General features: G+C 59.9%; 416 protein-coding genes, 4 tRNA genes, 8 pseudogenes and 2 riboswitches (2 of these 430 only partly in view). Of the genes and pseudogenes, 214 read left to right on the top strand and 214 right to left on the bottom strand.

Going from position 1 to position 461,373, the window contains the following annotated elements:
* A protein-coding gene (locus tag D3878_RS04050; protein ID WP_119784312.1) for a [protein-PII] uridylyltransferase crosses the window boundary here: on the bottom strand, positions 1 to 433 show its 5' portion. Its footprint begins 2,120 nt before the window's first position; only the first 433 of its 2,553 coding nucleotides appear in the window; the start codon lies at positions 431 to 433; its stop codon lies beyond the left edge, outside the window.
* Between the two features lie 2 nt (positions 434 to 435).
* Positions 436 to 1,263: a type I methionyl aminopeptidase gene (gene map / locus D3878_RS04055; RefSeq protein ID WP_119784313.1), complete on the bottom strand. Its 828-nt coding sequence runs from the start codon at positions 1,261 to 1,263 to the stop codon at positions 436 to 438.
* A 260-nt stretch (positions 1,264 to 1,523) separates the two neighbouring features.
* Between map (D3878_RS04055) and rpsB the strand changes: the two genes are divergently transcribed.
* The 16 genes from rpsB (at position 1,524) to D3878_RS04135 (ending at position 17,116) form a co-directional block, all read left to right on the top strand.
* The gene (gene rpsB, locus D3878_RS04060) at positions 1,524 to 2,273 is read left to right on the top strand and encodes a 30S ribosomal protein S2 (protein WP_119784314.1); all 750 of its coding nucleotides are present in this window, start codon (positions 1,524 to 1,526) and stop codon (positions 2,271 to 2,273) included.
* 281 nt (positions 2,274 to 2,554) lie between these two features.
* Positions 2,555 to 3,466: a translation elongation factor Ts gene (gene tsf / locus D3878_RS04065; protein WP_119784315.1), complete on the top strand. Its 912-nt coding sequence runs from the start codon at positions 2,555 to 2,557 to the stop codon at positions 3,464 to 3,466.
* A 152-nt stretch (positions 3,467 to 3,618) separates the two neighbouring features.
* Complete coding sequence (gene pyrH, locus D3878_RS04070; RefSeq protein WP_119784316.1) at positions 3,619 to 4,335, top strand: UMP kinase; 717 nt, start codon at positions 3,619 to 3,621, stop codon at positions 4,333 to 4,335.
* 28 nt (positions 4,336 to 4,363) lie between these two features.
* Positions 4,364 to 4,924, top strand: a complete 561-nt coding sequence (frr, locus tag D3878_RS04075; protein ID WP_119784317.1) for a ribosome recycling factor — start codon at positions 4,364 to 4,366, stop codon at positions 4,922 to 4,924.
* Between the two features lie 47 nt (positions 4,925 to 4,971).
* Entirely contained in the window at positions 4,972 to 5,730 is a 759-nt protein-coding gene (gene uppS, locus D3878_RS04080) for a polyprenyl diphosphate synthase (protein ID WP_119787690.1), read from the top strand.
* Positions 5,730 to 6,548 carry a phosphatidate cytidylyltransferase gene (locus D3878_RS04085; RefSeq protein ID WP_119784318.1) on the top strand — a complete coding sequence of 273 codons (819 nt, stop codon included), beginning with the start codon at positions 5,730 to 5,732 and terminating at the stop codon, positions 6,546 to 6,548. The genes uppS and D3878_RS04085 overlap by 1 nt, the downstream gene beginning before the upstream one ends.
* A gap of 12 nt (positions 6,549 to 6,560) precedes the next feature.
* On the top strand, positions 6,561 to 7,733 hold the full coding sequence (gene ispC, locus D3878_RS04090) for a 1-deoxy-D-xylulose-5-phosphate reductoisomerase (protein ID WP_119784319.1): 1,173 nt from the start codon (positions 6,561 to 6,563) through the stop codon (positions 7,731 to 7,733).
* Between the two features lies 1 nt (position 7,734).
* A complete protein-coding gene (rseP, locus tag D3878_RS04095) occupies positions 7,735 to 9,102 on the top strand; it encodes an RIP metalloprotease RseP (protein ID WP_119784320.1) in 1,368 nt (455 codons plus the stop codon).
* A 64-nt stretch (positions 9,103 to 9,166) separates the two neighbouring features.
* Complete coding sequence (gene bamA, locus D3878_RS04100) at positions 9,167 to 11,566, top strand: outer membrane protein assembly factor BamA (protein ID WP_119784321.1); 2,400 nt, start codon at positions 9,167 to 9,169, stop codon at positions 11,564 to 11,566.
* A gap of 58 nt (positions 11,567 to 11,624) precedes the next feature.
* Entirely contained in the window at positions 11,625 to 12,140 is a 516-nt protein-coding gene (locus tag D3878_RS04105; RefSeq protein WP_119784322.1) for an OmpH/Skp family outer membrane protein, read from the top strand.
* Between the two features lie 68 nt (positions 12,141 to 12,208).
* Positions 12,209 to 13,261, top strand: a complete 1,053-nt coding sequence (gene lpxD, locus D3878_RS04110; protein WP_119784323.1) for a UDP-3-O-(3-hydroxymyristoyl)glucosamine N-acyltransferase — start codon at positions 12,209 to 12,211, stop codon at positions 13,259 to 13,261.
* Complete coding sequence (gene fabZ / locus D3878_RS04115; protein ID WP_119784324.1) at positions 13,258 to 13,743, top strand: 3-hydroxyacyl-ACP dehydratase FabZ; 486 nt, start codon at positions 13,258 to 13,260, stop codon at positions 13,741 to 13,743. Before lpxD ends, fabZ begins: the two co-directional genes overlap by 4 nt.
* A 2-nt stretch (positions 13,744 to 13,745) precedes the next feature.
* The gene (gene lpxA, locus D3878_RS04120; RefSeq protein WP_119784325.1) at positions 13,746 to 14,534 is read left to right on the top strand and encodes an acyl-ACP--UDP-N-acetylglucosamine O-acyltransferase; all 789 of its coding nucleotides are present in this window, start codon (positions 13,746 to 13,748) and stop codon (positions 14,532 to 14,534) included.
* Positions 14,535 to 14,547: 13 nt separating this feature from the next.
* A complete protein-coding gene (lpxB, locus tag D3878_RS04125; RefSeq protein WP_119784326.1) occupies positions 14,548 to 15,690 on the top strand; it encodes a lipid-A-disaccharide synthase in 1,143 nt (380 codons plus the stop codon).
* Positions 15,691 to 15,698: 8 nt separating this feature from the next.
* On the top strand, positions 15,699 to 16,331 hold the full coding sequence (gene rnhB / locus D3878_RS04130) for a ribonuclease HII (protein WP_119787691.1): 633 nt from the start codon (positions 15,699 to 15,701) through the stop codon (positions 16,329 to 16,331).
* Positions 16,328 to 17,116 (top strand): TrmH family RNA methyltransferase, encoded by a 789-nt coding sequence (locus tag D3878_RS04135; RefSeq protein ID WP_119784327.1) that lies wholly within the window; start codon positions 16,328 to 16,330, stop codon positions 17,114 to 17,116. The genes rnhB and D3878_RS04135 overlap by 4 nt, the downstream gene beginning before the upstream one ends.
* Before the next feature lie 40 nt (positions 17,117 to 17,156).
* Here the strand turns inward: D3878_RS04135 and ppsR are convergent, their stop codons facing one another.
* Complete coding sequence (gene ppsR, locus D3878_RS04140) at positions 17,157 to 18,005, bottom strand: posphoenolpyruvate synthetase regulatory kinase/phosphorylase PpsR (RefSeq protein WP_119784328.1); 849 nt, start codon at positions 18,003 to 18,005, stop codon at positions 17,157 to 17,159.
* Between the two features lie 291 nt (positions 18,006 to 18,296).
* Between ppsR and ppsA the strand changes: the two genes are divergently transcribed.
* The 3 genes from ppsA (at position 18,297) to D3878_RS04155 (ending at position 22,307) form a co-directional block, all read left to right on the top strand.
* Positions 18,297 to 20,654: a phosphoenolpyruvate synthase gene (gene ppsA / locus D3878_RS04145; RefSeq protein ID WP_233556451.1), complete on the top strand. Its 2,358-nt coding sequence runs from the start codon at positions 18,297 to 18,299 to the stop codon at positions 20,652 to 20,654.
* Positions 20,655 to 20,900: 246 nt separating this feature from the next.
* Positions 20,901 to 21,374, top strand: a complete 474-nt coding sequence (locus D3878_RS04150; protein ID WP_119784330.1) for an NfeD family protein — start codon at positions 20,901 to 20,903, stop codon at positions 21,372 to 21,374.
* Positions 21,375 to 21,383: 9 nt separating this feature from the next.
* Positions 21,384 to 22,307 carry an SPFH domain-containing protein gene (locus tag D3878_RS04155; protein ID WP_119784331.1) on the top strand — a complete coding sequence of 308 codons (924 nt, stop codon included), beginning with the start codon at positions 21,384 to 21,386 and terminating at the stop codon, positions 22,305 to 22,307.
* 57 nt (positions 22,308 to 22,364) lie between these two features.
* Here D3878_RS04155 and smpB read toward each other — a convergent pair whose 3' ends face one another.
* Positions 22,365 to 22,814, bottom strand: coding sequence for an SsrA-binding protein SmpB (smpB, locus tag D3878_RS04160; RefSeq protein WP_119784332.1), 450 nt, complete (start codon positions 22,812 to 22,814; stop codon positions 22,365 to 22,367).
* A 68-nt stretch (positions 22,815 to 22,882) separates the two neighbouring features.
* Here smpB and D3878_RS04165 point away from each other — a divergent pair, with 68 nt between their 5' ends.
* The gene (locus D3878_RS04165) at positions 22,883 to 23,314 is read left to right on the top strand and encodes a type II toxin-antitoxin system RatA family toxin (RefSeq protein WP_119784333.1); all 432 of its coding nucleotides are present in this window, start codon (positions 22,883 to 22,885) and stop codon (positions 23,312 to 23,314) included.
* Complete coding sequence (locus D3878_RS04170) at positions 23,307 to 23,609, top strand: RnfH family protein (protein WP_119784334.1); 303 nt, start codon at positions 23,307 to 23,309, stop codon at positions 23,607 to 23,609. Before D3878_RS04165 ends, D3878_RS04170 begins: the two co-directional genes overlap by 8 nt.
* A gap of 31 nt (positions 23,610 to 23,640) precedes the next feature.
* Here the strand turns inward: D3878_RS04170 and D3878_RS04175 are convergent, their stop codons facing one another.
* Positions 23,641 to 24,153 carry a DUF4124 domain-containing protein gene (locus D3878_RS04175; protein WP_119784335.1) on the bottom strand — a complete coding sequence of 171 codons (513 nt, stop codon included), beginning with the start codon at positions 24,151 to 24,153 and terminating at the stop codon, positions 23,641 to 23,643.
* Positions 24,154 to 24,306: 153 nt separating this feature from the next.
* On the opposite strand from D3878_RS04175, the gene guaB reads away from it, so the two are divergent.
* From guaB to D3878_RS04215, 8 genes and pseudogenes are all read left to right on the top strand, one after another.
* Positions 24,307 to 25,767 carry an IMP dehydrogenase gene (gene guaB / locus D3878_RS04180; RefSeq protein WP_119784336.1) on the top strand — a complete coding sequence of 487 codons (1,461 nt, stop codon included), beginning with the start codon at positions 24,307 to 24,309 and terminating at the stop codon, positions 25,765 to 25,767.
* A gap of 38 nt (positions 25,768 to 25,805) precedes the next feature.
* Entirely contained in the window at positions 25,806 to 26,843 is a 1,038-nt protein-coding gene (locus D3878_RS04185) for a sensor domain-containing diguanylate cyclase (RefSeq protein WP_119784337.1), read from the top strand.
* A 42-nt stretch (positions 26,844 to 26,885) separates the two neighbouring features.
* Positions 26,886 to 28,463 (top strand): glutamine-hydrolyzing GMP synthase, encoded by a 1,578-nt coding sequence (gene guaA / locus D3878_RS04190; RefSeq protein WP_119784338.1) that lies wholly within the window; start codon positions 26,886 to 26,888, stop codon positions 28,461 to 28,463.
* A gap of 123 nt (positions 28,464 to 28,586) precedes the next feature.
* Positions 28,587 to 28,721: pseudogene (locus D3878_RS04195) on the top strand (EamA/RhaT family transporter); the annotation flags it as partial.
* Between the two features lie 84 nt (positions 28,722 to 28,805).
* Positions 28,806 to 29,714: a helix-turn-helix domain-containing protein gene (locus tag D3878_RS04200; protein ID WP_119784339.1), complete on the top strand. Its 909-nt coding sequence runs from the start codon at positions 28,806 to 28,808 to the stop codon at positions 29,712 to 29,714.
* Positions 29,715 to 29,958: 244 nt separating this feature from the next.
* Positions 29,959 to 30,888 carry an alcohol dehydrogenase catalytic domain-containing protein gene (locus D3878_RS04205; protein ID WP_233556224.1) on the top strand — a complete coding sequence of 310 codons (930 nt, stop codon included), beginning with the start codon at positions 29,959 to 29,961 and terminating at the stop codon, positions 30,886 to 30,888.
* A 225-nt stretch (positions 30,889 to 31,113) separates the two neighbouring features.
* Positions 31,114 to 31,359, top strand: a complete 246-nt coding sequence (locus D3878_RS04210; RefSeq protein ID WP_119784341.1) for a type II toxin-antitoxin system HicA family toxin — start codon at positions 31,114 to 31,116, stop codon at positions 31,357 to 31,359.
* Positions 31,356 to 31,769, top strand: coding sequence for a type II toxin-antitoxin system HicB family antitoxin (locus D3878_RS04215; RefSeq protein ID WP_119784342.1), 414 nt, complete (start codon positions 31,356 to 31,358; stop codon positions 31,767 to 31,769). Before D3878_RS04210 ends, D3878_RS04215 begins: the two co-directional genes overlap by 4 nt.
* A gap of 77 nt (positions 31,770 to 31,846) precedes the next feature.
* On the opposite strand, the gene D3878_RS04220 is transcribed toward D3878_RS04215, so the two are convergent.
* Positions 31,847 to 32,416 carry a hypothetical protein gene (locus tag D3878_RS04220; protein ID WP_147383878.1) on the bottom strand — a complete coding sequence of 190 codons (570 nt, stop codon included), beginning with the start codon at positions 32,414 to 32,416 and terminating at the stop codon, positions 31,847 to 31,849.
* A gap of 307 nt (positions 32,417 to 32,723) precedes the next feature.
* On the opposite strand from D3878_RS04220, the gene queE reads away from it, so the two are divergent.
* From queE to nadC, 7 genes are all read left to right on the top strand, one after another.
* The gene (queE, locus tag D3878_RS04225) at positions 32,724 to 33,359 is read left to right on the top strand and encodes a 7-carboxy-7-deazaguanine synthase (RefSeq protein ID WP_119787692.1); all 636 of its coding nucleotides are present in this window, start codon (positions 32,724 to 32,726) and stop codon (positions 33,357 to 33,359) included.
* 17 nt (positions 33,360 to 33,376) lie between these two features.
* Positions 33,377 to 33,820, top strand: a complete 444-nt coding sequence (gene queD, locus D3878_RS04230) for a 6-carboxytetrahydropterin synthase QueD (protein WP_119784344.1) — start codon at positions 33,377 to 33,379, stop codon at positions 33,818 to 33,820.
* A 3-nt stretch (positions 33,821 to 33,823) separates the two neighbouring features.
* The gene (gene tadA / locus D3878_RS04235) at positions 33,824 to 34,312 is read left to right on the top strand and encodes a tRNA adenosine(34) deaminase TadA (protein ID WP_119784345.1); all 489 of its coding nucleotides are present in this window, start codon (positions 33,824 to 33,826) and stop codon (positions 34,310 to 34,312) included.
* On the top strand, positions 34,313 to 35,251 hold the full coding sequence (ldcA, locus tag D3878_RS04240; RefSeq protein WP_233556225.1) for a muramoyltetrapeptide carboxypeptidase: 939 nt from the start codon (positions 34,313 to 34,315) through the stop codon (positions 35,249 to 35,251).
* A 141-nt stretch (positions 35,252 to 35,392) separates the two neighbouring features.
* On the top strand, positions 35,393 to 36,994 hold the full coding sequence (locus tag D3878_RS04245; RefSeq protein ID WP_119784347.1) for an ABC-F family ATPase: 1,602 nt from the start codon (positions 35,393 to 35,395) through the stop codon (positions 36,992 to 36,994).
* Positions 36,995 to 37,190: 196 nt separating this feature from the next.
* Positions 37,191 to 38,327 carry a quinolinate synthase NadA gene (nadA, locus tag D3878_RS04250; protein ID WP_119784348.1) on the top strand — a complete coding sequence of 379 codons (1,137 nt, stop codon included), beginning with the start codon at positions 37,191 to 37,193 and terminating at the stop codon, positions 38,325 to 38,327.
* Positions 38,324 to 39,190 carry a carboxylating nicotinate-nucleotide diphosphorylase gene (gene nadC / locus D3878_RS04255; protein ID WP_119784349.1) on the top strand — a complete coding sequence of 289 codons (867 nt, stop codon included), beginning with the start codon at positions 38,324 to 38,326 and terminating at the stop codon, positions 39,188 to 39,190. The genes nadA and nadC overlap by 4 nt, the downstream gene beginning before the upstream one ends.
* Positions 39,191 to 39,218: 28 nt before the next feature.
* Here the strand turns inward: nadC and nadB are convergent, their stop codons facing one another.
* Complete coding sequence (nadB, locus tag D3878_RS04260; protein ID WP_119784350.1) at positions 39,219 to 40,832, bottom strand: L-aspartate oxidase; 1,614 nt, start codon at positions 40,830 to 40,832, stop codon at positions 39,219 to 39,221.
* 135 nt (positions 40,833 to 40,967) lie between these two features.
* Here nadB and D3878_RS04265 point away from each other — a divergent pair, with 135 nt between their 5' ends.
* The 3 genes from D3878_RS04265 (at position 40,968) to D3878_RS04275 (ending at position 46,076) form a co-directional block, all read left to right on the top strand.
* Complete coding sequence (locus D3878_RS04265; protein WP_119784351.1) at positions 40,968 to 43,412, top strand: penicillin acylase family protein; 2,445 nt, start codon at positions 40,968 to 40,970, stop codon at positions 43,410 to 43,412.
* Between the two features lie 264 nt (positions 43,413 to 43,676).
* A complete protein-coding gene (locus D3878_RS04270; RefSeq protein WP_158592169.1) occupies positions 43,677 to 44,951 on the top strand; it encodes an MFS transporter in 1,275 nt (424 codons plus the stop codon).
* A 27-nt stretch (positions 44,952 to 44,978) separates the two neighbouring features.
* A complete protein-coding gene (locus D3878_RS04275) occupies positions 44,979 to 46,076 on the top strand; it encodes a hypothetical protein (RefSeq protein ID WP_147383879.1) in 1,098 nt (365 codons plus the stop codon).
* A 46-nt stretch (positions 46,077 to 46,122) separates the two neighbouring features.
* On the opposite strand, the gene D3878_RS04280 is transcribed toward D3878_RS04275, so the two are convergent.
* Both D3878_RS04280 and purT read right to left on the bottom strand, forming a co-directional pair.
* A complete protein-coding gene (locus D3878_RS04280) occupies positions 46,123 to 48,345 on the bottom strand; it encodes a putative bifunctional diguanylate cyclase/phosphodiesterase (protein ID WP_119784354.1) in 2,223 nt (740 codons plus the stop codon).
* Positions 48,346 to 48,347: 2 nt separating this feature from the next.
* Positions 48,348 to 49,556, bottom strand: a complete 1,209-nt coding sequence (gene purT, locus D3878_RS04285; RefSeq protein ID WP_119784355.1) for a formate-dependent phosphoribosylglycinamide formyltransferase — start codon at positions 49,554 to 49,556, stop codon at positions 48,348 to 48,350.
* Between the two features lie 464 nt (positions 49,557 to 50,020).
* On the opposite strand from purT, the gene D3878_RS04290 reads away from it, so the two are divergent.
* The 3 genes from D3878_RS04290 to D3878_RS04300 are packed head-to-tail and all read left to right on the top strand — an operon-like array spanning position 50,021 to position 51,823.
* Positions 50,021 to 50,455, top strand: a complete 435-nt coding sequence (locus tag D3878_RS04290) for a PaaI family thioesterase (protein WP_233556226.1) — start codon at positions 50,021 to 50,023, stop codon at positions 50,453 to 50,455.
* 14 nt (positions 50,456 to 50,469) lie between these two features.
* On the top strand, positions 50,470 to 51,372 hold the full coding sequence (locus tag D3878_RS04295) for an SDR family oxidoreductase (protein WP_119784357.1): 903 nt from the start codon (positions 50,470 to 50,472) through the stop codon (positions 51,370 to 51,372).
* Positions 51,373 to 51,397: 25 nt separating this feature from the next.
* Positions 51,398 to 51,823 (top strand): GNAT family N-acetyltransferase, encoded by a 426-nt coding sequence (locus tag D3878_RS04300; protein WP_119787693.1) that lies wholly within the window; start codon positions 51,398 to 51,400, stop codon positions 51,821 to 51,823.
* Positions 51,824 to 51,856: 33 nt separating this feature from the next.
* Here the strand turns inward: D3878_RS04300 and D3878_RS04305 are convergent, their stop codons facing one another.
* The 3 genes from D3878_RS04305 to ygfZ are packed head-to-tail and all read right to left on the bottom strand — an operon-like array spanning position 51,857 to position 53,970.
* A complete protein-coding gene (locus D3878_RS04305) occupies positions 51,857 to 52,582 on the bottom strand; it encodes an NRDE family protein (protein WP_119784358.1) in 726 nt (241 codons plus the stop codon).
* The gene (locus D3878_RS04310) at positions 52,573 to 52,875 is read right to left on the bottom strand and encodes a DUF4936 family protein (protein ID WP_233556227.1); all 303 of its coding nucleotides are present in this window, start codon (positions 52,873 to 52,875) and stop codon (positions 52,573 to 52,575) included. Before D3878_RS04310 ends, D3878_RS04305 begins: the two co-directional genes overlap by 10 nt.
* 33 nt (positions 52,876 to 52,908) lie before the next feature.
* The gene (gene ygfZ / locus D3878_RS04315; protein ID WP_199688078.1) at positions 52,909 to 53,970 is read right to left on the bottom strand and encodes a CAF17-like 4Fe-4S cluster assembly/insertion protein YgfZ; all 1,062 of its coding nucleotides are present in this window, start codon (positions 53,968 to 53,970) and stop codon (positions 52,909 to 52,911) included.
* Positions 53,971 to 54,195: 225 nt separating this feature from the next.
* Here ygfZ and mltG point away from each other — a divergent pair, with 225 nt between their 5' ends.
* The 6 genes from mltG to D3878_RS04345 all read left to right on the top strand — a co-directional run bounded on the left by mltG (position 54,196) and on the right by D3878_RS04345 (position 58,843).
* Positions 54,196 to 55,185 (top strand): endolytic transglycosylase MltG, encoded by a 990-nt coding sequence (mltG, locus tag D3878_RS04320; RefSeq protein WP_119784360.1) that lies wholly within the window; start codon positions 54,196 to 54,198, stop codon positions 55,183 to 55,185.
* A gap of 15 nt (positions 55,186 to 55,200) precedes the next feature.
* On the top strand, positions 55,201 to 55,809 hold the full coding sequence (gene tmk / locus D3878_RS04325; protein WP_119787695.1) for a dTMP kinase: 609 nt from the start codon (positions 55,201 to 55,203) through the stop codon (positions 55,807 to 55,809).
* A 72-nt stretch (positions 55,810 to 55,881) separates the two neighbouring features.
* On the top strand, positions 55,882 to 56,928 hold the full coding sequence (locus D3878_RS04330; protein WP_119784361.1) for a DNA polymerase III subunit delta': 1,047 nt from the start codon (positions 55,882 to 55,884) through the stop codon (positions 56,926 to 56,928).
* Between the two features lie 13 nt (positions 56,929 to 56,941).
* Positions 56,942 to 57,319 (top strand): PilZ domain-containing protein, encoded by a 378-nt coding sequence (locus tag D3878_RS04335; RefSeq protein ID WP_119784362.1) that lies wholly within the window; start codon positions 56,942 to 56,944, stop codon positions 57,317 to 57,319.
* Positions 57,320 to 57,355: 36 nt separating this feature from the next.
* Positions 57,356 to 58,135, top strand: coding sequence for a TatD family hydrolase (locus D3878_RS04340; protein ID WP_119784363.1), 780 nt, complete (start codon positions 57,356 to 57,358; stop codon positions 58,133 to 58,135).
* A 36-nt stretch (positions 58,136 to 58,171) separates the two neighbouring features.
* A complete protein-coding gene (locus D3878_RS04345) occupies positions 58,172 to 58,843 on the top strand; it encodes an ankyrin repeat domain-containing protein (RefSeq protein WP_119784364.1) in 672 nt (223 codons plus the stop codon).
* Between the two features lie 33 nt (positions 58,844 to 58,876).
* Here the strand turns inward: D3878_RS04345 and D3878_RS04350 are convergent, their stop codons facing one another.
* The 5 genes from D3878_RS04350 to D3878_RS04370 all read right to left on the bottom strand — a co-directional run bounded on the left by D3878_RS04350 (position 58,877) and on the right by D3878_RS04370 (position 63,105).
* Positions 58,877 to 59,287 carry a hypothetical protein gene (locus D3878_RS04350; RefSeq protein ID WP_119784365.1) on the bottom strand — a complete coding sequence of 137 codons (411 nt, stop codon included), beginning with the start codon at positions 59,285 to 59,287 and terminating at the stop codon, positions 58,877 to 58,879.
* Positions 59,288 to 59,524: 237 nt separating this feature from the next.
* A complete protein-coding gene (tnpC, locus tag D3878_RS04355) occupies positions 59,525 to 61,093 on the bottom strand; it encodes an IS66 family transposase (protein ID WP_119784366.1) in 1,569 nt (522 codons plus the stop codon).
* A gap of 30 nt (positions 61,094 to 61,123) precedes the next feature.
* Positions 61,124 to 61,471, bottom strand: a complete 348-nt coding sequence (gene tnpB / locus D3878_RS04360; protein WP_119784367.1) for an IS66 family insertion sequence element accessory protein TnpB — start codon at positions 61,469 to 61,471, stop codon at positions 61,124 to 61,126.
* Positions 61,468 to 61,887 carry an IS66-like element accessory protein TnpA gene (gene tnpA, locus D3878_RS04365; protein WP_199688079.1) on the bottom strand — a complete coding sequence of 140 codons (420 nt, stop codon included), beginning with the start codon at positions 61,885 to 61,887 and terminating at the stop codon, positions 61,468 to 61,470. The genes tnpB and tnpA overlap by 4 nt, the downstream gene beginning before the upstream one ends.
* Positions 61,888 to 62,265: 378 nt before the next feature.
* Complete coding sequence (locus D3878_RS04370) at positions 62,266 to 63,105, bottom strand: DUF4435 domain-containing protein (RefSeq protein WP_119784369.1); 840 nt, start codon at positions 63,103 to 63,105, stop codon at positions 62,266 to 62,268.
* Positions 63,106 to 63,195: 90 nt separating this feature from the next.
* Here D3878_RS04370 and D3878_RS04375 point away from each other — a divergent pair, with 90 nt between their 5' ends.
* Positions 63,196 to 63,729, top strand: a complete 534-nt coding sequence (locus D3878_RS04375) for a helix-turn-helix domain-containing protein (protein WP_158592133.1) — start codon at positions 63,196 to 63,198, stop codon at positions 63,727 to 63,729.
* Positions 63,701 to 64,255 (top strand): transposase, encoded by a 555-nt coding sequence (locus D3878_RS04380; RefSeq protein WP_119783627.1) that lies wholly within the window; start codon positions 63,701 to 63,703, stop codon positions 64,253 to 64,255. Before D3878_RS04375 ends, D3878_RS04380 begins: the two co-directional genes overlap by 29 nt.
* Here the strand turns inward: D3878_RS04380 and D3878_RS04385 are convergent.
* Positions 64,241 to 65,515, bottom strand: coding sequence for an AAA family ATPase (locus D3878_RS04385; RefSeq protein ID WP_119784371.1), 1,275 nt, complete (start codon positions 65,513 to 65,515; stop codon positions 64,241 to 64,243). The genes D3878_RS04380 and D3878_RS04385 overlap by 15 nt on opposite strands.
* 522 nt (positions 65,516 to 66,037) lie before the next feature.
* Complete coding sequence (locus D3878_RS04390) at positions 66,038 to 67,666, bottom strand: NAD(P)/FAD-dependent oxidoreductase (RefSeq protein ID WP_119784372.1); 1,629 nt, start codon at positions 67,664 to 67,666, stop codon at positions 66,038 to 66,040.
* A gap of 351 nt (positions 67,667 to 68,017) precedes the next feature.
* On the opposite strand from D3878_RS04390, the gene D3878_RS04395 reads away from it, so the two are divergent.
* From D3878_RS04395 to D3878_RS04405, 3 genes are all read left to right on the top strand, one after another.
* A complete protein-coding gene (locus tag D3878_RS04395; RefSeq protein WP_158592170.1) occupies positions 68,018 to 68,467 on the top strand; it encodes a CBS domain-containing protein in 450 nt (149 codons plus the stop codon).
* 184 nt (positions 68,468 to 68,651) lie between these two features.
* Positions 68,652 to 69,101 (top strand): Hsp20/alpha crystallin family protein, encoded by a 450-nt coding sequence (locus D3878_RS04400; RefSeq protein WP_119784374.1) that lies wholly within the window; start codon positions 68,652 to 68,654, stop codon positions 69,099 to 69,101.
* 257 nt (positions 69,102 to 69,358) lie between these two features.
* Positions 69,359 to 71,752 (top strand): DUF1631 family protein, encoded by a 2,394-nt coding sequence (locus D3878_RS04405; protein WP_119784375.1) that lies wholly within the window; start codon positions 69,359 to 69,361, stop codon positions 71,750 to 71,752.
* Positions 71,753 to 71,780: 28 nt separating this feature from the next.
* On the opposite strand, the gene D3878_RS04410 is transcribed toward D3878_RS04405, so the two are convergent.
* Together D3878_RS04410 and D3878_RS04415 are read right to left on the bottom strand one after the other, a co-directional pair.
* The gene (locus D3878_RS04410; RefSeq protein ID WP_119787696.1) at positions 71,781 to 72,662 is read right to left on the bottom strand and encodes a pirin family protein; all 882 of its coding nucleotides are present in this window, start codon (positions 72,660 to 72,662) and stop codon (positions 71,781 to 71,783) included.
* A gap of 78 nt (positions 72,663 to 72,740) precedes the next feature.
* A complete protein-coding gene (locus D3878_RS04415) occupies positions 72,741 to 73,343 on the bottom strand; it encodes an FMN-dependent NADH-azoreductase (protein WP_119784376.1) in 603 nt (200 codons plus the stop codon).
* 112 nt (positions 73,344 to 73,455) lie between these two features.
* Here D3878_RS04415 and D3878_RS04420 point away from each other — a divergent pair, with 112 nt between their 5' ends.
* From D3878_RS04420 to D3878_RS04445, 6 genes are all read left to right on the top strand, one after another.
* Entirely contained in the window at positions 73,456 to 74,397 is a 942-nt protein-coding gene (locus D3878_RS04420; protein ID WP_119784377.1) for a LysR family transcriptional regulator, read from the top strand.
* A gap of 256 nt (positions 74,398 to 74,653) precedes the next feature.
* Entirely contained in the window at positions 74,654 to 75,616 is a 963-nt protein-coding gene (locus D3878_RS04425) for an alpha/beta hydrolase (protein ID WP_119784378.1), read from the top strand.
* Positions 75,617 to 75,677: 61 nt separating this feature from the next.
* Positions 75,678 to 77,564 (top strand): potassium transporter Kup, encoded by a 1,887-nt coding sequence (locus D3878_RS04430; protein ID WP_119784379.1) that lies wholly within the window; start codon positions 75,678 to 75,680, stop codon positions 77,562 to 77,564.
* Between the two features lie 155 nt (positions 77,565 to 77,719).
* Positions 77,720 to 78,556, top strand: a complete 837-nt coding sequence (locus D3878_RS04435; protein WP_119784380.1) for an HDOD domain-containing protein — start codon at positions 77,720 to 77,722, stop codon at positions 78,554 to 78,556.
* Positions 78,557 to 78,686: 130 nt separating this feature from the next.
* Complete coding sequence (locus tag D3878_RS04440) at positions 78,687 to 80,000, top strand: hemolysin family protein (RefSeq protein ID WP_119784381.1); 1,314 nt, start codon at positions 78,687 to 78,689, stop codon at positions 79,998 to 80,000.
* A gap of 157 nt (positions 80,001 to 80,157) precedes the next feature.
* Entirely contained in the window at positions 80,158 to 82,182 is a 2,025-nt protein-coding gene (locus D3878_RS04445; protein ID WP_158592171.1) for an outer membrane protein assembly factor BamB family protein, read from the top strand.
* 72 nt (positions 82,183 to 82,254) lie between these two features.
* Here D3878_RS04445 and D3878_RS04450 read toward each other — a convergent pair whose 3' ends face one another.
* Both D3878_RS04450 and D3878_RS04455 read right to left on the bottom strand, forming a co-directional pair.
* Entirely contained in the window at positions 82,255 to 83,022 is a 768-nt protein-coding gene (locus D3878_RS04450; protein ID WP_158592172.1) for a 4'-phosphopantetheinyl transferase family protein, read from the bottom strand.
* 7 nt (positions 83,023 to 83,029) lie between these two features.
* Entirely contained in the window at positions 83,030 to 83,797 is a 768-nt protein-coding gene (locus D3878_RS04455; RefSeq protein ID WP_119784384.1) for a thioesterase II family protein, read from the bottom strand.
* A 345-nt stretch (positions 83,798 to 84,142) separates the two neighbouring features.
* On the opposite strand from D3878_RS04455, the pseudogene D3878_RS24560 reads away from it, so the two are divergent.
* The 5 genes and pseudogenes from D3878_RS24560 to ccrA form a co-directional block, all read left to right on the top strand.
* A pseudogene (locus D3878_RS24560) lies at positions 84,143 to 89,794 on the top strand (amino acid adenylation domain-containing protein); the annotation flags it as partial.
* 55 nt (positions 89,795 to 89,849) lie between these two features.
* Positions 89,850 to 95,240, top strand: a complete 5,391-nt coding sequence (locus tag D3878_RS24565; protein WP_119784386.1) for an SDR family NAD(P)-dependent oxidoreductase — start codon at positions 89,850 to 89,852, stop codon at positions 95,238 to 95,240.
* Between the two features lie 33 nt (positions 95,241 to 95,273).
* Complete coding sequence (locus D3878_RS04470) at positions 95,274 to 102,560, top strand: type I polyketide synthase (protein WP_158592173.1); 7,287 nt, start codon at positions 95,274 to 95,276, stop codon at positions 102,558 to 102,560.
* A gap of 21 nt (positions 102,561 to 102,581) precedes the next feature.
* Entirely contained in the window at positions 102,582 to 102,737 is a 156-nt protein-coding gene (locus tag D3878_RS23680; RefSeq protein ID WP_158592174.1) for a hypothetical protein, read from the top strand.
* 3 nt (positions 102,738 to 102,740) lie between these two features.
* Entirely contained in the window at positions 102,741 to 104,054 is a 1,314-nt protein-coding gene (gene ccrA / locus D3878_RS04475; protein ID WP_119784388.1) for a crotonyl-CoA carboxylase/reductase, read from the top strand.
* A gap of 183 nt (positions 104,055 to 104,237) precedes the next feature.
* Here ccrA and D3878_RS24225 read toward each other — a convergent pair whose 3' ends face one another.
* Both D3878_RS24225 and D3878_RS24230 read right to left on the bottom strand, forming a co-directional pair.
* Positions 104,238 to 105,143 carry an alpha/beta hydrolase family protein gene (locus tag D3878_RS24225; RefSeq protein ID WP_119784389.1) on the bottom strand — a complete coding sequence of 302 codons (906 nt, stop codon included), beginning with the start codon at positions 105,141 to 105,143 and terminating at the stop codon, positions 104,238 to 104,240.
* Positions 105,144 to 105,157: 14 nt separating this feature from the next.
* Positions 105,158 to 105,556: an alpha/beta hydrolase family protein gene (locus tag D3878_RS24230; RefSeq protein ID WP_147383880.1), complete on the bottom strand. Its 399-nt coding sequence runs from the start codon at positions 105,554 to 105,556 to the stop codon at positions 105,158 to 105,160.
* A gap of 353 nt (positions 105,557 to 105,909) precedes the next feature.
* Between D3878_RS24230 and D3878_RS04490 the strand changes: the two genes are divergently transcribed.
* Positions 105,910 to 107,115 carry a glycosyltransferase gene (locus D3878_RS04490; protein WP_199688080.1) on the top strand — a complete coding sequence of 402 codons (1,206 nt, stop codon included), beginning with the start codon at positions 105,910 to 105,912 and terminating at the stop codon, positions 107,113 to 107,115.
* An 84-nt stretch (positions 107,116 to 107,199) separates the two neighbouring features.
* On the opposite strand, the gene D3878_RS04495 is transcribed toward D3878_RS04490, so the two are convergent.
* Positions 107,200 to 108,213 (bottom strand): sterol desaturase family protein, encoded by a 1,014-nt coding sequence (locus tag D3878_RS04495; protein WP_158592175.1) that lies wholly within the window; start codon positions 108,211 to 108,213, stop codon positions 107,200 to 107,202.
* 212 nt (positions 108,214 to 108,425) lie between these two features.
* Complete coding sequence (ftsH, locus tag D3878_RS04500) at positions 108,426 to 110,432, bottom strand: ATP-dependent zinc metalloprotease FtsH (RefSeq protein WP_119787698.1); 2,007 nt, start codon at positions 110,430 to 110,432, stop codon at positions 108,426 to 108,428.
* Between the two features lie 233 nt (positions 110,433 to 110,665).
* Between ftsH and D3878_RS04505 the strand changes: the two genes are divergently transcribed.
* Both D3878_RS04505 and D3878_RS04510 read left to right on the top strand, forming a co-directional pair.
* On the top strand, positions 110,666 to 111,802 hold the full coding sequence (locus D3878_RS04505) for a glycosyltransferase (protein WP_233556228.1): 1,137 nt from the start codon (positions 110,666 to 110,668) through the stop codon (positions 111,800 to 111,802).
* The gene (locus tag D3878_RS04510; RefSeq protein WP_119784392.1) at positions 111,789 to 112,583 is read left to right on the top strand and encodes a DUF2334 domain-containing protein; all 795 of its coding nucleotides are present in this window, start codon (positions 111,789 to 111,791) and stop codon (positions 112,581 to 112,583) included. The genes D3878_RS04505 and D3878_RS04510 overlap by 14 nt, the downstream gene beginning before the upstream one ends.
* Here D3878_RS04510 and D3878_RS04515 read toward each other — a convergent pair whose 3' ends face one another.
* Positions 112,584 to 113,933, bottom strand: a complete 1,350-nt coding sequence (locus tag D3878_RS04515) for an MFS transporter (RefSeq protein WP_199688081.1) — start codon at positions 113,931 to 113,933, stop codon at positions 112,584 to 112,586. It lies immediately after the preceding gene.
* Between the two features lie 151 nt (positions 113,934 to 114,084).
* Here D3878_RS04515 and cyoA point away from each other — a divergent pair, with 151 nt between their 5' ends.
* The 8 genes from cyoA (at position 114,085) to D3878_RS04555 (ending at position 121,706) form a co-directional block, all read left to right on the top strand.
* Positions 114,085 to 115,089, top strand: coding sequence for a ubiquinol oxidase subunit II (gene cyoA / locus D3878_RS04520; protein WP_119784394.1), 1,005 nt, complete (start codon positions 114,085 to 114,087; stop codon positions 115,087 to 115,089).
* Positions 115,090 to 115,091: 2 nt separating this feature from the next.
* Complete coding sequence (gene cyoB, locus D3878_RS04525) at positions 115,092 to 117,098, top strand: cytochrome o ubiquinol oxidase subunit I (protein WP_119784395.1); 2,007 nt, start codon at positions 115,092 to 115,094, stop codon at positions 117,096 to 117,098.
* The gene (gene cyoC, locus D3878_RS04530) at positions 117,091 to 117,726 is read left to right on the top strand and encodes a cytochrome o ubiquinol oxidase subunit III (protein WP_119784396.1); all 636 of its coding nucleotides are present in this window, start codon (positions 117,091 to 117,093) and stop codon (positions 117,724 to 117,726) included. Before cyoB ends, cyoC begins: the two co-directional genes overlap by 8 nt.
* Positions 117,723 to 118,142 (top strand): cytochrome o ubiquinol oxidase subunit IV, encoded by a 420-nt coding sequence (cyoD, locus tag D3878_RS04535; RefSeq protein WP_119784397.1) that lies wholly within the window; start codon positions 117,723 to 117,725, stop codon positions 118,140 to 118,142. Before cyoC ends, cyoD begins: the two co-directional genes overlap by 4 nt.
* Entirely contained in the window at positions 118,139 to 119,035 is an 897-nt protein-coding gene (locus D3878_RS04540) for an SURF1 family protein (protein WP_119784398.1), read from the top strand. The genes cyoD and D3878_RS04540 overlap by 4 nt, the downstream gene beginning before the upstream one ends.
* Positions 119,019 to 120,368 (top strand): ATP-binding protein, encoded by a 1,350-nt coding sequence (locus D3878_RS04545; RefSeq protein WP_119784399.1) that lies wholly within the window; start codon positions 119,019 to 119,021, stop codon positions 120,366 to 120,368. Before D3878_RS04540 ends, D3878_RS04545 begins: the two co-directional genes overlap by 17 nt.
* Positions 120,358 to 120,894 (top strand): response regulator transcription factor, encoded by a 537-nt coding sequence (locus tag D3878_RS04550; protein WP_119784400.1) that lies wholly within the window; start codon positions 120,358 to 120,360, stop codon positions 120,892 to 120,894. Before D3878_RS04545 ends, D3878_RS04550 begins: the two co-directional genes overlap by 11 nt.
* Before the next feature lie 65 nt (positions 120,895 to 120,959).
* The gene (locus tag D3878_RS04555) at positions 120,960 to 121,706 is read left to right on the top strand and encodes an intradiol ring-cleavage dioxygenase (RefSeq protein ID WP_158592176.1); all 747 of its coding nucleotides are present in this window, start codon (positions 120,960 to 120,962) and stop codon (positions 121,704 to 121,706) included.
* Between the two features lie 104 nt (positions 121,707 to 121,810).
* On the opposite strand, the gene D3878_RS04560 is transcribed toward D3878_RS04555, so the two are convergent.
* Entirely contained in the window at positions 121,811 to 122,722 is a 912-nt protein-coding gene (locus tag D3878_RS04560) for a LysR family transcriptional regulator (RefSeq protein ID WP_119784402.1), read from the bottom strand.
* A gap of 103 nt (positions 122,723 to 122,825) precedes the next feature.
* Between D3878_RS04560 and metE the strand changes: the two genes are divergently transcribed.
* Positions 122,826 to 125,117 (top strand): 5-methyltetrahydropteroyltriglutamate--homocysteine S-methyltransferase, encoded by a 2,292-nt coding sequence (gene metE, locus D3878_RS04565; protein ID WP_119784403.1) that lies wholly within the window; start codon positions 122,826 to 122,828, stop codon positions 125,115 to 125,117.
* Between the two features lie 71 nt (positions 125,118 to 125,188).
* Here the strand turns inward: metE and D3878_RS04570 are convergent, their stop codons facing one another.
* From D3878_RS04570 to D3878_RS23690, 4 genes are read right to left on the bottom strand one after another with little or no spacing between them, the layout of a single operon-like run.
* On the bottom strand, positions 125,189 to 126,319 hold the full coding sequence (locus D3878_RS04570) for an enoyl-CoA hydratase/isomerase family protein (RefSeq protein WP_119787700.1): 1,131 nt from the start codon (positions 126,317 to 126,319) through the stop codon (positions 125,189 to 125,191).
* Positions 126,316 to 127,098 (bottom strand): enoyl-CoA hydratase, encoded by a 783-nt coding sequence (locus D3878_RS04575; RefSeq protein WP_119784404.1) that lies wholly within the window; start codon positions 127,096 to 127,098, stop codon positions 126,316 to 126,318. The genes D3878_RS04570 and D3878_RS04575 overlap by 4 nt, the downstream gene beginning before the upstream one ends.
* Complete coding sequence (locus D3878_RS04580; protein ID WP_119784405.1) at positions 127,095 to 128,255, bottom strand: acyl-CoA dehydrogenase family protein; 1,161 nt, start codon at positions 128,253 to 128,255, stop codon at positions 127,095 to 127,097. The genes D3878_RS04575 and D3878_RS04580 overlap by 4 nt, the downstream gene beginning before the upstream one ends.
* A 13-nt stretch (positions 128,256 to 128,268) precedes the next feature.
* Positions 128,269 to 128,409 (bottom strand): hypothetical protein, encoded by a 141-nt coding sequence (locus tag D3878_RS23690; RefSeq protein WP_158592177.1) that lies wholly within the window; start codon positions 128,407 to 128,409, stop codon positions 128,269 to 128,271.
* Positions 128,410 to 128,669: 260 nt separating this feature from the next.
* Positions 128,670 to 128,882: riboswitch (cobalamin riboswitch) on the bottom strand.
* 21 nt (positions 128,883 to 128,903) lie between these two features.
* On the opposite strand from D3878_RS23690, the gene D3878_RS24570 reads away from it, so the two are divergent.
* The 4 genes from D3878_RS24570 (at position 128,904) to D3878_RS04600 (ending at position 133,799) form a co-directional block, all read left to right on the top strand.
* Complete coding sequence (locus D3878_RS24570; protein WP_274381936.1) at positions 128,904 to 129,161, top strand: transposase; 258 nt, start codon at positions 128,904 to 128,906, stop codon at positions 129,159 to 129,161.
* 182 nt (positions 129,162 to 129,343) lie between these two features.
* Positions 129,344 to 130,996 (top strand): acyl-CoA synthetase, encoded by a 1,653-nt coding sequence (locus D3878_RS04590; protein ID WP_199688245.1) that lies wholly within the window; start codon positions 129,344 to 129,346, stop codon positions 130,994 to 130,996.
* A gap of 65 nt (positions 130,997 to 131,061) precedes the next feature.
* The gene (locus D3878_RS04595) at positions 131,062 to 132,270 is read left to right on the top strand and encodes an ABC transporter substrate-binding protein (protein WP_233556455.1); all 1,209 of its coding nucleotides are present in this window, start codon (positions 131,062 to 131,064) and stop codon (positions 132,268 to 132,270) included.
* Between the two features lie 143 nt (positions 132,271 to 132,413).
* Positions 132,414 to 133,799 (top strand): aminotransferase-like domain-containing protein, encoded by a 1,386-nt coding sequence (locus D3878_RS04600; RefSeq protein ID WP_119787701.1) that lies wholly within the window; start codon positions 132,414 to 132,416, stop codon positions 133,797 to 133,799.
* Positions 133,800 to 133,815: 16 nt separating this feature from the next.
* Here the strand turns inward: D3878_RS04600 and D3878_RS04605 are convergent, their stop codons facing one another.
* Positions 133,816 to 134,220: a DUF3693 domain-containing protein gene (locus D3878_RS04605; RefSeq protein ID WP_119784408.1), complete on the bottom strand. Its 405-nt coding sequence runs from the start codon at positions 134,218 to 134,220 to the stop codon at positions 133,816 to 133,818.
* Positions 134,221 to 134,344: 124 nt separating this feature from the next.
* Between D3878_RS04605 and D3878_RS04610 the strand changes: the two genes are divergently transcribed.
* The 10 genes from D3878_RS04610 (at position 134,345) to D3878_RS04645 (ending at position 139,679) form a co-directional block, all read left to right on the top strand.
* Complete coding sequence (locus D3878_RS04610; protein WP_119784409.1) at positions 134,345 to 134,638, top strand: hypothetical protein; 294 nt, start codon at positions 134,345 to 134,347, stop codon at positions 134,636 to 134,638.
* 103 nt (positions 134,639 to 134,741) lie between these two features.
* Positions 134,742 to 135,596 carry a rolling circle replication-associated protein gene (locus tag D3878_RS04615; RefSeq protein WP_119784410.1) on the top strand — a complete coding sequence of 285 codons (855 nt, stop codon included), beginning with the start codon at positions 134,742 to 134,744 and terminating at the stop codon, positions 135,594 to 135,596.
* A 7-nt stretch (positions 135,597 to 135,603) separates the two neighbouring features.
* Entirely contained in the window at positions 135,604 to 135,807 is a 204-nt protein-coding gene (locus D3878_RS04620; protein WP_119784411.1) for a hypothetical protein, read from the top strand.
* A complete protein-coding gene (locus D3878_RS23695; RefSeq protein ID WP_158592178.1) occupies positions 135,804 to 135,947 on the top strand; it encodes a hypothetical protein in 144 nt (47 codons plus the stop codon). The genes D3878_RS04620 and D3878_RS23695 overlap by 4 nt, the downstream gene beginning before the upstream one ends.
* A 65-nt stretch (positions 135,948 to 136,012) precedes the next feature.
* Positions 136,013 to 136,147: a hypothetical protein gene (locus tag D3878_RS24575; RefSeq protein ID WP_274381898.1), complete on the top strand. Its 135-nt coding sequence runs from the start codon at positions 136,013 to 136,015 to the stop codon at positions 136,145 to 136,147.
* Between the two features lie 71 nt (positions 136,148 to 136,218).
* The gene (locus D3878_RS04625; protein ID WP_119784412.1) at positions 136,219 to 136,440 is read left to right on the top strand and encodes a phage coat protein; all 222 of its coding nucleotides are present in this window, start codon (positions 136,219 to 136,221) and stop codon (positions 136,438 to 136,440) included.
* Positions 136,441 to 136,540: 100 nt separating this feature from the next.
* Positions 136,541 to 137,953 (top strand): hypothetical protein, encoded by a 1,413-nt coding sequence (locus tag D3878_RS23390; RefSeq protein WP_147383881.1) that lies wholly within the window; start codon positions 136,541 to 136,543, stop codon positions 137,951 to 137,953.
* A 10-nt stretch (positions 137,954 to 137,963) separates the two neighbouring features.
* Complete coding sequence (locus tag D3878_RS04640) at positions 137,964 to 138,308, top strand: DUF2523 family protein (RefSeq protein WP_119784415.1); 345 nt, start codon at positions 137,964 to 137,966, stop codon at positions 138,306 to 138,308.
* Positions 138,309 to 138,324: 16 nt separating this feature from the next.
* Positions 138,325 to 138,471 carry a hypothetical protein gene (locus tag D3878_RS23700; protein ID WP_158592179.1) on the top strand — a complete coding sequence of 49 codons (147 nt, stop codon included), beginning with the start codon at positions 138,325 to 138,327 and terminating at the stop codon, positions 138,469 to 138,471.
* The gene (locus D3878_RS04645; protein WP_119784416.1) at positions 138,468 to 139,679 is read left to right on the top strand and encodes a zonular occludens toxin domain-containing protein; all 1,212 of its coding nucleotides are present in this window, start codon (positions 138,468 to 138,470) and stop codon (positions 139,677 to 139,679) included. The genes D3878_RS23700 and D3878_RS04645 overlap by 4 nt, the downstream gene beginning before the upstream one ends.
* Here D3878_RS04645 and D3878_RS04650 read toward each other — a convergent pair.
* Complete coding sequence (locus D3878_RS04650) at positions 139,672 to 139,935, bottom strand: hypothetical protein (protein ID WP_119784417.1); 264 nt, start codon at positions 139,933 to 139,935, stop codon at positions 139,672 to 139,674. The two genes, D3878_RS04645 and D3878_RS04650, sit on opposite strands and share 8 nt — an antisense overlap.
* Positions 139,936 to 140,412: 477 nt before the next feature.
* Here D3878_RS04650 and D3878_RS04655 point away from each other — a divergent pair, with 477 nt between their 5' ends.
* Complete coding sequence (locus D3878_RS04655; protein WP_119784418.1) at positions 140,413 to 140,697, top strand: hypothetical protein; 285 nt, start codon at positions 140,413 to 140,415, stop codon at positions 140,695 to 140,697.
* Here the strand turns inward: D3878_RS04655 and D3878_RS04660 are convergent.
* From D3878_RS04660 to D3878_RS04705, 10 genes are all read right to left on the bottom strand, one after another.
* Entirely contained in the window at positions 140,690 to 141,004 is a 315-nt protein-coding gene (locus D3878_RS04660; protein ID WP_119784419.1) for a hypothetical protein, read from the bottom strand. The genes D3878_RS04655 and D3878_RS04660 overlap by 8 nt on opposite strands.
* Positions 141,005 to 141,370: 366 nt before the next feature.
* Positions 141,371 to 142,666 carry a hypothetical protein gene (locus D3878_RS23395; protein WP_147383841.1) on the bottom strand — a complete coding sequence of 432 codons (1,296 nt, stop codon included), beginning with the start codon at positions 142,664 to 142,666 and terminating at the stop codon, positions 141,371 to 141,373.
* Positions 142,629 to 144,083, bottom strand: coding sequence for a hypothetical protein (locus tag D3878_RS23400; RefSeq protein ID WP_147383840.1), 1,455 nt, complete (start codon positions 144,081 to 144,083; stop codon positions 142,629 to 142,631). The genes D3878_RS23395 and D3878_RS23400 overlap by 38 nt, the downstream gene beginning before the upstream one ends.
* Complete coding sequence (locus tag D3878_RS04675; RefSeq protein WP_158592132.1) at positions 144,064 to 145,128, bottom strand: ATP-binding protein; 1,065 nt, start codon at positions 145,126 to 145,128, stop codon at positions 144,064 to 144,066. The genes D3878_RS23400 and D3878_RS04675 overlap by 20 nt, the downstream gene beginning before the upstream one ends.
* A 46-nt stretch (positions 145,129 to 145,174) precedes the next feature.
* Complete coding sequence (locus D3878_RS04680) at positions 145,175 to 147,145, bottom strand: hypothetical protein (RefSeq protein ID WP_147383882.1); 1,971 nt, start codon at positions 147,143 to 147,145, stop codon at positions 145,175 to 145,177.
* Entirely contained in the window at positions 147,142 to 147,852 is a 711-nt protein-coding gene (locus D3878_RS04685; RefSeq protein ID WP_119784421.1) for a hypothetical protein, read from the bottom strand. Before D3878_RS04685 ends, D3878_RS04680 begins: the two co-directional genes overlap by 4 nt.
* Positions 147,853 to 148,121: 269 nt before the next feature.
* Positions 148,122 to 148,778, bottom strand: a complete 657-nt coding sequence (locus D3878_RS04690; protein WP_119784422.1) for a hypothetical protein — start codon at positions 148,776 to 148,778, stop codon at positions 148,122 to 148,124.
* 210 nt (positions 148,779 to 148,988) lie between these two features.
* The gene (locus D3878_RS24235) at positions 148,989 to 149,333 is read right to left on the bottom strand and encodes a ubiquitination-like system serine protease family protein (protein ID WP_119784423.1); all 345 of its coding nucleotides are present in this window, start codon (positions 149,331 to 149,333) and stop codon (positions 148,989 to 148,991) included.
* Between the two features lie 10 nt (positions 149,334 to 149,343).
* Positions 149,344 to 150,744: a ThiF family adenylyltransferase gene (locus D3878_RS04700; protein ID WP_119784424.1), complete on the bottom strand. Its 1,401-nt coding sequence runs from the start codon at positions 150,742 to 150,744 to the stop codon at positions 149,344 to 149,346.
* On the bottom strand, positions 150,741 to 151,844 hold the full coding sequence (locus tag D3878_RS04705) for a multiubiquitin domain-containing protein (protein ID WP_119784425.1): 1,104 nt from the start codon (positions 151,842 to 151,844) through the stop codon (positions 150,741 to 150,743). The genes D3878_RS04700 and D3878_RS04705 overlap by 4 nt, the downstream gene beginning before the upstream one ends.
* Positions 151,845 to 152,069: 225 nt before the next feature.
* Here D3878_RS04705 and D3878_RS04710 point away from each other — a divergent pair, with 225 nt between their 5' ends.
* From D3878_RS04710 to D3878_RS04720, 3 genes are read left to right on the top strand one after another with little or no spacing between them, the layout of a single operon-like run.
* Positions 152,070 to 152,675: a hypothetical protein gene (locus D3878_RS04710; protein ID WP_147383883.1), complete on the top strand. Its 606-nt coding sequence runs from the start codon at positions 152,070 to 152,072 to the stop codon at positions 152,673 to 152,675.
* The gene (locus tag D3878_RS04715; RefSeq protein WP_119784427.1) at positions 152,675 to 153,130 is read left to right on the top strand and encodes a hypothetical protein; all 456 of its coding nucleotides are present in this window, start codon (positions 152,675 to 152,677) and stop codon (positions 153,128 to 153,130) included. The genes D3878_RS04710 and D3878_RS04715 overlap by 1 nt, the downstream gene beginning before the upstream one ends.
* The gene (locus D3878_RS04720; RefSeq protein WP_119784428.1) at positions 153,114 to 153,884 is read left to right on the top strand and encodes an ImmA/IrrE family metallo-endopeptidase; all 771 of its coding nucleotides are present in this window, start codon (positions 153,114 to 153,116) and stop codon (positions 153,882 to 153,884) included. The genes D3878_RS04715 and D3878_RS04720 overlap by 17 nt, the downstream gene beginning before the upstream one ends.
* A 44-nt stretch (positions 153,885 to 153,928) precedes the next feature.
* Here D3878_RS04720 and D3878_RS04725 read toward each other — a convergent pair whose 3' ends face one another.
* The 5 genes and pseudogenes from D3878_RS04725 to D3878_RS04745 all read right to left on the bottom strand — a co-directional run bounded on the left by D3878_RS04725 (position 153,929) and on the right by D3878_RS04745 (position 159,020).
* Positions 153,929 to 156,145 carry a S8 family peptidase gene (locus D3878_RS04725; protein WP_119784429.1) on the bottom strand — a complete coding sequence of 739 codons (2,217 nt, stop codon included), beginning with the start codon at positions 156,143 to 156,145 and terminating at the stop codon, positions 153,929 to 153,931.
* Positions 156,146 to 156,149: 4 nt separating this feature from the next.
* Positions 156,150 to 157,235: an AAA family ATPase gene (locus tag D3878_RS04730; RefSeq protein ID WP_147383884.1), complete on the bottom strand. Its 1,086-nt coding sequence runs from the start codon at positions 157,233 to 157,235 to the stop codon at positions 156,150 to 156,152.
* 118 nt (positions 157,236 to 157,353) lie between these two features.
* Complete coding sequence (locus tag D3878_RS04735; protein WP_119784431.1) at positions 157,354 to 157,584, bottom strand: hypothetical protein; 231 nt, start codon at positions 157,582 to 157,584, stop codon at positions 157,354 to 157,356.
* Between the two features lie 576 nt (positions 157,585 to 158,160).
* Positions 158,161 to 158,289 (bottom strand): annotated as a pseudogene (locus D3878_RS24780) (VOC family protein); the annotation flags it as partial.
* A 44-nt stretch (positions 158,290 to 158,333) separates the two neighbouring features.
* The gene (locus D3878_RS04745; protein WP_119784432.1) at positions 158,334 to 159,020 is read right to left on the bottom strand and encodes a DUF899 family protein; all 687 of its coding nucleotides are present in this window, start codon (positions 159,018 to 159,020) and stop codon (positions 158,334 to 158,336) included.
* A gap of 218 nt (positions 159,021 to 159,238) precedes the next feature.
* On the opposite strand from D3878_RS04745, the gene D3878_RS04750 reads away from it, so the two are divergent.
* Positions 159,239 to 159,514 carry a hypothetical protein gene (locus D3878_RS04750; protein WP_119784433.1) on the top strand — a complete coding sequence of 92 codons (276 nt, stop codon included), beginning with the start codon at positions 159,239 to 159,241 and terminating at the stop codon, positions 159,512 to 159,514.
* 21 nt (positions 159,515 to 159,535) lie between these two features.
* Here D3878_RS04750 and D3878_RS23705 read toward each other — a convergent pair whose 3' ends face one another.
* On the bottom strand, positions 159,536 to 159,685 hold the full coding sequence (locus D3878_RS23705) for a hypothetical protein (protein WP_158592180.1): 150 nt from the start codon (positions 159,683 to 159,685) through the stop codon (positions 159,536 to 159,538).
* 190 nt (positions 159,686 to 159,875) lie between these two features.
* Here D3878_RS23705 and D3878_RS04755 point away from each other — a divergent pair, with 190 nt between their 5' ends.
* Positions 159,876 to 160,394: a glycine zipper family protein gene (locus D3878_RS04755; protein WP_119784434.1), complete on the top strand. Its 519-nt coding sequence runs from the start codon at positions 159,876 to 159,878 to the stop codon at positions 160,392 to 160,394.
* 10 nt (positions 160,395 to 160,404) lie between these two features.
* Here D3878_RS04755 and D3878_RS04760 read toward each other — a convergent pair whose 3' ends face one another.
* The gene (locus D3878_RS04760) at positions 160,405 to 162,129 is read right to left on the bottom strand and encodes a cation:proton antiporter domain-containing protein (protein ID WP_119784435.1); all 1,725 of its coding nucleotides are present in this window, start codon (positions 162,127 to 162,129) and stop codon (positions 160,405 to 160,407) included.
* A 214-nt stretch (positions 162,130 to 162,343) separates the two neighbouring features.
* Here D3878_RS04760 and D3878_RS24700 point away from each other — a divergent pair.
* Positions 162,344 to 162,535, top strand: a pseudogene (locus D3878_RS24700) (hypothetical protein); the annotation flags it as partial.
* A gap of 121 nt (positions 162,536 to 162,656) precedes the next feature.
* Here the strand turns inward: D3878_RS24700 and D3878_RS24240 are convergent.
* Both D3878_RS24240 and D3878_RS04775 read right to left on the bottom strand, forming a co-directional pair.
* Complete coding sequence (locus tag D3878_RS24240) at positions 162,657 to 163,145, bottom strand: glycine zipper 2TM domain-containing protein (protein WP_233556229.1); 489 nt, start codon at positions 163,143 to 163,145, stop codon at positions 162,657 to 162,659.
* A gap of 333 nt (positions 163,146 to 163,478) precedes the next feature.
* Positions 163,479 to 164,435: a DUF5996 family protein gene (locus D3878_RS04775; RefSeq protein WP_119784437.1), complete on the bottom strand. Its 957-nt coding sequence runs from the start codon at positions 164,433 to 164,435 to the stop codon at positions 163,479 to 163,481.
* A gap of 66 nt (positions 164,436 to 164,501) precedes the next feature.
* Between D3878_RS04775 and D3878_RS04780 the strand changes: the two genes are divergently transcribed.
* Positions 164,502 to 164,954 (top strand): hypothetical protein, encoded by a 453-nt coding sequence (locus D3878_RS04780; RefSeq protein WP_119784438.1) that lies wholly within the window; start codon positions 164,502 to 164,504, stop codon positions 164,952 to 164,954.
* Between the two features lie 305 nt (positions 164,955 to 165,259).
* Here the strand turns inward: D3878_RS04780 and D3878_RS24245 are convergent.
* The 5 genes and pseudogenes from D3878_RS24245 to D3878_RS23710 form a co-directional block, all read right to left on the bottom strand.
* Positions 165,260 to 165,463 (bottom strand): annotated as a pseudogene (locus tag D3878_RS24245) (arsenical resistance protein ArsH); the annotation flags it as partial.
* Complete coding sequence (gene arsC / locus D3878_RS04790) at positions 165,429 to 165,860, bottom strand: arsenate reductase (glutaredoxin) (protein WP_119784439.1); 432 nt, start codon at positions 165,858 to 165,860, stop codon at positions 165,429 to 165,431. The pseudogene D3878_RS24245 and the gene arsC, both read right to left, overlap by 35 nt.
* Before the next feature lie 17 nt (positions 165,861 to 165,877).
* A complete protein-coding gene (locus D3878_RS04795; RefSeq protein ID WP_119784440.1) occupies positions 165,878 to 166,594 on the bottom strand; it encodes an aquaporin in 717 nt (238 codons plus the stop codon).
* Between the two features lie 19 nt (positions 166,595 to 166,613).
* Positions 166,614 to 166,955 carry an ArsR/SmtB family transcription factor gene (locus tag D3878_RS04800; RefSeq protein WP_119784441.1) on the bottom strand — a complete coding sequence of 114 codons (342 nt, stop codon included), beginning with the start codon at positions 166,953 to 166,955 and terminating at the stop codon, positions 166,614 to 166,616.
* Positions 166,956 to 167,313: 358 nt separating this feature from the next.
* A complete protein-coding gene (locus D3878_RS23710; protein WP_158592181.1) occupies positions 167,314 to 167,469 on the bottom strand; it encodes a hypothetical protein in 156 nt (51 codons plus the stop codon).
* Positions 167,470 to 167,605: 136 nt separating this feature from the next.
* On the opposite strand from D3878_RS23710, the gene D3878_RS04810 reads away from it, so the two are divergent.
* The 6 genes from D3878_RS04810 to D3878_RS04830 all read left to right on the top strand — a co-directional run bounded on the left by D3878_RS04810 (position 167,606) and on the right by D3878_RS04830 (position 172,020).
* Positions 167,606 to 168,688 (top strand): OmpA family protein, encoded by a 1,083-nt coding sequence (locus D3878_RS04810; protein ID WP_158592182.1) that lies wholly within the window; start codon positions 167,606 to 167,608, stop codon positions 168,686 to 168,688.
* Positions 168,689 to 168,731: 43 nt separating this feature from the next.
* Positions 168,732 to 169,112, top strand: a complete 381-nt coding sequence (locus D3878_RS24580; protein WP_199688083.1) for an LLM class flavin-dependent oxidoreductase — start codon at positions 168,732 to 168,734, stop codon at positions 169,110 to 169,112.
* Positions 169,048 to 169,968 carry an NtaA/DmoA family FMN-dependent monooxygenase gene (locus tag D3878_RS04815; RefSeq protein ID WP_199688084.1) on the top strand — a complete coding sequence of 307 codons (921 nt, stop codon included), beginning with the start codon at positions 169,048 to 169,050 and terminating at the stop codon, positions 169,966 to 169,968. The genes D3878_RS24580 and D3878_RS04815 overlap by 65 nt, the downstream gene beginning before the upstream one ends.
* A 33-nt stretch (positions 169,969 to 170,001) precedes the next feature.
* Positions 170,002 to 170,412, top strand: a complete 411-nt coding sequence (locus D3878_RS04820) for an OsmC family protein (RefSeq protein WP_119784444.1) — start codon at positions 170,002 to 170,004, stop codon at positions 170,410 to 170,412.
* A 111-nt stretch (positions 170,413 to 170,523) separates the two neighbouring features.
* Positions 170,524 to 171,381: an oxidoreductase gene (locus D3878_RS04825; RefSeq protein WP_147383885.1), complete on the top strand. Its 858-nt coding sequence runs from the start codon at positions 170,524 to 170,526 to the stop codon at positions 171,379 to 171,381.
* A gap of 54 nt (positions 171,382 to 171,435) precedes the next feature.
* Entirely contained in the window at positions 171,436 to 172,020 is a 585-nt protein-coding gene (locus D3878_RS04830) for an HPF/RaiA family ribosome-associated protein (RefSeq protein ID WP_199688085.1), read from the top strand.
* Between the two features lie 27 nt (positions 172,021 to 172,047).
* Here the strand turns inward: D3878_RS04830 and D3878_RS04835 are convergent, their stop codons facing one another.
* Together D3878_RS04835 and D3878_RS04840 are read right to left on the bottom strand one after the other, a co-directional pair.
* A complete protein-coding gene (locus D3878_RS04835; protein ID WP_119784446.1) occupies positions 172,048 to 172,680 on the bottom strand; it encodes a malonic semialdehyde reductase in 633 nt (210 codons plus the stop codon).
* A 238-nt stretch (positions 172,681 to 172,918) separates the two neighbouring features.
* A complete protein-coding gene (locus tag D3878_RS04840; protein WP_147383886.1) occupies positions 172,919 to 173,110 on the bottom strand; it encodes a hypothetical protein in 192 nt (63 codons plus the stop codon).
* Between the two features lie 99 nt (positions 173,111 to 173,209).
* Between D3878_RS04840 and D3878_RS04845 the strand changes: the two genes are divergently transcribed.
* Together D3878_RS04845 and D3878_RS04850 are read left to right on the top strand one after the other, a co-directional pair.
* Positions 173,210 to 173,737, top strand: a complete 528-nt coding sequence (locus tag D3878_RS04845) for a hypothetical protein (RefSeq protein WP_420799490.1) — start codon at positions 173,210 to 173,212, stop codon at positions 173,735 to 173,737.
* A gap of 153 nt (positions 173,738 to 173,890) precedes the next feature.
* The gene (locus D3878_RS04850) at positions 173,891 to 175,012 is read left to right on the top strand and encodes an acyltransferase family protein (protein ID WP_119784448.1); all 1,122 of its coding nucleotides are present in this window, start codon (positions 173,891 to 173,893) and stop codon (positions 175,010 to 175,012) included.
* Here D3878_RS04850 and D3878_RS04855 read toward each other — a convergent pair.
* From D3878_RS04855 to D3878_RS04865, 3 genes are all read right to left on the bottom strand, one after another.
* On the bottom strand, positions 174,977 to 175,390 hold the full coding sequence (locus D3878_RS04855) for a hypothetical protein (RefSeq protein ID WP_119784449.1): 414 nt from the start codon (positions 175,388 to 175,390) through the stop codon (positions 174,977 to 174,979). The genes D3878_RS04850 and D3878_RS04855 overlap by 36 nt on opposite strands.
* Positions 175,391 to 175,395: 5 nt before the next feature.
* On the bottom strand, positions 175,396 to 175,767 hold the full coding sequence (locus D3878_RS04860; protein WP_233556230.1) for a hypothetical protein: 372 nt from the start codon (positions 175,765 to 175,767) through the stop codon (positions 175,396 to 175,398).
* 368 nt (positions 175,768 to 176,135) lie between these two features.
* Positions 176,136 to 177,236 (bottom strand): DNA-binding protein, encoded by a 1,101-nt coding sequence (locus tag D3878_RS04865; protein WP_119784450.1) that lies wholly within the window; start codon positions 177,234 to 177,236, stop codon positions 176,136 to 176,138.
* A gap of 202 nt (positions 177,237 to 177,438) precedes the next feature.
* On the opposite strand from D3878_RS04865, the gene D3878_RS04870 reads away from it, so the two are divergent.
* Positions 177,439 to 178,401 (top strand): site-specific integrase, encoded by a 963-nt coding sequence (locus D3878_RS04870; protein ID WP_119784451.1) that lies wholly within the window; start codon positions 177,439 to 177,441, stop codon positions 178,399 to 178,401.
* A 104-nt stretch (positions 178,402 to 178,505) separates the two neighbouring features.
* The gene (locus tag D3878_RS04875; RefSeq protein WP_147383887.1) at positions 178,506 to 179,177 is read left to right on the top strand and encodes a lipase family protein; all 672 of its coding nucleotides are present in this window, start codon (positions 178,506 to 178,508) and stop codon (positions 179,175 to 179,177) included.
* 207 nt (positions 179,178 to 179,384) lie between these two features.
* On the opposite strand, the gene D3878_RS04880 is transcribed toward D3878_RS04875, so the two are convergent.
* The 4 genes from D3878_RS04880 to D3878_RS04895 form a co-directional block, all read right to left on the bottom strand.
* Positions 179,385 to 180,575: a patatin-like phospholipase family protein gene (locus D3878_RS04880; RefSeq protein WP_119784453.1), complete on the bottom strand. Its 1,191-nt coding sequence runs from the start codon at positions 180,573 to 180,575 to the stop codon at positions 179,385 to 179,387.
* Positions 180,576 to 180,763: 188 nt separating this feature from the next.
* A complete protein-coding gene (locus D3878_RS04885; protein WP_158592183.1) occupies positions 180,764 to 181,621 on the bottom strand; it encodes a universal stress protein in 858 nt (285 codons plus the stop codon).
* The gene (locus D3878_RS04890; RefSeq protein ID WP_119784455.1) at positions 181,618 to 184,461 is read right to left on the bottom strand and encodes an HAD-IA family hydrolase; all 2,844 of its coding nucleotides are present in this window, start codon (positions 184,459 to 184,461) and stop codon (positions 181,618 to 181,620) included. The genes D3878_RS04885 and D3878_RS04890 overlap by 4 nt, the downstream gene beginning before the upstream one ends.
* 3 nt (positions 184,462 to 184,464) lie before the next feature.
* Positions 184,465 to 185,214: an MBL fold metallo-hydrolase gene (locus D3878_RS04895; RefSeq protein WP_119784456.1), complete on the bottom strand. Its 750-nt coding sequence runs from the start codon at positions 185,212 to 185,214 to the stop codon at positions 184,465 to 184,467.
* A 290-nt stretch (positions 185,215 to 185,504) separates the two neighbouring features.
* Between D3878_RS04895 and D3878_RS04900 the strand changes: the two genes are divergently transcribed.
* The 3 genes from D3878_RS04900 (at position 185,505) to D3878_RS04910 (ending at position 187,020) form a co-directional block, all read left to right on the top strand.
* On the top strand, positions 185,505 to 185,849 hold the full coding sequence (locus tag D3878_RS04900; protein ID WP_119784457.1) for a zinc ribbon domain-containing protein YjdM: 345 nt from the start codon (positions 185,505 to 185,507) through the stop codon (positions 185,847 to 185,849).
* Positions 185,850 to 185,862: 13 nt separating this feature from the next.
* Complete coding sequence (locus D3878_RS04905; RefSeq protein WP_119784458.1) at positions 185,863 to 186,276, top strand: hypothetical protein; 414 nt, start codon at positions 185,863 to 185,865, stop codon at positions 186,274 to 186,276.
* Between the two features lie 81 nt (positions 186,277 to 186,357).
* On the top strand, positions 186,358 to 187,020 hold the full coding sequence (locus D3878_RS04910) for a cupin domain-containing protein (protein ID WP_119784459.1): 663 nt from the start codon (positions 186,358 to 186,360) through the stop codon (positions 187,018 to 187,020).
* Between the two features lie 7 nt (positions 187,021 to 187,027).
* Here the strand turns inward: D3878_RS04910 and D3878_RS04915 are convergent, their stop codons facing one another.
* Entirely contained in the window at positions 187,028 to 187,495 is a 468-nt protein-coding gene (locus D3878_RS04915; RefSeq protein WP_119784460.1) for an Lrp/AsnC family transcriptional regulator, read from the bottom strand.
* A 242-nt stretch (positions 187,496 to 187,737) separates the two neighbouring features.
* Between D3878_RS04915 and D3878_RS04920 the strand changes: the two genes are divergently transcribed.
* Positions 187,738 to 188,673 (top strand): DMT family transporter, encoded by a 936-nt coding sequence (locus tag D3878_RS04920; RefSeq protein ID WP_233556231.1) that lies wholly within the window; start codon positions 187,738 to 187,740, stop codon positions 188,671 to 188,673.
* Between the two features lie 230 nt (positions 188,674 to 188,903).
* Complete coding sequence (locus D3878_RS04925; RefSeq protein ID WP_233556232.1) at positions 188,904 to 189,740, top strand: cobalamin-binding protein; 837 nt, start codon at positions 188,904 to 188,906, stop codon at positions 189,738 to 189,740.
* Between the two features lie 130 nt (positions 189,741 to 189,870).
* Here the strand turns inward: D3878_RS04925 and D3878_RS04930 are convergent, their stop codons facing one another.
* A complete protein-coding gene (locus D3878_RS04930) occupies positions 189,871 to 190,416 on the bottom strand; it encodes an MFS transporter (RefSeq protein ID WP_147383888.1) in 546 nt (181 codons plus the stop codon).
* Positions 190,417 to 190,707: 291 nt separating this feature from the next.
* Between D3878_RS04930 and D3878_RS04935 the strand changes: the two genes are divergently transcribed.
* Complete coding sequence (locus D3878_RS04935) at positions 190,708 to 191,217, top strand: DUF1993 domain-containing protein (RefSeq protein ID WP_119784462.1); 510 nt, start codon at positions 190,708 to 190,710, stop codon at positions 191,215 to 191,217.
* A gap of 2 nt (positions 191,218 to 191,219) precedes the next feature.
* Positions 191,220 to 191,663 (top strand): PaaI family thioesterase, encoded by a 444-nt coding sequence (locus tag D3878_RS04940; RefSeq protein ID WP_119784463.1) that lies wholly within the window; start codon positions 191,220 to 191,222, stop codon positions 191,661 to 191,663.
* A gap of 190 nt (positions 191,664 to 191,853) precedes the next feature.
* On the opposite strand, the gene D3878_RS04945 is transcribed toward D3878_RS04940, so the two are convergent.
* Both D3878_RS04945 and D3878_RS04950 read right to left on the bottom strand, forming a co-directional pair.
* Entirely contained in the window at positions 191,854 to 194,058 is a 2,205-nt protein-coding gene (locus D3878_RS04945; RefSeq protein ID WP_119784464.1) for an OsmC domain/YcaO domain-containing protein, read from the bottom strand.
* A 137-nt stretch (positions 194,059 to 194,195) separates the two neighbouring features.
* Positions 194,196 to 194,492 (bottom strand): GIY-YIG nuclease family protein, encoded by a 297-nt coding sequence (locus D3878_RS04950; protein ID WP_119784465.1) that lies wholly within the window; start codon positions 194,490 to 194,492, stop codon positions 194,196 to 194,198.
* Positions 194,493 to 195,244: 752 nt separating this feature from the next.
* On the opposite strand from D3878_RS04950, the gene D3878_RS04955 reads away from it, so the two are divergent.
* Together D3878_RS04955 and D3878_RS04960 are read left to right on the top strand one after the other, a co-directional pair.
* Positions 195,245 to 196,630 (top strand): FAD-binding oxidoreductase, encoded by a 1,386-nt coding sequence (locus D3878_RS04955; protein WP_119784466.1) that lies wholly within the window; start codon positions 195,245 to 195,247, stop codon positions 196,628 to 196,630.
* A gap of 104 nt (positions 196,631 to 196,734) precedes the next feature.
* Complete coding sequence (locus tag D3878_RS04960; protein WP_119784467.1) at positions 196,735 to 197,139, top strand: VOC family protein; 405 nt, start codon at positions 196,735 to 196,737, stop codon at positions 197,137 to 197,139.
* Positions 197,140 to 197,448: 309 nt separating this feature from the next.
* On the opposite strand, the gene D3878_RS04970 is transcribed toward D3878_RS04960, so the two are convergent.
* Positions 197,449 to 198,345 carry a LysR family transcriptional regulator gene (locus D3878_RS04970; RefSeq protein ID WP_119784469.1) on the bottom strand — a complete coding sequence of 299 codons (897 nt, stop codon included), beginning with the start codon at positions 198,343 to 198,345 and terminating at the stop codon, positions 197,449 to 197,451.
* Positions 198,346 to 198,519: 174 nt separating this feature from the next.
* On the opposite strand from D3878_RS04970, the gene D3878_RS04975 reads away from it, so the two are divergent.
* Genes D3878_RS04975 through D3878_RS05000 form a run of 6 tightly spaced genes read left to right on the top strand, consistent with a single transcriptional unit; the run spans position 198,520 to position 203,439 of the window.
* On the top strand, positions 198,520 to 199,497 hold the full coding sequence (locus tag D3878_RS04975; protein WP_119784470.1) for an aldo/keto reductase: 978 nt from the start codon (positions 198,520 to 198,522) through the stop codon (positions 199,495 to 199,497).
* Positions 199,498 to 199,516: 19 nt separating this feature from the next.
* Complete coding sequence (locus tag D3878_RS04980; RefSeq protein ID WP_199688086.1) at positions 199,517 to 200,125, top strand: flavodoxin; 609 nt, start codon at positions 199,517 to 199,519, stop codon at positions 200,123 to 200,125.
* Positions 200,126 to 200,139: 14 nt separating this feature from the next.
* Positions 200,140 to 201,297 carry an aldo/keto reductase gene (locus tag D3878_RS04985; RefSeq protein WP_119787707.1) on the top strand — a complete coding sequence of 386 codons (1,158 nt, stop codon included), beginning with the start codon at positions 200,140 to 200,142 and terminating at the stop codon, positions 201,295 to 201,297.
* 22 nt (positions 201,298 to 201,319) lie between these two features.
* Positions 201,320 to 201,511, top strand: coding sequence for a hypothetical protein (locus D3878_RS04990; protein WP_119784472.1), 192 nt, complete (start codon positions 201,320 to 201,322; stop codon positions 201,509 to 201,511).
* 11 nt (positions 201,512 to 201,522) lie between these two features.
* The gene (locus tag D3878_RS04995) at positions 201,523 to 202,341 is read left to right on the top strand and encodes a (R)-mandelonitrile lyase (protein WP_119787708.1); all 819 of its coding nucleotides are present in this window, start codon (positions 201,523 to 201,525) and stop codon (positions 202,339 to 202,341) included.
* Positions 202,342 to 202,386: 45 nt separating this feature from the next.
* On the top strand, positions 202,387 to 203,439 hold the full coding sequence (locus D3878_RS05000; protein WP_119784473.1) for an alpha/beta hydrolase: 1,053 nt from the start codon (positions 202,387 to 202,389) through the stop codon (positions 203,437 to 203,439).
* On the opposite strand, the gene D3878_RS05005 is transcribed toward D3878_RS05000, so the two are convergent.
* Together D3878_RS05005 and D3878_RS05010 are read right to left on the bottom strand one after the other, a co-directional pair.
* The gene (locus D3878_RS05005; RefSeq protein WP_119784474.1) at positions 203,436 to 204,629 is read right to left on the bottom strand and encodes a YbfB/YjiJ family MFS transporter; all 1,194 of its coding nucleotides are present in this window, start codon (positions 204,627 to 204,629) and stop codon (positions 203,436 to 203,438) included. The genes D3878_RS05000 and D3878_RS05005 overlap by 4 nt on opposite strands.
* A 35-nt stretch (positions 204,630 to 204,664) precedes the next feature.
* Positions 204,665 to 205,561 (bottom strand): LysR family transcriptional regulator, encoded by an 897-nt coding sequence (locus tag D3878_RS05010; RefSeq protein WP_119784475.1) that lies wholly within the window; start codon positions 205,559 to 205,561, stop codon positions 204,665 to 204,667.
* A gap of 140 nt (positions 205,562 to 205,701) precedes the next feature.
* On the opposite strand from D3878_RS05010, the gene D3878_RS05015 reads away from it, so the two are divergent.
* Positions 205,702 to 207,132, top strand: a complete 1,431-nt coding sequence (locus D3878_RS05015) for an MFS transporter (RefSeq protein ID WP_119784476.1) — start codon at positions 205,702 to 205,704, stop codon at positions 207,130 to 207,132.
* Between the two features lie 4 nt (positions 207,133 to 207,136).
* Here the strand turns inward: D3878_RS05015 and D3878_RS05020 are convergent, their stop codons facing one another.
* From D3878_RS05020 to D3878_RS05060, 8 genes and pseudogenes are all read right to left on the bottom strand, one after another.
* Positions 207,137 to 207,898, bottom strand: a complete 762-nt coding sequence (locus tag D3878_RS05020; protein WP_119784477.1) for a DUF2894 domain-containing protein — start codon at positions 207,896 to 207,898, stop codon at positions 207,137 to 207,139.
* 11 nt (positions 207,899 to 207,909) lie between these two features.
* Positions 207,910 to 208,548: an OmpA family protein gene (locus tag D3878_RS05025; RefSeq protein ID WP_119787709.1), complete on the bottom strand. Its 639-nt coding sequence runs from the start codon at positions 208,546 to 208,548 to the stop codon at positions 207,910 to 207,912.
* An 11-nt stretch (positions 208,549 to 208,559) separates the two neighbouring features.
* Positions 208,560 to 210,782, bottom strand: coding sequence for a DUF802 domain-containing protein (locus tag D3878_RS05030; protein ID WP_233556233.1), 2,223 nt, complete (start codon positions 210,780 to 210,782; stop codon positions 208,560 to 208,562).
* Positions 210,779 to 211,543 (bottom strand): DUF3348 domain-containing protein, encoded by a 765-nt coding sequence (locus D3878_RS05035; protein WP_119784479.1) that lies wholly within the window; start codon positions 211,541 to 211,543, stop codon positions 210,779 to 210,781. Before D3878_RS05035 ends, D3878_RS05030 begins: the two co-directional genes overlap by 4 nt.
* A gap of 535 nt (positions 211,544 to 212,078) precedes the next feature.
* Positions 212,079 to 212,465: a nuclear transport factor 2 family protein gene (locus tag D3878_RS05045; RefSeq protein ID WP_119784480.1), complete on the bottom strand. Its 387-nt coding sequence runs from the start codon at positions 212,463 to 212,465 to the stop codon at positions 212,079 to 212,081.
* Positions 212,466 to 212,645: 180 nt separating this feature from the next.
* On the bottom strand, positions 212,646 to 213,113 hold the full coding sequence (locus tag D3878_RS05050; protein ID WP_233556234.1) for a MarR family winged helix-turn-helix transcriptional regulator: 468 nt from the start codon (positions 213,111 to 213,113) through the stop codon (positions 212,646 to 212,648).
* 82 nt (positions 213,114 to 213,195) lie between these two features.
* Complete coding sequence (locus D3878_RS05055) at positions 213,196 to 214,170, bottom strand: GSU2403 family nucleotidyltransferase fold protein (protein WP_199688088.1); 975 nt, start codon at positions 214,168 to 214,170, stop codon at positions 213,196 to 213,198.
* A gap of 228 nt (positions 214,171 to 214,398) precedes the next feature.
* A pseudogene (locus D3878_RS05060) lies at positions 214,399 to 215,199 on the bottom strand (alpha-hydroxy acid oxidase); the annotation flags it as partial.
* 230 nt (positions 215,200 to 215,429) lie between these two features.
* On the opposite strand from D3878_RS05060, the gene fdxA reads away from it, so the two are divergent.
* Together fdxA and map (D3878_RS05070) are read left to right on the top strand one after the other, a co-directional pair.
* Positions 215,430 to 215,765, top strand: a complete 336-nt coding sequence (gene fdxA, locus D3878_RS05065; RefSeq protein ID WP_119787712.1) for a ferredoxin FdxA — start codon at positions 215,430 to 215,432, stop codon at positions 215,763 to 215,765.
* 74 nt (positions 215,766 to 215,839) lie between these two features.
* A complete protein-coding gene (gene map / locus D3878_RS05070) occupies positions 215,840 to 216,634 on the top strand; it encodes a type I methionyl aminopeptidase (protein WP_119784481.1) in 795 nt (264 codons plus the stop codon).
* 92 nt (positions 216,635 to 216,726) lie between these two features.
* Here map (D3878_RS05070) and D3878_RS05075 read toward each other — a convergent pair whose 3' ends face one another.
* The 6 genes from D3878_RS05075 to mhpA all read right to left on the bottom strand — a co-directional run bounded on the left by D3878_RS05075 (position 216,727) and on the right by mhpA (position 223,065).
* Entirely contained in the window at positions 216,727 to 217,986 is a 1,260-nt protein-coding gene (locus D3878_RS05075; protein WP_119787713.1) for an MFS transporter, read from the bottom strand.
* Between the two features lie 215 nt (positions 217,987 to 218,201).
* A complete protein-coding gene (locus D3878_RS05080; protein ID WP_119784482.1) occupies positions 218,202 to 219,113 on the bottom strand; it encodes a SphA family protein in 912 nt (303 codons plus the stop codon).
* Positions 219,114 to 219,184: 71 nt separating this feature from the next.
* Positions 219,185 to 219,490 carry a YciI family protein gene (locus D3878_RS05085; protein ID WP_119784483.1) on the bottom strand — a complete coding sequence of 102 codons (306 nt, stop codon included), beginning with the start codon at positions 219,488 to 219,490 and terminating at the stop codon, positions 219,185 to 219,187.
* A gap of 11 nt (positions 219,491 to 219,501) precedes the next feature.
* Positions 219,502 to 220,359: an intradiol ring-cleavage dioxygenase gene (locus D3878_RS05090; protein ID WP_119784484.1), complete on the bottom strand. Its 858-nt coding sequence runs from the start codon at positions 220,357 to 220,359 to the stop codon at positions 219,502 to 219,504.
* 34 nt (positions 220,360 to 220,393) lie between these two features.
* Positions 220,394 to 221,452: a maleylacetate reductase gene (locus tag D3878_RS05095; protein WP_119784485.1), complete on the bottom strand. Its 1,059-nt coding sequence runs from the start codon at positions 221,450 to 221,452 to the stop codon at positions 220,394 to 220,396.
* Between the two features lie 14 nt (positions 221,453 to 221,466).
* Entirely contained in the window at positions 221,467 to 223,065 is a 1,599-nt protein-coding gene (mhpA, locus tag D3878_RS05100) for a bifunctional 3-(3-hydroxy-phenyl)propionate/3-hydroxycinnamic acid hydroxylase MhpA (protein ID WP_119784486.1), read from the bottom strand.
* A 280-nt stretch (positions 223,066 to 223,345) separates the two neighbouring features.
* Between mhpA and D3878_RS05105 the strand changes: the two genes are divergently transcribed.
* From D3878_RS05105 to D3878_RS05115, 3 genes are all read left to right on the top strand, one after another.
* Positions 223,346 to 223,999: a TetR/AcrR family transcriptional regulator gene (locus D3878_RS05105; protein WP_199688090.1), complete on the top strand. Its 654-nt coding sequence runs from the start codon at positions 223,346 to 223,348 to the stop codon at positions 223,997 to 223,999.
* A 71-nt stretch (positions 224,000 to 224,070) separates the two neighbouring features.
* Entirely contained in the window at positions 224,071 to 224,955 is an 885-nt protein-coding gene (locus tag D3878_RS05110; protein WP_119784488.1) for a LysR family transcriptional regulator, read from the top strand.
* Between the two features lie 323 nt (positions 224,956 to 225,278).
* On the top strand, positions 225,279 to 225,470 hold the full coding sequence (locus D3878_RS05115; protein ID WP_119784489.1) for a 2-hydroxymuconate tautomerase: 192 nt from the start codon (positions 225,279 to 225,281) through the stop codon (positions 225,468 to 225,470).
* 78 nt (positions 225,471 to 225,548) lie between these two features.
* Here D3878_RS05115 and D3878_RS05120 read toward each other — a convergent pair whose 3' ends face one another.
* From D3878_RS05120 to D3878_RS05165, 10 genes are all read right to left on the bottom strand, one after another.
* On the bottom strand, positions 225,549 to 226,523 hold the full coding sequence (locus D3878_RS05120) for a CapA family protein (RefSeq protein WP_119784490.1): 975 nt from the start codon (positions 226,521 to 226,523) through the stop codon (positions 225,549 to 225,551).
* Between the two features lie 3 nt (positions 226,524 to 226,526).
* Positions 226,527 to 227,015, bottom strand: a complete 489-nt coding sequence (locus D3878_RS05125) for a universal stress protein (RefSeq protein WP_119784491.1) — start codon at positions 227,013 to 227,015, stop codon at positions 226,527 to 226,529.
* A 3-nt stretch (positions 227,016 to 227,018) separates the two neighbouring features.
* Positions 227,019 to 228,449, bottom strand: coding sequence for an RtcB family protein (locus D3878_RS05130; protein ID WP_119784492.1), 1,431 nt, complete (start codon positions 228,447 to 228,449; stop codon positions 227,019 to 227,021).
* A gap of 18 nt (positions 228,450 to 228,467) precedes the next feature.
* The gene (locus tag D3878_RS05135) at positions 228,468 to 228,914 is read right to left on the bottom strand and encodes an archease (RefSeq protein WP_119784493.1); all 447 of its coding nucleotides are present in this window, start codon (positions 228,912 to 228,914) and stop codon (positions 228,468 to 228,470) included.
* A gap of 395 nt (positions 228,915 to 229,309) precedes the next feature.
* Positions 229,310 to 229,858, bottom strand: a complete 549-nt coding sequence (locus D3878_RS05140) for a response regulator (RefSeq protein WP_119784494.1) — start codon at positions 229,856 to 229,858, stop codon at positions 229,310 to 229,312.
* Positions 229,833 to 231,218, bottom strand: a complete 1,386-nt coding sequence (nosR, locus tag D3878_RS05145) for a response regulator c-di-GMP phosphodiesterase, NosR family (protein WP_119784495.1) — start codon at positions 231,216 to 231,218, stop codon at positions 229,833 to 229,835. Before nosR ends, D3878_RS05140 begins: the two co-directional genes overlap by 26 nt.
* A gap of 1 nt (position 231,219) precedes the next feature.
* A complete protein-coding gene (locus tag D3878_RS05150) occupies positions 231,220 to 232,296 on the bottom strand; it encodes an ATP-binding protein (RefSeq protein WP_119784496.1) in 1,077 nt (358 codons plus the stop codon).
* Between the two features lie 38 nt (positions 232,297 to 232,334).
* Positions 232,335 to 233,177, bottom strand: a complete 843-nt coding sequence (locus D3878_RS05155; RefSeq protein ID WP_119784497.1) for an HDOD domain-containing protein — start codon at positions 233,175 to 233,177, stop codon at positions 232,335 to 232,337.
* On the bottom strand, positions 233,174 to 233,491 hold the full coding sequence (locus D3878_RS05160) for a hypothetical protein (protein WP_119784498.1): 318 nt from the start codon (positions 233,489 to 233,491) through the stop codon (positions 233,174 to 233,176). The genes D3878_RS05155 and D3878_RS05160 overlap by 4 nt, the downstream gene beginning before the upstream one ends.
* A gap of 77 nt (positions 233,492 to 233,568) precedes the next feature.
* Entirely contained in the window at positions 233,569 to 237,147 is a 3,579-nt protein-coding gene (locus D3878_RS05165; protein ID WP_158592185.1) for an EAL domain-containing protein, read from the bottom strand.
* 200 nt (positions 237,148 to 237,347) lie between these two features.
* A riboswitch (cyclic di-GMP riboswitch) is annotated at positions 237,348 to 237,434 on the bottom strand.
* 111 nt (positions 237,435 to 237,545) lie between these two features.
* On the opposite strand from D3878_RS05165, the pseudogene D3878_RS05170 reads away from it, so the two are divergent.
* Positions 237,546 to 237,803 (top strand): annotated as a pseudogene (locus tag D3878_RS05170) (bile acid:sodium symporter family protein); the annotation flags it as partial.
* A 111-nt stretch (positions 237,804 to 237,914) separates the two neighbouring features.
* A complete protein-coding gene (locus tag D3878_RS05175; RefSeq protein WP_119784500.1) occupies positions 237,915 to 238,337 on the top strand; it encodes a DUF2784 domain-containing protein in 423 nt (140 codons plus the stop codon).
* A 17-nt stretch (positions 238,338 to 238,354) separates the two neighbouring features.
* Here D3878_RS05175 and D3878_RS05180 read toward each other — a convergent pair whose 3' ends face one another.
* From D3878_RS05180 to D3878_RS23405, 4 genes are all read right to left on the bottom strand, one after another.
* Complete coding sequence (locus tag D3878_RS05180; protein ID WP_119784501.1) at positions 238,355 to 239,548, bottom strand: amino acid aminotransferase; 1,194 nt, start codon at positions 239,546 to 239,548, stop codon at positions 238,355 to 238,357.
* A gap of 146 nt (positions 239,549 to 239,694) precedes the next feature.
* Entirely contained in the window at positions 239,695 to 240,990 is a 1,296-nt protein-coding gene (locus tag D3878_RS05185; RefSeq protein WP_119784502.1) for a cytochrome c, read from the bottom strand.
* Complete coding sequence (locus D3878_RS05190) at positions 240,987 to 241,742, bottom strand: c-type cytochrome (protein WP_119784503.1); 756 nt, start codon at positions 241,740 to 241,742, stop codon at positions 240,987 to 240,989. Before D3878_RS05190 ends, D3878_RS05185 begins: the two co-directional genes overlap by 4 nt.
* A 9-nt stretch (positions 241,743 to 241,751) precedes the next feature.
* Positions 241,752 to 242,003: a hypothetical protein gene (locus D3878_RS23405; protein ID WP_147383889.1), complete on the bottom strand. Its 252-nt coding sequence runs from the start codon at positions 242,001 to 242,003 to the stop codon at positions 241,752 to 241,754.
* Between the two features lie 198 nt (positions 242,004 to 242,201).
* Here D3878_RS23405 and D3878_RS05195 point away from each other — a divergent pair, with 198 nt between their 5' ends.
* The 6 genes from D3878_RS05195 to D3878_RS05220 all read left to right on the top strand — a co-directional run bounded on the left by D3878_RS05195 (position 242,202) and on the right by D3878_RS05220 (position 247,888).
* Positions 242,202 to 243,839, top strand: coding sequence for a cbb3-type cytochrome c oxidase subunit I (locus tag D3878_RS05195; protein WP_119784504.1), 1,638 nt, complete (start codon positions 242,202 to 242,204; stop codon positions 243,837 to 243,839).
* Positions 243,840 to 243,855: 16 nt separating this feature from the next.
* A complete protein-coding gene (locus tag D3878_RS05200; RefSeq protein WP_119784505.1) occupies positions 243,856 to 244,557 on the top strand; it encodes a cbb3-type cytochrome c oxidase subunit II in 702 nt (233 codons plus the stop codon).
* Positions 244,535 to 245,143, top strand: coding sequence for a c-type cytochrome (locus tag D3878_RS05205; protein WP_119787714.1), 609 nt, complete (start codon positions 244,535 to 244,537; stop codon positions 245,141 to 245,143). Before D3878_RS05200 ends, D3878_RS05205 begins: the two co-directional genes overlap by 23 nt.
* Positions 245,140 to 245,772 carry an SCO family protein gene (locus D3878_RS05210; protein ID WP_199688310.1) on the top strand — a complete coding sequence of 211 codons (633 nt, stop codon included), beginning with the start codon at positions 245,140 to 245,142 and terminating at the stop codon, positions 245,770 to 245,772. Before D3878_RS05205 ends, D3878_RS05210 begins: the two co-directional genes overlap by 4 nt.
* Positions 245,773 to 246,354, top strand: a complete 582-nt coding sequence (locus D3878_RS05215; RefSeq protein WP_119784507.1) for a hypothetical protein — start codon at positions 245,773 to 245,775, stop codon at positions 246,352 to 246,354. It begins immediately after the preceding gene.
* A 67-nt stretch (positions 246,355 to 246,421) separates the two neighbouring features.
* A complete protein-coding gene (locus D3878_RS05220; protein WP_119784508.1) occupies positions 246,422 to 247,888 on the top strand; it encodes an aminotransferase-like domain-containing protein in 1,467 nt (488 codons plus the stop codon).
* Here D3878_RS05220 and D3878_RS05225 read toward each other — a convergent pair.
* Positions 247,864 to 248,766 (bottom strand): phosphate/phosphite/phosphonate ABC transporter substrate-binding protein, encoded by a 903-nt coding sequence (locus D3878_RS05225; protein WP_119784509.1) that lies wholly within the window; start codon positions 248,764 to 248,766, stop codon positions 247,864 to 247,866. The genes D3878_RS05220 and D3878_RS05225 overlap by 25 nt on opposite strands.
* Positions 248,763 to 251,117 carry a putative bifunctional diguanylate cyclase/phosphodiesterase gene (locus tag D3878_RS05230; protein WP_233556235.1) on the bottom strand — a complete coding sequence of 785 codons (2,355 nt, stop codon included), beginning with the start codon at positions 251,115 to 251,117 and terminating at the stop codon, positions 248,763 to 248,765. Before D3878_RS05230 ends, D3878_RS05225 begins: the two co-directional genes overlap by 4 nt.
* Before the next feature lie 288 nt (positions 251,118 to 251,405).
* Between D3878_RS05230 and D3878_RS05235 the strand changes: the two genes are divergently transcribed.
* The 5 genes from D3878_RS05235 to D3878_RS05255 all read left to right on the top strand — a co-directional run bounded on the left by D3878_RS05235 (position 251,406) and on the right by D3878_RS05255 (position 259,261).
* A complete protein-coding gene (locus tag D3878_RS05235) occupies positions 251,406 to 252,626 on the top strand; it encodes an efflux RND transporter periplasmic adaptor subunit (protein ID WP_119784510.1) in 1,221 nt (406 codons plus the stop codon).
* Between the two features lie 12 nt (positions 252,627 to 252,638).
* On the top strand, positions 252,639 to 255,791 hold the full coding sequence (locus D3878_RS05240) for an efflux RND transporter permease subunit (RefSeq protein WP_119784511.1): 3,153 nt from the start codon (positions 252,639 to 252,641) through the stop codon (positions 255,789 to 255,791).
* Complete coding sequence (locus tag D3878_RS05245; RefSeq protein ID WP_119784512.1) at positions 255,784 to 257,220, top strand: efflux transporter outer membrane subunit; 1,437 nt, start codon at positions 255,784 to 255,786, stop codon at positions 257,218 to 257,220. Before D3878_RS05240 ends, D3878_RS05245 begins: the two co-directional genes overlap by 8 nt.
* Positions 257,217 to 257,831, top strand: coding sequence for a TetR/AcrR family transcriptional regulator (locus tag D3878_RS05250; RefSeq protein ID WP_119784513.1), 615 nt, complete (start codon positions 257,217 to 257,219; stop codon positions 257,829 to 257,831). The genes D3878_RS05245 and D3878_RS05250 overlap by 4 nt, the downstream gene beginning before the upstream one ends.
* Before the next feature lie 131 nt (positions 257,832 to 257,962).
* Positions 257,963 to 259,261: an NAD(P)/FAD-dependent oxidoreductase gene (locus D3878_RS05255; protein ID WP_119784514.1), complete on the top strand. Its 1,299-nt coding sequence runs from the start codon at positions 257,963 to 257,965 to the stop codon at positions 259,259 to 259,261.
* Positions 259,262 to 259,284: 23 nt separating this feature from the next.
* On the opposite strand, the gene D3878_RS05260 is transcribed toward D3878_RS05255, so the two are convergent.
* Complete coding sequence (locus tag D3878_RS05260) at positions 259,285 to 259,740, bottom strand: acyl-CoA thioesterase (protein ID WP_119787716.1); 456 nt, start codon at positions 259,738 to 259,740, stop codon at positions 259,285 to 259,287.
* Between the two features lie 52 nt (positions 259,741 to 259,792).
* Between D3878_RS05260 and D3878_RS05265 the strand changes: the two genes are divergently transcribed.
* Entirely contained in the window at positions 259,793 to 262,453 is a 2,661-nt protein-coding gene (locus D3878_RS05265) for a bifunctional acetate--CoA ligase family protein/GNAT family N-acetyltransferase (protein WP_119784515.1), read from the top strand.
* Between the two features lie 16 nt (positions 262,454 to 262,469).
* Here the strand turns inward: D3878_RS05265 and D3878_RS05270 are convergent, their stop codons facing one another.
* The gene (locus tag D3878_RS05270) at positions 262,470 to 263,357 is read right to left on the bottom strand and encodes a LysR family transcriptional regulator (protein ID WP_158592186.1); all 888 of its coding nucleotides are present in this window, start codon (positions 263,355 to 263,357) and stop codon (positions 262,470 to 262,472) included.
* Between the two features lie 100 nt (positions 263,358 to 263,457).
* On the opposite strand from D3878_RS05270, the gene D3878_RS05275 reads away from it, so the two are divergent.
* Positions 263,458 to 264,663: an MFS transporter gene (locus tag D3878_RS05275; protein ID WP_119784517.1), complete on the top strand. Its 1,206-nt coding sequence runs from the start codon at positions 263,458 to 263,460 to the stop codon at positions 264,661 to 264,663.
* Positions 264,664 to 264,707: 44 nt separating this feature from the next.
* On the opposite strand, the gene D3878_RS05280 is transcribed toward D3878_RS05275, so the two are convergent.
* Entirely contained in the window at positions 264,708 to 266,735 is a 2,028-nt protein-coding gene (locus D3878_RS05280) for an RICIN domain-containing protein (protein WP_158592187.1), read from the bottom strand.
* Positions 266,736 to 267,223: 488 nt separating this feature from the next.
* Here D3878_RS05280 and D3878_RS05285 point away from each other — a divergent pair, with 488 nt between their 5' ends.
* The 4 genes from D3878_RS05285 (at position 267,224) to D3878_RS05300 (ending at position 271,030) form a co-directional block, all read left to right on the top strand.
* On the top strand, positions 267,224 to 268,852 hold the full coding sequence (locus tag D3878_RS05285; RefSeq protein WP_158592188.1) for a galactose oxidase early set domain-containing protein: 1,629 nt from the start codon (positions 267,224 to 267,226) through the stop codon (positions 268,850 to 268,852).
* A 318-nt stretch (positions 268,853 to 269,170) separates the two neighbouring features.
* On the top strand, positions 269,171 to 269,842 hold the full coding sequence (locus tag D3878_RS05290; protein ID WP_119784520.1) for an RICIN domain-containing protein: 672 nt from the start codon (positions 269,171 to 269,173) through the stop codon (positions 269,840 to 269,842).
* Positions 269,843 to 269,952: 110 nt separating this feature from the next.
* Positions 269,953 to 270,435 (top strand): hypothetical protein, encoded by a 483-nt coding sequence (locus D3878_RS24025; protein ID WP_199688091.1) that lies wholly within the window; start codon positions 269,953 to 269,955, stop codon positions 270,433 to 270,435.
* Positions 270,422 to 271,030 (top strand): SCO family protein, encoded by a 609-nt coding sequence (locus D3878_RS05300; protein ID WP_119784521.1) that lies wholly within the window; start codon positions 270,422 to 270,424, stop codon positions 271,028 to 271,030. The genes D3878_RS24025 and D3878_RS05300 overlap by 14 nt, the downstream gene beginning before the upstream one ends.
* A 65-nt stretch (positions 271,031 to 271,095) precedes the next feature.
* On the opposite strand, the gene D3878_RS05305 is transcribed toward D3878_RS05300, so the two are convergent.
* Entirely contained in the window at positions 271,096 to 272,076 is a 981-nt protein-coding gene (locus D3878_RS05305) for a hypothetical protein (protein ID WP_147383890.1), read from the bottom strand.
* 454 nt (positions 272,077 to 272,530) lie between these two features.
* Here D3878_RS05305 and D3878_RS05315 point away from each other — a divergent pair.
* The 4 genes and pseudogenes from D3878_RS05315 to D3878_RS05330 form a co-directional block, all read left to right on the top strand.
* Positions 272,531 to 272,695: pseudogene (locus D3878_RS05315) on the top strand (sugar phosphate nucleotidyltransferase); the annotation flags it as partial.
* A 48-nt stretch (positions 272,696 to 272,743) separates the two neighbouring features.
* Entirely contained in the window at positions 272,744 to 273,970 is a 1,227-nt protein-coding gene (locus tag D3878_RS05320; RefSeq protein ID WP_199688092.1) for a glycosyltransferase family 4 protein, read from the top strand.
* Positions 273,967 to 275,139 (top strand): glycosyltransferase family 4 protein, encoded by a 1,173-nt coding sequence (locus D3878_RS05325; protein WP_119784525.1) that lies wholly within the window; start codon positions 273,967 to 273,969, stop codon positions 275,137 to 275,139. Before D3878_RS05320 ends, D3878_RS05325 begins: the two co-directional genes overlap by 4 nt.
* A gap of 56 nt (positions 275,140 to 275,195) precedes the next feature.
* On the top strand, positions 275,196 to 276,203 hold the full coding sequence (locus D3878_RS05330) for a class I SAM-dependent methyltransferase (RefSeq protein WP_158592189.1): 1,008 nt from the start codon (positions 275,196 to 275,198) through the stop codon (positions 276,201 to 276,203).
* A gap of 32 nt (positions 276,204 to 276,235) precedes the next feature.
* On the opposite strand, the gene D3878_RS05335 is transcribed toward D3878_RS05330, so the two are convergent.
* From D3878_RS05335 to D3878_RS05380, 10 genes are all read right to left on the bottom strand, one after another.
* Entirely contained in the window at positions 276,236 to 278,536 is a 2,301-nt protein-coding gene (locus tag D3878_RS05335; RefSeq protein ID WP_119784527.1) for a glycoside hydrolase, read from the bottom strand.
* The gene (locus tag D3878_RS05340) at positions 278,509 to 279,774 is read right to left on the bottom strand and encodes a glycosyltransferase (RefSeq protein ID WP_199688093.1); all 1,266 of its coding nucleotides are present in this window, start codon (positions 279,772 to 279,774) and stop codon (positions 278,509 to 278,511) included. Before D3878_RS05340 ends, D3878_RS05335 begins: the two co-directional genes overlap by 28 nt.
* Complete coding sequence (locus D3878_RS05345) at positions 279,771 to 281,324, bottom strand: hypothetical protein (RefSeq protein ID WP_119784528.1); 1,554 nt, start codon at positions 281,322 to 281,324, stop codon at positions 279,771 to 279,773. The genes D3878_RS05340 and D3878_RS05345 overlap by 4 nt, the downstream gene beginning before the upstream one ends.
* Entirely contained in the window at positions 281,321 to 282,478 is a 1,158-nt protein-coding gene (locus D3878_RS05350; protein ID WP_119784529.1) for a glycosyltransferase family 4 protein, read from the bottom strand. The genes D3878_RS05345 and D3878_RS05350 overlap by 4 nt, the downstream gene beginning before the upstream one ends.
* A complete protein-coding gene (locus D3878_RS05355; RefSeq protein ID WP_119784530.1) occupies positions 282,475 to 283,692 on the bottom strand; it encodes a glycosyltransferase in 1,218 nt (405 codons plus the stop codon). Before D3878_RS05355 ends, D3878_RS05350 begins: the two co-directional genes overlap by 4 nt.
* Complete coding sequence (locus tag D3878_RS05360; protein WP_119784531.1) at positions 283,689 to 285,317, bottom strand: lipopolysaccharide biosynthesis protein; 1,629 nt, start codon at positions 285,315 to 285,317, stop codon at positions 283,689 to 283,691. Before D3878_RS05360 ends, D3878_RS05355 begins: the two co-directional genes overlap by 4 nt.
* Positions 285,318 to 285,392: 75 nt before the next feature.
* Complete coding sequence (gene epsG, locus D3878_RS05365) at positions 285,393 to 286,268, bottom strand: chain length determinant protein tyrosine kinase EpsG (RefSeq protein ID WP_119784532.1); 876 nt, start codon at positions 286,266 to 286,268, stop codon at positions 285,393 to 285,395.
* A 14-nt stretch (positions 286,269 to 286,282) separates the two neighbouring features.
* Positions 286,283 to 287,689, bottom strand: a complete 1,407-nt coding sequence (gene epsF / locus D3878_RS05370) for a chain length determinant protein EpsF (protein ID WP_119784533.1) — start codon at positions 287,687 to 287,689, stop codon at positions 286,283 to 286,285.
* Between the two features lie 61 nt (positions 287,690 to 287,750).
* Complete coding sequence (gene epsE / locus D3878_RS05375; protein ID WP_119787718.1) at positions 287,751 to 288,539, bottom strand: polysaccharide export protein EpsE; 789 nt, start codon at positions 288,537 to 288,539, stop codon at positions 287,751 to 287,753.
* 62 nt (positions 288,540 to 288,601) lie between these two features.
* Positions 288,602 to 289,468 carry an EpsD family peptidyl-prolyl cis-trans isomerase gene (locus D3878_RS05380; RefSeq protein ID WP_233556457.1) on the bottom strand — a complete coding sequence of 289 codons (867 nt, stop codon included), beginning with the start codon at positions 289,466 to 289,468 and terminating at the stop codon, positions 288,602 to 288,604.
* Between D3878_RS05380 and D3878_RS24030 the strand changes: the two genes are divergently transcribed.
* Positions 289,392 to 289,619: a hypothetical protein gene (locus tag D3878_RS24030; RefSeq protein ID WP_199688312.1), complete on the top strand. Its 228-nt coding sequence runs from the start codon at positions 289,392 to 289,394 to the stop codon at positions 289,617 to 289,619. The genes D3878_RS05380 and D3878_RS24030 overlap by 77 nt on opposite strands.
* 278 nt (positions 289,620 to 289,897) lie before the next feature.
* On the opposite strand, the gene epsL is transcribed toward D3878_RS24030, so the two are convergent.
* Entirely contained in the window at positions 289,898 to 291,124 is a 1,227-nt protein-coding gene (epsL, locus tag D3878_RS05385) for an XrtB/PEP-CTERM-associated polysaccharide biosynthesis outer membrane protein EpsL (protein ID WP_158592191.1), read from the bottom strand.
* 402 nt (positions 291,125 to 291,526) lie between these two features.
* Here epsL and D3878_RS05390 point away from each other — a divergent pair, with 402 nt between their 5' ends.
* The 3 genes from D3878_RS05390 to D3878_RS24035 all read left to right on the top strand — a co-directional run bounded on the left by D3878_RS05390 (position 291,527) and on the right by D3878_RS24035 (position 296,048).
* A complete protein-coding gene (locus tag D3878_RS05390; RefSeq protein ID WP_119784536.1) occupies positions 291,527 to 292,933 on the top strand; it encodes an undecaprenyl-phosphate glucose phosphotransferase in 1,407 nt (468 codons plus the stop codon).
* Positions 292,934 to 293,041: 108 nt separating this feature from the next.
* Positions 293,042 to 294,709: a sensor domain-containing diguanylate cyclase gene (locus tag D3878_RS05395; RefSeq protein WP_119784537.1), complete on the top strand. Its 1,668-nt coding sequence runs from the start codon at positions 293,042 to 293,044 to the stop codon at positions 294,707 to 294,709.
* Between the two features lie 235 nt (positions 294,710 to 294,944).
* Positions 294,945 to 296,048 (top strand): hypothetical protein, encoded by a 1,104-nt coding sequence (locus D3878_RS24035; protein ID WP_199688094.1) that lies wholly within the window; start codon positions 294,945 to 294,947, stop codon positions 296,046 to 296,048.
* Between the two features lie 198 nt (positions 296,049 to 296,246).
* Here D3878_RS24035 and D3878_RS24250 read toward each other — a convergent pair whose 3' ends face one another.
* Positions 296,247 to 296,573 carry a YjfB family protein gene (locus D3878_RS24250; RefSeq protein WP_233556236.1) on the bottom strand — a complete coding sequence of 109 codons (327 nt, stop codon included), beginning with the start codon at positions 296,571 to 296,573 and terminating at the stop codon, positions 296,247 to 296,249.
* Between the two features lie 120 nt (positions 296,574 to 296,693).
* On the opposite strand from D3878_RS24250, the gene D3878_RS05415 reads away from it, so the two are divergent.
* The 4 genes from D3878_RS05415 (at position 296,694) to D3878_RS05430 (ending at position 302,249) form a co-directional block, all read left to right on the top strand.
* On the top strand, positions 296,694 to 298,640 hold the full coding sequence (locus D3878_RS05415; protein WP_119784541.1) for a serine protein kinase: 1,947 nt from the start codon (positions 296,694 to 296,696) through the stop codon (positions 298,638 to 298,640).
* 86 nt (positions 298,641 to 298,726) lie between these two features.
* On the top strand, positions 298,727 to 299,968 hold the full coding sequence (locus D3878_RS05420) for a DUF444 family protein (protein ID WP_119784542.1): 1,242 nt from the start codon (positions 298,727 to 298,729) through the stop codon (positions 299,966 to 299,968).
* On the top strand, positions 299,965 to 301,389 hold the full coding sequence (locus D3878_RS05425; protein ID WP_119784543.1) for a SpoVR family protein: 1,425 nt from the start codon (positions 299,965 to 299,967) through the stop codon (positions 301,387 to 301,389). The genes D3878_RS05420 and D3878_RS05425 overlap by 4 nt, the downstream gene beginning before the upstream one ends.
* Positions 301,390 to 301,439: 50 nt before the next feature.
* A complete protein-coding gene (locus tag D3878_RS05430; RefSeq protein WP_119784544.1) occupies positions 301,440 to 302,249 on the top strand; it encodes a ferredoxin--NADP reductase in 810 nt (269 codons plus the stop codon).
* Between the two features lie 36 nt (positions 302,250 to 302,285).
* Here D3878_RS05430 and D3878_RS05435 read toward each other — a convergent pair whose 3' ends face one another.
* The 5 genes from D3878_RS05435 to D3878_RS05455 all read right to left on the bottom strand — a co-directional run bounded on the left by D3878_RS05435 (position 302,286) and on the right by D3878_RS05455 (position 307,371).
* Positions 302,286 to 303,017 (bottom strand): ABC transporter ATP-binding protein, encoded by a 732-nt coding sequence (locus tag D3878_RS05435; RefSeq protein ID WP_119784545.1) that lies wholly within the window; start codon positions 303,015 to 303,017, stop codon positions 302,286 to 302,288.
* Positions 303,014 to 303,778 carry an ABC transporter ATP-binding protein gene (locus tag D3878_RS05440; protein ID WP_119784546.1) on the bottom strand — a complete coding sequence of 255 codons (765 nt, stop codon included), beginning with the start codon at positions 303,776 to 303,778 and terminating at the stop codon, positions 303,014 to 303,016. The genes D3878_RS05435 and D3878_RS05440 overlap by 4 nt, the downstream gene beginning before the upstream one ends.
* Complete coding sequence (locus D3878_RS05445; RefSeq protein WP_233556458.1) at positions 303,775 to 305,058, bottom strand: branched-chain amino acid ABC transporter permease; 1,284 nt, start codon at positions 305,056 to 305,058, stop codon at positions 303,775 to 303,777. Before D3878_RS05445 ends, D3878_RS05440 begins: the two co-directional genes overlap by 4 nt.
* A 61-nt stretch (positions 305,059 to 305,119) precedes the next feature.
* Entirely contained in the window at positions 305,120 to 306,067 is a 948-nt protein-coding gene (locus D3878_RS05450) for a branched-chain amino acid ABC transporter permease (RefSeq protein ID WP_119784547.1), read from the bottom strand.
* Between the two features lie 65 nt (positions 306,068 to 306,132).
* Positions 306,133 to 307,371, bottom strand: a complete 1,239-nt coding sequence (locus D3878_RS05455) for a branched-chain amino acid ABC transporter substrate-binding protein (protein WP_119784548.1) — start codon at positions 307,369 to 307,371, stop codon at positions 306,133 to 306,135.
* A gap of 304 nt (positions 307,372 to 307,675) precedes the next feature.
* Here D3878_RS05455 and D3878_RS05460 point away from each other — a divergent pair, with 304 nt between their 5' ends.
* From D3878_RS05460 to D3878_RS05480, 5 genes are read left to right on the top strand one after another with little or no spacing between them, the layout of a single operon-like run.
* Positions 307,676 to 309,175, top strand: a complete 1,500-nt coding sequence (locus D3878_RS05460) for a protein adenylyltransferase SelO (protein WP_119784549.1) — start codon at positions 307,676 to 307,678, stop codon at positions 309,173 to 309,175.
* The gene (gene msrB, locus D3878_RS05465; protein WP_119787720.1) at positions 309,172 to 309,597 is read left to right on the top strand and encodes a peptide-methionine (R)-S-oxide reductase MsrB; all 426 of its coding nucleotides are present in this window, start codon (positions 309,172 to 309,174) and stop codon (positions 309,595 to 309,597) included. Before D3878_RS05460 ends, msrB begins: the two co-directional genes overlap by 4 nt.
* 2 nt (positions 309,598 to 309,599) lie before the next feature.
* Complete coding sequence (locus tag D3878_RS05470) at positions 309,600 to 310,229, top strand: septation protein A (protein WP_119784550.1); 630 nt, start codon at positions 309,600 to 309,602, stop codon at positions 310,227 to 310,229.
* A complete protein-coding gene (locus D3878_RS05475; protein WP_119784551.1) occupies positions 310,226 to 310,516 on the top strand; it encodes a BolA family protein in 291 nt (96 codons plus the stop codon). The genes D3878_RS05470 and D3878_RS05475 overlap by 4 nt, the downstream gene beginning before the upstream one ends.
* A 39-nt stretch (positions 310,517 to 310,555) precedes the next feature.
* Positions 310,556 to 311,332: a peptidylprolyl isomerase gene (locus tag D3878_RS05480; RefSeq protein ID WP_119784552.1), complete on the top strand. Its 777-nt coding sequence runs from the start codon at positions 310,556 to 310,558 to the stop codon at positions 311,330 to 311,332.
* 90 nt (positions 311,333 to 311,422) lie between these two features.
* On the opposite strand, the gene purL is transcribed toward D3878_RS05480, so the two are convergent.
* Positions 311,423 to 315,433: a phosphoribosylformylglycinamidine synthase gene (purL, locus tag D3878_RS05485; protein WP_119784553.1), complete on the bottom strand. Its 4,011-nt coding sequence runs from the start codon at positions 315,431 to 315,433 to the stop codon at positions 311,423 to 311,425.
* 286 nt (positions 315,434 to 315,719) lie between these two features.
* On the opposite strand from purL, the gene D3878_RS05490 reads away from it, so the two are divergent.
* Positions 315,720 to 317,000, top strand: coding sequence for a D-amino acid dehydrogenase (locus D3878_RS05490; protein ID WP_274381937.1), 1,281 nt, complete (start codon positions 315,720 to 315,722; stop codon positions 316,998 to 317,000).
* A 37-nt stretch (positions 317,001 to 317,037) separates the two neighbouring features.
* Complete coding sequence (locus tag D3878_RS05495; protein ID WP_119784555.1) at positions 317,038 to 318,624, top strand: NAD(P)H-hydrate dehydratase; 1,587 nt, start codon at positions 317,038 to 317,040, stop codon at positions 318,622 to 318,624.
* Between the two features lie 41 nt (positions 318,625 to 318,665).
* Here D3878_RS05495 and D3878_RS05500 read toward each other — a convergent pair whose 3' ends face one another.
* Positions 318,666 to 319,349: an ABC transporter ATP-binding protein gene (locus D3878_RS05500; protein ID WP_233556237.1), complete on the bottom strand. Its 684-nt coding sequence runs from the start codon at positions 319,347 to 319,349 to the stop codon at positions 318,666 to 318,668.
* Between D3878_RS05500 and D3878_RS05505 the strand changes: the two genes are divergently transcribed.
* Together D3878_RS05505 and mnmH are read left to right on the top strand one after the other, a co-directional pair.
* Positions 319,348 to 320,004, top strand: coding sequence for an arylesterase (locus D3878_RS05505; protein ID WP_233556238.1), 657 nt, complete (start codon positions 319,348 to 319,350; stop codon positions 320,002 to 320,004). The genes D3878_RS05500 and D3878_RS05505 overlap by 2 nt on opposite strands.
* Positions 320,005 to 320,008: 4 nt before the next feature.
* Positions 320,009 to 321,070 (top strand): tRNA 2-selenouridine(34) synthase MnmH, encoded by a 1,062-nt coding sequence (gene mnmH / locus D3878_RS05510; protein ID WP_119784556.1) that lies wholly within the window; start codon positions 320,009 to 320,011, stop codon positions 321,068 to 321,070.
* A gap of 80 nt (positions 321,071 to 321,150) precedes the next feature.
* Here mnmH and D3878_RS05515 read toward each other — a convergent pair whose 3' ends face one another.
* The 11 genes from D3878_RS05515 to D3878_RS05565 all read right to left on the bottom strand — a co-directional run bounded on the left by D3878_RS05515 (position 321,151) and on the right by D3878_RS05565 (position 334,766).
* Positions 321,151 to 323,076 (bottom strand): SurA N-terminal domain-containing protein, encoded by a 1,926-nt coding sequence (locus D3878_RS05515; RefSeq protein ID WP_119784557.1) that lies wholly within the window; start codon positions 323,074 to 323,076, stop codon positions 321,151 to 321,153.
* An 81-nt stretch (positions 323,077 to 323,157) separates the two neighbouring features.
* A tRNA-Asp gene (locus D3878_RS05520) sits at positions 323,158 to 323,234 on the bottom strand.
* Positions 323,235 to 323,263: 29 nt separating this feature from the next.
* Positions 323,264 to 323,339 (bottom strand) — tRNA-Val (locus tag D3878_RS05525).
* 133 nt (positions 323,340 to 323,472) lie between these two features.
* Complete coding sequence (locus D3878_RS05530; RefSeq protein WP_119784558.1) at positions 323,473 to 323,745, bottom strand: HU family DNA-binding protein; 273 nt, start codon at positions 323,743 to 323,745, stop codon at positions 323,473 to 323,475.
* A 265-nt stretch (positions 323,746 to 324,010) separates the two neighbouring features.
* The gene (gene lon, locus D3878_RS05535; protein WP_119784559.1) at positions 324,011 to 326,419 is read right to left on the bottom strand and encodes an endopeptidase La; all 2,409 of its coding nucleotides are present in this window, start codon (positions 326,417 to 326,419) and stop codon (positions 324,011 to 324,013) included.
* 243 nt (positions 326,420 to 326,662) lie between these two features.
* Positions 326,663 to 327,928, bottom strand: a complete 1,266-nt coding sequence (gene clpX, locus D3878_RS05540; protein WP_119784560.1) for an ATP-dependent Clp protease ATP-binding subunit ClpX — start codon at positions 327,926 to 327,928, stop codon at positions 326,663 to 326,665.
* A gap of 166 nt (positions 327,929 to 328,094) precedes the next feature.
* On the bottom strand, positions 328,095 to 328,721 hold the full coding sequence (gene clpP / locus D3878_RS05545) for an ATP-dependent Clp endopeptidase proteolytic subunit ClpP (protein WP_119784561.1): 627 nt from the start codon (positions 328,719 to 328,721) through the stop codon (positions 328,095 to 328,097).
* A gap of 35 nt (positions 328,722 to 328,756) precedes the next feature.
* Entirely contained in the window at positions 328,757 to 330,106 is a 1,350-nt protein-coding gene (gene tig, locus D3878_RS05550) for a trigger factor (RefSeq protein ID WP_119784562.1), read from the bottom strand.
* Between the two features lie 30 nt (positions 330,107 to 330,136).
* Positions 330,137 to 330,223 (bottom strand) — tRNA-Leu (locus tag D3878_RS05555).
* 290 nt (positions 330,224 to 330,513) lie between these two features.
* Positions 330,514 to 333,594, bottom strand: coding sequence for an efflux RND transporter permease subunit (locus D3878_RS05560; RefSeq protein ID WP_119784563.1), 3,081 nt, complete (start codon positions 333,592 to 333,594; stop codon positions 330,514 to 330,516).
* Positions 333,591 to 334,766, bottom strand: a complete 1,176-nt coding sequence (locus D3878_RS05565; protein WP_233556239.1) for an efflux RND transporter periplasmic adaptor subunit — start codon at positions 334,764 to 334,766, stop codon at positions 333,591 to 333,593. The genes D3878_RS05560 and D3878_RS05565 overlap by 4 nt, the downstream gene beginning before the upstream one ends.
* Before the next feature lie 209 nt (positions 334,767 to 334,975).
* Here D3878_RS05565 and hpnC point away from each other — a divergent pair, with 209 nt between their 5' ends.
* The 3 genes from hpnC (at position 334,976) to hpnE (ending at position 338,092) form a co-directional block, all read left to right on the top strand.
* On the top strand, positions 334,976 to 335,794 hold the full coding sequence (gene hpnC / locus D3878_RS05570; protein WP_119784564.1) for a squalene synthase HpnC: 819 nt from the start codon (positions 334,976 to 334,978) through the stop codon (positions 335,792 to 335,794).
* 121 nt (positions 335,795 to 335,915) lie between these two features.
* Entirely contained in the window at positions 335,916 to 336,749 is an 834-nt protein-coding gene (hpnD, locus tag D3878_RS05575) for a presqualene diphosphate synthase HpnD (protein WP_119784565.1), read from the top strand.
* Positions 336,750 to 336,763: 14 nt separating this feature from the next.
* Positions 336,764 to 338,092 (top strand): hydroxysqualene dehydroxylase HpnE, encoded by a 1,329-nt coding sequence (hpnE, locus tag D3878_RS05580; RefSeq protein ID WP_119784566.1) that lies wholly within the window; start codon positions 336,764 to 336,766, stop codon positions 338,090 to 338,092.
* Positions 338,093 to 338,198: 106 nt separating this feature from the next.
* On the opposite strand, the gene D3878_RS05585 is transcribed toward hpnE, so the two are convergent.
* The 3 genes from D3878_RS05585 to D3878_RS05595 all read right to left on the bottom strand — a co-directional run bounded on the left by D3878_RS05585 (position 338,199) and on the right by D3878_RS05595 (position 341,198).
* On the bottom strand, positions 338,199 to 339,137 hold the full coding sequence (locus tag D3878_RS05585; protein ID WP_119784567.1) for an alpha/beta fold hydrolase: 939 nt from the start codon (positions 339,135 to 339,137) through the stop codon (positions 338,199 to 338,201).
* Positions 339,138 to 339,288: 151 nt separating this feature from the next.
* Complete coding sequence (locus D3878_RS05590; RefSeq protein WP_119784568.1) at positions 339,289 to 340,116, bottom strand: pirin family protein; 828 nt, start codon at positions 340,114 to 340,116, stop codon at positions 339,289 to 339,291.
* A gap of 11 nt (positions 340,117 to 340,127) precedes the next feature.
* Positions 340,128 to 341,198, bottom strand: a complete 1,071-nt coding sequence (locus tag D3878_RS05595; protein ID WP_119784569.1) for an alkene reductase — start codon at positions 341,196 to 341,198, stop codon at positions 340,128 to 340,130.
* Between the two features lie 104 nt (positions 341,199 to 341,302).
* On the opposite strand from D3878_RS05595, the gene D3878_RS05600 reads away from it, so the two are divergent.
* Together D3878_RS05600 and D3878_RS05605 are read left to right on the top strand one after the other, a co-directional pair.
* The gene (locus D3878_RS05600; RefSeq protein ID WP_119784570.1) at positions 341,303 to 342,193 is read left to right on the top strand and encodes a LysR family transcriptional regulator; all 891 of its coding nucleotides are present in this window, start codon (positions 341,303 to 341,305) and stop codon (positions 342,191 to 342,193) included.
* 268 nt (positions 342,194 to 342,461) lie between these two features.
* A complete protein-coding gene (locus D3878_RS05605) occupies positions 342,462 to 343,634 on the top strand; it encodes an MFS transporter (RefSeq protein ID WP_119784571.1) in 1,173 nt (390 codons plus the stop codon).
* Between the two features lie 22 nt (positions 343,635 to 343,656).
* Here the strand turns inward: D3878_RS05605 and radA are convergent, their stop codons facing one another.
* Both radA and alr read right to left on the bottom strand, forming a co-directional pair.
* Positions 343,657 to 345,033, bottom strand: a complete 1,377-nt coding sequence (gene radA, locus D3878_RS05610; RefSeq protein WP_119784572.1) for a DNA repair protein RadA — start codon at positions 345,031 to 345,033, stop codon at positions 343,657 to 343,659.
* 10 nt (positions 345,034 to 345,043) lie between these two features.
* Positions 345,044 to 346,126: an alanine racemase gene (alr, locus tag D3878_RS05615; protein ID WP_119784573.1), complete on the bottom strand. Its 1,083-nt coding sequence runs from the start codon at positions 346,124 to 346,126 to the stop codon at positions 345,044 to 345,046.
* Positions 346,127 to 346,267: 141 nt separating this feature from the next.
* On the opposite strand from alr, the gene lplT reads away from it, so the two are divergent.
* Positions 346,268 to 347,530 carry a lysophospholipid transporter LplT gene (lplT, locus tag D3878_RS05620; protein ID WP_119784574.1) on the top strand — a complete coding sequence of 421 codons (1,263 nt, stop codon included), beginning with the start codon at positions 346,268 to 346,270 and terminating at the stop codon, positions 347,528 to 347,530.
* On the opposite strand, the gene D3878_RS05625 is transcribed toward lplT, so the two are convergent.
* From D3878_RS05625 to tsaB, 4 genes are read right to left on the bottom strand one after another with little or no spacing between them, the layout of a single operon-like run.
* Positions 347,527 to 348,513, bottom strand: a complete 987-nt coding sequence (locus D3878_RS05625; protein ID WP_119784575.1) for a DUF1853 family protein — start codon at positions 348,511 to 348,513, stop codon at positions 347,527 to 347,529. The genes lplT and D3878_RS05625 overlap by 4 nt on opposite strands.
* Positions 348,488 to 349,438: a uracil-DNA glycosylase gene (locus D3878_RS05630; protein WP_420799493.1), complete on the bottom strand. Its 951-nt coding sequence runs from the start codon at positions 349,436 to 349,438 to the stop codon at positions 348,488 to 348,490. The genes D3878_RS05625 and D3878_RS05630 overlap by 26 nt, the downstream gene beginning before the upstream one ends.
* A gap of 5 nt (positions 349,439 to 349,443) precedes the next feature.
* On the bottom strand, positions 349,444 to 349,911 hold the full coding sequence (gene rimI, locus D3878_RS05635; RefSeq protein ID WP_233556460.1) for a ribosomal protein S18-alanine N-acetyltransferase: 468 nt from the start codon (positions 349,909 to 349,911) through the stop codon (positions 349,444 to 349,446).
* Between the two features lie 20 nt (positions 349,912 to 349,931).
* On the bottom strand, positions 349,932 to 350,648 hold the full coding sequence (gene tsaB, locus D3878_RS05640) for a tRNA (adenosine(37)-N6)-threonylcarbamoyltransferase complex dimerization subunit type 1 TsaB (protein ID WP_119784577.1): 717 nt from the start codon (positions 350,646 to 350,648) through the stop codon (positions 349,932 to 349,934).
* Between the two features lie 207 nt (positions 350,649 to 350,855).
* Between tsaB and D3878_RS05645 the strand changes: the two genes are divergently transcribed.
* The 4 genes from D3878_RS05645 (at position 350,856) to D3878_RS05660 (ending at position 354,338) form a co-directional block, all read left to right on the top strand.
* On the top strand, positions 350,856 to 351,545 hold the full coding sequence (locus D3878_RS05645; RefSeq protein ID WP_119784578.1) for a sensor histidine kinase: 690 nt from the start codon (positions 350,856 to 350,858) through the stop codon (positions 351,543 to 351,545).
* A 28-nt stretch (positions 351,546 to 351,573) separates the two neighbouring features.
* Positions 351,574 to 352,896 carry a response regulator gene (locus D3878_RS05650; protein ID WP_119784579.1) on the top strand — a complete coding sequence of 441 codons (1,323 nt, stop codon included), beginning with the start codon at positions 351,574 to 351,576 and terminating at the stop codon, positions 352,894 to 352,896.
* 22 nt (positions 352,897 to 352,918) lie between these two features.
* Complete coding sequence (locus D3878_RS05655) at positions 352,919 to 353,341, top strand: thioredoxin family protein (RefSeq protein ID WP_119787725.1); 423 nt, start codon at positions 352,919 to 352,921, stop codon at positions 353,339 to 353,341.
* Positions 353,342 to 353,483: 142 nt separating this feature from the next.
* Positions 353,484 to 354,338 carry a DUF4123 domain-containing protein gene (locus D3878_RS05660; RefSeq protein WP_158592192.1) on the top strand — a complete coding sequence of 285 codons (855 nt, stop codon included), beginning with the start codon at positions 353,484 to 353,486 and terminating at the stop codon, positions 354,336 to 354,338.
* 3 nt (positions 354,339 to 354,341) lie between these two features.
* Here D3878_RS05660 and pbpC read toward each other — a convergent pair whose 3' ends face one another.
* The 6 genes from pbpC to D3878_RS05690 all read right to left on the bottom strand — a co-directional run bounded on the left by pbpC (position 354,342) and on the right by D3878_RS05690 (position 366,141).
* Positions 354,342 to 356,687, bottom strand: a complete 2,346-nt coding sequence (gene pbpC / locus D3878_RS05665; protein WP_233556241.1) for a penicillin-binding protein 1C — start codon at positions 356,685 to 356,687, stop codon at positions 354,342 to 354,344.
* A gap of 12 nt (positions 356,688 to 356,699) precedes the next feature.
* Complete coding sequence (locus D3878_RS05670; RefSeq protein ID WP_119784581.1) at positions 356,700 to 362,810, bottom strand: alpha-2-macroglobulin; 6,111 nt, start codon at positions 362,808 to 362,810, stop codon at positions 356,700 to 356,702.
* 115 nt (positions 362,811 to 362,925) lie between these two features.
* Positions 362,926 to 363,363, bottom strand: coding sequence for a Fic family protein (locus D3878_RS05675; RefSeq protein ID WP_119784582.1), 438 nt, complete (start codon positions 363,361 to 363,363; stop codon positions 362,926 to 362,928).
* Complete coding sequence (locus D3878_RS05680) at positions 363,360 to 363,611, bottom strand: AbrB/MazE/SpoVT family DNA-binding domain-containing protein (protein ID WP_119784583.1); 252 nt, start codon at positions 363,609 to 363,611, stop codon at positions 363,360 to 363,362. The genes D3878_RS05675 and D3878_RS05680 overlap by 4 nt, the downstream gene beginning before the upstream one ends.
* Positions 363,612 to 363,746: 135 nt before the next feature.
* The gene (gene aceB, locus D3878_RS05685; RefSeq protein ID WP_119784584.1) at positions 363,747 to 365,345 is read right to left on the bottom strand and encodes a malate synthase A; all 1,599 of its coding nucleotides are present in this window, start codon (positions 365,343 to 365,345) and stop codon (positions 363,747 to 363,749) included.
* 37 nt (positions 365,346 to 365,382) lie between these two features.
* A complete protein-coding gene (locus D3878_RS05690) occupies positions 365,383 to 366,141 on the bottom strand; it encodes a sulfite exporter TauE/SafE family protein (protein WP_119784585.1) in 759 nt (252 codons plus the stop codon).
* Between the two features lie 126 nt (positions 366,142 to 366,267).
* On the opposite strand from D3878_RS05690, the gene D3878_RS05695 reads away from it, so the two are divergent.
* A complete protein-coding gene (locus D3878_RS05695) occupies positions 366,268 to 367,173 on the top strand; it encodes a LysR family transcriptional regulator (protein WP_119784586.1) in 906 nt (301 codons plus the stop codon).
* A 71-nt stretch (positions 367,174 to 367,244) separates the two neighbouring features.
* Here the strand turns inward: D3878_RS05695 and D3878_RS05700 are convergent, their stop codons facing one another.
* Positions 367,245 to 367,448, bottom strand: a complete 204-nt coding sequence (locus D3878_RS05700) for a cold-shock protein (RefSeq protein ID WP_119784587.1) — start codon at positions 367,446 to 367,448, stop codon at positions 367,245 to 367,247.
* Between the two features lie 120 nt (positions 367,449 to 367,568).
* The gene (locus D3878_RS05705; RefSeq protein ID WP_158592193.1) at positions 367,569 to 368,915 is read right to left on the bottom strand and encodes a GGDEF domain-containing protein; all 1,347 of its coding nucleotides are present in this window, start codon (positions 368,913 to 368,915) and stop codon (positions 367,569 to 367,571) included.
* 414 nt (positions 368,916 to 369,329) lie between these two features.
* Between D3878_RS05705 and D3878_RS05710 the strand changes: the two genes are divergently transcribed.
* Complete coding sequence (locus D3878_RS05710; protein ID WP_119784589.1) at positions 369,330 to 370,343, top strand: AI-2E family transporter; 1,014 nt, start codon at positions 369,330 to 369,332, stop codon at positions 370,341 to 370,343.
* Between the two features lie 86 nt (positions 370,344 to 370,429).
* On the opposite strand, the gene D3878_RS05715 is transcribed toward D3878_RS05710, so the two are convergent.
* A complete protein-coding gene (locus tag D3878_RS05715; RefSeq protein ID WP_119784590.1) occupies positions 370,430 to 370,954 on the bottom strand; it encodes an ImmA/IrrE family metallo-endopeptidase in 525 nt (174 codons plus the stop codon).
* A 362-nt stretch (positions 370,955 to 371,316) separates the two neighbouring features.
* Here D3878_RS05715 and D3878_RS05720 point away from each other — a divergent pair, with 362 nt between their 5' ends.
* Positions 371,317 to 371,985 (top strand): YiaD family glycine zipper/OmpA-like lipoprotein, encoded by a 669-nt coding sequence (locus D3878_RS05720; RefSeq protein WP_119784591.1) that lies wholly within the window; start codon positions 371,317 to 371,319, stop codon positions 371,983 to 371,985.
* Between the two features lie 84 nt (positions 371,986 to 372,069).
* Here D3878_RS05720 and D3878_RS05725 read toward each other — a convergent pair whose 3' ends face one another.
* The 4 genes from D3878_RS05725 to D3878_RS05740 are packed head-to-tail and all read right to left on the bottom strand — an operon-like array spanning position 372,070 to position 377,940.
* The gene (locus D3878_RS05725) at positions 372,070 to 373,053 is read right to left on the bottom strand and encodes an ROK family protein (protein ID WP_233556242.1); all 984 of its coding nucleotides are present in this window, start codon (positions 373,051 to 373,053) and stop codon (positions 372,070 to 372,072) included.
* Between the two features lie 4 nt (positions 373,054 to 373,057).
* Positions 373,058 to 374,845, bottom strand: a complete 1,788-nt coding sequence (locus tag D3878_RS05730; protein ID WP_119784593.1) for a glycoside hydrolase family 15 protein — start codon at positions 374,843 to 374,845, stop codon at positions 373,058 to 373,060.
* A 15-nt stretch (positions 374,846 to 374,860) separates the two neighbouring features.
* A complete protein-coding gene (gene otsB / locus D3878_RS05735; protein WP_119784594.1) occupies positions 374,861 to 375,676 on the bottom strand; it encodes a trehalose-phosphatase in 816 nt (271 codons plus the stop codon).
* 2 nt (positions 375,677 to 375,678) lie between these two features.
* On the bottom strand, positions 375,679 to 377,940 hold the full coding sequence (locus tag D3878_RS05740) for an alpha,alpha-trehalose-phosphate synthase (UDP-forming) (RefSeq protein WP_119784595.1): 2,262 nt from the start codon (positions 377,938 to 377,940) through the stop codon (positions 375,679 to 375,681).
* A 243-nt stretch (positions 377,941 to 378,183) separates the two neighbouring features.
* Here D3878_RS05740 and D3878_RS05745 point away from each other — a divergent pair.
* The 5 genes from D3878_RS05745 (at position 378,184) to D3878_RS05765 (ending at position 382,624) form a co-directional block, all read left to right on the top strand.
* Positions 378,184 to 378,260, top strand: a tRNA-Arg gene (locus D3878_RS05745).
* Positions 378,261 to 378,529: 269 nt separating this feature from the next.
* The gene (locus tag D3878_RS05750) at positions 378,530 to 379,021 is read left to right on the top strand and encodes a YbgC/FadM family acyl-CoA thioesterase (RefSeq protein WP_119784596.1); all 492 of its coding nucleotides are present in this window, start codon (positions 378,530 to 378,532) and stop codon (positions 379,019 to 379,021) included.
* 25 nt (positions 379,022 to 379,046) lie between these two features.
* A complete protein-coding gene (locus tag D3878_RS05755; protein ID WP_119784597.1) occupies positions 379,047 to 380,156 on the top strand; it encodes a sensor histidine kinase in 1,110 nt (369 codons plus the stop codon).
* A gap of 8 nt (positions 380,157 to 380,164) precedes the next feature.
* Complete coding sequence (locus D3878_RS05760; RefSeq protein WP_119784598.1) at positions 380,165 to 380,815, top strand: response regulator; 651 nt, start codon at positions 380,165 to 380,167, stop codon at positions 380,813 to 380,815.
* 174 nt (positions 380,816 to 380,989) lie between these two features.
* Positions 380,990 to 382,624, top strand: a complete 1,635-nt coding sequence (locus D3878_RS05765; protein ID WP_233556243.1) for a GGDEF domain-containing protein — start codon at positions 380,990 to 380,992, stop codon at positions 382,622 to 382,624.
* Positions 382,625 to 382,722: 98 nt separating this feature from the next.
* Here the strand turns inward: D3878_RS05765 and D3878_RS05770 are convergent, their stop codons facing one another.
* A complete protein-coding gene (locus D3878_RS05770; protein ID WP_147383894.1) occupies positions 382,723 to 382,974 on the bottom strand; it encodes a hypothetical protein in 252 nt (83 codons plus the stop codon).
* A 48-nt stretch (positions 382,975 to 383,022) separates the two neighbouring features.
* Between D3878_RS05770 and D3878_RS05775 the strand changes: the two genes are divergently transcribed.
* The 8 genes from D3878_RS05775 (at position 383,023) to D3878_RS05810 (ending at position 390,152) form a co-directional block, all read left to right on the top strand.
* On the top strand, positions 383,023 to 384,516 hold the full coding sequence (locus tag D3878_RS05775; RefSeq protein WP_119784601.1) for a flagellin N-terminal helical domain-containing protein: 1,494 nt from the start codon (positions 383,023 to 383,025) through the stop codon (positions 384,514 to 384,516).
* Between the two features lie 69 nt (positions 384,517 to 384,585).
* The gene (locus tag D3878_RS05780) at positions 384,586 to 384,957 is read left to right on the top strand and encodes a flagellar protein FlaG (protein ID WP_119784602.1); all 372 of its coding nucleotides are present in this window, start codon (positions 384,586 to 384,588) and stop codon (positions 384,955 to 384,957) included.
* Between the two features lie 99 nt (positions 384,958 to 385,056).
* Positions 385,057 to 387,078 (top strand): flagellar filament capping protein FliD, encoded by a 2,022-nt coding sequence (gene fliD / locus D3878_RS05785; protein ID WP_119784603.1) that lies wholly within the window; start codon positions 385,057 to 385,059, stop codon positions 387,076 to 387,078.
* A gap of 12 nt (positions 387,079 to 387,090) precedes the next feature.
* A complete protein-coding gene (gene fliS / locus D3878_RS05790) occupies positions 387,091 to 387,570 on the top strand; it encodes a flagellar export chaperone FliS (RefSeq protein WP_119784604.1) in 480 nt (159 codons plus the stop codon).
* Between the two features lie 6 nt (positions 387,571 to 387,576).
* Complete coding sequence (locus tag D3878_RS05795; RefSeq protein WP_119784605.1) at positions 387,577 to 387,912, top strand: flagellar protein FliT; 336 nt, start codon at positions 387,577 to 387,579, stop codon at positions 387,910 to 387,912.
* Between the two features lie 3 nt (positions 387,913 to 387,915).
* The gene (fliK, locus tag D3878_RS05800; protein WP_119784606.1) at positions 387,916 to 389,046 is read left to right on the top strand and encodes a flagellar hook-length control protein FliK; all 1,131 of its coding nucleotides are present in this window, start codon (positions 387,916 to 387,918) and stop codon (positions 389,044 to 389,046) included.
* On the top strand, positions 389,033 to 389,320 hold the full coding sequence (locus tag D3878_RS05805) for an EscU/YscU/HrcU family type III secretion system export apparatus switch protein (protein WP_119787727.1): 288 nt from the start codon (positions 389,033 to 389,035) through the stop codon (positions 389,318 to 389,320). The genes fliK and D3878_RS05805 overlap by 14 nt, the downstream gene beginning before the upstream one ends.
* 61 nt (positions 389,321 to 389,381) lie before the next feature.
* Entirely contained in the window at positions 389,382 to 390,152 is a 771-nt protein-coding gene (locus D3878_RS05810; protein WP_119784607.1) for a flagellar brake protein, read from the top strand.
* Here the strand turns inward: D3878_RS05810 and fliE are convergent, their stop codons facing one another.
* Positions 390,153 to 390,512 carry a flagellar hook-basal body complex protein FliE gene (fliE, locus tag D3878_RS05815; RefSeq protein ID WP_119784608.1) on the bottom strand — a complete coding sequence of 120 codons (360 nt, stop codon included), beginning with the start codon at positions 390,510 to 390,512 and terminating at the stop codon, positions 390,153 to 390,155.
* A gap of 220 nt (positions 390,513 to 390,732) precedes the next feature.
* Here fliE and fliF point away from each other — a divergent pair, with 220 nt between their 5' ends.
* The 13 genes from fliF (at position 390,733) to fliR (ending at position 401,642) form a co-directional block, all read left to right on the top strand.
* On the top strand, positions 390,733 to 392,382 hold the full coding sequence (gene fliF / locus D3878_RS05820) for a flagellar basal-body MS-ring/collar protein FliF (protein WP_119784609.1): 1,650 nt from the start codon (positions 390,733 to 390,735) through the stop codon (positions 392,380 to 392,382).
* On the top strand, positions 392,375 to 393,370 hold the full coding sequence (gene fliG, locus D3878_RS05825; RefSeq protein ID WP_119784610.1) for a flagellar motor switch protein FliG: 996 nt from the start codon (positions 392,375 to 392,377) through the stop codon (positions 393,368 to 393,370). The genes fliF and fliG overlap by 8 nt, the downstream gene beginning before the upstream one ends.
* Entirely contained in the window at positions 393,363 to 394,028 is a 666-nt protein-coding gene (locus D3878_RS05830) for a FliH/SctL family protein (protein WP_119784611.1), read from the top strand. The genes fliG and D3878_RS05830 overlap by 8 nt, the downstream gene beginning before the upstream one ends.
* A complete protein-coding gene (gene fliI / locus D3878_RS05835) occupies positions 394,028 to 395,431 on the top strand; it encodes a flagellar protein export ATPase FliI (protein WP_119784612.1) in 1,404 nt (467 codons plus the stop codon). The genes D3878_RS05830 and fliI overlap by 1 nt, the downstream gene beginning before the upstream one ends.
* A 33-nt stretch (positions 395,432 to 395,464) precedes the next feature.
* Positions 395,465 to 395,905 carry a flagellar export protein FliJ gene (gene fliJ, locus D3878_RS05840; RefSeq protein WP_119784613.1) on the top strand — a complete coding sequence of 147 codons (441 nt, stop codon included), beginning with the start codon at positions 395,465 to 395,467 and terminating at the stop codon, positions 395,903 to 395,905.
* 50 nt (positions 395,906 to 395,955) lie between these two features.
* A complete protein-coding gene (locus D3878_RS05845) occupies positions 395,956 to 397,146 on the top strand; it encodes a flagellar hook-length control protein FliK (RefSeq protein WP_119784614.1) in 1,191 nt (396 codons plus the stop codon).
* Positions 397,147 to 397,361: 215 nt separating this feature from the next.
* Positions 397,362 to 397,898, top strand: coding sequence for a flagellar basal body-associated protein FliL (gene fliL, locus D3878_RS05850; RefSeq protein WP_119784615.1), 537 nt, complete (start codon positions 397,362 to 397,364; stop codon positions 397,896 to 397,898).
* Positions 397,899 to 397,905: 7 nt separating this feature from the next.
* Positions 397,906 to 398,904, top strand: a complete 999-nt coding sequence (gene fliM, locus D3878_RS05855; protein WP_119784616.1) for a flagellar motor switch protein FliM — start codon at positions 397,906 to 397,908, stop codon at positions 398,902 to 398,904.
* Positions 398,897 to 399,310, top strand: a complete 414-nt coding sequence (gene fliN / locus D3878_RS05860) for a flagellar motor switch protein FliN (protein WP_119784617.1) — start codon at positions 398,897 to 398,899, stop codon at positions 399,308 to 399,310. Before fliM ends, fliN begins: the two co-directional genes overlap by 8 nt.
* Positions 399,307 to 399,813: a flagellar biosynthetic protein FliO gene (gene fliO, locus D3878_RS05865; RefSeq protein ID WP_119784618.1), complete on the top strand. Its 507-nt coding sequence runs from the start codon at positions 399,307 to 399,309 to the stop codon at positions 399,811 to 399,813. Before fliN ends, fliO begins: the two co-directional genes overlap by 4 nt.
* Positions 399,803 to 400,573: a flagellar type III secretion system pore protein FliP gene (gene fliP, locus D3878_RS05870; RefSeq protein WP_119784619.1), complete on the top strand. Its 771-nt coding sequence runs from the start codon at positions 399,803 to 399,805 to the stop codon at positions 400,571 to 400,573. Before fliO ends, fliP begins: the two co-directional genes overlap by 11 nt.
* 10 nt (positions 400,574 to 400,583) lie before the next feature.
* Positions 400,584 to 400,853, top strand: coding sequence for a flagellar biosynthesis protein FliQ (gene fliQ / locus D3878_RS05875; protein WP_119784620.1), 270 nt, complete (start codon positions 400,584 to 400,586; stop codon positions 400,851 to 400,853).
* A 12-nt stretch (positions 400,854 to 400,865) separates the two neighbouring features.
* Positions 400,866 to 401,642 carry a flagellar biosynthetic protein FliR gene (gene fliR, locus D3878_RS05880; protein WP_119784621.1) on the top strand — a complete coding sequence of 259 codons (777 nt, stop codon included), beginning with the start codon at positions 400,866 to 400,868 and terminating at the stop codon, positions 401,640 to 401,642.
* Here the strand turns inward: fliR and D3878_RS05885 are convergent.
* The 12 genes from D3878_RS05885 to flgB form a co-directional block, all read right to left on the bottom strand.
* Positions 401,639 to 402,937, bottom strand: coding sequence for an HD-GYP domain-containing protein (locus D3878_RS05885; protein WP_119784622.1), 1,299 nt, complete (start codon positions 402,935 to 402,937; stop codon positions 401,639 to 401,641). The genes fliR and D3878_RS05885 overlap by 4 nt on opposite strands.
* Before the next feature lie 169 nt (positions 402,938 to 403,106).
* Positions 403,107 to 404,315, bottom strand: a complete 1,209-nt coding sequence (gene flgL / locus D3878_RS05890; protein WP_119784623.1) for a flagellar hook-associated protein FlgL — start codon at positions 404,313 to 404,315, stop codon at positions 403,107 to 403,109.
* Between the two features lie 11 nt (positions 404,316 to 404,326).
* On the bottom strand, positions 404,327 to 406,264 hold the full coding sequence (flgK, locus tag D3878_RS05895) for a flagellar hook-associated protein FlgK (protein ID WP_199688095.1): 1,938 nt from the start codon (positions 406,262 to 406,264) through the stop codon (positions 404,327 to 404,329).
* 124 nt (positions 406,265 to 406,388) lie between these two features.
* Entirely contained in the window at positions 406,389 to 407,486 is a 1,098-nt protein-coding gene (gene flgJ / locus D3878_RS05900) for a flagellar assembly peptidoglycan hydrolase FlgJ (RefSeq protein WP_420799495.1), read from the bottom strand.
* Positions 407,487 to 407,496: 10 nt separating this feature from the next.
* Positions 407,497 to 408,630, bottom strand: coding sequence for a flagellar basal body P-ring protein FlgI (locus D3878_RS05905; RefSeq protein WP_119787728.1), 1,134 nt, complete (start codon positions 408,628 to 408,630; stop codon positions 407,497 to 407,499).
* Positions 408,631 to 408,653: 23 nt separating this feature from the next.
* Positions 408,654 to 409,328 (bottom strand): flagellar basal body L-ring protein FlgH, encoded by a 675-nt coding sequence (locus tag D3878_RS05910; protein WP_119784626.1) that lies wholly within the window; start codon positions 409,326 to 409,328, stop codon positions 408,654 to 408,656.
* Positions 409,329 to 409,350: 22 nt separating this feature from the next.
* Positions 409,351 to 410,133 carry a flagellar basal-body rod protein FlgG gene (gene flgG / locus D3878_RS05915; protein ID WP_119784627.1) on the bottom strand — a complete coding sequence of 261 codons (783 nt, stop codon included), beginning with the start codon at positions 410,131 to 410,133 and terminating at the stop codon, positions 409,351 to 409,353.
* Positions 410,134 to 410,215: 82 nt separating this feature from the next.
* Positions 410,216 to 410,956 (bottom strand): flagellar basal-body rod protein FlgF, encoded by a 741-nt coding sequence (gene flgF, locus D3878_RS05920; protein WP_119784628.1) that lies wholly within the window; start codon positions 410,954 to 410,956, stop codon positions 410,216 to 410,218.
* Positions 410,957 to 410,997: 41 nt separating this feature from the next.
* Positions 410,998 to 412,278, bottom strand: coding sequence for a flagellar hook protein FlgE (gene flgE, locus D3878_RS05925; protein ID WP_119784629.1), 1,281 nt, complete (start codon positions 412,276 to 412,278; stop codon positions 410,998 to 411,000).
* A 34-nt stretch (positions 412,279 to 412,312) separates the two neighbouring features.
* On the bottom strand, positions 412,313 to 412,990 hold the full coding sequence (locus tag D3878_RS05930; RefSeq protein ID WP_119784630.1) for a flagellar hook assembly protein FlgD: 678 nt from the start codon (positions 412,988 to 412,990) through the stop codon (positions 412,313 to 412,315).
* 14 nt (positions 412,991 to 413,004) lie between these two features.
* Complete coding sequence (flgC, locus tag D3878_RS05935) at positions 413,005 to 413,409, bottom strand: flagellar basal body rod protein FlgC (protein WP_119787729.1); 405 nt, start codon at positions 413,407 to 413,409, stop codon at positions 413,005 to 413,007.
* 2 nt (positions 413,410 to 413,411) lie between these two features.
* A complete protein-coding gene (gene flgB / locus D3878_RS05940) occupies positions 413,412 to 413,831 on the bottom strand; it encodes a flagellar basal body rod protein FlgB (protein ID WP_119784631.1) in 420 nt (139 codons plus the stop codon).
* 168 nt (positions 413,832 to 413,999) lie between these two features.
* Here flgB and flgA point away from each other — a divergent pair, with 168 nt between their 5' ends.
* From flgA to D3878_RS05955, 3 genes are all read left to right on the top strand, one after another.
* Entirely contained in the window at positions 414,000 to 414,755 is a 756-nt protein-coding gene (gene flgA, locus D3878_RS05945) for a flagellar basal body P-ring formation chaperone FlgA (protein ID WP_233556244.1), read from the top strand.
* 127 nt (positions 414,756 to 414,882) lie between these two features.
* Positions 414,883 to 415,191, top strand: coding sequence for a flagellar biosynthesis anti-sigma factor FlgM (gene flgM / locus D3878_RS05950; protein WP_119784633.1), 309 nt, complete (start codon positions 414,883 to 414,885; stop codon positions 415,189 to 415,191).
* A gap of 2 nt (positions 415,192 to 415,193) precedes the next feature.
* Complete coding sequence (locus tag D3878_RS05955; protein WP_119784634.1) at positions 415,194 to 415,667, top strand: flagella synthesis protein FlgN; 474 nt, start codon at positions 415,194 to 415,196, stop codon at positions 415,665 to 415,667.
* A 70-nt stretch (positions 415,668 to 415,737) separates the two neighbouring features.
* On the opposite strand, the gene D3878_RS05960 is transcribed toward D3878_RS05955, so the two are convergent.
* The 19 genes from D3878_RS05960 to D3878_RS06050 form a co-directional block, all read right to left on the bottom strand.
* Positions 415,738 to 416,535 carry a TOBE domain-containing protein gene (locus tag D3878_RS05960; RefSeq protein ID WP_119787730.1) on the bottom strand — a complete coding sequence of 266 codons (798 nt, stop codon included), beginning with the start codon at positions 416,533 to 416,535 and terminating at the stop codon, positions 415,738 to 415,740.
* 82 nt (positions 416,536 to 416,617) lie between these two features.
* The gene (locus D3878_RS05965) at positions 416,618 to 417,322 is read right to left on the bottom strand and encodes an ABC transporter ATP-binding protein (RefSeq protein WP_119787731.1); all 705 of its coding nucleotides are present in this window, start codon (positions 417,320 to 417,322) and stop codon (positions 416,618 to 416,620) included.
* 8 nt (positions 417,323 to 417,330) lie between these two features.
* Complete coding sequence (gene modB / locus D3878_RS05970) at positions 417,331 to 418,005, bottom strand: molybdate ABC transporter permease subunit (protein WP_119787732.1); 675 nt, start codon at positions 418,003 to 418,005, stop codon at positions 417,331 to 417,333.
* Positions 418,006 to 418,041: 36 nt separating this feature from the next.
* Positions 418,042 to 418,797, bottom strand: a complete 756-nt coding sequence (gene modA / locus D3878_RS05975; RefSeq protein WP_119784635.1) for a molybdate ABC transporter substrate-binding protein — start codon at positions 418,795 to 418,797, stop codon at positions 418,042 to 418,044.
* Between the two features lie 145 nt (positions 418,798 to 418,942).
* Positions 418,943 to 419,725 (bottom strand): flagellar motor protein MotD, encoded by a 783-nt coding sequence (gene motD, locus D3878_RS05980; RefSeq protein WP_119784636.1) that lies wholly within the window; start codon positions 419,723 to 419,725, stop codon positions 418,943 to 418,945.
* Between the two features lie 41 nt (positions 419,726 to 419,766).
* Complete coding sequence (locus tag D3878_RS05985; RefSeq protein ID WP_119784637.1) at positions 419,767 to 420,507, bottom strand: flagellar motor protein; 741 nt, start codon at positions 420,505 to 420,507, stop codon at positions 419,767 to 419,769.
* Positions 420,489 to 421,220 carry an RNA polymerase sigma factor FliA gene (locus D3878_RS05990; RefSeq protein WP_119784638.1) on the bottom strand — a complete coding sequence of 244 codons (732 nt, stop codon included), beginning with the start codon at positions 421,218 to 421,220 and terminating at the stop codon, positions 420,489 to 420,491. The genes D3878_RS05985 and D3878_RS05990 overlap by 19 nt, the downstream gene beginning before the upstream one ends.
* Before the next feature lie 21 nt (positions 421,221 to 421,241).
* Positions 421,242 to 422,096 (bottom strand): MinD/ParA family ATP-binding protein, encoded by an 855-nt coding sequence (locus D3878_RS05995; RefSeq protein WP_119784639.1) that lies wholly within the window; start codon positions 422,094 to 422,096, stop codon positions 421,242 to 421,244.
* Positions 422,089 to 423,408, bottom strand: a complete 1,320-nt coding sequence (gene flhF, locus D3878_RS06000) for a flagellar biosynthesis GTPase FlhF (protein WP_119784640.1) — start codon at positions 423,406 to 423,408, stop codon at positions 422,089 to 422,091. The genes D3878_RS05995 and flhF overlap by 8 nt, the downstream gene beginning before the upstream one ends.
* Positions 423,409 to 423,645: 237 nt before the next feature.
* Positions 423,646 to 425,751: a flagellar biosynthesis protein FlhA gene (gene flhA / locus D3878_RS06005; protein WP_119784641.1), complete on the bottom strand. Its 2,106-nt coding sequence runs from the start codon at positions 425,749 to 425,751 to the stop codon at positions 423,646 to 423,648.
* Positions 425,748 to 426,926, bottom strand: coding sequence for a flagellar biosynthesis protein FlhB (flhB, locus tag D3878_RS06010; RefSeq protein ID WP_119784642.1), 1,179 nt, complete (start codon positions 426,924 to 426,926; stop codon positions 425,748 to 425,750). Before flhB ends, flhA begins: the two co-directional genes overlap by 4 nt.
* 201 nt (positions 426,927 to 427,127) lie before the next feature.
* The gene (locus tag D3878_RS06015) at positions 427,128 to 428,213 is read right to left on the bottom strand and encodes a protein-glutamate methylesterase/protein-glutamine glutaminase (protein WP_119784643.1); all 1,086 of its coding nucleotides are present in this window, start codon (positions 428,211 to 428,213) and stop codon (positions 427,128 to 427,130) included.
* A gap of 50 nt (positions 428,214 to 428,263) precedes the next feature.
* Positions 428,264 to 429,070, bottom strand: a complete 807-nt coding sequence (locus D3878_RS06020) for a CheR family methyltransferase (RefSeq protein WP_119784644.1) — start codon at positions 429,068 to 429,070, stop codon at positions 428,264 to 428,266.
* Between the two features lie 24 nt (positions 429,071 to 429,094).
* The gene (locus D3878_RS06025) at positions 429,095 to 429,667 is read right to left on the bottom strand and encodes a chemotaxis protein CheW (protein ID WP_199688251.1); all 573 of its coding nucleotides are present in this window, start codon (positions 429,665 to 429,667) and stop codon (positions 429,095 to 429,097) included.
* Between the two features lie 12 nt (positions 429,668 to 429,679).
* The gene (locus D3878_RS06030; RefSeq protein ID WP_119784646.1) at positions 429,680 to 431,335 is read right to left on the bottom strand and encodes a methyl-accepting chemotaxis protein; all 1,656 of its coding nucleotides are present in this window, start codon (positions 431,333 to 431,335) and stop codon (positions 429,680 to 429,682) included.
* A 63-nt stretch (positions 431,336 to 431,398) separates the two neighbouring features.
* The gene (locus tag D3878_RS06035) at positions 431,399 to 433,573 is read right to left on the bottom strand and encodes a chemotaxis protein CheA (RefSeq protein ID WP_119784647.1); all 2,175 of its coding nucleotides are present in this window, start codon (positions 433,571 to 433,573) and stop codon (positions 431,399 to 431,401) included.
* Positions 433,563 to 433,940, bottom strand: coding sequence for an STAS domain-containing protein (locus D3878_RS06040; protein ID WP_119784648.1), 378 nt, complete (start codon positions 433,938 to 433,940; stop codon positions 433,563 to 433,565). Before D3878_RS06040 ends, D3878_RS06035 begins: the two co-directional genes overlap by 11 nt.
* A complete protein-coding gene (locus D3878_RS06045; RefSeq protein ID WP_119784649.1) occupies positions 433,937 to 434,305 on the bottom strand; it encodes a response regulator in 369 nt (122 codons plus the stop codon). Before D3878_RS06045 ends, D3878_RS06040 begins: the two co-directional genes overlap by 4 nt.
* An 8-nt stretch (positions 434,306 to 434,313) precedes the next feature.
* Positions 434,314 to 435,441, bottom strand: coding sequence for a methyl-accepting chemotaxis protein (locus tag D3878_RS06050; protein WP_199688096.1), 1,128 nt, complete (start codon positions 435,439 to 435,441; stop codon positions 434,314 to 434,316).
* A 399-nt stretch (positions 435,442 to 435,840) separates the two neighbouring features.
* Between D3878_RS06050 and D3878_RS06055 the strand changes: the two genes are divergently transcribed.
* On the top strand, positions 435,841 to 436,191 hold the full coding sequence (locus tag D3878_RS06055; protein ID WP_119784651.1) for a helix-turn-helix domain-containing protein: 351 nt from the start codon (positions 435,841 to 435,843) through the stop codon (positions 436,189 to 436,191).
* An 85-nt stretch (positions 436,192 to 436,276) separates the two neighbouring features.
* Here D3878_RS06055 and D3878_RS06060 read toward each other — a convergent pair whose 3' ends face one another.
* A complete protein-coding gene (locus D3878_RS06060) occupies positions 436,277 to 437,485 on the bottom strand; it encodes an EAL and HDOD domain-containing protein (RefSeq protein ID WP_119784652.1) in 1,209 nt (402 codons plus the stop codon).
* Entirely contained in the window at positions 437,482 to 437,880 is a 399-nt protein-coding gene (gene cheY / locus D3878_RS06065) for a chemotaxis response regulator CheY (protein WP_119784653.1), read from the bottom strand. The genes D3878_RS06060 and cheY overlap by 4 nt, the downstream gene beginning before the upstream one ends.
* Between cheY and D3878_RS23415 the strand changes: the two genes are divergently transcribed.
* Positions 437,879 to 438,079: a hypothetical protein gene (locus D3878_RS23415; RefSeq protein ID WP_147383895.1), complete on the top strand. Its 201-nt coding sequence runs from the start codon at positions 437,879 to 437,881 to the stop codon at positions 438,077 to 438,079. The two genes, cheY and D3878_RS23415, sit on opposite strands and share 2 nt — an antisense overlap.
* On the opposite strand, the gene D3878_RS06070 is transcribed toward D3878_RS23415, so the two are convergent.
* From D3878_RS06070 to D3878_RS06145, 16 genes are all read right to left on the bottom strand, one after another.
* Positions 438,040 to 439,116 carry a protein-glutamate methylesterase/protein-glutamine glutaminase gene (locus D3878_RS06070; protein ID WP_119784654.1) on the bottom strand — a complete coding sequence of 359 codons (1,077 nt, stop codon included), beginning with the start codon at positions 439,114 to 439,116 and terminating at the stop codon, positions 438,040 to 438,042. The genes D3878_RS23415 and D3878_RS06070 overlap by 40 nt on opposite strands.
* Positions 439,117 to 439,156: 40 nt before the next feature.
* A complete protein-coding gene (gene cheD / locus D3878_RS06075; protein ID WP_119784655.1) occupies positions 439,157 to 439,765 on the bottom strand; it encodes a chemoreceptor glutamine deamidase CheD in 609 nt (202 codons plus the stop codon).
* Complete coding sequence (locus D3878_RS06080; RefSeq protein ID WP_119787733.1) at positions 439,762 to 440,640, bottom strand: CheR family methyltransferase; 879 nt, start codon at positions 440,638 to 440,640, stop codon at positions 439,762 to 439,764. The genes cheD and D3878_RS06080 overlap by 4 nt, the downstream gene beginning before the upstream one ends.
* 34 nt (positions 440,641 to 440,674) lie before the next feature.
* On the bottom strand, positions 440,675 to 442,411 hold the full coding sequence (locus D3878_RS24585) for a methyl-accepting chemotaxis protein (protein WP_119784656.1): 1,737 nt from the start codon (positions 442,409 to 442,411) through the stop codon (positions 440,675 to 440,677).
* A 76-nt stretch (positions 442,412 to 442,487) separates the two neighbouring features.
* A complete protein-coding gene (locus tag D3878_RS06090) occupies positions 442,488 to 443,000 on the bottom strand; it encodes a chemotaxis protein CheW (protein WP_233556245.1) in 513 nt (170 codons plus the stop codon).
* Between the two features lie 10 nt (positions 443,001 to 443,010).
* Positions 443,011 to 445,275, bottom strand: a complete 2,265-nt coding sequence (gene cheA / locus D3878_RS06095) for a chemotaxis protein CheA (protein ID WP_119784657.1) — start codon at positions 445,273 to 445,275, stop codon at positions 443,011 to 443,013.
* A gap of 65 nt (positions 445,276 to 445,340) precedes the next feature.
* Positions 445,341 to 445,706 carry a response regulator gene (locus D3878_RS06100; RefSeq protein WP_119784658.1) on the bottom strand — a complete coding sequence of 122 codons (366 nt, stop codon included), beginning with the start codon at positions 445,704 to 445,706 and terminating at the stop codon, positions 445,341 to 445,343.
* 63 nt (positions 445,707 to 445,769) lie between these two features.
* Positions 445,770 to 446,318 (bottom strand): chemotaxis protein, encoded by a 549-nt coding sequence (locus D3878_RS06105; protein ID WP_119784659.1) that lies wholly within the window; start codon positions 446,316 to 446,318, stop codon positions 445,770 to 445,772.
* 63 nt (positions 446,319 to 446,381) lie between these two features.
* Positions 446,382 to 447,320 carry a flagellar motor protein MotB gene (gene motB / locus D3878_RS06110; protein ID WP_119784660.1) on the bottom strand — a complete coding sequence of 313 codons (939 nt, stop codon included), beginning with the start codon at positions 447,318 to 447,320 and terminating at the stop codon, positions 446,382 to 446,384.
* Between the two features lie 30 nt (positions 447,321 to 447,350).
* Positions 447,351 to 448,211: a flagellar motor stator protein MotA gene (gene motA / locus D3878_RS06115; RefSeq protein WP_119784661.1), complete on the bottom strand. Its 861-nt coding sequence runs from the start codon at positions 448,209 to 448,211 to the stop codon at positions 447,351 to 447,353.
* 214 nt (positions 448,212 to 448,425) lie between these two features.
* On the bottom strand, positions 448,426 to 449,256 hold the full coding sequence (locus tag D3878_RS06120; RefSeq protein ID WP_119784662.1) for a class I SAM-dependent methyltransferase: 831 nt from the start codon (positions 449,254 to 449,256) through the stop codon (positions 448,426 to 448,428).
* A gap of 55 nt (positions 449,257 to 449,311) precedes the next feature.
* Complete coding sequence (gene flhC / locus D3878_RS06125) at positions 449,312 to 449,866, bottom strand: flagellar transcriptional regulator FlhC (RefSeq protein ID WP_119784663.1); 555 nt, start codon at positions 449,864 to 449,866, stop codon at positions 449,312 to 449,314.
* 55 nt (positions 449,867 to 449,921) lie between these two features.
* Complete coding sequence (gene flhD / locus D3878_RS06130) at positions 449,922 to 450,239, bottom strand: flagellar transcriptional regulator FlhD (RefSeq protein ID WP_119784664.1); 318 nt, start codon at positions 450,237 to 450,239, stop codon at positions 449,922 to 449,924.
* Between the two features lie 571 nt (positions 450,240 to 450,810).
* The gene (locus tag D3878_RS06135; protein ID WP_119784665.1) at positions 450,811 to 453,075 is read right to left on the bottom strand and encodes a CHASE2 domain-containing protein; all 2,265 of its coding nucleotides are present in this window, start codon (positions 453,073 to 453,075) and stop codon (positions 450,811 to 450,813) included.
* 32 nt (positions 453,076 to 453,107) lie between these two features.
* Positions 453,108 to 454,751 (bottom strand): GAF and HD-GYP domain-containing protein, encoded by a 1,644-nt coding sequence (locus D3878_RS06140; protein WP_119784666.1) that lies wholly within the window; start codon positions 454,749 to 454,751, stop codon positions 453,108 to 453,110.
* Between the two features lie 48 nt (positions 454,752 to 454,799).
* The gene (locus tag D3878_RS06145) at positions 454,800 to 455,564 is read right to left on the bottom strand and encodes a 3',5'-cyclic-nucleotide phosphodiesterase (protein WP_119784667.1); all 765 of its coding nucleotides are present in this window, start codon (positions 455,562 to 455,564) and stop codon (positions 454,800 to 454,802) included.
* 288 nt (positions 455,565 to 455,852) lie between these two features.
* Here D3878_RS06145 and D3878_RS06150 point away from each other — a divergent pair, with 288 nt between their 5' ends.
* Entirely contained in the window at positions 455,853 to 458,225 is a 2,373-nt protein-coding gene (locus D3878_RS06150; protein WP_119784668.1) for a GspE/PulE family protein, read from the top strand.
* A gap of 6 nt (positions 458,226 to 458,231) precedes the next feature.
* On the opposite strand, the gene D3878_RS06155 is transcribed toward D3878_RS06150, so the two are convergent.
* Positions 458,232 to 458,960, bottom strand: coding sequence for a FecR family protein (locus D3878_RS06155; RefSeq protein ID WP_119784669.1), 729 nt, complete (start codon positions 458,958 to 458,960; stop codon positions 458,232 to 458,234).
* Positions 458,929 to 461,373, bottom strand: partial view of a two-partner secretion domain-containing protein gene (locus D3878_RS06160; RefSeq protein ID WP_119784670.1) — the 3' portion only. 1,128 nt of this gene lie beyond the right edge of the window; the window shows 2,445 of its 3,573 coding nt (coding positions 1,129–3,573); its start codon lies off the right edge, out of view; its stop codon occupies positions 458,929 to 458,931. The genes D3878_RS06155 and D3878_RS06160 overlap by 32 nt, the downstream gene beginning before the upstream one ends.

Consider the following 461,373-nt stretch of genomic DNA (forward strand, 5'->3'; position numbering starts at 1 on the left):
ACAGCTTGCGATTGCCGGTGACGAAACGCGCTTCCAGCATGCTGGTTTGCACGGTGATATCGGCCGCTGCTTCGGTCAGGCATTCATCGAGCGTGCGGATGCTGTGGCCGATTTCCAGGCCGATATCCCAGAACAGCTGCACCAGTTCCTCGAGCTTGGCCTGCAGCGCGGCATCGGGCGTCGATCCCAGCAGCACCAGCACATCCACATCCGAATGCGGGAACAGTTCGCCGCGGCCGTAGCCGCCGACCGCCACGAGTGCGGTATCGGCCGGGAAACCGAAGGTATTCCAGGCGTCGCTCAGCACCCCGTCAACACTGCGGCGCAGGCTGGTCAGCAGCCGGTCCGGCTGGTGGTCGGCCTCGAAAACGGTAACGATGGCCTGGCGTTCCGCCTTGAGCCTGTCCTTGAGCGTGGGTGCCAGCGCAACCATCGTTATGCGCTGACCGGGGAGGCCGTGACCGGCTGGGTGATGAAGGCAGGCGGCGCCGGCATGCCGGGCGAAACGGTCAGGATCTCGAAACCGCTTGCCGTCACCAGCACGGTGTGTTCCCACTGCGCCGACAGGCTGCGGTCCTTGGTCTTGATGGTCCAGCCGTCGCCCATCTCGCGCACTTCGCGGCGGCCGGCATTGAGCATGGGCTCGACCGTGAAAATCATGCCGGCTTCCAGCTTTTCCAGGGTGCCGGGACGGCCGTAATGCAGCACCTGCGGATCTTCATGGAAGACCTTGCCGATGCCATGGCCGCAGAATTCGCGCACGATGCTGTAGCCCGCTTTTTCCGCATGTTGTTGAATGACATGGCCGATGTCGCCCAGGTGGGCGCCCGGCTTGATCTGGGCGATACCCAGCCACATGCATTCATAGGTGGTTTCAGTCAGGCGCCGCGCCAGGATCGATGGCTCGCCGATATAGAACATGCGACTGGTGTCGCCATGGTAGCCATCCTTGATGACGGTGATGTCGAGGTTGACGACATCGCCGTTCTTGAGCACCTTGTCACCGGGGATGCCGTGGCAGACCACGTCGTTGACCGAGGTGCAGATCGCTTTGGGATAGGGCGTGTAGCCGGGTGGGCAGTAATTCAGCGGCGCCGGGATCGTGCCTTGCACGCTGACCATGTACTCATGGCACAGGCGGTCGATCTCGCCGGTGGTGACGCCAGCCTTGACGTAAGGGGTGATGTAATCCAGGACTTCGGCGCCCAGCTTGCCGGCCACGCGCATGCCCTGGATGTCTTCGGGAGTTTTGATAGAGATCATATTGGTCCGGCAAGATGCGCAATCGCGCACAAATGTAATCAGTCAATAGGCGATTATAGACGACTCGGCGCGTTGCTGCCTGTACGGAACCGGCGGGCTTGAAGCGAAGCGGGGATTTAAGGTAGAATCTCGGGTTAGCTTGGAAGTGAGTCCAAGTTATTCTTTTTGTAAATCGCGAATCCGCCCGACAAGGGTGCCCGTTCCGCAGGCTCTGCGGCCGGGTGACTGGGCGGATTCCAGTCCTAACCCTGGAGAAAAACATGGCAGTTACAATGCGTGAAATGCTGGAAGCCGGCATCCATTTCGGTCACCAAACCCGCTTCTGGAACCCCAAGATGGCGCCGTTCATCTTCGGCCATCGCAACAAGATTCACATCATCAACCTGGAAAAAACCCTGGCCAAGTACCAGGAAGCGATGAAGTACATCAGCCAGTTGTCGGCCAACCGCGGCACCATCCTGATGGTCGGCACCAAGCGCCAGGCGCGCGACATCATCGCCGCCGAAGCGCAGCGCGCCGGCGTGCCTTTCGTTGACCAGCGCTGGCTGGGCGGCATGCTGACCAACTTCAAGACCATCAAGACCTCGATCAAGCGCCTCAAGGACATGGAAGCTGCCCTGGCTGACGGTTCGACCGAAAAGATGAGCAAGAAGGAAGCGCTGATGTTCCAGCGCGAGATGATCAAGCTGCAAAAATCCATCGGCGGCATCAAGGACATGGGCGGCATCCCGGACGCGATTTTCGTGATCGACGTCGGCTACCACAACGGCACCATCACCGAAGCTGCCAAGCTGGGCATTCCGGTCATCGGCGTGGTCGATACCAACCACTCGCCTGAAGGCGTGGCGTACGTCATCCCGGGCAACGACGACTCTTCCAAGGCGATCCAGTTGTATGCGCGCGGCGTGGCCGACGCCATCCTGGAAGGCCGTGCCAACGCCGTCAACGACGTTGTTGAAGCGATCAAGGGCGGCGCCGACGAATTCGTCGAAGTCAACGAGCAGGCGTAAGCCGGGCTCGGGTCATCAGGCTTTAACCAGGGGGCAACCGCGGTTCGCCCCTTTATTTTGTTCATGAATTGCGGCAGGGTGCCGGGATTGCGGGGCAGAGTACTTTCTGTTGCTGGGCAGAGTTAAGCGAAGCGCGACTCTGTCCTCAACTGATGAACGTGAAAACGGCACTCTGCCCCCAACTAATTGTAAGAATTGGGGAAAGAGTTAAGCGAAGCGGTACTCTGTCCCCAACTGATTGGATAGCACTCTGTCCTCAACTGATTAGCTAGGAGAATGATATGGCGGCAATTACTGCAGCGATGGTGGGTGAACTGCGCGCGAAGACCGACGCGCCGATGATGGAATGCAAAAAGGCCTTGACTGAAGCCGAAGGCGACATGGCCCGGGCGGAAGAGATCCTGCGCGTTAAATTGGGCAGCAAGGCTTCCAAGGCGTCTTCCCGCGTGACCGCCGAAGGCGTGGTGTCTGCCTACATCAGCGGTGGTGTTGGCGCCCTGGTTGAGGTCAACTGCGAAACCGACTTCGTGACCAAGAACGATGACTTCATCGCCTTGGCCAATACCGTGGCCAAGCTGGTCGCCGAGAACAATCCGGCCGACGTGGCCGCGCTGTCGGCGCTGCCGCTGGACGGCAAGACCGTCGACGAAGTGCGCGCTGCACTGATCGGCAAGATCGGTGAAAACATGTCGATCCGCCGCTTCAAGCGTTTCGAAACGGCTGCCAAACTGACTTCGTATCTGCATGGCACCCGTATCGGCGTGATGGTCGAATTCGACGGCGCCGACGAGCAAGTCGGCAAGGACGTGGCGATGCACATCGCCGCCATGAAGCCGGTTTCCCTGTCGTCGGACCAGGTGCCGGCTGACCTGATCGAAAAAGAACGCAATGTCGCCGCCCTGAAGGCCGCCGAAGATGCGGAAAAGGCCAAGGCTGAAGGCAAGACGCCGCAGTCGGCCGAGATCGTCGCCAAGCGGGTGGATGGTTCGGTGCAGAAGTTCCTGAAGGAAGTTTCGCTGTTCAACCAGGCTTTTGTTAAAAACGACAAGCAAACCGTCGAGCAAATGCTGAAAGCAACCAATTCCAGCGTGAAGTCTTTTACGATGTTCGTGGTCGGCGAAGGCATTGAAAAGAAGCAGGACGATTTCGCTGCCGAGGTCGCGGCCCAGGTTGCCGCAGCCAAACAGGCTTAAGCGCTATCAAGCGGGCCGCAAGGCCCGTTTTTTTAAGCTCGCGGCAATGCCTGTATGACAATGCAGGCATGCCGCGTATGCGATAAAGTAGCGCACTATCAGTAAAGCATTATTGCATTATTCAATCCGGAATTCCCCAAGGAGCCCAGCCCATGACACAACCTGCCTACAAGCGCGTCCTTCTCAAGCTTTCCGGTGAGGCCCTGATGGGCGACGACGCCTACGGCATCAATCGCGCCACCATCGAAAGCATGGTCGCGGATGTGGCGGAAGTGGCAAAGCTCGGGGTGGAACTGGCGATCGTCATCGGCGGCGGTAACATCTTCCGCGGCGTTGCGCCCGGCGCCCAGGGCATGGACCGCGCCACGGCCGATTACATGGGCATGCTGGCGACCGTCATGAATTCGCTGGCGCTGGCCGATGCCATGCGTCAGGGCGGCATCACCGCCCGCGTCATGTCGGCCATCGCCATCGAGCAGGTAGTGGAGCCTTATGTCCGCCCGAAGGCCTTGCAGTATCTGGAAGAGGGCAAGGTGGTCGTGTTCGCCGCCGGCACCGGCAATCCCTTCTTCACGACCGATACCGCTGCCGCCTTGCGCGGCGCCGAGATCGGCGCCGAAATCGTGTTGAAGGCGACCAAGGTCGACGGCGTCTATAGCGCCGACCCGAAAAAGGATGCGGGCGCGATCCGCTATGCCACCATCACTTTCGATGAGGCAATTTCCAAACACTTGCAAGTGATGGACGCCACCGCGTTCGCCTTGTGCCGTGACCAAAAATTGCCGATCAAGGTTTTTTCCATTGTCAAGCCGGGGGCGCTCAAACGCGTCATCATGGGCGAGGACGAAGGAACTCTGGTTCATTTGTAATCAATTCGTTGCAAGCAAGGAGAGCAGCATGAGCACTGCCGACGTCAAGAAAAACGCCGATCAGAAAATGCAGAAGTCGATCGAGACGCTGAGGGCCAACCTGGCCAAGGTGCGTACCGGTCGCGCCCATACCGGCATTCTCGACCATATCATGGTGGATTATTACGGTAGCCCGACGCAGATCACCCAGGTGGCCAATGTCACCCTGGTCGATGCCCGCACCATCGGTGTGCAACCATGGGAAAAGAAAATGGTGGGCGTGATTGAAAAGGCCATTCGCGAGTCCGACCTGGGCTTCAACCCGTCCACCCAGGGCGACCTGATCCGCGTGCCGACCCCGGCCCTGACCGAGGAACGCCGCAAGGAGATCGTCAAGATGGTCAAGGGCGAGGCCGAAGATGCGAAGATCGCCATCCGCAATATCCGCCGCGATGCCAATGAAAGCTTGAAAAAGCTGGTCAAGGACAAGATCTGCTCGGAAGATGACGAGCGCCGCACGCAGGAAGAAGTGCAGAAACTGACCGATAAGTTTGTTATTGAGGTTGATAAACTGATCAGTGACAAAGAAAAAGAAATCATGACCGTGTAAATACGGGGTATAGTTATTTCTTCCAATATATTTTTAGCATGGTTTTCATGACGCATTCGAGTTCCACACAAGGGATTCCCCACGCTGCTGCGGTTCCGCGCCATATTGCCATGATCATGGATGGCAATGGCCGCTGGGCGAACAAGCGTTTCCTGCCCCGCGTCGCCGGCCATGTCAAAGGGGTCGAGACGGTACGCGACGTCGTCGAGGCATGCGCCGCGCGCGGCGTCGAGTATCTGACCCTGTTCGCGTTCAGTTCGGAAAACTGGCGTCGTCCGGCCGATGAAGTGTCGTTCCTGATGAAACTCTTCGTCAGCGCGCTGGAGCGCGAAGTGGCGAAGATGCACGTCAATGGCATCCGCCTGAAGATAGTCGGTGACATGTCGCGCTTCGACGCCAAGCTGCAAAAGATGATCGCTGCCGCCGAGCGCAAGACCGAGGGCAATTCCCGCCTGACCCTGACCATTTGCGCCAACTACGGCGGGCGCTGGGATGTCCTGCAGGCGACCGGCAAGATGATTGCGGCCAATCCCGGGGTTACCGAATTCACCGAAGAAATGCTGGCGCCGCACCTGTCCATGGCGTATGCCCCTGAGCCGGACCTGTTCATCCGCACCGGCGGCGAGCAGCGCGCTTCCAACTTCCTGCTCTGGCAAATGGCGTATTCCGAACTTTACTTTTCCGATACCTTCTGGCCGGATTTCGACGCGGCCGCACTGGATCTGGCGATTGCTTCTTACCAGCAGCGCGAGCGTCGCTTCGGGCGTACCAGCGCCCAGGTGGTGGAGCGCAAGAAAGCCTCCTGATGCTGAAAACGCGCGTCATCACGGCGCTGGCCTTGCTTGCGCTGCTTTTGCTTGTCGTCTATTCGGGATCTTTCCTGGCGTTTGTCGTTGTCGCTGCGCTGTTCCTCGGTGCAGCCATGTGGGAGGCCTTGCGCCTGTTCGGCAACCGCCAGCCGCTGGCAGGCGCGGCGATCTGGACGCTGGCATTCTGCCTGGTCGTCTACTATCAAAAGCAGTTTGCGGCGCCGCTGCTGTTCGCCGTCTGCGCGGCAATCTGGCTCTTGCGCCTGGTGCCCGCGCTGAAGTTCGGACTGCCGCCGCTGGACGGCGTGCGCAACCGCCTGCTGGCCGGTGTCTACTGCATCGCCATTTTGGGCTGCTTCGTGGCGATCCTGCAGCTCTACCAGTATTCGCCGCTTTACCTGCTGTCGGTCATGGCGATCGTCTGGGTGGCCGATATCGGCGCCTACTTCTCCGGCCGGGCATTCGGCAAGCGCAAGCTGGCGCCTTCGATTTCACCGGGCAAATCCTGGGAAGGGGCGTTCGGCGGTTGGCTGGCGGTGCTGCTGCTTGGTGCTGCCAGTGCGCTGAGCCCGGCGCTGCAAGGGACATTCCCCGCCCGCTTGCAGGCCAGTTGGGGCTGGGGCGGCTGGCTGGCGGTCATGAGCCTGCTGGTGGCAGCCAGCGTCGTCGGCGATCTGTGCGAGTCGCAATTGAAGCGCCGCGCCGGCATGAAAGACAGCAGTAATCTGTTGCCGGGGCACGGCGGCGTACTTGACCGCATCGATGCCCTGATTCCGGTGTTGCCGCTGGCGATGCTGTTCCATTCGCGGTTTTAAGTTTCATACAGCATGCAAACCATCACCATACTCGGATCGACCGGTTCCATCGGCGTATCCACCCTGGACGTCATCGCACGTCATCCCGAGCGTTACCGTGTCTTCGCGCTCACCGCCCATGCGCGGGTGGAAGAACTGGCGCAACAGTGCAAGCAATTCCGTCCACAGGTGGCGGTGGTCGGCAGTGCCGGCGCGGCGCAGGCCTTGTCGCGCCTGTTGCGCGAGCAGGGCGTCGCGACCGCGGTCGAATACGGCCCGCAAGCACTGTGTGCGGTGGCCAGCGCCGCCGCTTGCGATACCGTGATGGCGGCGATCGTGGGCGCCGCAGGCCTGGAGCCGAGCCTGGCGGCAGCGCGCGCCGGCAAGAAGCTGCTTTTGGCCAACAAGGAAGCGCTGGTGATGTCCGGCCAGCTGTTCATGGATGCCGTAGCCGAGAACCATGCCACCTTGCTGCCGATCGACAGCGAGCACAATGCGATTTTCCAGTGCCTGCCGCAGTCCTTCGCGCGCGCGCCCGAGCAGCATGGCGTGGCGAAGATCGTGCTGACGGCGTCCGGCGGACCTTTCCTGCGGCGCGAGGTCGCCACGCTGGAGTCGGTGACGCCGGAAGAGGCGGTGGCGCATCCGAACTGGGTCATGGGTCGCAAGATCTCGGTCGATTCGGCCACCATGATGAACAAGGGCCTGGAAGTGATCGAGGCGCACTGGCTGTTTGGCGCTGCCGCCGACAGGATCGAGGTGCTGATTCATCCGCAAAGCGTGATCCATTCGATGGTGTCCTATGTGGATGGCTCGCTGCTGGCGCAACTGGGCAACCCCGATATGCGCACGCCCATCGCGCATGCGCTGGCCTATCCGGAACGGATCGCTTCCGGCGTGGGGCCGCTGGACCTGGCGAAAATCGGCCAGCTGGATTTCCTGGCGCCCGATTTTCAACGCTTCCCTTGCCTGAAGCTGGCGTATGATGCGCTGGAGGAGGGCGGTTCGGCGGCGGCGATATTGAACGCCGCCAATGAAGTTGCAGTCCAGGCTTTCCTGGACCGCGCAATCGGCTTCCGGATGATCGACCAACTCATACATAGGGTGATGGACAGGCTGCCAGCGCGCGCCGTTTCCGGCCTGGATGATTTGCTGGAACAGGACCGCGAAGCGCGCCAGCTGGCAAATACCTGCATTACATCGTGACATGACACTGCTGCATACCATTCTCGCTTTCATCGTTGTGCTGGGCACCCTGGTCGTGGTGCACGAGCTGGGGCATTACTGGGTGGCGCGCTGGTGCGGCGTCAAGGTCCTGCGCTTTTCGGTGGGCATGGGCAAGGTGCTGTGGTCGCGCCGCATTGGCCCGGATCGCACCGAATGGGCGCTGTCGGCGCTGCCGTTCGGCGGCTATGTGAAGATGCTCGACGCCCGCGAAGCGGATGTCTCGGACTTGCCGCCGGAGGACCTGGCGCGCGAATTCACGCGGCAAAGCGTGTGGAAGCGGATCGCCATCGTGGCGGCCGGACCGCTGGCGAATTTTCTGCTGGCCATTGCGATCTTTACCGGTCTGTACAGCTATGGCATTCCCGAACCGGCACCGCTGCTGCGCGCCGTGCCGGCCAACTCGCCGGCTTATGCGGCCGGCTTGCGTGGCGGCGAACTGGTCACCGCAGTCAATGGCGAACCGGTGCAGATCTGGTCGGATATGCGCTGGCAACTGATTCAATCGGTGGTCGAAAAGCAGGCCGCCGTGCTGGAAGTCAGCCGACGCGCGGCAGGCGATGCCGCTCATACCGCGGCTTATAAGGTATCGCTGCCGCTCGACAGTATCACCGCGCAGGATCTGGAAGGCGATTTCCTTGGCAAACTCGGTCTGGACCTGGCGCGGCCGCGGGCAGTCTTCGGCAAGCTGGGTGCCGACGGACCTGCGATGCAGGCAGGTTTTCGCGGAGGCGATCAGATCCTTGCGGTGGACGGCATGCCGGTCAGCGACGGCGTGGCCTTGATCGAACTGGTGCGCGCTTCGCCCGGCAAGGCCCTGCGCATGCGCGTGCTGCGCGGCAGCCAGGAGCTGGAGCTGACGGTGACGCCGCTGGCGCGCGAGCAGAACGGCAAGACCTTTGGCCAGATCATGGTGGAAATCCCGGTGGCGCCGGAAATGGTCACGGCCAGCTCGTCGCCATTGGCGGCGCTGGGCAAGGCGACGCAGCGTACCTGGGATTCCAGCGTGTTAACGCTGAAAATGCTTGGTAAAATGCTGATCGGCGAGCTGTCCTGGAAAAACATCTCGGGGCCGCTGACCATCGCGGACTATGCCGGGCAGACCGCGCGCATCGGCATCATCAGCTATCTGAGCTTCATCGCGCTCATCAGCATCAGCCTGGGTGTCATGAATTTGCTGCCCATTCCAGTGCTGGATGGCGGTCATTTATTGTATTATTCGCTGGAAGTTTTGACCGGCCGCCCCTTGTCCGAACGGGTGGGAGAAATTGCGCAACGCGCAGGCATGGGGCTGCTGATGGCATTGATGGTGATGGCGGTGTTCAACGACATCGTTCGCCTGATGTCCTGAGCCGAGCCTGTCCTGCCGGCCTTGCGCATGGCTACACAAGAAAATTGAAAACGAACGATTGCTAATGAAATTACATCCTGCGCGTATTGCCCTGCCGTTTTTTTCCCGCCGTCTGATCGCTGTCGCCGCCTTCGCCCTGTGCACCGGGCAGGCGCTGGCGGCCGAGCCGTTTGTCGTCAAGGACATCCGCGTCGAAGGCATCCAGCGTACCGAGGCGGGTACGGTGTTCAGCTACCTGCCGGTGCGGGTCGGCGAAACCTTTACCGATGAAAAAGGCGCGGCCGCCATCAAGGCGCTGTATGCGACCGGGTTTTTCAAGGATGTCCGCATCGAAGCCGAGGGCAATGTCCTGGTAGTGATGGTGGAAGAGCGCCCGGCCATCGCCGGCGTCGATTTTTCCGGCATCAAGGAATTCGACAAGGACCAGCTGACCAAGGCACTGAAAGAAATCGGCCTGGCCGAGTCGCGCATCTTCGACAAGGCCATGGTCGACCGCGCCGAGCAGGAACTCAAGCGCCAGTATTTGTCGCGCGGCCTGTACGGCGCAAAAGTGACCACCACCGTCACGCCGATCGAGCGCAACCGCGTCAACATCAACTTCGCCGTGGATGAGGGCGATGCCGCCCGCATCAAGCAAATCACCTTCGTCGGCAACAAGGTCTACAGCGACAAGGAATTGCGCGAACTGGTGAACCTGACCACGCCGGGCTGGTTCACCTGGTACACCAAGTCGGACCAGTACACCAAGCAGAAGCTGACCGGCGATATCGAAAGCATCAAGTCGCATTATCTCAACAGCGGCTATCTCGAGATGCAGGTCGAATCGACCCAGGTGTCGATTACGCCGGACAAGAAGAATATCTACATCACCATCAACATCAACGAAGGCGAGAAATTCAAGGTCGCCGACGTCAAGCTCGAAGGTGAATTGCTCGGCCGCGAGGCGGAGCTGAAATCGCTGCTGGAGTTGAAAAAGGGCGATGTCTATTCCGGCGAGAGGCTGGCCGAGAGCGTCAAGAAAATTTCCGAACGCATGGGCACCTTCGGCTATGCCTTCGCCAATGTGAATGCCAACCCCGACATCGACCGGGAAAAGCGCGAAGTGGCGTTTACTGTCTTTATCGACCCGGGCAAGCGCGTGTACGTGCGTCGCGTCAACGTGGCGGGCAATACCATCACGCGCGATGAAGTGGTGCGGCGTGAATTCCGCCAGTTCGAAAGCTCCTGGTACGACGGCGACAAGATCAAGAACTCGCGTAACCGCGTCGACCGCCTCGGCTATTTCAATGAAGTGAATATCGAGACTCCGGAGGTGCCGGGCACCACCGACCAGGTGGACGTCAACGTCGCGGTGGTGGAGAAGCCGACCGGCACGCTGTCGCTGGGCGCCGGTTTTTCGAGCAGCGAACGGATGACGCTGTCGGCCTCGATCCACCAGGCCAATGCCTTCGGCAGCGGCAAAACGATCGGCCTGGACGTCAATACCAGTAAATACAACCGCACCATTGCCGTGTCACATGTCGATCCCTATGTGACCGACGATGGCATCAGCCGCAGTATCGAAGTGTTTTACCGCACCAGCCGTCCGCCGCTGCTCAATACCGGCGAATACAAGATCGTCACCGCCGGCGGCAGCGTCCATCACGGCGTGCCGTTCAGCGACCTGGATACCGTGTTCTTCGGCGTGGGTGTCGAAAATACCAAGGTCACGACTTATCGGGGTTTCGGCGCAGCCGATGGTGGAAATGGAAGTTTCATTGACAGCCCATTGGTGTATCAGAATTATGTGCGGGATTTTGGCGGCCGTCAGAGCGGCTGCACCATCAACTGTATCGAAACTGCCGCGACCACCAGCTTCCCGCTATCCGTTGCCTGGCAAAGGGATAGCCGCGACAGCGTGCTGACCCCCACCGTTGGCCAGTATCAGCGCGCCAATCTGGAAGTGGCCGCCTTTGGCGACCAGCGCTATTACCGCGGCGTTTATCAATACCAGCATTTTCAGCCGCTTTTCAAGACCATGACGCTGGCTTTCAATGGTGAAGTCGACTATGGCGCCGGTATCGGCTCCAAACCCTATCCGGTCTTCAAGAATTTCTATGCCGGTGGCATTGGCTCGGTGCGCGGTTTCGAAGGCTCGTCACTGGGCGAACGCTCCAGCCCGACCCCAAGCAATGCGCAAGGCGATGCCCTGGGCGGTTCCAAGCGCCTCATCGCCAATGTGGAATTCCAGGTGCCGTTCTCGGGCCGGGACCGCAGCCTGCGCTGGTTCACCTTTGTGGATGCCGGCAATGTTTTTTCGGAACACCAGAAAATCAAGGCCGGTGATTTGCGCTATTCCGCCGGTCTCGGCCTCAGCTGGATTTCGCCGATCGGCCCATTGAAAATCAGCTATGGCAAGCCGCTGAATGCCAAGCAGGGCGACCTGACGCAGAACTTCCAGTTCCAGCTGGGTACCGGTTTCTAAAGGTGTAGTGGCATAATAAGCGTTTTCAGTCGTAATTCGGATTCGGAGAAACACCTTGATGTCGATAGCTCATTCAACCCGCTGGATCAAATGCGCAGCCCTGATGGCAGCGTGCCTGCTGCCGCTGGCAGGCGCGCAGGCGCAGGATGCAAAAATCGGATTTGTCAGCACCGAGCGGATTTTCCGCGAAGCAGTGCCCGCGAAGGCGGCGCAGACCAAGATCGAGCAGGAATTTTCCAAGCGCGACCGTGAATTGCAGGATCTGGCGGCGCGCCTGAAATCGACATCGGAACGACTCGACAAGGACGCCGCGGTCCTCTCCGAGTCGGACCGCATGCGTCGCCAGCGCGAACTGACCGAGCTGGACAAGGATTTTCAGCGCAAGCAGCGCGAATTCCGCGAAGACCTGAACCAGCGCCGCAACGAGGAACTGGCGGTCGTGCTGGAGCGCACCAACAAGGTGATCAAGCAGATTGCCGAAGCTGAAAAATACGATATCGTTTTCCAGGAAGCAGTGTATGCCAGCCCGCGCATTGACATCACCGACAAGGTGTTGAAGGCGCTGAACAAGTAAGCATGCATTCCGATAAGGGAAAGAACGGTTTTGCGCCGTTCTTTCCCATCTTTTTTTGAGGGCCCACGATGAGCACCCGGCTAAAAAACCTGGTCGAACGCCTGGGCGGCCAGCTGATCGGCGACGAGACGATCGAAGTCATCGGCATTGCGCCGCTCCACGATGCGACGGCATCGCAGCTTACTTTCCTTGCCAATTCTAAATTGCGTGCACAGGCCGCCAGGACCCGGGCGGCGGCGCTGACCCTCTCGCCGGCGGAGCACGAGGCGCTTGGTGCCGAGTACCATGGGGCGCGCATCGTCACTGACAATCCCTACGCCTGGTTCGCCCGGGCGGCGCAGTATTTCGCCAGCCTTGTGGCGATCCCGGCGAATCCGGGCGTGCATCCCAGCGCCGTAGTCGACCCGGCGGCGCAGCTGGCAGCCGATGCCAGCATTGGCCCGCTGGTAGTGATCGAGGCCGGCGCGAAAATCGCCGCCGGAGCGGTGATCGGGGCCGGTTGCTTCATCGGTCGCGACGTGAAAATTGGCGCGGGCACCCATCTTCATTCCCGCGTGAGCTTTTACGCCGGCTGCGAAATCGGCGCGCGCGGCATCGTGCACGCCGGCGCGGTGATCGGCGCCGACGGTTTCGGCTTTGCCGGTGACAAAGGCACCTGGGTCAAGATCCCGCAGACCGGTCGGGTAGTCATCGGCGACGATGTCGAAATCGGCGCCAATACCACGATCGACCGCGGCGCCATGACGGATACCATCATCGAGGACGGCGTCAAGCTCGATAACCAGATCCAGATCGGCCATAACTGCCATATCGGCGCGCATACCCTGATGTCGGGTTGCACGGGCGTCGCCGGCAGCGCGAAAATCGGCAAACATTGCACCTTTGGCGGTGCTGCCATGATCCTCGGCCACCTTACCATCGCCGATCATGTCACCATTTCATCGGGCAGCCTGGTGCCGCGGTCCATTACGGAACCCGGCTTTTACACCGGGATCTACCCGCTGGCAAAAAACGCCGAATGGGAAAAATCAGCCGCCATCGTGCGCAATTTGCCAGCAATGCGTGAGAAAATCCGGGAACTTGAGAAAATCATCAAATCCTTATCAAAAGAGTCAGAATGAACGCCCCTGAAACGAAAACCCTCGACATTGTCCAGATCAAGCAATATCTGCCGCATCGCTATCCCTTGCTGCTGGTGGACCGCGTGCTCGACTGGGAAGCGGGCAAGTCGATTACGGCCATCAAGAACGTCACGGTCAATGAAGAGTTTTTCAATGGCCATTTTCCCAACAAGCCGGTGATGCCGGGCGTGCTGATGATCGAGGCGATGGCGCAGACCGCCGCCTTGCTGTCCTTCCTGACCATGGGCCTGAAGCCGGATGAAAACAGCGTGGTGTATTTTCTCGGCATTGACGGCGCCCGCTTCAAGCGCCCGGTCGGCCCTGGCGACCAGCTGAAGATGCACGTGGAAATCCTGCGCAATGCGCGCGGCATCTGGAAGTACAAGGCGGTCGCCTCGGTCGATGGCCAGGTCGCGGTGGAAGCGGAATTGATGTGCACGATGCGCAGCGCGACCGACGCGAGCCAGCCGGCGGGACAGTAAACATGAGCAAGATCCATTCGACTGCGCTTGTCGATCCGCAGGCGCAACTGGACGCTTCGGTCGAGGTTGGCGCTTATACGGTGATCGGCCCGCATGTGAAGATCGGCGCCGGCACCACTGTCGGCCCGCACGTGGTGATCGAAGGGCACACGACGATCGGCTGCGATAACCGGATTTTCCAGTTTTCTTCGCTCGGCGCGGCGCCGCAGGACAAGAAATATGCCGGCGAACCGACCCGATTGGAGATCGGCGACCGCAACACCATCCGTGAATTCTGCACCTTCAATCTCGGCACGGTACAGGATGCCGGCGCCACCCGTATCGGCGACGACAACTGGATCATGGCCTATGTGCATATCGCCCATGACTGCCAGCTCGCCAGCAATATCATTCTTGCCAACAATGCCACGCTGGCCGGCCATGTGCACCTGGGCGACTGGGTGTTCCTCGGCGGTTTCACCAGCGTGCACCAGTTCTGCCATATCGGCGCGCATGCCATGACCGCTTTTACCGCCGCGGTCAGCCAGGACGTGCCGCCCTTCGTCACCGCCGCAGGCAACCGCGCAGTGCCCGCCGGGATCAATTCCGAAGGCCTGAAACGACGCGGCTTCACGCCCGAACAGATTGCCGCCATCAAGCGCGCCTATAAGCTGGTATACCGCGCCGGCCTGTCGCTGGACGAGGCGAAATCCGCGCTGGCGCAGGAAGAGGGCAAGTCGCCCGAAGCGGCGCCGCATATCCGCCTGTTGCGCGAATTTCTGGAATCCAGTGCCCGTGGCATCATCCGCTAAACTGGCGCTGGCCATGGTCGCCGGCGAGACGTCCGGCGACCTGCTGGCCGGCAGGCTGCTGTCCGGACTGCGGCCGGCGCTGCCGGATGCCTACATTCACGGCATCGGCGGCAAGCACATGGCGCAGCATGGCTTCGTTTCCGACTGGCCCATGGAAAAGCTGGCGGTGCGCGGCCTGTTCGAGGTGCTGGCGCATTACCGCGAAATCAAGGGTATCCAGAATGCCCTGCGCGACCGCCTGCTGGCCGAGCGGCCGGCGGTCTTCATCGGCGTCGATGCGCCCGATTTCAACCTCGGGCTGGAAGCGCAACTCAAAGATGCCGGTATTCCGACCGTGCATTTCATCGGCCCGTCGATCTGGGCCTGGCGCGGCGCTCGCATCAAGAAGATCGCCCGCGCGGTGTCGCATATGCTGGTGGTGTTCCCGTTCGAGGAAGAAATCTATCGCCAGGCCGGCATTCCAGCGACCTATGTCGGCCATCCGATGGCTGAAGTGATCCCGCTGGTGCCGGATGTGGCGGCGGCGCGCGCTAGCCTTGGTCTGGACGGCAGTGCGCCGGTGGTGGCGATCCTGCCGGGCAGCCGCATGTCCGAGCTCAAATACAATAGTGCCGCCTTCATCAGCGCGGCCAGGTTGCTGCTGCAGCGCGAGCCTGGCTTGCGCATCGTGGTGCCGATGGCGGGTGAAAAGCAGCGCGAGTATTTCCGCCAGTTGCTGCTTGACGCCGGCTTGCAGGATGTGCCTCTGATAATCACGGAAGGGCAATCGCAAGTGGCCATCGCCGCCGCCGATGCGGTACTGGTCGCCTCCGGCACCGCTACCCTGGAAGTGGCTCTGTTCAAGAAGCCGATGGTGATCGCTTACAAGATGATGCGCGCATCCTGGCATGTCATGCGCCACATGGGTTACCAGCCGTGGATCGGTTTGCCGAATATCCTGGCGCGGGAATTTCTGGTGCCGGAGTTGTTGCAGGATGCGGCAACGCCGCAGGCACTGGCCGAGGCCTTGTGGACCCAGCTGGACGATGCCGGCCACCGCGCCGTCCTGCAGCAGCGTTTCACCGATATGCACCATAGCTTGCTGCGCAATACTGCCAGGGAAAGTGCACAGGCTGTGCTGGATCTGATCGCCCGCTCGGCGAGGGGGCCGGCATGAAGGGCGCCATGAAGGACGCAAATAAGCAGGCGGAGAGTGCCAGCCTGTTCCTGTTCGACCATGCCGGCGAGCTGGTGTGCGGTGTCGATGAGGCGGGTCGCGGGCCGCTGGCCGGGCCGGTATTTGCGGCAGCGGTGATCCTCGACCCGCTGCGGCCGATCGCGGGATTGCGCGATTCCAAAAAATTGAGCGAGGCGAAGCGCGACGCGCTGGCAATCGAGATCAAGGCGTGCGCCTTGGCCTGGGCGATTGCCGAATGTTCGGAAGCGGAAATCGATGCGCTGAATATCCTCCAGGCCACCATGCTGGCCATGCGGCGCGCGGTGGAAGGTTTGTCGCAGCAGCCGACCCTGGCGCTGATCGACGGTAACCGTTGCCCGGTCATGCCGGTGCGTTCCGAGGCGATCATCAAGGGCGACGACAAGGTGTCGGCGATTTCAGCTGCATCGATTCTGGCCAAGACCGCGCGCGACGCCGCGCTGGCGCAACTGCATCAGATCTATCCGCAATATGCCTTCGATCAGCACAAGGGCTATCCGACCGCGCTGCACCTCGAACGCCTGCGCCTGCATGGGGTGTCGCCGGTGCACCGCAAATCCTATGCGCCGGTGCGGGCCTTGCTGGGCCGGGAGGGGCGATGAAAGAGATCAGCTCGCGCGAGAATCCCCTGTACAAGGAATTGAAGCAGCTCGCCACCAGCTCGCAGGCGCGCCGCAAGGCGCAGCGCACGCTGCTCGATGGCGTGCATTTGTGCGAGGCGTATCTGCAGCTGGCCGGCGACCCGCTCATGTGCGTGGCCAGCGCTTCGGCATGCAGCCAGGCCGAGGCCGCAGCGATCCTGGCGCAGTGCGAGGGGCGCCGGGTATCCTGCATCCTGCTGCCGGACGCTTTGTACCATGCCCTGAGCCAGGTCGAACAGGGTGTCGGCATCCTGTTCGTGATCGCCACGCCGCAAGCCGCAATGCCGGCGCAACTGACCCGATCGGCGGTATTGCTGGACCGGCTCCAGGATCCGGGTAACCTCGGTTCCATCCTGCGCAGCGCGGCGGCGGCCGGCATCAAACAAGTGTTTTGTAGTCCCGGCACGGTGTTCGCGTGGTCGCCAAAGGTCTTGCGGGCAGGCATGGGCGCGCATTTTTTGCTGGAGATTGTTGAAAATGCCGATCTGGCATCGGTGATGCGGGGGGCGGCGCTGCCGGTGCTGGCCACCAGTTCGCATGCGGCGCAAACGGTGTATGACATCGACCTGTCACAGCCGGTCGCGTGGCTGTTCGGCCACGAAGGGCAGGGTGTGGCGCAGGACTTGCTGGCGCAGGCCACGCAGCAGGTAGGGATTCCCCATCTGGGTGCGGTCGAATCGCTGAACGTGGCGGCCAGCGCCGCTGTGTGTTTCTTTGAACAGGTGCGGCAGACGCTGCGGGCCTAGCGCGGCCCGGCTGCAATACGCCTGCCTCAATACACCCGCCTCAATACGCCTGTTTGTCCGGCCTGATTTCCTGCAGGATCATGGTGGCGATCTCTTCAATGGACTTGGCGGTGGAGGACATCCAGCGGATGCCTTCCTTGTGCATCATTTTCTCCGCTTCATTCACTTCATAGCGGCAATTTTCCAGTGCGGCGTACTTGCTGCCGGGGCGGCGTTCATTGCGCACTTCCGACAGACGGTCGGGGGCGATCGACAGGCCAAAGATTTTCACCTTGTGCGGCAATAATTCGGGCGGCAACTTGCCGCGTTCGAAATCGTCGGGTATCAGCGGGTAATTGGCGGCCTTGACGCCATATTGCATCGCCAGGTACAGGCTGGTCGGCGTCTTGCCGGAACGGGAAACTCCAACCAGGATGATATCGGCGGCTTCGAGGTTCAGATTGGATTGGCCGTCGTCGTGCGCCAGCGAGAAATTAATGGCATCGATGCGGCGATTGTATTCGACCGAATCGGCGATGTTGTGGCTGCGACCGATGGTATGGCTGGCCGTCACCCCGAGTTCCTGTTCGAGCGGCGCCACGAAAGTCTGGATCAGATCCATCTGCATGCCCTGCGCCTGCCGCACAACGGCCGCCAGTTCCGGCTTGACCAGGGTGGAAAATACGATCGGGCGCTTGCCATCGGTGGCATAGGCATGGTTGATCTTCTGTACTGCTTCATGCGCCTTGTCGATGGAATCGACAAAAGGCAGGCGAATTTGCCGAAAGCGCAGGTTGAACTGGGTCAGCACCGAGTGGCCGAAGGCTTCCGCCGTAATGCCGGTGCCATCGGAAATATAAAATGCCGTGCGATCGGCGTGCGGAACAGGGACCAGGGAAGAGTCAGGCATGGGCGCTCGAAATGAGGATGAGAAATAAGGGCAAGAGCCGGGCTTAAAATGCCCGGAAAAAACCTCATTGTATAAAGCAGAATCAGTTTGCGCACTGTAAAATGTACTTAATTGTGTTTATCGGCTTTCTGCATCTCTTCGAAGAATAACAAAAACAGCCAGCGTGAGATTGCCCCGTGAAGATTTCTTATCATCAAACTAGAGGTTGTCATGTCCAATGTAGCAACTACCGGGGCTGTACACGCTCCGGCCCAGGGAGGGGCGTACGTCGCTGCCTTTGAGCACCTGCGCATGACCGATGTCGAATCGGTCGGCGGTAAAAATGCCTCCTTGGGCGAAATGATCAGCCAGCTCGCTGGCGCTGGCGTCCGCGTGCCGGGTGGCTTTGCCACCACCGCACTGGCGTTCCGCGATTTCCTGAACCATGCCCCCAATGGTGGCCAGACGCTGGGCGAACGCATCGCTGCGCGCCTGGAATCGCTGGATGTGGATGATGTGCGCTCGCTGGTCCAGGCTGGCGCGGAAATCCGCCAATGGATTATCGAAACGCCATTTCAGCCGCGCCTGCAGCAAGAAATTACCGAGTATTATCATAAGCTTGTCGACGATTCTTCAAGTGAAATGTCGTTTGCGGTGCGTTCCTCCGCGACGGCCGAAGATTTGCCGGATGCTTCTTTTGCCGGGCAACAGGAAACCTTCCTGAACGTGGTCGGCATCGACAACGTGCTCGAGGCGATGAAGCACGTATTTGCCTCGCTGTACAACGACCGCGCGATTTCCTATCGGGTGCACAAGGGTTTCACGCATGCCGAAGTGGCCTTGTCGGCCGGCGTGCAGCGCATGGTGCGTTCCGACGTCGGCGCCGCTGGCGTGATGTTTACCATCGATACCGAATCCGGTTTCGAGGACGTGGTGTTCATCACCGCCAGCTATGGCCTCGGCGAAACGGTGGTGCAGGGTGCGGTCAACCCGGATGAATTCTATGTGCACAAGCCGATGCTGGCCGAAGGCAAGCTGCCCATCATCCGCCGCAACATCGGTTCCAAGCTGATCAAGATGGAGTTCACCGGCGAAGCCAAGGCCGGACGTTCCGTCAGGACCGTCGATGTGCCGATCGAGTTGCGCAATCGCTATGCACTGAATGACGCCGAAATCGTCGAGCTGGCGAAATACGCGATGATCATCGAAAAGCATTATGGCCGGCCGATGGATATCGAGTGGGGCAAGGATGGCCGGGATGGCAAGCTGTACATCCTGCAGGCGCGTCCGGAAACCGTCAAGTCGCAAATCAAGGCGACCGACGTGCAGCAGCGCTTCAAACTGAAGGGCAGCGGCACCGTGCTGGCTTCCGGCCGCGCCATTGGTCAGAAAATCGGTGCCGGTCCGGTGCGCGTGATCCGCGATCCTTCCGAAATGGAACGGGTGCAGCCGGGTGACGTGCTGGTGGCTGACATGACCGACCCGAACTGGGAGCCGGTGATGAAGCGCGCCTCGGCGATCGTCACCAACCGCGGCGGCCGCACCTGTCATGCCGCGATCATCGCGCGTGAGCTGGGCGTGCCGGCGGTGGTCGGCTGCGGTCATGCCACCGAGACGCTCAAGGACGGCACCCTGGTGACGGTTTCCTGCGCCGAAGGCGACGAAGGCAAGATCTACGATGGCTTGCTGGAAACCGAGATCAGCGAAGTGTCGCGCGGCGCATTGCCGGAAGTGCCGGTCAAAATCATGATGAACGTCGGTAATCCGCAGCTGGCGTTCGATTTCCAGTCGATCCCGAACGGCGGCGTCGGGCTGGCGCGCCTGGAATTCATCATCAATAACAATATCGGCGTGCATCCGAAGGCGATCCTGGAATACCCGAATATCGCGCCGGACCTGAAAAAGGCGGTGGAATCGGTGGCGCGCGGCCATGCCTCGCCCAAGGCTTTTTATGTCGACAAGCTGGCCGAAGGGATTGCCACGATTGCCGCGGCTTTCTGGCCGAAGCCGGTGATCGTGCGGCTGTCCGACTTCAAGTCGAACGAGTACAAGAAGCTGATCGGCGGCTCGCGCTACGAGCCAGACGAGGAAAACCCGATGCTCGGCTTCCGCGGCGCGGCACGCTATCTGGCAGCTGATTTCGATGAATCCTTCGAAATGGAATGCCTGGCGATGAAGCGCGTGCGCAACGATATGGGCCTGACCAATGTCGAGATCATGGTGCCGTTCGTGCGGACCCTGGGCCAGGCGGAAAAAGTCGTCGCGCTACTGGGCAAGAACGGCCTGAAGCGCGGCGAGAATGGTTTGCGCCTGATCATGATGTGCGAAGTGCCATCCAATGCCATCCTGGCCGAGCAATTCCTCGAGCATTTCGATGGCTTCTCGATCGGCTCCAACGACCTGACCCAACTGACCCTGGGCCTGGATCGTGATTCCGGCATGGAATTGCTGGCGGCGGATTTCGACGAGCGCGATCCGGCCGTGCTGTCGCTGGTGTCGCGGGCGATCGCGGCTTGCCGTGCGCAAGGCAAGTACATCGGCATTTGCGGACAAGGGCCTTCGGACCACCCGGATTTTGCCGAATGGCTGATGAAGGAGGGGATTTCCTCGATTTCCCTGAATCCCGATTCGGTGATCGATACCTGGCAAAATCTGGCCAAGACCAAGTAATTCCTCTGGAGTCAGTCATCTGATGCAAACGCGTACCTGAAAGGGTGCGCGTTTTTTGTTGCGTCAAAGGAACAGATCGGCGCGAAAGGCTTTGAGCGATTCTGAATTTCCTTTAGACTTGGTTCAGTGCTTACATAGCATAAAAAGTTTAAACAAGTCGTACTGCTGTTGTTCAGCCCCCGTTGCCTTTTGGCCCGGGGGTTTTGTTTTTGATGCATACTGACAACATCATCATAAGGAGGCGCAATGGCGGACTGGGTATTGTGGCTGATCGGGGCTGGCGGGCTGGTGGTTTTTGAGCTATTCGCCGGCACTTTCTATTTGCTGATGGTGGCCTTGGGGCTGGTTGCCGGTGCCCTGGTCGCGTTGACAGGGGCGGCCCTGTGGCTGCAATTGCTGGCGGCGGCTGCGGTAGGAGTGCTGGCCACGCTGGTACTGCGACGCAGCAAGTCCGGCAAGGCCGGTAAGGTCGATGCGGCCAACGACCCGAATGTGAATCTCGATATCGGTCAGAAAATATCCGTGGCTGAATGGAACTTGCGTGCCGGTAGTCAGCCCAGCGCTCGCGTCATGTATCGCGGCGCCATGTGGGATGTGGCGCTGGCGCCAGGCAGTGCGGCGCAGCCCGGCGTTTTCACCATTCTGGAAATTCGCGGCAGCCGCTTGATCGTCGGCGCCGACGCAGGCACCGTAAGCAACGCTTCATCCGACAACAACTAGGGAGGTAAGATGGAATTCAGTTTTGGCAGTGTTTCGCTGGTCATTTTCATTCTGGCGATCGTATTCGTATTCAAGACGATCCAGGTGGTACCGCAGCAACATGCCTGGGTGGTCGAACGCCTGGGCAAGTACCATGCGACGCTCGGGCCAGGCCTGAATATCGTGGTGCCCTTCATTGACCGCGTCGGTTACAAGCATATCCTGAAGGAAATCCCGCTGGACGTGCCGCCGCAAGTCTGCATCACCAAGGACAATACGCAACTGCAGGTGGATGGCATCCTGTATTTCCAGGTGACCGATCCCAAGCTGGCGTCCTATGGTTCATCCAATTACGTTGCCGCCATCACCCAGCTGGCGCAAACCACCCTGCGTTCGGTGATCGGCCGCATGGAGCTGGACAAGACCTTCGAGGAACGCGACCACATCAACACGGCAGTCGTGTCCGCCATCGACGATTCCGCCGCCAACTGGGGTGTCAAGGTGCTGCGTTACGAAATCAAGGATTTGACCCCGCCCAAGGAAATCCTGCATGCCATGCAGGCGCAGATTACCGCCGAGCGTGAAAAGCGCGCCCTGATCGCTGCTTCCGAAGGGCGCAAGCAGGAGCAGATCAATATCGCTACCGGTGAGCGGGAAGCGGCGATCGCCAGGTCGGAAGGTGAAAAGCAGGCCTCGATCAACCGTGCACAGGGCCAGGCGGCGGCCATTCTGGAAATTGCCGAGGCCAGCGCCGAAGCGATCCGCAAGACCGCTGCGGCAATCCAGGCACCGGGCGGCGCCGATGCCGTCAACCTGAAGGTGGCGGAACAGTATGTGGGCGCCTTTGGCCAGCTGGCGCGTACCAACAATACCCTGATCGTGCCGGCCAACCTGGGTGACATGAGCAGCCTGATCGCAACCGCGATGCAGGTGGTGAAGACGCAGCCGAAGTAGGGCGCGGAAGTGGCGGCGGGGGCGCGGGGAACGCAGGTCTTGCCCTTCCAGGCGAAACTACCGGCGGTGTTGCTTCATGGCTGCCTGTATTTCGCGCTGCGAATCGCGCTGCTTCTCGGTTTCACGCTTGTCGTGCTGTTTCTTGCCCTTGGCCAGGCCGATTTCGCATTTGACGCGGCCTTTCAGGTAATGCAGGTTGAGCGGCACCATGGTGTAGCCGGAGCGTTCGACCTTGCCGATCAGCTTGTCGATTTCCTTGGCGTGCAGGAGCAGTTTGCGGGTGCGTACCGCCTCTGGCGAGACGTGGGTGGAGGCGGCGGCAAGTGCGCTGATATGGGCGCCAAACAGGAAAACTTCGCCGTTGCGCACAATCACATAGGCTTCCTTCAATTGCACGCGGCCGGCGCGGATTGCCTTGACTTCCCAACCTTGTAATACAATGCCCGCCTCGAAGCGCTCCTCGATGAAGAAATCGAAAAAGGCTTTTTTATTGTCAACAATGGTCATGTGTATGGCAAGCGGGCGCTAGTGTAGAAGAATATAAGATGACGATTTTATCAAACGGTGCATAGTCAATGGCAGTAGTGCATAAATCCGTCCTGTTGCCATTCAGTGCCGAGCAAATGTTCGTACTGGTGAATGGCATCGAAGAATATCCGAAATTCCTCCCGTGGTGTGGCGGCACCGAGATTTTGCGGCGGGAGGAAAACAAGGTGGTGGCGAGTATTGCCATCAATTACCACGGCGTGAAGCATTCCTTCACCACCGAGAATGTCAACCTGCCGTCGTCCACGATCAGGATGACGCTGGTGGAAGGGCCGTTTCGTCATCTCGATGGTACCTGGACTTTCAAGCCCTTGCGCGCCGATGCCTGCAAGGTGGAACTGGATCTGCATTATGAGTTTGCCAGCAAGTTGCTGGACAAGATGATCGGCCCGGTATTCCATATGATCGCCAACAACATGGTCGAGGCTTTTTGCCAGCGCGCCGAGGCCGTCTATGTCTGATACCGTCGAAATGCTGCAGGTGCAGGTCTGCTATGCCAGGCCGGATGCGATTTTCCTGGAAGAGCTGACCTTCACTGCGGGTACGACGCTGGAACAGGCAATCCGCGCCAGCGGGATACTGGCGCGCGCACCGGAAATCGACCTCGCGGTTTGCAAGCTTGGCATTTTTGGCAAGCTCAAGCCGCTGGAGACGATCTTGCGCGACCGCGACCGCATTGAAATTTATCGTCCCCTGCAGGCGGACCCAAAAGAGGCGCGGCGCCGGCGTGTCGTCAAAAAGGAAAAAACCCGCTGAACGCGGGTTTTTTGGCGGGTTTCCCCGGATGTTATTTGCAGTCGGCCAGGATGCGGTTGGTTTCGCGCATTTCGCGGCTGCGCTGTTCATCTTCCAGAAATACCCTTTCGCCATTGCTGTCCGTACTGGCCATGCGTTGGCCGGATGCCAGTGCACTTTGATATTTCCGGGCTTTATCGCAATTTTGCGCCTTGTCGCGGGCAGCCTGGGCCTCGCTGGCAGCTTTCTTGTCCTTTTCGGCCTGTTCGGTGCGGCGTTTCATGAAATCGGCGTTTTTCTCCGCTGTGCTGAGCGGGGTCTTCGGCGCAGCGTCGTCTGCATTGGCTGGCGCCGCTGAGGCACTCGCTGTGGCCGTGACGGGGGCGGCGAATGCACCGCCCGGTTGCTTCAGGATCCTGTTTTTCGGCACCGATGCCGGCGGCGGCATGTCGGAAAACTGTTTGGCACCTTTCTCGTCGGTCCAGACATATTGCGCCCAAGCGACGGAGGCAAATGCGCACAGGACCAGGCTTGCGGCAAGCTGCTTAACCGGGATGAATTGCATGTGGGATTCCTTGAGTAATCAGTTTCCCGATTTCGCCATGCTTTATCCGGCATGTCAATCTGCAGGGTCGGCTTTTCATGGCGGCCTGTGCGATAAAACGACGTATTTGATATGTTTTCTGTATAATGCGACTTTGCGCCTATAGGAAATGCTATGCGTCTACTTCAAAAAGCACTCACCTTCGATGATGTGCTGCTCGTCCCGGCTTATTCGGACATTCTGCCGAAAGATACTTCCCTCACTACCCGCCTGACCCGCAACATCACGCTGAACATCCCGTTGCTGTCGGCGGCGATGGATACCGTGACTGAAGCGCGCCTGGCCATCGCGATGGCGCAGGAAGGTGGCATCGGCATCATCCACAAGAATATGCCCGCCCGTGAGCAGGCCCGCGAAGTCCTGAAGGTGAAGCGTTTCGAGTCGGGCGTGGTACGCGATCCGATCACGATTCCCCCCCACATGAAAATCCGCGACGTGATGGCGCTGTCCGAACAACACGGCATCAGTGGCTTTCCGGTGGTGGAGGGCAAGACCGTCGTCGGCATCATTACCAACCGCGATTTGCGCTTTGAGGAAGAGCTGGATGCCGAAGCGCATGCGAAGATGACGCCGCGCGAAAAGCTGGTGTACGTCAAGGAAGGCGAAGACCTCGCCGAAGCCAAGCGCCTGATGAACAAGCATCGCCTGGAGCGCGTGCTGGTCATTGATGACGCCTACGAATTGCGCGGCCTGATCACGGTCAAGGATATCCAGAAGGCCACCGAGCATCCCTTTGCCGCCAAGGACGAGCACGGCAAACTGCGGGTTGGCGCGGCCGTCAGCGTCGGCGTTGACAATGAGGAGCGCATCGACCTGCTGGTCAAGGCTGGCGTGGATGTGCTGATCGTCGATACCGCGCACGGCCATTCCAAGGGCGTGCTGGACCGCGTCAAGTGGATCAAGACCCATTATCCGCAAGTCGATGTGATCGGCGGCAACATCGCCACTGCCGAAGCGGCGCGTGCATTGCTCGAACATGGCGCCGACGGCGTCAAGGTCGGCATCGGCCCCGGCTCGATCTGTACCACGCGTATCGTCGCCGGCGTCGGCGTTCCGCAGATTTCGGCGATCTCGAATGTGGCCGGCGCCTTGCGTGGTACCGGCGTCCCCTGCATTGCCGACGGCGGTATCCGCTATTCCGGCGACATTGCCAAGGCATTGGCAGCGGGCGCATCCACGGTGATGATGGGCAGCATGTTTGCCGGCACCGAGGAAGCGCCGGGCGAAGTCATCCTGTTCCAGGGCCGCAGCTACAAATCCTATCGCGGCATGGGCAGCCTCGGCGCGATGTCGGAGGGTTCGGCGGACCGCTACTTCCAGGATTCGTCAAAGAATACTGACAAGTATGTGCCTGAAGGTATCGAAGGCCGCGTTCCCTACAAGGGCAGCGTTCTGGCAATCCTGTACCAGCTGGTCGGCGGCGTGCGTTCCTCCATGGGTTATTGCGGTTGCGCCACCATCGATGAATTGCGCGAGAAGGCTGAATTCGTCGAAATCAGCTCGGCGGGCATGCGCGAATCGCACGTGCACGATGTGCAGATCACCAAGGAAGCGCCAAACTACCGGGCTGACTGAACGTCTTGCGCGTTCAGCCCGGAGCAGGCCAGCCCGCCATGATCATCGCCCCTGAGCGCCGATCCGAGCCGACCTCGACAGATAAGCTGCCGGGTGAGGAAGGCTGCGCTTCGCGCGAGCAGCTGGAACAGCAGATGGCGCGCATCGGCCGCATCGGCCGGCAACTGTTTGAGGTGGCCGATTGCGTGGTGCAGTTCAAGGATGGCTGCTGCGAATTTCCGGCGGCGACAGCGACGCAAAGCAAGGCCGAGGCTTTCTGCGCCAGTCTGCCGGTGCCGGAAGGTGCTGTTGTGGTGCCGGACGCGCGGCGCGATGCGCACCTGGCGGCGCATCCCGCAGTGGCGGGGGCGCCGGGTATCCGTTTTTACGCCACCCAGCCTTTGCGCGGCCAGGGGCAGGAAGTGATTGGCAGCGTCAGCCTGGTCGATTCTGCGCCGCGCGCGTTCGGCCAGGATGCCCGGCGCCTGCTGCTCGACTTGGCGGCGCTGGTCGAGCGTGAACTGCAGCTGCAGTCGATGAGCGTATTGCAGATTGCCCTGCAAAAAAAGAACAAGAGCCTGCGTCGCCGCTCGCTGGTGGATCCCTTGCTGAAGATCTGGAACCGCGCCGCCATCATGCGCATTCTCGGCATCGAAGCGGATCGTTGCGACAAGCAGGGCATGCCGCTGGCGCTGGTGGTGATCGACCTGGATTTTTTCAAGAAGATCAACGATAGTCACGGTCATCCGGCCGGTGACGCCGTGCTGGTGAGTGTCGCCAGCCGCCTGCGTTCCTGCATCGGGCCGCAGGAAGCGCTGGGCCGTTACGGTGGCGAGGAGTTCCTTGTGGTATTGCCGGGGGCCTGCCATGAGACCGCGCTGGCCGTGGCCGAACGCATGCGGCAGGCGGTCGCGGCACAGCCCGAATTCATTGGCGCGACGATGCTCAAGCTGAGCATCAGTGCCGGTATCGCTTCCACCGTGCAGTTTCCGTCGGCCAGTACGGAAGAACTGATTAGCCGCGCCGATGTCGCTCTGTATGCGGCTAAGGATGCGGGTCGCAATTGCGTGCTTCAGGCCATGCCTAGACGCGCCTGAATCCCTTTTTCATTTTTTGACTTCCCGGAAGACGTGCTTTCTATGCATTCGAAAATCCTTATCCTTGATTTCGGTTCCCAGGTGACTCAGCTGATCGCCCGTCGCGTGCGCGATGCCGGCGTGTTTTCCGAGGTTTATCCCTATGATATCGGCGACGATTTCATTCGTAACTATGGCGCAGCCGGCATCATTCTCTCGGGCGGTCCGAATTCCGTCATCGAAGGCGATACGCCGCGCGTGCACCAGGCTGTGTTCGAGGCCGGCGTGCCGGTGTTGGGCATCTGCTACGGTATGCAGGCCATGGCGGCACAGCTGGGCGGCAAGGTGGAAAACGGCAAGGTGCGCGAATTCGGCTATGCCGAGGTGCGCGCGCGCGGCCATACGGCACTGCTGAACGGCATCAATGACTTCGTCACCGAAGAAGGCCACGGCATGCTGAAAGTATGGATGAGCCACGGCGACAAGGTGATCGACCTGCCGCCCGGCTTCAAGCTGATGGCGTCCACCGACAATTGCCCGATTGCCGGCATGGCCGACGAAGAACGCAAGTTCTACGCCGTACAGTTTCACCCGGAAGTCACGCATACCTTGCAGGGCGAGGCCATGCTGGGCCGCTTCGTGCACGAAATCTGCGGCTGCAAGGCAGACTGGAACATGCCCGACTACATTTCCGAGGCGGTGGCGGCGATCCGCGCACAGGTCGGCAGCGATGAAGTCATTCTTGGCCTTTCCGGCGGTGTCGACAGCAGCGTGGCGGCGGCATTGATCCACCGCGCCATTGGCGACCAGTTGACTTGCGTGTTCGTCGACCATGGCCTGCTGCGTCTCGACGAAGGCAAGATGGTGATGGACATGTTCGGCAAGAACCTGGGCGTCAAAGTGCTGCACATCGACGCCACCGAGCAGTTCATGGGGCACCTGGCCGGCGTGACCGACCCGGAAGCCAAGCGCAAGATCATCGGCCGCGAATTCGTCGAAGTGTTCCAGGTCGAGGCCGGCAAGCTGAAGAATGCCAAGTGGCTGGCGCAGGGCACCATCTACCCGGACGTGATCGAGTCCGCCGGCAAGGGCAAGAAGGGCCACACCATCAAGAGCCACCACAATGTCGGCGGCTTGCCCGAGACCTTGAACCTGAAGTTGCTGGAACCCTTGCGCGAACTGTTCAAGGACGAGGTGCGCAAGCTGGGCGTGGCGCTCGGTCTGCCGCATGAGATGGTGTACCGCCATCCGTTCCCGGGCCCGGGCCTGGGCGTGCGCATCCTCGGCGAAGTGAAGAAGGAATACGCCGACCTGCTGCGGCGCGCCGACGCGATCTTCATCGAGGAATTGCGCAAGACCGTCGATGAGGACGGCAAGTCCTGGTACGACAAGACCAGCCAGGCTTTTGCAGTGTTCCTGCCGGTGAAGTCGGTCGGCGTGATGGGCGATGGCCGCACCTATGAATACGTGGTGGCGCTGCGCGCGGTGCAGACCCAGGATTTCATGACCGCGCACTGGGCGCACCTGCCACACGACTTGCTGGGGCGGGTGTCGAACCGCATCATCAATGAAGTGCGGGGTTTGAACCGGGTGGTGTATGACATTTCGGGCAAGCCGCCCGCGACCATCGAGTGGGAATGAAATCAGGTCCTTCGGGGACTATCGTTGGCTATCGAGAATCCATCGTAACGCGTTGATTTTAAAAGTAATGCGTTGCGACAGCTATCGATGGCTATCGCCGAGCAGCGAAGCGGATCGGCGGTAGTCCAGTTGTGCCAACCCTTCATGGGGCTTGGCCTTGCAGCACTGCTTCTTCACGAAAAGGTGAGCTGGACCATGCTGGTTGTGACGTTAGGTGCGGTGATCTGCGTCGCAGGGGCGAAGAAATACGCAAAGTGATGCCATGCGCGACGCTGAGTAGCATGGGCTTGATATTATAGGGAGACTTGATTTCTTAGGCCCGAGTCCGGCCGGCCAAATATCGTGAAAAAAATAATAACTTCTCTATGTTCAGCAATCGAGGAGCTAAACCGGCCAGAGGGCGAGTCCAACAGCGGGATCGCTTACGGAACTCTTCATTGCTATCGGGATGACACGGTTATCGCGTCATCCACGCAGGATACCTTTGCTTATTTGATTATCAACGGCGCGGTGCGTATTACACAGCAGTCCGGCGTGGTCGAATATTCATCTGGCCAATACTTTCTATCTTCTTCCATAAAAGGCGTTGCTGCACACGCGATTGCGATTGCAACACCTTCACCCCATCTGGCACTGCGATTCGACTTTACCGTGGAAGATGTCGTTGCTGTACTGCTTGATATGGAGGTTAATTTCACTAGTTCTGTACTGGAGAAATCCGCCTCTCTAGAAGTTGGCAGCCAAGACCAATTAAGCTTTCTTGAGCTTGCACTGCGGATCGTCAATCTTGCTAAAAGCGGGGGTGTCAATGCGTTCCTGGAAAAACACCTAAAGCGTGAGATGGTCTATAACATCGTCACTGGTCCTTATGGCAGTTCGTTTGTTCAAGATATTCTTCGAATTCGGAATGCAAGGGATATTTATTCCACAAATGACTGGATAAGAAGTAACTATAAATCTGTTTTCGCTGTGGATGAGCTGGCGGAGCAGTTGAATATGAGCGTCACCAGCTTCCATAGGAAGTTCAAAGCCGCCATCGGCATGGGGCCACTGCAGTGTCAGAAACAATTGAGACTCGTGGAAGCAAGGCGTTTGATGTTGGACGAAGATTTCAATGTTACTGACGTTGCTCTGGAGGTTGGCTATGAAAGCCTTTCCCAGTTCAGTCGCGAATACAGAAAAATGTTTGGGCTTCCCCCGCAGAAGGATATACGAAGTATCCGTAGCAAAGGCACTGACAACAAGAGCTAACTTGGCTATGTGATGCTAGTGGAGCGCCAGCACCATTGCGTCGTGTTGAGGGCGGCTGGGCCCGCAGGATTGTGCAAACCAGTGGAAGGAACGGGCAAGCGCGCAATCCCTTGATTCGAGACAATTGAAAGATCCAACAGCGAAGTAATGGTGGACAGATTTCGATTAGTCAAGCTTTACGAATCAAGAGGAAATTAACATGACAATGATGAGGGCAATACAAGTGCCTGCGCCTGGAAAGCCTATGGAGCTCGTCCAGGTCCCTATTCCAGATCCAAAGGTGGATCAGATCTTGATCCGTGTGCAAGCGTGTGGTGTTTGCCATGGTGAGGCGAAGATCATCGAGGGGTGGGCTAACTCATATCCACGGATCCCCGGGCATGAGGTTGTCGGCGTTGTGGAAAAGCTGGGTGACGGCGCCACGAAATGGAAAGTAGGTCAGCGGGTCGGTATCGGCTGGGATGGCGGCCACACCTGCGGCCATCACCAAACGACGGCACTTACCATGGACGGTGGCTATGCCGAGTACATGGTGGCCAATGAAGATGCCCTGATTCTGATCCCTGAAGAGCTTTCTTCTGAAGAGGCTGCCCCGATCTTGTGCGCCGGTGAAACTGTGTTCAGTGCACTTCGCAACAGTGTGGCACGTGCGGGTGATGTCGTAGCGATTTCAGGGATCGGCGGCCTGGGGCATCTGGCAATTCAGTACGCGAAGAAAATTGGCCTGTACGTTGTCGCTATCTCGGGCAACAAGGATAAAGAAGAACTGGCGCGCAATCTGGGAGCACACCAATTTATTGACTCGTCCACTGAGAACGTGGCCGAAAAGCTCCGTGAACTTGGTGGGGCGAAGGTCATCGTGGCGACGGCGCCGCATGGCAAGACCATCTCCAGCCTTATCGATGGGCTCGGGAAAGATAGCGAATTGATCATTGCCGCAGTTGCTGACGACGATCTCGGGCTGACTGCAATGGATTTCCTCAAAGGACCGAACACCATTCGCGGGACCTTCACTGGAAAGACAAAGGAGTTGGAGTCGGCGCTTCGTTTCAGTGTATTGGCTGACGTACGGCCGATGATCGAGGTGTTTCCTTTGGAAAAAGCCGCCGAAGCTTACGAAAAGATGATGGCTGCCAAAACCAAATTCCGCGCTGTCATTGGCGTTGGCTACTGACCTGATCCGCCTGGTAAATCAGACGGGGGCTCAAAGCATTTTTTGAGATGGGCCATTTGGAAATGGGCGAGGCCGGTGTCAATTATTTATTCGGCACCGGCTTCCTTTATCGCCCCACAGAGCGCAAGTCTGAGCATCGGTGCGGACCAATAGCCAACGCCATAGCGAACGCGAGGGTTTGAACCTTGCTGGCTATTTAGTATCAAATGAGATACTATACATGCCATGAACAAGCGAACTAAGCTGCTCGAAGCCATGCGGAACAATCCGCGAGACTGGCGGATTGACGATCTGCTTTCCGTAGCCGCACAGTTCGGAATCGAGTGCCGTAATCACGGTGGCAGTCATCACGTATTTGGCTATCCCGGCGTGGACAGTGATGTGTCCGTGCCGGCGCACCGGCCCATCAAGCCTGTCTATATCCGACAGTTTTTGACTTTAGTTAATAGCGTCAAGGAGTTGCAATCATGAGTGAAACCGCGATCAAGCGCATCGCCCAGGCAGTTCCGCCGTATCCGTTCGAGGCCTACGCCCACATCGTCAGCCCCTTGTCGTCGGATGATGGTGGCGGCTATCTGATCACCTTCCCGGATTTGCCCGGCTGCATGTCTGATGGCGAAACCGAGATGCAAGCTGTGGCCAATGGTCGCGATGCATTTGCATCCTGGGTGTCGGCCAGAATGGATGCCGGCAAGGCGATTCCCGAGCCGGCGTACCGCCCCGAGCCTGTGCCAATGGCGTCAGGACGATTCATTACGCGTTTGCCGAAAACGATCCATGCCAAGCTGGCCCAGCGGGCCAAGGCGGAAGGCGTGAGTCTGAATACGCTGGTGCTGGCCTTTATTGCCGAAGGATTGGGACGCAAGGATACACATGCCTGAGCTGATGAGTCGATGAATTCGCGGATGCGCGATCGGGCATTTTTCATTGTGCCAGCGTCTTCTCGGGCGCATTGGTGCTATTCGATCCGAGAAGGCAGGGAAAGCGCCGGCTCCTCGTCGAAGTCGAAACTCAGTTGCCGCGGTGTTTTCCATATCCTGAATTTTCGCCAGGCTTTGGGAAAAAAATCATCCTGACAGTCAGGGAGGCTGAGCGGTATCGGCCGCTGTTTTTCGGCGAACATCCTGGCCCTGGCGCAGCATCGGTAACTGTAAGACAGTGAAATCAGGAGATGGTCGGCGACCATTTTCATTCTGTTGTCGAAAGATTCCAGGAGGTGGACGTAGGCGCCGGCCAGCGAATCATGGCGGCCGGGATTGATGTCGCGCCATGACGTGTCGCCCCGCGCCGCCAGGATGCTCAGAGGGTTGGCCCCGTCATCCGCGACGAACTTCCTTAGCAGGGGATGGCCGTCATCCCCTGATTCGTCAGAATAGGCGGAGCGATCGAGCCTGATTGCATAGCGGACGGTTTTTTCAGCGTATCTGACCAGTTCCTGGTATAGATGGCTGATTAACAGGTTCTGATCTTTCTCAGCCAGGAAATCGATTTCAATTTCCTTGGTTCTCTCGATTTCGCCGGCCAACATCCAGGCTTCTGCTTCGACGGCGGAACTGTCATAGTCGCCACGGGTATGACGCGCGATCCGTTCCAGGTCTTTGCTTCTTTGTTTGCAGAATTTCTGAAAAGCGGCAGTGCGACGATCCATATTGGCTTGCCAAAAAATGATCGCTGCTGAATTACGCGATCCCTATTTTCGGACGGGAATGATACATGAACAATTTGCAATTGTCCGACTCGACTGCTTGATTTCCAGGGATGCGTGGCGAGAATCAGGGCGTTGATGCCGGGTATAATCCAAGCTTGCCCTTGTATTGAACGGATATGGTTTTTACGTGACTTATAGTGTCAAAGAGATTTTTTACACCCTGCAGGGTGAAGGCACGCATGCCGGCAGGCCGGCGGTGTTTTGCCGTTTTTCCGGCTGCAATCTGTGGTCCGGACGCGAGAGCGACCGCGCCAGCGCCGTCTGCAAGTTTTGCGATACCGATTTCGTTGGCACCGATGGCGAACGAGGTGGCAAGTATCCCGGTGCGCAGCAACTCGCGGACGCCATCGACAGCCTCTGGCCCGACACACATGCCGCCAGCAAGTACGTGGTATTTACCGGCGGCGAACCACTTTTGCAACTGGATACGCCGCTGATCGATGCCGTGCATGCAGCCGGATTCGAGATCGCCATCGAGACCAACGGCACCCTGCCAGTGCCTCCCGGGGTGGACTGGATATGCGTCAGTCCCAAGATCGGCTCCGAGCTGGTGCAGAGGAGCGGCAATGAATTGAAGGTGGTGATTCCGCAGGTCGGCCAGTCCCTGCAGGATTATGAAACGCTGGATTTCCAGCATTTTTACGTGCAGCCCATGGACGGCCCGCAGCAGGAAGCCAATACGCGCCTGGCCATCGACACCTGCAAGCGCAATCCGCACTGGAAATTGAGCTTGCAAACCCATAAACTGCTGCAAATACCCTGAATAAAGATTTAACTGGCATGTTGACCATAACCCGCAAGCTGGAATTCGATGCCGGACACCGGATTCCCGACCACAAGAGCCAGTGCCGCAACCTGCACGGCCACCGCTATACCCTGGAAATCACCCTGATGGGTGAAATAATCCGGGAAGAGGGCAGCTCCGACCAAGGCATGATCATGGATTTTTCGGACGTAAAAGCCCTGGCCAAGCAGCATCTGGTCGATGTCTGGGACCATGCATTCCTGGTATATGCCAAGGATGAAAAGGTGCGCGAATTCCTGCAATCGCTGCCGGGCCACAAGACGGTCGTCATCGACAGCATTCCGACCGTGGAAAACCTGGCGCAAACGGCGTTTGACATCCTCAAGGCCGCTTACCAGGACCATTATGGCACCGGCCTGCGCCTGCACAAGCTGGTCTTGCATGAAACGCCCAACTGCTGGGCCGAAATTACCGAATAAGCCATGCGCGACCTGATCTACATGCGCCAGGCGCTCGACCAGGCGCACAATGCCTGGGCCCTGGGCGAGGTGCCGGTCGGCGCGGTGGTGGTACATGAAGACCGCGTGATTGCCACCGGCTTCAACCAGCCGATCGGCACCCATGACCCGACCGCGCATGCGGAAATCATGGCGCTGCGGGCAGCCGCCGCCATCCTCGGCAATTACCGCCTGCCGGGTTGCGAGCTGTTCGTGACCCTGGAACCGTGCGCCATGTGCGCCGGCGCCATGATGCATGCGCGCCTGGCGCGCGTGGTGTTCGGCGCGACCGACCCCAAGACAGGCACCTGCGGTTCCATCGTCAATCTGTTCGAGCAGGAAAAGCTGAATCACCAAACCGAACTGACCGGCGGCGTATTGGCGACCGAATGCGGGCAATTGCTGAAGGAGTTCTTTGCCGAGCGGCGTGCAATCCAGCAGCAGCAAAAGGCGGCGCAACTGGATGGAGCTTGAATGAGTCTATCGATGTTCGCCATTCCGGACGGGCTCGGCATCGCCATCGTGGCGCCGGGCGGTTATCCTCCCGACGAGGCGGCGCTGGCGCGCGGCATCGCGCTGCTGGAGCGGCAGGGCTGCCTGGTGCACAACTACTACGATCCCGCGGAAAAATTCCAGCGTTTCGGCGCTACCGATAATGGCCGCGCGGCGCAGTTGCATGCCGCCGCCGACGATCCTGATATACAGATCGTGATGGCCTTGCGCGGCGGCTATGGCATGTCGCGCATCCTGCCCATGCTGGATTTATCCATCCTGGCCAACAGCGGCAAGCTGTTCGTTGGTCATAGCGATTTCACCGCCTTGCACATGGCGCTTTTGGCGCATAGCGGCGCAGTCAGTTTCGCCGGGCCGATGGTCTGTGGCGATTTTGGCAGCGCTGCCCCGAGCGACTTTACACTTTCGCATTTCTGGCAATGTCTGGGCCAGTCGCGTCATGCGGTCACGGTGGCGACGCCGAATAATCCGGCGATCGAGGCCGAAGGGCGCCTGTGGGGCGGCAACCTGGCGATGCTGACGCATCTGCTCGGCACGCCATATTTCCCGGACATCGAGGATGGCATCCTGTTCGTAGAGGATGTCAACGAGCATCCCTACCGGGTCGAACGCATGCTCTTGCAATTGCTGCATGCGGGTGTGCTGGCGCGGCAGCAGGCGATTCTGCTGGGCGATTTTTCCAGTTACCGCCTGAGCGATTACGACAATGGCTATGATTTCAATGCCATGCTGCAGTATGTGCGCTCGCGCGTGGCCACACCGATCCTGACCGGCTTGCCCTTCGGCCATATCGCCGATAAATTGACCCTGCCGGTCGGTTGCCAGGCGCAAATTGTTTCACAAAAAAATGAACTGCAGCTCGCGATAACCGGCTATCCGGCGTTGCGGTCCTGCGGCTGATCCTGATCATTCTTGCCACATTTCCCGCGTTTTCCGTCGCAATGCAGGTCGCCATGATCTTTGCTGGCTACGGCCTGCTGTATGCAGCATCGCGCAATGGTAAAATGTCGGGTTAATTTACTTGTTTTTAAAGGCTTTTCCGTGCTTTCCACCGCAAACATCACGATGCAGTTCGGCCCCAAGCCACTGTTTGAAAATATTTCCGTCAAATTTGGGGATGGCAATCGTTATGGCTTGATCGGCGCCAACGGTTGCGGCAAATCCACTTTCATGAAAATCCTCGGTGGCGACCTTGAACCGTCCGCTGGCACTGTCATGCTCGATTCCAATGAGCGCCTGGGCAAGTTGCGCCAGGATCAGTTCGCTTTTGAAGAGATGCGCGTGCTGGATGTGGTCATGATGGGCCACACCGAAATGTGGGCGGCGATGAGCGAGCGCGATGCGATCTACGTCAATCCGGACGCCACCGACGATGATTACATGCAGGCGGCTGACCTCGAAGCGAAATTTGCCGAGTACGATGGCTATACCGCGGAAGCGCGTGCCGGTGAACTGCTGCTGGGCGTGGGCGTGCCCACCGAACAGCACCAGGGGCCGATGAGCAATGTCGCCCCAGGCTGGAAGCTGCGCGTGCTGCTGGCGCAGGCGCTGTTTTCCAATCCGGATATCCTGCTGCTAGACGAGCCGACCAATAACCTCGATATCGACACGATTCGCTGGCTCGAAGATGTGCTGAACCAGCGCAATTCGACCATGATCATCATTTCCCATGATCGCCACTTCCTGAACCAGGTCTGCACCCACATGGCCGACATGGATTACGGCACGTTGAAGGTGTATCCGGGCAATTACGACGATTACATGCTGGCATCGTCGCAGGCACGGGCGCAGCAACTGTCAAATAACGCCAAGGCCAAGGACAAGGTCGCCGAATTGCAGGATTTCGTGCGGCGTTTCTCGGCCAACAAATCCAAGGCACGCCAGGCGACTTCCCGCGCCAAGCAGATCGAGAAGATCAAGGTGGAAGATGTCAAACCTTCCAGCCGGGCCAATCCCTTCGTTCGCTTCGAGGGCGAGAAGAAGCTGCATCGACTGGCAGTCGAAACCCAGGGGATGTCGAAGGCCTATGACCACCAGATTTTCAAGAACATCAGCATCATGGTCGAGGCGGGCGAAAAAATTGCCATCATCGGCCCCAATGGTGCCGGTAAAACAACCTTGTTGCGTTGCGTTGGCGGCGATGAAATCTGCGGCCTGCATGCCGATAGCGGGACAGTGAAATGGGCAGAAAATGCCAACGTCGGTTACATGCCGCAGGATCCGACCGAGGAATTTGCCGTCGACAAGAATCTCGCCGACTGGATGGGGCAGTGGACCCAGGAAGGCGATGATGACCAGGCGGTGCGCTCGATCCTGGGGCGCCTGCTGTTTGGCGGCGACGATGTGAAGAAATCGGTTCAGGTGCTGTCCGGTGGCGAAAAAGGGCGCATGATTTATGGCAAGCTGATGCTGGGTCGTCACAATGTCATGTTGCTGGATGAACCGACCAACCACATGGACATGGAATCGATCGAGTCGCTTAATATCGCGCTGGAAAAATATGCCGGCACCCTGATTTTCGTGTCGCATGACCGTGAATTCGTTTCTTCGCTGGCCACGCGCATCCTGGAAATCAAGGATGGCAAGATCACCGATTTCCAGGGCGGCTACGAAGCATTCCTGGAAAGCCAGGGTATCGAATAAGCCGGCCCCGCTTATTGGTCCCTTATTGGTCCCTTATTGGTCCCTTATTGGTCGGCTTATTGCCGCTGATTGCACAAAACGCAGCCTTTGCCGGCTGCGTTTTTTATTGTGATTTGCCATCCTTATTTGACGGCATGAGTCCATCGGCATCTGGCTTTATAATCTTGTTTTGGTACCACCGTTTTTCAGGGTCAGCATGCAAACTCAGATCAAAACCATTGAATTCGAACGCCCGCAAATGGATGTCGGCACCAGTTGCGTTGCCAATGCCTGGGCCAAAGTGCCCGATGTCCCGACGCCGGCAGAAAAAGTCGCCTTGAAAGAACGCATCCGCAAGCTGCTGAAGGAAAAGCAGGCGGTGCTGGTGGCGCATTACTATGTCGATGCTGATTTGCAAGACCTGGCCGAGGAAACCGGCGGTTGCGTGTCGGATTCGCTGGAAATGGCGCGCTTCGGCCGCGACCATCCGGCCAAGACCCTGGTAGTGGCCGGCGTGAAGTTCATGGGCGAGACCGCCAAGATCCTCAGCCCAGATAAAACCATCCTGATGCCGGACCTGGACGCGACCTGTTCGCTCGACCTCGGTTGTCCGGCCGATGAATTTGCGGCGTTTTGCGATGCCCACCCGGACCGGACCGTGGTGGTTTACGCCAATACCAGTGCGGCAGTGAAGGCGCGCGCCGACTGGATGGTGACGTCCTCGATCGGCCTGGATATCGTTGCCCACCTGCATGCGCAGGGCAAGAAAATATTGTGGGCGCCGGACAAGCACCTGGGCAGCTATATCCAGAAAAAAACCGGCGCCGACATGCTGCTGTGGCAGGGCTCCTGCCTGGTGCACGACGAGTTCAAGGGCGTCGAACTGGAGTTGCTGAAAAAGGAGCATCCGAATGCCAAGATCCTGGTGCACCCGGAGTCGCCGGAGGCGGTGGTGGCGCTGGCCGACGTGGTCGGCTCGACCTCGCAGCTGATCGCCGCAGCCAGGTCGCTGGATGCAAAGGAATTCATCGTCGCAACAGACAATGGCATCCTGCACAAGATGAAAATGGCCGCGCCCGGCAAGACTTTCATCGATGCCCCAACCGCCGGCAACAGCGCCACCTGCAAGAGCTGCGCGCATTGCCCGTGGATGGCGATGAACGGCTTGCGCAATCTGGCTGAAGTGCTGGAAACCGGCCGCAATGAAATCCTTGTCGATCCGGAAATCGGCCGCAAGGCCTATGTCTGCATCGACCGCATGCTGGATTTCGCTGCCAGGCAAAAAGCCAATGTGCGCCCCTCCGGCGACCTGGCGAAAGAACAACAACTATTTTCTGGAATCGGACCCGCATGAGCACGCTGAACAATCCTTTCGCTCCCTTCGACCCGCTGCTGGCGGCGGCTTTCGAAGCCAACATCACCACCGCCATCACCGAGGATGTCGGTACTGGCGACGTTACCGGCAGGCTGGTGCCCGAGCAGGAAACGGTCAAGGCAGAGGTGATCGTTCGCGAAGCGGCGGTGCTGTGCGGCGCCCCCTGGTTCGAAGGCGTGATGAAAGAGCTCGATGCGCACATTGCGATCGACTGGCAATACGCCGAAGGCGCGTTGATGGCGGCCGACAGCGTGGTGTGCACCATCAAGGCGCCGGCGCGGGCCTTGCTGACCGCCGAGCGGCCGGCGCTGAATTTCCTGCAGCTCCTGTCTGGCGTGGCCAGCGCCACGCGGCGTTATGTGGATGTGATTGCCGGCACCCGTGCGGCGATCCTGGATACCCGCAAGACCTTGCCGGGGCTGCGCCTGGCGCAAAAATATGCGGTGCGCGTGGGCGGCGGCAAGAACCAGCGCCTGGCCCTGTATGACGGCATCCTGATCAAGGAAAACCATATCGCCGCGGCCGGCGGTGTGACTGCGGCCATGCATGCGGCGCTAGCCCTGAAGGCCGGCGTGTCGATCCAGATTGAAGTGGAAAACCTCGCCGAGCTGGAGCAGGCGCTGGCGGCAGGCGCGACGTCGGTCCTGCTGGATAACTTCACCCTGGAGACCATGCGTGCCGCGGTGGCACTGAATGCCGGGCGCGCCATCCTGGAAGCCTCCGGCGGGGTCAACATGGACAGCGTACGGGCGATCGCCGAGACTGGCGTCGACCGCATTTCGATCGGCAGCCTGACCAAGGATGTGAAAGCAAGCGACTATTCCTTGCGGATCATCAGTTGAGTTACCAGCCTTTTTTAATCAGCCTTTTTTAATCAGCCATTTTGCGCGGCGGTGTCAGCACCGTCGGCAAGGCTTTTGGCAAGGTTTCCGGGTAATCGCGCGAGGAATGCAGGCCGCGGCTTTCGCGGCGTGACAGCGCGCTCTCGATGATCAGCGAAGCCACCGTCGCCAGGTTGCGCAATTCCAGCAGATCAGGCGTAATGCGGAAATTCGCGTAATACTCGTCGATTTCTTCCTTCAGCATGCGGATGCGGTGCTGCGCGCGTTCCAGACGCTTGTTGGTGCGCACGATGCCGACGTAATTCCACATGAAGCGGCGTAGTTCTTCCCAGTTCTGGGTGATGACGACTTCCTCGTCGGCATCCGTGACCCGGCTCTCATCCCATGCCGGCAAGGGGAACGACGCCGGCTTGGCTTGCTCCTCGATGTGCTGGGCGGTGGCACGGCCAATCACCAGGCATTCCAGCAGCGAATTGCTGGCCAGGCGGTTGGCGCCGTGCAAGCCCGTGTACGCGGTTTCGCCGACGGCATACAGGCCATGCAGGTCGGTGCGTCCGGTCATGTCGGTGACCACGCCGCCGCAGGTGAAATGCACGGCGGGCACCACTGGAATCGGCTGGGTGGTGATGTCGATGCCGAGTTCCAGGCAGCGCGCGTAAATATTGGGGAAGTGTTCCTTGAGGAATTCGGGGCTCTGGTGGGTGATGTCGAGATCGACGTGATCCAGGCCACGTTTTTTCATCTCGAAGTCGATCGCGCGCGCCACGATGTCGCGCGGCGCCAGCTCGACGCGTTCATCGTGCGCCGGCATGAAGCGGGTGCCGGCCTTGGCGCCGGCTTCCTGCGGCAGTTTCAGCAGGCCGCCTTCGCCGCGCACCGCTTCGGAAATCAGGAAGGATTTGGCGTAAGGGTGGTACAGGCAGGTCGGGTGGAACTGGATGAACTCCATGTTGGCGATGCGACAGCCGGCGCGCCAGGCCATGGCAATGCCATCGCCGGTGGCGGTGTCCGGATTGGTGGTGTACAGGTAGACCTTGCCGGCGCCGCCGGTGGCCAGCACGGTCTGGTCCGCCGCCAGCGTGATCACCTTGCCGGTCTTCCTGTCCTGGACATACAGGCCGAGGCAGGTGGAGGTGCCGCCTTCAGTCAGGCCGAGTTTGCCGGACGTGATCAGATCGATGGCGAAATGGTCTTCCAGCAGGGTAATGTTGGGGTGATTGCGCACCTTTTGTTCCAGCGTCACCTGCACAGCATGACCGGTGGCGTCGGCGGCGTGGATGATGCGGCGCTGGCTGTGGCCGCCTTCGCGCGTCAGGTGGAAGCCCAGTTCAGCCTCCGCGTCGCGGGTGAAGGGCACGCCTTGCTCGATCAGCCATTCGATCCCGGCGCGTGCATGCTCGACAATGAAGCGGGTGGCGGCTTCGTCGCACAGGCCGGCGCCGGCCACCAGGGTGTCGGCGATATGCTCTTCGTGGCTGTCGCCGGAATCGAGCACGGCGGCGATGCCGCCTTGTGCCCAGTTGCTGGCGCCGTCCAGCAGCGAGCGTTTGGAGATGACTACGACCTTGCGGGATTTTGCGAGGTGCAGGGCGACCGACAGGCCGGCCAGGCCGCTGCCGACAATGGCGACATCGAATTTCATGGGATTTCTTTGGCGGAATGCGTTGCCATGACTATAGACCATTTGCGGCAAGAATGCAGGCACAGGCGCATTCCGGCATGCCTGTGATAATCTGCCGCATCGTCGAAGTAACAAAAACATCGGCATGGAGGCCGCATGAGGAAGTTCGTGAAATGGCTCGCTCTGAGTCTGCTGGCGGCGCTGCTGCTGCTGGCTTGCGCCTTGTTCTGGTACCGCAGCGCCAGCCAGCCGCAAATCGACGGCATCCTGCAGGCGCCCGGTTTGTCGGCGGCGGTGGATATCGTGCGCGACGCCGCCGGCGTGCCGCATATCTACGCACAATCGGCCGGCGACGCCTATTTTGCGCTGGGATTCGTGCATGCCCAGGACCGTCTGTGGCAGCTGGAAATGAACCGTCGCATTCCGGCCGGCCGCATGGCCGAGATCCTCGGGCCGAATGCGCTGCCGAACGACCGCTTCCTGCGTACCCTCGGCGTGCGCCGCAATGCCGAACAGATCCTCGCACGCCTGGCGCCGGAGACGCGCACGGTGCTGCAATCCTATGCCGACGGCATCAATGCCTATCTGGTCCGGCGCAGCGGCCCCTTGCCGCCGGAATTCGTCCTCACCGGCACGGCCGCGCCACAGCCATGGGAGCCGGTGGACTCGGTCGGCTGGCAAACCATGATGGCCTGGGACCTGGGCGCCAACTGGACGCAGGAATTGCTGCGCATGCGGCTGGCGCAGCGCCTCTCGCTGGTGCAAATCAATGAATTCCTGGCACCCTATCCAGGCGATGCGCCGCTGCCGACACGGGATTACACTGACTTCTATCGGAAGCTGTCAGGCACCAGCCAGCAGCTGGCGGCGCTGGCGCAAATCGCGCCGCCGTCGTACGTCGAGGGCATGGGATCCAACAACTGGGTGTTGGCGGGTAGCCGCACCGGCAGCGGCAAGCCCTTGCTGGCCAATGACCCGCATCTTGGCCTGGCGGCGCCATCGCTCTGGTATCTGGCGCATCTATCGGCACCCGGCCTGAATGTCATCGGCGCCACCTTGCCGGGGATCCCGGCGGTGGTCCTGGGACGCAACGATCATATCGCCTGGGGTTTCACCAATACCGCGCCGGACGTGCAGGATCTGTATATCGAACGCCTGCGTCCCGGCAATCCGCGGCAATACCAGACGCCCGACGGCTGGGCCGATTTCGCGACGCGCACGGAAACCATCAAGGTCAAGGGGCAAGCGGACGTGCGCCTGGAAGTGCGTCAATCCCGGCATGGCCCGGTCATCAGCGGCGCCTTGAAAGTGCTGGAAAAAGCGCCCATCGATGCCAGCCAGCACGTGGTGGCATTCGCATGGACCGCACTGCGTCCCGATGACATGACCCTGCAAGCCGGATTGCGCTTCAACCGGGCGCGCAACTGGCCCGAGTTCCTCGCGGCAGCCAGGGAATTCGGCGCGCCGCAGCAAAGCATGGTCTACGCCGATATCGACGGCAATATCGGCATGGTGGCGCCGGGGCGTATCCCGTTGCGCAAGCCGGAAAATGACTTGAAAGGCCTGGCGCCGGCGCCAGGCTGGGACAGCCGCTACGACTGGAACGGCTTTATCCCTTTCGATGCCTTGCCGCGCCAGTACAATCCGCCCGCAGGCCATATTCTCACCGCCAACCAGAAAATCGTCGGCAACGATTATCCTTATTTCATCACCAGCGAATGGACCTTGCCGTATCGCGCCCAGCGCATCGACGAACTGCTGGCGGCGACCCCGCGGCATAGCCTGGACAGTTTCGCGGCGATGCAGAAAGACGATGTCTCGCCGGCGATGCGCGAACTTTTGCCCGAACTTTTTCCGTTGATGCGGCAGGCCAGTGCGTCCAGCCAGCGCGCTCGCCTGGCACTGGACATGCTGGCGCGCTGGGATGGCGCCATGGCGGCTGGCCGGCCCGAGCCCCTGATTGCCACGGCCTGGTTGCGCGAACTGTCGCGACAGATATTCGCCGATGAACTGGGCGAGGAACTCTTCAGGGAATATTGGGAATACCGCAATTTTCACCAGGCCATGCTCAATGTCCTGCGCGACAAGGACGGGCAGGGCCGCTGGTGCGCCGGTGCATCGCGGCAGGCGCCGGCGCAGGGTGGCGCCTGCGCCGCGCTGCTGCCGCTGGCATTGGAGGCGGCGCTGGACGACCTTGAACGGCGCTATGGCAAGGATGCGCGCCAGTGGCGCTGGGGCGAGGCCCATGCCGCGCGCTCGGAACACCGGCCGTTCGGCAAGGTGGCGCCGCTGAGTGACGTGTTCAATGTCGAGGTGCCCAGTCCGGGCGATACTTTCAGCATCAATGTCGGTCGCAACAATCCGCGCGACGAAGCGGCGCCCTTCGTCAACCGCCATGCCGCCGGCCTGCGAGCCTTGTACGACCTCGGCGATCCGGAAAAATCACGCTTCATGCTTTCCACCGGCCAGTCCGGCAATGTGTTTTCGCCCCTGTATCGCAATCTGGCGCCCCGCTGGGCCGGGGTCGAATACCTGCCGATGCAAACCGTCCGCGCGGCGGTGGAAAAAAACCGGCTTGGCACGCTGACGCTGGCGCCCTAGTGCAGTAAACACGCCGCGACGCAAGCGTTCAGTGGCGCTGCTCGCATGCTTGTCTGCGTCAGTGCAATCTCTCTTCAGGCATCCTCGCCAGTCCTGCTTGCGCAAAAATAGGTCCTTTAATTCATAAGATTGATCATTGGCAAATCCCTTGGATGCCTCGGTGCTATTTTTCTCCTAGCTTGCAAGCGCGGCTGTCCTGAACACGGCAATCAATTTGGTTCGATGGCGCATGTGCATTCGCCCGGCAAATTCACCGACACTTCCATGTACCAAACTGAAAGCGGCCTCAATCCGGCGCTGCACAGCCCGGCCCTCGGCGCAGCCAGCCGCAGCCGAATCGGTGCAGGCGTTTATTTTCTCGGCATGACCAGCCTGTTGACGGATATTTCGGCGGAAATGGTCGCCAGCATCCTGCCGCTCTACCTGTTTTCTGTCCTGCGGCTGTCTCCCTTTGAATTCGGCTTGATCGACGGTCTCTACAATGGCAGCGCCGCCATCGCACGGCTGGCATCGGCCTACTGGGCCGACCGGCGCGGCAGGCACAAGGCGCTTGCCTTCACCGGCTACCTGCTGTCGGCGCTGGCCAAATTTGCGCTGCTGTTCGCCGGTATCGCCGGCTGGCTGTCGGTCGCGGCCGTGTTGCTTGTGGACCGCGTCGGCAAGGGCATCCGCACTTCCCCCCGCGACGCGCTGATCGCCAGCCATGCGAGCGCAGCCAGCGTCGGCGCGGCGTTCGGCGTGCACCGCGCCATGGATGCCGTCGGCGCGATCATCGGTCCCTTGCTGGCTACCGCACTCTTGTTGTGGCTGCCGCGACGCTTCGATATCGTATTCCTGGGCAGCCTGTGTTTTGCCGTACTCGGCTTGCTGGTGTTCGGCTTGTGCGTCCAGGCCGGCAGGGAAGGCAGCGCCACCGCGCCGGATCAACGCCAGTCGCTCAGCCTGGCGGCGATGCTGCGCACCATGCGTTCGCCGCGCTTCATGCTGCTGGTGGCGGCTGCCAGCCTGCTGTCGCTGTTTACCCTGAGCGACAACATGATCTATCTTGGCTTGCAGCGGCAACTCGATTTCGATGCCAGCTACCTGCCGCTGCTGTTCGTCGCCACCGCCTGCGTCTTCATGTGCCTGGCGATCCCGCTGGGTCGGCTGGCCGACCGCTTCGGCCATGTGCGGGTTTTCCTGGCTGGTTACCTCATGCTGGGGCTGGTGTATTGCCTGTATGTGGCGCTGCCGGCATCCGGCAATATCAAGCTGGTCGTGTGCATTGTGCTGCTGGGGGCTTACTATGCCGCCACCGATGGCATCCTGGCGGCGCTGGCGGTGAAGCAGTTGCCCGTCGAAATGCACGCCACCGGCATCGCCTGCATCGGCACCCTGACCAGCCTGGGCCGCATGGGCTCGTCGATCCTGTTCGGCTGGGGCTGGGAAAGCCTGGGGCAGGAGCAGGCGGTCGGCTGGTTCGGGATTGCCATGCTGGCGATGCTTTTCCTGACGGTGCTGCTTGCCCGCAAGCTGGGGCAGGGCGCAAGGTCCGCCTGAAGCCACGCCGCAAAGGATATGCATTCCATGACCCGACACCAAGACATGCTGCCTCGGCAAAGGCGCAAACCAAAGAAATCCCGCGGCCTTGCTGTTGTGGTCCTGCGGCAGCTGCTGGGCGCAGCTTTTGTCAGTGCCACCTCCTTTGCCGCCGTTGTGTCCGGCATGGGGCATCTCAGCATGGCATATGCGGCGACGCCGGCAGCCGCTAGCGTGAGCGACTTGCGTCCTTATGCCGCTGGCCCCGGCTTTGCGCTGGTGCGCAACGCCGGCAAGGATGCCCCGGTGCGTATCGACATGGTGCGCTTCGATCCACTCAGCAAGAAAATTCTCGAACGGCGTCCCACCACGCTCGCGTGCGAACGCGTGCACATGGCGCGCCAGAGCATTTTTTGCCTCGGCACGTCACAGCAAGGCAGCACTGGCACCGGTCTTAGCTACGCCGTGACCGACTTCAAGCTGGAGACTGTGTTTTTCGGCAAGATGCCGATGGGTATGGCCGTTAGCAGGGCCCGCGTTTCGCCCGACGCCACGCATGCCGGCAGTACTGTGTTTATTGCCGGTCACGCTTATGGCACGGCCAGTTTCGCGACCCAGGCGCTGGTCATCGATCTGCGGCAACGTAAGCTCAGCATGCCGCCGCTGGAAAACTGGAATATTTTCCACAATAATGTGCAGATCAGTTCCAAAGACATGAATCTCTGGGGCGTGAGTTTCGATCCGCGCAATCCGGACATTTTTTACGTCACGGCGGCGATCAAAGAGCGGCCTTATCTCGCCCGGGGGAGCATCAGCGCGCGTCGCATCGACTTGCTGCGGCCAGGCATCGAATGTCCTTCGGTATCGCCCGATGGCAGCAAGCTGGCGTTCAAGAAGCGGCGAGGCCGCACAGGCTGGGCCCCTGCGGTACTGGATCTGGCCAGCGACAGGGAAACGGTTTTTCAGGAAAGTCGCAGCATCGACGACCAGATCGAATGGCTGGACAATCATACCCTGGTGTATGAATTGAATACGCCGCGCATGATGGGTGTCAAAACCGACTTGAGGCAAATCGATATAAGGCAGCCGCAAAACCCCGCGAGGCTATGGCTGGAAAATGCCGCTTCTCCGGCGATACTGCGTTGAGTGATTTACCCGCTTCAGCGACTGTATATTTGCACAGCAGGCTGTACTAGGATGCCAGGACGGTCGACGACGCCAGGTGCAGCAGTTGTTCGGCTTCGCGGGCAGTGACCGAGCGCGAGAAGGTGTATCCCTGGCCGAGATGGCAACCCATGTGCTTGAGCAGCATGACCTGTTCGGCCGTCTCGACGCCTTCGGCAACGGTGTCGAGTTTCAGGGTGTGCGCCAATGCCAGGATCAGCCGGATGATTTCGGCATCGCTGCTGTTGGTGCCCAAGCCGTGGATGAAGGCCTTGTCAATTTTCAATACATCCAGCGGCAGTTTTTGCAGGTAAGCCAGCGATGAATAACCGGTGCCGAAATCGTCCAGCGCCAGGCGGAAACCCATTTTCTTCAGGATCGACAAGGTTTCGATGGTTTGCAGCGGGTTTGCCATGGCCGAGGATTCCGTCAGTTCCAGCTCGATTGCAGCGGGCGAGACACCGGTGCGATCGAGAATGGCGGCGACTTCCGGCAGGAAGGACGATTGCAGCAACTGGCGCATCGAGACATTGACGGCGATCGTCACGTCGGCGGTCGCACGATGCCTGCCCCAGGAACGCAACTGCAGGCAGGCCTGCTCCAGCGCCCACAGGCCGATTGGCACGATCAGCCCGGATTCTTCGGCGATCGGGATGAATTCCTGCGGCGCTATTTCGCCGTGCTGCGGGTTGTTCCAGCGCAGCAGCAGTTCAAAACCGCGGATCGTGCCATCGTCGAGCGCGACCTTGGGCTGGTAGTTCAGCGACAGCTCGTCGCGTTCCAGCGCAAAGCGCAGGGCGGCGTCCAGCTGCGCGCGGCGAGTGCGCAGGTCTTGCAGCGCGGCGTCGAAGATTTCGGCGCGGTTGCGGCCGCTTTCCTTGGCCTGGTACATTGCGGCATCGGCATCGCGCAGCAGCTCGGCGGGGTTCTTGTGACCGGCGTGCAGGAAGGCGATGCCGACGCTGGCCTGCAGCTTGACGATGACATTCTCGACCACCAGTTGCCGCGATACCGCCGCCAGCAGCGCCTCGGACTTGCTTTTCGCTTCGGCCGGGCCGCCGTCGGCCAGCACCACGAATTCGTTGCCGCCGAAGCGGGCCACAAAATCCCCCGGCGCCAGCTCGGCCGAGATGCGGCGTGTCAGCTCCAGCAGGCATTTGTCGCCGAAGTCGTGGCCGTGCATGTCGTTGAGGCTCTTGAAGAAATCGAGGTTGCATACCAGTACCGCCAGGCGGGTCTGATTTTCGCGGAATGCCTCGATGGCGCCGGTCAGCCTTTTGAGGACATGGCGGCGGTTCGGCAAGCCCGTCAGCGGGTCATGCAAGGCCTGGTGCTCCAGGCGCAGTTCGTATTCCTTGCGCTCGCTGATATCCTCGATGCTGAACACCAGCCCCTTGATGGCGGGGTCATGCAGCAGGTTGTAGCCGCGGACCTCGACCCACACCCAGTGACCATCTTTGTGGAGGGTTCGGTGGCGCGAAAAGATGCTACTGGAGGGCATGTTGCGCAGGTAGCGCAGCTTCTTCTTGCTTTCGATCTCGTCATCCGGATGGTTGACGTCCCTGAAAGACATGTGACGGGTTTCTTCCTCGGCGTAGCCGGTGACTTCCTGGAAGGCCGGGTTGACGTACGTGATCCTGAATTTGTCGTCGACGATCATGAGCGCGTGGCGGGTGGCGCGGGCGATTGCATCAAAGCGGCGCTGGTCGAGCTTGGCCTGGTCCAGGGCCAGGGCATTCTGTTTCAGGGCGCGCCCCAGCAAACGTGCCAGCAGGCCGGCGAACAGCAGGGCATACATGTTCGGCAGCCAGTCACTCAAGCGCATGTCGAGTTCGCTGCGCAGGATGAGGCCGAGGACGAGGATGCCGAAGGTCGCGGCGACGGCAGCGCCGGTTTCCAGCGGCAGCAGGAATACGCCGGCCACGGCAATCAGGCTGGACAGGTCAACCGAGGGCAGGGTGCGTTGCAGCGCCAGTATCGAGATGGCCAGCATGACGATGCCCATCTCGAACAGCAGGCGCCCCTGGTCATACGCGACGACGCGCGGCCAGAAGAATCGGCCGAGCGAGACCAGGAACAGCAGCGTGACCAGGCTCAGCGCCAGCACGCTGGCGTCGGAAACAACCAGACGCTGGGTGGCTGCCGCCATGGCGGCATGCACCAGCAGGATGAGGTACAAAAACAGCGAGGCGACCCGAAAGACTTCGTTGCTGGTAAGCGCGCTGTCGAGGCGCAACAGCGGCAATTTCATGGTCAGGCCGGCACCGGCTTGACGGCCTGCGCGGCCTGGCGGGCAATGGCGCGGGCGCGGTCGATGTCTGCTGCTGTAGCGAGGGCCACGCCCATGCGGCGCCGGGCGAACGATTGCGGCTTGCCGAACAGGCGGATGTCCACCCCGGGCAGGGCAAGCGCGGCAGCGACGCCTTCGAAGGCGATCGCATCCTGTTCGAGCTGGCCGTAGATGACGGTCGAGGCGGCTGGAGAAGCCAGGCTGGTGTCGACCGGCAAGCCGAGGATCGCCTTGGCATGCAATTCGAACTCGCTCTGGCGCTGGCTGGCCATGGTCACCATGCCGGTATCGTGCGGCCGCGGACTGACTTCCGAGAACCACACCATGTCGCCCTTGACGAACAGTTCGACGCCAAACACGCCCAGCCCGCCCAGGTTGTCGGTGACGGTGCGGGCGATCTCGCGGGCGCGTTGCAGCGCCAGCGGCGGCATCGGATGGGGCTGCCAGGATTCCACATAGTCGCCGTGGACCTGCAGGTGGCCGATCGGTTCGCAGAAATGGGTGACGGGCGCGCCATTGCCGTCCAGGGCGCGCACGGTCAGTTGGGTGATTTCATAATCAAAGTCGATGAAGCCTTCGACGATGACGCGGCCGGCATCGACGCGGCCGCCGGCGGCGGCGTAATCCCACGCGGCCGTAATTTCGTCGGCGCCATTGATCTTCGACTGCCCCTTGCCGGATGAGGACATGACGGGTTTGATCACGCACGGAAAACCGATCTCGGCGCAGGCACCCCTGAGTTCGTCCAGGCTGGCAGCGAAGCGGTAGGGCGACGTCGGCAGGCCGAGTTCTTCGGCTGCCAGCCGGCGGATGCCCTCGCGGTTCATGGTCAGCCAGGCCGCGCGTGCCGTGGGGATCACGGTGGCCTTGCCGGCCTTTTCGAGTGCCAGCAGGGCAGGTGTTGCGATTGCCTCGATTTCCGGCACGACCAGATGCGGCTGCTCCCGTTCGATGAGCGCCGTGAGCGCGGCGCCGTCGGTCATGTCGATGACATGGGCGCGATGCGCCACCTGGTGTCCTGGTGCATTGGCATAGCGGTCGACGGCGATGACTTCGACGCCGAGACGCTGCAGGGAGATGATGACTTCCTTGCCAAGTTCGCCGGCGCCGAGCAGCATGACCTTGAGAGCGGAGGGAGAGAGCGGGGTGCCGAGGCGGCGGGGTTGGTTCATGGCTTGCCGAGTATGCTGTTGATGTTGCAATAATGGTAGCGAAACATTAACAAATTCGCGCCGGTTTGGACAGCCAAACTTGCAAAAAATTACTGCATTGGCGGGCTTGTGTCGACTCTGGACGACGTTGAACCCGAAAGATACTGAAAATTGTAACTATAAGTGAAGTATTGCCACAAATATCAGTGCGCCGTGCTGATTTGGCGAACCGAATCAAACCGCCGTGTGGAACAGAGAAAAAGGGGCAATCTGGTTACAATTGGCATCCGGGCGTTGCCGTCAGCAGCATTCGCAGCGCTGACGGGCGAAATGCAGGACAATGTTTGGCGTAGGCAGCGCAGCCCGCCGACAGGGGGCGCGCTTGGCGGCACACGCCAGTGAAAAGTATGGAAAGGTAAATGCATGCAGCAAGCAAGGATTTTGATGAAGGCCTGTACCCGCGAAGCTGAACCATGGGGGTCGCAATGACTGCTATGACAGCACAACCGTTTCCAGTAGAAATTCCGTTTCTGGACGACTTGGGGGTGGAATTCCTCGGCATGGGCAATGGCGAGGCGCAGATCGCCCTGACTCTGCAGCCGCGCCACATGAACAGCTGGCAGGTCGCCCATGGCGGGCTGACGATGACGCTGCTGGATGTGGCGATGGCCATGGCCGGCCGCTCGGACAATCCCGATATCCAGGCCAGCATCACGGTGGAAATGAAAACCAGCTTCATGCAGGCAGGCGGCACACCCGGCCACCGAATTGTCGCCAAGGGCAAGACCCTGCATCGATCCACCACCATGTGCTTTTGCGAAGGCGAGGTCTGGAACGGCGACAAGCTGGTGGCAAAGGCGATGGGGACCTTCAAGTATCTGAAGCGCATCGAGGCTGCCAAAAAAATGCACCGGGGCTGAAAGGGAACTGGCGCATGAAACAGTTTGCCGGCAGGGTTGCCGTCATCACCGGCGCTGCGGGAGGTTTCGGCCGCGAATTCGCCCGCTCGGCTGCGCGCCTGCGCATGAAGCTGGTGCTCGCCGATATCGAAGCCGCAGCGCTGGCCGCGTTGCAGGAAGAACTGCACGCACAGGGGGCCGACGTGCTGGCGCTGGCGTGCGATGTGCGCCATGCCGGCGATGTCCAGGCGCTGGCGGATGCGGCCATGGGGCGCCATGGCGCAGTGCATTTGCTGTTCAATAATTCCGGCGTTGGCTGCGGCGGCCTGGTGTGGGAACACAGCGAGGCAGACTGGGAATGGCTGCTGGGGGTGAACCTGTGGGGCGTCATCCATGGCGTGCGCATTTTTACGCCACTGATGTTGTCCAGTGCTGCCGCCGATCCGGATTATGAAGGGCATATCGTCAACACCGCCTCGGTCGCCGGCTTGCTGAACGCGCCGAACATGGGCGCGTACAACGTCACCAAGCACGCCGTGGTCTCGCTGTCGGAGACGCTTTACCACGATTTGCAACTGGTCGGAGCGCCCGTCGGCGCATCGGTACTGTGTCCCCACTATGTCCCGACAGGCATCCACAAGTCCGAACGCAACCGGCCGCAGGACTTGCGCAACCAGGGCGCGCCGACGGCCAGCCAGGCCGCTTCGCGTCTCATGACGGACAAGGCGGTCCGGTCCGGCAAGCTGAGCGCAGCGCAGGTGGCGCAGGCGACTTTCGATGCGGTGCGCGCAGGTCGTTTCTATATCCACACGCATCCGGAAATGCTGGATGCGGTGCAAGCTCGCATGAGCGATGTCCTGCAGCAGCGCAATCCGCGCGACCCGCTTGCTGCGGAGCCCCGGCTGAAGGCCTTGCTGCAGGCGCGCCTGAAGGCATAGGCGCATGGGCAAGGAGCAAACGGGCATGAGTTTTCATATCGAACTTGGCACCTGGCGCACGCTGGGCGCGGCGGCGCGGGCTGTGCGCAGCGAGGTCTTCATCGTCGAGCAAAATGTGCCGGTCGAGCTCGAATGGGACGAGATGGACGAGGTATCGCTGCATGCGATTGCGCGGGATGCCAGCGGCGCGGCGTGCGGCACTGGACGGCTGCTGCCGGACGGCCACATCGGCCGTATGGCGGTGCGCCGCGAGACACGCGGACAGGGCGTTGGGGCGGCGATCCTGGCCGCGCTGATGCAGGCGGCCAGGCAACGCGGTCAGAGCCAGGTCATGCTGAACGCGCAAATCCAGGCGCAAGGCTTTTACGCGCGTTTCGGTTTCGCAGGGGAGGGTGAGGAGTTTGAGGATGCCGGCATTGCGCATATTCATATGCGCTGCCGGCTGCGCTGAGCCTGCGGCCGGGTTGCAAAACCGGGCGCCGGGTTACTTGAGCATGCGCTCGCAGAGCAGCGGCTCGTCGTTGGCGGCCAGCTTGATCACGGTCGACGCGCGCGTGCCGTAATCGGCGGACTCGATGAACACCGCCGACAGCATGCGCTCCAGTTCCATGCTGACGCCGGTCTTGGGCAGGCGGCAGTCCGAGGCGCGGGTAGTATCGGACAGCATCTCGAAAAAGGCTTCTTCCGGCGCGCATTGGCACAACAGGCTGGCGAATTGCGCCTTGGTCCGCACCACCTTGGGCCAGCAGGCATCCAGACCGGCGTTTGACAAGCCATACACCCCCGGGGCCAGCGGCTTGCCGTTGCGTTCATCATCGCCGGCGCGGTTGGAATACCAGATCAGTTGTTCGCGGTCGCCCACCAGCAGGTTGAAGCCGTTGTATTGCGCGGCGTCCGGGGCGATCTGGCTGAGGTATTGCGCCGGCCTGGCATTGCCGGCGAGGTAATCGGCGACCAGCCGGCCGCGCGTGGGTGCATCGGCCCTGGTTTCGGATGGTGCGCGGATATTCGTGATGGCGGCAAAACGGCCATCGCGGCTGACGCCGATCCAGGTGCCGCCACCCTTGAGGTCGCGCCCGGCGTAGACGTCCGGGTGGTCTTGCCACCAGTCGGCGGGCAGGGCCGGACGGTCATAGAATTCGTCGCGATTGCCGGCCGCGATCAGCGGCGTAGCGGGAATGACTTGCCAGGCGAATACGATCAAGCACATGATGTGACATCCATAAAATATTCCCTATGGCGCTCGCCGTCGATCAGCGAGGCCAGTTCGGCCTGCGATACCGCTTGCGCCAGTATCGCATCGAAATCTTCAGGAATGTGGTGATAGGTTTCCATCCAGGTAAGGTGTCCGTCCTTTGCCTCGGGACGGCGCTTGAGTGTTGTCGCCACGCCGCAGCGCTGCGACAGCGCTGACTGCATTGCCGTCACGCGCTCGCGCAATGCCTGCGCATGGGCGCAATCGACGCGGTAGTAGATGTACAGGTCCATGCGGCGTCTAGTCATTGGCAGAGCGGATAGGTGTGGTTCGCGCGTGGTTCAGGCGGCATCCGGCATGGCATAAGGCAGGGGCTGCAGACGCAGCGCCGGCCCAGGCGCCGATCCCAGGTGGATGCTGCCGTCATCCAGCGCGGCGGTTTTCAGTTCGACCAGCAGGGCGAATTCGCGCGGCCCGCTTGGCTCGGCATTGACGACCATGCCGCAGGGTTGTTCGGCGTCGGCGGCGGAAAACACTTCCATGCCGGCCGCGATGGCGGCGCCATCGCTATCGACGGTGAGCGTCGCCAGCGCCATGCGCCGCTTCAGTTTGCCGAGGTACTGGCTGCGGGCGACGATTTCCTGCCCGGGATAGCATCCCTTTTTAAAATTGACGCCGCCGATGACTTCGAAATTGACCATCTGCGGAACGAAGCGCTCCTGGGTGGCAGGCACGATCTGCGGCACGCCGGCCAGGATGTCGCCCAGCCGCCACAGGGCCGCGCCGGCCGGCCGCAGCGTTTGCGCCAGCTGCGGCCAGGCCTGGCGGGCCTGCTCGGGCGTGACGATCCACTGGTAGCGCGGCGCGCCAAACGCATCGGCGACGCGGATCAGGGTGCCGGCTTCGGCATCGGCCTTGGCATAGGGGGCTGCGGGCAGCGTTGCGAACCAGGGCGCCAGCGCCGCGCCGGCTTGCGCACCGCCGATTCCCAGCACGACATGGTTGTCGCTGGCGTCGGCAGCCTTGACTTTGGCGCGCAGGATGAACATTTGCAGGCGTTTTTGCACCGCTGGCTGTATTTCGCGCGGCAATTCCAGCAATACGCTATTGCCCCGGCGCCACACCAGCAGGCTTGCCAGCATGCGTCCCTTGGCCGAACAGTAGGCGGCCAGGCGGGCTTCCTGCTCGCCCAGGTGTTCGATATCGTTGGTCAGCTGGTTATGCAGGAAGTGCGCTGCTTCCTCGCCGGAAAAATCCATCAAGCCAAGGTCCGTGAGGGGGGCAACGAAGCCGCCGGCGGCCGCCTCGGTCGTCAGCATCGGCTCGGGGCCAATGGCATCGAATGCGCGGGTTTGCTCGAAACGGAAACCTTGTTCTGCCAGGAATTGCTGCCAGGGTTGCATGGATGTTGTGATCTCGTTCAGAAAATTTCGCCGCTGCGCCTTGCTTGCAGGCGCGCCATTGCGATTATCATTAGGACCTTTTCGCGATCGATTGGCGACCAGGCGAAAAAGCAGCTGTTTTTTTATTATAGATGCGTCGCGGAATTCTCGTTGAAGCCGGCAAAACGGCACAAGGGACGCAGGGACAAGGGGGCGCAGGTGGCACGCAGGAAGCAGGTGAAAAGTATGAGTTTATTCAAAAAAATGATGATGTTGGGCGTCATTCTGGCTTTGCTCGCCGGTGCTGCAGCGGCTTACTGGGCTACCGCGCCGATCCTCGATGCCGGCGCGCCCGCGCGCGAATTCGACATTGAGCCGGGCAGCAGTGTCAGCAGTGCGGCCGGCCAGATCGCCGATGCCGGCGTGCCCCTGCATCCGACCTTGTTCCTGCTGCTGGTGCGCCTGTCGGGCAAGAGCGCCAAAATCAAGGCCGGCCATTACGAGCTCAAGCCCGGCACCTCTCCGCTGAAACTGCTGGACCAGCTGGTGCGCGGCCAATTCGCCCAGGAAGCGCTGGCCATCATCGAAGGCTGGACCTTCCGGCAAATGCGCCAGGCGATCGCCGACCATCCGGCGCTCAAGCACGATACCGTGGCATTGTCCGAGCGGGAATTGCTGGAGAAGATCGCACCTGGCTACAAGGCCGCGGAGGGCTTGTTTTTTCCCGATACCTACCTGTTCGCCAAGGGTGCCAGTGAATTGCAGATCTACCGGCAGGCGCATGCCCAGCTGATCAAACGCCTGAATCAGGCCTGGGAACAGCGCGACCTCTCCCTGCCTTACAAGTCGCCCTATGAGGCGCTGGTGATGGCCTCGATCGTCGAAAAGGAAACCGGGACGGAAGCCGATCGCAGCAAGATCGCCGCCGTGTTCGTCAACCGCTTGAAGCGCGGCATGCTGCTGCAGACCGACCCGACTGTCATCTACGGCATGGGCGACCAATACAAGGGCAATATCCGCAAGCGCGATCTCGAAACCGATACGCCGTACAATACCTATACTCGCGCCGGCCTGCCGCCGACACCGATCGCCTTGCCGGGCGCGGCAGCGCTGGCGGCGGCTTTCAAGCCGGCGCAAACGGATGCGCTGTTCTTCGTCTCGCGCGGCGATGGCAGCAGCGAATTTTCCAGCAATCTGTCCGACCATAACCGGGCGGTCAACAAATATCAGCGATGAATGAAAGCGCACTGCATGAACAAGGGTAAATTCATCACCTTCGAAGGGATCGACGGCGCCGGCAAATCGACCCACATCGCCTATGTTGCCGGCCTGTTGCGCGCGCGCGGCATGGATGTCGTGGTGACGCGCGAACCTGGCGGCACCGCACTGGGGGAGAAATTGCGGGACTTGCTGCTGCACGAACCCATGCACCTGGAAACCGAGGCCTTGCTGATGTTCGCGGCACGGCGCGAACACCTGGCGCAAGTGATCGAGCCGGCGCTGGCGTGCGGGCGGTGGGTGATTTCCGATCGTTTCACCGATGCCTCTTTCGCCTACCAGGGCGGCGGCCGCAAGCTGTCGCTGGAAAAACTGGCGGTGCTGGAAAACTGGGTGCATCCGCATCTGCAACCGGACCTGACCCTGTTGTTCGACGTCCCGCTGGAAGTCGCGCGCGCGCGTCTGGATGCGGCGCGCGCACCGGACAAGTTCGAGCAGGAAAAGGCAGATTTTTTCGCTGCAACCCGTGAAGTCTACCTGGCGCGGGCGAAGCAATTCCCGCAGCGGTTCAGGCTGGTCGATTCGACGCAAAGCATCGAAAAAATCCAGAAAGAACTTGAAGAATTGCTTTCAAGTATTTGAATTCAAACGAAAATCATTTGGATGGCGTATTTAATGTCCTTTCCATGATTACGTTGCAAGACTCTGATTTTAATGAATATTGATCTATTTCCCTGGCAAGAATCTTCCTGGCGGCAATTGCAGTCGCTGCGTGCGCGCCTGCCGCACGCAATTCTGTTCCATGGCCCTGCCGGGATCGGCAAGACCCTGTTTGCCGAGCGTTTTGCCCAGTCGCTGCTGTGCCAGGCACCGGATGCCGCCGGGCAAGCCTGTGGACAATGCGCCTCCTGCGGCTGGTTTTCCCAGTACAACCATCCGGACTACCGCCGGGTGCGACCGGAAGTGCTGGAGGAAGCCGAGGGGGCTGCGGGCGAGGATGAGGAAGAGGGCGGGGACGCCAAGAAGGGCGGCAAATCGGCCAAGGCGCCCTCGAAGGATATCCGTATCGACCAGATCCGTGCGCTGGCCGATTTCATGAACATCTCCACCCACCGGCAGGGCAAGCGGGTGGTGCTGCTGTATCCGGCGGAAGCCTTGAACAGCGCCGCCGCGAACGCCTTGCTGAAAACTTTGGAAGAACCGCCGCCGGAAACGGTATTCCTGCTCATTTCCAACAGCCTCGACCGTCTGTTGCCAACCATCCTGTCGCGCTGCCGCAAGTTCGCCCTGACGCTGCCGCCGTTCGACCAGGCGCTGGCCTGGCTCAAGGCGCAAGGCGTGGATGACGCCGACAGCTGGCTGGCCGAGCAGGGCGGCGCGCCACTGGCGGCGCAGGAGCTGGGGCAGAGTGGCAATCGCGAGGCAATGGAGGAATTTCTTGCTTACCTGGCGCGGCCCGGGGTGGACGCCGCCCTGAAAACCGCCGAGCGGCTGCAGAAAACGCCACCGGCGCAACAGGTGGAATGGTTGCAACGCTGGCTTTACGACTTGTTTTCTGTAAAGCTTTCCGGAAAAATCCGGTATTATCCCCGTTACAAGAAGGAGCTTGCCGCCCTGGGCGCGCAGGTGGGAGTGCCGGCATTGTTGCAGGCACTGAAAGCGGCGGGCGAACGCCGGGCGATTGCCGAGCACCCCTTGTCGCCCAAACTGTTCATTGAAGACATGCTGCTGGATTATTCAAGACTGTATTCCTCCTACTAAGAAAAGGATCGCCATGGCTGAGACTCCCGCCGCCAGCCCTGCTGCACCAGTCGCCAGGCCATCTGTATTGTCGCTGGCGATCAAGGAAAAATCGGCGCTGTACGCCGCCTACATGCCTTTCCTGATCAATGGCGGGATATTCGTGCCAACCAGCAAAGGCTACAAGCTGGGCGACGATATCTACCTGATCCTTACCCTGATGGACGACCCCAACAAATACCCGGTTGCCGGCAAGGTTGCCTGGGTCACGCCGGCCGGCGCCAACAACAACCGTGCGCAGGGCATCGGCGTGCATTTTCCCACCGACGACAGCGGCGTACGGATACGCCAGCGCATCGAAGAACTACTCGGTGCCGCCCTCGGTTCCTCGCGCGCCACCCATACCCTGTAATCACGTGGCTGGGCCCATGGGCGTACAATGACGCCCATGTATATCGATTCCCACTGTCACATCAATTTCCCCGAGTTGGCCGAGCGTCTGCCGGAAGTTTTCGCCACCATGGCGGACAACCAGGTCAGCCATGCACTATGCGTGTGCGTCGACATGCCGGATTTCCCGCAGGTACTGACGCTGGCCGAACAATATCCAAACGTGTATGCCTCGGTCGGCGTGCACCCCGACTACGCCGACACCCCTGAACCGAGCATGGAAGCACTGGTGTGCCTGGCTGACCACCCGAAAGTTGTTGCCATCGGCGAAACCGGGCTGGATTACTACCGGCTGCAGGGCGATCTTGAATGGCAGCGCGAGCGCTTTCGCACCCATATCCGCGCCTCGCGCGCTGCCGGCAAGCCCCTGATCATCCATACGCGCGCCGCCGCCGAAGACACCATCCGCATCATGCGCGAAGAAGGCGCCGGCACCGATGCCGGTGGCGCCGGCGGCGTGATGCACTGCTTTACGGAATCGCTGGCGGTGGCGGAAGCGGCGATGGCCATGGGTTTTTATATTTCCTTTTCCGGCATCGTCACCTTCAAGAGCGCAAAAGAGCTGCAAGCGGTGGCGCAAGCCGTGCCGCTGGAAAAAATGCTGATCGAAACCGATTCGCCCTACCTGGCGCCAGTGCCGCACCGCGGCAGGATGAACCAGCCCGGATGGGTCAAGCATGTGGCAGAATTCCTGGCGCCATTGAAAGGCGTGCGGCTGGAACAGCTGGCGCAGCAGACCACCGACAATTTCTTCAATTTGTTCAAGATCGCCCGCTGACAGGGCATCGCAAGATAACGAGGGCTTCGCGTTACCATGCAAAAATCCAAGCATTTCCTCCTGCAGCACTTGTGCCTGCTGGTACTGCTGGCGGCCTGTTTGCCGATGGTGGCCATCGGTGGCGCCTTCGACGATTTTTTCAGCGCCGCCAGGAGCGACAACGCCGACCAGATCAGCGCCTTGCTTGGGCGTGGCCTGGACCCCAATCTCATCGAAGAAGAGCGGGGTGACACCGGCTTGATCATTGCCGTGCGCGAAGGTTCGATGCGGGTTTTTAATGTGCTGGTCAATGCACGCAACATCGACCTCGACGCCAAGGCCAGGAATGGCGACAACGCCCTCATGATTGCCGCCATCAAAGGCAACCGCGCAGCAGCTGAAATCTTGCTGGCCAAGGGTGCGCAAGTCAATCGCCCGGACTGGACCGCGCTGCATTACGCCGCCACCAGCGGCAGCAACGAGATCGCCCAGATGTTAATCAACAAGGGTGCCGGCCTCAATGCGACTTCCCCCAACAAGACCACCCCGCTCATGATGGCCGCCGGTGAAGGCCACATCATGACTGTCAAGCTGCTGCTCGACAGGGGCGCAGACCTGACGCGCAAGAACGAGTTGGGCATGAGCGCGCTCGATTTCGCCGCGAGGAACGGCCACAAGGATATCGTCGAAGGATTGACCTGGCGCCTGAAACGGGCAGGCAAGCTGTAACAGCGAATCAATGCTGGCGCTGGCGAACTGCGCTCAGCCGATGCGATCGCCCCAGACCGAGTAGTGCTGGACCAGCACATGGGTCGTGAAATAGGCCTGCAGCGCCGCCAGTTCCAGCGCCACGTCGGCCGGAAAACCCTGACGGTCGCCCCGGTCATCGATCATCAATGCATTGAAGTATTTTTCGCAGGCGATCGGGTGCTTCCATAATTCCGCCAGCTTGTTGGCGATCCGTGCGTATTGAATCACCAGTTGCCGCGGACGCACTTCTGGTGGCAATTGCTGCACCCATGGCATCAATTGCTTGATATCCGGCTTATCCTGGCTCAGCGGGAAACGATGGGCTCCCCAGTTTTTGTCCAACACTTTGGGCGGCGGAAGTTCTTGCCAGGTGCTGTTATGCGCTTCTTCCACTGAAATTTTTTCGAAGGGGATGTCTGTCATTGGCGCTCCGCAACTGCTGCAAATTGGCAACATTTATATCATATCGCAACCGGGTTGGCGTACTACGAATTGATTGAGAATGTCTCGAAACGCCCCGAAAAAGTCGGTCGCTGAAATCTTCCAATGTTTGCTTAGAGAATCCTTGGCAAAAGCTTGGGAAGCGCATGTTCTACGACTGAATCGTAAGCACCTCATCAGCACCGTCATTGACTTTCGGTGCTGATGGTGATGCGGGACTCAGGCTGATTTTTTCAGGCGCTCTGCGACGTTCCATGGCAGGAGATCTGCCACGCGATTGATCGGATAGTCTGCGATGTGGGTAAACACATGGCGCAGGTACGCTTCCGGATCGATGCCGTTGAGGCGGGCTGAGCCGATGAGCGAGTACATGGCGGCAGCACGCTCGCCACCGCTGTCAGCCCCCAGGAACAGGAAATTCTTCCTGCCAAGACAGACGCCGCGCAAGGCATTCTCCGCGATATTATTGTCGATCTCTGCCATGCCATCGTCGCAATAATAGACCAGCGCCTGCCACTGGTTGAGCGCGTAGTTGATGGCCTTGGTCGTGTCCGATTGGGTCGATAGTGTCAACAGCCGCTGTCGCAGCCAGATTTCAAGATCGTCCAGCAGGGGCCTGGCCTGCTGTTGCCGAATCCGTTGCCGCTCGTCCGGTGGTTGCCCACGGATTTGCGCTTCGATGGCATACAGCTCGCCAATCCGTCGCAGCGCTTCGGTAGAGGTGGGCGTAGCCTTACGCACGTGCAGGTCATGGAGCTTGCGACGGGCATGTGCCCAGCATGCCGCTTCCTTTACCTGGCCATCCGCATAGATCGCGTTGAAGCCTGGAAATGCGTCAGCCTGAACCACGCTGGCAAATCCGGCCAGGTGCGACTGCGGATGCTGGCCCTGGCGGTTCGGCGAATAGGCAAACCACACGGCCGCTGGAGCGGACGAGCCGGCATTGCGATCATCCCTGACGTACACCCAGAGTCGGCCCGTCTTCGTCTGACCATTGCCGGGAGACAGTACCGGCATCGGCGTCTCGTCCGCATGAATCTTGCCCGGGGCCAGTACATGGCGGCGCAGTGCCTCCACCAGAGGGGTAATCAGCACACCGCATGCGCCCATCCAGCGCCCTGTGGTGGCGGGATCCAGATCCACCCCTTTCCTGGCGTGGATGACCGATTGGCGATACAGCGGTTGATGATCGGCGAATTTCCCCACGGCGATGTTGGCCAGCAGACCGGGGCCGGCGAAACTGCGCTGGATCGGCCGACTCGGTGCGGCCGCCTGGACGATCACGTCGCAGCAGCCACAGGCTTTTTTACGGCGTACGTGACGAATCACCTTGAAGGCGGCGTCGATGATTTCCAGCTGTTCGGAAACGTCTTCGCCGAGCGACTTGAGGTCGCCGCCACATGCCGGGCAGGCTTGGACCTCTGGCGCGATGATGTGGTCTTCGCGCGGCAGGTGGTCAGGCAATGGCTGGCGTGCCGACTTCTGCCGGGGCGTTACTGTTTCCGGCTGCTTCTGTTCGGCAGCGCCTTCCTCGGCAAGCAGATCTTCCAGACGCGTTTCCAGCTGCTCGAGTTTCTTGTCGATCTTCTCGGACTTGCGGCCGAACTGCATGCGCTTGAGTTTGGCGATCTGCAGTTGCAGCTGCTCGATTTCGAGCGTGCGCACGGAAAGTGCCAGCTCCAGCGTCGACACGGTATGGCGCAATTGCTGGAGCTCGTCGTCGCGGCGCAATAGCAATGTCTTTAGGGCATCGATGTCGTCCGGCAGTGAGGCGGGGGTGACAGGCATGCGCGGCAGTTTACGCGCTTGCGGGGATGTTTACAACAGCGAAAGCGGTGGCCCGGTGCGTTCCGGCTGCTTCCAGTTGATCCCCTCCAGCAGCATGGACAGCTGCGCCGGGGTCAGGTGGATCTTGCCGCTGTCGGCCTGCGGCCAGACGAACCGGCCATGCTCAAGCCGCTTGATGAGCAGACATAGTCCATCGCCGGTGGCCCACAACACCTTGATGACATTGCCACGCCGGCCACGGAAGACGAACACATGGCCGGAGAGGGGTTCCTCGGCCAGGGTCATTTGCACCTTGGCCGCCAGGCCATTCATGCCGGCCCGCATGTCGGTGATGCCTGCGGCAATCCAGATGCGCGTTCCCGCCGGCAGGCCCATCATGCGCGCAACATCCGCAGGACTGCATGCAGCATGGCCAGATCGGCGTGGCCATCAAACCGGAGCGTCACATCGGCGATGGCAATTTCCATAATGCCCTGTCGCGCAACGCGCGTGTCCGTTGTGCTTGCCGTCTCTGTCGTCGCCAGAAGTCGAGGCGTTGATGCGGGCGCGACCGCTGCCGCTGTCTCGACAATCGTGACTGGCAACATGGCCTGAGGCGCCGGCGCAGCATCGAACAGGCCAGCCACCAAATGTCGCCGCCATTTGAACAGCATGTTGACGTTGATGCCGTGCTGCTGCGCCAGATGTGAAACGGAAGCGCCGGGCTCGCTGGCCTGCTGCGCGAGCTGCTTCTTGAACGCGACCGGAAAGTTCGGGCGCCGTTTGCGACGCCCCTCTAAAATCAATGAATCCACGATAGTTCCCACTAAAAAATAGCGGGAACTATCGTGGATTATTTGGATAAAATCGTCCAGACGGTACAGATGAGGCGCTTACACTGAATCACACCCGCGACAAGAATAAATTACGCGGGGTTAACAAGGTTCGCCAAATGCATGGCCATTTAATGGGTTGAGAAATGGCGCGATTGCGCGTTTTTTATATGGCGCCCATCAAGCTACAAGCTTACTAATTCCTATAATCGCTGCGTCGCCGGTTCCAGTCCAAACTGGTTCCCCAATAAGGGCAAAACCAGTAACTGGATCTTTGACTTCCGAATTATCTAACTGGAATTCCAACATTCTTAGATTCGGCGTTTGGGACTATAGCTAAAACGGTCTTATCTTTTGACATTAGAGCGCAGTTATAGCGTTGATTGAAGATGTGGCATAGTGATTGTAATGGGGGTGAGTTGGCACAAACGTATTGCCAAAATTTGCCAATGCTGCTGCGTATAAGGAATCAGCAGAAATTGTTACTTTTTTACCGTATGAGTTGGCTTTATTAACAAGGAACTTTATTACTGCGGACTGTAAGAAATGTCCTCTAATGAATGAAATAATTCTGTTTGCATCAACTCCAAGTGCGGAACTTGCCTCTGCAATGAATTTTTCATCTAGTTGAATTTTCGTTGCTTCAACATGCCGTGTGATTTTTGCAGGGCAAGGCGTTGCGGATGATTGGCTGGTCATAAATTTTGTGCAATTGTCGCCTATAGTATTGACGCCAGCATCACCGAGTGCGTTGGCGATATCCAAATGCACCAGCGGCATAAATTTATTTGAAAACTCATTTAGCCAAGTTTGGCATTCATCATTGGTTACTTTAGGTGACTTACACCATGATTTCGCGAGTGGGTAAATTGTTTCTACCGTATAAAGCGTATTCTCAATCGAGTAGCCAAAAGTGTAGAGTATTTGGGGGCTGGAACTTGGCTTACTAATAAAGGGAAGCAAGTCGGAATCTCTAGCAACTAGGGCTCGTAGCTCACCAGACTCGATTTGATCGATATGTTTATCGATTTCACTAGATCCTCCAACGCACTCAATTTCAAACTGTATATCTGTTGTGCGTGATAATACAGTTTCCCAAAATAGAACATCATCATCTCCCTCCACGTAAACCATAGTTTCTGCTCGATAAAACGCGCTCTTGACGTTCAGAGCGTCAATCGAATATTCGAGGCTAGACATGAAGAATGTCCTCCATATCTAAGCACCTTGCCAAAAGTTTTTTGACATAGACTGAGTTCATGGGCTCGGATGAGATGCGGGGAAGCTGCCATGAACGAGATGAAGCTGGCCGCTGGCAAGCGGCGGCGGTTGCGCAATCAACTCCGACACACAAGCGACGCACGCCAGTTTCGGCGACTGCTTGCGGTGCTGGAATATGATCGTGGCGAGCCGGTAAGCAGTATTGCAGAATTGCTTGGCGTAAGTCGGCAGAGTGTCTACAACTGGATTGAGCGAGCATGCCGGCATGGCGATCCTGGCGATTTGCTTGATGCGCCGCGCACCGGTCGACCGGCAAAGGCAGGAGAAGCGTTCGACACCGTCTTGCGCGTGTTGTTGATCTTGCCGCCTCAGCGGTTCGGCTACCATGCCCATTGCTGGACCGTTCCGTTATTGCGGGACCAGTTGAAGCGGAATTTTGGCGAGGAATATTCCGCCTCCACGGTGCGCCGCGGCCTGCAACGGTTGGATTACGTTTGGAAGAGACCACGCTACGTGTTGGTTCCGGATCCGGAGCGAGAGAAAAAAACGCGAAATTCTGCACGCTCTGAGAAGAATGCCAAAGCGTGGCGTCTTGCTGGTTGAGGATGAGACGGATTTGCAGCTGTTTCCGCCGTTGCGGGCAATGTGGTGGCAAAAAGGCGAGCCGGCCAGAGTGCTGCTCTCCGGACGCAATGAGCGCCGCGTGGTATTTGGCTGCATGAATCCAGTGAGCGGCCATCGACTGTTTTTGGCGCGAACCCGCCAGCGAGCGGAAGACTTCCAGGCATTTTTGCGGGAAGTGCATGGGCATTATCGCGGCCGGGATGTGACAATGTTGGTGGATGGCGACACCAGTCATACCGCCAAAAGTTCGCAAGATTTGGCGCGCCGACTGGGCATTCGGTTGCTTTGGCTGCCCAAGCGGTCGCCGGAGCTCAACCCGATGGAGTCGCTGTGGGGGCAAGCCAAGGACGCCATTTGCGTCAACTGGCAATACGCCACGATGACTGAACAAGTCAAAGCATTTGTCGCGCAATTGAGTGGCCTGTCGAATCGGGAAGCATTGCAAACATCGGGCGTCTTGTCGGAGAATTTTTGGTTGAAACCAGTTTTGTCAAAAAACTTTTGATAACGTGCTTAGAATACATTCACGAAATTTCCCTGCAATTTCCGGAGAGTGTGTCGCGACAATTATTTGAGCGTTTGGATTCAGTGATCGTATGGCGCTAACAATATGGCGCTGCCAAGAAATATGTAGTGAAAGTTCCGGCTCATCTGCTAAAAATATATATGGTTGTTTTCGTTGAAGAAGTGCTTCAATGAATAAAATTAAAAGCTGCTTTTCGCCAGAAGATAGTTTTTCTAAAGGTATCGATCCTTCATTGGCTACAGTTAATTCGCCAGCTGAAAACGTAAACGTTTTGTCTTCCACAAAAGTTTTTAGTGTCTGAAGGAACAGGTCAACTTGGCTAAAAATTGCTTTTGTTTTTTGTTCCGCGGCTAGAGACTTTGTGATTACGGTTTGAGTAAGCTTAAAGGCTTCAAGTGCAGAGAGATCTACGAGCCCAACTGTTTTCGTTTCTGCCTCTTTTCCCACTTTCTGTGACAAAGATTTTAAGTTTTTCACTGTTGTCGTCACTGTTGCAATGTGATCCTGGATTTTCTTTGACACCTCTGTTCCACTTACACCCAATTGCTTGTATGCGGAGACAAGATTTTGACGCTCAATGCGTTCATCAAATTCGATTGTGTAGCCGGGATTTTTCGCTTTTTCTTCAGAATATAGTAGCGAAATAAGTACATCTCTTTGTAAGCCTGCAGAAATTTCCCTGGCTTGATTGGAAAGTTCTAATTGATATTGCGTTAGTCTTTGCATAAGACTGGCCAGTCGCATATCAACTGTGGAGGCGTATCTCTTTGGAGAGCGTTCTCTGAATTCAAGGTCTGGATCGCCGCCTATCCGATAAACGGAAAGTGAAGCGACAGCCGCGAGTTCTGCCAATTCTTGTTTAATTCGAGAAGATTCTTCAATGAATCGGCGCCGCATGGATAATGGCAGGTTCTTACCGTCCTCCGGACTAATGAGTGATACTACGTATCGCCGATTTGATATGCGATATTCAATGCGTGGAAATGGATCAGCTTCAATTTTATTTGCAAAAATTTTTTTTGTTTTTTTGCCATCTGTTAAATTAATTGTTACTGAGTGAAAAGCGTTTCCATAAAGCGCGTCCAGATCCACCGTGAGGACTGCTCGCAGGATGTTCATGAATGTTGTCTTACCAGTACCGTTTTTTCCGATGATGATGTTCACATCATCTCTGAATGAAGAATCCACTTCTTTAGATTGCCAAAAGCCCGTTATGGATATTGATTTGACTTTGAACATATATCGTTTGGTTAAGTCTTAATATGATTTAAATATTGCTGGTTGGCTATTTGTGGACTTGGGGATCCCGTTCATGTAATACGGGGGGCTACCAATGCATAAAATTAATAAAAAGCAATTTTCTTATTTTACTTGTAATCAAGTAACCAAGTCATTTGGTTTTCATATTATTGTGGGGGAGGGTGGGTCGACTGACTGATGCGCTGGAAATCCAGGTATTGCGTCACTTGAAGTCCTGTGGATTCAAGGCGATCGAGAAGTCATTCTGTTCGATATCAATATAAATGGGGGAATAAGGAGGGCTGCTGAGTGGGGCGATGCAAGAATGGAAAGAAAATGGGAACCACGAGTGTTCCCATTTTCTTTATTACTTGGCTCCCCAATCTGGACTCGAACCGGCGACGCAGCGACTATAGGAATTAGTAAACCTGTACCTTGATGGGCGCCATATAAAAAACGCGCAATCGCGCCATTTATTGGATTGACTTCGCCAATGTACCGCAGTGACTGGGATACTGACAATCAACCTGCCTTGGCCTGTCCGCTCCCGCCAGTCATGCTCAGTGCCACCGCTTCCGCAACCCGGATGCCATCGATGGCGGCCGACATGATGCCGCCCGCATAGCCGGCGCCTTCGCCGGCCGGGTACAGACCGACCGTATTGATGCTCTGCAGGTCATCATCCTTGCGCTTGATGCGTACCGGCGAGGACGTTCGCGTTTCGACCCCGGTCAGCACGGCGTCGCGCATGGAAAACCCCTTGATCTGTTTCTCGAAGGCAGGCAGGGCTTCGCGGATCGCGGTGATAGCATAGTCCGGCAAGGCGGTGTCCAGATTGCACAGGTGTACCCCGGGCTTGTAGGACGGTTGCACCTCGCCTAATTCGGTCGAAGGGCGGTTGGCCAGGAAGTCGCCCACCAGCTGGCCCGGCGCATCGTAAGTTCCGCCGCCCAGTTCAAACGCGCGCGATTCCCATTGGCGCTGGAATTCGACGCCGGCCAGCGGGTGATTGCCGGGAAAGTCCGCCGGCGTGATGCCGACCACGATGCCGCTGTTGGCGTTGCGCTCGTTGCGCGAATACTGGCTCATGCCGTTGGTAACAACGCGGTTCGGTTCCGATGTGGCGGCGACCACGGTGCCGCCCGGGCACATGCAAAAGCTGTAGACCGCCCGACCGTTGGTGCAGTGATGCACCAGCTTGTAGTCTGCCGCTCCCAGCAAGGTGTTGCCGGCGTTGGGGCCGAAGCGGGCGCGGTCGATCAGCGATTGCGGATGCTCGATGCGGAAACCGATGGAAAACGGCTTTGCTTCCATGTAGACGCCGCTGTCGTAGAGCATCTGGAACGTGTCGCGGGCGCTGTGGCCGATCGCCAGCACCACGTGGTCGCTGGCGAGGTGTTCGCCATTGGCCAGGGTGACGCCGCACACCTTGCCATCTTCCAGATCGAGCTGCTCGACCTTGCTTTCAAAGCGGAATTCGCCACCCAGTTCCTCGATGGTGGCGCGCATCAACTCGACCATCTTTACCAGCCGGAATGTGCCGATATGCGGCTTGTTGATATAGAGGATTTCCGGCGGCGCATCGGCCTTGACGAATTCGTGCAAGACCTTGCGGCTGTAATGCCTGGGGTCCTTGACCTGGCTGTAGAGCTTGCCGTCGGAAAAAGTGCCGGCGCCGCCTTCGCCGAATTGCACATTCGATTCCGGCTGCAGTTCGCGCTTGCGCCACAAGCCCCAGGTATCCTTGGTACGTTCGCGCACCACCTTGCCACGTTCGAGGACGATGGGGCGAAAACCCATTTGCGCCAGAATCAGCGCGGCAAAAATGCCGCAGGGTCCGAAACCGATGACGACCGGCCGTGAGGCGAGACGGGCGGGCGCTTGCGTGACGAAATGGTAGGACGTGTCGGGCGTGGGCGCGACGTGACGGTCGTTCTTGAAGCGCTGCATGACTTCGGCTTCATTGCCGAGTTCGAGATCCAGCGTGTAAATGAAGCTGATCGCGGATTTTTTGCGTGCATCGCTGCTGCGCTTGAAAATGGTGTAGCGGATCAATTCCTTTTCTGAAATACCCAGCCGGTGCAAGATGGCGGCTTGAATGGCGGCATCGGGATGATCGAGAGGAAGTTGCAGGTCTGTAAGTCGCAGCATGGAAACTTGTTTTGAAAATTCGGTGCGTCAATTGCCCGCATGGATTTCCTGGATAAGCAAAAGGGAAAGAGGCGCTATTTTACTTGATCGGATTTTCGAGATGGTCTGCAGAAGGAAAGCCTGTAAATAATTCTGTGGATTTGTAGTTTCTGCCACATTTTCCGGGCAATCTGCTTGAGCAGTCTTGTCAGCAGCAGCCAGGCTTGTTTTTAGATGGCAGGCACAGGCTTTGCGTTGTTCACGGTATGAGTGCAAAACGTATTCGGATCTTGGTCACAATTTATCCATGGTGAATTTTTCGTGATCTGACGGAAGCCGTTCATGTTGTTCATCTTGCAGAGGAGTGGCCGAATGCCTATCAACGAGTGTTGCAACATTGGCGTGGTTTGCTGTGAATCCTCTGCTTCGATTCCGCAGATTGCGCATTTGATGCGCAAGCATCATGTCGGCGATGTGGTGGTGGTGCGCCATGAGGGGAGTTCACGCATGCCGATCGGCATTATTACCGACCGCGACATCGTCATCGAAACGATTGCGGAACAGGTCGATATGGATTTGCTCACCGCCGGCGACATCATGAGCACGCCGCTGATTACGGTGCATGAAAATGAAAGCTTTGCGGAGTCGCTGCGCATGATGCGCCATCACAAGATACGTCGCTTGCCGATCGTCGACGAGAAAGGCGTGCTGTATGGCATAGTCTCGGCCGATGACATCATCCATTTGCTGACACTGGAAATGTCAATGCTGACAACCACCATGACCGAGCAGCCGGTGGCGGAAGGGCAGATACGACGCTAGCGGATCGTCGCGCCACATTTGAGCTCGCTCATACTTTTTGGCTCATTGTGCCATATCATGAAATTATATTTTGTATGTGCGGCCGCGATTTGTCCGGCATTGTTATGACAGTTCCAGGTATCTGCGCATGCAAGGTCGCTTGCATATTGTTGTTGATTCTATATTCTCCCAGATGGAGGCTAGCATGGCTGGAAATCTTTCCCGTTTTGACCCGTTCAAGGCAATAGCCCGTTTCGATCCCATGCAGGAAATGGAAGACTTTTTCAAGGAAGGCCGTTGGTCGCCGAGCACGCGCCGGTTTGGCAGCGAACCCATGTTAAAGATGGATGTCAGCGAAACCGAACAGGCCTATACTGTCAAGGCAGAAATACCGGGCGTGTCGAAGGAAGACATCAAGGTGGCAATCGAAGGCAACAATGTCTCGATCACCGCTGAAATCAAGAAAGTGCACGAAGAGAAGGAAGGCGAGAACCTGATTTGCAGCGAACGCTATTATGGCCAGCAGTCGCGCCACTTCTCGCTGGCGCAGGATGTCGACGAATCCAAGGCGGAAGCGAAGTACCACGACGGCGTGCTGGAACTGGTTTTGCCGAAAAAGGCGAATACAGGTCGCAAGCAAATTTCAATTCAATAAGACCTTGCCGCCAACGGCGGCGCGCATTGCATGTCAGGCGCGGCCCGGGATAAATGCCCGGGCCGTTTTTATTTTCCATGTTCGCGTAGGGTCTACCGGGCATGAGTTGCTTGCATAAAAGATAATACTCATCCGATTTTCGTCTCATTCCTGTCATTCCCTGGCAGGTATGCACGCGGAAAAGAGAATGCTGTTCCCCTTGTATTGCCTGTGCGCTATCATTTCGTCATTCAGTCGTCATTCACATCTTTCTCTCGATGCAGCTTATTAAACGCGTAATTCAGCTGGCAAAAGACCGCGCGCTGATCAAATTCTCGGCGCTGGCCAGTACCATGGTCGTGGATGCAGAGGCAGCCATGCTGGAGGAAATGAGCAATGTTTCCGCTGGCGGGGACCAGCGCGGCGTGCGTGCGGCATTACAGATATTGCGGCTGGAGCAGACTGGACTTGTGGCGAGTACCGACGCGCGCTTTCGCGAGAGCGTCGAGCGTGGCATGCGCACCATGTACACCGACTTGCGTCAGGGGCTGGGCCAGCTTTCCGCCAATGCCTTGTCGCTGATTGACGATGAAACCGTCAACCGGCAGCTGGAAGTCGGCCACCTGGTACAAAGGCTGCGCGATGCCTGCGATGAAAACCTGGGGCGCCTGAATATCATGATCGCGCAGTTGCATGGCGACGCCGACGTGCATGAACGGGAAAATCCCTTCCGCCCCTATCTGATCGCCCGGGCACTGTACGAATCCCTGAAGGAAAGGGTGCAGGATGAAGAGATTTGCAAGCTCCTGTTTGCGCGCTTGTCCGATTCCCTGGCAGCGCATCTATCCGACTATTACGCCGCGATTTGCGCGGTGTTCGATGCGAACGGCATCCAGGCACGCCTGCTGGCGCGCCCCACCAAGCTCAAACGGCATCAGCGTGACCAACTGGCGCAGCAGCTTGCCGCGATGAACTCGCCTTCTGGCATGGGTAATACGTTTGCCGGCGCGGCAACGCTGCCGGTCGCGGACTTCAATCCACGCGTGCTGCCAGCCTTGCAGCGCATGTTTGAATCAATGGGCGGCGGGGAGCGGGGCATCAATCAGACGGATGCTGGCGCCATGACTTCGCAACAGGCGCAACTGGCCCAAAGCGAAGAGTTCCAGAAGTTTGTATGGGGATTGTTCAACCAGGCGTCCGCAGAAATGGCACCTGATGTGGCTGCTGATGTGACTGGACACGCGGCTGGACAGCCTTGGCGGGCACCCGTGTCGACGGAGGTCCTTGAGACGATCGAACGCTATCAGCGGCAAGCCGCGGATGCCGAAATCGGTACTGAGTCTGCGGCTGGAGAGCGCAACCAGCTGTTTTCTCTTGGTGAGAAGCTGACGCTGCCGCAACAGGCGCAGGGCCAGCAAATGGCCATCAACGTGGTGGCGGTGTTATTCGAATTCATTCTCGATGATGAGCAAATCCCCGCTGTCGTACGGGCGCGCATCGCGCGCCTGCAGATTCCTTTCCTGAAGGCGGCGATGTTGGAGCCGCAACTGCTGCAGCAGGCGGATCATCCGGCGCGGCAGTTGCTGAACCGGATCGCCTCTGCGGCAGTCGGACTGGCGCCGGAATCCGCGATGGCGCAGCGCCTGGATAGCAAAATTGCGCACCTGGTGAAACGCATATTGCAGGATTTTGCCGACAATACGGCGATTTTCAGTGAATGCCTGGAAGAACTTGAACAATTCCTCGCCGATCAGCTGGCCAATGCCGATGCCGATTCGGTGCGCAGCATCCAGGCGGCCGAGGATGCGGAAAAATTCAGCGCGGTCCTGCGCAACACTGCCGCTTCGCTGCGCGACATCGTGGCGCCGATGGAAGTCGACCAGCGACTCAAGGATTTCATTGAACAGATCTGGGCACGGGTGCTGGTGCGGGCGGCGGCGCAGGATGCCGGCGGCGGATCCGCCGCGATCGGCCAGCAATATCGCGAGGTGTTGCCGGAATTGGTCTGGAGCGCGCAGGAGAAGACCACGCCGGAAGACCGCAATGCCTTGATGCGCCTGTTGCCGGGACTGGTCAAGCGGCTCCGCATTGGCATGCTGATGGTCCACATGCCGGAAGCGGAATGCAATGCGGCACTGGATCGGCTGGTGCCGGTGCATACCCAGGTTTTGCGCCAAGGCCTTGCCGATGACAGTCCCAGGAAGTGGCCGAGCCTGGATGACTTGCGCAAGGAATTCACCCGCCTGGTGACCAGCGATGACAGCGCGACATGGATCTTGACCGAGCCGCTGCAAGTCGAGCAGGACGTGCTGGAAAGCGCACTGGCCGATCGCGGCGTTGCCGCCGATGTGGAGTTGTCGCGCCCATCGATTTATGCCGCCAAGCCGTCGGCCGAACTGCTGTCGCAATTGCGGGTCGGGTGCTGTGTCGAATGCCAGGCTGGCGATACTTCGGTGCCGGCGCGGCTGATCTGGGTGAGCAGGCACCACGCGCTGTTCATCTTCAAGCTGGAGCAGCAGTCCAAGCCGCTGGTCTACTCCGCCGCATCGCTGCTGCAAGCCCTGCAGAGTGGCAGAATCGGCCTGGTGGAATACGCACCGGCCTTTGACCGCGCGGTAGATGCGTTGATGCAGGGCGCCGAAGCGCTGCAGGCGCGCCCGGCCGGCGGCTAGCCTGCCGGCGCTTTAGAAACGCCCGGCGTTAAAAGCGCCCGGCGCGGAAATCTTCCACTGCCTGGAAAATTTCTTCATTGGTGTTCATCACGAAGGGACCGTACTGCGCGATCGGCTCGCCCAGCGGCCGGCCCGCAATCAGCAAGGCGCGTGCCGGGCCATCCGCTTGCAGCACCACGCCATCGGCGTCGGCGTGGTTGCGCAGGATTGCCATGCGCTGCGCCGGCACGTCTGTTTCGTCAATCTTCAGGCTGCCGCGATAGACGTAGACGAAGGCATTGTGATCCGCCGGCAGCGCCTGCGCGAAGCTGGCTGGGCCGCTGAAATGCAGGTCGAGATACAGCGGCTGCGTGATAGCGCGCGCCATCGCGCCGGTGATGCCGTGGCTGGCGCCGGCGATCACGCGGGCGGTCACGCCGTCGGCTGTGGTGAATTCGGGAATGTCGCTGCTCTGCAAATCACGGTACCAGGGCGCGTTCATCTTGTCGCGCGCCGGCAAGTTAAGCCAGAGCTGGAAACCTTCCATGACGCCGTCTTCCTGCTCCGGCAATTCGGAATGGATCACGCCGCGCCCGGCCGTCATCCATTGCACGCCGCCATTGGAAAGCAAACCTTCGTGACCGGCGCTATCGCGGTGGCGCATGCGTCCGGCGATCATGTAGGTGATGGTCTCGAAGCCGCGGTGCGGGTGGTCGGGGAAACCGCCGATATAATCTTCCGGCCGGTCGGTGCCAAAGGCATCCAGCATCAGGTAAGGATCCAGCCTGCGCTGCAGGTCTTGCGTCAGGACGCGGGTGAGCTTGACGCCGGCGCCATCGGAAGTGGCCGTGCCGGCGATCACGCGCTCGACGGCGCGCGGATGCAAGACCGCTTCATTTTGCAGTGTCTGCAGTGTCGGTGAAGTCACCATTGTCATCACTCTCTCCTTGATAATATCGGCGGATGCGCATACCGACCGGCCATCGGGCGCGGTCGGTGTGCGCATGAATCAGGCTGCCAGCGCTTGTTCGATTTCGCTGCGAGCCGAGGCCAGGGCTTTCTGTTCGGCTTCCGGACCCATCGCCAGACCTTCGGCGTACACGAACTGGATGTCGGTCATGCCGAGGAAGCCCAGCACGGTTTTCAGGTAAGGCACTTGCGAATCGGTCGGTGTATTGCGGTACTGGCCGCCACGGGTCAGGACGATATACACCTTCTTGCCCTTCAACAGGCCTTCGGGGCCATTTTCAGTGTAATGGAAAGTCACGCGGGCGCGGGCGATGGCATCGATCCAGTTTTTCAATTGGGCGGTGACACCGAAGTTGTACATCGGTACGCCCAGTACGACCGCATCGGCAGCCTGGATTTCGGCGATCAGGGCGTCGTCCAATGCCACGCGTGCCGCCTGTTCCGGCGTGCGCTGCTCGGACGCGGTGAACAGTGCCTGCAGCGCGCCTTCGTCCAGGGCCGGATGCGGGTTGCTTCCCAGGTCGCGTACGGTCAGCGCGGCGTTCGGATTGATGGCTTGCAGACGTGCAACGACTTCAGCGGCCAGACGGGTGGAATGGGAGTTTTCAGCGCGGGCGCTGGAATTAATTTGCAGAATGTTCATTGGGTGACTCCATGTTGGGTTAGTTGATGAATGCATTCTAGATGTTCCATAATCTATGCAGAAGCCCATAAATTGGATAACATTGTTCCATTAATGGAATAATAGGATTGTCATGCATCTGGAACCCAACGACCTCTTGCTGTTTGCCAAGGTAGTGGAGGAGGGCAGTTTCAGCCGCGCCGCTGACCGCCTCGGGCTACCAAAATCGACGCTGTCGCGGCGCATTACCGCGCTGGAGACCGAACTGGGCGAACGTTTGCTGCTGCGTACCACGCGCAAGCTCAGCCTGACCGATTTCGGCCATGGCGTACTCGAGCATGCCCAGCAAATGACGGCGGAGGTGGAGGCCGCAGCGGCGTTGGCGCAGCAGCGCCAGGTTGAGCCCAGCGGCCGTTTGCGGATGTCGATGCCGAACGATTTCGCCAATATCGTGCTGGAATCGATGCTGGCGCGATTCGTGGAAAAATACCCGGCAATTTCGCTGGAGATCGACCTGTCACCGCGGCGGGTCGACCTGGTCGGCGAGAATTTCGACCTGGCGATCCGCATGGGGGAATTACCTGACGATGCTTCGTTGGCGGCGCGGCGCCTGGCGGTGTTTTCTGGCGGCCTGTATGCCTCGCCGGGCTATCTGAGGCGCAAGGGCGGGCTGCCCGAACCCGAAGCGCTGATGGAACACGATGTCCTGCGCTTGCTGCTGCGCAGTGGCGATCCCATGTCCTGGCTGCTCAGTCGTGGCGAGGAGCGCTGGGAAGGCACGCCGCCGGGACGGGCCACGGCGAATTCGCCGGACTTGCTGATCCGTCTGGCCTGTGCCGGCGCCGGCATCGCGGTCGTGCCCGACCACTATGCGCAAGCCTATGTGGAGCGCGGCGAGCTGGTGCGTGTGCTGGCCGACTGGTGCTCGCCCAGCACCAGCGCCTGGGCGGTGTTTCCTGGCCGGCGCCTGATGCCGGCGCGCACTCGGGTGTTCCTGGACATGCTGGTGGCGGAATTTGACGATCCGGCATGCCAGGAAAAGTCGGCCCTGGCTGAGCGCCAGCGCCGTCCCTGATGCATTCAGCCCATGATGTGATAGCGCACGCTGCTTGCCAGCGCCGACTTCACAAAGCCCTTTTTCCTGCGAGAGAGGTCATATCGTTCCTCCTGCCTGCTCGTAAACAGACATTATGGCAATTGTTTAGCCGCTATATAATACCGGCCATGCCATACTGCCCAAGCGTTTTTATCGATCTCGCGCATTACAGGCTGCTTGGCGCCAGGGCATGCCATTCTGAATACAAATCGAATCAACCCTCTGGAATGCAAACATGCTGGATGCCGATGCGCGGAAATTGATTGACCTGATCGCAAGCAAAAACTTGCCGTCCTATGAGTCGCTGCCAATCGTGGTTGCGCGCGCCTATTTCAAGGCAGGCGGCTTGTCATCGCAGCCGGCGCCGCCCCAGCTCGGCCAGGTCGAGGATATCGTCGCGCCCGGCCCTGCCGGAGCCATCCCCATCCGCTGCTATCGGCCGGCGGGGGAGGCAGTCCGCCTGGCGTTGCCGGCGCTGGTTTTTTTTCATGGCGGCGGATTTACCCTGGGCGACCTGGATACACATGACACCTTGTGCCGCCAATTGTGCGAGCAGGCCGGGATCGTCGTGCTGTCAGTCGACTATCGCCTGGGACCGGAGCACAAATTCCCCGCGGCGCACCTCGACTGCTATGCCGCGCTGGAATGGATCGCCGGCCAGGCAGGCATGCTCGACATCGATCCGGAACGAATCGCCGTTGGCGGCGACAGCGCCGGCGGCAACCTGGCTGCGGCCTGCGCAATCATCGCGCGCGACACGGGCGGTCCGCGCCTGGTCTACCAGTTGCTGATTTATCCGGCAACGGACTTTCGCTGCATTGCGCCGTCCCATCGGCGCAATGGCGAAGGCTACCTGCTGACCAGCCGGCTGATCGATTTTTTCTGTTCCTGTCTGCTGGCCGGCGAGGCCGACCGCCTCGACTGGCGGCTGTCGCCGGCGCTTGCGGACAGCCACGCCGGCTTGCCGCCAGCGCTGGTATTAACCGCCGGTTATGACCCGCTGGTTGATGAGGGCAGGGAATATGCGGATAAAATGCGTGCCGCCGGCGGCCATGTCGAATACGTTTGTTTCGAGGGCCAGTTTCACGGCTTCATCACCATGGGCAGGCTGGTCGCCGAGGCCAACGATGCGGTCGCCTTGTGCGCCAGTCGCCTGTGCGCGTTACGGGAATCCGGCAGCAGCCGGCTAGAAGCCTGACGTGCACGATGGTCATGTCGCCGCGCGCAGGATTCAAGAATAATTTCAAAGGTGCCAAATAATGTCGGACCAATCCAAATCCCGTTTAAGTGCCCTGACGATTGCCGCCATCGGCATCGTCTATGGCGATATCGGCACCAGCCCCTTGTACACGATGAAGGAGGTGTTTTCCCGCGAACACGGCATTCCGCTGACGCAGGAAAATCTGTTCGGTGTCGTTTCCCTGATCGTCTGGGGCCTGGTGATCATTGTCTCGCTAAAATACGTCACGCTGGTATTGCGCGCCAATAACCGCGGCGAAGGCGGCATCATGGCCTTGCTGGCACTGGCCCTGTCGTCGGTGAAGCAACACTCGCGCTGGTACTTTCCCATCACGCTGGTCGGCCTGGTTGGCGCCTCGCTGTTTTATGGCGACAGTGTGATCACGCCGGCGATCTCGGTGTTGTCGGCGATCGAGGGCCTGGAAGTGGCGACCCCGGCATTCCGGCCCTATGTGGTGCCGATCACGGTCGCGATCCTGGTAGCGCTATATATGTTGCAAAGCAAGGGGACCGCGGGCATCGGCAAGTGGTTCGGGCCGATCGTGCTGGTCTGGTTTTTTGCGCTGGGCGGCATGGGCATCGTCAATATTCTGGAGACGCCGGCTATCCTGGCCGCCCTCAATCCACTACATGCGGTGAGTTTTTTGCTAAGCAAGGGCTGGATAGCATTCGTCGCTCTGGGGGCGATCGTGCTGGCATTTACCGGCGCAGAAGCGCTGTACGCCGATATGGGCCACTTTGGCAAAAAGCCGGTGCGGCTAGCATGGTTCGCGGTGGTGTTCCCCGGCCTGGCGCTGAATTATCTTGGGCAGGGCGCGCTGCTGCTGGCCAATCCAGAGGCGGTGAGCAACCCGTTTTATCAGCAGCTTGGCCCGTGGAGCATCTATCCGCTGGTGATCCTTTCGACCATGGCCACCGTCATCGCCTCGCAGGCCACCATTTCCGGCACGTTTTCCATGACCCAGCAGGCGATCGCGCTCGGTTTCCTGCCGCGCATGCGGGTCATGTATACATCCGAGCGTGAAATGGGGCAGATTTACATCCCGCTGGCGAACTGGCTGCAACTTGTTGTGGTCGTGCTGGCGGTGGTCGGCTTCGGCTCCTCGTCGAAGCTGGCAGCGGCCTACGGCATCGCCGTTACCGGCACCATGCTGATGACGACCATCCTGACCTTTTTCGTGGTCCGCCACAAATGGCATTACAACCTGCTGCTGTGCTGGGCAGCGACCGGTTTCTTTTTTGTCATCGATATCACGCTGCTGGCGGCGAACGTGCTGAAGATCGTGCATGGCGGCTGGTTCCCGATCCTGCTCGGCGTGGTCATGGTGACGATCATGCTGACCTGGAAGGATGGCCGCGCCATCGTGTATGACAATCTGAAAAAGCATCTGATTCCGCTGCAAGACTTCCTGCAGTCGCTGTTCATCAGCCCGCCGGTGCGGGTGGAGGGTACTGCGGTATTCTTCCGCGCCGAAGGCGATGGCGTGCCGCATGCGATGCTGCACAACCTGTTGCACAACAAGGTGCTGCATGAACGGACCATTTTCCTGACGGTGCTGAATGCGGATATACCGTATATCCCGGAATCGGAGCGGGTGAAAGTCCAGCCGCTCGGCCACGAGTGCTACCAGGTCGACGTCAATTACGGTTTCAAGGACGACCGCGACATTCCGCGGGCACTGCAACTGTGCGCCGGCCAGGGGCTGGATATCGAAATGATGGGCACGTCCTTCTTCATCGCGCGGCAGAATGTGATTCCGCGCGTGGGCAGTGCGATCGGCCGCAACATGGCGAACTGGCGCGAAGCCTTGTACGCCACCATGTCGCGCAATGCCCGCGACGCCGCAGACTATTACGGGGTGCCCAGCAACCGCGTGATCGAACTGGGCACGCAGGTCGAGATCTGAGGGCGAATACGCCGGCCAGGCAAGGAAACTTGCCTGAAAAGCCATTTTGCCGACGCCGCCGACATGTTGTTTTTCCTTTCATCCGCGTGCAAATTTGCCTTTTTAGATAATGCCTGACTAGCATCGCCACAAAAGCTGAGAGTATAATTTTCCACATGGACAGACTTGAAGCTTTCAGAAGCATTGCCGAGCAGGCGAGCCGCGGGGACATGGTCTTCCCGACCAATGTCAACGCTTCGCTCAAAATCCAGCAAGCCTTGAACGACCCTGACTGCCATATGGAACTGGCAGCCAAGCTGGTCATGGCCGAGCCGCTGCTGGCAGCGCGCACCGTGGCGATTGCCAATTCGGTCGCCTATAACCGTTCAGGCAGCGAGATCACCAATGTGCGCACCGCCGTCATGCGCCTTGGTTTCCGCACCCTGCAATCGCTGGTGGCGGCGGTCGTGGTGCGACAGATCAGCAGCAAGATCGCCGATCCCGCGCTGCGCGCCAAGGCCGCACAACTCTGGGAACATACCGCGCATGTGGCCGCACTGGCCCATGTGATCGCCCGCAAGGTGACCCGTCTCGACCCGGACACGGCGATGTTCGCCGGCATCGTCCACGAAGTCGGCGGTTTCTACCTGCTCTCGCGCGCCGAAGATTTCCCCGGTCTGCTGGATGGCGATCCCGAGTCCTGGGCGGAATACGGCGAAAAGATCATCGGCCGCGGCGTCTTGAAAAAACTGGCGGTGCCGGAACCGGTGGCGCAGGCGGTCGAGTCGCTCTGGTACGGCTATCGCGCCATGCCGCCCGAGACCCTGGGCGATACCCTGATGCTGGCCAATGACCTGGCGTCGGCGTCTTCGCCGCTGCATGTGGCGGCAGGCGCCACCACCGAAACTTCGGCGTCGACCATCGATTTCGTGGTCGGTGAAGGCACGCTGTCGAGCATCCTTGAAGAATCCGACGAGGAAGTCAAGGCGCTCACCGCGGCGCTGTTGTTCTAGCTTCTACCCTCAAAACTTCCTTCCGTCCCGACTTGCCGCGGTGGCGCACGATCCGTTTGCGCTCTGAACGCTTGCAGGTTGTACAATGCTGCCATGACCAATACCCGAGCACGCCTGGGTGCTCACAGCAATGGAAATAGCCTTACTTTTTGGATTGATCATCCTGAACGGCATTTTTGCCATGTCGGAGATTGCTCTGATGACCGCCCGCAAGATACGTCTGCAAAAGCTGGCCGATGCCGGCGACGGCGCGGCCCTCGCGGCCCTGCAACTGGGTGAGGATCCAAACAAGTTTCTCTCGACGGTACAGATCGGCATTACCTCGATCAGCGTACTCAACGGTATCGTCGGCGAGGCAACCCTGGCCAAACCCTTCAGCCACTGGCTGGAAACACTGGGCGTGCCGGTAACTGCCTCGCAATATTCCGCCACCGCCCTGGTGGTGGTGACCATCACATATTTTTCCATCGTGCTGGGCGAACTGGTGCCCAAGCGGCTCGGGCAAATCGCCCCGGAAACGATTGCGCGCCTGGTGGCGCGGCCGATGATATTGCTCGCCGCTATAGCCAAGCCCTTCGTCAAGCTGTTGTCCGGTTCGACACAGCTGATGTTGCGCACCTTCGGCATCAAGGATTCCGGCCGCCAGGCGATGACGGAGGAAGAGTTGCACCTGATGCTGGAAGAAGGTTCGGATGCCGGCATCATCGAGCAGCACGAACACCAGATGGTGCGCAACGTGTTCCGCCTGGACGACCGCCAGATCGCATCCTTGATGGTGCCGCGCAGCGAGGTGGTGTATTTCGATGCCGACCACAGCCTGGAAGAGAATCTGCTGCGCTTCGAGAACTCCCAGCATTCGCGCTTTCCGGTGGTGCGCGGCGGCTGGAACAATATCCTCGGCGTCGCCAACGCGCGCCAGATGCTGGCGGCGACCCTGCGCGGCGAAAAGCCCAACCTGGTGGATAATCTGAAACCGGCCGTGTTCGTGCCGGAATCCCTGACCGGCATGGGCTTGCTGGAAGAGTTCAGGAATTCCGCCGTCCAGCTCGCCTTCATTGTCGATGAATATGGCGAAGTGCAGGGGATCGTCACCCTGCAGGACGTGATGGAAGCGATTACCGGCGAATTCAAGACCCATCACGCGGAAGATGCCTGGGCAGTACAGCGCGAGGATGGTTCGCTGCTGCTGGACGGCTTGATCCCGATACCGGAATTGAAGGACCGCCTGGAACTGTCGGCCGTACCGGAAGAGGACCGCGGGCGTTACAACACCCTGAGCGGCATGCTCACGCTCTTGCTGGGGAAATTGCCGCAAACCGCCGACCGCTGCGAGTGGGAAAACTGGACTTTCGAAATCGTCGATATCGACGGCATGCGCATCGACAAGGTGCTGGCGACCAAACATCCGATCGCAGAGGACGAAGCCTCGCCCGAGGGGAAATGATCAGCGGCGGGCGATGCCCGCCTTTCCGGGGAGAATGCGGTTGACGCTGATTTGAATCAATAGACCGCACGGCTACCTCCTTATCATGAGGGCGCATGCCGATTGTCCGGCCTGCGCGGCTCCCATGGCCGCTGATTTAACCTCAAGCCGCGCCGACATGCCCATCCCCGCCGTTTTTGTTTCGTTTCCGCGCCATCGGCGCATGCCGCGTCATCCGCTTGCCCTCTTGCGCGCATTGCTGCTTGCCTTGCCACTGGCGTGGCCTGTACCGGCGCCGGCGAACACCGGGATTGCCGGGGATGGCAGGGCGCAAGAGGCCGGCTGGGCCATGTACAACAAGAACTACGAAGGCCAGCGCTATTCCGCTTTAAAGGAAATCAACGCCGGCAATGTCCACGGCTTGCGGGAAATCTGCCGCATCAAGATTGCCCAGGGCGGCTCCTTCCAGACCGGGCCGCTGGTCATCGACGGCGTCATCTACGTCACTACCGCCCGTTCCACCATCGCCCTCGACGCGCGCACCTGCGCCGTGCGCTGGCGCTCACTGTACCAGCCGCAACAGGATGAGGTCTGGGCCGCCAACCGCGGCGTCGCCCATCTCGATGGCAGGCTGTATCGCGGCACGGCCGACGGCCGCATCCTCGCGCTGGATGCGAAGGACGGACGGCAGCTCTGGAAGACCGCCGCCGGCGACCCTGCTAAAGGAGAGTTCGTTTCCTCCGCGCCGATCGCCTGGGGCAAGCTGCTCTTTGTCGGCATTGCCGGTGGCGACTGGGGCATACGCGGACGCATGATGGCGTTCGACCTCGCCAGCGGCCGCGAAGTCTGGCGCTTCAATACGGTGCCCTTGCCGCACGAGCCGGGGGCGGATACCTGGGAGGTTCCCGCTACGGCGGAGACCGGCGGCGGCGGCACCTGGGGTTCGTATGCACTGGATGTCGCGCGGGGTGAAGTATTCGTTCCGGTGGCCAATCCGGCGCCGGATTTCGCGCCGCAGGTGCGCCCCGGCGCCAATCTGTACACCAATTCGGTGGTAGTGCTCGACGCCGCCAGCGGCAAGCTCAAATGGTGGTACCAGCTGGCTCCCAACGATGGCCATGACTACGGCATCGGCGCTGGTCCGATGCTGTTTGAGCGCCGCGACAGGACGGCGGCGGTGGCGCTGGCCGCCAAGGATGGCTTCGTGTATGTGGTCGATCGCGCCACGCACCGCCTGCTGTTCAAGACGCCCTCGACCACCATCGAGAATGCCGGCTTGCCGCCGACCCCGGAAGGGCGGCGGTTCTGTCCGGGCGTGTACGGCGGCAGCGAATGGAACGGGCCGGCATTCGATCAGGCACGCAATGCGATTTTCGTCGGTGCGGTGGATTGGTGTTCCGTCATCAAGTCGGGCACGCCGCAATACCAGGCTGGTCGCCTGTTCATGGGCGGCAGCTACACGCAGGTGACGGAACCGCGCGGCTGGGTCAGTTCGATCGATGCCGACAGCGGCAAGCTGAACTGGCGCTACCAGGCGCAGGCGCCGGTGGTGGCCGGGGTGACGCCGACCGCCGGCGGCGTGGTGCTCACCGGCGACCTGGCCGGCAACTTGCTCGCACTGGATAGCCACAGCGGCAAACTCTTGTACAAATTCGATACCGGTGGCGCGATCGCCGGCGGGGTGGTGACCTACGAAATCGCCGGCAAGCAGTATGTCGCCACCACTTCCGGCAATGTGTCGCGCCTGACCTTTGGCGGCCTGGGTTCACCCAGCATCGTGATCATGGGCTTGCAAGGTGAAAAGGCGCCGCCACCTGTGCGCCTCGATATCAGTCGCGATGAGCCGGAAGTCCGGCTGAAGATCGACAGCAAGGGCAGTGCGGAGGGCGGCTTGCGCGCGCGCCTGGCGGTCTGGAAGGATGCGGTGGTAGCGCGGGTGATGCAGTGGCGCGGCAGTGCAGCGACGCAGACGGCCGGCCTTGAGCACGGCAAGCAATTGTTCGCGCAAAATTGCGCCGGTTGCCATGGCGCCCAGGGTGGCGGGTTGGGCGGGCCCAGCCTGTTGAACTGGGATGCCAGAATGACGCCAGAGAAGACCATGGCGCTGATCAAGAATCCGAAAGCGCCCATGCCGCGCCTGTATCCATCGATCCTTTCCGAGCGCGATGTGGCCGATATCGCCACTTATCTGCATACCCTGTAGGTGAGCTGCTGCGGCATCCTGCCGCAAGCTGAATCATCCGGTCGCACCCGGCCCCGGCCGTTGTTTGCGGCTTTACGTCTGCAGGCTGCCGATTTCCTTGCGCCGCAAGATCTGCAGGCTGGCAGTCGCCAGGTCCATTTCATGACAGATGATCGAGCGCAGCATATCGGCGCCGTCGCAGGCAAGTGCCAGAGCATGGCCTGGCCCGGCTTGCCAGCTGTCGAACAGCCAGTCGCCGGCGTCCTGTTCCGGACGGCTGTCGTCCCGCACACGCAGGGTCCGGGCGTCAACGGCGATTTGTCGCAGCGGCGCCGACATGCCCAGCCCGGTGGCCTTGATGTAGGCCTCCTTCAAGGTCCATTGCGTGAAGAAGGCCAGCGGCCGCGTCGCCGCATCGTGGCTGTCGAGGTAGTCGATTTCACTCGATGAAAAAACCGTTTGCGCGATGCCATTTATGTCCGGCATAGTCCGGATGCCTTCGACGTCGATGCCGCATGCGCCCGCCCGCGTCACCGCGCAAGCGACCATGCCGCGCGTATGGCTGAGGTTGAAGCGCAACGACGGCTGTGCCGAATCCAGTGCGATTTCAGGTTTGCCGTTCAGCCCCGGGGCCAGCGATACCTGTTGCGGGGTACAGTCCAGGTGGCGTGCCAGGCACAGGCGCAGCATCGCGTGCGCGGCCAGGTAATGCTTGCGGTCGCGCTCGAAATGAAAGCGCAGGCAACGTTGCCGTTCTTCCTTGCTCAGCAGGGCCAGGTAGCTCCGCTCGAGTTGTGCCAACGGCCAGGGTTCGGGCCGCGCCAGCCAGACATGGACCTCTTGCCGCAGCCGCGCCGTCATGCGCGCCTCAAACGCTTTCCAGCGCGCGAACGACGATATTGAGCATGGCGGGGTAATGCTGCTGCAGGAAGAAATGATCGCCCGGGAACATGTGGCGCTTGAAGCGCGCCGTGGTGCAGTCGGCCCAGGCATCGAGATTCTCCAGCGGCACGGCGGCGTCAGCGATGCCGCCAAATACCGACAGCGGAATAGTATGGGGCGCAGTGGGCTCGTATTGCCATGTTTCCAGCACCTCGAAATCCGCCCGTATGATCGGCACCAGCATTTCCATCAGCTCACGATGCGCGAGGATTTCCGCCGGGGTGCCGTTGAGCCCGCGCATGGCGGCAATGAATTCGGCATGCGGCAAGGCGTGGATGGGCGCCTTGCGTGGCGCCAGCTGCGGCGCGCTGCGGCCGGACAGGAACAGATGCTTCGGCAGAGGGCGGTTTGCCGCCAGCAGGCGCCGTGTGAGTTCATGCGCAACCGTGGCGCCCATGCTGTGGCCGAAGAAGGCGTACGGGCGGTCCAGCTGCGGCAGGATGCCGGCTTCGATATCGTCCAGCAGCGCCTGCAGCCGGGTGCAGGGCGCTTCGCGCATGCGCGTGGCGCGTCCGGGGTATTGCACTGCCACCAGTTCGATATCCGCCGGCAGCGCCGACGGCCACTGGTGGTATAGCGTGGCTGAGCCGCCAGCATAAGGAAAACAGAACAGGCGCAGGCGTGGCGCGGCTACCGGCCGGGGACGCAGGAAACTTTGGGCGGCGCGCTCACCCGGGAAGAAAGGTTGGCTCATGGACTTTGCGGATGTCCCGGCCGTGACTGGTGCAGCGGGCCAAATACCATGCAGGAAAAATTATTCATTTCTGGCATTTTACTGTACGAATTCCGGCGGTTTCTGCTTAAAAATATTGTGGCAAACAAACAACGTCCCCTATGGCAAAGCACGTCCACTCATATTACCTTTTGGAAACATGGTAGTTTTACTTGGTTTCATTGTCATTTGGTAATTTTCTGTCAATACTTGCTAAAATCTTATTATTAATTGTGCGCTGCCGCAATTGCAATTCTGGCTAGATGTGTTACTGCGCAGCGCAGTAAAAAGACATGGCATCCGTTGGCTGAAAACGAGAGGAAAAATATGCGCCAGGTAGCACCTGAAGGGATCAAGACTTTTGTCGATCTGCTGTCCTACCGGGCAAATATTCATGGCGATGCCCTGGCGTTCCGTTTCCTGTCGTATCCGGTCTCCGGGGTCGAGGCGAAAACCATCACCTATGCGCAGTTTGATGCCCGCGCCCGCCAGATCGCCATGCGTCTTTTGGCCAGATGCAAGCCCGGCGACCGGGCCCTGATGCTGTATCCGTCCGGGATTGAATTCATCGAAGCCTACTTTGGCTGCCTGTATGCCGGTGTGATCGCCGTGCCTGGCTATCCCCCCAAACGCAACCAGAAGCTCGGCCGTCTGAAATCGCTGGTGCATGACTGCCAGGCCAGGGTGGTGCTGACCGATGCGCAGACACGCTCGATTGCCGAACCGCAGTTTGCCGAAGTGGCTGAACTGGGCGCACTCGCCTGGCTGATCACAGATGGCGCCGACGACACGACTCACGTCGCCGCAGGCGGTGACCAGCCAGACCTTCCTGCAGTCAGTGCTGACGACATCGCGTTCTTGCAGTACACCTCGGGCTCGACCGGCGACCCGAAAGGCGTGATGGTCAGCCATGGCAACCTGATGGCCAACTCCCGCAGCATCTATATGGCGATGGGTAACGGACCCGACACCGTGGCCGTCAGCTGGCTGCCGCTGTTCCACGACATGGGCCTGATCGGTAACGTAATGCAGCCGGTGTATGCGGGGATTCCCGCCACCCTGATGGCGCCAGCGTCGTTCCTGCAGCGGCCGTTGCGCTGGCTGGAAGCCATTTCGACGTATCGCGCGACGACCAGCGGCGGACCGAACTTTGCCTACGACCTGTGCGTTTCCAGCGTCAAGGAAGCGGACCTGGCGCAGCTGGATTTGCGCTGCTGGCGCCTGGCGTTTACTGGCGCGGAACCGGTCCGGCCGGAATCCCAGCGTGCGTTCAGCCAGCGCTTTGCCGCCTGCGGCTTCGATTCCGCCGCCCATTACGCCTGCTACGGCATGGCCGAGACCACGCTGCTGGTGAGCGGCGGCGAGCCAGGCAAGGGTGCTGCCACCCGCCATTTCGACGAGGCAGCATTGCAGCAGAATCGCGCCGTGCCGATTGACGCCGGCGTGGACGGCAGCCACGAACTGGTCAGTTGCGGCCATGCGCGCTGCGAGCAGGGCGTCCTGATCGTCAACCCGGACACCCTGAAGCGCTGCAGCGACGGCGAGGTCGGCGAAATCTGGGCCTATGGCGACAGCAACGCCAAGGGCTACTGGCAAAAGCCGGAAGCGACCGCGGCCACTTTCGCCGCGCATCTTGCCGATACCGGCGCAGGACCTTACCTGCGCACCGGCGACCTCGGCTTCGTGCACGGCGGCGCGCTGTACATTGCCGGACGCCTGAAGGATGTGGTGATCATCCGCGGCCTGAACCATTATCCGCAGGATATCGAGCTGACCGCCATCGAGTCGCACGAGGCTTTCATGCCGAATGGCGCAGCGGTGTTCACCATCGAGGAAAACGGCGAGGAGCAGCTGGTCGTGGTGCTGGAGGTCCGTCGCACGCACTTGCGCAGCATGGACCCGGACGCACTGGCACGCGCCCTCCAGCAGACCGTCGTGATGCAGCACGAATTGCAGGTGCGCAGCATCGTCTTCATCAAGCCGGGCCAGTTGCCGAAAACTTCCAGCGGCAAGGTGCAGCGCCAGGCGAGCAAAAAACAGTTCATCGCCGGCGAAATCGATGCACTCGCCCGCATCGACAGGGTCGACAAGGTCGACGCTATGCGCGGCGACAAGCTGCCGCATTTCGATCGCGCCGACTGGCAGGCACTGCCAGCACAGGGCAGGCCGGCGATGGTGGAAAACTATCTGGCTGCGCTGTTCGAAGCGTATGCCGGACTGCCGGCCGCAACGTTGCGGCGCGATGTGCCGGTGATCGGTTACGGTTTCGATTCGCTGGCGCTGACGCGCATCGCCGCCCGTGTCGCCGACGACACCGATGTCGCGCTGCAGGTGCAGCACCTGTTCGAGCATGAAACGGTGTCGGCGCTGGCGGGCTTTCTGCAGGCAGCCCTGAGCGATCCCGCCAGCCAGCGCCAGCGCATCGTACCGCAGGCGGCGGGCCAGCCGTTGTCCCAAGGGCAGCCGCTGTCCTATGCGCAGCGGCGCATGTGGTTCCTGATGCAATACGAGGCCAGTTCGCTGTACAACATCGCCGGCGTGCTGGGCATACGCGGTGCGCTGGACATCGCCGCGCTCGACCGCGCTTTCCAGGAAATTTTCCGCCGCCATGACGCCTTGCGTACCCGCTTTGTCATGCGCGATGACGAAGCCCTGCAACTGGTCGGCGATGCTGCCGACTGGAAGCTTTCGATGGTGGACCTGAGCGACCGCAGCCAGGCCGAACTGGATGAGGCGATCAGCCGCGAACTGGATTATATATTCGACCTGTCGCAGGACATCCTGTTCCGCGCCACCGTCTACCGCCAGGCGGACGGCACCCATGCGCTGGCGGTGTGCATGCACCATATCGTTTCCGACGGCTGGTCGGTGGCGGTGCTGATGCGCGAACTGTCGGCATTGTACGAGGCCTTCGTCCAGGGCAAGGCTTCGCCGCTGGCGCCCTTGCCGGTGCAATATGCCGATTACGCCGCCTGGCAGCGCGGCTATCTGAGCGGCGCGGTGCTGGCGCGCCAGCAAGACTATTGGCTGCAGCAGTTGCAAGGAGTGGCGTCGCTGGGCCTGCCGACTGACCGCGTGCGGCCGGCACGACCGGGCCATGCCGGCAATGCGATCGCCCTGCAGCTCGACGGCGAACTGACGGCGCAACTGAAGTCGCTGGCCAGGGAGCAGGGCGCCACCCTGTACATGACCCTGCTGGCGGCCTTTGGGGTTTTGCTGCACAAATACAGCGGCCAGGACGACATCTGCATCGGCAGCCCGATCGCCAACCGCCGCTTGCCGGAAACGCGCGAGCTGATCGGCTTTTTCGTCAATACCCTGGCGCTGCGCGCCAACTATGGCGGTAATCCGGGCTTCGATGCGCTGTTGCAGAAAATTCGCAAGACGACCGTCGAGGCTTATACGCATCAGGACCTGCCCTTCGAAAAAGTGGTCGACCTGGTCCAGCCGGGCCGCGACCTTGCCACTTCGCCGCTGTTCCAGGTCATGTTCGTGCTGCAGGACGAGGGCCAGGGCCGGATGAGCCTGCCGGGACTGGCGGTGGCGAAGCTTGCCGTGCCGGCGAACACGGCTAAATTCGACCTGACGCTGGAATTGCAGGAAGGCCCGGACGGCCTCGCTGGCCACATCGAATACAAGACCGCGCTGTTCGACGCCGCCACCATGCTGCGCCTGGCGGCGCATTTCCGCCGCCTGCTGGGGGAGATCGTCAAGACGCCGGCGGCGGCGCTGAGCCAGTTGTCCTTGCTGGATGCCGACGAGCGCCACAACCTTCTTGATCTGTGGAATGACACGGAAAAGACCTTCCGCCAGCCGGAGCGCCTGCACCACCTGTTCGCGCGCCAGCTTGAGAAAACGCCGGATGCGCCGGCGGTCATCGCCGGCACGCAGCGGCTCAGCTACGCCGAACTGGATGCGCGCGCCAACCGGCTGGCCCATTGCCTGGCGGCGCAAGGCGTCGGCGCCAATACCCTGGTCGGCCTGTGCGTGGAACGCTCGCTGGAGATGGTGGTCGGCATGCTGGCCATCCTCAAGGCGGGTAGCGCCTATGTGCCGCTCGATCCTGGCTATCCGCGCGAGCGCCTGACCTACATGCTGCAACAGTCGCAGGCGGCGGTGCTGGTGACACGCCCGCAACTGGCCGGCATCTTCGCCGGCCAGGATGTGGCGACGGTCCTGCTGGACCCGGCGCAGCCGCAGGCGCTGGATGCCTGGCCGGCGACGGATCCGCAGGCGGAAGTCGATTTCGACGACCTCGCCTATGTGATCTACACCTCCGGCTCCACCGGTCGGCCGAAGGGCGTGCCGATCAGCCATGCCGCCATCTGCAACCAGATGGGCTGGGTATTGAACCAGTTCCCGCTGCAGGCGGACGATCGCATGCTGCAAAAGACGCCGTTCAGCTTCGACGCTTCAGTATGGGAAATCTGGGCGCCGCTGATCAGCGGCGCGCAACTGGTACTGGCCGCGCCCGACGGCCACCAGGACGTGGACTACCTGGTCGAGACCATCGTCGCGGAACGCATCACCCAACTGCAACTGGTGCCGGCGCTGCTGCGCGCCATGCTGGCCGCGCCCGCCATCAGCAAGGTATCGACGCTGCGGCGGATTTTCCTCGGTGGCGAGGCGCTGCCGGTGGAACTGGCGCGCCAGGCCCTGCACCTGGCTGGCAAGGTGGTCAACCTTTACGGCCCGACTGAATGCAGCATCAACGCCAGCTGGTTCGACATGGCCAACCTGGCGCCGCAGGCGCAAGGCTATGTACCGATCGGCAGGCCGGTCAGCAACCTGCAGTGCTATGTACTGGACGCCCATCTACAGCCAGTGCCGGTCGGCGTGGCGGGCGAGCTGCACATCGCCGGCGCCGGCCTCAGCCCGGGTTACCTGCACCAGCCGCAGCTGACTGCGGAACGCTTCATCGACAATCCCTTCAATACCTACGACAGCCCGAAGCTTTACAAGACCGGCGACCTGGTGCGCTACCTGCCGGGCGGGCAGCTGGAATTCCTTGCCCGTATCGATGAACAGATCAAGGTCCGCGGTTTCCGCATCGAGCTGGGCGAAGTCGAGGAAGTGCTGGCGCAGCAGCCCGGCGTGCTGGAAGCGGTGGTGACCAGCCGCGACGACCAGCAGGGCGGCGCGCGCCTGGTCTGTTTCTATACCCGCAGCGGCGAATCTGCCGAAGTGGACGCGGCTGCCTTGCGCAAGAGCGTGGGCGACCGCCTGCCGAACTACATGGTGCCGTCGCTGTTCGTGCGGCTGGAGGCGATGCCCCTGACGCCGAACCGCAAGATCGACCGCCTGGCCTTGCTGACGACTGCAGTGGACGAAGGCAGCGACGAACGCATTGTGGCGCCGCGCAACGGCGTCGAGTGGAAACTGGCGGCGCTGTGGGCCGAGATCCTCGGCTTGCGAGAAATCGGCGTGCGCCATAATTTCTTCGAACTGGGCGGCCATTCACTGCTGGCAACCAAGGTGGTTTCGCGCATCCGCGGGGAATTCGGGGTCGAACTGTCGTTGCAACAATTCTTCGAGAATGCCACGATTGAAAGCCTGGCCGGGGTGATCGGCGCGGCCAACGCCGCCTGTATCGACGAGCCGATCCGCATCCTCGAACGGCGCCCGACGGAAGCGCTGCTGGTGCCGCTGTCATATGCCCAGCAACGCCTGTGGTTCCTCGACCGTTATGAGGAAAACAGCAACTTCTACCACATGCCCAGCGTGCTGAAGATTGTCGGCAAGCTGGATGCGGCGGCGCTGGAGCGGGCCTTCCTGACCCTGATCGGTCGCCATGAAGTGTTGCGCACCAGTTTCATCGCGCAGGATGGCCGCGGCCTGCAGAAAATCCATCCGTCGCTCGACTGGTCGATGGATGTGGTGCAGTTGCATGGCGTGAATGCCGACGAGAAGGAAGCCGACCTCGCCGCACATGTCGGGCAACAGCTCAACACCAGCTTCAAACTGGAATCGGACGCCTTGCTGCGCGCCGTGCTGTACTGCATGGGGGGGGGACGAGTACCGCCTGTTCATCAACATGCACCACATCATTTCCGATGGCTGGTCGATCACGGTGCTGATCCGCGAAGTCAGCGCCCTGTACGCGGCTTTCGTGCGCGCGGAAGCGCCGCAGCTGGCAGCCTTGCCGGTGCAGTACGCCGATTTCTCGGTGTGGCAGATCGAACACCTGCAGGGTGCGCTGCTGGCACAGCAGGGCGGCTACTGGACGGAAAAACTCCGTGACCAGGCCAGCATCTCGCTGCCGCTCGATTTCGAGCGGCCGAAAAACCAGAGCTACCATGGCGACCGGCTGGCTTTTGCCATTGAGGCCGAGCTGCTGGCGGCGCTGGAGGAGATGAGCAGCCGCCAGGGCGCGACCCTGTTCATGACCTTGCTGGCGGCCTTCAATGTCATGTTGTCGCGCTATTCCGGCGACACCGATATCAGCATCGGCACGCCGATCGCCAACCGCGTGCGTGCTGAAATCGAGCCGCTGATCGGCTTCTTTGCCAATACCCTGGTGCTGCGCACCGACCTCGATGGCGATCCGGCGTTCGCCGCCTTGCTGCAGCAGGTCAGGCAAACCACGCTGGAAGCCTATTCGCACCAGGACATCCCCTTCGAGAAAGTGGTCGACCTGGTGCTGCCGGAACGCGATCCATCGCGCTCGCCGCTGTTCCAGGTGTCCTTCGCCCTGCAGAATATGCCCGAAGGGCAATTTACCCTGCCGGACGTGGAGATCAGCAACCTGGCGCTGGAAAACAAGACCGCCAAGTTCGACCTGCTGCTGGAACTGCTGAATACCGAAACCGGCATGAGCGGCAGTTTCGAATTCAATACCGACCTGTTCCTGCCGGCCACAGTCCGAAGATATATCGACAGCTACCTCAACCTGCTGCGCACCATCGTCGCCGATCCGCAGTGCCGGCTGTCCGCATTGCCGCTGGCAGTGACGGCGCCGGCGCCGGCGCTGCTGGCCTGGGATGACTATCCCTTGCTGCAGGCGCTGTATGCGGGACAGGGCGAAACGTTCGCCTATATCCTGGCGGATGCCGCTGGCCGCGCAGTGCCGGACGGCGCCATCGGCGCGCTGGCATTGCGCCTGCAGCCAGACGCTCCGGCGCTGGCTACCGGCTTCAGCGCCCGCGTCGCGGCACAGGGCCTGGCGCTGCTGACATCCCCGGACGATGTTGCGCTGATCGACGCTCAACTGGTCTATCCGCGCGCCATCGAGCAAAGGCTGCTGCAAATGCCAGGCATCCACGATTGCCATGTCGCGGTGCGTCAGCATCCGAGCCTGGGTAAGCAGCTGGTCGCCTATCTGGTCTGCGACCAGCAAGAAATCGAGGCCGACGCCTGCACCGCCTACCTGGCTGAGAATGGCCTGTACGGCATCGGCCTGCTGGCTTGTGTCAAGGTCGGCGGCATTCCACTGAGCAGCCATGGCGCGGTCGATGCACGGCAGTTGCGCAAGCTTGCCGTGCACAACCGCGATACGCGCGAAGCCTGGGCCCGGCAAGTCACCGACAATATCAAGGTGCGCCAGGCAATCCTGCTGGAGCAGGCTGCCGAGGAAGCACAAGGCGTCTCGCACCTGCACGATCTGTTGCCGCAGGAGGCGCGCACCACGGCGAGCGCAGGCGCACAGCAGGTCAGCAAGGCAAAACGCAGCGATAACCGTCCGGTGTCGCAGGTGCCGGCGCTCATCGTCAGCGACGCGATCGTCGAGACGGCGCACCGTCCCGGCGTGCTGGCGGACATGCTGATCCATAGCGCGATGGCGCATCCGGATCACGGCATTAGCTTCTATTACGCCGATAACAGCACGGCGGAGCTGTCATATCCGGAACTGCTGCACCGGTCGCAATGCGTGCTGAGCGGATTGCGCCAGACCGGCATCGCACCTGGCGACAAGGTGATCTTCCAGTTCGACCGCAACGCCGATTTCATCGTGGCGTTCTGGGCCTGCGCGCTGGGCGGTTTCATCCCGGTGCCGATCGCCATCGCCAAGAACTACCGCAGCAGCAATGCGCAAACCATCAAGATCGGACATGCCTGGAAGATGATGGACAGGGCCATCGTGCTGGCCGGCGCTGCCATCATCGAAGGCGTACGTAATATCGGCGCCCTGGAAGGGCTAGCCGATTTCGCGGTGCACGGCATCGACGCCATGGTTGAGGCCGAACCGGCGCGTGAATTCCATCGCGGCGCCAGCGACGATATCGCCCTGATCATGCTGACTTCGGGCAGCACCGGCTTGCCCAAGGGCGTGCAGCTGTCGCACGCCAACCTGATCGGCCGCAGCATGGGATCGGTGCAGATGAACGGCTTCCATGCCGGCATGCCATCGATGAACTGGATGGCCCTCGACCACGTCGGCGGCATCATCTACTTCCACATCCGCGACATCCATACCGGCGCAGCCCAGGTCCAGGCCGATACCGACTATATCCTGGCCGATCCGCTGCGCTGGCTGCAACTGGTGGACCGGCACCGCATCAACATCACCTGGGCGCCGAACTTCGCCTTCTCGCTGATCGTCGACCGGCAGGAACAGCTGAAGCAGCTCTCGCTGGACCTCAGCTGCCTGCGATTCATGCTGAACGGCGCCGAAGCGGTGGTGCCCAAGACCACGCAAGCCTTCATCGAACTGCTGCAGGGCTTCGGCCTGGGCGAGGATTGCGTCAAGCCGGTGTATGGCATGTCGGAGATCTCTTCCGGCGTGACGTATTCGACGCGCCTGAAGCTGACCTACGGCAGCGACGATACCGTCTTCGTTTCGGTCGGCCGTCCCGTGCCCGGCGTCCACATGCGTATCGTCGACGGCGCCGACGCGCCGATGATGGAAGGGCAATCGGGCCGCCTGCAGGTGTCGGGCGTGACGGTGATGCGCGGCTACCTGGGCGGTGCCGAGATCAATCGCGACGCCTTTACCGCCGATGGCTGGTTCAAGACCGGCGACCTGGCGTTCATCGAGGATGGCGAGCTGACCATCACCGGCCGCGAAAAAGACATCATCATCATCAATGGCGTCAACTTCTACAGCCACGAGATCGCCGAAGTGGTGGAAGCCGTGCCTGGCGTGGCGGTGTCCTATACCGGCGCCTGCGCGGTGCGCCGCGACGGTGTCAACAGCGACCAGCTGGCGATCTTCTTCAATAGCGGCCGCAGGGGCGCAGAGCTGTCCGAACTGATCCGCCAGATCCGCCAGGCGGTGATGGAAAAGAACGGCGTCAACCCATCCTACATCGTGCCGCTGGAAAAAGACCAGGTGCCGAAGACGGAAATCGGCAAGATCCAGCTGTCGCGGCTGGCGCAAGCCTTCAGCCGCGGCGAATACGACCAGGCCCTGCGCGCACTGGATATCGCCGAGCGCAATGAGAACACGCTGCCGGACTGGTTCTTCGGCAAGGCCTGGGTACCCAAACAGCTCGGCAATGCCGCCGCGCTGCCAGGTGGCGGCGCCACGCTGGTATTTGCCGACCAGCGCGGCTGCGCCGGGCGTCTTGGCCTGGCGGGGCAGGTAATCATGGTCGCACGCGGCCAGGCGTTCCAGGAAAATGGCGACAGCTTCCGCATCAATCCCTGCTTGCAGGAGCATTACGCGCAACTGCTGGCGGCGCTGGCGCGCTGCTCGATCGCCGTCGAGCGGGTCATCAACCTGTGGGATTACGACTACGCAGGCGGTGGCGTCGAAACCTTGTTGAGCCGGGCGCCGCTGGCCGATGCCAGCGGAATGTATTCAGCCTGGTACCTGGCGCAGGCTTTTGCCGCCCAGGGCACGCCGGCGCCGATGCGCTGGCTGTGGGCCGCCAGAGGCGCGCAACGGCTTGCGCCGGACGATGGGCTGAACCCGGACAAGGCGGCGGTGCTGGCCTTGCTGAAGACCCTCGGCAAGGAATTTTCATGGCTGCAATGCCGCCACATCGATCTTGCCGCTGCTGATGCTACTGATGGCGATGCCGGCATGGCATTGCACGCAGTGCAGCTGGCGCGGGAGGCGTCTTCCATCCATGCAGACGAGGAAGTCGCCTACCGCGGCGAAAGGCGGCACGTGCTGCGCCTGCGCAGGGAGGCGCTTGCGAAGGATGGCAACGGACGCAAGGACCGCATGGCGGTGGCGGCCGGCGGCGCCTATCTGATCTCGGGCGGTCTCGGCGGGATCGGCTTCGCGCTGGCGCGCATGCTGCTCAAGCAGTTCGGTGCGCGTGTGCTGCTGGTGGGACGCACGCCGCTGGCCGCGCTGCCGGCGGAGAAACAGGACATGCTGGAAGAACTCAGCCAGCTCGGCAGCGTCATTTATACCGGCGCCGACATCTGCGACTTCCCCGCGATCGAAAAGGCAGTGGACCGGGCAGAAGGGCAGTGGCAGCAGAAACTGGCCGGGGTCTTCCACCTGGCCGGACTGGCGCACGAAGAAGCGATGGCCGGCCAGACCATCCACAGCCTGCATGACGCCTTGCGCGCCAAGACGCTGGGGACGCGCGCGCTGTACCGCATCTGCGGGCAGCGCAGCGATGCCCTGTTTGTCAATTTCTCCTCCGTCAATGGGCAGTTCGGCGGCAGCGGCATGGCGGCCTACAGCATCGCCAACCGCTACCAGGAAGCCTTCGTCGAGGCGGTGGCCGGCAATGCCGCCGTCAGGAGCGTGTGCATCGCCTGGAGCCTGTGGCACGACACCGGCATGGGCAGCCAGTACAAGCAGGCCGAAAGCCTGTCGCGGGCGCTGGGATTCACGCCGATCCCGCTCGCCAAGGGGCTCAACTCGCTGCTGGCGGCGCTCTGGCATGGTTGCCGCAATGTGCTGATCGGGCTGGACGACAGCAGGCCGAACATCCGTCGCGTGGTGGATGGCCTGCGCCTGCGCCAGCGGCCGTTGCTGTGCTACTTCAGCAGCGGCGAGCCGGGCCTTGCAAGGGAAATTGCCGCCGGCTGTGTGCTGGCCGACGAATTCGGTAGAACGGTCGAGACCAGCTACGTCCAGCTCGAGGCCTTGCCGCTGCTCGCCGATGGCACGGTCGACACGGCGGCGCTGCGGCGCAGCATGGCGGCAGCGGCACCGGCACGGGCCGAGAAGGTGGCGCCGCGCGACGAGCTGGAGCATACCCTGACGCGTATCGCCAGCGAAGTATTCGGCGCGCCCGAGCCGATCGGCATCAAGGACAATTTCTTCGATGTCGGCGCCAACTCGCTGCTGATCGTCAAACTGCACCACGAGATCCAGCTCCAGCTGGACGTCCAGTTCCCGATGGTGGAACTGTTCAATTCGACCACCGTGGAAAAGCTGGCAGCTTTCCTCGGCCAGCAGGACGGCCAGGGTGGCAGCGGACCGGGCGGCGGCGCGGATGCCGCGCGCAACGCCGGGCAAGAAAGGCGCGCTGCAATGCAGCGACGAAACCGTTCGCGCGATCGCAAGGTAGCGCGCTAATATCCGATAGATCCGATGACCGATTCGACAATAATGAACAATAACGACGCCTACGACGAAGACAACGCGAATGACGGATATGACGATGTCAACAACGACATCGCCATCATCGGCATGGCCGGACGCTTTCCCCAGGCCGACAATATCGACCAGTTCTGGACCAACCTGGTCAGCTCGACCGATTGCATTACCCGCTTTTCGCGGGAAGAGCTGGAGCGCATGGGCGTGTCGCAGGCGGCGCTGGACGATCCCAACTTCGTCCCGGCGGCCGGCTATATCCCCGACCAGGACAAGTTCGACGCCCATTTTTTCGAGATGAATCCGCGCGAAGCGGCCAACCTCGACCCGCAGCACCGCTTCGCGCTGGAAGTGGCGTGGCAGACGCTGGAGCACGCCGGTTATACGCCGGAATCGGTGAATGGCAGCGTCGGTGTGTTCGCCGGCGTCAACATGAGTACCTATTTCATCTTCAACCTGCTCAAAGGCGACGAGTCGACCTCGGCCGGCGACGCCCTGGATACCCAGATCAGCGTCGACAAGGACATGTTCGCCTCGCGCATTTCCTACAAGCTGAACCTCAACGGCCCCAGCATTGCACTGGGCACGGCCTGCTCGACTTCGCTGGTGTGCATCCACCTGGCGTGCCAGAGCCTGCTGAACGGCGAATCGAAGATGGCGCTGGCGGGCGGCTCGCACCTGGCTACTCCCAACTGTACCGGCCACATTTATCACCAGGGTGGCTACAGCTCGCCCGACGGCTACTGCCGCGCCTTCGACGCCAGGGGCAAGGGCACCGTCGGCGGCGCCGGCACCTGCTTCGTACTGCTCAAGCGCCTGGACGATGCGCTGGCCGACAATGACACCATCTATGCCGTGATCAAGGGCTCGGCGGTCAACAACGACGGCTCCGAAAAGATCGGCTACACCGCTCCCAGCATCGTCGGCCAGACCAATATCATCGCCGAAGCGCAGGCGGTCGCCGGGGTGGAGCCGGACAGCATCCGATTCATCGAGGCGCACGGCACCGCCACCGAACTGGGCGACCCGATCGAATTCACCGCGCTCACGCGCGCGTTCCGGCTGCAGACCGAGCGCAAGAATTTCTGCGGCATCGGCTCGGTCAAGAGCAATATCGGCCACCTCGGCGTGGCCGCAGGCGCCGCCAGCGTGGTCAAGGCTGCGCTGGCGCTCAAATACAAGGTGATCCCGGAAAGCCTGAATTTTGAAACGCCCAATCCAAAACTGGATATCGGCAACAGTCCCTTCTATGTGATCGACAAGCTCGAACGCATCGAGGCTGGCGAGTATCCCGCCAGGGCAGGGGTCAGCTCGCTCGGTATCGGCGGCACCAATGCCCATATCGTGCTGGAGGAACCGCCCGCAACGGCATCCTCGGACAGCCGCAACTGGCAACTGCTGGTGCTGTCGGCCAAGACACCATCGGCGCTCGACAGCATGACGGAAAACCTCGCCGGGTGGATGCAGAACGCCGCTGGAGAAAAACTGGCCGATGCCGCCTATACGCTGCAGGTGGGCCGCAAAGCCTTTGCTTTCCGCCGCGCCTTCGTGCTGCAGGATGACAAGCAGCCGCGGTCTCTCAAGCATTTGGCTGCCAGCATCGCGCCGGCCAAAGGATTGACCGGCCGCGCCACGGAAAAGACGAAGAAGGTGGTGTTCATGTTCCCCGGCGGCGGCACCCAGCACGTCGACATGGCGCGCGGCCTGTACGGGCAGGAGCCGGCATTTCGCGCCAGCCTGGACGAATGCGCCGCGCTGTTCCGCCGCAAGATGGGGCTGGACCTGGCCGGCCTGATCTACCCGGATGCCGCCCGCGCCGAGGAAAACGCCGTCATCCTGCAAAAGCCGAAGAATTTCTTTGCGGCGCTGTTCGCCGTTGAATACAGCCTGGCGAAGCTATGGATGTCGTGGGGCGTGCAGCCGGCTGCCCTGATCGGCCACAGCCTGGGCGAATATACCGCGGCCTGCATCGCCGGCGTGTTCAGCCTGGAAGACGCGGTGAGCCTGATCTGCTGCCGCGGCGCACTGTTCGAGAAGATTGAAAAGGGCGGCATGCTGAGCGTCACGCTGCCCGCCGAAGAAGTGCAACAACTGCTGATCGAGGGCGTCTCGATCGCCACCATCAACGACCCCGGCCGCTGCACGGTGGCCGGCCGCAATGAACCGATCCAGGCATTCGAGCGGATACTGGAAGCGCGCCAGATCGAATACAGGAAGCTGCTGATCGACACCGCCGGCCATTCGCCGATGGTCGATCCGATCCTGCAGGAATTCGGCCAGTTCCTCGCCACCATCAAGTTCGGCAGGCCGGTCATCCCCTTCATTTCCAACATGTCCGGCGACTGGGCCGATCCGGCCGAAATCGCCACTGCGACCTACTGGAAAAACCATCTGCGCCAGACCGTGCGCTTTTCGGACGGCGTCGCCACGCTGCTGAAGGACGACAGCACCGTGTTCCTTGAAGTCGGCCCCGGCAACGCCCTGTGCAGCTTCGTGCGCAGCCAGTTGCCGCCGGATGCGCAAAACGTCCTGCTCAACAGCCTGCGCCACGTGAAGGAAGAGAATGACGACCAGTGCCACTTGCTGGAAACCATGGGCAAGCTGTGGCTGGCGGGCGTCACGCCCGACTGGAAAGCGTTCCAGGCGGCAGAGCAAAGGAAGCGCATCGCCTTGCCGGGCTATGCCTTCGAGCGCAAGCGCTACTGGGTGGAAAATCGCAAGAACACGGCGCAGGCCGGCGCCAAACTTCCGGTGGCCGACTGGTTCTGGCAACCGGCCTGGCGCCTGCAGGAGCTCCCGGCGGATTCATTTGAGCGCAGCGAGCACAGCGCCGCGCAGACGGTGCTGGCCTTCATCGACGAACTCGGCGTGGGCGCGGCGGTGGTGGAGCGCTTGCGCCAGCAAGGCGTGCGTGTGCTGACGGTGGCGCAAGGTGCGGACTTTGCGCAAGCCGGTGAAGATGTCTATCGCATCGGCCCGGCCAATGGCAACGACTACCGCAGCCTGCTGCAGCACCTGCAAAGCCGCCAACTCATACCGGATGCCGTGCTGCATTGCTGGAGCCTGGGGAAGGTGCCGAATCTGGAGGAGGTGGCGGATGCCGGCCGCCAGACCGTCGATGCGCAACTGAGTTTCATTTTCCTGGCGCAGGCGCTCGAATCCTGCCAAATGACCGATGCGCTGGGCATTCTCGCCGTCACAGGCAATCGCGAAGCAGTGCTTGCCGGCGACCAGGTCGATTGCATGCAGGCGCTGGTGACCGGGCCTGCCCGGGTCATCCCCTACGAATTCCCGCAGATTTGCTTCGCCACGCTGGATATCCACGCGAGCGGCGCTGCCACGGTAACTGTGGATCTTGCGGACGCCATCGCTGCCGAATTGCAGCGCGTTGCGGAACCGGCGCAGCCGGCGCAACAACAGGCGCAACGGCAGGGCAGTGACGCGATCGCCTTGCGTAACGGCTTGCGTTTCGTCCGCGATTTCGTGCCGCTGGCAACCAGCAAGCCGGAGGTGGCAGATTTGCCGATCCGCCAGGATGGCGTCTATGTCGTCACCGGCGGACTGGGCGGTGTCGGCATGGCGCATGCGCAGGCGCTGGCGCTGGCAGTACCCCAGGCGCGCCTGGCACTGCTGCAGCGCACCTCTTTTCCGGCCGAGCAGGAGTGGGGCACCATCCTCGCAGATGCGGGGCGCGATGCGGCGCTGAAGGAACAGATCAGGGGCATCCAGGCGCTGCAAGCCGCCGGTGCGCAAGTGCTGCTGCTGCAGGCGGATGTCACCGACGCTGCACAGGTCGCTGCCGTCCTGGCCCAGGTGCGGGCAACATATGGCGCGATCCACGGCCTGGTGCATTGCGCCGGCTACGGCGAATTCGTGCCGGTGCGGGAAACTTCCCGCGAAGTCATCGATGCCGTGCTGGCGCCTAAAGTGCGCGGCACCATGAATCTGCTGGCGGCGCTGGACGGCGACGATCTGGAACTGGTGTTGCTGTGCTCGTCGATGTCGGTCGCCACCACCGGCTACGGCCTGGCCGGCTATGTCAGCGCCTGTGCCTACCTGGATGCACTGGCGCAGTCGCACCGGTCGCAACGACGCACTGGTATGGGCAGCCGTCCAGCCACGCGCTTCCTGTCGATCAATTGGGATGTATGGAGCACGCCGCTGCAGACGGCGCGCGCGCAAAGCGATGCCGCCCTGCTGCAGCGCCTGCAGGATAACAAGACCGCGATCCTGCCGCGCGAAGGGGTGGAAGTCATTCATCGCGCGCTGGCTTGCGTCCAGCCGCAAGCGATCATCTCGACGGTCGATTTCCTGCAATTGCAGCGCAAGAATCGCCAGCTGGCCGAAGCGGCACCGCTGGACGACGCCACCGGTGCCGCACAGGAAGGCGCGGCGGCGGACAGCATGGCCCTGTACGAACGTCCCAGCCTGTCGACCGAATACGTCGCGCCATCGAGCGTCGAGGAAAAATTGCTGGCATCGATCTGGCAGGAGACACTTGGCATCGGCAAGATCGGCGTCAATGACAATTTCTTCGAGCTCGGTGGCGAATCGCTGCTGGGCGTGAAGATCGTCGTCAAGGCCAAGAAAATGGGCTTGCTGATCGATCCCAAGCAGATGTTCGCCACACCCACCATCGCCCAGATTGCGCAATCGCTGAACAAGTCGTCCGCAGTCGTGGTCGAGCAGGCGCAAGTCAAAGGCGATGCGCGCTGCACCCCGGTGCAGCGGCAATTCCTGGAATCCACCTGGGCCGATGCCAATCACTGGAATGTCGGTCTGCTGCTCGATGCCGGTCGTCCGCTCGAACCGGCGCAATGGCAGGCGATCGCCGCCGTGCTGATCGGCCATCACGATGTCCTGCGTTCGCACTTCGCGCGCAGCGATGCTGGCGGCACTGACACCCCGGACGGGCAGGGCGCCTGGCGGCAGGTTTACGCGCCGCTGCAGATCGAGCGGCACGCTGACTATGTCGATCTTTCATCCGGCGCGCCCGATGCGCTGGATGCCGCCATCCAGGACCATTGCGCGCAGTTGCAGTCACAATTGCGCGTTGACGGCGGCCCGGTCTGCAAACTGGCCTGCTTCAAGACCCTGCAAGGCGGCGCCAGGCTGGCGATCATTGCCCATCATCTGGTGATGGATGCGCTGTCGCTGGCAGTCGTCATCGAAGACTTGACCAGCCTGGTCGCGGCCGACGTTGCCAGTGCCGACATGGCAAGTCTCCTGCCTCCCAGGACTTCCTCCTACAAGGCGTTCGCCGAAACGCTGGGCGCGCTGGTCAACTCGGATGCATTGGCCGACGATATCGCCTACTGGCGCCAGGCCGCCGGCCTTGCCGATGCCGTGCCGACGCAGTTGACGGCGCAGTTGCCGGCACAGCTGCCAGCCGACATGCCGCAGGGCGCCAACCTGGAGCGCGATGCACAAACCCTGCTTGCCAGCCTCAGCCCCGAGCTGACGCAGGCACTGCAGGATGCCGCGCGCAGCAGCGGCGTCAGGTTCAATGAACTGCTGGTCGCCGCGCTGGGCAAGACGCTGGCCGACTGGCAGGGTGGCAACCAGGTCTTCATGGACGTGGTCGGTCATGGCCGTCCCGATATCGAAGACCTCGACCTGAGCCGCACGGTCGGCTGGTTCGGCAGCGGCGCCCCCTTGCCATTGCGCCTGGGCGCGGAGGCATTGCCGTCGCAACTGCTGGCGATCAAGGCGCAAATCGATGCCGTGCCGCGCCAGGGCCTCAGCCTGGGCTGGCTGGCGCATCTGCATGCCAGCGATGAGCTGCGCGCGGCGCTGGCGCGCCTGCCGGCGGCTGCAGTATCGCTGAATTATCTCGGCCAGATCGCGCATCTCGGTGCCGGTGTGAGCGGCGCACGACAGGGCACACAGCAGGGCGCAATCGATGGCCTGCGCGGCCCGGACAATCAGCGCAGCTACCAGCATGAGATCACCGCGTTCATCCAGGATGGCCGCCTCGCGCTGCACTGGACCTATAGCGGCCAGCGCCACCTGCAGGCCGGCATCCAGCGCCTGCTCGATGGCATGCGCGAACACCTGCAACAACTGGCGCATGCCGACTGGGACAAGCTGCGCGCCACGCATCAGCGCCGCGGCCTGTCCGAGGCCGTGCTGGCCAGGCATGGCATCGACCCCGCGGAGGTGGCGGACTGTTACAGCCTGACGGCGTTGCAGTCCGAAATCTACCAGCGCTATCGTACCGGCAACCGCAGCAATGTCACCCAGGCCCTGTCGGTGATGGAAGGGCCGCTCGACCGCCAATTGTTGCAGACGGTCTGGCAGGCGCTGGTGGCGCGCCACACGGTCTTGCGCACCCGCTTCATTGAAGATGAAGGCGGGGTTCCGGTGCAACTGGTTTGCCGCCAGGCCGATTTCGCCGTGACCGCGCTGGACTATTCGCAACTTGACCAGGCATCGCAACAGCATGCGCTGCAGGCGCTGATGGTGGTGGATCGGCAGCGGCCCTACGACCTGGCCCAGGCGCCGGCATTGCGCCTGTACCACGTCACCCTGGCACCGCAGGCGGGGCGCTTCGCGATCCTGCTGTCGAACCACCAGATCATCCTCGACGGCTGGACTTCCAGCCTGCTGAGCAAGGATTTGCTGGCGTGTCTGCTCGCCCTGGCTACCGGCGCAGAAATGCCGGCGCTGCCGGAGCACAGCGATTTTAGCCGCTATGTCGGCTGGCTTGCTTGCCGGCCGGTCGCATCGGATGAGGCGCACTGGCGCAGCGTCTTCAAAGGCTACCGGCATGCCGACCCGCTGCAAGGGCTGATGGCGCCGACGCCGCTGATTGCTGCCGGCGAGGATGCCTATGGCGCGCAGCAGCTGACGATCGATGCCGCCTTGCTGGAACGCATACAGGACGCCGCACGCGCCAGCAAAACCACCGGCAATGCGGTTTTCCAGGCGGCCTGGGCCTTGTCGCTGGCGCAATTGAGCCAAGGCCGCGACATCGTTTATGGCGTCACCGTATCCGGACGCAGCGCCGACTATGAAGGCATTGCGGAGGTCGTCGGTCAGTGCACCAATTCACTGCCGGTGCGCATTCCGCTGGCGGCCGCAGCCAATGTCACGCAGCTGCTGCAAGCCGTGCATGAAGCCAATGCCAATGCGCAGGCGCATCCGGGTCTGCCGCTGGCCCGCATCACCGCACTGCTGGACGAAGACAGGCCGCCATGTCTGTACTCAAGTAACTTCATCTTCGAGAACATCCCGCGCGCGGCGTCGGGCGAAGCGGCCATGCCGATCCGCGCGATTGCTGCCGACTGGGTCGACGGCTAGCATTTCCCGCTACGCGTATTCGTGGTGCCGGAAGAACAGACCTGGGTGCGTTTCGCCTTTGACCGCCGGCAGTTCGCCAGCGAGGATATTGCCATGCTGGCCAACCGTTACCAGCGCAACCTGGCGAGCCTGGTCGAGCGTCTGGATCAGCCACTTGCAGCATTACTGGGGGAATAGACTATGTCAGCCATACTCAAGAATATCAACGGCCCGGCAGGTCGCCCGGATATCTACGGCTTGCAGGAATATGGTGCCCCAGGCATCGTGCCGTACAGGATGCATGCCTGGGTGATCGAAAAAGACCGTTTTGGTGAACCTTTGCAGGCGCTGGTAGAACGCCAGGTGCCGGTGCCCGAAGTGGGCGACAATGAGGTGCTGGTGCGGGTAATGGCGGTGGGCGTCAATTACAACACCGTCTGGGCCGGCCTTGGACAGCCGATCAGCGTCTTCAATCTGCATGACAAGGATTACCACGTGCCGGGCTCGGACGCCTCCGGCATCGTCTGGCAGGTCGGCAAGAACGTCAAGAACTGCGCGGTAGGCGACGAAGTCATCGTCACCTGCTTCAAGCAATGCCTGGAGCATGGCAACGGCAGCCTGAACAATCCGAACTTCAGCTCGTTCGACCCGATGAGCAGCCAGAACCACGCCATCATGGGGTATGAAACGCCGGACGGCAGCTATGCCCAGTTCGTTTCGGCGCAGGCGCAGCAAATCCTGCCCAAGCCAAAACATCTGACCTGGGAAGATGCCGCGTCCTACATTCTCACCTATTTCACTGCCTACCGCATGCTGATCACCCAGGCTGAAATCAAGCCGGGCGAACTGGTGCTGGTGTGGGGCGGGGCAGGGGGGCTCGGCACCTATGCAATCCAGTTGTGCCGTGAAATCGGCGCCGAGCCGATTGCGGTCGTGTCCAGCGATGAAAAGGGCAAGTTCTGCATGAAGCTGGGGGCGATCGGCTATATCAACCGCACCGAATTCGCGGGCTATGAAGTTACCGACACCGAATTCAACCATTACGAAACCGCCGCCAATAACGCTCGCCGCAACCAGATGATGAAGGCCATGGGCAAGCGCATCTGGGAGATTTGCGGCCAGAAGCGCTCGCCCGACGTGGTTTTCGAACATGCCGGCCGCGAGACTTTCGCCACTTCCGTGTTCCTGGCGGCGCGCTTCGGCCGTATCGTCATCTGCGGCGCCACCACCGGCTACGAGCTGAGCTTCGATGTGCGCCACCTGTGGATGCATCAGAAACGCATCCTCGGCTCGCATTACGCCAATTTCCTCGACTGCCGGCAGGCCAATACCTTGATCACCAAACGCAAGGTGGACGTGATCAACAGCCGCACCTATGCCTACCACGAGTTGCCGCAGGCGCACCACGACCTGTACAACAACAAGATCATCGGCAATGCCAGCGTGCTGATCATGCCGGGCGACGTCGCCGGGATGAAGACGCGGGAGGAAATCGCGGCACGGTTTTCCGGCTGAACGCAAGCGTGTATCGGGGTGGAAAGAAAGTAAAGGGGAAAAAGAAATCCGCCAGCCGGCGGTTTTTTTATGCACTGAATATTTATGCCCGGAGCATTCACAGTCCGGCGACTGGTGGAAATAAAAAACCCCCGATTGCGGACAACCGGGGGCGATTTCCAGCTTGCAACATTGCTTCAGCGCTTAGTTGCAGGTGCCGATCGCGTAGGAGTAGGTGCCGGTTTTCTTCAGCGTGGTGCTGGTGAACGTGTTCACGAAGCCCATGTACTCGTTCGAACCAACCACTCGTGCAACACCCCAGAAGCTGTAGGCGCGGCCAGCCAGCACGTGTGCGTAGTTGCTCGCCGTGTAGCAGATTGCGGTCGGTGTTGGTGTCGGTGTTGGTGTCGGTGTTGGTGTTGGTGTCGGTGTCGGTGTTGGCGTTGGCGTTGGCGTCGGTGCAGGAGCCGGCGCCTCGGTCGTGGTTGTGGTGGTCGTCGTGGTTGTGGTGGTCGTCGTCGTCGTTGCGTTCGGATCGCGCTCTACACGCAGGTTGTTCTCAAAGAAGAACTTGGTCACGTAGGCCGGGTAATTGACGTGCGTGTAATCCACCCAGTAACCGCCGCCGCTGCCGCCCGCACCTGCTGGCCATGCGTGCGCCATGTCGGTTGCTTCAATATAAGACACACGAGGCCGATCCTGGTTATCTTTCCAGATCTTGCCAACGCTCTTGACTTCCGTAAAGCTGTCGCCGCCGAAGGTGGCGCCGTAAGCGATCTTCATGCCGTCACGATTGGCCCAGGAATGGGTGGGGTCGACTGTCGTGTCCTTGGAGCCGTTGACGACCGAAGTCAGTTGCGACAGCAGCGCTGTGCTGTTGGGGCCGGCGTAGGCCTTGCAGTCATTAGCGATTTGCTGCGGCGTGCGGGCTGCCTTGGAGCCGACGCCGGCGTTGGCAGCGGTGTTCAGCGCGGGACCGGTGTTGATGCCCATGCCGGAGAAAACGTCGGGGGCAACGCAACCCAGCGTGACGACAACGCCACCGCCAGAGGACAAACCAGTCACATAGATCTGTTTCGGATCGATATCCAGGCCAGGGCGTGTCTTCACCGCATCGATCAGTTTCAGGAGAATGGCTTCATCGCGGGTCGTGCGGCTGGGTTGGCGCCGAACCAGTCCCAGCAGCCGGAATAGGAACGCGTGGAAGTCGTGCCGGACGGAACAGTCGGGGCAATCACGACCATACCGTATTTTTCAGCGGTATCTTCCCAGTTGTATTTTTTGTTGATGACATTGCCCGATGCGGTCATGGCGCAGCCATGCAAGGTCAGCATCAGTGCGCGGCCCTGGCCGATCGTGGCTGGCGCGGCATTTTTCGGTACGTACGTGTATGCGTCCTGCAAGCCAAACAGCGTGGTCTCCTTGACCCATGTGCCGCTACCTGGGGTCAGCGCAAATGCGGAAGCCGATACACCGGCCAACAGCAGCGCTGCCAGGGTTTTTAATGTCATATTAGAACGCATTGGTCGTTTCCTTGTTTATTTAAGGGAAGTGAAATTTAATGTTATTTAAATAATAAATATCAGATATGCATGACGGAGTGATAATAAAACATGTTTGAATTATATTTTTACCAACATGGTAGTTTTACCGTATCGGTTTGACTGGCAATTCGGCCAGTTGGGGGAACCAATTGTTGGGAGCCATTGCGGTGGTACTGTTTGTGGATTGTCATCGCTATAGAAGCGCCCATGCCTACAATGAGTCGAACTTCAAGCACAAGGCCCATTCAAAGCTGGATATCCTCCCGCTCCCGGAGCAGCACCGGGCGATTCATGGCATTTGTTGTCAAGTAAGTTTGTCTGAAATGGACGGCATGAGAGACGATTGCATTGTTCTCACGAGATTTGCGCGGGATCAGCCAGGCTTCCTGGATTTTTCCTATCGAATCAAGGCCTTGGCGAAGGCTTACCGCGTCACGGTCGTCAGTTCGGAACCGCTCACTGAGCCGGAGTTGCTGGCTGATGGTGTCGAATACCTGGTCTTGCCACATGATTCGGGGCGAAAGGGTTGGTTCAAGTACATGCTGGCCTGCGCTCGCCTGGTACGTATGCGCCGGCCAGCCTGTGTCGTGTTGCTGCATTCGCTCCTTGCCCCTGTTGTCTGGCTGACCGGGCGCATCCCGACTGCGCTTTATTGGAACGAGCACCCGAGCCGTTTCACCGCCGCGCCGCCGTCGCATCCTCTATTCAAGCGCATGGCACGCAAGCTGGCTTTGCGCTGGCTATTCTTCGAAGCAGCACGCCGGGCCTCGCTGGTGATGCCGATCGGCGAGGCGCATCAGCAGGATTTGCTGGCCAAGGGCTGCGATCCGCAGCGGGTCAAGCTTATTTATATGGGTGTCGACAAGACTTTCATGAAAAGTGGCCCGCATCAGTCAGCCCAGCCACAGTTGCCGCTGCGCCTGATTTATGTTGGTACTGTCAGCAAGGCACGCGGGCGCGACCTGATGCTGGAAGCGATCAAGCTGGCCAATCGTGAACAGCCGATTGCCCATTTGACCCTGGTCGGCGCCGACGAGGAGGAGATCGGACATTGCCGGCGTTATGCTGGCCGACTCGGCATTTCAAATGCAGTAGAGGTTTGCGGCCGCGTTGCCGGGGCCGAAATTCCAGTGATACTGAAGGGCGCGGATGCGGGTTTGTGCCTGTGGGAAGACCAGCCCTGGTGGCGCTTCAATCCGCCGACCAAGCTGTTTGAATACCTGGTGGCAGGATTGCCCGTGCTTGCCAGTGACATACGGACCCACACCCAATACGTATCCCACGGCAATAACGGTCTGATTTTCAAATACGACAGCTTCAGCTTGGGCAAAGCCATTCATCAACTGGCGAAACGGCGCCATGAATTGCCTGGATTGAAAAGCCGGGCCCGTGAAAGCGGCAGGCAATATCTGTGGGACAGAATCGAGCCGGTGTTTCTGCAGGCGATCAAGTCTTTGCATGTCGCCCGCCAGGGCGGTCATTCCTCCTTTGAAGATCCCATGCATTTGCACGACCAGACGTCGAGCGAAATTCGATAGCACTTAAAATCTCCCGCGGATATATCCGTTTGGAAAATTCCACCCGAAATTCCCGCTGCCAAATCCCACCGCCAAATCCGATTGTCAGTTTCCCCCCCGGCCGATGGAACCGCGGCGACCCAGCTTATCCTTCAATGCCGTACCCAGGTTGATCAACAAGTCGGAAAAGTCCCGCAGATGGATTTTCCAGTAGGGCAGGGTGTCATAGTGCGGTGCGCCGCTGACGCCCACCGCCAGCTCGCCATGGGCTGGCGCATAAGTGCCAAACAGCCTGTCCCACAGCGGCAGGGTGCCGGAAAAATTCATGTTCATGTGCTCGGCTGCGCTGGAATGATGCAGCTTGTGGTAAAGCGGATCGATCCAGAGATGGCGGCCGATCCAGCCATAGCTGATGCCCTGGTCGGTGTGGTTCATGAAACCCTGGAACAGGATCAGGGCCAGATAGGTCGCCACGAATTCAAGCGGAGCGCCGAGCAAGCTCAGCGGCAGGGTGAAAAACAGCGGTGTCAGCAAGGTTTCGGTGAAATGCTTGCGCGTTTCAGTCAAGGCGTTGTAGTCGGTGGCGGAATGATGGAAGCGATGAATCGGCCACAGGATGCGGCTATGCCAGAGGCGATGTTCCCAATAGTTGAAGAAAGTGGCGACGAACACAAATGCCAGCACCGCCAGCGCGTAGCCGGCATGACGTTCAAGCAGTGCAAACAAGCTGAAATTGCGCGGCATGCTGTTCTTGATGAGGCGGTCAAGCAGGATCGGGATGCCGAACGTAAATGCCATGTTCAGAATGGCATGCACTCTGTGCATGTGGCTCAGGATGAAACTGTAGAGGTCGATGCGTCGCGATTTTTGCCACTTGAATAACCTGGCGCAGAACAGGCGTTTTTCAGGTGCAAGGCTGAGTTCGACCAGCAGCGCCAGCATCAGCGGCAGGAACTTGAGGAAGGCTTTTGCCATGACGAGCAATAAGCCGGCCATGCTGATATCGACAGCGGTATCCTGGACATGTGATTTCAGGGACGGAAGGCCAAGCAACAGCAGCATGGCGCTGCCGGCAAAAACCGCAAAATTGCGACAATGTGTGGCGGTGGTGGCGTGCATGCGGTTCCATGTCAGTACGGAAGCGGGAAGGTTCCCGTGGCAATGACAAGATTGCATCATGACGCAGCACTGCATGATGATCAGACGCAAGCTGAAGTTGGCAGCAAATGCTCATGATCGTGATGCGGAACATGGCTGTGTTGTATGGACGCCACCGACGCACTGTTTTATCAGCACGAGTTCGCTGATCCGCATCCGCGTCAGGCGCGCGGCTAAGCGGGCGGCGCGCGCAAGGGCAGCGGGCGCGATTCCAAAGGCGGTGCCGGCGGCAAGCCGGTGGCCGCGAGAATTTCCTGCTCATCCAGTGTTTCCCGCGCCAGCAGGGCCGCGACCAGGCTGTCGAGTTGCGCGCGATGCTGTTCAAGCAGCCGCCGTGCCTGCGCATGGCATTCGCCGATAATCCGTTGTACTTCGTCATCGATGCGGCGCGCGGTTTCTTCGCTGAAGCCGCGCGCGCCGCCGAATTCGGTGCCCAGATAAAGGTTCTGTTGCGGCGCCAGTTGCACCATGCCGAGCGCATCGCTCATACCCCAGCGCGTCACCATGTTGCGCGCCAGGTGCGTGGCCTGCTCGATATCGCTTTCGGCGCCGGTGGTCTTGCTGCCATAGACGATTTCCTCGGCGGCGCGACCGCCCAGCATACCGATGATCCTGGCGCGCAGGTAGGCCTCGGGATAATTGTAGCGGTCGGTTTGCGGGCGCTGGTACGTCACGCCGAGGGACTGCCCGCGCGGCACGATGGTGACGCGGTTGACTGGATCGGCGCCTGGCACCAGCAGGCCGAGGATGGCGTGCCCGCTTTCATGGTAGGCGATGCGTTCACGGTCGGCGTCGCTGAGCAGCAGCGGGCGTTCGGGGCCGAGCACGATCTTTTCCAGGGCATCCATGAAATCCTTCAGCCGCACTTCATTCTGTTCGCGCCGCGCCGCCAGCAGCGCGGCTTCGTTCACCAGGTTCTTCAGGTCGGCGCCGGACAGCCCCGGCGTGCTGGCGGCCAACTCGGCCAGGCTGGCGTCTGCGGCCAGCGGCACCTTGCGCGTATGGACCTTGAGGATCGCTTCGCGGCCGGTCTTGTCGGGCAGGTTCAGCACCACGCGCCGGTCGAAGCGCCCGGGCCGCAGCAGCGCCTTGTCGAGCACATCGGGCTGGTTGGTCGCCGCCAGGACGATGATGCCTTCGCGGCTGGAAAAGCCGTCCATCTCGGTCAGGATCTGGTTCAGGGTCTGCTCCTGTTCGCTGGAACCGCCCAGCACTACCTGGCCGCGGGCGCGGCCGATGGTGTCGATTTCGTCGATGAAGATGATCGCCGGGGCGTTTTCGCGCGCCTGCTTGAACAGATCGCGCACGCGGGCGGCGCCGACGCCGACGATCATCTCGACGAATTCGGCGGCGCTCATCGAAAAGAACGGCACCCCGGCTTCGCCGGCGACCGCCTTGGCCAGCAGCGTCTTGCCGGTGCCTGGCGCGCCGACCAGCAGTACACCTTTGGGCGCGGTGCCGCCCAGGCGAGTGTATTTGGCGGGATTGCGCAGGAAGTCGACGATTTCGATCAACTCGTCCTCGGCTTCGTCGATGCCGGCGACATCATCGAAAGTCACGCGGGCATTGCTTTCCTGGTCATAGCGGCGCGCCTTGCTCTTGCCGATGCCGAACATGCCGCCGCCGATGCCGCCGCCTTGTTGCGTCGCGCGCCGGTACAGCCAGACATAGAAAGCAATCAGCAAGATGGCCGGGCCAAAACCGAACAGCAGGGTGGCCCAGGCGCTGCCCGCCTGGATCGGTACCGCGCTGATCTCGACTTTGTTATCGATCAAAAACGCTTCCAGTTCGGGCCCGACAAATTGCGGCAGCGTGGTGGTGAAGGTCTGTGCGCTGCGCGGCTTTGGCAGCGCGTGCTCACGCGTCGCGGCTTGCTGGTCTTGCGGCGTCGGCCAGGTGACCGGCGCCGTGAAGCGGCCCTCGATGCCGGCGCCCTGGCTGAAAATCGCGGTGACATTGCCCTTTGCCACTTCCGCCTTGAACACGGTATAGGGAATGGTCAGCGGCTCATCTTGCACCGGGAACAGGAAACGCATCAGCAGGTAATTGGCCAGCAGCACGCCAAGGAAGACCAGCCAGGTCTTGCGCGGCAAGACGTCTTGCCAGTTGTCGCCACCCGACGGCGGTCGGCTTCCCGGTGGGGAACCCGGTTTGCTGCTGTTCTGCTTCTGCCAGTCCATGCTGTCTCCCGATCCGGATGCTTGCGCGATGCGCTGCGCGGTCGATAGTGGAAACAATAGTCTACTGCCAATTTCTCCATGTCAGGATGAGCGCAAAAATATTCCCATCAGCCATGGCATTGCGTATCTGCAAATAGGGGCGAGGCAAATCGTCAATATTGTCAATTTGATGAAGCTCAAGCCATTTTTTCAGGTCATACGCTAGTGTGGGACAAGCAAACCTTACTCTGCCAATGCATATCGTCGATATCACGATGTTCTACGCCGCCGAAGGCGGGGGCGTCAGTTCCTATCTGAATGCGAAAGCGCGTTGGCTCGCCCGTCGCAGCCGTATTCGGCACACCATTGTCAGCCCGAGCATTCGTGGCGACGGCGGCAATCCGGATGTCGTGCAAATTCCCGGAATCACGTTTCCCGGCATTGACGGTTACCGGATGCCGCGATCGATTGGCGCGACATGCCGCATCCTGCAAGACCTGCAACCGGATCTGATCGAGGTAGGCGATGCCGGTCCATGCGCCTGGGCCGCGTTGCGGATGAAGCGCCGGCAGCAGATTCCGGTGGTGGCTTTCTACCATTCCGACTTGCCCGCCTTGATTGGACGCCAGTTCGGCAAGCTGGGGCAGCAGGGCGCCATAAAATATCTGCAATATATCTATCGGCAATGCGACCTGGTACTGGCGCCAAGCCACATGATGGTGCAGCAGCTTGCAGCCATGGGGCTGCCGGCAGCGGTGCACCAGCCGCTGGGGGTCGATACCTGGATGTTTTGTCCGCAGCGGCGCGATGCCACCCTGCGTGCGCAATTGCGCTTGCCGGCGAATACACGCCTGCTGGTCTATGCCGGACGATTCACACCCGAGAAAAAGTTGCATTTCCTGATTGAAGCTGTTCGCAAACTGGGGAAAGCCTATCATCTGGTGCTGATTGGCAGCGGTGAAGAGCTGCCGCGCTGCCGCCAGACCACCTTCATTCCCTTCGTGCGCGATACGCGCCTGCTTGCCGAGTTGCTTGCCAGTTGTGACGTCCTGGTGCACCCGGGCGATTGCGAAACCTTCGGGCTCATCATCCTGGAAGCCATGGCCTGTGGCTTGCCGGTGGTCGGCACCACCGGCGGCGGCGTCGGTGAACTGGTTGATGAGCAAACCGGCGTGCTGGTGGCCCCCAACAGCGCTGCCAGCCTGTGCGAAGGCATCGAAGCGATTTTTCAGCGGGATCTGGCACGGCTGGGGGCGAATGCGCGCCGCAAGGCCACCAGCGAGTATGACTGGGACCGGATCATGCCGCAGCTGTTGCACCGCTACGCAGGCTTGCTTGCCACGCATCAGAGGGCAGAACTGGAAGCCGGGATTGCGTATGTCGCCAAATAGCGGGAAATCGCTGTGCGTCTCCATCCATGATGTCGCGCCCCAAACCTGGCCGGATTGCCTGCGTTTGCTGCAGGCGCTGCGGGCGGTCGCGGACATTCCGCTGACGTTCCTGGTCGTTCCGCAGTATCACGGATGCCAGGTACGTTCAGACATTTACGAGAACATGCTGGGCGAACTTCTGGCGCAGGGGCACGAGCTGGCCTTGCACGGCTACACGCATCTCGATACCGGTCCTGCTCCAACATGCACGGGCCTGGTCAAGCGCTTCATGCGGACGGTCTATACGCAGCACGAAGGCGAGTTTGCCGCCATCGATGCCGCCGAGGCAGGGCGCCGAATCGAACTTGGCCTGGCCTGGTTCCGGCAGCGCAACTGGCCAGTCAAGGGCTTTGTCGCGCCGGCATGGCTGCTGGGTGAGGGCGCCTGGGCGGCGCTGCAGGATTTTCCGTTTGAGTACACCACCACCATGGGCCGTTTTTATCTTTTGCCGCAACGGCAATCCTTGCTGTCGCCCAGCCTGCTCTACACGGCGCGCAATGCCGCCGGCAGGCTGGTGTCGCCGCACTGGGCCGATCTGCAGGCGCATTGTCTGCAAATGTCACCGCTGGCGCGGCTGAGCCTGCATCCGCGCGATGCAGCTTACCCGGCACTGGTGCGCCATTTCCAGCATTTGGTCGAAAAACTGCTGGCAACGCGCGAGCCGCTCACCAAGGCGTCGTTTGCACAGCGGTGGCGGACGCGACAGGAAAATGCCTTGCCAGGCTATAGCTGCCTTCGTTAATTAATCTCGGATCTCCAGGGCGCGATTCAGGCTCAGGGCGAGCAGCGACCCGGCGGCGCCCGAGAGCAGGTAGAGGCTGACAGAAGCCAGGCCGAAATGCGCGGACAGGCCAAGCGCCACCAGGGGGGCGAAGCCGGCGCCGACCAACCAGGCCAGGTCGGAGGTCAGGGCCGCTCCGGTATAGCGGTACTTCGCCGCGAAGTTGGAGGAGACGGCCCCGGATGCCTGACCATAGGACAATCCGAGCAAGGCAAACCCGAGCAGGATGAAAATGTCCTGGCCGATATCGCCGCCGTCCATCAGCATCGGCACAAGTGCGCTGAAGAGGGCAATCAGGCAGGCAAGGATCCCCAGCGTGGTGCGGCGGCCGAAACGATCGGCAATCAGGCCGGAGGCGACGATGCCGACTGCCGCCAGCACCGCGCCGGCCATCTGGAGCAGCAGGAAACCGCTGACCGAACGGCTCGAATACAAGGCGATCCACGATAGCGGGAACACCGTCACCAGGTGGAACAGCGCATAGCTCGCCAGCGCCGCCAGCGCGCCGATGAGCAGGTTGCGCCCCTGCGAGCGGGTCATTTCGATGACATCGGTCGGCTGCAGCTCGCGCTCTTCGAGCAGGCGGGCGTATTCATTGGTGGAGATCAGGCGCAAGCGTGCAAACAGCGCCACCACATTGATGGCAAACGCCGCGTAGAAAGGATAGCGCCAGCCCCAGGCCAGAAAATCCGCATCGGAAAGATTGGCCAGCAGGTAAGCGAACAGCCCGCCGGCGACGATGAAACCCACCGGCGCGCCCAACTGGCCAAGCATCGCGTACCAGCCGCGCCGGTGTTGCGGAGCGTTGAGCATCAGCAGCGAGGGCAGGCCGTCCCACGAACCACCGAGCGCCACGCCCTGGCCGATGCGCAACAGCGACAGCATGACGATCGCGGCGAAACCCAGCTCCGCATAACTCGGCAGGAATGCGATGCCCGCCGTGGAAGCGCCGAGCAGGAGGAGGGCCCCCGTCAGTTTGGCCTCGCGGCCGAAGCGGCGCTGGATGGCCATGAAGGCCACCGTGCCGAAGGGCCTTGCGATAAAGGCAAAGGCGAACACCAGGAAGGCATACAGCGTGCCTTCGAGTCGTTGTTCGAACGGAAAGAAAACCGATGGGAACACCAGCACCGAAGCGATGGCATACACAAAAAAATCAAAGTATTCGGAAGCGCGGCCAATAATGACGCCGACGGCGATATCGCCGGGTGCGACCCCGGCGGGATCATCTGACCTGCTGTGCAGTTCGTCCAGGGTAGAACGCTGCAAAAGATTGGCGGCCATCCCACCGCCATGTGTAGTTGTGCCGGACATGGTCCTGTCTCCTAATTTGCTGTGTTTATTTTATGAATACGCCAAGCCCATTATGAATGGATTGCAAGGGTGGGACAAAATGTCCAATCGCAAGTGCGTATTGCAAACAGTAAAGTAGCAAGATTCTTGATTTATATCATTCTTTTTTTGCATGCTACCGTCAAATTCCCGTCGCGGACTCTTACTCCTTCCCCTTGCGTTGCTGGCTGGCTGCGATACGGTTCTTCTGAATCCCGCCGGCGATGTCGCCAACCAGCAAGGCCAACTCATCCTGATTGCGACCGGGCTGATGTTGCTGATTGTCGTGCCGGTGATCTTTTTTACCCTGCTGTTCGCCTGGCGGTACCGTAAAGGCAGTGCCAGGGCCGAAGCCGATTACGATCCTGACTGGGACCATTCGACCAAGCTGGAACTGCTCATCTGGGGCGTGCCGCTGCTGCTGATCATTATCCTCGGCATGATCACCTGGATCAGCACCCACAAGCTGGACCCGTACCGTCCGCTGGATCGCCTCGACGCCAACCGGCCGATTCCGGCCGACGTCAAGCCGCTGGAAGTCCAGGTGGTGTCGCTGGACTGGAAGTGGCTGTTCATCTATCCGGAGCTGGGCGTGGCGACCGTCAATGAACTGGTCACGCCGGTGGACGTGCCGATTCGCTTCAAGCTGACCTCGTCGACCGTGATGAACACCTTCTATGTGCCCGACCTGGCAGGCATGATCTACACCATGGCGGGCATGGAAACCCAGCTTAACGCGGTCATCAACAAGGTCGGCGCTTACGACGGCTTTTCCGCCCACTACAGCGGCGCCGGCTTCTCGCAGATGCGCTTCAAGTACCACGGCGTGAGCCAGGGCGATTTCGACGCCTGGGTCGCGAAAACCAAGGCGACCGGCGGCACGCTGGACCGCAGCGCTTACCTGGCACTGGAGCCACCCTCCAGCGCCGAGCCGGTGCGCCGCTTCGGCGACGTTGCGCCGGGCCTGTTCCATACGATCGTCAACCGTTGCGTGGCGCCTGACACCGTCTGCCTCGACAAGATGATGGCCGACGACGCCATGCGCATCCGCACTGCGCTGCAACAGAAGGCGCAGCAGCCAGGCGCGCCAGCCCCGCAACAAGAGAACGTCTCGTCCTCCCATTCCCATCACGAGTAACCATGCAAGCTCATACTGAAATGACGACGTCGCCCATTTTCGGGCGCCTGAGCTGGGATTCAGTTCCCTTTCACGACCCGATCATCCTGGCCACCTTTGCCATGGTCGCCCTGGGCGGCCTGGCTGTCCTTGCCGCGTTGACGAAATTCCGCCTGTGGGGCCCCTTGTGGCGCGACTGGATCACCAGCATCGACCACAAGAAGATCGGCATCATGTACATCATCCTCGGTATCGTGATGCTGCTGCGCGGCTTTGCCGACGGCATCATGATGCGCGCCCAGCAGATGCTTGCCGTGGGCGAGTCGGCCGGCTACCTGCCGCCGCACCACTATGACCAGATCTTCACCGCGCACGGCGTGATCATGATCTTCTTCGTCGCCATGCCGCTGGTCACCGGCCTGATGAACTACATCATCCCGCTGCAGATCGGCGCGCGCGACGTCGCGTTCCCGTTCCTTAACAACTTCAGCTTCTGGATGACTGCCATGGGCGCGGCACTGGTGATGCTGTCGCTGTTCGTCGGTGAATTCGCCACCACCGGCTGGCTGGCCTTTCCGCCGCTGTCGGGCATCCTGGCAAGCCCGGGCGTGGGGGTGGATTACTACATCTGGGCATTGCAGGTCGCCGGTGTAGGGACGACGCTATCGGGCATCAACCTGATCGCCACCATCGTCAAGATGCGCGCGCCGGGCATGACCTGGATGCGCATGCCGGTGTTTACCTGGACGTCGCTGTGCACCAACGTGCTGATCGTCGCTTCTTTCCCGGTGCTGACCGCCGTGCTCGGCCTGCTGTCGCTCGACCGCATCTTCGACACCAACTTCTTCACCAATGATCTGGGCGGCAACGCCATGATGTACGTGAACCTGATCTGGATCTGGGGCCACCCCGAAGTGTATATCCTGATCCTGCCGGCGTTCGGCGTCTTCTCGGAAATCGTCGCCACCTTCTGCGGCAAGCGCCTGTTCGGCTACGCCTCGATGGTGTACGCGACCGCGGCCATCATGATCCTGTCCTACCTGGTCTGGCTGCACCACTTCTTCACCATGGGCTCCGGCGCCAGCGTGAATTCCTTCTTCGGCATCACCACGATGATCATCTCGATCCCGACGGGCGCCAAGATCTTCAACTGGCTGTTTACCATGTACAAGGGCCGCATCCGCTTCGAATTGCCGATGTTGTGGACCATCGCCTTCATGGTCACCTTCACGGTCGGCGGCATGACGGGCGTGCTGCTGGCGGTGCCGGCGGCCGACTTCGTGCTGCACAACAGCCTGTTCCTGATCGCCCACTTTCACAACGTGATCATCGGCGGCGTGGTGTTTGGCATGTTTGCCGGCATCAACTACTGGTTCCCCAAAGCCTTCGGCTACAAGCTCGATGAATTCTGGGGCAAGTGCTCGTTCTGGTGCTGGGTGATCGGCTTCTACCTCGCCTTCATGCCGCTGTACGTGCTCGGCCTGATGGGCGCGACCCGCCGCCTGAACCAGATCGAGGATCCGGCCATGCAGATCTGGCTCAATATCGCCTTCTTCGGCGCCGTCCTGATCGCCCTGGGCATCGCCGCCATGCTGATGCAGTTCTATGTCAGCTTCCGGAACCGCCATGCCCTGCGCGACGTTAGCGGCGATCCGTGGAACGGCCGTACCCTGGAATGGGCGACCTCGTCGCCGCCGCCGGACTACAACTTCGCCTTCACGCCGGTGGTGCATGACCGCGATGCCTTTACCGACATGAAGCGCAACGGCTACCGCCGTCCGCTGGCCGACTTCCTGCCGATCCACATGCCGAAGAACACCTCGGCCGGCTTCATCATCGCAGCGCTTTCCGCGGTGTTCGGCTTCGCCATGATCTGGCACATCTGGTGGCTGGCCGCTGCAAGCTTTGCCGTAATGGTGGTTGGCATCATCCTCCATACCTTCAATTACAAACGCGACTTTTACATTCCGGCCGAGGAAGTGACTTCGACCGAAAACGCCCGCACCCGTCTGTTGGAAAGCCATGTCTGAAATCACTGCAACTAATGCCGGCGCCGTGAGCGCTGATACAAGCGCGCGCTACCACGTGCGCGAACACCACCCGGAAAACGGCACGAACCTGGGGTTCTGGATGTACCTGATGAGCGACTGCCTCATCTTCGCCTGCCTGTTCGCGACCTATGCCGTGCTGGGCCGCAGCTACGCCGGCGGGCCGTCGGGCGCCGAACTGTTCGATCTGAAGCTGATTGCGATCAACACGTCGTTCCTGCTGCTGTCGTCGATCACCTATGGCTTTGCCATGCTGGAATCGCAGCGCAAGCGCGTCGGCAGCACACTGCTGTGGCTGGGCATTACCGGCGTATTCGGCCTGGCCTTCCTGGGACTGGAACTGTATGAGTTCTCGCACCTGATCCACCAGGGCGCCGGACCGCAGCGCAGCGCCTTCCTCAGCGCGTTCTTCGCGCTGGTCGGCACCCACGGCCTGCACGTGTTCTTCGGCATCATCTGGCTGGTGACCCTGATGTTCCAGATCAAGAAGCACGGCCTGATCCCGGAAAACCGCCGCCGCATGGCTTGCCTGTCCATGTTCTGGCACTTCCTGGACGTGATCTGGATCGGTGTCTTTACCTTCGTCTACCTGATGGGAGTCCTGCCATGAGCGACCTTCACCACAAGCATTCCCACACCGACGGTCACGGCCACCATGACCACCATGGCCATGACGATCATGCCGCGCACGGCAGCCTGAAAGAGTATGTGATAGGCTTTGTGCTGTCGGTGATTCTGACGGCAATTCCGTTCTGGCTAGTCATGGGCAACGTGTTCGAGAACACGGCTACGACAGGCTATGTCGTCATGGGCTTTGCCGCCGTACAAGTTCTGGTTCACATGGTCTATTTCCTGCACATGAACTTCCGTTCCGAGGGCGGCTGGTCGATGATGGCGCTGATCTTCACCGTGCTCATCCTGGTCATCGTCCTGGCCGGTTCGCTGTGGGTCATGCATCACATGAATCACAACATGATGCCGGGCATGTCGCCTGGCGGCGCGCACCAGATGCACAACATGGAATGACAAAGCCTGCAGGGCAGGGTGGCGCTTCCTCCGGGGAAGCCACCCCACGTTCTCATTCACTCGCCGCGCTCGTGACGCTTGCCGTCTGCGCGGCGCTTGCGTTTACGGGCTTTGTCGCGCTGGGCACCTGGCAGGTGCAGCGGCTGCAATGGAAGACTGCGCTCATCGAACGGGTCGAGCAGCGCATCCATGCAGATCCTGTCGCCGCGCCCGGCCCGCAACGCTGGCCACAGATGACGGCCTTATCCGACGAATACCGGCGCGTCAGCATCACCGGCAGCTTTCTGCACGAGTTGACCACCCTGGTCCAGGCCTCGACGACACTGGGGGCCGGCTACTGGGTCATGACGCCCCTGCGCAGCGCCGATGGCAGCAGCGCCGATGGCAGCATCGTGCTGATCAACCGCGGCTTTATTCCGGCCGGCCCGGCCGGGCGCATCGCAGCGCCGGCAGCCGCCACGAATGCCGCGCCGGCCGCACAGGCCGCGCCGGCCGTGACCGTGACGGGCTTGCTGCGCATGAGCCAGCCCGGCGGCGGATTTCTGCGCCAAAACGATCCGCTCAATAAGCGCTGGTATTCCCGTGACGTTGAAGCAATTGCAACGGCGAGCAAACTTTCCCGGGTTGCGCCATACTTCGTGGATGCGGACGCGGCAAGCGCTTCCGCGCATGCAGCGCCAGGTGAAAGCGCCGCCGATCGCCCCATAGGCGGTCTGACGGTGGTTTCCTTCCCCAATAACCACCTGGTCTATGCGCTGACCTGGTATGCCTTGGCATTGATGACTGCCGCGGCCGCGTTCTGGGTGGCGCGCGAGGAGCGCCGCACGCGGCGCGCCGCTGGCGAAGCGGGACGCCGGCGCGATCAAGACAGTGAAAATGGCAGGACTGACTGACACAATCGAAAAGCGCATCGGCATGAAAGGGTGGTCGGCAATGGCCGCCGGCGTCGGCAGGACTGCCGGCCACAAGAACATGCTGCAACTGATCCACCTGCGCTGGATCGCCGTGATCGGACAGATCACGACCATCGCCGTCGTCAGCGCCGGCATGGGGATCCGTCTGCCGCTGCAGCAGATGCTGCTGGTGCTCGCCTGCCTCGTCGTCTTCAACTTCGCCAGCCAGTGGTGGTGGAACAAGGGCAGGGCGGTCACCAACCTGCATCTGTTCTTCGCGCTGCTGGTGGATGTCGCCAGCCTGACGGCGCAACTCTATTTCAGCGGCGGCACCACCAATCCCTTCGCCTCGCTTTACCTGCTCCAGGTCATCATCAGCGCAGTGCTGCTCGCAGCCTGGTCGACCTGGACAATCGTCGCCATCACCACAGCCTGCCTGCTAAGCCTGGCCGACATCGCCAAGCCGCTGCGCGAGTTGCTTGGTCCGGAACAGGACGTTGCCGAGTTGTATGTGATGGGCCTGGTGACCTGCTTCGTGATCAACGCCGCCTTGCTGGTGGTATTCATCACCCGCATTTCCAGCAACCTGCGCGCAGGCGATGCGCAACTGGCCCGCATGCGCCAGCGGGCCGCCGAAGAAGAGCATATCGTGCGCATGGGCCTGCTGGCATCGGGCGCCGCGCACGAGCTTGGTACTCCGCTGGCGACGCTGTCCGTCATCCTGGGCGACTGGCGGCGCATGCCGGCGTTCCGTGACAACAGCGAACTACAGGAGGAAATTGTGGAGATGCAGGCGCAACTGCAACGCTGCAAGTCCATCGTCAGCGGCATTCTGCTGTCCGCAGGCGAGGCGCGCGGCGAATCGTCCGTCAGGACCACCATCCGTACTTTCCTCAATGACCTGGTTACGGAATGGCGTGCCAGCAGGCCAGTGGCGACCTTTGTCTATGAAAACCACATGCCGCACGACCTCCCGGTGGTGTTCGATTCCACCCTGAAGCAGACGATCGTCAATATGCTCGACAACGCGCTCGAGGCTTCACCGAAATGGCTAGGCCTGGAAGCCAGGCTCAAGGATGATACCTTGCAACTGGAGGTAACGGATGCCGGACCAGGTTTTGCGCCGGCGATGCTGGCCGATTTCGGCAAGCCTTATCAATCCAGCAAGGGGCGTCCGGGCAGCGGCCTGGGACTGTTCCTGGCGGTGAATGTCGCGCGCACGCTCGGCGGCACGATTTCGGCACGCAATGGCGCCGATGGCGGCGCCGCCGTGGAACTGCACATCCCGCTGTCGGCGATTGCACTGGAGGAGGAAGCAAAAGATGCCGGCTGAGCGCTTGCTGCTGATTATCGAAGACGATGCCGCATTCGCGCGCACGCTCGGGCGCTCGTTCGAACGCCGCAACTATCACGTATTGCTGGCGGCGGATCTCGACAGGGCGGCTGAATTGCTTCAGGAGCATTCGCCAGGCTATGCGGTAGTCGACCTGAAATTGAACGGCAAGACTTCCGGACTGTCCTGCGTGCAAATGCTGCATGAGCATGATCCCGATATGCTGATTGTCGTGCTGACCGGCTTTGCCAGCATCAACACCGCGGTCGAAGCCATCAAGCTGGGAGCCTGCCAATACCTGGCCAAGCCGTCCAACACCGATGATATCGAAGCGGCGTTCGGCCATGTGGCCGGGACTGGCGAGGTCGAACTGACTAACCGGCCGACCTCGATCAAGACGCTGGAATGGGAACGCATCCACGAGGTGCTGGCCGAGACCGGATTCAATATTTCCGAAGCGGCGCGCCGCCTGGGCATGCATCGCCGCACGCTGGCGCGCAAGCTGGAAAAGCAGCGCGTCAAGTAATTCCGCGGCACCAATTTACCGTGCCGGAGTCAGATTGTGCATTGGCCGACATGCGGGGTAGGGCGATGAATATTGGCAATGGCAATGCGCGGTCCAAAGCCGGCAAAGCGCTGCGTTCGAAGGCACGTCGCCAGGCGCTGGGCAAGCTTGGGGCGCTGGGCGCCGCCGGTCTGTTCGGCTTCGGCACTTCCAGGGCTGCGGAAACGGACGGCAGTTGCACCGTCATTCCGGAAGAAACGCAAGGACCTTATCTATTGCGCGCCATCCTGGGAAATCCAGCCATGGTGCGTAAAGATATCCGGGAAGGCAAAGCCGGCATCCCGCTGACACTTCGGCTCAAGGTAAAGAATGTCAGCGATGGCTGCAGGCCGATCGAAAATGCCGCAGTCTATATCTGGCATTGCGACAAGGGTGGTAGTTATTCCGGCTACAGTTCCAGGGAAAACGGTAATCATGCGGATGAGACATTCCTGCGCGGAATCCAGATGACCGACAGGAATGGCGAAGTCAACTTTACGACGATTTTTCCGGGATGGTATCCGGGAAGAATCACCCATATTCATTTCCAGGTCTATCTGAACGACAATCGCGCCGTCGCAGCTACGGCAACCAGTCAGCTGGCTTTTCCGCAAAACGTGACCAGAGCGGTCTACGATACGCCACTGTATCGCGGTCGCGGACAGAATAGGACCCTCAGCGATATCAGCGAAGACGCTGTGTTCAGCGAAGGCGCCTCCCGCCAGATCGCTGCGGTTTCGGGGGATCCGACGCAAAGTCTTGCAGCGATGCTTGAGGTGGGCATTGCTGGTTAGCGGGATGACGGGCGATCCCATCTCTGCTTTTCATGTTCAGTATGGCACGCACAATCGTGATTTCCTGCGGACTCGGATAAATTCTGGATGATGGCGCATTCCTGTCATGCGAGGTTTTCCGTGGCGGAGGATGCGGCCGGCTCACGGGCCAGCGCGATGAAGGCTTGGAGATAGTCCGTTTCGAAGTCCGCTTCGCGAGCACCGAGAAAGATTTGCTTGGCAATTCCATCGGGTCCCAGACGCACTGGAACGACATCGACCTTGCTCGCGTATTCCCGCACCAGCCAGCGCGGCAAGGCGGCAACCCCGCGGCCGCTGGCCACCATCTGCATCATGATGTCCGTGGTCTCGATGGTCTTGTGGCGCTTGGGCGTCACGCCCGCAGGCAGCAGGAACTGGTTATAGATATCCAGACGGTCCTTGGCCACGGGATAGGTGATCAGCACCTCATGCGTGAGCTGCCGGGGCTCGACGTATCCGGCCCCCGCAAGCATATGGTTGCGAGCGACTGCCAGCACCTGTTCGTAGTCGAACACAGGTACAAATTTCAGTCCAGGTTTATAGAGCGGATCCGGCGTGACCAGCAAATCGATCTCATAACCGAACAGCGCGCCGATGCCGCCGAACTGGAATTTCTGTTTAACGTCCACGTCGACGTCAGGCCATGCCGCCAAGTAGGGCGACACGACCTTCAACAGCCATTGGTAACAAGGATGGCACTCCATCCCGATGCGCAGCGTGCCGCGCTCGCCTTGGGCGAACTGGCGCAGCTTGTCTTCTGCAAGGCTCAGCTGCGGCAGCACCCGATTGGCAACGGCAAGCAGATACTGCCCGGCCTGCGTCAGCCGGAGGCTGCGTCCCTCGCGCAGCCAGATGTCCGTTTCAAGTTGCTGTTCCAGCTTTTTCATAGTGTGACTCAATGCCGACTGCGTCACACACAGGACCTTGGCCGCTGCCGTCAGCGAACCCTGCTTTTCAACTTCCTGCACGATGGACAAGTGGATACGTTCTAGCATAACCGTTGAATTAAATTCATAGATTGATGAGGTAATACCATTTTACTTCATGAATCATCGCGGCTACGATCTATTCCATTCTTGTTTCTTTTGGGAGCGATCCATGACTATTATTCATAACCTCGGTTTTCCCCGTATCGGTGCAAAGCGTGAACTGAAGTTCGCGCTGGAGTCATACTGGAAGGGAGAATCCTCACGCGATGCATTGCAAGATCTTGGTGTGCAATTACGCAAGCGCCATTGGGACAACCAGGCAGGCCTGGACTTCGTTCCCGTGGGAGACTTTGCGTTCTACGACCAGGTCCTTGACATGAGTTTCACGCTGGGCAACCTGCCCGAGCGCGTGCGCGGTTTCCATGGCGATGCGCTGGACAACTACTTTCGCGTGGCGCGCGGCCGCTCCGCCCAAGGCGCTGAAGATCATGGTGCTTGTTGCGGCGGCATTGCTGCAGGCGAGATGACCAAGTGGTTCGACACCAACTACCACTACATTGTCCCCGAGTTCACCGCAGCAACCGAATTCAAGCTCGATGCCTCGCGTCTGCTGGAGCAATTGGCCGAGGCAGAGGCGCAGGGCGTGAAGGTCAAGCCGGTCATCGTCGGCCCCGTCACTTACCTCGCGCTGGGCAAGACCAAGGATGACTCCGACAAGCTGGCCTTGCTGCCGCGCCTGCTGCCTGTGTATGCACAGTTGCTGGACACCTTGGCTGCGGAAGGCATCGAGTGGGTGCAGATCGATGAGCCGCTGCTCGTCACCGAGCTTGACAGCGCCTGGCAGAATGCCTTCAATACCGCGTACGGCCAACTGAAGGACTGCCGCGTCAAACTGCTGCTGGCGACCTATTTTGGCCAATTGCTGGAAAACCGCTCCCTCGCAGCCCATCTCCCGGTGGCTGGCCTGCATGTTGATGCAATCAATGGCCGCAATGACGTCTTGCCCCTGCTTGAGCTGCTGCCATCGAACAAAGTACTGTCGCTGGGCGTGATCAATGGCCGCAATATCTGGAAAACCGACCTGCATGCGACGCTCGCATGGCTGGAGCCGGTTCATCGCGCGCTGCAAGACCGTTTGTGGATCGCGCCATCCTGCTCCTTGTTGCACGTGCCGGTCGATCTGGATAGCGAACAGAAACTGGATCCTGAGATCCGCTCCTGGCTCGCCTTTGCGCTGCAAAAGCTGGATGAGTTGCAAATCCTGGGTAAGGCCTTGAACAGCGGCCGCGCGTCCGTACAGGAAGCGCTCATCGCGAACCATGCGGCAGTCGAGAAACGGCGCACATCCAGCCGCGTGCACAATCCCGCGATCAAGGCTGCAATCACCGGAATCGATGCTGCGCTGGGCAAGCGTATCAGCGCATATGAACAACGCGCGGCGAAGCAAGCCGCTTTGCTAAAGCTGCCGGCTTACCCGACCACGACGATCGGTTCGTTCCCGCAGACCATCGACATCCGTCACGCCCGCAGCGAGTTCAAGGCCGGACGTCTTGACCTTGCAGGCTACAAGCTTGCGATGCAGGCCGAGATCGGCCGCAGCGTCCGCGAGCAGGAAGCCTTGGGCCTGGACGTGCTGGTGCACGGCGAGGCCGAGCGCAACGATATGGTGGAGTACTTTGGTGAACAGCTTGAAGGCTATGCGTTCAGCCAATTCGGCTGGGTGCAGTCCTACGGTTCCCGCTGCGTGAAGCCGCCCATCCTGTTCGGCGACATCAGCCGTCCGCAAGCGATGACGGTCGAATGGATCACTTTTGCGCAATCCCTCACGAAAAAGCCGATGAAAGGCATGCTCACCGGCCCGGTGACGATCCTGAACTGGTCTTTCGTACGCGACGATCAGCCGCGTTCGGTCTCGTGCAAGCAGCTTGCACTGGCAATTCGCCAGGAAGTGCTGGATCTGGAAAAGGCTGGCGTTCGCGTCATTCAAATCGACGAAGCCGCGCTCCGTGAAGGTCTTCCGCTGCGCAAGCTGCAATGGCAGGAATACCTCGACTGGGCCGTTGAATCCTTCCGCATCACGGCCAACGGCGTCGAGGACGAGACCCAGATTCATACCCACATGTGCTATTCGGAGTTCAACGACATCATCGCGTCGATCGCCGACATGGACGCTGACGTGATTACGATCGAGACCTCGCGTTCGGATATGGAGCTGCTGGATGCGTTCGACAACTTCAAGTACCCGAACGAAATCGGCCCCGGTGTGTACGACATCCATTCGCCCAACATTCCGACCCAGGAGCACATCGTGCAACTGATGAAAAAGGCGGCGGAGCGTATTCCGGCAGAACGGCTGTGGGTGAATCCGGACTGCGGCCTGAAGACGCGTCAATGGGCTGAAGTGCTTCCGGCGCTGAATAACATGGTTGCTGCAGCCAAAACACTGCGCGAATCCGCCTGACCGGCATAAAAAGGCATTCCCTTCGGCAGAAGAGAATGCCTTTCTGCTTATGGCTTATCGGAAGCCAGCAGTTAAAGATCGGCCAAGGGATGCCGGTTCCATGCAGGTTCGGCGAAATAGCTCCCCAGTGTCTCCGGCGCCACGTCTTCCAGTGAAGCCGGTTCCCACTGCGGTTTGCCATCCTTGTCGATCAGCAAGGCGCGAATGCCTTCGGCAAAATCATGACGTGCTGCGCAATGCAGGGATGCGATATATTCCATCCGGAACACGTCTGCCAGCAGCATGCCTTGCGCCCGTTGCAGCAGCGCGTGTGCCAGCGCGGCCGAGCTGGGCGAACCTGCTGCCAGCGTGGCTGATGCCTTATGCAGCCACGCATCGTCGATGTCGTTCGCGGCAATGGCTGCAGCGATGCGCCGGATATCGGTATCGCCGCACAGCGCATTGATGGCGGCGAAATGCTTCTGCAGCGGCCCCGGCACGGCAAGCGCCGGATCGGCAAAGCGTCGCAACACTTGCGAAAGCAAGGCGTCGTTATCGCGGCGCTGCGCTGTCCACGCTTGCTGCAGCAAGGCTTCAAGCACCGATGCTTTGCTGGACTGTGGAAGAGCGTAATCCGCCAGCCCGACAAACAAGGCATCGGCTGCGCGCACCTGCGCTCCCGTGAGCGCCAGGAACAGCCCGGTCTTGCCCGGCATGCGCGACAGCAGCCAAGAACCGCCGACGTCCGGATACAAACCGATCGAAATCTCCGGCATCGCCACCCGCGACTGTTCGGTGACGACGCGATGGCTGGCCCCCGACATTAGACCAACGCCGCCGCCCATCACGATGCCGTGCCCCCAGCACAGTACCGGTTTGGAATAGGTGTGAATCAGGTAATCGAGTCGGTATTCATCTCCAAAGAAATCGGCGGCATAGCGATTGGCAACGACATCGCCACGCGCATCGGAGGCATGATGTTCCCGCATCGAACGGTACAGGTTGTGCAGGTCACCGCCCGCACAAAACGCTTTTTCTCCGGCGGCCTGCAAGATCACCAGTGCGATGCTGGCATCGCCGGCCCAGGCATGCAGCTTTCCCGTCAACAGGTGAACCATGTCCAGCGACAAGGCATTGAGGCTTTTTTCCGCATTGAGCGTAGCGATGCCGATGCGTGTGCCATTAGCGGCAGGATGCTCCTCGAACAGGACCGGGACCGTCATGCGTTCCTCCATTGCGGCGCGCGCTTTTGCAGGAATGCGTTGACGCCTTCCTGCTGGTCGTGGGTGTCGAACAGGTTGACGAACGTCTCGCGTTCCTGCGGCAGCACTTGTGCGAGCGGTTGGTGGCGCGCACCCTGGATTAGACGTTTACAGGCGGCGATGCTGATGGGGCTCTGCCTGTCAGCCAGCTTCGCCAGCGCCAGTGCGCGTTCCTTCGCCTGACCGGCCGGCACGACTTCTTCCACCAAGCCGATTTGCAAGGCGGTGGCGGCGCTGATGCGTTCACCCAGCAGCACCATGCGCTTGGCCCAGCCTTCGCCGACGAGCCACGACAAGTTCTGCGTGCCGCCGGCACAGGGCAGCAGGCCGACCGCCGCCTCGGGCAGCGCCATCTGCGCCTGTTCTTCCGCAATGCGGATGTCGCAAGCCAGTGCGCATTCCAATCCGCCGCCCATCGCATAGCCGTTGATTGCCGCGATCGTCACGCCGCGAAAACGAGACAAGGCTTCGAACGCCTCACCGAAGCGGCGCGCCATTTCGCGCGCCATCGCCTTGTCGCCATCGGCGAATTGCTTGAGGTCGGCGCCAGCGGAAAAGAATTTCTCTCCCTGGCCGGTCAGCACCAGGCTGACGATCTCGCGGTTCGCATCCAGATCATGTACGAGCTGCGTCAATGCGATCAGGCCATCACGCGTAAAAGTGTTGGCAGACGGATTGGACAGGGTGACGACGGCAGTATGACCGGCGATCTCAATCTGCAGGTTGGTGTAGTTGTTCATCGAATTTCTCCAGGTGAAGTGGTGTCAAGCAAATGGCGGGCGACAATGCAACGCATGATTTCATTGGTGCCTTCAAGGATCTGGTGTACCCGTGCGTCGCGCACCAGGCGTTCCAGCGGGTATTCGCGGATGTAGCCGTAGCCACCGTGAATCTGTAACGCTTCATTGCAGACCGTAAAGCCAATGTCTGTCGCCAGTCGCTTGGCCATTGCACAATACGCAGTCGCATGAGGCGCCTTTGCATCGAGTTTGGTTGCGGCCAGGCGCACCATATGGCGTGCAGCCACAAGTTCGGTCAACATGTCGGCAAGCTTGAACTGGATAGCCTGGAAATCCGCCAGCGCGCGATTAAACTGGCGGCGTTCGGCAACATACCGCTGCGCGGCATCGAGCGCGCCTTGCGCCGCGCCGACCGAGCAGGTCGCGATATTGATGCGGCCGCCGTCCAGCCCGCGCATCGCAATCTTGAAGCCTTCGCCTTCCTGGCCAAGCAGGTGATCTGCTGGAACGCGAACGTTGTCGAAAGTAATCGCGCGCGTCGGCTGGCTGTTCCAGCCCATTTTTTCTTCCTTGCGGCCGTAGGCGATACCAGGCACGTCGGCCGGAACCGCAAAGGCGGAAATGCCCGCCGCGCCGGGGCTGCCGGTGCGTGCCATCACCACCAGCAGGTCGGTTTCGCCGGCACCTGAGATGAACGCCTTGCAGCCGTTGAGGACATACCCATCGGCGCTGCGTTCGGCACGCGTCTTCAATGCCGCCGCATCCGATCCGGCGCCCGGTTCGGTCAGGCAGTAGGATGCCAGTTTCCTGCCGCTGGCGAGTAGGGGGCCCCAATGCGCGCGTAGCGCAGGCGCTCCCCAGGTGCACAGCATCCAGGTCGCCATGTTGTGGATCGTGAGATAGGCCGTGGTGGACGGGTCGGCTGCGGCCAGCTCCTCGAACACGATCGTGGCGTCCAGCCGCGACAGGCCGAGCCCGCCGGTTTCTTCCGGTGAATAGATGCCGCAAAAGCCGAGTTCGCCCGCCTTGGCGAGCGTACTTTTCGGGAACAGGGCATGAGCGTCCCAATGCGCGGCATGCGGGGCCAGTTCGCGTGCCGCGAAATCGTGCGCAGTCTGGCGGAACGCCAGTTGCTCTTGCGTGAGGTCGAAATTCATCGCGTTCTCCGCATCACTTGAGAGCGATAGTCGTATTGACGCCGACGGACGAAGTGCTGTCGTCGAACCAGCGCTGCGTCACGGTCTTGATCGGCAGTTTGACGGTAGGGGCAAAGGGCGAGGCGGCCGCATGGGCTTGTGCCGGATTGGTCATGGTCAGTTTCCTTGAATCAGGGCTGTGCTGCAATCGATACAGCCGTTTGATGTAAAGGGAGCCGGGCAGCAGCCTTCCTTGTGCTGATGCACCGGACCCGCGGACTGAGCGCTGCAAGAGGGGACATTGCGCGCCCCGGCAGTACACCCTCCGTGCACGGCCGAGACCCAAGGAATGACAGGAAAAGAAAAATCGAATAAGGCCGACTCGCCGCGCAGGCAAGCACGAAACCTTTTATCGAACGCTGCCTCCCGCAACCATTCCTGATAGATCATCAGGCCGGTATCCGGGCTTGCAAGACTTGCCGCGTCGCCTTCCCAGTCCATTGACCAGTGGCATGAAAGACGCGACCACACTTGCTTACCGTTGCGGGGGCAGCAGCGGCATGGTGTCACGTATTACAGACACGCACCGCTTTCCCGTTTAACTGCACGCCGGAATCGGTGTGCAGCACCTGATGATTAACGATAACATTAATTTACGTTAACGTAAACATTAAGGCTGCATATGGCCCACGCAGTTTCGAGAATAATGATTCCCTCGATTGGGTTCAAAAGTGTGTCCAGGCTTCGGGAACGACGGAGGTCGCTGCCACGTGTGCCCGTCGCTGGGTCGTGGAACGTACGCATAGTTGGATGAACCGGTTTCGCGGATTGCTCATCCGCTGGGAAAAGAAGTCGGAAAATTATCTGGCCTTTTTGCATATCGCGTGCGGTGTCATTGCGTGGCGAGCAACGGGCCTATTGGGATAGTCTCTAAGTGAAGTCAGAGCCGCAAACCGGCCTTGATTCCGAAATTACTCTGTTCTGGGTCAATTCCATAGCTGAACCCGGACAACTGTCTGGAAAAAGTGTACCTTTTTTAATGGGTACACCAAGTGCTATTGTGGTCGCGTCAAGGAGAATTGATGCAACCGCATGATGGAGACAAAACAATGATCGGACCGGAACACTACAGCCTTCAAGGCAAGGTCGACTACAAGTGGCGTATCCAGGAGCATTTCAATATCGCCCGGGAAGTGTGCGACAAATGGGCAGACGGCACGGGCAGGCCTGCCCTGGTATATGAAGACAAGACCGGAAAGGTCACGACGTATTCCTTCGACCAGATCAAGACGCTATCAAACCAGCTGGCAAACACGCTGACCAAGGCAGGCCTGCGACGCGGCGACCGCATCGGCATCTTCCTTTCGCAAGGCGTCGAAACCCTGATTTCCCATGTTGCAGCCTACAAGATCGGGGCGGTCACAGTGCCGCTGTTTTACCTGTTCGGTCCCGATGCCATCAGCTACCGGCTTAACAATAGCGCCGCAAAGCTCTTGATCACCGATGCGGCCGGCATGGGCAAGGTCTCGGCTGTCCGGGATGAACTGGCTGCACTACAGCAAATCCTGTATGTGGAAGATCCCGGAGTAGCCGTGCCGGACAGTGCGCAAGGTTTCTGGGGCAGCTTGCGGCAAGAATTTCCAGAATTCACGACGGTTGACACGCTGGCCGACGACCCTGCAATCATCATCTATACTTCGGGCACAACCGGCAAGGCAAAAGGCGCCTTGCACAGCCATCGCATCCTGCTCGGTCACCTGCCGGGCGTGGAAGTTTCGCACGATGGTTTTCCCCAGGCCGGAGACCTGTTCTGGACGCCCGCCGACTGGGCCTGGATCGGCGGATTGTTCGATGTATTGATGCCGTCGCTCTACCATGGCATTCCGGTGCTGGCAAAAAGGCTGGAAAAATTCGAGCCGGAGGCAGTTTTCGATCTGCTGGAGCGCCACCAGGTGCGCAATGTATTTTTTCCGCCGACCGCCCTGAAGATGCTGCGTATCGTGGAAAAGCCGAATGAAAGATGGCACTATCACTTGCGCTCCGTCGCCAGTGGCGGCGAATCCCTGGGGAGCGACCTGATCGCCTGGGGGCAGCAGGTTTTCGGCGTCACCATTAACGAGTTCTACGGCCAGACCGAATGCAATCTGGTCGTGTCGTCTTCCGCAACGCTGTATCCGCCAAAGCCCGGCAGCATGGGCCGTGCAGTCCCGGGACATGACGTGCAGATCGTCGACGAGCAGGGCAACGTCCTGCCTGCGGGTGCAACCGGCAATATTGCGGTGCGCCGCCCGGACCCCGTCATGTTCCTCGGCTATTGGCAAAACCCGGAAGCCACCAAGGAAAAGTTCGCCGGCGACTTCCTGGTGACAGGCGATCTCGGCACGATGGATGCGGATGGCTACATCACCTACCTCGGCCGCAATGACGATGTCATTACCAGCGCCGGCTATCGCATCGGCCCGGCGCCGATCGAGGAATGCCTCATGCGCCATCCGGCGGTGAAGCTGGCCGCTGTCATCGGCGTGAAGGACGAGGTCAGGACCGAAATCGTCAAGGCATTCATTGTGCTGCGTGACGGATTCTCGCCGTCGCAAAGCCTCTTCAAGGAAATACAGGGCTTCGTGCGGGACCGCCTTGCCGCGCACGAATACCCCAGGGATATCGCTTTCGTCGATGCCTTGCCGACCACGCCGACCGGCAAGATCATGCGCCGCGCATTGAAGCAGCAGGAAGAATCCGGCGCTGGCGCCATCGCCCAATAAAAAAACAATAAGCATTCAATTCAGTAATTGCAGTACCTCATCCATTCATAGGAGACAAAATGAAAATGACCAAATCAAGAATCGCAGGCCTCGTCGGCGTCGCGCTTGCCGGACTGGCCTTCAATACCGCCAGCGCCCAGGTGTCCGGCGACGTCGTGAAAATCGGCTTTGTCACCGATATCTCCGGCACCTATGCCGATATCGACGGCCCCGGCGGCGTCGAGGCGATCCGCATGGCGATCCAGGAAATGGGCGGCAGCATCAATGGCAAGAAAATCGAGGTGGTGTATGCAGACCACCTCAACAAGGCCGACGTTGCCGCCAGCAAGGCGCGGGAATGGTTCGACCAGCAGGGCGTGGACGTTTTGATCGGCGGCACCAACTCCGCCACCAGTCTGGCAATGGCCAAGGTCGCCACCGAAAAGAAGAAGCCATTCTTTGCGGTCGGCGCGGGCAGCTCGCGCCTGACCAATGAGGAATGTTCGCCATACACGGTCCACTATGCGTACGACACCATTGCGCTGGCGCGCGGCACCGGCGGCGCGGTGGTCAAGCAGGGCGGCAAGTCGTGGTTTTTCCTGACAGCCGATTATGCCTTTGGCGCTTCGCTGGAGAAAGACACTTCTGACATCGTCAAGGCATCGGGCGGCACCGTGGTCGGTTCGGTAAAACACCCGATCTCCGCCTCGGACTTTTCCTCGTTCCTGTTGCAGGCGCAATCCTCCAAGGCGCAGATCCTGGGCTTGGCCAACGCCGGCGGCGACACGATCAATTCGATCAAGGCCGCCAATGAATTTGGCGTCGTCAAGACCATGAAGCTGGCCGGTCTGCTGATGTTCATCAACGATATCCACTCAATCGGCCTGAACCAGGCCCAGGACATGTACCTGACCGACAGCTGGTACTGGGACAAGGATGAACAGAGCCGCAAATGGGCGAAAGCGTACTTTGCGCGCATGAAAAAGATGCCGTCAAGCCTGCAAGCCGGCGACTATTCTTCTGCCTTGCAATACCTCAAGGCCGTCAAGGAAGTAGGCACCGATGATGCCGACAAGGTACTCGCCCAGATCCGCAAGTCGAAACTGAACGACATGTTCGTCAAGGATGGCACCGTGCGTCCGGACGGCCGCATGGTGCATGACATGTACCTGATGCAGGTGAAAAAGCCGGGCGAATCGAAGTATCCCTGGGATTACTACAAACTGTTGCAAACGATTCCCGGCGACCAGGCTTTCCTGTCCAAATCCGAGAGCAAATGTGCGCTCTGGAAGTAAGGCAAGATATTCAGCAGTAACGCTGCAGAAATGAGGGGAGGGGGCGACTCACTGGCCGCCCCCTTTTTTCGCGTGCACACGAAGCTATCCGGGGGAGCCGATCCTGTATACTTGAAACGTGGATATTGGCGGACAAACGGAAAGTGAAAACAAAAGGTAAAACACTTGTCGCCAGCATCAGCGATTCCATCGAGCGGCAAATTGTCGATGGCGCGATTCGTCCCGGTGAGCGGCTGCCCTCGATCCGGCAATACGCCGCCATGCATGGCCATTCCGTCAACACTGTCGTCAGCGCTTTTGACATCCTCGCATCGAAAGGCCTGATCAAACCGAAAAGAGGCTCGGGCTACTATGCCGTCGAGAGCTCCCAGGCCAGTGGCGCCGAGGAAGAGGCGAACTCGCTTGAGCGCGCCATGGATATCGTCTGGCTGATGCGGGAACAGGTACGGCCAATGTCCACCCATTTGCCGGCGGGTGACGGGTTTCCGCCAATGGAGTGGCTTATCGAGAGCAAGCTGTCGCGCTATCACCAAAGCCTTGACCGGACAGGGCGCAACTACATGTATCGCTATGGCAGCCGCCATGGCTATCTGCCATTGCGCCAGCATGTGGCGCAAAAGCTGGCGCATCTGAACATTGACGCCAGCCCGGGGCAGATCGTGCTGACCCATGGCGCCAACATGGCGCTCAACACCATCATTTATTACTTCCTCAAGGCCGGCGACACGGTGCTGGTCGACGACCCCGGTTACTATCCGCTGTTCGGCAAACTGAAGCTGCATGGCGCCCATGTCGTGGGCGTGCCGCGCGATAAGGATGGCCCCGACGTTGCCGCCCTGGAGGAAAGACTCAAGACCACGAAGGCGCGGCTGTTTTTCACGCAATCGGTCGGTCATAACCCCACGGGATCAGACATTTCGCCGACCAAGGCGCACCGAATTCTCCAGCTCGCTGAAAAATACAAGCTGGTGATCGTGGAAAGCGACCCGCTGGCGGATTTTCACATGGCCAGCACGACACGCATCTCGGCGCTGGGCCAGTTATCCCGCACCATCTATGTCGGGACGTTCTCGAAGTCGCTGTCGCCGGCGCTGCGGGTGGGATTTCTTGCATGCAGTCCCGACCTGGCCAGCGATCTCGCGGATGTCAAAATGCTCATGCATGTCAGCACCTCGGAATACTGCGAGCGGCTGGTGGATGCGGTTCTGGCCGATGGGCAGTTCCTGCGGCATGCGGCGCGCCTGCAGGAGCGGGTCAGGCATGCCAATGCCGCAGCTGCCGCGTTTCTGGCCTCATACGGCGCTGAAATCTTTTGCGAGTCGCCGCAAAGCCTTTTTATCTGGGCGAGGTTTGCCAAGATCGAGAATGCCACGGATCTGGCAGGCGCCATGTTGAAGCGTAATATATCATTGGCGCCTGGCGGAATCTTTTCGGTGGATGGGCAGTCGTCAAAGGCCTGGTGCCGGTTCAATGTCGGCTATGTACTGGATCCACGGTTTCAGGCAGCCTTTGCCGCGGAAGTGCGGTAGTTGGATTCTTTCAGAATTACCCGCATAACGGAGCGCCCAAGAGCTCACCCGATCGGGCTGAAATTTCGCATAATTTATAAGATTTCAAATCGCCATTCCCGGCGCGTGCATCGCCCGCAAAGCCAGTAAATACAAGGGTTACAGCCAGTGCAACGCTGGCGAATTGCATGGAAATTTTCTCCCAATAAGCCCGCTTCGCCGGGTTTTTTTCTCTGTTTTTGTGGACTGCCGCCAGGGCGATATGCAAGTCGATTCCGGCCATGTCGGCCAGCATCGCAATTTCTGCTTCATCCGCTGCTTTATCTCCATTTCTAAGGCTTGAAACCCTTCCGGTGCTTACGCCTAGGGCTTGAGCGAGTTTGTAGTCGCTTGTCAAGCCCCCCTGTTGCTTTGCTGCATCAATCAGCTGTGTTTGGTTCATAAATCCTCCTTTTTTCGAACTTTACAGCATAGCTCTCATTTGACAAGGCTTCCGAACGAAAGCTACATTTCAGCAACTTCCAAACGGAAGCTATCTGAAAACCAACTTTCCTTAAGGACTAGCCATGAGTGCACCAGCAGACAACAAAAACAAAGCCCTGATTTCAGGCCGTATCGACGCAATCCGCAGCTACTCCACCCAGGGCGGCGAACGCTACGAAACCCGCGTTATTCAACCCGCAGCGGATCAGTATTCGAGCCCGTCTGCTGTCGCGATCACTTCCAAGAAACGCATCGGCGGCAAAGGCGAGGACATTAATGTTCTGGTGACTGTCGCAGGCTTCAAAGATTCGTGGACTGATAAGTCGTCTGGTGAAGTCCAGCAGACTGCCCGCAACACTCTTTACGCGGTCGAGTAATTTTCAACGGCGCTACTTCCTCGGAGGTCGCGCCGTTTGTTTTTGCAGTTGGGCTTGTCCCAGTTATCGACAACTCAAACAACGTAAAAGAATTGGTCAAGTCATGAAGTCTACAAACCAGTTGATTGAAGAATTTGAAAATCGTTTTTATGCAAAGTGCCTGCAAGGCACGAAGCTGGAAAACCATTCTCAAATTGCCGCGCTTTCGGATGCAATCGTAGCGCAAGAAAATCCGTTCAAGCCGAAGGAAATGGAACATGCAGGCCTGCGGCATGCGCGGCTGTTCCGCAATGTCGGAGTAGCAGCGAAGCTGCACTCCGTGTCGATAACGGGAAAGAAGCATTTCAACGTCGTCATGGTCACGCTCACGTATGAGCGCGACACATGGGAAGACACGCACATGGCCGGGTACATCAGTTGTGTCCGTATGTGGATGAAGCGCCGCACCGGCCAGCCCTTGCGCTACATCTGGGTCGCGGAAATGCAAAAGCGCGGCGTGATTCATTATCACGCGCTGTTCTTCATGCCGAAGGGCATAACGATGCCTAAGGCTGACAAGCAGGGCTGGTGGAAGCATGGCTCGACGAAGACTGAACGCGCCGCTGCTCCAGTGCGCTACGTCATGAAGTACGCCTCTAAATTCGATTCAAAAAACGGATTCCCGAAGGGAGCAAGAACCTATGGTGTGGGTGGCCTCGATCAAACTGCTTGTAACTCTCGCCGCTGGTTTAATTTGCCTGCGTTTATTAAGGCCCGCGCCTCTATCTCGGATAAGTGGGAACGCGCTGTGGGCGGTGGATGGCTTGAGCGGGCAACCGGCAAGGTATGGCCTAGCGAATGGGGCGTCTGCCTCGTTACCAAGCTCAAGATTTCCATCGTGCGGCTCTACGATCACGGCAGGCCGCTTGACGTTGGCGGGCCGTTTGAATGGCTCTCTGCAAAACCTCTCGCGGCTTGAGATTTCCATGATGACCATTGAACAGCTTGAAGAATACATGGCGATGCTTTTCATGGGCCAGGAGGAACTCGGCGTGCATTACGTTTTTCGTCAAGTCGAATGGGCTGAAAATGAAATTCAAAAAAAGCTGACCGCCCAAAAAAATTCGTTGATGCCAATGCCCGCCCATGGCGGGCAAGGCATGGTAGCAAGGGCAGGGGGTTGCCGATGACTGAGCAGGATATGGCCCTGTTGGGCATTGATGCCGCCAGCGTTCTACTGGTCTATTCGTGGGGGTTCGGCGCGGTGCTGTCCGCTTGGGCTACTGGTTACGGCCTCGGCGCTGCAATTGATCTGATTCGCAAGCTGTAAAGGATTCGGGGTTTTCCCGTTAGCGTTGCCGGTCGCATACCGGTTCTTTCGTAAAGGAGCCAATCATGGCATCTATCTTCGCCGCTGTTGACCTGTCCACCGTCGCCACTTTCGTCGCTGCCACTGGTGTCATCGTGATTGGTATCACGATGGCTTTCAAGGGTATCGACCTTGGCAAGCGTGGCGTTAAAAAAGCCTAAGCAGCTTTTTTCCGCAATCCGGCGCGGCGGGTAATCCGCGCTTTTCTTTTTCAACTCTGGGAGTTCAAACAATGAAAAATCATGTTCAAAAACTGATGTTGCTCGCTGGTCTGGCGACTGCATCCACTATGGCACTGGCGCAGGAAGCTCCTACTGGCTTGGCTGCGATTTTCGCCGCTGTCGATCTATCTACCGTCGCCGCCTTCGTCGCTGCTACTGGCGTTATCGTGATCGGTATCACGATGGCCTTCAAGGGCATCGACCTGGGCAAACGCGGCGTCAAGAAGGCGTAATCGTGACCGGCGCATTGGTGGCTCTGTTCTGGGCGTTAATTGCCATGATAGGCGCTGTCAGTGCGCTCGTTTTCATCTTCGCTATGGGTAGGGGGCGGTAATGTTCAAAAATCGCTTGGCGTTCGTTCTGGTGCTTCTGGTTATGCCGTTTGCCTCTGCCACTGTTTTACAGATTGATAAATCCGGAAATCTTGTTGGCAGCGTTACGGATAAAACCGCGCAAACGATTGCTGATCTTCAAGGGGCTTTGGATAAGCAATCTGGCAATGCGCAAGTCAGGTTGCCAAGCGGCGCGAAGGTGCCCGTTCCTGTCTCGACTGCGGCCAATATTTCTAAAGCGCGTATTGCTGGTGCTGCGCTTGCTTGTACTACCGTTATTGGCGCGATTTCTTGTGCTGCTACTGCTGCGGCGGTTGCGAAAGCATTGAAGGATGCCGGGGTTGGATATGGTCCATGTCCTGCCGGTTCGCAATACGCCTATGCGTTCATCTGTCGCCCTGATCCGGATTTATGCACTTCCAATTGCTTTTGGTATGACACAGTTGTTGCTGGTATTCGGGGCGCGCCCGCTAAAACTCCGCAGGCGGCTTGTGTTGCTGGTCAAGCTGCTTATAACGCTAATCCTGCTCCCGGTTCTGTTGCTAGTGGTGCTGAATACTCGGGCGGCATGTGCTGGGTGAATATGCATAAAAATGGTGTCTACAATTCGACGCCTAGTTCGCCGGTTGCGTCGTGGCCTCGTGAACCGGATATTGCTGCTCCAATCGTAGCTACGCCTGCTGATATCGAGCAGACATTACAGCAGCGCATGGACGCGGATTTTCAAGAGAATAAGCGTCTTGTTGATGCCATGAAAGCGGATCAAGCTGCCTCCGATGCGGCTGGCTTGCAACGTGATCCTGCTTTGAATCCGATCAAGTCTGATACGCCTGTGACGGTTACTGCGCCGCCAGTCACGACGCCGGAAAAAACGGTAAAAACGGAAACGATTCAAAAGCCGGATGGCTCCACCGATACGGTTCAAACCAAACAAAAAACCACGATCACGCCGACCACTTCCGGCACGACTGTTGGTGATTCAAAAACTACCTTTCCTAGTCAAACGATCACTACAACGAATATTACAAATAGCGTTACCAACATTACGACCACGAACACTACGACGGAAAACAATGAAGCACCTGAACAGGATGACCCTGAGGACAATTCTTTTACGGATAGCCAAATGCCAGCCGTTCCCGAACTTTATACGCAAAAATATCCGGAAGGAATTGCGGGGGTTTGGAACGCGAAAAAACCTAATATCTCGGGTACTCAGTTTTGGCAGGGCGTGACGCAAATGTTTCCGACCTTCGGAGCTGGCTCCTGCCCGTCGTGGTCGATGGGTTTTAACATTCTCCCAGGTGCGAATTTTGGTTCGATCGGGTTCAACGTGCCTTGCTGGATTTTTCAGGCGATCGGTTTAATTATCTTGACCACTGCTGCCTTTACGGCGCGGAAAATCATTTTCTAAGGGGCAGGGCATGGGTGCTTTTTTTACGGCGTTACTTGCAAAATTTTCTGCGTTGGCGACGTGGTTCGGCAACCTGTTTAAAGCCGTTTTTTCGTCGCTTTGGCATCTGGTCACGGATGTATTTTGCTGGATATTTGAAGGTCTCCTGACGCTGGTGCAAACGGTGCTTGATTCATTGCCGGGACCGGATTCATTTTCTTTGTTCAATCCAGCGCAGTACGTTACTGGCTTGCCGTCCGACCTGGTGAATATGATCGGCCTGATTCGTGTCGGTGAGGCGTTGGCGATCATCTTGGCGGCCATTCTCATTAAATTGACGTTGCAAATTATTCCGTTCACGCGGCTTGGTTCTTAACTTTAAAGGGGGTTCTATGGCACTTGGTTATGTGATTTTTATTGATGGTGAGCTTTGGGATTCCGCGGGCTCGTTTGAATCTTATGACGAAGCTTTCGATTATATGATTGAGAATGGAGATAACACGGACGGCAGCAATTATGAGGTCTGTGAGTTCGAATGATTAATCTTCTTCTCGGTGCTCCAGGTGGCGGCAAATCGTATGAAGCTGTTGCCTATCATGTGATTCCGGCGCTTGCTGAGGGCCGGAAAGTGATCACGAATTTACCGCTGATTCTGGATTCGTTCCCGCCGGAGCAGCGGCGCTTGCTCGACATTCGCACCAAGACGCGCAAGCCTGCGCCTGTCGTTGACTGGCAAAAAGCTGAATCGATGTTCAAGAAATTCGGTTTTGCGCATCGTGACCCAAAATTCAATGCCAATGCGTTTTCCAACGTCGAGGATTACGGTTTGCCTGTCATGGATGACCAAACCGGCATCATTCAGTTTTCCGATCCGTGGCGGCATCCTGAAACCGGGGCAGGGCCGTTGTATGTCATAGACGAATGTCACAAGGCATTGCCGAGTGTTGGGACTCCGGTCACGGTGGAAGAATGGTTCGCTGAGCATCGTCATTCGTTCTCTGACGTTCTCTTGATGACGCAAAGCCACGGCAAAATCGATAAGGCAATCAAGGAACTTGTCCAGGTTTGCTATCGGGTGCGCAAGGCTACGCATCTTGGCTTTTCGAATCGCTATATTCGCAAGGTTCTAGACGGCGTGAACGGTGCGGAAATGAATGAATCCGTCCGTGAATATGATTCTGCTTATTTCAAGTTTTACCGTTCGCATACGCAAAGTTCAAGTGCTGGTAGTGAGCTTGGCGCAAAGGACATTGTGCCGATCTGGAAGCATTGGACATTCAAGGGTGCGGCGGTGTTGTTGGCGCTCGGCGCGGTAGGGATGTATTACGCTGGTAATCCGATGAAAGTCAGAACGCCTCCTGTTGCGGCGGTAGCCGCACCGGCGCCAGGGGCGGCGGGCGCAAGGATGAGCACGCCGGCCACTGGCCCGCAGGTTACTGCTTCGGCCCCTGCTGTTCCTCAAGATCTGGATAGGCCGAAGGGGCATCCATTGGCGGGCTATGGCGTCCATGTCGCCGGTTATATTCACGGTGCTAAAAAAGACATGTATCTTTTCCAGGTATCGCAAAATGGTCAGCCTCAGTACACGTTGAACCAGGACGAAATCACGGAATCCGGTTATGTCTTGAAACGCCTGAACGATTGCATTGTTGAATTGAAATTCGATGATGTTTCTTTCTATGCCACCTGCGACGCGCCCAAAGTCGGCGTGAATCCGGGTGCTAACATGCCTGCAAAATCTACTTGAATCCCAGGGCGGCGCGAATGAATCGCGCTGCTTTCTTTGCTGTTGCTTTCACTGTCGGCAAAATAAATTCCCTTCCAAAAGCTGCCACGGCGAACCATTCGCCAGCCTTCACCAAACGGCGCAAAATCAATTTCAATTCAAGCTGGGTCCACTTCGCGGCGGTGTTGGCTTTCGCCAGGGCGCGGCGCTTCACGCGCATAAAAGCCATGTAGGGCTGATACGGGAAATGCGTCATTTGCAGTTCAAGCTGTTTCATGGTTTGGCTCCTTTTTCTGCTGACCGGCTTCCAAGATTCCCGCCCCTCGTAAGGTTTAGGATTTTCGTGCGTCTGGCAACATTCGCTGCCGCCGTTTTTCCTGAGTTCCTCGCCCACGTAACGAAAACCCGCGCATCAGGAATTTCAAGCAAGGGGAGGGTTTGTAATTTTTTTCTAGGGCGTAGCCCCCTGATTACTGGCGAAGCACAGCGCCGCGACAGCGGCATTTACAAAAAATTATGGATACCCCTTGCTTGAAATTACGCGCGGGTTATCGTGTAGTGGAATAGCGAGGTACTCAGGAAAAATGGCTGCACGTTCCGCACGTTGCGCACGAAAATCCTTAATCGCCCGCAGGGCGACTAACTACAGGCGAAGCACTGCGCCGCGAAGCGGCTTGTATTTACTGATTGGGTGTCGGTGGTTGCGCCTGGGCGTCGCGGCTGTCGTCAAGTGCTGATCTGGCATAATTGCCGAATGAACACATTTAATAAGCTGATAATTCTGGTCTGGTGTGCGCTCGGCGTGTATTGGCTTTGGCGCTGGCTTGCAGGCCGTAGGCCGTCGAGCAAGCGTTTTCCGAAGGTGGACACATATCGCGGTTATCTGTCGCGCCTGACGCTGGCTTGTTTTGGGGATCGTGCGGCGGCGAATCGGTTGATCTTGTATGAAAAGCGCCTTGATAGGTCGATCACGCTCCAGGAAGCTGGAAAACGGGCGTATGAGCGCTTGGAGCGTGACCGCAGTGGTGGTCTTAGCTGATCAGCCTTATAGCGGCCTTGTTGACTTGCTGGTTCGCTGCCATGCCTCGCGCTAGGTGCATAGATTCATAGGCGCGTGGCGTCTGTAGGCGGTACAGGGCGTCCATGTAGCGCGATTCCAGTACGATCAGGCGCAATGCCCACGCGGGGCAAGGCTTCGCGCCTGACAGCCAATCCCTGATCGTTCTGGAGTCACGGCAGCATATCTTTGCTGTCGATTCCACCGAAAATCCCCCCATGAGCCTTGCCGCCTCAAATTCCGATGCAAAACAAAATTTATTTTTACTTTTTATTTTCAGCTTAGACATTGACAAACCCGCATGCATATGTAATCCGTGAAAATAGCATGCGAATATGCGAAGTTAAGCGACGAAAAGCGCGGTATTTCCATATGGAAATTTCGCATAATTTATATTATGTAAAATTACTTGCGCAGATTTACGCCGCCCATGTCAAAAAAGCACTCTAACAGTCCTCCGACAGAAATGTATAACTCTCATCGACACAAACCTATAACTTTCGCCTCTAAAGTAATACTAGTCCGAAAAGTTATAGATTTGCGTCGCATAAAAACCTGAGACATGCTTAGTTATAGAATTTTGTCGCGCTTTACCCTGACGCAAGCTACCGCCATCTAAAAAGTCTAGCTACAAGGCTTTAAGCAATGCCCAAAGTCAGCTCCACATCGGCACAAGATCGGCAATACCATGTACGATTTCTTCATCGGACATCAGGCGACGATCACGACAATATTCCAAAGTCGTACCCGCGATAGTCTTTCGCGCCCCCAACAAATACCAAGGAAGATCGCCGCCGATATTGGCCGCTCTACAGTGAAGTTCGAAGCTGTGAGTAACCCAACCCAACGTGGCTTGACCTAGTCGTTGTGCGGAAATGAAATTCTTTTCATGTCTCGCGATCTCAGCGGCCTGCCTCAGCTGCGCCTTTGAGATTCTATTCAACTCGCTAAGGCTTAAAAATCCCTTTGGAACGCGCTTGTATATATAGCGGAAAAGAGGTTGACCACCTTCTTCAAAGGCAAGACATTTATTTTTTTCACTATGAACGAGATAGCGTTCAAGTGCTGCGAGGACTGGAGGGAGCACAACGACGGAGGCGCGGATAGGTTTGCGATTGGCTATGTGGAGCCTGCAGATTGGTGATTCGCCGTAAATGGACGGCCCGATTCGAAACGACTCACGCTGTAGCTTCAAAATCTCACCTGGTTTCAGATCGGCATAGTAAGCCAGGTAAATTGCTAAAGTTACACGGGCGCCCTGCTCATCATTGCTGACGCTAACCAGTGAGCGATTGATGTATTTCCACTCAGGCAGCGTCAAAACGCATTTCTGAAACTGATCCGCGGCCATAAGCGCCATTTCACGCTGGCGAATAGTACGTCTAGAACGAGCTGTTCCGTACCAAGGATTCCAGGGAACATATCTATGGCTAACTAACCAATCGAAAAGCAACGACACAATTTCAACGATCTGGCATGCCCTGGCAGGTGAAGGTAATCCACGAAAGGGGCGCCAATCAGGACTGTCTCGGCGGACCGTCGCATTGCTAATCCATTGGCGATAAGGCTGCGGATCTAAAAGAAAAGCTTCGAATGCACCGGCATCTTCTTCGTCTATGGAAGACAATGCCTTGCCGCGAGTGATTGTCGCCCACAATAGACATTTCTCCACTTGGTGTCGATAGAGTCGAAAGGTGTTTTCATCCTTTGCCGTAAATGCAAGCCATGCATCGATTGCCTCAAGATCATTGACGGCGCCAAGTACGCATTGACTGGAACGCAGAGCCACATGACTGCGACTGCCATCCAGCTCAGCGGGCAATTCCAGCCAATCAATCGGAGCTACGGAGAATGTTTTCTCTATCCTTACGGAAGGATGGTCTGACATAGGCATCGAATTTTGATGGGCTAAATTATGAGTAGACCGCTGTACGGCAATGGTGGTTGACATGGAGCTCGCAGTGCGGACAAGGCTCCAGGTCATCAAATCGCGGCCCAGGGCCAACGACGACCATGGCCTCCCCCTTTTGATGTACTCCTACGTTGAGCAACATCGTTATTTGAGGCAGTACCGGCGTCTTAATAGGGCTCAGAAAGGGCGCAAACTCCAGGTAAAGGGTGAGAGCATGGGCTCTATCGCGCCCATAAATATCTTCATCTTGAAGCTGCTTCGCCCTCTCCCACCAATTCGCCACCACTTCAAAGCTCGCGTGAGCGCTGGTCAAGGCAAAACCAGCCCAGGCCGTCTGGTTTGCCGTGGCCTGCCAAGGCCAATTCAAGGCTGATTCGCGTAAATGAAGTCTTGGAGCTTGGCGACGTGGCGACTGCTGAAATTGGTCGATATCTTCAAACCGAAGACGCCATAACAGCATCGCTTGTTTTCGCGGGCACAACTTACGTGACAGGTTCAGAATTTGATCTTTCCAAAAGATATCTTCATTAGTCATTCCATCGTCAATACGCGCACATGGTCCAAGTCGCCTCCGAAGGTAACGCCGTATTGATTTATAAATGCTTATTAGCCCCCGATTATCTGGAGGCGTTTCGATCAGTCGACTTTCGAGCAATATGTCTGGTACGGAACTACCAACGGTGATGGCCATCGAGCGGTCTGGCTTTGCGAGGAACGAATCTGGCAGGTCAATAGGTTCAAGGGTACGTAATACTGAAAACGTCATAATGCGTTTCATGTGTCCCAATGGTTCAGCCAGCCATCTACCGTGCCATTCCCTCTGCCCCGACCATTCAAGCGATGCGTGCTCAAGATTTCGTAGCCAGTGGTCGATAGGTTCAAATGCGTCGTAAATGCACGCCTTTTCGGAAGGCGTCGTAACCCATTCGCTTGGCTGAAACACGCCACCAAATGGATGCAAGCAGGAAGGACAACGCCAAGGCGCATCCATCGTTTCTGGCACCAATGCAAAACGCGGTGTCGCTGCAGTACAGTTTGTACAGTGAGCAAGCAGAGGTTCCGCATGGATCAGGCATTGCTGCAAACCATCGAGCTGCGCAAAAATAGTTTGATATCCGCGCTGCATGCATTTGGGGCAATAGCGAATCGCAGCATCCGAAGCCAATGCAGTAGCCCAGTACCTCGTATACTCCTCCAGGCCTCCATTGGCCACTGCAGTAGCGACTGGTCCGCTGTACGGATACTCGTGGCGAATCCAAGTCGGCGTCAGCAACGTTCTGCCATGCACCGCCATTCCAAGGCTTGAAGTCAGGTTGCGGCCGAATAACGCTTTGCAAATTTCGCCTGCGGTGAGGCAGTTTGCCCATGCAAACTTCCATAGCAAGGACAAAGGGCTTTCAAACGGATTGCGCCATTCGTCACGCCAAGCGGCATCGTTAGGTTGACCTGTAATCATTTGGGCGCGCCTCACGAAAGATCGATGCATTTACGGGCAGCTGTAGGTCCGCGTCATAGGTCACTCCCAGGGATAAGGCAAAACAGGACGCCGCGACAGCCTGGCGCCAATCCGCATCAGTGCCTGTCAATCCAGTATGGTCGACACCGATATGGGTAACAAAGAAGCTGCGAATACAAGCCGCGACCCAGTGCATGCCTACTTGTTTTAGCCCTCCGTGTTCACGCGCGGCGTGCTCGAATTGCGCCCATAAGCGCCCTGCTTCCTTGGAAAGCCGCCAGCCGCCTTGAAAAGCGGCCGGCAAAAAATATTCGGAATAACAAATACCGCTTCCTTCCGGATATTCCGACATCTCGACATCGTCATAACACTCCATCGTTTCAACAAGGTCAGAAAGCGAGGTCAGGCCTTTAAATTCGAACTGCTGCATCATGAAACGTCCGATTAGATCGGTCCGCTTCGATTGCAAAAGCACGGTGCGGATCGACGCAAGCTCTGTTTGTCCGAAAAGCAGTGCAATCACGCGGACGTCGTTGAGCGCAAGGTCATTTGATAGATCGCGCAGGCAAGAAAATTCTGCTTCTGCCCAGTTTTGTGCTTCATCGATAAACAGGACGATTCTGTCGCTATTACGGGCCTGGCTCAGCGTCCAAAGATAATTAATCAAGCGAGAACGTCGTGCAGAGACCTTCCCCACGCCAGAAAAGGAATGCTTACAGTTTTCCAAGATTTCGGTATAGAAGGCGACTTCAGAGAAGCGAGCGTGTCCTTTGGCACTGATGATGATCACAGGAACTTGGGGGAATGTGGCGCAAACCTGTTTGGTGAGCACCTGAATTGCAAAAGTCTTTCCAAATCTTGGATGGGCAATGAAAGAGGAACCGGGGTCACGCTGGTAGATGGTTCGTTCGATTACATCGAACACGGCCTTGACTGGCGGCGTCGGTAGACGCGCTCTATCGCGAATGACTGGATGCTCATCAAAAACTCGGCTCAGCACGGGCTTTGCCTCTGACCTATTCGTACTTCCCTGCGTTTTTGCCATTTGCGTCGGAGTCTCCATTCTTGGGCCTTAAGATTCATTTTTAAGCCTAAGAGTTAATGGCTTTCCAGCGGGGGCGTTGGATCAACGGTGCAGGGAGTTTTTCTGGGGCGCTGACCATATCGATTGCCCTCGCCGGCTCCATCGCTTTGACTTCCTCTAGCGATTTCCCTGTGCTGTGGGCGGTATGGGCAAGTTTTGTCCCAGCACGGGATACTTTGAGTCGATTCTTTTCCGTTTGTTTGAGAGCGGCTCCCGCGTAGTACGCCAGCATTTTTTGAACGGGATCGGAGCCAGGTAAATTGAGGAGTTCACCGGCATCGTCCAATGCATTAAACTGCTTGCGCAGCTCGCGTGAATGCTTGCAACGTCCCCACACGCCTTGGGCGCGTAGCGTGCCCAGGGATTCGCCGGTCACAAGGTAGACGTCGATCGTACTCAAGTCGCTTTCACGAATATGAAGCCGGATCTGCTTGCCAATCATGCTCATTGCATTGGCCAACACGGGACTGGTATAGCGCACCCGGTCGACCTCGATATAAGGCCGGCGCCCCGCTGCTTTATTGCCTCTTACAAACCGCGTTTCAATTGCGATCCCAAGTTCGGGTTGGGCTGCACTAGGCGGTGGTAGTGAGCGTGGTAGAAATTGAGATGCGGCTTCATGGTATTTATCCCGCAATACGCTAAGCGGACTGCGATTTCCGAGGGCCGCATGCGGTGTAACGTTGTAATTCGCAAGCGTAATATCGATCAAGTCGAGAAGGTGCTCCCAGTCGATTCCCAGATCGATTGCCTTTCTTACAGGGTCGTCACGTTTCGGATCTGCGGGGGATGAGCCTGTCGATGATGGCAGGCGGCTAAAACCGTATGCTTCTAAGGTTGCCATCAGTCGTTCCAATGCCCCCCGGTGTTCCCAGTGGCCAACTGGCCCGAAATTCAGGAAGCATCCGATACGCCGACGGGCACGTTCTGCCACCGCCTTGGCATAGTGTGGTGCCGCATTATCAACCATCAGGGTTGCCCATCCGCGCCCGGCGAGTTCTGGAAACACTCCGGACGGCAGCCCCGCCCCAGGCAGATACTCCATCCCAGGAATGCTCGGTTTTCTCGCACTCCATTTGGACATGGCCGAAATCAGTGCATTCTCAATGACGGCCGCATTGCATTCAGTTCGGATACCAACGCTGTAGCCGAGAATTGCTGCGCAATCCCCTTCCAACACTGGCACGATCCAAAGTCGCTCGATGGCGACCCTCTTCGAACCGGCAGGGCCATTCACTTGCACGGTGCCAAAACAATGGAGCTTGTGAGCATCAAGTCCCACAAGATCGTATGGCGCCATAGAGTAGATATGCTTGCTGTATCCAGTGCCAGTAGCCAGGCGCTTAATTGCATCTTTTCCATAACGCGACGCAGTACTCTCAACCAAATTCTGGCTTGCTACTTTGTGCATGAATCGCTCCAATGAGCGACGTCCAAGTGACTTTGAATTGAACGGATAGTTGCTGCTGGAAATGCCGGCAGACTCGCAAAGTGTAATGAATACCTTATGCAGTGACTTGGCTGAAATCCTTGCTTCATGCACTTCTCCCCTACGCTTGAGAATCATCGCCTCTAGCCTAGCTCGAATCTCCGGGTGATCGCCAAGGAACGCATCAAACGCACCAGCAAACCCCTTGCTGTTTCCATCTCTTCCTTCGGGCAGATCGGCATGTCTTGTATAGCCAACGCTTCGCTTTCCCTTGATGAGTGCGTGCCACCCCATGAGTTCGCCGTCGGGCATTCGCCTGACACATCGATTCAGGTGATGGATTAAGGACGCCTTTGAAATGCCTGCACTGGCGGCCGCCTCATGTAGCCGTCCCGTTGCCAAGTATGCTTCGAGTGCCGCCTTTAATTGAAGAAAGCGCTCGCACCTAGTGGGTTCAAGAGCCGACGCGTCGACTTCGCGCCAGGTCGAGGTATCAGATAGTTCCGGAGGCAATGTTCGGAATGTCCAGTGCGATTTCGTGTTCATCATGCCCCTCCCGCTCTCGTCAAGACAGTTCTATTCGAAAGCGGATTGGTATCGAGATCGGAGAGGCAGTCGCCAGACTGAACGCTGCGCAGTGCAGCTGCCATAAACAGCGGGAAGGCGGCATCGCCAACGTAGAGTGCAAGATCACCCAAGGTCACTGTTTCATGGATGTGCAAATACCCCGCTAGATCTGTACGTTGTAGTGCCAATGGATAGTCGCGCGCGGCGGCCATCCATGCGATCGCCCGGCGCCAGTTGGCCAACTTCAACGGATTAGCATGCAACTCCACTTCGGTCCAGCGCGTGTACGCGACCTTAGCAACGCGAGTCGCCTCAAGCTGCGCACGGTGCTGACGCTCCGTTCGTGACCGGGACGCATCAAGTGGCTTGACCTCGCGCCATTCGATTGCGCCATCATGATAGGTTACGACTGCATCTAAGATAGTTTGATAGTGAGTACCATCGTCAAATACACCTGCTACTGGTGCGGGAGAAAAATCAATATTCTTGATTCGTACGTCAGATTCGGACAAGACGAAATGATCCCATTCCAGATCGCCTCGCAATACCCAGTCGGAATTAGTTCTTGGGCTGTAGACATACCAAAGGTTGCTTTCATGGTGCGCTCGCTGGCCATAGGCGGACGCGAGCTTACCGCGGAATCGGGTTCCAAGCCGACCTTTGCCTGGAGGTTTTTCGGTCACAGCCATTGTCTCGACCTTGAATCGTCATTTGCATAATCACATTTAGATGAGAAGTCGAACCGCCGATTCCATCTTTGATTTTCTACAAGAGAGGAGAAGATTGAACAATACTTGCCGACTTGCTACGTCGTAGCTCAACCCGAATCCCCCTCTCGCGCTTGGCACTTGTTGCAACCGTAACCTGCAAAAAACAGCGGCGTGTTCCTTTTGCGTTGCCTCCATCAACGTCGGCACTTGCGACTGACAGCTACAGATTATTGGCGAGGCCGTATTCCTTATGGCGACGGGCCGTCAGAGTCATTCGATGGCGCATCGTCAGGGTCTGGTGCCAGAGCCGTAGGAATTGGCCGGGAGGCACTAAACGCGTTGAATACGGCGGACTCCGCGCCAAGAATGCGCTGCAGCTTAAGGAAGTGTCTCTGATTCAAGGTGCTGTTATTGCTGACGCAATTCACAACCTCCAACAATTGGGACGGAGTAAGGGTCGTAAGGGCGTTATCAGAAACACCGTATAGCAGGACCAAGACGCCGTTGCGCAGGTCTCCCGGGCACCTAATGGCGCCTTGCATCCTGCCGATCAGATCTGTGATATCCCCTGCGCTATCATTTTCAAGCCAATCCAGCAGCGTCTCGTGGTCTAAGATCGAGGGATGCGTGCCAGGCAGCTCCCGTGGCGTGGCTCGCTTGATTTGGCTGAGCGTGATCTCGGGCCAATTAGACGCACGTGGTAATTTGTTGTACTCCAAGTTTGGGACTTGATTGTAGGCATACGCGATTGGCACACCCAAATCTTCGAACCTAACGTTGTGGTCAAATTGCACCTCGTCAAATTCTTTGAGAATATTGTATTGGCACTCACGCTCCTTAATCTCCAGCAAAATAGTCTGAGCGTTATCGAGCATGCCGATCAGGTCACCGCAATACTGACGCATTCGATCGCCTTGCTGGTTGGCGAACGGAGGGAACTGACGGAACTGTGGGCGGCCGCCAGTGCTGCAATACACTTCCAATGCTCCCGTTATTGCTGCCTGAACCCAATTCTCTCTTCCTAATCTACGTGGCACACAAGTTCCTTTTTCTTCATAAATGGCCTAAGTCTGCTGACACTGCGTTGCGGTTGTCTCGCGCCGTATTGGCTGCGCCTAAGTATCGCTAACCCATATTACCTTCCCGTCACGGACCCAAAAATGCGATCTGCACCCGGTTTCTCTCCACACCGAGGGAGAAAGTGTTGGGCGTCCACGATGATCGATTTTGATATCCCAGCGCGGCTTAACGTTAGGGAGTATTAGCAATTCGATCACATCACCGCAACCGCAAGGGCAGCGAAATCCCACTGACCAGTTCTCTCCGTCGTCCTGGAGGAGTATCAAATCCCGCTTCGGCATCGCAGATGGCAAGGTGTCTCCTTCACGGATAAGCACCTTGCGTCGGGGAGAAAACCACTCCTGTACCGCCTCAAACCAATTGGCGAGCCATGTCCACATCGTCAATCTCCTAGCCTTCGAGTGAAGGAAGTCCGAGCAGCGGGCGTTTAATTCCGCGGCCCAAAGTTAAATTCTTCGCCTTGGCAAAGTCTGTCTCCGGGGCGTACTCCTCTTCGCACGCCGCCAGGCTGAATAGCGTTCTGGCGCGGAGGGCGTTAGGGTCATGACGGAACTGGAAAGCTCGCGCAATAAATTCCATCACACACGCGCTTGCGGCCCGCATGTTCAGCGATATCACCGATGGTGCTTCCTCATGAGAGCCTGGCATGTACCCTTCCCCGACCCGCGCAGCATGAACAGCTGCGTCTGCCCGTGCCAAATATTCGGCTGCCACGGAACTGGGCGTGAAGACCCCGCGATCTGCCAGCGTACTGCCTCCAGGCCAGACATAGTCAATCCTGCCCGCGACCTCCAGGATAGAAAACAAATCGGGACCACGCTGGCGTACCGGGATGGTGACGCCGACGTCGAACAGCGGCTGCAGGAAGGCACTCGCCATCAGGTCGCAGATTTGTCGGCCTTCATGGCTGTCGACGCAACAGAAGACCACATCGGCCATCGCCGCTTCCAGAATCGCGTCGCGGCAGCCAATCCCTGTCGGTATGGCTTTGACTGAAACTTGCGAGCGGCAGGACTGAATGGCCTCGGAGATGACATCGACCTTCAGACGGCGTGTTTGCGCGTCATGCAGTGTCGAGTTCAGAATGCGGTTGAGGTTCTTCTTCTCCATGCGGTCGTAGTCGATCAGTATGACTTCGCCGAATCCCAGTCGGGCCACCTGTTCGGCCACGATGCTGCCGGTACCGGAGGTGCCCACGACACATACCGACAACCGGCCCAGTTCATCGCTCATCGCATCGGAAAAGGCCATCGGCCGGCTGGTGGTTGTTGGCACGAACCGATCAGGAACCCAGAAGAAGCGCAGATCGTCACCGTAAACACCGACCATGTCGACGGCCATCGCACGATAATGTTCGTCGTACAGCTGGGCACGCATGGCGCCGTCTTCCAGCATGATGGCGCTGCCGTGCCAGATTGTATCCTTGTGGCGTTTAGCGCGCCCGGCAAAGATGGCCGGCATGACCTGGGCGTCAGATTCACGGTCCGCTTGGGAAAACGCAAAGAGGCCGCCGGGGTGCGAATGCAGCAGGATGATCGACAAGTCGTCCTGGTCAGCCAGCCCCAGCGCCTGCTCGACGTAGTCGCCAGGCCAGCTCAGAAAATCTTGATGCCGCTCGCAGTCCTCATGCGAGACCAGGAGATACTCCTGGACCAGCAGCTTGATGCGCGTGCCCACAACACGGGAGCAAAGCAGTATTGCTGCGGCCTCCTTGCCGTCACCGGGGAACAGGTGTGCCTTAACCGCAGCATGCTGCGGAGCTGAAAAGGCCAGGCTAGCGTGCCGGATCATTCCGCCACCTCACGCAGCAGAGATTCTTCTACCAGACCCAGATGGGTGATAACGGAGTCGTCGGCTGACGACCACACCCTGTTCTCCCGATGGCGCGACCAACGCTGGAACGTCTCACCGAAGATGGGTTGCTGCGCCTCTGTCTGCGGTATTTGCGTGCCGGTCTGCAGGACGGCTGCCGGCGCACAGTAAAACATATCGAGTTCAGCCGACGGGTAAAGCAAAGGAATCTCGATCGCGAGGGCGATGTGAGACTGCTGGTAGCCCCTTGGCAGCCGGTAGTCATGCAACAGCAGCCAGCGACGCTCACCGTCGATAGCCGTCTCCCAGCGGTATGGCGCCGCGTCGAGAAACTTCTCGTCCTTTTCGAGCAAGGAGAACTGACGGTGCGGGCAAGGACCTTCGCCATTGTTGATGACTTTGGGCATGACTCGCAGGCGCTCAATTCCGGGCATAGTCAGATCGATGACGGTATTCAGATCGACCTGTTCTTTTGGCCGTCCTTTCACCTTCAGAATGAACGTCCACGGCAGGTCTGGGTTAATGCTTGCAAGTTCCAGCGCGTGGCGAACCGTGATCGTCGGCGCTGGCGAGCTGATCTCTACACCCTGCACGTCCAGTTCCCACGCCAGCAGCTTCGTGTAGAAGCGTTCAACACCTTCGCCCGATAGGTTGACGCTCTGGCCCGGTGCGATCAGTCGGTCCGTTTCGTCCCTGCGCTCCATCCAGAGCTGCGTATGCGCCGGTTCGTTGGCCAGCAGGCGCAAAATGGTTTCGGGAACTGTAGCGCCCCACGGGTACTTGTTGTCATTGAGTACGAAATAGAACAGCCGGTCGGTGCGGAAAGCGTAGAAGTTGCTTTCCGAGGGATCCAGCCTAGCTACCTCCTCCGGCGCGATTTCCTCCAAGATGTGGCCAGACAGCAGCTGGAGCAGTACGAAATCGACCGTTGGATGGCACTGCGCCGCGTTCAGGATCTGGCGGCCGGTTGGTGTGATGTCCGACAATACGGCGCTTTCGCCGTTCGCCAAGACAAGCGACTGGGCAGCGTTCGCTGGATCATGCTTTATCTGAATCTGAATAAATTTGCTATTATTCATTTTACTTACCTCAACAGTAAATGGATTGATCGAGGGCAGCTTTGCCAATCTGTGCAAAACCTCCCCACCTGATGAGATAGTCTGAGCTGGGCGCAAATCTGGACACGTCCGGATCCAAAATTACTTTTTGAGAGCTGGCCACAAATTTTTGTCCGAATTCCGGCCGTGCCCAGACTAGCTATACAGGGTATGAATTGACGCACCCACTTTATGGAGAGGCGGGTCTTGACGGAACAAAACGATATCTATGCGACCCAAGACGAAGTGTTTGAGGCGCTCGCAGGCTTAACGCCGGACGAGTGTCGTCAGCTGGACTACCAAGGCAGGAGGTTGGCATTCGGAACCATTTATGCGACAGGCCAGGCACTTTTCAGCGAAGCTGTCGCGCGCGCGGTTGATTTGCGGCGCAGATGGTGCCCGTCAAGCATATCGTTCATGACGTTCTTGCGTAACTCCATGGGCAGTATCGCTTCCAATGACCGAAAAGGCTTTCACGCCAAGCACATCGCCAACGTTTCGGCCCTCGCCGTAGGTAATGACGAAGTCGACGATGACGCGTTTCTCAGTTCTTTTGGCACTTTACCGAAGAACAGTATTGAAGACGTGTTGGAGCAAGCCGAGGAGCACGCAGCGATGTTGAGGGATTACGATGCGCTGTTTGCCTACTTCGCCGACGATGAAGAGGTCTGGATGATTCTGGTGGCGATGGAACAGGAGTTAATTGGTGCGGAAATCAAGGACTATTGTAAGCTCGATGACGCCCAGTATCTCGCGGCACGGAAACGGCTAAAGCGAGGGGCTGCGAAGTTGAAAAGCCAAAGGACAGGATAATGAGCAACCACGATACGAAGCGTCTGGCGATGGCGCAGGCATTGCGGTCCGCATTTCGCGCAGAAATATTGGAAGAAACACCGACCAGCGAGGAAATTTCCCAAATGCTGGTCGACAATGGTGAGGATCCGGATGCCGTCGCCCGACAATATCAAAATCTAGTGGCGGAAAAGATTCGAGCCGCCAAGAAAGAAAGAATGCTTGGATTCAGACGCCAAAGTACGACAAGTGCGGGTTTTGCCTTGCGAGGCGCCGCGCCGACGAAATCGGCACCGTTACCAGATATTGACGTCATGCGTTCGCGGATAAAAGCCCTGAGTACTACACCAGAATTTGATAACAGCAGTCTTGCGATCGCTTATCGAAACGGGACCAAGCAGTCTGATAGTGACATCAGTTCGCTATACCAGGATCTTCTCGACTTAGGTGTCATCAAGGATGATCCTGAAATTTAACGAGAACCTGCTTTCACCGGGAGAAAAGTTGCTGTGGGAGTATGGCATTGTCACGCCGGACGAAATTGATCTGGAAGCGATTGCCGCAGACCGTGGACTTTCTATCAGGCGCCGCCCTCTCGACGGTGCGGATGCGCGGCTGGTCGCAACAGCAACTGCCGGGATCATCACCGTGAACGCCTCCACGAGCGAAAAGCGGCAACGATTTTCTATTGGACATGAGCTGGGTCACTGGGAACGTGATCGAAAACATGGACTCATCAATCTATGCTCTAAATCCGACCTGGCTCAGCACAACCAGATCGCAAAAAATAGCGAGGCCGAAGCCAACATATTCAGCGCGGACCTCATCCTTCCGCCTTACCTGGTTTCGACAAGGACGGAAGGTAAAGAAGCATCCATCGACCTCATTCTGAACGTGGCAGAGGAATTTCGTACCAGCCGTGAAGCCACTGGCATCCGGATTGCCAGACTCGTCCGCTCGCCTGCGATGATCATGATGTTTAGCCAGCATGGGCGCAAATGGGCCATTAAGAACTCAGCATGGCCTCATTACGTCAACCCGGTTGGCGTCGTACATCACGACAGCCCATCAATGGATCTGCTCTTCAGAGGCGCAAACGGGGCGAAAACGCGGGATCAAAAGGAGCCCGCGCTGCGTTGGCTTATTGGTGAAAACCTGCGAATGGTCGATGTCAAAGTGCAGTCAGTAAAACTTGCCAGCAATGACATCCTGTCTATTGTGCGGCTATGAGCGAGCTTAGTGAATCGTGATGGTCAGTCCAGGTCGTAGTGGTATTAACTCTGCCCTCCTTGGCCAGTGGCCTGAATTCGCACCTCTTGGCGGATATCCAGAGGCAGCAGCGTCTGGTAGCGCTGACGGATATTATTGTAGATCCCCGGTGTGTTTTCGACAGACACAGTGACGATCATGGCGTAAGGCAGCGGCGGCAAGGTGCTGTTATCAACGGCCTGCCCATCCTCGCGAGCACCGTAAGTGATATCGAACAGCGGGTCATTGAGCGTGGTTGCGTTGAAATCGTGCTCATGGCGTAGCGTTGTTTCCCATTTGTGTTCGCCTACGCGTGCTTCGAGTTCGGTCGTGTACATTTTCGAGGTGCTGAAGAAGGACATGGTGGTGCTGACATTTTTTTTCGGCCGCAGCAGCACCGTTAGACCTGCCCGCGTATAGTTCACAGCATGCTCTGGATCGGTGTGGCTGGCAAAACACAGGGTGGCACGCAGCGTCACGCGGCCGTTGAGCGCAATGGTCGGGAACGGGATGAGTGCACGCATGTTCTGACCCGCCTTCAGCGTTCCCTGATAAATTACGCGCACCTCGTTATCCGGGCATTGCAGCACCTCGTCCACAGTTTGCGGGAAGCGTCCGTGCCCGACTTCGCTCATGGCCATTTCAGGATCACGGCTGGCGTGATGGTTCATCAGCGCGCGCAAGGCCAGCATATTAAGTGGGGAAGTGAGCGAAGCCTTGATGCCGATAGCTGTGTGCATGGTCGCTGGAGCACTGTAGCTCGTGCCCTGCACTTCCATCAATTGCCCTGCGAGGGCGTTATAAACAATAAATGGCTCGGCATCGGAACCGCCGAAACTCAGTCCATCAGGTTTGACGAGACCTGGACTGCGCCCTGGACCGAACGAGCTGTACGGGGCGCGCTGCCACTTATCGGCGGCGCTATCGCAGGCTCCAACAGCGAGCGCATTGACCATGTCCGATGGTGGCTGAACACGCGACATCGGCCATGGCTTGTCGCCATCATTGCCCACTGCCACGGTCGCGAACGTGCTACCCGATGCAAGGTGCTTGTCGATCAGCGCTGTCCAGGGATGGACCTCGTCGTCTTCCATCGGCATGTAGGGGCCAAGACTGAAATTGACGAAATCGAGTGGCTGCGTTTTGAGGACCGTGTCGATATTTTTCAGGACGCTGTACAGATCCACATCCTGCACGCCCTGATCCTCGGTGACGCCGGGGCTGATGCAGCGGTAGTGGCGCACATTTGCATAGGGGCGCGCAAACGGTGCGGTCTTGTTCAGCGGACCGAACAGTACTGTGCTGGTGACACCGTTGCCGTGCCCCAAGCACTCGGCTGTTGTATTGTGTGTGCCTGGCAAGATAATCTCGTTCACCCAAGGCGCCAGGCTGGAGTGACCGACGCCCGCATCAAAGATGCCCACCTTCAGGCTCTGGTCAATTGCAGGCTGGATAGGAAGCGCAGTGCCAGGCGCCCCGATGGCGCGCATTGGCTTGCCGCCCATGCGAAGCGATGGCATCGCCCGTACCACGCGCACGAATTGGAACAGTCCCAGCACATCCACCTTTTCGGCAGCGAGGTGGACTGGCATGAAAGTCAGGCCCGAGACGATCAACATGCGCTTTGTATCCGCTTTGCCGCCCAGGGTGGCGACGTAAGCGACAAAGGAGCCGACGATATCCTGATCTTCTTCGGCGGCATGCAGCACGACTTCGAGCCGTGCCTCGCCGTGTGCGTCATGGCCGAGAAAATTCTTTTCGGTGGCCGCGAAAGGACTGATCAGCTCCAGACGGCATAGTGCCTGCTGGTGTACCTTGGCGGTATTGTGGGAGCGCAGGAACAATCCAAGATGGTCGAAATCCTGATCGCTCCCCGCAACAAACAGCACCGCAGTGTGGGTTGGTTCAGGCTCCTTCTTCGCGCGGGTTTCCTTGCGCGGCGTAACGGTGGTAGCGCGGCTGCCGATGCAACGCAGCCCTGTGGAGGCAAACAGCGTGCTAGGGTGATGGCTTTTTGCCAAAAACGTCGGGTGCAGGGTTATCCTCGCAACATTCTGATCTCGCGGCTTGGCGATCGCCGGCACTGCGGCGTTAGCCTGGCGTAGCGCCGTCAACTGCGCGCCCAGCCAAGGCCGTTGCTCATCGATGCCATAGGGGTATTTCTTCTCGCCCGAACCGCGTTTGAGTGCGTGTCCATGGGTGAGGGTTTCACCATAGCCCAGAATGATGTTCGTACCCTGCATATTATTATTCTCCTAGGTAACGCTTGATGACACTGCTAACGGTGGGATGGGTTTTGCCAAAATGCGCGGCGATTTCCCGCCTCGAATATCCTTCAAGGTGCATCAATAACATTTCGCCGTCGAGTGGCTTGGCCATATGGCCGCGGCTGGTACAGGAGTGCACAGCCAGCTTGAAAAGCTGTGGCTGCAACTCGGTCTTTTCGAGCAAGGCGCGCTTGCGTGCGGACAGCACCAGCGCCGCAATGGCGCTAAACGACTCCCCTTCCAGTAGCTTGGCCAGAGATTGCCGGAAGGCGTCGGTAATGGGCATATCATGCAGGTACTGCTCAATCAACGGGGCATCCGGTTTTTCAAAGTTGATGACGACGTCAAAGCGACGCCATACGGCAGGATCGAGCAGTTCGCCGTGATTGGTTGCCGCCACTAGCATTGAATTGGCTGGCCAGTCATCGAGGGCCTGAAGCAGGACATTGACTAGACGCTTGAGTTCACCGACATCGCTGCCGTCATCACGCCTTTTGGCGATCGCGTCGAATTCATCAAGCAGTAACACGCAGGGGCGCGAGATCGCGTGATCAAATACGGCCTTCAAGTTGCTACCGGTTTTGCCCAGATAGCTGCTCATGACGGTCGCCAGGTTTAGAGTCAGCAGCGGGAGCTTCAGCTCTTGGGCGAGCCAATGCGCTGCCAGGGTCTTGCCTGTGCCAGGAAGTCCACAAAAGAGCAGCATGTGTGCCGGCGCCAACCCTTCCTTTAGAAGCAGGTCTATGCTGGCCCATTCCTTGAGGCAGGCATCGAGTACGGCCTTGATTTTTTCAGCTAGAACCGGCTTTTTGTCCAGAATGACCGGAGACAGGACTTCGACTAGCTGCATGCGCGAATCGATATCGACCGGCGTCGGCGTGAACGAGTCAGTGCCTCGGAGCGCGCTGCCATTAGGCAGCATCGCCGACAATTCTTGGGCCAGCTCCAGGTCGACGTGCTTTAATTTCGCAACCAAGCGACCGACGGAAAGCGCAAATGCGCTGGGAGAGTCGGTCAAGCCAGATTGGATAACCTTGGCGAGTTCTTTTTTAGGAAAATTTTCCACTAAACACTTTACAAAACAATAGCTTAAGATAAATGGTAAATTATGACATGTGTATTTTAATTTAAATTAACCACATTGGTAAAGTGAATAGTTCGCGTACCACCTCCTTTGTGTTCATTCACGGGGTCGGGAATTTAAGCCAGGCGTTACCAAGGTCGCACGGATAGTAAGCTCCAGTGTCCGGGTTGTAGATCGAATAGAACGCTTCAGGTCGCTGCTTGAAATTGTGCGCCTTGACCAGATTGTCGTTGTTCCAGTCACTGCGAGGGTCGCCATCGGGGTTGGAGTATGCAGACGTGTCCTTGTTTGTGCTGGCAAACGAAAAGCCCTTGTTCGCATAGCACAGCACGTATTCATGAGTTCAGTGGGAGGCGCGAGATCTTCGTCCTTCCACTAATTTCTTGGATCAGGAAGGCAATAGCCCTTCCTCAGGCGCTCTAAATAATCATACGAGTTGTCTGAATATTGCACGCATGGCGCTAACTTCTCGAAAAGTTATATATTTGTGTCGCAACTAATTTTGGTCATCGAATAGTTACAAATTTCTGTCGCTAAGCCAAATGGTTATAAATTTGTGTCACTGAAAACCGACAGAAATCTATAACTTCCAGGGTTGCCGTGACGCTAACATGGGCCTTCGCGGCGGTTCAAGAGTTATAGATTTCTGTCGGCCGACTCTAACGTAATCTATGCTGGAAATTAACCTAAGGATGCGTTGGAATGCCAAAAGCTCCAATTCCGGAATTCCCCCGCACCATTACGTGATCAAAAGCTGCTTACTTCTCGTCATATGCCCTTTGCAGTACGGCGATATCAAATTTCTGCATCTTGAGAAATGCCTGGGTAACTCTGGCCACTCTTTCGGAATCCTGATCCGTCATCATTTTTTCCACGAGAGACCATACTTGTCCTTGAGCCAGCCGCACTATTCGGCCTCTGGGACCGCAGAGAGTTTTTCCCAGTAGTAGTCTATTTCTTCTTGCGTGTCGCAATTCACCATGAAGGAAATGGACTCATTGAACTTGAATAACGGTCCGGCACTGATCGCCATGAACGTTTGATCAGTGCCATCGTGCTTCTCCTTTGAGTGCCAAACTACTACTTATTCAGATAGTGTTTTTCCAGGAATTCGGATCTGAAATTTTGTGGCGGAGTCGGAATATCTGGCCGCCCTTCCGGCGTAAAGTCCATGAGATTCCAGTATGGCCATACCGTGTCGACATGATTTGCCGATAATTCAGTGCCCCAGAAATGGAAAATCTTTCCATCCTGCTTCCTGAATACATGCATCATTGGCAATTGCATATCATCAGAGTCTCCCTGGCATTTGTAATCGGCTTGAAAGGGTGAGTTCGATCCGGAAACCAGTGCAATCTGTGACCATCCACGTTGTTTTGCCCATGCATTGATTCGATCAGCAGGGGCTTTGGCGATTGCGACAAACGCGGCGTGTTGTGTGACCTGATACCAAGTGCGATCAAATCCATCGACCAGTGACGTACAGGAAGGACAGGGATGGTCCCAGTTCGGACCGTACATAAATGAGTAAAGCAGCAGGGTATTTTTGTCCGCAAATAGCTCGGAGAATTTTACACTCTGCCCTACTTTCCCATCGTTGGCCCATTCGAAGGCGTAGTCCTCTTTCAACTGCCCGCCGAGGGGAAGATTGCGGCGTCTTTCTGCCACAGATTTTACTTTGTCGACCAACTCTTGTTCGTCTTTAAGCAATAAGTCTCGCGCATCGCGATACTCTCGGCTTTCGTTTGGATACCGTAGTTCAGTCATGTTCAGCTCCTCATTGAAACTTCAGTCTATTCAGCAATTCGGGCGCCTGGTATCGAACCGTCCTCGGGTAATGCTACGCCGATAGCCAGGCCGTGGCACGATTGATCTATTCTGATCATTGTCACTGGCCTAAATTCGCCCCTATAATTGCACTCCATTATCTAACCAGATCGCCTATTCACATTTGTGCATAGGCCAAGGCCAAGCGGCTGAAAAACATGATTGATCCAGCCGACGACGGTATTACCTTGCCCCTGCCAGTGACTGCGCCCTGCCCGCACAGCGTCCGCTATGCCGGCGACGATGGCATGTTCACCGCGCATCTGATTCAAGACCTGATGGGCGACTGGTTCATCATGCGATCGTGGGGGCAAGCCAGGAGACTGGTGGCCAGCGTCGACGAAGGGATAGTCGAACTGGCCAGAATTTCCAGGACCCTCGAGAAAAAAGGCTGCAGGCCTATACCGCTGCTGCAGTCCGGTCTCTTTGCTTAGCACCTGCAGCAACGGCCATTCTCAAAACACCAGCGTTTGCCAGCCCTGGCGCGTGCCGCGCTCCAGAAATGCCACGGCGCCACTCATGCCCGAGCATTGCGATGCCAATGCCTCGCTCGTGCAATCCAGCGCATGCAAGGATTGGCTGCATGCGCAGATTTTGACACCCATGTCCGCGCTTGCCTTCAGAGCAAGATTTTTGTTAGCAATTGTTTCCGATGTTTCAATCTTCCGCCGAACGGCAAATAATGTAGCGAAGCGGCCGCATGCAGCCGCTTCGCCGGCTTGTGCAGACTACCGAAATCCGAACACCATGGCGCTGTCGCGCCTCGGCCTCCAACCATTAACCGGAACCCCTGACATGCCCCGCATCTTGCGATATTCCCCGCTGTTCGCCCTTCTCTTATTGAGCGCCTGCGTCTCGACGCCAACGGGTCCGAGTGTGATGGTATTGCCAGGTTCGGACAAAAATTTCGAGCAGTTCCAGGTGGACGATGGCTCGTGCCGCCAATTTGCGCACTACCAGCTTGGCGGTTCGACTGCCGATCAGGCCGGCATCGATAGCGGCGTTCGCAGCGCGGCCCTGGGCACCGTGCTGGGAGCAGCCGCAGGGGCAGCAATGAATGGCAGCAGAGGCGCCAGTGCCGGCGCAGGCGTTGGCTTGCTGTTTGGCGGCCTGTCGGGTGCCGGTGCCGCCAACAGTTCCGGCAATAACGTACAACGGCGCTATGACCACGCCTATCAGCAATGCATGTATGCCAAAGGCCACCGGATCCCGGTGTCGGGACGTTTTGGATCAGAAATGCACAATGAATTGCAAGCGCCGGCCAGCAGCTATGCGGTCCCGCCACCCAATACACCGCCGCCGTCGCGCTATTGAGTCAGGCGCGTTAACTGTGCCCGGCGTCGGAATCGCTGGCCGCCGGAGCAAAACGTTCGAGGACATGGCTGCTCATCCCCTTGGCCAGTTCTTCCTCCCCAAAAAATACGGTGCCGATGTCGTCCTTGCGCAGCATCTGCGACTCTTCCTCGCTGTGCGTTCGCAAAACGATCTCGATGCCGGGATTGAGGGTGCGCGCCGTGTCGGCCATCTGCCGCACATTGAGCGGATCAGGTGTTGCCACCACGAGCATTGCTGCCTGTGCGATGTGAGCCTGGATCAGCACCGCCGGATCGGCGGCATTGCCCGACACTGCGACCACGCCCTGCTTGCGCAGGCTTTCAACCAGCTCGCGATTCTGTTCGGCCACCACATAGGGGATGCCGCGCGCAAGCAGTTCGCTGGCGATGCGCTTGCCGACACGGCCATAGCCCACCAGCACCACCTGCCCTTGCAGGTACTTGCGCTCCGTCGTCATCGGCAGCGCCGCGTAGGGGTCGCCCCGCTGTTCCAGGTGCCGCGCCAGTGCCGAGCGGGAGAGAATCCAGCGCCGCAATGGCTCGATCGCCGAAAACAGCAAGGGGTTCAAGGCGATGGAAATCAATGCACCGGCGAGCACCAGGCTCATGCCATCGGCCGGCAGCAAACCGAGCGTCACGCCCAGCCCGGCCAGGATGAACGAGAATTCGCCGATCTGCGCCAGGCTGACCGATACCGTCAATGCCGTGTTCAGGGGATAACGGAACGCCAGCACGATCGCCAGGGCCGCGATGGACTTGCCGAACATGATGATGGCCACCACGCCGAGCACGTGCAAGGGCTTCTCGATCAGGATGGTCGGCTCGAAAAGCATGCCCACGGAGACGAAGAAAAGCACGGAAAAGGCATCACGCAAGGGCAAGGACTCTTGCGCCGCACGGTGGCTGAATTCGGATTCGCGCATCACCATGCCAGCAAAAAACGCGCCGATGGCGAACGACACGCTGAACAGTGCCGCAGCGCCGTAGGCAATGCCGATTGCGGCGGCGACCACCGACAGGGTGAACAACTCGCGCGACCCGGTACGGGCGATATGCCACAGCATCCATGGCAAAACCCGCCGGCCAGCCACCAGCATCAGGACAATGAAGGCGGCTACCTGCAACAGCGTCAGCCCGATGGTCATCCACAGGGGCCTGGATGCTCCAGCTTCCGCCACCATGGTGCCGCCCAGCACACCCGCCAGTGGCGGCAACAGCACCAGGACCAGCACGGTCGCCAGGTCCTCGACCACCAGCCAGCCGACGGCGATCCGGCCGTTCATGGTTTCGAGCACGCCGCGCGCTTCCAGCGCCTTGAGCAGCACCACGGTACTGGCGCAGGACAGCGACAGGCCGAAAATCAGGCCGGCGCCCAAACTCCAGTCCCACCACCAGGCCACCAGCATGCCCAGCAACGTTGCCAGGCTCATCTGCACCACCGCGCCCGGAACGGCGATGCGTTTGACCGCAAGCAGGTCACTGAGGGAGAAATGCAGGCCAACGCCGAACATCAGCAGCATGACACCGATCTCGGACAACTGGGAAGCCAGGTGCACATCGGCCACAAAGCCGGGCGTCCCTGGCCCGATGATGATGCCGGCCACCAGGTAGCCCACCAGCACGGGGATCTTGAGGCGCTCGGCAATGAAACCAAGAATGAGGGCAATGCCAAAGCCGGCGGCGATGGTCGTAATCAGGGATATGTTGTGTTCCATTCAGTTCCATTTCCCGGCCAGGCCAAGGCGCTGTCGAGACGAGAGAATTAGTCTTGCGCGAAGAATTCTGTGGGCATGCAGATGCGTACAAGAATCATATTGTACTAATGAACCGCATTTGCCATGATGCGCCAGGAGGAACTGAGGAATCAGTCAAACGCCAGCATCAATTCCATCATTATAGAAACATTGAATACGAATCATGGGTTTCAGTATGGATACGAAAAACATTATCGCCGCCCTGGCGGCCCTGGCGCAGGAATCCCGGCTTGCCGTGTTTCGTCTCCTGGTCCAGACTGGTCCGCGCGGGCTTGCCGCCAGCAAGTCCTGGGACAATCTGCCGGCGACTCCCGATATCGTCATCACCGTGTGCGCCAGTGCCGCCGGTGAAACCTGCCCCGCGTACTATGTGTCGGTCAATATGTAACACTCGAAACTGCCACATTTAGAGCACCAGCGGATTACTGATTTTTCACCTTCCTTGTCCTTAATCTGGCTTTAGCCAGATACTTTGCATCGGTGCCATTTCAATCGTCATCATCGTCATCATCGTCATCATGATGATGATGATGATGATGCCAGCCGCGATGCCGGCCATTGTCCCAGCGCCCGTGATCGTAATATCGCACTTCAGGTTCAACGTAATAAACGCGTGGTTCGACCACCTGAACCGGCTGCGGTACGTACACGACAGGAGGCGGTTGACGGTACACGGGCACTTGTTCCACATCGACCACCGTCTTGCAGCGTCGCACCGTTTGATACGAGGAAGACCCTGACGACATCCGGTCGCCAACCATGGCGCCCGTCATCGCGCCAACTGCAGTTGCCACGGTTTTTCCGTTCCCGCCACCGACCTGATTACCCAGAATGCCGCCAGCGATACCACCAATAATGGCACCACCGTAGCCTGCGGAACGCACGGGTACGCGTTCATTCCAGCATTCCTGTCGTGGGCGCTCTACCTGCCGGTATTCCGTCGCCGAAGCAATCATGGGCAGAGCGAGAATCGCCATTGTGCCGATTATCCGAGATAGCATTTTATTTGCGCTCCATTGTCGAAATTCTATAAGTCATGGCCCTATGGCGAACTTGAACGCCGAGGTTTGTTAAAGGAGATTCGTTATAAATAAGCATAGCGATTTTCATTCGAAGCGTCTGTAATCATTTGTAATTTCTGTAAGGCGCAACAGCGATCAATCAATGCGCACACGATGTTGGACGTCGTCTTAAGCAAGTTCAGGAATGCACCGCCCTTCTTGAAACAATAGCGGATTCGATGCCGGCAGCGGCTTTGAAACCAGGCGCCTCATGACTGCGATGCCTGACTGGTCGTTGTGTTGGCGGGATCAAATGAGCGTTGGGAAGGCTGTTCGTTCAACGGCGGTGCGATTCCATTTTCCCAGGTTTGCAGCCGCATTGTAGGTGCTCTGCAAAAAGTCGAGCAGCACGCCATCGGGTGATGACGCCTGTCGCACCACATCATAAGGCAGGATGAACTCGCGGAACGTCGTGTCATAAGCCGCCTTGTCCGGTAATACTCGCGCACTGCTGAATCCCGGCGGCTCCGGATACGCATACGCATAGAACGCCGGATAAGGCATGGCGTCATTGCCCGGCCAGAATCCACAACTGCTGACTTCGTGCGAGTATGCTTCGCGCATGATCCAATCGGGGCAATTGGGAATGCCACCGGGATGGCCAGGCGCTTCGGCGCCTGAGAAGCGCGTCACCGCAAGGTCAAAGCCGCCCCAGAAGAAGTGCACCGGACTGCACTTGCCGATGAAACCGGCACGGAATTGCTTGAACACGCGGTCTGCTTGCAGCAGGAGCCGCCAGAATCGGTTGGCGTACTCGGCATCATAGGACGCGTGAACATGATCCTGTTCGAACGGGATGGCATCGATGATTTCATTCGGTTTCGCATGGATTCTGATAGGGAAGCCAAGGTCAGCCAGATGTGCAAAGAGTTCCCGGTAAAAGTCGGCAACCGAGCGTGCTTGAAGCGCCATCGATCTCGTCATTGCGTCGCTCGTCCGGATCTGGAGACAGTGGTCGATAAAGTCGAAATCGATCTGAAAGGCGCGCGAACCGTCAGGAATGAGCGAGGTTGTCAATCCGCGCGCCGTAACGTAAAGAGAGACGTGCCAAGAGTGGTTGAGCCATGGAGACTGAACGAGCCGGATCTTGCCCACAATCTGGCTCCACATATGCAGTGTTGCGCAAGTCTCCTTCCATTCGTCGAACGGCAAGTCCGGCCAGACCCGATGACCGGGCGAATTGCGGGGTGAGGGTGATCGAGGCATATTTCCTCCTGTAGGGCGACCACGAAATTGAAGGCGATCAAGCCGGCCGGCGACAATACGTGACCTATGCTAGCACTGGAAAATTACAAAAGAAATATCAAATACATTGTGGTTCTGACCGGCAGTTTTTGGCCGCGCGCATTGAGCGTGATCACGCAAGATTGGATGGCGATGCCTACACTGATTGAGGCGGTAGCCGCTGCCAACAGTATTTGCCCTCCAAACACATCAATCGAAAGGAAGCTCGTCATGGCCAATTACATGATCGTTCGCCATAAGGTTCGTGATTTCTCGCAATGGAAGCCAGGATATGACGCGCATCTTCCAAAGCGCAATGAGGCAGGTCTCACGGAGAAATACCTCCTAAGGGGCGCGCAAGACCCGAACGAAGTTGTCTTGATGTTTGAAGCGCAAGATCTAAGCAGGGCGAAGTCTTTTGCCGAGTCCGCCGACCTGCGCGAGACGATGCAAAAAGTTGGCGTCATGGATAAACCCGACATCTTTTTCCTCAACGACTGAGGCGCTTTTCCACCATGGAAATACCATATCGGCTTAAGCACGAATACATGTCATTTCGCGGTCACACAGGCCGGCTATCCTAGCGGCCTGGACTAGCGGCGTCGACACCCTGAGCGGTTCCATATAGGGTGCTTGGCCGCCACTCTCCCGATGAGAGTGGTCCTGCAGAATTCCGCCGACTGCGTCTTCTAGCCGTCTTCTAGCGGTTGGCCACAATGATCATCGGTCAAGCGCCATCCGCCAACTTATTGATCCGGCCATGATAGTTTAAATTCATGTTGCCCTTGATATTGATTTTTCCGGCGCAAAGCCTCCAGCAACCGGGCTGCCTCGAAAGTAAGGAGACGGCTGTACGAGCGTTCGCGCAAAGAGCCGTACAGAAGGAGAAAGCGTGGTGGGTGGGGCGATCGTGTAACGCCAGCTAACTGATCCGGACTTGGTACGGCAAACAATTCTGCATCGACGTTCGGCAGGTCAGACAGATTTTGAAACACGCTCGCCTTTTTCATTGATGACCATTTCGCCGTCTTCTTTAACGAACGGCCCCTTTTGCGGCAATGACAGGATATCGAGAACAACTTCGGACGGACGGCATAAGCGCACGCCTTCCGGCGTAACGACAAATGGTCGATTGATCAGGAGTGGATGGGCCACCATTGCATCGAGCAGCTGGTCGTCCGTAATCGCAGGGTCATCCAGACCGAGCTCTGCATAGGGCGTGCCTTTCTCACGAATTGCCTGCCGCACAGTCAACCCTGCTTTTTCAATCATTTCCTTTAATCGCTCGCGCGTCGGCGGATTTTTGATGTACTCAATGACTTGCGGCTCAACGCCGGCATTACGGATGAGTGCCAAGGTGTTGCGGGAGGTACCGCATGCCGGATTATGATAAATCGTGATGTTCAATTGGATAGCTCCGTTCTTTATGTGCTTTTGCTGTCGGAAAAATCGCTTGGCGCCACTGTGCCCGCTACGGTTGCGTCGGCCGGCGCCGCAGGGTAAAGCCAGCAGAACACTAGCGTTGCCGCAGCACCGCCAAAGATCTGCGCAACAATAAATCCGGGCGCATCTGTCGGCCTGATGCCTGCAAAGGTATCACTGGCAGCACGGGCCAAGGTCACAGCGGGGTTGGCAAATGATGTGGATGATGTGAACCAGTACGCGGCGGTAATGTAGGCAGCCACGGCAAACGGGGTCACTGACGGCCTGCTGCGTGAGCAGCCAATGATGACGCCAATTAGCCCAAACGTTGCAACGAATTCGCTCCACCATTGGGCCGGGCCGGCGCGAACATGTTCCGAGGCAAAGAAGATAGGTTCACCGAACATCAGATGCGCCGCAGCCACACCGGCGAATGCACCAACAATCTGAACGGCGATGTACGGCAAAATGTCCGAGCGGCCGATATTGCCTTGCCATGCCTCGGAGAGTGTCACCACTGGATTGAAATGCGCACCGGAGATCGTGCCGAACATCAGGATCAACGCGACCAAGCCGGCGCCCGTGGCGATTGTGTTACCTAGCAGCGCAATAGCGACGTTACCGCCGGCCAGGCGCTCTCCCATGATGCCAGAGCCAATCACTACCGCCAGCAACAACGCGGTTCCCAGCCCTTCCGAAACCAAGCGGCGCGCCATCATACGGTCATTTCGCCAATAGTCATGAGGAGACTCCTTCTTTAGGCGAGCAGGATGTTTTGCTCGTTTTGGTGCAGGGGTTCCCACCGCAGCAGTTTTCAGTCAGGAATCCAAGCAAGCCATTCATGGTTGTAAAGTTGGCCGAATAAATCAGCGACCGGCCTTCCTTCTTTTGGTTGACCATATCTGCGTGCATCAGCTCCTTCAGATGGAAAGAAAGCGATGATGGCGGGATATCCAGCTGCTCAGCAATCCTGGAAGCCGCCAGTCCTTCCGGCCCTGCCTGAACGAGTAAGCGGAAGACCGCAAGGCGCGATTCCTGGGCGAGTGCCGCTAATGCAGCGATAATCTCTTTTGTTTTCATACTTCCATAATAATGGAAACATGGAATCTGTCAAGAGACTTCCAATCCGCGCGGTCGGCAAATAACACAATATCGCGGTGATGCTACTGGTGGTGCGCATCGTGAATGCCTCCAAACCCTGCTACGAACGCAGCTCGAAGTAAGGCAATTGACGGCGCGCAGACCGTCGCCTTGCCAAACAGACGTTGTAATCATTTTGTCATCGTGCAGGAATAGAATTAAGACACGGGAATTTTGTCTCACCACGAAAGCCAAGACCTTGTATCACTCCACCAAGTATAGCCAGGACAACAGCAATGAGGCACCACTCAAAGCGTTGACGACAACCGCACCGATGACGGCGCAACAGCATTCTGCGTTATGCCAAAAACGGATGGAACAGCGAAGAGCGATCGAGATGGCTAAGGAACGCAAGAAGGCGGCCGAAGAAAATCCCTGGTGGTAAGCCCCCTATTCGTTGATCGACATTTGTTTTGCTGGCGGTAAATATCCCGAAAGGGATAATTGCTGTCATTAAGGCAGTCCTTGCAGTCTGCCTGCAGATAACTGAAATTCAACGAAACAGTTGAGAAATGATAGGCGGCCGGAATTTGATGGCATATATGCTGTTGATTTCTTTGAGTTTTTGCCACTTTCAGGAGGCTGCCTTCATGAATATGAATCTGCTCTCTCTCGTCCAGCAGGCGCTGGGCGGTGATTTTCCGAATCTCGCTGGGCAGTTTCTGGGCGAATCGCCCGGTGCGACCCAGTCCGCCCTGACCTCACTGCTGCCGGCCGTGCTTGGCGTCATTACACGGAAAGACGCGACGCCGGATGGCGCGTCGGGCTTGATGTCCTTGATCAATGGCGCCAATCTCGATGCCAGTGCGCTGGCTAATCCCGCCGGGCTCTTCGGCGCCGGCGGCACGGGCATCAATAATCTGCTGAAGGCTGGCACCGACAGCCTGGTGCCGGCACTGTTCGGCGACAAGAGCGCTGCGCTGGCAAATACGCTGGCATCGTCCAGCGGCATCAAGAGTTCGTCAGCGACGAGCCTGGTCGCGATGGTGGTGCCATTGGTGCTGACGGTCCTGAAGAAATTCATCGGTGAAAATGGGCTCAACGCAAGTTCGCTGGCGTCGCTGCTTGGCAGCCAGGCACCGCAACTGCAAGGGGCAATCGACAGCCGCCTGGCCGGTGCCCTCGGCTTTGCTAGCCCGGACGCCGTTCTCGGCGGGCTCGGTGGGCTTGGCGGCAAGGCGACCGCCGCCGGCGGCGCAGCCGTCTCTGCTGCTACCGCGGCCACAGCCGCGAGCAAATCGGGCCTGTCGCGCTGGCTGCCGTGGCTGATTGGTGCGGCCGTGCTGTTATTCCTCTGGGATATGTTTGTCGGCAAGCCGACCCAGACGTCGGCGCCGCCGCCCGCCGCCGCAGCGATCTCGCTGCCGGCCAAGGTCTACTTCTCTATCGGATCGGCCGTTGTCGATGCGGATGGCAGCAAGACGATTGCCACTGTCGCGGACATGATCAAGCAGGAGAGGCTGAAGGTCGCCATCACGGGTTACACCGACAAGACCGGCGACGTCGCCAAAAATGAGGCGCTAGCCAAAAGCCGTGCCATCGCCGTCAAGGATGCGCTCGTCGTTGCAGGCGTAGCGGAAGCGGAAATGACGATGCAGCCCCCTTCCTTCGTCGAAACCGGCACCGGTGGCAGTGACGCCGAAGCGCGCCGCGTCGAGATCAACAGGCAATAGCCGGATTGGGAATTCTGGTGGCTGGCGGCATCCGGCTGCGGACTTGAATCTCCTTTCCTCACGCTATTACGCGAACCTGGCGCAAATTCTCGAAGCCGCAAAATTCGACATGCTCTTCCTGCCGGATATCCTGGCGATTCCCCAGCGCTTCAAGGGCAGCATGGCGAGCCAGCTCGAGTACGGCGCCCTCGGCGCGCTGCGACTGGACCCGATGATCGTCCTCGCGACGATCGCGGCAAGCACCAGGCATCTGGGCCTGGCCGCCACCATCTCGACCTCGTATTTCGAGCCCTTTGCGGTCGCCAGGGCCTTGGCGACCGCTGGACCATCTGAGCGATGGCCGCGCCGCGTGGAACATCGTGACTTCGTTTCAGCAAGCCGAGGCGGCAAACTTCGGTTTGACCGATCAACTGTCGCGGGATGAGCGCTACGAACGTGCGGAAGAATTTGTCGAGGTCACCAGCAAACTCTGGGACAGCTGGAAAGATGGTGCCGTGGTCAAGGATCGCGCGACGCCGCAATTTGCCGATCCTGCGCTTGTTTCAGCGATCAATCATCAGGGGAAATGGTTCAACGTCCAGGGCCCCCTGAACGTCAGCCGGCCGCCGCAAGGCCGACCGGTGTTCATTCAGGCGAGCGCATCCGGGCGTGGCCGCGACTTTGCGGCAAAATGGGCAGACGTGATTTTCGTCACCCACTCCTCGCTGGATTCGGCGCAGGGTTTTTACCGCGAAATGAAGGAACGCGCGGCCAAATTCGGCCGCGATCCCGCCACCCTGAAAATTCTCCCGGGGATCGTGCCGATTATCGGCGAAACAGCCACCATTGCCGAAGAAACCAATCGCCTGCTCGGCGACCTCGCCCTTCCGCGTGCCGGGCTGTCGACGCTTTCCTATCACCTCGACATCGATCTGTCGGAATTTCCGCTGGATGACATCCTGCCGGAGCTGGATGTCCCGGGCGTGCAAGGCCACTACAAGGAAGTCGCGGAACTGACCCGCAAGAATGGCCTTTCCTTGTCCGAGCTGGGCCATCGCTATGGCGTCGGCCCGCTGCGCGATTTCGTCGGCACTGCGGCTGCTGTCGCGGATACGATGGAGCACTGGTACAACAGCCATGCATGCGACGGTTTCATGATCCAGGCCTCCTATCTGCCTGGCGGCATGGAGAGTTTTGCCCGGCTGGCAGTCCCGGAACTGCAAGACCGCGGCCTGTTCCGCCGTAAATATGGCGGCGCGACACTGCGCGACAATCTCGGCCTGGCCAGGCCGGAAGCATGAATGCAACACCTGATACCTGGAAGTGATCTTTAAATGTTTACTGCAACTTCGGCGCTCACCCGCCAAACCGGCCGTTACCTTCTGAGTGCACGGGACCAGCATCTCGTTGCCGACGCCACCCAGTCCCGCGGCGGCCCTGGCGAGGCCTGGTCTGCGGGCGAACTCTTGCTATCCGCCCTGCTGACCTGCGCCAATGCCGTCATCCAGTCCGTGGCGCTGGAGCGCAACATTGCCTTGCTCGATGCACGGATCGATGGCAGTTGCGAGGCGGACCCGGAACGCCAAGGGCATTACGCCCACATCCGGCTCGACATCCAGCTGGATGGACCGTCCCAGGAAGAGGCGGAGGAACTGGTCTTCGCTTTCACCGCCGTTTGCCCGATTTACGGCTCCCTGTCACGCGGCGCCCCTGTGTCATTGGCCCTCAACGGAAAGTCGCGCTGATCAGATGTTCAGTCGGCAAGAAATGGATGATCAAACGCAAGCACATCCTGGGAACGATTCGAAAGAAAAGAAGCCAGATGCAGATCAGGAAAATTCAATCTGATGGATTGCATGAAGAAGCTACAGGTGGCGATTATCGGCCTGGGCAGGCTCGGTAGCGCCTGTGCCCAGGAGCTCCTCGACGAGGATGCAATGGCGCTCTGCGGCATCGTGCGCCGCGTCGAATCGATGGGGCCATTGCCAGGCAGGCTGCGGCACATGCCGGTGGCCGGGCACGTGCGCGATCTGCCGGCAATCGATGTGGCGCTGGTCTGTGTCCCAGCCAATACCGTATTGGGCGTGTCGCGTGAACTGTTGCAAGCGCGTGTACCGATTGTCGAGTGCGCCGCCATTGAAGGCGCCGCGCTGGCTGCGCATTATGCCGAACTCGACGATGTGGCGAGAAAGCATCGGACCGCCGCCGTAGTCGGTGCCGGGTGGGATCCCGGGGTGCTGCAATTGTTTACCCGCGCCTTTGAAATGTTGATACCGCGCGGCCAGAATGAATTGCACCGGCATCCGGGCATCCGCCTGCACCATAGTGCCGCGGTGGCGCACATACCCGGCGTCAAGGGGGCGCTGGCCGGTCAGTTCCGTGGCGCAAACGGCGCGATGCAGCGCTATGTCTATGTAGAAATCAGGGATGGCACCGATTTCGCCCAGGTACGTGCGACCATTGCCGACGATCCGCTGTTTGCAGACGAAGAGACGCAGGTCTTTCAGGTGGACAGTCTGTCCAGCCTTGAGGCTGAAGAGGGGCAAGGCATGGCGCTGGAGCGGCGCTCGTCCCCGGCAAGCGGCGTGCATGCGAGCCTGCTGCTCGAGGCGCGGTTCGAGCTGACGGCACTCACGGCACGGGTCATGCTCCATGCCGCCCGCAGGATTCCCGCATTGCCCCACGGGGCGCATCGCTTTTCCTTGGGGATTTAACCCCTTCCCTGTGTTGGCGCAAACTTGTTGCGTGAAGGCGTTTTAACCTGAATCATGCGCCATGGCGCAGCACTGGAGTCCATGATGAAAATACCTCTGAACATTACCTTCCTCAACATTCCTCCCTCGGATGCAATCGAGGCGGAAATCCGCAAGCGCGCCCAAAAGATCGATCAGTTCGCCAATGATGTAATGCACTGCCATGTTACGGTGGATGCCGCCGGCAAGCACAAAACCCAAGGTGGCATGTATGAAGTGCGAATCGACGTGACCTTGCCAGGAACCGAGATCGCCGTCAGTCACGTGCATCGCCACGAGGATGTCTATGTCGTCATCCGCGACGCCTTTGACGCTGCGGCCCGAAAACTCCAGGACCACGTCCGTTTGCGGCGCGGCGATGTGAAGTTGCATGAGCCGCTTTTACATGGCCAGGTCACCAGGTTGCACGAAGACGGATATGGATTCATTGAAACACCGGATGGGCGCGAGTTATATTTTCATCGTGACAATCTGGTCAATGCCGATTTCGACCAGCTCGCACCGGGTATGGAAGTGCAGTTCCTCGAAGAAGGTGCTGGCGAAGGACTGCAGGCGAAAAGGGTCTCCACCGGCAGGCATCAGCATCCCGGGATGGGCTAGCAAACGGAATCCACCATCAACCAGGCCTCAGAGCAGCTTGCAAGCCTCGTCAAAGTCCAGCCGCGGGCTGCGTGGAAACACCTTGTCGGGATCGCCATAGCCGAGATTGCACAGGAAGTTGGTCTTGATGTGACTGTCGGGAAAGTGTTCCTGGTCAAACGCATCTTCTGACTCCGCTGCCGGGAAGAAGGCATGATCGACCTTGGCCTGGTCGAAGCCCGACATCGGTCCGCAGTCGAGTCCGACGGCGCGTGCTGCCAGCATCAGGTAGGCGCCCTGCAACGAACTGTTGCGCCGCGCCGTGACTTCGGCCAGTTCGGGCGTATTGGCGAACCAGGAGCGCGCGTCGGCATGGGGAAACAGCTTGGGCAGTTTCTCGTAAAAGCGGCCGTCGTAACCGATGATCGCGGTAACCGGTGCGCTCATCGTCTTTTCGATATTGCCTGGCGATAGCGCCGGCAGCAGCCGCTGCTTGGCTTCGGGCGTGCGCAGGAACAGGATGCGCGCCGGGCAGGAATTGGCGCTCGTCGGTCCCCACTTCATCAACTCGTAGAGCGCGCGCAAGGTGTCGTCACTGACGGGCTGAGGTAGCCAGTCGTTGTGGGTGCGGGCCTTGCGGAACAGCAGGTCGAGGCCTTCCTCGTTCAGTGGTGTATTCATGGTCGTCTCCACAAAACAATCAGTGTACGCTTGCCGATGCCAACATGCTGCAGACAGGCGCGCGGCACGACCATCATGCACTGCAAATGGTGCATGACATGGGACGACCCTCTTTATGCCGAGCATCCCGGTATGGGGCTTACTGACGTGTATGCAGTAGTGATTCCGGATTTTTTTCAGGCTGGTTTTATTTTAATTATGGCAATTGAAGGGGCCATGAAGCATGCGCCGGCATGTTCTAACCGCGCTCCGGCAGGTCTATCGCAATTACCCGATAGCGCTCCTCGGTATAACCAAATAGCTGCGCGATCACATGCGCCTCGTCGGCCGCCAGAAAGTGTCCCGCATGCTCCAGGTCATCCGTAAATGAAATGGACCCTTGCATCGGATAAAGATAACCGTCACCGGTTTTTACGACGTACGTTCGCATTCTGGATTCCTGGCCAAAGCGCTCTTGCTGTATATTTATACAGTATAATTCCAGTTTGCAGCTGCAACCAATAATTTTCACCATCCGGGAGCGAACTATATGGACAACATGGCAATGCCTTTGACGGACACCGCTGCAGACGATGTCCTCGACAGCGAGGCAACAAGAATTCAGAAGGCGCGTCTCTGGAGCGACGATGGCTGGACGGCCCGCGTCATCAAGAACGAGGACGATGACGGCTGGGCCGTCGCCATGACCAGGGATGGCGAATCGGAGCCGGCGCTGGTCGGCCCATGGACCATGGGGCGCGACAAGAAAAATCCCAAGCCGCTGGATGCCCCGGCATTTTCCACCCTGGTCAAGACGGCATCGGAAGTCATTCGCCGGCATGAACAGCAGCGCCATGCCATGTTGCATAAAAATGTCTATGTCACGGCCGATGCCAGAACGACCAAGGTCACCCTGGACATCATTCCTGATGAAGATGACCCGTATGCGCTATTGAGCGCCATCGATGATACTGGCGAGCAATTGGCGCAGGTTCGCGTGGCGCCGAACTTCAAGCTCAATGCGACAAGCGCCGCGGCATGGATTGAATCCGGCTTTCTCCGCCCTGAAAGATCATAGCAGCCGCAAATGAAGATGCCCGATGCGGCAAGCTCAGCTAAGATAGCGTCTGATCGGCAATATTAACAGCAATAAAATGCCAGAATAATATCGCCGACGCACTGTTGAATGTAAAGCTGGCAAGGATTGGGAATGACCGGAGTAGAAGCAGGGATGTCTGGAACGAATGGGGAGAGTGGCGCGAAACAAGCGCAATTTTTCTTGATTAACTGCTTGAAGGCTGGTGCCGCACAGCTGATCGTCCTGCACCACCTGGCATTCTACGGTCCCATGTCTGACCATGCGCTGCCGCTCATGCCGGCAATAATCGACTGGCTGGACACTTACGGCCGCATTGCCGTGCAGGTGTTTCTCGTCATCGGCGGCTTTCTGGTCGCCAAATCGCTCTCCCCGCAGGGACAACCCGGCCTGGCCAATCCACTGGGGAGCGTATTGCGGCGCTATGCCAAGCTGGCGCCGCCTTTCGTGGTAGCGATGTTGCTGGCAATCGGCGCTTCTGCCTGGGCCGGCTTGTGGATGACGGATGAATCGATCTCGGCGCCGCCGGAATTTCTACAGTTCGGCGCCCATGTACTGCTGCTGCAAGACGTGCTGGATCATGAATCCCTGTCGGCCGGCGCCTGGTATGTCGCCATCGATTTCCAGTTGTACGCCTTGATGGCCTTGCTGCTCTGGCTGTGCGGCCGTCTCGCCGGCGAACGTTGGCTGCCTTGGCTGCCCTGGCTGATGCCGGTCGTGGTTGCCGCTGGCGTCAGCGTCTCCCTGCTCTACTTCAACCGGAATGCCGACTGGGATATGTGGGCGCCGTACTTCTTCGGCAGCTATGGCCTGGGTATCCTGGCCTGGTGGGCCAGCGATCCTGCCCGGCGGCGCGGCGCCGTTGCACTGTTGCTGTCAATGATGTTGCTGCCGTCCCTGGCAGCCCTGGCCGTGGATTTTCGCAGCCGCATCGCGGTTGCCCTGGTTGTTGCTGGCGTCCTGTTTTTTTTCGGTCGCGCCAGGCTGACACATTCCGGACGCGGGTTCGCGCTCATCAACAGACTGGGACAGATCTCGTATTCCGTATTTCTGGTGCACTTTCCCGTGTGCCTGGTAGTGAACGCAGCGTTCAACCGTTTCATCCCTGCCGAGGCGCATTGGCAGGCTGCCGGCATGCTGATCGGGTGGGCGGCCAGCCTGGCGGCCGGCGCAGCATTTTTCCGCTGGGTGGAAGTACCGCTCGGCCGGATATCTGGCGTCTCAGGAAAACCAACGCAGAAACGCGGCGGCGGTTAGCGCCGTTGCAGCCAACGCAGCGAGCGCGCGCCAAGTTGCTTGCTGTGCCCGCTCACTCCACCGGATGCCACGATAGATATACGCGGCGACAAGCATGAAGCCTGCAGCAGCGCATGCCATCTTGATCAGCAGCGCAGCAACCGCGATACCATGGATATCCGGGAAGCGTCCGTAATAAAGCCAACTGACGCCGCCGAAGGCGCCGCCGCTTGCAGCTTGGACGGCCCATCCCATCAGCATTATCCATGACAGCGGTTTGCGCATCCCGGCTAACGCCGGCGCCAGCCATAAAGCACAGGCGGCGCTGCCGACAACAGCGACAGCGCCGAAATTGTGCACTACCTGAATTGCTGTATAACTCAGGTTTTGCAGATCCATGATGACTAGTTGACGGTCACCTTGACGCACTGTTCCACGCCGATGGGCGTATGGCCTTTATTCACGATCTTGATGCAGATGTTGTGCTGACCTGGCGAAAGGGTTGCCAATTCGTAGCTGCCTTTGAGTTGGCGCAGGATGGCCGCTTCTTTGTCATCCACGTACAAGTGGCTATGGTCGCCCTTCGGGCCGGGTATGACTTCATAGACAAGCTTGCTCTGGGCCGTGGCATCAAGCTTGGTACCGTCCGCGGGGGATGTGATCTTGACGGATGCATTTTCCGCAACGCTGATCTGCGAGTATGCAAGCAGCGCGGCGCCGAGGATTGGATAAATAGACGAAATACGCATTGCGACCTCCTTTTCGTTGGATTGCATGCGGAGCGAGCCCATCATTTCCAGCCAGTTCAGATGGCATTTATTCGTAGCAAGACACTATTAAGCCGGCACGGTGAAATAGAAAGTCAGTCGCTTCCGAAAAAATCAGAGAGTGTCGCCAACAAGGACAAACTGATCACGATTTATTCGACGCACGAAGTCCGCAGGAGTTCGCACGCAGCCACGCGAATGCGCGAGAATGCGCGCCAAGAAAAAAGATCCGTCGCTCAAAAGCTGGATTGAACGTCCGCTTTCCACGGCGGCAAAAGGCAGCTCAGCGCACAATGCCGATCGTCAGCAGAAATTTCTGAATGGCAGCTGTCAGTCTGGATCTGTCGGTGAAATAAGGCTACACCGCTGCCTGGATTTCAGCGCCCTCCCGCTTCAATATCCCCGCCGCCTTCAACATCCCCGTCCTTTTCCAGCATCGGCGGCCGCTCGCGGGCATCAAGGTAAGCCCGCAACTCGGACACAAGACTTTGTTGGGCATCGAGTTTTGCATTCGCCGTCGTGAACGCCAGTTCGAGCTCCCGCACCTGGCCTGTTTGTGCATCGGACTTCGATGCTGCCGCTGCCAATGCGTCTTTCAGGGCCTGTACCTCGCTGTCCTTGGCGGCTGCCTGGAGGTCCCTGGCGCTTGCCTGGCTTTCCAGCGTGCTGCAGCGCTGCTCAAGCGGCTGGAGCGCCTCGAGCTTTTGCGCCAGGCGCCGGTTGTTGTCTTGCTCGTCATGGAGCGCTGTTTGCGCATGCGAGAGCTCGGCGGCCAGGCGCGCGCCTTCCTGGTTCAGCCGGGTCACCGCATCTTGCTTGACGACGAGGCTCTGCTGCAACTGGCGCATCTCGGCCTGCATCTGCTGGATTTGCTGCTCGTGCCGCCGCTGATCCTGGTCGCGCTGCTCCTTGACCGATTGTCGATAGTGTTCCAGCGCTTCCCGGGCATGCTGGTGTTTTTCTTCCAGGGAGCGACGATGCACGTCGTTTTCAGCGAGCCGCTCTTTCAGATCACGCATTTGCTGTTCGGCGGTATGCCGGGCAATCGCTTCACGCTGTAGCGTTTCTCGCGTCTGATCGTGCGCCGCCTTTTCCTGGCCGGCAAGGGATTCGGTTTCGCTTAAGCGATTCTTGAGCGCCGCCGCTTCTTGCTGGGCTGTATTCAAAGCTTCGGCAAGGGTCAGTGCGCTTGCCGCGCTTTGGGTCCGGATAGCCTCGATCTGCTGGTTTGCCTCGTCCTGCAACTGGGCAGCCAGGCGCGCGACCAGATCATGTAGCGCTTCGCTGATTGCCACTTTGCGACCGTCCGGACCACCCTGCTCTTCCTCCAGTTCCCGCAAATACTTGTGAATCGTGGTCTTCGATCCGGTATTTCCCAAGGCAACCCGCACCGCATCCACAGAAGGATGCCGTTGCTGCGCCAGCAGTGCATCCCGTGCTTTTTTGACATCCGATTTATACAGTCCTGTGCGTGCCATGGCGATCCCGGGAATAACGTTATGTATTACATACCACGTAATTACATAATAAATATACCTGAAAAATACATTAAATCCCATATTTTTTTATATTGGATAAAATAAGATTATCCCGTATCAGGTGTAAAATCCTGCACCAAACCCCGCATTCCATTACACCAACGTCCCGCTTCGCCGGTAATTCGCCAACGCCTGCCACGCCATGAGCAAAATCGACCAGTACATTCATGCCGCCACCCGCGACAATACCCAGCGCAGTTACCAGGGGGCCGTGCGGCATTTTGAAATTGCCTGGGGCGGCTTTTTGCCGGCCACTGCCGATAGCGTCGCGCAGTACCTGGCAGCCCATGCCGAGACCCTGTCGATCAATACGCTGCGGCAGCGCCTGGCGGCGCTGGCTCAGTGGCATCTCGACCAGGGTTTCCCCGATCCCACCAAAGCACCCGTCGTGCGCAAGGTCTTTCGCGGCATCCAGGCGCTGCACCCGGCACGGGAAAAGCGCGCCCGGCCGCTACAGCTGGAACAGATAGAGAAACTGACTGGATGGCTCGATGCAGCCATCAGCCAGGCAGCGGCAAGCAATGCGCGGGCGGCACAATTGCGCCATACCCGCAACAAAGCCTTGCTCTTGCTGGGATTCTGGCGCGGATTCCGGGGCGATGAATTGACCAGGCTGCAAGTCCAGCATATCGATGTGGTTGCCGGCGAAGGCATGACCTGTTATCTGGCGCGCACCAAGGGCGACCGTCAGCACAAGGGCAGCAGCTTCAAGGCTCCTGCCCTGACCCGCCTGTGTCCGGTGACTGCCTATCTGGACTGGATTGCGCTGGCACATTTGCAGGAAGGTCCGGTGTTTCGCAGCATCGACCGCTGGGGCCACATCGCCGAGGGCGGACTGCACATCAACAGCCTGGTGCCGCTGTTGCGTTCGCTGTTTTCCGATGCCGGGATAGCGTTTGCCGAGCAATACAGCAGCCACTCCCTGCGCCGGGGTTTCGCCAATTGGGCCAGTGCCAACGGCTGGGATATCAAAACCCTGATGGAATATGTCGGCTGGAAAAACGTCCAGTCGGCATTGCGTTATGTGGATAGCGCAGATCCTTTTTCCCGCCAGCGTATTGAAGCCGGAATGCACGCCACATTGCTGGCCGCGCCGGGCAAATGAGTCAAAAATGCCATCCGTCCGGGCCCTCCGGCTTATATCCGTTATTACGAACAGTGATTGGCATCACGCTGCAATGCAGCATACTTTAAAAGAAGCACCCAGCATTGTCCTGGATATCTCGTTCAAGCCGTCCTCACGACGGGCTATTCAATTTTGAAAAAGGAGACAGGATGAATATCGTTTTTATACATGGTCATCGCGCCACAGCACACAGCTTCAATTATCTGTCCCGCAGCTTGCGCGGCCACGCGCACATTTTCCTTGAGTACGATAGCGCAAAGGGCTTTTACGCCAATCATCACGATATGCTTCAGCGCCTCGAACGCGTTGATGACATCTTCTTTGTGGCACACTCCCTCGGCGGGATCCATGCGCTGCATCTGACGGACAAACTGCAATCCCGCATCCTCGGCGCAGTAACGATCAGCACGCCCTATGGCGGCAGCGAGGCGGCGGCAGTGCTCTCATACATGATGCCGTTTAACCGGGTATTGCAGGACATTCACCCGCGCGCCGCACCGATCGTCAAAAGCGAGCGCTTCGCGCTTCCCGGCGTATGGACGAATATCGTCAGCGTCATAGGACATTCACCGTTAATGCTGGCAGCCAATGACGGCGTGGTGACATTGGCGTCCATGCGGAAAAGGGACGATATCCGCTTAATCGAAGTCGCATCCAATCACTACGAAGTCCTGATGCATGAAGCGACTGTCGCGGCGATACAAAGCTCCATTCGGGAAATTGAACATGGCCGCTTCCAGCGTGTCGGTTCCTGAACGCATTCCGGCAATGCACGCCTCGGCACATGCCGGCATGTGACAGCTTCATTCAGGCTGCCGCTCCATCAGCATCGTACTGGCCGCCAGACCAAGTGCGAGCGCACCGAAGATAAGCGCCATGGATTTCCCGGAGACGCGTTTTTCATAGCCTGGCGTGAAGCGCCGGGGAATCAATGATCGATGCCACGTTAGACTTGATTGACATTACTCACGAATGACTGAAGACAGCGATGTTTCGTTTTCTGAAAGGGCATCATGAATGACGACGCCTTCAATCGGATCCACTGGCAATGTCCAGGGCGCCAGATGCAACATGGCCGCTGTGTCCGCGTAACCGGCCCGCCAGCGATTGCGGATGCTCTCAGGGGTGAAGTCAATATCCTTCATCTCGTCTTCGCCATCGATGCCGCCAGCGACCAACCTGACAACATGCATGATGGTATGGCATCCCCAGGACGCCAGTTCCCTGACTTTGGGGCTGGAGCGGCTCTGTGGCGGGATGGCTTTGGTGAGTTCGCGGATGACATGCCGCAGATGATGAATTTGCTTCTGCCGTGCAATATGGCTATCCGCACGGCTCGCGTACAAGATTTCTTTTTCTCTGCCAGCGACTTCCCAGAGCGATTGCGGCTCTGCCCCACCCGGATTCCAGACATCCACGGCAAAGATCAGGGAGTCGCGCCGCGGATTGTCATCCAGCACCGCTTCAATGGGGGTATTTGAGTAGATGCCGCCATCCCAGTATGAGTCGCCATCGATCCGGACTGCCGGAAATGCCGGAGGATAGGCGCTGGACGCCATGATGTGGTCCATCGTGATGGTTTCTTTGCGGCTGTCAAAGTAGCGCATTTCGCCATTGCCCACGTTGACGGCGCCAAGCGACATGCGTGTCCTCCCGTCATTGATATGCCGAAAATCCAGCAATTTTTCCAGCGTACTGCGCAGTGGCTGCGTCGAATAGTACGCCGCGTTTTTAAGTCCGAGGCTTGCGTACTGATTGCACCAGGCGACAGGATTGGGGGTGAAGAATCCCGGAATGCCGGCCATGACGGTCATCCAGTTGGCCAGGGCAGTGCCGACGCCTGGAAAAAAATAATCCGGGATATTGACGATGGCATTTTGTTCAACGCACTGCCAGAATGCACGCAACTTCTGCAGGCGGCGCGCAGGCGGATTGCCGGCAATAAGCGCGCTATTGATTGCCCCGATCGAGGTACCCACCAGCCAGTCCGGCTCGATGCCGGCTTCATGCAATGCTTCATAAACACCCGCCTGATAGGCGCCGAGCGCGCCGCCGCCCTGCAGCACCAGTACCACCTGCCCAGGCAGCGCTGGCTTGTCCGGCGCTTTGCCGATGCGGCGGCCCTTTGATGGGCGCTGTGGTGATCGGGACATTTTCCGTCAGGTGTACGCCAGAATGGCAAGAAGGATCAAACGTTTCATTGCCGTTTCTCCAATGCGTCATTAACTGAAACATTTCAGCATAGTCCACGGCCATTCAGAGGCAAGCGCGCCAGATCAATTGTTCGGCCAAATTTAAAGCACGTTCGGCATTGGCGTCGACCAGGACGATTTCCGGTTCTTCACTCATTGATTTCCCCTCCCACCATGAGGCGTGCACCCGATCCATCCGCGCCGCGCACCAGCAGCAGCGCGCATGCGGCTTGTTCCAGCAGGCGCTTGAGCACCAGTGCCCGGCCCGCTTCGAACGCGCCGTGCCAGCCGAGGGCGAGCACGCTGCTGGCGCGCTGGGCAACCTGTTCCAGCAATACCGTCGCCGGATCGCCGCGCCGCAAAAGCGCTTGCTCGACGCACCGGCATTCCTCGGTGGCGCAGCCTGCCAGCCCGCGTTCGACCATCTCTTCGATGCGCCGCGGATACTCGTGGTGCATCGTGTCGGCATAGGCGGCGAGCGTGCCATCTTCGGAATGCACCACGGTCACCCTGAGCCCCAATGCGGCGGCGAGCTGGGCGGCCGCTTCCAGCGCCTGGTCGGCCGCGACTTCGCCGCTTGCTGCGGCGAGCATCGATGTCCATGGCAACGCTTCACGGTAGTGCAAAGGCAGCAGCAGCACGGGGACCGGGCATTGCTCGATGACGGCGCGGGCAACCGTGCCAAGCCGGTCATGCAGCGCCAGGCCGGCGGACGCAGACTCGCCGCCGGCGCTCATGACCACCAGATCCACGTCATAGGCGGTAATGGCCTCCACCACTGCAGCGGCGGCATTCCCGGCAAGCTGGTGCACAATGACCGCCGGCTGCTCCCCGCGCTCGACGCGCAGCCGCTCCAGGGCTTCACGGGCTGGCAGTGCTTGCGCCGTTGCGTGCAGGACATGCAGCGTCGCGCCCAGAGTTTCGGCCAGCCACATTGCGCAGCCGACGCCTTTCGCCGCCTGCGTCGAGCCGTCCAGCGGCAGCAGGATTGAATCAAAACGGCTCATTGCTTCTCCTTGCGCGCCGGAGTGCGCGCCACTTTCACGGCATGCAAGCGGCCGCGATATGCCAGTTTCATGCCGAGACGATGCCATTCATCCGGCAGGCGCGCCGCCGCGCAGGCATCCAGCCGGGGTCCCTCCTCATCGAAGCGCACCCCCAAAAAGCCGAATACGAGCGCCTGCCAGGTGCCGCCCATGGCGGCCGCGTGCACGCCCAGCATGCTGTTGTCCATGGCGTTGGACAGGTCGAGCCACAGGCTTTGCTGCCAGTAGCGCTCGGCATCGTCCTGCAGGCCGATACGGGCAGCAATGGCGGCGTGCACGGCGGGCGACAGGCTGCTGCCATGGTCGGTGAGCGGCTCATAGTAGCGATAGTTCGCCGCCACCACTTCGTCGGTGAAGGCTTCCGGAAACAGCAGGGGCAGCATCAGCACATCGGCCTGCTTGAGCAGCTTCAGGCGATTCATCTTGTCCCAGTCGAACAGCCGGCTGATCGGCGCCTTCAGGCGCGCCTCCGCGGCAAGCGGATAGTCTTCGAGCGCAAAAAAACCCGCGAACTGCTCGATGACGCCCTCGTGATCCGGCAGCGGGACATAGAGTGTGCGCGCCAGTTCGCGCCATTCCTGCGCCTCGGCCGCATTGACGCCGCGATGCTGCGCCAGCCACGCCGCGCGCTCGAGGTTAAAGCGCGCCATCCAGTTGGTGTAAGCGTTGTCGTTGACGTCATGATGGTATTCGTCGGGACCGACCACCCCCTGGATGTGCCAGCGCGGGCCCACCAGCGTCACGCGGCTCATCCAGAAGCGCGCCGTCTCGAACAGCAGGTCGGCGCCGGGACCGGTCAGGAAATCCTCGTCCCGGGTCGCTTCCCAATAACGCCACACCGCATAGGCGATATCGGCCGTCACGTGGATCTGCTGGCTGCCGGTGAAAATCGGGATTTCCTTGCCGGTACTTTTAAGCAGTATTTTGGTCGGCGTGACGTCGTCGCCGGTCACGGTGGACTCCCAGGCAAAGCAGGCGCCGCGATAGCCGAGCTTGCGCGCCCGGCGGCGCGCCCCGTCCAGGGTGCGATGGCGGTACAGAAGCAGATTGCGCGCCCACCGGGGCTCCACGTGCAGGTAGAACGGCAGCATGAAGATTTCCGTATCCCAGAACACGTGTCCTTCGTAGGCGCGTCCGGAAAGCGTGCGCGCGCCGATGGACACGCAGTCGTCGGCGCCCGCCGGCAAGCGCAAATGGTAACTGCCGAAGCGCAAGGCTTGTTCGACCGAAGGATGGCCCGGCACGCGGATGTCTGCCCGGCTCCAGAATTCTGTCCATTTTTTTGCGCTGCCGGCGAAATGCGCTTCAAAGCGGTTCCAGTCGAGCGTCTGCGCGTGCGCCAGAGCGGCTGCGCGCGGCTCGGCATGGTCGCGGCTGGTAAAGACGGAAACCAGGCGGCGCAGCATGCGGAACTCTTGCCGCACGCGGGAGACGATGCAGATCTCGAAGTCCGAAGCCTGCGTGAGGTAGCGCACCAGTTCCAGGTCGTCTTCTACCGCATGTTCCAGGCATTGCAGATGGGGGTGCGAGACCGCCAGATCGGCCGCCACGAGGCAAGTGCCCAGCGTCACCTTGCCCCAGTGGTTTTCCGGCGTGACCAGCGCTTCCTGCAGCAGCAGGTGCGGGTCGAGCAGCGAGGCGCACCGCCGCGAACGCACGACGGTGCGCCGCCCGCCCGGCGTCTCGAAGGCGGCTTCGAGATGCAGTACGCCGCGACGCATGTCGAGAACGCGCCGCAGTTCGCGGCCATAGGCGCCGGCAAAGTCGACCGGCTCGCCTTCGACGGCAATGGCCAGGCAGAATGGAAACGGCAGCGGCACCAGTTCGGCATACAGCGCCGCGCCGCGTTCGGGCGCGAGAAACTCGATTTCCGAGTACGGCAGGTCGGCGTGCTTGCAGCTGTATATGCCGGCGATGAACAGGTCGGCTTGCGACGCCGGCAGCGGGCTGTCGAGCGCGCCCCGGATGCCCATATAGCCATTGCCTATGCAAAACAGGCTTTCCATCTGGCGTTCGCGTACGCGATCGAAGCCTTTTTCTTCGATACACCAGCCGGCTTCTTCCCGGTGCGCCAGGAACGCCGCTTGCAATTGCGCGATGCCGAGTTCGGCGAGGTCTTGCACCACGATGTCGGCGCCGCCCTGCCTGAGCGCAGCCGCATTGCCGCCGCGATCGACCCCGACGACCAGCCCGAAGGCGCCACGACGCCCGGCCTCGACGCCCGCCACCGCATCTTCGACGACCATCGCGCGTGCCGCCGCCACATCAAGTTCCCGCGCCGCGTGCAGGTACATCGCCGGATCCGGCTTGCCCTTGAGAGCGAGTTCGTCGAGGTAAATGCCATCCAGCGCCACATCGAAAAGGCTGGCGATATCGGCGGCATGCAAGATTTCGCGGCCGTGGCGGCTGGACGTGACCACGCCGGTCTTCACCCCTTGCCGGCGCAATTCGCGGACCAGGGCGATCGTGGAGGCGAAGGTTTGCACGCCCTGCTCCCGCAACTGTCGTTCGAACTGCCTATCCTTGGCTTTGGCGAGCGCGTCCACTTCTTCCTCGGGCAAGTCGATTGCGCGCGCGCCGAGAAAGCTGCGCACGCCATCGCGGCGCGGCTTGCCGTCGACGTAGGCCAGGTAATCCGCATGGGCATCGAACGGGCGCCAGGATTGGCCGTCGGGTGCGCGGCGGCGCAGGAAATCGTCAAACGTGTCTTTCCAGGCGGCGGCATGCAGGTGCGCGGTCCGGGTTATCACGCCATCCATGTCAAAGATCGCTGCCTGAATGCCCGTGCCTGGGAGCGCCATGGTCTACCCCTGCGGGCTGTAGGTCATCTGGGCGCAGTATTGCGCGAGATTGTCCGGCAAATTGGGCGGGCAGACGCCGCACAGGCGGTTGCCGGGCACGGCATGATCGATGAACTTCGGATAAGGCAAGTTGAGACTGGCCATGATCTCGCGGAATTGTTCCAGTGTCTTGTCTTCGCCCAGCCGCGGATTGCGCTGCTTTTCCTGCATGATCGTCGACACCCGCCGGCCCTGGTAATCGTGCGCCGGATAGACCAGGCAGTCATCCGGCAGGCTGAACAGCTTTTCCCGCACGCTGCGGAACAAGGCGTCGGCATCGCCATTCTGGAAGTCGGTGCGGCCGCACCCTTCGATGAGCAAGGCATCACCGGTCAACACCCGGTCGCCGAGCAGATAGGCAAAATGCCCATCGGTATGGCCAGGCGTATGCAGCGGCTGCAGCACCAGGCTGCCGACCTGGAACGGCCTGCCCTCTTCCACGCCGACGTCGGTGCATGGCAGGCGGTCAAACGCCGGGCCGGCAATCTTGCTGCCGACCCGGATCTTCAGCTCCAGTGCGGCGGTGATATGGTCGGCATGGATATGTGTATCCAGGCTATAGGCCAGGGTGAGTCCCAGGTGCTGGAGTTCCGCCAGATCGCGCGCCATGGTTGGCACCACCGGGTCGACCAGGATCGCCTGGCCGCTTTCTTCACAGCCAAGCAGGTAAGTATAGGTACTGGAAAGCGGTTCAAACAGCTGGCGAAAAATCATCGTGACTCCTGCAGGCCATCAAAACTGTTGATTCCGCTACGAAATAAATTAACCTGCCGGCGACGGCATGCTTGCGCAAATTATGACCCAGGGTCCTTGTCAAAGTTCTATTTATTCCCGGACATCCGTGACACAAAAAACACAATAGCGCGCGTGGGCGGCAGCGCGTTCAGCCGCCGGGGGTCTGCAGCCGGGCCGGTGCGCATCGAATCCATGAATTCCACTTTCCATTGACTGGCTTTATACTTCCCGACTTACTGTGATTTTCGCCTGACCGGCAGGACCATTCCATGAGCACCCTTCCCCCATGTCCGCAATGCCATTCCGAATTCACTTATGAGGATGGCGGCCGGTACATTTGTCCCGAATGTGCCCATGATTGGTCGGCCCAGGCCGACGCGGCGCCTGCCGCAGAAGGTGCCAAAGTCTTTCGTGATTCCGCCGGGAACGTGCTGCAGGATGGCGATACCGTCACCGTGATCAAGGACCTGAAGCTGAAAGGCGCCGGCGGTACTGTCAAGCAAGGCACCAAGGTCAAGAACATCCGCCTGGTCGACAGCGACCATGACATCGACTGCAAGATCGACGGCTTCGGCGCCATGAGCCTGAAATCGGAATTCGTCAAAAAGGTCTGAACCCCTGCACCCCATGTCACCCGCGCTACCCTTTCCGATCCGCACCGAGTGCCCGCCTGGCGCCTGCACATGCGAGCGCGAGCGCCTGCTGGAAGACCCGCAGGGCGACACCCGCATCCTGCGGCTGACCCGGGAAGAGGAGAAAATACTCCTCGCGCGCCTGGAAAACATCGCCAGCTACGACGATTTGAAACACATGCAGGCGCGCCTGCAGGCGAACCTGGGCATCGTCGTGAGCATTACGCCCAGCGTCCATGAAGTGCGCACGGTGCGCGGCATCGGCATTCACCTGGCCGAGCAGGCGGGGCTGTGCCGCAAGACGCGGCAAGCGATACCGGCGGCGATTCGCCGCTGCCTGGAGAGCAAACCCGAAATCGCCTATGCCATCCTGGATGAGAACGACCTGTTCGGCGGGACAGGCTTCTAGGCAAACCACTTATTGGCTCACTTAGTTGTTCACTTATTTGCTCACTCATTGGCTCACTTATTTGCTGCACCCTTTCTGACTATGGACATCAATAGCGATTTCAACAAGCGTGCCGTGCAAGGCGCGCACGAAGCTGTCTGGACACCTTCGCCCATGCCGGGCGTGGACCGGCGCATGCTGGACCGCGTCGGCGGCGAGACCGGCCGGGCCACCAGCATTGTCCGTTATGCGGCCGGCGCGCACTTCGAGCGGCATGCGCATGAAGGCGGCGAAGAGATTTTCGTGCTGCAAGGCGTGTTTTCGGACGAGCACGGCGACTACCCTGCAGGCACTTACCTGCGCAATCCGCCGGGCACCAGCCATGCGCCGTTCTCGCGCGACGGCTGCGTTCTATTCGTAAAACTGCGGCAATTCGCCCCGGATGACACACAGCCGGTGCGCATCAGCACCACGACAACTTCCTGGTATCCGGCCGCCGCGCCCGGGGTGTCGGTCATGCCGCTGCATGAGCACGCCGGCGTCAACACGGCGCTGGTGCGCTGGGCGCCGAACACGCGCATCAAGACGCACACGCATCTCGGCGGCGAGGAAATCCTGGTGCTGGCCGGGGTTTTCCAGGATGAAAACGGCGCCTATCCGGCCGGTACGTGGTTGCGCAGCCCGTCCGGCAGCCGGCACACGCCCCGCACAGGCGCGGAAGGCGCCATCCTGTACGTCAAGATCGGCGGCTTCGGCCGGCAATGAACGTTGATCACGGCACCACCGAATGCACGCGCTTGAGGCAACGCAGGGCGAAGGTGGAACGGCTGTTGCGGATGCCGGGAAGCTTGTACAGCTTTTGCCGCAGGAAGCGTTCATAGCCCTCGGTGCCGGCAACCGCCACCTTGATCAGGTAATCGTACTCCCCCGTGAGCAGATAAGCCTCCATCACTTCCGGCAGCTCTGCCAGGGCAGCGCCGAAGCGCTGAAAAATCTCGTCATCATGACGCTCCAGCGTCACCTCGATGATGACCGTATCCGGCATGCCCAGCGCCTTTTGGTCGAGAATGGCAACGTACTCGGTAATGATGCCGGCGTTTTCCAGCGCCCTCACCCGATTCCAGCACGGCGTCGGCGACAGATTGACGCGTTCGGCCAGCTTCTGGTTGCTGATGCGGGCGTCATGGCACAGTTCCCGCAGGATTTTGCGGTCGATCTCATCCAGTTGTGCTTCTTTCATGCCAGCGATTCCTTTGCCAGGATTGGTAATTCAAAGAAAGATTATCCATTATAAATAATTTACACAAAATATCCTTCCACCAATGACCGGATTAAGTTAAATAAACGAAAGCACATTTTGCAACGGACGCAGTAAGATTTTCCTGTGCTTACAAGGCACAAACTGGCCTGCACTCCACCGCTTCCCTGACCCAGGGAAAGCGGGGATGCCCAGGCTCTCGAAAATCTGTTGAGGAGTGCGTCGTGTCGGTAGCAATTGCACGTACGGCAGCCGGTTACAGGGGCGATCCCTTTGTTGCCGAACTGTCGCTGATGTTGATCACGCCTGCGTTATTCGCAGCGAATATGGTGGCGGCACGCTGGGCGCAAGGCGCCGCCATCCCCCCGCTCTTCCTTGCCTTCGGACGATGGGCCCTGGCATTCCTGCTAATCCTGCCGTTTGTGGCGCCGCGCCTGTGGGCCTGGCGCCAGGTGCTGATGGCCAACTGGGCGCGCCTGCTCCTGCTGGCCGGTCTCGGCATGGGGGTGGCTGTGGCGCCGCAGTATATCGGCGCGCACAACACCAGCGCGGCCAACGTCGCGCTCATCTTTGCCGTGTGCCCGGTGCTGATCGCCCTGATCGAGACGATCGTGTGGCGGGCGCCGCTGCAGATGCGGCAGGCCGTTGGCATGTTGCTGGCCATCGCCGGTGTGCTGGTCGTGGTGACCAGGGGCGAGGGTTTTACTGGCGGCGCGCTGGCGTTCGGCCAGGGTGACTTGTGGGTGCTGCTTGCCGCGTGCGGCTGGGCGCTGTATACGGTTTTCGGCAAGCGCCACCCGCTGCCCCGCCTGCCGGGAACGGTGCGCCTGGCGGCCCTGATCGGCGGCGGCGCCTTGGTACTGGCGCCGTTCGCACTACTGGAAAGCGCCAGCGGCGTGGTGCCCGATTTCGGCGATGGCCGGCTCTATGCGGCGCTGTGCTTTCTAGCCATCGTTCCAAGCCTGGGCGCCTATTACTGCTATGACCGCCTGGTCGGTGTTGCCGGTGCTGCCGGCGCCGGCGTGTCCATGTACATGGTGCCGCTGTATGCGGCGCTGGCGGCATGGCCGCTGCTGGGCGAAGCGCCGCAGGTCTTTCACCTTGCCGGTTTCGGCCTGATTTTGGCCGGGGTGCTGTTGTCGGGGATGAAGAAGGCCTGACTAAGCCAACAAATGATGCCCCGCTCGTCGGCCATGTCATAAAATATTTCGCCAACAAATTCGCCAAAAACTTCATAAGTGCTTGTTTTTAAATTTATTTCAATACAAATAAAATTGATTTAATATTCGCCAAATAATCCGCCATTTTAAGCAATCCGCCAAGCAATCCGTTTGAGGATAGCGTTCTGGGCTAATATTGCGCAGAAAATATCACCGATAGAAATGACTTAATGATGAATTGGCGTGAAGCGCGAAAAGGCGACCAGGATAACGGTCCGCAAAGAATAGTCTGTCTTACCGAGGAAACCACCGAGTGGTTATATTTGCTTGGTCAGGAACATCGCATTGTCGGCATATCCGGCTATACGGTACGTCCCCGCCGCGCCCGCGAGGAAAAGCCGAAAGTCAGCGCTTTCCTGAGTGCGAAAATCGATAAAATTCTCGCGCTCAATCCGGATTGCGTGTTTGGGTTTTCGGATTTACAGGCCGATATCGCCGCCGCACTGATTCGTCAGGGTATCCAGGTCACCGTATTCAATCAACGCAGCGTCGACGAGATTTTTTCAGTGCTGTACCAGATCGCCGCAATCGTCGGCTGCAGCGATTCAGGCACTGAATTACTGTCGCGCTTGCGCATGCAGCTACTGGAAATCGAACAGGCAGCGTCCCGTTTGCCACGGCGGCCGCGCATTTACTTTGAAGAGTGGGACGAGCCGCATATCAGCGCCATTCGATGGGTGTCGGAACTCCTCACGATCGCCGGCGGCGATAACTGCTTTGCCGAACTCTCGACAGAGAGCCTGGGTGCCAAGCGCATCATCGCGGATGGCGCCGAGATCATTCGCCGCAATCCCGATATCATCATTGGATCGTGGTGCGGGAAAAAATTCAGGCCGGAACTCGTGGCGGCACGGCCCGGCTGGTCGGCGATCAATGCGGTTCGCGACAAGCAGCTATTCGAAATCAAGTCCGCCGACATACTTCAGCCTGGTCCGGCAGCGCTGACTGACGGGGTTGCGCAGTTGCACCGGATCGTTATGGACTGGAGCGCGCGGCACGGCCAATAACGCAACTTCGCCACGCCTTGATGGCCGCGTCGTGCGGGCAGTTCCGGGCGAATTCACAAGAATTTTCTACTGCGGTCTGTGCGGTGGCACAAGAAAGAAGCCTGACCTGAGCGACGGCCAAAGTCATCCGTCACGAGACCTGAAAGCGGAGTTCTCCTGTCGCCACCAACATCACGGCGGCGAACACGACGAACAATGCAGGCCCGCCGAACTTGTCGACGATACCCGGCGTGGTCCCCAGAAAGAGGATCCCGAAGATGCCGATGACCAGGCCCGCATAGGCGAACACCCGGTGCGGATTGGCAGCGTGCCCGATGGTGCCGTGCGCGAAACTGAGCGCCATACCTGTGGCCATGCCACCCACAAAATGCAGACCGGCGAGAACCGGGAATGCCGTGCTCTGCGAAGACAGCGCAAAGGCCAGCGCCGCGATACCGAATCCGCAGGCAGCCGCGCACCTGGCGTTTCCCTTGGTGAAGCCCGAAGCAAAGAATACACTGGCCAGGGCGGCACCAACCAGGAAGAGTGTCGCCAGGCCACCGGCCTGTTGCGGATCGAAGCGGTATTGCGAGACCAGCGTTCCGACCCAGACCGGAAGCGCAACCAGGTCGAGCATCCCGGCACAATGCGCCACCATCAGCGCGAATATTCCTCGTTTGTTCTCTGTTGTTGGCATACCTGTCGTTCTTTATAATATTGGCTGACGTGACGACTGCGACGTGATGCTGAAATTTCCGTCGCGCTTGAGCCGATCCATGCATGCAGCGGTCTCTCCTTGCATGCAATGGGCTCGCAGTTGCTTGTATTCTTAAAACGGTTTCAAGTTAGCAGACAACGCTGTTTGGACATAGTCGATGGCCAAGAACTCAGCTATCTATAAAATAGATAGCTTGTCGCTTCACGCCAGGATGAATTGACATCCAACTCTGCTATATTCCCTGGCATTCATACCAACCAAGGAACGACCATGACTAGCCCGATCTATACCCACTCCGTCCCCGTCTTCAAGCAAATGCTGACGGCCCTGAAAGCCATACTGGCGCAGGCAGACGCCCATGCCGCCGCCAAGTCGATCGAGCCAGACGCACTATTGCAGGCACGCCTGTCTCCGGATATGTTTCCGTTGGTCAAGCAGGTGCAGATTGCTGCCGATTTTGCGCGCGGAATCTCGGCACGCCTGGCCAGTGCTGAAGTGCCCGCCCATGAAGGCAAGGAAAAGAGCTTTGCCGACCTGGACGCCCTGTTGGCCCAGACGCTGGCTTTTCTGGATAGCGTGAACGCATCACAATTTGAAGGCAGCGAAACCAGGGAAATCGTCTTGCGTCCAGGGACGCCAAAAGAAAAGAAACTGAGCGGTCAGGCCTATCTGGCCAACTACGGCTTGCCGCAATTTTTCTTTCATGTCACTACCGCCTACGCCATCTTGCGCCACAACGGGCTGGCCATCGGCAAGCGTGATTACATGGGGGCGTATTGACCATGCCGCGTCTGGCCAATCCTGATTTCGCCGAATGCGTCACTGCCAGTTTCGACAAGCAAAGCGCAATGCATCTGATTCGGGCCACGTTGCCTGTTATCGAACAGGGGCGCACCGAAATCCATGTGCCGCACTGGGACGGCATAGAGCAGCAGCATGGCTTCGTGCATGGCGGTGTCGTGGGGATGATTGCTGATTCAGCCGCCGGTTATGCGGCAATGACCATGGTACCTGCCAGTGCTTCAGTATTGACCGTGGAATACAAGATGAACCTTGTTGCACCTGCGGATGGTGAGAAGCTCATAGCCCGGGGCGAGGTTATCCGCCCCGGCAGGACCTTGATTGTGACCAAGGCTGAGGTATTCGCCGTCAAGGATGGCAAGGAAACTCTTTGCGCCCTCATGCAGCAGACCATTATGGTCATGCATGGAAAGACAGAGAAGTAGTGCCTGCTTTGGGGCTCAAAGCAGACGTTTGCCAATTTGGAGGGGCCCTCGATCTGTCCTTCGTATCTGACCATCAACGCTGGCGACATCAACACTGATGCACGCCGGCACAGATGGTCGCTCTGGTATCGAACATAGGTTTGTGCTGGGGGATGAACGGGATCATCACATCCAGCCATGACTTGTAACCCTAACTGGCTGTAGCCGCCACATTGGCCCGCGCCATATGCATTTTTTTGTAGCTGTCGGTCAGGCGGCGGTGCCTGTCGAGCCCCTCCAGTTTCATACTGGTTGGCGTCAAGCCAAAGAAGCGCACGCTGCCGTCCACTGAGCCCAGCACCGCGTCCATCCGCGGATTGCCATACATCCGGCGGAAATTGACCACGTAATCGTCCAGTTCCAGGTCGTCATCGAGCAGCACCTCCAGCGCCACGTTCAAGGCTTGATAAAACAATCCGCGCTCGACCGTGTTGTCGTTGTACTGCAAGAAGGCGCCCACCAGCTCGTGCGCCTCTTCAAATTGCTGCAAGGCGAGATGAATGAGTAGCTTCAACTCGAGTACTGTCAGCTGCCCCCAGTCCGTATTCTCGTCAAATTCGATGCCGATCAACGTGGCGATGTCGGAATGTTCATCCAGTTCACTGTTTTCCAGACGATCAAGCAGTGCTTCCAGGCTTGCGTCGTCCAGGCGATGCAAGTTCAAGATATCGGCGCGGAACAACAGCGCCTTGTTGGTGTTATCCCAGACCAAATCTTCTATCGGATAGATTTCCGAATAACCCGGCACCAAAATCCGGCAAGCAACGGCGCCTAGCTGGTCATACACCGCCATGTACACCTCTTTGCCCATGTCTTCAAGAATGCCGAGCAAGCTCGCGGCTTCCTCGGCATTGGAATTCTCGCCCTGGCCAGAAAAATCCCACTCGACAAAATCGAAATTCGCTTTGGCGCTGAAAAAGCGCCACGACACGATACCGCTGGAATCAATGAAGTGTTCAACAAAGTTGTTTGGCTCAGTCACGGCGTTACTTGCAAAAGTGGGCTGAGGTAAATCGTTCAGGCCTTCAAAACTGCGACCCTGTAGCAATTCGGTCAGACTACGTTCCAGCGCCACCTCGAAGCTTGGGTGCGCGCCGAACGAAGCAAACACACCGCCTGTCCGCGGGTTCATCAAAGTGACGCACATTACTGGGTACACCCCACCCAGCGACGCATCCTTCACCAGCACCGGAAAGCCCTGTTCTTCCAATCCCTGAATGCCGGCCAGAATGCCAGGGTATTTCGCCAGCACTTCGTGCGGCACATCAGGCAATGCGATTTCGCCTTCCAGAATTTCGCGTTTTACCGCCCGTTCGAAAATTTCCGACAGGCATTGCACCTGCGCTTCGACCAGCGTATTACCGGCACTCATGCCATTGCTGACGTAGAGGTTTTCGACCAGGTTGGACGGGAAATACACCACCTCGCCGTCCGACTGCCGCACATACGGCAGCGAACAGATACCACGCTGCACATTGCCCGAGTTGGTGTCGACCAGATGCGAGCCACGTAACTCGCCATCGGGATTGTAAATTTGCAGGGAGTACTCATCGAGAATTTCAGCCGGCAGCGCATCTTTAGGGCCAGGCTTGAACCAGCGCTCGTTCGGGTAATGTACAAACGCCGCGTTGGCGATGTCTTCGCCCCAAAACGACCCGGCGTAGAAATGGTTGTTATTCAGTCGCTCGATATATTCTCCCAACGCCGACGCCAACGCGCTTTCTTTGGTCGCTCCCTTGCCATTGGTAAAACACATCGGCGAGTGCGCATCACGGATATGCAGCGACCACACATTGGGAACGATATTGCGCCACGAAGCGATTTCGATCTTGATGCCCAAGCCCGCCAAAACGCCCGACATATTGGCGATGGTTTGCTCCAGCGGCAGGTCCTTGCCCGCAATATAGGTGCTGGCGTCAGCAGCCGGCTGCAACGTCAGCAAGGCCTGAGCATCGGCATCCAGGTTCTCTACCTCTTCAATTACAAACTCGGGTCCGGCTTGCACCACTTTTTTCACCGTACAACGGTCGATGGAGCGCAAAATACCCTGGCGGTCTTTGGCAGAGATATCCGCCGGCAACTCGACTTGGATCTTGAAAATCTGCTGGTAACGGTTTTCTGGATCAACAATATTGTTCTGCGACAGACGGATATTTTCGGTAGGAATATTGCGAGTTACGCAATACAACTTTACAAAGTAAGCTGCACACAAGGCCGATGAAGCCAGAAAGTAATCGAAAGGACCAGGTGCCGAGCCATCGCCCTTATAGCGGATAGGCTGGTCGGCCACTACCGTGAAGTCATCGAACTTGGCTTCAAGACGTAGCTTATCGAGAAAGTTGACCTTAATTTCCATGGGAGAATTCCAAAAATGGTGTTCAAAATGATGTAGCCGCTATTATCCGTCGCCACGCCGGTGCCGTGTAATACATCGATGCTTTCCACAAACGCTGCCGCATACGGATAAATTATGCATATCGAAGAGGTGCTTCGTTACAGCTGAGCTTGTTCAGCGTCGGCTAGCCCAATTCCTTTTGCTATCCAACTTCGCTTTTGTTTTGCTGAAAGCCTTTTGAATTCGTATTCGGCCTTAGATGCAATGGATCGGTTCGGATAGCGTACGGCCAGCAGCAATTCACGCGGCTTGTGTGCTCTTGTGTACTTTGCTCCCTTTCCAGATGCATGTGCCTGGAATCGGCTTTCCACATTGATCGCAATGCCGGTATAGATGCTTCCGTCATCGCATTCGATCATATAAAGAAACCAAGGAGTCTGTGTCGGTTGGATCATCAACAGATTTTACCTGACCGCCAAGCGAAACCTTAGGCGTCTCCTGACCGAAGCGCGGCTGCTTCCGGCCAGGAATAGTCGTGCAAGACCAGGGGGGCTTGGCGTGCCCAGGCAAGGAATGCTTGGCGCTAATGTATCCTGAAATGAAAACTGGCCCGACGGGGCCAGCTTTTAAAAACAGAGGTATTGCGCCTCCGTTTCCAATCTACCAACTAGGACTACCAGTAAGAAATCGCATCTTACTAAGCACACCATCTGTGCGAACAGTTCCAGCAAATGGATGATTTCAATTCAGGGTGCTCTATATGCCATCCTCTAGGAGTTTGTCGGCACTTCCAGTGTAGAACATCGTTAATGCTAGTCAAATAAATTTGCGTTGCGATGAGCAGGCCTTATATGCTCCAGTTTTTGTCATTGCTGCGGAGAACGGTCGAGAAGAACGCTCATGCTGTGAAAGCGGATATACCCTCGCGCCCAGTAGACATATGCCTGCTGAGTTCATACTCCGAAATGATTGCCTCAAATGCAATGTCTTGGCTGGCCGAGCAATTTCGGCGGTATCGCGAGGCTGTTTCGAAAGTGACGTCATTTATGATTATTTATCACTCGATATAAACAAGCAGCTTGCCAACCGTGGAACCGGCGCGGCTTGCGGAGAATCGAATGACTTTGCTTATTACCCTGCTATTTACTGCGTTTAAGGACAGCCGTGTTTGTCCAAGTGCCCATTAGGCGCAAACAAAGGAGCAAGCATGACGCAGTTACAAAAAGCAGATATCGACGAGTTCACAGCGCACTTCCGGAGCGAGGTGCTTCTTCCTGACAACGCGGTCTACGACGAGGTGCGCCAGATCTGGAACGCCATGATCGACCGCAAGCCCGCGCTGATCGCCCGCTGCGCGTCGCCTGAAGATGTCGTCCAGGCCGTCGCGTTCGCACGCAAGCACAAGCTCCTCGTCTCGATCCGAGGGGGCGGACACAACATCGCGGGCAATGCCGTCTGCGACGGCGGCCTCATGATCGATCTCTCGTTGATGAAGAGCGTTCAGGTGGACCCGAACGCCCGTCGGGCAACCGTCGAGCCCGGTTGCACCCTCGCCGATTTCGATAAGGCCGCGCAGGTGCACGGCCTCGCCACGCCGCTGGGCATCAACTCGACCACGGGCGTGGCCGGCCTGACGCTCGGAGGTGGCTTCGGCTGGCTGAGCCGGAAATACGGCATGACCGTTGACAACCTGCTCGCCGCAGATGTCGTCACGGCGGATGGCAGCCAGGTGCATGCCAGCGAAACGGAAAACGCCGACCTCTTCTGGGGGCTGCGGGGTGGCGGTGGGAACTTCGGTATTGTCACCAGCTTCCAGTTTCAGCTCCATCCCGTCGGGCCGGACGTGCTGAGCGGGCTCATCGTCTTCCCGTTCGACCAGGCGAAGTCCGTGCTCACGCAGTTCGCCAGTTTCACCAGGACGATGCCCGACGAGCTCAACGTCTGGATGATCACTCGGAAGGCGCCCCCGCTGCCTTTCCTGCCCGAGGACGTCCACGGCAAAGAAATCGTCGCGCTCGCACTGTGCTATGCGGGTGATCCCGCTGAGGGCACGAAGCTGATCGAGCCACTGCGCGGGTTCGGCACGGCGCACGGCGAGCACGTCGGCGTGCAGCCGTACTGCGCCTGGCAGCAGGCCTTCGATCCACTCCTGACGCCGGGTGCGCGAAACTACTGGAAGTCGCATAACTTCTCGCAGCTCAGCGATGGCGCGATCGCCGTCATCCTCGAATACGCCGGCAAGCTGCCGTCGCCGCAGTGCGAGATCTTCGTCGGCACGATCGGAGGCCAGACGGCGCGCGTAGCGCCCGGGGCGATGGCTTATTCGAGCCGAGAAGCCAATTATGTGATGAACGTGCACGGCCGCTGGGAGTCGTCTGCCGAGGACGAGCGCTGCATCGCCTGGGCGCGTGAGTTCTTCGTCAAGTCACAACCATTCGCCAGCGGCGGCGCGTACATCAACTTCCTCACCCAGGACGAGGCCGACCGCATCGCGTTCGCCTACGGTGCGACGTATAACCGGCTCGTGGAGCTCAAGAAAAAATACGACCCGACGAACTTCTTCCAGATGAACCAGAACATCAAGCCGGTCTGAGAGGACGTCATGCGCCTGACAATGGCATGCAGCGGGCGGCGTTAGGCGGCACCGAGCGATCAAAACAACGTGCCGCCTTAAGTATGTTCCCAGGAGAGTGTTCCATGCTACAAAACAGTGACGTCGCGGTTAGGATTCCGGCGCAAGACCTCTCACGAGCGAGATCCTTCTACTCGAGCACGCTTGGCCTTGATCCGGTCGAAGAACGACCCGGCGGCCTCCGCTACAAGTGCGGCAATAGCTACTTCGTACTTTTCCAGTCGTCTGGCTCGGCGTCCGGCACTCATACACAAATGGGCTGGGAGGTCGATGACATCCAGGCAACCGTCGACGAGTTGCGGCACCGGGGAGTAGTATTCGAAGAATACGATCTTCCCGGCCTCAAGACCATCAATGGAATCGCTGAGATTAAAGGAAACTATCCGTCGAAGGGTGGCGTAGGCGAGAGAGGTGCTTGGTTTAAAGACAGCGAGGGCAACCTCCTTGGCATCGGCCAACCCATTAGATGAGTAGGTCCCGATCGATCCGTTCCGTCGTATCAGCCTTCACCGAAAGGGTCGTCGGGTCGGCCTGTGCATCGTCCTTTTCGAGGCTTGCTCAGCGTTCACTCGCGTTACGGCCTGCTCACTCGCGCTGTCACCGTATTTCGTGACACGCTTCGCCGAAGGCTTCAGCCGCTTCGTTACCTCCACGGCTGCTCCGGTTGCTTCCAGCGGGAGCACTTCGCCGGGTGGGGCTTGCACCCACTGGAACAACATCGCCTTATCACGGCGCACACCCATAGCGGACATTCCCGAGTCCTTACGGCCCAATCCATTTCATCGGACCTGGTAGCGCAATGCGTCGACCAACAACGCGAATGCAGGCGAAGGCTGCCGCCGGCTTGGATAATACAAGTGATAACCTGAAAAAGTCGGACTCCAGTCTTCAAGAACTTGTATCAACCGGCCTCTAGCGACCTCTTCTCTCACGAAATCCTCAAGCATAAAGCCCAAACCTAGGCCCGCCACAGATGCCTTGAGCATTTGCGACACGCCGTTCACGACAAGTTGCCCGTCAACGCGCACATTCAGCTCACGCTTCCCTTTCTTCATTTCCCATGCGTACAGCCCGCCCAAGGTTGGTAAACGGAGATTAATACAAATGTGATCAGTCAAATCCTGAGGTGTCTTGGGCGGCGAGCGCTTCGCAAAGTAGGCAGGCGACCCGACAACTACCATTTGCACATCTGGGCCGATGCGCACAGCGACCATATCTTTCGCTACTTGCTCCCCGAGCCGCACGCCGGCGTCGAACCGCTGCTCGACAATATCGACCAACCTGTTTTCCGAGTTGATCTCGACCTTAATGTCCGGATATTTCGGCAGGAACTTTGCCAAGGTCGGCATGAGGATCGCATTGGATGCGTGCTCGGATGCGGTAAGGCGAACAGTCCCTGCAGGCTTATCACGCAGTTCGCTTAAGGCCGCCAACTCAGCCTCAATCTCTTCAAACCGTGGCGCCAAGGTTGCCAGCAGCCTTTCACCTGCATCGGTCGGTGAAACTTTGCGGGTCGTTCTAGCTAGTAAGCGAATACTCAGCCTTGACTCAAGTCCACTGATTGTTTGGCTCAATGCCGACGGTGATATACCAAGTTGCGCTGCTGCGCGGGTAAAACTTCCTTCACGGGCAACCGCGACGAAAGCCAAAAGATCATTAAAGTTTTCTCGTGCCATTATTTAGCCATTCTTAATAGTTCATGCAGATTATATGGGATTATCAAATCGAGTTGTATTGTCTACAGTAGTAGTCGACAAAGCGACATTGCTGATGATGTCTTAGAGCTTTTGGAGCAGCTCGTTCTGCCATTGCACCGAATAGCACCTTCGACATCCGGATGGAGAGTAAGAATGAAACAGCGCCAACTTGGAAACACCGACCTGAGAGTTTCAGCAATTGGCCTCGGCTGTATGGGCTTGAGCTACGGATATGGTCCCGCAACCGACAAGCAAGATGCAATCAAGCTGATTCATGCTGCTGTCGAGCAAGGTGTGACTTTTTTCGATACGGCAGAAGCCTATGGACCGAACGAGGAACTGGCTGGCGAAGCCTTGGCACCCTATCGGGACAAGGTGGTCATTGCCACCAAGTTCGGCTTCAAGAATGGGGACTCCACTGCCGGGCAGGATAGCCGCCCCGAGCGGATCAGACAAGTCGCCGAGACGTCGTTGAAACGATTGAAGACCGATCGCATCGATCTGTTCTACCAGCACCGTGTTGATCCGGACGTGCCGATTGAAGATGTCGCCGGCACGGTAAAGGACTTGATCCGGCAAGGCAAGGTCAAGCATTTTGGCTTGTCGGAAGCAGGCGTCGCCACAATCCGCCGCGCCCACGCAGTGCAGCCTATAGCCGCTTTGCAAAGTGAATATTCATTGTGGTGGCGGGAACCCGAGAAGGAAATTTTGCCGGCACTGGAGGAACTGGGCATCGGTTTCGTGTCGTTCAGCCCGTTAGGCAAAGGTTTCTTGACGGGTGCTATCAACGAAAACACCCAATTCGACAGCAAGGATTTCCGCAACATAGTGCCTCGCTTCGCGGAAGAGGCACGCAAGGCGAATCAGGCACTGGTCGACCTGTTGGGCGACATTGCCGCGAGCAAGCATGCCACCCGCGCACAGATTGCACTGGCCTGGCTGCTGGCACAAAAGCCCTGGATTGTGCAGATTCCAGGCACCACTAAGTTACATCGTCTAGAAGAAAACATCGGCGCCGCCAATGTGGAACTGACGCCAGACGAAGTAAACAATATCGACGCGGCCTTTTCGCACATTAATATTCAGGGCGACCGCTATCCAGCGCCCCTGCAGGCGCGCGTCGGACGCTAATCGTTTAACGAAGTCCAATATGAAAGATCGCGGTTCCATATCTCGGAGAAACATCCTGGCTTCCATGTTGTTGCCCATTATTGCGGACACCAAGGTCGCACTCGCGGCGCAGAATGCTGGTCAATCGAATGCCAGTCAACGCTCCGCCGGCAATATACTGGTCGCCTTCTTCTCTAGAAGTGGAAATACCCGCGTAATCGCCGGTCAGATTCATCGGGCATTGGGCACGGCGCTTTATGAGATCCAGCCTGCCACGCCATATCCCGACGACTACGAGCAAGCAGTCGAGCAGGCCCGCAAAGAACGTGACAGCGGGTACCGGCCCGCTCTCAAAGAAAGTGTTCCGAATATGGCGAGCTACAAAACCATATTCCTGGGATTTCCGATCTGGGGTGAAACCGCACCTCCCGTGATCCGTGCATTCTTGGCAAGCCATGACCTGGCAGGCAAGACCCTGATTCCGTTTATCACACATGGCGGCTACGGACTTGGTAGCAGCTTGTCCGTCGTTGCTGCTCATGCTCCCAAAGCACGACTGCTTGATGCCGGCTTTACCATGCAGGCCGATCAGGAAAGGCAGACCCTTACGCGCGTAACGAGCTGGCTGGAAAAAATCAAGACTAAATGAAAAGGAGAATAGACATGGCAACTAAACCAGATACACAAGGAAATCGCCGTAGGTTCCTGCTTGCAGCCGGAAGCCTGGCTGCAGCGCCACTTGTCGGACACACCCAGGAGAAAGCTCCCCCCAAGGCTGGCGCCTCATCGAGCCCTGCTTCAGCGAACCTGACGGGACGCCGCAAACTTGGGGCACTGGAAGTCTCCAGCGTCGGTCTTGGTGTGCAGAACATGAGCCGCACCTATCAGACGACGGTGCCGAGCCGGCCTGAAATGCTCAACATCATTCGCACAGCGTATGACAGAGGCGTCACCTTTTACGATGCGGCCGAGGCTTACGGTCCGCATGAGGTGGAACGGATCCTGGGCGAAGGCGTGGCGCCTTTCAGAAACAAGGTCGTGATCGCAACCAAGTTCGGCTGGAACATTGAGCAGGAGACCGGCAAGCGGCTTCCGGGACTGAACAGCCGGCCAGAACACATCAAGCTGGTCGTCGAGGGGATGCTGAAACGGTTGCGGACCGACCGCATCGATTTGCTGTACCAGCACCGGGTTGATCCGCAAGTCCCGATTGAGGATGTGGCCGGCGCCGTCAAGGACCTGATGACGCAGGGCAAAGTCCTGCACTGGGGCCTGTCCGAGATGGGGTTAAATACCCTGCGCCGCGCGCACGCCGCGTTGCCCGTCAGTGCGGTTCAGAATGAATATTCGATGCTATGGCGTGGCCCGGAAAAAAGCGTGATCCCTCTCTGCCAGGAACTGGGAATCGGCTTTGTTCCCTGGAGCCCACTCGGGGTTGGATTCCTGACAGGTGCCATTGATGCCAACACGCGGTTCGCTGATGGCGATATTCGCAAGATTGAGTCCCGGTTCGCCCCTGCGAACCTGCCTAATAACCTGGCGCTCGTCGAGTTATTGACGACCTGGGCAGCGCGCAAGCAGGCCACTCCCGCACAAACTGCGCTGGCCTGGTTGATGGCTCAGAAACCATGGATCGTTCCCATCCCCGGAACCACTCAGATGCCCCATATGATTGAGAACATCGGCGCAGCCTCGGTTCGTTTCAGTGCGGCGGAACTTACCGAGTTAAACCGGTCCGTGTCCGCCATCCAAATCCGTGGGGCACGGTTGCCAGACGCAGTCCAGGTGTTCTCAGACGTCGAGGCGCCTCCGAAGAGCTGACTAGGTACAGGAAAGCTGATCCATGACTAAAGCAAATCCGCCGCCGCCCATCACTTCCATTGCCGGGTATCGCTCGGCGGTTGACGAATTCGATCGTCTTTGGGAAACGGGCACGACGGATGAGCAACAGCAGCGGATGAGTAATCTACTCGGCCTGATCGAGTTGTTCGAGGCGACGTGCTCTCAATATCGCATCCACGCACACACTGAATGAAAGCAGCAACAATGAAATTACTTTCGGCAGCAGTAATCGCATTCCTTCCAGTAGCTTCGCTGTCGCTGGCAGAGGAGATACAGGCGGTGAAAGTCACACGGTTCGGCTCACAACCGTCCGCTTCAGGCCCTGCAGAAAACTTCACGGGCGCAGTGCGGATCGATTCGCGTTTTCAGGGAACGAGTCCGGCGCGTGTCGGTGGTGCGACTGTTACTTTTGAACCTGGCGCGCGTACGGCCTGGCATACCCACCCCTTGGGCCAAACACTGATTGTCACCTCAGGCACCGGCTTCGTTCAGCACTGGAACGGGCCAAGGCAGGAAATCAAGCAAGGTGACACCGTATGGATTCCGCCTGGTGTCAAACATTGGCATGGAGCCTCAGCAACGACGCCCGTGGCACATGTAGCCATCGCTGAGGCCCTTGAAGGAAAGACCGTCGAATGGATGGAGAAGGTGAGTGATGCGCAGTACGGTATTCAACCGAAACCGGCCCAAGGCAAGACTACGCAACCCACGCCAGCCCAGAAAATGTATGGGAATATTTCTCCCAAACTTGCCCAGCTCACTGACGACGTTCTGTATGCAGATGTATGGGAACGCCCAGGACTTTCCAAGCGAGATCGTAGCCTGGCAACGATCAGCGCACTGATCGCCATGAATCGGCCCGACCAGCTTCGCTCTCACATCACAAGAGCACGCGATAACGGCGTGACGCAAGATGAAATCATCGAGTCGATCACTCACCTAGCGTTCTATGCTGGCTGGCCTAGCGCTGTCACTGCAGTCGCTGTCGCCAAAGAGGTATTCCAGAAAACACCGGCCAAGTAATCATCGATCACCGGACACATTTTTTATTAAGACAGGAATTTCCAAATGAAGCTTAAACTTTTGAATGCAACGCTAATGACCGCAGCCATCGGCATTTCAAGCGGCGCGGCGGCCGCGGACTATAAAAAGAACCCATTCACGCTTGCTTATGACGGCGCGATTACCGAAAACGTAAAAGGTAAGGTCAATATTCATCCGGTGACCTATAAGCTGAATGGCCTGGATATTGCTGCCAACGTGTATACGCCAGCAAACTACACCCCAAACAGGAAATATCCGACGGTGGTCGTAGCACATCCAAATGGTGGCGTGAAAGAGCAAGTCGCTGGACTGTATGCCCAACGTTTGGCAGAACAAGGCTACATCACCATCACTGCCGATGCCGCGTATCAAGGCGCGAGCGGCGGTATGCCTCGCCAAGTGGATAAGCCGGCAAACCGGAGCGAGGACATTCACGGTATGGCTGACTTCATCACGCAATATGCGGGTGCGGATGCCAGCCGACTAGGTTTACTTGGACTTTGTGGCGGCGGCGGTTATTCATTAAAGGCGGCGCAAACCGACAAACGATTCAAATCCATCGCTACTTTGAGCATGTTCAATTCCGGCCGGGTTAGACGTAACGGCTACATGGATTCGCAACTATCGTCCATACAGGAGCGCATAAAGCAAGCATCCGATGCGCGTGCGCAAGAAGCGGCCGGAGGCCAGGTTATCTATGCAGGCGATGCTAATCTGACCGACGAACAAATCGCCAAGCTGCCATTTGATCTGTATCGCCAGGGCTATGCATACTACTGGAAGACCCATGCCCATCCGAATTCGACCTTCAAATACACAATGAGTAGCTTGATCGACTTAATGAATTTTGATGCTGCCACCAACATGGATCTGATCAATCAGCCATTGCTGATGATTGCAGGCAGCAAAGCCGACTCACTGTATATGAGCGAGAGCGCATTCAAGGACGCGAGCAATGCAAAGGATAAAAAGCTTTTCTTGATTGACGGCGCCACCCACATCGAGACCTATTGGAAGCCGCAATACGTAAATCAGGCCATGGGTGCATTGACCCAGTTCTTCGGCAAATATCTTTAGGAACGATCCATGCGCCATAACCATACCGCTGTCACGGCGAGCAATACTGTGGCCATCGCGTTCGCCCAGCTGAATGCATCCCATCCAGCAATTTCGCCCGGGCCGATTGAACGGACTACCAGCGGGCCGATGATCTGGCCCGCCGCAAATCCGGCGGTCATCCGTCCAAGGAGCATGGTCGGGTCAGCAGGCATTCTTTCGCGCGCCAACTGTAACCCGGCCATCGTCGCAACCATAAAAGTACCCCCGACCAGCACGGCGGATACAGCGATGGACCATAAGGAATTCACGAACAGCGGTAACAGCGTGCCAAGCGCCATGCACCCTTGTGCCAGCGCCCACACGTGCGTCCGCTTCCAGCCAGACATCCAGCGCGACACAAGCGCAACGGAGACTGCTGCGGCCAATCCGAAGATGGGCCAGGTTAGACCGAATATCTGTGGATCCGAGGACAACTGCCTTGCCATTGTCGGCAGAAACGTTGCAGGGATGATGTAGCCAAAGCCGAAAGTGCCATAGCAAATCACCAGCGCGGCATTTCCTTGCCGGCCGTCGGGCACACTCGTTGCAATCGTGGGCGGCACCGGCGTGCTGACGACAGATAAGCGATCTTTCATGCAGACCATGGCCAGCACTGTTCCAGCACACGCCAATACGCCCAGTGCAAGCCAGAGAGAGGATGCAGATCGCTGTCCGCCAAGCCACGTCAGTACACCCGTCACAGTGATGCCCAGACCGACCCCGGTGTAAATCCAGCTACCCTGTTTCGACGCCCTCCTCGCGGCGAGTGCATTGAGGCACCAGCCGGAAGTACATACCAATACCCAGGCGCTGAAAATGCCCGCTGCGCCCCGCAGAATCGTGCCCAACCATGTAAAGGTGGCACCTGCAAACACAATGCCCAGGGTCGTGATACCGATACCCAGCAGTCCAAGCATCATGCCGCGCCGCGTATTCTTTGCGAATCTGGACGCACTTAACGCACCGATCAAATAACCAATGTAATTGGCCGCGGCCCATTCTGTGCCGGCTGCAATGTCGATGATTCCGTCCCGAAGCATCAGAGGCATCAGCGGTGTAAATGCAAATCGCCCAATGCCCATGGCAACTGCCAGGGAAATGATGCCGCCTACGAGGATCGGCAACGTGCTCCGGTCACTGTCTGTTTTTTTATCCAGGGTCGTATCCATGGCACTTACTAGAATTCATGGGAGCAAAATAATAGTCAGCGCGTCGCAGCGCAAATGTCCAGGACGAGGCCGCGCAGCCAGCGATGCGCCGGATCGGCATCCATTCGCGGGTGCCAGAGCATTGAAATGATAACTTCCGGTGCGGGGAATGGCAGGGGAAAACTATGCATTCCCACGCGCAAATTTCCGGTGTGTCGTTCGGGCACGGTGGCGATCAGATCGGAGGCGCGGGCAAGCGCCAGCGCAGCCGAAAAGCCGCCGACGATGGTGGCAATCTGCCGTTCCAGCCCGAACGCTTTCAGGGCTGCATCGATCGGCCCTTCCGCGAGGCCGCGCCGCGAGATGCCGATGTGCCGGCCAGCCGCATAACGGGCAGGCGTGATCTTGCCCCGACTCAGCGCGTGCCCGGCGCGCGCAACGCCAATGAAACGGTCGCGGAACAACACCCGCGTGCGCACTTCCGGACTCATCACGTCCCCGACCACGCCGGTCTCCAGATCGACCGTCCCGTCGCGCAGGGAGCGGCTCTCTTTGTCCTGTTTCTGCACGAAGCAGAGCCGCACGCCAGGCGCCTCCGCGCCGACGCGCGCAATGAGATCCGGTCCGAAATTCTCGACAAAGCCTTCGCGGGTACGCAGCGTAAACGTCCTGACAAGCTGTTTGAGATTGAGTGTCTCGGCAGGGCGCAAAACCGCTTGCGCATCCTGAACGAGCTGGCTGACCCGCTCGCGCAGTTCGAGTGCGCGCGGGGTAGGCACGAGGCCTCGCCCGGCTCTGACCAGCAGCGGATCGCCGGTGGTCTCCCGCAGGCGCGCCAGTGCCCGGCTCATCGCCGATGGGCTAAGCCGCAGACGCTGTGCTGCGCGCGCCACGTTGCCTTCCGCGAGCAGCACATCCAGGGTGACCAGCAAGTTGAAATCCGGGGTCGACATGCAGGAATTTTAGCGCAGTTGGTCCATGATATGGCGTCAAACGCACGAATAAAGTGCAAATGGTGCGTCTTCCGCCATGCCAGGCAAGCGCGTATGGTTCAGGTAGATCCATTACATTTGCCAAATAAGCGGAGTTCATCATGAAGCCAATCCCGGCAAAACGCGCCGAGGCAGCAGCCGGAAGTTTGGAGCCCACGCCGTCGGTACGCTGGGGGCTCGCCAGTCTTTCGCTCTCCATGCTGCTCGCCTCGCTGGGCACCAGCATCGCCAATGTCGGCTTGCCGACATTGGCGCAGGCATTCAACGCCTCCTTCCAGCAAGTCCAGTGGGTCGTCCTTGCCTATCTTCTTGCCATCACCACCCTGATCGTCAGCGTCGGACGCCTCGGCGACCTCATCGGCCGCCGGCGGCTGCTACTGGCCGGCATCTTTCTGTTCACGACAGCCTCGGTCCTGTGCGCCGTCGCGCCCACGCTTTGCATGCTGATTGCCGCCCGGGCGCTGCAGGGCTTGGGCGCCGCCATCATGATGGCCCTCACGATGGCATTTATCGGCGAAACCATACCAAAGGACAAGACCGGTAGCGCCATGGGGCTGCTCGGCACGATGTCCGCGATTGGTACCGCACTCGGTCCCTCGCTCGGCGGCGTCCTGATTGCCGGGTTCGGTTGGCCTGCGATCTTCTTAGTCAATCCGCCGCTGGGCATCCTGACGCTGCTGCTCGCGTATCGCTTCCTGCCCGTCGATCGCCGCGCGGCGCAAACGGCGCGGACCGGCTTCGACCACGTGGGCACGCTGTTGCTTGCCATGACGCTCGCAGCTTACGCGCTTGCCATGACGACGGGGCGCGGCAATTTCGGCCTGCGCAACGTGGCGCTGCTGTTGGCGGCGGCAGTCGGCGCCGCCCTGTTCGTGCGCGCCGAGACAAAGGCCAGGACGCCGTTGATCCAGCTGGCGATGTTCCGCAATCCGGTGCTGGGCGCGGGTTTTGTCATGAGCGCCCTGGTCACGACCGTGGTGATGGCAACGCTGGTGGTCGGGCCCTTCTATCTCTCCGGCGCGCTCGGGCTTGACGTAGCCCGTGTCGGGCTCGTCCTGTCGGTTGGCCCGCTTGTCGCCGCATTGACGGGCGTGCCGGCCGGCCGCATCGTGGACCGCTTTGGCGCGCACCGCATGACGCTTGCCGGACTGATCGGCATGGCAGCCGGCGCCTCCATCCTGCCCATGGTGCCGACGCATTTCGGCATCCCGGGCTACCTCCTCCCGCTCGTTATCATCACCGCCGGCTATGCGCTGTTCCAGGCGGCCAACAACACTGCCGTTATGACGGATATTCGACCGGACCAGCGCGGCGTCATCTCCGGGCTGCTCAACCTGTCGCGCAATCTCGGCCTCATCACGGGCGCGTCCGTGATGGGCACCGTATTCGCTTTCGGATCGGCTGCGACCGACATGATGACAGCACGTCCTGAGGCGGTTGCAAACGGCATGCAGATGACCTTCACCGTCGCGGCGGTGCTGGTCTTCGCAGCCCTTGCCATCGCTTTTGCAAGCCATCACTGGCGCGATTGACGGACTATTTTTTCGCCGCTTTCGCCACCGCAGGCTTTTTTGCATTGCCCTGCTTTTCTTTCTCGTGTTGATCGAGGCATAGCAAGGTATCGGCGTAAGACATGAACCGGTTGAGATAATCAGGCGAGATATCGCGCATCAATGCCAGGGAACGCAGCACCAGCATATGCGAATTGATGGGCCCGGCATTCTTTGGCGCTTGCTCCAGTGCCTGTGTCAACTGCTTGTCAACGCTCAGTTTTGACCAGGTATTTCTGAAGCGCTGTATGGTTTTCAGTTCGACACGCAATCCAGCATGCGCCGCCGAATGTACATCCTGCACATTCTGCACATCCGCATTTTCCGGCACATGTTGCTCAAGTTGGCGCACCAGCGCCCCTAGAGTGGCGGATTGTTCGCTGGTCTTCAGGGTGGCGATAAAGCGTCGCAATCCCTTGAAATCGCCGGCGACAAAAAGCCGCTGCAGATCGTTGGCCGCATGGGGATATTGCTGGACACTGCGGGCGACGGCATCGCTGGCATCGCATCGCGCAAGATCAAGGCGTTCTTTAAACACGGCCAGCGTTTGCGCCAGCCTGGCGTCGAGCATGCGCTTGACGCCTCCCTGATACGCTGCCGCGCGTTTGGCCAGCACTTCAATATAATGCAGGCGCACGGGATCAAACTGCTCCGCGCCTGCCGTGCGCAGGGAAGCGATCAGCGCGCTGAAATCAGCGGGCGCATCCAGTGGTGCATCCGCGATTTCCCTGTGATCGGCTTCATTCATGAGACGGTGCTTCAGTCATGAGACGGCGCCTGGGCATTGGCGGTTTTCGGCACGGGCGCCATTTCCACCCGCCGGTTTTGCGCACGCGCGCCATCATCGGTGTTGGGCTTGACCGGCTGCTCGGCACCAAAGGCTGCCGCAAATACCATGGAAGACGGCATGCCTTCTTCGATCAAGGTGCGGGTGACTGTCAACGCGCGCTGGGCCGACAATTCCCAATTGTCGGCGAAGGGGCCGCCCCGGATCGGCTTGTCATCGGTAAACCCGCTTACCATGAGCAGTTCATCACGCGCCGTCAGGTAAGCCCGCAGCGGTATGACCAGGCTATTTAACAGTTGCCGGCCTTCAGGCTGCAACTGGTCCGAATTGAGGGCGAACAGGACCTGGCCACTGATGCCAATACGCCCGTTGTTCAAGGTGATGCGTCCCGTGGCCAGCGGAATCGCCAGGGCTTTTTCCAGGCTCATGCGGCGCTGCTCTTCGATCTGGCGCTTTTTTACTTCGTCTTGCAGGTGCGATGTCAATTCCATTTGAACGGCAACCACACCGACCAATATCAGCACAAAAGCACCCAGCAGGCTGGACATCAAGTCGCCAAAAACCGCCCAGACCGGCGCGCTGTGTTCCACACCTGTGTCACTTTCATCCACGCTGTTATCCACTACCGGACCTCTTCGGCATACTTGGCTTGCGTGGTCGGCAGTTGTCGCGGCAGTTGTCGCAACTCTTCAAAGATTTCTTTTTGCGACGTCATGGAGAGGTCAATGATTTCACGCGCCTGCGCCACGTAATAGGCGAGTTGTTCGTCGCTTCTCGACATGGATTTGTCCATCGCACCCTCGATGCGCTGCAGGCTAGCAATCAGCTTGTCATTGGCTTCATTGAACGCGTGCACGGCAAAACCAAAAGCTTCGGAGAGGCTCGCCACGTCGACCGCGCTGCTGGTGACGTGGGCGGCGCTGTCGGAGAGTTTGGCGGCCTCAATGGCAACATTGTCTGAAAACGCGCTGGCCGTCGCGTCGAGTGCCGTCGCGGAAGAGGAAACCAGGGAATCGATCACGGCGCGCTGCTCCAGCGACGCATGATTGATCGCATCGAGCAGTGCATTGAGCGTTGCCATGATGCGGCTGCGTTCCTCAAGCAGTTCGTTGTCGCGCGCGACACTGTTGGAGATTTCCTGGCGCAATTGCCCAATCACTTCCGCCGCAGCGCGTGGCGCTTCCGAGGCAGTCTGGATGAGCCGCGCGATCGGTTCTTCCAGCGCGGTGCCCAGCGTGGTCAAATGACTTGCCAGCGCAGTTTGTAATTGCCCCAGCCGTTCCACCGCTGCATTGCCGCGCGCAGCTTCTGCATCCCTGAGTGCGCCGATTTCAGCGCGCAACAGGCTGGCCAGTTGATCCATGCGTTCGCGATGCTGGTCGATCCACTGGGCTTCGGAGGCAATGCGGGAGCGCATCAATTCTTCTGCGCTCGCAATCAGACGTGTGGATTCGGCGAGCGTCTTGCCGGCGCTGGCCTGGGCATGGTCGGTGATGTCTTGCGCGGTCCGGGTCAGGCTGTCGCAGATTTGCTGCTGCTGGGATAGCGTTTGTGCGCCCGTTTGCTGCAATTCGCGGGTGAGCGATGCCGCCATTGTTTCCAGCGACTGTGTCCAGGACTGCTGTTGCTGTTTGTCGCGTTCTGCCTGTGCGGTCTGCAGGCTGGTGTAAGTCTCGCCAACCGTGGCCACGAGGGCGCCGGAACGCTGCTCGAATGTCGCGGTGAAGGCATCCAGTGAGCGGCCCACACTGGCGACGATGCCGGCGCTTGCCTGTTCGTGGCTGCTGAGTGCCGCCGTCCAGGTTTCGGCCACGGTGGTGGCGGTAACGCCGAAGCGCGCGGAAAGCCCGTCGAGTTGCCGCTCTACTTTCTCGGTCATGCGTTCGTGCATCAGATTCGCTTCACGCGCAATCCCGCTCATCGCCGCCTCGACCACGGGCTTGATACTTTCGCCGGCAGCCTGCGCGCTTTGGCTCAAGCTTTCGCGCAGGGATTGATCGACTGCGCGTGCCAGATCGGTATATACGCCTTTCACATTGCTGTGAAAGTCTTCCTGATTGCCGAGCAGGCGCTGGCTCAATTGTTGGCCCAGCTGCTGGTTCATATCCGCCATCTGCGTCATCATCGCCTGCAATTGATCGACGACGGCAGGCAAGGCCTGGGATTGCAACTGCAGCGCCTTGAAGGTTTCCTGGCGCTGATGGGTGAGTGAAAAGCGGCGCAATACCGTGGCGATCCTGGTGTCCAGCAGTTGCGCTGCCAGCATTCTTTCGCGTCGGCTGAGTGCGGACATCAAGCCCAGCATCGCGGAGGCGGCAACCCCTGCCACCGAGGTGCCGAACGCCAGCCCCAATCCCGAGACCGGCACCGCAAGTGCGGAGCGCATCGCCTGCAGATCGGTGGTTTTTTCCAATGCAAAGACTGCGCCCTTGAGCGTGACGGCCATTCCCAGGAAAGTGCCGAGCATCCCCAGCATCACCAGCAGCCCGACCAGATACGGCGTGAGGGTGGGACCGGGCAAGCCGACACGTTCGCCCTCGATGCGCAAACGCACGGGGTTTTGCAGCGAAGGATGCACGCTGGCCAGCCACTTATCGAGACCTGCGAGGTCTGCAAGGTTTGCCAGACTTTCAGGAATCGCCGCCAGCGCGTCCGCCAAGGTGGCCGTCGCCTGACGAAACTGACGCAGTTCGAGCGCGCCAAACACATAGACTGCGCCGATGATGGCCGTCATCGCCAGCGCCAGAAAACTGGAGTCGATGAACCCGACCCCCACCCAAATTACCCCGAGTGCCCCCAGGAGGAAGGCGGCTGCAAATAAATGCTTATTTAATTTTTTCATCATTGCTTATCTTGTGTGATTGCTTCGATGAGCCCCATCGCAGGTTGCAGGCGCAGCTCCACTTCAGCCAGCAGCAGCGTTTGCAGTTCATTGCAAAAACGCGCCAGCCAGCCTCCCGCTTGCATCCAACCGGCAGGGTTGTCTGCCTGCTGAGTATCGACAAGCTTCTGTTGATGTTCTTTGAATAATTGTTCAAAACGTTTTTTGAGAAGCCCCGGCACCGTCGAGAGCAATTTGCTCTCGCGCTCGCGCAGTATCCCCTCGAACGCCGCATCCAGGTCGGCAAGCTTCTTGAGCGTCGGGGACGCCTTCGCAAGCGCTTCCCGGACATTGACCCGCAGGGGGTGAATGCGCAATTCCATGTCGCGTTGATGCGCCTCATAAAACCGACGATACGGCACGACAGCAGCCGCGAGGTCCATGGGCAGTGCAAGTTGTGGTACGGGCAACTCGTTGTGTGACTTGCCCAAGTTGGGCGAGCAACTCTTCGTGATCGCATTCACCAGGCTACCCCGTATCCGATCGAATTCGACGCCGACGGCAACACACGCGGCAGATTGCGCCTCGGAATGCATTTTTGGCAAGCCGGCAATGCTGTCGTTGTGCACAGCGGACAGGATGATTGCGTCGGTAAAGTGTACCCACAGCCCCAGTTTTTCTGCGAAAGCATTGCCCGGCTCGACAGCATCCACCATCGCCATGTCTGCGAGACAGCGAATGAGTTTTGAACTGTGGAAATTCGTACGCGGCAAGACTCGCGCCATAGGCAGGGGCTATCAAAATCAAAAAAACAGGGACCAGGCGACTAGTGGCTCACACCGTTTCTCCGCATGAACACGCGTTTTGGGCATGTTTTTGGCGTATTTTGGCGAATCTGGCGCATTTCCGTCGGCCCGGCGAAAAAAAAGTCGCCTTTGGCGACCATTTCATGGCTTACATCAAGCGGCGATTATATCTCGGAGGGGTATGAAACTCAAACGGAGCATACCAGCCTTTTTAGATGTTTAGACGCCTTTGTTGCTGGCCGCAGCTGGGCATGATTTACTTACTAACGGCCTCGAGCGCGATGTCGAGGCGGTCGTGAGCGATTGTATTCGGGCGTGACGAACAATAGACCGTGGGCAGCGGCGATCTCTGCTTTCAGGCAATGGCCACACCAAGCGCTTCAGCAACTTCCTCGTGCGTAGCGCCATGCTTGGCGGCTGCATCGGGTCAGCAATTGCTTTTGGTAGTCATTCCAGTCGAGCATCATGTTGGACTCCTTTCGTAATCATCAAGGTTTGAGGTTCGGTCGCATTGTCAGAACATCGTATTGTTGTTGGCGGAATTGTCCGGCACGATTTGCAACACATCCCAGTGTTCGACAATTTTGCCGGTATCATCCAGGCGGAAAATGTCGATGCCGGCCCAGTCATGGTCGCCCGGCCATTGCTGAAAACAATGCAGCACGACGAGATTTCCCTCGGCGATCACCTGCTTGAAATGTACACGCTTGCCCGGATATTCGCTGGCCATCCGTTCAAAATATGCGATGAAAGCGTCAACGCCGTCGGCCACATGGGGATTGTGTTGAATGTAGGTATCGCCGATATATTGACGTGCCGCCTCGCGCGGCTGACATTGATTGAACATCAGGTCGTAGAAGGCGGTGACGTTTTGTTTGTTGCGTTCCAGTTGCGTACTCATGAGCGCTCCATAATTCATGGTTCCAGTTGATTTGGCTTACCAGCAGGTATTGGCAGTAATCCAGTCGGGTTGGGCGTTTCGATGTCATGGCCGACAATGTTCGGTATCGCCTTGTTCCATCCTTTCGTCAAAAAAGACGACACGCTGCGGCGCATGGCGGGCTGACCGGTTTTTGACCCTTTACGGAATCTCCAGATTCCGGTTCACCCGCCGCAACAATTCGCGCAATTGTTGCTGCTGCGCGGCGCTCATGCCTTCGACCGCTTTGGCGCTCATCTGCCTTGCCTGCTGCTGCAGGCTGCGCTGCACCGCCTTTCCCGCAGCGGTCAATGAAATCCTCGTGCTGCGCCGGTCGCTTTCATCGACCTCGCTTTGCAGCAAGGCTTGATCCCGCAAACCCCTGATCAGACGCGTCAACTGCGCCTTGTCGCGTCCGCTATAGTGAGCCAGGTCGCTCAAGGTCGCGCCGGGATGGCGCTCGAAGTAGCGCAGCACCCGGCTGTCCATTTGCGTAATGCCGTGGGAAATATCGCGAAGCAAGTGATTCTGCAGTGAACGATAGGCATGCATGGCGGTGTGCATCAACTCGAGGACATCGTCCTCGGATGCGCCGTGGGTTTGGTTGATATTGTCAAGTGGATTGCTCATAATGATGGATATTATCAAGTATCTTGATGCGCTCATCAAGATACTTGATAATATCGTCGCCATCACGCATAGGGGGTCAATCTCAATCCTTGGCCAAATGCGGCAGATATTCCCGAACAACTTCTTCGACTACTCTGGCTTGCAGTGCGTCTCGTCGTCGTTTGAGCGGGTCTCGTTCGGGTAATGTACTCATCCATTGCTTGAAACGGACAAATGCCATCGGATCGAGCGTGTTCATTCTCGCCATATCGCCATTGGTGGCAACGATGACGGCCGAAAATTGAGGGGAATCCAGCAACTCCTGGGCGCGTGGTGCCTGTACCACCCAGAAGTCTTCCTCATCTGCACTCAGCCGGACCGGATGCGGATCATCAGCAACTTGTTCTCGCCGAATAATGTCGACCTCAAAACCATCCTTGTTCACGGCGGTGTATTTTTGCGAAGATCGGATTCGGAAACTCGGGTCGACTTTCCGCAACACACCCAACATTGAAGTGTCAACATGATTCAAAGCAGTTGCAAACGCAACGCGCTTGCGCACGTCCCATAGCAGATCGATGTCGCGTGTGGCGACGGCAGCATCATCGAAGGTCACACCTGCAGCCGACTCATAAGCATACAGTGCATGCGTACCGACCACGCGGAAGTGCTCGCCAAGCCTGGTGGCGCTCAAGCGATTAAGAATTTCCACGATGAGCGGGGCAACGCGTCCCACCCGGAGGGCGCGATTCATTCTCTTGTGCTTGACTAGCGCAGTCTTCAAGCCATCCAGTCGCTGCTCAGCAGATTCCTTGCGTTGCCGGAAGCTTGCATAAATTGCCTCCGTCTCGGACGATCGTGGTCCCAGGCTTTTCTCGCTACCGCCAGGACTGGTACGCACCAGATAGACAGCATTAGGGGCGGACTCCGGGCCTTTGTGCCAGTACATGCCACCCCGGACTTGGGCTGCCTCAGTCAATGCCTCTTCGTACGCCTCAAAAGTGGCGACCGCATCGATATACTGACGCATGGCGTCCGCTGCTCGTTCTAGCAGAATGGGCTTTTCGGTATTTTTCATAGATTTTGTAATTTATACCGAAAAAACATTAAATTCAATGACTTACATAATTTAATTTGCCAAAAATTGTGTCTTTTTCCTGCGGGCGAATATGCGCGCCTCTCATGAATGCATGGCTTGCATCTGTCCTTGTGAAATCCCATGACCATGGGGGCGCCTTGCTTTGAATTCGCTGATGAGCCGGTCATCGGGCATGAATTTCATTTCTCCCTGAATCGACGGTAGCGTTCAATACGTACCCGGCAACAGGATCTTCTTGTCGACCTTCTTCACATCGGTCAGGCCGCAAAGCGCCATGGTGACGTCCAGTTCTTTCCGGATGATCTCCAGGCACCTGGTGACGCCGGCCTCGCCCATTGCGCCCAGGCCGTAAAGAAAAGCGCGGCCAATGTACACGCCCCTGGCGCCAAGCGCCAGCGCCTTGATCACATCCTGTCCGGAACGAATCCCACTGTCCAGGTGGATTTCGATGGCGTCGCCGACCGCGTCCACGATCGCCGGCAGCGCCGCGATCGACGATTCCGCGCCGTCGAGCTGGCGGCCGCCATGATTCGATACGATCAGGGCATCGGCGCCGCTCTTTGCGGCAAGGCGCGCATCCTCGGGATCCATGATGCCCTTGATGATCAGCTTGCCATCCCAGCGCTTCCTGACCCATTGCACGTCGTCCCACGACAGCGCCGGGTCGAACTGCTCCGCCGTCCAGGATGCCAGCGACGACATGTCCGACACGTTGCTGGCATGGCCGACGATGTTGCCGAAGCTATGGCGCCGCGTGTTGAGCATGCCCCAGCACCAGGCTGGCTTGGTCATCATGTTCAATATATTGGGCACGGTAAGCTTGGGCGGGGCCGACAGGCCGTTTTTCAAATCTTTGTGCCGCTGTCCAAGAATTTGCAGATCGAGCGTCAGCACCAGCGCCGAGCATTTCGCAGCTTTCGCGCGCTCGATCAGGCGGCCCATGAAATTGCGGTCCTTCAGGAAGTAGACCTGCATCCAGAATGGCTTGCTGGTATGGGCGGCGACATCTTAAGTGTACCAAACAGCCGGGTCATGCCCTTCTTTTTCAGGATATTCGCAGAGGTTTGCGCGAGGGAAAGGCGCACATTGCGGCGTGCATCAGCTCCAGCAGATCGTCGTCCGAGGCGCCCTGCGGCTGATTGACATTATCGCGTTCAGTACTCATAATTATAGACATTATCAACCATTTTGGCAGCATCATCAAGGTGGCCGCGCGCCTTTATCCCAACGCCTTTTACATGCCATTTATCGTTACCGAGCCCTGCATCCAGTGCAAGTACACCGACTGTGTCGAAGTCTGTCCAATGGACTGTTTTGTCGAGGGCCCCAATTTTCTCGCCATCGACCCCGATGGCTGCATCGATTGCTCAATGTGCGTATCAGAGTGCCCGGTCAATGCCATCGTCAACGCTGCTGAAGCAGATGAGGCACAGCAACCGTATATCGCCTTGAATGAGGAGCGGGCGCGTGACCCTAGATGGCCAAGGATTACACGCAAGAAAGCGCCGCTACCGGACCATGAAAAATGGAAATCAGTGATGGCCAAGAAGCATCTGCTTTTACTGACAGCCTGAATGACAGACTGAACTCAAGCAGGCGCGTACCTGTCTTTCATGGCAAGTCTGTCATAGATTAGTGAGAAGATTCAATGAGCAAAAACGTTCCGATCAAATCGGCCGAAGAAATCGCGAAGTCCCGAGAGGCTGGCAAGCTGGCTGCCGATGTGCTGCGCATGATCGCCCCGCATGTAAAACCTGGCGTCAGCACCGAGGAACTGGACCGGCTCTGCCACGATTACATCGTCGATGAGTTGAAGGTCATTCCCGCAAATGTCGGCTATCACGGTTTTACCAAGACGGTGTGCGCTTCGGTCAACCATGTGGTTTGCCATGGCATCCCCTCCCCCACCAAGATCCTGAAGAAGGGCGACATCATCAATATCGATGTGGCGATCATCAAGGATGGCTGGTTCGGCGATACCAGCCGCATGTACTTTGTGGGCGAACCCAGCCAGCTCGCCCGCCGGCTGGTCAATGTCACCTATGAAGCCATGCGCGCCGGCATCCTGCAGGTGCGCCCCGGCGCGACCCTCGGCGATGTCGGGCACGCGATCCAGACGGTCGCCCACCGGGAGGGATTCAGCGTCGTGCGCGAGTATTGCGGACATGGCATCGGCAAGGTCTATCACGATGCCCCCCAGGTGCTCCATTACGGCAACCCCGGCGAAGGCCTGCGCCTTGAAGAAGGCATGATCTTCACCATCGAACCGATGATCAATGCAGGCAAGCGCGACGTGAGGGAATTGCCCGACGGCTGGACGGTGGTCACCCGCGACCATTCGCTTTCCGCCCAATGGGAACACATGGTGGCAGTGACCGCCAGCGGCTTCGAGATCCTGACGCCATGGCCGGATGGCCTCGGCGAGTACCCGGCCATCGCCTGACAACAATCGAATTCATTTGGGGCGTTTCGGCGTGCTGATAAAAATAGAGTGCGCCATTGGGTGGCAAATGGGCGCACGCCATGAGTTACTCATTAGATGGCATTGGAACGCGCGATTTTTTCCGATGCTCTTTTTTTTGCGTGAACCGGCGCAGTTTCCTTTAATGCCAGTACCACCAGGAAGCCAATAAGCATGCTGCCTAATGCGAGATGCAAGATGTACTGTATGCCGAAGTGCTTCGCAACGTAGCCTGCGATCGCTGGAGCCGCTCCGCCACCAAAGATTTCGCCTGTACCAATGACAATCCCCGAAGCAGTCGACATCAATTTCGCAGGCACTGATTCCGCACTGAGTGGGCCTACGGTCAGGCAGATCATGCTGAATATGCAAAATAAGGTTAGCAGCAGGCAGGCGAAGAGACGATATGGATCGTCGCCGCTGCGCATCAGCATCAGCAGGCCTGCCGCTGCACCGATCACCGAGATCAACATGACAGGCTTGCGGCCAATCCGGTCTGATAGCGCCGGCATAACCAAGGTGCCTAACGTGCCGCCAAAGCCGATTGCGGACAAAATGAATCCCATCTGTTCCAAGTTCAGATGAAGATAGTCAATAAGATAGCTCGGAAAAAGGGCGCTCAGGATTACGAGTGTCGTTAGCCAGCAAAGCATGCCCACCATATTGAGCGGAATGTTCCGATAGCGGAAAACGGCAGTCCATCGATGTTGGGTAGTGTCGTGCGTTGCCGTATGCAGAGCTGCAACGGAAACGTTGGTATTACGCAGCGACTTGTACAATAAATAGGCAATAATCAAACCTGGCACCGACACCATCGCAAAAATCCAGTGCCACTCCACGACCTTTAGCAGTTGAGTGACCAGAATCGGTGCAAAGCCGAGCCCGAAAAGCGGCATTGCTGCCTGCTGGATGCCTACGTTTCGCCCCTGCCGCCTTGGTTCTGAGGCGTCCATCGTTGCGACAATGCTCGCCGGTGTGTAGGCGCCTTCAGCAAAACCCATGAAGGCGCGAATCATCATGAGGGCTCCTGCGCTCGCTGCAAAGCCACTGAAACCTGCCAGTAGCGAAAAGATAATTATGGCGGGAATAATGACCTTCCGGTGGCCGAACCGATCGGAAAGATTTCCCATGAACAGCGCGGAAACTCCCCAAGCGACTGCCAGGACGCCTGTTATGTAGCCAAGATCCTGATAGTCCAGGTGCAGCTCTTTTGCCATCACGGGAAAGAGTGGCAGGATCATGAAACGGTCAATGCCGACCAAACCGAAGCCGAGTGCCAGCAATATGATGGCCTTCCACTCGTAGCGGGTATCCCACTTGTCAATGCTATTCATCTCCATCTCCTCAATTCATTTCGTTGAACGTGTGTGAGTTGCCAAAAACAGTTCGCGCCAATAAGTCAGCTCCTTGGAGTTCTTCTCAATTCCGGCGCATCATGGACATGCGGAAATGGGAGGCTCCCAGGTTTGCAAAGTAAGGCGCGAGATACTTCCCCCTCTCATCGGGATGACGAAAGGCTTGCTGCTGCAAAGATTGAAGCTGGATGCCTTTAGAGCGGAAAGGCTGCCTTTACCCAGAACGCACTGCCTTCCGGGCGATTGCGTACGGCCATCTCTTTTTGCCACTTCGCGGTGACGAACCAGCCTTTCCCGCTATCGTATTTGATGGAAGGACCGATGGAGAATGCACGGCCTTTACTGCCTGCGAGATCGTTGCTACCCTGGCGGTCCGACGTCGTCTGCTGATAGACGTAGCCGCCGACCCCGGCAGTCCAGTTATTCGCGAAGCCCCAACCGAGTGCGTAGTCGAAGTGGAATTCTTGTCCGGACCGGTAGTCGGTGTCCGTGTTCGTTCGGTTGAATATATAACCCAGCTTAATATCTGCATTAAAGCCATTTGGGTCGATATAACTCACAACATACAGCGGTTCGGCCGCCCAGTAATTGCGTCCGATGTTGGCCAGGTCGTCCTTCTTGTAGCGCCCGGTAGGTACAAACACGTCCACGCCGGCAAGACTGTGCAGTTTGGGAGTGTGGTGCCAACCGATCGAGAAGCCCGTGGTGATGTCACCGAGACCGGATCGGGTCTGGCGGCGCGGACCCACTCTCACATCAAGATGAACCACTGGGAAAATTGCGTGAAACGCCAGATTGCCCCCTGCCACTGTTTGATCTGTTACATGGATAAGACGGGGAGCGACGACATCGGCAGTCAGTTCGAAAGGTACTGGAACAGTGTTGCCGTCTTTATCTTTCAGCGTCGTTGCACGATAGTGTTGGCCAAAGAGCATGCCGTAGTATCCTGGCGGCGGTAGCGCACCTGCCACGAAATTCTCGACGCCGAGAGGATAGACGGTGCTGCCGCCCTCGGCGGCATGGCCTTCGACGGCGCATGCAATGCCGAATGACAAAATGAGGGGCTGTAGCGCTGTGAAAAACTGCTGTCGCTTTAATAATGGCATCTGTATGTCTCCGATTGTTCGAATAATTGTCGTCACCGCCCGTTACCAGGCGCGTGCAGCGCCGCACGGACTCAGTGCGCGCTTGGGAATCCGGCTTTCTGCGGCCAGCGATTGACGAACGTTTGAATCGTGCTGCTCGCATAGAGACCAGCCCTGTTATACGGTTCGCCTGCCATCCACTCCTGTGCGACGGCGCGCGACGGAAACTCGATCACGAGCAGACTGCCCGACATTGCCTGACCGTCGTCATCGGTAAAGGGACCGGCAAATGCGATCTGCTCGGCTACCGCTTGCAGGTAGGCGACGTGCGCTTGGCGCAATCGTTGACGAATGTCACTGCGCGCGGGATCGTCCTCCAGCATGAATGCGTAAAGCATGGCTCTTCTCCTCAGGATGTATGGTGAAAGCCCATCGGCGTCAGCACGAAATCGAATGTCGACCGCCATGCAGTCTGTCCACTTTCTGCGCGTTCGAACGGTGCCACGAGCGTTTGCTTTACACCGAATACAGCGTCAGACGTGATGTAGGGGTCATCGCCGACGAAGGTGTGCGTCACCACCGTCTCAAACTCTTTCGCGGTAACGATAAAGTGGATGTGCGCAGGGCGGTACGGGTGACGCCCGAGCGCGGCAAGCATTTTGCCAACCGGGCCATCGTATGGGATCGGGTAGGACACCGGCTTGATGCCGACGAAACTGTATTTGCCGTCAATACCTGTGGTGAACACGCCCCGGTTGTTCCATTTTGGCTGGACGCCAGGTTGCTGGACGTCGTAAAAGCCTTCCGCATTGTCGGACCACACATCGATCCTGGCGCCAGGCACAGGATTACCATTGATATCGACGACCCGGCCCTCGAACAGGCAGCTTTCGCCTTTGCCATCGAGCGAAATTTGTGCGTTCATCTCGCGTTCCGGCGCGCCAGTAACGTGGAAGGGACCCAGGACGGTGTTTTCGGTGGCGCTGGAAGGACGGCGATGGTTAATCGCGTCGACCAGCATCGACACGCCGAGTGTGTCGCTCAACAGGATAAATTCCTGCCGCTCACCACTGCAGATCTGGCCGGTTTGCGTCAGAAAGTCGATCGCGAGCTCCCACTCCCGCTGCGTGAGCTGAACTTCCTTGGTGAACGCGTGGAGGTGTTTCACCAGGCCGGCCATGACTTCCCGAAGGCGGGGATTGATGTCGGCCCCCATACGTGAATTGACGGCCCCGACAGAATCTTCTTCAGTAAAAAATGCAGACATTTCGCTAATCCTTTCAAACAATTAGGGCGACCGTTTATTCCGGTCGCACGCCTTTCCAGGCACGTTGCAACAAGAGGCGGACAGCCTCCCGTTCAACCGGGCGGGGATTCCAGTACGGGTTTTTCACGGCAAGGTCAGCGGCAAGATCAAGCTGCTTTTCCTTGAGGCCCAGGTCCCGCAGTGCCAGCGGCGCACCCAGTGATGCGGCAAAGTCATAGAGCCCGCTACCGATGGAGCCGCCAAAGAGCTCTGCTATGGGTTGCAGCGCATCGGCCGCAGCGTGCGCGTTATAGGCTGCCGAATGGGGCAAGAGGATCGCGTGGGTTTCTGCATGGGGCAAATCAAAGCTGCCGCCCAGCGTATGGCAGAGCTTATGATGCAGTGCCATGCCGACGGTTCCCAGCGCCGAACCGCACAGCCACGAGCCGTACAGTGCATCCGCCCGTGCAGCGAGGTCGTCGGGATGGTGCACGATGACACCCAGTGCGTCGCGCAAGGCCCGTACTCCCTCGACAGCCATCATCGATGTAACAGGGTTTCGATCGCGCGCGTACACCGCCTCGACCGCGTGCGCCATCGCGTTCAGCCCGCTCGTAACGCTCATTGCGACAGGTAGTGCGGTGGTGAGGTTGGGGTCATAGATCACAACCTCGGGCAGGATACTGGGGTGCCTTACAGTCGTTTTCATGCCGTTTTCGGTCTGGCCAAGAATCGGCGTAACCTCGGAGCCCGCGTACGTCGTGGCCACGACGATTTGAGGAGCGTTATTGCGGTACGCGATGGCCTTGCCCAACCCAATTGTCGACCCGCCGCCCAGCGCCACAATACAGTCCGCATCCGCAGCGTTGAAGGCCTCCATTGCCCTGAGCGTGACGTCGACAGGCGTGTGCATTGCCGCCTCGCAGAAGATCCCTGCCGCCATCGACCCGATCTGTGCCTGCAGCGCCTGTGCGTCCGCTCGCTGGAACGGCGTTGACAGGATCAAGGCCCGCTTCCTGCCCAGGCGCTCGATTTCTGCGGCAACGGCATTGATCGTGCCTGGGCCGAACAGGATCCGCCCCGGATTGATATCGTATGAAAAATGAGAAGTCATAGATGTGCTCCGAGTCAAGCGATCGCCGCCACGCGAACATGCAATTTCGCCATAACTTCGTCAAAGCGGCAGCGCAGGGATTCAGCGTCGCTGGCAGTGGCCGCCACGTAAAAATCAGGCCGAACGATGACGTAGCGTGCGTCGATGGAATCGAGCCAGCTAGCGTAAGTACCCTCAACATCGACTGCGTCACAAGACGTACCAGGCGTACCAATCTGTGTGGTTCTGCCGTCAAGAAAAGCAAGTTGTTCGAGTTGCTCCGGGGTCAGTACCTTGGCCGGATCGGCATTCATGCCGATGACGATCCAGCCGTGGCCGCAGACCTGGTCGAAGCGATCACGTTTGCCGTTTACCTCGACCACGCCCTGCGTGGACAGCTCGCCGGCGTGCGGCGTGTCGGGGCACCAGACTCCCGGGCCAAGATGGCAGATGTCCGTCGGCACCGGTTCGTTATTGCGCGCGGCCAGATCGGCCTTCATTCGCGCATCACGCTCGGCGGCTTCATGTTCATCCACGATGCAGATGATTTTGCCCAGATCCTGGCTAAATTCGATGTAGTGCTTCGCGTGTTCAAGTCGCTCGGTGGTGTAGCTGTCGAGTACATCGGCCTCGAGCTTGCCTTCCAGGATGGCGTTCAGACGCCAGCCCAGCGCTACGGCATCACGCACACCCGCGCACATGCCTTCGCCGGCGAATGGCGGCATCAGGTGGGCAGCGTCGCCGGCGATTGCGCAACGTCCCTTGTTCCAGTTTTTTGCCCAGCGTGCCTGGAAGCGATAAACCGCACTGCGTTCGAGCTCGGCGTTTTCTGGCGTCATGCCCCATGGCTCCAGCAGCGCCCAGGCGCGTTCAGGCGTCTGGATCTCGTCGGCCGATTCGCCTGGCAGAACCATGAATTCCCAGCGGCGCCGGCCCGGGCCGCCTGGGACAATGGTGGTGGGACGCTTGGGATCGCACAGCTGCCACTGTGCGGGCTGCGCATCGTATTTCTCCGCAGGGATCATGTCCAGGATCAGCCAGTCGAAGAAGTAGCCGTTGTCCTGGTTTTCGATGCCCAGTGACTGTCGTACGAAACTGTTTGCCCCGTCGGCGCCAACCGCAAATTTGGCGCGCAGGGTGGATGCTTCGCCGCCGGCCGACTGGCCTTCCATCGGGGTGCGCCGCAGTGACAGCGTGACCCCTTCGTCGTCCTGTGCCAGCCCGACGCCTTCCCAGCCGCGGATCTGCGTGACATTGGGGATGGTGTCTACGATCGACGTCAGGCGTGCCTCGAGATCTGGCTGGTTGAACCAGTAGCGCACGCGCCAGCCGGATGCCGACTTGCTCTGCCAATCGACGATCTGCAGGGTTTCGCCCTGCACGTTCTTCCAATAGTAGAGCTCATCATGGTAGGTGATGGCCGGATCTTTCTCGGAATCAATTCCCAAGCTTGCCAGGATGCGCGCGATCTCATGGTCGAAGGTCACCGCTCGCGGACGACAGTACGCTTGCGGCCAGCGTTCGACCAGCGTCACTCGCTTGCCCTTCTGGCCAAGCAGGATGGCAAGTAGCGTACCCACTGGGCCCCCGCCGACAATGGCTACGTCCGTATCAAACGAATCTGCGTAATTCATGGTTGTCTCCTCAAACGCTAATCATGGAAAGGCGATGATCCCGTTCGCCGCGGTTCCTGAAATGCATCGGATCCACAGGGAAACGTGATATTTCTGGTGTGAATATCTGTCATCACCGTTTTAAGAATATACGTCATATCTGAATAATCGTCAACTACGATCTATGTTCATTTTTCTGTTTTTTATGCGCACGATGCCTGTCGTGCCGATGGTCATACATGCAACTGCTTGCGCATCCTGGCCACGAACGGACGTTCGCATCGGCTTAATTCGAATTAGAATGATCGTCATTACTGAATCTGGAGTACTAATGAGCTCATCGGGAACTGAAATTGAGGTGGAGGGACGGGTTGCACGCAGGCGTCGTCGAAACCGCGAGGCGTTGATCAGCGCGGCTTGCACCGTGATGGCGGAGAAGGGTATCGATGCAGCGACGATGCTGGAGATCGCTCAGCTCGCCGATGTGGGCGCGGGCACGGTTTACAACTACTTCAAATCGAAGGACGAGCTGGCCATCGCGGTGCTGGAGGAGATGATGCATGATCTCGCCCTGCAGATTGAGAAGCAGACATCCTCTGTCGACGATGCCGCGCGAGTCTATGCATTTGGCATCGCCACTGTGCTCAATGAGGCAACCAATAATCTGAACTGGAAGCAGTTGCTGTACCGTTCGGAGGTCATCGCTGATGCCTTATATCGACGGATGGGGCCTTTCGCGATCAGAGATATTCGTCGCGCTGTCGAAGCAGGACGATTCAATACTCCTGACGCTGACCTGGTGTGGCGGCTGACTTCTCACGCGATCGTAGGGGCAAGTCTTTCCATCAATGCTGGACAGCTGGCCGGTGACGTAAAAAGGGAAATCGTTATTCGATTGCTCTGCATGAACGGCATGGGAGCCGACGAAGCGTTAGCCCTGGCGCCAGCCATATGAGTTGCCGCTGCGCCAGTGCCCTGCGGTCCTATGAAAGACCTCATCTCTGCAACTACTCTTCGGGAGAATATATGGAACTGAGGCAGCTAAAATATTTCGAGGCGCTCGCCAGCACGCTCAACTTCAGTCGCGCGGCCGAGCTCCTGCACGTCGCCCAGCCGGCACTGTCGCGCCAGGTGCAGCAGCTGGAAGTAGAACTTGGCGCACAGCTGGTCGACCGCTCGACACGGCCACTCAAGCTGACCAATGCCGGTGCTTTCTTTCACGAGCAGTCAGCGCAGGTCCTGGCGCGTTTGCAAGAGATCAAAACAGCCACCCGCAGACTCGGCGACGGCAGCAAGCGTTGGGTTGGCATTGGCTTTGCACCTTCGGTACTGTACACCTTCCTGCCCAAAGTGCTGCACCAGTTCTCGGTCGAGAATGCCCATCTCGACATCGCGCTGTCCGAATTGACCTCTGTTCAGCAAGCCGAGGCGCTCAAGGCAGGGCGAATCGATCTCGGTTTTTCTCGAGTCCCTATTCCGGACCCGGCGATCCACAACATTCTGCTGTCGGAAGAGCGATTGGTCCTGGCGGTGCCAGCGCCGAGCGCATTAGCACAAGAACAGAGCATTTCCATTAAACGCGTCGTCGACGAGGTTTTGATCCTTTACCCCATGGCCCCGCGGCCCAGCTTGGCAGACCAGATCCTGCACCAGTTCAGCGTGCGTGGAATTGAAGTCGGCCGGACCTATGAAACCAACGGATTGCAGACGGCGGTAGGTCTGGTTGCAGCCGGCGTCGGGGTCACATTCCTTCCGGAGTCGGTGCAGCGCCTGAGCCGTAGCGACGTCGCCTACATTACCCTATCCGACGCCGGCGTTACGACACCGCTGATCATGGCCACCCGCAGGGGCGATACGACCAGCCATCTGGGGGATTTCCGCACCGCGATCGACAAAGCCATCGCCTGCTGACAGCCTGCTACATCGCCCAGGGGCGGTGCAAGCAAAGGCTTGGTACGCGGCCGTCGTCCGCCGGACCAGCTTCCATGCCAGTCCGGAATAGTTGCAGACCCAATCGGCATTGGACATCACTGCTGTTAGCGGGAGAACATGTCGCACGTTGCCCCGCCTTCGCAGCGCACCTTATTGCCGACGATGTTCTGCGAAAGGCGGGCGTGTTTTTGAAGGAGGGCTTCGGCTTCCAGCCCGGGAGTCGATCAAGCAGGCGGCAATCGTCTTCTGTACCAGCCACCGTTCGCCTGCATCCGTCATCAATAACCTGCGAGGAGCATGCCATGCCAGTAGCACAAATCTTTATGATCAAGGGACGCACGGAAGAGCAGAGGAAAGCCGTCATCGAGAAGGTAACCGCTGCGATTTCCGAAGCGGTAGAAATACCCAAGGAATCGGTCCGTGTATGGATTCAGGAGGTCCCGAGTACCGACTGGGGCGTTGCCGGACAAACCGCCAAGGACTTGGGACGTTAATACCGGCACTATGCACCGGTTCGCCACCGAAAGTGTCTTCCACTGCTCGTGACGCCGAAGCGTTCTCTGGCGCTGTCGCTACATTTTCGACAACACAAGGACGCCCGCGGCGTTCACGGTCGTGCCCAGTTCCCGGCACAGCGCGGTCATCGTGGCGACGATCCGGCGCAAGCGTTCGCCGCTGGCGGGCCGCACCTGGCAATCCTCGATAAATACCGGATGCAGAAAAATACCCCGCACTGTGCTGCGGTCAAGTTCTATTTCAATCAGCAGCTGGTGGTCGTTGCTGAATGCGGGATCGACATAATAATCGTCCACCAGGTCGCCGGCGGCATACAGGATCGGGCAACCGCGATACAGCTCGATGCCCTGGAACACATGGGCGCTGTGGCCGAACAGGATCTTCCAGCCCATGTCGATGGCGCCGTGCGCCAGCCGGCGAAAGCGGGCCGAGGGCCGCCACACCATGTTCGGCCCCCAGTGCAGCGACAGGATCGGCCAGTCGACCTGTTCGCGCCGCAATGCCGCCAGCGCATCAGCCCAGGCCGCCAGCGCCGCCGCCTCGTCCGCCATATCCAGGTAGGCCATGCCGGGGCTGTCCTTGCGCGCGGCGAAATCGGCCTGGTGGTCGCAAAAGGCCGCCATGCCGAAGCGCAGGCCGGCGCGTTCGACTATCGCAGGCGTTGCGGCTTGCGCCAGCTGTTCGCCGGCGCCGGCTTGCGCAATGCCATGCTCGCGCAGCAAGCGCAAGGTATCGTGCAGGCCGGCGACGCCGTAATCGAGCACATGGTTATTGGCAAGACTCACCAGGTCCACCCCGGCGTCAGCAAGGGACGCAATGGCTTGCGGCGGCGCGCCGAAATAAAAAGCCTTGGGCGCGCCCGGCCAGATGTGCGCCGATGCGGTGATGGCGCATTCCAGGTTGACGATGGTGAGGTCAGCCGCGCGCATCAGGCCCGCCACCGGTCCCAGCGGATATTGCGGGCCATGCAGCAGGATGTATTCCTTGACGATACGGCCTAGCATGACATCGCCGCCGAACATCACGCGCATGCTTTACTTCCTGGCCGCGGCCGGCGCTATCGCAGCTTGCCCGGAACTTGCCTTGAACACCAGCACCGGCACCGCGCTGTGATGCAGCACCTTGCGGGTTTCGCTGCCCGGCAATTCCCCTTCCCCACCATGCCAGCCATGCGATGCCATGAAGATCAGGTCGCAGCGCTCCTGCTGGGCCGCCTTGACGATCGCCTGCCAGGGCTGGCTCGACTCAAGCTTGTGGTAGCTGCAGGGTACGCCTTCGGCCAGCGCGCTGTTGGCGATGAAGGCCAGGGATTCGTCGGCGAACTTGTCGAACAGCGCCCGGCGTTTTTCTTCGTAATGCGGGTCGTGATGCATCCACGCCTGCAACTGGTCAGGATGCGGCTGCGGCAGCACATGGATGCCGACCACGCTGGCACCGGTATCGCGGGCGAAGCGGATGCCGCTGGCCACGGCTTGCCGCGAGATGGCCGAACCATCGGAGGGGAGCAGGATACGTTGGTACATGGTTCATCCTTTGATGCAGATTTTCGGTTCCAGGCGGGCGACGATGTGCGCCAGCCCGGCCTGGTCGGCCGCTGCCACCACGGCGGTGACGTCCTTGTAGGCATCCGGCGCTTCCTCGGCGACGCCGCGCAGCGACGGGCTGCGGATCAGGATGCCGCGCTGCTCCAGCTCGTCGACGATGTGCCGGCCGCCAAACTGCTTGAGCGCCTGGGTACGGCTCATGCTGCGGCCGGCGCCATGGCAGGCCGAGCCGAACGCCAGGCCCATCGATTGCGGCGTACCCGCCAGCACATAGGATGCCGTACCCATGCTGCCGCCGATCAAAACCGGCTGGCCGTAGGGACGCAGATCCTCGGGGATGGCCGGATGATCCGGCCCGAAGGCGCGCGTGGCGCCCTTGCGGTGGACATACAGCTTGCGCTTGCGGCCATCGATTTCATGCTGCTCCACCTTGCAGGTGTTGTGCGAAACGTCATACAGCACGCTCAACCGGGCCGCCGGCAGCAGCTTGGCAAACACGGTACGCGTGGTATCGGTGAGGATTTGCCGGTTCGCCAGTGCGCAATTGATCGCCGCCCGCATTGCCCCAAGGTAGCGCTGGCCGAGTGCGGAATCGATCGGCGCACACGCCAGTTCGCGGTCCGGCAGCGCGATCTTGTGCTGCGGCGCCGCCACCACCATTTCGCGCAGAAATTCGGTGCCGATCTGGTGCCCCAGTCCGCGTGAACCGCAATGGATGCTGATGACGATATCGTCTTCATGCAAGCCGTAGGCGGCGGCGATATTGGCATCGAGGATCTGGCTGACCTTCTGCACTTCCAGGTAATGGTTGCCCGAACCGAGCGTGCCCATTTCATCGCGCTGGCGTTGTTTCGCTGCCTCCGATACCTGGTGCGGATCGGCATCGGCCATGCGGCCGTATTCTTCCGTGTGCAGCAAGTCCATCGGCGTGCCGTAGCCGCGTGCCACCGCCCAGCGCGCGCCATCAGTCAGCATATGGTCCATTTCCGACGGCGTCAGGCGCAAGGCGCCATGGCTGCCGACGCCGGCCGGGATATCATGGAACAGCGCTGCGGCCAGCGCCCGCTGCCTGCCATGCAGGTCGGCTTCCCGCAAGCCTGTCCTGAGCAGGCGCACGCCGCAGGAAATGTCAAAACCGACGCCGCCGGCCGAGACCACGCCCCCCTCTTCCGGGTCGAAGGCGGCCACCCCGCCGATCGGAAAGCCATAGCCCCAGTGTGCATCCGGCATGGCATACGCCGCCTTGACGATGCCGGGCAGCATGGCAACATTGGAGATCTGCTCGACCACCTTGTCATCCATGTCGCGCAGCAGCGCTTCACTGGCAAAGATGATCGCCGGAACACGCATGGCACCATGCGGCGCAATTTCCCAGACGTTTGCCGACTGGCGAATGAACCTGGCGGTATCCATCGTTTCCTCTCAACGCACCTAGACATCAACCACGCATTGGACCATCCAGTTTCCCGCGCTATCCGGCGCTGCCGCCAGTGCGGTGAAAGTCGCGCCTTTCGGCTCGACCGCCGGACGGTGGCGCACGACATCGACGAGCTCGCCCCAGGCAAGGGCTTTCAGGCCATCCGCATCGATTTCCACCTCGAAGCGGGAAAACAGCATGTTGTGGATCGCCATTTCCAGAATCAGTGCATTGATCCAGTCGACAAAAAGCACATCGTCGTCAGCGCTGGCGCAGGCAATTTCCACACCGACATCCGCGCGTACCCGGTGCGGATCGGTCACCACGGCAGTCAGTGCCAGCGCGGCTTGTGCAAAAGCCTTCGCGCGGTCCGGCCCGTAACCACGGATGCCGATATCCGAACCATGCTGGAAGTGTTCCCAACGGGGTGTGGGCGCAACAGAGGCGCTAAGGTCTTGCATCGATTCGGGGCGCAATCCGGAAATGATTTAATTTAGGCGCAGGCTTCAGTACGGCTTTGAGATTGATCAATCCGCGCCGTTCCGAGCTTGCCATTTGGCCATTACCCGATTTGCAATTGACGGGGCAATGTAAAACTTGCCCTGCAAAATTCTTTTCGGAGGCATATAATTTTTCTGGTAGGCATGACGCTAGCCGATTCAGCCGGCGCCGGCCGACGGTTTGTAGCGGTGCATGATCTGCGCCGACTCCCGCCAGCTTCCCTTATCCTTCCGAAGCTGGCCTCCCTCTTCCTCGCCCTTTTCCAGCGTTCTTCATTTCATTCCGGTGGCGGCTTCGGCCTTTTCCTGCACGCACCTGCTGTCGATTTGGTGAATCCCGTTTTGGGATGCGGAATCTACATATCGAGCAGTACTGAACCATCCGGTCCCCAATTCACTTTGGTAATGCCAGGATGCTCTTCTTCGAGGCGTCGCAATTCCATTTCCTGTTTGCTTAATTTCCCTAACTGTACCCTGCTCAAATCGGCAAGCCGCAGATTTTCCATCAAAAGATGGCGGTACGACAGCGCCTGTGCCACGGTAGCGCGCAACTCATAGTCATTCCATGGCTTGGCGATGAAACGGAAGATTTGCGCTTCATTGATGGCACCGACCAAGCCATCCCGGTCTGCATAAGCACTGAGAATCAGCCGCATGGCGGTCGGCTGGACCTGTCTTAGCCTGACCAGGAATTCGACCCCATTCATTTCCGGCATCCGGTAATCGGTCATCACAAGGTCGAACGGCATGTAGTCCGCCCGCTGCAGCGCTTCCACCGGCGAGGTGAACAACTGGATTTCCAGCGAATGGCCTTCAATTTCATTTTCAGGCATGCCATGCAGCACGCGGCGAAGCGCCTGGAGAATATTGGCTTCGTCATCAACCAGCATGATGCGGTATTGCATTTTTTATCGCCCCCCTTTTTGCATAGATATAAATGCCAATCGGTTGTCCGTCGGCGCGTTCGAAGGACTGGATTTTTTCGATGAAGCGCTGGTCCAGTACATAATCCTTTGATAGAAGCAGCATGCCATCCTTCGTGACGAGATCGCGCGACAAGGCCATCCCTTCCATTAACTGGCTTGCCCTGACCTGGATTTCCGCCTTGCTTGCTGTCTTGGCGGGAACGCCTGCCACCTGGATCAATAGATCCACCACCGCCGGGTCATAGCGTTTTCCCTTGCCTTCAATAATCATTTGCAGGGCATCGTTAAGGCTCAAACGTCTGTCGGCCAGCGTGCCGATCTGCGCCGCATCGAAATCATTGGCAACCGCCAGGATGCGCGCACCGGCAGGAATCTGTGCGCCGGCCAAACCGTCCGGATAACCCAATCCGTCGAAGCGCTCGTGGTGGTTCCTGATCAATTTTGCGGCATCATGCAGCTGTTCGAGCGCCATCAGGCTTGCCTCGCCCTTGACGGCATGCTTGCCATGCTCGACCCTTTCATCGGCCGACAGCTTTGACCAGGGACGCGCCAGCAGCTTGTCGCTGAGCCCGATTTTGCCGATGTCGTGCAACAGCCCGGCCAGGAATACGTCCTGCACTTCAGATTCGGTCAGATTCATTTTCTGCGCGATCATGCGCGCCAGGTCGGCCACCCGCTTGGCGTGCCCAGCCAGGCCGGGCTCGCGCATTTCAATCAGATTCGAAAACACCCGCACAGAAGTCAGGAAACCTTTTTTCAGCTTGCCGAGCACATCCTCCAGGGAGGCGACGACTTGCCTGAGTTGCTCCGTTCGAATCCGGACTTTTTCCTCCAGGCTGGCGTTCAGCTCCCTCAGCTTGTCGTTTTGCCGCCGTGTCAAGGCTTGCAGGCGCCGGGTTTCACGCTCCAGCTTCTGGCGCTCCAGCGCATGGCGAACACACAGCAGGATATCGTTTTCTTCCCATGGCTTGGCGACGTAGCGGTAAATCCTGCCCTTGTTGATCGCTTCGACGACCGCGCCGATATCAGCATGCCCCGTCAGGAGAATCCGTACCGTATCCGGCGACATCTCGACTACCTGCTCCAGGAACTGGGCGCCGTTCATATGCGGCATGCGCATGTCGGATATGACCAGGTCAACTCGTTCTTTTTCGAGAATGGCAAGACCTTCCGCGCCGCTTTCCGCCGTCAGGACGCGGTATCCCGATGGCCGGAACAACCGGCGCAGCGAGGAAAGAATATTGGGTTCGTCGTCGACGAACAGCAGCGTGCCGGACAGGCCGTTTTCACCTTCAAGCGAGGGGGCTTCATCATCCAGCTGGTTGGGTTCGATTGTCATGCTAAGTACTTGGGCCGTATTGGAAAAAATTGCATAAAGACGGATTTTCTGCGCAGCCTCCATCCTCTTCGACATGCCGGATGGGTAAGGTGATGCGGAAGGTAGTCCCCACGCCTAACGCACTTTCAACGTCAATATGGCCCCGATGCTTCTGCACGATCCCATACGTCAGCGACAAGCCAAGACCCGTGCCGGCGCCGATTGGCTTGGTTGTGAAAAACGGATCGAAGATGCGTGACTGAACGTCTTTCGGAATGCCTGTGCCGTTATCCGTTATGGCAATCCATACATTCTGGCCTTCGGTTCCAGTGCTGATGATGATTTTTCCTCGTTCAGGACCTATCGCATGCGCGGCATTAACCACGATATTCATGATGACCTGGTTGATCTGCGAAGGCAGGCATTCGACTTCCGGAATGTCGCCATATTTTTTGACAATGTCAGCCTTGTATTTCACTTCATTGCCGACAATATTCAAAGTCGAGTCAATGCCGCGATGCAGGTCCGCCCATTGCCACTCCTGGTGCGCATCCACTCTGGAAAAATCCTTCAGATCCTGCACAATTTTCCGCACACACACAATGCCTTCCTTGGACTCGCTCATCAGAACCGGTATGTCTAGCTTGAGATAATCCAGCTCAATGCGCTCGCGCACAGCGCTGACTCTCTTCAGCATATCGGGGGAGCTGATACTGGCTTCGGCATCCTCGTATGCTTTGAGCATCTCAAGCAGGTTGGCGATATAGCCTTCCAAAGTGCCAAAGTTGGAAAAGATATAGCCGATCGGATTGTTGATCTCATGTGCCACCCCTGCCGCCAGCTGTCCAATCGAGGCAAGTTTTTCCGATTGAACCAGTTGTTCCTTCGCCAGGGATAGCTTGGCATTGAGTTCGGTCAGTTCAGCATTGCGCCGCATGAGCTCGGCTTCTGTTGATTCACGTTTCCGGATGTCTTCTTCAAGACGACCATTCGCCTGCGCTAGCTGCGAAGTGCGCTTTGCGACCAATTCTTCCAGCTGATCGACGCGGTTTTCGTCGAACACATCGTCCTGCGGTGGTGTTGGTGGCTGTGTTTTCATTTATTTCAGCATTTTAAAAAGGCAAACATACGGCTGCGTTATTGGAGCAAAATTTGACACGCATCCTCAAATTTCGACTCGGTTTCGCGAAACACGGATCGCATCGCTGCGGCCCCGATATTCAGGCTATTCCATACGCGCTCATCAATGACGGGAACGAGCGCAGTATCTGCCCCATCAAGATCCAGCGCATAGACGATCGCATTTGCGACATGAATTACGCTCGGAATATCGTTCAAGTCCTGGTTTTCCGGAGCATGGTGATTCGCGATGGATTTCTGTATCACCAGCGGAAATTTCCAATATTCCGCCAGCGCACGTCCGACGACGGTATGATCCAGCCCCAGCACCGCACGCTCCGCCTCAATGCGATCGCAGTCATGCCGGTCCCGATATGACATCACCTTTGAGTATTGCTCCGGAAAGCGGGTTACCAGTACCAGCACGCCAATATCATGCAGCAAGCCGGAGATGAAGGCATAGTCCTGATTGAGATTCAGCGCACGGGCCAGCTCCTTGGCGCACAATGCCGTACCGATGGCATGACGCCAGAAATTGGTGAAATCAAAGCTTGGGTGCTGCTCCTCGGAAAAATTTCCTATCACGCCCGCTGCGGTAATCAGCGTTCTGACGCTATCAAACCCCAGGACCGTGATCGCTTGCTGAATGGTGGTAACTTTGCGCTGCAAGCCGTAAAAGGATGAATTCGCAAGCCGCAATGTCTTAGCGGACAAGGCCTGGTCCTGTGAAACTTTATAGGCCATTGCGCCGATACTGATATCGCTCTGCTCAAAGCTGTTGAGCAATTCGACGACAATGATTGGCAGTGACGGGAGGTCGCGTATGCCTTTTACGATATCAGCGAGTACAAGTTTGCTCATTTCATTTCACCCAATTTGTACTCGGCTATGCGTTGCAATAAAACGCCGCATGCAGGGCTGGTGCTACACTTTCTGAACAAGATCGCGAGACGTTGTTGCACCCGCTCTCTTTCCGCCTGCAGGTCGGCTTCGGAAATGTCATCGTTGATCACATATGCCATATCAATACCACGCCGCCGCAAGGACGTGATCATGCCATCAGTCAAGACTGTTGCATCTGGCAAGAGGACGCCACCGCGTCCATCAAGCACGGCTCCCCATAAAGTCATTCCAGCAACGGCGTCGTTCAAATCTATCTGCTTGTATTTATTCATTGCCGCGCTCCTTCGCTCTGCGCAGGAAAATTTTCGTCATTTATCGTTAAATTCCGCCGAGGGCACCAAGCAACCTACTAGGAAGGCGTCAACATGATCAGCCTTCCGCGAGACTGACTGTCATTACCCATGCTGCGGGACGTGATCTCGAACCACGTTCCCTTCAATTCCATGCGACACATCTCGCCTTCTCCGATTTCTCTTATTCTATGAAACAGCTCCGGCATGAGTTGAATGGCTTCGCTGCCGAGTATCGGCCCTACATCATTAAAGAGAGTCTGGGCTGCAATGTTAACGAAGGCGACGATGTCATCATCGTCCAGACCGATTACCGACTGCGGCACGTGCTGCAGCGCCTCGCGTACAATATCAAGGCTGACTTTGCTGCGTTTTATTTGCTGCTGCTTTTGCCTGAGCAAATCCTCTAGCTGTCTATTTGCCTTAGCCAACTCCTGATTCGCGGCTCGGACCTCCAGACCGAGGCGCCGGTTTTCATCCGCCATTTCCTTATGCTGGAAGGCTTTTGCGACATGTTCGCGCAATTGCAGGTCATCCCAGGGCTTGGTAAAAAACTTGTAAATCGCTCCTTCATTAACAGCATCAGTTACCGATTGTAATTCCGTGAAGCCGGACAGTACGATACGCACCGTATCCGGATACAGATTTTTCACCGTTCGCAGAAATTCTACGCCAGTCATCCCCGGCATGCGCTGATCGGAAACGATCACGTCGATATCATGCTGCGCCAACAGCGTCAGACCTTCCTTCCCGCCTGACGCAGTTAGAATCTGGTAACCATCACGACGCACCAGGCGTTTTAGTGCATTGAGAATATTCGGCTCATCATCCACCAACAATAGCTTGCGCGAAGGTTTATGCATGCGCAGAAAGTGATCCGGCAAGCGGCGCTCCTCAAGCAGCAAGGATGTAATACTTGCCGCTGGAAGCGCTTCGGAAAAAAGGAAACCCTGAATTTCGTCGCACATGCTACGGGAAAGGAATTCGCACTGCGCTTCAGTTTCGACGCCCTCGGCGATCACCCGGATACCGAGACCGTGCGCCATTGAAATAATCGCATCGGTAATCGCTGCGTCCTTGGATTGCAGCGCAATTTCATTTACAAACGAGCGGTCGATCTTGAGCACATCGACTGGAAATTTTTTCAAATAGGACAGGCTCGAGTAGCCGGTGCCGAAATCATCGATGGAAATTTGCACACCGAGAGAACGAAGCTCAGTCAAAATGGCGATGGCCCGATCCACATCGGTCATCACCAGACTTTCGGTGAGTTCGATATCCAGGCATTCTGCCGCAAGCCCAGTCTCCTCAAGAGTATTAGCAATTAAACTAACGAGGTCTTCATGAGAAAACTGACGTGCCGACAAATTCACCGCGACACGCAAATTACCGAAACCGGCGCGCTGCCAGGCCTTGGCCTGGGCACAAGCGGAACGAATTACCCACGCACCAATCGGTACAATCAGGCCCATTTCTTCGGCGATGCCAATAAAACCTCCTGGTGCAACCAGGCCTAGCTCTGGATGTTGCCAACGCAGCAATGCCTCCACCCCGACCACTGCACCCGTCAGTAAATCGACTTGCGGCTGATAGTGCAAGACAAATTCCGCACGCTCAAGCCCATTACGCAGCGCATTTTCGATTTCCAATCGCTCGCGCGCGCTTTCATTCATTGTCGGCGTATAAAACTGGAAATTATTACCACCGAGATCCTTGGCGCGGTACATGGCCGCGTCGGCATTTTTAAGCAGTTCGGACGCCACTGTGCCGTCCTTTGGATAAAGGCCAATTCCAATACTGCAGCTTGCATAAAACTGCACATCGGCGACCATGAACGGCGATGCCATCACTTGCATCAAGCGTTGCGTCAAGTCAGCCGTGTCCTGCTCACTGTCTATTCGCTCGACCACCACCACGAATTCGTCGCCCCCCTGGCGTGCCACTGTGTCACTTGCACGGAATACGCTCGACATCCTTTCCGATATTTGACGCAGCAACTTATCGCCACCTTCATGACCAACGCTGTCATTGACGATTTTAAATCGATCAAGATCGATGTACAGCACTGCCGCCATTTTTTTGTCACGCTGAGCACGCGCAATTGCTTGCTGCAGCCGATCTTGAAGAAGGATTCGATTAGGCAAACTGGTAAGAGCATCGTGCGTTGCCCAATACTCAAGTTCGGCTTCATTCCGTTTCTTTTCGCTTATATCGCGTACGATCTTTGCCACACCGATGATGTGGTTTGCCGAATCTCTAATAGGTGAAAGCGTCAGACTGACGTCGATCACGGTACCGTTTTTGTGTGCCCACCTGGTTTCAAAATTTTTCAATCCATGGCCCCGCATCACCTGGATTATGATTTCGGCAAATTCATTGCTTTTCTCAGGCGGTATTAAAAGCGAAATCGGCTGGCCGCATATTTCATCGCTCGTATATCCATACATTGCTTCGGCAGCCGGATTCCAGCTCAGGATTGTGCCGTCGGGAGAACTGCCAATAATTGCGGCATCCGTTGATTGCACGATCGCCGCAAGAAACTGGCGCGTTTCCTCGGATTTTTTCAAATCGGTGACGTCTTGCTGCACATGGATGATGTACGCCTTCTCTCCGATTTTTATGCGACTTATTCTTGACGCCGCGATGAATACATCGCCATTTTTTCGGCGCGAGCTGAACTCGCCGCATAAATACCCATGTTCCTTGAGGGTTGCGATATTATTCGCCATCAGATGCTGCGCCTGGTCAGCAGTAGCTGCTTTTAATGCAGAATCCGGCTTCCCGATCAGTTCTCCGGGTGAGTAACCGTAAATACGTTCCGTGGCAGCGTTGGCGTAAAAAATTTCTCCCTGTTCGTCGGTAACGATCACGCCCTCTGCAACGTTTGCCAAAATTTCGGCTTGCGCACGCAATTGATCTTCAGCGTGTCTGCGCTTTGTGATGTCTTGAATGACAACGACAGCGCCGATGATGTGATGGTGGTCGTCGTATAAGGGCAAGGCAGAATGCAGAATGATTTTGCGTGTGCCATCGAAACACGCGATTTCGATTTCCTCGTCAATCGAAATTTCACCGTTCCGGAGCGCGCGTGCCGCAGCCAATTCTTCCTGCTCAATCTGTTTTCCGCTGCTTAGCCAGTGGCCTTTGTATTCCGCAAAATTTTCAATCCCGACATAACACACACCGCCCCATATTTTTTCTCCCGCATCATTGCCATATAAGATTTTTCCGTCGGCATCAATGATAAAAACGCCCACAGGCAGCGCTTCAAGAACCCACTGCAAGTGATATTCATTCTCAAGTGGCGAGCGGTGGCGGCTCTGGCGGGCGACGTCAATGTAAAACTGCAGATCAACGCCCGAGAATGGCGCAGCCAGAATCTGATCAACACATGCGGAATACGGATGAGGAAGTGTCGCCTTGCATTCCTCTTGCGCCACCAGGAAACAGAAAAAGCGAGCCGGCTCTACAGACTGTTTCATCGCCAGAATTTGCAGGTACCAGCGTTCCAGAGCCGGAGCGTCGACAAAGCAAAGATCGTAGGAGGCGTCCTTCTGGTTTATATCATCGGAAAACTCCAGCCCACACTGCCGCAAACGGTCACATAGCAGGTTGCGGTTGCGCTCATGATCGAGCAAGATTAGCGCCTTGCATGTCTTCATAATTGTTCGTCTCGCCCCAAGTCGATATCGCCGGCTGATTACAGCAGCGCAATTGCGCCAAGCGAGGCCAATGTCTCACTACGCTAGCGATATTGCTCTGCAAATGAACAACTGATGGGGGAAAAGCAGCAGGTTACCGATGAAACAAAACTGCCGGATACGGGCAAGAGAATTTTCTTGGCAACCCCGCTGGCATAGAACACGGTTCCTTAGCCCGGTAGCTTTGTGCCCCCGCTTTTCAGACGGGTTTACCGTTTATCAAAACCTTAAATAATATCATCATTTTCCGCGTTCTCGCTTGAGGTGTTGCTGTGTCTCATACGAGAAGTAGCTCATGCCAATGCATCAAATTCATCAATTTTTCCTGTAACATCATGGTGGTCTTGCACAACGGCCTGGGCCTGCTGCTGGGCTACTGGCTGGCCAAGCTGTGCGGCATGAGCGTTCCCAAACGCAAGGCGCTGGCGATCGAAATCGGCATGCAGAATTCCGGGCTCGGGGTGGCGCAAGCCACCGCGCATTTCTCACCGCTGGCAGCGGTGCCGAGCGAAATTTTCAGCGTATGGCACAATATCTCGGGAGCGCTGGCGGCGGATGCCACCATCCCGCAGGTCGAAAGTGGCAAGGCTTAAGGCTTGATACGACTTCCCGCACCGGCATCCTGAAAAAGCGAGGCGAAGCGTGTTGAGCGCCTCGCCTCGGACCAGAAAGTACCTGTTGCTTCTACGTAAGGCGTCTTCGGAATGTCTCTCGCGTTAACGTATCAGTTATTGGCAAATGCCGTGCTGATCGTGCACTTCGCTATCGTCGTGTTCGTGGTCGGTGGCCTGGTGCTGGTCGTCGCCGGCAACCTGATTGGGTGGCAGTGGGTCAACCGCATCTGGTTCCGCGTTGCACACCTCGCGGCGATCGCGACAGTGGTCGTCGAGTCATGGACGGATATCGTCTGCCCGCTCACCACACTGGAATCCTGGCTGCGCACCAAGGCAGGCGCAGATCCGTACAGCGGCGGTTTCATCGAGCACTGGCTGCAGCAATTGCTGTTCTATGAAGCCCCGTGGTGGGTATTTGCCGTCACCTACTCGGCTTTCGGCTTGCTGGTGGCCGCCGCCTGGTGGTACTTTCCTCCCAAGGCGGGCAAGCGGCGGCATGGAAAAGGCGCCTGAAGGTGCATGAGCGGCGCCTAAGCCATCACCTCCACCACCGCTTGCGCCACCCGTCGCACATTGCCGGTCGTCAGCCCGGTAATACAAATCCGTCCCGAATCCAGCAGATAGATGCCGAAGCGATCGCGCAGGGCTTGCGCATGGGTGGCGAAAAAGCCGCTGTAGCTGAACATGCCGCGCTGGGCGGTGATAAAACCCACCTGCGCATCCGGGCGCAGGATCAGTATCTGGTCCTGCAACGCCTGGCGCATCTGCAGGATGCGCGCGCGCATGGCCCCGACTTCGGCGCGCCACATGGCATTCAACTGCGGATTCAGCAAGACCCGCGCGACGATCTGGCCGCCATGCGTGGGCGGGCTGGAATAGCTGCGCCGCACCGTGAATTCCATCTGGCCCAGCACCCGGTCGGCTTCCTCGGCATCCTTGCAGACGATGCTGAGCGCGCCGCAGCGCTCGCCGTACAGCGAAAAGGTCTTGGAAAAGGAATTGCTGACGAAGAAGGACAAGCCGGCATCGGCCATGGCCCGCATTGCATAGGCATCCTCTTCCATGCCCTGCCCCAGGCCCTGGTAGGCGATGTCGCAGAAGGGAATCAGTTCGCGCGCGACGCAAATGCGCACCACGTCATCCCATTGCGCCGGCGTCAGGTCGACGCCGGTGGGGTTGTGGCAGCACGGATGGAACAGCACGATGCTGCGTGCCGGCAGTTGCTCCAGGCAAGCCGTCATGCCGGCAAAATTGACGCCGCTGCTGGCTGCATCGAAATACGGATAGCGGTTGACGGTAAAGCCGGAACCGGAAAAAATCGCCGCGTGGTTGTCCCACGACGGGTCGCTGACCCAGACTTGTGACTCCGGGAAATACTGCTTCAACAGGTCGCTGCCCAGTTTCAGCGCGCCCGAGCCGCCGATGGTCTGCGCCGTGGCGATGTGTTTCGCCGTCACTTTCGGGTGTGCGGCGCCAAACAGCACTTCCTGCACTGCCTGGCGGTAATTCGCCGCGCCGGCCATCGGCTGGTAGATGCAGGCTTGCGTTTCCGCCTGCAAGGCCTGTTCGGCGATCCGCACCGATTCCAGCTTGGGCACATTGCCGGCATCGTCGTAATACAGGCCGATGCTCAGATTGACCTTTTCCGGGCGGGGATCCTGGCGGAAGCGGTCAACCAGCGAAAAAATGGGGTCGCCGGGATAACGGGGGAAATGCTCGAACATGATGTGCTCCGGGTTACTGCGCCAGGAAATGGATCGCGGTGTTGGCCAAAACGACCATTATCGCAATAAATGCCCTAGCGGCAAGTAGTCCGGCCAGAATAATATGTTTAATTCATATGTTTAATTAACATGCTTAATTCATATGCTTAATTCAAGGGCACGCCACGCGCCCGGCCGACATCGACCGGCGACACCATGGGTGCCTGGTTGCCCCAGGTGTTGCGCATGTAGGAAACCACTGCGGCCACTTCGCCATCATTCAGTTCATGCGCGAAAGGCGGCATGCCGTAGGGACGCGGGTTGCCTCGCGTCGTCGGCGGATAACCACCGTTCAAGACCATGCGGATCGGGTTGAGGGCGTTATCCAGGGTCAGGGCGCGGTTGCCGGCCAGCGGCGGATACGCCGGCGGCTGCCCCTGGCCATTGGCCTTGTGGCAATCGACACAGTATTTTTCATAAATGCGCTGCCCTTCCTTCAGCACCTGCTCGGCATTGTCGCTGGCGGCGACGCTGCGCAGGCTGGGCGGCGCGCCGCTCTGCGGCAGCGATTTGAGGTAAGCGGCGATCGCGCCGGCATCGGCCGCATCCAGGTATTGCAGGCTCTGGCCGACCACCTCGGCCATCGGCCCGGAAGCGGTGCCGCGCATCGATACGCCGGTGGTCAGCAAGTCGGCGATGTGGCGCGCTTCCCAGTTGCCCAGGCCGCTTGCAGCGTCACCCGTCAGTGCCGGCGCATACCAGTTCTGCACCGGGATCAGGCCGCCGGCCAGGTCGAGTTTTTCTTCGCTGCCACCCAGGGTGGTGCGGCTGGTATGGCAGGCGCTGCAATGGCCGGCGCCCTGCACCAGGTAGGCGCCGCGGTTCCACTCGACCGATTTGCCGTCGTCCGGCTTGAACTCGCCGGGACGGAAATACAAGGCGCGCCAGCCGGCCAACAGGATCCGCTGGTTGTAGGGGAAGCGCAATTCGGCTGGGCGGTTTGGCTGCGCCACCGGCTCCAGCGTGCGCAGGTAGGCGAAGATCGCATCCGTGTCGGCGCGCGTCATGCGGGTGTAGTTCGTATAAGGGAAAGCCGGATACAGGAATTGGCCATCCTTCGATTTGCCGTTATGCAGGGCGCGCCAGAAATCGTCGGCGGTCCATTGGCCAATGCCGGTTTCGGCATGCGGCGTCAGGTTGGAGGTATAGATATTGCCAAAAGGCGTGGGAATAGCCCGCCCGCCGGCGTACTCCGGGCCGCCGCGCGCGGTGTGGCAAGCCATGCAATCGCCGACCCGCGCAAGATAAGCGCCGCGGCGCAACTGTTCGGCGCTGTCGGCCACCGGCGCGGAAAGCATGCCGCTGCCGGGCTCATGCCAGACCTGGTAGCCCACCACGGCGGCCGGGATGGCGACGAAAAGAACAAGCACCACGCCCAGGAGGGCCAGCAACAGGCGCTTCATGGCTGCCTCCCTGCTTGCTGCGCCGCGTTGCCGGAGACGATCACGCCATGCGCGCTGCCGCAGGGCAGCGGCAATTTGACCGGCAACGAGGCTGCCGGGGTGCTGTTGGCCGGCACCGGCTGCGAAGCCAGCCAGGCGGACGCCGCGCTGACGTCGGCCGGCGTGAGGCGGCTGGTGATCTCCGCCATGCAATCTGGCGCCGCCGTGCGCCGGGTCTTGTTACGCCAGGCGCCGAACTGCGCATTCAGGTAATCGCGCGGCAATCCCAGCAGGCCGGGAATCGTCGGCGCCACGCCGGTCAGTTTCTGGCCGTGGCAGGCGACGCAGGCCGGGACCTTTTTGGCGGCATCGCCCGACAGCACCAGTTGCCGGCCTCGTTCCATTTCTTCCTTGCTGACATTGACCGCCTGCGGCGGCGGATAGGGCAAATGCTGACTGGCGAAGTAATCCGCGAGTTCCTTCAGATAAGCATCCGACATCTGGTCCACCATGTAAGTCATCATCGGATATTGCCGCTGACCGTCGCGAAAATTGACCAGCTGGTTGTAGAGATAGCCGGCAGGCTTGCCGGCGATGCGCGGAAAAAAACCCTCGCTGGTGGCACGCCCTTCCTTGCCGTGGCAAGCCGCGCAGGCGAGTGCGCGCTGGGCGATGGTATCGGGGATCGCCGGCTGGGCGATGGCGACGCCCCCTGAAATGGCGAAGGCACATGCAAAGATGAAACAATTCAAAAGCGGGAAGATTTTTTTCATGGGATTCGATCAGTCAGACCATTCGCTCCGGCCACTCCGGAGCGCGTGCGCGACACCGCTTGGTCCTGCAAATGCGCACGCCAGCCGACCTTCCGGCACCGGAACAATGTTGCAATTATCGCTCTTCCTTAAAAAATAAACAGGAGCAGAAATGGAATTTAAAACCATATCAGATACATTTCCTTTGCGCGCTGCGACCTTGCCGCCAGCCGCAATTGATATGAAATCAAACCGATATTGATACCTGTACTTCAAATTCATGGCGCGCGGCTCGTTTCTACTCTTGGCTATCGAAAGCGTCACGGAACAGTGCATAAATATCACTCACAGAAAAAACTGATATGTTTTTTGAGAGGAATCTGCTCCTGATAAGTTTACGCCGCAAACACTAGCATAGCGCCAACCCACATCAACGGATGGCACCGATCGTCGTGCGCCACTGTTCCAGGAAGGACTCTCATGAACCCCACCGGCTTGTTGCTAGCCACCTTCATTTTGTCAATCGTCGGCTTGTTTGCGTTTATCTGGTCGCTGCGCAAAGGCTTGTTCGATGCCGAATCCAGCGGTGCCAGAACGATTTTCTCGGCCGGTGAAATTGGCCGCACCGAAGAGCCGGCCGCAAGCAGTCAGCAGCATCAGGCGCTGCAACAAGTCACCGATCGCAGCGATGCCAGGTCCAGCCGGCGCCAGGAAATCTCCGCCGCCGAGCTGGCAGTACGTGCAGCGGCCGACCGCTCGAGCGCCTTCCCTGCCTACCTGTTGTTTGCCTGTGCAGTGGTGTGGCTAATAGTGGGCTCGGCGGCAGGCCTGGTCAGTTCGTTGAAGCTGCACTGGCCCGACCTGCTGACCGATACCGCCTGGCTTTCCTTCGGACGCCTGCGCGCCATTCACCTCAACACGGTGGCGTATGGCTGGGCGCCGATGGGCTTGCTCGGACTGGCCATGTGGATGCTGCCGCGCCTGCTGAAAACGCCCTTGCTGGGCGGCCGCCTGATCATCCTCGGCGCCGTTATCTGGAACGCCGGCCTGATCGCCGGCCTGGGCGGAATTGCCGTCGGCATCAATGCCGGCATGGAATGGCTTGAAATCCCCTGGCAGATCGGCGGGATGTTCGCCGTCGGCGGCATGCTGATCGGCTTGCCGATGGCCTTCATGCTCCCTAAACGCAAGGTGCATCATCTGTATGTGTCGGTGTGGTACATCGGCGCCGCGCTGTTCTGGTTTCCGACGCTGTACCTGGTCGCCAAGATACCGGGGCTGCATTTCGGCATGGAGATGGCGACCATGAACTGGTGGTTCGGCCATAACGTGCTGGGCCTGTTCTTTACGCCGCTGTCGATCGCCTGCGTCTATTACTTCCTGCCCAAGGTAATCGGCCGGCCGGTGCAGTCGTACAACCTGTCCCTGCTGGGCTTCTGGACGCTGGCCTTTTTCTATGGCCAGGTCGGCGCGCACCACCTGATTGGCGGTCCGATTCCGGAATGGCTGATCACCCTGTCGATCGTGCAAAGTGTGATGATGATCATCCCGGTGGTGGCGTTCTCGCTGAACCAGCACCTGACGCTCCAGGGGCACTTCGGCGCGCTCAAGCATTCGCCGACCCTGCGCTTCATTTTCTTCGGCGCGGTCATGTATACGATCACCTCGCTGCAAGGTTCCATGGAAGCGCTGCGCTCGCTCAACGCGGTCACCCATTTCACCCATTTCACCGTGGCGCATGCGCATCTGGGCATGTACGGCTTCGTTTCGATGGTGATCTTCGGCGGCGTCTATTTCGCCATGCCGCGCATCCTCGACACACCCTGGCCGAAGCAAAAACTGATCGCCCTGCATTTCTGGCTGGTGGTGGCAGGCTTTGCCGTGTATATCGTGACGCTGTCCATCGGCGGCTTGCTGCAGGGGCTGGTCCTGCTCGACCCGGCACGCCAGTTCATGGATTCGGTGGCGGTCACCCTGCCGTGGCTGCAAGGCCGCTCGCTCGGCGGCGCGCTGATGACGCTGGGGCATCTGTGCTTTGCAGCGCACGTGCTGCTGATCACGCTACGCTCGGGCTTGCTGACGCAACCGGTGCGTACCACCGTCCACTCCCCGGCCTGACAGAATCGACAAACAAATGGAAAACGAACTCAAACTGATCAGCGGGGCCATGGTGACCCTGTCCCTGGCGACCGCCGCGATGGTGGTGGTGCCGTTCATGCAACTCAAGGATGTGCCGGCGCCGGAAGCGCTGGCGCCTTACACCAGCGAGCAGTTGCGCGGCCGCCAGGTGTATATCGCCAACGGCTGCATCGCCTGCCACACGCAGCAGCCCAGCATCACCGGCGCCGGACGCGCCGATGCGCAGCGCGGCTGGGGCCGCGCCTCGGTGGCGGCCGACTACCATTACGACCAGCCGCCGCTGCTGGGCACCATGCGCACCGGCCCCGATCTGTTCAACATCGGCGCGCGCCAGCCGAGCGCCGACTGGCACCTGGGCCATCTGTTCCAGCCGCGCGCCTATGTCCCTGGCAGCAACATGCCAGCCTACCGCTTCATGTTCGAAATCAAGGATCCGGCCACGGTCGGCAAGGGCGAACGGGTGGTGACGCTGCCGCCCGGCACGGTCGCCTACGACAAGGTCGTCGTGGCAAAACCTGAGGCGCTTGACCTGGTGGCTTACTTGCAGGGCATGAACCATACCTATCCGGTTCTGACGCTGGAGCAGGCAGAGAATTTGACACGCACGGCGGCCCCGGCGGGCGCAGATGGCGCCGGCAAGGATGCGCCGAATACCGAAAAAGCAGGAGCAGACAATGCAGCCGCAACAAAACCGTAACTCGGAAAATCCGGACCCGACCGAACAAAACAATCCGGTGCCCCGCGTCGTCATGGGCCTGGCGCTGGCGCTGGCACTGTGGGGTGTCGGCTACATTTTCATGGCGGAGCCGGACGGCGTCGCCGAGCTGGGCGACCGGCGGGTGCCGGCGGCGCTGGCGCCGAGTGCCGCGCAGTCGCAAGGCAAGGTGGATGGCAAGCAGGTTTATGCCGCCAACTGCCAGGCCTGCCATCAGGCTACCGGCCAGGGCTTGCCGGGCGTGTTTCCGCCCCTGGCGAACTCCTCCTGGGTCAAGGGCGAGCCGCAGGTACTCACGCAGATCATCCTGCATGGCCTGACCGGCCCCATCGAAGTGGCCGGCATCACCTACAACGGCGCCATGCCGGCGTTCGGCGCCCAGCTGGGCGATGCGGAAATCGCCGCGGTCGCGACATTCATCCGTAATGAATGGGGCAATGGCAGCGCGGCGGTCGAGGCCGCCAGTGTAACAGCGACGCGCCAGGCCAGCGACCGCCGGAGCGCGCCCTGGCAAGACGTCAAGGAACTGCAGGAATTCATCGCGGCGCAGGCGGAAAGCAAGTCGTGAACGGCACTATCCTGCGCACCTGCGTGGCGACCCTGCTGGTCGCTGCCGCTGCGCTGGCGGCATTCTATTGGGTCACTGCCGGCTTCTCCGCGGTGAGCGCCGATGGCGTGCGCCGCGCCCATCTGGCGCAAGCGCCGCGCGCGCTGCCGGATCTTGCGCTGATCGACCAGCGCGGCGAACCGCTGGCGCTGTCTGACTACGGCGCGCCACGGCAAAAAGCCACTTTCGTGGCGCTGGTTTATGTGCAGTGCCAGACCGTCTGTCGCACCAGTGCCTCCGGCCAGGCCTGGCTGCAGCATGCGATCCGCGCGCGCGGACTGCAGGAGCGCGTGCAGTTGCTGACGCTGAGTTTCGATCCGCGCAATGACAGCCCGGCGGTGCTGGATGCCTATGCCCGCAAGCTGGGCGCCGATAGCGCGCTGTGGAAATTCGCGACTGTGCGCGATGCCGCCGATCTTCCAGCGCTGCTCGGGCTGTTCGATATCGTGGTGCTGCCGGACGGCCTGGGCGGTTATTCCCACAACGCCGCGCTGTTCCTGGTGGATGGCAACGGCCGCCTGGCCCGTGCCTACGACATCGACCGGCCCGATCTGGCGCTGGCCGATTTCCTGCAACAGCAGGGAGGCTAGATGCGCCCGCTGCGTTTGCTACGTCATCCAGCGCTGCCGGGCCTGTTGCTGGCGGCGCTCGCGCCGCTGCATCCGTGGCTGGAGCAAGACATGATGCGGCACATGGCCATCGAACTGCCGTTGCTGTTTGCCATTGGCTGGCTGGCCGCCGCAGCGGCCGGCCAGCGCTTGACACGGATGCTGGCGTCCTGGAATCTCGGCGGCCTGCCGGCCCTGCTCGGCGCGCTTCTGGTGACAGGCTTCTGGATGATTCCGGCTGCGCTCGATCGCGCCGTACTGGACGACGGCATCGGCATGATCAAGGTGGTCAGCCTGGTGGCAGCCGGCATGGCCGCAGGCGCATCGTGGCGCAGCGCCGGCGTGGTGATCCAGGCTTTTTTTATGCTGAACTGGTTCTCGATGACGCTGGCGGCCGGGCTGCTGTACCAGGAAGCGCCGCAGCAATTGTGCAGTGTATACCTGGCCGACCAGCAAGGCGCCGCCGGCATGGCCGTGGTCGGCTGGGCGGTGTTGATCCTGGTGGTGTGGCTGCCGCGCGCCTTTGCCGCGCTTGATCTGAGCGGGGATCGGGCGGATGCCTGAGCGCAAGGAGATCCATGTCTTGGAAAAAGCCACGGTACAATCAGGGCATTCCGTTCGCTAATTGCCCATGAAACGCTACGAATCTCTTGCCGAGGACATCGCCCAGTCGATCCGGACTGGCGTCTTGAAGCTGGGCGACCGCCTGCCTTCCGTGCGGCAGGCCAGTGCCAGCCGCGGCGTCAGCCCTTCCACCGTGTTTGAAGCCTATTACCTGCTGGAGGCGCGCGGCCTGATCCGCGCGCGCGAGCGCTCCGGCTATTACGTGATTGCCGGCGCCCGGGCGATGCCGCCAGAGCCGGAAATCGTCTCCCGCCCGGATGGCGACTCCACCCCGGTCGATGTCAGCACGCTGGTGTTCGACATCCTCGAGTCGACCCGCTCGCGCGACGTGGTGCCGTTCGGCTCGGCCTTTCCCAGCCCCCTGCTGTTTCCTTTCGACCGCCTGGCGCGCGCCATGACGACGGCCATCCAGAAGATGGATCCGTGGAGCACCATCGATGACATCACACCCGGCAACGCCAGTTTGCGCCGGCAAATCGCCCTGCGCTACCTGATCGACGGCCTGCACGTGCATACCGATGAAATCATCATCACCAACGGTGCCATCGATGCCCTGAACCTGTGCCTGCAGGCGGTGGCCCGGCCGGGCGACGCGGTCATCATCGAATCGCCCAGTTTCTACGGCGCGCTGCAGGCGCTGGAGCGGATCGGCCTGAAGGCCATCGAGGTGCCGACGCATCCGCGCGAAGGCGTCGATCTGGGCGCGCTTGCGCTGGCGCTGGAACGACATCGCCCCAAGGCATGCTGGCTGATGACCAATTTCCAGAACCCGCTGGGCAGCCTGATGCCCGACGAAAAGAAACGCGCCCTGGTCGAATTGCTGACGCTGCACGACGTGCCGCTGATCGAGGATGACGTCTATGGCGAACTGTATTTCGGCAGCAAGCGCCCAGTGCCGGCCAAGGCGTTCGATACCAAGGGGTTGGTGATGCACTGTTCGTCGTTTTCCAAAAGCCTGGCCCCCGGCTACCGCGTCGGTTGGGCCGCGCCCGGCCGCTATGCGCAAGCCGTGGCGCGGCAAAAACTGACGACCACGCTGTCGGTCTCGGCGCCAGTGCAGGCAGCGCTGGCCGAATACCTCGCCAAGGGCGGCTATGACAGGCACCTGCGGCAATTGCGCCATGCCCTGTCGGTGCAACAGAGCGCCGTCATGCAGGCGATCGTCCGGCATTTTCCGGCGGGTACGCGGGCTACCCGCCCCAGCGGCGGCTATTTTTTATGGCTTGAATTGCCGGAGAAAGTCAACGCGCTCGAGATCCACCGGCACGCTCTGTCCCTCGGCATCAGCGTGGCGCCCGGCCCGATGTTTTCGGCGCAGCGTGGCTTTACCAACTGCCTGCGGATCAATTATGGTCATCCGCTCGACGAACGCGCCGAGGCGGCCCTGGCCACGCTCGGGCGACTGGTGTCCGCCTATAGCGATCCCAAAACAGGCGCGGCCGCCGGCAATCAGGGCAAGTCGCGCAATATCTGATAATCGCCGTCGCTGATCGGCACGAAGCGCAGCGCTTTCAGATTGTCCAGCAAGGCCTTGTTGCCGGCGCCATTCTGTCCTAAAAATACCGCACTGATCTTATCCTTGAGGCTTGCGCACAACTGGCCCCGGTAAACATAAGGATTGACCGGCATGCGCGCCGACCGCCAGAGGACCCGAAAATCCCCTGCGCTCGCCTTGCCGGCTTCCACCAGCGAGGTCAGCAGGTAGCTCGACACGAAGGCCGCATCCACGCGACCATTGACGACTGCCAGCGCGGACTGGTCGTGCGAACCGGTGTAGCCGACCTGGCTGAAATATCCTCCTAGCGGGACCTGGACATGCCGCGAAAACTCCTGCCGCGGTATCAGGGCACCGGAAGTGCTGTCGGGATCGACCAGGGCCAGCTTTTTTCCGCGCAGGGTTTCCAGCGCAGTATACGGCCCTTGCCGACGCACGATCAGCAACGAAGTATAGAACGCCCCTTCTTCCTGAAAAGCGCCTTTTTTCTTGGCGGTGGCCGCAAACGCAGTGATGCGCGGGTCGGCTTTCTTGGCGTTGAGGTAGGCTGCCGGCCCCAGGTTCGCCAGATCGATGGCGCCCGCCAGCAAGCCTTCCACCACGGCGCCGTACGAGGATGGCATGACTACCTCGACCGGCAGGCCGGTGGCGGCCTGCAGTGAATCGAACAAGGGCTGGTGCGCCGCGATATCCTTTTGCAGGTCATCTTGCGGCACCATGGCAAAACGCAGGTGATGCGGCTTTTCGCATTCGATGGCAAGGGCGTGCGCGGCCAGGAGCATGAGCACAGCGGCAATGCTCAGCCGCAGCAACCCATGCCTGAAGCCAAGCGCGGGCGAAGTCTTAAATCGGATCATAGGAGAGTGAATTTTCCGCGCTGCAGGATTGCGGCGACTTCCGCCGCAGCCGCCGGCCGCTGAAAGTAAAAACCCTGTACCTGGTCGCAGCCTGCGGTTTTCAGATGCACCAACTGGTCGACGCTTTCGACGCCTTCGGCGACCACCATCAAGCCGAGGTTGTGCGCCAGCGAAATGGTGGATGCAACGATTGCCGCGTCGCTGTTGTCGTTGCGGATATCGCGGATGAAGGAACGATCGATCTTGACCGCATGCAGCGGCAGCCTTTTCAGCTTGCTCAGGCTGGAAAAGCCGATGCCATAATCATCCAGTGCAATGCGCACGCCCAGCGCCTGCAGCTGGTCCAGCACTGACAGGGCAAACTCGAGGTCTTCGATCAGGCAACTTTCCGTGACTTCGAATTCCAGCAAAGTAGCGGAAATGCCATGCCGTTGCAGCGCGCCGGTCACGGTTTCCAGCAGGGTATCGTCCTTCAGCTGCTTCGCCGACACATTCACCGCCACCGGCTTCACCGGCACGCCTTGCTGCCGCCATTGCGCAAGCTGGCGGCAGGCCGCCTCGATTACCCAGTTCCCCAGCGGGACGATCAAGTCATGCGCCTCGGCCAGGCCGATGAAATCATTCGGATACAACAGGCCATGTTCCGGATGTCGCCAGCGCACCAGCGCTTCCAGTCCGGCCACATGGAAATCCTGCAGATCGACGCGCGCCTGGTAATGCAGGCAGAATTCCTCGTCCCGGATCGCACGCTTGAAGCGCGCCAGCAATTCGTTCTGGCGCGCGGAGGTGGCATTCAGCGAGGCGTCATGGAAACGATAGGTTGCGCAGCCCGCCAGCTTGGCTGTGTACATGGCCGTATCGGCGTGCGTCAGCAGGGTTTCCACATCCTGGCCGTCGCGTGGATACAAAGCGATGCCGATGCTGGGGCCGACCTCGACATCGTGCCCGTCGAGGTCAAGGAACGGTGCGCAGATTGCCTCCACCAGTTTGGCGGCGATGCTGGCGACAGCCTCTTCTGTCGCCACTTCGGACACCAGCATGACGAATTCGTCGCCGCCCAGGCGCGCCAGCAAATCGTATTCGCGCAAGGTCCCGCGCAGGCGCGCGGCAACCGCCTGCAACAGGCGATCGCCGACGGCGTGGCCGAGCGTATCGTTGATCAGCTTGAATTTGTCCAGGTCGAGAAAAAAAAGCGCATAGAAGTTGCGGCTGCGCCTGGCGCGCGCCAGTTCTGCCGCAGCCAGTTCGTAAAACAGCATGCGGTTGGCGATTCCGGTCAGATGGTCATGCGAGGCCAGTTGCAGCGCCCGGGTCTTTTCGCTTTCCAGCTGCCGGATCAGGCCGCGCTTTTCCTGCTCGGAGTCCGACAGCACCTTGTAGAGCCGGTGCTGGCGCCGTGCGATCACCGCCAAGCCCAGCGTCAGTAACAGGAACATCAGCGATGTGATGACGGCGCGCCCATAATATGCCCGGTGTTGCGGCGCCAGCTTCGCCACCACCGCCTCCTCATCGCGACTGACCACCACGGCCAGCGGGTGGCCGTCCAGGCGGCGATAGACGCCCAGGCGCCGCCCCGTTTCGCCAGGACGGCTGGCGCTGAGCTTGCCTTTGGCTGCGGCACCGGCAGAAAATTTCACATACTCGCTGGCGCCCAGGTCGCGCCCGGCGGACAAGGTCGCGCCATTCAATTCCGCCAGCTGGTAGCCATCCATGGCCATGATTTCGATACGCCCGCCATCACCCAGGTCAACTTCCCTGTTCAGGCGTAAAAAATAGCCGAGATCGATGATGGCGGCAAACACGCCCAGCCGCTTCCCCCCAGAAAACAAGGGCAGCAGGACCGGCACCCGCCAGGCAGCGGAGGTGGCTGCGACCGGACGACCAATAAGTAACGCCTGCCTGCTACCGGCGGCACTGGACGCCGCCAGATAGGCCGCGACCACCGGTCCGAGTTCCGGTTCGGTTTGCCGGTTGGCGGAAGAATGCCGCAGACCGCCATGCTGGTCGAAGATCGCAATGCACAAGTAAGCGTTGTCGCCGGTAAACAAGGGATTCAGATAATTGGCGGCGCTACTATCGCCTTCCAGCAGGGACTTGCCTATCCTGGCATAGAGTTCGGATCTGCCGAACACTTCCTTGAGGTTGGCGGCGATGATGGCGGCGATATTGCTGCTTTCGGCGACGGCATTTTCGTGCGCCAGCGTCTTTTCATTCTCGACCCGGGAAATCGTCACCGACCACACGACCAGCGTAGCAAGGCCGGCCAGAACAAAGGCGCCAAAAATCCATGCCTTTTCACTGAAAATCAGATTTTTCAGACGCTGCAGCGGGTAAGGAAAGGAAAATGGCAAAGTTCAGGTCGATAACGAACGAATTACGGTACGCGCTGGAAATCCAGACACAGGGAAGATTGTATTAATTGTATCAAGGCAATGTTTCATTATCATTACTGAGCGCTACTTGCCTATTCGTTTCGCACTCTTGTTACTGCCACCGATCTAGATACTGCCACCGATCTAGAACTGAAGACTACTGTCAATTTATTTCCCCAAGAAAAGAGAATGATCATTTACTCTTTTGTGTTAATATAGCCCGCTAGATCGTCTTAGCCGCACCCATTTCATTGTCCGAGGTCACTCATGTTGTCAAAAAAAACATTGTCTCGCTTTCCCGCCCGTGCCTTGCTGCTGGGCGCTGTCGCCCTGGCCGCCCTCGCCGCTTGCGGCAAAACCCAGGCGCCGCCACCGGCGCCAGGTGTACCGGAAGTCAGCGTAGTGACGCTGCAGCAACAGAAAGTGAGCCTGACACGCGAGCTGCCGGGCCGCACCAATGCTTACCTGCTGGCCGAAGTGCGGCCGCAAGTCACCGGTATCGTCAAGCAGCGTCTGTTTACTGAAGGCGGGATGGTGAAGGCCGGACAAGCCTTGTATCAACTCGACGACGCCACCTACCAGGCCAATACTGCCAGCGCCCGCGCCAACCTGGCACGCGCCAAAGCCACCCTGAAATCGGCGGAATTGAATGCCCAGCGCTCGGCAGAACTGGCCAAGATCGACGCCGTCAGCAAGCAGGACAATGAGAATGCCGCTGCCGCCCTGGCGCAGGCCAAGGCCGACGTCGCCGCAACCGAAGCGGCACTGCAAGGCAGCAGCGTGACCCTCGCATATGCCCGCATTACCTCGCCCATCAGTGGCCGTATCGGCAAGTCCAGTGTGACCCAAGGCGCGCTGGTGACCGCCAACCAGGCGGCGCCGCTGGCCACTGTGCAGCAACTCGATCCCGTGTATGTCGACCTGACGCAATCCAGCAGCGAGCTTTTACAACTGCGCAAGGACCTGGCCGCAGGAAAATTATCGAAGTCTGGCGACGTGCCGGTGCAAATCGTGCTGGAGGATGGCAGCCGCTACTCGCACGATGGCAAGCTGGCCTTTTCTGACGTCAGCGTCGACCCTGGCACCGGCAGCTTCTCGCTGCGCGTGACCGTGCCCAATCCCGACAGCATTCTGATGCCGGGCATGTATGTGCGCGCAGTGGTCGGCAACGGCGTGCGCGACAACGCCATCCTGGTACCGCAGCAAGGCATTGCGCGCGACCCCAGGGGCAACACCACCGCAATGGTCGTGGGCAAGGATGGCAAGGCAGAAGTGCGGCCGGTCAAGGTCAGCCGCACCATCGGCGACAAATGGCTGGTCGATGACGGCCTGGCCGCAGGCGACCGCGTGATCGTCGCCGGCCTGCAGAAAATCAAGCCCGGCGTGCCGGTCAAGGCGGTCGAAGCCGGCGCGAATGCCGCCCCGGCCCAGCCGACGGCGGCCGGCGCAGCAGCAGCCAAGCCGGCTGCCGCGGCTGCGAAACAATAAGCGGAGAATTTCATGGCACGTTTCTTTATCGATCGCCCGATCTTTGCCTGGGTCCTCGCCATCATCATCATGCTGGCAGGTGGCCTCGCCATCACCAAGCTGCCGATCTCGATGTACCCGACCATTGCGCCGCCCACCGTGGCAATTTCCGCAACCTATCCCGGCGCCTCTGCCAAGGTAGTCGAGGACTCGGTGACGCAGATCATCGAGCAGAACATGAAAGGGCTTGATGGCCTGATCTACATGTCGGCCAACAGTTCGGCCACCGGCACTGCGCAGATCACCCTGACTTTCGACAACAAGATCAACCCCGACATCGCCCAGGTGCAGGTTCAAAACAAGCTGCAGCTGGCCATGCCGCTGTTGCCGCAGGAAGTGCAGCGCCAGGGCGTCAACGTCAGCAAGTCGAGGAGCGGTTTCCTGCAGGTGATCGGCTTCGTCTCGGAAGACGGCAGCATGGACAAGGATGACATCGCCGACTACGTCGTGACCAGCCTGGTCGATCCGCTCTCACGCGTGCCGGGCGTGGGCAACATCCAGGTCTTCGGTTCCAAGTACGCCCTGCGCATCTGGCTCGATCCGAACAAGCTCGACACCTACAAGCTCGCCTCCGCCGAAGTCATCGCCGCGATCAAGGCGCAAAATGCCCAGGTCGCAGTCGGCCAGTTGGGCGGCGCGCCATCGATCGCCGGCCAGCAACTGAACGCGACGATCTCGGCGCAAGACCGCCTGCAGACGCCGGAACAGTTCCGCGACGTCGTAGTGCGCAGCAACCCGGACGGCTCGGTGCTCAAGCTCGGCGACATCGCCCGCGTCGAGATCGGCGCCGAGAATTATGAATTCCTCACCCACTACAATGGCAAGCCGGCAACCGGCATCGCCATCTCGATGGCGACCGGCGCCAACGCGCTGGATACCGCCGCCGGCCTGCAGGCCAAGCTGAAGGAACTCAAGCCCTTCTTCCCTCAGGGGATGACCGCGGTCACGCCATTCGACACCACACCCTTCGTGGAAGTGTCGATCAAGGGCGTCGTCAAGACCCTGGCCGAAGCGATCCTGCTGGTGTTCCTGGTGATGTACCTGTTTTTGCAGAATTTCCGTGCCACCCTGATCCCCACCATCGCCGTGCCGGTGGTGCTGCTGGGTACCTTCGGCATACTCTCCGCGCTCGGCATGTCGATCAACATGCTGACCATGTTCGCCATGGTGCTGGCGATCGGCCTGCTGGTGGACGACGCCATCGTGGTGGTGGAAAACGTCGAGCGCATCATGAGCGAGGAAGGCCTGTCGCCACTGGAAGCCACCCGCAAATCGATGGACCAGATCACCGGTGCGCTGGTCGGCATCGCCCTGGTGCTGTCGGCGGTGTTCGTGCCGATGGCGTTCATGGGCGGCTCGACCGGCATCATCTACCGCCAGTTCACCGCCACCATTGTCTCGGCCATGGCCTTGTCGGTGCTGGTGGCAATCGTGCTCACGCCTGCCTTGTGCGCGACCATGCTCAAGCCGCTGGCCAAGGGACACCATCATGGCGAGCGCGGCTTCTTCGGCTGGTTCAATCGTAACTTCGAGCGCACCAGTGACGGCTACCAGCGCGGCGTGCGCGGCATCATCGGCCGCGGCAAGCGCTTCCTGGCGATCTTCCTCGCCCTGGTGGCGGTGATGGCCTTCCTCTTCATGCGCCTGCCCAGCTCGTTCCTGCCGCCGGAAGATCAAGGCATCCTGTTCGCCATGGTGCAGGCGCCAGTCGGCGCCACGCAGGAGCGCACCATGGAATCGATTCGTAAAGTCGAACAGCACTTCCTCGAAAATGAGAAAAGCGTAGTGGAATCGGTCTTCAGCGTACAAGGTTTCAGTTTTGCCGGCACTGGCCAGAACAACGGCATCGCCTTCATCAAGCTCAAGGACTGGAGCGAGCGCAAGTCCGCCGGGATGGGCGTCGACGCCGTCGCCGGCCGTGCCATGGGCGCCTTCAGCCAGATCAAGGATGTCATGGCTTTCGCCTTTGCACCGCCGGCCATGCCGGAACTGGGCACGGCTGCCGGCTTCGCCTTCTTCCTGAAGGATAACGCTGGCCAGGGCCACGAAGCCTTGCTGGCCGCGCGCAACCAGTTGCTCGGCGCCGCCGCGCAAAGCAAGCTACTGAGCAAGGTGCGCCCGAACGGCCAGGAAGATACGCCGCAGTTCCGCATCGAAGTCGATAATGAAAAAGCCGCCGCGCTCGGCCTCTCGCTGGCCGACATCAACAGCACGCTCAGCACTGCCTGGGGCGGCCAGTACATCGATGACTTCATCGACCGCGGTCGCGTCAAGCGCGTCTATATGCAAGCCGATGCGAAATTCCGCATGGCGCCGGAAGACTTCAAGCTGTGGTCGGTGCGCAGCAAGGACGGCAAGATGGTGCCCTTTACGGCCTTTGCCAGCTCGCGCTGGGAATACGGATCGCCGCGCCTGGAACGCTACAACGGCGTGCCGGCGATGGAAATCCAGGGCGAAGGCGCGGCGGGGGTCAGCTCCGGCGACGCCATGGCGGAAATCGAGCGGCTGGCGGCGCAACTGCCGGCGGGCTATGGCATCGAGTGGACTGCCCTGTCCTATCAGGAACGCCAGGCCGGTTCGCAAACCACCGTGCTGTACACGCTGTCGCTGCTGATTGTGTTCCTCTGCCTGGCCGCACTGTATGAAAGCTGGACCATTCCGACCGCGGTGCTGCTGGTGGCGCCGCTCGGCGTTCTCGGCGCCGTGCTGGCCAACTCGCTGGCCGGCATGCCGCGCGACGTCTACTTCCAGGTGGCGATGCTGACCACGGTGGGTCTGTCGAGCAAGAACGCGATCCTGATCGTCGAATTCGCCAAGGCCAACCTGGAGCACGGCATGGACCTGATTACCGCGACCATGAAGGCAGTACGCGACCGCCTGCGGCCGATCATCATGACCTCGCTGGCTTTCGGCCTCGGCGTGCTGCCGCTGGCACTGGCAACCGGCGCCGGCTCCGGCGCGCAACGCGCGATCGGCACCGGCGTGGTTGGCGGCATGATCGCCGGCACCGTGCTCGGCGTGTTCTTCATTCCCTTGTTCTTCGTTGTGGTCGAACGTCTGTTCGCCCGCCAAAAACCATCCGTAGCGGCTGCCGAACCTGCAGCAGGAGTACCATCTCATGACTAAACCCTTGCTCACCACCCTGGCGCTGGCGGTAGCGCTGGCCGCCAGCGGCTGCGCCATGCTGGAGCCGCAACTGCCGGCAGCCAATGCATCGATTCCGGCCGACTGGCCGCTGCCGCCGACCACTGCCGCAGCGACAAAAACGCCGGCGGCCACGTCGGCGGCAACACCGGCCGCCGAACAGGCGGTGACGGACATCGGCTGGCGCGATTTCTTTACCGATCCCAAACTGGAAGAACTGATCGCCCGCGCGCTCGACAACAACCGCGACCTGCGGGTGGCGGTGCTCAACGTCGAACGCACCCGCGCGCAATACAACATCCAGCGCGCCGACCGCTTCCCTGCGGTGGCCGCCAATGTCGGACTGAACCGCACCGGCGGCAATGTCGCCAATCCCGGCAGCGTCTACAGCGCCGCGGTCGGCGCCGCCTTCGAACTGGACCTGTTCGGTCGCGTGCACAATCTCTCCCAGAGCGCGCTGCAACGTTTCTTCGCGCAAGAAGAAGCGCGCCGCAGCGCCCAGCTTAGCCTGATCGCCGAAATCGCCAATGTCTACCTGACGCTGGCGGCCGACCTCGAATCGCAGCGGGTGGCGCAGGCCACCCTGGACAACCAGCAGTCGGCCTACGACCTGATCGTCAAGCGCCATCAGCTCGGTGCGGTGTCGGCGCTCGATCTGAACCAGGCACAAACTACGGTCGAAACCGCGCGCGCCGATATGGCGCGCTATGCCGGCCTGGTGGCAACCGATACCAACGCCTTGCGGCTGCTGGTCGGCGCCCCGGTCGAAGCGGCCCTGCTGCCGCAAGGCTTCGACCCGGCGGTCTCGGGCCTGACCGCCTTGCCGGCGCAACTGCCATCGCAAGTGCTGCTGCGCCGCCCGGACGTGCTGCAGGCCGAGCACCTGCTGCGCGCCGCCAACGCCAATATCGGCGCCGCCCGCGCCGCCTTCTTCCCGTCGATTTCGCTGACCGGCAGCATTGGTACTGCCAGCAATGAATTGTCGGGCCTGTTCGAATCCGGCACCCGCATCTGGAGCTTCATTCCGCAGATCAGCCTGCCGATCTTCCAGGGCGGCCGCTTGCGCGCCAACCTGGGCATGGCCACGGCCGACCGCGACATCGCCCTGGCGCAATACGAGAAATCGATCCAGTCGGGCTTTCGCGAAGTCGCCGATGCGCTGGCGCTGACGCGCACCCTGGCCGATCGCCGCGCCGCCCAGCAATCGCTGCTGGATGCGGCTACACGGGCACATGCGCTGTCGAAGGCGCGTTACGATCAGGGTCGCGACAGCTTCCTGAATCTGCTGGATGCCCAGCGCACCCTGTACGCCGCCCAGCAGGGACTGGTTGCAGCGCAACTCGCCGAGCAGGCCAACCGCGTCACCCTCTACAAGGTGCTGGGCGGCGGCTGGCAGGAAAGCAGCAAATGACTGCGCAGGCCCAGCCCGGCGCCAAAGTCAGCGGACGCGCGCAAGCCCAGTGCGAGCGCATCCTCTGCGCTGCGCAGAAATGCTTCATCGAGCATGGCTTCCATGCCGCCGGCATGGCCCTGATCGCCGAAACCGCCGGCATGAGCCCGGGCCTGATCTACCGCTATTTTCCCAGCAAAAGCGCGATCATCCTGGCGATCGTGGAGCGGCAACTGGAACGTTCCCGAGCCAACATCCGTTCCCTGCACGATGCACCGGACTTCAAGGAAGCGGCGTTCAACGCTTTCCTCCTCTGGCGCGATGCCGACCCGTGCCAGGTGAATGCCGCGCTGTTCCTGGAAATGAGCGCCGAGGCCAGCCGCGACCCGATGATCGCCGCCGGCCTGCGCACCTGCGATCAGGAAATCCGCCATGAGCTTGCCGCCTGGCTGTCGGCCAGCGTCGCCGCCGGCGGCAAGGGTTTGTCGGCGGAGCTTGCGCGCGTCCGTGCGATTACCTTGCAAACCTTTTTCGAAGGACTGTCGGTCCGGGCGCTGCGCGAACCAGACACGCCACTGGAGGAACTGAAAGCCGCCATCGCGGATTTCGTGGATGGACTGTTTTCCACGTAAAATCAAGCGGCAGCCGGGGATTGCGACTGCCATCCGACGATCCACTCTCAAGGAGCTTAATATGATTAAACACCCGCTTGACCGTAGCGACCTGGAATTCGCGCCGCTGGTTTTCAGCGCCAAGGTCTGAGATGAAAAACAAAATCGTCATCGTCGGCGGCGGCGCCGGCGGGCTGGAACTGGCATGCAAGCTCGGCAGAAAGCTCGGCCGCGAACAGGTGAGCCTGGTCGATTGCCGCCTGTACCACATCTGGAAGCCTTCCCTGCACGAGGTCGCCGCCGGCACCCTGGATATCCATCAGGAAGGCCTGTCCTACCAGATGCTGGCCCACGACAATGGCTTCACCTTCGTCTATGGCGCGCTGACGGCGCTGGAGTCGGCCAGCAAGCGGCTGACTGTCTCGGCGGTCCGTGGCGACAGCGGCGAAACCATCCTGCCGGAGCGCCATCTGGAATATTCGGCGCTGTGCATTGCGGTCGGCAGCATCTCGAATTATTTCGGCGTGCCCGGCGCCCGCGAACACACCATCTCGCTCAACGCCACCGATGATGCCGAACGGTTCCGGCTAAAACTGCTGGAACTGCTGGCCATGGCGGAACTGCGCAAGGATCTGCAGCCGGATGCCGGCCTGGATATCGTCATCATCGGCGGCGGCGCCACCGGCGTGGAACTGGCGGCGGAACTGCGCGAAGCCAGCGGCGTCTATGCCGACTACGGCTTTCGCCGGCTCGACCCCGCCAAAGATGTGCGCATCACCTTGCTGGAGGGGGCGCCGCGCATCCTGGCGCCGCTGCCGGAACGGGTCTCCAGCGCAGCCGCGCGGCTATTGGCGAAGCGTCACGTCACCGTGGTCACGGGATGCCGGGTGGTCGACATCCAGGCCAACAGCCTGACCGATGCCGAAGGCCTTACCCGCCCGGCCGACATCTGCGTCTGGGCCGCAGGCATCAAGGCTCCCGATTTCCTGCAAACCCTCGGCTTGCCGACCAATAAGGCGGGCCAGATCGAAGTCACCGATCGCCTCAATGTCACCGGCTTTCCCGACATCTATGCCTTGGGTGACTGTGCCGCCTGCCCGGGCGCTGAAGGCAGGCTGGTGCCGCCGCGCGCCCAGGCCGCTCACCAGCAGGCCGATTACCTTAACGACACCCTGCTGCGACAGGCAGACGGCAAGCCTGCGCCGGACAAGCCCTATGCCTACCGCGACTATGGCTCGCTGGTATCGATCGGCCAGCAAACCACCGTCGGCAGCCTGATGGGCTCGCTGAAAGGCCTGAGCTGGTTCGTGGAGGGGCTGTTTGCGCGCACCATGTATGTCAGCCTGCACCTGATGCACCATCAGGCAGTGCTGGGAACGATGCGCACCGGCGTTCTGGCGGTGGGCCGCTTCCTCGTCAAGCGCACCACCGCCCTGGTGAAACTGCACTGATACGCCGCGTTCCTGCGGCAGGCTCAGGCCGTAGCGGCGCGACGCATTTCCTTGCGGGCCTTGGCCGCGGCGAAGCGCCGCTCTTCATCGGGCGTGGATGGCGCCAGCGGCTGCAATGGCGTCGGTTTTCCCGACTGGTCCACCGCCACCATGGTAAAAAAACAGCTGTTGGCGTGGCGCACCGTGCGCGCCTGGATATTCTCGGTAATCACCTTGATGCCAATTTCCATCGAGGTATTGCCGGTATGGTTCACCGAAGCCAGGAAAGTCACCAGTTCGCCGACATAGATCGGCTGGCGGAAGGTCACCTGATCGACCGACAAGGTCACCACATAGCTGCCGGAATAGCGGCTGGCGCAGGCGTAGGCGGCCTGGTCGAGCAGCTTGAGGATGGCGCCGCCATGGACATTGCCGGAAAAATTGGCCATATCCGGCGTCATCAACACCGTCATGGTGAGCTGATGATTGGGCAAATTCAATTGGTTCAACGGATCTTCCTTTGATTTAAAATGGGGTTTTTCCGGGAGTATTATGGAAAAGCATTATCTTACTCCGCTCTTTTCACCGCGCTCAATCGTTGTGCTCACGCACACCGCGGAATTGCCTGAAACGAGCAGCGCCTGCGGCCAGCTTGCGCTGCAAAACCTCCGCGAATCCGGCTACAGCGGCCGCCTTGAATTTCTCGACATCGGCGCCGAAGGCGTCCTCGCCGGCCCGGCGCAATCCGCGCCCGACCTCGCGCTCATCGCACTGCCCGACGCCGACCTGACCACGGCGCTTGAAATGGCCGGGCGCATGCAGAGCAAGACGGCGCTGCTGCTGTCCAAAGCCATCGATGCCAGCCAGGCGCAGGAACTGCATGCCATCGCCCGGCGCCACGGCATGCACCTGCTGGGACCGAATACGATGGGGCTGCAACGTCCCAGGCTGCATCTCAATGCCAGCGTGCTCGGCACCTTCGCGCAGGAGGGATCGCTGGCGCTGGTATCGCAATCCGGCGCCCTGAGCAATTCGGTGCTCGACTGGGCCGGCCGCAACGGCGTCGGCTTTTCCACGGTGGTTTCGCTTGGCCCCAATACCGGCGTCGATGTCGCCGATGTACTCGACTTCCTCGCCGATGACCGCGCCACCCACAGTATCGTAGTGTACCTCGAAGGCATTCGCGACGCCCGCCGCTTCATGAGCGCGCTGCGCGCGGCTGCCAATGCCAAGCCGGTAATCGTGCTGAAGGCTGGCCGCCAGCCATCCGGCACAAGAGCTGCACTGACCCATTCCGGCGCCATCGTCGGCAGCGATGACGTGTTCGACGCCGCCCTGCGCCGCGCCGGCGCGGTGCGGGTGCGCTCCTTCGTGCAGCTGTTCACCATCGCCAAATGCCTGTCGGCGCGCCACCGCCCGCAAGGCAAACGCCTGGCGATCGTCACCAACGGCGGCGGCCCCGGCGTCCTGGCGGCCGACTGGGCCAATGACCTCGGTGTCACGCTGACGACGCTGGCGCCGGCCGCGCTGGCCGAACTCGCGCCGCAGTTGCCGGCGCAAGCCAGCCTCGATCCGCTGCTCGACCTCAGCGAAGACGCCAGCGCGGAGGATTACCGCGCGGCCGTCATCGCCCTGGCGGCCTGCAACGAAGTCGACGGCGTGCTGGCGATCCTGTCGCCGCGTCCGGGGCTGGACTGCGCCGCGGTGGCGCAAGCCCTGGCAGACCTGCAGCCGTCCTTCGGCAAACTGGTGATCACCTGCTGGATGGGCGACGAACAGGTGGTGGCGGCGCGCAGGATCCTCAACCAGGCCTCGATCCCGACCTTCCGCACGCCGGAAGCGGCGGTCGAGGCCTTCGACATGGCCGCGTCCTTCCACCAGAACCAGCAGTTGCTGCAGCAGACGCCTTCGCCATTGTCAAAATTCGACAAGCCAGATATCGAAGGCGCCCGCATCCTGATCGAAACCGTGCTGGCCGAACGGCGCAAGGTCCTCACCGAAATGGAATCGAAAGCCCTGCTGGCGGCATTCCGCATTCCGGTCACCCGCACCATCCTGGCGCGCTCGGCCAACGAAGCCATGCTGATCGCCAATCAGCTCGGCTATCCGGTCGCCCTGAAAATCGACTCGCCCGACATTCCGCACAAGTCCGATGTCGAAGGCGTCGCCCTCAACGTCAACAATGCCGCAGGAGTGCGCGATACCTGGCAGACCATGATGGCCAACGTCAAACGCCGGCTGCCGGACATCCGCATCAACGGCATCACCGTCCAGAACATGTCGGGCAAGCCGCACGGCCGCGAACTGTATATCGGCCTGTCCACCGAAGAACCCTTCGGCCCGGCGATTTCCTTCGGCACCGGCGGCCGCATGATCGAACTGATCGCCGACCGCGCCATCGAATTACCGCCGCTAAACCGCTTCCTGGCACAGCATCTGATCAGCCGCGTGCGTTCGGCCGAGACCCTGAACGAATGGCGCGGTGCGCCGGCGGCCGACCGCGAAGCGCTGGAGCGCATCCTGATGCGGGTCTCGGAAATGGTGTGCGAGTTGCCGCAATTGCGCGAAATGGACATCAATCCGGTGATCGTCGATGCCGCCGGCGCGCTGGTGGTCGACGCCAGGATCGTGGTCGAGCATGCGCCATCCGAGACGGTCCAGTATGCCCATCTGGCGATCCTGCCCTACCCGGCGGAACAGGAAAGGGAATGGCCGCTGCCCGGTGGCGGCTGCTACACGCTGCGCCCGCTGCACCCGTCGGATGGCGCCATGCTGCAAGCGTTCGTGCGGCAACTGTCGCATGAAAGCCGCTACTTGCGTTTCGCCACCGCCGTCTCCGAGCTGTCGGCACGCATGCTGGCGCGCTTCACCCTGATCGACTATGATCGCGAGATGGCCCTGGTGGCGATCCATCGCGACCCCGGCCCCGACGGCGCCGAACGTGTCATCGCCATTTCACGCTACATCACCAATCCGGATTCGACCAGCTGCGAATTCTCGCTGGTGGTGGCCGACGACTTCAATGGCCAAGGCTTGGGCACGCGCATGATGTTGTCGATCATGGACGTCGCGCGCAGCAAGGGATTGAAGCGCATCGCCGGCATCGTACTGAACCGCAACGCACCCATGCTCAAGCTCATGCGCAGCCTCGAGTTCAAGGTCGGCAAATATGGCGACGACCCCGATTTCCGCCTGTGCAGCCGCGAACTGTAATGTGCCGGGCCCGTCATCAGATCCCCTGGCATACCTCGTAGACCTGTTGCCGCAACCATTGATGCCCGGGGTCTTCCTGCGAACGCTCATGCCAGTATTGCCCGATCGGCGTCGTCACCAGAGGCGTCGGCAACGGCAGCACCGCCAGCGGAAAATGCCGGCTCAGCAAAGCTGCCAGGCGTTGCGGGCAGCTGGCCAGGTAATCGGTCGATTCCAGCAGATAGGGCGCGGCGAGATAGGTCTGCATGCGCACGGCGAAGCGCGGATCGATGCTGATCCCCTGGACTTGCGCCAGATTTTCCCATGGCAGCCAGTTGCCATAAGGGTTGACCAGCACATGCGGGTAGCGGTTCAGGACTTCCAGCCCCGGCTTGCCGGCTAGCGCCGGATGGCCGCGCCGCGCCAGCACCACGGTGTTTTCCTCGAACAGGCGCTGCTGCCGCATCGTCCCGACAAGAAATGGTATGCCGCCCAGCGCCAGGTCGGCCTCGCCTTGCGCCAACGCCTGGCCGAAGTCCTTGCCATCATGCTTGGACACCACCTGCAGCTCCGCCTGCGGCGCCAGCAGCTGCACCCGGGCCAGCACTGGCGGCAGGATCACCGCAATCGAATAATCGCTGCAAATCAGCGTGAAGCGCCGGTTGGACAAGCGTTGGTCGAAGCGTACCGGCCGCAGCGAAGCGCGCAAGCCTTCCAGCGCGCGTATGACATCCGCAGCAATCGCATCGGCATAGGCGGTGGGCGCGACGCCCTGCCCGGCCCGCACGAACAGCGGCTGCCCCAGCGCTTCACGCAAGCGTGCCAGCGCATTACTGACAGCAGACTGGGTCAGGCCGAGCCGCTTGGCGGCACGGGAGAGATTGCGTTCTGCATACACCACCTCGAACACCGGCAGCAGATTCAAGTCGACGTCCTGAATATTCACAATATAAATAACAATTCTAGTTAACCTTGAACATTGTAAATAATTATGCGATGTTCGAAAGAAAAATGGAGATAAAATAATGTGGCAGCAAATGGCGCACGACGAGCGCCGCAAAATGGCCATTGTACTGGGCCTGACCCTGATCTATGGCTGCGTGCTCGGCGCGCAGTTTTACGTGGCGCGACTGGTCAATGCGCTCGGCGGCAGCGCAACCGATGCCGGCTTGCTGCTGATCTTGTCGGTGCTGCCGGTGTTCGGCGTAGCCTTGCTGGGAAAACGGCTTACCCAAACCATTCCGCCGCCACAAATGCTGCGGCTCGGCCTGGCTTGCCATGCATTGCAATTGCTGCTGCTTGGCCTGGCATCGAACCTGACCCTGCTATTGCCGGCCATGCTCCTGAGCGGCTTCGGTTACGCCCTGTCCTTCGTCACGCTCCTTAACGGCGCCACCACGATCGCCCCGAGCACGCACTATGCGCAAGGCATCGCCTACATGACCCTGTGCTCGCAACTGGGCATCGGCCTGGGCAGCCTGGTATCGGCATTGACCGAGCCGGTGCTCGGCACCAATGGCGTGTTCTGGGTCCCCATGCTGCTGGCGCTGATCGGCCTGGTCCTGGCCAGCCGCCTGCCCGCTGCTGCAGCGGTGCTCAATGCGGCGCCACCGGCGCAGGCACGGACACCGCCACGAGCACGGCCGGGCGCACGCTCGTGGCGTACCGTGCTGCATGGCAGGATGGTCGAAATCTTCATTCTCATGGGGATGCTCGGACTGGCGTTCGGCGTACCACTGCAATTCGTGCCGATGTGGCTGGCGAAAACGCCGGAGATGGCGTTTTCGCCAGCTTATTTTCTGACCACCAGCTTTTTCACCATCATGCTGACCCGGCTGCTGTTCAGCCAGCACTTGAGCGGCCCGCGCGAATTGCATGTGGTGGTCGCCTGCTTTGTCGTGCTCGCGCTGGCAATTGCGGTGCTGGGCCAGGCCCGCACGCCGGCGCAGTTTGCCGCCTGCGCCATCGCCTACGGCGGCGCCTACAGCCTGCTTTATCCCAGCTGCACCGCCTACGTGCTCAGACAAGCCGAGCCGGCCGAACGCGGCGCCTGGGCAAACTGGGTATTGCTGGCGTACGAGCTTGGCACGCGCGTCCTGCCGGCCGCCTTCGGCATGGTCGCCGACCATGGCGGTTTCCCGTTGAGCTTCCTGTTGCTCGCGGGCGTGGTCGCGGCGGTCTCTGCCTGGCATGTCATGAAGCGCCGGCAAGCTGTTCTCGCGCCGGCCTGAGTCCCTGCTCCGCAGCCGCATGGCGGCCCGGCCGCCCGGCCGCGCTAGTTCAGCGCGGTGCGGACCCAATGCTGGCTGCCCTTGTTGCCACAGGCTTCCACCGTCAGCCCCGGGCCTGGTGCGCCCGGCGCCTGCAGGCACAGTCCGGCGGCCTTCTCCACCAGCCGGACCATTCCTGCGTCGACGGCGTCAAAACGCCATTTCTGCCGATCCGCGCCGCTGCAGTCGCGCGTAACCGCCTGCGCGCCGGCGCTCGTTGCCAGGGCCTGCAGGCACAAGCCATTGGCGCGCGCCACCACATGGTAGTAATCGCTGTCGCCGCTGGCCACCAGGCGCCACTGATTGATTCTCGAATGACTGGAGGCGGCGGCGTTGGCCAGCACCTGCGCTCCGCTCAGGTCGCCTGCCGGAATGCCCAGCACGAGGCCGGCCGCCGGCTGTGCAAGCGTGGCCAGGTTCTGTTCACCGATGGCGGCAAACAGGTTGGCGGTAAATGCCTGCGCCACCGGACTGGTGTAGTCAGGCCGCAGATTGCCCGGGATATAAGCGTCCAGCCCCCAAGACCATTGTATGCTGCCCGTCGAGAACACTTGCGCAGTCGATTGATCGACGTAATACGTCACGTCGCTGGTCATGTTCGCGCCATTGAAGGTGAAGGGCGAACTCGCAAGCCTTTTGGTTTGCGCCGGCGAAATGCCTTCCATGTAGGAATTGACTTCATAGCCGAGCAAGCCTTTCAACAGCGCGCCGTCGGTCGCGCCGGTTTGCGCGAACAGCCAGTGACCGGCGTTGCTGATCGTGATATCGCCGACGACCGGATCGGTGACATACTGGTTACCGACCAGGCCGGCTTCCGGACGCCCGAGGAAGCGGAACTGGTCAGTGGTCAGGTTGTTGTCGGTTACCGGGTCGCCGCCGCCGCGATAGCAGATCATGATGCGGTTCTTTTTGGTAGCGCCATACGCGCCATCGACGAATCGCACCTGCCAGTAAATCTGGTTGGCGGAAAAGAAAGCCAGGTTGATCCCGGCTGCCCGCGCCTGGACAAGGCGGTCCCACATGGCCTTGGAGTAGTATTCGTCATGCCCGGCCGACACAAAGGCCTTGGCCTGTTGCAGCACCGCGCTGTTTTCATGCAAGTCGAGGTTGCTGATGTACTTGGTGTCGTAACCCTGCTTTTCCACCCAGCGCAGCATGTTGTAATCCCATCCGGCATTGCTGATCATGTAGCCGGCGCGCGCCGGCTGCACGTTCGTCAGGAATTCGCCAGCGCCCACCCCCGGACTGGACGCCGCATTCACGCCACGGCCATATGGACGGTTGAAGGACACGGCAGTCGCCGGCAGCTGGCCGGGGCCGCAACCCCAGCCGTTCGGATGCGTCTCGCAGCCGGTGTACAGGGATTTCCCGCCCCAGAAATTGTAGGCCTGATAGGTGCTCACCGGCAGTTGCTGCACATAGCGTGCCGCCCTGGCGTCGTCGCGCACCACGAAGATGACATAACTGTCCTTCACCGGCGTGGTATTGGTGCTGAGCCTGGCAAGATAGATGCCGCTGGCCCAGTATTCGCTCGACTTCGGGTCGGTCTGGGCATCGGGGATGTGCAGGCGCAGGCTGACATTCCAGTCGCATTCGATGACATTGTCAGGATTCAGGCAAGGCAAGGGCTGGTCCTGGCGCGCGATGTTGGCAACCGATTGCAGCAGGCGCGCACCGGCGCCACCATAATAGCCCATGCGGTAGACCTCGATGTTATAGGTCGCTGCAGAAGTATTGACCAGAAAATCGATATCGCCGCCACGGTTGACGCTGGTCAGCGATGCATAGCCTTCGATTTCATGGTTCACGGCCGGATTGACTAGTTGCCATCCGCTGCTGCCCGCCTTGGCATTTTCGATTGCCGTCACCGTAAGCGCCGCTTGCGGCGTATCTGCCGGCGGCGTGCTGCCGGGCGCCGCGTCGACCGGACCGCCATCCGCGACGGCAGCTTGACCTGCGGCCGTGCCACCGGAAGAACCACCGGAACAATTAAGCAGCAAGGGCGCAACCAGGGCGATGGCCAGAAGTTTCACAAGTGGCAGGGATATTGCAAAAGTCATGGCAAGGATTGGGTCATGGATCTTCCTGCTGACGATCCGTCATGAAAAAAAACGACAGGCGCCAAGCTGCGCCATCGGTCCTGATGCATTGCTTCAAGGAGAATGTAAGCGGCTTGCCATCAGATGGATCTCGATTAAATCAAACCGGCAATTCATACGTGACTCACGCAACATAAAGCGATTGAGATCGCGCAAACGCCGAGCAAACTTCAACACATCCCAAGCCAGATGCACGTATGGCGCCAGGCAGCTTCGCCCGGAGTCATATGCTGCGCATATGCTGGTCGGACCAGCCGCTGCACGTGATTTGATCGAACTCATCAATTCTACGAATCACGACTTTTCAGATGCAGGAGCGACTATATTGAGCCCGAAAATCTACCTGTTTTCGTTGACATGACGAGCGGCAGGCGTACCGCTTTCGATTAGCGCGCCGGATCCCGCCTTCGGAAGGAATGACCATGCACGATCATCGACAGCATCAGCAGCGCATCACGACACTCATGGCATCGCTATTACTGTGCACGGCATGCGGCGGCGGCGGTTCGGCATCGAATACCTCCGCTGCGCCCGGCACCGCCGCATCCGCGACGACCGCGCCAACGACCAGCACAACATCCGACAGTGTCACCACGAGCACCGCTTCGACCACCAGCACCACCGCACCTCCCGCCATCCCGCATACCCGCTCGTCCTGGAGCGATGTTATCTCCTTGCCGATCGTGCCGGTGGCCGCCGCCAATCTGCCGAACGGCAAGGTGCTTACATGGTCGGCCTTTGCGCCCGATAACTTTGGCGACGAAAACGCCTGGGGACAGACTTACTCCGCCATTTTCGACCCGGCATCCCGCACCAGCCAGCAGCGCGTCGTCACGGAAACCCAGCACGACATGTTCTGCCCCGGCACGACCATGCTTGCCGACGGCAGAATCCTGATCAACGGCGGCAGCAGCAGCCAGAAAACCACCTTCTACAATCCGGCCAACGATGCCTGGACCACCGGACCGTTGATGAACATACCGCGCGGCTATCCTGGCAACACGATCCTGGCCGACGGTTCGGTGCTGACGCTGGGGGGCGCCTGGAGCGGCGGCGCATCCGCCAAGGACGCCGAGATCTGGAGCCCGTCCGGGTGGCGCGTAATGTCGGGCATACCGATCGCGCCGTTCATCGGTCCCGACCCGCGCGGCACCTATCGCGGCGACAACCATCTCTGGTTGTTCGCGCAGGCCAATGGCCGGGTGTTCCATGCGGGCCCCGGGGCCAACATGCACTGGATCGACACCTCGGCCAACGGCCAGGTCGTCAATGCCGGCACGCGCGGTAACGATGCCTACAGCATGAACGGCAACGCGGTCCTGTATGACATCGGCAAGCTCCTGAAAATCGGCGGGGCTCCCGCCTACGAAGACGCCGATAGCAACAATGCCGCCTATCTCATCGACATGAACAACGTCTCGGTGCGCAAGATAGCGACGATGAACTATGCGCGCGCCATGCATAACAGCGTGGTGCTGCCGAACGGCCAGGTGGTCATTACCGGCGGCCAGACCTACGTCAAACTGTTTTCCGACGACAGCTCGGTGCTGATGGCCGAGCTATGGGATCCGAAAACGGAAATTTTCAGCAAGCTGTCGGCCATGCAGGTGCCGCGCAACTACCACAGCTTTTCACTGCTGCTGCCGGATGGCCGCGTGCTGGTTGGCGGCGGCGGCCTGTGCGGCGCTTGTACGACCAACCACGCGAATGTGGAAATCCTGACGCCGCCTTACCTCCTCATGGCCGATGGCACGGCCGCATCCCGCCCCGCCATCACCTCGGCGCCGACCACGGGCAGTTATGGCGCAAGCATTACCGTCACCACCAACGTCACGGTGAACGCTTTCGTATTGATGCGTCTTTCCGCAGTTACACATTCGATCAACAATGACCAGCGACGCGTGCCATTGCAGTCAAGCAGCGTCGATGGTCGCAGTCACCAGCTGGCCATTCCCGCCAACCGCGGAATACTTCCACCTGGTTACTACATGTTGTTTGCGATGAATGCGGACGGGGTGCCCAGCATTGCGAACACGATCCAGATTCGCTAGAAAAAAAATGGCAACGAAGTAGCGGCAAGGACGCCCCGGCGTGCCGGGGCTTTTAACTGAAAAATTACTTCAATCAATTTCTTCAATTGCATGCCTGACTTGTTGCTTGCGATTTATTGAATCACAACAAATGAGTCATTGAGGAAAATCACCTTGTTCAGGGGTCCGTCTTTTACAGTACTTACACCGGCTTGTATCTTTTGCTCACATTTTCATGCATCCGGACAGCACTGGCAAAAGCATGCGTTTGCAAATGCACCGTACAGCCCCAAGAAATTTTTTCCTGAACACCGACCCCACACAATTGGAGGCAAGATCATGCATAATTTCCGCGCAATCCCTGGACAGGCAATCGCCCTTACCGCTTCGTTGTTCCTGGTAGCGGCCTGCGGCGGCGGTTCTGATGGCGGACCGGCTCCTGCCGCTACGGCCGGCAGTTCAAGCACGGCAGCGGCCACATCGACCACCAATGCCACGACCACCTCAACATCGGAAAGCGCCACTACCACGACGAGCAGCACGACAACGACCCAGGCGCCGCCGTTCAACTTTGCCGCGGCGACACTGACAATCCAGCATAGCGGCTTTTGCCTGGGCGTCTCGGACGATGTCGTTGGCAGCAATGCACGACAACTCGCCTGTGTTGGTGGCGACGCTTTGCAAAGCTGGGAAATCAAATCCGCAGGTACGGACTATACGATCAGAAATTTCCAGAGCAATCTCTGCCTGCTGGTCAATGATGCTGTGCTGCCTGTTGACAGGCCTTCCTATGTTGTACAAGGCACCTGCGACGGCTCCGCCAATACCTTGTGGAACTTCCAGCAGACCGCCACACCAGGCAATTTGAATGTCGTCGCCAAGCATAGCGGTTTGTGCATGGATGTCATCGCCAGCGATCTGACACCGGGCAAGGAAATCATCCAGTACACCTGCAACAGCGTCGCCGGGCAGATGAATCAGCAATTGAAGATTACCGCGATCACGCCCTGAACAACACGGTCCTGAATTGTCACTCTGAGGCCCATCCGGCATTCATTTGCCTGGATGGGCTTTTTCAGTATCCCGAACACTGTACGCACAAAAATTCGGGGCGAACTGCCATGGTCAATAAACAGTATCAGAAGCAAACACGTGCAGTGGCCCTGCTCAGCATGGCATGCATGATCAGCGCCGCCGGCTGCACCAGCGACACTGAAGAGGAGGCACGGCAAGCCCGATACAGACGCGGAGAAAATATTTTTCTCGGTAATGAACTCCTGCCTGCGCGCATCGCCGGACACCAGGACTTCCTGCCCCCGCCAGTTGCCAGGTGCGTCAACTGCCATGTGCCCGGCCGCCGCGTGCCTGTCGACACGGAATCAGCGCCGTCCCTGAGTGGACAATCCTTACTGCAGACGCGTGCCAGACGTGGCGGTCCCGCGTTTGCGTACGGACGGGAAAGTTTCTGCAGCACCCTGCGCACCGGCATCGATCCTGAGTATGTGACATTGAAGCGCGCCATGCCGCGCTTCAACATGGATACCGAACAATGCCAGGCCTTGTGGGAGTATTTGACGGAGAAACACAGCGATGAAACACAGTAAGCGCTTGTCGGCGCCGCGCAACCGGCAGCGGCGCGGCGCCCTGCTCACCCTGATCGGCACAGCGCTGCTGGGCATCCTGCCAGGCCGTGCCTGGGCCCATGCGCTGGTCGGCGCAGTGCGGCCGCCGCTCCCGCTGCCAGCAATCAAGGTGGTCCGCCAAGACGGCGCCAGCGTCGCATTGCCAACGCTCTTGCAGGGCAAAGCCACGGCATTGCAGTTCATGTTTACCGGTTGCAGCCAAACCTGTGCCCTGCAAGGCGCCCTGTTCGCTGCAGTACAGCAGAAGCTGCCAGCCGATCTGCGGGGGCGGACGCAGTTGCTGTCGCTGAGCATCGATTCTCTGGGCGACGATCCGCGCGCACTGGCCAGCTGGCTGCGGCAGTTTGGCGCCGGTCCCGACTGGATCGCTGCAGTACCTGCCGCCGCCGACCTGGACCGCTTGCGTGCCGCGCTACAGCAAAGCAAAGATGGCCGTGACAATCACACCAGCCAAGTCTTTCTGTTCAACCGCGACGGCTTGCTGGTCTGGGCCACTGAAGACCTGCCGCCGGTGGCGGTAGTGCTGCGCCAGCTGGTGAATATCGCCCGCCCATGAAAAATGGCCGCTGATGCGGCCATTTGATATACCCAAGGTCATTTTTCCCGGGCATGTGCACTTGCCTAGTTCAATGGCGGCGGATTCTTGCGGATCTCTTCCATGGTGCTGCCGTAGTTCTTGTTCGGCACCAGCAGGGTCGCGGTACGCCAGTCCTTGGTGGCCAGCTTGGTGCGGCCGGTACCGATGCCCGGCGCATAACCCAGGCTCCAGGTGGCCTGGCCCTTGCCCGGCCAGTAATCGGCGCCGGCATTCACCACATACTTGGCGCTGTCACGGTCATCCGGCTTGCTGGTGTTTTCGACTGCCAGGCGGAAATCCATGGAAACATAGACTGCGCGCACATCCGTCGGATCGATGGAAATCGAGTTGCCGTAGCCATGATAGAAATTCGGATAATCCGGCTTGATCGACACACCGCCGGAAGATTCGCTGCGCACCGAGCCGGCGCCGGCATAGGCGAATGGATAGCTCCACATTTCCGAGTACGGCGCAGACTTGGTGTCGAGCTGCTTCCAGGTGCGGGTCGCCTGCGACAAGACATAGAAGCGCAGGTTGGCAACCTGCACGCGGCTGTTGGTGGCGGCATTGCCCTGCGCTTCCTGGGTGGTAAACCAGGTCAGCACGCTATAGGTCCACTCCGGGCGGTTGCCGGTCCACCAGCTGGGAATGGCATCGCCGCGCGGCGCATGCATGACGATGGCCGGCTGGTATTGCCATTCGTAGCGCGGATCGATGGCGATCGCTTCGCTCTTCGCATTCATGTCGCCAATGACCTGGTCGATGGCGGTCGTTGCCGCGGCCGACGATGTCGGCGCTGCCGGAACTGCAGGAGCCGGGGCGGATGACGGCGATGTTGTCGGCGTTGCAGCCGGCTCCGTACTCGATGCTGGCGCCGATGTCGAGTCATCTAATACTGTATTGAGGCTGGTACTGGCATTCTGGGACGCCGATGCAGTGGTAGCGGCATCGCTGGCGCCACCGCCACCGCAGGCGCTCAAGACAAGGGAAATAAGTAATGCAGAAGGAATTGCTATGCGTGTCAAATCGTTACTCCTGGAACGGCGGATTGGCGATTATTTGCACTAACGCAAGTTGGACGGCAAATAATCCTGACAAGAACGAAATGGCGAAGGGGTGCCATGTTCATCCAGCGGGGTTTTCCTGTCGGAAAGTGCTAGTACAGACCTTGTCGTTTGGAATTAAGTTCCGGGAAGATAGAGTTTCCTGCTTGAATTTGTCGTATTAGCGCGCAAATCCTTGCCAGGCATTTAAGAGCCTTGCACAAAACTCATGCAAACAGGAATGTCAGTGCGTTTGTGAAAACGTCCGTGAATATTGCATTCAGCGGGTTCCGCTTGCGCCTTTGACAGTGAGCAAAATAGAAACAAACTGCGCACGCTATCGTAGACGGAGGTAAAAACACTGCTCATTTCATTGAAAAGCGACTACGTCACTTTCATTGCTCGATCTGTCCGTTCACCCTAGGAAATGAATGTCATGCATAGAAAAATCACCAAGGCCGTGTTTCCTGTGGCAGGACTGGGCATGCGTTTTTTACCGGGGACCAAAGCCAGCCCGAAGGAAATGTTGCCAGTCGTCGACAAGCCACTGATCCAGTACGCAGTGGAAGAAGCCGCCGCAGCCGGCATCACCGAACTGATTTGACATGCCGCGTCCGAGACCAATCACATCATCGGGAAAGAGCAAGGTTTGAGTACTTTGCTGTCAATTAACAATTACTACTATCGTCGAGGCGGTGCCGAAGTTGTATTCCTCGAACAAAATCGGCTTTTTGAAGAAATCGGCTGGAAGATCGTACCGTTCGCGATGCGTCACGAAAAAAATCTCCCCAGCGAATGGGCGGATTACTTTGTCGATGAGATTGAATTTGGTGAAGATTACAATTTCATGCAAAAGGCCCTGCGCGCCCAGAAAGTCGCCTACTCTTTCGAAGCCCGCCGCAAGATTTCGCAATTGCTCGACGCGACGAATCCACATGTGGCGCACGCCCACAATATCTACCATCACCTGTCGCCTTCTTTCCTTGGCGTACTCAAAAAACGTGGCATCCCGACCGTGATGACCGTGCATGACCTGAAACTGGCCTGCCCCGCATACAAGATGCTTGCCCATGACGGCATCTGCGAGCGCTGCAAGGACGGCGCCATCTGGAACGTGGCACGGCAGCGTTGCATCAAGGATTCTTTCACCTTGAGTAGCGTGGTGCTGGCAGAAACCGTGCTGCATCGCCTGCTCGGCAGTTACGCCAACGGCATTGACCGTTTTGTCGTCCCCAGCCGTTTTTGTCTGGAAAAACTGGTCGAATGGGGCTGGCCACGTGAACGCTTCACTTACATTCCCAATTTCGTCGATCTCGAACAACTGCGGCCTTGCCATGCGCCTGGCAAATCCTACGTTTTCATGGGTCGGCTCACGGCCGAAAAAGGCGTGGCGACTTTCGTGCGTGCGGTGGCCGCCGCCGGCGTCAGGGGCTGGATCGTTGGCACCGGCCCCGAAGAACAAAAACTACGGGCACTGGCTGAAAGCAACGGTGCCAATATCCAGTTCCTCGGCTATCAACAAGGCACGAAGCTGTTCCGTATATTAAGCGCGGCGCGTGCCCTCGTACTGCCGTCGGAATTATATGAAAACGCCCCGGTCAGCATCATGGAGGCTTATGCACTGGAACGTCCGGTCATTGGCGCAGATATTGGCGGGATCCCGGAGTTGATCAGGGAAAATGAAACCGGTGCCATGTTCCCCAGCGGCGATCACCTGGCCCTGGCCGACAAGCTACGGCAGTTTGACGCCATGTCGCAAACGCAGATACACACCATGGGCAAGGCCGGTCGCGTCTGGATGGAAAACGAATTTACCGCGCGGCATTACCTCGCACGCTTGCTGGCGCTTTATCAGGACATGGGGGTGGCGGTATGAAAAGACCTTTATCGATCATGTGGCTGGGATTGCGTGGCTTCCCCAACGTCCAAGGCGGCATTGAAACGCATGCCGAGCACCTCTGCCCGCAACTATCGGAACTGGGATGCGAAGTCACGGTCATCGTACGTGCTTCCTACCAGCCCAGCCAGATCGGAGCGGAATGGCACAAGGTCCACTTCCATCCGTTATGGGCACCGCGCGCCAAAGGACTGGAAGCGATTGTGCATACCTTTCTCGGCGTACTGTACGCTGCCGTCAAGCGCCCGGACATTCTCCATATACAGGGTATCGGCCCGGCCCTGATGACGCCGCTGGCGCGCCTGCTGGGATTGCGCGTGGTCGTAACGCACCACGGTCCTGACTACGACCGGCAGAAGTGGGGCAAGCTCGCCAAGGCAGTATTACGACTCGGCGAGTTTTGCGGCATGCACTTTGCCAACAGGCGCATCGCGATTTCGGAAGTCATCCGGGCACTGGTGCGTAGAAATCACGGCGAGGAATGCGTGTTGATTCCCAATGGCGTTGATCTGCCCGACCGTCACGGTACGGTTGCCAGCCTGGACCGCTTCGGTTTGCAGCCGCAGCGCTACGTGCTGCTGGTCAGTCGCCTGGTCCCGGAAAAGCGCCATCACGACCTGATTGAAGCATTCGCACTGGCGCGACTGGATGGCTGGAAACTGGCGCTGGTCGGTGGTGCCGACCATCCGGACCACTATACCTGTTCGGTGCGGGAAGCGGCACGCCAGACGCCAGGGGTGGTGTGCACGGGCTTCCAGACCGGCGAGGCCCTGAACGAACTCTATGAACACGCAGGCATTTTCGTGCTGCCCTCGTCCCACGAGGGCTTGCCCATCGCATTACTGGAAGCAATGAGTTATGGCTTGCCTGCGATTGCCAGCGACATCCCGGCCAACCAGGAAATCAATTGCCGCGACATCGACTATTTCCCCGTCGGCGATGTGCATTGCCTGGCGGCTCTTCTGAAGAAGCGTGCGGCAGTAGCACAGGAACAAGGACGGCGCGCGCGCCTGCGGCATTTTGTCCTGAAACGGTACAAGTGGCAGGATGTCGCCCAACGCACTTTTGCAATTTATGCCGAAATACTGACTGACGACGACCGCTACGAGCCAGCCCATGGCTTGTTGAAATGGCTCGACCGGCGGTAATGGTGTGCGTACAGATTCAGGCTTCTCCATCGGTGACAATTCACAGGAGCTTATGCATGACCGTACTAAAACATAAGGACGCTGATGTCCACATCGAACAACTGCCGAACGGCAAAAACAAAATCGACGTGGCGATGCATCAGGATTTATTTATCCCCATAAAAAATTGTGAAACGGCCTATCCGCTCGATCTGATCGAAAAACTGTTGGGCATCAAGGGTCCAAGCTGGCTTTGTGACGAAATCATGCGGGAAGAGTCGCCGGACCATGTGGTCCAGAAGTCATTGCATTACGATTTGTTGAGCTTTCGCGCGCCCGAAGAATTCAAGGGAAAGCGCCTGCTGGATTTTGGATGTGGCAGCGGCGCCTCGACGATGGTGCTGGCGCGGATGTTCCCGGATACCAGGATCGTGGGTGTCGAACTGGAAGAAAAGCTGGTGTCGATTGCAAAAATGCGGGCGGCACACTACGGTTACCAGAATCTGGAACTCCTCCTTTCTCCGGATCCGAGTTCACTGCCGCCATCGATCGGTGAATTCGATTATGTTGTATTGAGCGCCGTTTATGAGCATCTGCTGCCCAATGAACGGGAGCCCATCTTGCATCAACTCTGGAATGTACTCAAGCCTGGCGGCATTCTCTTTCTCAATCAGACGCCTTATATCGGCTTTCCGATAGAAACGCATACCACTGGCGGCCTGCCTTTCATAAACTATTTGCCTGATAAATTAGCTTGTTTTTATGCCCGCCATTTCTCGAAAAGGCAATTACAGGACAAATCCTGGAAAGAATTATTAAGAATGGGGATAAGAGGCGGTAGTGTGCAGGAAGTCGTCGACATCCTGAATCGCACGCCGAGAAGCTCGATTCTATTGAAACCGGTAACACGTGGGCTGAAGGACAATATCGACCTCTGGTATCGGCAATCCCGCACCGACAATCGATTTCCCCTCATTAAAGCACTGGTTTTTTACGCGTCAAAGCTGGTAAAAATGTCTACAGGGGCCATCATGGTGCCGTATTTATCTCTGGCAATCATGAAAGATAAAAGCCAGAACAGCTGATTGCATACCTGGATTCCCGTGCCAGTCCGGGACTACCTGGCAAGCTCGAAGTAGGTGGTCGGGCCAGCCGGCAGATTCGCCGTATCCAGTTCAATGTCGAGCAGGTCCGCCGATTTTTTCAGTGGCAGTTCGACACCGCGTTCGCCATTGAGCTTCAAGGCAAACAGACGCATCCGGTCGGGCTTGGCATGGCGGAGTTGAAAGCGGATCTTCGCCGTTTTCAGCATGACCGGCCTGCCGCCAAGTTTTTTCAACACCCGGCCTTCCGTATCGGTGAATTCCATGCCGCTATTGCGGGCATCGGCGGCGAAAATGAGCAAGATACGCGTACTCGAATCCAGCGGTGCCCCATCCATCGACGATGCCGACAGCAGTGCCGGGCCGCTCGACTCCCTGATCCGCAGATTCCGCAAGCCGTCTGGTAACGCCAGCTCGAAAGCCGCCGCTTCGGTGCGCGTGGATGCCACGCGCAATGTGCGCTTTTTGGCATCCAGGTGAATTTGCCCGGTGTCGCTCTCCAGTATGCCGTCATTGACATTGCTGGCGTTGGACTTTGGCAGGATGGCGGCTTGCTTCAGTTCATCGATGCGCTCCTGCCCGAGGCCGCCCGGGTCGATTGCCAGCAGTTTGCCAATTTTTCGTGCGATCCTGGCCATGCCGGTCGGCGCCGCATTGTCGGGATTAATCGACAGATCCATTTTCATTGCCGTCGCACTTGCTGCACCGCCCTGCTTGCCGTCGTGCCCCCCTCCTTGCCACAACACGCCGATGCCGCTGACCAGGGCAAGTTGCTTGATATCTTCTGGCAACTGCCCGATGCCGCCCTGGCGCTCAAACACATACGCATTTCCCAGCATGATCGCCAGCCGATGTACCGAAGCCTGGACATCGCCGCGCAGGAACAGCAGCGCCGCCAGCGTTTCGCCGGCACGGGCGACGGGGTCTGCACCGGCAGCATAGGGAAACAGGTATTGGTGCCGCGCGCCACGGTTGTTGCCGTATTCCAGTTCGATCGGGCCGCTCGCATGGCGACAAATGGCATCCCAGTCCTGCAAGGCAGCATAGGCGCCCATCGCCAGTCCGGACTCGAAACGATAACGATTCCAGAATGGCTGATCGAATTCGGTGACCGCAAAGGGTTTGTTCCAGTACCGTCCCGCTGCCAGGTCGCGAATATAGGCCAGTTTGTCCGGCAGCGAGCTTGCCTGTCGGATGCTGGAGCCCGGCGCGACAAACGCCGACGGCTCATCATGATAGGCATGCGCGGCCACCAGGTCGAGCTGGGCGCGCGTGGCAATGTCCTGGACAGTGAACCAGTTGTCGAATCCGGAAATCATGCCCGGGTAGCCGCGATTGCGCAGATGCGCCGACATCCATTGATGGGTACGCGCCTGCATGTTGAAATAAAAACGCTGCGCATCCGCCATGCGCGGCGAAGAAGTCCATTCCCGGCGCGGCAACGCCACTGCGCCCGCGCCTGCTGCGTTCACACCCCATTTTTTGAGGGCATGCTCCACCGAACCATGCTGCCGCACCAGCCAGCGGCCAAACTCCTGGTTCAATGCCGGGCTCGCCTGGTGGTTCAGCAGACTGTTCAGCCCGCCCTCGTTGACGGTGATGACAGCCAACAACGCCGGATCCTGCAGCGGACTGATCCCGGTGTAGGGATTTTTCACTGCGAGCACCTGGTCGACCATCTGGCGCCAATGCTGCTGGTCTTGCGGATCGAGGTAAACACCAAGCTTGACATTGCGCCGGTCTGCCCAGCGATCGGGCCCGACATCGCCATAAGCGCCGTTCCAGGACGTCATGGCATCGAGCATCCAGTAAATGCCTTCACGCTTGAGCGCCGCAAGAAAATAATGGAAGCGGTCGAGCTGCACCGGATCGAAATCAAAATCCTTGCTGCGTCCATGCATCAGGACATTCTCGACAAAATGAAAACGCGCCAGGTTATAGCCATGCAGGCGCAGCTGGCGGGCATAGCGGTCCGCCGTTTCATGTTCGGGAAAACCTTCCTCGACGCCGTATGGCTGCGAGGCGCACAGGAAGCGCTGGCGCCTGGCCGGCTTTTTTTCAAACGCGATGTGGCCATCTGGCGTGGCGATTGGCCGCCCGTGCTTGCCGGCCGGACCGGCTTCGACCAGCGCCGAAAAATCCAGTATATTGCCCGGGCGTATGCTCAAATCCTGGTCTGGCACGGCGCGCCACTCGCCGGCTGCAAGCGGCGCAGCCGCCGGCAGCAACGCCGCCAATACGGCCAATACGGCCAGTTCGGGCAGGCGCCGTGCACGCGGTCGGTTGGCTAGGTTTGCCGGTGGTCGGCCGCGCATGGCAATACCGTGCTTGCGTGTTTGAAGACCTGACGATAGGCATGCGCAACTTCTTCAGCCAGCTTGTCGTAGCCGCGCGCCTGCCGCACATAGCGCGGGCCTGCCAGTGCCATGTGCCGGCGCAGCCCGGCATTTTGCAGCAAAGCCAGTACCGCGTCGGCAAGTGCTTGCGGCCCCAGCTTGACGCAGATGCCTGCCCCGCCCTCGCGGATCACCAGCGCCTGGTCGGGATTGTCATTGCCTACCACGGGCACGCCGAGCGCCATGTATTCGATTGCCTTGGTCGGCGAGCCGCAGTCGAGCAGGAAACCGCGCGGGATCACCGACAGGCCGATCTCGGCAGCGCGCACGTAACGCCATGCCTGTGCCGTCGGCAGCCATCCGGTCCAGAGCAATGCGGACGTGACGCCGAGTCGATGTGCCTCCTGCCTGAGCCATGCACGATGGCCGTCATCGGGGGTATCGCCGGCAAGCACCAGCAATATGTCCGGCACTTGCGCGCGCACGATGGCCAGCATGTCGAACAGGATATCGATCTTGCGTACCTGGTCCAGGGCACCGAGATAGACCAGTACGCGCTTGCCGGCTAGGCGCGGATCGTCGCTGGGCATGACCTGGTGCGGTTGCGCCATCTCGAGATCGACACCCATCGGCACCGGCGTCATCCGCGCACGCGCAATGCCCTGGCCGGCGACATCGTCAGCCATCTGCCGGCTCTGCACGAATATGTGGTCGGCCCGCGGCAGCACGATCCGGTACAACAGCCACTTGCCGAGTGTGCCCTGCAACAAAGGAAACCAGTAACGCAGGCCGCCACGCGGGCCGCGCGCCCGGGCCCGGAAAATCTGCCCCTCCGATTGCGGAAAAGACATCCAGTAAAAAAAAGGCACGCCTTTGATGCGGGCGACGATCAGGCCGGCCAGCGCCGTCAGCGGCATGTCGCGCACCTGGATGGCATCGTATCTGGCGCGACTGAAGCCGCCCAGCATGCGCAGATTGTGCCAGGTCTTGGCAAAGTATTGCCCGGACCGGCTCAATGGCAGCCGGCACAGCAGTGCCTGGCCGCCGCCCCAGGCACATTGGTCGCCTGCGCCATCGGCATCGTGCTCGGTCACCAGGTCACTGGTCACCCCTAGGCGCGGCAGGTATTTACCGAACAGCACGGCCACATCCGGCCGGAAGGTTGGCCAGGATTCGTGCGATATGAATAGCAAATGAATCTTGTCGTGATCGCTCATGGACGTTGGAAGGAATGGTGCCGGGCCGGCCTGTCTGATTCCGCCAGGGCCGGATCGGTCCGATACAGAAAGGCCAGATAGCCGAGCAAGCTGGCAATCAGGACCTGGAACGGCAGGAGGTTGACCGCACTGCTGTTATAAAAGAGGAATACCAGCACAATGGCCAGCGCCGCCTGGATCGACAGCGCATCGACGCGGGCCACAGCGTCACGGCTATCGCGGCCCAGGCGGTTGGCGGCATGCCAGGCCGCGCCGATGACCAGAAAATAAAGCAAGGCGCCAACCAGGCCGACATCCCACAGCAGCGCCGCAACCGCCGTCAGGTCGATACTGTAGCGGGCGAATTGCATGCCGATATGGCCGGCAAGGAGATTGGTCGGCGACCAGTACGAACTGCCGATGCCATGGCCGAACAGCAGGGTGAGCGGATCGTGCCAGCCATGCCGCTCCCACCAGAAGCTGAGCACGGTGGTCCGGTTCAGATAGGCACGCCCATATCCGGCCTGCTCGAAGTTGTAGTGCACGATATTATTGAGCACGGCCGACAACGTGCTTTTCATCATCAATGTCACGTAGATGTATCCCAGTAAAGCAGTGATCGCACAAAATCCCAGAATCACCGGCATATAGCGCGCCGGCGCCTTGAAAAAATCCCGCCGCAGCAAGATGAATACTGTCAACGGCAAGAGCAGCACGACGATCTTGGTTTCGCCCAGGCCCAGCGGTATCAGGCAAATCAGGGTACACGCCAGGTAACTGCGGGTTGCCAGCAAACCGGCATGCCAGCGCATGCCCAGAAACGCCAGCACGATCAGCAGGAACGCCGACATTTCGGCATTGGGACTGCCGCCGTACAGGTTGGCGCCGAAAGTGCCGGCCACCACATCCAGCGCTGCGCTGCCGGCGTTGAGGCCGCCGCGCAAGGGCACGAGCACCACGAACTCATACAAGGCGACCGGCAGTTGCAGCAACGCGATCGCCAGGATCAGCTTTTGCCAGCGCCGCATGTCGTCAGTGGTAAATCCCAGCGTGGCAAGCGCAAACAGCAAGCCATACGCCTGAAAATAGCGTTTGAAGCCGGCGACGAATTCATCAAGCGAATACCAGTCGAAAGCACTGCCTGCCACGCAAAGCCCGACGAAAGCCAGCGCCAGCCAGACAAACAGCGGCACCCGTTTTAGCTGCAGCAGCTTGAACAATGCCAGTGGCCACAGAATAAACGACAGCAGGGAAAGCGCCCACGGCAATCTGACATACGCCGGCCCTGCCAGCGAGACCAGTACGCCGGTGGTGAGGCTGAGCCCGATCATGATCCAGATGACCATGCGCGGTGCGGCCAGCAGAAAGGCGCCGGCAAGCAAACCAAGGCCGGCGCCGATCATGACCAGGTCGGCGGTGGTGGCCAGCACACCGAGGAACAGCGAGGACAGCAGCATCAGCGCCCCGATCGTGCCCCATAAAGGCAACTTGCTGGCCATGCGGGTCGGCACGCCAATATCTCCGCCATGTCCGACATGTCTCGGATACGCGCCAGTGTGCTTGATGTTCATGGTCTGGCAATCTCCTCTATCGCCTGCAGAAACACCGGTTCAATCCGTTGCCAGATGTAGCGCTCGCCGCTCGCGCGCGCCTGCCGCTTGAGTTGAGGTAGCTCACCGCGCCGCTGCCACATCATGCCAATCACCGTTGCCAGGCTTTTGCTGTCATAGCGAAAGATGAAACCATTGCGGCCATTCGCCACATAGTCAGTATGGGTACGGATGTCGCTGGCCAGTACCGGCAGCCCTGCCACCAGATACTCGAACAGCTTGGTGGGCGGATTGAAGCGCCACCATGGCTGGTCTTCCCAGAGGCAAAGTCCGACATCGGCCTGTTGCAGGCACGCAGGGATTTCCGTACCGGAAATGCGACCGCGCACGCGCACTGCTTCGGCAATGCCAATCCGCCGGGCATACTCGCGACAGTGGGCCTGTTCGGTGTCATTGGCACCCACCAGCGTCAGTCGCGCAATGCAGCCATCACGATTGGCGATGGCAATCGCTTCCAGCATGATGTCGCGTCCGCGCGCCTTGCAGACCGAACCGACATAGACCAGCTCCAGCGGCGTGCCGCTTGCAGCGGCGACGCTATGCAAGGCGGCCGAATCGAAAGCAGCATCCACCCCCATGTAAATCAGGCGCACACGCTGCGGGGCGCAGCCATGCACGAGCAAGTCGTCCCGGTGCGCTTCGCCGATCGGCATGACGACACTGGCCTTGCGCGCTCCCTGGAATATGAGCCAGCGCGCAAGAAAGCGCAGCCCGCGTTTGACCGGCGCAGCAGCATCGGGGGCGGCGGCAAAATGGCTCGGATGCTCATTCCAGTACAACGCGGTGGCGACGCCATGCGCCAGCAAGGCGACCGGTGCCACCAACGAATGCAGCAATACGGCGCAATGGGGACGCCGCGCGCGCAACAGCTTGCCGCATTCCCAGATATAACGCAGCCAGCCTGCGCGCCCTTCCCCGCCTGCCAGGATGATGTACTGGAGATTCGGAATGGCGAGCTCCGCCTGTTCCAGCGGAAAATCGCTCACCAGGGTTACCCGGTAATGCCGTGCAAGCGCCTTGATACGGTAGGAAAAATCCAGAAACCCCGGCTGTTCCCTGGCAAAGCGGGTAATCACGATACACTCGCGCGTAGCGGCGTGGCTGGCATGGCTCATCGCGCTTCCTTGGACAGCTTGTCGACTGCCGCGGCTTTTTTTATCGCCTGACTGGGTTGCGCCGAAAGTGGCCCGGATGAGCGGGCAATTGTCTTGATCGCTTGCAGGAATTCCGGCTCGATCCGGTCCCAGAGATATTGCTCGCCGGATCGGCGCGCATTGCGCTTCAAATAGGGCAAGTCCGCACGGCGTTGCCAGAGCAGCCCGATGGCGTCAGCCAGGCTGCGACTGTCATACTGGCAGATCATGCCGTTGTACCAGTTCGTGACGTACTGCGTGTGGGTACGGATGTCGCTGGCCAGCACCGGCACCCCCGCCACCAGGTATTCGAACAGTTTGGTGGGCGGATTGAAGCGCCACCACGGCAGGTCTTCCATAAAGCACAAGCCGGCATCGGCGTTTTCCAGGATTCCGGGAATTTCACGGCCCGGGATACGTCCACCGACCCGCACCGCATCGGCGATGCCGAAGCGTATGGCGTAGCCAGTGCAATAAGCGATTTGCTCTTCGCAGGCGCCGACGATGGTCAGGCGGGCGATTGGCCGCTCGAGGTTGGCAAGAACGATCGCTTCAAGCATCACATCCCTGCCGCGCAAATGATTGACGGTACCGTTGTAGACCAGTTCCAGCGGCGCGTCGGTCCGCCTGCTGGCTTGCTCATCCCGGCGCCGCACGAAACTGGCGTCGACGCCCATGTACAGGAGGCGAACGCGTCCCGGCCGGCAGCCCAGGCGCAGTAGCTCCTCATGATGCGCTTCGCCGATCGGCATCACTAGATCCGCCATTTTGGCGGCTTGAAGAAAAAACACCTGCAAGGCCAGATGCCGGGCCACGCGCTTCCACCACGGATGTCCCGGCGGCGATGCAGTGAAGCGGCTCGGATGTTCGTTCCAGTAGAGCGCGGTCGGAGTCTTTCCTGTCAACAGCACCAATGGCGTCAGGATGGAATGCAGCAGCACCGCGCAAGCTGGCTTGCGGGCACGCACCAGACGGGCACACGCAAGCATATAGCCGATCCATCCGGCCCTGCCGTCGCCATACGGCAGCACGCATGACTCGACACCGGCGTACGCCAGTTCGGGCTGGGTCAATGGATAGGGACTGACCAGCGTCGTCCGGTAAGCTTTGGCCAGCGCCCGTACCCGGTAAGCGAAATCGAGAAAGCCTGGCTGATCCCGCGCCAGCCAGGTAATGACAATGCATTCATCCTTCACGGCTTGCCTCCCGCCGGCGAATCCGTGCCACCGGCGAATGCCCCCGCTGGCCCTTGCTTGCGTTTCAGCATGTCACGCACGGTCTGGAATTCGCGCGGATCGGCGAGACGCAACAGCGTGGCCCCCAAGCCGAAAAGCGCCAATGCCACCACGCCAGCCAGCAAGACCTGCCCCAGCGGTGATGCAACTTGCGCACTGGCGAACATGGCACCCAGCCATGCGCCCAGGGTTGCCAACAGTAATTTTCCGTGAAAACCCCATTGCAGGTCATAATGCCAGCCATGTTTGCCGAGCAAGCCAACCGCCACCAGATTGTTCACCAGTTCATAGGCCAGCGGTGCCGCAACCAGCCAGGCATACTGCCCGCTGGCGAGGGCCACGCCGATTGCCAGTGCCATTGCAGCCAGTGCCAGGCAGCCCGAGATCGTCAAAATCCCGCTTTTACCAACGGCATTGATCATGATTTGCATGATGGTGGCGTGGCCACCCAAGGCGAGTTGCAGGATCAGCAGCGGCAGTATCCAGGCATGCTCGGTATATTTTCCTGCAGTCAGAACATGCGTCAATGGCTGCGCGATGGCGGCAATCCATGCCAGGCCGGGCATTAGCAGGAGCAGGTTGCATTTATAAAGCAGCCGGCTGTGGTGGCTCAGACGGCCGAAATCGCCGTCACGGACAAAACCCGCGATGAGCACCGGCTCGGCCAGATTGAGCATGAATTGCAGCGGCAGGTATTGCTTGAACCGCTCAAGCAAATGAATGTAAAAGCCATACACGGCGACAAAAGGCGCCGTCAGGAAAACCGCGGCAAGGATGATCATCGAGGTGTTTTGCGGCAGCGCGGCCAGTAGATTGTAGCCATAGTTGTCGCGCGCCAGCTTGCGTACCTGCGCCCATGGCGGCCATGGCGTGGCATTGCCGGGGGCCGCTATCGTCCCGCTGCCCTGGCTTGCCATGTAGCGATGAATGGCCCACGCCAGAATCAGGGCGCCGATACCATCAGGCAGCGCCATCAGCCACAAGGCCTGTTCCAGCGTGATGCCGGCATGGCCGGCGAGGAGTGCCAGAATCAGGAGCAGGCGACCGCCCCATTGCACCACCAGCACCCGCGTCAGGATTTTTTGCTGCACCAGCGCCTGCATCACTGCGGAAAACAACTGGAACGTCGCGCTGCTCAGCAAGACAAAGGCCAGCGCCAGCGGAAAATCCGGCGCCAGTGCCAGCCCGGCAACGCGCCCTGCGAGCACGGGCCACGACAGCCACAACGCGCCAATCAGCAAGACCATCACTGCAAGGCGTGCGGCGCAGGCAATCCAGATGAAGCGCGCCAGCAAGGGCCCAGGATGATGCATCACGCCTTCGGGAATGAAGCGGACCAGCGCCCGTTCCAACCCCAGTCCGGCCAGCATGCCAGCCAGGCCGCAGAATCCCAGAATCGCAGTGTAACCAGCATAAGCCGGCATCTCCATGTGCCGTACCAGCAGGATCACCGTAACAAATCCTGCGGCAGCCGACATGCCGCGCCCCAGCAGGTAATGTGTCACGCCGCGGCGCACGTTTTCCCGCGAATACGGCGAGGTATTCATTGTATCGATGCCAGCGATGTCCGGGGCCGGGCTTTTCATGGCATGAAGGGGCCACGGACGAAATTACCCGGCACCGCAGCTTGTCGCGCAGTTTTCATGATCATGTGCAGTGCGCTAGAAGTCGAGCAGCACCGACCCGACGACTTCGACGCCGTTACGCTTCAACTTTTCGCGCACGGTGCCGAGGTCCGCCAGATAGGTCCCGTCCTTGCGTGCGACCAGCAGTACGCCGCCGACGCTGGCAGCAATCGCCAGTGCGTCGGCACCAATGGAAAGCGCCGGCACATCGATCAGGATGGTCTTGAAATGCCGCCGCAAATTTTCCTGCAATTCAAGGAAACTGGGCCGGAACAACAATTCCTGCGGATTGGGCGGGATGGTTCCGGCGGGCAGGATGGACAAGTCTTCAAAATGTTCCACCCGACAGATCGCGTGCATGCCGCAACGCCCCGCCAAAATTTCCGACAGGCCTTGCCTGCCCTTGATGCGGAAAATCTCGTGCTGCCGCGGATCACGCATATTGGCATCGACGATCAGCGTCGGCTCACCCAGCTGCGCGAACACCACGCCCAGATTGGCAGTAAACATGCTGGCCCCTTCATCCTGGCCGATGCTGACGATGACCAGGGCGTTGCGGCCGTTGGCGAACCAGCGCTGCACCAGCTGGCCGCGCACCCCGCGCAACATTTCCGCTTCATCGCTGAACGGCTCATAAGCGGCGATCAGGTCCTGCGAATAATCGCCCTGTCCCGGATGCAGGTAAGGAAAACCGAACTGGTTCGCCAATACCTGGCTGACGTCGGCTTCCGTAATCAATCCCAGCGATTGGGCGGCCTCGCCGAAGCGCATGCCTTGTTCGCGCTGCAGGCGCAAGATGCGCTCGGTATCGGTCGCGGTTATTTTCCCCTGGTCGAGCAGGATACGTCCCATCGTCGAATCCTGATTGATGGACACCGGCAGGGTCGCCATTGGAGGAACTCGCTGATTCATTTTGCTCGCCTTTCTTAATTCGCCAGCGCGGGACGCTGCATGCCCAGACGAGGCGTGCTGAATCGGTCGTGACCGCGCCGGCTCCAATCGATTACACCAAGCACCGGCGCATCGAGCACATCGACCAGGTCATTGACCGTGCGCACGCGCCGGTCCGCCATTTCTGCCAGCACGCCGATGGCGACCCCCAGCGCCGTTCCCAGCAGCGCCGCCAGCAGGGTATTGAGTAATACTTTCGGGCCAGCCGGCGAGGTCGGCGGCACGGCCACGTTCAATACTGCAACATCAGTCTGGTTGGCTTGCCCTTCGATGCTGGTCTGGGTGAAGCGCTGGGTAGTCGTATCGTAGGCGCGCTGGGCATTTTCCACTTCGCGCGCCAGCATGGTGATTTCATCCCGCGCGCGGTTCAATTCAAGGACTTTGGTTTTTTGCTGGTCAAATGCCGTGCGCAATTCGGCTTCGCGCTGCTGCAGGATGCGCGCATTGTTGGCAACGCTTTGGGAAATCGCCGCGGTCTGGGCATTCAGTTCGGAACGCAACTTCCCCACTTCTGCCTGGGATGCAAGATATTGTGGATGATTACGCCCGAGGTTTTGCGTGGATTGCGAAAATCTTGCCTCGGCGCGTGCCAGCTCGGCCTTCAAGGTTTGTATCAGCGAGTTGCTGACCACATCGGGCGAATTGCCGGCGCTGCCCAGTGCGCCGCTGCGGCGGGATGTCGCTTCCAGCATCTGCGCCTGGGCCAGGACCAGTTGGCTCGACAAGTCGTTCAGGCGGTTGGTTTCCACATCCAGGCGCGTATCGGCATTGACGATCCCCTTTTCCTGCTGGTATTTCGAGAGCCGGTTTTGCGCTTCCTCCAGGTTTTGCCGCAACAGCTTGGCCTGGTCATTGAAGAAGCCGGAAACCTTTTTCAAAGGTTCCGCCTTCAGCTGCACACCGGTTTTCTGGTAGGCGCTGGCAAAGGCGTTGGCGACCGAAGCAGCAAATCTGGGATCGGCTCCCTTGAAAGTGATGTCGATCACGCTGCTTTCACGGGATGGCAACACTTCCAGGTTTTTCAGCAACAAGCCGGCCAGCCAGTCCCGGATCGAGCCCCGCCCCTGCATCGCATCCTGGAATTGCTCCCTGACTTCCGCCCCCTGATCCAGCTTGAGTTCATCGACCACCTTCAATGCGACGTTTTTGCTGGCGATGATATCTACCTGCGTCGCCATGTATCCAGGCAGCAGCTGCGCCGGCAAGGACGCACCGTTAACAGGATCGACGCCACGGTAATTGAGTACCAGGGAGGTAGTGCTTTTATATACTTTGGACTGTAGCAGACTGACGGTAAAAGCCGTCAGCACCGTCACGATCAGCGTCAAAAGAATGATTTTGCGGCGACCACGGAGGATCTGCAGGAACTGGTAGAAATTCATCGATGCACTCGTCAAGGTTTTGCGGATGTTTCAGAATTTCCGGGAGTTCAGCCGCCTGCCATCAAAACAGGCTTTCCCGTACATAAACGACATCGTCCATTTGCACGATATCCTCGTGTCTTGCCGTGATCTCGCGCAAGGTGCCATCGGCGTCACGGCGTTTCAGGCGCACGCCGCGATCGGTGCCGCGCGGACTCAGGCCGCCGCCCACCGACAGTGCCTGGATGACGGTCATGTTGCGCTCGAGCTTGTAAGTGCCGGGATGCTGGACTTCGCCATAGATATAGAAGCGCGGTGCACGCTCGACAAAAATGACATCATTGGTCTTGAGCTGCAGATTTTTCTGCATGTCGCCGTTCTTGACCATATCCTGGATGTCGAGGTTTTCCTTGATGGCCTTGCCATTGCGGGTGCGCACCAGGGTGATCGTATCGCCGGCGTCGGGCGTCGTCCCGCCCGCCAATGCCAGGATTTCCGTCAGACTGCGCCTGCCATCGACCGGATAGCGTCCCGGCCGCGCCACCTGCCCCAGTACAGAGACTTGCTGGCTCTGGTTCTGGGCGATGGCGATATTGACTTGCGGGTTGCGCAGATAGCCGCCGCGTTCAAGCATCCCGGAAATTTTCTTCTCTGCCGCCGCCGGCGACAGTCCACTCACCTTCACTTCGCCGATCAGGGGATAGGAAATGTTGCCGGATTCCGAAACCCGGGTTTCCAAAGAAAGATCCGGATGTCCATATACACTGATCCGCAACGTATCGCCTGAACCGAGCTCGATATCGGCGGCCCCTGCCGAACTGACGATTAGCGAGATAAGTAAGGCCAATATCCATTTGAAATAGCTTTTCATTTTGAATTCCCCATGCTGGTTCAAAATCAAGGCTGTGGCCGATACACGGCACCGGCCGCACCTCACTGCGCCGCGTGCTGTTGCACCCCGGACTGACTGACAAACTTTTCTGTGTCGGCAAGCGTCGCGCTGCCCTGCATTCGCGCGAGCGGTGCGCCTGCACCGTTCGCATATTCGACTCGCGCGCTGAGCCGCAGCCGCGACAATTCTGCCTGGCCAAGTTCGCGCGCCTTTTGACTTTGCAAGATGCGCTCGATTTGCGGCGTCGCGGTCGCGAGCGTCACCGGGCTGGGCTCGATCGCCATAATGGCGAACAGCGATGCGCTGTCGCCTTCCCTGACTACCGCCATCTGCCCGGCTTGCATGTCCTGCATCCTGGCCAGCAGGGCCGCCGGCATGTCGGCGGAACTGCGTGTTTGCCGTGCTTGCGTATAGAGTACCCGCCGGCCATCCAGCCATGCGGCAATATCTTCCAGCGTTCGGGCCTGATCCAGTACGCTCTGCAATTCGCCGGTGAGCTGCGTGGATGGCAAGGCCATTTCTTTCAGGTGAAACAGTGTGCGTTTTGCAAATTGCTCCGGGTGCCTGTGGAAATAGGCGGCGATTTCATCGCGCGACGGTGCCGGGACATACGCAAGCCTGCTCTGGAGATATGCCTCGGCCAGGATTTGCGCTTTGGCGCTTTCGATCGCTGACATGACGTGTGGATCGCGGTCGATGCTGTGACGTTGGGCTTCGGCCTGCAACAACTGGCGATCAATTAATTTCTGCAATACCTGCGTGCGGCCGGCATCGGTCGGCCCGGTGCTGGTGCGCAGAAGTTCATTGCCGAACTGGTATTCGGTGATTGCCTTGCCGTTTACCCTTGCCACAGCTGCGCCGGGCAAATCGAATTTCCCGCAAGCACCCAAGGCAGACGAAAACACCACCAGAAACGCCAAGGACAAGCCACGCCATCGCCAGGAAGATCCGGGCCCTGTCATTGAAAAGAGACTGAAGCGCAAGAATCAACTCCCTCAAGCAGATGAAAAACATCGAATTTTCAAAGGCCTGAACGCTCGATCGCGCCTGCGCCTCTAAAAAATTTGCATGGACTCAATTTAGCATTGGCCTTTGCAAGAGCTTTGTTTTAGCGCAGGGGATGGTTCACAAATGGAACAGCCGCCAGCATGGGCTGCGGATTTGTATCAAAAATGTGAAATCCGGCCATTCCGCTAGCGATTGCTGAGCGCGGGACAGCCAAAGAAAGAGGGGGGAAATGACGGAAATCCCGCGAAGCGCTTTGCGGGCGAACCCGGGCGGAACGCGCGCGCTCCGCCTGTATTTACCCCTTTGTCTGGAGGGATTTCCGGTATATCTTAAAATTCGTAACGGGTGCCCAGGCTGACACCGACATTACGATAGGCATTTGCCGCCACATCCGAGCCTTGCGCGGTACGATAGACTGCAGTCTGGATGCGCAGCTTGCGGATCGGATAATACGACAGCTGCAACGAACCATAATTGACGCGGTCCTTGCGCGCCAGATTGGCCGGGGTGTAGTCGCGGCGTTCATGCTGGTAATATCCATCCAGCCGCAGCTGCTGCGTAATTTCCCAGCCCGCCCCAAGGCTGATGCCGCGATTGAGTGAATAAGAAGCGGTCTGGTCATCGAGCGCGCCGATTTCCCGCCAGAGGCTGGCATTGACCGTGGTTTTGCCGGTCGCGCGCCAGGTGGCGTTGACGCGTCCATTAAAACCTGAAAAGTCATTGGCGGGCGCCAGATCGTTGTCACGCTGTACCCAGCCGGCAAGGAACAGCAGGTCCGTCTTGCCGGTCAGTTTCCAGTCGACCCGGCCCTTGATTTCATCCTGGGAATAATCGTTCAGCGGGCTGAACTGAAACTCACCCTCGGCATGACGGTATTGCAGGCCGATGCTGCTGCCGCTGCGGGCAAGGTAATCGACGCCGACTTCGCCGTCATTGACCGTGCGATTGGCCACCTGCGGCCCGGTTTGCGCATAGTCGAGCTCATAATGGCTCAAGCCGCCGCGCAAGCGCCAGCTCGGATGCAGGCGCCAGCTGGCGTCGAAGTACTGGCGGTCCTGCGTGCGCACGTTGGGCAATTGTGACGGCAAGCCTGTCACGGTCAGGCTATCCTGGACGGAAGTCAGGGCGCGCACATGGGTGGCACCCAGATTGCCTTCAAGATGCTTGCCTGCATGCCAGTTCCAGTTAGCGCGAATATCCCGGCCGTTGTAATCCAGATTGCTGAAACGATTGAAGCTGGTGCGATCGAGGTTGAGGCTGGCAGTGAGCCGTTGCTGGCTGATGGTTTTGTCGAAAATCAACCCCGCTTCCACCCGCCGCGCCGTATCGGAAAGCTTGGGCGCGCCGGCGGCAATCGCGGCATTACTGGTGCCAAGAATATTGTCCTCATGGGTTGCGGAAATCCCGACATGCACGCGCACGACATCGCCCTCGCCTGCCGCCTGGGTCTGTGCCTGAGCCAGCGCGGCGAGCGTCATTCCGGGAATAATGAGTAGTGGCAGCAAGCGCTGACGGCGCGATACCGGCAAACGTGCTGTTGATTGCTTGAACATCATAAATTTCATCCCTATCAAGAAAAAAGCAGTATCTAGTCTTGTCCACCGCGGCGAATATCGAACGCTTCTCCGTTGGCAATTCAGGTCAGTGCAGGTCATTACGTAGTGTGTTGATTATAAACCAGGTTTATTTCCATAAAGATAATCCCCTTATCCTGGTTGCCGGCTTTCCATTCAATTCTGCCGCATGTCAACAGATTGCTGAACTAGAAACGTCAATCCGGCTGTCGACGTGCGGTTAAAACACCACAGTCCTTCCCGGTCATCATGTTTTGTCAAGCTTCATGCTGATCGGCCTTGCCTGCCTTTCCCGGATTGAGTGCCATCAAAAAAACTCTCGTCGCATTAACTAAGATGCTTGCATAGCCATCCTTCCCTGACTGGCCAGGCATTAGAAATCCAATGCGCGACATACTGATCGACAATTCGTCCCGACTGGAATTTTCCATGCGCTTGGTGGATGTATTTGCCATCGTGGGCGCCGCCAACTTGGCGGGCGCAATGCATTTTCTCGGACCATTGGATTCGGTTGCGCCGATCCATCCGATGCTGATGTATTTTTGCGGCGCACTGGCTTTTTTCCTGTTTCCCCTGCTTGGCGTCTATGCCTCATGGCGCGGCCGGCCAATGCTGACCATGACAGGGCAACTTGCGGCTGCCTGGGCCGCGATCTTGTTGATAGGCCTGTTTTTCAGTTTCCTGATCCATCATGCCGGCAATGTTTCCCGGATATGGATGTTCTATTGGTATTTTGTTGGCCTTGTACTGCTGGTTTGTTATCGGCTTCTGCTTTATTCGACCTTGCGTCTGTTGCGCAAAATGGGGCTGAACAACAAGCGTGTGGTCATCGTCGGCTATGGCATAACCGGACAGGAAATGCATCGGCGGGCGCAACAGCAGGACTGGTATGGTTATGATGTCAGTGGCATCCATGTCGACGAACAGGATGCGCACCAATTGCGCGACCCGGCGATCGACCGCATCGACAATCTTGAGGACATTCCCGAGTACGTGCTGAAAAAACAGATCCATGAAATCTGGATTACCCTGCCCTTGGCGGCGTCGGCCAAGATGCAACAGTTGCAGCATTTGCTGCGCAATGCGCTGGTGGATATTCGCTGGGTGCCCGACACTATCGGGCTCCACATGCTCAGCAACCGCATGATCGATTTTCTGGGTGTTACGGCAATCGACCTGAATTGCCCGGTTTCCAGCGGCGTCGGCGGCTTGTTCAAGGCAATTTTCGACAGGATGTTTGCCCTGGTCACACTGATATTGCTGATTCCGCTCTTCATCGTGCTAGCCATCGGCATCAAGATTTCCTCGCCGGGGCCGGTCTTTTTCAAGCAACCGCGCCTGGGATTGAATGGCAAAAAAATCGATGTCTACAAATTCCGCAGCATGAAAGTGCATCTGGAAACCGGCGTAGTGACCCAGGCCAGTCGCAATGACCCCCGCGTTACCCCCTTTGGGCACTTCCTGCGCAGAACCAGCCTCGATGAGCTGCCGCAGTTCATTAACGTCTTGCGGGGCGACATGTCCGTCGTTGGCCCGAGACCGCATGCCTTGCAACACAATGACAAATACAAGGATTTGCTGGAACTGTATATGCTGCGCCACCGCGTCAAGCCTGGGATTACCGGTTGGGCCCAGATCCACGGCCATAGAGGTGAAACCGACACAGTCGAAAAGATGCGCAAGCGGCTCCAGTTTGACCTCTATTACATCCGCAACTGGTCGTTTTTAATGGACATGAAAATTATAATTTGGACAACTTTCAAGGGTTGGAGCGGCAATAATGCCTATTAAGCTGAACGAAGCTGAACGTGCAAATTTTATTTCTCACAAGTACATTTTCCGGAACAAAACAAGCAATAATATGCCTTCAAATTACAAAAAAGATTCCGGGGACACGACGTGGCGTATTACTCCATTGCCGACAAATGCTTGCTGCTCGAAAAAATCAACAGCACCATAGAATTGTCCACCTTGCTGGATCTACTAGGTGAGCAAATTGACAGCCTAGAACTGCTGGACGGCTACCTGATCAACCTGCTCGATGCAAGCGGCACGGCCCTGATCAGCAGGAAAGTCCACTTCACCAGCGAATACCAATTCCTGGAAAATACCTACGCTGACTACAAGATTGAGTTGACACCAGACGCGGCGAATCTCAGCGTCAAGGCCTACCTGCAAAAACAAATCATCCAGGCCGATATCGTCAATGCAACGGGCGAAGTCAAACGCCTGCTCGGCCTGTGGAAGCTGGAAGACATGGCCGCCATTCCACTGATGGCGGCGGAAAGCAAACAGAACAGCAAACTGCCTGGCACCATCGTTTTATTGAAACAGCAAGGAAAGATCACCCACGAAATACTGGACATATTCGATGAATTAGTCGCGCTGTTTCATGCGCCGCTGTGCAATGCGCTGGAATATGCCTATCTCAAAGATAATCAAGACCGTCTCGAAGCTGCTGCGGCAGAACAATCCCGCTTCCTGCAATTCATCGTCGAGATGAATAACATGACATCGCCCGATCGCATTTACGACATGTTTGCACATGAGTTGTTTCACAAGCTGACGTTCGACATGGTCGGGTTTTTCCTGCTTGAAAATGAAGTATTGGTCAGCAAGAAAATTTCCATCACCAATCCGCGTTATGAGGCGCGCCGGGCAAAATGGGAACAATTCCTGCTTTCGCATCCTTATCAGCAAAACACCACGGATGGCGGCATATCGCACACATTCATGCGCAATACGCCACTGCTTTTTCCTGATGTGCAAAAGATAAAGCATCTGCCGATGTCCAGTAATGACCAGGCAACCATGAAGATCCTGGGTGGGGTGCGCACCCTGCTGATGGTTCCGATCCGCCACCAGAACCATCCCATCGGTGTCCTCACTTTCTTTACTTTTGTGAATACTCTGGACATTTCCGAATCGGATTTAATCCTGCTGAACAATCTGTCCGCTTTTCTTGGCACAGCCATCATCAACGGTCGTAATTATCTACTCAACCTGGAACAGCACCGCGAAATCGAACGCCTGAACCTTGTCTTGCAAGACAAGGTCAAGGAACTGGCAGAACAGGCCTCTACCGACAAGTTGACCGGCCTCTTCAACTTCCGCACCTTTGAACTGGAACTGAATCGTCGTATCAACGAATTCGAACGTCACACAGATAAAGCCGGCCTGTCGATTGCCGTGATCGACATCGACCATTTCAAGAAATTCAACGATGCCCACGGGCACAATGCCGGCAATGTGGTTCTGGCCGGCGTCGCCCGCGAAATTGGCAAGCTGGTGCGCAAAATGGATCTTGCCTGCCGTTACGGTGGCGAAGAATTTGTCGTGATCCTTGCCAAATGCGACCCCGAGGGCATCCGCTTATTTGCCGAGCGGGTGCGCACGGCAATCGCCGGCGCGGTTTTCGACACCGATGCCGGAAAATTATCGGTCACGGTCAGCGTCGGCTGCACGACGCACCAAGCTGAAGACACTTACGAATCCCTGTTCAAACGTGCCGACCATGCCTTGTACCGTGCCAAGGAAAACGGCCGCAACCGGATTGAAACCGCCTGAATCCTGCCTTCCCTGGCTCGCATGACTCGCATGACAATCCGGCAGCGCCACTGCCGCCGGTGCCGTCAGTTGTCTGTTGCGCTCTGTAGCCACCCTGCCTGACTGGCACGCGCCATGCAAAATCACAAGCATCGTGCCGAATTGATCAAGGCAGGCTTGGCGTCACACGCCATCATACGAAACGAACCGCTTAACCGCTGGCGTCATCCGCCCATCATTTCCAAATGGAAATCGCATGCAATATCGGTATCGCGAAAAATCCAATGTAACGAACTGGTTCGACACCATCCAGGCGAAATTGCGCAATCCGCCATCCGTCGCTGTGCCCAGGTCACACATACTGCCGGCGAAGAGTAACTATGCGAGTCACCGCATGGGCTTTGATGGCAATGTTTGCTTTCAAGCGACGAACGGCGAGTACATCCAGATCGCCGGCGTGCCATTGTATTCCCGTGATCCAGGCGACATGCGCGGCGCGCCGGATAGGGTGGCAGATTTGGCGGCGGATTTGGCGGCGGATTTGGCGGCGGATTACGCTGCCGAAGACACAGGCAGCGCCGCCGTCTCGCCACCGCAGGATCCGCCACCCAGTGCGTGGAAATTCGAACTTACTGAAGCGCAAAAGCACAAGCTCGAACAGGAAACCGGCCTGAAGCCTGCCGCCGCGCGTGCTGCCACGCCGGCCCTGAGTGGCTTGCTCAGCGTGACGGCCGCCATCGTCGCCGGCATCATCATCGCCAACAACAATTCTTTCAGACTGAAGGTGGCCGATGGCAGCCGCGGCGACACGGTGGCTGCACATGCGGCGATATCCCCGGACGCCACCGTGGCCGCGGTAGCTGCACGCCCGGCACGGCCGCTTGCTGCGCCGCCTGCACCTGCCCTGTCTATCCCGAAACAGGAACATCCTCAGCCAGCAATCCTCCAGGCGCGCAAAGTCCGCGCACCCGCCAAACAAAAATCAATGCGCCCGGGGAACGAGTCCAGGGGCGCGCGTCACGCCTCAACAAAGGCGAAGGCAACCCGCCTGGCGCAGCAGGCACCGCGCGCGCCCTTGGTCCAGGCAAGCACTAACGGAACTGCTCGCGCCGAATCCCAGGAAAAAATCTCGAGTGTTCCGCCCAGGCAGACGCGCCAGTCCTTGCCGGGACTTGGTCATCAGTATGCGCGCTGCGCACAGTTAAACGGCTTGCTGCGACGGGAAAGATGCAAATGGGATGTGTGCGGCGAAAAGTGGGGCAAGCAGGGATGCCCATCCTATCAATACAAAATCAGTCCGGAAATGGGGGGATTGTCGGGGGGATGGTCAGGCCAACGCAACCTCGCTGAGGATGGCTGATCGCGGGTCGACAACGCATGACAAGGGATAGCAGCGCAATCCGCCAGTCCTGCATTCGATAGCTGCCTTCGATCGCGACGCCGGAACATTGTCAGTCGCGACAGCACCGGCTGCGCTGCGGATCAACTGCAGATAAACTGCAGATAAACTGCAAATAAACTGCAAATAAACTGCAAATAAACTGCAAATCGATTTCTATCAGGCAACGGTATTGATATTGCGGCCCAGATGCACGGGCAATCTTGTAGAGGGCACTTGCGGAATTGCCTGCAGCAAGGCCATGGCCCCGTCACTTTGCGCATCCAGCGCCTTTTTAAACACGGCGATGCTGACATCCTGCGCAGTTTTCGCTTGTGCCATGCCGGTTGCCATGCTCGCAATTGAACCGATTTCCATTTCTTTTCTCCCTAACACTACTTTACGCCTGATTGTGTTATCGGCAGAAAGTGCCATCACTTTAGCCGGTAAGAAAATAATTCTTCTTGCAATCGAGCTCGTGCTCGCCAGGCCAGCCAGGTGCGCCAAAACAATTATCCATACAACATGTCGAACCATTCAAAGGATTTCAATGTCCATGATAAAAATCCCATCGAATAATGCAGCAAAAAACATGCAGCACAAAATAGTAAACGGGAGACATGTGCAATGAACCAGAATAATGTTATTCATTCAGAGCAGCAAGAAAATTTCCTGAGCAATCTCGTCGCATTCGCCAAGGATCATCGCGCCCAGCACTGGTCAGGAAATCTCGGCGACTTCCTCAAAAAAATTCTCCCCGACGATCCGTATGGCGTGGCCCGCTCCTCGCACCAGTACATCTGGGACATGATCCGCTGGACCCGTACCGAAGATGCAGAAGGCAATCCACAATGCAAGCTGTTCCAGGATGAATTGTTCGGCGTCGACGAATCGATCACGCGCGTGATCGATTATTTCAAGGCGGCGGCGGCCGGCTCGGAAGTCGGGCGCCGCCTGCTGCTCTTGCTGGGGCCGCCTTCCGGCGGCAAATCTACCCTGGTGATTCTGCTCAAGCGCGGCCTGGAAGAATACAGCTATACCGAGGCCGGAGCCCTGTATGGCATCGCCGGCTGCCCGGTGCATGAATCGCCGCTGCATCTGGTCCCGCATACCTTGCGGGCAACTTTCCGTGATACGTACGGGGTCGAGATTACCGGCGAAGTCTGCCCTTTCTGCCGCAGCCGCCTGGAACAGCAGTACAAAGGCGACTTCATGCAGATGCCGGTTGAGCGCATCTTCATTTCCGAAGCCGGCCGCAGCGGCATCGGCACCTATGCGCCGCACGACCCCACTACCGCAGACCTCGCCGACCTGGTGGGTTCGGTCGATTTATCCAAGGTAGCCGAATACGGCGATGAAGGAGATCCGCGCGCCTGGTCCTGGTCCGGTGCAGTGTATGCCGCCAGCCGCGGCATGCTCGAAATGATTGAAATTCTCAAGGTCAAGCGCGAATTCCTTTACCTGCTGCTGACTTTAACGCAGGAAAAAAACGTCAAGGTATCGCGCTTCCCGCTGATTTATCTGGACGAAACAATCCTTGCACATACCAACCTGGCGGAATTCCGCAAGTTTTTGCAGGAAAGCGAAAATGAAGCCTTGCTCGACCGCATGGTCATTATCCAGGTGCCCTACACCCTGAATTACAAAGATGAAGCGCGTATTTACCGCAAGCTGATTTCGTCGGCGGCACCGGCTTTCCGTGAAGTCCACCTCGACCCGCACGTGCTGCATGCCGCCGCCGTGTTCGCCACGCTGACCCGCCTGCAGGATGGCGAGGACAAGGAATCCGAGCTGGGCAGAAAATTGCGCATCCATGCCAATGAAGAAGTCGAGGGCATCAACCGCAACGAGGCGGAACGGATGAAGCACAAGGCGCCGGAAGAAGGTCTGGCCGGCGTGTCGCCGCGCTTCGTCATCAATGCCCTGTCAAGCGCCATCATCCAGTCGGACAGCAAGAGCCTGACCACCATGGACGTGTTGCTATCCCTAAAGGATGCCATCGAAAGCGATGCGCGCATCGACCCCAAGAAAAAGCGCAAATGGGTCGATTACCTCGTGCTGGCGCGCAAGCACTTCTACAATCGCTGGGTCAAGGAAGATGTCTACAAAGCCCTGTTCGTCTCGTTTGAACAGGAGGCACAGGATTTGCTCGACAAATACCTGGACGAGGTCGAGGCCAGTCTGGACAACCGCCCGGTACGGGATCCCATCACAAGCGAAGAACGCAAGCCGGATGAACGCTTTATGCGCACAGTCGAAGAAACCATCCATATCACCGACTCCGGCAAACAATCCTTTCGCCAGGAAGTCGTACGCAAGGCGATGGGCGCGTTCAAGCGGGGCGAGAAATTCACCCTGGACAGCCACGCCTTGCTGCACGACGCGGTACAGCAATACCTCTTCGAACAAAGGCGGGATGTGTTGAGACTGGTCAGTTCGACCATGCGGCCGGATGAAGAAGTCCGGCAAAAGATTTCCGTTGTCGAACAGCGCCTGGTTGAGGAATACGGATACGACGCCCACAGCGCGCGCGAAGCCCTGAACTACGTGACCACCCTGCTGGCACAGGAATAGGCGTCGCGATCAGGCAGCAGCAAGCGCCTGGCGATGATGGTTTAGGCGAGACAGGAACAGATATGCGCAGTCATCTCAGGATTTGCATGGAATCGCCCTGGTATGAACTATTTTCCCGGGGCGCGCGCGACATGTTGCGCCACAATGAAAAAGTCCGTCAGGGTGTGCGCGACAACCTCGCAAGCTTGATCGCCGGCCCGGACCTGATCACCGGGCCGCAACAGGACAAGACCGTGCAAGTGCCGGTACGCATGCTGGAGCACGCCCGCTTCCGCCTGTTGCACGCCACCGATGAAGTGCCGACCGCAGCCGGCCAGGGCGCCGCCCAGCCAGGCGACGTCCTGCGCCAGGCGCCGCGCACGCCGTCGCGCGACAATGAGGGCCAGGGTGGCGGACAGGAGGAAGGCGAAGTGCAGCTCTTGATGGAGTTGAAGGTGGACGACATCATGGACTGGCTCTGGGAAGAAATGCAATTGCCGGACCTGCAGCCACAGCGCAAGGCCGCCATCGACGAACGCGAGTATGTGCGCGAAGGCTGGGACCGGCATGGTGCGCGCGCCCGCCTGGATCGCCGCCGGACCATGAAGGAAGCCATCAAGCGTCGCGCCATCCAGCCCGGTGGCGCAGCATTTTCCAATGAGGATCTGCGCTTTCGCCAACTGGTGCAGCGAAAAAAACCCGCCACCAATGCAGTGGTCCTGTTCGCCCTGGATGTCTCGGCCAGCATGACGGATGCCGAGCGCAAACTGGCCAAGACCTTCTTCTTCTTTGCCCTGCAAGGTATACGACGCAAGTACGCCCGCGTCGAGACGCGTTTCATCGCGCACACCACGCATGCCTGGGAATTTTCCGAAAGCGAATTCTTCCAGGTCTCCGGCGTCGGTGGCACCGGTGCATCGAGCGCCTTCCGCCTGGCGCTGGACTTGCTGGAGAGCGACTATGACCCGAATCAATACAACATTTATCTGTTCTACGCTTCGGATGGCGAGAACTTCACCGAAGACCGGATGCCTGCCACCGAAGCGCTCACCAGCTTGCTGAAACAGGTGAACTATGTCGGTTATGTCGAAACCACGCCTGGTTCGCTGCGCACCACCAGTACCGAAATGAAGGCGATCTGCGCCGCGCTCGAACAGAGCGGCCTGCCGGTCGCAACCAGCGTACTGGGTCGCGCCGACGATGTCTGGAAAGCGATCCGCAAATTCTTCATGTCACAGTCGGAAGCTGGCGCGGGCGGAGAAACCACCGTCGAAGCTGCAGAGACGGGTAGCGCGGGTAATCCGGCCGGTACGAGCAGTTCAAGCAATGCAGCCGAGGCGGTACGATGACCGCCGGTGCGAACCAATTGCAAGACTACGCGCGCCGCATCGAAGAACTGGCGGTGCGGCTCGGCCTGGATTTTTACCCGGTCGATTTCGAACTGGTGCCGGATAATTTCATGACCGAAATTGCCGTATATGGCTTGCCGGTACGAATGCCGCACTGGTCCTTCGGCATTCGCTATATTCATCAGCTCATCCAGCAAGGCATGGGCCACTCGCGGATTTTCGAAGTCATGTTTCCGGGCGATCCCTGCCACGCCTATCTGGTCAATGGCAATTCGCTGCCGGAAAATACCCTGGTGGTCGCGCATGTGCTCGGCCATGCCGATTTTGCCAAAAACAATCACCTGTTCCGCAAATTCATGGAAATGGCGGGCGGCCACATCCTCGAACAGGCCGCCGCACGCGCCCACGCGATCGAAATGGCGCTGGAGCGGCACGGCCAGGAAAAGGTGGAAGCCGTGCTGGATGCAGCGCTGGCGCTGGAACCGCATATCGATGTCCAGAGCGAATTGCATCGCAGTGCCTCCGCTGCAATGCCGCGCCGGTCCGAGCCGACAGCGCCTGGCATCGCGGCGCTCGTTGCCGCGTCCTCCGGCGACGATTTTCGCCGGCGCTACCATCAATTGCCGGGCGAAACCATGCAACTGGCGCTGGAACCGATGACGCCGCGATCCCCCTCTTCCGCAACGCCGCTGGAAGAATATGACTTGCTGTGGTTTATCGCCAAGCATGCGCCTGACATGGCCGGGTGGGAGCGCGACATCTTTCTTGCTGTCCGCGAGGAATCCTTTTATTTCTATCCGGTCTTTGCCTGCCAGATCATGAACGAGGGCTGGGCCTCCTACTGGCATGCGCGGCTCCTGCGCGAAGCCGATTTCCTGCCGCAAGACCTTTACCTGTCGGCCATCAAGGCGCATTCCGACGTGGTTCGTCCCTACGCCGCCGAACGCCAGCTGGCGCTGTCGATCAACCCCTACCATCTCGGCTTTTCGATGTGGGAATACATTATCGAAAAACAGGGCCTGGAAGCCGCCCGCCGCATCTGCCGGGAAGAAGACGATTTCGGCTTCATCCGCAATTACCTCGATGCGGAACTGGCGCGAAAGCTCGACCTGTTCGTCTATGCAACCCACACCGAGGGCGACATCCGCGTCGCCAGCCGCGATATCCATGCCATTCGCGAAGCGATCCTGGCGCCGAAATTCAACTACGGTGCGCCGCGCATCGCGGTAACCGGCATCGAACAGGACGGCAGCCTGGAACTGACGCACGACCATCGCAGCGACGGCAGCGGCCTGGACATGGCGCGCGCCGACCGCGTGCTCGAATACATCGCGCGCGTATGGCGGCGGCCGGTCAACCTGCATACGGTCGATGAACGGGGTTATGCGCGGGATATTTCGAGCAAGAGAAAATATATGTGAGGCTGTGGCAAAATCCTGATTTATCCTCACCCATCGAAGGCAGGCATTCCATGCAATCCGCCCTGCAGCCAAACGACCGCGCCACTCGCGAAACCATTACCGCCATCCACCACTGGGCGCCTGGCCTGTATTCTTTCAAAACCACGCGGCCAGCGGAATACCGTTTCAGCGCGGGCCAGTACGCCCGCCTCGGCCTGATTAACGGTGCGGGCAACCTGGTCTGGCGCGCATATTCGATCGTTTCCGCCACCACCGATACGGAGCTGGAGTATTACCTCATCGATGTGCCGGGCGGCGCCTTCACTTCGGCCTTGCGGCACCTTGCGCCGGGCGAGCCGATCCTCCTCGACAGACAAAGCCACGGCGTGATGACACCGGAACGCTTCATCGATGGCGAGGATTTGTGGATGCTGGCCACCGGCACCGGCCTGGGTCCTTTCATTTCCATCCTGCGCGAGCCGGCGGTCTGGCAGCGCTTCCGCCATTTGCTGCTGGTGCATTCGGTGCGCCATGCAGAAGAGTTCGCTTATGGCGATGAATTGTGGGAGCTACAGCGAAAGTATGCCGTCGAACCGGCCACGCTGCGTATAGTGCAGACCAGTACACGCAGCAGTGTGATCAATCCGGCGCCAGGTACTGGCGCGGGGCTTGCCCGCCTGAACGGGCGCATCACGACCCTGCTGAAGAACGGCGAACTGGAAAGGCATGCCGGCCTGGTGCTGCAGCCGGAAAAGTCGCGCGTCATGTTATGCGGCAATCCCGCCATGACCGACGAGATGCGCGAACTGCTCAAGGCGCGCGGCATGCGCCCCTGCCGGCGCGAACTGCCGGGGCAATATGTCGCGGAAAACTACTGGTAGGCATCCTGCGGCCGGCGGCGCGCCGCTCGCCGCGACTCAGACTTCAAGCCATTCCCGCCGCACCGCCGTGTTGGCGCGCAGATCGGCCGGCGCGCCTTGAAATACCACGCTGCCCTGGCCGAGTACGTAAAGCCGCTGCGATATTTCCAGGGCGATAGCCAGTTTTTGTTCGACCAGCAGCACCGCGATGCCGCGCTGCTGCAGGGCGACCAGGAACTGCGCCACCTGTTCCACCACCTGTGGCGCGAGGCCCTCGGTAGGCTCATCCACCAGCACCAGGCGGGGATTACCCATCAGCGTGCGACACAGCACCAGCATCTGCTGCTCGCCGCCGGACAGAACGCCAGCCTGCATGCGCGCGCGCTCGGCCAGGCGCGGGAATAGCCGGTACATGTCGGCAATGCACCAACCGTCCATGCTGCCATTAGCGCCCCCCGGACCGGACTTATAGCCCGGCTTTTGACCAAGGATCAGGTTTTGTTCGACGGTTAGGGTGGGAAACACGTCCCGGCTCTCGGGCACATAGCCGAGCCCTTTGCGCGCCACCTCGAAGGGTGTCAGGCCAAGGATGTCTTCGCCGCCGAAACGGATCACACCACGCGCCTCGACCAGCCCCATGGCAGCCTTGACGGCAGTCGAGCGGCCAGCGCCGTTGCGTCCGAGCAGGCTGACGATCTCGCCCGACTGCACCCGCAGATCGACCCCGCGCAAGACATGGCTCTTGCCGTAAAAAGCATGTACGCCCGCGAATTCAAGCAAGGCCGTCATGCCGGCTCCCGCGCGGCATGACGGCCGAGATAGGCTTCCTGCACCGTCGCGTTGGCGCGCACCGCTGCCGGCGCATCGCAGGCGATGATCTCGCCGCCGACCAGCACCGCGATGCGGTCGGCCAGGCCGAAGGCCACGCCCATGTCGTGCTCCACCACCAGCAGGGTCTTGCCGACCGTAACCGTGCGGATCAACTCGACCGTGGCATCGGATTCGGCACGGCTCATGCCGGCAGTCGGCTCGTCGAGCAGGATCACGTCGGCGCCGCCGGCGATGGTAATGCCAATCTCCAGCGCGCGCTGTTCAGCGTAGCTGAGCAAGCCTGCCGGCGTATCGCGCCGCGCCTGCAGGCCGATTTTCTCCAGCACCGCGTCGGCGCGCGCACGCACATCGCGCAAACCATCAAGGCGCTGCCAGAAGGAATAGCGGTAGCCGAGCGGCCACAGCAGGGCGCAGCGCAGGTTTTCCTGCACCGACAGGCGATGGAAGATATTCGACACCTGAAAACTGCGCGACAGGCCGCGCCGGTTGATCTCGAACGGCCGCTTGCCAGCCACAGGGTCGCCATGCAGCAGGATGGCGCCCGCATCCGGACGCGCGCGGCCGCAAACCAGGTCGAACAGGGTCGACTTGCCGGCGCCGTTGGGGCCGATCAGCGCCAGGCGCTCGCCCTCTTCCACGCGCAGGCTGACGCCGCGGATGATGGCGGTCTTGCCGAAGCTTTTATGCACGTCCCGCAGTTCAAGCGCGCTGGGCTTCATGCACATTCTTCCTGTGCGCCAGCAGGCGCCTGCCAGCGCACCAGGAACGCACGCCGCAGCTGCAGGAATGCGCCGCTGCCTGCCGCCATCGCGGCCAGTGCCAGCAGCCACGGCGCTACCGCCACGGTATCGAGCGTCATGCCGAACAGGCGGACGGCGCTGCCGTCAGCGGATTCCAGGCTGCGCTGGTACAGCATTTCGACCAGCAGCGCTACGCCGGCAAACGCCAGCAAGGCAGCCGCGCCCAGGCATGCCAGCCAGGCCAGCATGACGGCGCAGGCGGCGATGCCGCCTCGCCAGCCCTGCCGCAAGAGTCCCAGCAAGCCGAGGAGCATGCCGGCCAGGCCGCCCGGCGCAAACATCACCATCAACATGAATACCGCGCCCAGATACAGTTGCCAGGCCTTGGTCCAGGCAGACAGCACGACAGTGAGGAACACGCCGGCAATGGCGCCCAGCAGCGGGCCGAAGAAGTGACCGATGCCGCCGATGAAGCTGGCCAGCAGCACCCCGGCCGAGCGCGCCGCGCCGACGTTCTCGGCGCTGACGATTTCGAAATTGAGCGCCGCCAAGCCACCGGAAACGCCGGCAAAAAAAGCCGACAGCACCAGGGTCAGGTAACGCACGCGGCGCGGATCGTAGCCGATGAATTCGGCGCGCTCCGGATTGTCGCGCACGGCGTTGAGGATGCGCCCCAGCGGCGTGCGCGTGAAGGCATACATGGCGGCGGTGCAGATGAACAGCCAGGCGGCGATCAGGTAATAGACCTCGATCTGCGGGCCGAAGCTGATCCCCAGGAACGGCGCGCCGAACACACGGTTGCCGGAGACGCCGCCTTCGCCCCCAAAAAATCCCGGGAACATCAATGCGCTGGCGAACACCAGCTCGACCATGCCAAGCGTGATCATGGCAAAGCCGGTGCCGGCCTTCCTGGTGGAAAGATAACCGAACACGATGCCGAAAAACAGGCCGCCCAGGCCGCCCGCCAGCGGCACCAGCGATACCGGCAGCGGCAGGCTGCCTGCCGTTGCCAGGTTCAGGGCATGGATCGCAACATACGCGCCGAGGCCCGAGTACACGGCATGGCCGAAACTGAGCATGCCACCCTGCCCCAGCAGCATGTTGTAGGACAGCGCGAACACCATTGCCGTCCCCATCTGCGACAGGATCGACAATGCCGCCGCCTGCGGAAACAGCAGCGGCGCCGCCAGCAGCACAGCCGCGTAAGCGCCCCACAGCAGCCAGCGCTGGCGTCCCCGCATATCGCGCATATCGCGCATATCGCCCCTGCGGCCCCTGCGGCCCATCTCATCCATCTTGCGCAGGATCGCCGGCATCGCCCTAGCCCTCGCGCACGCCAAGCAAACCGCGCGGGCGCAGCAGCAACACCAGCACCAGCAGCAGGTAAGGCAGGATCGGCGCCAGCTGGGCGATGCTCAGGTTCAGCAGGCGCTGCTGCGCCAGCGCCGGCGTCGCTTCGACGCCGAACGCCCCGAGCAGCCCGAGCAGGGAAAAGTCCAGCGTCACCGAGAAAGTCTGCAACACGCCGATCATGAGCGAAGCGATGAAGGCGCCCGCCAGCGAACCGAGGCCGCCGACCACCACCACCACGAAAATGATGCTGCCGAGTGCCGCCGCCATCGCCGGCTCGGTCACGAAGGCGTTGCCGCCGATGACGCCGGCCAGCCCGGCCAGGGCGCAGCCGCCGCCGAACACCAGCATGCTCACGCGAGGCACGTCATGCCCGAGCGCCTCGACCATGTGTGGATGGGTCAGTGCCGCCTGGATCACCAGGCCGATGCGGGTTTTTCTCAGCAACAGGTAAATTGCCAGCAGCATCAGCAGCGCCACCAGCATCATGAAGCCGCGGTAAGCCGGGAAGGTGGTGGAGTACAGGGTAAACAGCGGCCGGTCCAGCGCCGCCGGCACCGGGTAGGGTACCGGCGCACGGCCCCACACCAGTTGCACCAATTCGACCAGCAGGAAGGACAGGCCGAAGGTAAACAGCAGTTCACCCAGATGGCCATGGCGGCGTACCGCGCGCAGTGCATGCCGCTCGACCAGCGCGCCCAGCAGCCCGGTCAGGAGCGGCGCGATGAACAGCGCCGGCCAGTAGCCGATGCGGCTGCTGATGGCGTAGGCGAAGTAGGCGCCCAGCATGTAGAAACTGGCGTGGGCGAAGTTGAGCACCCCCATCATGCTGAAGATCAGCGTCAGGCCGGCCGACAGCATGAACAACAGTAAGCCATAGCTCAAGCCATTCAACAGGGTGATGAGGGTGAATTCCACGTCGGGAGCGCGCGCCTTCGTTCGAATGAAGCCCGTATTCTAGCGGATGCGTGCCGACGCCGGTCTCAACCAGGCCGCTTCATCTGGCAGGAAGTCGGCTGGGTGGCAACGAATGTGTCGATTTTCTTCTCGGTCTTCCAGCCGTAGCCGGTATTTTCCTGGTCAAACTTCACCTGCTTGCCGTCGACCTTGGTCCAGCTCGCCACGTACAGCGGCTGCAGCAGCTGGTGGTCAGTCCGGCGCATCTCGACTTCACCATTCAGGCTCTTGATTTTCATGCCCGCCATGCGCTGTGCCACCTTCACAGGATCGGTCGAGCCGCCGTCGCGGACTGCTTTCGACAGCATCGCCGTCGCCGTATAAGTGGCCATCCCATAGAAGTCGTCGTTGTATTTCTTCTTGAACGCCGTGACGATGTCGCTACCGGAAAAGCTTTCATTATTCGGATGCCAGTACCCCACCATCTTCATGCGCCCGGCACCCGCCGCACCGACGGCCGTCGGCACGCCGGTGGTGGCGGCATACATGGTATAGAAATCCGCCTTGAGGTCGGCATCGCGGCCAGCCCGGACCAGCAGCGCCAGGTCCGCGCCCCAGTTGCCGGTCACCACGGCAGTTGCCCCGGAAGCCTTGATCTTGGCCACATATGGCGCAAAATCCTTGACCTGGCCGATCGGATGCAGGTCGTCGCCGACAATCTGCACATCCGCGCGCTTGTGCTTCAACTGCTCCCGCACCGTGCGCGAAACCTGCTGGCCGAAACTGTAGTTCTGGCCGATGATATAAACCTTTTTGAGGTCCTTTTGCCCGGCCATGTAAGAGGTCAGCGCTGCGAGCTTCATGTCGGAATTGGCGTCGAAGCGGAAATGCCAGAAGCTGCAGTGCGCATTGGTCATCTCCGGATCGATCGAACCATAGTTCAGGTACACCACTTCCTTGCCCGGATTGCGCTGGTTGTGCTTGTTGATGGCATCGATCAACGCCAGGCCGACGGCAGAGCTGCTGCCCTGGGCGATATAGCGGTAGCCCTGCTCGACGACGGCATGCAACTGGTTCAGGGTTTCCTGCGGACTGCCCTTGTTGTCGAAGCCAGCCACTTCCAGCGTGTGCTGGCCCGCCCATTTTTCACGGTTGGCCAGTTCCGCCATGCTTTGCCAGCTTCGCAGCAGGTTTTGCCCGACCGGCGCGAACGGCCCGGACAGCGATTCGATGAAAGCGATCCTGACTGGTTCGGCCAGGGTGGCGGGGCTCGCCAGCGCCGCCGTCAGGCTCACGGCAGCGATAATCGCGCGCTTGGTCAACATGAAGTATCTCCTCTGCACTATTTGTTTGTTTTTTCTTGAGAATAACGAGTGTAGCCGTAACTGTAAAGCAACTAATCAAACGGCTTATAACTATCGGTTACAATGGTTATTCCAGCGTCGGCAATCGCCTGTGTCGCAACGCAGGCAGCGTGTGCCAGCAGCGTGTGCCAGCAGCGTATGTCAGCAGCAGGTTCCCCGCGCGCCTTCCCGCGATATCGACCGAGCGGGCGCGCCGGTGCGCTTTCGCTGATTCTGTCAAAATACGCTCACGCCTCACCAGGCATCATCCACTGAAGGAACCATCATGAATGCCCCCGGCTTTGCCGCGGCTCCCAGGCGCCTGGAGCAGCTGCCTTTCAGCCATTCTTTCGCCGCCCTGCCGCCGGCTTTTTACACGCGGCTGCAACCAAAGCCCCTGCCCGCGCCCTACCTGGTCTGTGCCAGCCCTGCGGCCGCCGCGCTGATCGGCCTCGATCCCGCCGAATTCGCCACCGAGGAATTCGTCGCCACCTTTGCCGGCAACCGCATCCTGTCCGCGTCGCAGCCACTGGCGGCGGTGTATTCCGGCCACCAGTTCGGCGTCTGGGCCGGCCAGCTGGGCGACGGCCGCGCCATCCTGCTGGGCGAGGTCGCCGCCGATGCGCCGGGTGGCGCGCTGGAAGTGCAGTTGAAAGGCGCAGGACTTACGCCCTATTCGCGCATGGGCGACGGCCGCGCCGTGCTGCGCTCTTCGATCCGCGAATACCTGTGCTCGGAAGCCATGGCGGCGCTCGGCATCCCGACCTCGCGCGCGCTGTGCGTGGTCGGCTCGGACGAACTGATCATGCGCGAGACCCCGGAGACGTCCGCGGTTGCGACTCGCCTGGCCCCCAGTTTCATCCGCTTCGGCTCCTTCGAGCATTGGTACTACCAGGGCAAGACTGCCGAACTCAAGATCCTGGCGGACCATGTCATCGACCGCTTTTATCCGGAATTGCGCGCGGATGCCAATCCTTACCAGGCGCTGCTGGCCGCAGTCACCCGCAGCACCGCGCATCTGGTGGCGCAATGGCAGGCGGTCGGTTTCATGCATGGCGTGCTCAACACCGACAACATGTCGATCCTCGGCATCACCATCGACTATGGCCCCTTCGGCTTCATGGAAGCCTTCGACGCCGGCCACATCTGCAACCACAGCGACAGCCAGGGCCGCTACGCCTATGCCAGCCAGCCCAACATCGGCCACTGGAACTGCTACGCGCTGGGCCAGGCCCTGCTGCCGCTGATCGGCGAAGTCGATGACGTGCACGCGGCGCTGGCCGGCTATGCCACCGCCTACCAGGAAAAAATCGACGAATTACTGCATGCCAAGCTTGGCTTGCAAGCCAGCATGGAAGACGATGTCGGGCTGTTCGAGGCAATGTTCAAGCTCATGCAGGATAATCACGTCGATTTCACGCTGTTTTTCCGCCGGCTGGGGGAGTTGCAGCGTGAAAATCCGGGCGCGGATGCGCCGCTGCGCGACCTCTTTATCGATCGCGCCGGCTTCGATGCCTGGGCCGGCCAATATCGGCTAAGATTAGGCCGCGAAAACCGCAGCGATGCGGCACGCCGCGCCGCCATGCATGCAGTCAACCCGAAATACATCCTGCGCAATTACCTGGCGCAAATCGCCATCGACAAGGCGCAGGACAAGGATTTTTCGGAAATTGCCCGTCTGCAAAAAGTACTGGAACGTCCCTTCGACGACCAGCCCGAATTCGAAACCTATGCCGCGCTGCCGCCCGACTGGGCCAGCCAGCTGGAAGTGAGTTGTTCATCATGACAGAAAAAGTACAGAAAACCGATGCCGAATGGCGCGCCACGCTCGACCCGCTCGAGTATGAAGTCACGCGCCACGCCGCCACCGAGCGCGCCTTCACCGGCCGCTACTGGGACCACCATGAACATGGCATCTATACCTGCGTGTGCTGCGGCACGCCGCTGTTCGAATCCGACGCCAAGTTCGATTCCGGCTGTGGCTGGCCCAGCTATTTCCGGCCGCTCGACCCCGCCAAGGTCGAGGAACGGGTCGACCGTTCGCACGGCATGATGCGCACCGAAATCGTCTGCAAGGTCTGCGACGCTCATCTCGGCCATGTCTTTCCCGATGGCCCGCCGCCGACCGGCCTGCGTTACTGCATCAACTCCGCCTCGCTGCGCTTTACGGCCCAGGCCGAGGCGCCACCTGCAACCAGCCAAGAATAACCATGAAGAAATTCCTGTTCGACCTGTTCCCCGTCATCCTTTTTTTCGGCATTTTCAAGTGGGGGCAAGGCAATCCGGCTGACGCCCAGGCCTTGCTTGGAAATTACCTGTCCGGCTTCATGGCCGGCGGCGCGGTGCAGGAAAGCCATGCGCCCATCCTGCTGGCCACCGCGGTGGCAATGCTCGCCAGTTTCGGGCAAATCGGCTACATGCTATTACGCCGCAAGAAGGTCGATGCCATGCTCTGGATCTCGCTGGTGATCATCACCGTGTTTGGCGGCGCCACGATTTACTTCAACAACCCGACCTTCATCAAGTGGAAACCGACCATTCTCTACTGGTGCTTTGGCGCCGGTCTGCTGGGCGCGCAATTCCTGTTCCGTAAAAACCTGATCAAGACCATGCTGGGCGCACAGATCAGCCTGCCGGAACCGGTGTGGTTCAAACTGAATCTGTCGTGGGCGACTTTCTTTGTCGTGATGGGCATCGTCAACCTGTGCGTCGCCTTCGCCTTTGGCTTGTCCGAAGCCGCCTGGGTCAATTTCAAGCTGTTCGGCTTTACCGCATTGATGATCATCTTTGCGGTAGGTCAAAGTCTGTTTCTGTCGAAATACATCAAGGAAACGCCATGAGCCCGCGTGAACAGCGCATGCTGGCGCTCCTGCATGAGACTTTTACGCCGCTCGAATGCCAGCTGGACGATGATTCCGCTCGCCATGCAGGCCATGCCGGCGCCGCGTCCGGCGCCGGCCACTATCGATTGCGCCTGGTGTCGGCCCGTTTCGAAGGGCAAAACCGCATCAGTCGGCATCGGCTGGTGTATGATTGCCTTCGTGATTTGATGCATGTCGATATACACGCGCTCAACATCATCGCTGTGGCGCCGTCAGAACTTCAAGAACAGCCGCCAAGTGTATAATTATTGACCGTTTTTTAACTCCCCTGTTAGGAAAGAAGAATGACATTCAAACCCGCCCGCTTGCTGGTCGCACTCCTTGCAGCCGCTGCGCTGCCCGTGATGGCGCAGAACATTGCCGTCGTCAACGGCAAGGCGATTCCATCGTCGCGCGTCGAGACCATGGCCAAGCAAATGGCCTCGCAGGGCCAGAAGGACACGCCGGAACTGCGCGCAATGATCAAGGAAGAATTGATCAACCGTGAAATCCTGATGCAGGAAGCCGACAAGCAAGGCCTCTCCAACAGCACTGACGTCAAGAACCAGCTCGACATCGCCCGCCAGGCCATCGTCATTCGCGCCCTGATCGGCGACTTCCTCAAGAAGAACCCGGTGTCCGACGCCGAGATCAAGGCTGAATACGACAAGTTCAAGGCGCAGGCCGGCGACAAGGAATACCTGGCCCGCCACATCCTGGTGGAAAAGGAAGAAGATGCCAAGAGCATCATCGCCAAGCTGAAAGGCGGCGCCAAGTTCGAAGAGCTGGCCAAGCAATCCAAGGATCCGGGTTCGGCAGCCAACGGCGGCAGCCTCGACTGGGCTTCGCCTTCGGCCTTCGTCAAGCCTTTCTCCGACGCCATGGTTGCACTGTCCAAGGGTGGCCTGACCGATACTCCGGTCAAGACCCAGTTCGGCTATCACGTGATCAAGCTGGAAGACGTGCGCGCCGCCAAGGTGCCTTCGATCGAGGAAGTCAAGCCGCAAATCGCCGAATCGCTGCAGCAAAAGAAACTGCAGGCATTCCAGCAAAACCTGCGCACCAAGGCCAGCGTCAAGTAATCGCCAGCCTGCCACGCAATTAAAAACGGCGCTCTTCGGAGCGCCGTTTTTGTTGGCGGGTCGCGACCCGCCTGGCCGCTTATTCCACCCTTATCCCACCCACTTGCGGGCGTTGCGGAACATGCGCATCCACGGCGCATCGTCGCCCCAGTTCTCCGGGTGCCAGGAATTCACCGCGCTGCGGAATGCCCGTTCAGCATGCGGCATCATGACCGAGAAACGGCCGTCTGGCGTCGTCACCGCGGTGATGCCGTTGGGCGAGCCGTTCGGGTTGTATGGATAAGTTTCCGTCAGCTGGCCGCGGTTATCCACGTAGCGCAAGCCGACGATGGCACGATCGATGTCGCCGGTCTGCGAGAAATCCGCAAAACCTTCGCCATGCGACACGACGATCGACGTTTGCGTGCCTGCCATGCCGGCGAAGAAGATCGACGGCGAATCCACCACTTCGACCATGGCAAAACGCGCCTCGAACTGTTCCGACTTGTTGCGGGTGAACTTCGGCCAGTCTTGCGCGCCCGGGATGATCGCTTTCAAATTGCTCATCATCTGGCAGCCGTTGCAGATACCCAGGCCGAAAGTATCGGCCCGCTGAAAGAACACCGCAAACTGCTCGGCCAGCTTCGCATTGAACAGGATGGTCTTGGCCCAGCCTTCGCCGGCACCCAGCACGTCGCCGTAAGAGAAGCCGCCGACGGCGATCAGGCCCTTGAAGTCAGCCAGCCTGGCGCGTCCGGCGATCAGGTCGCTCATGTGCACATCGACCGCGGTAAAACCCGCCTTGTGCATGACATAAGCGGTTTCGACCTGCGAATTGACGCCCTGCTCGCGCAGGATCGCCACCTTCGGCCGCACGCCGCTGGCGATGAATGGCGCGGCGATGTCCTGCTGCGCATCGAAGCTGATTTTCGGCGACATGCCCGGGTCTTGCGTATCGAGGATGCGCTCGTATTCCGCATCGGCGCATGCCGGGTTGTCGCGCAGGCGGGCGATGCGCCAGGATGTCTCGCTCCAGGCGCGCTGCAGTTCGCTGCGCGCCTGGCTGTAGATGGTTTTGGCGTCGCGCATGATTTCGATGACGTCGCTGCCATTGGGCTTGCCGATGATGTGGCTGCAGGCACCCAGATTGAACGCGCGCAGTACGTCCATCACTTCGGACTTCTGCTCGGCGCGGACCTGGATCACCGCGCCCAGCTCTTCATTGAACAGCGCGCGCAGGGTCAGTTCGTTGCGGCGCTCGCCGACCTGGGTGGTCCAGTTCTTGGCTTCGCCGCTGTCGGCGCCATGACCATTGTCCATGGCGAGGATATCGATGTTCAGCGACAGGCCGCTGCGGCCGGCGAAGGCCATTTCGCACAAAGTGGCGAACAGGCCGCCGTCGGAGCGGTCGTGGTAGGCCAGCAGCTTGCCTTCGCGATTCAGTTGCTGGATGGCGTTAAAGAAGGCCTTGAGGTCTTCGGCACTATCGACGTCCGGCGCATCGCAACCGATCTGCTGCATCACCTGGGCGAAGCAGGATGCGCCCAGGCGCCCCTTGCCGCGGCCGAGGTCGATGGCGATCAGCACCGTGTCCCCTAGATCCTTGCGGATTTGCGGCGTCAGCACACGGCGGATATCGACCACCGGCGCAAACGACGAAACGATCAGCGACACCGGCGAAGTCACCGACTTGGCGCCCTCCTCGTCCTTCCAGGTGGTGCGCATCGACAGCGAATCCTTGCCGACCGGGATGCTGATCCCCAGCGCCGGGCACAGCTCCATGCCCACCGCCTTGACGGTATCGAACAGCGCGGCATCCTGGCCGGGCTGGCCGCAGGCGGCCATCCAGTTGGCCGACAGCTTGATGTTGGAAATGTCGGCAATCGGCGCCGCCGCAATATTGGTGAGCGCTTCGCCCACTGCCATGCGGCCGGAGGCAGCGGCGTTGATCACCGCCAGCGGCGTGCGCTCGCCCATCGCCATGGCTTCGCCGAGATAGCCTTCGAAGCCCATCGCGGTGACCGCGCAATCAGCCACCGGCACCTGCCAGGGCCCGACCATCTGGTCGCGCGCCGTCATGGCGCCGACAGTGCGGTCACCGATGGTGATCAGGAAGGATTTGTCGGCCACGGTGGGCAGGCGCAAGACACGCAGCGAGGCTTCCAGCAAATCGATGCCGGTCAGATCCAGCGGCGGCATCTGGCGCGCCACATGCGTGACATCGCGGTGCATCTTGGGCGGCTTGCCGAGCAGGACATCCATCGGCATGTCGACAGGATTGTTGCCCTGTTCAGGATCCACCACCTTCAGCTGGCGTTCCTCGGTGGCGGTGCCGACCACCGCAAAGGGTGCGCGCTCGCGCTGGCACAGGTAGTCGAACAGCGGCAGCGATTCCGGCGCGATCGCCATCACATAGCGCTCCTGCGACTCGTTGCTCCAGATTTCCTTGGGCGCCATGCCGCTTTCTTCCAGGTGCACCTTGCGCAAGTCGAAAATCGCGCCGCGTTTGGCGTCGTTGGTGATTTCCGGGAATGCGTTGGACAGGCCGCCGGCGCCGACGTCGTGGATCGACAGGATCGGGTTGTCATCGCCCAGCGCCCAGCAGGCATTGATGACTTCCTGCGCGCGCCGTTCCATTTCCGGGTTGCCGCGCTGGACCGAATCGAAATCCAGGTCGGCGGTATTGGTGCCGGTGGCCATCGAGGAAGCGGCGCTGCCGCCCATGCCGATGCGCATGCCGGGACCGCCCAGCTGGATCAGCAGGCTGCCAACCGGCAGTTCGTTCTTTTTGGTGTGTTTTGCCGAGATATTGCCCATGCCGCCGGCGATCATGATCGGCTTGTGGTAACCGGCCACCTGGCCGCCGACATTCTGCTCGTAGGAGCGGAAATAGCCGCCCAGGTTGGGCCGGCCGAATTCATTGTTGAAGGCGGCGCCGCCCAGCGGCCCGTCGATCATGATCTGCAAAGCCGAAGCAATGCGCTCCGGCTTGCCGTAGATGGTGGCGGCGCCAGGTTCGCGCTGCGCCAGCGGCAGCGTGACGTCGCCGGCATTTTCCCAAGGCTGCACTGCATGGGTGAGCATCAGGTTGGAAACGGTAAAACCGGTCAGGCCGGCCTTGGGCTTGGCGCCGCGTCCGGTCGCGCCCTCGTCGCGGATTTCGCCGCCGGCGCCGGTGGAGGCGCCCGGAAAAGGCGAGATTGCAGTCGGATGGTTGTGCGTCTCGACCTTCATCAGGATATGCGTCAGCTCTTCCGTGGCGGCGTACACATTGCCGTCGGCGGCGCCGCGCGGATAGAAGCGCGAAATGGACGCGCCCTCGATGACCGAGGAATTGTCGCTGTAGGCCACCACCGTGCCTTGCGGATGCAACTGGTGGGTGTTGCGGATCATGGCAAACAGCGACTTGTCCTGCTTCACGCCATCGATGGTCCAGTCGGCATTGAAGATCTTGTGACGGCAGTGTTCGCTGTTGGCCTGAGCGAACATCATCAGCTCGACATCGGTCGGATTGCGTTCGGCCTGCGTGAAGGCATCCACCAGGTAATCGATCTCGTCGTCCGACATGGCCAGGCCGAGTTCAGTGTTGGCTTGCTGCAGCGCCGCCTTGCCGCCGCCCAGCACATCGACGAAGGCCAGCGGCTTGGCTTCCAGCTCACGGAACAGGCCGGCGGCATCTTCGGGCTTGCGCAGCACATTCTCGGTCATGCGGTCGTGCAGCAGCGCCGCTACCGCATCGGGTTCGGCCAGCTTCTTGGCGCCGCCCAGCAGACCGGATTTGACTTGCACGTAATACGCTACGCCGCGCTCGATGCGATGAATCTGCGCCATGCCGCAATTGCGCGCGATGTCGGTGGCCTTGCTGGCCCAGGGCGAAATGGTGCCGAAGCGCGGAATGACCACGAAACGCTCGCCATCATCCTTGCCGTCGAACACATCGCCGTACGTCAGCAAGGCTTGCAGGCGGCCGCTCTCGTCCGGCGACGGCGGCGTGGCGGCATCGATGAAATGCAGGTAGCGGCCACTGATGCCGACGATAGCCGGATCAAGCTCTTGCAGTTTGGATAACAGGCGTTGGCTACGGAAGGCAGACAGGGCATTGGAGCCCGGCAGAATCAGCATGGCGAGAGCGAAGTTGAGGCGGATTCCAGCCTGATTGGCCAGATATACCGCAGGTTGAACCGGAAACCGTGATTATACCTTGATGGCGTCCTGTTCCGCCGCCGCGGCCCCGCTTGCAGGAGCAAATTAGTTTCCTGATGTCAATGAATTTACTGGAAATGGCAATCCTGGCGATGCCAGCGCCGTGACTGGCGTGGTCGTGCGAATTAAGCGCAGAATCGCCACGAAAGTAAGCCGGTGGCATGCTATATTCGCTGCTCTTTTCGGGCGGCCCACAGCCGCACGCATCAACAGTCAATTCATGCCACAACAACAGCAGATCGCAGTAATCGGAGGCGGCGTCGTCGGCGTGTGCACCGCCTATTTCCTGGCCGAAGCGGGGCACCAGGTCGTCGTCATCGAACGGCTCGGCAATGTCGCCGAAAAGGCCAGCTTCGGCAATGCCGGCGTCGTCGCGCCAGGCTATGTGACTCCCTGGGCCGCGCCAGGCATGCCAAAAAAACTGCTGTCCTCGCTCTTCAAGCCGGATAGCCCGGTGCTGCTCAAACCCACGCTCGACCGCGCCTTGTGGCGCTGGGTCAGGATGTGGCTGGCCGAATGCGAGCTGGATCGCTACCGCATCAACAAGGCGCGCATGCAAAGGGTCGCCCTGTACAGCCGGCACATCCTGCAGCAATTGCGCGATCACCACCAGCTCGACTACGAACAGACCAGGGGCTATTTGCAACTGTTTCGCAGCGAGCGCGACCTCGCGCTGGCGCAACCGGCACTGGCCATGCTGGCCGAACAAGGGATAGCGCACCAGTTGCTCGATGCCGGGCAGGCGCGCGTAATCGAGCCGGCATTATCTACCAGCACAGCGCTGGCCGGCGGCTTGCATCTGCCGGACGATGAAGCCGGGAATTGCCCTTTATTTACCAAACAAATGAAAGCCATCGCCCAGGCGATGGGTGTTGAATTCCATTTCGGCAGCACTGTCTCCGCGCTGGAAGCGCAAGGCGGTCGCATCACCATGCACATCGACGCGCGCGAATTCAGCGCCGACGCCGTGGTGGTGGCTGCCGGCATCGACAGCGCGCGCCTGCTGGCGCCATTGGGCATCCGCCTGCCGCTGTATCCGGTCAAGGGCTATTCCGCCACCGCCGCGATCCGCAATTTCGACGAGGCGCCGCACGCCGCACTGATGGACGAATCCTACAAAGTTGCCATCACCCGCATGGGCAGCCGCGTCAGGATCGCCGGCCTGGCCGAACTGGGCACGGTCAGCACCGACTTGCACGAGGGCGCAATGCGCACCCTGGCCAAGGTCGGCGAAGACTGGTTTCCGGACGCCGCCAATTACAACAATGCCAGCTTCTGGAGCGGCATCCGGCCGATGCTGCCGGACGGTCCGCCGGTGCTGGGCGCAACGCCGGTGAGGAACCTGTATGTGAATATCGGCCACGGCTCGGCCGGCTGGGCCATGGCCGCCGGCTGCGGCATGGTGCTGGCCGATATCGTTTCCGGGCGCACCCCGGACATCGACATGGAAGGACTGACACTGGCGCGTTACGCCCGCATGCCATAATAGCCAGACCAATCCCCCTCATTCCTTTGCGGGCGCCATGAACGAGCTCTACACCGTCGCGGAAATCCGCCAGATCGAACAGGCCGCGCTGGCAGGGCTGCCGGCCGGCACTTTGATGCAGCGCGCCGGGGCGGCGGCCATGCAAATGGCGCTGGCAATGCTCGACAATGCCAGCATTGCCAGCGCCCCCCGCGTGCTGGTACTGGCCGGTCCCGGCAACAATGGCGGCGATGCGCTCGACGTCGCCGCCCGGCTGGCGCAAGCCGGCATCGAAGTCACTGTCGCACTGTACGCCGTCGCCGAGCGCCAGCCACAGGATGCACGCGCTGCGCTCGGCCGCGCACAGGCCGGCGCCGCGACTTTACTGGCACCAGGCGATCCCGGCGACAGCGCCGCGCCATCCGCCGCTGGCTCAATTTACCAGCGGCACTGGGACCTGGTGATTGACGGCCTGTTCGGCATCGGCCTCGCACGCCCCCTGGCCGGCGCCATGCGTGCCATGGTCGAATTCATCAATACCCTTCCCTGCCAGGTCCTGGCGCTCGACATCCCCAGCGGCCTGGATGCGGATACCGGCGACATCGTCGGTCCCGGCGGCATTGCCGTGCGCGCGCACCGCACCATTACCTTCATCGCCGACAAGCCGGGCCTGCATACCTGCCATGGCCGCGACCATGCAGGCCAGGTCAGCATCGCAACGCTCGATATCGATCCGGCGCTGTTGCCGCCAGCACAGGCCTTCCTGAACGGACCGATCCTGTTTGCCGATGCGCTGCGCCCGCGCCCACAAAATTCGCACAAGGGCAGCTTCGGCGATGTCGCCGTGCTGGGCGGCGCCCATGGCATGCAGGGCGCGCCGATCCTGGCCGCACGCGCCGCCCTGCACTGCGGCGCCGGCCGCGTGTTTGCCTGCTTCGTCGACGAGGCGCCGGGATATGACCCCGCGCAGCCGGAGCTGATGTGCCGGCACGCCGGCGACTTCGATTTTTCGAAAACCACCGTGGTGGCCGGGCCCGGCAGCGGCGGCGCATCACGCGCCAACGAATTGCTGGCGCGCGTGCTGGATCTGCCCGTGCCACTGGTGCTGGATGCGGACGCACTCAACCTGGTCGCCGCCGACCGCGCCTTGCAGCAACGGTTGGCAGCGCGCACGGGCGCCACCATCCTGACGCCGCATCCGCTGGAAGCGGCGCGCCTGCTGGCGGTATCGGCCGGCGTGATACAGGCCGACAGGCTGGCAGCGGCACGCCAGCTGGCAGCGCGCTTTCAGGCGATCGTGATATTGAAGGGTTCCGGCAGCGTGATTGCCCGCCCCGATGGCAGCGTGGCGATCAACCCGAGCGGCAATCCGGCGCTGGCCACCGCCGGTACCGGCGACGTCCTCGCCGGCGTGTGCGGCGCCCTGCTCGCCCAGCATTTGCCGCCCTGGCAGGCGGCGCTGTCGGCGGCATGGCTGCATGGGCATGCCGCCGACAGGCTGGTCGAAGCAGGCGTCGGTCCGGTCGGACTGAGCGCCAGCGAACTGATTCCCGCCATCCGCACCGCACTGAACGCACTTAACGCACTCTGCACACTCGGCGCACTCGGCGCACTCGGCGCCCAGATTACCGTCAACGCGCACTAGCGTGCCGCACGCAGACGGTCCGCCATCAGGCCCGCTTTCGGTTAGACCAGCCGGCCCGCCGCAATCGTGATGGTGCTCGCGCAGCGCGCGGCAATCGAAGCGTCATGCGTGACCAGCACCAGGGTCGAACCGCGCTCCTGGTTCAACTCGAACATCAGGCGGATCACCGCTTCGCCAGTGACGGCATCAAGGCTGCCGGTGGGCTCGTCGGCCAGCAGCAACGGCGGCTCGGTGACGAATGCGCGCGCCAGCGCCACCCGCTGCTGCTCGCCGCCGGACAGGTATTTCGGAAAATGCCTGAGGCGACTGGCCAGACCGACACGCTCCAGCATCGCCTGCGCCTTGGGCCGCGCCTCGCGGTCGCCGCGCAACTCCAGCGGCAGCATGACGTTTTCCAGCGCGTTCATGTGCGCCACCAGCTGGAAAGACTGGAACACGAAGCCCAGCTTTTCCTTGCGTATCTGTGCGCGGCCATCCTCATCCAGCGCGTAGATGTCGATGCCATCGATTTTCACGCTGCCCGAGCTTGGCGTGTCCAGGCCCGCCAGCAAGCCCAGCAGGGTCGACTTGCCGGAGCCGGAGGCGCCGATGATGGCCAGCGTGGCGCCGGCTTGCACGGTAAAATGGATATCGTTAAGGATGGTAAGTTCACCGGTCGCATCAGCCACGCGCTTGCTTAGATGCGTTACTTCGATGGCGGCCTGCAAATTGGAAGGTTCAGTCATGCGCTTTGATAGTTGGTCGAAGGCGCCGCAGTCGCTCAATGCGCTGCGCGTCCTGCTGCTGTTGGCATTTGCGCTCTTTGCGTCGAGCGCCTATTCTGCATCAAAAACCGTGCTTGTGCTCGGCGACAGTTTGTCGGCGGAATACGGCATCGCCCGCGGCACAGGTTGGGTAAATCTTTTGCAGGAACGGCTGCGCGCCGAAAAATTCAACGTCAGCGTCGTCAATGCCAGCATCAGTGGCGAAACCACCAGCGGCGGCGCGGCACGCCTGCCGGCCCTGCTGAAAAAACACCAACCCGCTTTTCTCATCATCGAACTGGGCGGCAACGACGGCTTGCGCGGCCTGTCGCTGGAGGCGACCGAAGCCAACCTGCGCGCGATGATCAAGGCAGGCCAGCTTGCCAAGGCAAAAGTGCTGTTGCTCGGCATGCGCCTGCCGCCCAACTACGGCGCCACCTACACGGAAAATTTTCATGCGCTATACGGCAAACTGGCGCGCGAAAACAAGACCGCACTGGTGCCGTTTTTCCTGGAAGGCATCGCCACCCGCGAAGATCTTTTCCAATCCGACCGTATCCATCCGAGCGCCGCGGCCCACACCATCCTGCTGGACAATGTCTGGCCGACCCTGAAGCCGCTCCTGCTGAAAAAGTAAGTCCATGAAATACCCTGCCCTGCTGCCGTTCGCCGAAATCCTGCCGCTGCTCGATCAGTTCGACACCATCATCGACGCCCGCAGCGAAGCCGAATTCGCCGAAGACCGCCTGCCGGGTGCCATCAATTGTCCGGTGCTGAACAACGAACAGCGCATCCGCGTCGGCACCCTTTACAAGCAAGTTGGCGCCTTCGAAGCCAAGAAGCTGGGCGCCGCGCTGGTGGCTCGCAATATCGCAACCCATATCGATACCCTGTTCGCCGACAAGCCGCGCGACTGGAAACCGCTGGTGTATTGCTGGCGCGGCGGCAACCGCAGCGGCTCGATGGCGCACATCCTGGCGAAAATCGGCTGGCCGGTGGTGCAACTCGACGGCGGCTACAAGGAATACCGCCGCCACGTCAATGCGGCGCTGGCCGAGCTGCCGGCGCGCTTTTCCTTCCGTGTGATTGCCGGCCCCACCGGCAGCGGCAAGAGCGCGCTGTTACGCACCCTCGCGGCTGAAGGCGCGCAAGTGCTCGATCTCGAACAACTGGCATCGCACCGCGGCTCGCTGCTGGGCGACATTCCCGACGCTCCGCAGCCATCCCAAAAGGCGTTCGAAAGCGGTATCTGGCAGGCATTGCGCCGCTTCGACCCGGCGCAGCCCGTGTTCGTCGAATCCGAGAGCAAGAAAGTGGGCAAGCTGCGCGTGCCCGATACCTTGATGGAGAAGATGCGCGCCTCGCCATGCATAGCGCTGTCGCTGTCGATTGCCGATCGCGTGGCGCTGCTGATGCGGGAATATGCCCATTTCGTCGCCGATCCGGCGGCGCTGAACCGCCAGCTCGATTGCCTGGTGCCGCTGCATGGCCGGGAAAAGATCGCACGCTGGCAGGCCATGGCGGCAGCCGGAGAAATGGCGCCAATGGTGGAAGAACTGCTGGTGCAGCACTATGACCCGGCCTATCTGCGCTCGATCGACAGGAATTTCACGCGCTTCGCGCAGGCGCGCCAGGTGTCGCTAGCCGACATTTCGGCACAGAGCTTCGTTGCGGCTGCCCGGGATCTGCTGGCGTCCAGCTAGCGCGTTCTCCAGCAAGCCCCTCCCGCGCACATAAAAAAACCGCCCATCGGAGCGGTTTTTTTATGCTGCAGCCGAACGGCTTACTGCGCGGCTTCGGTCTCGGACTTGGCCTGGTCCACCGGCTTCAACAACTTGACCTTGGCTTTCTGCTTGAGCGATTCAACGTAGGCTGCGGCTTCCTGCTGCGCCATGATGCCGGCGATCTGCTGCTGCTCGGCCTGGCGGCGCGCGGCATCGGTCGTTGCAGGCTGTTGCACCTTGACGATGCGATACACCCCATAACCCTGCTGCAACTCGGTGCTTGCATAAGCAGGCAATTTGGTGGTATCGGCCTTCATCACTGCTTCCAGCGCAGCGCCCTCGATCCCTTCCTGCCTGCTGCGCGAAACGATGGCAGGGGCGCCGAAGCCCGCACTGTCATCCTTGGATTTCAGCGCAGCCAGTTTGGCTTCGCCAGCCTGGCGCGCCAGTTTCGCCGCTTCTTCCTGCAGCACGCGCTCACGGATGCCGGCCTTGACTTCCTCCAGGGGGCGCTTCGATGCCGGCTTGTGTTCGACGACGCGGCCGGCAATCAGGGTATTGGGCGCGACTTCGACCGCCTCGGTATTGCGCTTGTTCCTGAGAACATCATCAGAGAACAGCACCGTCAGGAATTTCTGGCTATTTAACGGCACGTTCGGTCCCACTGCGGGATTGGGCTGGCGCGCCAGGTTGGCTGCCGTCTCGATCTTCAGCTTGAGCTTGTCGGCCGCCGGCTTCAGGCTATCCGCCTGCTCGTACACCGTATCGGTAAATACTTCGGCCAGCTCGGCATATTTTTTCGCGAACTGCTGCTTGCGAATGTCGGCGGCAATGTCGGCCTTGACTTCTTCCAGCGGCTTGACCGAACCGGGCTTGATACCCGTGAGCTGGATGATGTGGAAACCGAAGTCCGACTGCACCAGGCCGCTGATTTCGTTTTCCTTCAATTTGTTAGCGGCTTCCTCGAACGGCTTGACCATCATGCCGGGGCCGAAAAAGCCGAGATCGCCGCCCTTTTCGCCCGAACCGGGATCGTCGGAATTTTCCTTCGCCAGTTTGGCGAAATCGCCTGGCGTCTGGCGCAATTGCGCCAGCAGCTTGTCGGCCTTGGCGCGCGCAGCGGCCTTGTCGGCGTCGGCAGCATCCTTCTTCACGCCGACCAGGATATGGCTGGCGCGGCGCTGTTCCTCGACCGAATAACGCGCCTTGTTCTGCTCGTAATACGCCGTGACGTCGGCATCGGAAACGCTGATTTGCGCATCGATCGCCGCCGCATTCAGGACCACGTATTCAATGCTGGCCTGCTCGGGAATGGCGAACTGGCTGGCGCTCTTGTTGTAATAGTCCTGCAGCTGCTGGTCAGTCACCTTCACCTGGGACAGGTAGTCGGCTGACTTGAACAGCAGTTGCTGCACTTCGCGTTCCTGCTGGCTGATGTCGGAAACACGGGAGGCCACCGTTTTCGGTGCGAATGCGGTGTTCTGGATGGCGGCATTGACCTGCTGCACCGCCAGGTCGCGCCGCAAGCTGGCCTCGAAAGTCACCGGCGTCATGCCTTGCATGGCCAGCAGCGACTTGTAGCGGTCGTTATCGAACTTGCCGTCGGGCGTGGTCAAGCCCTCCATGCCAAGAATGGCTTGCTGCAATGCCTGGTCGGATACTGCCAGGTTGCTGCGGGCCGCCTCGGCGGCCAACGCGCGCTGGGCGATCAGACCATCGAGTGTGTTCTTGCGCTGCTGCGGCGTATCGAACATCTTGGGGTCGAACTGCTCACCCAGCATCTGGCGCAATTGCTCGGCCTGGCGGCGCTGCGCCTCATCGAATTCCGCCTGGGTAATTGCCTGGCCCGCGACTTTCGCGATTGCATTGTCGCCTTCCTGGAAACGCGTATAACTTTCCAGACCGAAAAAAGCGAAAGAAGGAAAAATGAACAGCAGCAGGATGAACTGCATCAGCCGTTGGTGGGTGCGGACGAAATCAAACATGTTCAACCTATCCAGTACTGAGTGCGAAAGCGTATCGCATATGAAAAAAAAGGCGAACTTTCGTTCGCCTTTTTTAGGTGTTGGCGGAGTGGACGGGACTCGAACCCGCGACCCCCGACGTGACAGGCCGGTATTCTAACCAACTGAACTACCACTCCAATTTACTGCTATTTCGTTTGACTGCGTCTGGTGGGTGCTGAGAGGCTCGAACTCCCGACCTACGCCTTGTAAGGGCGCCGCTCTACCAACTGAGCTAAGCACCCTGCACTTGCTTAACCAGTCAAACTGCAGCGTTTGTCACCACGCTGCGAAGAACAAAATTATATACGATTTCCAGAATCCTGCCACTAGTAAATTTCGATTTTTCGAATTTTTTTACCAGTGACTTGCGGCCAATTAGTTGATCGCGTCTTTCAAGCCCTTGCCCGGCTTGAACTTCGGCACCTTGGCAGCCTTGATCTTGATCTCTGCGCCAGTTTGCGGATTGCGGCCGACGCGCGCAGCGCGCGTGCCTACGGCGAAAGTACCGAAACCAACCAGCGTCACGGTATCGTCGTTCTTCAACGTGGTTTTGATAGCATCGACCAGTGCGTCCAGCGCACGGCCCGCATCCGCCTTGGACAGATCGGCAGATTCGGCAATGTGATCGATTAATTCGGATTTATTCACTTACGCCCCCTTGGATGGATTAAATTCCGCAAACGTGTTCGCCATTGAAAACCGGTCTTGCACTTGCTGCGGAGTACGGAAAACAGAAGCACGTATTAAACAAGTCGCCACGAATTGTGTCAAGAGATTTACATTGCGTAAGCTACCTGCAGTCGATCTTTCCGCTTGCACATACAAAAAAGCGCTCCGAAGAGCGCAATTTTTGTATTGGGGACAGCGTTCTTACCGTCTCCGTCCCCAACATTTCAGAGCATATACCGCTGGATCAGTGCGTAATCACCGTCGCATCAACCGGCTCGCCACTCTTGGCTGCCGTTGCCACCGCCGGCACTTCGTCGGGTAGCGGCACCGGCTGGCGCTCCAGCGCAATCTCAAGCACCTTGTCGATCCAGCGCACCGGGATGATCTCCAGCTTGTTCTTGACGTTGTCCGGAATGTCGGCAAGGTCTTTCACATTCTGCTCGGGAATCAGCACGGTCTTGATGCCGCCGCGATGCGCTGCCAGCAACTTTTCCTTCAAGCCGCCGATGGGCAGAATTTCGCCGCGCAGGGTGATTTCACCGGTCATCGCCACATCTGCCCGAATCGGAATGCCGGTATAAGCCGACACCAGCGCAGTCGCCATGGCGCCGCCTGCCGATGGTCCATCCTTCGGTGTCGCGCCTTCCGGCACATGGATATGCGTGTCGGTTTTTTCAAAGACATCGCTCCTGATGCCAAGCGCCTTGGCACGGCTGCGCACCACGGTGCGTGCAGCTTCGATCGATTCCTTCATGACGTCGCCGAGCGTGCCGGTACGAATCACGCCGCCCTTGCCTGGCATATTCACCGCCTCGATCGTCAGCAACTCGCCGCCGACTTCCGTCCAGGCAAGACCGGTGACCTGGCCGATCTGATTCTCTTTTTCGGCAACGCCGAAATCGAAGCGTCGCACACCGAGGAACTTGTCGAGATTCTTGGCATTGACCGTCACTTTGCGATCCTGCTTTTTCAGCAGCAGCATCTTGACCACTTTGCGGCAAATCTTGGAAACCTCGCGTTCCAGCGAACGTACCCCGGCTTCCCGCGTGTAATAGCGGATGATGTCGCGGATCGCCGACTCGGCAACCGTAATCTCGTCTTCCTTCAGGCCATTGGTCTTGATCTGCTTGGGCAACAGGTAGCGCTGGGCAATGCTGGTCTTCTCGTCTTCCGTGTAACCCGACAGGCGGATCACTTCCATGCGGTCCAGCAATGCTGGCGGAATATTGAAGGAATTCGACGTCGCCACGAACATCACGTCGGACAGATCGAAATCGACTTCGATGTAATGGTCGGAGAAGGTGTGGTTCTGTTCCGGATCGAGCACTTCCAGCAAGGCCGAAGACGGGTCGCCACGGAAATCCATGCCGAGCTTGTCGATCTCGTCGAGCAGGAACAGCGGATTGCGCACACCGGCCTTGGACAGGCTTTGCAAAATCTTGCCCGGCATTGAGCCGATATAAGTGCGGCGATGACCGCGGATCTCGGCCTCGTCACGCACGCCGCCCAGCGCCATGCGCACGTACTTGCGGTTGGTGGCGCGGGCGATCGATTGTCCCAGCGAAGTCTTGCCGACGCCCGGCGGACCGACGAAGCACAGGATCGGCGCTTTCAGCTTGTCAACGCGCTGTTGCACGGCGAGATATTCCAGGATGCGTTCCTTGACCTTGTCGAGGCCATAGTGCTCGTCTTCCAGCACCTTCTCGGCATTGGCGAGGTCGTTGTTGACCTTGGACTTCTTTTTCCAAGGCAAGTTGATCAGCGTGTCGATGTAATTGCGCACGACCGTGGCTTCGGCCGACATCGGCGACATCATCTTCAGCTTCTTCAGCTCGCTGGTGGCCTTGTCGCGTGCTTCCTTGGGCATCTTGGCAGCGACGATGCGCTTCTCGAGGTCCTCGAGATCGGCGCCCTCCTCGCCTTCGCCCAGTTCCTTCTGGATCGCCTTGACTTGTTCGTTCAGGTAATACTCGCGCTGCGACTTTTCCATCTGGCGCTTGACGCGGCCGCGGATGCGCTTTTCCACCTGCAGGATATCGAGCTCGCCTTCGAGCTGGCCGAGCAGGTGCTCGTAACGCTTGGCGACGTTGAAGATTTCCAGGATGACCTGCTTCTGCTCGAGCTTCAGCGGCAGATGCGCGGCAATGGTATCGGCCAGGCGGCCGGCGTCATCGATGCCGGCCAGCGAGGTCAGGATCTCGGGCGGGATTTTCTTGTTGAGCTTAACGTACTGATCGAACTGCTGAACGATCGCGCGGCGCATCGCCTCGACTTCGGACTCGTCGCCGAGTTCGGATTCGACCGGCGACAGTTCCGCCACAAAATGGGTTTCCAGTTCGCTGATCTGGTGGATGCGGGCACGCTGTGCGCCTTCGACCAGCACCTTGACCGTGCCATCGGGCAACTTCAGCATTTGCAGAATATTGGCGATGCAGCCGATCTCGTAGATATCTTCGGCCGAGGGCTCGTCCTTGGCGGCGGCTTTTTGCGCTGCCAGCATGATGCTCTTGCCGCTCTCCATCGCGGCTTCGAGTGCCTTGATCGACTTTGGACGGCCGACAAAAAGCGGAATCACCATGTGCGGGAATACCACTACGTCGCGCAATGGCAACAGCGGCAATTGGGTGTGTTCAGGTTGATTGGGTGTCGTCATGGCGAGCCTTATCAAGAATGTTTAATTGATGTTGGCACGATCGGGCAAAACACAAGCCCATGCGTCAATAATCATCACTTTAAATTTGGAAACACATCAATAAAAAAAGCCACACGAGAGCTTGCCCTCGAGTGGCTTTGCGATGGAAGCCTGAGTGATTGTTGTTTCAGCAAATTGTACTGCTTTTGCGCAAAAAAAGTTTGAAAACCATAAATTTTCAAGGTCTTTATACGTACTGCCTCATTATGCGCCAGCCACTTTAGCTTGTTCATGATAAATCAGTAAGGGTTTGGCCCCGTTGGTAATCGTGTTTTCGTCGACTACCACCTTGGCGACATTCTGCTGATTCGGCAATTCGTACATCACATCAAGCAAGGCGCGCTCCAGGATCGAGCGCAAGCCGCGCGCACCCGTTTTGCGCGCCAGCGCTTTTTTGGCAATGGCATGCAGTGCGGCCGGACGAATTTCCAGCTCGGCGCCTTCCATTTCCAGCAGCTTGGCGTATTGCTTGATCAAGGCATTCTTCGGCTCCAGCAAAATCTGGATCATCGCCGCCTCGTTCAACTCGCTGAGCGTCGCCACCACCGGCAGACGGCCGACCAGTTCCGGGATCAGGCCGAACTTGACGAGATCTTCCGGTTCGGTATCCAGCAGCATGGCGCTGGCATCACGCTCGCTCTGGCTCTTGACGCTGGCGCCGAAACCGATGCCACTCTTTTCCGAGCGGTTGGAAATGATCTTGGCCAGGCCGTCGAATGCGCCGCCGCAGATGAACATGATGTTGGTAGTGTCGATCTGCACGAAGTCCTGGTTCGGATGCTTGCGCCCGCCCTGCGGCGGCACCGATGCCATCGTGCCTTCAATCAACTTCAGCAAGGCTTGCTGCACGCCTTCGCCGGAAACGTCGCGGGTAATCGAAGGGTTGTCCGACTTGCGCGAAATCTTGTCGATTTCATCGATATAGACAATGCCTTTTTGCGCCTTCTCGACTTCGTAATTGCAATTCTGCAAGAGCTTCTGGATGATGTTTTCCACATCTTCGCCGACATAGCCGGCTTCCGTCAGGGTGGTGGCATCGGCAATCACGAAGGGCACGTTGAGCATGCGGGCAAGCGTTTGCGCCAGCAAGGTCTTGCCGGAACCGGTCGGGCCGACCAGCAGGATGTTGCTTTTCGCCAGCTCGACTTCGTCTTTCTTGCCAAGATGCTTGAGCCGCTTGTAATGGTTATACACGGCCACCGACAGGATGCGCTTGGCCGCTTCCTGGCCGATCACGTACTGATCCAGCATGTCGCAGATTTCCTGCGGCGTCGGCAAGTCGGAGCGCGGCTCGCCCACCGTTTCAACACTGGACGCCTCATCGCGGATGATGTCGTTGCACAGGTCGATGCATTCGTCGCAGATGAAGACCGAAGGTCCAGCGATCAGTTTCTTTACCTCGTGCTGGCTCTTGCCGCAGAACGAGCAATACAGGAGTTTTTCGCCGCTGGAGGATTTTTTGTCAGACATAGGGCTAAATAGGTAGCAATGGTGGTTTGATATTACCCGTGAATTCCAAATCCGTCACGAGACAGCGCAAAATACCGGCAGTCGGAATGCTCTTCTGCAGTTTAAAACAAAAACGCCCGAACGGTACTTCGTCCGGGCGCTATTGACTAGTATAAACGAACCCGCATCAAGCCCGGCTGGTCAATACTTTGTCAATCAGGCCGTATTGCGCGGCCTGATCAGCCGACATGAAATTGTCGCGCTCGGTATCCAGGCCGATCCGTTCGATGGACTGGCCGGTCTTCTCTGCCAGAATGCCATTGAGACGCTCACGCAGGTAGAGAATTTCGCGGGCCTGGATTTCGATATCGGTAGCCTGGCCTTGCGCGCCGCCCGAGGGCTGGTGGATCATGACGCGGGAATTGGGCAAGGAAAAGCGCTTGCCCTTGGCGCCTGCCGCCAGCAGGAAGGCGCCCATCGACGCCGCCAGGCCGGTACACAGGGTCGACACATCCGGCTTGATGAACTGCATCGTATCGTAGATCGCCATGCCGGCCGATACCGAACCGCCAGGAGAATTGATGTACAGGGAGATATCCTTGTCCGGATTCTCGCTCTCCAGGAACAACATTTGCGCCACGATCAGGTTGGCCATGTGGTCATTGACCGGGCCGACCAGGAAAATCACGCGCTCCTTCAGCAGACGCGAGTAGATATCGTAGGCGCGTTCACCGCGCCCGCTTTGCTCGATCACCATCGGCACCATGCCCAGCATCTGGGGTTCGAGTGCGGAATTTCCGTTCATGCGTGTCATCTAGCTTCCTTTTGTGGAGAGCGCGGTCCGCGCCTTTACGCTTGCGCGTTGTTGCCCATCAATTCATCGAATGCCACAGCCTTGTCGCTGACCTTGGCTTGGCCCAGCACATAGTTGACGACGTTTTCTTCCAAAACAAGGGCTTCGACTTCGGCCAGGCGACGACGGTCGCTGTAATAGTACTTGATCACTTGCTGCGGGTCTTCGTAACTTTGCGCGAATTCCTCGACTTGCGCCTTGACCTGGTCGGCAGTTGCCTGCAGGTTATTGGCCTTGACGATTTCAGCCAGGATCAGGCCGAGGCGCACGCGACGCTCGGCTTGCGGCTTGAACAGTTCCGGTGGGAACGGTACGTTACCCACTTTCATGCCGCGCTGGGCCATGTCCTGGCGGGTCATTTCCGACAGGCGCTCGACTTCCTGGTCCAGCAGTGCATTCGGCACCTCCAGCTCGTTGATCTTGATCAGCGCATCCATCACGCTATCCTTGGTCTTGGCCTTGGCACGACCGTTGACTTCGCGCTCCAGGTTACCCTTGATGTCGGCGCGCATCTTCGCGATGTCGCCATCAGCAACGCCCAGCGACTTGGCGAATTCGGCATCGACTTCCGGCAGGTGCGCCCATTCCAGCTTTTTCAGGGTGATGGTGAATTCGGCAGTCTTGCCGGCCACGTCCTTGCCATGATAGTCAGCCGGGAACGACAGCGGGAAAGTCTTGGATTCGCCGGCTTTCAGGCCGACAGTCGCGGCTTCGAATTCCGGCAGCATGCGGCCTTCGCCGAGCACGAAGGCGTAGTCTTCAGCCTTGCCGCCAGCAAATTCAACGCCGTCGATCTTGCCGACGAAATCGATGGTCACCTGGTCGCCATTCTGGGCGGACTGGTCGGCACCGCCATCGCCATGCGCGCCCTGCTCGCCCTTGACGTGGTAATGCACGCGTTGCTTGCGCAGGATGTCGATGGTCTTGTCGATTTCGGCATCGGTCACCGGCGAAGTCACTTTCTCGACTTCGGCTGCGGCGAGGTCGCCCAGCTTGACTTCAGGATAAACTTCAAAGGTTGCGTCAAAGGCGATCTGGCCTTCAGCCACGCCTTCGCTGCCCTTCGGTTCGATCTTCGGGAAGCCGGCGACGCGCAGCTTGTTTTCATTGGCGGCATCGTTGAAAGCGCGGCCGATCTTGTCGTTCAGCACTTCCGATTCAACCTGGTAACCGTACTGGGCGGCGACCATTTTCATTGGCACTTTGCCGACGCGGAAGCCGGGCGCCTTGGCAGTGCGTGCGCGCACCTTCAGGCGTTTTTCCACTTCCTGTTTGACTTCCTCGACGGGAACGGTCAGGGTGATGCGGCGCTCGAGTTTTTCCAGGGTTTCGACTGCAGTTGCCATGTGAATCGTCCAATAATTAAAAAAATTCTGTGGTGCGAGGAGGGGGACTCGAACCCCCACACCATTGCTGGCGTCAGGACCTAAACCTGGTGCGTCTACCAATTTCGCCATCCTCGCAGGATGTTGTTTTAGCAAAGCCAAAAAACTAGGGGCGACCGTGAAGTGAACCTGGTCGCCCCGTCGGGACCCGCGAAAAACACCACGGGTCCATAGCCTTTGTTAATGGCTCTTCAACTTCAACCCGGCATTTTACTGGATTTTTCCACCAGTTGCCCGTTTTTTGACAGTCTGCCGCCCTGTCGCTGGCGTCGGCACCCGGCAAATTCGCCGGCGTGCCGTCAACGCGCCGCCTCTACGGCTGATCTACGGCTGATCTACGGCTGATCTACGGCTGATCTACAGCTGATCTATGGCCGTTTAACCCGGAACCAGGCGGCGTACAGCGCCGGCAGGAACAGCAGGGTCAAGGCGGTGGCGATGATCAGTCCGCCCATGATGGCGACCGCCATCGGCCCCCAGAATACTGAACGCGACAGCGGGATCATGGCCAGCACGGCCGCCGCCGCCGTCAGGATGATCGGCCGGAAGCGCCGCACCGCAGCCTCGACGATGGCGGTCCAGGGTGCGCTGCCGGCGGCGATATCGTGTTCGATCTGGTCGATCAGGATCACCGAATTGCGAATGATCATGCCGAACAGGGCAATCACGCCGAGTTGCGCGACAAAGCCGAAGGGCGTCTGCAACAATAATAGTGCCATGGCAGCGCCAGCCACGCCGAGCGGCCCGGTCAGGAACACCAGCAGTGCGCGCGAGAAACTATGCAGTTGCAGCATCAACAGGGTGAAGATGATGAAAATCACCAGCGGCACATTGGTGGCGATCGACTCCTGCGCCTTGCCGCTGTCGGCAGCAGCGCCGGCCAGTTCGATGCGATAGCCGGGCGGTAATTCGGCGCGCAGTTGTTCGAGCTTCGGCGAGATCTGCGAGGACACGGTCGGCCCCTGGATCGTATCGAGCACGTCGGACTGCACCGTGACTGCCCATTCCCTGCCCTCGCGCCACACCACGCCCGGCTCCCAGACGAAGTGCGCGCGGGCCAGCTGCGACAAAGGCACGCTCCTGCCGCTGGCGGTCTGCAGGTTAGCCTCATTGAAGGCGCTGATGGTGGCACGCTCCTCGAAGGGCTGGCGGGCGACGAGATCGATCAGCTTGTCGCCCTCGCGGAACTGGCCGACGGTGCTGCCCGACAGGATCGTGTTGGCGGCGCGCATGACCGTCTGCGAACTGACGCCGAGCGCGCGCATGCGGTCCTGGTCGAGATCCAGGCGCAAGACCTTGATGGACTCGTTCCAGTCGTCGTTGACACCGACGGTATTCGGATTGGCGCGCATGATTTCCTTGACCTGATCGGCAATCGCACGCACCTTGGTCACCTCATCGCCGCTGACGCGGAACTGCACGGGGTAAGGCACCGGCGGGCCGTTCGGCAAGAGCTTCACGCGCCCGCGCACTTCCGGGAAATCATTCTTGAAAATAGCCACGAGCTTCAGGCGCAATGCCTCGCGCGTCTTCAGGTCCTTGGGCAAGACCACGAATTGCGCGACATTCGACTGCGGGAAAATCTGGTCAAGCGGCAAATAAAAACGCGGACTGCCGGTACCGACATAACTGGTGACGCTCCTGACGCCGTCCTGCCCCAGCACGAAGGCTTCGAATTTTTTCGCCTGGGCTTCGGTGGCCTGGAACGATGAACCTTCCGGCAGCCACATTTCCACCAGCAATTCCGGCCGGCTCGAATCCGGGAAAAATTGCTGCTCGATGAAGCGGAAACCGAACACGCCCAGCGCAAACACCGCCAGGGTCAGCGCGATGGTGGTCTTGCGCCATTCCACGCACCAGTTCACCACCGCGCGGAAACGGCTATAGAAAGGCGTGTCGAATAATTCATGATGACCGTCGGCATGGGCGGATGGCTTCACCTTCAGCAAGACATAACCGATGTACGGCGTAAACAGGACGGCCACGACCCACGATATCAGCAAGGCCAGCGCATTCACCGAAAACATCGAAAAGGTGTACTCGCCCGCCACCGACTTGGCCAGGCCGATCGGCAAAAAACCGGCCGCCGTGATCAGGGTCCCGGTCAGCATCGGCATCGCGGTCGAAGTGTAGGCGAACGTGGCGGCGTCGAAGCGCGACATTCCCTCTTCCATCTTGCGCACCATCATCTCCACCGCGATGATGGCGTCATCCACCAGCAAGCCCAGCGCGATGATCAGTGCGCCTAGCGAAATCTTGTGCAGGTCGATGCCGAAGATGTACATGAACAGGAAGGTCACCGCCAGCACCAGCGGGATCGTCAGCGCCACCACCAGGCCGGGACGCACGTCCAGGCGCAGCGGTTTCGTATGCAGGCCGAGCGCGACGAAACTGACCGCCAGCACGATCAGCACGGCTTCCGCCAGCACTTTCAGGAATTCGCTGACCGAGGAAGCGACGATTTCAGGCTGGTTCGAGACGCGCTCGAGCTCGATGCCAACCGGCAGCCCGGCCTTGATCTGGCCGACCGTGCTTTCCAGCATGTGTCCCAGGCGGATGATGTCGCCGCCCTTTTCCATTGAAATCCCGAGACCGATGACTTCCTTGCCGTTGAAACGCATCTTGTCTTGCGGCGGGTCCTTGTATTCGCGCTTGATGGTGGCGAAATCGCCCAGGCGGAACGTGCTGCCGCTGGCGCGCAACTCGAGGTTTTCCAAGTCTTGCACGGTTTGCAGGGCGCCGCTGACGCGCACCTGCAGGTTATCCGAAGGCGTGGCCAGCACGCCGCTGGCTTCCACGGCATTTTGCGAATTGAGTTGGGCAACGACGGCATCGAAGGGGATGCCGAGCTGCGCGAACTTTTTGTGCGAGAACTCGATATTGATCTTTTCATCCTGCACGCCGTACAGCTCGACCTTGGCCACCGACGGGACTTTCAGCAATTGCTGGCGCACGAAATCGGCATATTCCTTCACCTCGGCATAGGTAAAGCCGTCGCCGGACAGCGCGAAGATGCTGCCGAAGGTATCGCCGAATTCATCATTGAAGAAAGGTCCCACCACCCCCGCCGGCAGGGTGCCGCGGATGTCGCCGATCTTCTTGCGCACCTGGTACCAGGCCGCCGGAATTTCCTTGGGCGGGGCCGATTCGCGCAATTGAATGATGATCAGGGTTTCACCCGGCTTGGAATAGCTGCGGATGCGGTCGATATACGGGGTTTCCTGCAGCTTCTTTTCCAGCTTGTCCGTCACCTGGTTGGCCATTTGCAGGGCGCTGGCGCCCGGCCAGTAGGCCCGCACCACCATGGCGCGGAAGGTAAATGGCGGATCCTCATCCTGGCCGAGCTTGCTGTAGCCGAGAACGCCGCCCAGCAGCAGCACGACGATCAGGTAGCGTGTCAGCGGAATATGTTCAAGCGCCCAGCGCGACAGGTTGAAGCCACCCTTCATTTGGCAGCCTCCCCTGCGCTGGCGACGCCGGTGCCCACCGCATGCCCAGGTGCTTCCGCGCCGAGGATCTTGACCTTCTGGCCTGTCTTCAACAGGTTGACGCCGGCGGTCACCACGGTCTGCCCGGGCGCGAGGCCGCCGGCGATCAAGACTTCATTACCGGCAGGGCCGGCCAGTTGCACCGGCACGAGCCTGACCGCGCCATTCTCCACCACCCAGACGGCGCTGACGGATTTCTCCTGAAACAAGGCGGAAAGCGGCAGCTTGAGCAGCGGCTGCGCGCTGGCCGCGGCAAAGCTGACATAGGCCGTCATCCCGAGCGTGACGTCGGCCGGCGCATCCGGCAGCGCCACCCTGGCCGTGTAGGTGCGGGTGGCCGGGTCCGCCATGGGAGCGATCTCGCGGATCTTGCCGGCATAGGCCGTATCCGGCCGGGCCCAGATGCGTACCCGGACATCGCTGATGCGGCGCAGTACCTCCACCTTGTCTTCCGGGATGCCGATGACGATTTCCTTTTCGCCCATCTGCGCCACGCGCAAGACCGGGCTGCCGGCAGCAACCACCTGACCGACTTCGGCATCGATGGTGGTCACCACGCCGTCGGTGTCCGCCACCAGCGTCGCATAGCCGGCCTGGTTCGTCTGGTTGCGGTAAGCAGCCACTGCCTGGTCATAACTGGCGCGTGCCGCCTGGTCGGCAGTGTTTTTTCCATCGAGCACAGCCTGGCTGACGAAATTCTTTTCGCGCAATTCCTGGTAGCGTGCGCGTTCCGCCCGCGCCAGTTGATGATTACTTTCCGCTGCCTTTAATGCAGCATTGGCTTGCATCTGCGCCAATTGCAAGTCCTGCGGGTCCAGCTGCATCAAGACCTGGCCGCGCTTGACGGTAGCCCCGACATCGACCTTGCGCGCGACGATCTTGCCGCCGACCCGAAAACCCAGGCGCGATTCGATACGCGGCTTGACTTCTCCGGGAAACTCGGCAATCACATCGACCGGCTTTGCCGCCAGGCGCACTACCCGCACCGGACGGATCTCTTCCGGTTTGGGGACGGGCCGGGAGCAGGCGCCGAGCATGGCGGCGATTGCCAGCCCCAGCAACCAGGGGATGGCGCGCTTGCGTGCAAACGCAAAGGAGTGCGCTTGTGCAGACGAATTGGTCATCTTGGCCATCACTTTTCCTTTACTATGCTGGTCGGAAATATTGCAAAAAACACTGTAAAAACCGAAGCAAAAACGGCACTGATATTGCTTTAACCGGTAGTGCATGGCCGTTTTGGCAAGATCTATTTAATTACTGACTTGTTAGTTATTAATTATAAATGCGCGTTAAAAACTTGCATATGACTTTTTAGTCAGTTACACGAAAACAATGTTGAACAATGTCTGTTAATCACTACGAAAACTTCCCGGTCGCTTCATTTCTGTTGCCCCCAGAATTGCGGCCGGCGGTGGCAGCGATTTATGCCTTTGCCCGCAGCGCCGACGATCTCGCCGATGAAGGCGAGCTGCGGCCGCAGGAACGCCTGGACGCCCTCGCCGCCTATGAAAGCGAACTGGACCGGATCGGCCGCGGCGAAACGCCAACGGATCCGATGTTTGCCGCACTGGCGCGGGTCGTCGCCGACTACACCCTACCGCTGCAAGCACTGCGCGACCTGCTGTCGGCCTTCAAACAGGACGTGGTGACGCCGCGCTACGCGAGTTTTGCCGATGTGCTCGATTACTGCCGGCGTTCGGCCAATCCGGTCGGCTTGCTCATGCTGCATTTGTATGGCGCGGCCGACGCCAGGAATGTGGCGCAGTCGGATGCCATTTGCAGCGCCCTGCAGCTGATCAACTTCTGGCAGGATGTGGCAATCGACTGGGACAAGGACCGTGTCTACCTGCCGCAGGAGGATTTGCAACGCTTCCAGGTCGCCGAAGCGGATATTGCCGGCGGCCGCGACACGCCGGCATGGCGGCAATTGATGGCATTCGAAGTCGCGCGAGCACGCGCGCTGATGCTCTCGGGCGCGCCGCTGGCCGTACGCCTGCCGGGGCGCATCGGCTGGGAATTGCGCCTGGTGGTCCAGGGCGGCTTGCGCATCCTGGAGCGGATCGAGGCGGCCGATTATGATATTTACCGTCGGCGGCCGCAGCTGGGCAAGGCGGACTGGCTGCGGATGGCATGGCGCAGTCTGTGGATGGGCGCGCACTGAAAGCGGAAAACGTGCCATAGAAAACGGGCCATGGCAGGGGCGCGGCACAAATTCAGTTTGGCCGCGGCCGTCCAATTCGGCTAGCATAGCGCCTTTGCCTTGCAGCACTTAGATCGCTTCCATGTCGCCAGACGAATATTGCCAAGAAAAGGCCGCCAAAAGCGGCTCCAGCTTTTATTACAGCTTCCTGTTCCTGCCGCCGGAGCGACGCCGGGCGATTACCGCCCTGTACGCGTTTTGCCGCGAGGTGGATGACACGGTGGATGACTGCACCGATGTATCGGTGGCGCGCAACAAGCTGATGTGGTGGCGCAAGGAAATCACGGCGATGCTGAACGGCAGCCCGAGCCATCCGGTGACCCTCGCCCTGCAGCCGCATCTGGTGCCGTTTGCGCTGGATGGCCAGCATTTGCTGGCGATTATCGATGGCATGGAAATGGACCTGGACCAGACCCGCTATCTCGATTACGCGGGGCTGCAGCGCTATTGCTGGCACGTCGCGGGCGTGGTCGGCATCCTCTCGGCCAGCATTTTCGGCTATACCCAGCCGCAGACCCTGCAATATGCAGAAAAGCTCGGGCTGGCCTTCCAGCTCACCAACATCATCCGCGACGTCGGCGAAGATGCGCGCATCGGCCGCATCTACCTGCCGGTCAACGAACTGCAGCAATTCAATGTGACGGCCGCCGACTTGCTCAATGCGCGCCACAGCGACAATTTCGAAAAGCTGATGCGCTTCCAGGTACAGCGCGCGCAATCGGTTTACGACGAGGCCTTCGCCCTGCTACCGGCAGCGGACCGGCGCGCCCAGCGCCCCGGCCTGATGATGGCGGCGATCTACCGCACCCTGCTGACCGAAATCGAGCGCGATAGCTACCATGTGCTGAACCAGCGCATTTCGCTCACGCCGATCCGCAAACTCTGGCTGGCGTGGAAAACCTATGTGCGCGGCTAAGCATATGAGCAAGCATGGCTAGCGTTGCCGTGGTCGGCGCCGGCTGGGCCGGTTGCGCGGCTGCCGTCGAAGCCAGCCGGCTTGGCCATCAGGTCACGCTGTTCGAACGCGCCCGCACCCTCGGCGGACGCGCCCGCGCGGTCGAACTGAACGGCGTGCTGCTCGACAATGGCCAGCACATCCTGCTGGGCGCCTACGCAGCGTCGCTGCGCCTGATGCAAACCGTCGGCATCAAGCCGGCCGACGCCTTCCTGCGGCTGCCGCTGCAGATGCGTTATCCGCCGGCGTCGGGCGGCATGGATTTCATCGCGCCGCGACTGCCGGCGCCGCTGCACCTGCTGGCGGCGCTGCTGCGCGCCAAAGGCCTGGCGGCGGCGGACAAGCTGGCGCTGGCGCGCTTTTCCAGCACCGCGCGCTGGATGGACTGGCAGCTGCATCAGGACTGCACGGTGACGCAATTACTGGAACGCTTCGACCAGACCGCACGCCTGACGCGGCTGATGTGGCGCCCGCTGTGCATCGCCGCCCTGAATACGGTGCCGGAACGGGCCTCGGCGCAAGTCTTCCTGAATGTCTTGCGCGACAGCCTGGGCGCGCGCCGCGCCGCTTCCGACATGCTGATCCCGAAGGTCGACCTGACCACGCTGTTTCCGCAACACGCCGCCGCCTATGTGGAACGGGCCGGCGGCAGCGTCGTCACTGGCTGCGCGGTGCAGGCAATCGCGCCAGGCAGCGATGCTGCGCATTCCGGCTGGACGCTGCAGATCAATGGCGACGCCGCCGCAGCCCTGCAGCATTTCGATGCCGTCATTGTCGCCACCGACCCGGAGCGCGCATCCGAACTGCTGACGGCCATACCGGGCGCACCGGCCTTGCCGCCCTTCGAGCACGAGCCGATCACCACCTGCTACCTGCAGTACGATGCGCACATCCGGCTGGCGCAGCCCTTCCTGGCGCTTCTGGATGATGCGGCAAGCGGCAGCTGGGGACAGTTCGTGTTCGACCGCGGTCAATTGGCCGCGGACCAGGCGGGCTTGCTGGCGGTGGTGGTCAGCACTTCGGCGGTGGCGATCGCAGCGGGACAGGACGCCCTGATCGCGGCGGTGACGCGGCAACTGGCCGAGGCATTGCGCCAGCCTGAGTTGCTGGCGCCGCGCTGGAGCAAGATCATTTCGGAAAAACGTGCGACGTTTTCCTGCACGCCGGCGCTGGCGCGGCCGGCCGCCGACACCGGGCTGGACAATCTGTTCCTGGCCGGCGATTATGTCGCCAGCGATTATCCGGCCACGCTGGAATCGGCGATCAGAAGCGGCGTCAAGGCTGCCCGGCTGATTGCTGCCTGATACTCCCCCCTGGATTGTGATGCTTGCGCGGCGGCGTGTGCCTAGGCTGCACGACACGACAACTCGCCGACGAAGCGGGACAGTTGGAACGCTCGGTTTGCGCCAGTCAGCCTTTCACTTCGAGGAAGTCCCGCAGAGCAGCAAGGAGCGCTTCGGGCCGTTCTTCAGCCGGGTAATGACCACTACCTGGAATGATGACCGATACGACGTCATCGCACACGGAACGCAGCTCGGCCTCGACGCTGCCACCACATGCCAGCTCCCCCGAGAACGCCAACACCGGCAGGCTTAGCCGGCGCTGCATGCGCTCGCGGTTCTGCGGAATGGAGGCATCAATCGCCCGGTAGTAATCGAAACTGGCGCGCAAGGCATCCGGGTCGCGCAGCTGCTCGATATAGAAGTCGCGCGCATGCTTGGGAAGCGCTTCGGGCGATCCTGATTTGGTCGCAAACTGGTGACCAAAGTAGATGTCTTCACGACCCTGCACCAGCGCTTCGTTCACGCCTAATGCGCGATTGAAGTTGAAGTGCCACAGAAAGTCGCTCAGCCACCGGTCGTCGGGCAGCAGCGGCGGCGAGGCGGAGATGCCGGGGATGAGCGCCTCCCCCAGCGCGATGCGCTCGATGCGTCCTGGTTGGTCATGTGCCATGGCGAAGCCTGTCCACATGCCGATGTCGTGGCCGGCCATCGCGAACCTGTCAAAACCCAGAGCATCCATCAGTGCGAACATATCGGCAGCGAGCGACCGTGAGTCGTAGCCTTCACGCGGCTTGTCTGACAGTCCGACGCCGCGCGGATCGGCGGCAATGACCGTGAAGGAACGTGCCAGCGGCAACATGAGATACCGCCAGGCATACCAATTCTGTGGCCAGCCCCCGAGTAGCAGGAGCGGCGGTCCTTCACCACCTATGACCGCATGGAGATTCAAATCGCCGGACGGAACGAGGTAACTATCGAAAACTTCAGTAAAGCCTTCAGGAAGCGATGGAACGCCATGCACTGAACCGAAGTCCTTAGTGCGCTGAAATGTAGTGAGGAATGTCATTGGAAGAGCCGATTACATTGATGTAGTGGTCATGCCATAAATTGGCAAAATCAAGAGAATTTAATCAAGGGTTTCCATGATCTTCAGATACTGCTCGTGGCGTTTTTGGGCAGTGCCGAGGGGTTGCCGGTCTCAAGCTTGCAGCGCGGACTCAAAGTGATCCGAATTCACCGCGCTGGTATGCGGCAAGGCGCGCAGCCAGCGCTTCGGCAGACGCCAGTGCCAACGACCCTTGCCAATGCACCGGCTGACGCAACGGGATGCCAGAGAACACGACAGCCTTGGCATTGCCGTCCTTCACCTGTAGCGCTATTTCACGAGGCGTGGTCTGTGCCGGAAACACGGGCAACCGTGGTTCGTTGGCATCAAAGGATAGTCCATCAATTTCCAGCGTGCCGAAAATCGGCATGATGAAAGCACTGTGGCCGGCCGCAACCGGCACGGACAGACTGGCCCCCTGATCAAGAGAGATGTCAAGCAGGCAAACCTCCGTCGGCGGATGCAGCGGAGAATGTGCGTCACCAAAGCTCCCCAGCGGTACGCGGACTTTAGCACCAGGCAACTGCACGACCGGCACGTCCTGCGGCTCAAGGCTTAATGCAAAAGCTTCAGCGTCCTGCCGATCAACCGCCAGATTCACGAAGATTTGCAGCATATGCACGGTCTTGCCTGAAACGGCGGGAACCTCGTCATGAACCACGCCCCGGCCGGCAGCCGTCCAGTGGAGGCCGCCGGGCTGGATGCGGTTGCGAGTATCCAGCGAATCCCGATTGTTGATCCCGGTTTCCGAATCGAGAAAGACGTAGGACACTGCGGAGAAACCCGCATGAGGATGTGTCGGGAAGCTTGCCACACTCATCCAGGCATGATCGACACCGAGAAAGGGGTCAATCGGTGCGGCCATCTCGCCACCCCGCAGGGAGTAAGCGCGAAAGCCGCTGCCGATGTTCATGCGATGTAGCTGGGCGATATCGCTCATGACAGCGTTCCTCAGTTAGCGCTCGTTCCGCTCAGCGACGGATAGTCGGTGTAGCCTTGTGCGCCCGGAGAATAGAAGGTGTTCTTGTCCGGTGTGTTGAGTGGAGCACCTTGGCGGAAGCGTTCGGGCAGGTCAGGATTGGCCAGGAAGGCACCGCCGAACACCGTCGCATCGGCCCGGCCATCGGCCAGGGCAGCCTCTGCAACTGTTTGGTCGAGACCGCCGCCCATCAGGTAGGCGCCGTTAAAGCGCGGGCGCAACAGGGCATGGTAATCGACCTTGGCGCCGAACAGCGCAACATGCAGGTAAGCCAGATTCAGGTCACGCAGTTGCTCGACCAGGTAGGTGTAGGTTTGCAGAGGATTGTCATCGACGATGTCGTTGAAGTTCATTTCCGGGGAAATCTTGATCCCGACGCGATCCCCACCGGCCTCGGCGACCATTGCTGCCAGAACGTCGAGCACGAATCGGGCGCGATTGGCGGCAGAGCCACCGTATTGATCCTGGCGCTGGTTGCTGCCGGAAGACAGGAACTGCTCAGGCAGATAGCCCGAAGCGGTGTGCAACTCGACACCATCAAAGCCGGCCTCCAGGGCACGGCGGGTAGCTATACGGTATTCATCGATCACACCGGCAATCTCGTCCAGTCTGAGTTCGCGGGGGGTGACAAAGTCCTGCAAGCCACTGGCTGTCCAGGTCTGACCGGCCGGCTTGATCGCGGAAGGCGCGACGGGTTGTGCTTCATTCGGCAGCAGCGACGGATGCGAGATACGACCGCAGTGCATCACTTGCATGAAGATTCGGCCACCCTTGGCATGGACGGCCTCGGTCACTTTCTTCCAGGCAGCAACCTGGGCATCGGTCGCTATTCCCGGGGTGCGCACATAGCCCTTACCCATGGCCGACGGGAAGACACCTTCGGTGATGATCAAACCGGCGCTGGCGCGTTGGACGTAATAGGCGGCAACCAGGTCGCTCGGGATGCCGTTGTCGTCGGAACGTGAGCGGGTCATCGGCGCCATGACCAGGCGATTGGGCAAGGTATGACGACCGATTTGAACGGGTGTGAAGAGTGGGTTCATGGTGCGATCCTCAGTGGTTTAGTGTGGAAGCATCTTATTCCCAAAAAAATTCGAGTTAAAGTAGCTAAAATGGGAATGATTGATCCACCTATGGAGCAATGCGGATGGAGTTTTTGAATGACATGGCCTTGTTCGTCGAAGTGGTCAAGGCGCGGGGCTTCCGCCATGCAGCAGAGGCAGTCGGGATACCCAACTCCACGGTATCGCGTCGCATCAGTGCCCTGGAAAAGGCTATTGGACTGCGCCTGCTGCACCGGACAACACGCAAGATCGAGTTGACGGAGGCCGGTCAGATCTATTTCGAGCGCTGCAAACGCATTGTCGATGAGGCGAGACTCGCCCATGAACAACTGGGGGAGATGTTGGCGCAGCCGAGTGGCGTATTGCGCGCCTCATTGCCGGTGGATTTTGCGACTATCTATCTGGCGCCGCTGATTACCGAATTCGCTCGCCGCTATCCGGGCATCAGCTTCGATTTTGACCTGACGCCTCGCCTGGTTGACCTCGTGGCTGAACCCTTCGATGTCGCCATTCGCATGGGCAACCCTCCGGACTCGAATCTGATTGCACGGCAGTTAGCCAACCTGGCGTGTTCTCTCTACGCCTCGCCGCCCTATCTCGAGCAATTTGGCGAACCGTCCCATCCTGCCGATTTGGCGCAGCACGAGTGCCTGGGATTCCGTAGCGGTAAGATCAGTACATGGAGGTTGCACAATGCCGCTGAGTCGGTTGAGGTGACAGTCGGCGGCCGGTTTCAACTCAATAGCATTGGCTTGATCCGGCGACTGGCGACGCTTGATCAAGGAATCGCCCTCCTGCCTGCTGAAATCGTCGCTGAAGACGTGGCTCTGGGGCGCTTACGTCGAATTCTTCCAGAGTGGGCGGGGCCGGCAACCCCCGTCTACGCGATGACCGAAACGCGCCTGTTACCGGCGAAGACACAGCGTTTCATTGAGTTTCTGCGAGAACGACTCAGCGCCCATACGCTCGCATGAAAGTTTCTACGACTAATCGCCTATAGACACGATGACGAGCGCGGAGAAGATCAGAATCGCGGCAACGGCGAATGTACTCCGCAGGCCGGCGGATGGCCAGCGTGCTCATGGAGAAGTTGGATTACAATGCAACAAGCTCGCACGCCCGGCCAGTAGCACTTGCAAATAGCAAAGTCAATCAGGGCGAAAGACTCAAACAACCTTCCCGCTTCCCGCCTTCCTTCTTGTGCCTATCAAACCATCACCCTATCTTTGGTTGTGTTTTTGCATGTGCGTGGGTGTCATGGGCACCGCCCTTGCAAGTCCTTTGTATCCACTGTACCAGCAAGCCTGGGGTTTGCAGCCTAGCCACATTACCCTCGTTTTTGTAGCTTATATGGTCGCCGCGCTGGCAAGCCTGTTGCTGCTGGCGCGCCTCAATGACCGTTATGGCTTCCTGCCCGTGCTGCGCGCCGGCCTGGTCATTGTCACTTTTGGGGTATTGATTTCGGCTTGCGCCTGGGATGTCCCTTCGCTGATCGTGGGTCGCGTGGTCATCGGCGTGGCGTCTGGGCTGATCACGACCTCGGCCTCACTGGGGCTGACGCAGATGGGCAATCAAGGCGACATGCAGCGCGCCTCGGCCACCACGAGCCTGATGATGGCCTTCGGTTTCGGGCTGGGGCCGGTGGTGGGCGGATTAGTCGCGCAGTGGGCGCCGGCGCCATTGGTGACGGCCTATGTGCCATCGCTACTGCTGGGGATAGTGGCCATCTGGGCATTGTGGAAAATGACCCTGCCTGCCCACCTGCAGGCGCCAGCCGCGCGGCAAGCAGTGCCGCTGCGTCTGCGCGAATGGCTACCCAAAGTGACGCTGCCTGAACCGCGCTTTGCGCGTCACTTTGCCCTTGGCAGCATGGGCGCCTTTTGCGCCTTCGGCATCTTCAGCCTCTACGCGTCGCTGGCGCCGAGCTTCATGGACCGCATGGTGCCGTGGCACGGGCCGGCCGTCTCGGGCCTGTCGATTGGCGTGATCCTGTTTTTGTCGGCTGCCGCCCAATACTTTGCCCGCCCCGTGCATCCCAAGACGGCAATGGTGGTGGGCCTTGCCGCGCTGGTGCTGTGTAACCTGCTGCTGTTGATCAATAACTTCATCGGCTCAGGCCTGCTGTTTGTGTTGAGCGTACTGACGACCGCACTGAGCCACGGATTGTGCAACCTCGCTGGCATCATGGTGGTAAACAAGGTCTCCACGCCCGCCAACCGTGCTGGCCTGATATCAACCTACCTGATGATCGGTTACTGTGGCACCATCGTGCCGATCCTGGGCGTAGGCTGGTTGTCCGACCACATTGGCCTGGCGCAGGCGCTGGTGGTGTTTTGCATTTGTATGGCGGCACTTGCCAGCGTATTGGCAGTGCTGACCTGGCGCACGCCCAAACTGGCCAACCCGCAAGGCTGACACAGGCCTCTGCACGTCGGCCCTACAACTCGGTATTGCGGATCTTGTCGAGCGCCTCGTCGATGCGCTCGACGCCGATGATGGTCAAGCCCTCGATCTTCTGTTTCGGCGCATTGGCCTTGGGGATCATGGCAATCGAAAATCCCAGCTTGGCGGCTTCGCGCAGGCGTTCCTGGCCGCGCGGTGCCGGCCGGATCTCGCCGGCCAGGCCGACTTCGCCGAACACCGCGAGGCCGCGCGGCAGCGGCTTGTTGCGCATCGACGATTGAATCGCCAGCATGACCGCGAGATCGGCGGCCGGCTCGGTGATCTTGACGCCGCCTACCGCATTGATGAAGACATCCTGGTCGAAGGCAGCCACGCCGGCATGCCGGTGCAAGACCGCCAGCAGCATCGCCAGGCGGTTCTGCTCCAGGCCGACCGACAGCCGCCGCGCATTGGGCACGTGCGAAGTATCGACCAGCGCCTGGATTTCCACCAGCAGCGGCCGCGTGCCTTCCTGGGTCACCATCACGCAGGAACCCGCGACCTGGCTGTCATGCTGCGACAGGAACAGCGCCGACGGGTTGGAAACGCCCTTCAGGCCCTTCTCCGTCATGGCGAACACGCCCAGTTCGTTGACCGCGCCGAAGCGGTTCTTGAAGGCGCGCACCAGGCGGAAACTGGAATGCGTGTCGCCCTCGAAATACAGCACGGTGTCGACGATGTGTTCCAGCACGCGCGGACCGGCCAGCGCGCCTTCCTTGGTGACATGGCCGACCAGGATGATGGTGACGCCGGTCTGCTTGGCAAAGCGCGTCAGTTGCGCCGCGCATTCGCGCACCTGCGCAACCGAACCCGGCGCCGAGGTCAGGGCGTCCGAATACAGGGTCTGGATCGAATCGATCACCGCCACCTGCGGCTTTTGTTCGGCCAGCGTGGCAAGGATCTTTTCCAGCTGGATTTCCGCCTGCAACTTCAAATCCTGCGCGTCGACCGCCAGGCGTTTCGCCCGCAGGGCGATCTGCGCGCCGGATTCCTCGCCGCTGACGTACAGGGCTTTGCGGTTGCGGGAGAGGTTGGCCAGCGCCTGCAGCAGCAGGGTCGACTTGCCGATGCCGGGGTCGCCGCCGATCAGCACCACGCCGCCGGCCACCAGGCCGCCGCCCAGCACCCGGTCGAATTCCTCGATGCCGGTGGAGAAACGCGGCACGTCGATCGCCTCGATATCCGCCAGACTCAGCACCGGAGTGGCTTGCGCCAGTCCCTGCTGCGGCGCCGAATAGCGGTTGCCGCCGCCGGTTTCGACCAGGGTTTCCACCAGGGTGTTCCACTGGCCGCAGGCCGGGCACTGGCCCGCCCATTTGGCCGAGACGCCGCCGCATTCGGTGCAGGTGTAATTGGTTTTGGCTTTGGCCATTGACGCCTTTTCAGTTTTCTACGACGCGCACCCGTGGCGCCAGTGCGCACATCAGCTCATAGCCGACCGTGCCGGCGGCGTTCGCCACTTCGTCGATCGGCAAGCCTGCACCCCACAGGGTGACGGCGCTGCCGATGCCGGCGCCCGGCACATCCGTCAGGTCGACGCTGAGCATGTCCATCGACACGGTGCCAAGCAGCCTGGTGCGCACGCCATCGACCAGCACCGGCGTGCCGCTGGGCGCATGGCGCGGGTAGCCGTCGGCATAACCGCAGGCGACCACGCCGACCGTCATCGGCCCGGTGGCGGCGAAGCGGCTGCCGTAGCCGACGGTTTCACCCGCCTCGATGTGCTGCATGCCGATGATCCGGCTGGTCAGGTGCATCGCCGGCTGCAGGTCGAAGCCCTGGGCGCTGCGCGCGCCCGGAGTGGCGCCGTACAGCATGATGCCGGGGCGGATCCAGTCAGCCTGTCCCTGCACTTGCGGATGCAGCAGGATGCCGGCGGAATTCGACAGGCTGCGCGGCCCAACCAGGCCTTCAGTCGCACGCTGAAAACGCGCCAGCTGTTCGGCCAGCGGCATGCCGGGATTGCCAGCCTCCTCGGCGTTGGCAAAATGCGTGATCATGCCGATCTGGCGCACGGCGGCAATGGCGCGCAACCTGGCATAGGCATCGCGAAAAGCCTCCGGCCGGAAGCCGAGCCGGTTCATGCCGCTGTTGAGTTTCAGGTGCACATCGACGGGACCCGGCAGGCCAGCCTGTTCGAGCATGCGAATCTGTTCATCGCAGTGGATGGCGATATCCAGCTGGTGCTGCGCCACCACTTGCATGTCCGCCAACTCGAACACGCCTTCCAGCAACAGGATGGGCTTTTGCCAACCCAGCTCGCGCAATTGCACCGCGCCCTCGACTTCGATCAGGGCCAGTCCGTCAGCGTCGGCAAAGCCGCGCATGCCGCGCGCCAGTCCATGGCCGTAGGCATTGGCCTTGACCACCGCCCAGATTTTCGACTGCGGCGCGCATCGCCTGGCCACTGCCAGGTTATGTCTTAACGCGGAAATATCGATAGTGGCAAGCAGCGGACGTGGCATGAATACGATTAATCTATAACAGCGGAATCACTCCCATTTTACCGGACTGGAAAGGAATCCGGTGTGGATCAGATCGCTGTCGGGGCGGCTTTTCATGGTATAAACGCTGGATAGAAACAATCCACCAGTTTAGACATGCGGATGAATCGCGGCTTTTACACCATCATGGCGGCGCAGTTTTTTTCTTCGCTCGCCGACAATGCCCTCCTGATCGTAGCCATTGCCGTATTGACAGTCATGAATGCACCGGAGTGGATGACTCCGTTACTGAAACTGTTTTTCGTCCTTTCCTATGTCGTACTGGCGGCTTTCGTCGGCGCCTTTGCGGATGCCCTGCCCAAGGGCCGTGTCATGCTGATCACCAACCTGGTCAAGGTGGTTGGCTGTGCGCTCATGTTTGTCGACGTGCATCCCCTCGTCGCTTACGGCGTGGTCGGCCTCGGCGCCGCCGCCTATTCGCCGGCCAAGTATGGCATCCTGACCGAACTGCTGCCGCCGGAAAAACTCGTGGCGGCCAATGGCTGGATCGAAGGCTTGACGGTTTCCTCGATCATCCTGGGTACGGTATTGGGGGGCGCGCTGGTCAATCCGGCAATCTCCGGCCAATTGCTCGATCTGAATATCCCGCTGATTAACACTGGCATCGACACGCTGGCGGAATCGGCGCTGATGGTCATCATGCTGGGCTATCTGCTGGCATCCCTTTTCAATTTCCGCATTCCCGACACCGGGGCGCGTTATCCGCACCAGGAACGCAACCCGATCAAGCTGTTCGCCGACTTCGCCCGCTGCTGTGTAACACTCTGGAATGACCGCCTGGGCCAAATCTCGCTGGCGGTCACCACGCTGTTCTGGGGTGCCGGCGCGACCCTGCAATTCATCGTATTGAAATGGGCGGAACATTCGCTGCAACTGCCTCTGGCCAAAGCGGCAACCATGCAAGGGGTGGTGGCGATCGGCATTGCCGCCGGCGCCATCGCGGCGGCCCGCTTCGTGCCCCTGAAAAAATCGCTCTCCGTCATGCCGCTGGGCGTGGCGATGGGCGTGACGGTGATGACCATGACGCTGGTTAATTCGCTGTGGCTCGCCTACCCGCTACTGATCCTGGTAGGCGCTCTGGCCGGTTATTTCGTGGTGCCGATGAATGCCCTGCTGCAGCACCGTGGCCATGTGCTGATGAGCGCAGGCCATTCGATTGCCGTGCAAAACTTCAATGAAAACCTGTCGGTGCTTTTCATGCTGATATTGTATGCAGTCATGATCAAGCTGGACCTGAGCGTGAATATCGTCATCATCCTGTTCGGCAGCTTCGTCGCCGCCATCATGTTGCTGATCATGCGCCGGCATGCGGCCAACCAGCGCGAGCACGATTCGCTGACGCTGATCGGCGAACCGAAGCATTAGGCGGCGCCAACTCCCGGTCGGCGCCGCTGGCCGGCGCGCTCACGCCAGTCATCGGGCACGATGAAGCCGCGTCCGACTTCGAGCGCGGCATCCGGCGTCATTTCCAGCAAGGCAACCAGCAGCGGCATGCTGTCATGGGCGAAATGTTCCGCCAACGCGGCGTCCAGGGCTTGCCGGTCCAGCGCCTGTTGCGGCGCCACCCGGGCCGGCGCCAGCCAGCTTAGCCTGGGCAAAATGACCGCATGATGCACATCGAGCTGTTCGACTTCCGCCAGTGCGCACCAGAAGCCGCGACAGTGGCCGGCAGCCACGCCGGGCGACGCCACCGCGCCCTCGTCATGCCGATGATAAAACAGCCAGCCCTTGAGCAGGGCCTGCGCGCGCGCCACCGGCTGCGGCAGATAGCGCTGCGCGGCCGGATGTTGCGCCAAAATCAACTGCCGCGAAAAAATCTTGTGCATCTTTGCGCCGAGCGTATCGGCCAGGTTCGGGCCGACAAAGTAATCGGCAGCCTGCCCTGCCCCGCTGGGCTCCAGCAGGTAGAACTTGGTGGCAAATTCCCAATGCAGCAAATCGTCGCCCTGCTGCAGCAGGAAGTCGAATTCGCCAATGGTTTCGTTGCTGTCGGTGCGCACCTGCACGCCGTGCGCGCGCAGGACGCCCTGCGCGGCGAAATAAAACGCCATCAAGCGTTCGGCATAGCGGCCGAGCCGGGTGAATGGCTGGATTGCCAGGTATTCATGCAGCGCCTGCGGCGCCAGGTCGAGCGCCGCCAGCCATTGCAGCGTTGCCGGTGGCAGCGGCGCACCGATCGAGGCGACCTGCCCGGGCCACTGCGGCGCCGCCGGATCGAGCAGATCGGGCGAGTCCAGCAGCCATGCGAGCGCGCGCACATGTGGATCGCGCAAGTGGCCCCAGCGCAGATGGAAGCGCTGCTGGCAGGACTGTGCCGGCGCTTCAGCGCGTGCTTGCAGTATCGGCATGGGTGGCCATGGCAAGGCAGAGGTCGCGCCAGGCCTTGCCCTTTTCTTCGGGTGCGCGCAGCAGGTAAGCAGGATGGTAGGTCACCACCAGCGGCACGCCGGCGTGGCGATGCACTTGACCGCGCAACTTTGCCACCGGCGTGTCGGCAGCTGCCTGCAGCAACGCCAGCGCGGCGCTCTTGCCGAGCGCGACGATAACGCTGGGCTGGATCAGGGCAATCTGGCGTTCCAGGTGAGGCAGGCACGCCGCGATCTCTGCCGGCGTCGGCGGCCGGTCGCGGCCATTCTCGCCGGTCGGGCGGCATTTGACAGCATTGGCGATATAGGCATTGTCGCCGCGCCGCAGGCCCATCGCCGCCAGCATGTTGTCGAGCAGCTTGCCGGCGGGACCGACGAAGGGCTCGCCCTGCAGATCCTCGTTGTAACCCGGCCCTTCGCCGACAAAGAGCCACTTTGCCTGGCGATCGCCGCTGCCAAACACGGTGCGCGTGCGGCCTTCGCACAGGCGGCATTTAGTGCAGGCGGCAACGGTGGATTGCAAGCTTTCCCAATCCATGCGGTCGATGCCCTCGTCCGCTGGTGATGCGGACAACACATCCGGCGCATCTTCAAGCACCCAGTCCGGTACCGCTTCGTCCCACGCTGCCGGGCTGTCGGAGCGGGATGACGGTGCAGCCGGGGCAGTTGGGATAGCCGCAGTAGCCGGGACAACTGCGGCAAACGCCGGCGTCGGCCTTGCCGCAGCCGCATCGGCAAATGGCGCAGCAACTTGCGCCGCAATTTCGGCCGCCACTGGCAAGCTCACTGGCGCTGCAACCGCGGCGGCCGCCGTTGCCGGCGCCAGATCTGCTGGCTGCCGCTCGCGCAGCCGCCACAAGGGCCCCACGCCGATTTCCTGCAAAAAGCGCGCACGCCGGGGATCCATGGATGTCATAGGCACAACCTCATCACAATCGCATCTTCGCGGGCGCCGCCGGTGGCGGGATAGTATGCTTTGCGCAAGCCAATGCGCACATAGCCGTAACGCTCATATACCGCCAGCGCGCGCTGGTTGGAGGGGCGCACTTCCAGCAGGATCGAGGTCATGCCCTGCCCGCGCGCCAGCGCGCCAACCCGGTCCAGCAGCCTGCGCCCCAGCCCCTGCCCCTGCAGGTCGGCACGCACGCTGATATTCAACAGATGCATTTCGTCAACCACCGGCATCGCCAGGAAATAGCCGGCCAGTTTGAACGTCGGCTCCCGCACCACCCAGGCTTCATAGCCGCTGGCGAGCGAATCGAGAAAATTGCCGCGGCTCCAGGGATGCGGATAGACGCTGTTCTCGATCGCCAACACTTGTTCGATATCGGCGTCCTGCATGGGCTCCAGTATCAGCATGTCGGGATTTTCGGGCTGCATCCCGGCTGGCCACGTCAGGTTCACGCCGCCGCTCCCGCCTTGGCCAGGCGCTCGCTGGTGGTCAGTGCGACCTTGTTGCGCAGGTACAGTGGTTGCGCATCCTGCGCCGCCAGCGTTTCGCCGCGGGCGAACGCCAGGCGCGCCAGTTGCGCGATCTGCAACGCATGCGGCATCACGTCGGGCAAGGCGCCGGCGGCGAAGGCGGCGCCGGCGAAGGCATCGGCATACGCCTGCAAGCCGTTGCCGCATGCCACGGCCGTGCCTCGCGGCGCCACCGCTGCCGGCGCGGACAGCGTCGGCGCCACCACTTCCCGCCAGCCGCCGCTGTCGTCGCCGTCGCGATCTTCATAGCGATACTGCGCCCAGTACACTTCGCCCATGCGGGCGTCGAGAATCGCGAGCACGTCGGCAGCGCCGCTACGGCTGCGGCAAGCCTGCGCCATTGCCAGCAAGGTCACGACCGGAATCACCGGACGCCGGCTGCCAAAAGCCAGGCCCTGCACCACGCCGGCCGCCGTGCGCACGCCGGTAAACGAACCCGGGCCGCTGCCGAACGCCAGCGCCTCGCATTGTTCCAGGCGGATGCCGGCCTGCCCGAGCAGGCGTTGCACCAGCGGCAAAATCGCGGCCGAATGGGTCTTGCCCCCGTCGGCTTCCTGGGTGAATAGCTGGTCACCCAACAACAGGGCAGCCGAGGCGCGCTCGGCGGATGTTTCAATGGCAAGGATGGTAGGCATGCCGGTATTTTACCGCGCCCGCGCAGCGATGGCGCTGCGGCGCGAACGCTTTCCACGCTGTTGCTGCCGGCAGGAAGTCTGTTAACATGTCAACTGCGGCAGCGGCTGCGAACAAGAACACAAATAAGCATAACCAGCGCAGCCATCCCGGGCGCAAGCGACACCCAATAAGCGACACCCCATAAGCGACACCAAATAACGGCGAATATGGACCACCCACCGCAGGAACCGGTACTTTCCCTCTTTCTGGCATCTTCCGTGCACGACATGAAGAATTCGGTCGGCATGTTGTCGGCTTCGCTGGAAAAGCTGCTGGGCGAACTCGATCCGCAAGCCTTCGCCGCCTACCAGGAAATGGCGCACATGCTGTTTGAAGTGCGGCGCGTCAATGGCAACCTGACCCAGCTGCTGACCTTGTACAAGCTGGGGGAACGCCTGTACCCCTTCGACCCGCAGGCCTGTGCCATCGACCAGTGCGCGCTGGAGCTGGAGTCGATGAACCGCACCCTGCTCGATTCCCGCGGCATCACCCTGTATGTCGACAATCCGCCCGGCCTGATCTGGCATTTCGATGAAGACCTGATTGGCGGCGTGCTCAACCATGCGATCAACAATGCCATCCGCTACACCCATGACAAGATCCGGCTGGCGTTCACCCTGCACGACGGCCGCCTGGAAGTCCGTGTGGAAGACAATGGCCCGGGCTATCCGGAAGCGCTGCTCGCGGCGCCCGCAGCATGCCAGGGCGTCAACTTCGGTAGCGGCAGCACCGGCCTGGGCCTGTATTTCGCGCGCGAAGTCGCCAGCCTGCACCGCCATCGCGAGCGGCAAGGCACGCTGCGCCTGGAAAACGGCGGCGCCCTCGGCGGCGGCTGCTTCATCCTGGAACTTCCGTGATTAACTGCCCTGAATCCGGCTGCCTGACATGAATCATCCCGCACATCCCGACTGGTCGCGCAAGACTTATCTGGTGATCGATGATTTTTCCATCGTCCACCGCATGCTGCGCGACATGCTGCGCAAGCTCGGCGCGGTGGCGATCGACACCGTCAAGAATGGCGCCGATGCCATCGCCCTGCTGCGCGAAAAGCCTTACGACGTGGTCCTGTGCGACTACAATTTTTCCGAAGGCCCGAATGGCCAGCAAATCCTGGAAGAAGCCCGGCATCGCGAACTGCTCGGCCTGACCTGCATCTGGCTCATGGTCAGTTCGGAAAAAGCCGTCGAAACCGTGATGGGCGCGGCCGAAATGGCGCCCGACGGTTACATCCTCAAGCCGCTGACCGATTCGCTGCTGCTGGCACGCCTGAACCGTGCCTGGGACCGCAAGCAGGCCTTCACCGCCATCGACCGCGCCTATGCCGCGCGCGATTACCGGCGGGCGGCAGCCTTGTGCGACCAGGGCCTGGCCAGTACGCCGGTCCATGCCATGGATCTGCTGCGCATGAAAGCCGGCCTGCTGCTCAAGGCCGGCTTGCACCAGGCGGCGCGGCAGGCGTATGAACAGGCGCTGGCGCAGCGCGAACAGGTCTGGGCCAAGGCTGGCCTGGCGCGGCTCGACTGCCTCGAAGGCCGTCATGCCGACGCCAAACAGCGGCTGCTGAAAATCGTCCGCGAACACCCGTCTTTTCTGGATGCCTACGACCAGCTGGCGCAAACCCTGCAATCGCTGGGCGAAACCGCTGCGGCGCTGGCGGTACTGGAACACGCGGCGCGGCTGTCGCCGTATGCCGTCATGCGGCAGAAAAACCTCGGCGACCTTGCCCTGCAGCTCGGCAAATTGGACGTTGCTGAACAGGCCTACCAGACCAGCATCGCGGTCGGCGAATATTCCATCCTGAACTCGCCCCACGCCTATCTGGGTCTGGCGCGACTATATGAGAATAGCGGGCGAGCAGACGCGGCCGTGGCATTGCTGGCGACGGCCAGGCAGCGCTTCCCTGACGCGCAGGTCGACTTGCCGGCGCAGATCGGCAAAAGCCAGGCCCACGCCCCGGCCGTCCAGGAAAAAACGCCTCCCACGCCGGCGACTGACCCCAAGGTCCAGGCCTTGCATCAGCGCGCGCAAGCCTTGCTCCGGTATATGGAAACCAATGGCTATAACCCAGTTTCCGCCGAAGAAGTCCGTGCCGTGCTGGCGCGGGCGGAAAAACTGGCGCCACGCCACGGCCATTCAGAGGAGCTACTTGCCGCCCTGCAAACGCTTGGCGCCGGCAGCAATGGCGGACGCATTGCCGCACGCAACTGACGGAAACACCTACAATACGCGCATGACTGCACTTACCCTGGAACAAGATAACCGACCCCAGATACGGGATTTGCTTGGCGACGATACCTGGATCGTCGCCTGTCTATGCGCCGCCTGGTGCGACGTCTGCAAGGCTTACCGCACCGGCTTCGACGAATTCGCCGCGCAACATCCCGACAAGTGTTTCCTGTGGATCGATGTCGAAGACCAGGCCGACCTGGTGGGCGACCTTGATATTGAAAATTTCCCCACCCTGCTGCTGCAGCGCGGCGACCAGGTCGCCTTCTTCGGCGCGATCCAGCCCGATATTGGCATCGCCAGACGCCTGTTATCCGCCTATGCGCAACAATCCACGGCGGAACTGCAAGCCGCAACGGCAGGCAATAATGACCGTCAAGCCTGGCAGGAAGCGTGCAATCTGCGCCAGCGCCTGCGCGACAATTAAGCTGGCAAAAACCGGCTTGTAACCAGAATCCCGCAATGCCAAACCACAACTTACAATTGTTACCGCAAATTTAGTTGCAAATTAGCCAATCATGGATTATCTTTTTGCCATTGATAATAAAATAATAATCCAGAGAGACGAAATGGCCTTTATCCACTCCGCCGGCGATGCGGCTACTTCCTGGAATATCCCCGGGCAGGCAGGCGCCAGCAGCGTATTCCTGCTGATCGACGGCGCGCAATATCCGGGTATCTGGCGCATTCTGCAATACCGCTTCCGCCGCCTGCCCTGGGTCAGCCTGGCCGATGCCGACTGTGCCAGCGAGTCCGGCCCGGTGCTGCTGCATGCCACCAGTGACCAGACCATGACACTTGCCTGGTTTCTGGAACACACCAAGGGTTTGCATTGCCTGAGCTGGATCGAGTCCTCGCTGGGATTGACAGCCATGCGCGACCATCTGCGCAGCCTGGCGCGAATCACGGCCGAAGACGGCGTCAGCTATGACATGCGCTTTTACGATACGCGCATCCTGCCGGCCTGGTACCAGATGCTCGATGCGCACCAGGAAGTGCATGCGCTCGGCCCGATCAATTCCTGGACCTACCTCGACCGCGATAGCTTGCCATGCACCCTGTTCGGCCATTCGCAAGCGCACGCACCTGCGGGCCAGACGCTGCAACTGAGCGCAACGCAGGAACGATCGCTGCTGGAAGCCACGCTGCCGGATATCGTCCTGGAATACCTCGAGCAGAATGGCAACGCCGACCTGGCCGCCATGCCGCCCGCACAGCGCTATGCCTTCATTGCCGACCAGGTGAAAAAGGCAAGCAGCCAGTACGGCATCGTCTCGATCCAGGAAATCGCGCTGTTCTGTTCGCTGGCGCTGGGCATCGGCTGCAATTTCGACAAGCTGCTGCCGGTAGCGCAAGTCTTGCAGAAATTTACCGGCGCCGCCGCGCGCAGCGCGGGCGGCTACGCTGCCCTGCAAAACGCCTGAACTTCAGGGAATAAATTCCACCGCAACTTCGCGCACATCGGCCCGCCCCTGCTGGTCGATGACGCGCAACTGGTATCGCCCTGGCGCGTTCGGCAGCCAGCCCAGGCCCTCGCTTGCGCGACTTTTGCCGACCAGGCCGCCATTGGCAAACCAGTACAGGGTCTGTCCGCTCGCCGCCGCGCTGGCGCGCAAGGCGATCGGCGTCATCTTCGACAATTGCATCGTATAGGTCGCGCCGCGGTTGGGTGACGTGATGACAGGTGCATCCTCCTGCGTACGATCGGCCTGCAGGCAATCCGGCATGGCAGGCGGTTGCCGGCGCGGCATGCCGGCTTCGCGGAACAGGCCTTGCATGTCGCTCGGCCAGAATTCATGGATTTCGATTCTGACATGCGGCCCGCTCTCGCAGGTGGGACTGCCGGTGCGGCTATCGATCTTTACTTCGCGATGCAGGCGGCTGATGCGGATCGGCGACTTGCCGGGAATGAACCAGGTCGATGACCTGTCCCTGCATGCCTCGTTGGGCAAGTCGCCGCTGGCGGTACATACCTCGACCCGCGTCACGTTCGGCGGCAATAGGCGTTCGGCCTCGTGGCCGTCGAGCTTCTGAGCGCGCAGACTGTCGACGATCTTGAAGAACAGCGGCGCGGCGGTACGGATGCCGATAAACGCCGCATTGCTGCTGCCATCGAAGTTGCCGACCCAGACGATCAGCACGTGCTGCCCCAGCACCCCGGCTGTCCAGGCATCGCGAAAACCCCAGGATGTGCCGGTTTTCCATGCAACCGGCGGCACCGCGGACGCCCCCGTATCCGGCCGCGCATTCGTCTTCAGCATTTGCAAGGTGATGAACGCCGCTTCCTCGGACAGCATGCGCTTTGTTTCTGCTGCCGGCTTAACCCCAAGCGGCAGACGCTCGTAGCGCAGCGGCAGCATCTCCCCGCGATTGCCCAGCATCAGATACAGCCGCGCCAGCTCTTCCATCGTCACTTCGCCGCCGCCCAGCGCCAGTGCCAGGCCATAGTGTTTTTCCGACGCCATGCCGGAGATTCCTGCGCTTTTCAGGAATGCATACAGGTTCGGTTGTTTCAATCTGGAGGCAATCGCAACTGCCGGCACATTGCGGCTGCGCACCAGGGCATCCTGTGCGGTAATGGGGCCGACGAACCTGCCGTCGAAATTCTCCGGGCTGAACGGACCAAAAGCAGTCGGCGCATCCTTCAGCACTGTCAAGGGATGCAGCAAACCCTGGTCGAGCGCCAGCCCATAGATGAAAGGTTTCAGGGTCGATCCCGGCGAGCGGCGGGCCTGGGCGCCGTTGACCTGGCCGTCGATAGCGCCATCGAAATAATCCGCCGAACCGACCAGCGCCCGCACCTCGCCGCTTTCACGATCGAGCAAGATGGCGCTGGCATTGCTGACGCCCTGGCCGCGCTGGTTATCGACGAACTGCGTCAGGATACGCTCAAGCGTGGTCTGCTTGCGCAGGTCGAGCGTCGACCACAGCTCACCATCCTTATTCATCCGCAATAGCACATCGGTCATGTGCGGCGCGCGAAATGGCAGGCTGGCAGTCGCTTTCAACTTGATCGGCGCCTGGATTTCCGCCTGATATTTCGCCGCTTCCCTGTGTTGTTTCAACCAGCGCAGCCACAGACGTTCGCGCGCCGTTGCCAGTGCTGCCGGCTGGTTCCGGGGCGGCGACATGCCGCCGCGCTTGCGCGGATTCTGCGGAATCACGGCCAGCGTCAACACCTCCGGCAGAGTCAACTGGCTGGCGCGCTTGTGGAAATAGATCAGGCTGGCCGCACCGACGCCTTCGATGTTACCGCCGTAGGGCGCCAGGTTCAGATAGGCTTCGAGGATCTCGCGCTTGCTGTAACGCGCCTCCAGCCAGAGCGCCGCCAGCAATTGCCGCAACTTGCCGCCGACTGTCTGGCTGCGGATGCGGTACAGGCGCCGCGCCAGTTGCATGGTAATGGTGGACGCGCCCTGGCGCGCGCCGTGGCCGTAGGTGGCGAGGCTCGCGCGCGCCAGCGCCAGCGGATTAACGCCGGCATGCCAGTAAAACCAGCGGTCTTCATACAGCAGCACAGCCTCGACCAGGCGCGGCTCGATCTCGGCGAGCGGCACCCATAAGCGGTATTGCTGATCCGACGCCAGCGCCAGCCGCAGCAATTCGCCATCGCTCGCATACAGCGCGGTTGAACCGGGCACGGCGGCGCGCAAGGAAGGATGCGGCCAGAGGCGCAGGCCAGTCAGTACCGCCAGCAGCAGGCCGGCGGCAATCAGGCAGCGCCTGCGCCGAACCAGCAGCGTCTCCACACGCGGCAGCCATGCCATGTTCATGCTGCCTCCTGATCACTTCCCTTTGGGCGCTGCCACTGTCAGGCTTTGTCCGCCCAGCGAGCGGGCCTGGGTGCTGCGTTCATACATCGCTTCCGCGTAGGCTGGCGGCACAATGAACCGCCCGCTGTTGCTGGCCTTGATGCGATAGGAAATCTCGCTGAAATCCTGGCTGACCGTGCCATAGAACACCACACGGTCTTCACGCACATCGGCATATTCAATATTCCAGTTCGAGCGCGCGCCGGACAGCCCCGCCAGCGCCACACTGGCGGCCTGAGCGGTGTTGCCGGTGCTGCCGGTGCTCCCCTGCGCCGCCCCCTGATCGGGTTCGGACGGCGTATCCAGCACCGGCTCGAAGCCGCCCGGCAGCAAGTCGACCAGCGCCACGCTCGGCACATAATTGCGGTTGACGGCGCGGAATTTCAGCCGCACTGTCACCTCATCGCCGACCTGCACCGAGGTCACCGGTTTGCCGTCGCTGCCGACATATTCCCGCAACACTTCCATGCCGGCACGCAGTTCGGTTTTCGGCGCCGCCTTGTCGAAGCCGGCTTCGGTCACCGCGTAATAGGTGGTGAGATCCGCATCGTTGCCAAAGCGTAGCTTGGCCGTGCCGGCGGCAAAGGGCACGCGCGGCACCAGGTTATCCGGCAGCTTCAGCGGATTGGCCTTGCCGGCGCCATCGATTTCGGCGATCGACAGCTTGCCCATCGCGTCGGCGCCGACCACATTGGCATAGGCGTCGAACGCCAGGATCAGATAGGCGCTCGACAGGGTATTGAAGTGGCCATCGGCAATCGGCTTGACCAGCGCAACCATGACCGCCGGCGGCAAGGCCTTGACCCGCGCCGGAAAATGCCGCGACAGCAGGTACAAAACCTGGGCATCGTGGATCAGCGGATCATAGAAGCGCTCGTAGGCAAACGGACTGCCGCGTTTGAGCTGGCGTTCGACCAGGCGCGCAACTTGGTGATCAATCAGGCCGCTGGCCATACGCTCCTGCTTTTGCAATTGATACGCCGCGGCCAGGTAGGCGGCGGCCAGGTCGGCTTGCCACTCCTTCGGATAGCGCTTTTCCAGGGATTCGCGTATGCCGGTCAGCAAGGGCGTGGTCACCACCATTTGCCGCGTCAGCAGATAGGCGGCGTAGGCACGCACGCGCAAATCCCACAGCGAGTTGCCGGGACTTGCCGCCAGTTGCTGGGCGTAGTCCAAGCCTTTCTGCAGCATGTCAGGCGGGACGCTCTCGCCGCGGTCGCGCGCTTCCAGCAGCAGGTGCAGCGCATAGATCGACACGAATTCATCGCCCTGCACCGAGGCGGCCCACAAGCCGAAGCCGCCCTCGGCGTTCTGCCGGGTGCGCAAGACGCGCAGCGCCTCTTCCAGCGTGCGCGCCGTCGGCAGCTTCGCCTCAGCCTTGCCGAACTCGGGCCGCTTGGCAAGTATCAACGCCGGCATCGCCTGGCTGACCAGTTGCTCGGTGCAATAGTGGGAAAAATTCGCCAGGTAAGTCGACAAGCCATTGGCCAGTATCAGCGGCAGCGGCGACACACCCGCTTCCAGCTTGCGGTATTCGGCAAACATGTCGCGCGTGGTCGGCACGTCGATCGAACCCTTGAAGCTGCCCATGCTGATCTGCGCGTAGCGCGGCACCGCCGGGCGCACCGAGACATCGGTCGACAGGCGGGCGGACTTGCTGCCCATGCTGGAAGTGAAGCTCAGCGTCGCCGAACCGAGCATGGCCGTGGCGCCATCGACCGCCTTCAGCCGGTAAGTCGTCACGCCTTCGCGCATCTCGCCTATTTTCAGGGTCTGGCTCGCGCTGCCGATGACTTGCAGATGCGGCGAGGTCTTCAAGGCCACCGTCACGGCGGCATCCTTGCCGGAATTGGCGACGTTGTTGGCAACGCCGACGCTGACATCGAACTCGTCGCCCGGCGTCACCGCCAGCGGTACATTGGGCGACAAGACGAAATCGCCGCGCACCAGGGTCTTCGCTTCCGCCGTGCCGACGGCGTTTTCGTTGACGGCGACTGCCATCACGCGCATGCTGCCGTTGAAATATTCCGGCACCTGGTAGCTGAATTCCTTCTCGCCATTGACATCGACGATGCCGGACCAGTACACTGCCGGCTTGTCGCGCTTGCGCTTGAATGGATTCAGGTGCTTGCCGAGCGCCCCTTCGGCATCGCCGCCGGGCGCGCTGGCCGCCATCAGTTTCTTGAACTCCGGCAGGATCAGATCGAGAATTTGCGACGTCCGCACTTCCAGCATGCGCTTCTGGAAGAACATGCTCAAGGGGTCGGCCATCTGGTAGCGCGCCACTTGCAGGATGCCTTCATCCACTGCAAACACTACCACCCGGGTCGGCTGTGCTGCGGCCAGTTTCATCTTCAGCGCCTGGCCAGGCTTGACAAGATCGGGCGTCGTCAAGCTCAGCTTGTTGGTGCGCGCCGCCAGGCTGGTGGCAAACGGCGCCACGCCATAGCTGAGCGGGCTCATGAAGATTTCGTCGGAGGCCGGATCGCGGATGAATTGCACGCTGATGTAGCCATTGCCTTCGAAATCCCTGGGCAGCCTGATCTTCTGCACCGAAGCCAGGGTATCTGCCTTGAACCACTGGTGCGCGAAGACCTTGTCGCGTTCGATGGTGATCAGGCCGGCGCCGGCATACGGCGCCTTGATGCTGATCTCGATCTCGTCGCCCGGCGCGTAGTCTTTCCGGTTCAGGGTCAGTTGCAGTTCGGCGTTGCGCTCCAGGCTGCGCGTGACATTGCCTTTGCCGGCAACCGCGTACTCGATGCGGTTGAATTCCAGTCCTTGCGCATCGCGTATCACGTAGGCGAAATTGCCAGGCGTATCGGTTTCCAGTTGCAGCTTGTACCCCGCGGCGGGAATCGCCAGCGGCGACGTCTTCAGCAGGATTTCCTTCTTGCGCGATTCGTACTTGTAGGTGCCGTTTTCCTGCCTGGTCAGCACCGAAACATACCTGCGTTCGAGCAGTTGCAGGGTCAGCCCGGCGACCGCGCTTGCCTGCGCCTTGGGATTGATACCGATGATCGACACGCTGCGCCTGGACGCGCGCGAGACGAAATCGAGCGCGCCATCGGCCTTGAAGCCGACCAGATGCGGCAATTCGGACACCAGCACCGCGGCCTCGGCCGCAACACCGCGCCCGCCTTGCGCCTCGAATACGCGCGCGAGAAAATGCAGGCGGTAGGTGGCCTTGGCGTATTTTTCCAGGCCGAGTTTGAATTCGGCATCGCCCTTGTCGTTGGTAGTCTGCTCGCCGGGCTTTTCGGTATAGCCTTCCTTTGCCCGCTGCGGGTCGTAGAACTTGTAATCCGGGTAGGCCCGGAACGCCGGAAAGGCCGGACTGAGCCGGATCTCCGCTGTCACCCGGCGGTTTTCCGCCGGCGTGCCGAACAGATTCTGGGCATTGACCAGCGCTTTCAATTCCTGCGGATGGACCCAGCCCTCGGTGGCGTCGGCGGAGAAACGCGCCGTCACCTTCATGCGGTCGGGCTGGAATTCCTGCACCTTGACGCTGGTCGAACCGATCTGCGCGCCGGCCCGGCCATCCTTCACCAGATACAGGTTGATGTTGTAAGTGCCGGTCGGCGAACTTTCCTGGGTCGCATAGGACACTTCCATGAAACCGCCCGGCGCCAGCCGGGTTTTTTCGCGCTTGACCGTCAGGCCGCGCGCATCCAGCACTTCCACTTCCAGCGGCAAGCCGGCGATGCTGGTGGCCCAGTTGGCCGGCTTGACGACCATGCCGATGTTGAAGGTGTCGCCCGGCCGGTAAATGCCGCGGTCGCTGAACAGATAGGCCGACAGTTGGTCAGCCACCGCCGCATTCTTGGCGCCGCCGACATCGAAACGCGACATGTCGAGACCGCGATCCGATTTATTCAAGGGCATGAAGCTCAGGTCGCCGCCCTTCTTCACGAGAATCATCAAGGGCGTGCGCTCCCGAGACAGACCGCTGATCCCGGCAAAATGGGCGCGGCCACTGGCGTCGGTGGCTTGCGAAAACAGCGTCAAGCCATTCTTGCCGATGATCTCGACGGTGGCACCATCCACGGGCTTGCCGGTATGGATCGATTGCACGAAGATATCCTGCGAACCGTCCATCGATTTCTTGACCAGGATGCCGAGATCGGTCACCAGCACCAGGCGCTTGTCGGCCATGCTGTGCGGATCGACCTGGCCGTCGCCGTCGTTGCAGCCTTCGCCGCACTCCCTTTCTTCGCTACCCGCTTCTGCTTCGACAGGCGCTTCGCCTGGCTGGCGCGCCGACTTTTCCTTGAGTCGCGCCTCCTTCGCTTCCTGCTTCGGATCGTATCCGCTGACGCTCAACAGGAACACACCGCGCCGTTCGGCGCCATCGCCTTTCAGGTATTCACCGAGATCGACGGCTTCGTAGTGGGCGCGGCCCGGCTGCAAATCCGGCAGCGGCAGCTTGCGTTCGAATCGCTCGATCAGGTTTTCCGGCCCGAAGCGTTCATAGAAGGATGGATTGGCGAACTCGCCGCCCGACTGCGACACCAGGTGCTGCAACTGTCCTGGCAGCACGCGGCCGATCTCGATCTTCATGCCCGGCAGGTCGCGCGCCAGCACCGCGACTTTCTTTTCGCCGCTCACGGCAAGCAATGCGCCCTGGCTGAGAATCTTGAGTTCGGACGGGAATTTCGGCACTTGCACGACGCTGACCTGGCTCTTGCCGAGGATGTAGCCGCCGAAGGAGCGCAGGCCCTTCTCGACTTGCACGAACAGGAACGCGCCGACATCGGCCTGGTACTTGAAGCTGTGGGTCTGGGTGTACTCATGCTCGGCGGGAATCGCCTCCAGTACCTGGCGCGTGGCCAGTTTCAAGATGGCCGGCGTGACTTCACTCTCGCTCCAGGCATGCGGAGCATCCTCGTCGCGCTCTTCCGCTTTGGTATTCGGATGGAATTTCGGCAGCACCCATACCGACAAGGCCTTTTGCATTTCCGCTTCATGTACGGTCGCCGAGGTTTCCAGCAGCAGCACCTGTTCCGGCTCGTTGCGGTCGTTGTTGGCCACTTGCGGCGTCACCTGATTGACGGCCAGGCTGTGCAGGCCCGGCACCCGTACTGCACCGGTCAACTCGCTCTCCAGCGCATTGCCGCCGCGCGCCGATGTCAGTCCTTTCGCCAGCGTGAAATGCAGGCTCGTGCTGTCCTTCGGGATCGGTAGCGGCGCCGAGCGGATATAGGCATTGAGCTTCAGCTTGTCGTAGCTGATGGTGAATTTCGTGGTTTCCTTGCCGATGCCGAGTACACCGCCGGATTGCTCCGCAAGCTTGAGTTCGATGCGCGGTTCAAGCTCGGCCGGATTGACCGGATGGGAGAAACCCAGCTGGAAGATGCCCTGCTTGAGCGCCGGGTTGAGCGGATCCTGGTAAAACTCGGCGCTGGCGACTTTGGCGGTGAAAGCCGCGGTGCGGAAGGTGGTGTCGTATTGCGCCAGCCGCACTGCGGGGTTGAACAGGGACCGCGCGAATTCCAGCTTGTATTCGGCGCCGACGGCCCAGTCGTCTTTCGGCGTCAGTGACAGAGTCTTGTCGTCATCCCAGTGCCAGGTGCCGGCGAGCGCCGGACTGACCGTGATGCCGGCGCTGACATCCTTGCCCACGCCCGCCAGCGGCGCCACGGAATGGTCGAACGTGATTACCAGAGGCTTGGGTTTACGGGCGGCTTCCTCTTCCGCCTCGATTTCGGTGCGTGCCGGTTCGGCGGCCTCGAACGTCACTTCCACCGGCTTGGGCTGCGCCTGCCACCATTGGTAGCCGTACCACCCGGCGCCGCCCAGTATGGCGAGAATGGCGAGCAGCGCCAAGGATTTGCGCGGATGGGCCTTGATCCGGCTGCCGAGGCCATTCGCCGCAAAGCCGCATTTGTCGGCGGTCCAGCGCATCCATGCCGGCGCCTGCCAGTGGAATCGGCCGAACAGGCCCGTCGCCAGCCATTTGAACGGCCGCCATACCAGGCGCCACAACAGGTTCCACAACCCGCCGATCAGGGCACCGAGCTTCCTGAAGACAGAAATGACGGCGTTTTGCGCGACTGGTTCCTGCCCGGCACCGGTATTGCCCATGGCTGCTCCATTATTTGTATTTTTAACAAAATTCTTGGAAGCTTAACTTATTGACGGGAAATATTTGGTGGTTTTTTGAGACGGGCGATGCAATTTTTTTCATGGCCCGCCAGTTTCAGAGATTCAGGCGTATCCATTGCGCCAGGCGCGCCTCGTCCAGCGCCCCGGCAGCGGCGGCCTGGATCATTTGCGCAGCGTCCAGCGGCGCGGCGCCCAGTTGCCAGCCATTCACGTACAGGAACAAGCCCATGGCCAGCAAGGCGGCGCGCTCGTTACCGTCATTGAAGGGCGCATGCCGCAGGATGCCTGTCGCATAGCAGGCGGCCAGGTCGGCCACATCCATTTCGCCGCTAGCCTGAGCGCCAGCGGTGCCGCCCATGCCATCCATGCCATCCATGCCGTCCATGTCCCTTTCGGCCGCCATCAGCATGGGCCAGCACAAGGCGGCATCCAGCATCTGGCCGTCGCGAACGCCGGCAGTGCCGCCATAAGCCTTCAGCGCTTCATGGTGCAGCAGGACCAGCACTGCGGGATCGATCGAATGGCAATTCATCTGGCGAGCGCCCGGAATGCCGCGTGAAAGTCGCGCATGAATTCATGCCCGGCGTGCAATTGCTCAACCGTTGCGGGATCGGCGGAAAACAGCCCCGGTCCTTCCAGCGACGCCGCCAGTTCGGCGCCGCCCGGCCCACAGGACAGATACACCGTATCGCCTTCCTGCAGAGCGTACTGGCCGAGGACGTCCGGCGGCAGGACGATGGCCAGCTGCGAGCCGATTCGCGTAAGCCTGAGCGCGTGCATGTGCCCTCCCCCGATATAGACAATAGACAAGGCAATCCTAACCAAGAAGTCGGCAATTGCATAGCCCATAAAAAAACCCGCCGCGATCGACCAGTGACCGGGCGGGCTGACAGTAAGGTCAGTCAGTGGCGTGACTTATGCCATTGCTTCGTACAGCGGCAAGGTCAGGAATTCCGGATATTCCGGCGTCAGCGACATGCGGTCGAAGATTTCCGCAGCCTGGTCGTAGGTCGCGGTGTTTTCGCCTTGTCCCGTGACAGTCGCTTTCACCTTGGCCAGCTCTTCGGCGATCATCACGCGCACCATTTCGACCGTGACCTTGCGGCCGTCGTCGAGAATGCCCTTCGGCGACACCACCCATTGCCACACTTGCGAGCGGCTGATTTCAGCGGTGGCGGCATCTTCCATCAGGTTATGGATGGGCACGCAACCATTGCCGGCCAGCCAGCTGCCGAGGTAATGGATGCCGACATTGATATTGTTGCGCAAGCCGGCTTCGGTAATCGGCTGTTCCGGCTGGAAGTTGAGGAAGTCCTTGGCGCCGAAGTTTTCATCGCGCTGTTTTTCCCACTGGTTCGGACGGTCGCCCAGCACTTTCTGGAACTCTTCGGCAGCGATGGAGACGAGGCCCGGGTGTGCCACCCAGCCGCCGTCGAAGCCATCGTTGGCGTCGCGGGTCTTGTCGTGACGGATGCCGGCCAGCGCCTTCTCATTGGCGACCGGGTCGTTCTTGATCGGGATCAGGGCCGACATGCCGCCCATGGCCGGCGCGCCGCGCTTGTGGCAAGCCTTGACCAGCGCCAGCGCGTAGGAACGCATGAACGGCACTTCCATGGTAATGGCGCCGCGCTGGGCTAGGCAGAAGTCCTTGTTCTTCTTGAACTTCTTGATGCAGCTGAAGATATAGTCCCAACGGCCGGCGTTCAGGCCGGAAGAATGGTTGCGCAGTTCGTACAGGATTTCTTCCATCTCGAAGGTGGCGAGAATGGTTTCGACCAGCACGGTCGCCTTGATGGTGCCTTGCGGCAGACCGATGTGGTCTTGCGCCATCACGAAGATATCGTTCCACAGGCGCGCTTCCAGATGGCTTTCCATCTTCGGCAGGTAGTAGAACGGGCCGGCGCCGCGAGCGACCTGTTCCTTGGCGTTGTGGAAGAACACCAGGGCGAAGTCGAAGATGCCGCCGGCAACGCGCTGACCATCGACGGTCACATGCTTTTCATCGAGGTGCCAGCCGCGCGGACGGATCTGCAGGGTGGCGACCTTGTCGTTGAGCTTGTATTCCTTGCCGGCTTCGTTCTTGAAGGAGAGTTCGCGGCGAATCGCCTGGTACAGGTTGACCTGGCCCTGGATCTGGTTGTGCCAGTTCGGCGAGTTCGAATCCTCGAAGTCAGTCATGTAGGAATCAGCGCCGGAATTGAAGGCGTTGATGATCATCTTGGCTTCCACCGGACCGGTGATTTCGGTGCGGCGGCGCTCCAGTGCCTTGGGCAGCGGCGCGATCTTCCAGTCGCCTTCGCGGATGGCCTTGGTTTCCGGCAGGAAGTCGGGCATTTCGCCGGCATCGATGCGGGCCTGGCGGGCGACACGTGCGGCCAGCAATTCCTGGCGGCGGCCTTCGAAGGCGCGATGCAGCTTGGTGACCAGGGCCAGGGCTTCGGGTGTCAGGATGCTTTCGTAAGCGGGTTTGATGTCGCCGGTAATTTGCATGCCAGCCGGGAGTTTCAGTGCCATCTAGTTCTCCTGAAAAGTGCGTTGGTACGACTTGTTTTTAATACGTCTTGAAGAAATAAAATCCGGTCAGACAAAAACCGACCGCGATGATGAAGCGGCGCAGCCATTGCGCCGGAATTCTACGCGCGAAGCGCGCGCCAAGATAACCACCCAGGATCGCCGTGGCGGCCATCAACAAGGTATAGGGCCAATCGACCGCACCGGCGATGACGAAGGTCAGTACCGTCACGCTGTAAATGACGGCGGACAGCAGGTTCTTGATGGCATTGATTTCATGCACATCGTCATGCCCGGCGATCGCCAGGCTGGCCAGCATCAGGATGCCCATGCCGGCGCCGAAAAAACCGCCATACACCGACACCACGGCATGTCCGCCCAGGGCGCCGACGCTGTTGCGCGGCTGCCCCGCCTGGGCACCGCGTAGCCAGCCGGAAATTTTGCCGGAAAAGGCGAACAGCAAGGTAGCAAACAGCAACAGCCAGGGGATCAGCCTAGAAAAGGTGGCATCCTGGATGTTCAGCAAGAGCAGGCCGCCCGCGGCGCCGCCGATCAGCGATACGATCCCCAGCGGAATCAGATAGCGCTTGTAGCGCGCCAGCTCTTCCCGGTAGGCCCAGGCGCCCGAGAGGCTGGCCGGCCACAGCGCCACCGAATTGCTGGCGTTCGCCACCACCGGCGGCACGCCCACCGCCAGCAAGGCCGGGAAAGAAAAGAAGGTGCCGCCGCCGGCGACGGAATTCATCGCGCCGGCGCAGAATGCCGCGAGTCCCACCAGAGTGATTTGCCAGAGTTCCATGTGCCGAATGCTTGCGTTTCCGATGGCTTCCAGTATATTCACTATTTATACATATAAACATGCATAATAATCACTTTATCTTTGCGTTTAAGTTAAAGATGGTTTTTCCGTAATCTGTCACAGCCAATGGACCATTTCAAGCAGATTTCCACCTTTGTCGAAGTAATTGCCAGGGGCAGCCTGTCCGCTGCCGCGCGTACCGAGGGCATTGCGCCGGCGATGGTCAGCCGCCGCCTGGATGCCCTGGAAGAACGGCTCGGCGTCAAATTGCTGCAACGCTCGACGCGACAGCTGGCACTGACCGACGAAGGCACGGCGTTCCTGGAGGATTGCCAGCGTATCCTGGCCGACCTGGAAAACGCCGAAGCTGCCGTGTCCGAGCGCAGCGCCCGCGCCAGCGGCCATTTGACGATATCGGCGCCGGCCGGCTTCGGCCGCTGGCACGTCGCCCCGCTGGTGCCGTCCTTCCTCGCCGAACACCGCGACGTGACGATCACGCTGAGCCTGAGCGATCGCGTGGTTGACCTGATCGGCGAAGGGATCGATGTGGCGATCCGCATCGCTGCCATGAATGATTCCAGCCTGGTCGGCGTCAAGCTGGCCGACAATCAGCGTGTGGTCGTAGCTGCGCCCGACTACATCAGGCGCCATGGCGCGCCGCAATCCCTGGCGGAGCTGGCGCGGCACAACTGTCTGGCGATCAGCAGCGACGGCAGCCAGCGCGGCTGGACCTTTCGCCAGAACGGCAAGAACGTGATTTTGAAAGTTGCCGGCAACATGGAATGCAACGATGGCGAAGTACTGCACCATTGGGCGCTGGCCGGCAAGGGCCTGGCCTGGCGCTCGATGTGGGAAGTCGGCAGCGAAATTGCCTCCGGCCAACTAGTCACCGTGCTGGATGACCATGCCGCGCCCGGCAACGATATCCATGCGGTGTTCGCCCAGCGCCGCCATTTGCCCTTGCGCATCCGAGTGTTCGTCGACTTCCTGCGGCGGGCGTATGCCGCGCCGGAATACTGGCGCAAGCCCTGACGCCCTGATCCGGCGCACGGCATAAAAAAATCCCCGGCGTACCGGGGATTTTTTGTCCTGCCTGAAACAGCTTAAGCAGCTTGGATGTTCGAAGCTTGCTTGCCTTTCGGGCCGGTGGTGACTTCGAAAGTCACGCGCTGGTTTTCTTTCAGGGTCTTGAAGCCATTGCCCTGAATTGCGGAGAAGTGTGCGAACAGATCTTCGCCGCCTTCGTCCGGGGTGATAAAGCCAAAACCCTTAGCGTCATTGAACCACTTAACAATACCAGTTGCCATTTCATTTCCTTTTTTACAATTAAATTGGGCGTGAGCCCGGTTGTCATCGTTTGAAGCAAGAAGGAATGACAGACTGATACTGCACCACTAACTCGAATCGCAACGACCGGCGCATTATACTCAAAAAACATCCATCGAATCCGGGTTTGTTTCAAACGTGTTGCGTCCGGCCGATTTTGCCCGGTAAAGAGCCTCATCGGCACGGCCCAGCAATGCTGCTGCATCCTCCTCCTCCTGCTGCCTGACGGCCACCCCGATGCTGGTGGTAACCCTACGCTGGCGGCCACAGACATCAAACGGCCGCTCCATGGCGACGATGATTTTTTGCGCCACCGCCTGCGCTTCTTCCGCTGCGCCAAGGCCTTCGAGGACAATCACGAATTCATCGCCCGCCAGGCGCGCCACCGTATCGGTGTCGCGCACGCAGGCCTGCAGGCGCTCGGCGAATTCGCGCAAGACATCGTCGCCGCCCTGGTGGCCGCAGCTATCGTTGATTTCCTTGAAGTGGTCGATATCGAGGAACAGCAGCGCCATCAGCGTGCCGTAGCGGCGGCTGTAGCGTACGGCATCGGCGCAGCGCTCCTCGAACTGGATACGGTTGGCAATGCCGGTCAGCGCATCGACCCGCACCAGCTGGCGCAATTGCGTCTCGACCTGCTTGAGCGCGGTGATGTCTTCGACCAGGCCGAAATAACCGGCAACGGCGCCGTGCGGGTCGGTGTCGGGAATATAGCTGACCCGCTCGTAGCGCACACCGTCGTCGCAGCGGACGGTACGCTCGAACAACATGGGCGTACCAGACAATGCCTGACGAACATAGTCTCTGCTCTGGGCATAGACTTCCGGCCCCAGGACCTCACTGACCAGCATGCCCACCAGCTCTTCGTGCAGAATGCCGTAGGATTCTTCGTAACGCCGGTTGGCAAAGGCGACCCGCTCGTCGACAGTGACATAGGCCACCAGCGCCGGGATATTGTCGGTGATCAGGCGCAGGCGCTGCTCGCTCTTGATCAGCGCGAGCTCATTGGCACGGCGCTCGGTAATGTCTTCCACACTGCCGACATAGCCGACGGCCTTGCCAGCCAACAGCACCGGTACCACTTTCAGCGCAACCCACAGAAAATCATCCTCAGCGCACCGCAGCCGACAGATGCCGGTATAGGGAGGATCCTGCTGCGCATTCCAGCTGGCCAGCGCTGCCAGCAGACGCGCGCGATCCTGCGGGTGCAGGCAGCGCCGCCAGGCCTTGCTGCGCAGGGCGGACAAGGGAAGCCCGACCATGCGTTCCATGGTGCGGTTGGCATAGCTGCAATCGCCGTCCAGACTGGTATAGATCAGTCCCAGCGGAGAGGCATCGTTGACGGCTTGCAATTGCGCCTGCCTGGTGCGCGGCCCCGCCTTGCTGCGCAAGGCAGCCGGCAACAGGCCGAACAAAAATGCAAAAATACCAACAAGGCTGACGGCCATGGACTTCAAGCTGAGTACAGATAGCAAGTTGAAGCGGCCATCGATATGCATAAAGCCCAAACCTGATAAATTCCAAATTACGGCTATACACGTCGCTCTCGTCAGACTGTAAAAACCAAATCTTGTCGATGAAAGGCAATGCACTTGCCGCGCCGGATAATAAAAAGTACAAAGGAATTTGCTTGCCTGAATACAACAAACAAGTCGATTCCATCTACTGCGAAAAGTTCATTATCTGGCAGGAGGGAATGTTTGATATGCGGATTATCAATACCCGAGATTGCGGTAGGGTGATGTGTTACGCTTAACAAGATATTGATTTGTCTCAAAATATGCGACAAAACTCCCTGCAATTCCTTAAAACCGCTCGACCAAAATTGGGCAGATCACTGTTGCGCACGTTCGAGAAACGCCATGTTACCCATCAGTAAATTTACCGCCGTGACCGCTGCCTCCTACTTGCTGGCGGCGCTGGCGCTGTGGGGAGTGATGCATTTTGGTTTGCTGGCATCGCTGTTTGCCGGCTTGCTGGTTTTTGCGCTGGTGCATTTACTGGCGCCTTTGCTGGCCAAAAAGTTCAGCAGTGCGCGCGCCCGCCTGTTGGCGGTGGCGGCCTTGTCCGTCGTGACGGTGAGCCTGCTGACCCTGGCGATCTGGGGCACGGCAGCGTTTTTCAACAGCGACGCCGGCAGCGTCGAGACCCTGCTGCAAAAGATGGCGGACATCCTTGAAGCTTCGCGCAACCAGATCCCGCCCTGGCTGGCCGGGCACTTGCCAGACAATGTCCATGCGTTGCGTGAAATGCTGACCGCCTGGTTGCGCCAGCACGCCACCGAAGCCCGCCTGGCGGGCCAGGAAGCCGGCCGTACTGCTGCCCATGTCCTGCTCGGCATGATCATCGGCGCCATGGTGGCCCTGCACGACAGCACCGAAGCGCACGCCTCGCGCCCGCTGGCGCTGGCCCTGCGCGAGCGGGCGCTGGCCTTGAGCGCCGCCTTCCGGCAAATCGTCTTCGCCCAGGTGCGTATTGCCGCCATCAATGCGTTGCTGACGGCCGCCTATATTTTCATTGTACTGCCGCTGGCCGGCGTGCACCTGCCGCTGGCCAAGAGCATCGTCGCCATCACCTTCTTCGCCGGCCTCTTGCCGGTGGTGGGCAACCTGGTATCCAACACCGTGCTGGTGATCGCCGGGCTATCGCATTCGCTGCAAATCGCCGTCGGCTCGCTGCTGTTCATGGTGGTGCTCCACAAGCTGGAATATTTCCTGAATGCGAAAATCATCGGTCAGCAAATCAAGGCGCGCCCATGGGAATTACTGATCGCCATGCTGGTCATGGAAGCGATATTCGGCTTGCCCGGGGTGGTTGCCGGGCCAGTGTATTACGCCTACCTGAAGCAGGAGCTGGTGGCGCGCGGGTTGATTTGAGCCAATAAAAAAATGGGTCGACGCTTGCCGCGTCAACCCACCAAATTACCACTTTACTCCCCAGGAGACCAAACTACCTTGCAATATCAAGCGGCGACGATCTGCTCCAGATCGATGCCTAGTTGTTTGAGACGGTACTCCAGCGCATCGGCGGTGACGCCGAAATGGCTGGCCATGCCACTGAATGCCAGGCCCTTCCTTGCCAGCTGGCGCACGGCCAGATCCGGCATCAGCAGCGAAGCCGCGAACGCATCGGCAAAGACTTCCAGTGCGCCATCGTCAATGCCGCCCTGACGCAGGCGGAATTCCACGTATTTGTAGCATTCGGCATGCCGGTTCATCTGGCCGGCATAATAGCCAAGCTTTTGCGCGCAATTGAAGCGCTTGCGATCGGCGCTGTCACACTGGTTCAGCATGACCACCGGCGCCTTGCCGGCATCCTTGATCAAGCCACCGAGGATGTTTTCCGGCAGCTCCGCTTCGAGCACGGCGATGCCCATCTGGGTGGCAATCGCGGTCGGATCGACCGGAAAGCCGCGACCGCGCCAGACCGAATCGAGGATCTGGTAAGCAGATTTTTTTGCATCCAGATGGATAGAAGCATGATTCATGGGCTTTTTCTCCTGCGGGGAATGGCTTGGTGGCAACGGCGAAAGAATGATAATTTGTTTCTCTGTATCAACATACTAGGAACTTTATTTCCACATGTCAACATTCATTTGTATATTGTTTGCACACTGCGACCAATGGGTTTTGCCCGTAAAATGGCCATGAAAACAAGTCATTCGATGCCATTCGGTGCGTATTTCGCCCCCCTCATCGCCTGATGCGCTGGCCTTGGCATGAACATCCTGGAAACTTGGCCGCTGATTTTGCTGTCTATTAAGCACGCTGCCGGTTGCGCGGCGGTTCTCTGGCTGACGGGCTCCGTCCTGTCACAGCAACCCACCTACTTAAAATAAAGGAATCCTCCATGAAAAAACTGACGCTCATCGCAGTCGCGGTCGCCATCGCTGTTTCCGGCTGCGCCGACATGTCACCGACCCAGCGCGGCACCGCCCAGGGGGCCGGCCTCGGCGCTCTGGGCGGTGCCGTCATCGGCGCGATGGCCGGCGACAGGAAGGATGCCGCTACTGGTGCGGTCATTGGCGCCGCCGCTGGCGCCATCGCCGGCAATGTCTGGTCCAAGCGCATGGAATCGCAGAAGCGTGCCATGGAAGAAGCCACCCAGGGCACCGGCGTGCAGGTCACCCAGACCGCCGACAACCGCCTGAAGCTGGAAATCCCGAGCGATATCTCCTTCGACACCAACCGCGCCGACATCAAGCCCAACTTCCGCCCCGTGCTCGACCGCTTCGCCACCAGCCTGAACGAAAATCCCGTCACCAACGTCACCATCATCGGCCATACCGACAGTACCGGCAGCGATGCCATCAACGATCCGCTGTCGCGCAACCGCGCCGCCAACGCGCGCGACTACCTGAGTGCGCGTGGCGTGTCGTCGGCGCGCTTCACGGTGGAAGGCCGCGGCTCCCGGCAACCGGTCGCGGACAACGCCACCGTGGCGGGACGGGCGCAAAACCGGCGTGTGGAAATTTTCGTGGCGGAGCCGGCGCCGCAGACACAAGCACCGGCAAGATAAGCCCGCCACCGGCCAAACCGCCGGCGACCTGGCCGGCGGCCGCATCCAGGCATGCCGGCCCACATCCAGGTCAGCCTTGGCTACCTAGCCGGCCAGGGCTTGCCACGGCTGGCTCTGGCGCCAGGCCCGCCGCCATTCGGACGGCAGCACCAGGCACAGGGCGCCGATGTCGGCCACCAGCGCCCCCAGCGCGGCAGGCTTGAGTTCAACGCCGGCGGTCAGGGCCGGCAAACGGGAGGCGATTTCATGGCGCACCAGCGCTTCCAGCCAGTCGCCATGATGCATCCAGACACTGCCGCCGATGACGAAGACCCGGGTGTCGAGCGTGGCCGCAAGGTTGTACAGGGCCTTGCCGAACCAGTGCGCCGCCTGCTCCACCAGGAGCCGTTCGGCCGCGACACCCTGCCGCGCCGCAGCGAAGATGGCGGCGGCACCCTGCCCGCCGCGCAGGCCGAGGTTGCGTCCGGAAACCAGCGCTTCGACATCGCCACGGTTGCCGCAACCGCATAGCGCATCGGATTGTCCGGACAGCAGCATGTGGCCGGCATGACCGGCATTGCCGTGCTTGCCCAGCAGGATATGACCGTCGACGCACAGGCCGAAGCCGATGCCGGTGCTCCAGGTGACGTACACGCAATCGGCTTCCTCCTGCAAGGCGCCGAAGCTGCGCTCGCCGGTCAGGGCGGCGATGCAGTCGTTGCGGATCACCACGTCGGCAAAGCGTTCACGCAATACCGCTTCCAGCGGAATGCGGGTCCAGTCGTTGGGCAGGTCGGCGGCGCCGGAGAGACCGCCGCACAGGTTGGGAGTGACCAGCGCGATACTGCCGCCGGCAGCGACGAAGGGGCCACAGGAACTGACGCCGAGCCGGGCGATGCGGCGTGCGTCGATGCCGGCGTGCGCGCAAGCCTGCTCCAGCAAGGCGATTGCCTGCTCGCCGACTGCCCGTTCGCTGCCACTGCGCGCCGTCGGCGCCACCACCCGCGCCAGCGGACCGGAAACATTTGCCACCGTGGCGGCCAGTTTGGTGCCGCCGATATCGAGTGCGCCGAGATAAATGGGTGCCATGGCGTCAGTATGCCGCATCCCAGTGAATACTCAAGCGCATGGCGCACTGGATCAGCCCAACCATGCTGTACGTCTGTGGAAAATTGCCCCACAGCTCCCCGGTTTCCGGCGCCACGTCTTCCGACAACAGGCCAAGATGGTTGCGGTGCGCCAGCACTTTCTCGAAGAGTTCGCGAGCCCGCTCCTTCTGCCCGATGTGCGCCAGCGCCAGGATCCACCACTCGGTGCAGACCAGGAAAGCCGTCTCGGGCAAGCCAAAATCGTCTTCCTCGTCGTAGCGCAACAGGAAGTCGCCGCGCCGCAGGTGCCGCTCGATCGCCGTCACCGTACCAGCCAGACGGGGATCGTCCGCCGCCAGGAAATTGAATTCCCCCATGAGAAGCAGGCTGGCATCGAGGCGGTCGCCGCCAAAGGTGGACACGAAGCTGTTCATGTCGGCGTTCCATGCCTTGTCGCAAATCTCGCGATGGATGATGCCGGCATGCTCGCGCCAGTACGCGGCGCGCTGCGGCAGGCCCAGATGGCCGGCGATCGAGGCCAGGCGGTCACAAGCGGCCCAGCACATGATGCTGGAAAAGGTGTGCACGCGCTGGGTGCCGCGCAATTCCCAGATGCCGGCGTCGGGCACATTGTAATAGCGGATCGCCTGCTCGCCCAGGCGCTCCATGTCCTGAAAGATCGCCTGGTCGGCCGGGCGCTCCAGGCGGGCGTCGAAAAACGCCTGGCTGCTGGCGAGGATCGCAGCGCCGAAAACGTCGTTCTGCACCTGGCGATAGGCCAGGTTGCCCACCCGCACCGGACCCATGCCGCGATAGCCGGCCAGACCGGGCGCGACGTTTTCCTCCAGGGCGATCTGGCGGCGGATGCCATAGACCGGCTGCAACGGCACGTCACGGGTGTCGGCGATGATGTTGAGGATATAGCCCAGATAGTGTTCCATGGTGCGTGTCACGCCCAGGCGATTGAGCACATGGACGACGAAATAGGCGTCGCGCAGCCAGCAGAAGCGGTAATCCCAGTTGCGCGTACTGTGGGGCGCTTCCGGGATCGAGGTGGTCATGGCGGCGATCACGGCGCCGGTATCCTCGAACACGTTCAGCTTCAGGGTGACGGCTGCGCGGATCACCACATCCTGCCATTCGAACGGAATGGCCAGGCTGCGCACCCAGTCGGCCCAGTAGGCGCGCGTACTTTCGTAGAAGGATCGGCCGACTTCGTGCGGCGAGCCGTTGAGCGTCTCGTCCGGCCCCATCAGCAGGGTGAGGCTGTCGTGCAGGAAGAAAGGACGCTCGTCGATGACCGCCGACACCGAGGCATCGGTGGTCAGGCGCATCGACTGCGCGCCGCCGGAGAAGGAAATATGGTGCGCGCCGCAACGGGTCTCGGCACGGTGCCGGCCATATTCGACGGCAGGGCGAATCTGCAAGGCAATGCGCGGCCGGCCCGCCACCTTGCGGATGATGCGCACCAGCATTGCTGGTGAAAACATGCGCCCGAACATATAAAAGCGCGGCGCGAAGTCGATCACCTCGATCGCATTGCCCTGGCCATCGGCGATTCGCGTCAACAGGATCGCCGTATTGCGCTCGTAGCGCTGCTCGACCGGCTGGCCGCCCTCCAGAAGGACGCCGATCATGCCATCGCGGGGTTCCCGCCCGGCCGGCTGCAGCAAGGCGCAGCACAGCGGATCACTATCGAAATAGGGATAGCACCACCAGACGATGGCGGCGTTCCGGTCGATCAGAGCGCTGGTGCGGCAATTGCCGATCAAGCCCAAATCCAGGTTGCTCATGCAGCTCCTTTTAATTTAGAGGCCATGCGCATGGCCGGGGCCGGCCAGTTGGGCCGCCTTGGCCGTTTCCAGATGGCGCAGCCGGCTGGTCAGTTCATCGAGCAAACGGCCGATATCGGCATGCCGGGCAATACAGAATTCCGCGGCGCTGCCGTCGATGCATTCCACCCGCACCGAGAGCAGCCCGGCGCGGCGCAGTCGAAACACGGCTTCGTCAGTGACATCGTCGCCGACGTAAATGGCGCCGGGTGCGCCGCTTCGACGCAGCAATTCGCGCAGCGCGCTGCCCTTGTCAGCCACGCCCGGCGGCAGCAGGTTGAGGACGCACTTGCCGCCGACCATGCGTGGCGTCGGCGCCAGTTGCGCCGCCAGCGCCGTCAGCCAGGCAAGGCTGGCGGCGTGATCGGGCGCGCCACGGTAATGCAGCGACAGCGAATAGTGCTTGTCTTCGATCAGGATGCCGGTGCCGCGCACCGGCTCTTGCGCCAGCCAGCGTTCCAGCTGCGCGCGCCAGGCCCGGCACAACGCCGCATGGGCGGCCAGCTCGGCTTCGTCGGCCATGCCTTCCAGGCCATGGTTGCCCACCACATAAGGCGGATCGAACCCCAGGCGCGCGCGGATATCGGCCAGGGACCGTCCGCTCAGGATCGCGATCGGCGTCAGCGACGACAGGCTCAGCAGGCGTTGCAGCACGTCTGGCGGCATGCGGGCATGGCCAGGTTCGCTGGTGATCGGCGCCAGGGTGCCGTCGAAATCGAAGGCGCACAGCACGCCGGGCTGCACAATGCTGTCCAGGCGCGCGCGACCGGCGGCGGAAAACAGCGATTGCATCGTCACACCACCCGGCGCAGCGAGGCGCGGCTATGCGAATGGATTTTCGTCATGATGCGCTCGCGCTGGCGCAGGCGTGCGGCGTCCAGCAGCATGCGTCCGGCCCAGCGGTAGACATTGAAATCCTTGACCAGCGAGCGCATGCTGCGCATGCGCTCGCGCTGTTCGATCTCCGGCATGGTCAGCGCCCGGTACAGGGCTTCGGCGCTTTGCTCGATATGGTAGGGGTTGACCATCAGGGCTTCGTGCAATTCCCGCGCGGCGCCGGTGAATTGGGACAGCACCAGCACGCCGCGCTCGTCGTCGCGCGCGGCAATGAATTCCTTGGCCACCAGGTTCATGCCGTCGTGCAGGCTGGTGACCACGCAGACATCGGCAGCGCGGTACAGGCGATTGACCTCTTCGGCATTGTGATGCGCAATCCGCAGGATGATCGGCACATATACGCCGCTGCCGAAGCGCCGGTTGATGCGTTGCGCCAGGCTGCGCACGCGCGCCTCGAAATTCTGGTATTCATCCAGCGAGGAACGGCTCGGCGCGGCGATCTGCAACAGCGTAAACTTGCCGACCAGGGCCGGGTAATCTTCCAGCATGCGCTCGACCGCCTGGAAGCGCTCGATGATGCCCTTGGTATAGTCGAGCCGGTCCACCCCCAGCCCCAGCAGATGGTTTTCCGGCAGCGCCAGTTCCTGGTGCACCGCCTGGCGGCAGGCAGCCACATCCGGCGCGCCCGGCTCCGGCTCCGGCCAGGCGATCGAAATCGGATAGCTTTCCACCTGGGTCAGCTTGCCGCCGTAGGAAATGGTCGACGCCTCGTGCTCGATGCGGGTTTCCAGGTAACGGTCGACGGTTTCAAGGAAATTCTTGCAGTGGAAACTGGTATGGAAGCCAAGGATGGTGCTGCCCAGCAGCCCTTCGAGGATCTCCTCGCGCCATGGGCAGATGCCGAAGGATTCCGGGTTCGGCCAGGGGATGTGCCAGAAGGTGATGATGGTCGCCTTGGGCAAGGCTTCGCGCACCATGCGCGGCAGCAGCGCGAAGTGGTAATCCTGCACCAGCACCACCGGATCGTCGGTACGCGCTTCCTGCACCACCGCATCGGCGAAGCGCTGGTTGACCTCGACGTAACGGTCAAAGTCGGCGGAGCGGAACACCGGGCGCACGTGGGCGATATGGCAAAGCGGCCACAGGCCCTCGTTGGCGAAGCCATAATAGAAGCCCTGCTCTTCCTCCTTGCTCAGCCAGACCCGCCGCAGCGTATAGCTGGGGCGCGCCGGCGGCACCTTGACGCGGTCGTTGCCGTCCACTGCGGCGCGGTCGCCGGAACCGCCGCCGTGGGCGATCCAGGTGCCCGAGCAGGCGCGCATGACCGGCTCGACCGCCGTCACCAGGCCGCTGGCCGGACGGTTGACCTGCAGGCCGGTGGCGGTCTGCACGTGGATGTAAGGCTCGCGGTTGGATACCACCAGCACTTCGTCGCCTGCCAGTTCCTCGCGCAGGATCGTGCGCAACTTGTCCGGCGTCCACTGGCGCGAAGGATCGTCGCGTACGCGGCGGTCCTGGCTGTATTCTTTCAGCAGCGCGCGCAAGTCGCCGGCCAATGGTTGGATACTGGCCGCCACCTCGTGCGGACCATGGCGCGCATGCGGCCGCGTATCCTTGACCAGGACGTCCTTGACCGCGCTGATCACGCCGCGCCAGCTCAGGTGGGCGATGAAGATGGTCAGCAGCGCCATCACCACCGCCAGCATGGCAAACAGCGCCAGCACATACTTGCGCGCATCGGCGCTGCGCCGCTCGATAAAGCTGGTGTCGTGCACCAGGATCAGCTTGCCCTCGTAATGGCCATCCGCCTGCAGCGGGTTTTCGGTGACATGCACCGAGCCTTGCGGCAGCGACACCATACTTTGCCGCAAGGTCTGCTGCCAGCCGGCGTCCATGCACCCGAGCGATTGCGGATAGGTGCGTGTCTTGTACAGCAACTTGGCATTGTCGTCGCAAAAGGCCAGCGCAAACAGGCGATCGTCCTGCACGGCGCGGTCGAACAGTTCGGCGATCTTCTTTTGCGATTTCAGCGGCACGTATTCCTGCAACGGGTCTTGCAAGGCGGCAGCCAGCATTTGCGAGCGCGTATCCAGGTCGCGCACGAACCAGCGCAGGGTGAGCTTATCCACCCAGGGCACGACAGCGTAAGCCAGCAGTACCCAGACCAAGGCCACCGGCAGGATGAATTTCAGGGATAGGCGGAACGAGCCGGATTGCATGATTTACCCTGGTTAATTGAATATCTACATGGTTTGACTTCCCAGGTGCCACGCCAAAGCCAGTGCGTCAGTGAGCAACAGTAAATAAGATAGACAGCGCCAAGGTTTCGTTCATTCCGTGCCAACGTGGTCTTGTTGTCCTGCATCACGCTCCCCGCATTCCTTGCATTGACGCCCTTTTTCTTCTCCAGAAATAAAGCACTTCCAAAATTCCGGGAAGCCCGCTATAATTTCGTCTTCAACGCGGCTGTAGCTCAGCTGGATAGAGTACTTGGCTACGAACCAAGGGGTCGTGGGTTCGATTCCTGCCAGCCGCACCAGTAATACCGAAGGGCTTACGTTCACAAGACGTAAGCCCTTTTCATTTGCAGAATCCCCCCTCATCTTTACGTTCCGCCTTTTATATCCCTTCCCTTTACGCGTTCCCGCCACGTTGCATATTCACCTCGAATTCCCGCCAGCTCTTCACTGAAGCGTTGCCAGTCCGACTATAATCATTGCGTCACAGAAACCACCGCACACATCAATTGCCGATAGGCTGCATGCCCCGCTATCCAACCGTCAATTCACCATTGCCAATTAAATAACCATGCAAAACGCCGCGTTATCCAATATCAATGTCTCCCACAGTCCGGGCAAGTTTTCAATTGTGTTAAGAGTCTATAACCAGGACATTGATGCGGGACGCATGGTCTATATTGGCAACTACATGAATTTCCTGGAGCGGGCGCGCACGGAATGGTTTCATTACCTGGGACTCAACCAGCGCCATGTGGAACGCCACTATCGCGCTTTTTTCGTGGCGCGTGACTTGCACCTGGATTGTTTCAGCCCGGCTTATCTGGATGATGTATTGAAGGTCTCCATCCAGGTCAAATCGCTTGGCCGCACCAAAATGGTCTGGGCACATACCATCGAGCGCGACGGCATTATTGCCAGTGCGGATCTGACCGCTGTGTGGGTGGATTTGAAAACGCTGAAGCCGACTGCCATGCCGGCGGAAGTGCGCGAAAAATTCCTGGCCGAATTCGAGCACAGGGAACGCCCGGCGGAATCAGCCCAGGCCACTGCCTCGACGTAGCCCCCCTCTCCGGCCGAGCCAACGCGTGCGCAAGAAGATACTTACCGATTGGGAATCCCGCTTCCAGGCGATCGTCTCCAACACGCCCGGCCTGGTATTCCAGTGCCTGCTGCGCGGCGATGGCACGCTCGACTTTCCCTATCTGAGCGATGGCTGCCATGCCTTGCTTGGCATCACGCAGCAACAATTGCATGACGCCCCCGCGCGCCTTTCCGAGCTGCTGCTGCCGGAAGACCGCGCCTCGTTCCAGGATGCGATGAAGGCCTCGGCTTCCAGCGGCAAGAGCTGGAACTGGGAAGGCCGCATCCGTGTCGTGCAATGGAATGACATCAAGTGGATCAACCTGCGCTGCACCCCGCGCCTGCCCGTCGGAGCGGAGCCGCAATGGGATGGCATCATGTCCAACATCACAGAAAGCAAGCTGGAACAGGCGGAAATCAAGCGCTCGCGCGCGCAACTGGCGGAACTGTCTGCACACGTGGAAAAGGTCAAGGAAGAAGAGCGCACGCGCATTGCCCGCGAAATTCACGATGACCTCGGCGGCAACCTGACTGCAATCAAGATGGCGCTGGCGCTGCTGGTCAAGCGCCTGCCACCGGAATCCGCCAAGGATCTGAGCGACAAGGCCCATTACGTCGATATCCTGGTCGACCGCACCCTGGAGTCCATCCACCGCATTGCCGGCGATCTGCGGCCTGGCGTGCTCGATTTCGGCATCACTGCCGCCATCGAATGGCAGGCGCGGGAATTTGAAAAACAGACTGGCACCCCCTGCACGCTCAGTGCGGACACGCAGGAAATTGAATTGCCCCAGGAACAAGCTACGGCACTGTTCCGCATCTTCCAGGAAGCGCTGACCAATATCAGCAAGCATGCCGGCGCCAGCCGGGTGAAAGTGAAACTGTTGCGCGCCGAGCAGCATCTCCTGCTAGAAGTGGCCGACAATGGCAAGGGCATTTCCGCCGCCGATCAGGGCAAGCCGCACTCCTTCGGCATCCGCGGCATGACCGAACGGGCGCATGCGTTGGGTGGAGAATTCTGCCTGGACAAGGCCGCGCCGCCCGGCGACGGCTGTGTTGTACGGATCCGAATCCCGCTTGAGCATGCCTTGACGTCTACTGCCAATAGGCAATAATAGCAGGCATGACCACCAAAAACTCCATCAAGGTCTTGATTGCAGACGACCATGCTATCGTACGCGCGGGTTTGAAGCAGATTCTTGCCGACACCAGGGATATCGCTGTCGCCGGCGAGGCGGAAAACGGCCTGGATGCCATCAAGCTGGTGCGCCAGGGGAAAGGCGAGGTCTTGCTGCTCGACATATCCATGCCTGACCGCAACGGCATCGAAGTCCTGAAGCAGGTACGCAAGGAAGTGCCGGATATCGCCGTGCTGATCCTGACCATGCATCGCGAAGACCAGTATGCGATCCGTTCCCTGAAAGCGGGCGCAGCCGGTTACCTCAACAAGCAAAGCGCGCCGGCCGAACTGGTCAACGCCATTCGCCAGGTCGCTGCCGGCCGCAAGTATGTGAGTCCGACGCTGGCCCAGGAACTGGCTAACCAGATCAATGAAGAACGTGAAGTGCCGCTGCACGAAACCCTGTCCGACCGCGAATTCCAGACTCTGACCATGATCGCTTCCGGCAAGACCGTCAGCGATATCGCGCGCGAGCTGGTACTGTCGGTCAAGACGATCAGCATGTACCGCGCGCGACTGCTGCAAAAGATGAAACTTCGACACAATGCGGAATTGACACATTACGCCATCAAGAATCAGCTGGTCGAAGAATAAGCCCCCTCTTTCTGCCTTGACTCTGGCAAAATATTATAATTGCAATTTCGCAACAGGATCCTTCTTGCCCCTGCAGGATCCACCGCGACCGACTGAAGCCCTGAAGTAAGCCTGCTTTTGCCGCCTGTTCAATCCTTCGCTGCAAGGTCGCTCGTTCGATTATCGGAAAAACACATGAAAGACCAGTCAGCACGCGCAAAAACAGGGATGTCGCAACAGTCCGATAGGCCGAACGAGCAGAATCCGGCGGAAATCGCCCGCGAGACAATTCGCCAGCTGGGACTGCGCCGAATAGCGCCGACGCCGCAAGCATATCGGGATATCTACGAGGAAATTGTCGGCAATACCGGCCAGCGCGATGTGCGCGAAATGCTGGCAGCCTTTGCTGAAAGCGTCATCCTGTCGCCCGCGCTGACCGATGCAGGACATCACCTGCGGCGCGCCGCCGAGGCGGAGGACTGGGAAGAATATGGCCAGCAGCTGGTGCTGCTGAGCGAACAGTTAGCGCAACCGGCCGCCGCGCCCGGCGCGCCTGCGACAGCCGCAACAGGCCTGGCGACGGCAGCTTCGGAGCAGGCAGGCGCGCCGAAGCTGGCGGCGGCCGATATACCAGCCTACTCGCTACGCGACATGCTGGCGCGCACACTCGGCTTCGCCGTGGTCTCGCTGTTGCAAAACGACGCGGAACTACGGGATGAAACAGAACAACTGGCACAAGCCGTCAAGCTCGTCAGCAGCAGGGGCGCGCTGGAAGATATCGGCGCGCGATTGAAACAACTGTATTTCAAGATCGAGATCAAGAGCACGGATTTGAGCGAACAACAGACGCAGCTGCTGCGCCTGTTCAAGCTGGTACTGGAAAACATCGGGGAATTGCTGGAAGACGACAGCTGGCTGCGCGGCCAGATCGCCGGGGTACAGAATATCCTGGCCGGACCGATCAGCCACGCCGCACTGCACGACGCCAGCCGCAGCCTGAAGGAAGTGATCTACAAGCAAGGCTTGTTGAAGCATAGCCTGGCCGAAGCCAAACTGACGGTGAAAAACATGATGATTACCTTTATCGATCGTCTGAGCGCCGTTGCCAACACCACCGGCGACTACCATGAAAAAATGACGGCCTATTCGGAAAAGATCAGTCAGACCACCGACATCATGGCGCTCAACAAGATCCTTGGCGACGTCATGCGCGACACCCGCAGCGCCCAGCTCGAAGCCCTGCGCTCACGCGATGAAATGCTGGCGGCGCGGCAGCAGGCGCATGAAGCCGAAAGCCGCATCCATCAACTCGAATCGCAACTCGAGCAGATGAGCGAACTGGCGCGCGAAGACCAGCTGACCGGCAGCCTCAACCGGCGCGGACTGGACGATGTCTTTGAACGCGAGGTGGCGCGCGCCGACCGCCGCAAGGGACAGTTGTGCATCGCCCTGCTCGACCTCGACGATTTCAAGCGCATCAACGACACCCATGGCCACCAGGCCGGCGACGAAGCCCTGATCCACCTGGTGCGGGTGATCAAGGATACCCTGCGTACCATGGACGTGATCGGCCGCTTCGGCGGCGAGGAATTCATGATCGTGCTGCCCGACACACCATTGGAATCCGCCTTGCAGACCGTGACCCGGGTGCAGCGCGAACTGACCAAGCGCATTTTCATGCACAAGCATGAACGTGTCCTGATCACTTTTTCGGCTGGCGTCGCCCTGCGCAAGGATGGCGAAGACCAGCAAGCGCTGTTCAAGCGCGCTGACGATGCCCTTTACCAGGCCAAGCATGCCGGAAAAAACCGTGTTGTCGCCGCGGAATAGGCCATGCGCTGCAAGCGCAAAAATCGCCGCGCCGCCCCCAACCCGCCATCACGGCGGGTTTTTTTATGCCCGCATCATTGCCATTATTGCATCCATGACTATGGCAATTCCCCATCCCAATCGGCCACTTCCTGAAAAACTTGAGCCATTTTCGCAAAAATATATTTCTTAAAAAACCACAAAATTACCCTATAGAAATTTCCAAACAGGGCCGACAACAACTTGTCTGGCTCATGTTCGAGCGAGACTGGAAAAATAAAAGTTGTTTCCAGACCTAAACTTTTTCCAGTACCGCCCGATAAAGCTAACAACACGGTTGGATTTGCAAGACAAGAAAAAACCAACCGCATTGACAGTATCCCGAGCCGGAAACAACGGACCCTTAAAGGAGAAACAACATGGCTGCTTTTATCAACACCAATATCTCGTCGTTGACCGCTCAGCGTAACCTGACGTCGTCCCAAGGCGCATTGGCCACTTCCCTGCAACGTCTGTCTTCTGGTTTGCGCATCAACAGCGCCAAGGACGATGCAGCCGGCCTGGCGATTTCCGAGCGTATGACTGCCCAGATCCGCGGCTCCAACCAGGCAGCACGCAACGCCAACGACGGCATCTCGCTGGCACAGACCGCTGAAGGCGATCTGGCTCAGATCGGCAACAACCTGCAGCGTATCCGCGAACTGGCTGTGCAATCCTCGAATGCTTCGAACAGCGCCAGCGACCGTGCCGCACTGAATAATGAAGCAGCCCAGCTGATCGCCGAAGTCGACCGCGTCGCTTCCAGCTCGCAGTTCAACGGCGTGAAACTGCTCGACGGTACATTCTCTGCCCAGTCGTTCCAGGTTGGCGCTAATAACACGTCGAACGACCGCGTAACGATTTCCCAGATTTCCAGCGCCAAGTCGAGCTCGCTGGGTGTCGGCTCCTCCTCCAGCTATGCAACCACCAAGGCAGAAGGTACCGCCGTAACCACTACTGCATTGACGGCCGGTCAGTTGTCGATTAACGGTTTTAACGTGGGTGCATCTACTTCGGACGGCGTTTCTTTTGCAAACGGAGATGCGAGCGGCATTGCGAAAGCGGCTGCAATCAACGCTGTGACTGCTCAAACAGGTGTAACCGCAACTGTCGGTGCAACAACATTGGCGGGCACGACAGCAACTACATTTGCCGCAATTGCTGCAGGTGATATCACGATCAACGGCGTCGACATCGGTGCCCTGCAAGTTGCAACCGGTGCTGCCGATCGCGGCGGTCAAGTTGCCGCTGCCATCAACGCAAAAACCGCGCAAACCGGCGTGACTGCAACATTTAACACGACTACAGGTGCGGTTGCATTGAGTGCCGCAGATGGCAGAAACATCAATGTAGTTGCTGCTGCGACCGCAGGTGCTAACGATGCAAACACCGGCTTGACCGCGGGTGCTGCGGCTGGAGCCGGCGCCACCGCGAATGCTACCTCAAAAATCACGCTGTCTTCGACAGGTTCAGCAGGTATCACGCTGGCCGGCGCAGCTGGCTTGACCGCCACTGGCCAAACTGTTGGCTATACTGCTGCAACTGCCACAGCTGGCGCCGGTGTTTCCTCGCTAAACTTGACCACAGCCGCTGGCGCACAAGCTGCTCTGGCCACCATCGACGCCGCACTGACAACCGTCAACAGCTCGCGTGCTTCGCTGGGTGCGATCCAGAACCGCTTCAGCTCGGTGGTGACCAGCCTGCAAACCACGTCGGAAAACTTGTCCGCATCACGTAGCCGCATCCAGGATGCCGACTTCGCTTCTGAAACCGCAAGCCTGACCCGCGGCCAGATCCTGCAGCAAGCCGGCACCGCGATGCTGGCACAAGCCAACTCGCTGCCAAACGGCGTACTGGCCCTGTTGCGCGGCTAATTGAGGTAGTTTGACCGTAGCAACCCGGCCGTTTCATCGGCCGGGTTTTTGCCCTTTAGGGAGACGATCATGGATATCCAATCAACTGGCAATGCTGCCGCAGCCGCAACGGCTCAGCCGCCTAAAACTGCTGTGCCGAACGCCCCGGCCGCCGCAGCAAAACCAGTTCCCGTCGAGACTGCCATTGCAGTCAAACAGGCTGCACCTGCGCCGACTTCGGCCGAAGTCGCCCAGGCGGTACGCAACCTGAACAAGGCGATGCTGGAACAATCGCAGAACCTGGAATTCACCATCGATTCCGACAGCAACCGCACCATCGTCAAGGTGATCGATCAAAAAACCAAGGAAGTATTGCGGCAAATTCCGAACGAGGAAACGCTGGCAATGGCCAAGGCACTTGATCAGATGGCGGCCGGTTTGCTGATCAGGCAAAAAGCCTAAAACAGAGAAATATGGAAATAGACGTGTAATTAGCCGTCTAAAGTCGGCTTTAATATTGCCGATAATCAGGTACAGTGTATTTTTCTGAAGGAGGCGCACGTGGCGATCTCATCACCTGGCATCGGCTCAAATCTGGATATCAATGGCATCGTCAGCCAGCTGATGTCAATTGAGCAACAGCCTTTGGTGAGCCTGAGTCAAAAAGAGGCGACCCACCAAGCCAAGCTCTCCGCAATCGGCAACCTGAAAAGCGCTCTGTCGTCGTTTCAAAGCGCTGTCAAGGCCCTTTCCGAGATCAGCAAGTTTCAGGCGGTCAAAGTTTCAGCGGCTGATGCGACGATTGCCTCGGCCAGCGGCAGCTCGGCGGCAGCGCCAGGCACTTATTCGCTGGAAGTCACCAAGCTGGCACAGGCGCAAAAACTTGCTTCCGCCGGCCAGGCCAGCGCTGCTACTGCGATTGGTCAAGGCACGATCACGTTTGACTTCGGCACCATTGATATCGGCGCGGGTTCGTTCAACAGCACGACCGGCAAGTACACAGGCGCCAGTTTTACCAGCAACGGCAGCGGCACCAAGACCATCACCATCGACAGCAGCAATAGTTCGCTGGCAGGCATTCGCGATGCGATCAACAAGGGCAATATCGGCGTTACCGCCTCGATCGTCAACGATGGCGGCGCCTCGCCTTATCGGCTGGTGCTGACCGAAACGACGACCGGCAAGACCAGCAGCATGAAAATCTCAGTCGCCGGCGACGCGGCGCTGGGCACCCTGTTGAATCATGATCCGAGCGCAGCACCTGCCGGCCAGGGTTTTTCCGAAACCGTCACTGCTCAGAACGCCGAATTCAAGGTCGATGGCATTGCAGTGTCCAAAACCACCAATACCGTTACCGACGTCATTGAAGGCGTGACGCTGACGCTGGCAAAAACCAATATCGGCAGCCCGACCAACATCACAGTGACCCGGGATACCGCAACAGTCACGGCGTCGGTCAACCAGTTTGTGCAGGCATTCAACCAGATCAACCAGACGCTGACTGATTTATCGTCGTATAACGCAACCACCAGGCAAGGCGCGATCCTGAACGGCGACGCCACCGTGCGCACGATTCAGACCCAGCTGCGCAGCATATTGACGACAGCGGTGGGCGGCGATGCCGGCGCCTATACCCTGCTCTCCCAAGTTGGTGTCTCGGTACAGAAAAACGGCACGCTGGCATTGGACAGCACTAAGCTACAAAAGGCAGTCGACAGCAATTTTTCGGATATTGCAGGGCTGTTTGCCGCGGTTGGCAAAACCAGCGACAGTTTGGTGACCTATACTGGCAGCGCTACAAAAACGACGGTTGGTGCTTATGCACTCAATATTACCCGACTGGCGACCCAGGGAAAAACCACCGGGCAAGCTGGCGACCCGGCAGACCTGCTTATTGATGCCAGCAATGATACGTTGCAAGTGCAGGTGGATGGTGTCGCGGCCACCATCACGCTGACACAAAAGACCTATGCCGATGCCGCCGCGCTGGCTGCCGAAGTGCAGTCCAAGATCAATGGCGCGTCTGCGCTGTCAAGCGCCGGCGCGTCGGTCAAGGTGACCGAATTGGCCGGTGTGCTGACCATTACCTCCAACAAGTATGGCTCTGCATCGAACGCCTCCATCACAGGCGGCAATGGCCAGGCCAGCATGATGGGCGCCACACCGTCCGCCAGTGCCGGCGAAGATGTTGCCGGTACGCTCAATGGCGTTGCTGCAACCGGTTCCGGCCAGGCACTGACTGGCGCAACCGGTTCGGCTGCGGAGGGATTGAAACTGATGATTACCGGCGGCAGCACCGGTGCCCGTGGCACGGTCAACTTTTCAAAAGGATATGCGTACCAGTTCGACAAGCTGGTCGACTCGATGCTGGAAAGTACCGGCCCGATTAATTCTCGCACAGATGGCATCAATGCATCGTTGAAGAGCCTGGCGCAGCAAAAGCAGCGTGTCAGCGACCGTCTGGTCAATATTGAAAAACGTTACCGTGCACAATTCACCGCACTTGATATGGCCATGGCCAGCATGACTAAAACCAGTAGTTTCTTGCAGCAACAGCTGGATAACTTACCCAAGATTGAATAAAGGGGACATGTAATGTTCGGAACGATAAGTAGCGGGGCCAATGCCTATTCCAAGGTCGCCGTCGAAACCGGCGTCGTGGCTGCCAGTCCGCATAAATTGATCGTCATGCTGTTTGATGGGGCAATGATTGCTGTGTCGACCGCCATCGCCAACATGAAAGCGGGCGACATACCGGGCAAAGGACAGTTGATTTCCAAGGCAATCTCCATCATTGAGAACGGCTTGCGCGCCAGTCTGGACAAGAATGCCGGCGGCAGCATTGCCGCTAATCTCGATGCGCTGTATGAATACATGACCAGCCGACTGGTGCAGGCGAACCTGAACAATCAGCCGGAAATGCTGAATGAAGTCTACGGCTTGCTCAAGGATTTGAAGCAATCCTGGGAAGCCATTGGCGATGTACCAGCCGCAGTGCCGACCGCTGGCGCGATGCCGCCAGCACCCGCTCCCGATTCACTGATGCCGCAGACATCCCGATTGGTAAAGGCTTGACCCATCATGAACAGCCACGAAGTCATTTCTTTGTACGAGACAGTCGCGGTCATTACCGAACAGATGCTGACCGCTGCGCGCAACGGCGATTGGGATCAACTGGCGGTACTGGAATCGCGTTGCGCAAGCCAGGTCGAAATCCTGCGCAAAAGTGAACATCCTGCGCCGCTGACTGGGGTCGTGCGCGAAAAGAAGGTCAAGATCATCAAGAAAATCCTCGCCGACGACCGCGAAATCCGCAACCTGACCGAACCCTGGATGGCCCAGCTGTCCCAACTCATCAACAGCACCGGCACTGAGCGCAAGCTGTCGCAAGCCTACGGCGCCACCCATTCGGGCTAAGCCATGCTGCCGCGGGCCGACCTCAATGCCACGCGGCCCGTCGCCTATGTCGAGGCGCCCATCCCGGTGGGCGGCAGCGGCGATGCCCGTCAAGAGGTCTTCCACCGCCTGAACCAGATCAAGCTTGGCCAGCAGGTGCAGGCCAAGGTGCTGGAACGCCAGCCGGACGGCAGCTTCATGGTGCGCCTGGCCGACACCACGGCGCGCATGTCGCTGCCGGAAGGCACCAAGACCGGCGACACGCTGGCCATGACGCTGCTGGCGCGCCAGCCGCGCCCCACCTTCATTCTGGAGCAGGATGCCGCTGTCAACGGCGGCGCCCGCACCACCCTGAGTTCCGCTGGCCGCCTGATCGACCAGCTGTTGCAATCCTCGCAGCAAAACGGCACATCCACCGCGGCGCTGGGCAGCACCCCGGTATTGCCTGCCCCCGCCGCCAATCCGGCGCTGCTGGCATCCGCACTGCAGAGCGCACTGAGCGCAAGCGGCCTGTTTTACGAGTCGCACCTGGCAGAGTGGGTAAAAGGCGCGCGCCCCCTGTCGGCCCTGCGCCAGGAGCCGCAGGCGCAAGCGGCACAAAGCCTGGCGCCACAGCCGGCAAATGGCCTGACCGACGCTGCCCTGTTGCGTCACCTGGCCCAACGCTGGACCGACAGCGGCCGCCCCATCGCAGAACTGGTGCAGGAACTGGACGCGCGCGCCGGAAATGCACAGGCACTGTTGGGTTTGCTGGGCGAGGCCGATGGCATGGCGCAGCAGACGCCGCAAACCGCGCAAATCCTCAATGCCCAGCTTAATGCCCTGGAAACGCAGCGCCTCATGTGGCAGGGCGAACTGTGGCCGGGCCAGAAGATGACATGGGAAGTCAGTCGCGATGCGCCCGATGGCGGGCAAGGCCAGCCGCAGGAGCAACAGGAAAGCTGGCAAAGCACGGTGAAATTCGAGCTGCCGCACCTGGGCGCGGTTTCCGCCACCATCCATCTGAGCGGCGAGCGCGTCAGCATTCTGGTGAACACCGATTCTGCCAACAGCGCAAACCTCCTGCGCGCCCACGGCGGCGAACTGGCACTGGCGCTGAAAGCAGCCGGCTCGCCCCTGGATGCACTGATGGTGAATGATGATGGAAAGGCCTGACCCCCGGCCGCAGAATGCGGTAGCGCTGGCCTACCTGGCCGGCGAAGCGGCGCCCAAGGTGCTGGCCAAAGGGCGCGGCCTGATTGCCGAGGAAATCATCCGGCGCGCGCGCGAAAACGGCGTGTTCGTGCACGAATCAAAAGAGCTGGTGGCCTTGCTGATGCAGGTCGACCTCGACAGCCATATCCCGCCGGCCTTGTACCGCGCGGTTGCGGAACTGCTGGCGTGGCTTTATCATCTTGACTCTGGGCAACACGACAATGACAAGGTATGATACGTCTCCGGCGCCAGGAGACTGCTGGCGCGCCGCCCAGATCCGACAAAACAATACCTAGATGCGAACCATCATCAACCCGGACAATCCCAGGGAACAGGAACTAAGCCCCTACCAGTTGCATTCGCGCCGGGAAATTGTCACGCTGCTGCGCGCGCTGGAACAACAGCGCCAGTTGATCACCATGCTGGTCAATGGCAGTCCGGAAGCGGTGATCACCTCGGTGCTGGGGGTCGATGAGGATAGCAACACCCTGTTCATCGATTGCGCCTCCAATCCGGCGATGAACCGCCGCATCGCGGAAAGCGATAACATTTCGTTTGAAACCGTGCTGGACCGGATCCGCATCCTGTTCTTTGCCGCCGAAGCGCAGGAATGCACTTACGAGGACTTGCCGGCATTGTCGCTGTCGATTCCGGCCTCGATGATCCGCCTGCAGCGACGCGAATATTATCGGGTACCGACCCCGATTACCAATCCGGTGCGCTGCACCATCCCGATCCAGCATGAACTGGGCACCGAAACCGTGACCCTGACCTTGCAAAATGTCAGCGGCGGCGGGATTGCGCTGATCGACGAGAAGAAGAGCCTGGATACCACCCATGGCACGATCTACCGGGATTGCCGCATCCATTTGCCGGGCAATACGGTGGTCGTGACCGCGCTGCAGGTGCGCAACTGGCAGGATGCCACCCTGCCAACCGGAAGATCGGTGCGCCGCATCGGCTGCCTTTTCATCGAGCTGCCGCCATCCATGCTGGCGGCGATCCAGCGCTACATCACCAAGCTCGAACGCGAGCAAAACGCCAAGATGACCGGCAATCTGAAGTAACTACACCTGCATGTTCATGATGTCGTGATAGGCCGACACCAGCTTGTTGCGCACCTGGACGGTGGCCTGGAAGTTGATGTTCGCCTTCTGCATCGAAATCATCACGTCCGACAGGCTGACCTTGTCATCGCCCGTCATGAAGGCCTGGCCGAGTTGTTCGGATTTTTGCTGGGTCTGGTTGACCTGGTCGAGCGACGCTTTCAGGGCCTCGCCGAAGCCGACCTTTTTGGTCGAGGTGGTGGCAGCATCGGCGGCCACCGGATTGATGCCGCCCTGCGGCCCTTGCGGTCTGCTGGCTGCCGCCTTCAGCTGCGCCATCATGGCTTCGATGCGGCCGGTATCGATCATCTGGGTTTTCATGGGTGTTCCTCGGCCAAAGCCGCCTTTTACTTTTACACAGCGCTACCTTAACATTCGCATAAAAATCCGGCGCTCTGATAAGCTGGAGAAATATTGCTCTATTCCAAGGATTAAAATTCCCGCCAGCGCCGACAATAAGCAACAACCTGAAAAGGGACTGGCATTTGAGGAAATCGGTGAATCGAACAATCGTACATAGCAGCAGACAGGGAGAGAGATCATGGCAGTAGCAGGCGAAGGCGCCCTGACTCCCGGCGTGGCGGGTTTCGCGCAATCGGCGGCGGGGCGCAACATCATCATGATGGTCGGCGCGGCGCTGGCGGTGGCGGCGATGGCGGGCGTCTGGATGTGGAGCCAGCAACCGGATTACCGGGTGCTGTTTTCCAATTTCTCCGACCGCGACGGCGGCGCCATCGTCGCTTCGCTGCAACAGATGAATATCCCCTACAAATATGCCGAAGGCGGCGGCGCCATCCTGGTGCCTGCCGCGCAAGTTCATGACGCCCGCCTGAAACTGGCCTCGCAGGGTTTACCCAAAGGCGGCAACGTCGGTTTCGAATTGATGGAAAATCAGAAGCTGGGCGTGTCGCAGTTCCATGAGCAGGTCAATTTCCAGCGCGCCCTCGAAGGCGAGCTGGCGCGCTCGATCCAGGCGATCGCGCAAGTCGCCGCCGCGCGCGTGCACCTGGCCCTGCCCAAGGCCTCGGTATTCGTGCGCGACCAGCAAAAGCCGACCGCCTCGGTGCTGATCAACCTGCACGCGGGCCGCAGCCTCGACCAGCAGCAAGTCAATGCAGTGGTGCACCTGGTTGCCAGCAGCGTGCCGGATCTGCCGCCCAAGAACGTCAGCGTGATCGACCAGAACGGCAACCTGCTGTCGCAGAACGACAAGCCGCGCGACGCCAACGGCCTCGATCCAACCCAGCTGAAATATGTCCAGGAACTGCAGCAAAGCATCGTCAAGCGCATCGAGTCGATCATCACGCCGATCGTCGGCGCCGACAACGTGCGCGCCGAAGCCACTGCGGACGTCGACTTCAGCCATACCGAACAGGCTGCCGAAATCTACAAGCCCAACCAGGAGCCCAACAGCGGCTCGGTGCGCAGCCAGCAATCCAGCGAATCCCTGAATGGCGCCCAGGCTGGCGCCACCGGCGTGCCCGGCGCACTGTCGAACCAGCCGCCGGCACCGGCCACCGCCCCGCTCACCGTGCCGCCCGCCGGTGCCGCCGGTACGTCTGGCGCTGCGGGAACCGTTGCCGCGCCAGGCTCCAGCGTGCAAAAGGATGTCACCGTCAACTATGAGGTCGACAAGACTGTGCGCTATGTGCAACAGCCGATGGGCGGCGTCAAGCGCCTCTCGGTGGCAGTGGTGGTGAATTACAGGCGCGACGTCGGCAAGGATGGCAAGGTAGTAATGAAGCCGCTTTCCGAAGCGGAAAAAACCCAGATCACCGACCTGGTCAGGGAAGCGATGGGCTTCAACCGTGACCGTGGCGACACGCTCAACGTGGTCAACAGCCCGTTTGCCGGCATGGACAAGGAAAAAATCGAGCCGGTGCCGATCTGGAAGCAGCCGGACGCCATGCTGCAACTGGCCAAGGATATCGGCCGGTATGTGCTGGGAATCGTCTTGCTGCTGCTGCTGTATTTCAAGATAGTGAAGCCGATCTGGGCGCGTATCGATGCCAGCCTGCAGCCGCCGGCCCCGCCGCCGGCACTCGCGCATGCCGCCGAAGATACGGACGACATCGTCGAGATCCAGCCGCGCGGCTATGAACACAATCTGAACCGCGCCAAGCAGCTGGCGCGTGACGATCCGAAACTGGTGGCAAATGTAGTCAAGTCCTGGGTGGGAACAAATGAGTGATGCAGGCATAGAAAAAGGCGCGATCCTGATGCTGGCGCTGGGCGAGGACGAAGCCGCCGAAGTGATGAAATACCTCGGTCCGCGCGAGGTGCAAAAACTCGGCGCGGCCATGTCGGGCATGAAGGGTGTGGCCAACACCAGGCTGGAAGAAGTGCTGGAAGACTTCCGCACCGAGACCGAGCAGGCCTCGGCGCTGGGCGTGGATTCGGACGAATACATCCGCCAGGTGCTGACCAAGGCGCTGGGCGACGACAAGGCCGCCTCGCTGCTCAACCGCATCCTCGGCACGCGCGACTCGTCCGGCATCGAAAGCCTGAAATGGATGGATGCGCAGTCGGTGGCCGAACTGATCCGCAACGAGCATCCGCAGATCATCGCCACCATCCTGGTGCACCTGGAACGTTACCATGCGTGCGAAGTCCTGGATCATTTCTCCGAGCGGCTGCGCAATGACGTGGTGCTGCGCATCGCCACGCTGGATGGCGTGCAGCCGAGCGCCTTGCGGGAACTGAACGAAGTGCTGACCAAGCTTTTGTCGGGCAATGAAAGCATCAAGAAGAAGCCGATGGGCGGCGTGCGCGCCGCAGCCGAAATCCTCAACTTCCTCTCCAGCGAAACCGAGCAGTCGGTCTTGTCCAACCTGAAGAACTACGACGCCGACATGGCGCAAAAGATCATGGACGAGATGTTCGTATTCGACAACATCCTCGATATCGAAGACCGTGGCATCCAGATCCTCCTGCGCGAGGTGCAGTCCGAAGCGCTGATCATCGCGCTGAAAGGCGCCGGCCAGGACTTGCGCGAAAAGTTCTTCAAGAATATGTCTTCGCGCGCCGCCGAGATGATGCGCGAAGACCTTGAATCGAAGGGGCCGGTGCGCCTGTCCGAAGTCGAGGCCCAGCAGAAGGAAATCCTGCAGGTCGTGCGCCGCCTGGCCGACGAAGGCCAGATCATTCTGGGCGCAAAGGGAGAGGACGCTTATGTCTAACGCCATCCTGCCCAAGGAACAGCAATCGGCCTTCGAACGCTGGGAAATGCACTCTTTTGACGACACCCGCCCAGGCGCCCGCCCGGCGCCGGCGGCCCCGCCGCCCCCAAAGGTCAGCATCGAGGAAATCGCCGCCATCCGCGAAGAAGCGCGCGCCCGCGGCCATGCCGAGGGCCTCGCTGACGGGATTGCCGAAGGCCGCGTCCAAGGCTTGGCCCAGGGGCGTGCCGAGGGCGCGGCGGAAATGGCGCATCTGCGGCAGATCGCGCAGCAACTGGGCGAGGAAGCCGTGCGCGCCGACCAGGCGATCGCCCACGACGTGCTCGCCCTGGCGCTGGACCTGGCCAAAGCCATGCTAAAAACCGCGCTGACAGTGCGTCCCGAACTGGTGGTGCCGATTGTCAGCGAGGCAATCCGCTACCTGCCCAGCCTGCAACAGCCAGCTTTGCTGATGCTGAACCCGCTTGATGCAGCCATCGTCAAAGAGCAGATGCATGACGAACTGGACAAGGCTGGCTGGCGCATCGTCGAAGATGCCCAGGTCAAGCGCGGCGGCTGTCGCATCGACACCGCCACCAACCAGATCGACGCCACCATCGACACCCGCTGGCAGCGCCTGGCCGAAACGCTCGGCAAGCAATCGGAGTGGCTGGCGTAATGAGCGCCCTGCCCTCGCGCACCGCCCGCTGGCAAGCCTATCTGCGCGATTGCGGCGAACTGGCGGCGATCGCCGAACCGATGCAGGTCTGCGGCCGCGTTACGCGCGTCGCCGGCCTGGTGATGGAGGCGGTCGGCCTGAAGCTTGCGGTCGGCAGCGCCTGCACCATCCCGTTGCCGAACGGCGCGAAGATCGAGGCCGAAGTGGTTGGCTTCAACGACGACAAGCTGTTCCTGATGCCGCAAAGCGATGTCGAAGGCGTGATTCCCGGCAGCCGCGTATTCCCGGTGGAAGCGGTGCAATCCTTGCCGCGCCCCGGCGAAGTGAACCATCCGCGCCGCCGCCCGAGCGACCGCGGCCGCCACCTGCCGGTCGGCGACGAATTACTGGGCCGCGTGCTGGACGGCGCCGGCCGCCCGCTCGACAGTCTCGGCCCGCTGCACAACCGTCATGCCGCGCCGCTGAATGTGCGCGCCGCCAATCCGCTGGGGCGTGAGCCGATTTCCCATATCCTCGACGTCGGCGTGCGCGCCATCAACACCATGCTGACCGTCGGACGCGGCCAGCGCATGGGCCTGTTTGCCGGCTCGGGCGTGGGTAAATCAGTCTTGCTGGGCATGATGGCGCGTTACACCACCGCCGACGTCATCGTCGTCGGCCTGATCGGCGAACGCGGCCGCGAAGTCAAGGAATTCATCGAACAGATCCTCGGTCCGGAAGGCTTGAAGCGTTCGGTGGTGGTGGCGGCGCCGGCCGATACGCCGCCGCTGATGCGCCTGCAGGGCGCGGCCTACACCACCGCCATCGCCGAACATTTTCGCGACGAAGGCAAGCATGTCCTGCTGATCATGGATTCGCTGACCCGCTACGCCATGGCGCAACGCGAAATCGCCCTGGCCATCGGCGAGCCGCCGGCCACCAAAGGTTATCCGCCCTCGGTGTTCGCCAAGCTGCCGGCGCTGGTCGAACGCGCCGGCAACGGCAAGCCGGGCGGCGGTTCGATCACCGCCTTCTATACCGTGCTGACCGAGGGCGACGACCAGCAGGATCCGATCGCCGATTCGGCGCGGGCGATCCTCGACGGCCACATTGTCCTCAACCGCAGCCTGGCCGAAGCCGGCCATTATCCCGCCATCGACATCGAGCAATCGATCAGCCGCGCCATGCACAGCATTACCGACGCCAAGCACCAGCAGCTGGCGCGCCGTCTCAAACAGCTCACTTCGCGCTACCAGCGCAACCGCGACCTGATCAGCGTCGGCGCCTACGCGCACGGCAGCGACCCGGTACTGGACCAGGCAATCGCGCTGTTCCCGAATATTGAGAAATTTCTGCAACAGGACATCACCGAGCGGGCCGGCATAAACGAGAGCTTGCAGCAACTTGCCACGCTATTCCCCTGATTGCAGCGGGGAAGAATGAATTAAGATGACAACATGGCCAATCCATCCGCACTTGTCACCCTGATCGAACTTGCCGTCAAGGACAGCGACGACGCCGCCAGGCGGCTCGGCGAAGCCTTGCGCGCTGCCGAAGAAACCGAAAAAAAGCTTGAGATGTTGCTCGGCTACCGCGATGAGTATGCTTCCCGCTTCCAGAGCAACCAGGCGAACGGCATCAGTGCGATGGAATACCGTAATTTCCAGCTCTTCATCGACAAGCTCGACACCGCCATCAGCGGCCAGCAAACGATCGTCGACAACGCCAGGCACCGCGTTGACGGCGAACGCAAGAGCTGGCAGGAATGCGAACGCAAACGCATGTCGTATGACACGCTCGCCAGCCGCGCGGAAACGGCCAGGCAGCACAAGGAAAACAAGCGCGACCAGAAGCAGATGGATGAATACGCGGCGCGCAGCGCGATGTACAAACGCTAGGGTTCCACGCCGGAACACCTCGACATGACCAACAAAATGGCGATGACAGCATGCTAACTCCAGCGATCCTGAATCTTTCCAGCCCCGCCTCGGGCCAGGCGGCCGCGGCCAAATCCGGCCCGACGGCGCCAAACGGCGCGTTCAACCAGATGTTGTCGCAGCAGATCGCCGAACGGCGTGATGCGGGAAAATCGGTGCCAGCCCGACCCGCCGGCCAGGCTGGCAAGACCGAGCTGAAACAGGCAGAAGCAAAGCCATCTGCTGCCAAACCGGACGAAACGAAACAAAGCAGCGAAAACGGCAGCGCCAATGAAGTCGCAAACACCCGGGATAGCGAGGAAAAAACTGTCGAGGCGGCGACCAGTACGCCGAGCGCCACCGAATTGCTCGCCCAGATGGCAGGCGCCCTGATCAAGCCGGAGCCTGCTGCCGCTGCGGGCGCTGCAGCAAACGCTGCAGCGGGCAGTGCCGTCATGGCCGTCGATGCCACAACCGTGGCTGGCAAGCAGGGCTTGCTGGCGGCGGCAGATCCTGATTTGCAACAGGAACAGGCGACCGTGCGCGGCGAGCAGACCGCGTTCACAGGATCGCTGCGCCACGCCAGCGAGCAACAGGCTGCGCTGCAGCAAGGCGCCGCACCCGACAACGCCCGCAGCGCAGACACCAAGGCATCGGACAAGCTGCTCGAACTGCCAGCGGCCCCCAGACTGCAGGACACCCCGGCGATCAACGCGACCGCGCCACAAATGCAGGCAGGCGCATTGAACACGCTACAAGCAGCCGGCGCCCAGATGCCGGACCGCCTCACGCCGCATGTGGGCAGCCCGGCATGGGACCAGGCGCTCGGGCAGAAAGTCGTGTGGATGGTGGCCGGCGCCCAGCAGTCGGCGTCGCTGACGCTGAACCCGCCGGACCTCGGTCCCTTGCAAGTGGTGCTGAATGTCAGTAACGGCCAGGCCGATGCCAGCTTTTATGCCGCCCAGCCGGAAGTCCGGCAGGCGCTGGAAGCCGCCCTGCCCAAATTGCGCGACATGATGAGCCAGGCCGGCGTGGAACTCGGGCAGACCTCGGTCAGCGCCGGCATGCCGCAACAGCACGAGCGGCCAGGCAACCATGCCGCCCACGCCCAGCAGGCGGGTCACGGCGCCACTGCTGCTAAAGGCGCAGGCGAAGCGCCGCTGCCGCTCGCCCGCACCAGCCAGGCAGTCGGCGGCCAGGGGCTGGTCGACACCTTCGCCTGAGTTTTCAGCAGGGCGCAGACCCTGGCCCCCCTTGCCGTTATCGCGCCCGGCGACGCATGAGTTGCCCCAAGCGCATGCATTTGCGTTTACCATACGCAGCCGACGAGATAAAAACAACGATATGCGCCCGCTTCCCCGCTCTATTCCACGCATCCACGTCGCGTTTTTTTCCCGATAATAAGCTCAATTGTTCAGGCAGCACACAAGGAATCTCCATGGCGACAGCCCCCAAATCAGTTCAGAAAGCCCCCGCGAAGGGCGCCACGGAAGCGGCGGAACAGCCCGCCGCTGCGGCCAAAAAGTCTGGCAAAAAAGGCCTCCTGATCCTGCTCATCCTGCTGCTGGCAGTCGGCGGCGGTGCGGCCGCCTGGTACTTCCTCGGCCAGAAAAATTCCGCGCACGGGACTGAGAAAAAATCGATCGATCCGTCCAAGCCGCCGGTATTCATGGTGATGGAGCCGTTCACCGTCAACCTGCAGCCGGATGGCCTGGGCGACCAGTATCTGCAAGTCGCATTTTCCCTGCAGGTGGGCAGTGAAAAAGACGTCGAAGCCATCAAGCTGTATCTGCCCCAGGTACGCAGCCGCCTGCTGCTGCTCCTGTCCGGCAAGAAGGCCTCCGAGATATCGACCGTCGACGGCAAGAAGAAACTGGCCGACGAGATCATGGCGCAGGTCAGGCAGCCGTTCATTGCCGGCGTCGCGCCGCAAAACGTCACAAACGTGTTCTTCACCTCCTTTGTGATCCAGTAAGGTCGCCATGGCTGACAATTTCCTTTCACAAGAAGAAGTTGATGCCCTCCTGCGGGGCGTCAACGGCGACCTGGACGATGCCCCGGCCCAGGAAGATGTGTCGGGAGTCCGCCCCTATAACCTGGCAACCCAGGAGCGCATCGTTCGCGGACGCATGCCGACCCTGGAAATCATCAATGAACGCTTCGCCCGGCTGTTGCGCATCGGCCTGTTCAATTTCCTGCGCCGCAGCGCCGAGGTCTCGATCGGCCCGGTGCGCGTCTCCAAGTACAGCGAATTCATCCGCAACCTGGTGGTGCCGACCAACCTGAACCTGATCCACATGAAGCCACTGCGCGGCACCGCGCTGATGGTGCTCGACCCCAACCTGGTGTTCCTGCTGGTCGATAACCTGTTCGGTGGCGACGGCCGTTTTCATACCCGGGTCGAGGGACGCGATTTTACCCAGACCGAGCAACGCATCATCCAGCGCGTGCTGGACATCATCTTCGAGAACTATGCCAAGTCCTGGGAGCCGGTGTACCCGGTCGAATTCGAGTACATCCGTTCCGAGATGAATACCCAGTTCGCCAACATCGCCACCCCCAACGAGGTGGTGGTCTCCACCACCTTCACCGTCGAACTCGGCCCGGTCTCCGGCGAAATGCATTTCTGCTTTCCGTATTCGATGATCGAGCCGATCCGCGACATCCTGACTTCCAGCCTGCAGGGCGAAACGCTGGAGATGGACAAGCGCTGGGTGCGCCTGATGACGCAGCAGATCCAGAGCGCCGAAGTGGAGCTGGTGGCCAACATGGGCACCGCCCGCGCTACTTTTGGCGACATCCTCAACATGAAGGTGGGGGACATCATTCCGCTCACGGTTGCACCGAATATCGCCGCCGAGGTCGATGGCGTGCCGGTGATGGAATGCAGCTATGGCAAGTTCAATGGCCAGTATGCATTGCGGGTGGAAAAATTACTGACACATAGCAACGAGTTTGCGCAAGGAGAAGAAAATGGCTGACGAAATCGATAACCAGGCCAGCGCCGAAGACGATTGGGCGGCGGCGATTGCCGAACAGACGCGCAGCGAGGCTGCCGCAGCGGCGCCGCAACCGGCCGCGCCGAATTTCCAGGACTTCGCCGGCAGCGCCAAGGGCACAACCCACAACGACATCGACTTCATTCTCGACATCCCGGTGCAGATGACCGTCGAACTGGGACGCACCAAGATCGCCATCAAGAACCTGCTGCAACTGGCGCAGGGCTCGGTGGTGGAACTCGACGGCCTGGCCGGCGAGCCGATGGACGTGCTGGTCAACGGCTGCCTGATCGCCCAGGGCGAAGTGGTGGTGGTCAACGACAAGTTCGGCATCCGCCTGACCGACATCATTTCGCCGTCCGAACGCATCCGCAAGCTCAACAGATGAAGCACGCCTGCCGGTTCGGCCACATCATCGTCCACCTCATCCGCCATGCCACCGCTGCCGCCCTGCTGACGCTCGGCGGCGCAATGGCCCACGCCGGGCAAGTCGCACCGACTGCGCCGACTGCCCCGAGTGCAGCGCCGCAGAGCGCCGCAACGGCCACGGCCGGCAGCTTCTTCCAGGTCTTGCTGGGACTGGTCGCGGTGCTGGCCTTGCTGGCCGCGATCGCCTGGTTTCTCAAACGCTTCAACCTGGCGCGGATCGCCGGCAATGCGCCGCTCAGGATCGTCGGCGGCGTCTCTGTCGGCAACCGCGAGCGGGTTGTGATCGTCGAAGTCGCCGATCAGTGGATCGTGGTCGGCGTCGCGCCCGGGCAGGTGAATGCCCTGACCACGCTGGCGCGCCCGGCAAACGCACCAGCCCAGTTGCAGGGAACATCGCCGCCGGCGGGCGACAATTTCGCCGCCTGGCTCAAGCAGAAAATCGATACACGCAATGCGCAATAAACATTTGATTCGCGTCGCGCGCCAGGCGGCGCGCTGGAGTCCCCTCCTGTTGCTGAGCCTGCCGCTGTTTGCATCGGCCCAGCAGGCCGGGCTGCCGGCGCTGACCAGCACGCCGGCGCCGGGCGGCGGCCAGACCTATACCCTGAGCCTGCAGACCCTGGTGCTGATGACGGCGCTGACGATGCTGCCGGCGGCGCTCTTGATGATGACCAGCTTCACCCGCATCGTCATCGTCCTGTCCTTGCTGCGCCAGGCGCTCGGCACCCCTTCCGCGCCGCCCAACCAGGTACTGATCGGCCTGGCGCTGTTTCTCACCCTGTTCGTGATGGGCCCGGTGCTGGACAAGGTCTATGCCGACGCCTATCAGCCGCTGTCGGAAAACAAGATCACCATGCAGCAGGCGCTGGACAAGGGCGCCGCGCCGCTCAAGGAATTCATGCTCAAGCAAACCCGCCAGTCCGACCTGGCGCTGTACCTGAAGATCTCCAACACCCCGGCCCTGCAGGGGCCGGAACAGGTGCCGTTGCGCATTCTGGTACCAGCCTTCATCACCAGCGAACTGAAGACCGCGTTCCAGATCAGTTTCGCCATTTTCATCCCGTTCCTGATCATCGACATGGTGGTTGCCAGCGTGCTGATGTCGATGGGCATGATGATGGTGTCGCCGGCAATTGTCGCGCTGCCCTTCAAGCTGATGCTGTTCGTACTGGTCGATGGCTGGCAGCTGCTGATCGGCTCGCTGGCGCAAAGTTTTTACTAGGAATACTGCAATGACTCCGGAAACCGTCATGACCATGGGCCGCCAGGCCATGGAAGTCACCCTGATGATCGCCGCACCGATGCTGCTGGTGGCGCTGGTGGTCGGCCTGGCCGTCAGCATCTTTCAGGCCGCCACCCAGATCAATGAAGCCACGCTGTCCTTCATTCCCAAGCTGGTCGGCATTTTCGTTGCACTGATCGTGGCCGGCCCGTGGATGCTGTCGGTGATGCTCGATTACATGCGACAGATGTTCGGCGGCATCCCAGGGATGATCAGCTAAACCCGCGCCGATATGATCAGCATCTCCAGCGCTGCCCTGAATGCCTGGATCGCCGGCCTGTTGTGGCCGTTGTCGCGCATCCTCGGGCTGATCGCCACCGCACCGCTATTCAACAACCAGAAAATCCCTGCACGCGCCAGGATCTGCCTGGGCATCTTGCTGGCGCTGATCGTCGCGCCCGCGGTGCCGACACAGCCGGCAACCGACCCGATGTCGCTGGCCGGCCTGCTGATCCTGATGCAACAGATGGTGATCGGCCTGGCCATGGGCATGGCGATGCGGATCGTCTTTGCGGCAGTCGAAATGGCCGGCGAAATCATCGGCATGACCATGGGGCTGGGCTTTGCCACCTTCTACGACCCGCAATCGGCCGGCCACTCGTCGGCGATCAGCCAGTTCCTGTCGCTGGTCATGCTGATGCTTTACCTGGCGGCGAATTTCCACCTGATGCTGATTTCCGTCCTGGTCGACAGTTTTACCACCATGCCGATCGGCGCCGGCTCCCTGGGGGGCGGCATGGAACAGCTGGTTTCCTGGGGCGGCCGCATCTTTTCCGCCGGCGTGCAATTGTCGCTGCCAGTCGTGGCTGCGCTGTTGATCAACAATATCGCGCTGGGCGTGCTCACCCGCGCTGCGCCGCAGCTGAATATTTTCGGCATCGGCTTCCCGCTGGCCATCGGTGTCGGCTTCGTCATGATCGCGCTGACGCTGCCCTACCTGGCGGTACCGGTCGAGCGACTGCTGCAGGAAGGCATCGACATGGCCGGCCAGCTTGCGGCGCCGCGCTAGCCCGCCGCGTCGAGTTGCGCGATCAGTGGTTGCAGCAGGCTGGCCTCTTGCGCATGCAGCGCAGCGCCATGCATGGCCAGGTTACGTGCGACATCCTGCAGGCGCCACTGGATTTCCTTTCCCGCCACGCCGACTTCGAAATGGATTTCGCGGTTATGCGCCATGAACTCCGCGATATCCTCATGCGTGCAGATGTCCAGGCCGGTGCTGGTGAAGGCGCGCCTGACAGCCAGGACCTGTTGCAAGCCCCGCGCCAGCAAGTCCTTGCAGGCGCGCGATGTCACCAACGGCGAATCGGCCAGCGCCCCAAGTTGCGCCAGGGCGGCCTCGATGTTGCCATGAAGGGACTGAACATTGCGGTACACAGCCTGCAGCGCCACGTCCTGAGATGCCGTTCCCGGTTCTTCGCCGCAAATGCGCAGCACGCTGGAAACGGCTGATACCAGTTCATGGGCATGCTCGCCCGGGATGATTTTCAGCGCCAGAGCTGCCCGTTCCAGCGGGCGGTCCTGGCGCATGAAGACGCCGGAAATCATTTCCGCCACCGAGACGACCTGACCGGCGATACTGATGTTGCTGCCGCCAAGCTGGCGCGGATAGCCGCCGCCGTCGAAGCGTTCATGGTGTTCCGACACCGCCTGCGCCACCGCTGGCGGGAAATTTTCCAGTTCCTGGATCAGCATCTGGCCGATGCGCGGGTGCACCACCACGTGGCGCCATTCGTGTGGCCGCAGGCGCCGCTTGCTATCCAGATATTCGGGTTCGATGTAGAGCTCGCCGATATCGTGCAACAAGCCGGCCAGTGCTACCGTAGATTGCGCCCTTTCGTCCAGCCCGAGTTTCTTGGCCAGGCAGATCGACACCAGGCTGACCATGACGCTGTGCGCCAGCGCGCTGGCGCCGCCGCGTTCGGTAATGGTGAGCATCAGGCTCATGGCATTGCCGAACCTTGCCTGTTTCAGGATATCCAGGGGCGGCGTGCCATTGTTGCCGGCAGCCCGGTGCATTGAACCCACCGGCGCAATCGAATCGGTCAGTCGCCGCGCCGCATCGACCACCACGTCGCTATTGATGCCGTCGGCAACCGTGATGCTCGATTCCAGCGGCTTGCGCAGCTTGTGCAGGATCAGCCGCTCCTGCATGCCGCGCGAGATGCGTCCCCCCTTGGCTACCAGCTTCATGCCGCGCGCATCGAATATATCTTCGGTCGCCTCGACATCCCGTTCTTCCGCCAGATTCATCACCTTGTCGAGGTAATGCCTGTTGACGTCATTAATTGAAATTGCTTCCGTCATGTATGTTTTTTATTTTTTTACAAGGATGAAACCTTATCATGAAAAATAAACATTTCTGCACTGGCGCGATGAAATTCATGCAGGAGGAAAACACAATGCGCGAAGGCGGCATGCAAGTAAAAAAGCCTGCAGTCTTGCGCTGCAGGCCCGGGGACAAATGCAGAATCGCTTACAGGTAATTAAACAGCGACAGGCCGCTGACTTTGGCAAAGGTCTGCTGCGCCGCGTTGAGCGTAGTTTGCTGCTGCATCAGACTGGAAATCGCCTTCGAGTAGTCGAGATCCTGCAATGCCGATAAGGTTTGGGCATACTGAATATCGGCATCAGCCCCGGCATTGTCGAGCGCATCGATTTCCTTGAGCCGTGAGCCGACTGCGGCGCGTACCGTCAAGATATTGTCAAGCGCGTTGTCGAGGTTGCCATGGGCGACGGCCAGGCCATTGGTTAAATTGCCCTTGCCGGCAGCGCCTGCGACAGGGGTGTTCAACAAGTCGATCAGGTCCTTCATGGTGGAAAACACGCTCTGGTTGGTGCTTGGGGCTACGGCGAAGCTGTCGCCATTGGCCGGTTGGCCGCCCACCTCGAACTGAATGCCGTCGAAAGTAATGGCAGCGCCGCTGGAATAGGCGTTTCCGGCGGAAAGGGTCGTGCCGCTCGTGACATCGACCACGTCATACGTGGTGCCAGCGGCGGATACCGCGAAAGTCACACTGTAATTGTGCCCGGTTAATAGCGAAGTGTCCGTCACTGCGCCTGGCGAGAAAGTGCCGCTGCCGGCATTGCCGGCCGCGGCACTCAGGGCAAAACTGCCATTGCCGTTCTTGATCTGCTGGAAAACGGCGCTGCCGCTATCGCTAAAGGCAATTTGACGCGATGTCCCGACCTGCAACATGCGCGCGCCCTGATCGCCGTTGTAGAGGGCGCCGGTGGCCGTCTGGGCAAAGGGCTGGGTGCCGCTCTGAAATCCGGCAAACATATAGCCGCCCATGCCATCATCGGAATTGGCCAATCCCAGCAATTCCTCGAAGCGCCCCTTGAGTTCGGTTGCAATAGATTGCCGGTCAGTGTCACTATAGGCGCCATTGCCGGCCCCCACCAGCAAAGTCTTCACATCCTGCAGCAAGCTTGTCACGCTCTGCAACACGCCCTCTTCCATGCCCAACGCGGACTTGACGTTTTCGCGGTTGGCACCGAACTGCTCGTTGACCGAGCGCGCCTGGCTGACATCGTAGGCGCGTGCCGCCGCCACAGGATCGTCGGCCGGCGTCAGTAGCCGACGTCCCGAAGAAATCTGCTGCTGCGTGCGCATCAGGTTGGCTTGCAGCTCGCTCAGTCTCGAGGTGCTCGTTTCAAAAAAAGTATGGGTGCTGATGCGCATGATTGTGTTCCTTACTGACCCAGTGTGAGCAGCACGTCGAACAGCTTGCTGGCGGTTTGCATGACCTTCCCGGCAGCCTGGTAGGCTTGCTGGTAACGCAATAGATTGGCCGCTTCCTCGTCGAGATTGACACCCGATTCGCCCTGCTGCGCCGCAACCGCTTGCGCCAGCAAGGTGGTCTCGGCGGCCATGTTGACATCCAGCTCATGCGTCTTGTTGCCGACCATATTGACCATCTGGCCAAAGACGCCCTGAAATGTTGCAGTGCCATTACTCAGCGTCTTTGCAGACTGCAAGGCTCCCAGCAAGAGGGCATTACGATTGTCGCCGATGCCGCCGCCGTTGCTGCCGATAGTGAAGCTGTCACCATCCGCGGGGGTACCTGAAATCTCAAAACTGATATTGCCAAAGCTGACGGTAGCCCCCTCCGTGTACGGCACGGGGGTGCCGGCCGGGTAGACCGTCGACGAACCGTTACTGGTGAGCGTTACCGGCAATGCCGGAAAGCCGGTCAGTTCCCCGGCCGCAGCGTTGTAGGCGAGGGAAATTGCAGGCGTCACCGTCGCCGCACTGAAGCCAGCCGCAACCGTTCCGGCGCTGATCTTGCCAGAGCCGGCATTGTCGCTGTCAGCGCCTGTGCGCACGGGTGCGGCGGCTGCGATCTTGGCAGTGTCGCTGATCGTCACGCCAAATCCGGCAGCGCCATTGACCGTTGGTTTGACCAGGAAAACATCGCCGGCGGCCATGCTACCCGAGGCAACCTCGAATTCCAGCCCATCGACCGAGATCGGCAGCGTCGTCGCGCTGGTCAATGCGCCGTCCATCAGGCGCGTCACCCGGTATTCGGCGGGACCGATGAATTCGAAACGATAGTCGCTACCGGTAAGCGCACCAGCATTGCTGATGTTTGCCGAAACCGTTGCATTGCCGGTGTTCAGAGTACTGGCATTGACCTTCGGTGTGGCGACCTTGAAAAACTCGCCGCCCAGAGCGCCGTTCAGGTCCTGACCGAGCTGGTGCTGGGCGTTGAAGGCACCGCCCAGGCCAATGGCGATGCGGCCAAGTTCATTTTGCACCTTGTCCAGCGTCTGCGAGCGGAATTCCAGCACCCCGCCCAGCTTGCCTCCGGTAAGCGCCGCTTCGGCCAGCGAAATGGTGCCATTATTGCCCTTGTAGCCAACCTGGAGTCGCGTCGGATCGGTAGCGGAAATCACCGGCGTCAGTCCGAAGGTCCGCCCCCCGACCACCAGCGACTGGCCGTTACCAATCGCGATATTATATTCACTGCCTTGTTTGACGACAGTGACCTTGATTTCCTTGCTGAGGTCGGCCACCAGCTTGTCGCGTTGATCGAGCAAGTCGTTTGCCGGCTTGCCGCCATTGCCGGCTTGCACTGTGCTGATCGTATCGTTGAGCTTGGCAATCTGACTGGCCAGCGAATTGATGGAAGCAATGCTTGACTGGATGTCACCGTTGACACCTTCGCGCAACTGGTCGAGTCGACCATCCATGCTCTGGAATTGTCCGGCCAGGGTCTGCGCCGATGCAATCAGGGTTTGCCGCGCGGCCCCTGAAGAAGGGTCGGCAGCCAGGCTTTGTACGCCCTTGAAAAAATCCTGCATTGCCGGCGTAATGCCGGCAGTGGGATCAGCAAACATGTTGTTGATCTGCTTGACCTGGGAATAATAGGAACTGAGCGCATTCTGCGAGGTTTGCGAATTCAGCACCTGGCCGGCGAGAAATTCATTATAGACGCGCTTGACCATCGTGACTTCAGTGCCTTTGCCGACAAAGCCATAACTGCTTTGCTCGCCAGCCACCGCGCCCTGGACGACGACTTGGCGGCTGTACCCCTCGGTATTGGCGTTGGCGATATTGTGGCCGGTGGTCGACAATCCCACCTGGGCTGCGGTCAGTGCGGTTTGACCAATGCTGAGGATATTCGCCATGATGGTGTTTTCTATTAACGCGTTACCAGTGTTTTCGGCAGACTTTCGGCAAACTTTAGCGGACTGCCGAAAATCCGGTATTATTTTTGCAACAAAGTGCCACTAGCGGCAGTGCGCCATCGCGTCATGCCGACAGGGTTTGCCGGATGATGCGGGTCAGCTTGGCGGCATATTGCGGGTCGGTGGCATAGCCAGCCCGCTGCAGGCCGTGCGCGAAGCTGCTGGCATCCTGGGCATTGGCAATGACATTTTCATAACGCGGATTATTGTTCAGCAGGCGCGCGTAATCGCGGAAGCTGTCGGCATACGAATCATAGGCGCGGAATTTTTCCCGCTTGAGCTGCGGCACGCCATTGACGTATTCGGTGGTGGCGACTTCGACCACCTTGCCCTTCCAGCCGCCGGTTGCCTTGATGCCGAACAGGTTGTAGCTGTTGCTGCCGTCGGCATTGCGTATCTCGCGCTTGCCCCAACCGGTTTCCAGCGCCGCCTGGCCCAGCATGAACTTGGCCGGAATGCCGGTGCTGCGGCTGGCCGCCTCGGCATGATGCGCCAGGCGGTCCTCGAACGCGCGCACATGCGGCAGACGCGCCGTGGATTTTGCGGATTGAACCGGTTCCACTGCAGCCGATGCCGATGCCGATGCCGATGCCGCTGCCGCTGCCGACGATGCGCCAAGCCGACCCGGCCACAGGCCGGCAGACATGCCATCGCTGGCGCCGCCATCCTCATTCTGCAGCCGCAACTGTTCCTGGAAAGCGGCGATCTGTGCCTGGCGCTGCGGATTCAGCTGCGGATTCAGCTGCAGACTCAGCTGGCGACCCGGCGCAACACCGCTGCCGAGGCCATCGATGCCGCCCGCTGCTGCTGCGTCGTTGGCTGCGGCGCCGGCCTCGCCCGGCGCTGGCGGCTGCACGCCGCGGTTGACCGACAGCTGGCGCGCCAGCACGTCGGCCAGGCCGACGCCACGGTTGGCCAGCGTCTGGCTCAGTTGCTGATCCAGCATCGAGGTATACATTTTGGTTTGCTGGTTGTCGAACATGCCGTCCTGCGGCGTGGCCTCGCGCATGCTCTTCATCACCATGTTCATGAACAGCGCTTCGAACTGCTTGGCCGCAGCCTTGATCGATTCCGGCGATTGCTGACGCGCCGACTCGCGCAGCGCGCCCAGATCGCGGGCGTCCAGGGCGAGCTTGCCGGAGAGATCGACGGAATTGGCCACGATGCGGTGCTTAAATGATTTCCAGCTCGGCGCGCAGCGAACCGGCCGCCTTCATCGCCTGCAGGATCGCCAGCAAGTCCTGCGGCGTGGCGCCGATCGCATTCAGGGCCTTGACCACTTCGGCCAGCGAAGCGCCGCCCTTCAACATCAGCACCTGGCCGGGCTCCTTGCGGATATCGATTTGCGAAGTCTGGGTCACCACCGTTTGGCCGCCCGAGAATGGCGCCGGCTGGCTGACCGCCGCTTCGGTATTGATGACAATCGACAGGTTACCGTGCGATACCGCGCAGCTCTCCAATGTCACGGCCTGGTTCATCACCACCGAGCCTGTGCGGGCGTTGAGGATCACCTTGGCCACGCTTTGCGCCGGCGTCAGATTGATGCTTTCCAGCGCGCCAAGAAACGCCACCCGCTCGCTATTGTCGACGGGTGCGCGCACGCGGATCACGCGGGCATCCCGGGCCGCCGCTGTATCCGCGCCGAAACGCTTGTTGACGGCATCGACCACCCGGCTGGCAGTGGAAAAATCCGTGTCATTCAATTCCAGGAAGACCGAATCGCCCTGTCCCAGCGCGGTCGGCACGGCGCGCTCGACCGTGGCGCCGGCGGAAATGCGGCCGACGCTCAGATGGTTGACCTGGGCCTTGCTGCCGCTGGCCGCGGCCCCCACGCCGCCGACCAGCACATTACCCTGCGCCATGCCGTAGATCTGGCCGTCGGCGCCCTTCAATGGCGTCATCAACAAGGTGCCGCCACGCAGGCTCTTGGCATTGCCCATCGAGGACACCGTGATATCCAGGGTCTGGCCGGGTTGGGCGAAGGCCGGCAACGAGGTAGTCACCATCACCGCCGCGACGTTCTTCAACTGCAGCGACGAGGCCGGCGGCAGGTTCACGCCCATCTGCTGCAGCATGCTCATCACGCTTTGCACGGTAAACGGCGTCTGCGTGGTCTGGTCGCCGCTGCCGTCGAGCCCGACCACCAGGCCATAGCCGATCAACTGGTTCTGCCGCACGCCCTGGATGCTGGCCAGGTCCTTCAGGCGTTCAGCCTGCCCCGGCACCGGCGCCGCCAGGCTCATTGCGCAAGCGAGCAGCACCAGGCTGCGTTTCAGTGGATGACAGGTGACGGTGAGGATTTTCATGTTCGGTTCCGGTTGGCCGCGCATTACAGCGGCAGCACGCTCAGGAAAAAGCGCGTCAGGATACCCATCATCTCGGCGCCATCGACATGGCTGTTGGTGCGGTATTCGATGCGGGCATCGGCCACCTGGCTCGACAGGATGTTGTTGCCAGGGCGGATCTGGTCGGGATTGACGACGCCGGAGACACGAATGAATTCGGTGCCCTTGTCGAATGCCACCTGCTTCTCGCCGCTGACCACCAGGTTACCGTTGGGGAGCACATCGACCACCGTCACGCCGATGGTGCCGGTGAAATTGTTGCTCGAACTGGTCGCGCCATTTTCACTGAATTCGTTGGCCGATGAGGCCGCGGCATTGGTCTTGCCCAGCAGCGAGGCCGGCGCACCGAACAGCGCAGTCACGCCAGCCTCGACGCTGCCGCTCTTGCTGCCGGAATTGCCGGCGGCCTTGGCGGCGCTGGTCCTTTCGCTGATGGTCATGGTCAGGATGTCGCCGACGAAGCGCGCGCGGCGGTCTTCGAACATGGGCCGGTAGGAGGCGGTCTGAAAAATCGCGCCGTTGGCGGCTCGGCTTGCCGGCGCCGGCGGCAGCGGGCGCGCCGTGGTCGGTCCCTGCACGATGGTCTCGGGGGTTATCGCGCAGCCGGCGAGAAAGCCGACAGTGACGATAAAGAAAAGTATCGTGAATGAATTTTTCATGACTGAAGCTCCGGCACGTCCGTCACAGCTGCGTCAGCCGCTGCAGCATCTGGTCCGAGGTGCTGATGGCCTTGCTGTTGATTTCGTACGCGCGCTGGGTCTGGATCATGTTGACCAGCTCCTCGACCACATTCACGTTCGAGGTTTCGGTATAGCTCTGCAACAGGCTGCCGGCGCCGTTGGTGCCGGGGGTGTTGGTGTTGGCGGTGCCGGAAGCGCTGGTTTCGGCATACAGGTTTTCGCCCTTGCTTTCCAGCCCGGCCGGATTGATGAAGGTGCTCAGTTGCAGCGCGCCCACCGTGGTCGGCGCTGCCGCGCCCTGCACCTGCACCGACACGGTACCGTCGCGGCCGATGGTGATGCTCTGGGCATTGTCGGGAATGGTAATGGCCGGTTGCACCACGAAGCCGCTGGAAGTCACCAGCTGGCCCTGGCTGTCAACCTGAAAGGAGCCATCGCGGGTATACGCGGCGCTGCCGTCCGGCATCAGCACCTGGAAAAAGCCGCTGCCCTGGATCGCCACATCCTTGCTGTTGCCGCTCTGTTGCAGGTTACCCTGGGTATGGATGCGCTCGGTCGCCACCGGACGCACGCCGGTGCCGAGCTGCAGGCCGGAAGGCAGCTGGGTCTGCTGCGACGATTGCGCGCCGGGCTGGCGGATGGTCTGGTACAACAGGTCCTCGAACACCGCGCGCGAACGCTTGAAACCGGTGGTGCCGACGTTGGCAAGGTTGTTGGAGATGACATCCATCTGCGTCTGTTGCGCTTCCAGACCGGTCTTGGCTATCCATAGTGAGCGTATCATTTCATTCTCCAGCGATCTGCTGCCTGTTCATCGGCGCCGCCCAGGAGGGACGCCCCACAATCCAATTATGCTCCGCCGCGCACTAGCTCAAAGAGAGGAGCTGCGCGGCTTTGTTGGCGTTATTCTCGGCGTTCTTCAATAAATTCATGTGCATCTCGAACTGCCGCGCCAGGCTGATCATGTTGACCATTTCATCGACCACATTGACATTGCTGCCTTCCAGCGAAGCGCCGATCAGCGCGACGTTTTCGGCGGCATCGGCCGGCTCGCCGCTCTTCAGGCGAAACAGGCCATCGTCGCCACGCACCAGCTCGGCCTGTTCCGGATTGACCAGCTTGATGCGTCCCAGCACGGTATTGACCGCCGGCTTGGTGGCGGTGGAAACCGCCGACACCGTGCCATCCTTGGCGATCGCCAGGGCGACATCGGGCGGCACGCTGATGGGGCCGCCATCGCCCAGCACGTTCAGGCCGGACTGGGTCTGCAGGATGCCGTTTTCGCTGAGCTTCAGGCTGCCGTTGCGGGTATAGGCTTCGGCGCCGTCTTCCAGCTGCACGGCGATCCAGCCCTGCCCCTGCACCGCCACATCCAGCTCGCGCCCGGTCTGCTGGATCGGGCCGGCACGGAAATCCGCCCCCACCGTCGAATCGACCACAAAGGCGCGCGTGGCCAGATCGGCGCCCTGCACCGGCACGGCACGGAAGGTATCGAGTTGGGCGCGAAAACCGTTGGTGGTGGCATTGGCCAGGTTGTGCGAGGTCGTGGCCTGCTTTTCCATGACGTGCTTGGCGCCGGTCATGGCGGTGTAGATCATGCGGTCCATGGTGTCTCCTGTGGCCGGTCAGCTGCAAACGATGCGACGCATTAGCGCAGATTGACCAGCGTCTGCATCACCTGGTCCTGGGTCTTGATGGTTTGCGCATTGGCCTGGTAGAAGCGCTGCGCGGTAATCATGTTGACCAGCTCGGCGGTCAGGTCGACGTTGGAATCCTCCACCGCCGACGATTGCAGCGAACCCAGGCTGCCAGTACCGGGACCGCCAACAAGTTCCGCCCCGGACGAGGCACTGGAAGCCCAGACATTGTTGCCAAGTGGTTGCAAGCCGTTCGGATTGGTGAAATTCGCCAGCACGACCTGACCCAGGGTCGAGGACATGCCGTTGGTATAGCGACCGGTGATGATGCCGTCATTGTCGATGTTAAAGCCGGACAGGCGGCCGGACGCATAACCGTCCTGGCCAAGTGAATTGACGCTGAACGACGAACCGAACTGGGTTGTGCCGGCGAAATCGAGGCTGATGCCTGCAGCGCCACCGATCGGCGTCTGTGCGCCGGTTGCCACCGGCAGCTGGATATTCGCAAAAGGCAAGGTGGTTGCAGCGTTATCGATGGAACCGTCCGATGCAAAGGTGATGGAGCCGATATTGCCGCTGGCTGGCGCCGGCAGCAGGGTGCCGTCCACAGAGGCATAGACTTCCCAGGTAGCCTGCGTGCCGGCCGGATCGGCCGGCAGCGGTGCAGTCTTCACAAAGAAAGTCTGCAGAACATGGGAATTCCCCAGACTGTCAAACACCGATACCGAAGTCGCGTTGTGGTACGTCGCGGGATCGTTGACGTCGAAGGGATTGACTGCCTGGTCGATCGCCGCCTTGCGCGAGTCCAGGTTAAGCAAGGCCGTCACTTTCGACGACTCGCTGGGAGGCAAGTCGGCCGTATTGATGTTCAGGTCAGTGGGCGCACCGGTAGACAGAACGCCAAGGCTGTTGGCAACATATCCTGTCAGGTGCGAGCCGCTCGCGTTGACGATGAAACCGTCCTTATCGAGCTGGAACTGACCGTTGCGCGCATAGGTAATCGTGCCTTGGTCGCTCATGCGAAAAAAACCGCCGCCATTGATCGCCACATCAAGGGGATTATTCGAACCGGTGATGTTACCTTGCGTGAATTGCTGGGCGACGCCAGCCACCTTGACGCCGATCCCGACCTGACTGGTGCCGGCACCGGTGAGTGAACTGGCATACACGTCGGCAAATTGCGCCTGCGATGCCTTGAAACCGGCCGTGTTGGCATTGGCGACATTGTTGCCGATCGCATCCAGGCTCTTGGATGCTGCGCTCAAACCACTCAAACCTTGCTGAAAACTCATGATAATCCCCTTATAACGATAGGAAGCGCAACAATCAGAGAATCTGACGGATATCGGCGAAATTCAACGCGCCGAGGTTAGGCACATTGACCTTGATGCCGCCGCTGCCGGTGGAAACGCTGGCAACCTGGCCGAAACTCAAGGCGCTTGCATCGACGTTCTTATCACCGGCAGTGGCCTTGACTTCAAACGTGTATTTGCCATCGGGCGCCGTGGCGCCGGCATCGGTCTTGCCATCCCACGCCAGCGGATAAGTGCCGGCCGGCTGGTTCTCCAGCGTGAAGCTGTGCACCGCGCTGCCGCTGGCGTCGCGAATCGTGACCTGTACCTTGTCGGCCGGTCCGGCCAGCTCGACGCCCAGCAGCGCCTGGCCTTCGGATAACTGGACACCATTGCCGGTCGCCAGCACGCCATGACCGATCATGCTGGTCGCCTGCAGGGTCTGGCTGGTCTGGTAGCTTCCCATGAGGTTTTCCAGCGCGGTATTGAGCTTTTCGATGCCGCTGACGGTCGACAATTGCGCCAGCTGGCTGGTCATCTGCGCATTGTCCATCGGGTTCAGCGGATCCTGGTTCTTCATCTGCGTCACCAGCAGCGTCATGAAGCGGTCTTGCGCCTCGCCGGCAGCATCCGTCGCCTTGGCCGTCTTGGTGCCATTGACAGCAGTCAGCAGGCTGTCGGAAACGCCGCTACTGTTTTGTATGGTCGTCATGCGAATTCCCTTTCTTACTGGCCAAGCGCCAGTGTTTTCATCAGCAGCGTCTTGGCCGCATTCATGGTCTCGACATTGGTCTGGTACGAGCGCGACGCCGAGATCATGTTCACCATTTCTTCCACCACATTCACGTTCGGCATGGCGACGTAGCCCTGCTCGTCGGCTTGCGGATGTTTCGGGTCGAACACCATTTTTGGCGGCGACGCGTCCTCGACCACTTGCTGCACCTTGACTCCTGCGGCTTCCGGCGTTGCCATCGGCACTGCCTGGAAGACCACCTGCTTGGCCTTGTAAGCCTGGCCGGTGGAACTGGTGGTGCTGTCGGCGTTGGCGATATTGCTGGCCACCACATTCAGGCGCTGCGATTGCGCGCTCATGGCCGAACCGGCGACATTGAAGATATTAAAGAGTGACATGGTCATTGCCCCTGGATGGCGCTCAGCATTTTCTTGATTTGCGCGTTGATGAGTGTCAGGCCGGCTTCGTAGCGGATGGCGTTATCGGTAAACTGGTTGCGCTCGACATCCATGTTGACCGTATTGCCGTCAATGTTGCCCTGCTGCTCCTTGCGGTATTGCAGCGGCGCGTCACCCACGGCATTGCCATTCCTGCTGCTCAAGTGTACCGTGGCGGTTTTCGCCAGCGCCGGCGCCGGCGCCTGGCTCGACCCGCCCTTGGTCAGCGCGCCTTGCAGGGCCTTGTTGAAGTCGATGTCGCGCGCCTTGAAGTTGGGTGTGTCGGCATTGGCGATATTCGACGCCAGCAATTGCTGACGCTGGGCCCGCAAATTCAGCGCGGCTTCATTGAACCGCAAATGTTCGTCAAGCTTTCCGATCATGCCACCCTCCAGGGCTAAAAGAACTGCGCGGCTAAAGAAACTGCACGTTGCGCCGATAATGGTTTTGTACAGGCTCGATATTAAGCAGTCGATGCCGCGCCCGATCGGCGGATAAGCGCGCAAAACCCTGCCCTGTTCCCGGCTTTGCGGCGTGGCGGCGCCGTTATCATGGATCGCACAAGATATTTTCTCGCGTGGACCATGCAGCTGCTCATCAAGAATCTGATTATCAAGGCCAGCCTGTTTTCGATCGTCCTGCTGCTTGCCAGCGCCGCGGCGGCGCAGCAGAGCGCGCCGCCGCGGCAAGACCCCGAAGCCATCCGCAAGGTGGTCGAACATTTCCTGCGCGTCCAGAGCGCCGGCTTGCCGGGCCAGGTCGGCATCAACGCCAGTACCCTCGACTCGCGCACCAATCTCGCTGCCTGCACCGCCCCCGAAGCCTTCCTGCCGCCCGGCAGCCGGGTGTGGGGCCGCACCACGGTCGGCGTGCGTTGCCTGGCGCCGGTTTCCTGGACTGTGTATATCCCGGCAACGGTCAAGGTCGTGGCGGACTATCTCACTACCGCCGCGCCCCTGGCGCAAGGCCAACTGGTCGCCGCGCAGCATCTGCTGAAGGCCCGGGGCGACCTGACCCAACTGCCGGCCGGCATCCTGACCGATGCCTCGCAAGCGCTCGGACGCACGCTGGCCATGTCGTTGCCGGCCGGCGCGCCCTTGCGCAACGATGCACTGCGTGTCCAGGCCGCCGTCCTGCAGGGCCAGACCGTGCGCCTGAGCTCAAGTGGCGCCGGCTTCCGCATTTCCGCCGAAGCCAAAGCCCTGAACAATGCCGCCGAAGGGCAGATCGTCCAGGCCAGGACAGCCAGCGGCCAGGTCGTCAGCGGCGTGGCGAAAAACGGTGGCGTGGTGGAAGTAACTTATTGAAAACATGGAATATTTGTCTGGCCGCCCCTATTAAATAATGTTAGATTCGCTCCTAAAGTTTAGGCGGCCGATGCCGTTATATGGGCATGGACAGGGGTAAACTGCCCCGAACAGACAAGGAACGATCGTGAAAATCGATAACTCGATCAAGAAAACCGGCAGCCTGCCGATCGGTGCGGCGGAAACCCGCGGCGGCAAAGGCGCGGAAAAAACCGGCGGCGCGGCCAGGGTAAACACTGCCGGCACGGCGCAGCAAGGCGTACAGATTTCTTCGCAATTGCAGGCATTGGCCGGCAGCGAAGGCGTGTTCGACACACAAAAGGTGGCGGAAATCAAGGCAGCGATTGCCGAGGGCAGGTTCCAGGTCGACCCGGAAAAGGTCGCCAACGGCTTGCTCGATTCCGTCAAGGATTTGATCCATTCCCGTAAGGCATAGACATGAACCCATCCGGCAACAGCCCTGCGCACTCCCTGCATGAAGAAAACCGCACGGCGCGCATGCTGCTCGACCTGTTGAAACAAGAGCAGACACAGCTGATTGCCGCCGATATCGATGCCCTGACCGCCTTAACCGAGGAAAAGACCCGGCTGGTGGCGCGCATGTCGGAACTGGCGACTGGCCGCCATCAGGCGCTGGCCGCCGCCGGCTTCACCGCCACGGAACAAGGCATGCAAGCCTGGCTGGACAGCCTGCAGGCAGCCACCGTGCGGCAGTCGTGGCAGGAGTTGCTGGATCTGGCCCGCGCCGCCAAGGACATCAACCGCAGCAACGGTCTGCTGATCGGCAAGCACCTGGCGCGCAACCAGGGCGCACTGAACGTCTTGAAGGGCGGCGCGCAAGGCCAGGCCCTCTACGGCCCCAACGGCCAGTCTGCCGTCAGAACGACCGTGCGCGGGCTGGCGATCGGCTAGGTTTCAACACATTCGAGGGTGTTACTTGACCGGCTTCTGCCGGTTTTTTTTGCCCGATCGCCGTACGCGCCTATGACGGTACCCCAAGGATCACGCTCGACGCCTTGAAGATCGCCGTGACGGGCTGACCCACCGCAAGCCCGAGCGCCTGGCTGCTTTCATTGGTGACGATCGCCGCCAGCGTGGCGCCGCCGGACAATTCGAGCACCACCTCGGCATTCACCGCGCCCGGCTGCACGCGTGCCACGGTTCCGCGCAGGCGATTGCGGGCGGAAAATTTCGCACCTTCATCATCCGTTACAAGGATCACCATGGATGACTTGATCAGCGCGAAAGCTTCCGCCCCAGGCTGCAAGCCCAGACTTTCCGTGCTTTCATGCGTGACGATTGCCACGATGCTGTGACCGCCGGCCACCTCCAGCGTGACTTCATCGTTGACGGCGCCTGCCTTGAGCGCCGTGACCCTGCCGAAAAACTGGTTGCGCGCGCTGGTTTTCATGGCCATTCTCCTGACAAGCAGATAATCGTCGGCGATGCCTCCTGCCTGGCTGTCGAGCAGTTCGACAAAACGTCGGTGTTCTCGTTCGATGGTGGCGAAATTGGCCACCAGTTGCGCGCCGCGCTGGGTCAGACGGGTGCCGCCACCGCCCTTGCCGCCCGCCAGCCGCTCCACCAGTGGCTCACCGGCCAGGTTGTTCATGGCATCGATGGCATCCCAGGCTGCCTTGTAACTCATGCCGGCAGCTTTGGCTGCCCGGGTGATCGAGCCGCATGCGGCAATCTGCGCCAGCAGCGCAATGCGCCCTGTGCCGCCGAAATTTTCCCCATCCACAGTCAGCCATACCGTGCCTTGCAATTGCATCGTCATGTCCATCGTCCTTTGCGCCGCTGCCGCCTTATTCCGCTCGATATCTTCTCCGCAGCCCAGTCGGAAGCCGCTTAGACGCCGCTCAGAAACCGATCAACGCCGCCGCATCGCTGCCATCCGGCGCCATCTCGACCGCGCCATCCTGCATCCGCAGCACCTGTTCGCCAAACATCGCCGCATCTTCCTGATCGTGGGTAATCAGAATCATCGGCACCTGCAATTCCCTTTGTAAATGATCCAACTCCTGCCGCAGCGTCACGCGCAGCGCCGGATCGAGCGCCGCGAACGGCTCGTCCAGCAACAGCGCCCGCGGCTGCGCCACCAGCGCGCGCGCCAGCGCGGTACGCTGGCGCTGGCCGCCGGACAACTCAGCCGGCATTTGCCGCGCCATCGGCCGCAGGCCGAAGGCATCCAGCCAGTAATCGACCGCGGCGCCGCCGGCATCCGCAGGCGGATTGCGCCAGCCGCCCGTCAAGCCGAATGCGATATTCTGGCGCACATTCAGGTGCGGAAACAAGGCGTAATCCTGGAACAGATACCCCAGCCGGCGTTGCTGCGGCGCGAGGTCGATACCGGCCGCCGCATCGAACAGGCTGCGCCCGTCCAGGCGGATATGTCCGTGGTCCGGGCGCAGCAGCCCGGCGATTGCCTGCAGGCTGATGCTCTTGCCGGCACCGGAAGGGCCGAGAATGACGATGCGCCGGTGCGCTGAGCGCAAACGCAAGCGCAGATAAAAACTGCGCTGGCCGGAGCGCAGGGTCTTGTCGATGTCGATGTCGAACAGCATCATCCTCCCTATGCGCGCCGACCGCTGTGGCCTGGCGCCAGCCACCCGGCCGCCAGCAGCACCGCCACGCACACCGTCGAAGTGATCAGCACCAGCAAATTGGCCAGGCCGTCCTGGCCGGCCTGCACCGCCTCATATACCGCCACCGAGAGCGTCTGCGTCTTGCCGGGGATGCTGCCTGCGACCATCAGGGTCGCGCCAAACTCACCCAGCGCACGGGCGAACGCCAGCAACAGGCCGGCCAGAATGCCGCGCCATGCCAGTGGCAGGCTGACCCTGAAGAAAATCGCCATTTCGGAAATGCCCAGCACCCGCGCAGCCTGCTCAAGTTGGCCATCGACCGCCTCAAAGGCCGCCCGCGCCGGCTTGAACACCAGTGGAAAGGCGACGATGGCAGCAGCCAGCACCGCCGCCTGCCAGGTAAAGATGAGATTGATGCCGAAATGCTCTTGCAGCCAGGCGCCAAGCCAGCCACGCCGACCGATCAGCACCAGCAGGTAATAGCCCAGCACGGTCGGCGGCAGCACCATCGGCAGCGTCAGCAGGGTATCGAGCAGATCGCGTCCGGGAAAGCGCCGACGCGCCAGCAAAAAACCGATCCCCACCCCGAACACCAGGTTGATCGCGGTGGCCCAGGCGGCCACCTTCAGCGACAGCGCCAGTGCGATCCAGGCTGCGTCCATGCCACTGGCTTCTGCCATGTGTGCGCCCCTTCCGGATCAGGGCTGTTGAAAGCCGTATTTGGCGAGGATCGCCTGGCCGGCCCGGGATGCGATGAAATTGACAAAGCGGCTTGCTTCCGCACCGTTCGTGCTGGCCGCGGTTCTGGCAATCGGATAGAGAATGGCCGTATCCAGCGGCACTGAAAACGCCACCCTGACCTTGCCCGGCATTAGCGCGGCGTCGGTGGCATATACGAAGCCGGCATCGACTTCGCCGCGCGCGACATAATCCAGCGACTGCCGCACGTTCTGGGTATGAATCGCCTTGGTTTCAAGCAGCGGCCACAGGCGCGCCGCCTCCAGCGCGTGCCTGGCATAACGGCCGACCGGCACGCTGGCCGGATTACCGATGGCGATCTTGCTCACCGCAGCTTGCGTCAGGTCTGGCAATCCCTTAAGTGCCAGCTTGCTGTCGGCCGGCACCACCACCTGCAGGGTGTTGCGGGCAAAATCGCGGCGCGCCGCCGCCTTTACCAGCCCTTGCTGCACCGCCATGTCCATCGTTTCCTGATCGGCCGAGGCAAACACATCGACCGGTGCACCCTTGGCCATCTGCTGCAGCAGCACACCGGACGCAGCAAAATTCAACGCCACCTTGCCGCCGGGATGTTGCGCTTCGTAAGCGCCGGCGATTTCGCGGAAGGCATTGGTCAGGCTGGCGGCAGCCGATACGGTGATCTCGCCGGCCTGGGCGAAACTTCCCACACTGACAACGATAGCGCCCAGAAGCACTTTGAGCGATGAAAAATGCATGTTTGTCTCCAGATGTGGTCGAATCGATAGCGCTATATACTAAACTATATTGCGCTATCGATCCATAGCCCGCGTCGGCGCGCGCAGGTCAGTTTCAAATTGGAATTGTCTGGAAAAACCGGGGGTGCCAGGCAGGCGCACCGACTCAATTAACGGCGTCTTCCGGTGCCAGCGGCACTTCAGTCGCCTGTTCCGGCAAGCCGGCCAGAATCAGGATTTCCACACGACGGTTGCGCAAGCGCCCTTCGGTGCTCTCGTTCGGCCCCACCGGGAAATTTTCGGCATGGCCGACCGCGGTCAGGCGCTCATGCGCAACGCCGTTGTCGGCCAGCAGGCGCACCACGCTGCTGGCGCGCGCGCTCGACAATTCCCAGTTCGACGGAAAGGCGGCATTGCTGATCGGCACATTGTCGGTATGCCCTTCCACCTGCATGGCGTGGCTATCTTCCTTCATGATGCCGGCGATGGCAGTCAAGGCTTCGCCGGATTCAGCGGTGAGCCTGGCGTCCCCCGGTGCGAACAGGATGCTGGCGTTGATCTCGACCTTGACGCCACGGCTGGTCTGGGTCACACGCACGATACCGCGCTTGACCAGCGGCGCCAGCGCCTGCTGGATCTGGCGTGCAATCGCCGTCATCGCCGTTCTTTCGCGGCGCAAGGCCTCGACCTGCTGACGGTCCGGCGCGGGCTGGCGGCGCAGCGGAAAGGCTTGCTGGCGCTCCGGCGCTACCTGGGAAGCGGAAACCGCCGCTCCGGTGCCGAAGGCGTTGCCCAGCGAATTGGCCAGGACGCGGTACTTGCCTTCGTTGACCGAAGAGATGGCATACATCACGACAAAGAACGCAAACAGCAGCGTGATGAAATCGGCATATGAGACTAGCCAGCGCTCATGGTTTTCATGCTCTTCTTCATGCCTTCTGCGTGCCATTGTCTGCCTTGTCCTTGCCCGGTTAGCGGCATTAATCGGCATTAATGCCGGTGCGCGCTCATGCGTTCCTGGATCACCCGCGGGTTGTCGCCCAGGGCGATGCCGAAGAAAGCCGCAATCAGCATCTCGCGCTGCGCCACCTCGTGCGCCAGCAAGGATTTGAGTTTATTGGCGATCGGCAGGAATACCAGGTTGGCCAGCCCCACGCCGTAGATCGTGGCGACGAAGGCCACCGCGATGCCGCTGCCAAGCTGGGCGGGATTGGCAAGATTTTCCATCACGTGAATCAGCCCGAGCACGGCGCCGATGATGCCGACGGTCGGGGCGTAGCCGCCGGCGGCGTCCCACACCTTGATCGCCAGTCGCTCGCGCCGCTCGTAACTGTCCAGTTCGGCTTCCAGGATATCCTTGAGCTTGAACGGGTCGATGCCGTCGATCAGCATGCGCAAGCCCTTGGCCTTGAAAGGCTCCTTGACGCCATCGAGATAGCGCTCCAGGCTCAGCAAGCCTTCGCGCCGCGCCAGCGCGCTCCAGGTCGTCACCTGCAACTCCAGCGCGGCGGAAGTATCGGCTGGCAGCACGAACACGGACCTGGCCATGCGCACGCCGCGCACAAAATCCGGCATGCCGCTTTGCAGCAGCACCGCACCCACGGTGCCGACCCCGACGATGATGAAGGCGGCCGGCTGCACCAGCGAGCCCAGGTGGCCGCCCTCCAGCAACTGGCCGGCCAGCAGGCCGCCCAGCGCCAGCGCAATGCCGGCTACGCTAGCCCAGTCCACGCCTGCTCCCGTAAAAAGCTACGCAGGCGCGCGATTGCCTGGCTGTGCAGTTGCGACACGCGCGATTCCGACACATTCATCACCGCACCGATCTCCTTGAGATTCATTTCCTGCTCGTAGTACAAGCCCATGAGAATCTTTTCCCGCTCCGGCAAGGCGCCGATGGCATCGATCACGGCCTCGCGAAAGCCGGTGTTCATCAGGCTTTGCAGCGGATCGTCCGACTGGTCGGTGCAATAGCGGTCGAGGAAATGTTCGTTGTCCTCGCTCTCGTGGAAATCTTCGTAATAGACCAGCTGGTGGCCGCCGCTGTCGTTCAGCAGGTCCTGGTATTCGACCAGCGACAACTTCAGTTGCTTGGCCACTTCGGTTTCCAGCGGTGGCCGGCCGAGGCGCTGCTGCAGCTTCTGCATGGCCTCCTCGATCTTGCGCATGTTCTGGCGGATACTGCGTGGCAGCCAGTCGCTGCTGCGCAACTCGTCCAGCATGGCGCCGCGTATACGCTGCACCGCATACGTCTCGAACTGCGCTCCGTGGTTATCCTCGTAGCGATTGACGGCGTCCAGCAAGCCGATCATGCCGGCCTGCACCAGGTCGTCGACTTCGACGCTGTGCGGCAGCTTGGCCTTCATCTGGTGCGCAAGCCGCTTCACCAGCGGCGCATGTTCCTGCAGCAGGTGATTCTTGTCCGATTTTCCATGCGCGGTGTACATCAGTCGTTCATTATCCTTTTTTTAACCCGCCATCCGCATGCCGCCCGCCGGCGCCATGTCCGCCACGTCCCCCATCGAGCAACGCCCGGCCAGCTTGCGGAACGCCAGCGACGCGCCGGCCAGCGGAAAGGCCTCGACCACGCTGCGCCCGAGCCTGGCGGCGCGACCGAGGTGCTCGTCGGCCGGCACCGAACCCAGCAATGCCACCTGGGTTGCCAGGTAACGGCTGGCAACCTGCGCGATATTCTCGTGCACCAGCTTCGCTTCGCGCTCGCCGACGCCACTCACCAGCACGCTGAATGGCCGCCGTCCGAGCGTGGCACTCAGGCGCTTGATCATCGCATACGCCGCCTTGATGGACGCGGCGCTGTTCGTGACCTGCACGACGATTTCACCGCCAGCCAGCGCCGGCAGCGCGAATCCGTCATCGGCGCCAAGTTCGCCATCGACCACCACAATATCGTGTTGCTGCGCCAGCGCGTCGAAATTCTGGCCGAGACGACGCATCAGCAAGTCATCCTGCGGTGCCGCCTGTAACTGCGCGCGCGCCTGCAATGTCGCATGTGCCAGCCTGGCCACGCCAAAACCCTGCGGCATGGCCTGCACCAGTTCAGCCATCCTGCCCTCCTGGCGCGCCACATCCAGCAGGCTGGCCCGGCGCGGCGCATCCAGCCGCGCGGCGATACCGCCGGTGCTCGCGCGCGCATCGAGCAGCAGTACTTCGCTGCCGGCGCGCACCAGGGAAGCGCCAAGGTTCACCAGCATCGCATTTTTTTCCTCGTCTGGCAACGCCGACAGGAAGGTGAACACGCGCGGCCGCGGCCCCGCCAGCATGCGGCGCAGGCCTTCAGCCTGGTCGTTGCGGAAGTTAGCCAAGGGACACCTCGCGCAGGCTGGCGTCGTTCATGCCGCGCGCCGCATTGGCAACCACCATCGGCAACTCGGCATCCTGAAACTGGAACGGTGCGGTTTCACGCTTGAGCTTGAAGGCGCGGTCGACCAGGTAATCCTTGTTGGCCACGTGCAGGTCTTCCGGCACGCGCTGGCCGTTGGCCACATAATACATTTTCAGCTTCTGGCGGATCGCCACGTCCAGCACGCCGCCAATGGTCGCCGCCTCGTCCAGCTTGGTCATGATGCAGCCGGACAGTCCGCCGCCCTGATAGGCGCGCACCACCTCGCTCAGCGTTTCGCCGGTCGAAGTGGCCGACATGCACAGCAGGCGCTTGACCTGGGAGCCGGTGCCCGACAGCATGGCGACCTGCTCGGCCACCATCTGGTCGCGCTGGCTCATGCCCACGGTATCGATCAAGACCGTGTGCTTGTTGCGCAATTCATCCAGGGCGATCTTCAGGTCGGTTTCATCCTTGACTGAATGCACCATGACGCCCAGGATTTTGCCGTAGATGCGCAGTTGCTCGTAGCCGCCGATACGGTAGCCGTCGGTCGTGATCAGCGCCAGCTTGCCGGCGCCGTGGCGCATCACGCAGCGTGCCGCCAGCTTGGCGGTGGTGGTGGTCTTGCCGACCCCGGTCGGTCCCACCAGTGCGTACACGCCGCCCTGGTCGAGGATGTCGTTCTCGTTATCGATCGACGCCAGGTTGCGTGCCAGGATCGAACGAACCCAGTGCATGCCGGCCGCCACCGTTGCGCCGGCAGGCATTTTTTCCGTCAGGAAGCGCGCCAGACTGGCGGAAAAGCCGGCCGACAGCATTTCGCGCATGACCGCCGACTTCGCCGGCTCGCGCTTTTGCTGGCTGCTGAAGGCGATCTCCGCCAGTTGCGACTCCAGCATGCCGCGCATGGCGCGGATCTCGGTCATCACCTTGCCCAGTTCGCTGGCGGCCGACTGTTCGGCCGCTGCGTTCATCTCGCGCGCGGCACTGAGAGATTCAGCCAGGCGTGCTGCCTGATTGTTCTCGGCCAGATGGCGCGGCGCCAGCGCCGCCAGGGTCGATTGCGAAATCATGGGAGTTGGCGCGGGTGCGAGAGCGGGTGCAGGCGCCACGGCCGGCATATCTGCCACCGGTTCCGCCAGCGCCGACATGTCTTCCGGCGCCAGTGCCAGGATCTCGATCGTGCCGTCGATGCTGCGGTTGGAGAGGATCACGGCGTCCGCGCCGAGGGCGTCGCGCACCTTGCGCAATGCCTCACGGGATGTAGTTGCGGTGAATTTTCTTACGTTCATGCTTGGCCTCCAACTAGGCTGGTAACTTCAATGGTGCTGATTACAAAAAGCCGGATCGCGATAAGCAGTCATGACTCGGTAGTACCGCACTGCGTATGCATTGCCGGACTTTGCAATATGGGTTAACAGGATTATTGATTGGAAGTGGCGCTGGCTATCGGGGGAATAGCCGGGTAATCCCCCTGCATTTCGGCCACATCGCTTGCGAGCCGTCCATCATGCGCCGCCGCTTGCACGTCAGGCCATATTGCCCACCAGGCTGGTCACCTTGATCGTCTTTGTTTCCGGCACTTCGGCGTGCGACAGCACCTTCAGCTGCGGAATCGCGCGGCGCAGGAAGCGCGCCAGCAACGCGCGCAACGGTCCCGGCACCAGCAGCACCGGGGTCAGTCCCATCTGTTCCTGCTGGCGCGCCGCGTTCGCTGTCTGCATCGCCAGGGTGTCGGCCAGGCCCGGCTCGATGCCGCCGCCATCCGGGCCGCTGGTCTGCAGGGCCTGCATCAGCAGGCGCTCCAGGCGATTGTCCAGGGTCATGACCGCCAGTTCGTTGGACGACGCAAAAATCTGCTGGACGATGGCGCGACCCAGGGCGATGCGCACCTGTGCGGTCAGCTCATTGGGGTCCTGCAGCTGCGGCGCAAATTCGGCCAGGATCTCGATGATGGTGCGCATGTCGCGGATGTGCACGCCTTCGATCAGCAGGTTCTGCAGCACTTTCTGCAAAGTCGAAATCGATAGCAGCTTGGGCACCAGGTCTTCCACCAGTTTCGGCGACTCCTTGCCAAGATGATCCAGCAATTGCTGCACTTCCTGACGACCCAGCAACTCGGCCGCATGCGTGGTGATCAGGTGGTTCAGGTGGGTGGCCACCACGGTGCCGGCATCGACCACGGTATACCCCATCGCCTGGGCCTGGTCGCGCATGCCGGCGTCGATCCACACCGCTGGCAGGCCGAAGGCCGGATCGGTGGTGGCAGCGCCCGGCAAGGTGCCGCTGACCATACCGGGATTGATCGCCAGGAACTGCCCGGCATGTGCCTCGCCGCTGCCGACTTCCACACCCTTCAATGTGATGCGGTAGGCGGAAGGCTTCAATTCCAGATTGTCGCGGATGTGCACCGGCGGCGAAAGAAAACCGACTTCCTGGGCAAATTTCTTGCGGATGCCCTTGATGCGGCGCAGCAGCTCGCCGCCCTGCCCCTTGTCCACCAGCGGAATCAGACGGTAGCCGACTTCCAGGCCGAGGGTGTCGACCGGCACGATATCCTGCCAGGATGCTTCCTCGCCTTCCGGGGCAGCCACCGCCGCGGCGGCTGCCGCGGCCGCCTCTGGCGCCTCCTGCATGGACTGCGTGGCCTGGTTGGCGCGCTGCGAAATCATGTAGGCGCCGCCAGCAAGCAGCGATGCCAGGAAAATGAAGGGGATGTGCGGCATGCCGGGAATGATGCCCATGCCGCCGACAATCGCGGCTGTGATGTACATGACTTGCGGCTTGGCGAACAGCTGGCTGATCAGCTGGGTGCCGATGTCCTCGTCGCTGGCCACGCGCGAGACGATGATACCGGCCGCCACCGAAATCACCAGTGAAGGAATTTGCGCCACCAGGCCGTCACCGATCGCCAGCAGCGTATAGTTTTCCAGGGCGTCGCCAAAAGCCATGTCATGCTGGAGCATGCCGACGATCAGGCCGCCGATGACATTGACGAGCGTGACGATGATGCCGGCGATGGCATCACCCTTGACGTATTTGCTGGCGCCATCCATGGAACCATAGAATTCAGCTTCCTGCGACACCTGCTGACGGCGGCTGCGCGCCTCCGCCTCGCCGATCAGGCCGGCGTTGAGGTCGGCGTCGATCGCCATCTGCTTGCCGGGCATCGCATCCAGGGCGAAACGCGCGCCGACTTCGGCGATACGGCCGGCGCCCTTGGTCACCACGACGAAATTGATGATGGTCAGGATCACGAACACCACGATACCGACCGTGTAATTGCCGCCGATCAGGAAGTGGCCAAAGGCCTCGATCACCTTGCCGGCGGCGTCCGGGCCGGTATGCCCTTCGGCGAGCACGATGCGGGTGGAAGCCACGTTCAGCGACAGGCGCAGCATGGTCGATATCAGCAGCACGGCCGGGAAGGCCATGAAGTCAAGCGGCTTGATGGTGTACAGGGAAGTCAGCAGGATGATGATCGACAGCGCCAGGTTAAAGCTGAAGAACATATCGAGCACGAACGCCGGCAGGGGCAGCACCATCATCGCCAGCATCATGATGATCAGGATTGGCGCTGCCAGCGCCTTCGAGTTCGCGCCAGACATCCACAGCGGCAGTTTCAGGCTATTCATTGCATCACTCCATTAGCGGGCGCCTGCCCTGACGTGTTCAGCGGGTTCAGCGGATCGAGCTCGGGCGGCACCTCGAGGCCGGTGGGCGCATTGGGGCGGGCGCCGCCCTGCTGGCGATAGATGCGCAGCTGGAACACGTAAGCCAGCACCTCGGCCACTGCGGTGTAAAGGGCTTCGGGAATTTCATCGCCGAGTTCGGCGTGGCGGAACAGCGCGCGCGCCAGCGGCGGCGCTTCCAGCAGCGGCACGTTGTTTTCTTTGGCGATTTCGCGGATCCTGGCGGCGACTTCGTCGGCGCCCTTGGCCACCACTTGCGGCGCCCGCATCTTGCCATCGGCGTACCTCAGGGCGACCGCGTAGTGGGTCGGATTGGTCACCACCACATCGGCATTGGGAATCTCGCTCATCATGCGGCGGCGCGCCATCTCGCGCTGCTGCTGGCGAATCTTGGCCTTGATTTCGGGATTGCCGTCGGACTCCTTGGCTTCCTGGCGCAGCTCTTCGCGCGTCATCTTCAGTTTGTTGGCGTAGTGCCACATCTGGTAAGGCGCGTCGATCAGGGCGATGGCCACCAGAGCGCCGACGATGGAAAGAAAACTGACCAGCAGGATGTGGCCGAGGTGCGCCGTGCCGTTCTTGATCGACTCGACACCCAGGCCCATCACCGCATCGATCTGGCTGGACACCACCATCCAGGCAACGGCGCCGACCAGGATGGTCTTGCCGATGGCCTTGGCCAGTTCCATGGCGGCATTGGCGGAAAACATGTTGCCAATGCCCTTCATCGGATTGAGCTTGCCGAAATTCGGCTGCAGCGACTTGGTGGAAAACAGCCAGCCGCCGATCAGCAGCGGCGAGCCTACCGCGACCACGAGCAGCAGCACGGCCAGCGGCGCGAATGCCAGCAATACTTCGCCCAGCCTGGCGGCCAGGCCGGCCAGCAAGAGTTCCGGATCGAAGGCTTGGGCGCGCTCGAACGACAGGCCAGCGACCAGCAGGCGCTGCAACGGCCGCATCATGGATTCGCCGAACACCCACATGCCGATCCCGGCAGCCATCAGCACGGTGCAGGTGGCCAGCTCGCGCGAACGCGGAACGTCGCCCTCTTCGCGCGCCTGTTCAAGGCGCCGCGGCGAGGCCGGTTCGGTTCTTTCGAGATCGCTGTCGTCGGCCATGGCCGATTCCCCCTGCTGACTGTGCCGTGCGATCGAGATGAAGCACTAACCAGCCATTGGGGAGAATTATTGTCGAGAAGGGAGCTTGGCAATCCAGGGAACAGGCAGGAAAACCGCCCGCATTTCACTGGCGCCCGTGTCGCACCCTTCAAATGGCGCCTGCCTGGCGAATATGCAATCTTATGTCAGTTACGCGCGATTTCATGCCGTGAAAGCGGAAAGCTGCTGCACTATCACCCTGCCGATGCCGTTCAGCGGCACCGTTTTCTCCACCGCACCCCGTTTGACCGCTTCCCTGGGCATGCCATACACCACGCAGCTTTCCTCGTCCTGCGCAATCGTATGCGCGCCGGCCTTGCGCATCTCCAGCAAACCGGCCGCGCCATCGTCGCCCATGCCTGTCATGATGATGCCCAGCGCATTGGCGCCGGCGCACTTCGCCGCCGAACGGAACAGCACATCGACCGAAGGCCGATGCCGGTTCACCAGCGGACCATCGACCACTTCGACGAAATACTGCGCGCCGCTGCTGCGCAGCAGCATGTGCTTGCCGCCCGGCGCAATCAACACCCTACCCTGGATGACGCGGTCATTGTTTTGCGCCTCCTTGACGGCGACCTGGCACAAGCCGTCGAGCCGCGCGGCAAACGCGGCGGTGAATTTCTCCGGCATATGCTGCACGACGACAATGCCGGGCGACACCCCGGGAAGCGACACGAGTATCTCTTCCAAAGCTTGCGTACCGCCGGTGGAAGTGCCGATCGCCACCACGCGTTCGGTGGTTTGCATCAGCGCGCGATTCGCGCCAGGCGCCAGGATCACGTCCGCCGTGTGCTTGAGCGGCGCCGCCGGCATGGATTCGGCGCGCGGAATCAAGCGCTTGACGTTGGCGCGCGCCGCGCCCTTGACTGCCGCAACCAGATCGTCGCAAGCGTCGTGGAGGAATTGCTTGAGGCCGAGCCTGGGCTTCGCGATGATCGCGGCCGCGCCGGCGGCAAGCGCCGCTATCGTCGTCTGCGCCCCCTTTTCCGTCAGCGTGGAACAGATCACGACCGGCGTCGGCCGCTCTTGCATGATTTTCCTGAGAAAGGTGATGCCGTCCATGCGCGGCATTTCGACGTCCAGCACGATCACGTCGGGCCAGCAGGCTTTCATCTTTTCCATCGCCAGCAGCGGATCGGCGGCGGCGCCAGTGACCTCGATGCCGGGATCGGCGCCGAGCAAGCCGGTAAGCACCTGGCGCACGACGGCGGAATCGTCCACGACCATGACTTTGATGCGGTTCATGCCTGCTTCCTTATTTTCCGCTGATCCGGTTCTTCTTGCGCCGCATCGGCTCAGCGCTTGCGGTAAATCGATGGGGCGATCGCTTGCACCGCATCGGTGATGTCGTTCAGGCTCTCCGAGTGGCCGATGCAAAAAATGCCGCCGGGCTTCAATTGCGACAGCACGCGGCTCACCACCTGGCGTTTGGTTTCGGCATTGAAGTAGATCATCACGTTGCGCAGGAAGATCGCGTCGAACATGCCAAGTTGCGGCAGCGGCGCATTCAGGTTGACCTGCATGAACTGCACCTTGGCGCGCAGGCTGCGCGCCACCAGCAGGGTGCCTTGCTGTTCGCCGACGCCTTTGAGGCAGAAACGCTGCAGATAGGACGGCGGGATATGCCCGGTCCGCTCGGTTGGATAATGCCCCGTGCAGGCGCGCTGCAGCACGCGAGTGCTGATATCCGAACCGAGCACCTCCCAAAGACCGTTGGCCAGGCAATCCGCCAGCACCATCGCGATGCTATAGGGCTCTTCGCCAGTCGAGCAAGCCGCGCTCCATACCCGGAAGGTTTGCACGCGCCTGCGGGCCGCAAGCGCATGCTCCCGCAGCGTATCGAAATGCTTCGGCTCGCGAAAGAAGTAAGTCTCGTTGGTGGTCAGCAGATCGACCGCCGTCTGCACTTCGGCCGGCGCGTCGCCGCTTGCCAGCAGGCGGAAATACTCGCCGTAGCTGCTCAGATTGCATTGCCGCACGCGCTTGGCGAGGCGCCCGCTGACCAGGGCTTTTTTGCCGGATGACATGCTGATGCCGGCAGCATCGTAGATAAATCGCTGAAACTGGATAAACTCTTGATCGGTGATGCTCATGGCGTCCATCGCGCTTGGCTGTTCTGGCAACAGCTAGGCCGACGCCGCGGCAGCCTGGCTCGCCTGCACACTGGCGCCCATTTCCGCCAGAACCCCCACCTCATCCACCGACAGCACATGGTTGACGTTGAGAAGGATGACAAATTTGCCGTCGACCTTGCCCATGCCCTGGATGAAATCGGTGCGGATTCTTGCGCCGAACGCCGGCGGCGGCTCGATCTCGGATGCGGCGATCTCCAGCACCGCATTGACCGCATCGACGATCACGCCGATGTCCTGGCGCTCCTCGCCGGTATCGACTTCGACGATCACGATGCAGGTGCGCTTGCCTATCTCGGATGCGTGTTTGCCGAAGCGCGCCGACAAATCCATCACCGGCACCACCGCGCCGCGCAGATTGATCACGCCGCGGATACAGTCCGGCATCATCGGCACCTCGGTCAAGCCGCGATATTCGATGATTTCCTTGATCGCCAGAATGCCGATGGCGAATACCTCGCCGCCGAGCATGAATGTCAGGTACTGGGCCTTCTCCGCGATAAGCTGCTGTGCCGAGGCAAGCGCCGGCGCAGCCCGCCTGCCATCAGTCTGAACAAGTGCATTCATCATGGCGTCCCTTTAGTATTTGCTGAATTGTGCCTCGTCCAATTCGGACGTAGCGGCCAGCACAAGATTGCCGGCCATCTTGACGCCGCCAGGGTTTCTGGACATCGCCTTTTGCGCCTGGGCGGTTTTGTGCGCCGGCGCAAATTGCGCGTTCCTGGCTTTTTCCAGCTTGAAGAAGGCCATGGTCTGCTGCAATTGTTCCGCCTGGCTGCTCATTTCCTCCGCCGTCGCCGCCAGTTCTTCCGAACTCGAGGCGTTTTGCTGGGTGGTCTGGCTCAGTTGCCCCACCGCCGAATTGATCTGGGCGACCCCGGACGACTGCTCTTCCGACGCCGCCGTGATTTCCTGCACCAGGTCGGAAGTCTTCTTGATGTTCGGCACCATCTCATCGAGCAGCTTGCCCGCCTTCTCGGCCAGGCCAACGCTGCTGGCAGCGACTTCGCCGATTTCCTGCGCCGCCACCTGGCTGCGTTCAGCCAGCTTGCGCACCTCGGCGGCCACCACCGCAAAGCCCTTGCCGTGTTCGCCGGCGCGCGCCGCCTCGATGGCAGCGTTCAAGGCCAGCAAGTTAGTCTGGTAAGCGATGTCGTCGATAATGCCGATCTTCTTGGCGATCTGCTGCATAGCCGCGACCGTCGATTTGACTGCTTCGCCGCCTTCCATGGCTTCCTTGGCCGCCTTGCTGGCCATGCCGTCGGTAACTTTTGCATTCTCGGTGTTTTGCGAGATCGATGCCGTCATCTGCTCGATCGACGCGCTGGTTTCTTCCACACCGGCGGCCTGTTCGCTGGAAGCCTGTGACAGCGATTGCGCCGTTGCGCTCACTTCCTCGGAAGCATTGGCAAGCGCATGGGCGCCGCCGCTGACGTCCGCCACTACTTGCGAGAGTTTTTCGACCATTTTTTGCATCGATTGCAGCAGTTGACCGGTCTCATCCTTGGCGGTCGATTCGATCTTCACCGTCAAATCGCCTTCGGCCAGGCGGTCGGCCGCTCCCACGGCCCGCTCCAGCGGGCGCGTCACGCTGCGGCTGATGAAAAATCCCAGGGCGAGCCCTAACAGCACGCCAATTGCGATTGCGCTGCTCATCAAGGTCCGGCTGCGTTCGTACATGAGCGTCGTTTCCGCCGCATTGGCTTTCGCCCGCGCCTCTTTTTGCTTGGTCAATTCAGTGATCATGTCATCCAAGGCATTTTCCTTGCTGCGGACGGCCTGGAGCGATTGGGTCAATGCCTCGCTGCGCTGCTGTAACTTCTCGGCCGCCGCAAGCGTCAGGGCTTGTTGCATTTCCTTTTGATACTCTTCCTGGGTTTTTTCGAACGAGGCGAAAATTTCCTTTGCGCGGTCAGTGACGAACAAGGGCTTGGCCTTGTCCAGGTATTCCTTGACTGCGGTGCTGGACTTAGTGAGCGAAGCCAAATGACGCTCCCTCTCTTCCTGCGAGGTAGCAAGAAGAAAATTCGAACGTGCACGCCCGATATAGATCAGGTTGATGTTGGCTTCCTTGATGTAGGATAGTCCAAGCAATTCATTCAGATACATTTCGTCGGACATGTCGCTGAGCTTGCTTGCATTCGAAATGCCGATGGCGCCCACCACGATGCTGATCGCCGCAACCAGCACGAATCCGACTATCAGCCTTACTCCGATTTTCACGTTCGAAAACACGATGATTACTCCCTATTGTTAACAACCAGATGTGAACTATCCATTTGCAAAATCTTCCCTGATTCAGGCGGCCATCTGCCGCGTGTCCTTTTCTTCTATGGTCCTGAACAAGGCGGTGACATCGAGAATGAGCGCCACCTCACCGGTGCCGAGTATGCTGGAGCCGCTGATGCAATCGACCCGGTTGAACAACGTGCCGAGCGGCTTGATCACGGTCTGGAATTCGCCGAGCAGGTTATCCACCACCAATCCGGCCTTGCGGCCGGCGTGCTTGAGCACCACGATGCTTTGGCGGCGCCCGGCCGCGCCTTCCACCTTGAACAATTCGCGCAGCCGGATGAACGGCAGCACTTCGCCGCGCAGGTTGGTGTAGTCGTGGCCGGGTTCCGCCGAAAATTCGACGCATTCTTCGATCATATCGAGAGGGATGACGAATACCGATTTGCCGAGTCCGACCAGGAAGCCGTCGATGATGGCGAGCGTAAGCGGCAGGCGCACCGTGACCGTCGTGCCAGCGCCTTCCACGCTGCTGACCTCGACGCTGCCGCGCAGCGCGGCGATGTTGCGCTTCACCACGTCCATCCCGACGCCGCGTCCCGACAGGTTGGTGACCTGGTCGGCGGTGGAAAATCCCGGCTCGAAAATCAGGTTGTAGATCTCGGCATCGGCAAGGTTGCGGCCTGGCTCGATCAAGCCGCGTTCGATCGCTTTCTCCAGGATCTTGTCGTGGCGCAGGCCGCCGCCGTCGTCGCTGACTTCGATGACGATGCAGCCGGAGTCGTGATAGGCGTTGAGCTTGACGCTGCCTTGGGCCGGCTTGCCGCGCGCGATGCGCGCGTCCGCCGCTTCGATGCCGTGGTCGATCGCATTGCGCACCAGGTGGGTCAGGGGATCGGCGATCTTTTCCACGACCGTCTTGTCGAGTTCGGTCTCCTCGCCGCTCACGGAAAGTTCGATGCTCTTGCCGGTTTCCCGCGACACGTCATGGACGACACGCTGAAAGCGGTTGAAGGTCGCGCCGATCTTGACCATGCGCAGCTGCAGCGCGCTGTCGCGCACCTCCTCGACCAGATGGGACAGCGTCGACGTGCTTTCCTGCAGCTCGTTGTTCTGCGCGCGCCGCGCGACCAGGTTGGCGCTCGCCGCCGCGATAATCAATTCGCCGACCAGATTGATCAATTGGTCGAGCTTGTCGGCATCGACCCGGATCGAGCTGTTTTCCTGCGCCTTCAACTCCTTGACATGCTTTTGCTTGGCCAGCGCGGCCTCGACCACGGCGGGCTGCACCATGCCTTGTTCGACCAGGATCGCGCCGATCGGTTGCGCCGGCGCGTCGCCCGGCTGCGCCGATTGCGCATCGAGCGTCGCGTCGAGCTCGTTCTGCGTCAGGGTGCCGCAACGCACCAGTATTTCGCCCAACCTGGCATTTTCTTCGGGCAGCTCGCGGATCAGCCGGATGTATTCCGCAATCCGGCTGTTCGGCGGCAGGATGCGAATATGACAGTCGTCGCGCACGAATTCAAAGACGTTTTCGATGGCCGACTTGTCGGCGTCGCTCGCAAACGCAATCTCGAAGCCGAGATAGCAATACTCCGGATCCAGCTCTTCCAGGCCCGGCGCCGCGTCCGGCAAGGTAACGATGCCGGTGATCCTGCCCAGCGTGCCCAGGTAGCGTATGAACGACAGCGGATCCATGCCGTTGCGCAACACGTCGCCGCCGAAGCGCAGGGAGATATGCCATTGGTCAGGCTCGCCCGCCGCGCCGTCGATGCGTTCGAAGGTTTCGGCTGCCGGCGGCGCCGCAACCACCGACAGCTCCGCCGGCAACTCCGCCTGCGGCTGGATTCCGGCCCCAAAGCCGCGCAGCTGCGCGACGAGCGCGACGCCGCGCTGCGCGGTCGCCTCGTCCGTCCCGATCGGCTTGCTTTCCACCGCATCGATCAGCGCCCCGATATGGTCGCTGCATGACAGCAGCAGGACAATCAAGTCATCCACGACCTCGATCCTGCCGTCCCGCACCTGATCGAGCACGCTCTCGACCACGTGCGTGAAGGCGACGATATGGTCGAGGCTGAACAGGCCGGCGGAACCCTTGATAGTGTGCGCGGCGCGGAAGATCGCATTGACCGTCTCATCCCTGGCTTGCGTCTGTTCGACCGTCAGCAGCGCGTTTTCCATTTCTTCCAGCAATTCGCGGCTTTCGACGATGAAGGTCTGCAGCGCACTGTCAAGATTCATTGGAAGCCCTCGCTGATGCAGTGGCGGAGGCGCGGCCCGTTGCCGGCGCCGCCTGTGGCGGAATGACGACCGGGTCGCCGAAATACGCGCCCAGGTCGAACAGCTCGAAAACCTCGAGCACGGCCGCGCTATGCGCCGTCAGGCGCAGTTCGCGCTGCCGCGCCTGCGCCGCTTTTTTTGCCGCCATCAACAGCTGCACGCCTGCGGTGTCGAACTCGGTGACCGCGGACAGGTCGATTTCCAGCGTCGCCGAGTTGTCCAGCGACGCCAGCAGCATGCTCTTGAGTTCGGCGGCCCGGAATATGCTCATCTCGCCCTCGATGCGCAGCACGGACGCGCCGCTGTCGGGATTTGCCGCCTTTGTCATGGCAGCACCAGCTTTTGCACCGCGCCGAGCATCTGCTCCGGCTTGAAGGGCTTCACCATCCACGCCTTGGCGCCAGCGGCCTGGCCTTCCTGTTTTTTGGCTTCCTGCGATTCGGTTGTCAGCATGATGACCGGCGTGAACTTGTAGCTCGGCATCTGCTTCAGCGCGCGGACGAAGCTGATGCCGTCCATGTTCGGCATGTTGACGTCGCTGATGATGAGATGGACCTTTTGCCCATTGAGCTTGCTAAGGGCATCTTGCCCGTCCCGCCCTTCGATCACATCGTAACCCGCGCGTTTCAGCGCGATACTGACGACCTGCCTCAGCGAGACGGAATCGTCCACGATCATGATGGTTTTCGCCATGCTACCTCCTAGAAAAATGTGACGTCGCTATCTTTCCGCTCTGCTTCCTCTTCGCCGTCGTGAATCGCGCGTTCCTCCGCCATCGCGTAAGTCCGTTCAAGTTCGGCAAGCAAGGCTTGCGGATCAAGCGGCTGCAATACGCCGCTTTGCGCAAATTGCAGACGGTTTTGTTCCAGGTAATCCGGCAGGCGCTCGATATTGCCCTTGACATGGCTCATGATCTGGCTGATGCGATCCTGGAACTGCAGTTGCACCAGCGCTTCCCCGACTTCCGATTTGATGCCGATGCTTTCGTCTTTGAGCAGGCTGCTGGAACGGACCAGGGCATCGGTGATGTTTCTGAAGTCCGCCAGCACCGAATCGATAGCCGCTTCCGACACGGACATCGACTGGCTTTCATTGCTCATCGACTCTTGCGCCGCCTCGCAAGTGGCGACGATCGCCGTGCTGATCACATCGACTTTCCCGGCGATGCGCTTGCCGGTTTCGCCGGACAGCGTGGACAGGTTGCGGAACTCTTTTGCGACCACCGCAAAGCCGCGGCCCGCCTCTCCGACGCGGGCCGCCTCGATGGCGGCATTCAAGGCGAGCAGGTTGGCCTGCGCGGCAATGCTGGCGACATCGGCGGCCATCCGTTGCAGCTCTTCGATGAAGCGGTCCAGGCCCTGGACTTTTTCCAGCATCGCCGCCTTGCTGCTCATGGCCGATTTAAGCGAGGCGATCACCGCGCCGAGCTCTTGTTCGCTGCGGGCGAAGACTGCGACCAGCCCATCGCCGCCATCTTCGATGGATGCCGTCGCCGTGCCGGAGTCCAGGACCACTTGATCCAGCTTGTCGACGATGCCGGAAAACCTGGCGACCAGCTCCGATACCGCGGTTTCGGACTGGCTCATCGACGCCTCGATCTGTGCGGCCCATACCGGCACCAGCATGCCGCCGAAGCGCTGCCGTTGCGCCATGTAGGTATCGAGCGAGCGGACCAATTCGTCCTGCTTGGCCGCGATGCGCATGCCGGCGGCGATGCCGGCGGCGCCAAGCATCAAGGCGACGAGCACGGCGCCCCAACTCCAGCCGCCGGCCAGCAAAACCGCCGCCGCGCCGGCGAGTCCCAGCGCACCCGGAAATAACAGGTGCATATGTCGCCGGTCGAAATGTTTCACTGCTCGGTCCAGGTTAAGCATCAATCTTGCGACCCGGTGTAACGATTCTTCGGCAGCGGCGTTATTGATCCATGCTTGAATGGGATTCCAGACTCCGCAAAGAACAGCGTTCGCCGCCAACTCGACAAGCATGGGCAAACAGCGTACTTATTCGATTTCATGCCGCGAACTTCGCAATAGGTATGATGCGCATTAGTCCCGGGTCGCCGCGATGCTTGCTTTGGTCTTCGAACAAGGTTCTTCATTCACGCGTCAAAAGTGGATTACTTAAAAGAATTCGGCCAAAAAAAACAACTCTACTAGTTGTCTATCAACATATACCATCATTCAACATAAATTGTCGAGTGTCAACATTTTTAGTCAAAAAAACGATATATGGAACATGCAAAAAAACCGACAACGGCGGAAGAGCTTGGAATTCGTCTGGGCCAAAAAATTGCCAGGTACAGGAAAGAAAAAAGAATGACGCAAGCGATGCTTGCCGAAATCGTGTGCGTGGATAAGGAGACGATTTCCCGCTTTGAGCGTGGAACGGCGCTGCCCTCGCTGTTGCGGCTATTCGAGATCGCGCAGGCGCTTGAGGTCGGCGTGGGCGATTTGCTTGCCGAGGCAAGTTCGCTTGCGCAGGATACGGAACGTTCCGTGGCGGGGATATTTGACGAGATCAGTCCGGCAGATCAGAAGCTTTTGGGGCAGATCTCCGGCCTTTTAAGGAACAGGAAATAAAATATTCGCTTTTTAGGCGAATCGATGCCTTGAAATCGACACGCGATTCAATGGCATCGTTCGCATTAATCCTGGATGGCGCCGCTCACAGCTTCAGGCTTTGCGCCCAGGCCAGCGCCGACAGGTGTGCTTCGTTGACTTGCGCGGGACTGACAAAAAGCGAATCAGCCAGCGCGCCGATTGCGCCAGTATTCCCCTGCTCGCAGGCTTCGGCCAGGGTCAGGAAAGGCCCGTAGATACCCTGGCGTTTGAGCAGCGCCTCGTTCACTTGCTCGGTCAGCGGGATATTCTCCAGCACGGTTTCCATCGGCATGCCCAGCAAACGATCCAGCAGCGAAAACATGCCGGCAACGAACAGGTTTTCCGCCTCGTTCTTCGGCAGCAGGCTGGTGCCCAGCAACTCGACGAAACGGCCGCGCACGACCGCCGTCTGCATCAGCACCGGCGACTGCGCGCTGGTGCTGGCGGTGGCCAGCAGCACCGACAGCCAGCGGTACAGGGGCGAATAGCCGAGCATGGTCACTGCATGACGCAGCGACTGGATCTCGGTACCGAGCCCGAATCCTGCCGAATTGATATAGGTCAGCAGCTTGTAGGACAGCGCGGCGTCGCGTTTCAATAACGCTTCCAGCTGGCGCACATCGGTGTTCTTGCGCACCATGTCCATCAATTGCAGGATCATGCTCTGCACCGGGTTCAGCCCGGTGGACTGGGTACCGGGGCGCTGGCTGGCATACAGGTTGCCGACAAAGGCATCGACGCCAAGCGCAGCGCAGGAATCGTATTCCTTCCAGTTGCTGATGCCGCGCCCGACCATGCGGATGGTCGATTGCTTCAGCGCGCCATGGATCCGCGCCTGCGATGCGAATGCGGCTTCGCCGAAGTCGATTTCCACCCACGAGGCCAGCAGCAGCAGGTTCTTGTCGTGCAGCAGCGCCTCGGCATCCCTCAGTGCGATGCCGTAACCGGCGCTGCGCAAGGCCTGCAGCGCGGCGGCGTGCTCGGTATTGGCGAGGTCTTGCGACAGCATGCACAATACGGTTTTATGCGGTGGCAGCGCCCCTAGCGCGAGCTCGGCCAGCAGCGCCGGGCCGGCTTGAATGAAAAGCAGGTTCTCGCCCAGCAACCAGTTGCCATCAGCATCGCACAGACATTCGGCGGCGACGCGCACCAGGTCGATCGCTTCTACATCGGCCACCGCACCGACGCTGCCGTCAGGGCGGCGCCAACTCAATTCATAACCAAGAACACGCTGCTTCGGATCGAGCAGCGGTTCACGTACCAGAAAATTCAAGCGCCCACCTTGTCCATTTTCTCGAAAATCTTGGTGAGCTTCTCATCCAGGGTCGCCGCCGTAAACGGCTTGACCACGTAGCCGTTGGCACCGGCCTGGGCCGCGGCGATGATGTTTTCCTTCTTGGCTTCCGCGGTCACCATCAGCACGGGCAGCTTGGACAAGGCGGCATCGGCGCGGATATTCTGCAGCATGGTCAAGCCATCCATGATCGGCATGTTCCAGTCCGAAATGACAAAGTCGAATTGCTCGGAACGCAGCTTGGCCAGCGCCATCGAACCATCTTCGGCTTCGTCGACATTGGTGTACCCCAATTCCTTGAGCAGGTTGCGCACGATCCGCCGCATGGTCGAAAAATCGTCAACCACCAAAAATTTGGTATTCGGGTTAGCCATGAGTTACTCCATCAAATCTGAAAAAAATGCAGGCGTGAAAACCATGGCGCTATTATGCACCGAAGAAGCGGTATTGCTTAAGAGTAATAGTAGCAAAGATACGAATACCCAACAAAAACCGCATATTAATTATGTAATCGACAACCGCAACACCCGCACTCACACCCGCAGCGCACGACTCCCCTGGCTTGCCAGATGATGCAGCACGCGGCCCGGCAGCTCGGCCAGGGCGGCCACCTCATCGGCGGCACCGACGGCAATTGCTTCGCGCGGCATGCCGAACACGACGCAACTGGCCTCATCCTGGGCCAGATTGTAAGCCCCGGCATGCTTCATTTCCAGCATGCCTTGCGCGCCATCCTTGCCCATGCCGGTCAGGATCACGCCAACCGCATTCTTGCCGGCGCAGACGGCAGCCGAGCGGAACAACACGTCCACCGACGGGCGGTGCCGATTCACCGGCGGCCCCTGGTCCAGGCGCGTGACATAATTGGCGCCGCTACGCGCCAGCAGCAAGTGCGAGTGTCCCGGCGCGATGTAGGCGTGCCCCGGCAGGATGCGCTCGTCACCGGCGGCTTCCGACACCGAGATCCGGCACAGCGAATCGAGCCGTTTGGCGAAGGAGCGTGTAAACCCCTCCGGCATGTGCTGGGTGATCAGGATGCCCGGGCAATCCGACGGCATCTGCAGCAGGAAATCCTTGATGGCCTCGGTGCCGCCGGTGGAAGCGCCGATGATGATCAGCTTTTCGCTACTGGTCAGGGGATTGCGCAACAGCGGCAGACCCGCAGGCGCATGCGCGCTGCCGGCGGGTGCACGTGGCGCCGCTGCCTTGACGCGGGCGCGCGACGCCGTGCGGATCTTCTCGGTGATCAGTTCCGTATATTCCAGCATGCCATGCTGGATCGATATCTTCGGCTTGGTGACGAAATCCACCGCCCCCAGTTCCAGCGCACGCATGGTAATTTCCGAGCCGCGTTCGGTCAGCGACGACACCATCACCACCGGCATGGGCCGCAGGCGCATCAGCTTTTCGAGAAAATCCAGGCCATCCATCTTCGGCATTTCGACGTCCAGCGTCAGCACGTCCGGATGGGTCTGCTTGATCAACTCGCGCGCCACCAGCGGGTCGGGCGCCGCCCCCACCACCTCCATGTCGGGCTGGCTGTTGATGATCTCCTTCATCACGCTGCGGATCAACGCCGAATCATCGACGATCAGGACTTTCGTTTTCATGCCTTGAATCTCCACACCTTGTGCACCGCCCAGCCGCCTCTCACGAGAACAGTTCGATGTCGCCCGCCACCGGCTTCGACTGCAGGCGGTGAGCGTAATCCTGCTCGCGATTGACCAGGGTATTGTTATTGAGTTGCTTGAGCTTCTTGACCAGCACCTTGCCGCTGCGCGGAAAATAATAAACCTTGCGCGGATGAATGTCGTTCAGATCCTCGGCGACGATGCGGATCCCTTCGGCCTTGAGAAAGTCGCGCACGAACTGGGCATTGCGCTCGCCGACATTGATGGCGACAAAGCCGGGCAACACGTTACCGCCACCAAACACCTTGGCTTCGAGGTTTTCGCGGCGCGCCCCGGCCTTGAGCAGATCGTTGATCAGCACTTCCATGGCATAGGCGCCATAGCGCATGGAGGCCGACACGGGGCCGTCCTCGCTTTTGCCGTCGGGTAGCATGAAGTGGTTCATGCCGCCGATGCCGCTGACACGGTCGCGGATGCAGGCCGCCACGCACGAGCCCAGCACCGTGACGATCATCATGTCCTTGGGCGTGACGAAATATTCTCCCGGCAGTATCTTCGCTGCATCGCAATCGAAGGTACGGTCGTAGTAAATATTCTTGGCGAACTGCTCGAGGTTGGCGTTACTCATGGCTTGCTGCCCGCCAGTTCGTAGACGGTCTTGCCGCGCAGCCGAAACAGATCGGAAACGTACAGGAAATTTTCCGAATGCCCGGCGAACAGCAAGCCATCAGGCTTCATCAACGGCGCAAACCGCGCCAGTATCTTGCCCTGGGTCGGCTTGTCGAAATAAATCATCACGTTGCGGCAAAAAATGGCATCGAACGGACCGGAAATCGGCCAGTGCTCCGACAACAGGTTCAGGCGCTTGAACGTCACCAGCGCGCGCAATTCATCGCGCACCCGCACCATGCCGGCCTGGGCGCCCTTGCCTTTCAGGAAGAAACGCTTGACCCGTTCGGGCGCCATGCGCTCGATGCGGTCCGTGCTGTAGACTCCCTGTTCGCCGGTGGCGAGCACATTGGTATCGATATCGGTGGCGATCACCCGCGCCGGCGGATTCATGCTGCCATAAGCCTCGCACAGGGTCATCGCAATCGAATACGGCTCCTCCCCGGTGGAACTGGCGGAACACCAGATCGTCACCGGCTCCTTGCGGGCCGCCACATGCTCGGCCAGCAGGGGGAAATGATGCGCCTCGCGGAAAAACGAGGTCAGGTTGGTGGTCAGCGCATTGGTGAAGGCTTCCCATTCGGCGCTGTCGGCATGGCGGTCGAGCTGGTCCAGATAAATGGCGAAGGACGACACACCGGTCGCGCGCAGGCGGCGCGCCAGGCGGCTGTAGACCATTTCCTGCTTGCTATCGGCCAGTGCGATCCCGGCCTTGCGATAAATCATGGCGCGCACGCGCTCGAAGTCACGCACGGTAAACTCGAATTCCTTGGCGGCTTCCATCCTGCCGGCAGCCGCCAGCAAAACGCCAGAACCATTATTCGCAATCGCCATGCTCATTGCTCGCCTGCGATTCCGTCAACCGACATCAAAATTCTTCCCAGTCGTCGCCGTTGCCACTGGCATTGACGGGCTTGACGGCTTTCGGCGCGACCGGCGCCGGTTTCAGCGCCACCTCCCGCGTTGCCGGCTGCGCAGGCGGCAGCTTTCTGGCTGCCTTTGGCGCCGCTAGCGCGCTGGACGGCGCCGAGGACACGGCACGAACGCGACCTTGCGCCTTGCCGATGTTCAGCTTGAAAATCGCCACTGCCTTGGCCAGCGCTGCCGCCTGGTCCTGCATGCTCTGCGCCGCCGCCGCTGCCTGCTCCACCAGTGAGGAATTCTGCTGCGTCATTTCATCCATCTGTGCAATGGCGCGATTGACTTCCTCGATGCCGCTGCTCTGTTCCTGGCTGGCGGCGGTAATCTCGGCCATGATGTCGGCCACGTGCTTGACCGAGCTGACGATCTCGTCCATGGTCTTGCCGGCATCATCAACCAGCTTGGCACCGGCATCAACCCGTTCCACCGAGTCGCCGATCAGCGACTTGATCTCCTTGGCGGCGCCAGCCGAACGCTGCGCCAGGCTGCGCACTTCCGCCGCCACCACGGCGAAGCCACGGCCCTGCTCACCGGCGCGCGCTGCTTCCACGGCAGCGTTCAAGGCCAAAATATTGGTCTGAAAGGCAATGCTGTCAATGACCCCGATGATGTCAACGATCTTGCGCGAGCTATCCTTGATCGAGCCCATGGTCTCGACCACCTGGCCGACCACCTGGCCGCCCTTGACCGCATAATCCGACGCCGACACCACCAGCAGGTTGGCCTGACGGGCATTGTCGGCATTCTGCTTGACGGTGGTGGTCAGTTCTTCCATTGACGATGCGGTCTGTTCCAGCGAGCTGGCCTGCGACTCGGTACGTGCCGACAGATCGGCGTTGCCGGAGGCGATCTGGCGCGTACCGACGCCGATGGTGTCGATCGCCGTCAGCACCTGGCCCACGGTGTGGGCCAGGCTATCGTTCATGTCGCGCAAGGCGACCAGCAACTGGCCGGTCTCGTCGCGCGCATCGGTGGCAAACGACTGCGTGAGGTCGCCCTCGGCCACGCTTTTGGCGATCTTGACGGCTTCCTCCAGCGGCCGCGAGATCGCGGCAACCAGCCAGTACGCCATGAACAGGCCGATCAGCAAACCGCCGACCAGCGCCGCCAGCGAGACATTGCGTACCAGGATGTAAAGCTCCTGGCCGCTGGTAAATTCGCTCTGGGCGGTGTCCCGTTGATGCCGGATCAGCGCATCCACGCCTTGCTCCAGCGGTTGATAGTGCCGGCTCAGCGTCCCCTGCATGATTTCCAGCGCCTGCACCGGATTCTGGCTGCGCAGGGCGGCAATCGCCGGCTTCAGCCCTTCGTCGACAAACTTGCCGCGCGCTTCGGCGAAGCTGTCGGCCAGGCGTCGCTCCTCCGGATTCCTGACGGCGCCGATATAGGTATTCCAGTTGCCATTGACCTCGACGATGCGTTGTTCGACCTCGCCGATCCGGCTCGCAACCAGCTCGGGACTGCCATTGACCGCCTCTGCCAGCGCCAGGCGGTTGCGGTCGATCGCCCGCACGATCAGGTCCAGCTGTGCCAGCGGCACCAGGCGATCCTGGTACATCGACTTGAGCGCATTGTTGAAGTGATTCAGGCTGCCCAGGCCGACGACGCCGCCGCCGATCAGCGACAATGACAGAAAGCCGATGACGAAAATCAGGCGCGAGCGGATGGAAATATTATTGAACATTGGCAAACTCCGAACTACTTGAGGATATGCAGCGCAGGCAAGCGGCCGGGCGGCAGCAGGCCGCCCGGCCCTTCGCCTACGCGGCGATCTTGTCGATCAGGCCCATTTCGGCGCTCGACATCAGCTTGTCGATATCGATCAGGATCAGCATGCGTTCATCCAGCGTGCCCAGGCCGATCAGGTAATCGGTATTGAAGGCCGTGCCCATTTCCGGCGCCGCCTTGATCTGCCCGGCATTCAGCGTGATCACATCCGACACGCTGTCGACCACCATGCCGACGATACGTCCGGCGATGTTGAGGATGATCACCACGGTGAACTGGTCGTAGGTCGGCTCGCCCAGGTTGAACTTGATGCGCATGTCGACGATCGGCACGATGATGCCGCGCAGGTTGATCACGCCCTTGACGAATTCAGGCGCGTTGGCAATCCGCGTGACCGCCTCGTAACCGCGGATTTCCTGCACTTTCAGGATATCGATCCCGTACTCTTCCTTGCCCAGGGTGAAGGCGAGAAATTCGTTGCCGGCGATTTCCGCAGCGGCTTTGTCAGCGCTGGAAAATCCCCTGTTCTGGTCTGCTGGATGCATGGCTTGGTCCTTATTCTGTATAAATGGATTCGTCGTTCAATTGGCGGCTGGAGCGCAGCAGCGCGGCGACATCGACGATCAGGGAAACGCCACCGTCGCCCAGGATCGTCGCGCCGGAAATTCCCGCCACCTTGCGGTAATTCGATTCGAGGTTTTTCACCACCACCTGCTGCTGGCCGACCAGTTCGTCGACAAACAGCGCCGCCTTTCTGCCGTCGGACTCGAGGATCACCACGATGCCCTCGGACGGTTCGGTGCAGGCCGAGTCGATGCCAAACATCTGGTACAGCGGAATCAGCGGCAGGTAGTCGCCGCGCACCTTGATGACCCGACCGCTGCCGCTGATTTCCTTGATGTCGAGCGCGCGCGGCTGCAGCGATTCAACCACATACGCCAGCGGCAGGATATAAATTTCCGGACCGACCTTGATCGACATGCCGTCCAGGATCGCCAGGGTCAGTGGCAGCGAGATCGAAATGGTGGTGCCGAAGCCGCGCAGCGAACGTATCTCGACCAGGCCGCCCATCGCTTCGATGTTGCGCTTGACCACGTCCATGCCGACGCCGCGGCCGGAAACATCGGTGACCGTTTCGGCGGTGGAAAAACCGGGCGCGAAGATCATTTGCCAGACTTCCGCGTCCGGCATCGCATCCGACACCGGCAGCCCCTGCTGGCGCGCCTTGTCCAGAATCCTGCTGCGGTTCAGCCCGCCGCCGTCATCGGAGACTTCGATGATGATGTTGCCACCCTGGTGCGCGGCCGACAGCGACAGCCGCCCGGTCTCGCTTTTTCCCGCGGCGGCGCGCACCTCCGGCATCTCGATGCCGTGGTCGATGCTGTTCCTGACCAGGTGGGTCAAGGGGTCGACGATGCGTTCGATCAAGCCCTTGTCCAGTTCGGTCGCCGCGCCATGGGTGACGAACTCGACCTTCTTGCCCAGTTTGCCGGCCAGATCGCGCACCATGCGCGGAAAACGCGAAAACACGTAATCCATCGGCATCATACGGATCGACATCACCGCCTCCTGCAGGTCGCGCGTATTGCGGGTCAGCTGGCTGACGCTATTCAACAGGCGCTCGTGCAGCATCGGATCGAGCGAGTCGACCCGCTGTTCGATCATCGCCTGCGTGATCACCAGTTCGCCGACCAGGTTGATCAGCTGATCGACCTTTTCGATACCGACCCGGATCGAGGTGGAGGCTTCATTGTGCGCGACAGCCGGCTTGTCGGCATCGCGCCTGGGCGCCGGCTTCCTGGCGGCAGCAGTGGTGGCATGCTCGGCGACCGGGTCGGCCTCGACGGCGGCCTTATCCGGCGCATCGCCGTGCTTGCTGGCCCCGGCGGCGGCCGGCTGCGTCCCGCCGTTCGGCACAAACGGCGCGAAGAACCCGTAACCCTGGGCGTTTTCCTGCTCAGTCTGTCCAATCGAGGTTTGCAGCGGTTCAAAAAATCCGTAACCCTGCGCATTCTCCGCTTCCTTCTGCGCGATGGCCGACTGCAAGGGCTCAAAAAAACCGTAACCCTGCGCATCCTCTGCGCTCCGCGCAGGCGCCGGCAGCGGCTCGAAAACGCCATAGCGCTGCGCGTCCTCGACGCTCGCCGCAGCTTCCGTGGTGATTTTCAGCTCGGACGGCTCCATGATGAACGAACAGATCGCCACAATGGATTCGGCGCTGTCCTCGGTATCCAGTACGAATACGCCACGACCGTCCGGCAGCCGCGACTCGCTGATTGTGCCGAGCAGGCCGAGTTCGCCGGCCAGCGCCTTGATGTCACGCTCGGGCAACGCCGGTAATTCGATGCGGTAGCAATGCCTGCCTGCCGCCGCCGCGGGAGCCGCATTCAGGGGCGCGACGGCACCCGGCGGCGCCGGCACTCTGGCGCTGCCCTGCTGCGCCAGCGACTGCAGGGTGGCGCGCATGGCGACGACCTGCTCCTGATCCACCGCGGCGCCATGGCGGTGGCCATCGAGCTGCATCTTGAGGATATCCTTGGCAGCCAGGAAGGCATCGACGTGCTCGCCGGTCAGGGCCATTTCGCCCTTGCGAATGCGGTCGAGCAGGGTTTCCAGGACATGCGTGACTTCGGTCAGGTCGGTGATGCCGAAAGTGCCGGCGCCGCCCTTGATCGAATGGGCGGCGCGAAAAATCGCGTTCAGGTCTTCCGGCTCGGGCTGGGCGACGTCGATGGCCAGGAGCAGCCTTTCCATTTCCGCCAGGAGTTCTTCAGTTTCTTCGAAGAACACCTGAAAGAACTGGCTCATATCAACAGTCATTGTCAGACTCCATAATCACTTGCACTATTGCCGCCACTTTGCGCCGTCACCGTGTGCGTTGCGGCTCAGCCGATGACTTTCTTGACCACCTCGGTCAGGCGCTGCGGATCGAATGGCTTGACCAGCCAGCCGTTGGCGCCCGCCGCGCGGCCCTTCTGTTTCATTTCATCGCTGGCTTCGGTGGTCAGCATCAGGATCGGCACGGCCTGATATGTCGGCAGCGCCCGCAGGGAACGGATCAGGGTCAGGCCGTCCATGCGCGGCATGTTCTGGTCCGTCAGAACCAGGTCGAAAGTCTCCGTCCTGGCCTTTTCCAGGCCATCTTGCCCGTCAACGGCTTCGGTCACCTTGTAGCCGGCGGCCTTCAGGCTGAACACCACCATTTGCCTCAGCGATCCCGAATCGTCCACTGCAAGTATCGTTTTTGCCATCTTTACTCCTGCTCTAGTCATTCCCGGGCATGCGCCCGACGCTTCCTGTGTATACATCCGTACTCAAAACAATTCGATGTCGCCGCTTTCCATATGCGTCTGGTGCACCGGCTTCCACAAAATGTTTTCCAGCTTATGCGCCTGGTTCTCCACCAGCACATTAATGTTGTGCAGCACTTCCGCGAGATCTTCCGCGGAAGCCTCCGCCAGCAGGCCGGCGCTGCCGCCTTCCAGCACATCCAGCACTTCGCGCAAGCCAATCACCCGCCGCACGTTGCGGCCGATCAGTTGCGTGGTCATGTCCTGGAACTGCAAGCCGGTGACAGCCGCATTCACGTGCCTGCCGATGTCTCCCTGCAAGGATCTCAGCCGTTCGGCGCAGTCCTCCGCCGGCTGGCCGCCCGCCAATAGCGCCTCGGCCATTTCCTGCTGCGCGCGCACCGCTTCATGGATTGCCATGAAGCTGGCAGTCAGCTTCTCGATCGCCTCGCCGAGAAGGAAGGTGGTTTGCATCAAATCGGTCTCGACCTCGGTGAGATGCTGGGTGCCATGTTCGGCAACCACCGCCAGCAGACGCTTGACCTGCGGGCCCAATAATTTTTTTCTTGTCATGAAAATACCTTATCACCGGCACCTTCAAATGTACAGGTGGAAAGCCAACCACCTCCCCGCCGCTTAGTCCGCCGACGCATCAGCATCTTCCTTCTGCCCCTGGCCTGCCGCCCCCTCAGCGCCCGACACCTGCACCGCACCGCTTTCCTGCGACGCCGCCAGTTCCGCTTTCTTGTTCATGACGACGATGCTGATGCGGCGGTTGCTGGGGCTGGTCGGGTTTTCCTTGTCAAACAACAGCACCGATGACAAGCCCACCACGCGCAATACCTTGGTCTCATCCATGCCGCCGGCAATCAGTTCGCGGCGCGAAGCATTGGCGCGGTCGGCCGACAATTCCCAGTTGCTGTAGCCCTTTTCCCCCTTTGAATAAGGCGTGGCATCGGTGTGGCCGGACAGGCTGACCTTGTTCGGCACTTCGTTCAGTGCCATGCCGATCTCGTGCAGGATGTCCCTGGTATAGGGTTGCAGCTCCGCCTTGGCCAGCGCGAACATCGGCCGGTTCTGTTCGTCGACGATCTGGATACGCAAGCCTTCGGAGGTAATATCCAGCAGCAGTTGGTTCTTGTATTGGCGCAGGACCGGATTGCTGGCGATGACTTCCTCGATTTTCTTTTTCAGCGACCTGAGCCGCTCGCCCTCGACCTTTTCCAGCAACTCGGTCGCCGCCTTGATGTTATAGGTCTTTTTTTCGCCCGGGGCATCGTTGGCCTTGACCTGTCCATCCTTGCGCGTCAGATCCTTGCCGCCGCCCTGGATGACGTGCGAACTGTCGCCGCTGCCGGAGCCGCCGCCCATGGCCACCCGCAGCGGCGTCTGGAAGTAGTTGGCGATCCCCTGCAGGTCGCCCTTCGAGGTCGAGCCAAGCAGCCACATCAGCAGGAAGAACGCCATCATGGCAGTGACGAAGTCGGCGTAGGCGATCTTCCAGGCGCCGCCATGGTGGCCGCCACCGGATTTCTTGATCCGCTTGACTATGATTGGGCGTGCTTCATCCGCCATATCGATCCCGCTGCTCCTGCTGCATGCCTGTTATTTTGATTTGGAAGCCTTGATGTGTTCTTCCAGCTCGCTGAAGGATGGCCGTTCAGTGGAGAACAGCACCTTCCTGCCGAATTCCACCGCCAACGCCGGCGCATAGCCATTCAGACTGGCCAACAGAGTCACTTTCACGCACTGGTACATCTTGGTGGATTCATGCAGCTTCTGCTCCAGCAAGCTGGCCAGCGGCCCGATGAAACCATAGGCCAGCAGGATGCCGAGGAAGGTGCCGACCAGGGCGCGAGCGATCAGGATACCCAGCTCGGCCGGCGGCAAGCCCACGGATTCCATGGTGTGCACCACCCCCATCACGCATGCCACGATACCCAGCGCAGGCAAGGCATCGCCCAGCTTGGCGATGCAATGCGCCGGCACTTCACCCTCGGCATGGTGCGTTTCGATTTCATTGTCCATCAGGTTTTCGATCTGGAATGCATCCATGTTCCCCGATACCATCAGGCGCAGGTAATCGGACATGAACTCGACAATGTGGTGATCGACCAGGACGCCAGGATACTTGCTGAAAATCGGACTTTCCCCGGGATTTTCGATATCGCCCTCGATCGACATCAGGCCTTCCTTGCGCACCTTGCTCAATATCTCGAACAGCAAGGTCATCAGTTCCATGTACAGCGCCTTGGAATAGCGCGACCCCTTGAACAGGCTGGGCAGCGCCGCCAGGGTAGCCTTGATGGACTTGGCGTTGTTGCCGACCACAAAAGAGCCGATAGCCGCACCACCGATCATCAGCAACTCGATCGGCTGGAACAATGCGGCCAGGTGCCCGCCGGCCAGCATGAAGCCGCCGAAGACCGACAGAATGACGACCACATATCCAATAATGACTAGCAAGCGCGCTACTCCGGTCTAAAAAAATGGGCCCGTGGCCCATGCTCTGCCCATGTGCAGCCAGAATAACAATGGAGCGGACGAGGTAAACGGAAGAACAGAGCCTGAAATTCCACCTTCAATTGCCATATGGCGCAAGCCCTGAAAATATCAAAAAGCCTACAGGAGAAAATGTACCACAGGAAACACCGTAATTGCGTGTCATTCTTGTCGGTAATTATGGGCCTGCGTCATTCCCGCACAAGGAAAATGGCACCGCCTGCGCTTGCATGCGCCAGCCATACAGGACAGGCGCATTGCGGCGTGGCGCCACGACGAGATCCGCCGCACGGCCCGGGATAGCAAATTCATGGCTTAGCAACAGTGTGCCGGGGCGCATTTCGCTGTGGGCTTTTTCCCACAAAGCCGGCATGGCGGCTGGCGACAGATAGGCAAACACCACATCGTAATCGGCAAAATCCAGATCCAGGTAATCGCCACGCATGAAGCGTGCACGGCTGTGCTGCAAGCGCGCACGCAGCCTGCTGACCAGCCATGGCAGCGGCGCCAGTTCAATGCCGGCAATGAGGCTGTCCGGGCGCATCGCGGCCAGATGCAGCACCAGCCCGCCGAAACCGCTGCCGATGTCGATGCAGCGCAGCGGCCGGTGCGGCGGCAACAAGCCGGCCACGGCCTGCCACACTGCCTTGGTCGAGGGGTAATACGGCACCTGGGTGCGAAAGCTGCTCCAGTACAGCAGCAGCAAGAGGATGAATAATCCAAGGAACAGCAACGGCGGCAGCTGCAGGCCATGCATGGCGACCAGGGCCGGCGCAAACAACAGCTGGATCGGCAGCCACCAGGGCGCCAGCCGGCGCCAGGCCGACAACATGGCCGCCAGAGCGCCTTGAATCAGGGCAGCGCCCAGGAGATGGGGGGGGGCGATGCCGCGCAATTCAAGCGCAGCGAGGATGGCGATGGCAGCAAAAAAGGCCACGCACTGATGCAGCAGCGCATGCAATGCCGGCGCCCGCCAGAACTGCCGCACCCTGGCGGATGCAGCACTCATGCCACCAGGCCGCCCTGGCCAGATGATGCCGATGCAGATCCTGCCAAATCGAAATTCAAGCCGCAGCCGCCAGCAGCGCCGTGGCGTTTTTCGCTTTCTTGGTCTTGCCGGCGCGCGAAGGCATGTGGCACAGGCCGCACACATAATGATCATGCAAATCCAGCTGGTGCACCACGAAATGACCGCCGCACTCGCCGCAGCAGGCGGTTTGCAGCATCTTGCTGTCAAAGAAACGCACCAGCGTCCAGGCGCGGGTCAAGGACAACACCGGCTCGTCACCGCCCTGCGGGCCGATCTGCTCAAGGTACAGGCGGTAAGCCTTCATCACAGCCTCGATACCGGAGATGCCGGCATGCTCGAGCAGGTAATTATGGATATTGATATACAGCGATGAATGGATGTTCGGCTGCCAGGTGATGAACCAGTCGGTTGAAAACGGCAGCATGCCCTTGGGCGGCGACACCCCTTTGAGCTCCTTGTACAGCTTCAGCAAGCGTTCGCGCGACAGCGAGGTTTCCGACTCAAGCAGTTGCAGGCGCGCACCGAGATTGATCAGGTCAATCGCCAGGCGGATTTCCTGCGCTTCCGTCACCACACTTTTCTTCGCCATTTCCAGACCTCGTGTAATCGTTTATTTTGAACGCAGCTTTATTATTGATGATCGATCAAGCGATTTCTTCGACAGGCTGGCCGGCCATCAGAATGGCCGCATGCGAATGCGACAGGGCACGATCCTTGTTGTAATTGGTGAGCATGCCGAGGATAGCGCCGTCATCGAAACGAAAGCGTGCCAGCATCATGTTGGTGCCGGCCAGTTTCAGGATCTGCGCATTGTTCAAGCCTTCCAGCAGGTCGGCGATTTCGCGGCTGATGCCCAGGCGGAAGATCGCAGTCGCCTTGTCGGCACGAATCATTTGTTGCGCCAGCATCAGGTAGCTCAGATTGGCGTCGCGGATTTCAGCCATCATGTCGTTCGTATCCATTTTTCCCCCTCCTTGGATGTTACCGGCACGCAATTTGTCGTGTCGGTAATGCATTCTTATCCACAGCTTTCTTTACAGAAATAAGCCAGAGTAGGTTTTTCTTGACGGAAACAAACGAATGCCACCCGTAGGCGTTTGTCTTACAAACGCCGGGCGGCACTTTGATCGCGCAAAACTGGGTTGCGCTGAGAGTGGCTCCAGGCTTGCTTTTGCGAGAGATCGGGGGGAATTCGACCGTCTCGCTTTGCGTGCCCTGCCAACCAGGAAAAGCTGAAAAATGACCGTTATTCTGGTGTTTTATTTCTCAAAAATATGTTCAAAAAGCGCCTCAAAATTCTCTCGAAACAGGTCTTATGTCTCGTTTACGGCATACTTTTTGGAAACTTTAGGGTCTGATGCAAATATTTTTAAAAAGTTCAAAATATTTTTCATTACCCCGTATCTAGATTGATTATCGGCAGGGTTTTGAGGAACTTTAGGGTTTGCCGGAAATTTTTTTTATTATTTTTTAAAAAAATAGCCTGCAAATGCAGGCTATTTTCATTTTGGCAATAATTTACAGCTGGATGGCTTACTTGGCATCGAAAACAGTCACCGCATCCCAGCCATCGCCAGGCGGATTGGCACGGTAATTGGCGATGCGCTGCAGGTAAAGCGGATACAGCAGGTCAAGCGGCTGCGCGGCGGCCAGCTTTTCGATGGCTGACTGCGCCGCGTCCCATTGCTGGGAGCGAAACAGGGCCAGTGCGGCATGCCATGCAGTCACGGCAGCACGAATGGCCTCGTCGGCCGCATCCACCATTCCCAGCGGCTCGAAGATCGGTACCGGCTCATTCTTGCCCTTGACTTGCACCAGGTCGAGCTCGCGGTGCAAGAATTCCGGTGTCGCGCTCCTGGTGCCTTGCCCCACCACGATGCCGGCGCCATAGGTCTTGGTGATGCCCTCCAGGCGCGAGGCCAGGTTGACCGGGTCGCCCATCACGGTATAGGCGCGCCGCACCGCCGAGCCCATGTCGCCGACCCGCACCTCGCCGGTATTGAGACCAATGCCGATCCTCAGCGGCGGCCAGCCGCGGGCGATGAATTCCTGGTTGAGCTTGCCGGCGCTTGCCTGCATCTGCAGCGCGGTTTTCACCGCCAGCGCGGCATGGTTCGGCAACGCAATGGGCGCGCCCCAGAAAGCCATGACGGCGTCGCCGATATACTTGTCGAGGGTGCCACGGTTGCCGCGGATGTCTTCCGACATCGCCGTCAGGTAGATATTGACGTATTCCCGCAGCGCGTTCGGCTCCAGGCCTTCCGAAATGGTTGTGAAACCGCGCACATCCGAGAACATGATGGTCAGTTCGCGCAAATCGCCTGCCATGCTATAGCTTTGCGGGTCCTTTGCCATTTCCGCCACCAGCTCGGGGGCGACGTATTCGCCGAACAGGTTAACGATGGCGCGGCCCTTGCGGTACTCGAACAGGTAGCCCCAGGCCACATTGAAGATGAACAAGCCAAGGATCAGCAGCAAGGCGGTCGCCACCGGCAGCACGTAATGATATGCCTGGTACATCCATGAATTGAACGAAATCGCCGCCGCCACAGCCGCCAGCGCAATCAGGATTGACCATAGCGGCGACAACGTCGACAGCGCAACAGTCAGCACCAGGCCCAGCAGCAGCACCTGCACCAGGTCGATGCCGATGCCGAAATCCGGCCGCTTCTTGAAGTCATTGTCGAGGATCGAGGCGACCAGGTTGGCATGCACCTCCACCCCGGGATAATCTGCCTTGACCGGGGTGGCGCGCAGGTCGTTCAGGCCAGGAGCGGTCGTCCCGACCAGCACGATGCGGTCCGCCAGCGCCTCCGGCGCGACCCGGCCCTTCAGGACGTCGGCTGCCGAGACATAGTGGAAGGCGCCGCCTTGCGGGCCGCCCGGACCACGGTACTGGATCCTGGCGGTCAGGTTATGCTCCACCGGGATCACCGTGGCAAATGGCTGGCTGTCGAGTTTCAGCGCGGCCAGTACGCCGTACTGCCGCAATTCCTCCGCGGAATTGACGACATCGGCTTGCAGCAGAACTGGCTGCACCCGTGCCGCGCCCAGTGCAACCCGGGCGGTCGCCAGCGCCAGCGATTCATAATAGGCGTCGCCCACCCGCATCATCAGCGGCGTCGCACGCAACAAGCCGTCGGCATCAAAATCGGTATTGAAGTAGCCGCCAGCCCTGGCCGCCTGCTGCAGTTCGGCCAGGTTGCCTTCATAGGCCCGCGCGGAAAGCGCATCGACCGCATAGCCGCCCAGGTCTGTCAAGGTAAAGCCTGGCGCCGGCAGCATACCCTTCTTCAGGGTATCGGATAGGAAATAACCAAGCACCACCGGGCGGTCACGCAGCGCCCGCGCCAGCCGGGCATCGTAATCCAGCGCAGGCTTGAGTTGCCGCAGGCGCTCGCCCAGTTGCGGCACGCCGCGCAACTCGTCCTGCGCCAGCGCGGCCAGGGTGGCATAGCCAGACGTGTTGTCTGGCTCGGAAAAAGTGACGTCGAAACCGAGCGCCTTGATCCTGTATTTATCGAACAACTGATCGACCATGCGGGCCATGACTTCGCGGCTCCATGGCCAGCGCCCCACTTCCGCCAGGCTGCGCTCGTCTATGCTGACGATGGCGATACGCGGATCGAACACCGGCGGCGTCAGTTTCAGGCGGGTGTCATACACCGCCTGGTCAATCTGGTCGATACGCCCGGCCACGGTGGCCGGCAGGTAGCCGAGCACCTGCGCCAACGCCGCCAGCGTCAACGCCAGGCCGATCGTCCAGCGCAAGCCGAATCTGGATAAAAAACGCCGCATGCCTCTGCCCCCTGTTGAACCGGACCCGCCCCTCAGGGGACGTAACCGGGAATGGCGCCGACATCGACGGCATCGATCTGCGCCGGATCCATGAACTTGCGGGCATATTCGAGATATACCTGCCTGCGCACGAAGACGTCAAACAGGTCCGGATCGATGTGATTGCGCTGGCAAAAGCCGCCGAGGATCTGCAGCGACTCCGACAGGGTCTTGCCCTTCTTGTAGGGCCGGTCTTTGGCGGTCAGCGCCTCGAAGATGTCGGCGATGGCCATCATGCGCGCCTGCAGCGACATCTGCTCGCGCGTCAGTCCCTTCGGATAACCCTTGCCATCCATGCGTTCATGGTGGCCGCCGGCGTATTCCGGCACGTTTTCCAGGTGGCGCGGCCACGGCAGCGATTCCAGCATGCGGATGGTGACGGCGATGTGGTTGTTGATGATCTCGCGCTCGGCGTCATTGAGAGTGCCGGCGCGGATCTTCAGATTCTCCTCTTCTTCGGCGTCCAGCAAGGGCCGCTCGACGCCATCCGGACCGCGCCAGCGATAAGCGGCGATCCGTGCCACCCGCTCCTGGTCTTCCGGTCGCATGAATTCGCCGCCAATATTGGCGCGCCGCAGGAAGTCGCGATCGGCATCCAGGCTTGCGGTTTGCGCGCGCAGGCGGGCTTCGATGGCGGCGCCATCGCCCCCATCGCCCCGCTCGCGCCCTTCAAGCAGGGCGCACTTCGCTTCCAGCGCGCGGATGTGCGCATCGCGCTTCAGCACCTCGAAGCGGGTATCGACCGTCGCAATGCGGTCATACAGGGTTTGCAGCTTGGTGGCCTTTTCCACCACATGCACGGGCGTGGTGATCTTGCCGCAATCGTGCAAAAGGCCCGCCAGCCACAACTCGCGGCGGTCGCGCTCGCTCATGGCAAAACCGGCCAGCGGCCCCGAATCGGTGGCGTGCGCCGCCTCGGCCAGCATCATGGTCAGCTCCGGCACATGTTCGCAATGCCGGCCGGTATGCGGGGATTTCTCGTCGATGCCGATATTGATCAGCTTGACGAAGGATTCGAACAGGGTTTCCAGCCGTTCGATCAAATGCCGGTTGGTGATCGCCATCGCCGCCTGCGACGCCAGCGCCTCGATGAAACGCCGGTCGGTATCGCTGAACGGCTGCGTCGCGCCGCTTTGCGGGTGCCTGGCGTTGATCAGTTGCAGCACGCCGATCAGCTCGCCCTCGTGGTCCGTCATCGGCACCGTCAGCAGCGACTGCGAATGGTACCGGTATTTGTCGTCGAACTGCCGCATCCCGGAAAAATTGAACAAACCGGTGTCATAGACGTTCGCAATGTTGACCGATGTGCTGGTATGGGCGGCATACGCCGCCACGGCGGCCATGTTCGGTTTGCCATCCGCATCCCGCAGCGGAATGCCGGGGATATTGACCGGCTGGCCGGAAGCGCCGCCGAGGTTCATCTTCAGGGTGTCATTGATGGCGATGCTGAAGCACAGGCTGCCATGGTCCGCGCTGGTGCGGTACAGGGTGCCGCCATCGGCATGCGTCATGCTTTTGGCGGCGCGCAGGATCCGCTCCAGCAAATGCCCGATATCGCGGCTGCTGCTCAGCGCCACGCTCAGCTCGGTCAATTGCTCCAGGCGCAGCGACACTTCGGAAGGATGCAGGGAATTCATGCGAAAAAAACCTCAATTAACGGGACTGCGACTGGCGAAACAAAAACACTAGTATTCAAATACGTCGCCGCAGCGTACGGCCCGGAATGGCCGGCCGCCCTCCTGCATCAGTTCGCGCATGATCAGTTCTTCCTGGCCGGGCTTCAAGTGATAGATCAGGAATTCGATCGACTGCGGCACGGCGCGGATTTCCTCGCTCAGCGTATGTGGACAAAAATGCAGCGACATCTCGGCCAGGGCGCGATCGGCATTGGTGAAGGAACAATCGACGATGACTTGCCGCAGCAGCGGTTCAGCCGCCAGTTTTTCCCACAAGGCGGGCGTCGAACCCATGTCGCCGGTAAACAGGAAACCGCCGCTGGCTGCACGCATCCAGTATGCCGACGAACCCACTGTATGGTTGACTGCAAATGGCGTGATCAGGCGCCCGTCCAGCGCCAGCGTGACGTCGTGCTCGATCGCCTGCCAGCGCATCACCGGGGCGTTTTCGTTCGGGATGGTGCTGAAATCCGGCCACAATACCCAGTTGAACAAGTGCTTTTTCAAGGCATCGATCACCTTTTGTGTGGCATACACGGTAATGCCGCCGGCTTTGTTAACCTGCGCCGCATCGACCAGCAAGGCCAGCCCGGCAACGTGGTCGAGATGGCTGTGCGTAATGAAGACGTGGCGGATCTGCGCCAGTTCGTCGAGCGACAGGCTGGCGACGCCGGTGCCGGCATCCAGCAGGATGTCGCAATCCACCATCAGGGAAGTCGTCAGCCTTTCACGTCCGCCGATTCCCCCGGCGCAGCCGAGTACGCGCATTTTCATCGAATCGTCCCGTTATTTTTGTTGCAAATATGCCAATCAACGCTATCTGCTGCGAACAGTCTCGCACGCCGGAAAGATAACATATTGTAATTAGGAAATGTTGTGAACCAAGTCGTCCATCTCACTTTTACGCCAGGCTGCCCACCTAGCCATGAACAGCCACCTTTTACCGCCGGCACCGTGACGTTTCGGTGCCATTAGTGATTATTATTTACCATCAGAATTGATCCATGGCATGATACATTTTCACGCCTCGGCTTCCCGCTGCCCACCCATGACAATCACGATATGAGCGCTGCACTGAATCCTCAAAGCCCCCCTGCCATGGCAGCCAATGCGGATAGCCGCCTGCAGTTTTTCCAGAAGCTGCAAGCCGTCACCAACAAGATCCACGCCACTGGCAACCTGGAGCAGATCATGCTCGATCTGCCCAAGGATATCTGCGACCTGTTCGACTGCGACCGCATCACCATCTATGCCGTCAGCAACGACAAATCCTTCATTGTCTCCAAGGTCAAGACCGGGCTGCATTCCTTTTCCGACCTCGAGTTGCCGATTTCGCCGCAGAGCATGGCCGGCTATGCCGCCCATTTCAAACGCACCGTTCGCGTCAACGATGTTTATGACGAAGCCGAGTTGAAGTCGCACAATCCGCCGCTCGCGTTCCTGCGCGAAGTCGACCGCCGCACCGGCTACCGCACCAGGCAAATGCTGATTGCGCCGCTGATGGATGCGCAAAATGCCGAGCTGCTGGGCGTGATCCAGCTGATCAACAACCGTTCGGACGGGCCATTTACCGAAGTCGCCGAGGAAGGCGTCAAGGAATTGTGCGCCACCCTGGCGATTGCGTTCAACCAGCGCCTGAAACCTTCACCACTGGTACGCTCGAAATATGATTCACTGGTTGCCGATGCGATCCTGTCGGTGCCGGAATTCGAACTGGCGACGCGCTCGGCGCGCCGCAAGAATGTCGATATCGAGGAAGTCCTGGTCAGCGAATTCCAGATCAAGCTGGCAACGGTGGGCGAGGCATTGGCCAAGTTCTATGGCGTGCCCTATGCAGCGCACAAGGCCGAACGGGTCAAGCCGCTGGATCTGCTGAAAAACCTGAAACGCGACTTTGTCGAACAAAACCTGTGGCTGCCGCTGGAAGAATCGCCGGAAGGCATCGTGATCTTCTCGACCGATCCGGAGCGCATCAGGAACAGCCGCATCCTCGCCAATATCTTTCCGAAGTCGCGGTTTGTCTTCCGCGTCACCACCCGACATGATTTCCGCCAGACGCTCGACCTGTATTATGGCGTCCAGGAAGACACCACATCGGTCGGCGACCTGCTGTCGGACATGGAAGACGGCGATGAAGACAGCGGCGAGGCTGCCGAAGCCGAACTGTCAGCCGCCGCCGACAACGAACTGGTCAAGCTGGTCAACAAGGTCATCATCGATGCTTACCGCCAGGGCGCCTCCGACATCCATATCGAGCCGCGCCCCGGCAAGGAAAAAACCCATATCCGCTTCCGCAAGGATGGCTCGCTCGAGCCCTACATCGAAATCCCCGCCAGCTATCGTGCCGCCATCGCCGCGCGCATCAAGATCATGTGCGATCTCGATATTTCCGAGCGTCGCAAGCCGCAGGACGGCAAGATCAAGTTCAAGAAATTCGGCCCGCTCGACATCGAACTGCGCGTGGCCACCATCCCCTCGGCCGGCGGCGTGGAAGACATCGTCATGCGGATTCTCGCCGCCGGCGAACCGATCCCGCTGGAGAAACTCGGCGTATTGCCGCACAACCTGGCGCGCCTGAAAGACACCGTCGGCAAACCCTACGGCCTGTTCTTCGTGTGCGGCCCGACCGGCTCGGGCAAGACCACCACCCTGCACTCGGTGCTGAACTTCCTGAACACGCCCGACACCAAGATCTGGACCGCCGAAGACCCGGTGGAAATCACCCAGAAAGGCTTGCGCCAGGTCCAGGTCAACCGCAAGTCCGGCCTCGACTTCGCCACCGCCATGCGCGCCTTCCTGCGCGCCGACCCGGACATCATCATGGTCGGCGAGATGCGCGACAAGGAAACCGTGGCCATGGGCATCGAAGCCTCGCTGACCGGCCACCTGGTGTTTTCCACGCTGCACACCAACAGCGCGCCGGAATCGATCGTGCGCCTGCTCGACATGGGCATGGACCCGTTCAATTTCGCCGATGCCCTGCTTGGCATTCTGGCGCAGCGCCTGGCCAAGCGCCTGTGCGGCAAGTGCAAGATCGCCTACACGCCGACGCCGCAGGAAGTGCAGCAGTTATTGCAGGAATATTGCGCCGAATTGCTGAACACGGAAATCTTCAAGAAGGATGCGGATGCTGCCCGGGCCGCCGTGCTGGCCAACTGGAAAAAGCACTACGCCAACGACCAGGGACAGTTCACGCTCTACAAGGCGGTCGGCTGCGACGCCTGCAGCGGCGGCTACAAGGGCCGCGTGGGCCTGCATGAACTGATGACAGGCAGCGACAAGATCAAGAAACTGCTGCAGGAACATGCGCGGGTGGCGCAACTGCTGGCAGCAGCGCTGGAAGACGGCATGCTGACCCTGAAGATGGACGGCATCGAGAAGATCCTCTCGGGCATTACCGACATCAAGCAGGTGCGCGCCGTCTGCATCAAGTAAATAAAATCAGCGCACCTCGCAATTCACCTCGGTAATCCCGACCACCCCCGTTCCGCTGCCACCCAAAATTCCTGACGACGAGGAAAATGCCGGCGGCGGCGTGAACTGCATGCCCGGGTTGGACGGCAGTATCACAGGCGGCTGCTGCAGATTTGGCGTAAAGCCGAACTGGCCTGCCGAGAAATTTTGCGTGCCGCCGTTATTGGTCAAATGGATCATCCCGTCCAGCACCTGGACATACAGCCCTGGAGCGCGTCCATCCACCCCGCCGGGAGGGGTGTATTCAGCAACATAGATCGTGCCCCGGATGCCGATGGTGGCCGCCGGCGTATTCAGTCCGGTACGCTCGCGACTGCGCTTTCCCACCGTACCCGATACCGCGCGCAAGCCGCCCTTCAGGAGACTGAAGAACGCGTTGTCGTTTTGCGGCTTGTCCTGTTCGTAGGAAAAGCGCTCAACCTTGAATTGCGTTCCTGGTCGCAAAGTCACTTCGCTATTGTCGAGGAATTTGATGCGCGCATAGGTTTCCTTTTCAGTGACCAGCAAATCGCCTTCCTCAACCAGTGATTTTTGCGCCAGCACCTTGGCCGTGCCATCGGCTTTTTTGGCCAGCAGCGGGCCATTCAGGTCCGTGACAGTACCGGCCACCTGTGCGGCATGGGCATGCAAGCCACACAGCAGCAACAGCAGCGCAAAGCAGAAATTAATTGCAATACAGTTTTTGCGCGGCTTCATTTTTGCTTGCTCCACTTTGGTCTTCTCTGGCAATCACGTCATTGCTGCGCGATGTTTTCTGCTCTTTTTCCTGCTGTGTGTCTTGCGTCGATGATCCGGAATCCGGAACGACCGTTGAACTGCTGTTCACGATAGTGTTGGTTGATTTTTCAACGACAATATTATTGAGATCTGCATTTGAAAGGGTTGTGGTCGTCGTCCCGCCGGTAGTCGTGGTCGTACTGCTTGTACCGGCAGTACTCGTCGTGCTGGTGCTTGATGTACTGGTGCTCGTTGTAGAAGTGGTTGTACTGGCGCCGCCGCCCAACAGACCATCATAACGCAAGGTTTTCCCACCGGCGCCGGTAGAGATTGGCTGATTCTCCAAGATGGTGAAGCTCATTGACGGCACCGAGATTTCCACGTTCTGGTTATTGGTAGTGATGCCGGCAATGCCATAAAACGATCCATCCACAGCCAGATTACCGGAATTAAGCATGGCAAAGCTGCCAATCCCGGTACCACCAACAGAAAGGTCAGCAGCGACCTTGGAAACGTTGTTGCCAAAGTCTCCCAGATAAACAGAACCCGGCGTCTTCATCACCAGTTGTCCACCGATCAGTGGACTGCCGAATGCTTGGTTAATGCCAGAATCCGACTCCAGCCGGATTGTATTGCCCGGCAGCACGGTAATGCCGGTGCTCAGGTGACCGTAACTCAGCGTCAGCAGATTGATGGAGCGATACTGGAAATCGCCCGCAGTAGCTTCCCCCGAAATGACGCCCGTACCATTTGCTTCCATCAGGTTGACGTCGCTACCGATGGCTTCCACGGCAGGCGCCGCAATGATTGCACCGGCATCCTGAGTGATGCTGCCAGCCGTATAGAAGGTAAGCACGCTCGTAATGTTTTCCAGTGCATTATTTGCCCCGCCGAACAATCCGGACTTGATGGTCAGTGCCCCAGTGTTGGTGCCGTCGCCGATGACCAGCTTGTTGGCCTTAACCTTGTTGAGTTCGGCATTGGAGAGTTCCAACGTCGCCGTCTTGGCATTGCTGGCGCCCGTGCCGACATCGATGGCGATCGAGGAATTCGGCATCAGCCAGACATAGCCGCCGGTAGCATCGACCCCACCGCCCAGGTCCATCTTGTCGGCCACCAGGTCTATATTGCCGCCCACATTGTTAATCTGCGATGCGGCATCGGTATAGAGAGTGCCCTCTGCATTGCTGACTGCCAGTTGCGTATAACCGCCATTGTTGGAAATCGTGCCATAGTGGTTGATCCCCGCGCCGGCATCCAGCACCGTGACACCGTTATTCGCCGTGACACTGCCGTAATTGTTGATCACGCCGCTCCCGGGCGCAAACAGATAAGCATTGCCATTGCCCGCGAAGATATTGCCGGTGTTCTGCAGATTGCCGCCATAGGCAGTCAGGTCCACATTGCCGCTCGACGCAGTCAGATTCGCGGCATTGCTCAGCGCGAGGGCCGCCCATACGTCGATGCTGCCATTGTCGGTGGTGATGGGCGAAAGAATGCTGAGATTGCCGCCGGTATCGACGGTAATGTTTTGTCCGCCAAGATCCTGCTTGATGCCATATCCAACCGCACCGATATCGTCGATCGTCAGCGTGCTGCCGCTGTTGTAAAAATAAATGTCGCCCGAACCGGAATTGCGCGCATTCAAGGTTGTCACTTGCGTGTGCACAGGGCCGCTTGCACCATCGTTGATGCCGCCAACTGCCGTCGCTTTCAACCGGTTGGCGCTGATGTAATTACCATTCAGCATATTGATTGCGCCACCAGCAGAGAGCGTCACATCGCCTGGCGGGGACCCATTTGCATTGATCCCGCCAATACGGCCAAGCGTCATGGCGCCTACCGAAGTCAGATTAATGTTGCCGGCAGAAGAACCATTCGTGGAACTGATGGCGCCGACACTTAGCGCCCCGGCGGCATTCAGCGAAATCAGGCCGCCGTTGCTGTTCAGGCTGCCGCCGAGATTGATTTGTCCTGTCGAGGTCGTGAAATTGATCGCCCCGCCGTTTGTGGAAATCGCGTCAGTGGAAAGCGGATCGGAGGAAATGATGTCCCGACCTGCCAAGATCGAAAAAGTGTTGCCATTGGTGACCCCAATGAGGTTCAGATTGCCGTTCGAAAATGCATCAAACTTGACGTCCCGGCTCGCCTGCAGGGTGATGCTCCCGCTCAGATTCTCCAGCTTGTTCTCGGAAATAGTGATATCCGTGACCGCATCGGCATCATTACTATCGACAAAATTGTCATTGACTAGCGCGGAATCGCCGGATGCCGCAGTACCGCCCTGAACGATGATGTCTCGTGGATCAAGCAACAGCGATCCAGCCTTCCCTTTCGGAGCACTTATATCCACCGTCGCATCGAAGTTCAGCCGCTGTTTGCCAGACACCTC

The organism is Noviherbaspirillum sedimenti (assembly GCF_003590835.1).
Lineage (GTDB): Bacteria > Pseudomonadota > Gammaproteobacteria > Burkholderiales > Burkholderiaceae_D > Paucimonas > Paucimonas sedimenti.

Coding starts and splice junctions, on each gene's coding strand:
- D3878_RS05335 (WP_119784527.1), bottom strand. CDS start 278,536: ATGCGCGGCCGACCACCGGCAAACCTAGCCAACCGACCGCGTGCACGG.
- rnhB (WP_119787691.1), top strand. CDS start 15,699: ATGAAGGACGCAAATAAGCAGGCGGAGAGTGCCAGCCTGTTCCTGTTC.
- D3878_RS04220 (WP_147383878.1), bottom strand. CDS start 32,416: ATGTTGGCCGGCGAAATCGAGAGAACCAAGGAAATTGAAATCGATTTC.
- D3878_RS04795 (WP_119784440.1), bottom strand. CDS start 166,594: ATGATGGCGCGCCGCTTGGTTTCGGAAGGGCTGGGAACCGCGTTGTTG.
- D3878_RS05930 (WP_119784630.1), bottom strand. CDS start 412,990: ATGACGACCATACAAAACAGTAGCGGCGTTTCCGACAGCCTGCTGACT.
- D3878_RS04310 (WP_233556227.1), bottom strand. CDS start 52,875: ATGACTAGACGCCGCATGGACCTGTACATCTACTACCGCGTCGATTGC.
- D3878_RS04615 (WP_119784410.1), top strand. CDS start 134,742: ATGAAGTCTACAAACCAGTTGATTGAAGAATTTGAAAATCGTTTTTAT.
- frr (WP_119784317.1), top strand. CDS start 4,364: ATGAGCACTGCCGACGTCAAGAAAAACGCCGATCAGAAAATGCAGAAG.
- guaA (WP_119784338.1), top strand. CDS start 26,886: ATGCATTCGAAAATCCTTATCCTTGATTTCGGTTCCCAGGTGACTCAG.
- D3878_RS24585 (WP_119784656.1), bottom strand. CDS start 442,411: ATGTTCAATAATATTTCCATCCGCTCGCGCCTGATTTTCGTCATCGGC.
- D3878_RS04280 (WP_119784354.1), bottom strand. CDS start 48,345: ATGAAATTGCCGCTGTTGCGCCTCGACAGCGCGCTTACCAGCAACGAA.
- fdxA (WP_119787712.1), top strand. CDS start 215,430: ATGCCATTTATCGTTACCGAGCCCTGCATCCAGTGCAAGTACACCGAC.
- D3878_RS05885 (WP_119784622.1), bottom strand. CDS start 402,937: ATGACGGAAGCAATTTCAATTAATGACGTCAACAGGCATTACCTCGAC.
- D3878_RS05495 (WP_119784555.1), top strand. CDS start 317,038: ATGAACGAGCTCTACACCGTCGCGGAAATCCGCCAGATCGAACAGGCC.
- D3878_RS04870 (WP_119784451.1), top strand. CDS start 177,439: ATGAGCAAAATCGACCAGTACATTCATGCCGCCACCCGCGACAATACC.
- D3878_RS05965 (WP_119787731.1), bottom strand. CDS start 417,322: ATGCTGTTCGACATCGACATCGACAAGACCCTGCGCTCCGGCCAGCGC.
- motB (WP_119784660.1), bottom strand. CDS start 447,320: ATGGCGGATGAAGCACGCCCAATCATAGTCAAGCGGATCAAGAAATCC.
- D3878_RS04505 (WP_233556228.1), top strand. CDS start 110,666: ATGCATATCGTCGATATCACGATGTTCTACGCCGCCGAAGGCGGGGGC.
- D3878_RS05675 (WP_119784582.1), bottom strand. CDS start 363,363: ATGAATTGCCATTCGATCGATCCCGCAGTGCTGGTCCTGCTGCACCAT.
- D3878_RS05705 (WP_158592193.1), bottom strand. CDS start 368,915: ATGGCCGTCAGCCTTGTTGGTATTTTTGCATTTTTGTTCGGCCTGTTG.
- D3878_RS04780 (WP_119784438.1), top strand. CDS start 164,502: ATGCTAGCACTGGAAAATTACAAAAGAAATATCAAATACATTGTGGTT.
- D3878_RS04705 (WP_119784425.1), bottom strand. CDS start 151,844: ATGAATAATAGCAAATTTATTCAGATTCAGATAAAGCATGATCCAGCG.
- D3878_RS05120 (WP_119784490.1), bottom strand. CDS start 226,523: ATGCGCGTGATGTTCGGCGGCGATGTCATGCTAGGCCGTATCGTCAAG.
- D3878_RS04855 (WP_119784449.1), bottom strand. CDS start 175,390: ATGGATCTGCAAAACCTGAGTTATACAGCAATTCAGGTAGTGCACAAT.
- D3878_RS04430 (WP_119784379.1), top strand. CDS start 75,678: ATGTCGGACCAATCCAAATCCCGTTTAAGTGCCCTGACGATTGCCGCC.
- D3878_RS05160 (WP_119784498.1), bottom strand. CDS start 233,491: ATGAATAAATACAAGCAGATAGATTTGAACGACGCCGTTGCTGGAATG.
- D3878_RS24035 (WP_199688094.1), top strand. CDS start 294,945: ATGCAATATCGGTATCGCGAAAAATCCAATGTAACGAACTGGTTCGAC.
- D3878_RS04170 (WP_119784334.1), top strand. CDS start 23,307: ATGTCTGATACCGTCGAAATGCTGCAGGTGCAGGTCTGCTATGCCAGG.
- D3878_RS05030 (WP_233556233.1), bottom strand. CDS start 210,782: ATGATGAAAAAATTAAATAAGCATTTATTTGCAGCCGCCTTCCTCCTG.
- fliG (WP_119784610.1), top strand. CDS start 392,375: ATGAGTGATGCAGGCATAGAAAAAGGCGCGATCCTGATGCTGGCGCTG.
- D3878_RS06025 (WP_199688251.1), bottom strand. CDS start 429,667: ATGAATGCACTTGTTCAGACTGATGGCAGGCGGGCTGCGCCGGCGCTT.
- D3878_RS05195 (WP_119784504.1), top strand. CDS start 242,202: ATGAACCCCACCGGCTTGTTGCTAGCCACCTTCATTTTGTCAATCGTC.
- pyrH (WP_119784316.1), top strand. CDS start 3,619: ATGACACAACCTGCCTACAAGCGCGTCCTTCTCAAGCTTTCCGGTGAG.
- D3878_RS04455 (WP_119784384.1), bottom strand. CDS start 83,797: ATGAGCCAACCTTTCTTCCCGGGTGAGCGCGCCGCCCAAAGTTTCCTG.
- D3878_RS04375 (WP_158592133.1), top strand. CDS start 63,196: ATGAACGAGATGAAGCTGGCCGCTGGCAAGCGGCGGCGGTTGCGCAAT.
- D3878_RS06150 (WP_119784668.1), top strand. CDS start 455,853: ATGAGCGCTGCACTGAATCCTCAAAGCCCCCCTGCCATGGCAGCCAAT.
- alr (WP_119784573.1), bottom strand. CDS start 346,126: ATGCCACGTCCGCTGCTTGCCACTATCGATATTTCCGCGTTAAGACAT.
- D3878_RS04440 (WP_119784381.1), top strand. CDS start 78,687: ATGGAAATAGCCTTACTTTTTGGATTGATCATCCTGAACGGCATTTTT.
- fliL (WP_119784615.1), top strand. CDS start 397,362: ATGGCGACAGCCCCCAAATCAGTTCAGAAAGCCCCCGCGAAGGGCGCC.
- D3878_RS05445 (WP_233556458.1), bottom strand. CDS start 305,058: ATGCGCGATATGCGCGATATGCGGGGACGCCAGCGCTGGCTGCTGTGG.
- flhB (WP_119784642.1), bottom strand. CDS start 426,926: ATGGCCGACGACAGCGATCTCGAAAGAACCGAACCGGCCTCGCCGCGG.
- D3878_RS04300 (WP_119787693.1), top strand. CDS start 51,398: ATGAGTTTTCATATCGAACTTGGCACCTGGCGCACGCTGGGCGCGGCG.
- fliI (WP_119784612.1), top strand. CDS start 394,028: ATGAGCGCCCTGCCCTCGCGCACCGCCCGCTGGCAAGCCTATCTGCGC.
- D3878_RS05115 (WP_119784489.1), top strand. CDS start 225,279: ATGCCAGTAGCACAAATCTTTATGATCAAGGGACGCACGGAAGAGCAG.
- D3878_RS04295 (WP_119784357.1), top strand. CDS start 50,470: ATGAAACAGTTTGCCGGCAGGGTTGCCGTCATCACCGGCGCTGCGGGA.
- D3878_RS05650 (WP_119784579.1), top strand. CDS start 351,574: ATGAATCATCCCGCACATCCCGACTGGTCGCGCAAGACTTATCTGGTG.
- D3878_RS04555 (WP_158592176.1), top strand. CDS start 120,960: ATGAATATTGGCAATGGCAATGCGCGGTCCAAAGCCGGCAAAGCGCTG.
- D3878_RS04385 (WP_119784371.1), bottom strand. CDS start 65,515: ATGTTCAAAGTCAAATCAATATCCATAACGGGCTTTTGGCAATCTAAA.
- D3878_RS04955 (WP_119784466.1), top strand. CDS start 195,245: ATGACGCAGTTACAAAAAGCAGATATCGACGAGTTCACAGCGCACTTC.
- D3878_RS05740 (WP_119784595.1), bottom strand. CDS start 377,940: ATGCAATCCGGCTCGTTCCGCCTATCCCTGAAATTCATCCTGCCGGTG.
- D3878_RS04350 (WP_119784365.1), bottom strand. CDS start 59,287: ATGACAGACATCCCCTTCGAAAAAATTTCAGTGGAAGAAGCGCATAAC.
- D3878_RS05415 (WP_119784541.1), top strand. CDS start 296,694: ATGAACCAGAATAATGTTATTCATTCAGAGCAGCAAGAAAATTTCCTG.
- D3878_RS04610 (WP_119784409.1), top strand. CDS start 134,345: ATGAGTGCACCAGCAGACAACAAAAACAAAGCCCTGATTTCAGGCCGT.
- D3878_RS05235 (WP_119784510.1), top strand. CDS start 251,406: ATGTTGTCAAAAAAAACATTGTCTCGCTTTCCCGCCCGTGCCTTGCTG.
- D3878_RS05680 (WP_119784583.1), bottom strand. CDS start 363,611: ATGCACGCGCTCAGGCTTACGCGAATCGGCTCGCAGCTGGCCATCGTC.
- D3878_RS05340 (WP_199688093.1), bottom strand. CDS start 279,774: ATGAGCGATCACGACAAGATTCATTTGCTATTCATATCGCACGAATCC.
- D3878_RS05595 (WP_119784569.1), bottom strand. CDS start 341,198: ATGAACCCACTCTTCACACCCGTTCAAATCGGTCGTCATACCTTGCCC.
- D3878_RS05475 (WP_119784551.1), top strand. CDS start 310,226: ATGAGCCCGCGTGAACAGCGCATGCTGGCGCTCCTGCATGAGACTTTT.
- D3878_RS04700 (WP_119784424.1), bottom strand. CDS start 150,744: ATGATCCGGCACGCTAGCCTGGCCTTTTCAGCTCCGCAGCATGCTGCG.
- D3878_RS05725 (WP_233556242.1), bottom strand. CDS start 373,053: ATGGCACCCATTTATCTCGGCGCACTCGATATCGGCGGCACCAAACTG.
- D3878_RS05005 (WP_119784474.1), bottom strand. CDS start 204,629: ATGGATACGACCCTGGATAAAAAAACAGACAGTGACCGGAGCACGTTG.
- D3878_RS05715 (WP_119784590.1), bottom strand. CDS start 370,954: ATGAATCATGCTTCTATCCATCTGGATGCAAAAAAATCTGCTTACCAG.
- D3878_RS06155 (WP_119784669.1), bottom strand. CDS start 458,960: ATGAAGCCGCGCAAAAACTGTATTGCAATTAATTTCTGCTTTGCGCTG.
- D3878_RS04335 (WP_119784362.1), top strand. CDS start 56,942: ATGGCTGAGACTCCCGCCGCCAGCCCTGCTGCACCAGTCGCCAGGCCA.
- D3878_RS05955 (WP_119784634.1), top strand. CDS start 415,194: ATGAACCCATCCGGCAACAGCCCTGCGCACTCCCTGCATGAAGAAAAC.
- D3878_RS04940 (WP_119784463.1), top strand. CDS start 191,220: ATGCCGCGTCTGGCCAATCCTGATTTCGCCGAATGCGTCACTGCCAGT.
- D3878_RS05440 (WP_119784546.1), bottom strand. CDS start 303,778: ATGAAGCCCAGCGCGCTTGAACTGCGGGACGTGCATAAAAGCTTCGGC.
- D3878_RS05845 (WP_119784614.1), top strand. CDS start 395,956: ATGCTAACTCCAGCGATCCTGAATCTTTCCAGCCCCGCCTCGGGCCAG.
- D3878_RS04760 (WP_119784435.1), bottom strand. CDS start 162,129: ATGGAACACAACATATCCCTGATTACGACCATCGCCGCCGGCTTTGGC.
- D3878_RS05080 (WP_119784482.1), bottom strand. CDS start 219,113: ATGCCATTATTAAAGCGACAGCAGTTTTTCACAGCGCTACAGCCCCTC.
- D3878_RS06070 (WP_119784654.1), bottom strand. CDS start 439,116: ATGAAAACGAAAGTCCTGATCGTCGATGATTCGGCGTTGATCCGCAGC.
- fliM (WP_119784616.1), top strand. CDS start 397,906: ATGGCTGACAATTTCCTTTCACAAGAAGAAGTTGATGCCCTCCTGCGG.
- D3878_RS05095 (WP_119784485.1), bottom strand. CDS start 221,452: ATGACTTCTCATTTTTCATACGATATCAATCCGGGGCGGATCCTGTTC.
- D3878_RS06035 (WP_119784647.1), bottom strand. CDS start 433,573: ATGAATCTTGACAGTGCGCTGCAGACCTTCATCGTCGAAAGCCGCGAA.
- D3878_RS23705 (WP_158592180.1), bottom strand. CDS start 159,685: ATGGGTGTCAAAATCTGCGCATGCAGCCAATCCTTGCATGCGCTGGAT.
- D3878_RS04435 (WP_119784380.1), top strand. CDS start 77,720: ATGGACAGACTTGAAGCTTTCAGAAGCATTGCCGAGCAGGCGAGCCGC.
- D3878_RS04850 (WP_119784448.1), top strand. CDS start 173,891: ATGTCTGGAACGAATGGGGAGAGTGGCGCGAAACAAGCGCAATTTTTC.
- D3878_RS06040 (WP_119784648.1), bottom strand. CDS start 433,940: ATGACAAAGGCGGCAAATCCCGACAGCGGCGCGTCCGTGCTGCGCATC.
- cyoB (WP_119784395.1), top strand. CDS start 115,092: ATGCAAGCTCATACTGAAATGACGACGTCGCCCATTTTCGGGCGCCTG.
- nosR (WP_119784495.1), bottom strand. CDS start 231,218: ATGACAATCGAACCCAACCAGCTGGATGATGAAGCCCCCTCGCTTGAA.
- D3878_RS05565 (WP_233556239.1), bottom strand. CDS start 334,766: ATGGCCAAGATGACCAATTCGTCTGCACAAGCGCACTCCTTTGCGTTT.
- D3878_RS04840 (WP_147383886.1), bottom strand. CDS start 173,110: ATGCGAACGTACGTCGTAAAAACCGGTGACGGTTATCTTTATCCGATG.
- D3878_RS05255 (WP_119784514.1), top strand. CDS start 257,963: ATGAAAAACAAAATCGTCATCGTCGGCGGCGGCGCCGGCGGGCTGGAA.
- flgG (WP_119784627.1), bottom strand. CDS start 410,133: ATGATACGCTCACTATGGATAGCCAAGACCGGTCTGGAAGCGCAACAG.
- D3878_RS04450 (WP_158592172.1), bottom strand. CDS start 83,022: ATGACGGCGCGGCTGCGGCAAGAGGTCCATGTCTGGCTGGCGCGGCCC.
- lpxB (WP_119784326.1), top strand. CDS start 14,548: ATGGTCGCCGGCGAGACGTCCGGCGACCTGCTGGCCGGCAGGCTGCTG.
- D3878_RS05460 (WP_119784549.1), top strand. CDS start 307,676: ATGAATGCCCCCGGCTTTGCCGCGGCTCCCAGGCGCCTGGAGCAGCTG.
- D3878_RS04415 (WP_119784376.1), bottom strand. CDS start 73,343: ATGAACATTCTGCAAATTAATTCCAGCGCCCGCGCTGAAAACTCCCAT.
- mhpA (WP_119784486.1), bottom strand. CDS start 223,065: ATGAATTACGCAGATTCGTTTGATACGGACGTAGCCATTGTCGGCGGG.
- D3878_RS05285 (WP_158592188.1), top strand. CDS start 267,224: ATGCACGATCATCGACAGCATCAGCAGCGCATCACGACACTCATGGCA.
- D3878_RS04675 (WP_158592132.1), bottom strand. CDS start 145,128: ATGGCAAAAACGCAGGGAAGTACGAATAGGTCAGAGGCAAAGCCCGTG.
- D3878_RS04165 (WP_119784333.1), top strand. CDS start 22,883: ATGGCAGTAGTGCATAAATCCGTCCTGTTGCCATTCAGTGCCGAGCAA.
- D3878_RS04825 (WP_147383885.1), top strand. CDS start 170,524: ATGAAGAAGCTACAGGTGGCGATTATCGGCCTGGGCAGGCTCGGTAGC.
- fliR (WP_119784621.1), top strand. CDS start 400,866: ATGATCAGCATCTCCAGCGCTGCCCTGAATGCCTGGATCGCCGGCCTG.
- D3878_RS23415 (WP_147383895.1), top strand. CDS start 437,879: ATGAGTTACTCCATCAAATCTGAAAAAAATGCAGGCGTGAAAACCATG.
- D3878_RS06090 (WP_233556245.1), bottom strand. CDS start 443,000: ATGCATCCAGCAGACCAGAACAGGGGATTTTCCAGCGCTGACAAAGCC.
- D3878_RS05050 (WP_233556234.1), bottom strand. CDS start 213,113: ATGAGCAATCCACTTGACAATATCAACCAAACCCACGGCGCATCCGAG.
- D3878_RS04900 (WP_119784457.1), top strand. CDS start 185,505: ATGAGCACCCTTCCCCCATGTCCGCAATGCCATTCCGAATTCACTTAT.
- epsE (WP_119787718.1), bottom strand. CDS start 288,539: ATGAAAAGCTATTTCAAATGGATATTGGCCTTACTTATCTCGCTAATC.
- D3878_RS04445 (WP_158592171.1), top strand. CDS start 80,158: ATGCCCATCCCCGCCGTTTTTGTTTCGTTTCCGCGCCATCGGCGCATG.
- modB (WP_119787732.1), bottom strand. CDS start 418,005: ATGGACGCAGCCTGGATCGCACTGGCGCTGTCGCTGAAGGTGGCCGCC.
- D3878_RS04340 (WP_119784363.1), top strand. CDS start 57,356: ATGTATATCGATTCCCACTGTCACATCAATTTCCCCGAGTTGGCCGAG.
- uppS (WP_119787690.1), top strand. CDS start 4,972: ATGACGCATTCGAGTTCCACACAAGGGATTCCCCACGCTGCTGCGGTT.
- ldcA (WP_233556225.1), top strand. CDS start 34,313: ATGAGTCTATCGATGTTCGCCATTCCGGACGGGCTCGGCATCGCCATC.
- D3878_RS05175 (WP_119784500.1), top strand. CDS start 237,915: ATGTCTCTCGCGTTAACGTATCAGTTATTGGCAAATGCCGTGCTGATC.
- D3878_RS04950 (WP_119784465.1), bottom strand. CDS start 194,492: ATGATCCAACCGACACAGACTCCTTGGTTTCTTTATATGATCGAATGC.
- D3878_RS06145 (WP_119784667.1), bottom strand. CDS start 455,564: ATGAAAATGCGCGTACTCGGCTGCGCCGGGGGAATCGGCGGACGTGAA.
- D3878_RS24240 (WP_233556229.1), bottom strand. CDS start 163,145: ATGGCGATTCTCGCTCTGCCCATGATTGCTTCGGCGACGGAATACCGG.
- D3878_RS05730 (WP_119784593.1), bottom strand. CDS start 374,845: ATGAGCAACCTGGATTTGGGCTTGATCGGCAATTGCCGCACCAGCGCT.
- D3878_RS04750 (WP_119784433.1), top strand. CDS start 159,239: ATGATTGATCCAGCCGACGACGGTATTACCTTGCCCCTGCCAGTGACT.
- D3878_RS04810 (WP_158592182.1), top strand. CDS start 167,606: ATGAATATGAATCTGCTCTCTCTCGTCCAGCAGGCGCTGGGCGGTGAT.
- D3878_RS05830 (WP_119784611.1), top strand. CDS start 393,363: ATGTCTAACGCCATCCTGCCCAAGGAACAGCAATCGGCCTTCGAACGC.
- cheD (WP_119784655.1), bottom strand. CDS start 439,765: ATGAGTAACGCCAACCTCGAGCAGTTCGCCAAGAATATTTACTACGAC.
- D3878_RS04925 (WP_233556232.1), top strand. CDS start 188,904: ATGATGAATTGGCGTGAAGCGCGAAAAGGCGACCAGGATAACGGTCCG.
- D3878_RS05700 (WP_119784587.1), bottom strand. CDS start 367,448: ATGGCAACTGGTATTGTTAAGTGGTTCAATGACGCTAAGGGTTTTGGC.
- D3878_RS05215 (WP_119784507.1), top strand. CDS start 245,773: ATGCGCCCGCTGCGTTTGCTACGTCATCCAGCGCTGCCGGGCCTGTTG.
- map (WP_119784313.1), bottom strand. CDS start 1,263: ATGATCTCTATCAAAACTCCCGAAGACATCCAGGGCATGCGCGTGGCC.
- D3878_RS04830 (WP_199688085.1), top strand. CDS start 171,436: ATGCGCCATGGCGCAGCACTGGAGTCCATGATGAAAATACCTCTGAAC.
- D3878_RS04270 (WP_158592169.1), top strand. CDS start 43,677: ATGTACCAAACTGAAAGCGGCCTCAATCCGGCGCTGCACAGCCCGGCC.
- tig (WP_119784562.1), bottom strand. CDS start 330,106: ATGGCAACTGCAGTCGAAACCCTGGAAAAACTCGAGCGCCGCATCACC.
- D3878_RS05630 (WP_420799493.1), bottom strand. CDS start 349,438: ATGGATCCCCGGCGTGCGCGCTTTTTGCAGGAAATCGGCGTGGGGCCC.
- D3878_RS05085 (WP_119784483.1), bottom strand. CDS start 219,490: ATGCTTTACGCATTCATGCTGGAGGACGATCCCGCGCGCAGTGACATT.
- D3878_RS05360 (WP_119784531.1), bottom strand. CDS start 285,317: ATGAAAAGCCCGGCCCCGGACATCGCTGGCATCGATACAATGAATACC.
- D3878_RS04175 (WP_119784335.1), bottom strand. CDS start 24,153: ATGCAATTCATCCCGGTTAAGCAGCTTGCCGCAAGCCTGGTCCTGTGC.
- D3878_RS05245 (WP_119784512.1), top strand. CDS start 255,784: ATGACTAAACCCTTGCTCACCACCCTGGCGCTGGCGGTAGCGCTGGCC.
- ppsA (WP_233556451.1), top strand. CDS start 18,297: ATGACCGATGTCGAATCGGTCGGCGGTAAAAATGCCTCCTTGGGCGAA.
- D3878_RS05600 (WP_119784570.1), top strand. CDS start 341,303: ATGGAGTTTTTGAATGACATGGCCTTGTTCGTCGAAGTGGTCAAGGCG.
- hpnE (WP_119784566.1), top strand. CDS start 336,764: ATGGCTAGCGTTGCCGTGGTCGGCGCCGGCTGGGCCGGTTGCGCGGCT.
- D3878_RS06055 (WP_119784651.1), top strand. CDS start 435,841: ATGGAACATGCAAAAAAACCGACAACGGCGGAAGAGCTTGGAATTCGT.
- D3878_RS05390 (WP_119784536.1), top strand. CDS start 291,527: ATGCGCGACATACTGATCGACAATTCGTCCCGACTGGAATTTTCCATG.
- fliJ (WP_119784613.1), top strand. CDS start 395,465: ATGGCCAATCCATCCGCACTTGTCACCCTGATCGAACTTGCCGTCAAG.
- D3878_RS05250 (WP_119784513.1), top strand. CDS start 257,217: ATGACTGCGCAGGCCCAGCCCGGCGCCAAAGTCAGCGGACGCGCGCAA.
- tnpB (WP_119784367.1), bottom strand. CDS start 61,471: ATGATGGGCCTGCCGGCGGGAACGCGCATCTGGATTGCCGCAGGCATC.
- ispC (WP_119784319.1), top strand. CDS start 6,561: ATGCAAACCATCACCATACTCGGATCGACCGGTTCCATCGGCGTATCC.
- flgF (WP_119784628.1), bottom strand. CDS start 410,956: ATGGACCGCATGATCTACACCGCCATGACCGGCGCCAAGCACGTCATG.
- D3878_RS04305 (WP_119784358.1), bottom strand. CDS start 52,582: ATGTGCTTGATCGTATTCGCCTGGCAAGTCATTCCCGCTACGCCGCTG.
- D3878_RS04515 (WP_199688081.1), bottom strand. CDS start 113,933: ATGTCCGGCACAACTACACATGGCGGTGGGATGGCCGCCAATCTTTTG.
- metE (WP_119784403.1), top strand. CDS start 122,826: ATGACTATTATTCATAACCTCGGTTTTCCCCGTATCGGTGCAAAGCGT.
- D3878_RS05155 (WP_119784497.1), bottom strand. CDS start 233,177: ATGAGCAAACTTGTACTCGCTGATATCGTAAAAGGCATACGCGACCTC.
- D3878_RS04345 (WP_119784364.1), top strand. CDS start 58,172: ATGCAAAAATCCAAGCATTTCCTCCTGCAGCACTTGTGCCTGCTGGTA.
- D3878_RS04155 (WP_119784331.1), top strand. CDS start 21,384: ATGGAATTCAGTTTTGGCAGTGTTTCGCTGGTCATTTTCATTCTGGCG.
- D3878_RS04970 (WP_119784469.1), bottom strand. CDS start 198,345: ATGGCACGAGAAAACTTTAATGATCTTTTGGCTTTCGTCGCGGTTGCC.
- cheA (WP_119784657.1), bottom strand. CDS start 445,275: ATGACTGTTGATATGAGCCAGTTCTTTCAGGTGTTCTTCGAAGAAACT.
- fabZ (WP_119784324.1), top strand. CDS start 13,258: ATGAACGCCCCTGAAACGAAAACCCTCGACATTGTCCAGATCAAGCAA.
- epsL (WP_158592191.1), bottom strand. CDS start 291,124: ATGATGTTCAAGCAATCAACAGCACGTTTGCCGGTATCGCGCCGTCAG.
- flgC (WP_119787729.1), bottom strand. CDS start 413,409: ATGTCACTCTTTAATATCTTCAATGTCGCCGGTTCGGCCATGAGCGCG.
- D3878_RS05560 (WP_119784563.1), bottom strand. CDS start 333,594: ATGAAGGGTGGCTTCAACCTGTCGCGCTGGGCGCTTGAACATATTCCG.
- D3878_RS05710 (WP_119784589.1), top strand. CDS start 369,330: ATGTTACCCATCAGTAAATTTACCGCCGTGACCGCTGCCTCCTACTTG.
- D3878_RS04135 (WP_119784327.1), top strand. CDS start 16,328: ATGAAAGAGATCAGCTCGCGCGAGAATCCCCTGTACAAGGAATTGAAG.
- flgE (WP_119784629.1), bottom strand. CDS start 412,278: ATGAGTTTTCAGCAAGGTTTGAGTGGTTTGAGCGCAGCATCCAAGAGC.
- flgL (WP_119784623.1), bottom strand. CDS start 404,315: ATGCGCATCAGCACCCATACTTTTTTTGAAACGAGCACCTCGAGACTG.
- D3878_RS04265 (WP_119784351.1), top strand. CDS start 40,968: ATGAGGAAGTTCGTGAAATGGCTCGCTCTGAGTCTGCTGGCGGCGCTG.
- smpB (WP_119784332.1), bottom strand. CDS start 22,814: ATGACCATTGTTGACAATAAAAAAGCCTTTTTCGATTTCTTCATCGAG.
- D3878_RS05015 (WP_119784476.1), top strand. CDS start 205,702: ATGAAGCCAATCCCGGCAAAACGCGCCGAGGCAGCAGCCGGAAGTTTG.
- flgB (WP_119784631.1), bottom strand. CDS start 413,831: ATGATCGGAAAGCTTGACGAACATTTGCGGTTCAATGAAGCCGCGCTG.
- D3878_RS05695 (WP_119784586.1), top strand. CDS start 366,268: ATGGACCATTTCAAGCAGATTTCCACCTTTGTCGAAGTAATTGCCAGG.
- tsaB (WP_119784577.1), bottom strand. CDS start 350,648: ATGCCTACCATCCTTGCCATTGAAACATCCGCCGAGCGCGCCTCGGCT.
- ftsH (WP_119787698.1), bottom strand. CDS start 110,432: ATGGACTGGCAGAAGCAGAACAGCAGCAAACCGGGTTCCCCACCGGGA.
- D3878_RS04820 (WP_119784444.1), top strand. CDS start 170,002: ATGTTTACTGCAACTTCGGCGCTCACCCGCCAAACCGGCCGTTACCTT.
- pbpC (WP_233556241.1), bottom strand. CDS start 356,687: ATGAACATGGCATGGCTGCCGCGTGTGGAGACGCTGCTGGTTCGGCGC.
- fliF (WP_119784609.1), top strand. CDS start 390,733: ATGGCAGTAGCAGGCGAAGGCGCCCTGACTCCCGGCGTGGCGGGTTTC.
- D3878_RS04290 (WP_233556226.1), top strand. CDS start 50,021: ATGACTGCTATGACAGCACAACCGTTTCCAGTAGAAATTCCGTTTCTG.
- aceB (WP_119784584.1), bottom strand. CDS start 365,345: ATGGCACTGAAACTCCCGGCTGGCATGCAAATTACCGGCGACATCAAA.
- D3878_RS05435 (WP_119784545.1), bottom strand. CDS start 303,017: ATGACGGCCTTGCTTGAATTCGCGGGCGTACATGCTTTTTACGGCAAG.
- nadA (WP_119784348.1), top strand. CDS start 37,191: ATGCAAACTCAGATCAAAACCATTGAATTCGAACGCCCGCAAATGGAT.
- D3878_RS05300 (WP_119784521.1), top strand. CDS start 270,422: ATGAAACACAGTAAGCGCTTGTCGGCGCCGCGCAACCGGCAGCGGCGC.
- D3878_RS05000 (WP_119784473.1), top strand. CDS start 202,387: ATGAAGCTTAAACTTTTGAATGCAACGCTAATGACCGCAGCCATCGGC.
- D3878_RS04420 (WP_119784377.1), top strand. CDS start 73,456: ATGCATCTGGAACCCAACGACCTCTTGCTGTTTGCCAAGGTAGTGGAG.
- D3878_RS05905 (WP_119787728.1), bottom strand. CDS start 408,630: ATGAAAATCCTCACCGTCACCTGTCATCCACTGAAACGCAGCCTGGTG.
- ygfZ (WP_199688078.1), bottom strand. CDS start 53,970: ATGCAACCCTGGCAGCAATTCCTGGCAGAACAAGGTTTCCGTTTCGAG.
- D3878_RS05670 (WP_119784581.1), bottom strand. CDS start 362,810: ATGGGCAATACCGGTGCCGGGCAGGAACCAGTCGCGCAAAACGCCGTC.
- D3878_RS04715 (WP_119784427.1), top strand. CDS start 152,675: ATGAGCAACCACGATACGAAGCGTCTGGCGATGGCGCAGGCATTGCGG.
- D3878_RS23695 (WP_158592178.1), top strand. CDS start 135,804: ATGACTGAGCAGGATATGGCCCTGTTGGGCATTGATGCCGCCAGCGTT.
- D3878_RS04410 (WP_119787696.1), bottom strand. CDS start 72,662: ATGGTGACTTCACCGACACTGCAGACACTGCAAAATGAAGCGGTCTTG.
- D3878_RS05130 (WP_119784492.1), bottom strand. CDS start 228,449: ATGGATACCGCCAGGTTCATTCGCCAGTCGGCAAACGTCTGGGAAATT.
- D3878_RS05220 (WP_119784508.1), top strand. CDS start 246,422: ATGAAACGCTACGAATCTCTTGCCGAGGACATCGCCCAGTCGATCCGG.
- D3878_RS04400 (WP_119784374.1), top strand. CDS start 68,652: ATGGCTGGAAATCTTTCCCGTTTTGACCCGTTCAAGGCAATAGCCCGT.
- D3878_RS05770 (WP_147383894.1), bottom strand. CDS start 382,974: ATGCGGTTGGTTTTTTCTTGTCTTGCAAATCCAACCGTGTTGTTAGCT.
- lon (WP_119784559.1), bottom strand. CDS start 326,419: ATGACGACACCCAATCAACCTGAACACACCCAATTGCCGCTGTTGCCA.
- D3878_RS06050 (WP_199688096.1), bottom strand. CDS start 435,441: ATGCACCTGTTATTTCCGGGTGCGCTGGGACTCGCCGGCGCGGCGGCG.
- tnpC (WP_119784366.1), bottom strand. CDS start 61,093: ATGCCTGTCACCCCCGCCTCACTGCCGGACGACATCGATGCCCTAAAG.
- map (WP_119784481.1), top strand. CDS start 215,840: ATGAGCAAAAACGTTCCGATCAAATCGGCCGAAGAAATCGCGAAGTCC.
- D3878_RS23395 (WP_147383841.1), bottom strand. CDS start 142,666: ATGTCAACCACCATTGCCGTACAGCGGTCTACTCATAATTTAGCCCAT.
- D3878_RS24230 (WP_147383880.1), bottom strand. CDS start 105,556: ATGCGTTCTAATATGACATTAAAAACCCTGGCAGCGCTGCTGTTGGCC.
- D3878_RS04425 (WP_119784378.1), top strand. CDS start 74,654: ATGCTGGATGCCGATGCGCGGAAATTGATTGACCTGATCGCAAGCAAA.
- nadB (WP_119784350.1), bottom strand. CDS start 40,832: ATGAAATTCGATGTCGCCATTGTCGGCAGCGGCCTGGCCGGCCTGTCG.
- D3878_RS05765 (WP_233556243.1), top strand. CDS start 380,990: ATGAAAGACCAGTCAGCACGCGCAAAAACAGGGATGTCGCAACAGTCC.
- D3878_RS06045 (WP_119784649.1), bottom strand. CDS start 434,305: ATGGCGAAAACCATCATGATCGTGGACGATTCCGTCTCGCTGAGGCAG.
- D3878_RS05225 (WP_119784509.1), bottom strand. CDS start 248,766: ATGATCCGATTTAAGACTTCGCCCGCGCTTGGCTTCAGGCATGGGTTG.
- D3878_RS04370 (WP_119784369.1), bottom strand. CDS start 63,105: ATGTCTAGCCTCGAATATTCGATTGACGCTCTGAACGTCAAGAGCGCG.
- fliK (WP_119784606.1), top strand. CDS start 387,916: ATGCTGCCGCGGGCCGACCTCAATGCCACGCGGCCCGTCGCCTATGTC.
- D3878_RS05690 (WP_119784585.1), bottom strand. CDS start 366,141: ATGGAACTCTGGCAAATCACTCTGGTGGGACTCGCGGCATTCTGCGCC.
- D3878_RS04885 (WP_158592183.1), bottom strand. CDS start 181,621: ATGAGCCGTTTTGATTCAATCCTGCTGCCGCTGGACGGCTCGACGCAG.
- D3878_RS05500 (WP_233556237.1), bottom strand. CDS start 319,349: ATGACTGAACCTTCCAATTTGCAGGCCGCCATCGAAGTAACGCATCTA.
- D3878_RS05265 (WP_119784515.1), top strand. CDS start 259,793: ATGGAAAAGCATTATCTTACTCCGCTCTTTTCACCGCGCTCAATCGTT.
- D3878_RS05455 (WP_119784548.1), bottom strand. CDS start 307,371: ATGTTGACCAAGCGCGCGATTATCGCTGCCGTGAGCCTGACGGCGGCG.
- D3878_RS06100 (WP_119784658.1), bottom strand. CDS start 445,706: ATGGCAAAAACGATACTTGCAGTGGACGATTCGGGATCGCTGAGGCAA.
- D3878_RS04185 (WP_119784337.1), top strand. CDS start 25,806: ATGATCATCGCCCCTGAGCGCCGATCCGAGCCGACCTCGACAGATAAG.
- D3878_RS05275 (WP_119784517.1), top strand. CDS start 263,458: ATGTGGCAGCAAATGGCGCACGACGAGCGCCGCAAAATGGCCATTGTA.
- rpsB (WP_119784314.1), top strand. CDS start 1,524: ATGGCAGTTACAATGCGTGAAATGCTGGAAGCCGGCATCCATTTCGGT.
- D3878_RS04990 (WP_119784472.1), top strand. CDS start 201,320: ATGACTAAAGCAAATCCGCCGCCGCCCATCACTTCCATTGCCGGGTAT.
- D3878_RS05590 (WP_119784568.1), bottom strand. CDS start 340,116: ATGAGCGATATCGCCCAGCTACATCGCATGAACATCGGCAGCGGCTTT.
- D3878_RS05645 (WP_119784578.1), top strand. CDS start 350,856: ATGGACCACCCACCGCAGGAACCGGTACTTTCCCTCTTTCTGGCATCT.
- D3878_RS24025 (WP_199688091.1), top strand. CDS start 269,953: ATGGTCAATAAACAGTATCAGAAGCAAACACGTGCAGTGGCCCTGCTC.
- D3878_RS05290 (WP_119784520.1), top strand. CDS start 269,171: ATGCATAATTTCCGCGCAATCCCTGGACAGGCAATCGCCCTTACCGCT.
- clpP (WP_119784561.1), bottom strand. CDS start 328,721: ATGACACGCATGAACGGAAATTCCGCACTCGAACCCCAGATGCTGGGC.
- lpxD (WP_119784323.1), top strand. CDS start 12,209: ATGAGCACCCGGCTAAAAAACCTGGTCGAACGCCTGGGCGGCCAGCTG.
- D3878_RS05960 (WP_119787730.1), bottom strand. CDS start 416,535: ATGACGATGCAATTGCAAGGCACGGTATGGCTGACTGTGGATGGGGAA.
- fliQ (WP_119784620.1), top strand. CDS start 400,584: ATGACTCCGGAAACCGTCATGACCATGGGCCGCCAGGCCATGGAAGTC.
- D3878_RS04915 (WP_119784460.1), bottom strand. CDS start 187,495: ATGAAAGAAGCACAACTGGATGAGATCGACCGCAAAATCCTGCGGGAA.
- D3878_RS05625 (WP_119784575.1), bottom strand. CDS start 348,513: ATGCCGATACTGCAAGCACGCGCTGAAGCGCCGGCACAGTCCTGCCAG.
- D3878_RS04930 (WP_147383888.1), bottom strand. CDS start 190,416: ATGCCAACAACAGAGAACAAACGAGGAATATTCGCGCTGATGGTGGCG.
- D3878_RS04690 (WP_119784422.1), bottom strand. CDS start 148,778: ATGCGTCAGTATTGCGGTGACCTGATCGGCATGCTCGATAACGCTCAG.
- D3878_RS05045 (WP_119784480.1), bottom strand. CDS start 212,465: ATGAGTACGCAACTGGAACGCAACAAACAAAACGTCACCGCCTTCTAC.
- D3878_RS05180 (WP_119784501.1), bottom strand. CDS start 239,548: ATGTTCGAGCATTTCCCCCGTTATCCCGGCGACCCCATTTTTTCGCTG.
- nadC (WP_119784349.1), top strand. CDS start 38,324: ATGAGCACGCTGAACAATCCTTTCGCTCCCTTCGACCCGCTGCTGGCG.
- D3878_RS06120 (WP_119784662.1), bottom strand. CDS start 449,256: ATGAGTGCTGCATCCGCCAGGGTGCGGCAGTTCTGGCGGGCGCCGGCA.
- hpnD (WP_119784565.1), top strand. CDS start 335,916: ATGTCGCCAGACGAATATTGCCAAGAAAAGGCCGCCAAAAGCGGCTCC.
- D3878_RS04640 (WP_119784415.1), top strand. CDS start 137,964: ATGGGTGCTTTTTTTACGGCGTTACTTGCAAAATTTTCTGCGTTGGCG.
- D3878_RS06020 (WP_119784644.1), bottom strand. CDS start 429,070: ATGGACGCCATGAGCATCACCGATCAAGAGTTTATCCAGTTTCAGCGA.
- D3878_RS05150 (WP_119784496.1), bottom strand. CDS start 232,296: ATGAAAACACAGCCACCAACACCACCGCAGGACGATGTGTTCGACGAA.
- D3878_RS04205 (WP_233556224.1), top strand. CDS start 29,959: ATGGAGCTCGTCCAGGTCCCTATTCCAGATCCAAAGGTGGATCAGATC.
- D3878_RS04995 (WP_119787708.1), top strand. CDS start 201,523: ATGAAATTACTTTCGGCAGCAGTAATCGCATTCCTTCCAGTAGCTTCG.
- D3878_RS05105 (WP_199688090.1), top strand. CDS start 223,346: ATGATCGTCATTACTGAATCTGGAGTACTAATGAGCTCATCGGGAACT.
- D3878_RS05910 (WP_119784626.1), bottom strand. CDS start 409,328: ATGAAAAATTCATTCACGATACTTTTCTTTATCGTCACTGTCGGCTTT.
- flhA (WP_119784641.1), bottom strand. CDS start 425,751: ATGAATAGCCTGAAACTGCCGCTGTGGATGTCTGGCGCGAACTCGAAG.
- D3878_RS04215 (WP_119784342.1), top strand. CDS start 31,356: ATGAGTGAAACCGCGATCAAGCGCATCGCCCAGGCAGTTCCGCCGTAT.
- D3878_RS04905 (WP_119784458.1), top strand. CDS start 185,863: ATGTCACCCGCGCTACCCTTTCCGATCCGCACCGAGTGCCCGCCTGGC.
- D3878_RS05125 (WP_119784491.1), bottom strand. CDS start 227,015: ATGTACCAACGTATCCTGCTCCCCTCCGATGGTTCGGCCATCTCGCGG.
- D3878_RS05325 (WP_119784525.1), top strand. CDS start 273,967: ATGAAAAGACCTTTATCGATCATGTGGCTGGGATTGCGTGGCTTCCCC.
- D3878_RS04660 (WP_119784419.1), bottom strand. CDS start 141,004: ATGTCTAAGCTGAAAATAAAAAGTAAAAATAAATTTTGTTTTGCATCG.
- D3878_RS04655 (WP_119784418.1), top strand. CDS start 140,413: ATGAACACATTTAATAAGCTGATAATTCTGGTCTGGTGTGCGCTCGGC.
- msrB (WP_119787720.1), top strand. CDS start 309,172: ATGACAGAAAAAGTACAGAAAACCGATGCCGAATGGCGCGCCACGCTC.
- D3878_RS04575 (WP_119784404.1), bottom strand. CDS start 127,098: ATGAACAACTACACCAACCTGCAGATTGAGATCGCCGGTCATACTGCC.
- epsG (WP_119784532.1), bottom strand. CDS start 286,268: ATGAATCAGCGAGTTCCTCCAATGGCGACCCTGCCGGTGTCCATCAAT.
- lplT (WP_119784574.1), top strand. CDS start 346,268: ATGAATCGCGGCTTTTACACCATCATGGCGGCGCAGTTTTTTTCTTCG.
- clpX (WP_119784560.1), bottom strand. CDS start 327,928: ATGTCTGACAAAAAATCCTCCAGCGGCGAAAAACTCCTGTATTGCTCG.
- D3878_RS05425 (WP_119784543.1), top strand. CDS start 299,965: ATGACCGCCGGTGCGAACCAATTGCAAGACTACGCGCGCCGCATCGAA.
- D3878_RS05605 (WP_119784571.1), top strand. CDS start 342,462: ATGTGCGTGGGTGTCATGGGCACCGCCCTTGCAAGTCCTTTGTATCCA.
- D3878_RS06140 (WP_119784666.1), bottom strand. CDS start 454,751: ATGAATTCCCTGCATCCTTCCGAAGTGTCGCTGCGCCTGGAGCAATTG.
- D3878_RS04540 (WP_119784398.1), top strand. CDS start 118,139: ATGACAAAGCCTGCAGGGCAGGGTGGCGCTTCCTCCGGGGAAGCCACC.
- fliO (WP_119784618.1), top strand. CDS start 399,307: ATGAAGCACGCCTGCCGGTTCGGCCACATCATCGTCCACCTCATCCGC.
- D3878_RS05330 (WP_158592189.1), top strand. CDS start 275,196: ATGACCGTACTAAAACATAAGGACGCTGATGTCCACATCGAACAACTG.
- cheY (WP_119784653.1), bottom strand. CDS start 437,880: ATGGCTAACCCGAATACCAAATTTTTGGTGGTTGACGATTTTTCGACC.
- D3878_RS04470 (WP_158592173.1), top strand. CDS start 95,274: ATGAACAATAACGACGCCTACGACGAAGACAACGCGAATGACGGATAT.
- D3878_RS05720 (WP_119784591.1), top strand. CDS start 371,317: ATGAAAAAACTGACGCTCATCGCAGTCGCGGTCGCCATCGCTGTTTCC.
- queD (WP_119784344.1), top strand. CDS start 33,377: ATGTTGACCATAACCCGCAAGCTGGAATTCGATGCCGGACACCGGATT.
- D3878_RS05810 (WP_119784607.1), top strand. CDS start 389,382: ATGCGAACCATCATCAACCCGGACAATCCCAGGGAACAGGAACTAAGC.
- D3878_RS04545 (WP_119784399.1), top strand. CDS start 119,019: ATGGCAGGACTGACTGACACAATCGAAAAGCGCATCGGCATGAAAGGG.
- D3878_RS05430 (WP_119784544.1), top strand. CDS start 301,440: ATGCAATCCGCCCTGCAGCCAAACGACCGCGCCACTCGCGAAACCATT.
- ppsR (WP_119784328.1), bottom strand. CDS start 18,005: ATGCCTGACTCTTCCCTGGTCCCTGTTCCGCACGCCGATCGCACGGCA.
- D3878_RS04720 (WP_119784428.1), top strand. CDS start 153,114: ATGATCCTGAAATTTAACGAGAACCTGCTTTCACCGGGAGAAAAGTTG.
- D3878_RS05020 (WP_119784477.1), bottom strand. CDS start 207,898: ATGAATGAAGCCGATCACAGGGAAATCGCGGATGCACCACTGGATGCG.
- D3878_RS24565 (WP_119784386.1), top strand. CDS start 89,850: ATGCACCACATCATTTCCGATGGCTGGTCGATCACGGTGCTGATCCGC.
- D3878_RS04085 (WP_119784318.1), top strand. CDS start 5,730: ATGCTGAAAACGCGCGTCATCACGGCGCTGGCCTTGCTTGCGCTGCTT.
- D3878_RS04395 (WP_158592170.1), top strand. CDS start 68,018: ATGCCTATCAACGAGTGTTGCAACATTGGCGTGGTTTGCTGTGAATCC.
- D3878_RS05140 (WP_119784494.1), bottom strand. CDS start 229,858: ATGCAATACCGCATCATGCTGGTTGATGACGAAGCCAATATTCTCCAG.
- D3878_RS04405 (WP_119784375.1), top strand. CDS start 69,359: ATGCAGCTTATTAAACGCGTAATTCAGCTGGCAAAAGACCGCGCGCTG.
- D3878_RS04275 (WP_147383879.1), top strand. CDS start 44,979: ATGACCCGACACCAAGACATGCTGCCTCGGCAAAGGCGCAAACCAAAG.
- D3878_RS04745 (WP_119784432.1), bottom strand. CDS start 159,020: ATGACTGAACTACGGTATCCAAACGAAAGCCGAGAGTATCGCGATGCG.
- flgA (WP_233556244.1), top strand. CDS start 414,000: ATGGATCGCACAAGATATTTTCTCGCGTGGACCATGCAGCTGCTCATC.
- tmk (WP_119787695.1), top strand. CDS start 55,201: ATGAACAAGGGTAAATTCATCACCTTCGAAGGGATCGACGGCGCCGGC.
- D3878_RS05655 (WP_119787725.1), top strand. CDS start 352,919: ATGACTGCACTTACCCTGGAACAAGATAACCGACCCCAGATACGGGAT.
- D3878_RS04495 (WP_158592175.1), bottom strand. CDS start 108,213: ATGCACGCCACCACCGCCACACATTGTCGCAATTTTGCGGTTTTTGCC.
- D3878_RS04210 (WP_119784341.1), top strand. CDS start 31,114: ATGAACAAGCGAACTAAGCTGCTCGAAGCCATGCGGAACAATCCGCGA.
- D3878_RS04550 (WP_119784400.1), top strand. CDS start 120,358: ATGCCGGCTGAGCGCTTGCTGCTGATTATCGAAGACGATGCCGCATTC.
- D3878_RS04980 (WP_199688086.1), top strand. CDS start 199,517: ATGAAAGATCGCGGTTCCATATCTCGGAGAAACATCCTGGCTTCCATG.
- D3878_RS05010 (WP_119784475.1), bottom strand. CDS start 205,561: ATGTCGACCCCGGATTTCAACTTGCTGGTCACCCTGGATGTGCTGCTC.
- radA (WP_119784572.1), bottom strand. CDS start 345,033: ATGGCCAAAGCCAAAACCAATTACACCTGCACCGAATGCGGCGGCGTC.
- purT (WP_119784355.1), bottom strand. CDS start 49,556: ATGAACCAACCCCGCCGCCTCGGCACCCCGCTCTCTCCCTCCGCTCTC.
- D3878_RS05200 (WP_119784505.1), top strand. CDS start 243,856: ATGGAAAACGAACTCAAACTGATCAGCGGGGCCATGGTGACCCTGTCC.
- D3878_RS04725 (WP_119784429.1), bottom strand. CDS start 156,145: ATGCAGGGTACGAACATCATTCTGGGCTATGGTGAAACCCTCACCCAT.
- guaB (WP_119784336.1), top strand. CDS start 24,307: ATGCGTCTACTTCAAAAAGCACTCACCTTCGATGATGTGCTGCTCGTC.
- D3878_RS05480 (WP_119784552.1), top strand. CDS start 310,556: ATGACATTCAAACCCGCCCGCTTGCTGGTCGCACTCCTTGCAGCCGCT.
- D3878_RS04755 (WP_119784434.1), top strand. CDS start 159,876: ATGCCCCGCATCTTGCGATATTCCCCGCTGTTCGCCCTTCTCTTATTG.
- cyoC (WP_119784396.1), top strand. CDS start 117,091: ATGTCTGAAATCACTGCAACTAATGCCGGCGCCGTGAGCGCTGATACA.
- D3878_RS04975 (WP_119784470.1), top strand. CDS start 198,520: ATGAAACAGCGCCAACTTGGAAACACCGACCTGAGAGTTTCAGCAATT.
- otsB (WP_119784594.1), bottom strand. CDS start 375,676: ATGCAATCGCTGTTTTCCGCCGCCGGTCGCGCGCGCCTGGACAGCATT.
- D3878_RS05750 (WP_119784596.1), top strand. CDS start 378,530: ATGCAAAACGCCGCGTTATCCAATATCAATGTCTCCCACAGTCCGGGC.
- D3878_RS06105 (WP_119784659.1), bottom strand. CDS start 446,318: ATGACAAGAAAAAAATTATTGGGCCCGCAGGTCAAGCGTCTGCTGGCG.
- D3878_RS05660 (WP_158592192.1), top strand. CDS start 353,484: ATGGCCTTTATCCACTCCGCCGGCGATGCGGCTACTTCCTGGAATATC.
- D3878_RS04645 (WP_119784416.1), top strand. CDS start 138,468: ATGATTAATCTTCTTCTCGGTGCTCCAGGTGGCGGCAAATCGTATGAA.
- mnmH (WP_119784556.1), top strand. CDS start 320,009: ATGAAATACCCTGCCCTGCTGCCGTTCGCCGAAATCCTGCCGCTGCTC.
- D3878_RS06080 (WP_119787733.1), bottom strand. CDS start 440,640: ATGGCGATTGCGAATAATGGTTCTGGCGTTTTGCTGGCGGCTGCCGGC.
- rseP (WP_119784320.1), top strand. CDS start 7,735: ATGACACTGCTGCATACCATTCTCGCTTTCATCGTTGTGCTGGGCACC.
- D3878_RS04625 (WP_119784412.1), top strand. CDS start 136,219: ATGAAAAATCATGTTCAAAAACTGATGTTGCTCGCTGGTCTGGCGACT.
- D3878_RS04580 (WP_119784405.1), bottom strand. CDS start 128,255: ATGAATTTCGACCTCACGCAAGAGCAACTGGCGTTCCGCCAGACTGCG.
- D3878_RS04835 (WP_119784446.1), bottom strand. CDS start 172,680: ATGAATACACCACTGAACGAGGAAGGCCTCGACCTGCTGTTCCGCAAG.
- fliN (WP_119784617.1), top strand. CDS start 398,897: ATGGCTGACGAAATCGATAACCAGGCCAGCGCCGAAGACGATTGGGCG.
- D3878_RS05090 (WP_119784484.1), bottom strand. CDS start 220,359: ATGTCTGCATTTTTTACTGAAGAAGATTCTGTCGGGGCCGTCAATTCA.
- D3878_RS04865 (WP_119784450.1), bottom strand. CDS start 177,236: ATGGCACGCACAGGACTGTATAAATCGGATGTCAAAAAAGCACGGGAT.
- D3878_RS04650 (WP_119784417.1), bottom strand. CDS start 139,935: ATGAAACAGCTTGAACTGCAAATGACGCATTTCCCGTATCAGCCCTAC.
- D3878_RS05350 (WP_119784529.1), bottom strand. CDS start 282,478: ATGAGCCATGCCAGCCACGCCGCTACGCGCGAGTGTATCGTGATTACC.
- hpnC (WP_119784564.1), top strand. CDS start 334,976: ATGTCTGTTAATCACTACGAAAACTTCCCGGTCGCTTCATTTCTGTTG.
- D3878_RS05035 (WP_119784479.1), bottom strand. CDS start 211,543: ATGGCGCGAGTCTTGCCGCGTACGAATTTCCACAGTTCAAAACTCATT.
- D3878_RS04390 (WP_119784372.1), bottom strand. CDS start 67,666: ATGCTGCGACTTACAGACCTGCAACTTCCTCTCGATCATCCCGATGCC.
- D3878_RS05190 (WP_119784503.1), bottom strand. CDS start 241,742: ATGAAAAAAATCTTCCCGCTTTTGAATTGTTTCATCTTTGCATGTGCC.
- fliE (WP_119784608.1), bottom strand. CDS start 390,512: ATGAAAACCCAGATGATCGATACCGGCCGCATCGAAGCCATGATGGCG.
- D3878_RS05055 (WP_199688088.1), bottom strand. CDS start 214,170: ATGAAAAATACCGAAAAGCCCATTCTGCTAGAACGAGCAGCGGACGCC.
- D3878_RS04105 (WP_119784322.1), top strand. CDS start 11,625: ATGTCGATAGCTCATTCAACCCGCTGGATCAAATGCGCAGCCCTGATG.
- D3878_RS04605 (WP_119784408.1), bottom strand. CDS start 134,220: ATGAACCAAACACAGCTGATTGATGCAGCAAAGCAACAGGGGGGCTTG.
- D3878_RS04685 (WP_119784421.1), bottom strand. CDS start 147,852: ATGGCTGTGACCGAAAAACCTCCAGGCAAAGGTCGGCTTGGAACCCGA.
- D3878_RS23400 (WP_147383840.1), bottom strand. CDS start 144,083: ATGATTACAGGTCAACCTAACGATGCCGCTTGGCGTGACGAATGGCGC.
- purL (WP_119784553.1), bottom strand. CDS start 315,433: ATGCTGATTCTGCCGGGCTCCAATGCCCTGTCTGCCTTCCGTAGCCAA.
- D3878_RS05760 (WP_119784598.1), top strand. CDS start 380,165: ATGACCACCAAAAACTCCATCAAGGTCTTGATTGCAGACGACCATGCT.
- bamA (WP_119784321.1), top strand. CDS start 9,167: ATGAAATTACATCCTGCGCGTATTGCCCTGCCGTTTTTTTCCCGCCGT.
- D3878_RS04330 (WP_119784361.1), top strand. CDS start 55,882: ATGAATATTGATCTATTTCCCTGGCAAGAATCTTCCTGGCGGCAATTG.
- modA (WP_119784635.1), bottom strand. CDS start 418,797: ATGCATTTTTCATCGCTCAAAGTGCTTCTGGGCGCTATCGTTGTCAGT.
- D3878_RS04510 (WP_119784392.1), top strand. CDS start 111,789: ATGTCGCCAAATAGCGGGAAATCGCTGTGCGTCTCCATCCATGATGTC.
- D3878_RS04490 (WP_199688080.1), top strand. CDS start 105,910: ATGAGAGACGATTGCATTGTTCTCACGAGATTTGCGCGGGATCAGCCA.
- cyoA (WP_119784394.1), top strand. CDS start 114,085: ATGCTACCGTCAAATTCCCGTCGCGGACTCTTACTCCTTCCCCTTGCG.
- epsF (WP_119784533.1), bottom strand. CDS start 287,689: ATGAATTTCTACCAGTTCCTGCAGATCCTCCGTGGTCGCCGCAAAATC.
- D3878_RS05110 (WP_119784488.1), top strand. CDS start 224,071: ATGGAACTGAGGCAGCTAAAATATTTCGAGGCGCTCGCCAGCACGCTC.
- tadA (WP_119784345.1), top strand. CDS start 33,824: ATGCGCGACCTGATCTACATGCGCCAGGCGCTCGACCAGGCGCACAAT.
- flhF (WP_119784640.1), bottom strand. CDS start 423,408: ATGAACGTAAGAAAATTCACCGCAACTACATCCCGTGAGGCATTGCGC.
- D3878_RS24235 (WP_119784423.1), bottom strand. CDS start 149,333: ATGTGGACATGGCTCGCCAATTGGTTTGAGGCGGTACAGGAGTGGTTT.
- D3878_RS06135 (WP_119784665.1), bottom strand. CDS start 453,075: ATGCGGCGTTTTTTATCCAGATTCGGCTTGCGCTGGACGATCGGCCTG.
- D3878_RS04890 (WP_119784455.1), bottom strand. CDS start 184,461: ATGGCGCTCCCAGGCACGGGCATTCAGGCAGCGATCTTTGACATGGAT.
- fliP (WP_119784619.1), top strand. CDS start 399,803: ATGCGCAATAAACATTTGATTCGCGTCGCGCGCCAGGCGGCGCGCTGG.
- D3878_RS04590 (WP_199688245.1), top strand. CDS start 129,344: ATGATCGGACCGGAACACTACAGCCTTCAAGGCAAGGTCGACTACAAG.
- lpxA (WP_119784325.1), top strand. CDS start 13,746: ATGAGCAAGATCCATTCGACTGCGCTTGTCGATCCGCAGGCGCAACTG.
- D3878_RS05505 (WP_233556238.1), top strand. CDS start 319,348: ATGCGCTTTGATAGTTGGTCGAAGGCGCCGCAGTCGCTCAATGCGCTG.
- D3878_RS05205 (WP_119787714.1), top strand. CDS start 244,535: ATGCAGCCGCAACAAAACCGTAACTCGGAAAATCCGGACCCGACCGAA.
- D3878_RS04910 (WP_119784459.1), top strand. CDS start 186,358: ATGGACATCAATAGCGATTTCAACAAGCGTGCCGTGCAAGGCGCGCAC.
- D3878_RS23390 (WP_147383881.1), top strand. CDS start 136,541: ATGTTCAAAAATCGCTTGGCGTTCGTTCTGGTGCTTCTGGTTATGCCG.
- D3878_RS04800 (WP_119784441.1), bottom strand. CDS start 166,955: ATGAAAACAAAAGAGATTATCGCTGCATTAGCGGCACTCGCCCAGGAA.
- D3878_RS05990 (WP_119784638.1), bottom strand. CDS start 421,220: ATGTACACCGCGCATGGAAAATCGGACAAGAATCACCTGCTGCAGGAA.
- D3878_RS04775 (WP_119784437.1), bottom strand. CDS start 164,435: ATGCCTCGATCACCCTCACCCCGCAATTCGCCCGGTCATCGGGTCTGG.
- D3878_RS05135 (WP_119784493.1), bottom strand. CDS start 228,914: ATGCAAGACCTTAGCGCCTCTGTTGCGCCCACACCCCGTTGGGAACAC.
- D3878_RS04595 (WP_233556455.1), top strand. CDS start 131,062: ATGACCAAATCAAGAATCGCAGGCCTCGTCGGCGTCGCGCTTGCCGGA.
- D3878_RS23690 (WP_158592177.1), bottom strand. CDS start 128,409: ATGACCAATCCGGCACAAGCCCATGCGGCCGCCTCGCCCTTTGCCCCT.
- D3878_RS05795 (WP_119784605.1), top strand. CDS start 387,577: ATGAACAGCCACGAAGTCATTTCTTTGTACGAGACAGTCGCGGTCATT.
- rimI (WP_233556460.1), bottom strand. CDS start 349,911: ATGCAGCCCGAAAATCCCGACATGCTGATACTGGAGCCCATGCAGGAC.
- D3878_RS23710 (WP_158592181.1), bottom strand. CDS start 167,469: ATGACAGCAATTATCCCTTTCGGGATATTTACCGCCAGCAAAACAAAT.
- D3878_RS23405 (WP_147383889.1), bottom strand. CDS start 242,003: ATGAATTTGAAGTACAGGTATCAATATCGGTTTGATTTCATATCAATT.
- D3878_RS04560 (WP_119784402.1), bottom strand. CDS start 122,722: ATGCTAGAACGTATCCACTTGTCCATCGTGCAGGAAGTTGAAAAGCAG.
- D3878_RS04570 (WP_119787700.1), bottom strand. CDS start 126,319: ATGACGGTCCCGGTCCTGTTCGAGGAGCATCCTGCCGCTAATGGCACA.
- ccrA (WP_119784388.1), top strand. CDS start 102,741: ATGTCAGCCATACTCAAGAATATCAACGGCCCGGCAGGTCGCCCGGAT.
- motD (WP_119784636.1), bottom strand. CDS start 419,725: ATGGCACGCAGAAGGCATGAAGAAGAGCATGAAAACCATGAGCGCTGG.
- D3878_RS04380 (WP_119783627.1), top strand. CDS start 63,701: ATGCCAAAGCGTGGCGTCTTGCTGGTTGAGGATGAGACGGATTTGCAG.
- D3878_RS05470 (WP_119784550.1), top strand. CDS start 309,600: ATGAAGAAATTCCTGTTCGACCTGTTCCCCGTCATCCTTTTTTTCGGC.
- D3878_RS04620 (WP_119784411.1), top strand. CDS start 135,604: ATGATGACCATTGAACAGCTTGAAGAATACATGGCGATGCTTTTCATG.
- D3878_RS05585 (WP_119784567.1), bottom strand. CDS start 339,137: ATGACATTCCTCACTACATTTCAGCGCACTAAGGACTTCGGTTCAGTG.
- D3878_RS04985 (WP_119787707.1), top strand. CDS start 200,140: ATGGCAACTAAACCAGATACACAAGGAAATCGCCGTAGGTTCCTGCTT.
- D3878_RS05075 (WP_119787713.1), bottom strand. CDS start 217,986: ATGAATAGCATTGACAAGTGGGATACCCGCTACGAGTGGAAGGCCATC.
- flhC (WP_119784663.1), bottom strand. CDS start 449,866: ATGGCGAAGAAAAGTGTGGTGACGGAAGCGCAGGAAATCCGCCTGGCG.
- D3878_RS06015 (WP_119784643.1), bottom strand. CDS start 428,213: ATGAACCGCATCAAAGTCATGGTCGTGGACGATTCCGCCGTCGTGCGC.
- D3878_RS05185 (WP_119784502.1), bottom strand. CDS start 240,990: ATGAAGCGCCTGTTGCTGGCCCTCCTGGGCGTGGTGCTTGTTCTTTTC.
- D3878_RS05515 (WP_119784557.1), bottom strand. CDS start 323,076: ATGTTTGATTTCGTCCGCACCCACCAACGGCTGATGCAGTTCATCCTG.
- D3878_RS05420 (WP_119784542.1), top strand. CDS start 298,727: ATGGAATCGCCCTGGTATGAACTATTTTCCCGGGGCGCGCGCGACATG.
- D3878_RS05780 (WP_119784602.1), top strand. CDS start 384,586: ATGGATATCCAATCAACTGGCAATGCTGCCGCAGCCGCAACGGCTCAG.
- fliS (WP_119784604.1), top strand. CDS start 387,091: ATGTTCGGAACGATAAGTAGCGGGGCCAATGCCTATTCCAAGGTCGCC.
- D3878_RS04680 (WP_147383882.1), bottom strand. CDS start 147,145: ATGATGAACACGAAATCGCACTGGACATTCCGAACATTGCCTCCGGAA.
- flhD (WP_119784664.1), bottom strand. CDS start 450,239: ATGGATACGAACGACATGATGGCTGAAATCCGCGACGCCAATCTGAGC.
- mltG (WP_119784360.1), top strand. CDS start 54,196: ATGAGTTTATTCAAAAAAATGATGATGTTGGGCGTCATTCTGGCTTTG.
- D3878_RS04845 (WP_420799490.1), top strand. CDS start 173,210: ATGGACAACATGGCAATGCCTTTGACGGACACCGCTGCAGACGATGTC.
- D3878_RS23700 (WP_158592179.1), top strand. CDS start 138,325: ATGGCACTTGGTTATGTGATTTTTATTGATGGTGAGCTTTGGGATTCC.
- D3878_RS04960 (WP_119784467.1), top strand. CDS start 196,735: ATGCTACAAAACAGTGACGTCGCGGTTAGGATTCCGGCGCAAGACCTC.
- D3878_RS04860 (WP_233556230.1), bottom strand. CDS start 175,767: ATGCAATCCAACGAAAAGGAGGTCGCAATGCGTATTTCGTCTATTTAT.
- D3878_RS04880 (WP_119784453.1), bottom strand. CDS start 180,575: ATGTCCCGATCACCACAGCGCCCATCAAAGGGCCGCCGCATCGGCAAA.
- flgK (WP_199688095.1), bottom strand. CDS start 406,264: ATGGCGAATATCCTCAGCATTGGTCAAACCGCACTGACCGCAGCCCAG.
- D3878_RS04945 (WP_119784464.1), bottom strand. CDS start 194,058: ATGGAAATTAAGGTCAACTTTCTCGATAAGCTACGTCTTGAAGCCAAG.
- cyoD (WP_119784397.1), top strand. CDS start 117,723: ATGAGCGACCTTCACCACAAGCATTCCCACACCGACGGTCACGGCCAC.
- tsf (WP_119784315.1), top strand. CDS start 2,555: ATGGCGGCAATTACTGCAGCGATGGTGGGTGAACTGCGCGCGAAGACC.
- D3878_RS04935 (WP_119784462.1), top strand. CDS start 190,708: ATGACTAGCCCGATCTATACCCACTCCGTCCCCGTCTTCAAGCAAATG.
- D3878_RS05805 (WP_119787727.1), top strand. CDS start 389,033: ATGGAAAGGCCTGACCCCCGGCCGCAGAATGCGGTAGCGCTGGCCTAC.
- D3878_RS05345 (WP_119784528.1), bottom strand. CDS start 281,324: ATGAACATCAAGCACACTGGCGCGTATCCGAGACATGTCGGACATGGC.
- D3878_RS04895 (WP_119784456.1), bottom strand. CDS start 185,214: ATGATTTTTCGCCAGCTGTTTGAACCGCTTTCCAGTACCTATACTTAC.
- D3878_RS05240 (WP_119784511.1), top strand. CDS start 252,639: ATGGCACGTTTCTTTATCGATCGCCCGATCTTTGCCTGGGTCCTCGCC.
- D3878_RS04150 (WP_119784330.1), top strand. CDS start 20,901: ATGGCGGACTGGGTATTGTGGCTGATCGGGGCTGGCGGGCTGGTGGTT.
- D3878_RS05775 (WP_119784601.1), top strand. CDS start 383,023: ATGGCTGCTTTTATCAACACCAATATCTCGTCGTTGACCGCTCAGCGT.
- D3878_RS24575 (WP_274381898.1), top strand. CDS start 136,013: ATGGCATCTATCTTCGCCGCTGTTGACCTGTCCACCGTCGCCACTTTC.